Genomic DNA, 461,373 nt, shown 5'->3' with positions numbered 1-461,373 from the left:
ACATACGAGAGATACGGGTCGGAGGCCTGGTCGGCGATGGTGTAGACGGCGCACCAGGTGGCCAGGGTCGGGACCGTCATCTGGGCCATCAGGGCCAGTGTCTGGTCGCGGTCCAGCGTGCCGGCGAGGAGGTCGGAGGCCTCCACGAGGAAGGACAGTGAGCCGCGGCGCAGGCGCTCCAGCTCGCCGAGGCGGGCGGATTCCACTGCCAGCGCGATGCGGTCGGCGGCGAACTGGAGGCGCAGGGCCTCTTCGTTGGAGTATCTGCCCGGTCCCTCCGCGGCGACGCCGAGGGAGCCGGTGAGGCGGCCCTCGACCTTCAGCGGGACGGTGACGACCGAGCGCATGCCGGTGCCGTTGAGGAGGGGGACGGCGCCGGGGACGACCGTCAGGTCCTCGTGGACGGCGGGCATACGGGCCGAGCCGTAGCGGCCGGGGCCCGCCTCGACGGGGACGCGGGCGAAGCGTTGGCGGGCGGAGGGGAGGCCCGTCGAGGCTCGTACCTCCAACTCCGTTTCGTCGTCGGTCGCCAGGAGCAGGAAGGCGGAGTCGCCGTCGAGCATGTCGCGGGCGCGCTCCACCGTCCGCTGGAGGAGGCCGTCCAGGTCGTCGGGCGCCGGGGAGCCGATGAAGACCTCGAAGGGATCGGAGGCGTGGCCCTCGGAGCTGGTGGTCGTGTCGGTGGCCGAGACGCGCAACGGGGTCTGGAGGACGGCGCGTTCGTGGTCACGTACGAGGAGGCAGACCGTGGAGGGCTCGCCGCCTGTGTCGCGGACCCGAAGGTGCGAGGCGTAGACGGGAATTACCCGCCCACTGGCGCCGCGGATGCCGTACGTGCCTTCCCAGCGCGAGAGTTGGAGGGCCTCGACGATGCCGGTGGAGGTGCCGGGGGTGTGCGGCCAGGCGGCGAGGTCGGTGAGCGGCTTGCCGATGACCAGCTCGGCGGCGTATCCGAAGAGCTCCTCGGCGTCCTCGTTCCAGGCGTTGATCGCGCCGGTGCGGTCGATCTGGACGACCGCGACGCGGACGCGGCCGTCGGCGAGCGGAAGGAGGTGGGCAGGCAGGGCCGGGCCGGCGGTCCGGGTGCCCACCGCGCGTTCGGGGAGTTCGAGCTGGAACCAGACCTGTTTCTGCGTGGGCGTGTACTCGACACCCCAGCGGCTTGCCAGAGCAGCGCAGAGCTGGAGGCCGCGGCCGCCCTCGTTGTCCGGGCTGCCCATGTTGACAGCCGTCCCCTGGAGTGGAATTTCACGTTCCGGGTAGCGGTCCGCCACCTCGATGCGTACGCCGTCGTCGCTGCGCAGACACAACACGTCCGCGGAGGTGCCCGCATGCACGACTGCATTGGTGACGAGCTCGCTGGTGAGGACCACGGCGTCGTCGACGATATCGGCGAAGCCCCAGCCCTGGAGGGTGTCACGGACGAAGGAACGGGCGGTGGCGACCGATCGCCCCACGGGCTCGAAACTGGCGGCCGCGCGCGCGGTGATCACAGAACTCCTCGTCCGGTTGTCGGCATGCGTGGCTCCATGGCCGCCCCGCTCCTGCCGGGGCAGAGCGTGGTTCCCCGTCGGTCGGGGATCCTGGGGCGATCCCCCAGGATGCAGTCCGGTGGTCATGGTGCGGCGCCCCTCCGATGCCTGCCCGCTCGTGCTAGTGCCACCGCCCAGGCCGGACGGGACCGGCATGGCTGGACAGCCGCATGCAAGGTTACTTACCTTCGCCGTCCATGCGGATGCCGGTTGCACTGTTTCCGCCCGGAGGTGTGCGGACGGTGTGCGAAGCTGCCGAACTGTTATGGCCGGGTTCAGGCATGGTGAAACACTGGGCAAGCTTCAGGAGAAGGTCCTGGCAGGGTGAGTGCCTGTCGGTAAGCGGAGCAGTAGTACCCGAGTACGCCGAGCAGTAATGGTCGACCCTTGTGGGAGGGACACAGTGGAGTCTGGCGCAGCGACGCGGGGCACTGAGACGCGCGCGAAAGGCGGACAGTCCCTGAAAGACCGGCGCCCACCGCGCAACGGCACCACCGAGGTGGATACAGCTGCGCTGAACCGGCTGATGGCGGCCCTGGTGTCGATGCGGGACGGGAACTTCCGCAAGCGGCTCACGGTCTCCGGCGACGGCGTGATGTCCGAGATCGCGGCGGTTTTCAACGAGGTGGCCGACCGGAATCTGCATCTGACGGGAGAGCTCTCGCGGGTGCGGCGCGTGGTCGGGCGTGAGGGGAAGCTCACGGAGCGGCTGGAGTCGGGGGCCTCCGAGGGGTCCTGGGCGGCCGCGATCGACGCCTCGAACGCGCTCGTCGACGATCTCGTACGACCCGTCTCCGAGGTCGGCCGGGTGCTGTCCGCGGTGGCGGAGGGCGATCTGTCGCCGCGGATGGACCTGCGGGCGCAGGCCGCGGACGGGAACGGGCATCCGCTGCGTGGTGAGTTCCTCAAGGTCGGGCGCACCGTCAACAACCTGGTCGACCAACTGTCGACGTTCACCGACGAGGTCACGAGGGTGGCCAGCGAGGTGGGCACCGAGGGCAAGCTGGGTGGGCAGGCCCGGGTGCGCGGTATGTCCGGTTCGTGGAAGGATCTCACGGATTCGGTCAACACCATGGCGTACCGGCTGACGGCTCAGGTGCGTGACATTGCTCTCGTGACGACGGCGGTCGCCAAGGGTGACTTGTCTCGGAAGGTCACGGTTCACGTGGCCGGCGAGATGCTGGAGCTGAAGGAAACTGTCAACACGATGGTCGACCAGCTCTCCTCGTTCTCCTCCGAGGTGACGCGAGTCGCGCGTGAGGTGGGTACGGAGGGTGAGCTCGGCGGCCAGGCCAGGGTGCCGGGTGTGGCGGGTGTGTGGAAAGACCTCACCGATTCGGTGAATCTTATGGCCGGGAATCTCACGGCCCAGGTGCGCGGCATCGCGCAGGTGACGACGGCGGTCGCCAGTGGCGACCTGTCACAGAAGGTCACGGTCAGTGCGCGCGGTGAGGTCGCTCAGCTCGCCGAGACCATCAACCAGATGACCGAGACGCTGCGGACGTTCGCCGACGAGGTCACACGCGTGGCCAACGAGGTCGGTGGCGAAGGGCGGCTCGGCGGGCAGGCGAACGTGCCGGGCGCGGCGGGTACGTGGAAGGACCTGACGGACTCCGTCAACACGGTCTTCCGGAACCTGACGACCCAGGTGCGCGACATCGCCGCGGTGACGACGGCCGTGGCCAACGGTGACCTCTCGCAGAAGGTCAGTGTCGAGGTCGCCGGCGAGATGCTGGAGCTGAAGAACACCGTCAACACGATGGTCGACCAGCTGTCGTCGTTCGGCGCCGAGGTCACGCGGGTGGCGCGCGAGATCGGGGTCGAGGGTGAACTGGGCGGGCAGGCGCAGGTGCCGGGTGCGGCGGGTACGTGGAAGGACCTGACGGACTCCGTCAACACGGCCTTCCGGAACCTGACCGGGCAGGTCCGCAACATCGCCCAGGTCACGACGGCGGTCGCCAACGGCGATCTGTCGCAGAAGGTCACCGTCGATGTCTCCGGCGAGATGCTCCAGCTGAAGAACACCGTGAACACGATGGTGGACCAGCTGTCCTCGTTCGCCGATCAGGTCACGCGGATGGCCCGCGACGTGGGGACCGAGGGGCGACTGGGCGGCCAGGCCCGGGTGGACGGCGTATCGGGTACGTGGAAGGAGCTCACCGACTCCGTCAACTTCATGGCGGGGAACCTGACTTCGCAGGTACGGCAGATCGCGCAGGTCACGACCGCGGTGGCCCGGGGCGATCTCTCCCAGAAGATCGACGTGGACGCGCGCGGCGAGATCCTGGAGCTGAAGAACACCATCAACACGATGGTCGACCAGCTGTCCGCCTTCGCGGACCAGGTGACACGGGTCGCCCGTGAGGTGGGTACGGAGGGCAGGCTCGGCGGGCAGGCGCAGGTGCCCGGCGTCGCCGGTGTGTGGCGCGACCTGACCGACTCGGTGAACGGCATGGCCGGCAACCTCACCGCCCAGGTGCGCAACATCGCGCAGGTCGCGACGGCGGTCGCGCGCGGTGACCTGTCGCAGAAGATCGACGTGGACGCGCGCGGCGAGATCCTGGAGCTGAAGAACACCCTCAACACGATGGTGGACCAGCTCTCGAACTTCGCCGAGCAGGTGACGCGGGTGGCCCGCGAGGTGGGCACCGAGGGGCAGCTGGGCGGTCAGGCCGAGGTGCAGGGTGTCTCCGGCACCTGGAAGGACCTCACCCAGTCGGTGAACTTCATGGCGAACAACCTGACCATTCAGGTGCGGAACATCGCCGAGGTCACGACCGCGGTCGCCAAGGGTGACCTGTCCAAGAAGATCACCGTCGACGCGAAGGGCGAGATCCTCGAACTCGTCACCACCGTCAACACGATGGTCGACCAGCTGTCCAACTTCGCCGAGCAGGTGACCCTGGTGGCCCGCGAGGTGGGCACCGAGGGCAACCTGGGCGGTCAGGCGCGGGTCCCGGGTGTCACGGGCATCTGGAAGGACCTGAGCGACAACGTCAACGTGATGGCCAACAACCTGACCAACCAGGTGCGGAACATCTCGCAGGTCGCGGCCGCGGTGGCCAACGGTGACCTCACCAAGACGGTCACCGTCGAGGCGAGCGGTGAGGTCGCCCAGCTCGCCGACACCGTCAACACGATGGTGAAGACGCTGAGTTCATTCGCCGATCAGGTCACCAAGGTGGCCCGCGAGGTGGGCACGGACGGCATCCTCGGCGGCCAGGCGCACGTACCGGGAGTCGCCGGCACGTGGAAGGACCTCACCGAGTCGGTGAACGGCATGGCGTCGAACCTGACCGGCCAGGTGCGCAACATCGCGATGGTCACCACGGCCATCGCGAAGGGTGACCTGACCAAGAAGATCGACATCGATGCCCGCGGCGAGATGCTGGAGCTGAAGACCACCATCAACACGATGGTCGACCAGCTGTCCTCGTTCGCCGAGGAGGTCACCCGGGTGGCCCGCGAGGTGGGAACGGAGGGCCAGCTGGGCGGCCAGGCGCGGGTGCGGGACGTCGACGGCACCTGGCGCGACCTCACGGAGTCCGTGAACGAGATGGCCGGGAACCTCACCCGGCAGGTGCGTGCCATGGCGCGGGTGGCGACCGCGGTGACGCGCGGCGACCTGAACCTGAAGATCGACGTGGACGCCTCCGGCGAGATGCAGGAACTGCAGGACTACATCAACAAGATGATCGCCAACCTGCGCGACACCACCATCGCCAACAAGGAACAGGACTGGCTCAAGGGCAACCTCGCCCGCATCTCCGCCCTGATGCAGGGCCGCCGCGACCTCGAGGACGTCGCTTCGCTGATCATGAGCGAGCTGACTCCCGTCGTCGCCGCGCAGCACGGCGCGTTCTTCCTCTCCATGCCGCTGGTCGACGGCAAGGACGCGCTCCTGGAGGACGAGGACGCGTACGAGCTGCGCATGCTGGGTTCGTACGGCTACTCGATGGGCTCGATGCCGACGTCGTTCCGGCCCGGCGAGGCGCTGATCGGGACGGCGGCCCAGGAGAAGCGCACGATCCTCGTGGAGAACGCTCCGAGCGGCTATCTGAAGATCTCCTCCGGCCTCGGCGAGGCGCCGCCGGCGCAGGTGATCGTCCTTCCGGTGCTCTTCGAAGCGACCGTGCTCGGCGTCATCGAACTGGCGTCGTTCACGCCGTTCACGCAGATCCAGAAGGACTTCCTGAACCAGATCGCCGAGATGATCGCGACGAGCGTCAACACCATCTCCGTCAACACGAAGACGGAGGTGCTGCTGAAGCAGTCGCAGGAGCTGACCGAGCAGCTCCAGGAACGGTCGGCCGAGCTGGAGAGCCGGCAGAAGGCACTTCAGGACTCCAACGCGCAGCTGGAGGAGAAGGCCGAGCAACTCGCCCAGCAGAACCGTGACATCGAGGTCAAGAACACCGAGATCGAAGAGGCCCGGCAGGTCCTGGAGGAGCGCGCCGAGCAGCTCGCGGTCTCGATGCGCTACAAGAGCGAGTTCCTGGCGAACATGTCGCACGAGTTGCGTACGCCGCTCAACTCCCTGCTGATCCTGGCCAAGCTGCTCGCCGACAACGCGGACACGAACCTCACCCCGAAGCAGGTCGAGTTCGCCGAGACGATCCACGGCGCGGGCTCGGACCTGCTTCAGCTGATCAACGACATCCTCGACCTGTCGAAGGTCGAGGCAGGCAAGATGGACGTGTCGCCGACACGCATCGCGCTGGTCCAACTCGTCGACTACGTAGAGGCCACTTTCCGTCCCCTGACGGCAGAGAAGGGCCTCGATTTCTCCGTACGCGTGTCGCCGGAACTGCCCGCCACGCTGCACACCGACGAACAGCGCCTCCTCCAGGTGCTGCGCAACCTGCTCTCCAACGCGGTGAAGTTCACCGACTCCGGAGCGGTCGAGCTGGTGATCAGGCCCGCCGGTGCGGAGGTTCCGGTGGCCATCCGGGAGCAGCTCCTGGAGGCGGGTTCGCTGCGGGACGCGGACGCCGACCTGATCGCGTTCTCCGTGACGGACACTGGCATCGGGATCGCGGCCAGCAAGATGAGGGTGATCTTCGAGGCCTTCAAGCAGGCGGACGGCACGACGAGCCGGAAGTACGGCGGTACGGGCCTGGGGCTCTCCATCTCGCGGGAGATCGCGCGGCTGTTGGGCGGTGAGATCCACGCGCAGAGCGAACCCGGACGTGGCTCCACGTTCACGCTGTATTTGCCGCTGCACCCCAGTGAACTGCCTCCCCAGGGCTACGGGCAGCTCGTGCCGGCGCTGGAGGCCGGGGAGTTGCTGGCCTCCGAGGCGGAGCTGGCCGGGGCGGGCATCCACATGCTGGCCGAGGTGAAGTCCTACCAGGAGACCCAGAACGGGCCTGCCGCGCTCTTCCGGAGGCGCCGCAGGGCGGTGCCCGCGGACGAGCAGCGGAGCGCGTCGGCGGGGCAGTCGGGCGCGGCTCCGGAGCAGTGGGCGCCTGCGGGACGGCCTGACGGGGCGCAGCAGCCGCGCCAGGGGATCCGGTTCGAGGGTGAGAAGGTGCTCATCGTCGACGACGACATCCGCAACGTGTTCGCGCTGACCAGTGTGTTGGAGCAGCACGGCCTGTCGGTGCTGTACGCGGAGAACGGCCGTGAGGGCATCGAAGTCCTGGAGCAGCACGACGATGTGACAGTCGTTCTGATGGACATCATGATGCCGGAGATGGACGGCTACGCGACGACGACGGCGATCCGCAGGATGCCGCAGTTCGCCGGGCTGCCGATCATCGCGCTCACCGCGAAGGCGATGAAGGGCGACCGGGAGAAGGCCATCGAGTCCGGCGCCTCCGACTACGTCACCAAGCCGGTCGATCCCGATCACCTGCTCACCGTGATGGAACAGTGGATGCGTGAGCGATGACACACTCGTGTCGGGGCGCCTGTCGGGGCGCCCGTTCTCGCATAACTCACTGTGGCCGACGCGGTGTAGAAGTACGGGATTCGGGGAACCTTCTGGTCTCCCGCCGCGTTTCTGCTACGTGCACAGTGACATCGCAGTGACAGGGTGTGGCGACAGGCGGGGTGCGGCTACCATGACCGGCACAAGGGCGGGCGACGCAACAGAGTCGTCCCCTGGGGCGGCGCCCGGTGCACTGCCGGGGCGAGGAGGGCGGGCCATGGTGCAGAAGGCCAAGATCCTCCTGGTCGATGACCGGCCGGAGAATCTGCTGGCGCTGGAGGCGATCCTCTCCGCGCTCGATCAGACACTGGTGCGGGCATCGTCCGGGGAGGAAGCGCTCAAAGCACTACTCACGGACGACTTCGCGGTCATTTTGCTGGACGTCCAGATGCCAGGCATGGACGGTTTCGAAACCGCCGCGCACATCAAGCGGCGAGAACGGACCCGGGACATCCCGATCATCTTCCTCACCGCCATCAACCACGGCCCGCATCACACCTTCCGGGGGTACGCGGCCGGTGCGGTGGACTACATCTCCAAGCCGTTCGACCCGTGGGTGCTGCGCGCGAAGGTCTCCGTCTTCGTCGAGCTCTACATGAAGAACTGCCAACTCCGGGAGCAGGCGGCGCTGCTGCGGCTCCAGTTGGAGGGTGGCGGCAAGGCGGCGCTGAGCGGCGCCAGGGAGCCGGCCGGACTGCTCGCCGAACTCTCCGCGCGGCTGGCGGCCGTTGAGGAACAGGCCGAGGCGCTGTCCAAGCAACTGGATGACGACTCGGCGGATGCGGCGGCGGTGGCGACCGCGGCCCATCTCGAACGCAAACTCACGGGCTTGCGCAGAGCCCTGGACGCCCTTGAGCCCGGCACGGGGAACGGTGCGGCTTCCTTGCCGTCGCAGAACTGACCGGGCCGTTTCGGGAGCGGCTCAAGTACCCCTGTCCGTGGCCGGCGAAGCTCTTCAGGTCGTCCCCGGGTCGGGTGAGTCGAGAGCGCGTTCGCGCGTCCCGATGTATGCCGCCGGTGTGTGCCAAGCAGAGCAAGGCCGGTGACAAGGCGTCAGTTTCGGGTACCGCTCCGGGCGACACGAACGGGTGAAGCGGTAAGCACACGTGTCCGCTGTCGTCTCCACCGGTAACCTCACACACATGGCCTCACGTCAGTCCGCAGCCAAGAAGCCGCCCGCGAAGAAGGCGGCCGCTCCGACGAAGGCCCCCGCGAAAAAGGCCGCCGCGAAGAAGGCGCCTGCCAAGAAGGCCGCGGCGAAGAAGCCCGCACCCGCGCCGGCGCCCAATCCGACCGCGGGCGTGTACAAACTCGTCCGCGCCCTCTGGCTGGGGGTCGCGCACGCCGTCGGAGCGATGTTCCGTGGCATAGGGCGGGGCGCGAAGGGGCTCGACCCGGCGCACCGCAAGGACGGTGTCGCGCTGCTGCTGCTCGGCCTGGCACTGATCACCGCGGCGGGCACCTGGTCCAGCCTGCAGGGCCCCGTCGGCGACCTCGTCGAGATGCTGGTCACCGGCGCCTTCGGCCGCCTCGACCTGCTGGTCCCGATACTGCTCGGTGTCATCGCGGCCCGGCTCATCCGGCATCCCGAGAAGCCCGAGGCGAACGGCCGCATCGTGATCGGCCTGTCCGCGCTCGTCATCGGCGTGCTCGGGCAGGTCCACATCGCGTGCGGGGCGCCCGCGCGCAGCGACGGCATGCAGGCCATAAGGGACGCCGGCGGGCTCATCGGCTGGGGTGCCTCCACCCCGCTGACGTACACGATGGGTGACGTCCTGGCCGTACCGCTCCTGGTGCTCCTCACGATCTTCGGACTGCTCGTCGTCACGGCGACCCCGGTCAACGCGATTCCGCAGCGGCTGCGGCTGCTCGGCCAGAAGCTGGGCATCCTCCAGACCGACGACGAGGACCGCTTCGGGGAGGACGACGAGCGCTACGACGAGCAATGGCGTGAGGCGCTCCCCACACGCTCCAGGAGGCGCTCTCGGGCCCCTGAGGAGTACGACCCCGACATTGCCGAGCAGGAGGCGCTCAGCAGGCGCCGTGGCCGCTCCAGGCGGCCCGCCATGCAGCAGCCCGACATGAACCGGCCGATGGACGCGGTGGACGTCGCCGCGGCCGCCGCTGCCGCGCTCGACGGGGCCGTGCTGCACGGGATGCCGCCCTCGGCGCTGGTCGCCGATCTGACGCAGGGCGTCGGTGTGGAGCGGGACGGGTTCGAGGAGACGACGCCGGTCCCGGCCGCGCGCGCCAAGCTCGTCCCCGGCGCCAAGCGGCCCAAGCAGGAGGTGCTCAAGGCCGAGTCCGTCGTGCCCGACCTCACGAAGGCCGCGCCCGACGAGCCGCGCGAGCTGCCCCCGCGCGCGGAGCAGCTCCAGCTCTCCGGCGACATCACCTACTCCCTGCCGTCGCTCGACCTCCTGGAGCGCGGCGGCCCCGGCAAGACTCGCAGCGCCGCCAACGACGCGGTGGTCGCCTCCCTTCAGAACGTCTTCATGGAGTTCAAGGTCGACGCCTCCGTCACCGGCTTCACACGTGGTCCGACGGTCACCCGCTACGAGGTCGAGCTCGGCCCCGCCGTGAAGGTCGAGCGGATCACGGCGCTCGCCAAGAACATCGCGTACGCCGTCGCCAGCCCCGATGTTCGGATCATCAGCCCGATCCCCGGCAAGTCGGCGGTCGGCATCGAGATCCCGAACTCCGACCGCGAGATGGTCAACCTGGGCGATGTACTGCGCCTCGCGGACGCCGCCGAGGACGACCATCCGATGCTCGTCGCGCTCGGCAAGAACGTCGAGGGCGGCTACGAGATGGCCAATCTCGCGAAGATGCCGCACGTCCTGGTGGCCGGAGCGACCGGCTCCGGCAAATCGTCGTGCATTAACTGCCTGATTACGTCCGTCATGGTCCGCGCGACCCCCGAGGACGTGCGCATGGTCCTCGTCGACCCCAAGCGCGTCGAGCTGACCGCGTACGAGGGCATCCCGCACCTGATCACGCCCATCATCACCAACCCGAAGCGGGCGGCCGAGGCGCTGCAGTGGGTCGTACGGGAGATGGATCTGCGCTACGACGACCTCGCGGCGTTCGGGTACCGGCACATCGACGACTTCAACGAGGCCATCAGGAACGGCAAGGTGAAGCTGCCCGAGGGCAGTGAGCGCGAGCTCACGCCGTACCCGTATCTGCTGGTGATCGTCGACGAGCTCGCGGACCTGATGATGGTCGCGCCGAGGGACGTCGAGGACTCGATCGTGCGGATCACGCAGCTCGCGCGTGCGGCCGGAATCCACCTGGTGCTGGCCACACAGCGGCCGTCCGTCGACGTCGTCACCGGTCTGATCAAGGCGAACGTGCCGTCACGACTCGCGTTCGCCACCTCCTCGCTCGCCGACAGCCGGGTCATCCTCGACCAGCCGGGCGCCGAGAAGCTGATCGGCAAGGGGGACGGGCTCTTCCTGCCGATGGGGGCCAACAAGCCGGTTCGGCTTCAGGGCGCCTTCGTCACCGAGGGCGAGATCGCGGCGATCGTGCAGCACTGCAAGGATCAGATGGCGCCGGTCTTCCGTGAGGACGTCACGGTGGGCACCAAGCAGAAGAAGGAGATCGACGAGGACATCGGCGACGACCTCGACCTGCTGTGTCAGGCGGCCGAACTGGTCGTCTCCACCCAGTTCGGGTCCACCTCCATGCTCCAGCGCAAACTGCGCGTCGGCTTCGCCAAGGCGGGGCGCCTGATGGACCTCATGGAGTCCCGCGGCATCGTGGGGCCGAGCGAGGGCTCCAAGGCACGTGACGTTCTTGTGAAGGCTGATGAGCTGGATGGAGTGCTCGCCGTGATTCGCGGGGATGCTGAGGCGTGAGGACAGCGGGAAGCCGAAGCATGAGGAAACGGGACAGGCCGACCGCTCCGCGCGTGAGTTCGCGGCAGATGGGTACTTGATCGTGACTCACCCGTAAGGGATCGGTGCGCAACCGTTTCCCTTCGGCGTACGTCAAGTTGAGCGAGGGGACACGTACGTGTCCCATCATCAGGATGACCGGCCATTCTGATGGCGTAAGAAGTCCTGCCGCCCGGTTGCCCCATCCTTTCCCACCCCCCCTAAACTGAACCTCCAGCACAGGTGGCTACACGCTCGAAAGGCGCCCCCGTGTCCATCGGCAATACCCCCGACGGCAACTCCCCCGAAGACGAGCGTCCGTTCGAAGACGACCGCGCGGCAGAGCAGCCTTCGATCGGCCGTGCCCTGCGGCAGGCCCGCATCGCGGCCGGGCTGACCGTCGATGACGTCAGCAACGCCACCCGGGTCCGCATCGCCATCATCCACTCGATCGAGCAGGACGACTTCGCTCCCTGTGGGGGTGACGTCTACGCGCGCGGTCACATCCGGACCCTGGCACGCGCCGTGCACATCGATCCCGCCCTGCTGCTTGCGCGCTACGACGCCGAGCACGGCGGGCGTCCCGCGCCGACGCCGGCCGCCCCGCTCTTCGAGGCGGAACGCATCCGTCCCGAGCGACGCGGTCCCAACTGGACCGCCGCCATGGTCGCCGCGATCGTCGCGGTGATCGGCTTCGTCGGTTTCACCATGGTCAAGGGTGACGGCGGGGACGACTCGAACACGCAGGTCGCCGAGGGTTCCACGCCGACCACCAGCAAGCCCGCGGCCAAGCCGACCACGGCCAAGCCCGTCGACCCGAAGCCGGAGCCGTCCGACAGCGCCATCGCGGCCGCCCCGCAGGACAAGGTGACCGTCCAGGTGAGCGCCCCCGACGGGCGCAGCTGGATCTCCGCCAAGGACCACAACGGGCGGCTGCTCTTCGACGGCCTCCTGGAGCGAGGCCAGTCCAAGACCTTCCAGGACCAGGAGAAGATCGATCTGGTCCTTGGCGACGCGGGCGCCATTCAGCTGCACGTGAACGGCAAGGAAATCGCGGACGAGTTCCAGCCCGGTCAGGTCGAGCGCCTCACCTACACGAAGGGCGACCCCGAAGTCGGATAAGCGACTTGAGGGAGTGCCCCCAAAGGGTTGAGGGAGTACCCCCAAAGAGACGGGCAGTCACGGGGTTGGCCAAGATCGGCCAACCCCGTCGACGTGGGGTGTCAGTGGGACGAAGTAGTCTTGAGCCCATGCCTGAACGCCGTACCGTCGCACTCGTCACCCTTGGCTGCGCCCGTAACGAGGTGGACTCGGAGGAGCTCGCAGGCCGCTTGGAGGCGGACGGCTGGCAACTCGTGGAGGACGCCGAGGACGCGGACGTAGCCGTCGTCAACACCTGTGGCTTCGTCGAGGCCGCCAAGAAGGACTCCGTCGACGCCCTCCTCGAGGCCAATGACCTCAAGGGCCACGGGAGAACCCAGGCCGTCGTGGCCGTGGGCTGCATGGCCGAGCGGTACGGCAAGGAGCTCGCCGAGGCGCTGCCCGAGGCTGACGGCGTACTCGGCTTCGACGACTACGCCGACATCTCCGAGCGCCTCCAGACCATCCTGAACGGCGGCATCCACGCCGCGCACACCCCCCGCGACCGCCGCAAGCTGTTGCCGATCAGCCCGGCCGAGCGGCAGTCTGTTTCCGACGTCGCTCTTCCCGGCCACGGCGCCCCCTCCGACCTTCCGGACGGTGTCGCTCCGGAGTCCGGCCCCCGCGCGCCCCTGCGCCGCCGCCTCGACGGCTCGCCCGTCGCCTCGGTGAAGCTCGCCTCCGGCTGTGACCGGCGCTGCTCCTTCTGTGCCATCCCGTCCTTCCGCGGCTCGTTCATCTCGCGCCGCCCGAGCGACGTGCTCAACGAGACCCGCTGGCTCGCCGAGCAGGGCGTCAAGGAGGTCATGCTGGTCTCCGAGAACAACACCTCGTACGGCAAGGACCTCGGCGACATCCGCCTCCTGGAGACGCTGCTGCCCGAGCTGGCGGAGATCGAGGGCGTCGAGCGCGTGCGGGTCAGCTACCTCCAGCCTGCCGAGATGCGCCCCGGACTCATCGACGTCCTCACCTCGACGCCGAACATCGCGCCCTACTTCGACCTCTCCTTCCAGCACTCCGCGCCCGACGTGCTACGCGCGATGCGGCGCTTCGGTGACACCGACCGCTTCCTGGAACTGCTCGACACCATCCGCTCCAAGGCTCCGCAGGCCGGTGTGCGGTCCAACTTCATCGTGGGCTTCCCGGGCGAGACCGAGGCCGATCTCGCCGAGTTGGAGCGGTTCCTGACAGGTGCGCGGCTCGACGCGATCGGTGTCTTCGGGTACTCGGACGAGGACGGCACGGAGGCGGCGACGTACGAGCACAAGCTCGACGTGGACGTGGTCGCGGAGCGGCTGGCGCGCGTCTCCCGGCTGGCCGAGGAGCTTGTCTCGCAGCGGGCGGAGGAGCGCGTCGGGGAGACGGTGAGTGTCCTGGTCGAGTCGGTGGACTCCGCGGAGGGCGCCTTCGGGCGCGCCGAGCACCAGGCGCCCGAGACGGACGGCCAGGTGCTCTTCACGAGCGGCGAAGGTCTGACCGTCGGCCGTATCGTCGAGGCCAAGGTGGTCGGTACGGAAGGTGTCGACCTGGTGGCCGAGCCGCTTCTGGGCTCGCTCCCGTGTACTGAGGAGGCGGGCAGATGACCGGAGCCCCGGCATCCGCGACGGGCGGCTCCCCCAGCGCGAAAGGGGCGGCGGGCGCTCCCGGCGCACCGGGGGGCGCGAAGCCGGTGCGGGCCGGGAAGCTGGGCGCTGCGGCCGTCAACCAGGCCAGCCTCTGGAACATCGCCAACCTTCTGACCATGCTCCGGCTCGTCCTCGTGCCCGGCTTCGTCGCCCTGATGCTGGCCGACGGCGGGTACGACCCCGCGATGCGCGCATGGGCCTGGGCGGCCTTCGCCGTCGCCATGATCACCGATATCTTCGACGGTCATCTGGCGCGCACGTACAACCTCGTCACCGACTTCGGGAAGATCGCCGACCCCATCGCCGACAAGGCGATCATGGGCGCGGCGCTGATCTGTCTGTCCTCCCTCGGCGATCTGCCGTGGTGGGTGACGGGGGTGATCCTCGGGCGAGAGCTCGGGATCACCCTGCTTCGTTTCGTGGTGATCCGTTACGGGGTCATCCCGGCGAGCCGCGGCGGCAAGCTGAAGACGCTGGTCCAGGGCACAGCGGTCGGGATGTACGTCCTGGCACTGACGGGGCCGCTGGCCACCCTGAGGTTCTGGGTGATGGCTGTGGCGGTCGTCCTGACCGTGGTCACGGGGCTCGACTATGTGAGACAAGCCATTGTGCTGCGCCGGAGTGGGCTCGCCGAGCGCCTGGCGGCCACCGAGGGGGCGGAGCGGTGAACTCCCTGGCCGCTGAAGTGCTGCGACTACTCACGGTGAGGGGTGAGACGCTAGCCGTGGCCGAGTCCCTCACCGGTGGCCTGGTGGCGACGGAAATCACAGCGGTGCCTGGGGCGTCCAGGGCCTTCCGTGGCTCCGTGACCGCGTACGCCACCGAGCTCAAGCATGAACTGCTCGGCGTCGACGCCACTCTGCTGGCCGAGCGTGGGGCGGTGGATCCGCAGGTCGCGGCCCAGATGGCGGTCGGCGTGCGCAAGGCTCTCGGCGCGGACTGGGGGATCGCGACGACCGGTGTCGCAGGGCCCGATCCGCAGGACGGACAGCCCGTCGGCACGGTTTTCGTGGCCGTCGACGGACCCTCGGACGCCTCTTCCGATGCCGCCGGTGGCGGGAAAGTCGTACCGCTGCGGTTGAACGGCGGCCGTGCGGACATCCGTATGGAGAGTGCACAGAGCGTACTCGCACTGCTCCTGAAGGAGCTTGCGGGCGAACAGACCGGGAATGAGCGGGCACAGGATACGGAACAGAACGGGGGGTTTTGATGTTTGCAGCCCTGAGTGAACACGACATCGCTCCCCGCACGGCCGCGGCGCAAGGCGGTACGGTGGGGCGTGAAGGATGCGGCTACGCGGTCCGAGGAGGGAGCCACCGATGATTCTGCTCCGTCGCCTGCTGGGTGACGTGCTGCGTCGGCAGCGCCAGCGCCAGGGCCGTACTCTGCGCGAAGTCTCCTCGTCCGCCCGAGTCTCACTCGGCTATCTCTCCGAGGTGGAGCGGGGGCAGAAGGAGGCATCCTCCGAGCTGCTCTCCGCGATCTGCGACGCGTTGGACGTACGGATGTCCGAGCTCATGCGAGAAGTGAGCGACGAGCTCGCCCTCGCCGAGCTGGCACGGTCGGCTGCGGCCACCGAACAGGTGCCCGCACCGGTACGTCGCCCGATGCTCAATTCCGTATCGGTGACCGGTGTGCCACCGGAACGGGTCACGATCAAGGCGCCTGCGGAGGCGGTCGACGTCGTCGCCGCCTGACGCCCACGATGGTGGCGTTCATGAACTGCGAAAGCCTGTAGGAAGCCCTGGTCGGGGCCTTCGGGGAGACCTGGAGGAACTGGCCGGGGCTTTTGCATGCCTTCGATTGCCCCGCTCCTCCCCTCTCACTTTCACTCGCCTTCGAGTGACCCGATTTGTGCGTATATGACATTGTTGGTGGCGTCGCGAGAATCGGAGGATTCTGATGTACGTCGTCAAGAGCTCGTTGCCCGAAGCGGACCTGAAGACCGTGGCTGAGGCCTTGCAGGGCGCACTGGTCGACTTGGTCGACCTCTCCCTGGTGGCGAAGCAGATCCACTGGAACGTGGTCGGACCACGCTTCCGCTCCGTCCATCTGCAGCTCGACGAGGTCGTGGACACCGCGCGGCTGCACTCCGACACCGTGGCGGAGCGCGCCTCGACACTGGGCGTCTCACCCGATGGACGCGCCGCGACCGTGGCCTCAAGCAGTGGAATCGGCTCGACGCCCAACGGCTGGGTCAAGGACACGGACGCCGTCGGGGCGCTCGTGGATGCGCTGAGCGCGGTGATCACGCGGATGCGGGAACGGGTGGCGGCGACCGGGGACCCCGATCCGGTGAGCCAGGACATCTTCATCGGGATCACGGCCGACCTCGAGAAGCACCATTGGATGTTCCAGGCGGAGAACGTCGAGGCGGAGAACCGTTGACCCGCCCGTTGCGCGGGCTCGGGGTGCGTCTGTGTGCTGCCGGTGCGCCCTGTCGGGCGTGAGGGCGGTGTTCTAGCTTCGGGCTGGAGGTGGCGGCCATGGCAGGGCGAATAGTGCGCTGGGGGGTGGTTCTGGGGCTTGGCGGGCTGTGGTGGTGGAGTGTGCTCCGGCTCGCCCTGGTGCCTGGCGCGGGGGTCTTGGAGGGGGCGGTCGCGGCCGGCGGCTGGGGGCTGAGTCTGCTGCCGGTGCACTGTGTTCCGAAGGCACGGGCGGGGCGGGGCGTGCGGGTGCCGTCGAGGGCGCGTGGGGCTGCTGTGGGGGAGTGAGGCGGGGGCGGTGCGGAGGGGGCTGGAGGCTGAGCCAGCAGTCGGTGTGCTGTGTTCCGAAGGCGCGGGTGCCGGCGGGGGCGCGTGTGCCTGCGGTGTGGTGGGGCTGGAGTGCTCCCGGTGGGTGTGGCGCTCGGGCGTCGCGGGTGGGGAGTGGAAAGGGGTGGCCGAGTTCCTGGAGCGGGGACTACCAGGGCATGGCGACGCCGCCGTTGGGGCGGAGGATCTGGCCCGTGGTGAACGCCGAGGCGTCGCAGGCCAGGTGCAGTACGGCGTGGGCGATGTCCTCCGGTTCGCCGACGCGGCCCAGCGGGGCCAGTCGGGCCATGAATGCCTCGGTGTGCGCCTGTGCCTCCCCGTCGTGCCGGTTGGTCATCGGCGTACGGATCCAGCCGGGCGCCACCGCATTGACGCGGATGCCGTGCGGGCCGATCTCCGTCGCCAGGGTCTTCGTCAACTGGACGACCGCCGCCTTCGCCGCGCCGTAGCAGAACAGGCCGGGGCCGCCCGTGTCTACGGCGCCCGAGGCCATCGTGATGATGCTGCCCCGGGTGCCGGTCTCGATCATCGCGCGGGCCGCTTCCTGACAGGCGTACAGCACGCCCTTGAAGTTGACGCTCAGTACGCGGTCCAGATCCTCGTCCGTGGTCTCCAGGACCGGGCTGCTGTGCATGATCCCGGCGACCGCCGCCATGACGTCGAGGCGTTCGCAGGATGCGACGGCCTGCCTGAGTTGTTCGCGGTCGGTCACGTCGAGCGGGTGGGTGTGGGCGGTGCCGCCCTGCCCCTTGATCAGAGTTGCCGTCTCGTGCAGGCCCTGCGCGTCGCGGTCCGCGCAGTGGACGGTGGCGCCCGCCTCGGCGAGCAGAACGGCGGACGCGCGGCCGATGCCGCTTGCCGCGCCGGTGACGAAAGCGGTGCGTCCGGTGAGGTCGTACGCTTTGAGGGCCATGAAGGGACCGTACGAGGGTTTCTGACGGGTCGTCAATTGGCTGTACGGCGGTGACCTGTGCGGGGTTTGGCGGCGCCCGGTGGCGGTGTCGGGCCGGTTTGGCAGGTCGGGCACCAGTAGGTGGGGCGCTCGCGTGAGCCGTCGCCCTGGTCGGCCGAGCGGATCGGGGTGTGGCAGCGCAGGCAGGGGCGGGCCGTGCGGCCGTACACGTAGAGGTTCTGGTCGCGTCCCGTGGCACTGTGTCCCTGGGTGCTGCGACCCGTGGTGTTGCGGGTCGGGCTGTCTCGGTTGGATTCGAGGAGCTTCTTCGCCAGGGCGGGCAGGTGAGCGACGCGGTCGGCGGCGAGTGCGCCGATGGGGAGCCAGGGGGTGACGCCGAGGAGGAAGCACAGCTCGCTCTTGTAGACGTTGCCGATGCCGGCGAGATTGCGTTGGTCGAGCAGGGCTTCACCGAGCGGGCGGGCTGGGTCGCGCAGCAGATTCTGCAGGGCCTTGTCCGGGTTCCAGTCCGGGCCCAGGAGGTCGGGGCCGAGGTGGCCCACGGCGCGGTCCTCGTCGGTGGTGCGGATCAGTTCCAGCACGGGGAGCCGGTATCCGACGGCCGTGCGGTCCACGGTGCCGAGGATGGCTCGGATCTGGTGGGCGGGGCCGCCGCTCCAGCGCTGCCCGTTCGCGTACACCTTCCACGAACCGTCCATCCGCAGATGCGAGTGCAGGGTCAGACCGCCCTCGATCCTGGTGAGAAGGTGTTTGCCCCGCGGGGTCACGTCCAGGACGGTGCGGCCGGTGAGGTCGGCGGTGGCATACCTCGGTACCCGCAGGTCGGAGCGGGTCAGCACTTTGCCGGCGAGGGCGGTGTGCAGTCGCCTCGCGGCTTGCCAGACGGTGTCTCCTTCGGGCATGGGTCCAGGGTGGCATGTCGGGGAGGGGGACTCGGGGTGCCTCGGGGTGCTCCGGCGGGTGGGCGGGTGTCTTTGGGGCAGGGGGCGGGTTGCTCGGAGCTGGTTTGTGTCTTTGGGAGGCGCTACGCGCGCAGGCGCAGTCCGCGGGGGGTCGCGATGAAGCCTGCTCCTTCCAGGAGGATGCCGAAGGGGGAGGTCAGGGAGGAGGTGCCGTTAACGCGTTCCACCGTGACCGTGCCGAGGGAGCCGGCGCGGGCCGCTGCCGCGAGGGACTCGGCGGCGGCGCGCAGACGGGCGTCCTGCGTGATGGTGCCGTCCGGGTCGGCGGGCCAGGCCAGCAGGGTCTTGCCGCCGCGCTCCATGTACAGCGTCAGTTCGCCGTCGACGAGCACGACCAGGGAGCCTGCCTTCCGGCCGGGCTTGTGTCCTGCGCCGGTCGGGGGCTCGGGCCACGGGAGGGCCGCGCCGTAGGCGTTGGCGGGGTCGGCGGCGGCAAGGACGATGGCTTGCGAGCTTGCGCGGCTGCGGGGGCGGGGGCGGTTGTTCGGGGGGCCGGCGATGTTGGGGAATCCAGGGCCCTCGGGGGAGGGGAAGGGGGAGGGGGCGCGGGTTGAGAAGGCGGAGCCGGCCGAGTCGGCGGAGAAGCTGTGGTCGTCGGTGAGGCCGGAGTCGGGTGGGAAGTCGGGGGAGTTCGCGGGGGCGAAGTCCTCCGGGTCGTGGAGGTTGTCGCGGTCGTCCGGATGGCTGGGAGCGTCGACGAAGCTGAGGGGGTCGGTCGGGTCGAGACCGCTGGGGAAGCCGGAGTTGTGGTCGTCGTCGCCCGGGAAGCCGGGAGCGCGTGGGGTGTCGCGATGACCGGCGGCGGCGCTGTGGGGTGGGGAACTGGCGTCGCCTGGGAAGTCCGGGGTGCCCGCGGAGGAGTGGCCGCCGGGAGAGTCTGCGCTGCCTGGAGAACCCTGTGTGCCTGAGGAGCCGCGGTCGGTCGGGAAGCTTGCGGCACTCGTGGAGTAGCGGTCGTCCGGGAAGGCGTGTTGGTCCGGGAATCCGTTCGGGAGGAGGTCCGGTTCGGACAGGGCTTCGCCCCGGTCCCGGGCGTTCGCCGCCGCGCGCAGGCGGTCCACCGCGCCGTCCATGGCGAACTGGGCCGCGCCGAGTCCTTCGACCACGTATCCGCGCCGTGCCTGGCCGCTGTCCTCGAAGGCGGACAGGATGCGGTAGATCGCGGAGAAACCGCCCTCGACGCCCTCGGCGGCGACAGCGCCTCGGGTCACCACGCCATGCCGGTCGAGCAGTGTGCGGGCCAGGGCATGGGCGCGCACGGTGAGGTCGGGCTCACGGTCGGGGAGCAGGGACCAGCGGCCTGCCACGGTCGGCGGGCCGGTACGGGACTGGGGGCGCGCGGCGCCGGTCACGGAGCCGTAGCGTCCGCGTGGCATCGAGCGCTTGGCGCGGTGCGCCGTGGATCCGGCGGTGCGGCCAGAGCCCAGAAGGGAGCGCATCGGGGCGAGTGTGTCGTTCGTGAGCCGTCCCGACCAGGCCAGGTCCCAGATCGCGTCGGCCAGTTGAGGATCGGTGACGTCCGGGTGCGTGGTCGCGCGGACCTGGTCGGTGATCTGACGGAAGAAGAGGCCGTAGCCCCCGGAGAGGGCGTCCAGGATGGATTGGTGGAGGGCGGTGAGCTCCAAGGGGTGTGGGGAGGGAAGGAGCAGCGGGGCGGCGTCCGCCAGGTACAGCGAGACCCAGCCGTCCTTGCCCGGCAGTGACCCGGCCCCGGCCCAGACCACCTCGCCGGCCGCGGTGAGCTCATCAAGGTGTGAGGGGGCGTAGCCGGTGACCCGGGACGGCAGGACGAGCTTCTCCAGCGCGGAGGCGGGAACCGACGCGCCCTGCAACTGCTCGATGGCGCGCACCAGTCCGTCGATGCCGCGCAGCCCATGCCCGCTGCCGATGTGCTGCCACTGCGGCAGGAACTGCGCGAGCGCGGCGGGCGGCACCGGCTCCAACTCGTGACGCAGAGCCGCGAGCGAACGGCGTCGCAGCCTGCGCAGCACCGCCGCGTCACACCACTCCTGACCGATCCCCGCCGGATGGAACTCCCCCTGTACGACGCGTCCGGCCGAGGCGAGCCGGTGCAGGGCGCCGTCCGTGACAGCAGTGCCGAGCCCGAAGCGGGCGGCGGCCGTCGTCGACGTGAACGGGCCGTGGGTGCGCGCGTACCGCGCGAGGAGGTCGCCGAGCGGGTCCTTGACCGGCTCGGTGAAGGCCTCCGGGACGCCGACGGGCAAGGCCGTACCGAGCGCGTCACGCAGCCGGCCCGCGTCCTCGATCGCGGCCCAGTGGTCCGCTCCGGCGACCCGGACCCGGATGGCGCGGCGCGAGGCGGCCAGCTCCTGGGCCCACTGCGGCTCGGCGCCGCGCTCGGCCAGTTCCGCGGCGGTGAGCGGGCCGAGCAGGCGCAGTCGGTCCGCGACGCCTTCGATGTCCTTGACGCGGCGGTCCTCGGTGAGCCACTGGAGTTCCCGCTCGAGCTCGGTCAGAACCTCGGGGTCGAGCAGCTCGCGCAGCTCGGCCTGGCCAAGGAGTTCGGCGAGGAGCCGTGAGTCCAGGGACAGGGCGGCGGCGCGCCGCTCGGCGAGCGGTGAGTCGCCCTCGTAGAGGAACTGGGCGACGTATCCGAAGAGCAGCGAGCGGGCGAACGGCGAGGGCTCCGGTGTGGTCACCTCGACCAGGCGCACCTTGCGGGACTCGATGTCGCCCATCAGCTCTGTGAGGCCAGGGACGTCGAAGACGTCCTGGAGGCATTCGCGAACGGCCTCCAGGACGATCGGGAACGAACCGTACTCGCTTGCCACCTCAAGTAGTTGGGCGGCGCGCTGCCGTTGCTGCCACAGCGGAGTGCGCTTTCCGGGACTGCGGCGCGGCAGCAGGAGGGCCCGAGCGGCGCACTCGCGGAAACGGGACGCGAACAGCGCCGAGCCGCCCACCTGGTCGGTGACGATCTGGTTGACGTCACCCTTGTCGAAGGCGACGTCCGCGGCGCCGACGGGGGCTTGGTCGGCGTCGTACTCCAGCCCGGCCTTCGTCGGTGCCTGGTCGAGCAGGTCCAGGCTCAGCAGATCGGCGTCGGGCAGCCGCAGCACGATGCCGTCGTCCGCATGCATGACCTGGGCGTCCATGCCGTAGCGCTCGGAGAGCTTGGCGCCGAGCGCGAGGGCCCAGGGGGCGTGGACCTGTGCGCCGAAGGGGGAGTGCACGACGACTCGCCAGTCGCCCAGCTCGTCGCGGAACCGCTCGACGACGATGGTGCGGTCGTCCGGGATGTGACCGCATGCCTCGCGCTGTTCGGCGAGGTACGAGAGCACGTTGTCGGCTGCCCAGGCGTCCAGTCCCGCGGCGAGCAGCCGGGGCCGGGCGTCTTCCTTGGGGAGGGAGCCCACCTCGCGGAGGAACGCGCCGACCGCGCGGCCCAGTTCGAGTGGGCGGCCGAGCTGGTCGCCCTTCCAGAACGGCAGCCTGCCGGGGACGCCCGGTGCGGGAGAGACCAGGACGCGGTCGCGGGTGATGTCCTCGATGCGCCAGGAGCTGGTGCCGAGCGTGAAGACGTCGCCGACACGGGACTCGTAGACCATCTCCTCGTCGAGCTCGCCGACCCGGCCGCCCCCCTTCTTGGGGTCGGCTCCCGCGAGGAAGACCCCGAAGAGGCCGCGGTCGGGGATCGTGCCCCCGGAGGTGACGGCGAGGCGCTGCGCACCGGGGCGCCCGGTGACCGTACCGGCGACACGGTCCCACACCACTCGGGGCCGCAACTCCGCGAAGGCGTCGGACGGATACCGGCCCGCGAGCATGTCGAGGACGGCCGTGAACGCCGACTCCGGGAGCGAGGCGAAGGGCGCCGCACGGCGGACCGTGGTGAGCAGGTCGTCGACCTGCCAGGTGTCGAGGGCGGTCATCGCGACGAGCTGCTGAGCGAGCACGTCCAGCGGGTTGGCCGGGACCCGGAGGGACTCGATGGAGCCGGTGCGCATCCGCTCGGTGACCACGGCGGCCTGCACCAGGTCGCCACGGTACTTGGGGAAGACGACGCCCGTGGAGACCGCACCCACCTGGTGGCCCGCCCGGCCCACGCGCTGGAGCCCGGAGGCCACGGACGGCGGCGACTCGACCTGGATGACGAGATCCACCGCGCCCATGTCGATGCCGAGTTCGAGGCTGGAGGTGGCGACCACGGCGGGCAGGCGGCCCGCCTTCAGGTCCTCCTCAACGAGGGCACGCTGCTCCTTGGAGACCGAGCCGTGGTGCGCGCGGGCGAGGACCGGTGGGGCGCCCTGTGCCGCGCCCGAGCCGCCCATCAGCTCGGCAGGGGCGTGGGCCTCTTCGAGGGGCTCGCCGGTCGCCCGCTCGTACGCGATCTCGTTGAGCCGGTTGCAGAGTCGCTCCGCCAGGCGGCGGGAGTTGGCGAACACGATGGTGGAACGGTGGGACTGGACGAGGTCGGCGATCCGCTCCTCGACGTGCGGCCAGATAGAGGGTTTCTCCGCGCCTTCGTTGGCATCGGCGACCGGGGAGCCGCCCAACTCGCCCAAGTCCTCGACCGGGACGACTACGGAGAGGTCGAATTCCTTGCCGGACGGCGGCTGGACGATCTCCACCCTGCGCTGGGGCGAGAGGTAGCGCGCGACCTCGTCCACCGGACGCACGGTGGCGGAGAGGCCGATGCGGCGGGCCGGCTTGGGCAGCAGCTCGTCGAGGCGCTCCAGGGTGAGCGCGAGATGGGCGCCGCGCTTGGTGCCCGCCACCGCGTGCACCTCGTCCAGGATCACCGTCTCGATGCCCGTCAGCGCCTCGCGCGTGGCCGACGTCAGCATCAGGAACAGCGACTCGGGGGTGGTGATCAGGATGTCCGGCGGACGGATGGCGAGGGCGCGGCGCTCGGCGGGCGGGGTGTCGCCGGAGCGGATGCCGACCTTCACCTCGGGCTCGGGCAGCCCGAGCCGCACCGACTCCTGCCGGATGCCGGTGAGCGGACTGCGCAGGTTCCGCTCCACGTCCACCGCCAGGGCCTTGAGCGGTGAGACGTACAGCACCCGGCAGCGCTTCTTGGGGTCGGCAGGCGGCGGGGTCGAGGCCAGCTGGTCGAGCGCGGCGAGGAACGCGGCCAGAGTCTTGCCGGAGCCGGTCGGGGCGACGACAAGGACGTCCGAGCCCGCACCGATGGCCGCCCACGCCCCGGCCTGGGCCGCGGTGGGCGCGGAGAACGCCCCCGTGAACCAGCCGCGGGTCGCGGGGGAGAAGCCGTCGAGGGCTCGGTGTGCGGAGCTGACCATGCGTCCATCCTGCACCCGGCCACTGACAATCGCTCTGACCTGCGGAAATGTGATGGCGGAGGTTGTGCCGGGGGACGGAAGGCCGTACGGCGGCAGTGGCGCCCGTCGGCTGGGCCGCCTCGGCCGGTGGGAGCGGCCTCGTACGGGTGCGCCGAACGCGACCTCAGCCGGAGGCTCGGCTTACGGCATGAGGCCATCGGCACCGCTGACGCAGAATGGGGGCATGGCGGGTTCGGCGGAGAAGGCGCGGCACTGGCAGTACGCGGAACTGCCCGGTGTCGACCTGCTGCGGGCCCGATACGTCGAGAAGATCTTCGTGCGGCATACCCACGAGAACTTCGTCATCGCCGCCATCGCCGACGGGGTGGAGGTCTTCCACCATGGCGGCGCCGACCAGTACGCGGGCCCGGGCACCCTGGCGCTGGTCAACCCCGACACTCCGCACACCGGCCGCGCGGGCGTCCCCGAGGGCTGGCGGTACGGGGCGGTGTACCCGTCGCCGGAACTGGTGGCCGAGATCGCCGCCGAGACCACCACGATCCGGGGCACCCCAGGATTCACCAGCCCGGTGCTCGACGACGCGTACGCCGTGCATCTCGTCCACCAGGTGCTCAGGGCAGCGGACGAGGGCAACGCGCTCGCCGCCGACACCCTGCTACGGGTCGCCGTGACCCGGCTGCTGCGCCTGAACGGGGGCACACTGCCGCAGCGGGCCGTGCACACCGCCGGCGCCCGGATCGCGGCACGCGCGCGTACCGTGCTGGAAGAGCGGATGGCCGATCCCCCGCCACTGAAGCGGCTCGCCACCGACCTCGGCACCAGCCCGTTCGCGCTGCTGCGCGCGTTCCGCGAGGCCTACGGCATGCCGCCCCACACCTGGCTGACCGATGCCCGCGTACGCCGGGCCCGTCACCTCCTGGACAGCGGTTCCGCACCCGCCGAGGCAGCCGTGGCCGTCGGCTTCACCGACCAGCCGCACCTCAACCGCCACTTCACCCGGATCGTGGGCGTGCCCCCGGGCGCTTACCAGCGGGAGCGCAAGAACGTACAAGACGGCGACGGGCCGCTGCTCCTACCGTCCGGGGTGTGGCAGAACAGACAGCTCTTGCAGAAGCACATGAAGAAGACGGTGGAAAACCCGACGCGGCCGTCGTCCGAGACGCTCTGGGAGTCGGGGTCGCCGTCGGACTGTCCGGTTTCGCCTTCGGGGTGACCTCGGCAGGTAGCGGGCTCACTCTGTTGCAGACCTGCGCGCTCAGCCTGCTGGTGTTCACCGGCGCCTCACAGTTCGCGCTCGTGGGCGCGCTCGCGGCCGGCGGGAACCCGCTCACGGCGGCCGCGGGCGCTTTCTTCCTCGGGGTGCGCAACGCGTTCTACGGACTGCGTCTGTCGCAACTGCTGGCCCTCCCGCGCGCGGTGCGCCCGTTCGCCGCGCAGTGGGTCATCGACGAGACCACGGCGGTCGCCCTCGCCCAGCCCACCCGTCGTAGCGTCCGCATCGGCTTCACGGTCACGGGGCTCACCCTCTACGTGCTGTGGAATCTCACCACGCTGCTCGGCGCTGTCGGCGCCGAGGCCATCGGAGACACCGATGCCTGGGGGCTGGACGCAGCAGGGCCCGCCGTCTTCCTCGCACTGCTCGCACCGATGCTGAAGACCACCACGGAGCGTGTGGTCGCGGGTTTCGCGGTCCTTCTGGGCCTCGGTCTGCTCCCCGTGCTGCCCGCCGGGGTCCCCGTCCTGGTCGCCGCGCTCGCCGCTCCCGTTGCCCTCTACGTAGAGGGCCGCCGCAGTGCGAAGGCCGCCGACGAAGCACCAGGGGAGGACCGATGAATATCTGGATCGCGATCGGCGCGACCGCTGTCGGCTGCTATGTCGTCAAGCTCATCGGGCTGCTGGTCCCCGCCGGCGTACTGGAGCGGCCGCTCGTCCAGCGACTCGCCGCACTGCTGCCCGTCGCCCTCCTTGCCGCCCTCACGGCTCAGCAGACCTTCGCCGACGGGCACGTCCTGGTGCTGGATGCGAAAGCAGCGGGGCTTGCCGCGGCCACCGTCGCACTGATCCTGCGCGCCCCCTTCCTGCTCGTGGTCGCCGCGGCCGTGCTGGTGACGGCCGGGGTGCGGGCGATGACGGGGTGAGGAGCGGTGCAACAGGTTTCGTGGTGGAGAGGGGCGCGGCAGACCCATGGGCCGCCGCCGTCGCCTTGGAGCCGGCGGCCCGTACCGTCCGTGGCCCGTCGCGGCACCCGCGCGGTCAGCCGATGGAGCGGCCGTACGCCCGTAGGGTGCGCAGCGCCTCGATCGTCACGATGGGGCGGCACTCCAGGGCCGTGCCCGGTGCCCACTGGCGCCAGCGGATCGGCCAGCCGCCGTCCTCCTGCTGATCGTTCGCCAGGTGGTCGAGTGAGCGCGTCATCTCCTCGTCGGTGAACCACGCGCGCGCGAGTGAGCCAGGGGTCTTCGCGTAGTCGTGGGGGAAATGGTGCTCACCGGGCGCGTAGCCGGGCGCGACCGGGAACGCCTCCAGGCGCTCCGGGTCCAGCGCCGCGAGCCGGTGTTCGCGCACCAGGCGGCCCAGCCGGTCGGCGGCTGCCTCTGCGCGCGGGCGGTCGGGCGCGGAGTCCAGGAAGGTCACGGCGGCCTCGATCTCGTACGGATGTGACTTCTCCAGGGAGTCGATCGCCTGCCAGCAGAAGTCCGTCGCCCGGAACAGCCAGGCGTGCCACACCTCGTTGCGGTGCAGCAGGCCCACCACGGGCCCGGTGGCGAGAAGTTCGCTCGGCGGGTTGTCGACGACCGGCACGAAGGGAGCCGTCGGATAGCCGCGCTGGCTGGGATGGATCGTCGGCAGCGCGCCGTCCGGCGTCGAGACAGCGGTCAGATAGCGGCACACACGCTCCACGCGCTGTCCTCCACAGCGCCCGATCGAGTCGAGCACGCGCAGCGCGTGCCCGGTGTGCAGCGGCTGGCTGACAGGGCCGCGCAGATCGGGCTCCAGCGCGTGACCGTAGCCGTCGTCGTCATTGCGATAGGCGGCCAGCGCGGTCTCCACCGCGTCGGCGCCGCCGACATCGCTGTTCAGAAAGTGGTATTCGTAGCGGCGCTGCTCCAGCACGCGCGCGGTGAGCCAGACGAAGTGCTCGGCGCGCGCCAGCGGGGAGTGCGCCGGGGGCGTCGGGGGGAGTGGGGATGCTCCTGAATCGGCCATGGGTCCGACCGTAGGACGGAAAGCGGTCTCGGCAAGGGGTCCCGGCTCGGGCCCACCCTCAGGAGCGGGATACTGGAGTCATGCGGTTGACGGTCTTCTGGCAGCGGATGGCAGATCACTTCGGTGCGGGATACGCCGAAACCTTCGCGCGCGATCACGTGATGACAGAGCTCGGTGGGCGGACCGTTCAGGAGGCGCTGGACGCGGGCTGGGAGGCCAAGGACGTGTGGCGTGTGGTGTGTGCGGCCGTGGATGTTCCGTACGAGAACCGCTGACGGGGCACGAAGATCCGGGGGCGGCGCTCGATTGTCGGTGGCGTGGGCGAGACTTGCTCCGTGGCCCCGACAGATGAGACCTCTCAGGTCGCCCAGCAGGCATCACCGTTCGGCACGACGCCGCCCGCCGGCCCCCCGGCCGGGGACGCCGTCGAGCAGGGCGGACGCATGCCGCGCTGGCTGCCGCGCGCCATGGTGCTGGCCCTCGCGCTCATCGCCGTGTTCCAGTTGGGCAGTTGGGCGTTCCACGAGCTCACCGGCCTGCTGATCAACATCCTCATCGCGTTCTTCCTGGCACTCGCCATCGAGCCCGCGGTGAGCCGGATGGCTTCGCGGGGCATGCGCAGGGGGCTTGCCACGTTCCTGGTCTTCCTCGGCCTGTTGATCTTCGCCGCCGGATTCGTCACCCTCCTCGGCTCCATGCTCGCGGGCCAGATCATCAAGATCGTCGAGGACTTCCCGAACTACCTCGACTCCGTCATCAACTGGGTCAACGCGCACTTCAACACCGACCTGAAGCGGGTCGACGTACAGGAGGGTCTGCTCCGCTCCGACTGGTTGCGCAACTACGTCCAGAACAGCGCCACCGGCGTCCTGGACGTCTCCGCCCAGGTGCTCGGCGGCCTCTTCCAACTGCTGACGATCACGCTGTTCTCGTTCTACTTCGCCGCGGACGGGCCGAGGCTGCGCCGCGCACTCTGCTCGGTACTGCCGCCCGCCCGGCAGGCCGAGGTGCTGCGCGCGTGGGAGATCGCCGTGGACAAGACCGGCGGGTATCTGTACTCGCGCGGCCTGATGGCGCTCGTCTCCGGCGTAGCGCACTACGTTCTGCTGGAAGCCCTGACTGTGCCCTACGCGCCCGTGCTCGCCGTCTGGGTGGGCCTGGTCTCGCAGTTCATCCCCACCATCGGCACCTATCTCGCGGGCGCTCTGCCGATGCTGATCGCCTTCACGGTCGATCCCTGGTACGCGCTGTGGGTGCTGATCTTCGTCGTGATCTACCAGCAGTTCGAGAACTACGTGCTGCAGCCCAAGCTGACCGCGAAGACCGTCGACATCCATCCTGCGGTCGCCTTCGGATCGGTCGTCGCGGGCAGCGCCCTCCTCGGCGCGGTCGGTGCACTGATCGCCATCCCCGCGGTCGCCACGCTCCAGGCATTCCTGGGTGCCTATGTGAAGCGGTACGACGTCACGGACGACCCCCGGGTGCACGGTCACCGGGAACCGGGCTCGAGCCCCCTCTTCGCGCGGGTGCGGCGGTTGTTCAACAGGTGAGGACGGCCCGGACTCGGGCTCCTGTGCCGACGCCACGGTTGAGGCGCGAGGCCGGCGGTTCAGTCGGTGTCGGAGCGCGAACGTACTCTCGGTGATGCCGCGTGGTGCGCTTGACACCAAAATCGAACATCCATTCTCATGGAGTCTCCGGCGGAGTTCTCTACGGGGATTTCGGCAGGGTTTTCACGGAGATGTGCCCGAGTTATCCACAGGCCGGACGGGCGTCGGAGCGCATTGTCAGTGGCAGGCGTTAGCGTCTTTGACGTGAAGCGATCGACTCAAGTAAATCGGGTGGAACCCATGGCAGGAACCGACCGCGAGAAGGCGTTGGACGCCGCACTCGCACAGATTGAACGGCAGTTCGGCAAGGGCGCGGTGATGCGCCTGGGCGAGCGGCCGAATGAGCCCATCGAGGTCATCCCCACCGGGTCGACCGCGCTCGACGTCGCCCTCGGCGTCGGCGGACTCCCGCGCGGCCGAGTGGTGGAGGTGTACGGCCCGGAGTCCTCCGGTAAGACAACGCTGACTCTGCACGCGGTGGCGAACGCGCAGAAGGCAGGCGGCCAGGTGGCCTTCGTGGACGCCGAGCACGCCCTCGACCCCGAGTACGCGAAGAAGCTCGGCGTCGACATCGACAACCTGATCCTGTCGCAGCCGGACAACGGCGAGCAGGCGCTGGAGATCGTGGACATGCTGATCCGCTCGGGCGCGCTCGACCTGATCGTCATCGACTCCGTCGCCGCGCTGGTGCCGCGCGCGGAGATCGAGGGCGAGATGGGCGACTCGCACGTGGGTCTGCAGGCCCGTCTGATGAGCCAGGCGCTCCGCAAGATCACCGGTGCGCTGAGCCAGTCCGGCACCACCGCGATCTTCATCAACCAGCTCCGCGAGAAGATCGGCGTGATGTTCGGCTCCCCGGAGACCACGACCGGTGGCCGGGCGCTGAAGTTCTACGCCTCGGTGCGGCTCGACATCCGGCGCATCGAGACGCTGAAGGACGGCACCGACGCAGTCGGCAACCGCACCCGCGTCAAGGTCGTCAAGAACAAGGTCGCGCCGCCCTTCAAGCAGGCCGAGTTCGACATCCTCTACGGGCAGGGCATCAGCCGTGAAGGCGGCCTGATCGACATGGGCGTGGAGAACGGCTTCGTCCGCAAGGCCGGCGCCTGGTACACGTACGAGGGCGACCAGCTCGGCCAAGGCAAGGAGAACGCGCGCAACTTCCTCAAGGACAACCCCGATCTCGCCAACGAGATCGAGAAGAAGATCCTGGAGAAGCTGGGCGTCGGTGTGAGGCCGGAGAAGCCCACTGTCGAGCCGGGTGCGGACGCGGCGGTCTCGGTCGCATCGGACGGGGCCGCCAAGACGGTGCCCGCTCCGGCGGCCAAGGCCTCCAAGCCCAAGACCGCGGTGGCCAAGAGCTAGCCGATGACGCGACGAACCGACTGGGCCGAGTACGCCTACCCTGCTGCCCCGGAGGGGCAAGAGCAGGGGTACGACGGGGGCGTGGGTGGCTCGGCCGGAGATGGTGCGAGGGCGTACGGCGGTGACGGGGCGTACGACGGTGGGACGTCCGGTGTCGACGGGTTCCACGGCGGCGATCCGGACGGCACGGGGGCGTCGCCGGAGAGCGGCTCACGGGGCGGCGAGGGCCCGCCTTGGGGCGACGGTTCGCCCAGCGGCGGCTCGCGCCGGGGCGGTGGCCGACGTGGTGACGGCGGGCCGCGCGGTGGACGAGGGCGCCGGAGGCGTGGCGGTTTCGGTGAGTCGTCCGGCGACCCGCAGGACGGAGGTGCCCCTTCCTCGTCGAGGGCCGAGAAGGGGGAGCCCCCAGCGGACCCGGCTGAGCGGGCGCGGGCGATCTGTCTGCGCCTGCTCACCGGGACCCCGCGCACACGGAAACAGCTCGCGGACGCGCTGCACAAACGCGAGATCCCCGACGACGTGGCGGAGAAGGTGCTGTCACGCTTCGAGGAGGTCGGCCTGATCAACGACAGTGCCTTCGCCGATGCCTGGGTGGAGTCCCGGCATCACGGCCGGGGCCTGGCCAGACGGGCACTCGTGCAGGAGCTGCGGACCAAAGGCGTGGACTCGACGCTGATCGACGAGGCGGTCGGACAGCTCGACTCCGAGCAGGAGGAGGCGACCGCGCGCGAACTGGTCGCCCGCAAGTTGCGCTCCACCCGCGGTCTCGACCGGGACAAGCGTCTGCGGCGCCTCGCGGGCATGCTCGCTCGCAAGGGCTACCCCCAGGGCATGGCCCTGCGAGTGGTCCGCCAGGCGCTGGAGGAAGAGGGCGAGGACACGGAAGGTCTTGAGGACGAGGGGTTCTGATCCGGCGGGGGGCCGGTAAAGAACCGCAGGCACGACCTGAAGAACTGCACGTCGCACGCGAAGACCTCCACGTGCGACGTGCGGAACTCCGACCACATCAGTGCGCTCGGGACGCGGACGAACCGGAAGGTGTGCCAGCGACTCGTGCCGAGCGAGCGCAGCGGCAGGGAAGAACTCCTCGTACCGGCTTCGGACTACGGGTTTCGGACCAACTTGTCAGCGGAAGGCCGACCGCCTTGTTTGGGCTTCGGACCAACTCGTCACCGGAAGCCCGGCCGCCTTGTAGGGCTACGGACTAGCCCGTCACCGGAAGCCCGGCCGCCTTCCAAGCCTGGAAGCCTCCGACCAGGTCGGTCGCCCGGTGAAGTCCCAACTGCCGCAAGGACACAGCGGCGAAGCTCGATGCGTACCCCTCGTTGCACACCACCACTACCCGCAGGTCGTGGCTCGTGGCCTCCGGGGCGCGGTGGCTGCCCTGGGGGTCGAGCCGCCACTCCAGTTCGTTGCGCTCGACGACGAGGGCGCCGGGGATCAGGCCGTCGCGTTCGCGGAGGGCGGCGTACCGGATATCGACCAGGAGGGCCTCGCCGGCCTGCTCGGCGTCGTGGGCCTCCTTGGCCTCCACGCGGTCGAGCCCCTCGCGGACCTGGTCCAGCAACTCGTCCACACCCAGTGGGCGTTGAGCGGTCACTGCCAGTCCTCCGGGCGCTCGACCTGCTCCAGGCGCAGCACCTGACCCGTACGGCTGTAGCGGCGGATCCGGGGCAGCGGCGGGTAGTAGGCGTGGACCGAGATCGCGTGTTCCTCGGTGGACTCGTTGAGCACCTCGTGCACATGGTGGCGGCCGAAGGCGCGGCCCTTGCCGGCCGTCAACCGGCGCTCGCGGTCCACCCCTTCGGTGAGTTCGAGGGTCTTCCAGCCGTCGGTGGGAAGTCGAGCGGCGAGCGAGTACTCCTTGAGTTCGCCCGACGCGGTGAGGAAGGCGCCGACCGAGTCGGCGTGGTCGTGCCAGCCGGTTCCGGTGCCGGGAGGCCAGCCGATGAGCCAGGCCTCGCTGCCTCCGGGGCCTTCGAGACGTACCCAGGTGCGGCCCTCGGGATCGAGCGGCAGCGAGGCGATCAGCTCGAGGTCGGCGGCGCTGCGGCGCACAAAGTCGAGCAGCTCGGCCTGGGTGGGAGTTTGCGGGGGAGCGGAAACAGAGGGTGACACAGACACACGTACCGTCCTGAAGGTTTCGCCTGGGAACCCGCGGCCATGGAGGGTCGGCTCACGCGGGGAGAAGGATGCGAATCAGCAGGACGGGTGACAGATGCAGCCCGCATAGCGGAGCAGGTCCATATGGACCCTCCGCCACAGGTGCACACAGGTATCGGTCACGATCCGGAGTACACCATGGCGGTGGAGAAGGGTCAACTGACAGTCACTATGTGGACCACCTGGTGTTCGACACCTCGGGGCAAGGTTGAGCGACCGCAGGATCAGCGCTGTGGGCGGCCTTGAGTGACCGTCCCATGGCCACCCCGGACGGCCTGGGAGGGAACATCCGGATCAGCGTTCCCGGCGGGCTTCGGCGAGCGCCGGATCAGTGCTCTGGGCGGGCTTGAGTGATCGCCCCATGACCACCCAGGGCGGGTTTGAATGACCGACCTCCCAGGACCACCCAGGGCGGCCAGGAGGGACCGCCCCATGAGCGCCCCGGGAGGCCTGGAAGGGCCGCCCGGATCAGCCCGTACTCGCCGTTGCCTCCGCCGTTGCCTCCGTCTTCGCCGGTCCGCCCAGCGTGGCCTCGGCCGCCGCGTACAGATCGGCCGGGCGGACCCCGCTCAACGCGGTGACCAGGTGCCCGTCGGGACGGACGAGCAGTACGGTGTGTGCGGCCGCGCCGGGATAACTCTCCGCGACCAGCAGTTCGGCCGGGTGCGGCAGCGCGGTCACGGCTGCCGCGAGCCGGGGCATGATTCCGGCCGTCACCCAGTGCTTGCGCTCCCACACGCCGGTGCCCGGTGCGATCAGCACGACCAGCAGCACCCCGCGCCCGAGCCGTTCCCGCAACGGTACGAAGGAGCCGTCCTCGGCCGTCACCCGTACGTCGACGACCGGCGCACCGGGCGTCGTGTCCACGGGAATCTCCGACTCGGCGTACGGAGGCGCGAGGGGTGAATCGGCGTACGCCCCCGGCGCGCCCAGCGGACCGCGCCCCAGGTGACCGTCCGTGAGGAGCGTGTCGTGTCCCCGGGCCGATCCGGGGACGTATGAGCGCAGTCCTCCGCCGCCGCGCAGCAGGGGCAGTGTCTGGTCGGCGGCCCGCAGTCGGCCGGCGACGACCGCGCGTCGCTCGGCCTGGTAGCTGTCGAGCAGCGCCTCGTGCGGCCCGTGATGCCAGGCCAGCGCCAGCTTCCAGGCGAGGTTGTCGGCGTCCCGCAGCCCCTCGTCCAGGCCCTGTGCGCCGAGCGCGCCGAGCAGGTGCGCGGCGTCCCCGGCGAGGAAGACACGGCCGGACCGCCACCGGCGGGCGAGGCGGTGGTGGACGGTGTGGACTCCGGTGTCGAGCAGCTCGTACGGAGGGGTGGAGCCGCCGCTCCAGCCTCCGAGGGTCTCCCGGATACGCGCCACCAGCAGGTCGGGCGTGACCAGGTCCTTGCCCGGGGGCAGCAGCCAGTCCAGCCGCCACACGCTGTCGGGGAGGGGGCGTGCGGTCACCTCTCCGGCCCAGGGGCCCGACGTCCGCCACGGCGGCATCCGGTGCAACAACGCCTCGCCGGGCCAGGGAAGTTCCGTACGCAGCGCTGCTACGGCGTGTCGTTCGACGGCGGTACGGCCCGGGAAGCGGATGTCCTGGAGTTTGCGCACCGTCGAACGTGGTCCGTCGCAGCCGACGAGGTAACTGCCGCGCCACCAGGTGCCCTTGGGGCCGCGGGTGTGCGCGGTGATGCCGGAGGTCTCCTGCTCGACGGAATCGAGACGGCTGTTCGTGGCGATCTTGACGAGTCGTTCGCCCGCGATGGCCCCGCGCAGGGCAGCGGTGAGGGTGTGCTGGGCGAGGTGTAAGGGGGCGCCGAAGGATTCGGCAGCGCCCGGAACGTCCGCACCGGCGGGGCCCACCGCGCGGCCCGGGCGCTCCACGTCCTCGGAACCCTCTTGACCGAACCTGATCTCGCCCATCACCTGCTTGCGCCGCATCGACCGCCATCCGGCCCAACGGAGACCGGTCTCGGAGAGGGGGGAACCCGTCAGCCGCTCAACGAGTGCGGCCGTGTCCTCGCGCAGAACCACCGTTCGCGCGGGGCGCTGTTCCTCCTTGCCCGGTCCTTCGTCCAGGACCACGGAGGGGACCTCCTGGCGGGCGAGCGCAAGGGCGAGCGTGAGCCCCACGGGCCCCGCTCCTACGATGATCACCGGGTCCACGGCGCGGTGCCCCCTGCCCGGAGCGGTGCCCTGAGGGACGTACGGGAACAGGCAGGTGGAGCGGGGTGCACGATCACAGAACGTATGCAACCTATTGCCAGTGCTTGCGTCAAGTGACGGAGGCAGTGGCGATCATGCCACTGCCTCCGTGTCGTTCAAGCATGTCGTTCAAGCCACTTGACTGTACATCAGATCATCGGGGTGGCTTGTCGGTGAAGGTGAAGCCGCTCGGGCCGCCGCCCTCGCCACCGGTCCCGAAACCGCCCCCCACCGCGGCGGGGTTGATCTCCACCGCATCCTCGCCGAGGACCACGCCCGTGCCCTTCTTGCTGCGCCGCAGCCTGGCCTCCAGCCAACTGGCGAAGCTGGTGAGGATGAAGTTCACGATGATGAAGATGACCGCCACCACGATGAAGCTGGGGATGACGTTGGCGTAGTTGGCCGCCAGCGTGCTGCGCGAGTTGAGCAGCTCGGTGAAGCCCAGCATCACGCCGCCCAGCGCGGTGTCCTTCACGATGACGACGAGCTGGCTGACGATGGCCGGCAGCATCACGGTGACGGCCTGCGGCAGCAGGATGTTGGTCATCGTCTGGCCCTTGCGCAGACCGACCGCCATGGCCGCCTCAGACTGCCCCTTGGGCAGGGAGAGGATGCCTGCTCGTACGATCTCGGCGAGGACCGAGGCGTTGTAGAGCACCAGGCCGGTGACGACCGCGTAGAGAGGCCGTTCTTCGCTTCCGATGTTCGTGGAGCGGACGTAGAACTCGTTGGCGAACAGCATCAGCAGCAGTACGGGGATCGAGCGGAAGAACTCGACCACCGTGCCGGCCGCGCCCCGCACCCACCGGTGGTCCGAGAGGCGCGCGATGCCGAAGAACGCGCCCAGCGGAAGGGCGATCACCATGGAGATCGCCGCGGCCTTCAGCGTGTCACCGAGGCCCGGCAGCAGGTAGGTCGTCCAGGCCTGCGACGTGGTGAACGGCTGCCAGAGGTCCCACTTCAGCTGGCCCTTGCCGTCCATGGTCTGCCAGATCCACCACAGGAAGAGGGCAAGCAGGACGAAGAAGATCACCGAGAAGATCACATTGCGCCGCTTGGCGCGGGGACCCGGGGTGTCGTAGAGCACGGAGGTCATCGCTTCACCGCCAGTCGCTTGCTCAGCCAGCCGAGGAGGAGGCCGGTCGGCAGGGTCAGTACCACGAACCCGAAGGCGAAGACCGCACCGATGGCGACCGTCTGGGCCTCGTTCTCGATCATTGCCTTCATTAGAGCGGCAGCCTCGGCGACGCCGATCGCGGCCGCCACCGTGGTGTTCTTGGTCAGCGCGATCAGTACGTTGGCCAGCGGGCCGATGACCGAACGGAAGGCCTGCGGAAGGACGATGAGCCGCAGGACCTGACTGAAGCTCAGCCCGATGGCGCGTGCCGCCTCGGCCTGTCCGGGAGGCACGGTGTTGATGCCGGAGCGCAGCGCCTCGCAGACGAAGGCGGCGTGGTAGCCGACCAGACCGAGTACGGCAAGGCGGAAGCCCTGGGTGTCGAAATTGTCGGGCGCTCCCATCGTCACGCCGAAGATGTCGGCGAGGCCGAGCGAGGTGAAGACGATGATGACGGTCAGGGGGATGTTCCGGACGATGTTCACGTAGGCGGTGCCGAATCCGCGCATGAGCGGGACCGGGCTGACCCGCATGGCGGCGAGCAGGGTGCCCAGGACCAGGGAGCCGAGGGCGGAGAGGGCGGTGAGTTTCACCGTCATCCAGAACGCCCCGAGGACGTCGTAACCTTCAAGAAAGTCGAACACGATCTCCCGCGCTTCCGGGTGTGGGGCTTACGTGGAGGGCATGGCGCGCCGCCGCCCTGATCGCTGCGGGCGGCGGCGCGCCACGGAACCCTGCGTTGCTGTGCCGGAGCCTTGCGTTACGAAACGATGTTGCCGATCTTCGGCGCGGGCTCGTTCTTGTAGCCGGCCGGACCGAAGTTGGCGTCGACCGCCTTCTGCCAGGAGCCGTCGCTGACCATCTTCGTCAGGGCAGCGTTGATCTTGTCCGTGGTCGCGGTGTCGTCCTTCTTCAGGCCGATGCCGTAGTTCTCGTTGCTCAGCTTGAGACCGGCGAGCTTGAACTGGCCCTTGTACTTGTCCTGCGCGGCGAAGCCCGCGAGGATCGAGTCGTCGGTGGTCACCGCGTCCACGGCGCCGCTCTGTAGGGCGGCGATGCACTCCGAGTAGCCGGCCTGCTGCTTCAGCTGGGCGTCCGGGGCGATGTCGTTCTTGACGTTCTGCGCCGAGGTGGAACCGGTCACGGAACACAGCTTCTTGCCGTTGAGGTCCGTGCCCTTGGTGATGTCGGAGTCCGACTTGATGAGCAGGTCCTGGTGGGCCAGCAGGTAGGGGCCGGCGAAGTTGACCTTCGCCGCGCGCTCGTCGTTGATCGAGTACGTCGCCGCGATGAACTTCACGTCGCCGCGGGCGATCGCGTTCTCACGGTCGGCGCTCTTGGTCTCGACGAACTCGATCTTGTCGGCGGGGTACCCGAGTTCCTTGGCCACGTAAGTCGCCACGTCCACGTCGAAGCCGGAGAAGGAACCGTCGGGCTCCTTGAGGCCGAGACCGGGCTGGTCGTACTTGATGCCGACCTTGATCGTGCCGCCGCCGCTGGAACCCGAACCGGCGTCGTTGCTGTCGTCGCCACCGCACGCGGTGGCGGACAGGGCGAGGGCGAGTACGGCGGCCGAGGCAGCGGTGACCTTGCGAAGCTTCATGGTGAACATCCTTTGGAAGAGGACGGATGCGGGCCGTCGGTGACGAGACGTGCAGACGATCAGTGGTGCAGGATCTTCGAAAGGAAGTCCTTGGCCCGGTCGCTCCGGGGGTTGCTGAAGAACTGGTCCGGCACAGCCTCTTCGACGATGCGTCCGTCGGCCATGAACACCACCCGGTTGGCAGCCGAACGAGCGAAGCCCATCTCGTGGGTGACGACGATCATGGTCATGCCGTCGCGCGCGAGCTGCTGCATGACCTCCAGCACCTCGTTGATCATCTCGGGGTCGAGCGCCGAGGTCGGCTCGTCGAAGAGCATGACCTTGGGATCCATCGCCAGCGCCCGAGCGATCGCCACGCGCTGCTGCTGGCCACCGGAGAGCTGAGCGGGGTACTTGTCCGCCTGCGTGCTGACGCCGACGCGGTCGAGCAGTCCGCGGGCCTTCTCCTCGGCCACCTTCTTGTCGGCCTTGCGGACCTTGATCTGGCCCAGCATCACGTTCTCGAGCACCGTCTTGTGCGCGAAGAGATTGAAGGACTGGAAGACCATGCCGACATCGGCCCGCAGCCGAGCCAACGCCTTGCCCTCGTCCGGCAGTGGCTTCCCGTCGATCGCGATGTCCCCGGAGTCGATGCTCTCCAGACGGTTGATGGTGCGGCACAGGGTGGACTTACCGGACCCGGAGGGCCCGATGACCACGACGACCTCGCCACGGGCGATCGTCAGGTCGATGTCCTGGAGAACGTGCAACGCGCCGAAGTGCTTGTTGACGCTCTTCAGGACGACCAGTTCTTCGGTCGCGGCCACGGCGTCCTTGGCCACCGATACTTCGGTCATCGCTTTTTGGCTCCGTCCTCGCGGTTTGGGAGGACAGTAGTGACCCCGTACGACCAGCGTCATTACATCTGAGGGGAAATTGAGCATAACGATCCGATAGCGGGCGGCCACTCCCCGTAATGATCATCATCATGCTGCGTAGCGATCACCGCCATGCCGCGTACCGGCTGGATAACGGAAGTCGCGCGCAACCAGAACCCCCTTGACGCCGTCCTTGACTATCGGCGTGACTACACAGGGTGCACGCGCATGTATCCATGTTCATGTAACACGCGCTTTTTGCCACACGTGTTCGCGTTCTTACAATCTGAGACCGTACGACGGATGATTCGAGACCGTACGACCGATGAACCTGAGGGGGTCGGAATGAGACTGCTCCTCGTCGAGGACGACAACCATGTCGCCGCCGCCCTCTCCGCGGTCCTGGCGCGGCACGGTTTCCACGTCACGCACGCCCGCAGCGGCGAGGAGGCGCTCCAGGCGCTGGTGCCGGAAAGCGACGGTTTCGGGGTCGTCCTGCTGGACCTCGGCCTCCCCGACCAGGACGGCTACGAGGTCTGCGGCAAGATCCGCAAGCGGACCAGCACCCCGGTGATCATGGTCACCGCGCGCGCGGACGTGCGTTCCCGGATCCACGGCCTCAACCTCGGGGCCGACGACTACGTGGTGAAGCCGTACGACACGGGAGAGCTGCTGGCCCGTATTCACGCCGTCAGTCGGCGCAGCCTCCCCGACGACCCCCCGGCCCCCGGCGAGAGCGCGCTACGGCTCGGCTCCGTGCGCATCGAACTCCCCACCCGCCAGGTCAGTGTGGATGGTTTGGTCATCCAACTGACCCGCAAGGAGTTCGACCTTCTCGCGCTGCTTGCCCAGCGCCCCGGAGTGGTGTTCCGCAGGGAGCAGATCATCAGCGAGGTGTGGCGCACCAGCTGGGAGGGGACCGGGCGCACTCTTGAGGTGCACGTCGCGTCCCTGCGCTCCAAACTGCACATGCCCGCGCTGATCGAGACGGTGCGCGGAGTCGGCTACCGGCTCGTCGCCCCTGCGGCGTAGCGGGGACCGTTGCGTACACGTCTCTTCCCGCTGCTCATCGTCCTGATGGCCGCCGTGCTGCTCGCGCTCGGCGTCCCGCTCGCGGCGAGTATCGCGGCCGCGCAGCAGCAGAGGGTGGTCGTCGACCGCATCGACGACACGGCGCGCTTCGCCTCCCTCGCGCAGTACGTGGCCGACCCGTCGACCGGACCCACGGACGGCACCACGGACGAACGCCGCGAAACCCTGAGTCAGGAACTCGCCCGCTACTACAGCCTGTACGGCATCCGGGCCGGCGTCTTCTACCGCGACTCCACCCCCATGGCCAACGCCCCCGAGAGCTGGCTGCTGCCCAAGACGGGCGAAGGGCGCGACGCCTTCAACGAGGCCCTCGCGAGCCGCCGCAGCCACGACCCGGAGCAGGTCTGGCCCTGGCAAGGGCACCGGCTCATCGTCGCCTCCCCGGTCGTCAAGGACGGCGATGTCGTCGCCGTCGTGGTCACCGACTCGCCCACCGGGCAGATGCGTTCGAAGACCCTGCACGGCTGGCTGATCATCGGCGCGGGCGAGGCCGCCGCGATGCTCCTCGCCCTCGGCGCCGCGCTGCGTCTCACCGGCTGGGTGCTCAGACCCGTACGCGTCCTGGACGCCACCACCCACGACATCGCGACCGGACGCCTGAAGTCCCGCGTCGCGGCCGCCGGCGGTCCGCCGGAACTTCGGCGCCTGGCCCGGTCGTTCAACGAGATGGCGGACAACGTCGAGGACGTGCTGGAGCAGCAGCGCGCCTTCGTCGCCGACGCCTCGCACCAGCTGCGCAACCCGCTCTCGGCACTGCTGCTGCGTATCGAGCTGCTCGCCCTCGAACTCCCCGAGGGCAACGAGGAGATCGCCTCGGTCCGCACCGAGGGCAAGCGCCTCGCCCAGGTCCTCGACGACCTCCTCGACCTGGCGCTCGCCGAGCACGCCGAGGCGGACCTGTGCCTCACCGACATCGGCGAGCTCACGGCCGAGCGGGTGGCCGCGTGGGGGCCGGTCGCCGTGAACAAGGGCGTACGACTCGTGGATTCCTGCCCGGCCACCACCGCCTGGACCGATCCGGTCACGCTGTCCAGCGCGCTGGACGCGGTGATCGACAACGCGCTGAAGTTCACGCCCGAGGGGGAGAGCGTCGAGGTGAAGGTCGCCTCGAACGGCGAGTCCTCGACCGTCGTGGTCACCGACGGCGGCCCGGGCCTCAGCGACGAGGACCTGATCCGCATCGGCGACCGCTTCTGGCGCAGCGCCGGGCACCAGAACATCAAGGGTTCGGGCCTCGGACTGTCCATCTCCCGCGCGCTGCTCACCGCGGGCGGCGGCTCCATCGCGTACGACCATCACAAGCCGCACGGCCTGAAGGTGACGGTGCGGGTGCCGAGGTCACGGCCCAGCCCGTGAGACCGCGGCCGGAGGCAGGGGCTACGGCTTGACCGACCGGTAGTAGCGCCGCGCGCCCTCGTGCAGCTGGAGCGGATCCGTGTAGATGGCCGTCCGCAGGTCCACCAGCTGCGCCGCGTGTACCACGCCGCCGATGCTGTCGCGGTGGTCTATCACCGTGCGGGTGATCTCCTCGGTGAGTCTCGCGTCGGTGTCCTCCCGCGTGACCAGGAGGTTCGCCACCGCCACCGTCTGTACGGACGAGCCCAGCTGGGCCCTGGGGTAGGCGTCGGCGGGCATCACGGCCGCCCGGTAGTAGCGGGAGGCGTCGCCCTGCTCGTGCAGCTTCTCGATCAGGTCGCTCCCTATCGGCACCAGCCTGATGTCGTAGGAGTCGGAGAGCTTCAGCACGGCACTCGTGGGCAGGCCGCCCGACCAGAAGAAGGCGTCGATCTCGTCGTTCCTGAGCTTCTCCGGCATGGTGCTGATGCCGTCCGCCAGTGGTTCGACGTCCTTCGTCGGGTCGAGTCCGGCGGCTTCGAGGACGTGATCGGCGATCAGCCGGACCCCGGAGCCGGTCGGCCCCACGGCGACCCGCTTGCCTCGCAGATCGGCCACGGACCGTACGGACGACGTGCGCGGGACCACCAGGTGCACATAGTCGTCGTAGAGCCGGGCGCAGCTGCGCAGCAGGTCCGCTCCCGGCTTGCCCTGCAGCATGTACGTCGCCGCCGCGTCGGCCGCCGCGACGGTGAAGTCGGCCTGACCCGTGGCGACCCGGCGGACGTTCTCCTGCGACCCTTCGCTGTTCAGGAGGATTACGTCCAGACGCGGCATGTCCTTGCCCAGGGCGCTCCGCAGCAGCTCGCCGTATTTCTGGTAGACGCCGGTCGGCGTTCCCGTGCTGAACGTGATCGTTCCGCCGGGAGACTCCTCGTCCCGCGGCAGCAGCCGCCACAGCAGCAGCCCGGAGACCGCGAAACCGGCGGCCGAGCCGAACAGTGCGCGCCGCCTGCTGATGTGGAGGGGTGCCTGATACATGCGCGCGATCCTGTCATTCCGGGCGCGGATCTGACCAGGGCGGGCCCGCGGGGGTTGGGGGGTCCCTTCAAGATCCTGCGGGGCAGGGGCCGGAGGCCCGGTCGGACAAGAGGTACTCCGGGCACCGCCTACCCTTGTCCTATGAGCAGCAGCGACCGGAGCCAGGCAGTGGACGTTCAGGAAACCAAGACTTACGAGGTACGCACGTACGGGTGCCAGATGAACGTCCATGACTCCGAACGGCTCTCGGGGCTCCTGGAGGACGCCGGTTATGTCCGTGCCCCCAAGGACGCGGACGGCGACGCGGACGTCGTCGTCTTCAACACGTGTGCGGTGCGGGAGAACGCCGACAACAAGCTGTACGGCAACCTCGGCCGGCTCGCCCCGATGAAGACGAAGCGCCCCGGCATGCAGATCGCCGTCGGCGGCTGTCTCGCGCAGAAGGACCGCGACACCATCGTGAAGCGGGCTCCCTGGGTGGACGTCGTCTTCGGGACGCACAACATCGGCAAGCTGCCGGTCCTCCTGGAGCGCGCTCGCGTACAGGAGGAGGCGCAGGTCGAGATCGCCGAGTCCCTGGAGGCGTTCCCTTCGACGCTGCCGACCCGCCGCGAGAGCGCGTATGCCGCCTGGGTGTCCATCTCCGTCGGGTGCAACAACACCTGCACCTTCTGCATCGTCCCGGCGCTGCGCGGCAAGGAGAAGGACCGCAGGCCCGGTGACATCCTCGCCGAGATCGAGGCGTTGGTCGGCGAGGGCGTCTCCGAGATCACGCTGCTCGGCCAGAACGTAAACGCTTACGGCAGTGACATCGGTGACCGCGAGGCGTTCAGCAAGCTGCTCCGCGCCTGCGGCACGATCGAGGGTCTGGAGCGCGTGCGCTTCACCTCGCCGCACCCGCGCGACTTCACGGACGACGTGATCGCCGCCATGGCCGAGACGCCGAACGTGATGCCGCAGCTGCACATGCCGATGCAGTCCGGCTCGGACACCGTCCTGAAGGCGATGCGCCGCTCGTACCGCCAGGATCGCTACCTGGGGATCATCGAGAACGTGCGCGCCGCCATCCCGCACGCGGCGATCACCACCGACATCATCGTGGGCTTCCCCGGCGAGACCGAGGAGGACTTCGAGCAGACCCTGCACGCGGTCCGCGAGGCCCGCTTCGCGAATGCGTTCACGTTCCAGTACTCCAAGCGCCCCGGCACGCCGGCGGCCACCATGGAGGGGCAGATCCCCAAGGAGGTCGTCCAGGCGCGCTACGAGCGTCTCGTCGCCGTCCAGGAGGAGATCTCCTGGAACGAGAACAAGAGGCAGGTCGGCCGCACCCTTGAGCTGATGGTCGCCGAGGGCGAGGGCCGCAAGGACGGCGCCACGCACCGACTCTCCGGCCGCGCCCCCGACAACCGTCTGGTCCACTTCACCAAGCCCGACGAGGTCGTACGCCCCGGCGACGTGGTCACCGTCGAGATCACGTACGCCGCCCCGCACCACCTCCTCGCCGAGGGCGCCGTGCTGGACGTGCGCCGCACGCGCGCGGGGGACGCGTGGGAGAAACGGCACCTCGCCAGCACAGTCGCGGCCACGAAGCCGCTGGGCGTCATGCTCGGCCTGCCGAGGATCGGCGCGCCTGAGCCGCTGCCGGTCGCAGCGGGCAGCGGCAGCGGCTGCGGGTGCGACTGAGCGCATCGGGCATCGGGCATCGGGCATCGGGCGACGGGCGACGGGCGACGGGCGAGCGGTGCGACTGAGCGCGTCGTGCGCCGGGAAGCGGTTCCGTCTGCCTGGTGCTGGTGCTGGTGCTGGTGCCTGATGCGTCTGCCGTGTGGTGGGGTGGGGATTTGGCCGAGCGCGCCGCACGAGTGACGTTCCGCCGCCGAGCGGGACTACGCTGCCGATCATGCTTGTAGCCGCCGCAGTCTGCCCCTGTCCGCCGCTGCTGGTTCCGGACGTCGCCGCCGGCGCGGCGCCCGAGCTTGCCGACGCGCGAGCCGCCTGCACGGACGCGCTGGGCGTGCTCGCCGCCTCCCGCCCCGACCTGCTGGTCGTCGTGGGCCCCGCCGAACAGAGCGGGCGCGGGCCACACCCCGAGGGGACCGGGGGCTCGTTCCGCGGCTTCGGCGTGGATCTCGACGTACGCCTGGGGAACGTAGGGCTGGGAAGTGGCACGCTGCCCGACCCGGAGGCTTCCGGGCGTGAGCTTCCGTCCTCGCTCGCTGTCGCCGCGTGGCTCCTGGAGCGCACGGGCTGGTCCGATTCCCCTGTCGAGGGACTCGGTGTGGGGGAACCTCTCGAGGCCGAGCGGTGTATCCAAGTCGGGGAGGAGATCGGCGCGCGGGCCGGGCGGGTGGCACTGCTGGTGATGGGCGACGCCAGCGCGTGCCGGACGCTCAAGGCGCCCGGTTATCTCGACGAGCGCGCCGCTGGCTTCGACGCGGGCGTCGCGCGTGCGCTGGGGGCCGCTGACGCGGCGGCCATCAAAGCGCTGGACGCGGAGCTGGCGCAGGAGTTGAAGGTGTCCGGGCGGGCGCCCTGGCAGGTCCTCGCGGGCGCGGCGGAGGGTGCGGGGCTCGGCGGAGCGCTGCTGTATGAGGACGCCCCGTACGGGGTGGGGTATCTGGTGGCCGCCTGGTCGTAGGTGGGACCACGGTCTCTTGAGGTGCCCTGCCCGGCTGCCGTGCAGCCCCCGGGGCATGACCTCAGACACGGCGGACGGGGCATGACCTCAGACACGGCGGACGGGGCATGACCTCAGACACGGCGGACGGGGCATGACCTCAGACACGGCGGACGGCCGGGAGCCCTGAGGGGTCCCGGCCGTCCGCCGATGCGTGCTGTTCGGTTCGGCTCGGTCAGGAAGCCGACGGCGGAGGCATGGTGCCGCCGTCACCGTCCTTGTGCGCAAGGCGGTCCATGGCGCCCTTCGCCTTGCCCGTGCCTGTCTGGATCTTGTCGCTGTACTTGTGCTTGGTCTTTTCGTCGACCACCTTGGCGGCCTTGTCGAGACCCTGAGTGACCTTGTCCCCATGCTGTTGCGCGAGGTCCGAGACCTTGTCTTTGGCAGGCGCCAGCTTGGCTTTGAGATTGTCCAGAAGACCCATGGTCCACCTTCCCTCGCGGGCTGTTACGTACGGGCGCCTTCGCCGGCCTCGCTGTCGGCGGCCTTCTCGGCGGTCTGCTGCTTGGGGATCTCGACGTCCTCCGTGGTGGCGGCCCCGGCGGTCTCGGTCTCCGCCGTCGCCTCGCCCTCGGTCTCGGTCTCGGACGAACCCTTCGCTTCTTCCGCCACCTCCGCCTCCGCCTCCGTCTCGGTCTCGGCCGTCACTGTGTCGGCCTGCACCTCAGCGGTTGACGCCTCCTCCGTAGCCTTTGACCTCCGGAGAAGCCGTGCAAAAACACCCATATCCACTCCATACGTTACTCGTGAGGGTGAAATCCCGCGTTGCCCGGTGCGCCCCATTGCGCCACCCGGGCCACCGCTCGTCCGAAACCGGCGGCTGGAACCTCGCAACAGGCAACGACCTCGGACTTTTGCCGTTACGTAACTCGTTAGAGGAGAGGCCGGGACGTTTGCGAGACTGGGACCGTGAGAAGTAACTGCCCCACCTCCCGGGTCATCGCCGTCGTCGGACCGACCGCGGCAGGAAAGTCCGATCTGGGCGTTTTCCTCGCCCAGCGCCTCGGCGGCGAGGTCGTCAACGCCGACTCCATGCAGTTGTACCGAGGGATGGACATCGGTACCGCCAAACTGACGTCCGAGGAGCGCGGTGGGATCCCGCACCACCTCCTGGACATCTGGGACGTGACCGTCACGGCCAGCGTCGCCGAGTACCAGCGGCTCGCCCGCGCCCGGATCGACGCACTACTCGCCGAGGGCCGCTGGCCGATCCTGGTGGGCGGCTCCGGGCTGTACGTCCGTGGGGCCGTGGACCACCTCGACTTCCCCGGCACCGACCCCGAGGTACGGGCCCGGCTCGAGGAGGAGCTCACCCTGCGCGGGTCGGGCGCGCTGCATGCGCGGCTGGCCATGGCCGATCCGGAGGCCGCCCACGCGATCCTGCCCAGCAACGGCCGCCGTATCGTCCGCGCCCTCGAGGTCATCGAGATCACCGGCAAGCCCTTCACCGCCAACCTGCCGGGCCACGACTCCGTGTACGACACCCTCCAGATCGGCGTCGACGTGGCGCGTCCCGAGCTGGACGAGCGGATCGCGCGCCGGGTGGACCGGATGTGGGGCGCGGGGTTCGTCGACGAGGTGCGGGCACTGGAGGCGCAGGGCTTGCGCGAAGGGCGCACGGCCGCGCGCGCACTCGGCTATCAGCAGGTGCTCGCGGCGCTCGCGGGGGAGTGCACCGAAACGGAGGCGCGCGCCGAGACCGTACGTGCCACCAAGCGCTTCGCGCGCCGTCAGGATTCATGGTTCCGCCGTGACCCGCGGGTGCACTGGCTCAGTGGGGCAGCGGCAGATCTCACAGAACTCCCGCAGCTCGCGCTGGCGTTGGTCGAACGACCGGTCACAGCCTGATCACGTCATGGCATCGGGACGCTCCGGCCGTCATCCGGGCCTCCGGCGCCGTGCCATCATCGAGCTTCGATCGACCAGTGAAAGTCCGAGTTGGGAGGGCGTGTGGCGATGGAGGCCGGCCCTCGTGACACCGCACGAGACACTGAGCACGGTATCGATCCGGAAGGCGACCGCCTGAACGTCGATCCGGACAGCGACCGTCTGAACATCGATCCGGATGGCGACCATCTGAACATCGATCCGGACAGCGACCGTCTGAACATCGATCCGGATGGCGACCATCTGAACATCGATCCGGACGGAGAACCCCTGATTTCCGACGGACCCGAGGACACCCCGGACGGTGTGATCGCCGACGGGCCCGGGCCGGACGAGATGTCCCCTGAGCCCGAAGTCGAGGTCGAGCTGCGTCCGCAGCGCCGACTGCGCATCTGGCAGCTCGCACCCATCGTGGCCCTGGCCGCGATCGGCTCCCTGATGTTCGCCTTCCCGCTGGCCTTCGAGTTCGGGGACGGCGGCGCCGTGGTCGCCATGCTCGGCCTGCTGATCTGCTCCTGCGCCGCGGGCTGGGGAATGATGGCCGCCCGCCGCGTCGGCTACACCTGGCCGGGCTTCCCGCAGCGCGGTTCGGGCCGCGGTCCGGACTGGCGTGTGGTGATCGCGTACGTCGTGCTGGTCGCGGCCGTGGTGGTGCTCGCCGTGGGGCGCGTGGCGCGGCTGCGCTGACCCACCCCTGCCGTGCGTGATCCGGCTCCGCCGGGGCTGTGTGCGGCCGCTGCTGTGACGATGCCTCCGTGCGTGCGGAGTGTCGGACCGAACCCGTACGATCGAGGAATGAGTGCGCGGATCGCCTTCCTCAAGGGGCACGGGACCGAGAACGACTTTGTGATCATCCCGGACCCGGAGAACGTCATCGACCTGTCCCCGGCTGCCGTCGCCGCCCTGTGCGACCGCCGCGCGGGCATCGGCGGCGACGGTGTGCTGCATGTCGTACGGTCCGCCGCGCACCCCGAGGCCAGGGAAATGGCGGCCGAGGCGGAGTGGTTCATGGACTACCGCAATGGCGACGGGTCGGTCGCGGAGATGTGCGGCAACGGAGTGCGTGTGTTCGCGCGCTACCTCCAGCGGGCCGGATATGTGGCCGAGGGTGACATCGCGCTGGCCACGCGCGGAGGCGTGAAGGCGGTGCATATCGCCAAGGACGGAGACGTGACCGTCGGCATGGGCAAGGCGCTCCTCCCCGAAGGGGACGTCAGCGTGAGCGTCGGCGCACGCACCTGGCCCGCGCGCAACGTCAACATGGGCAACCCGCACGCGGTCGCCTTCGTGGACGACCTCGCACACGCCGGCGAGCTGTACTCGCCGCCGCCGTTCAGCCCGGAATCGGCGTACCCGGACGGGGTGAACGTCGAGTTCGTGGTGGACCGCGGCCCGCAGCACGTAGCCCTCCGCGTCCACGAGCGCGGCGCCGGGGAGACCCGCTCGTGCGGCACGGGCGCGTGTGCCGTGGCTGTCGCCGCGGCCCGACGTGACGGCGCCGACCCGGCCGTGACCGGCACTCCGGCGACGTACACCGTGGACGTACCCGGCGGACGTCTGGTGATCACCGAACACCCGGACGGCGAGATCGAGATGACGGGTCCTGCGGTGATCGTGGCCGAAGGTGAGCTTCTTGCCGAATGGTTCGAAACCGTAAACCCCTGAACCTTCGCTCGAATGGGTGATCCGTTTCACGCTCGGCGAGAGGCGGTCAACCGCACGTGGTGGGCTCGGTAGCATCAAGCACCGGCCCGGACGGGGGATCGACACCATCCCCTGAGCCGTGTACGCCATGGGGCACCCGTCCGCCGGTCTACGCAGCCGGAGGTGCCCATGAGTGCGGAGGCGACAAATCCCGCGACGCCAGGCCCTGTAATGCCGTCCCACAAGCTCTCGGCCTCACCCCCGCTCGCGACTTCGATCGAGCGGGAGGACTCTCCTGAGCAGGGAACACCTCCAGTGCACCGCAGGAAGGGCCTTCCCCGGCTCGACCTGCGCCGTCTGGGCCGGGCCGCGTTGCTCGGCCCCGCGGCCCGTGACCGGCTGCCGGACGCGATCGGCCATGTGGCCGAGGCCCACCGAGCCCACCACCCCAGCGCCGACCTGGAACCACTGCGCCGGGCGTACGTGCTCGCCGAGTCCTCCCACCGCGGTCAGATGCGCAAGAGCGGTGAGCCGTACATCACACACCCGCTCGCGGTGACCCTGATCCTCGCCGAACTCGGCGCGGAGACCACGACGTTGACCGCCTCCCTGCTTCACGACACCGTCGAGGACACGGAAGTGACCCTCGATCAGGTGCGGGAGCAGTTCGGCGAGGAGGTCCGCTACCTGGTCGACGGTGTCACCAAGCTGGAAAAAGTCGACTACGGAGCCGCCGCCGAGCCCGAGACGTTCCGCAAGATGCTTGTCGCCACCGGCAATGACGTCCGCGTGATGTCGATCAAACTCGCCGACCGGCTGCACAACATGCGCACCCTCGGTGTCATGCGTCCCGAGAAGCAGGCGCGAATCGCCAAGGTCACCAGGGACGTTCTGATCCCGCTGGCCGAACGGCTCGGCGTCCAGGCGCTCAAGACCGAGCTCGAGGACCTCGTCTTCGCGATCCTGCACCCCGAGGAGTACCGGCACACCAGGGGGCTGATCGCCGACAACGCGGCGCGCGACGGCGACCCGCTGGCGGAGATCGCCGAAGAGGTGCGCGGGGTGCTGCGCGAGTCGGGTCTGCAGGCCGAAGTCGTCATAAGGCCGCGGCACTTCGTCTCCGTGCACCGGGTGTCGCGCAAACGCGGTCCCATGCGCGGCGCCGACTTCGGACGGCTCCTCGTCCTCGTGAACGAGGACGCCGACTGCTACGGGGTCCTCGGCGAACTGCACACCTGTCTCACGCCCGTGGTCTCGGAGTTCAAGGACTTCATCGCCGTACCGAAGTTCAACCTCTACCAGTCGCTGCACACGGCCGTCGCGCGCGGCGACGGCGAGATCGCCGAAGTCCTCATCCGCACCCACCAGATGCACAAGGTCGCCGAGGCCGGGGTCATCGCGCTCGGCAATCCGTACGCTCCTCCTTCGGAGGAGCAAGCAGAGGGATCTGTCGACGGCGAGCGTGCCGACCCCACCCGCCCCGGCTGGCTCTCCCGGCTCCTCGACTGGCAGGCGGGTGCCGCGGATCCTGACACGTTCTGGTCCACGCTGCGTGAAGACCTCGCCCAGGACCGCGAGATCACCGTCTTCCGCGCCGACGGCGGCTCGTTGGGCCTTCCCGACGGCGCCAGTTGCGTGGACGCCGCGTACGCGCAGTACGGCGACGACGCGCACGCCTGCATGGGCGCCCGCGTCAACGGCCGCCTGGCGACGCTGAGTACGGTTCTGCGGGACGGCGACACCGTGCAGCTCCTGATGGGGCAGGACCCGGCCTCCGAGCCCTCCAGGGAGTGGCTGGAGCACGCGCACACGCCGGCCGCGCGGATCGCCATCCAGCGTTGGCTCGCCGCCCACCCTTCGCCCCGCGACTCCGCGGCTCCCGAGACGCCGGCCGCGGCTCCTCGCCCGACCACCGACGGGCCGACCGCCCGCCCCGGCGCCGCGAACGCCGTGGTCGAGCAGTCCGGCGCGTCCGTACGGCTCGCGGGCTGCTGTACGCCGGTTCCGCCCGACGCCGTGACCGGCTTCGCCGTACGCGGGGGAGTGGTCACCGTCCACCGGGTCGAATGTGCCGCCGTGGAGAGCATGAAGGGCGTGGGGCGCGCGGAGGTCGGAGTGAGCTGGGGCGACACCACCGAGTGCCGCGTCACGCTGGTGGCCGAGTCCTTCGGGCGCCCGCATCTGCTCGCCGATCTCACCGAAGCCATCGCCTTGGAGGGCGTCGCCATCGTCTCGGCCACCGTCGAACCGCCCAGCCAGCAGCGCGTACGGCACACGTACACGCTCCAACTCCCGGACGCGGCGCACCTTCCCGGGCTGATGCGGGCCATGCGGAACGTGCCGGGTGTGTACGACGTGAGCCGGGCGCGGCACCAGGCGGCGGCCGCGCAGTAGGAGGACCCTTTCGGGTGGATCCGGCGCGCGTCGTCACCGTACGGCGGGCGCGCGCTGGTAGCCGTGGTCCATGCCGCTCACCCCCCGCCCAAGGACTCCCCTCCCCAGAACCCGTCGGATCAAGGCGGCCCTGCTCGCCTCGGCCGTCTCCGTCTGCCTCGTCGCCGCGAGTGCGCCTTCCCCGGCCGCCCCGCTCGGCGTCGGCGACCGGCTCTTCCCGTACCTCGGCAATCCCGGGTACGACGTCGCGTCGTACGACCTCGCCTTCACCTATCCCGGCACCAACACCAAGCCGCTCGCGGCGGTCACCACGATCGACGCCGTGGCGTCCGCCCCGCTCGATCAGGTCAATCTCGACTTCGCGCACGGAACAGTGGGATCGGTCGACGTCAACGGGGTGCCCGCGTCCTTCAAGAGTGCCGGGGAAGACCTGGTGGTGACTCCCGCGGAACCGGTGCCCGTGGGGGGCCGGATGCGGATCACCGTGCAGCACACCAGTGACCCGGTCCCCGCCGCGAACCAGGACGGCGGCTGGGTGCAGACCAAGGACGGGCTGGCGATGGCCAACCAGGCCGACGCCGCGCACCTGGTCTTCCCCTGCAACGACCATCCGTCCGACAAGGCGATGTTCACCATCCACGTCACCGCGCCCGACGGGTACACGGCCGTGGCGAACGGTCTGCCGGTCGGAACGAACCGTGCCGGCAAGTCCACCACCTGGACGTACCGCACCCAGCACCCCATGGCGACCGAGCTCGCGCAGGTGTCCGTCGGCCGCTCCACGGTGCTGCACCGGATCGGGCCGCACGGCCTGCCCGTACGCGATGTCGTGCCCACCAAGGACCGCGAACTGCTGGAACCGTGGCTCAAGAAGACCCCCGACCAGATCGGCTGGATGGAAGGGAAGATCGGACCGTACCCCTTCGAGACGTACGGGCTGCTGATGGCCGACGCACGGACCGGCTTCGAACTGGAGACACAAACGCTCTCTCTCTTCGAGAGAGAGCTCTTCACCGAGCCCGCCTACCCGAAGTGGTACGTCGAGTCGATCATGGTGCACGAGTTGTCGCACCAGTGGTTCGGCGACAGCGTCAGCCCCCGCGCCTGGTCCGACCTGTGGCTGAACGAGGGGCACGCCACCTGGTACGAGGCCCTGTACGCCGAGGAGAAGGCCGACCGGCCCATGGCGACCCGCATGAAGGCCGCCTACCGGGCGTCCGACGGCTGGCGGGCCGCAGGAGGGCCCCCGGCGGCGCCCAAGGGGCCCAAGCCCGGTCAGAAGATCAGCATCTTCCGGCCGAACGTCTACGACGGAGCCGCTTTGGCGCTGTACGCGCTGCGTGAGGAGATCGGGCGTCCGGCCTTCGAGCGGCTGGAGCGGTCCTGGGTGAGCGCTCACTACGACGGGGTTGCGTCGACGGCGGACTTCGAGAGCCTGGCGTCCGGCATCGCGGGCCGTGATCTGAGCGGCTTCTTCGAGGCGTGGCTGTACGGCGAGAAGACCCCGCCGATGCCGGGTCACCCGGACTGGAAGAGCGACGCCCCTCAGGCGCCGCAGAGCGCCGGATAACTCACGTGACGAGACGGGACGTGCCGTGCGACCATCTTTCAGGTCGGCGGCACGGCCCCTCCGGGCTGGTGAAACGACCCCTCGGGGGTCGGCGACCCCGGTCACTCGGGGTTGACATGGCGGAATCCGGGAATCTCACGGTGACCCGGGACGTTCTCCTCCATGACGGACGTGTCCGCCGCGCATTCGATGTCCCCCTAGACGTAAGGATCCAATGACCTCCTCTTCTTCCCCTTCCCAGGACGCGCAGAGCCTCGCGCAGAACCACCCCGAAGGTCTTCGGGCCGATGCCCTGATGGAAGAGGACGTCGCCTGGAGCCATGAGATCGACGAAGAGCGGGACGGCGACCAGTTCGAACGTTCCGAGCGTGCGGCCCTGCGACGTGTGGCGGGCCTCTCCACCGAGCTCGAGGACGTCACCGAGGTCGAGTACCGGCAGCTCCGCCTGGAGCGCGTCGTACTCGTCGGTGTGTGGACCTCGGGGACCGTGAGCGACGCGGACAACTCGCTCGCCGAGCTGGCGGCCCTCGCGGAGACCGCGGGTGCCCTCGTGCTCGACGGCGTGGTCCAGCGGCGCGACAAGCCGGACGCGGCCACGTACATCGGCTCCGGCAAGGCGAACGAGCTGCGGGACATCGTCCTGGAGACCGGCGCCGACACCGTCATCTGCGACGGTGAGCTGAGCCCCGGCCAGCTGATCCACCTGGAAGACGTCGTCAAGGTCAAGGTCATCGACCGTACGGCCCTGATCCTCGACATCTTCGCCCAGCACGCCAAGTCCCGAGAGGGCAAGGCGCAGGTCGCGCTCGCGCAGATGCAGTACATGCTGCCGAGGCTGCGCGGCTGGGGTCAGTCGCTGTCGCGTCAGATGGGCGGCGGCTCGGGCGGCGGCCTCGCCACCCGTGGTCCCGGTGAGACCAAGATCGAGACGGACCGGCGCCGTATCCGCGAGAAGATGGCGAAGATGCGCCGGGAGATCGCGGCCATGAAGACCGGCCGCGACATCAAGCGTCAGGAGCGCCGTCGCCACAAGGTGCCCTCGGTAGCGATCGCCGGTTACACCAACGCCGGAAAGTCCTCGCTGCTCAACCGCCTCACGGGCGCGGGAGTGCTCGTCGAGAACTCGCTGTTCGCGACCCTCGACCCGACCGTGCGCCGGGCAGAGACCCCGAGCGGGCGGCTGTACACGCTGGTCGACACGGTCGGTTTCGTCCGGCACCTGCCGCACCACCTGGTCGAGGCGTTCCGCTCCACCATGGAGGAGGTCGGCGAGGCCGACCTGATCCTGCACGTGGTCGACGGTTCGCACCCGGCGCCGGAGGAGCAGCTGGCCGCCGTGCGTGAGGTCATCCGTGACGTGGGCGCCATCAAGGTGCCCGAGATCGTGGTGATCAACAAGGCGGACGTGGCCGATCCGCTGGTACTCCAGCGGCTGATGCGGATGGAGAAGCGCTCCATCGCGGTCTCGGCCCGTACGGGGCTGGGCATCGACGAGCTGCTCGCCCTCATCGACAACGAGCTGCCGCGTCCCTCGGTCGAGATCGAGGTCCTTGTGCCGTACACGCACGGCAAGCTGGTCGCGCGCGCACACAACGAGGGCGAGGTGATCTCCGAGGAGCACACCCCGGAGGGCACGCTGCTCAAGGTGCGGGTCCATGAGGAACTGGCGGCGGAGCTGACGCCGTATGTTCCGGCGCCTGCGCTCTCGTAGGGACGTGTTCGGTGCTCGTGTACGTGTGGACTGATGCGGTGCTCTAGGTGCTCTAGGTGCTCTAGGTGCTCTAGGTGCTCCCGGTGCTCTAAGGCCTCTAGGTCCTAGAGCACCCAGGGGTCCTCTAGTGCCGTACCAGGTAGTGCCATATCAGGCAACGTTCGCCCTGTCGACGACGGCGCGTAGGCGCCGGTCGTCGGCTTGGGGGTTTCGCCGGATGACGTAGTGGCGGATCATGCTGCCCTCTTTGTGGCCGGCGTGGTCCGTGCCGTCGAGGGCCAACTGAGATGGGGCATCAGGTTGAGCGGCCAGAACTCGCCCGTACAGGAGACGACTTCGGGGTCACCGTCCTCGGGCCCTTAGCTATCAGGAAGTCGGCCGGCTTGGCCTGGCTCCAAGTCGAGAACGGCGGGTCGCGCTCGGGCTTCGGCCGGGCTTTCTGGTGCGGACGTACGAAGGCCCGCCCCTCTTGTCGACGGTTCTTCCGTTCCAGGGGCGGGCCTTCATCGTGTGCCGTATCGCTGCTACCGCTGTTGTGTCACTGCCCGGCGAACTTGTCGCTCACCTCGTCGTACACACCCTTGGCCACCTGGCCGAGGTGCGGACCCGCCAGCCAGCCCGAAGTGACCGGGCCGATCGACGTGTTGGACACCAGCGCGGGCTTGCCGTCGGTCCCCGCGGCCACCCAGCCGCCGCCGGACGAACCGCCCGTCATGGTGCACCCGATGCGGTACATCGTCGGGTCGGACTCCACGATCGACAACCGTCCCGGCTTGTCCGTGCACTGGAGCATCGTCTCGCCGTCGAACGGCGCCGCCGCCGGATAGCCGGTCGCCGTGATGCTCGCCACCTGCGACACGGCCGGAGCGCTGAAGTTCACCGGCAGCGCCGAACCGATCGTCTCCTCAAGGGACTTGCCGTCACCGCCCTCCTCCGGCGTCACATGCAGCACGGCGAAGTCGTACGAAGCTCCGTCGCCGCCCGTGGCACCGCCCTGCTCGATCCACTGGTCCGAGGTCTGCGCCCAGTCGCTCCACCAGACGCCGTACGGTGCGACCTCGTCCTTCGTCGCGGCCGCCAACTCGGCGGCTGTGGCACCGTCGTCGTTGTACGAGGGAACGAAGGCGATGTTGCGGTACCAGCCGCCCGTCTTGCCCGAGTGCACGCAGTGGCCCGCAGTCCAGACCATGTTGGACTTGCCCGGGTTGGCCGGGTCCTCGACCACCGTGGCCGAACAGACCATCGTGCCCTCGGGAGAGTCGAAGAACACCTTGCCCGCCTCGGCGGCGTTGTCGTGGTAGGGCGCCGACACGGCCTGCGCGCTCACGGGAGCCGGGGTCGGGTCGGTGACACCCTGGTCACCGGAGAGGTCGCTCTCGTCAACGCCCTTGTCCTTGTCCGGGTCGTCCGCCTCGCGCATCCGGTCCGGGTCCCACAAGCCCTCGATGATCGGGTTGATGTAGTCCTCGGCTTCGCGCAGCCAGTCGTCCTTGTCCCAGTTCTTCCAGGCGCCGTTCTTCCACTTGTCGACATCGATCCCGTGCTCTTTGAGCCGGTCCCTGATGTCGTCCGGAATCGTGATCTTGTCGTCGCCGCTCTGGGTCGCGGACGAGGCCCCGCCGCCGGCTGTGTCGTCGCCCGAGCCGCAGGCGGTGGCGGTCAGTGCGAGTGTCGCGGTGAGACAGACGGCGGCCAGCACGGGCGAGGTTCTGCGGCGCGCGCCCCTCCCTCGACGACCGGCGAAGGGCGGGCGTATCGATCGCATGGTGTAACTCCCCCTGGAGATATGAGAACTGCGTGTTGCGGGTGCGGGTGCGGGTGTTGTGTATGCGGTGCGAGTACGGGGCTGGTGCGGGTGCTTGGCGGTCGCCTGTACGGCCTACCCGCCCTACCGGCCTCGACCGTTCGGTGTCACCGGACGGCATCACAGACTATGCGGTCGCTGTGGGGGACATCCGACGGAACGGCAACGGTTCCGTCACGGCAAGGATCTTCAGCCCACCCGCTTCCCCACGCGGGCGGCGTCGTTGGTACAACCGGGGGGCCTGCCGCATGCGTTCAGAACCCCCTGCCAACTCGCCTCTGGACAGCGGGAGGAGCTGAAGCCGTGGCCGCGACCGAGCCTGCGGTTGTGTCAGTGGGGCGTGAGCCCGAGGAGACGCGGGAGGGTGCGACTCGCGCTTCGGACGGGGCGCGAGAGGGCATGCCCGGTGCTTCCGATGGGGCGCGCGCGGCGCACGAGGGGATTCTGCGGCGCCAGTCGGCGCGCGAGTCGGCGGCGCGCACCTACGCGCGCGCCCTGCCGATCGTCCCCGTCCGGGCGCGCGGCCTGACGATCGAGGGGGCCGACGGCCGCCGCTACCTCGACTGTCTTTCCGGCGCGGGGACCTTGGCCCTGGGACACAACCATCCGGTGGTCCTTGAGGCCATCAGAAAGGTCCTCGACTCCGGAGCCCCACTTCACGCCCTCGACCTCGCCACCCCCGTCAAGGACGCCTTCACCACTGAGCTGTTCCGCACGCTGCCGCCCGAGTTCGGCGCCTGCGCGCGGGTGCAGTTCTGCGGACCCGCCGGGACGGACGCCGTTGAGGCCGCCTTCACACTGGCGCGCGCGGCGACCGGGCGGACCGGGATGCTCGCGTTCACCGGCGCGTACCACGGGATGACCGCGGGAGCGCTCGAAGCATCCGCGGGCGCGACCGACGTACGCGTCGCGCGCCTGCCCTATCCGCAGGACTACCGCTGCCCGTTCGGTATCGGCGGTGACCGCGGGGCCGAACTGGCCGCGCGCTGGACGGAGTCAGTGCTCGACGACCCCAAGTCGGGCGTGCCGCAGCCCGCCGGGATGATCCTCGAACCCGTCCAGGGTGAGGGCGGAGTGATTCCGGCGCCCGACGCGTGGATGCGCAGGATGCGTGAGATCGCCGCGGCGCGGTCCATCCCGCTGATCGTGGACGAGGTCGAGACCGGCGTCGGCAGGACCGGGGCCTTCTGGGCGGTGGAGCACAGCGGGATCACGCCGGACGTCATGGTCCTGTCCAAGGCCATCGGCGGAAGCCTGCCGCTGGCCGTTGTCGTCTACCGCGACGACCTCGATGTCCGGCAACCCGGCGCCCACGCAGGCACGTTCCGCGGAAACCAACTCGCCATGGCCGCGGGCACGGCGACCCTCGCGTACGTCCGCAAAAACCACCTCGCCGAACGCGCCGGGACACTGGGTGCCCGCATGCTCGACCAACTCCGGCCACTGGCCGACGAGTTCTCCTGCATCGGAGATGTACGCGGCCGGGGACTGATGATCGGCGTCGAGTTGGTGGACCCCGAGGCAGCTCCGGACCCTGCCGCCGGCGGCTCCCGACCCGCCGCTCCCGAACTTGCCGCCGCCGTCCAACGGGAGTGCCTTCGCCGGGGCTTGATCGTGGAACTGGGTGGTCGCCACGCCGGCGTGGTGCGACTTCTCCCTCCGCTGACCATCAGCGACGAACAGGCGCGCGCCGTACTGGACCGCCTCGCGGACGCGGTGAGCGCGGTGGCGCGGGGGCACCTGAGGAGTGGCGGGGGTGCGGCACGTACGGAGCCGGACGGGCAGTCGGACGACGAGGGGAGCCTTGGTGGGTGTTCCGCCGGGGGCCGGCTTCGTGACCGCGGCGAGCTGCCGGAACCGGCTGACCAGGGCCGGCGTTCCGGGTGTGCCGAACACACCGGATAGCCGTCAGTGGCCGGGCTCCCGGGCTCCCGGGCTGCTCGGTCGTTGCGCGGCTCGGCCGCCGGGTCGCCCGATCGTTGGGGCGCCGAGTGGCGATACGGCGGCGGGAACACCGAGGCACCCCACGGGGCGTGCGGCGCCCGGATCGCGGGGCGTGCGTGTCCGGTGTGCGTGGTGCGACGCCCGGATCCGGGGCACGGCGGCGGGGTCTGGTGTACGGCGCCGGGTTCTGGTGTGCGGGGCTGGATCGGGTGTACGGGGCTTGGTGGGTCCGGTGTACGGGCTGGGATCGGGTGTACGGGGCTTGGGTCTGGAGTATGGGGCTTGGGTCGGCGTACGGCGCCGGGATCCGGTGTACGGCGTGGGGCACCGGCTCCGCGGCACCTCAGTCCGGCGAGACGTACCCCTTCACCCCTCCGCTCCCACCCCCTCCGCTCTCACCTGTCCCGGCTCTCAGCGGTTCTGGCTCTCAGCAGTTCCAGCTCCTGCTCCGTGCGGTTCCCACCCGCCGGTGGCCCTCTCCTTGGAGCAGCACCGCTCACCCCTCGCCGTATGGAAGCCGGCACCTCGTACCGCCCCGCGCAGCAGCTGCACCGGACCTCCAATCCCACTCGCACCCCCCACCCCACCCGAATCAACCCGGAACGCCAAAGGCCCAACGCGCGCCCGTACCGCCCGGTTCGTCGCCGCACGAGCCCGAACGACCCCACAAGGAACTCTCTTGAACGCCACCTCCGCACCCGACGGTCCTCCCCACACCCGCGAGCGAGCGGCCCACGGCATGCAGAGCCCGCTCGTGTCCGCGGCCGAATCGGTCCCCCGCCAGAAGGAAGGAGCCCGGGAGTCCGAGCGGCTGCGCGGCGGCACCGCCGATCTGTTGGAGCACCCCGACGTGCATACCGCAGCCCAGGCAGCGGCCGTCGAGAACCTCCTGCGCTGCTGGGTACGGGAGAACAACCTGCCCGCTCCCGAGGACGGCATCCTCCGCATCCCGCTCCCCGCCAGTGCCACAACACTGCTCGCCCCCGTCCACTACTGGTCGCCCACCGGCTGGCACCGTCTCGGCCTCCCCTACTTCGCCGACGCTCCCGAAGAGGCACCGCCCGCCGACGCGGTCACGGTCGCGGCGCTGCTCGCACGGCAAACGGTCAGGAGCGCGACGACAGTCGGCACCGACCCTGCGCCGGCCGCCCCCGGCACCGACCCCGTATCGCCCGGCCCTGGCAGAACAACCTGTGGCGGCAGAGCGCCCCGCCCCGAACCGCAGGGTTCGCACAGCCCCGCCGGTGACGGAGCCGATCTTGTCGGCCGCGTCGCCGATTCCGTTCGACGTACTGCCGTGTTCATCAGTGACCGCAGGGAACGCCCCGCCCATGGGCCCGACCTCTTCCTGGCGGCCGAGCAGGCGCTCGTGCTCGGGCACCCGCTGCATCCCACACCGAAGAGCCGCGAGGGACTCTCCGAGGAGGAAGCCCGCCTGTATTCACCGGAGTTGCGCGGCTCCTTCGCCCTGCACTGGATGGCTGTGGCTCCCTCGCTGCTGGCAGCCGACTCGGCGTGGACGGAACGCGGCCGCCCCGTCGCAGCGGAGCAGCTCACGGCACGGCTGGCCGGCGCCGGGCTGCCCCTGCCCGACGGGTACGCCGCCCTGCCCATGCATCCCTGGCAGCTGAGCGAGGTCCGGCACCGTCCCGAGACCGCGGCCCTGCTGGACGCGGGACTGCTCCGGGACCTCGGCCCGCATGGCTCCCGGTGGCATCCCACCTCCTCGGTCCGCACCCTTTACCGCTCCGGCGCCCCCGCGATGCTGAAGCTGTCGCTGGGCCTGCGCATCACCAACTCCCGCCGTGAGAACCTCCGCAAGGAACTCCACCGTGGCGTCGAGGTCCACCGACTGTTGCGCAGCGGCCTGTTCAAGCAGTGGCAGGCTGCCCACCCGGGCTTCGACATCGTTCGTGATCCCGCCTGGCTGGCCGTCGACGGCCCTGACGGCAACCCCTTGCCCGGACTCGACGTGGTGATCCGCCACAACCCGTTCAGCCCGACGGACGACGCCGGTTGCGTTGCGGGACTGGTCTCGCCCCGACCCCAGGCCCAAGCCGGCGCACGGGACCAGCCACCGGGCGGGCCCCCATCGCGGTCCCGGCTCGCCGAGATCGTGACCCGTCTCGCCGGCCACACCGGTCGCTCCCGCGGTGCCGTCGCCACCGAGTGGTTCCTGCGCTATCTGGAGCAGGTCGTACGACCCGTGCTCTGGCTGGATGGCGAGGCGGGGATCGCTCTGGAAGCGCACCAGCAGAACACGCTGCTCCTGCTGGACCCCGAGGGGTGGCCCACGGGCGGCCGTTACCGCGACAACCAGGGCTACTACTTCCGCGAGTCGCGGCGCGCGGAACTCGACGCCCGGCTGCCCGGCATCGGCGAGCGGAGCGACACGTTCGTCTCCGACGAGGTCACCGACGAACGCTTCGCCTACTACCTCGCGATCAACAACGTGCTGGGTCTGGTCGGCGCGTTCGGATCCCAGCACCTGGCAGACGAAGAGTTGTTGCTCGCCGCGTTCCGCCGCTTCCTCGCCGATGTGGCCACCGGCCCGGCTCGGCTGCGTACGTCCCTGCCCGCCCACCTCCTCGACTCCCGCGTCCTGCGCTGCAAGGCCAACCTGCTCACCCGGCTGCACGGCCTCGACGAACTCGTCGGTCCCGTCGACACCCAGTCCGTCTACGTCACCATCACCAACCCCCTTCATTCCTGAGGAACATGACCAACCCCGTCTCCTGAGAGGAGCTACGCCGTGCCCCCTGCCGATGCGAGCGCCGACGCCGGTGCCGCACCCGTCACCGAGCTCGCCACCCGAACGTGGCCCGGTTCGAATCCCGACGCCAGTGCGGACTGCGAGGACACCCTGGACCTGCGTCTGCCCGACGAGTTCATCGCGCTCTTCGCCGAGGAAGCCAGGGCACACGGGGATACCAGGGGAGGGCGGATGGGCGCGGCGGACGAAACCCGAGTCGCCCCGGCCGGTGACGACCTGCTCGACCGCATCGGCAGCTGGGGGCCGACCGATACTCCCGCGGGCGCCTTCCACCTCGTCCCCGTATGCATCGAGCGCGACCTCCCGCTCGTCACCCGTTGGATGAACGACCCTGCCGTCGCCGCGTTCTGGGAACTGGCGGGTGCCCAGTCCGTGGCCGAAGAGCACCTACGCCGTCAGTTGGAAGGAGACGGACGAAGTGTTCCCTGCCTCGGCGTGCTGGACGGCACGCTCATGAGCTACTGGGAGATCTACCGCGCGGACCTGGACCTCCTGGCGCGCCACTACCCCGCCCGACCGCACGACACCGGAATCCACCTCCTCATCGGTGGTGTCGCCAACCGTGGGCGAGGTCTCGGATCCACCCTGCTCAGAGCTGTCGCCGACCTCGTGCTGGACAAGCGCCCCTCGTGCGCGCGCGTTGTCGCGGAACCCGACCTTCGCAACACCCCCTCCGTCTCCGCCTTCCTGAGCGCCGGCTTCCGGTTCTCCGCCGAGGTCGACCTGCCCGACAAGCGGGCAGCCCTCATGGTCCGAGACCGGGCCCTGCGCGGTCTGTTGTAGCGCCGTCACATGTAGTACACCGCTCGTCCCGCTCCGGTTCCCTTTCGAGGAGTCCCCGTGCCGAATTCATCCGCCACCCCGGGCTCCGGCGAGCCATCAGCTCTGTACGACCCGCCTGAGCTGGGCAAAGACCGGGGGGAGCAGGCCGGCCGCCGCCTGCTCGCCAAGATGGTCAGCGAGTTCTCGTACGAGATGATCATTCAGCCGGAGCCGGAGCCGGAGCCGGAGCCGGAGCCGGAGCCGCGTCCTGTGCTCGGCTTGATCGCGACCGTCGTCCCCACCTTGATCGCCCGGTTGTCAGTGGCGACCCTTAAGGTGGCAGAGCTATGACACAGCCCTCACTCCCCGAACTCCTGCATGCCGCCGTCACTGCTGTCGGCGGTACGGAGCGCCCTGGCCAGGTGACCATGGCCGAAGCCGTCGCAGGTGCCATCGACGACAGCTCCCACCTGCTGGTCCAGGCAGGCACCGGCACCGGGAAGTCGCTCGGTTACCTGGTGCCCGCGCTCGCGCACGGGGAGCGGGTGGTCGTGGCGACCGCCACCCTGGCGCTCCAGCGGCAGCTTGTGGAGCGGGACCTTCCACGGACCGTGGACGCCCTCCATCCGCTGCTGCGCCGTCGCCCCGAGTTCGCGATGCTCAAGGGCCGGTCGAACTATCTGTGTCTGCACCGACTGCGCGAGGGCATGCCGCAGGAAGAGGAGGGAGGCCTCTTCGATCAGTTCGAGGCTGCCGCTCCCACCAGCAAACTCGGCCAGGACCTGGTGCGGCTACGGGACTGGTCGGACGAGACGGAGACCGGGGACCGGGACAACCTCACGCCAGGCGTCTCCGACCGTGCCTGGGCCCAGGTGTCCGTGTCGTCCCGGGAGTGCCTGGGTGCCAGCAAGTGCGCCTACGGAGCGGAGTGCTTCGCCGAGGCGGCCCGCGAGCGCGCCAAGCTGGCCGAGGTCATTGTCACCAACCACGCGCTGCTCGCGATCGACGCCATCGAGGGCGCGCCGGTTCTCCCGATGCACGAGGTGCTGATCGTCGACGAGGCCCACGAGCTGGTCTCCAGGGTCACCGGCGTCGCGACCGGCGAGCTCACGCCCGGCCAGGTCAACCGCGCCGTCCGCCGCGCAGCGAAGTTGGTCAACGAGAAGGCGGCCGACCAGCTCCAGACCGCCGCCGAGGGCTTCGAGCGGCTCATGGAGCTGGCCCTGCCCGGGCGCCTGGAGGAGATCCCGGAGGACCTCGGGTACGCCCTGATGGCACTTCGCGATGCCGCCCGTACGGTGATTTCGGCGCTCGGTTCCACGCGTGACAAGTCCGTCCAGGACGAGGACGCGGTACGCAAGCAGGCCCTCGCCTCGCTGGAGGCCGTGCACGATGTGGCGGAGCGGATCACCAACGGCTCAGAGTGGGACGTCGTCTGGTACGAGCGCCACGACCGCTTCGGCGCGTCACTGCGCGTGGCTCCCATGAATGTCTCCGGGCTCCTCAGGGAGAAGCTCTTCACGGACCGCTCCGTCGTCCTGACCTCCGCGACGCTGAAGCTCGGCGGTGACTTCAACGGAGTGGGAGCGTCGCTTGGGCTCGCCCCGGAGGGCACCGAGGGCGATGATCTCCCGCAATGGAAGGGCGTGGACGTCGGCTCGCCCTTCGACTACCCCAGGCAGGGCATTCTCTACGTCGCCAAGCACCTGTCCCGCCCCGCCCGTGACGGCGATCGCGGGGACATGCTGGACGAGCTCACCGAACTGATCCAGGCCGCCGGCGGTCGCACGCTCGGGCTGTTCTCCTCGATGCGGGCCGCCCAACTCGCCGCCGAGGAACTGCGTTCGCGTGTCCCCGAGTACCCCATCCTGCTCCAGGGCGAGGAGACGCTCGGCGAGCTGATCAAGAACTTCGCGGCCGACCCGAAGACCTGCCTCTTCGGCACCCTCTCCCTCTGGCAGGGCGTCGACGTCCCCGGTCCGAGCTGCCAGCTGGTCGTCATGGACAAGATCCCCTTCCCGCGCCCCGACGACCCCTTGATGAGCGCCCGCCAAAAGGCTGTCGAGGACAAGGGAGGCAACGGTTTCATGGCCGTTGCCGCCACTCACGCGGCCCTGCTGATGGCCCAGGGCGCCGGCCGCCTCGTACGAGCGACGGGGGACCGTGGCGTCGTCGCGGTACTGGACCAGCGCCTGGCCACGGCGCGCTACGGCAGCTATCTGAAGGCGTCACTGCCCGACTTCTGGTTCACGACGGACCGCAATCAGGTACGGAGGTCGCTGGCTGCGATCGACGAGACCGCGCGGAAGTTGGAGGAGGCGTAGCGCCTGCGCGGCGGGCGGGAGGTGGCGGGCCGCGCCGGCCCGTGTCGCTGCCCGGCGAAGCCGGATTTGCCGCGGCGCGTTGCTGCGATCGGCCAGGGCCCCCGGCCTGCTCTGCGCATACCGTGCGGTGCTTTGCTGTACGTCGCGTCGAGCATCCCCCGCGAGCCTTGACCCGGCTGACAGTCCTGGCGTTCCGGGGCGGGGTTCGAACCACCCGGCTTGGCGACGCCGCTGCGCATCGGACGCCGTACCCCACGGCTCCCGGCCAGGAAGCGCTCAGCAGGTCCTGGGCCCTGTCGTCACATTCCCGTCTGCCTCGCGACGCCATGCACGCACTCTCGCCGCACCGGGCGTGGACCCAAGTACGTCCAGTACGAGGGTCCACGCCCGGCACACCGAGAGCACGCACCTGACGCCGCGAGGCCGCCCTCCGGGCGACGACGGGAATGTGACGACAGGACCTAGCCCTCGACGGGGTGGGCACATCTCCAAGGCCGCCGGGACGTGACCAGCTAAGGGGGCCATCGGGAACGACGTGCGCAGCTCAAGGTGGCTCGCGGGCCGGGACGTACCCAGCCCAGGAGCCTTCGGCGGGACGTCCACAGGTCACGGCGCCCGCGGCCGGGACGAGCACAACTCAAGAGCCCTCGTTCGGGACGAGCACCACCCAAAGCGCCCGAGGCCGCGACGTGCCTAGCCCATGAGCCCGAGGCCAGGACAGGCACCCCAACCCTCAGCCAGAACGAACACAGCCCAAGGCGCCCGGCAAAGGCAGTCAGTCCAAGGCAGCCAGTCCACGGCTCCGGTCAGGAAAGACACCGCCCAACGCCCGCCCCGGACAGCCCCCAAGGCCCCCGGCCAGAAAACGCACAGGGCCCCGGAACCGGCGCAGTTGGTTCCGGGGCCCGGTCAGGGGCGGGGTGGAGCATCCCGCCGTCGGGGATGCTAGATCCGCCGCAGCACTGCCACGACCTTGCCGAGGATGGTTGCCTCGTCGCCGGGAATCGGCTGGTACGCGGAGTTGTGCGGCAGGAGCCACACATGCCCGTCCTCGCGCTTGAAGCGCTTCACCGTGGCCTCGCCCTCGAGCATGGCGGCCACGATGTCGCCGTTCTCCGCGACCGGCTGGCGGCGGACCGTGACCCAGTCTCCGTCGCAGATGGCGGCCTCGATCATCGAGTCACCGACGACCTTGAGGACGAACAGCTCGCCGTCTCCGACCAGCTGGCGGGGGAGGGGGAACACGTCCTCCACCGATTCCTCTGCCAGGATCGGGCCACCGGCGGCGATACGGCCCACGAGCGGGACGTACGACGCGGCCGGCTTGCCTGCCGTATCCGTGGGCTGTGCCGACGACTGGTCGGACCCCCGGACCTCGTACGCGCGCGGGCGGTGCGGGTCGCGCCGCAGGAAGCCCTTGCGCTCCAGTGCCATCAGTTGATGCGCGACCGAGGAGGTGCTGGACAGGCCGACGGCCTGTCCGATCTCGCGCATCGACGGCGGGTAGCCGCGCCGCTGCACGGAGTCCCTGATGACCTCGATCACCCGGCGTTGCCGGTCGGTGAGGCCCGAGCTGTCCGCCCGGATACCTGGAGGTCGGCCCGGCAGAGAACGCTTGGGCCCCTCATGATTCGCAGCTTCGTTCATCGCTTGCACCGGCTCGAGTCGGCCCTGGGAGCGGTCCTGGGCAGTGATGGTGGCACTGTCTGCGGTGGTGGTCACGTCGGCCCCTCTCGATGGTCTCCCTGCTGGACAACGGTAGTTGCTTTCGAAAGGTTGCGCCAAACACACGTTCGAGTGAAAAAGTGTGGATTACCTGTCCTGATCATGTGTCTGGGTGTATGGCTGACGCGGCGTCTGGCGGACACGGGGGCGCATTGCTGTACCCTCCACCGCCGGGGCGACAACCGAGCCGGTCGAGCTGGGCCGCCGCCCAGTCTGCCACCCGGTCTCCCGTCGGCCGGGAACCGCCCCCCTTTTCCTGTGGTGACCACGCTATCTCCGCGTGTCTGGAATCGGTATGGACGTGCGGCACATGCCAATACGTGGGCGACACGCGCGTCATCGGTGAATTTACGCGCCAAGCCCCACATGTAGTGGTTGGATTACGGCAGCAGCCCAGAAGTTGTGGTCCCCCGGGTCTCCGACCCCTCGGCCATCGCCTATGCTGGGGACTGCTTCGAGGGGCCCAAGGGGTCTCCCGAGCTCTATGAGTCGTGCTGTGAAGGAGGGTTGGAGCCATGCACTGCCCCTTCTGCAGGCACCCTGACAGCCGCGTCGTCGACAGTCGTACGACCGATGACGGCACGTCGATCCGCAGGCGCCGCCAGTGCCCCGACTGCTCCCGTCGTTTCACGACGGTGGAGACGTGCTCACTGATGGTGGTCAAGCGCTCCGGCGTGACCGAACCCTTCAGCCGTACCAAGGTCATCAATGGCGTCCGCAAGGCGTGCCAGGGACGGCCTGTCACCGAGGACGCACTCGCTCAGCTCGGCCAGCGGGTCGAGGAGGCGGTGCGGGCCACCGGAAGCGCCGAACTGGCCACCCATGACGTGGGGCTGGCCATACTCGGCCCCTTGCGGGAACTCGACCTCGTCGCCTATCTGCGATTCGCGTCCGTCTACCGGGCGTTCGACTCGCTCGAGGACTTCGAGGCCGCGATCGTGGAACTCAGGGAAGAGACGAGGCAGCGCCCCGCTGCTGACGAGGCGGACGACGAAGACGCCTCCGCGGAGCGCCCGGAAAGCGACCGCGGGTCCGGAGAGACTGTTCAGGTCCCCGTGCCCGCCAGCGCCGCCGACTGACGGGAAGGCCGACTCGGGTCGGCTCGCCGACGGCGACCACAGACCTGTTGCGGGCGCCCGCGTATGCGGCGCGCGCAGCATCAGACACACACCGTGCCACGGGAACAACGAGGCACTTCTGGGCGTTTTAGCCCGATACAGGGAGGCGGCATGACAGAGACGGCGAGCGGTCCGGCACGAGGTTCCCGCACCAAGGGACCCAAGGCCACCAAGGGGCTGCACATCGAGCGCATCCACACCACTCCCGGCGTGCATCCGTACGACGAGGTGGAATGGGCGCGCCGTGACGTCGTCCTGACCAACTGGCGCGACGGCTCGGTCAATTTCGATCAGCGTGGCGTCGAGTTCCCCGACTCGTGGTCGGTGAACGCGGTCAACATCGTCACCAGCAAGTACTTCCGCGGTGCCGTGGGCACTCCGCAGCGCGAGGTGAGCCTCAAGCAGCTCATCGACCGCATCGTGAAGACGTACCGGAAGGCCGGTGAGGACTACAAGTACTTCACCTCGCCCGCCGACGCCGAGATCTTCGAGCACGAGCTGGCGTACGCCCTCCTGCACCAGATCTTCAGCTTCAACTCGCCGGTGTGGTTCAACGTCGGCACGCCGCAGCCCCAGCAGGTCTCCGCCTGCTTCATCCTGTCCGTCGACGACTCCATGGAGTCGATCCTCGACTGGTACAAGGAAGAGGGCATGATCTTCAAGGGCGGCTCCGGCGCCGGCCTGAACCTCTCCCGGATCCGCTCCTCCAAGGAACTGCTCTCCTCGGGCGGCAACGCCTCGGGTCCCGTTTCCTTCATGCGCGGTGCCGACGCGTCCGCGGGAACGATCAAGTCGGGTGGCGCCACGCGCCGCGCGGCCAAGATGGTCATCCTCGACGTCGACCACCCCGACATCGAGGGCTTCATCGAGACCAAGGTGAAGGAAGAGGAGAAGATCCGCGCCCTGCGTGACGCGGGCTTCGACATGGACCTGGGCGGCGACGACATCACGTCCGTCCAGTACCAGAACGCCAACAACTCGGTCCGGGTGAACGACACGTTCATGAAGGCGGTCGAGGCGGGCGGCAAGTTCGGCCTGACCTCCCGTATGACCGGTGAGGTCATCGAGGAGGTCGACGCCAAGTCGCTCTTCCGCAAGATGGCCGAGGCCGCCTGGGCCTGCGCCGACCCCGGCATTCAGTACGACGACACGATCAACGCCTGGCACACCTGCCCGGAGTCCGGCCGGATCAACGGCTCGAACCCGTGCAGTGAGTACATGCACCTGGACAACACGTCCTGCAACCTTGCCTCGCTGAACCTGATGAAGTTCCTTAAGGACGACGGCAAGGGACACCAGTCCTTCGACGTCGACCGGTTCTCGAAGGTCGTCGAGCTGGTCATCACCGCGATGGACATCTCCATCTGCTTCGCGGACTTCCCGACCCAGAAGATCGGCGAGAACACCCGCGCCTTCCGCCAGCTGGGCATCGGTTACGCCAACCTCGGCGCCCTCCTGATGGCGACCGGCCACGCGTACGACTCCGACGGCGGCCGCTCCCTCGCCGGCGCCATCACCTCGTTGATGACCAGCACGTCGTACAAGCGTTCCGCCGAACTCGCCTCGGTCGTCGGCCCGTATGACGGTTACGCCCGCAACGCGCAGCCGCACCAGCGCGTCATGAAGCAGCACTCCGACGCCAACGCCGTGGCCCCTCGCGTGGACGAGCTGGACAGCCCGATCTGGGCCGCCGCCACGGAGGCCTGGCAGGACGTCCTCCACCTCGGTGAGAAGAACGGCTTCCGTAACGCGCAGGCCTCGGTCATCGCCCCGACCGGCACCATCGGTCTCGCGATGTCCTGCGACACCACGGGTCTTGAGCCCGACCTCGCGCTGGTCAAGTTCAAGAAGCTGGTCGGCGGCGGCTCGATGCAGATCGTCAACGGCACCGTTCCGCAGGCCCTGCGCCGCCTGGGCTACCAGGAGGAGCAGATCGAGGCGGTCGTCGCCCACATCGCCGAGAACGGCAATGTGATCGACGCCCCGAGCCTCAAGCACGAGCACTACGAGGTGTTCGACTGCGCGATGGGCGAGCGCTCCATCTCCGCGATGGGCCACGTCCGTATGATGGCCGCGATCCAGCCGTGGATCTCCGGCGCGCTCTCCAAGACGGTCAACCTGCCGGAGACGGCGACCGTCGAGGACGTCGAAGAGGTCTACTTCGAGGCGTGGAAGATGGGCGTCAAGGCGCTCGCGATCTACCGCGACAACTGCAAGGTCGGCCAGCCCCTCTCCGCCAAGACCAAGGACAAGGAGAAGTCCGAGGTCACTGCAAAGGCCGAGGAGACCATCCGTACCGCGGTCGAGAAGGTCGTCGAGTACCGCCCGGTCCGCAAGCGTCTCCCCAAGGGCCGTCCCGGCATCACCACCTCGTTCACGGTGGGTGGCGCCGAGGGCTACATGACCGCCAACTCCTACCCGGACGACGGTCTCGGCGAGGTCTTCCTGAAGATGTCGAAGCAGGGTTCCACCCTCGCCGGCATGATGGACGCCTTCTCCATCGCCGTCTCGGTGGGCCTGCAGTACGGCGTGCCCCTGGAGACGTACGTCTCCAAGTTCACGAACATGCGCTTCGAGCCGGCCGGTATGACGGACGACCCGGACGTGCGGATGGCGCAGTCGATCGTCGACTACATCTTCCGCCGCCTGGCGCTGGACTTCCTGCCCTTCGAGACGCGGTCCGCGCTCGGCATCCACTCCATCGACGAGCGTCAGCGTCACCTGGAGACCGGGTCGTACGAGCCGTCCGACGACGACGTGGACGTCGAGGGCCTCGCCCAGTCCGCGCCCCGCGCGCAGGAACTGAAGGCGGTCATCGCCCCCAAGGCGGAGGTCGCGGTCGAGGCGGTCAAGCCCGCCCCCCAAGAGGTCCACACCAGTGCCGAACTGGTGGAGATGCAGCTGGGCATCCAGGCGGACGCCCCCCTGTGCTTCTCCTGCGGCACGAAGATGCAGCGGGCCGGCTCCTGCTACATCTGCGAGGGCTGCGGCTCGACCAGCGGTTGCAGCTGAGACTGAGCGGAATTGCGTTGGCTGCAACATCCGGCGCATTCGCTGAGCATTGATGACAAGAGGGGCGTCAGCCAGTGGCTGACGCCCCTCTTGGTTGGTCCTGGACGCCTGGTGGCCACGCAGGGGCACCGCCCCTGCGCCTGAGGGGTGAAGGGTTCGACCTCGGCGGGGCTTTGGCGCCCGTGAGGGTCAGGGGGTGGGTGAGGTGGGCCCGAGGATGACCATCGGTTCCGAGGCCTTGGCACGGGCGCGCGCCACCGAGCCGCGACCTCCTCGCGAGTCACTTCCTTGTAGAAGCGCTCCCCGTCGGCGTCGGTGATGTCGATGACGATCCTGTTCCACTCCTCGGCGGGTTCCTCCGGCACCTGCCCGAGCTGGTACTCGGCGTCCCGGAGCAGTTCCTCCGTCACCCGCACACCGGTCAGCCGCTCGGCGAGGGCGAGGACCGCCGCTTTGGTGTCGACGGGTACGCCGGTGTCACCCTCGTCGTCGGAGAGATCGAAACCGACCTCACGCACCACCGAGTTGAGGGCGTCGGGGGTGCTGCCCTCCCTGGCCGTGGGCCACTCGAAGGTGGTCCCAAGCTTCCCGTCCTCGTACCAGTGGAACAGGTCGATGGGCCTGCCTCCGTTGCTGGAGTGCACCACCGCGCACCCGCCCTTCGACGACAGGGCCTCCAGGAAGCGCGGCCGCATCCCGCCGCCGTCGAAGCGCAGGACAACCGTCCAGTCGCCGCTCTCGCCCGGCACGGTGAACGCGCCCGCGATGAAGGACGCGTCCCAGTAGTCCGTCGCGTCGAGCAGTTCGTACTGGCGCTCGATGAGCGGGTCCGCCCCTGTGCACAGGCCCTGCGGCTCCGCCCCTCCATCACCCGCAGCATCTCCCCCGGGGCGACGTCACGCACCAGGGTCAGGGTGTACCCGGCCTCCAGTGCGTGGCGGACAACGGGGAGGAACGTATCCAGGCGTAGTCATGCGCGGTCACCGAAGTCGTGCACCGCAGCCTGCCTGCTGCCACTGACAAGGGCCCGCGAAGCAGGCTCGGTGCGCGTCCTGCTTCGAAGTCACCCTGAGTCCCACTGAAGTCCCCCTGAGCCTTAATGCTGTTCTACGGAGAGGCCTGTTCTGAGAACGCGGTCTCCTAGGCGTCCGTTTCAGGACTCCTCGGGGGTTCCCATGACCCGGGCGAAGGTCGCCGGGTCCGTGTCGTATCCGCGGATGCCGGGGTGGAAAGTCCACTCTCCGGAGTCGTCGCGTACGAACTCCCCGACGGTCGCCGCCGTGGACCCCAGGACGTCGCCGAACTGGTCCTCGGCCAGGACGGTGTAGCCCTCGCGCATGCGCAGGGCAGGGTTCGCCACGCCGACGAACGTCTTGTGGCCGCCGCGCTGTTGGATGAGGACGCCGACCACGACGCGGGCGTAGCGCCTGTCCAGGCGGTTCAGCTCCAGGGTCATGACCTCGTCCCAGCCGAAGCCCTTGCCGTCCTTGCTGTCCCGGTTCAGATAGATGGTGCCGTCCGGGGAGCGACTGTCGAAGTGGACTACGTAGGTGGGTTTTCCGAACGGGTCGGCCGCCGGATAGGTCGCCGCGATGATGTCGAGATCGGTCGCGGGCTCGCCTACGGGGCTCGGGTCCCACTTCACCGCGAGCTCGACCTTGCGGATGCCTTTGTTGAGACCGTTCAACAGATCTCTCCTCCCGGTTCCCCATGTGCTTCCCGACTCAACTGGTGTGAAATCAGGGTTGGTTGTCCATCGTGCCACGCGCGCCGGGGCGCTCGCGCGGATGTCCTGCGCCGGAGCGTGACCGGCGCCACGTTCCGTGGCCTTACGATGGCGCGGTGCTGGTCAAGTGGATTCGCTGCACCGTGGTCGACCGCCGCGGTTTCGAGCGGGGGCAGCGAAAGTGGGCGGGGCTTCTGGGCGAGCCTGGTTTCCGGGGACAGGGCGGGGGGTGGAGCCGGGAGCGGTCCGGCGTCGCGCACGTTTTCGCCTTCTGGGAGAGCCGTGCCTTCTACGACTCCTTCATGGCCCGTTCCCACGACAGGCTCGCCGCGACGCAGTCGGGCACCTTCAAGGATTCCCAGGTCAAGCTGTTCGATCACCGTTTCGATGTGAAGACGGGCTTCGAGCCACGCTTCACGGACACCGACGTGGTGCGGGTGGCCCACTGCCGTATCCGCGAGGAACGGGCCGAGCATTTCGCCCTGATGCAGGAGAAGGTCTGGAACCCCGCGATGGCGGGCTCGCCCGGCATGGTGCGGGGCCTGTTCGGCGAGGCACCAGGACATGAGTTCCTGATCCTCTCCATGTGGCAGTCGGCCGCCGAGCACGGCAAATACCGCTCCGAGCGGGTGGAACGGCTCGCGTTGCGTGCTCAGACGGAGGCCGACGTGGTTGCCCTCGCGGGCGACATCGTGGAGCTGGAGCCCGGCTGGACGGTCTGACGGAGCCCCTGCCGCGCGCCCCGATGTGTGCCGGTCTTGTGTGACCTACGCCGTATGGAGCCTGTACGAGTGCTCGATCGGGGGTCACCCCATTTAGGGTCTTGGCATGGTACGACCACGGCGCATCGTTCTTGTCCGGCACGGCGAGTCAACGGGCAACGCCGATGACACCGTGTACGAACGCGAGCCCGACCATGCCCTGGGGCTCACCGAGCGGGGCTGGCGGCAGGCGGAGGAGACCGGAAAGCGGCTGCGGGAGGCGTTCGGCCGCGAGAGCGTAAGCGCTTACGTCTCCCCGTACCGCCGTACGCACGAGACGTTCCGCGCCTTTCACCTCGACCCGGAGCTCGTACGGGTCCGCGAGGAGCCTCGGCTGCGCGAGCAGGACTGGGGAAACTGGCAGGACCGCGACGACGTACGCCTTCAGAAGGCATACCGGGACGCGTACGGGCACTTCTTCTACCGCTTCGCGCAGGGTGAGTCCGGCGCCGATGTGTACGACCGGGTCGGCGGCTTCCTGGAGAGCCTGTACCGGAGCTTCGAGGCGCCCGACCACCCACCGAACGTGCTTCTGGTGACACATGGCCTCGCCATGCGGCTGTTCTGCATGCGCTGGTTCCACTGGACGGTCGCGGACTTCGAATCGCTGTCGAATCCGGGGAACGGAGAATCCCGGATGCTCGTCCTCGGCGAGGACGGCAGGTACACGATTGACCGGCCCTTCGAACGCTGGCGCGATCCGGAACCGTACTGAATCACCGGATAGAGTGGCAGGGCGATGACCGCTGACTCCTCTTCCCCCGGACGCCTGGACCGTGCCATGGCCAGCCTGCGTGGACTCGCGGTGGGGGACGCGCTGGGCTCGCAGTTCTTCGTGCCCGCGAACTACCCGCTGCTGAAGCGCCGCGAACTGCCGCCCCGGCCCTGGCAGTGGACCGACGACACCGAAATGGCCGCCTCCGTAGTGGCCGTTCTGGCCACCCACGACCGCATCGACCAGGACGAGCTGGCCCGGTCCTTCGCCGAGCACCATGACTTCGACCGGGGCTACGGGCCCGCGGTCAACCGGCTGCTGAGGCTGGTCAGGGAGGGTGGCGACTGGCGAGAGCTGTCGGCCGCCCTCTTCAACGGACAAGGTTCGTGGGGCAACGGCGCCGCGATGCGCATCGCCCCTCTGGGCGCCTGGTACGCGGACGATCCGGAGCAGGCCACGCACCAGGCCGAGATCTCCGCGTACCCCACACACCAGCACCGAGAGGCCGTGGTCGGCGCCATGGCCGTCGCGGCGGCCGCGGCGCTGGCCGCCGACCCGGCCGGCCCGCCGAGCGCCGAAGCCCTGCTCGACGGCGTCATCGCGCTCGTCCCGCGCAGCGCCGTCGGTGCCGGGCTGCGGCGCGCCCGGGACATGCTCGACTACGCCGACGCCGCCACTGTGGCCGCGGTCCTCGGCTGCGGCCGACGTACGACGGCCCACGACACGGTTCCCTTCGCCCTCTGGTCGGCGGCCAGGGCCCTCGGTGACTACGAAGAAGCCTTCTGGGCGACTGCCCAGGTGGGCGGCGACATGGACACGACCTGCGCCATCGTGGGCGGCGTCGTCGCCTCCGGGAAGGCGGGAGCGCCGCCGGGGGCGTGGCTGGAGTGGACAGAAGGGCTTCCGGGCTGGATGCCGGAGGCGGCGTACGGCCGTCGGATGACGCGCGGGGCGTAGGGCCCAGCACGCTGACGGGCGTGGCACTGGGCTGCGGGGAGAGAGCATCGCCGGGTGCCTGGGCCTCTGCGGCCTGCTGCGTGAGCCTCTGGAAGGCGATCCGCCTCCGGTGAGCCCCGGGACCGCCGGCGGTCCTCTCCGGGGCGCGTGCGCCGCACGGACCGCCGCGGCCGCCTCTGTCACAGGCTTGCTACAGCGCCACTGCCACGGTCTGGAGCGGGTGGGCCGCGGATACCCTTTCCGCCACGCCGCCTGTTGATCATGCCGGGTGTGCACCGACAAGACACCGGTCACCAGTCCCACCCGCCTTCCGCCGAAGCGGCGTGCCGTGGGCTGCGTCACGGCCGGCAGGGAGGGGGTTCCGTGTCCGACATACCGTCGACGTCCGAGCCGAGGGAGCGGGAGACCACGCGGCCGGGAGATGACGAGCCCGATGCGCCGGAGAGCTTCGGGTCGGGCGGAAATCGTGGCCCTGAAGACGCCGTCCCGGAATCTGAGTCCAGGTCCGCCGCCAGGTCCGTCGCCCGGTCCTCCGCCAAGGGGGATGCGGCCGAGGACGACGAGGACGACGAGGACGCCGACTGGGACCAGCCGTTGCCTGTCCCCTGGCTGGCCGATCTCCAGGTGACGGCACCCGCCCCGGTGCGTACGGCCACACTGTGGGCCGTGCTGGCCACCGGACTGCTCAGCATGCTGCTCCTGGGTGACGGCCTGGCGCTCAACCTCGTGCTGCTCGCGATCCCGGCCGCGCTCGCCGCGTACTTCGCCGCCCAGGCCGCGGGACGACGCCCGCGCGCGTGGGCGCTCGTCTGGGGCCTCGGCGGAATCGCTCTGCTGTTCGTACCCGCTCTGCGCGACGCGGGCTGGCCTTCGTTCCTGGCCGTGGCCGCCGCGGTCGCGCTGGGCTCGATGGCGCTGCACGGCGGCCGTACCTGGCCCGCTGTCCTGCTGGGGCCCATCGGCGTGCTCAACTCCCTGGTCACCGGCCCTGCCTGGGGCTGGCGCGGGCTGCGCGAACGGTCCGGTGGTACCCGCGGCAACCTGGGCGCGGTGCTGCGCGCGCTCGCCGTGACCGCGGTCCTGCTGCTGGTCTTCGGGGCGCTGTTCGCGGGTGCTGACGCGGCCTTCGCGGATCTGCTCGGTGAGCTGGTGCCTGACACCTCCGTCTCCGGCGGACCCTGGCGCCTGCTGCTTCTGCTGCTCGGCCTGGTCGGCGCGCTCGCGGTGGCCCACACGGCCGCCGCGCCCGTCCAGTGGGACCGGGTCGAGGTGCCCGCGGGCCGGCCTCGCGGCCGAGTCGAGTGGGCGCTGCCGCTGATCGTGCTCACCGCGCTGTTCGCGGCCTTCAACGCCGTCCAACTCGCCGTGCTCTTCGGCGGATACGACGCCGTACTGGAGAAGACCGGCCAGACGTACGCCGAATACGCGCGCCAGGGCTTCTGGCAGTTGCTCCTCGTCACGCTCCTGACCCTGCTCGTCATCGTCTTCGCCCTGCGCTGGGCGCCGCGCGACGGCGGAGGTGACCGGAAGCTGGTGCGCGGCGTGCTGGGAACCCTGTGCGCGCTGACGCTCGTTGTCGTGGCATCGGCCGTGCGGCGTATGGACATGTATGTGGACGCTTATGGACTGACGCGGCTGAGGGTCTCCGTGGTCGCCGTGGAGCTCTGGCTGGGCCTGGTCATCGTTCTCATCATGGCGGCCGGTGTGTGGGGCGCTCGCTGGTTGCCGCGTGTGGTCGCGGCGAGTGCGGCCGCGGGTGTACTCGCGTTCGGGCTGGTGTCGCCCGACGGCCTGATCGCCGAGCGCAACGTCCAGCGGTACGAGGACACCAGCAAGGAGGGCGTCGGCAAGTTCGACCTCAACTACGCACAAGGCCTGTCCGCCGACGCCGTACCCGCCCTCGACGCACTGGAGGAGCCGCTGCGATCGTGTGCGCTGCGGTCCATCGCCGCAGACCTGGAGGGTGGCGACGCCCCCTGGTACGCGACCAGTTGGGGCGAGGCGCGTGCCCGGGACATCCTCCGCGACCGGCCGGTGTCGAAGGACGTGGACTGGAGTACGTGCTACGAGTTGAGTGACGACTTCATGTACCGGTGAACTCCTATGGCCTATGGCGGTGAACTCATGTACCGGTGAGCTCATTTGCCGGTGGACTCGTGCACCGGTGAGCTCATATTTGCCGGTGGACTCGTGCATGGGCGAGGTCGGCTGCTGCGGATGGCCGGACCGGTGTTCGCGCCGTCGATCCAGAGACCCTGGCCCGGTCATCCGCAGCCTGTGTGTCAGCCTCCGGCGGGTCCTGCCGTGCCTGCCGTGCCGGAGAGGGCCTCCAGGTCGCTCTTGCGGACCCGGATCACCAGCGTCGCGGTGGCCAGGGCGAGCAGGGCCATCGCGACGGCCGGGATGAAGGCGGTGGAAATGCCGTTGGCGAGAACTTCGTGCCCCCAGGGAGCCGGCAGTTGCTGTGTCCTGGCGAACTCGGCCTTCTGTTCGGCCGAGGCGTTCGCCATGAAGTCCGGGATCTGTTTCTCCGCCTCGTCCCGGCTGGCCGAGCCGAAGACCGTGGTCAGGATGGAGAGTCCGAGCGAGCCGCCGACCTGTTGCGTGGTGTTGAGCAGGCCCGAGGCCGCGCCCGCCTCGTGGGCGGCGACTCCGGATACCGCGGTGACGGTCAGCGTGACGAAGTTCAGCCCCATACCGAAGGCGAACAGCAGCATCGGGCCGAGCACCCCACCGACGTACGAACTGTCGGGGTTGATGAAGGTCTGCCAGCCGAGTCCGAGTGCGACGAGAGCCGAACCGACGAGCATGAACGGCTTTGGTCCCAGGACCGGCAGGAACCGCTGGGACAGACCCGCGCCGATCGCGATGGCGACCGTCACCGGAAGGAAGGCCAGGCCTGCCTCGATCGGCGTGTAGGACAGGACGTTCTGTACGAACAGGACGATGAAGAAGAACATGCCGAACATGGCCGCCGCAAGGCTGAGCATGATCACGTACGTGCCCGAGCGGTTGCGGTCGGCGAACATCCTCAGCGGGGTGATCGGTTCCTTGGCCCGCATCTCGATGAACACGAAGGCCGCCAGCAGTACCACCGAGGCACCGAAGGAACCGATGGTGAGGCTGTCCCGCCAGCCTTCCTCCGCGGCGCGGATGAACCCGTACACCAGGGCGGCCATTCCGGCCGTCGAGGTGAGCGCGCCGAAGATGTCGAAGCGTCCGGGATGACGTTCGGACTCGCTGATGTACAGCGGTGTGAGTACGGCGATCAGTACGCCGATGGGCACGTTGACGAAGAGCACCCAGCGCCAGTCGAGCCATTCGGTGAGCATGCCGCCCGCGAGGAGTCCGATGGCGCCGCCGCCGGCCGAGACGGCTGCGAAGACGGCGAAGGCCCTGTTCCGCTCCGGGCCTTCGGGGAACGTCGTGGTGATGAGGGCCAGCGAGGTGGGCGACGCGATCGCGCCACCGACCCCCTGGAGGGCGCGTGCGGCCAGCAACTGCCAGGGTTCCTGGGCGAATCCGCCGAGCAGCGAGGCGAGCGTGAAGAGCAGGATGCCGGTCATGAAGACCCGGCGCCGACCGAGGATGTCACCCGCACGCCCGCCGAGAAGCAGCAGGCCACCGAAGGTGAGGGTGTACGCGCTGACCACCCATGTGAGATCGGTCGTACTGAACCTGAGCGCGTCTTGAATGTGCGGGAGGGCGATGTTCACAATCGTCGCGTCGAGTACCACCATGAGTTGGCAGGCCGCGATGACGGTGAGCGCGATGCCGGGATGTCCCTCCCGGCGGGCCGCTCCTGGTTTTGGGCCGTTCTGTATCAACTGAGAGGTTGTCACCATGGGTCCCCCACAAGTGCGTTAGTGAACGCTCGCGTTCACTGTTGCGTCAACGGTAGTGAGTCCCCGACAGTGAACGCAAGCGTTCACTGAAGTCTCTGCCGAGTGGCGTCACGCGACTGCGCTCCCTCCCCGTACGTCCCCTCCCTCATGCTCAACGGAGACACTCAGATGACCATTTCGCGTTGGACGGCCGCACCCGCTCAGCCGGCCTCCCCGCGTCGACGCGGGGCCGTGCTCGAACGGGCGATCCTCGAGGCCGCGCTGGAACAGCTCAGTACGGTCGGCTGGAACGGCCTCACGATGGAGGGCGTCGCCGCGCGCGCTCGGACCGGCAAGGCCGCCGTCTACCGGCGCTGGCCCTCGAAGGAGGACCTCGTCGCGGACGCGCTCCAGGCCGGGCTGCCGAGCCTGACGGACGCGCCCGACCTGGGGGGAGTACGGGAGGACCTGTTGGAGCTGTGCCGGCGGGTGCGTGACGCGATGTTCTCGCAGCCTGGGCATGCACTCCGGTCGGTGCTTTACGAATGCGATGTCGCTCAGGCCGAGCGCTTCCACGCCGTGATCCTCGGCGGGGTCATCGAGCCGACCCTGCATATTCTACGAGAGGTCATCCACCGGGGAATTGGGCGCGGAGAGGTGCGGCCCGAGGCGGCGAACCCGTATGTCTTCGACGCCATCCCGGCGATGATGATGTACCGCTCCAAGGTGTGCGCGAGCGAATGGAACGACCGTGATCTGGAGGAGATGGTCGACCAGCTGATGGTCCCGCTGCTGCGCGGGACGGCTGTCTGACCGGCCTCGGTCGAACCGGCTCGGGGACCCTGTTCAGGACGCCCCGGGCGACCTTGCCCAAGAGGCCCGGGTGGCCTCGCGCAAGGTCTCAGGCCGGCCTCGCGGGGGAGGTCGTGGTCGCTCGGGGGACCGGGTGTCGGGAGGTGCTTCGGGCGGCGTAGTCTGATTACGCCATGCCGTACGAACCTCCCACCCACACCGTCGAGCGCTCCCTCCGCGCCACGACCGGAGCGAAGATCATTGCCGGTGTCGACGAGGTGGGGCGCGGCGCTTGGGCCGGCCCGGTCACCGTCTGCGCCGCCGTCACGGGTCTGCGCCGTCCCCCCGAAGGGCTCACCGATTCCAAACTGCTGACCGTCAAGCGCCGTACAGCGCTCGCTGTCGTGTTGGAGGAGTGGGTGACGTCGTACGGCCTCGGTCATGCCTCTCCGGAGGAGATCGACCAGCTGGGGATGACGGCCGCCCAGCGGCTCGCCGCCGTACGCGCACTGGAAGCGCTGCCGGTGCGTCCCGACGCGGTCATCCTCGACGGGAAGCACGACTACCTCGGCTCGCCCTGGCGGGTCCGTATGGTGATCAAGGGCGACCAGTCCTGCGTGTCCGTCGCGGCGGCCTCGGTGATCGCCAAGGTTCAGCGCGACAAAATGATGGCCGAACTGGGTGTCGACCATGCAGACTTCGGTTTTGCGGCCAACGCCGGTTATCCGTCGCCGGTGCACAGGGCCGCGCTGGAGGATCGGGGCCCCACCCCGTACCACCGGCTGTCGTGGGCGTATCTTGATGCGCTGCCCCAGTGGCGGCACCTCAAGAAGGTTCGCAGCTGGGCGGACGGAAGCGTTCCGGAGATCGAGGGCCAGCTCGGCTTCGATTTCTGACGATTCCGCTCGCACTCATGTGCCACCCGCCGACGCGATTCGCACCGGCGTTTGATAGATATCAGCTCATGCCTCTCATTCCCGAGGAGCCTCAGATTCACGAGAGTGCCCAGGGTCCCCGCGCTACTCCGGCCAGTGGCCGCACAGCGCCGACCCCCCGTCCCGTACCCGGCCCCCGTCCCGCGGCTCCGCCGCGTCCCGGCCGTCCGGGTCCTGTCCGGCCGATGCCGGCCCAACGCACCCCGCACGAGCCGGTCGTGGCCGCTCCGGGGCCGTCCGCCCCGGCGGCCGCTCCCGCTGCCGCCGCCACTCCCCGGATCCAGCTCATCCCGGCCTCGGCCGAGGGCGCGCTGGACGCCGCCGAAGAAGCCGTCGACCTGCTGTTGGAGTCGGGCCGTGCCCCCGGGGAGGTGCTGGTGATCACCACCGGCGAACCGCACCCGTGGGCCGCGCACGAACTCTCCTTCGGCGAGACCGCGTACTGGGCGCAACACGACGCCGGCGACGACGTCTTTTACGCCGACGCCTCAGTCGCGGGCCGGGCCGCGTCCCGTCCCGTGGTCGTGGTCGCCGTCAACGGCGGTTCCGACACGGTCGCCACCACCGCGCTGCCCCTGGCCCTCGGTCGGGCCGGTGCCCTGCTGATCGTCTGCGGTGACGCGCAGACGATCAACTCGGTGCTGGGCGCGGGGGTCTGAGCACGCTCCGGACGCCGTCCGGGGCGCGCGCTCGGCGCACTTGCTCGGGGGGACACTGAGGGTGCCGCTGCGGCGGTACCTGTCCGGTGGTCATCCTGACGTGCGCCGATGATGGCTGAGCGCGTGGTCTGTTGTCGGCGGTGTCCGACAAGTGCGCTGTTCACAGGCTTGGCCGGCACGCCAGGGGCTCTTCCGCGCCCTTGGCACGGGGGAGTGCCGGCGACTTCCACGTGCGTCGGTACGGGGGCGGGCGTACGACTGTGGGACTCCCTGAGATGTGCTTCAGGACGTCGTTCTCTCCTGGCCGGTTCTGCCGGGTCTTCCTCGTGCATGCCTTGCCGTACGTCGTCGGCGGCGTGCCGGGGAGATCGTTCGCGCCCGCTTGGACGGACGTCGGCAGGCGCCCCCGGCCCCGGCGTCTGGTTGCCGCGGCCTCAGCGGGCGGCCGCCCGGCGCAGTACCTCCGACGCGGCGCCGCCGGTGCGCGGCAGTGGCGGCAGTGCCTCCACCGCGCTGAAGGACTCCGGAGGTGAGTCCGTGTTCGGACGGCGTCCGCCACGGCCCTCGCCGAGGACCTGCCAGCCGTCACGCGTCAGCGTGATGTACGCCCCGCAGCGCAGTCCGTGGAGCGTGCAGGCGTCCCGCAGTCCCCACATCCACGCCCCGTCCTCCTCCGTCCAACGCGCGTCGCCGTCACGGCAGTAGAGCAGCACGGCCGTCCGCACCGGCGTGCGCCGTCGCAGGTCGTGCGGGATGACCCGGCGCAGCTGCGCGAGCAGCGCGTTGCGGAACATCCAGCCGTCGGCCGGAGCCGAACGCCGAGTGAACGACGCGCTTGCCGTCAGCCGCTCCTCCGGGTCGAGGACGGCCACGATCGCGGTCGCGGGCCGTGGCCGGTGCCGCTCGTGCAGCCCGCTGACGACCTCACGAGGGTTACGCAACAGCGGAATCCCTGCGGAGGCCCATTCGGCGGGTTCGAGCATCCTGACCAGCGGGTCGGCGGAAGCGGCGGACAGATCGGCAGACGTCGACATGGATGCCGCCGAGGACGGAGCGAATCCGAAGGTCACGTTCCTCCCTTCGGCTACGCGCCCACACTGCGGGCGGGGGTCGGACTTGGGGGAGCGCGCCGCGGCACAGCCCTACCGGACCACCGATGAGGCATGCGGGGAGCGATCCCAATTCTTCCTGTCGAACTGGGATGCGGCAACGAGCAATTGGGGCCACCGACCGTATTCCGGCGATAGGTCGCCTATATCCCTGCCCACTGTTCTTGGCGGCGACACCGGAGTCACGCTTGCACGGCGAGGACCAGCGGCAACACCACCGGCGCACCGGCTCGTCGCAGCATGCGCGCGGCCACGGCGAGTGTCCAGCCGGTTTCCGTTCCGGCGTCCTGAAGCAGGACGGGACCGCCCGCCTTGCGACGTGGTGTCACGCTGGGTGAGTTCGCTGATTGTCAGTGGCATCCGGTTGCATGGGGGCATGGACAACCTGGAACTCCGCGCAGAAGCCGATGCCATCCTCGCTGAGCTCGTCGGTGGCCCCGGGGGGTCGGCACGGCTGCGCGAGGACCAGTGGCAGGCGGTGGCGGCCCTGGTGGAGGAACGTCGGCGTGCGCTGGTGGTGCAGCGCACCGGCTGGGGCAAGTCGGCGGTGTACTTCGTGGCCACCGCTCTGCTGCGGCGGCGGGGCGCCGGACCCACGGTGATCATCTCGCCGTTGCTTGCCCTGATGCGCAACCAGGTCGAGTCGGCGGCGCGGGCCGGGATCCAGGCGCGCACGATCAACTCGGCCAACCCGGAGGAGTGGGACACCATCTACGGGGAGGTCGAGCGCGGCGAGACCGACGTGCTCCTCGTGAGTCCGGAACGTCTTAATTCCGTGGATTTCCGCGACCAGGTGCTGCCCAAGCTCGCAGCGACGACCGGATTGCTGGTGGTCGACGAGGCGCACTGCATTTCCGACTGGGGCCACGACTTCCGCCCCGACTACCGCAGGCTGCGGGCGATGCTGGCCGAGCTGCCCGCCGGTGTGCCGGTGCTGGCCACCACCGCGACCGCCAACGAGCGGGTTACCGCGGATGTGGCTGAGCAGTTGGGCACCGGCGCCGGTGAGGCCCTGGTGCTGCGCGGTCCGCTGGAGAGGGAGAGCCTGCGCCTGGGTGTGGTCCAGTTGCCGGATGCCGCGCACCGCCTGGCGTGGCTCGCCGAGCACCTGGACGAGTTGCCGGGCTCCGGGATCATCTACACCCTCACTGTCGCCGCGGCCGAGGAGGCCACCGCCTTTCTGCGTCAGCGCGGCTTCCGCGTGGCGTCGTACACCGGGAAAACGGAGAACGCCGACCGCCTGCAGGCCGAGGTCGATCTCCAGGAGAACCGGGTCAAGGCGCTGGTCGCGACGTCGGCGCTGGGCATGGGTTACGACAAGCCGGACCTCGGATTCGTGGTGCATCTGGGTTCGCCGTCCTCGCCGATCGCTTACTACCAGCAGGTGGGGCGTGCGGGGCGTGGTGTGGCCCACGCTGATGTGCTGCTGCTGCCGGGGCGGGAGGACGAGGCCATCTGGCGCTACTTCGCCGATACCGCCTTCCCGCCCGAGGTGCAGGTCCGGCAGACTCTCTCGGCCCTTGCCGACGCGGGACGGCCACTGTCCGTGCCGGCCCTGGAGGCGGCCGTGGATCTTCGGCGCAGCCGTCTGGAGTCGATGCTGAAGGTGCTGGATGTCGACGGCGCGGTGAAGCGGGTGAAGGGCGGTTGGACGGCCACGGGAGCAGAGTGGGTGTACGACGCCGAACGGTACGCCTGGGTGGCCAAGCAGCGGGCGGCCGAGCAGCAGGCCATGCGCGACTACGTGAGCACGTCCCAGTGCCGGATGGAGTTCCTGCGCCGGCAGCTGGACGACGAGGGCGCGATCCCGTGCGGCCGGTGCGACAACTGCGCGGGAGCCTGGATCGATTCCTCCGTTTCGGCGGAGACGTTGACAGGAGCGACCGAGGAACTCGACCGCCCGGGGGTGGAGGTTGAGCCGCGCCGGATGTGGCCGACGGGGATGGCCGCACTGGGCATCGACCTCAAGGGGCGCATCCCGGCCAGGGAACAGTGCTCCACCGGGCGTGCCCTGGGCAGGCTCTCGGACATCGGCTGGGGCAACCGGCTGCGCCCACTGCTGGCTGAGAACGCGCCGGACGGGCCGGTCCCCGATGATGTCCTGCGGGCCGCGGTGGCGGTCCTGGCCGACTGGGCGCGCTCTGCGGGGGGCTGGGCGTCGGACACCCCGGATGCCTCTGCCCGGCCGGTAGGAGTCGTCGCCGTGCCGTCCCTGTCCCGCCCGCAGCTGGTCGGCTCCCTCGCCCAGGGAATCGCGACCGTCGGCCGCCTCCCGTTTCTGGGCACCCTGACGTACACCGGGCCGAGCGACGCGCACGTGGTACGTCGCAGCAACTCCGCCCAACGTCTCAGGGCACTGTCCGACGCCTTCGCCGTCCCCGAGGAGTTGGCGGCTTCCCTCGCAGGCTCTCCGGGCCCGGTGCTGCTCGTGGACGACTACACCGACTCCGGCTGGACCCTCGCAGTCGCTGCCCGGCTGCTCCGCAGGGCGGGCGGCGGGGATGTTCTTCCGTTGGTGCTTGCTGCGGCGGGCTGAGCTTTCCTCAGGGGAGTTCCGTCGCCTGTGGCCGGGTTCGGTCGCTATGCATTCCGGATGGAATTGCACACTTCAATGAGGCGGTCGGGTATGTGCCAGGGTTATTGCGGCGCTGTCGGCAGGCCACGCCCTTCCTGAGGTTTCCCGGAAAGTCCGGACGGTCTCAGTGGCTGGGGCGGACGGCGTCGAATCCCTGTGAAGTTCGACGAATGTATCCCACGTGCCGGGAATGGTGTCGGCGTGGAGAGCGCTGGACCCGCTCCATTCGAGCGAGTCGTTACCGAGGGAGCAGCGGCCGTTCATCGTTCACCTCTGCTAAGAGTCGAAGGAGGCTGAACGTGTCGGACGCGTGGCTGTCCACCAGCAGGGCGCTCTTCCACCGGAGTTCGCCCCTTTTCACTCCGGGAGCGCATCGAATCCTGCCATCGGCGCGTAAGGGAGGGGAAGGAGGAGCGAGGTGATTTCATGGTGGGCAACACTGCAGACATATTGTGTACACACAGAGGCCGGTGGAGCGGGAAACCTGCCCGGCCCGGTGCGTCCTCGCACCGTCTGTAGCACTACTCGCTCCACAGGCGGAGCCCGCAGAGCCGGATGATTTCGGCCAGGTGGGTGGCTGGACGAGGGCGGGCGAGGTGACGGACGGGGATGCAGGGTTGTCCGTGCCGCGGGGTGGTCCACACGTCTGCCGGTCCACGCCCTGATCACCGCAAGCTTGCGGCCCGCGACGCCGACCTGCGCAGACGCAAACGACGCCGACCGATGTGGGCAGTCGTGAGGCACGACTGGGGTCCCCGGACAGAGTTCCGGGGGAGGGTGTGCCTGCCCCCGGGGCCGGGCCCGTCGACCGGGACGCCGGCCTCGGGGGCCTGAGTCGGACTACTCGGTCACTTCGTGGCCGTTGCGCCGACGTCGGCGCGGCCGCTGTCCGTCTGGATGGTGACGGCCGGCCTCGTCAGGGAGCTGAGGTCGTGCGCGTACGTGCCCACCGAGTTGGCGATGACGTCGGTGTTTATGTCGAACGCCTTCATGCTGATGTTCTCGATGGTGTCGTGGGCCGTCTGATAGTTGGCGTCGAACGCGACACCCGCCGTACCCCCGAACTTCGCTGCCTGGGCAGGCGTCTTGATCGCCTCCGCGCCGCTGAACGTACCGCCGGAGGGGATGCCGGCGTCGACGAAGGGGCCGTAGTCGAAGCGGCTGACGAACGGCGTGCCCTCGGGCGACAGACCCCGATTGCCGAGGAACTCCGTGATGCCGCGCTCGAGTTGGGCCGAGCCCTGCGGTACGACCTGCGAGTTGGCACCGTCCGAGCCGTCCCCGTCCAGCACGAACAAGCCGTAGTTCGGCGAGGCGATCATTTCGAAGTGCAGGTAGAGCTTGATCTCCTGCTTCGCGAGCGCCGTCAGGTGCGAGACGTAGTGATCGGAGCCGACCAGGCCGCTTTCCGTGGCCGACCACCAGGCGAAGCGCACCTTGTTGCGCGGGTGCTTCTCCTCCTTGGCCAGCTTCAGTGCGACGTCGAGCAACCCGGCGGAGCCGGAGCCGTCGTCGTTGATGCCCGGGCTCGCCGGCACCGTGTCCAGCTGGGCGCCGAGCATCACGGTGTTGGCGGCGTTGCCGCCCGGGGTCTCGGCGATGACGTTGTTCGTGGAGCGCTTCTCCTGGAACTGGCGGATCTCGAAGGAGATGCTCACCGGCCCCTGGGCGGCGTCCGCGGCGAGCCTCTCGCCGTCCGCCTTGCTGAGGCCGCCGGTGGGGATCTTGGCGGCCGCCGGGTCGCCGAGAGTGCCTGACAGCGGGCCGTACCCGGCGTCGATGTTGTTGTAGATGATGGCGCCGACCGCGCCCGCGGCGGCGGCCTGTTCCTGCTTGGCGGCGAAGGCGCAACCGCCGCGCCTGATCAGGGCGATCCTGCCGGTGAAGCCGCCGGTGGCGTAGTCGCCGGACTCACAACCGGTGCTGCCGTCGGCGTCGACCGGGACGGCGGCCAGGTCGGCCGTGATGCCGCCCACCGGCGTCGACGTGGTGTACGTCATGGCCTTGATCTGGAGGTCGCCCGGTGCGGGCGAGAGGACAGTGAGCTTCTCGGCCAGTGTCTGCGTGTAGACGAACTCGAACTCCTGGTACGAGACGCGGTAGCCGGCCTTTTGCAGCTGCTTGTAGACGTAGGCCGCCGCCGCGTCGTGCCCCGGGGAGCCGGCGACGCGATCGCCGCCCGTCGAGTCGGCCAACTGCTGGAACTTCTGAAGGTACTTGTAGGCGTCCTTGGCGGACGCTTCACGAACGAGCGCCTTCGAGAGCCTGGCGGCGTCCTTGCCCGGGTCGTCCTTGTGGGCCGAAGCGGGCGAGGTGGAGGCCATCAGGAGCGGTATCGAGAGGGTGACCGCGGCCAGAGTGGCCGTGGCTCTTCGACGGGATGCGTGCACAGAGGTCCTTCCCGGTGCGAACAAGGTTGAGAGGAAGTTAGCGATCTTCAGCCCGTTCTGCGAACAGATGTGCCACAACTACGTAATTTGTCGCGCTGTTGATCATCATCTCGCTGTAGACAGTCGCTGTGGCCGGTCAGGGTTCGTGCAGGCGGTCGCGACCCGGCCGGGTGTCTGCCGGGCCGGGCACCCGTGGGCCCACGCCCGTGGTTCGGGCCGGAAGCCCGGCCCGAACCCTTTGCCCTGGCATCGCGGCATGTGAAAGCTCGTCGGCATTCAAGAAATCATTTACCAGTGCAATCCTGCGTACGTTTCGGCAGGGTCATGGTGTCCTTGCCGCAGTGTCCGGCGACGTTCACCCGTCATTCGGTTTGCGCTCGGATGTCTTCGGTCTCGACCGGAAGTCGATATACCGGACGCCCGTGACTGTCCGATTCCTTTCGGCGGATTTGTGCCGCTGGTCAATGGTGCGAGAGGTTTCCAGGGGGTCGCTTGACGTTCTTTAGGCGGTGCGGCAGGATCATGGCGAATCTCCGACCTTTCTCCTTGTTTTTATCGTCCGGGTGACGAGGGAGCCAGGTCAGGGGAATCGGGGGAGGGGGAGGCGTGTCCGACACGTCGGTAGGGGAAAATCTTTGGAAAGATTCTTGCGTCGAAGACATGAGGCTGGCCGCGGAATTACTCGCTTGTGAGCCTGAGTTGCTCGATATCTATCGGAGCGGACTCGTCGAGCAGGAGAATCCGCTGGGGATCAATGCGGAAGCGTGGGATTCCTGCCGTGACCAGGTCAGTGGAATCCTGTCCGAGTGCCGCTCCGCGCTGGAGAACGATGGCGGGGCTGCGCTCGACCGGCGATCCCCGCAGCAAGCGCGTCTTTCGAGGGGAACCCGGATCGCTCAGGGAACCGTGCCGGTCCAGGCCGTCCATGCAGGGTCCCTGCTGGTCCAGCTCGTGGCGGAGTTCCTGGAGCGGTTGTCCCTCACGGGCCGTCCGTACAGCGGCCGGAGTCTGATGAGACTGATGGCGATGCTCCAGGCGGCGGTCACACGCCGCTTCGAGGGATCCGGCGAAGGAGGAGAAGGAGCAGACGGGTATGGCCCGTCCCTGCTCGACGTCCCACGGGACTCCACCATCCAGAGCTGCGGCTCAATGGCGCGGGAGGTTCACGACCGCATCGGCAGCGCGGCCAGCCTTGCCCTGCGCCAGTTGGAACTCTACGAACTCGCCCGGAACGTCTCCTCGGCGACGGACCCCCGGCTGGACAGCCTGAAGCAGGCGATCCTGGAGACGATGCACGGCACCCGGGACATCGTGACCGAACTGCGTACCCGCGCGCACCCCGTCGGTTCTCTGGAGACGGCGCTGTCCGCCTTCGTCACCGCGATGGAGATCGACGAACCCGTCGTGGACATCCGGATCGAGGACTTCGACGAACCCCTGCCGGAAACCATCGGGGACAACCTCTTCCTCGTCCTGCGTGAATGTCTGCGCAATGCCCTGGCGCACGCCCGGGCCTCCCGCGTGACCCTTTACGTGCGAAGTGACGCGCGTCGTCTACGCGCGTCCGTGACCGATGACGGAGTCGGTCTCCCTGAGGAGCGGAAGTTCGGCAACGGCCTTGCCTCCATGGCGGAACGGATCCGATCGCTCGGCGGCCGGATGGAGATCAAGAGTGCTCCCGGGTGCGGCACCACCCTTGAGTTCTCGGTACCGATGGGCGAGGCCTGGCATGCGGTCGGCTGATGAGCAAAGGCTGTTGGGGACGGGCGAGCCGATTCGTATCGTCGCGGTCGACGATCACTCGCTGTTGCGCGGTGCCCTCTGCCAGCTTCTCCATGCGGAGGACGACCTGTGCGTCGTGGGCGAGGCCGACACGTCCGAGGGGCTCGGCGACCTGGTGGAGAGCAGTGGAGCGCATGTCGTGCTGCTCGATGTCGAGATGCCCAACCACCATGCGCCCACCGTGGTCAGCGAACTGACCGCGCGCTTCCCGCGTCTGCGCGTGCTGATGCTGTCGATGTACGGCGATGGACCGCTCGTGCACGAGTTGCTCGCCCGCGGCGCCCACGGCTATCTGCACAAGAGCACCCCTTGCGCATCGCTGCTGTCCGCCATCCGCGGCGCCGTGGCCCCCAACCCGCAGGTCATGGTCGCCCTTCAGGGCAGCGTGATTCCGGAAACCGCCTTCCGCGGCGCCGGGCAATCCCTCTCGCCCCGTGAACGAGAGGTCCTCACGCATGTCGCCGACGCGCTGAGCAACCGCCAGATCGCCCATGAGCTGGGCATCACCGAGGCAACGGTGAAGCGACACCTGCGGAACATCTTCGAGAGACTCGGCGCGGCCTCTCGTATCGAAGCCGTCAACAAGGCCGTGGACGCCCGGCTCATCGAGTCGGCGAGAAAGGGCAGGTGACCTCATGGTCACCGAAGCGTCGGGCATGCCGTACAGCCGGTGCGCATACTCCTTTAGGAGCATGCCCGATGCTCCTTCAGAGGCCTGGTGTCAGTCCGATGTCAGGATTACATTCGCAGGCATGCCTCAAGTGACGCTCTGCGAGACGCACAAGAGCGGCGATGTTGACCATCGATTCGCAAGTGACACGATCAAGTGTCCCTCGGGGCGCGAACTAGCCGCACTTTCCTGTCGGGGAGTCACGACACGCGGCGCGGTTCTTCCCCCTGACGCCTGTCACGGGTGACCGCGACGGCCGGCCTGACCAGCCTCGGCCTTCAGCGACGTCCTGAACCCCGGGCAGGCCTCCGGCCCGGTGCTGCCGGGTGGTTGGGCAATGTGGCCCTCACCTGTCCCGGTGCCCCGGGCGCCTGACCTTCCTGACGACGCTGTGCCCGCGGTTCCTCGGAACGGGCCCGGTGTCACTCCTCTCCGCCGACCAGTTCGCCGAGTCCGCCGATCGTCACCGGCGGACGCGCCGGCTCTTCATCGACGCGCGATACGTGGCGCAACTCGCCGCCTCCGCGCAGTCCGGGGCCCAAGCGGCCACATCCGGGACCGACATGAACAGCACACGACCCATAGGGGGAACGGGACCATGAACGGCACGGGGGACCCTTTTCGCATCCAGCTCCTGGGACCGATACGGGCCTGGCGACGGGATGAGGAGGTGGCGCTCGGCTCGCCCAAGCAGCGTGCGGTGCTCAGTCTGCTCGCCAGCCGGGCCGGCGAGGTGGTCAGTGGGGAGACCATCGCCGGCGCCCTCTGGGGCAGCGACGCCCCGCAGACCGCGGCCAACGGCGTCCACACCTATGTGGCCCGGCTGCGCCGCGCGCTGGAGCCGGGACGCGGCTGCCGGGACGCCAGTACGGTTCTCTCCTCGGAGCCCGGGGGCTACTGCCTGCGGGTGGACCCGGCGTCGGTGGACGCCACGCTCTTCGTCGAGCGGCACGGCCACGCCCGCAGATCACGCGAGGGCGGTAGTGCTGAAACGACACTGCGGATGTACGAGGACGCCCTGGCGCTGTGGCGGGGGGAGGCGTACTCCGGAGTGCCGGGGCCTTTCGCCGCCGTGGAAGGCGTCCGGCTGCGGGACATGAGGCTGACCGCGGTCGAGGAGTGGGCCGCCGTCATGCTGGAGGCCGGACAGTACGCCGAGGCGGTCGACGCCCTCTCGCGTGCCGTGTCGGAGGAACCGCTGCGCGAGAAGCTCCGCTGGCTGTTGATGCTCGCGCTCTACCACGCGGGCCGCCAGGCACATGCCCTCTCGGTGTACACGGAGACCCGGCAGCTGCTGAGCCGCGAACTGGGCATCGAGCCGGGGGCCGAGTTGCAGGACCTCCACCGGTGGATCCTCGCCGGGCAGCAGGAGTTGCGGCCGCTCGGCGGACGTATGCCCCGCAGGACCCGGGAGGGACTTGGCGCCGGCGTTCCAAGGCCGGCACAACTCCCCTCCATGGCACGCGGGTTCACCGGGCGCGACACCGAACTGAGGCAGCTGGAGGGCCTCTTGGACGACGAGTTCGCACAGCGCGGCACCCCGGTGATCGTGGTCGACGGCGCCGCGGGCGTCGGAAAGTCGGCACTCGTGCTGGAACTGGCGCACCGCCTCGCGCACCGCTTCCCGGACGGTCAGCTCTATGTGGACCTCTGCGGCAACGGACTGCGCGGCCGGCCGTTGAGCGCCTCGGACGCGTTGCTGCAACTGCTCACCAGCATCGGAGCCGACAGTGCGCGGATACCGCGGGACGTGACCGGCCGTGCCACGCTCTATCGCAGCCTGCTGTACGGCAAACGGATGCTGGTGGTGCTGGACGACGCCTTGAGCGTTGATCAGCTGAGGCCCTTGATACCGCGCGGCGAATCGTGCGTCGTGGCCACGAGCCGGCAGCGGTTCGGCGGGCTGGCCGCACGCGACGGCGCGCGCACGCTCACCGTCAAACCACTGGCCGACGCCGAAGCGGCACACCTGCTCACCAACCTGTCCGCAGGACGGCTCACCGGAGACCCGGGGGCCGCCCGGCGACTGGCGGCACTGTGCGGTGGACTGCCGCTGGCGCTGCGCATCACCGCGGAGAGACTCACCGCGAGCCCCGGTGTCCCGCCGGGAACGCTGGTGGAGCAGTACGCGGAGGAGAGCGGCCGGCTGGACCGCCTCACCATGGAGGACGATGCCCTGGCCAGTGTCCGCGACGCGTTCGAGACCTCCTACCAGGCGCTGTCCGGCGAAGCGGCGCGGATGTTCCGCTTCCTGGGGCTGAGCAAGGACGGACCGATCACCGTTCCCGTCGCGGCGTCACTGACGGACACGGACCGCGACACCGCCCGCCGACTGCTCGACCTGCTGGTCGCCAACCATCTCCTTGAGGCCCAGGGGCATCAGTTCCGCTTCCACGACCTCTTGGGGATCTACGCGGCCGAGTGCGCGAAACGTGAGCCGATGCTCAACAGGAGAGCGGCCCTGGCCCGACTGGCTGCGGCGAGCCGGGTCGCTCCGCGCGAGCGGGTGGCGGACGACGACAGGGGGCTGGCCTGTGCCGTCGTACTCGCGTAGTGCCGTCGTTTTCCGAGACCGCCGAGGGATCTCACACTGAGGTGAGGGCACCGTCCTCGGGCCCCGTCGGCATGCTGCGCAGTCTGCCGACGGGGGACAGGACGATCGGGATCAGCATCGCGGCGGAGACCAGGCCCGCGATCCACAGGGCACCGTGAAGACCCGCCAGCGCGGCCAGCAGGCCGCCGACGGGTCCGCCCAGCGCACCGCCGCCGTAGAGCAGCATGCGCATCGCGGCCGTCATCCGGCCCATCAGATGCTGCGGAGTGACGGTCTGGCGCAGACTCACGATGAGGACGTTCGAGACGCTGCTGCCGAAGTACTCCAGGAAGAACGAGGCGACGAACAGGCTCAGGAGCAGCCAGCGCGGACCGCCCGCGGCGGGAATCAGCAAGGGGCCGAGGAAGATGATCGAGACCGACACCCGGTAGGCGGTGCCCACCGACAGTCGGCGCACCACCATGCCGGACACCAGCGCGCCCAGCAGACCCCCCACGGCGGCCGCGCCCATGATGAAACCGACTGCGGCGGCGGGCAGTTCCTTGTCGCGCACGGCGTACAGCAGGAACAGCGTCTGCACCATGGTGAGGAGGAAGTTGCAGCTGCAGCCGACCAGGCCCATCGCACGCAGCAGCCGGTTGCCGAACACCCAGCGCAGGCCCTCGGTCAGTTCGGCGCGCAGACGACGTTCGGCCTTGGGTGCCTCCGGGGCGGGTTCCGGTTTCCTGATGAGGAGCAGCGACAGCACCGACAGTGCGTACGAGAAGGCGTTGGCGGTCATGGCGAAAGGCGCCGAGAACGCGCTGACCAGCGTGCCGGCCAGCCCCGGCCCGGCGATGTCCGCCGACGACAGCGTGGCGTTGAGCTTGGTGTTGGCCTCCAGCAGGTTGCGCCTGTCCTTCACCAGCACCGGAACGTACGACATCCAGCTGACGTCGAAGAGCACCGACGCCACCCCGATACCGAGCGCCAGGGCGTACAGCAGAGGGAGCGTCAGCAGGCCGAAGTGGTAGAGGACGGGTACCAGGCCGATCAGCACCATGCGGGCCAGGTTGGCGCCCAGCATGATGGGCCGCTTGCGCGACCGGTCCACCCATACGCCGAAGAGCAAGGCGAGCCCGAGGAAGGGAACCAGCTGGGCGAACCGCAACAGGCCCAGTTCCTCGGCCCCCACCTCGAAGACCAGTACCGCGGTGAGGGGGAGTGCGAGAAGGGTGATCTGGGTGCCGTAGAGGGAGAGTCCCTCGCCGGTCCAGAACACCATGAAGTCCCTGTTGTGCCAGAGAGACCGAGGGGGTGCCTCCGCCTCGGCCGTGGTGGCCGGTGCGGCGGGCGTGCCGTGCTCCGTCATGCCGGACCTGCCTCTCGTAGGGCTTGGTCGACGATGCCGCTGATGACGCCCAGCCCCTGGCCCTGCCACACGGAGTGGTGGTCGCCGGGTGCGGTGTGCTCGGTGAGCCGGCTCACATGGGGACGCCAGTCCAGCAGCCTCCCCTCCGACTCCGCGGCCTTGATCAGGATGGCGGGCCCTTGGTGGACGGAATCCAGCCGATGCCGCCGCAGGGCCAGCACGCCCGCACGGAAGAGGGCATAGCGCTCCAGCAGGAACTCCACGTCGAATTCCTCGGGTACGGCGCCGTCGCGCTCCGCCGCGGCGAAGATTTCCGCCGGTTCCGCCCCCGGCCGTATGCCTGCCAGAGCCTTGTCGACTTCGGGTGCCCGGTCACGGGTCACGCCGAGGAAGTCGTACAGGAAGTAGCGGGCCAGTTGCTCGTCGGGCGGCACCGACTGCGTCCCGGGCAGCGCCGCGTCGACGATGACGAGCAGCGGCACCTCCTCGCCCGCGGCGACCAGCAGCCGTGCCATCTCGTAGGCGACGACCCCGCCGAGCGACCAGCCGAGCAGTTGGTACGGGCCGTGCGGGCGGGCCGCCCTGAGCGAGTCCGTGTGCAACCGGGCCAGCTCGTCGATCGACTTGGCCGGCTCGGAGACGCCGTCGAAACCAGGTGCCTCGAATCCGAACACCGGGTGCCCGGTGTCGAGTTGGTGCGCCATCGCCGAATAGCAGTAGGGCGAACCCGAGACCGGATGGACGCAGTGGAGCGGGAGCAGGTCGCCTGCCTCCCGAAGGGGGACGAGACTGTCGACGAAGGGTTCCCTCACTGTGCCGACGCTCCGTTCGAAGTGGGTGCGAGCTGTGCGAGCCGCTCGTCGATGACGGAGGCGACGCCGCTGACGCTGCTCCCGCCGTACAGCAGGCGGACGTTCACCCTGATCCCGAAGTGCTTGTTGAGCCGGGTCACCGCACGCATGGCCTGCAAGGAGTTGCCGCCGACCGCGAAGAAGTCGCCGTCCGCGCCGATCCGGGGTACGCCGAGCACGGCCGCGAAGATCTCGGCCACGGTCCGCTCGGTCGCCGTCACCGGTGCGGCCAAGCTCTCCAGGGGTCCGCCGATGTCGTCCGGCGGCGCCGGCAGGGCCCTGCGATCGACCTTGCCGTTGGGAGTCAGCGGCAGCTCGTCCAGGACGAGCAGGGTGCCCGGCACCATGAAACGGGGCAGGGACCGGGCAGCGTGCTCGCCCACCGTCCCCGGCCGCACGGTCCGGCCCGCCTCGGCGACGACATAGGCGACCAGCCGTCGGTCGCCCGCCCCGTCGGGGTGCGCGGTGACGACCGCCTCCCGGACGGTGTCGTGGGCGCGCAGTACGGCTTCTATCTCGCCGAGTTCGATCCGCAGGCCATGCAGTTTGACCTGGAAGTCCGCCCGGCCCAGCAACTCGATGAGACCGTCGGGCCCGTAGCGGGCCACATCGCCGGTCCGATAGAGGCGCTCGCCCGACAGCTCGCCGAACGACCAGTCGAAGAAGCGCTCCGCGGTCTGCTCCGGCCGGCCGAGATAGCCCCGGGCGAGCCCGATTCCCGCCAGGTGGAGTTCGCCGGGAACACCCGGCGGCACCGGCTGGAGAGAGTCGTCGAGGATGTAGGTGCGCTGGTTGGCCATGGGGCGCCCGTACGGGATGCTCGTCCAGCGGTCGTCGGTCTTCGTCACCTCGTAGACGGTGGAGTGGATGGACGACTCGGTGGCCCCGCCGAGGGCGATGAAGCGCAGGGCGGGGGCGATCGCCCGTGCCCGGTCGGGCAGCGACACGGGTATCCAGTCGCCGCCGAGCAGCGCCAGGCGCAGGTCACCGAGCGGCTGCGCACCCGTGCTGTCGAGGTGGTCGACGACCATGTCGAGGAGAGCGGGAGCCGAGTTCCAGACGGTGACCCGGTGGGCGGCGAGCAGTTCGGCCCAGTGCTCCGGGTCCTTGGCCCGCCCCGGCTCCGGCAGGATCACCGTGCCGCCCGCGGCCGTCAGCCCGAGGAACTCGTACACGGACATGTCGAAGCTGGGCGACGACAGCGCGAGGACCCGGTCGTCGGCGCCCACGCCGAAGCGGGAGTTGAGGTCCGCGATGTTGTTCATCACCCCGCGATGGCGCAGGGCGATCGGCTTGGGGGCGCCGGTGGATCCCGAGGTGTGGATGATGTACGCGAGATCGTCGGGGGTGGCGCCGCCCGCGGGATTGTGGTGCGGGCGCTCGGCGAGGAGTTCCTCGACCTGGTCGAGGAGGACCACTGGGGTGTCCGTTCCGGTGTCCGGCAGCGAGAGGCTCGCTGCCGGTCCGGTACGGCTGACCACCACCGCGCAGGAAGTGCCGGTCACCATCGTGGCGAGGCGCTGCTGCGGGTAGTCGGGGTCGAGCGGCACATAGGCGCCGCCCGCTTTGAGCACGCCCAGGACAGCGATCAGCAGGTCGGCGGATCGCTCCAGGCAGATGCCGGCCCGCCGGTCGGGGCCGATGCCCAGATCGCGCAGATGATGGGCAAGACGGTTCGCCGCCTCGTTGACCTCGTGATACGTCCATGTCCGGCTGCCGCCGACCAGGGCGACGGCGTCGGGTGACTCGGCGGCGCGGTTCTCGAACGCGGTGTGCAGGCACACGTCGTGCGGAAGATCCGCCGCGGTGTCGTTCCATTCGACGAGCATCCGGCGCAGTTCGTCCCGCGGGAGCAGGCGCAGCCGCGACACCGGCCGGTCCGGATCGGCGAGCCCGTCGTCCAGCAGAGTGCGGTAGCCGACGAGGAGACGCTGGATGGTGGCCCGGTCGAAGAGCTCGGGGGCGTATCGCAGCTCCGCGGTGGGAATGCCGTCGTCGCCCGGCGGGTGCAGCACCAGCTCGAACTCGTCCGGCTGCGCCGGCTCCGCGACCAGCTCCGGCCCGGCGGCCGTGTCGCGGGCCAGCTCGGCCAGGGTCGCCGTCCCGGTGACGGTCCGGTTCAGGCGGGTCGCGCCCGACCCGGGTGTCCGCACGGCGAAGCCGAATTCAGACTGTCCGCTCCAACGGTGGAGCAGCGCGGTGAAGCCGGCCAGGAGCAACTCCTCCGTGGCGGTTCCCGCCGAGGGGCCGAGCCGCAACTGAGCGGCGCCGGTACGTTCCGGAGTGGCTCCGGGCAGTCGTGGCCGGTCGGCCGGCAGCAGCGCGGGCGGTGCCGGCACGGGGGATGTCCTGGGGGCTGTGTTCCGGCTCAAGACCTCGCTCCTCGGTCGCGGTCGGAGACCTCGGCGGTGCCGACTCCGGCGCCGAAGGGCAGTGGATGGGTGCGGCACAGAGCGGCGACCTCGGCCGCGACCCGGTCGCGCACCACGGGATCGGTGCGGAACTCGGCGTCGCCGAGCACGGTGGTGGCGGTGAGCACCTCGTGCAGCAGACCGGCGCAGACCCGCATCTGGGCGGGACCCATGCCCCGTTGCGACAGCACGTTCGTGCCCAGTCGCAGACCGCTGGCGACGAGAGGGGCTTTGGTGTCCTTGGGGATGCGGTTCCGGTTCGTGAGGATTCCGCAGTCCTCCAGGGCACGTTCGGCGACCACACCGGTGATGCCGCGATCGAGTATGTCCAGTAGCACCATGTGATTGTCGGTGCCCCCGGCCAGGACCCGGTAACCGAGCCCGGCCAGGTCCTCGGCGAGCGCCACCGCGTTGTCGACGACCAGCCGCATGGTCGCCTTGAACGCCGGTTCCGCGACCAGCTTGAGCGCATGCGCCTTGGCGGCGATCGACGCCGGGCTCGGCGTCCCCTGCGACTGGGGGAAGACCGCACGCTGCATCAGCTTTTCGAGCGGGGTACGGCGACTGTCCGGGCCGGGCGTCCGGTGCTCCTGGCCGATGAGGATGAGCCCTCCGCGCGGCCCGCCCAACTGCTTGTACGTACTGGTGGTCGTGATGTGCGCCAGGTCGATGGGGCTGGGGTGTTCGCCCGTGGCCACCAGACCGGCGATGTGCGAGATGTCGGCCACCAGATAGGCCCCGACGGAGTCCGCGATCGCGCGGAACCGGGCGAAGTCCAGTGTCCGGGGATAGGCGCTGGCTCCCGCGATGAGCACCTTGGGGCGATGGGCCAGGGCCAGCTCGGCCACCTGCTCGTAGTCGATGAACCCCTGTTCGTCGAGGCCGTAGTGGACCGCTCGGTAGTGACGCCCGGTCACCGAGGCGGCGGATCCATGGGTGAGATGGCCGCCGGAATCCAGGTCGAGGGCCAGCAGTACACCGCCCGGAGGCACCAGCGCGGCCAGCACGGCTTGGTTGGCCGAGGAGCAGGAATGCGGCTGCACATTGGCATAACGGGCGCCGAAGGCCTGCTTGGCCCGGTCCACGGCCAGTCGTTCCACCGCGTCGAACCGGGCCGCACCGGGGTGGTAGCGGGCCCCCGGATAACCCTCGGCCGTCACGTTCGACAGGGCGGCGCCCCCGGCCGCCAGGACGGCCGGGTTCGCGATGCTGGCGGACGCCACCATGGCCAGGGTGCCAGCCTGCTCGCCCACCTCACGGTCGAGGACCAGGGCGAGTTCGGGATCGGTTCGGCTCAGCAGCGCCGCTCCCTGGTGCAGGAGCAGAGTCTGCGCGGAGCCGGGGTTGGGGTTGGGGTTGGAGTCAGTGTCCACGGCGGACCCGGAGCGGGTGCCGGTCTGTCGGAGGTCGTGGGAGGGGAGTGACACCCGTGAGGTCTCAAGCACGGCTACCCGTCGCCTCCTTGGACGCCGTCAGCGCGTCGATGGCCGTGGCGACCGTGGCGACCGTGGCACCGCCGTACAGAAGACGGACGTTGACCTTGACGGTGAAGTGCTTGTTGAGCCGGCTCACGACGCGCATCGCCTGTAGCGAATTGCCCCCGAGCTCGAAGAAGTTGCCGTCGCCACTGATCTGCGGCAGGGACAGCACAGCACCGAACACCTCGGCCACCTTCTCCTCGGTCGCGGTCACCGGGGCGACGAAGCTCGCCGTCCCGTCGCCCGAACCGGCCACCGGAGCGGGCAGCTTGGCGCGGTCGATCTTGCGCGCCGCCGTCAGCGGGAACTCCGCCAGCTCCACCCAGCCTGTCGGCACCATGTACTCGGGCATCGTGCTGCCCAGGTGCTCACGGAGTTCGGCCACGGTCGGCGAGCTGTCGCCCAGCACGGTGTAGTACGCGACGAGCTGCTTCTCCCCGTAGTCCTCGCGCAGCAGGACCACGGCCAGCCGGACCTTCGGGTGCGTCAGCAGCCCGGACTCGATCTCACCGAGCTCGATCCGCAGCCCGCGCAGCTTCACCTGGTTGTCGAGCCGCCCGATGAAGTCGATCTGTAGATCGCGGTTCCAGCGCACCAGGTCCCCGGTGCGGTAGACCCGACCCGCACCCAGGAACGGGTCGGGGACGAACTTCTCCTCCGTCAGCTCCGGCAGGTTGAGGTAGCCACGGGCCAGGCCCTCGTCGCCGCCGATCAGCAACTCGCCCGGGACGCCCACCGGAACCAGGTTGAACTCCTTGTCCACCACGTAGTGCAGGCGGCTGAACTCGGGCCTGCCGATGGGCGGCGAGGACTGCCATTCCTTGTGCTCGCACAGGTACTCGGTGGTCGCCACCGACGCCTCGGTGGGTCCGTAGAGGTTCACGAACTTGCGACCCGGAAGATTCCACTTGTTGACCAGCTCGGCCGGCAGCGCCTCGGCGCCGCCCATGATGTATTTCAGGTCCGGGTACGGCCCCGCGTCGACCACGGAGAGGATCGCGGGGGACAGGCCGGCGTAGGTCACCCGCTGGTCACGGATCAGGGCGCCGAGCGACTCGGGGGACGAGGCGTCCTCCGGCGCCACGAGGACCAGCGCCGAACCGCTGATCAGTCCGGCGAAGATCTCGCCCTCGGACATGTCGAAGGTCAGCGCGGGCAGTTGCAGGAGCCGGTCCTCGGTGGTCCACTCGCCGAAGGTGCGCCGGTACGCCTCGATGAACATGCGCAGACCGCGCTGCTCGATCATCACGCCCTTGGGACGCCCGGTCGAGCCGGAGGTGTAGAGGACGTAGACCAGGGAGGTCGGCTCCGCCCACTCCTCCAGCGGTTCGTCGTCCGGCTGCGCCTCGATGAGCTCCCAGTCGGCGTCGATCCGGATGCTCTCCCAGCCGCACGAGTCCGGCAGGTCGCCCACCGAGGCCGACCGTGTGATGACCAGCGGGGCCTTGGTGTCCCGCAGCATGTGGTCCAGCCGGGCGTTGGGGTGCGAGGGGTCGATGATCGTGTAGGCGGCGCCTGACACCATGACACCCAGGATCGCCACCAAGGCGTCCAGGTCGCGGTCCATCGCGATGGCTACGACCTCCTCGCGGTGCACTCCCCGGGAGCGGATGTACCGGGCGAGCTTGCCCGCCTGACGCATCAGCTCGCCGTACGTCAGCTCCACGCCACGGCAGACCGCCGCGACCAGCTCCGGGTTCTCCTCGGCGATCCGCGCGATCGTCGCGTGCACCGGCTCCGTCGGGTAGTCGAAGTCGGCGCCGCGCCCCACCTCCAGCAGCTCGCGGCGCTCTTCCCCGGACAGCAGCGGCAGCGCGGAGACCGGGGTGTCCGGGGCGTCCGCCGCGGCGGCGAGCACCGTCCGGAAGTGTCCGATCAGGGCCTCGACGCGCCAGCGGTCGTAGAGGTCGCTCGCGAACTCGACGATCAGACGCAGCCGTTCGGTGCCCTCCACAAAGCTGAAGGAGAGGTCGAACCGCGAGCGGGAGCCGGCCACCGTGATCGACTCGGACGTCAGACCGGCCAGCTCCAGCGTGTCGCTGGTGCTGGACTCGCCCAGCAACTGGCAGGCGATCTGGAACAGCGGGTTGCGTCCCGCGTCCCTGGTCGTCTGCACCCGGTCCACGACATGGTCGAACGGCACATCCTGGTTGTCGTACATGTCGAGGTTCGCGTCGGCGACGCGTTCGAGCAGTTCGGCGAAGGTGACACCGCCGGACAGGTCGCACCGCAGTACGGTCATGTTGATGAACAGGCCGACGACGTCTTCGAGTTCCGGGTCCGTGCGGCCGAGCATGGGCACTCCGAGGGCGATGTCGTCCTGCCCGCTGTAGCGGCTCAGTACGACGTTCAGCGCCGCGGCGACCACCATGTAGAGGGACGCGCCCTGCTCATGGGCCAAGGCGCGGGCCTTCTGTAGCAGTTCGGCCGGGAAGTCGACCACGAAGGTCTCGCCGTTCTGCGTGGGCTCCGTCGGCCGGAGCCGGTCGGCGGGCAGTTCGAGCGCCTCGAGACCGGCCAGCCGCTCCTCCCAGAACTTCAGCTCCTCCTCCCAGACGCCGTCGGCCCGCTGCTTGCGCTGCCGCTTGATGTGGTCGTCGTAGCCGATGGAGAGTTCCGGCAGGGACGGAGCAGTGCCCGTGGCCAGGGCCCCGTAGGCCTGGGAGAGTTCGCGGCTGATCACACCTCCGGACCAGCCGTCGGTGATGATGTGGTGGAAGCTCAGGCTGAGCACGTGCTCCTCGGGGGCCAGCCGGAACAGCTGGAACCGGGAGATCGGCCCCGCGGCCAGATCGAACGGGGTGTCCGCCTCGGCCTGCAGCGCCTCGTGCAGTGCGCCCTCGGCGTCGTCGGCCGCCAGGCCGGAGAGGTCCCGGACCGCCAGTGGCCGGTCCTCCGCCGGTGAGACGACCTGATAGGGGACGCCGTCCTGCGCGTGGAAGGTCACCCGCAGCTGCTCGTGGCGCCTCACCAGCAGGTTGAGCGCACCTTCGAGAGCAAGCGGGTCGAGCGGCCCGCGCAGCCGGTAGGCCACCGGCACGTTGTAGGTGGTCTCACCGGGATTCATCTGGGACAGGAACCACAACTGTTCCTGTCCGAAAGACAGTTGGATGCGCGCATCGGCGGTGTGCAAGCTCATCGTCGCAGGACTCCATTCGGGTGTTCACGGTGGTTTCCCAGGGGCGGGGGAGCCCGGGCTCGGCGCACCGGGGCGGCAGGAAGCCAGCCCCGGAGGGCCGGGGCGGCAGCAGGCAAGGGAAGAGCACGGAAGGCAGGCCGGGACCCGGGGGTTCGGCGGCAGCGCCGGGTCAGCGGGTCTGGACGGAGCCCCCGGAGGTTCGGCGGCAGCGCCGGGGTCAGAAGGCCTGGACGGAGCCGGCCGTGGGAGAGACGGGCCTGAGCACACGCTCCACGCGGCGCAGCCCCTCGGTCACGGCCTCGGGCGAGCGTGCGAAACAGATCCGGAAGCCGTCGGTCGCGCCGAGTGTCTCGCCGGGCATGAGCAGCACACCCAGGTCCAGTGCCCTGCGGCACATCGCCAGCGGCTCCTCCCCGGTGTTCAGCCAGAGCCAGGCGAACGGGGTGTCCTCGGGCTCCACGAGGGTCACGGCGTCCGCGTTGCGCCGGGCGAAGTCCCGGACCAGGGCCAGCCCTTGGAGGGTGAGGTCGTGGTACGCGCGCAGATGGTGCTCCCGGTTGGCCAGGACGTCGAGGGCCAGGGTCTCGCACAGCACCGAGTTGGAAATGGTGGACAGGAACTTGCGCCGGGCGCAGATCTCCACGACGTCCGGCGGACCGTAGAGCCAGCCGACCCGCAGTCCGGGGAAGCCGTACACCTTGGACAGGCTGGACACGGAGATCACCCGATCACTGCCCAGGGCGGGGGATCGCGAGAGGTCGAGCGCGTACTCCTCGTCGAGCAGAAGATGGGCGCCCGTACGCTCCGCCAGTGCCAGCAGGCCGCGCAGGTCCTCCTCCGCGATGCGCCGACCGGTGGGATTGCACGGGGTGTTGGCGACGATCAGCCGCACGTCGGGCCCGGCCACCGCCTCGGCGGCCTCGACGTCGAAGCTGAGGTCGGGGCGGAACCCGACGAGTTCGACACGGCAGCCCAGCTCGGGGGGCACGTCCCAGGACTGCTGCCAGCCGGGCCGGAAGGCGATCACCCTGGATCCGGGTGTCAACAGTGCCGTGTACACGAGGTAGAGCGCCTGCTGGGCACCTTGGGTGATGAGGATCGAGTCGGCCGCCCCGCCGTACAGGCCGGCGACCGCTTCGCGGAGGGCGTCGAGTCCCCGGTCATGTCCGTAGTCCAGCTCCAGTCCGGGCGGCACCTTGAGGGCGTCGAGGCGTCCGGGGACCATGTTGCTGTCGCCCAGGTCGATGTCGAAGCGCCCCACGGCGTCCTCGAACACCCACCTCTGGATCGGATAGTCACGCGACTGCTGCGAGGAAGTGGTCACCGTAGGTTCCCCGCTGACGCCATCCGGTCGAGTCGTGCGCGCAGGGCGGGTGCGAAGGACCCGGCGGCGACCTGCTCGGCGTCGCCGGTCATGGTGACATGGCCGTCGTCCGCGATGGTGATCTCCACGCTGCCTCCGGGCATCCTGACCTCGACGCTGCCGTCGCACAGCCCGAGTTCGCGGGCCGCGGACACCGCGGCACAGGCGCTCGCGCCGGACGCCGTCACGTACCCGGCGCCGCGCTCGAACACCTCCAGCTCCATCACGGCCCGGTTCGCCATGCGCGCGAACTGCACATTGGTGGCTTGCGGGAACCGGATGTGCCGGGCGATCCTCGGGCCGAGCCGCCGGGCCAGCTGCGGTGACGGGTCGTCCACCAGGACCACCGTGTGCGGATTTCCGTTGTACACACAGGTGACGACGAGTTCATCGCCCTCCACGGACAGCGGCACACCCACCGCACGGCCGATGTACGGCGCCCCGGCCTCGTCGAGCAGGGGCAGATCGGCGGCCTCGAAGCTGGGCTGCCCCATACCGACCTCCACGCGCCCCGCGTCGGCGTCGAGGACCCGCACCGGGCAGTCACCTGCGGCCGTGCGGAGGGTGAACTCCCGCCCGTCGGCCCCTGCGTCGCGCTCCTGCTCGGCGAGATGGAGCGCGAACATCCGCAGTCCGTTGCCGCTCCTTCCGCAGTCGGAGCCGTCGGAGTTGTACAGGTCGAGGGCGACCGGCACACCGGCACGGGGCGTCTCCAGCGGCCCGTAGAGGACACCGTCCGCTCCTATGCCACGGTGCCGGTCGCAGACCAGCCGGATCGCTTCAGGGGTCACGGGGAAGTCGGTGTAACGGGGGTCGATCACCAAGTAGTCGTTGCCTGCTGCCTGATATTTGAAGAAGTCGATCACAGCTGATCTCCAAGGGCTGCTGGGCGCGGTGCCGCCCCGAGGCGTCGTGCCTCACCTCGGGGCGGCACCCCGGTTCACTGCTCGGCGAGAGCGGCGGAGTCGTGCTCCTCGCCGTACCACTTCTCGGCCCACCGTGAGAACGCGACGATGACGATGTCCCGGTGCCCGGGGCCGCCGTCGGCGGAGAGCACGTCGGTGACGTCATGGGCCAGCGCCTGGTCGTCCAGCAGGACCGCCTGTCCCGGTTCGAGCGTGCCGCTCCAGAAGGGCGCGTCGGCCCGGGGCTTCCACAGACGGGTGGTGCCGCCCGCGGCGTTCACCTTGTTGAGAATCGCGATCATCACGAACTCGTGCCCGTCGTGGTGCACGCCCTCCGGGGTGAGGGGGCCCGGCTTGCCCCCGTCCGCACGCGTCCTGTTCTGGTGGACGTTGATCTGCCATTCGTCGGACCTGTCGAGGCCGAGTTCACGGATACCGGCCTCGATCAGCGGAGTGAAGTCCACCTTGATCGGCTCGTAGACACGGCGGATGCCGCCACCGACCGAGTTGAACTTCTTGTACGTCGTGTAGTTGCGGTGCGGGAGACGATCGAACGACCACTCGTCGTTGCCCTGAGGGGTGATGCGGTACTGCGAGAACCGCTTGAAGCGGGTGCCGTTGCCCATGTATTCGTCGACCGGGCAGTCGTCGTAGCTGGGCAGGATGTCGGGCGGGACGTCCGACAGTTCGATGATGGTGAAGCCTTCGCTGCCGAGGGGCATGGTCTCTCTCCTCCGGGATGGGTGGCGTCGTGGGACTTCAGACGGCGAGGGTCGGCATGCGCTCGTCCAGGTAGGCGGCAGAGGAGTTGAGCCGCCACAGGATGCCGCGGGCGATGGCACGGCGCATGTACGCGGACTCGGCAGCGGGCAGCACCACGTTGTGGAACCAGCCCTGGGCGTGCTGGGAGTCGATGGTGATGTGCAGCCGGTGATAGGTGATCCCGACCTCCGGCAGGCCCAGGCGCTCCCAGGCGTGCACGACCTGGACGAACCTGTCCGGAGCCATCCACTCGGTCATTCCCAGGAAGCCCACGGCCTCCGCGTACAGGGAGCGGTGGCGGCACAGCATGACCGCGAGATTGCCGTTGAGCAGCGAGGTGCCGGTGAGCGAGCGACCGAGCTCCTCCTCCGAGATCTCGAAGACCTCGAAGATCTTGTTGAAGAGGTGGGTGTGGACCTCGGCGTGATCGCCGTTGCCCATCTCGTCCCAGAAGTTGGCGGCGATCTCCATCTTGGCCGCGCCGGCGGTGCCGACCTGCATCATGGCGAGCAGGTCGTCGAAGCGGCCGTCCACGACCGACTCCTGCATCACGTAGTTCCGCAGGTCGCTCTCGGAGGCCGTGTTGCGGATGAACTCGTGGTAGTAGGGGTGCTTGTACACCCGGTGCTCGCGGGCGGTCTTCTTGAGCCAGGACAGGTATTCCCGCGGCTCGGTGGGCGCGTCCTCCAGCAGCCCCGGCTCGATCAACCGGTCCTGGGCGGCCGCGGTGGCTGTCTCAAGGAGACGGGATATCTCGTACACGACAACGGATCCTTCGGCGTTCTGCTGCTGAGGGATCTTCGTGTACAGCTGGTAGATACGGTCGAGCAGAAACTGCTGGGCGTACAAGGCGCTGCTGTCGCCCGCGGCCGCAGCGGCGTTGATGTCGGCCACCTCGCCCAGGACGCGGGTCCGCTCGCCGCCCGACAGGTCGGAGTCGACCTTCTCCGGTGCGGAATCGAGCAATGCGCGAATCTTGTCCACGGTGGACAGGAACGAATCACCGGATACAGTCAGGCCCTTGGAGCCGCCGACTTCTGCCATGTCTTCCCCCTTGGATTCGCTGAACGAATCAGATTTCCGTCACGAAACTCTCTGCACCGTCATCCGCAACGACGACGGAGGGCGGGCCTCGCACCCAACGGTCTTCGGCGGAGAGTCAGGAATTTCCCTTTCACGGGTCTTGAACTCCCCTTCCCCTGCCTTGTGGCACGCTGCGAACGAAACCCACACCTGCCGTCCCTGTGATGCGGGATGTTGTTCTGCGGGGGCGGAACCGAAAGATTGCGGTCCGGTTCTGCTCCCCTTTTGGTGCAGCCCTTCCCGGTGTCATCGGACGGGCTGAATTTCCACATGGACGGCGGGTGTTGCCATTCTGCAAGGGCGTCGCTGGACGGAGTATGTACGCCGTCTGTACGCCGCCGCCCGTAGCTGTCAAAGGCCTGGTGGCAGCAGGTGGAACCAATAACCTGTGACGGTCCGTTACTTTCTTCGCCCGATAGTGACAGGGAGGTGGATGACGGCAGTCGCTGTCACTCAAGGGGAGTTGCGGCCGACGTGAGTTGTCACCGAGGTGAACAGGGAATGCGGGAGGGGCTGAGGCGGCTGCGCGAGGCCGCCCGACCTTTCGGGGAGATCCGGAACGGCTTGACCGAGGTGGCTCAGTCGCGGCCGGTGCTCTTGTCGAATGAACCGGAATGCGGAGTGGCGCTGGGAGCGGCTCGGTCGATTCCGTTGGGGCGCGGATTCCTGCGTGCTGCCACTTCCATCCAGTTGGTCCAGTTGGTCCAGTCGATCCGCTCGGTCCACTCTGTGCGCTGCATGCGCACGGCTCTGCGTTCATGGCTTCATGAAATCCGATGGGTCGGACATGACGTGTGTGAGGCCGACGGGCTGTGGACAACTCCTGTCGTGGCCATGGTCATGGTTATCCACAGGGCAAAGCGGAATTTTGAGATCCGCGGGATGGTCTCGGCATGACGAATCACAACGAAGCGGCCGGCCTGTCCGGCGACACATCCGGCGACAACAGGTTTGGTATCGGGTCCGGGGAAGGGGCCGATGGCGGGGATGGCGGCACGCCGGACGGGCGCGATCAGCAGAGCGGGCACGTCGGTCGGCTGGGGCGCGCGGGGCAGGAACAGATCGGAGGGCCCCAAGATGATGAACGCGCCGCGTACGTCGGGAGGGATGAGCTGAGGGGCGGGGATGAGCTGAGGGATGGGGATGAGCTGAGGGGCGGGGATGAGCCGCGGGACGGGGACGAGCTGAGGGACGGGGACGAGCCGCAGGGCGGGGACGAGCGAGGCGAGCTCGCAGGGCAGGTGGGGATTGACGCGGCAGCCGGTCGGGTGGGTCATGGCGGGCCCGGACGGTGGGCGGGGCACGGCCCCTTCGGGCACGACTCCGAACGTGGCACTCCCGAGCCGGGCTCGGAACGTGGCGCCCCCCAACCGGACTCCGGACTCGACGCCCCCGAGCGGGACTTGGGACTCGACGCCCCCGAGCCGGGCTCGGGACCTGACACCCCCAGGAAGGGCCCGGGACGCGCCGCGCCCGGCGGCCCGTCCGGCGAGCACCAGGTGACCTTGCGGACACCGGCGGAACTGGCCGACGCCCTGCCCTATTTGCTCGGGTACCGGCCCGAGGACAGCATCGTGCTGGTCGCCCTGCACGACGGCGAACGGCGCGGTCGCTTCGGCGGACGAGCGCGGCTCGGTATCCCCGCCAACGCGGACGACTGGCCGTCCGTGGCCGAGCAGCTGGCCCAGGGTTTGGTGAAGGGAAGCGCGCGGAGGGGCGCCCCGCCGGAGAGCATGGTCGCCTACCTCTGCCAGGAACCGGCGCGCGGCGAATCGGGGCGGGAGGTCATGGAACGGCTGCGTACGCTGGCGCAGTTGCTGCGTACGGCCTGCGGTCGCCTCGACGTTCCGGTGATCGAGGCCCTCTGTATCTCCGACGGTCGTTTCTGGTCGTACTGCTGCCCGGGCCAGGGGTGCTGTGCGCCTGAGGGCCAGTCAATGGGCATGCCCGGTACCTCGGTTCTCGCTGCCGCCGCGACCTATGCGGGACTCCAGGTACGGGGCAGCCTGTGGGAACTGACGGCCAGGCTCATTCCGTGGGAGACCGAGGTCGCGGAGCAGGAGGTCGCGCTCGACAGGGCGAGCACGGCCCTCGTTCCCAGGATTCTGGATGGCGAGAACCGCGCCGCTGTTGCCCAGGAGACCCTCGGACTCGCCCAACAGGTCATGTTCCGGCTCGCCGACGCTCCGCCGGTGTCCGGCACGCGTCCGGCGGACCTGCGCGACGACGGCCTGCTGGAGCATGAGGAGGCCGCCACCCTGATCCTCGGCCTTCAGGACCGCACGACCCGGGATCGCGCCGCGGAGTGGATGGAGGGCGACGAGGCCGTTCCAGCGCTGCGGCTGTGGCGAGCGTTGGCGCGCCGCTGCGTCGGCTCCTACCGCGAGCATGCCGCGGCGCCCCTCACGCTCGCCGGATGGGTCGCCTGGTCGACCGGTGACGAGCTTGAGGCCCGGGAGGCCTTGGCCATGGCTCTCGGCGTCGATCCCGACTATCTCTTCGCCCGCCTCCTGCACCAGGCCTGCAACGAGGGCCTGGACCCGGAATCGGTGCGCCGTTGTCTGCGCGCGGAGCACACCGGCCGTGTCGCAGGGGAAACGGAGCAGCCGAGGGAACTCGCGGCATCGAGCCCAGCACCGGTTCACCTGCCCGGCTCCATGGCTCGGTCGCAGTCACCCGAGGCGATGGCGTCCTCGGGCGGCTTTGAATCGGGCGGCTCCGATTCTGTTGGCTCCCATTCGGTTGGCTCCCATTCGGTCGGCTCCGGTTCGGCCGGAGTCGTGGCCCAGCCGCCCGGGACCGCCAGTCGGCGTCGCCGCCGGGCACGCCCGACAGGGAGCGGTGAAACACGTCCGAGCCGGCGGACCCCGGGCGCGGGAAGTGGCCGACGGCGTCGGCCCATCGACGGTGTCTCGTCGGCTGGGGACGGACCAGGCCGTGCCGCCGAGGGCGCGAGCGGACACTCGCGGGCTCGCCGTGACTGCGGACGGCATGGCGCGGAGGAGGACACGTGAGCGCGGGCTCCTCTCGAACCGACGGCGCATGGCACCTCCACCACGCATACGCCAATGGACGCCCAGACGCAGGCGCCAAGCCGGTGAACTGGGTGAACGGGGCGAACCGCATCCACCGCGCCATCCCTCGTGGCCGTTCCAGCCGTACCGAGCACGCCCGCAGCGCGCCCGCGTCCCGGGTCGCGCCCTACCCGGCTCCCCACCGCCATTCGGTCGGCTTCCCCGGCCGAGGGCGTGACCCCGAGCGGGGCCGTCCCGTTCACCTGAGTGGCGGAACCGTGGCCGGGCCGCGCCGCCGCAGTGCCCCCGCCCTTTCGGAGCCCCCCACCAGGCGCCGAGCGCGCCCAAGCCGCGCCGAGCGCGGAGGAAACCGCCCCATGTCTCTGCCCACTCCGCCCTCGTCTCCCGACGGCGATCGCCCGCCCCTTCGCAAGACCGGGCGGCCCCTCACGAGTCGAGGCGGCCCCCCGAACCCGCGCGCGGCTGGGGACAGCGCCCGGCCCTTCTTCGCGGGAGCGGGCGGCCCCGCGGCTTCCCGGATGTCGGTGCCCTTGCCGCCCCGGACAGTGGACCTGCCACCTGTCCACACGGCCCTGATCTGCGTCGCCCTGCCAGGACTGGCGATCTCCACGGATCAGGGGCAGTTGACCGGGCGAGGCCTGGAGGGCTTCTATCGCGCGGGACGGCGGCTGCTCTCCCGTTGCCAGGTCCGGGTCGCCGGACGCGAACCGCTGGCAGTTCAGGCCCGAATGCTCACGGCCGACCGCGCCCGATTCGTGGGGACGCTGCGCTCGTCCGCCGACGGAGGCCCGGATCCGGATGTCGTCGTCGAGCGGACACGGCACGCGGACGGCACAGAGCGGATCACTCTGCGGAGCGCGGCCTCTCGTACGCTGCGGCTGCCTGTCGAAGTCGCGCTAGGCACCGACCTCGCGGAACTGAGCTCGGTCGCCGCGGGCAGGGCCGGGCCCGAACTGCCCGCGAGCGTCCACGACTCCGGCCTACGCTGGTCCTGTGCCACGGGGCACTCCGCCGTCACCGCCGACCCTCCACCCGTCGACGCGCTGGCCTCCGCCGGACTGCTGCGCTGGGAGTTCGAACTGCCTCCCGGCGGCACCCGGAGCGTGGAGCTGCGCGTACGACCGGATGGTGCGGGCGCCAACAGAACGGTGGGGAGTGGCGGCGCGGCGAGCCCGATCGCACAGGCCCGGGCAGCGGGCGACGACCCAAGGGCCCAGGCGCTCCTGCACACCTGCGTCGAGGATCTCCGGGCTCTGTTGTTGCGCGACCCCGGGCACCCGTCCGACACGCACCTCGCGGCCGGGGCTCCCTGGCGGTGCGGCCTGGCCCCGGCCGAAGCACTGGTCGCCGCACGGATGACGTTGCCGCTCGGAACCCGGCTCGCCCTGGGCACTCTGCGGACTCTCGCACGTACCCAACTCGTGGGCCCGCGGTCCGGACTGATTCCCGGACCACGCAGGGACGCGGGCCCGCACCTGCCGCCGGGTTGCACGGCCACCGAGGCGACCCTGCTGTTCCCCGTACTCCTTGCGGAGGCACGGCGCTGGGGGCTCGCGGCAGGGGAAGCCGAGGAGCTTCTGCCCGCGGCCGAGCGGTGCCTCGACTGGCTGCGGACGGCTGTCGGCGACGGCATCTACTTGCCCGACTCCTTCTCCCAAGGACCGCTGCGCTCCGAGACCCAGGCGCACGCCCATCGGGCCGCACTGGTGGGCGCCGACCTGCTCGACGCGCATGGCCGGCCCGGTGGTGCGGGACTGCGGCAGTGGGCCCAGGCACTGCGGACCGCGTTCCGCGAGGACTTCTGGGTCGAGGACCGGGGAGGCGGCAGACCGGCGGCCGCCCGCGCCCCGGACGGTCGCCTCGTGCCGCACCTTGCCGCGGGTGCCGCCCATCTCCTTGACACCGGTCTGCTCGGCTCCGGCGCGACGGCCCCCGGATTGCTCGACAAGGTGCAGACCGAGCAGCTCGCCCGGCTGCTCGGAGGCCCCGTCATGGACTCTGGGTGGGGGCTGCGCAGCCTCGGGGTGAAGGAGGCGGCGTACAACCCGTTCGGCCATCGGGCCGGCGCCGTACGCGTTCAGGAGAGCGCCGTCGCCGTCGCGGGGCTGGCTGCCGCTGGCTACGAGAAGGAGGCGAGCTCCCTGTTGCAGGGCGTGCTGGCGGCCGCCGAGGCCTTCGATCACCGGCTGCCCGAGATGTACGCGGGGGAGCAGCGCGCGCAGGGCAGTGCCCCGCTGCCTCATCCCGCGGCGTGCCGACCCGCGGCCACGGCCGCGGCCGCAGGTGTGCTGCTCCTCACCTCGCTCGTGGGGATCCGCCCCGACGCCCCGGCCGGGACGGTGACCCTGCGCCCGGTCCGCAGCGCTCCGCTGGGCGAGATCGGGCTCACGGGACTGCGCATCGCGGGCGCTCCCTTCTCCGTACGCGTCAGCCGGCTCGGCCTGGCCATGGTCGAGGAAGCGGCCGAGGGGCTGCAGTTGGGGGTGTGACCTTGTGCGACAAGCCTGCGGACGGTGATCGGCCACGGCTGGGGAGACCTGCACCTGAGGGAAGTGGATCAGCCGTGGAAGCGGCCGACGAAGGGCGTGTTTATCGTCAGGCAGACGACTATGATCGCGGCATGCCCTACGACCCATCGGCCTTTCCGCCCTTCGCTGTGACCGTGGACCTGGTGGTGCTGACCGTGCGCCGCCACGCTCTGTGCGCGCTGGCGGTACGGAGGGGCGAGCAGCCGTTCCAGGGGCGGTGGGCACTCCCCGGCGGCTTCGTGCGGACGGACGAGGATCTGGCGCAGGCGGCGGCGCGCGAGCTGGCCGAGGAGACCGGGCTGCGCGCCCACGACCCCTCCGCCCCCGCGCAGGACAACGGCGCACACCTGGAGCAGCTGGGGACGTACGGCGACCCCAAGCGCGATCCGCGGATGCGGGTGGTCAGCGTCGCCCATCTCGCCCTGGCCCCTGATCTGCCCGCGCCCCGAGCCGGCGGCGACGCCAACAGTGCGCGCTGGGCGCCCGTCGAGGAGTTGCTGCAACAGGGTGGTTATGGCCGTGACGGAGAGCAGGCGGCGCCTCTCGCCTTCGATCACGCGCAGATCCTCTCGGACGGTGTGGAGCGCGCCCGGTCCAAGATCGAGTACTCGTCGCTGGCGACCGCCTTCTGTCCGACCGAGTTCACCGTCGGCGAGCTGCGCCGGGTGTACGAGGCCGTGTGGGGTGTGGCGCTCGACCCGCGCAACTTCCACCGCAAGGTGACGGGCACACCGGGCTTCCTGGTGCCCACGGGCGGTACGACCACACGCCAGGGTGGTCGCCCGGCCCAGCTTTTCCGCGCGGGCGGCGCCACGCTGCTCAATCCGCCCATGCTGCGCCCCGAGGTCTGACCAAGGGGGGAACACAGGTCCGGGCGCGCGAGCCGGAGTGGGGCCGCGGGCAACTTGAGCCTTGTCCGAGGCGAGGCCCAAGTTGCCCGAAAAACCGGACATATAGCGCTATCTTGCCTTGGGTGATCCAGGCCATCGGACTGACCAGCAACCGCCGCAAGGAGCTTCCGCCCGCCCTCGACGACGTGACCTTCGAGGCGCGCGGGGGCCGCGTCACAGCGATCGTCGGAGCCCCGGGCGCGGGCAAGACGACGGTGCTGAAGCTCATGCTCGAACTCCAACAAGGCCGCGGAATCACCTACTTCAGAGGCCGCCCACTGCACCGGATCGCTCATCCCTCGCGCGAAGTCGGGGTACTCCTGGGCGAGGTGCCCGGCCATCCGGCGCGTACCGTCCGCGGACAGCTCCGCATGCTGTGCGCCGCCGCCGGCGTGCCGGTGCGGCGCGCCGACGAAGTCCTCGAAGTGGTCGGGCTCGTCAGTCTGCGTGACGAGCGCCTGGGCACGCTGTCGCGTGGCATGGACCGCCGCCTCGGTCTGGCGTGCGCACTGTTGTCCGACCCGCACACCCTCCTCCTGGACGATCCGGCCGACGGGCTCTCCGCCCGCGAAGGCCGTTGGCTGCACGGGATTCTGCGCGCGCACGCGGCCCAGGGCGGCACGGTGCTGTTCACCACGGACGACCTCAAGGAGGCCGCGCACACCGCCGACCGGGTCGTCACGCTGGACGCGGGCCGCCTTGTCGCCGACCAGGAGGTCGCGGACTTCGCCCGCACTCGGCTGCGCCCCCGAGTGGCCGTCCGCAGCCCCTACGCCGCCCGGCTCGGTGCCCTGCTGACAAAGGAGGCCCGTACCGCGCGGCGTTCCGTCGAGATCGTGCGCGAGGACGGCAACCGGCTCTCCGTGTACGGCAGCACGTGTGCCGACGTAGGCGAGACCGCCTTCCGGCACGGCATCCTCGTACACCAACTCGCGGACGAGATCGGCGACATGGGGCCTACTGCCGCGCCACCGGCAGAGGGCGGCGCACAGGAGAGCGCCGAGCCACACGTGGCCGAGGGGCCGGCCGTGGACGCGCACTCACCTCTCCCGCCGCCCATCGCCGTACGGCAGGCGCCGAGCCCGCTGCGCCCTCTGCGCTACGAACTGCGCCGCGCCGCCGGCGTCGGCACGGGTTACCTCACCGCCGTGGCCGTTCTTGCCGTCTCGGCCCTCCTGTCCGTACTGCTTGCCAGAATCGGTCACACGCCCCAGCCGCGCCTGCTGGCCGCGTGGCCACAGGAGCTCCCGCTGCCGCCCGCCGCGCTCGGTGCGGGGCTGCTCGGCGCGATCGCCTTCGGCGACGAGTTCCGCCATCCCGCCCTGGCCGCGGACCGCGGCACCGTCCCCCGCCGCCTGGGACTGCTCACCGCGAAACTCCTCGTCGCCTCGGTCACCGCCCTGACGCTGGCCGTCCTCACCGTGGGATGCGACTTCGAAGTGCTCTATCTCGTCTACGGACGGGAACTCACCGGAGTTCCCGCCGACTGGCTCTCCCTGGGAGCGAGTTGGATCGGGCTGGTGATGGGCTGTGCCTGGGCGGGTGTGCTGGCCGCGGGCATCTTCCGGTCCACGACCGCCGGGCTCGCCGCGGTACTCGCCGTGCCGATCCTCGTCGTACCGCTCGTACAAAAAGCCCTGGAGGGGCCGTCTGTGCGGACCGCGGCCGGGTTCTCCGGGAGGATGCGCGAGCTGGTGCTGATGCAGTGGCCGTTCGGTGGAGAGCGGTATCTGGCGGCCGGGGTGCGGACGCTGGCTCAACCTGTCGGCGGCGCGCTGATGTTGTCGCTGACCGCTCTGCTCTGCGCATATCTGCTCACGACCCTGCGAAGCAGGGTCCGATGACGACCGCCCGCGCCCTTCCGGTTCCGTGGTGCGCACAACTCCCCGGAGAACGCCCATTTCTTTCCGATAAGGCGTCAATTGCGACGGGGTGAGCGATCACCCTTTCGTGTGCTTTTCACCAAAGACCTCAAGGGAGTTGGAGACAGCGCCGACAAAGGATCCGTGAGTACCCTTGCGCAGACCATGATGACCGCCGCCCGCTCCGCAGACTCCGGCCTGGCCGGCCCGGGCGAACTCAACCGTTACCCCTATGCCGAGGCCCCTGGTGCCGGCCGCGTGGGCCCCCCCGCGTGGGAGGGCGCGGACCCCGAGCTGGGCCGCGTGGGCCGACGCGGCACGGGCAACCGCGGACGCGGGCTGCACGGTCAACTCGTCCAGCAGCTCGGCCAGATGATCGTCTCCGGCGACCTCGGCGCGGACCGCCCGCTCGTTCCCGAGGAGATCGGCCAGCGGTTCGAGGTCTCCCGTACCGTCGTTCGTGAATCGCTCCGTGTCCTGGAGGCGAAGGGGCTGGTCAGCGCCCGCCCCAACGTCGGCACGCGGGTGCGCCCCGTCAGTGACTGGAACCTCCTCGACCCGGACATCATCGAGTGGCGTGCCTTCGGGCCGCAGCGTGACGATCAGCGGCGTGAGCTCAGCGAGCTGCGCTGGACGATCGAGCCGCTCGCCGCGCGGCTCGCCGCCGGGCACGGTCGCGAGGATGTCCAGCAGCGGCTCGGCGACATGGTCGAGATCATGGGCCACGCCATGGCACAGGGTGATTCGCTCACCTTCTCGCGCGCCGACGCGGAGTTCCACGCGCTGCTCATCCAGCTCGCCGGGAACCGGATGCTGGAGCACCTCTCCGGGATCGTGTCGGCCGCGCTCCAGGTCTCCGGAAACCCCGTCACCGGCTGCGACCGGCCGAACGACGCCTCGCTGGGACACCACGCCCGGATCGTCGATGCCCTTGCCGCGGCCGACGGTGCGGCGGCCGAAGCTGCCATGCGCCAACTGCTCACCGTGCATCCCGAGGTGGAGCGCGTGGTGCCCGCGCCGCGAGAGCACTGACCGCGCACCCATGGCGACGCGGTCGGGGGCGTGTGCCCTCTCGTGGCATCGCCTGGCCGGCGAACCGTCTCCCGCGGGACCCCGTCGGATCCTCCTTGGACCTGGCGGGGTCCGGCGGTGTGATGGGGCGGTGCGCTCATCGGCTGACCTCATCTGACCGTATCTGGCCGCTTTTGAGCGCTTACGGGGTGTGACTCGGGCCACGCAGATTGGGCGTAACGCTCTTCGAGGCAGCGCGATGACCTAAGAGGTGGCAGCCGAGGAGGGAATACAGACGCCGTTTGTGGCGCTGTGCATCTTCCCGGCCCCCGCCCGCGCCGTCGGCCCATCCCCAAGTCGGCGGTCGTCGGCTCCTGTCCCCACCGGACGGGGCCGGAAGCCGTTTTCCAACGTTCCGAGAGGTTGTTCGTGTCGGCCAGCACATCCCGTACGCTCCCGCCGGAGATCGCCGAGTCCGTCTCTGTCATGGCGCTCATCGAGCGGGGAAAGGCTGAGGGGCAGATCGCCGGCGATGACGTGCGTCGAGCCTTCGAAGCTGACCAGATTCCGGCCACTCAGTGGAAGAACGTACTGCGCAGCCTCAACCAGATCCTCGAGGAAGAGGGTGTGACGCTGATGGTCAGTGCCGCGGAGCCAAAGCGCCCCCGAAAGAGCGTCGCAGCGAAGAGTCCTGCCAAGCGAACCGCCACCAAGACGGTCGCGGCGAAGACCGTGACCACCAAGAAGGCCACCGCCACCGCTGCCCCGGCAGTGCCCGCCGCCGACGAGTCGGCCGATGACGCGACGGCGCAGAAGGCCGTTGCCAAGAAGACGGTCGCCAAGAAGGCCGTCGCGAAGAAGACGGTCGCCAAGAAGGCTGTCGCGAAGAAGACCACCGCCAAGAAGGACGACGCGGAGCTGGTCGACGACGAGGCGGCCGAGGAGACCCCGGGTGCCAAGTCCGGCGACGAGGAAGAGGAGGGGGCCGAGAACAAGGGCTTCGTCCTCTCCGACGACGACGAGGACGACGCGCCCGCCCAGCAGGTCGCCGTGGCCGGCGCCACCGCCGACCCGGTCAAGGACTACCTCAAGCAGATCGGCAAGGTCCCTCTCCTCAACGCCGAGCAGGAGGTCGAGCTCGCCAAGCGCATCGAGGCCGGTCTGTTCGCCGAGGACAAGCTGGCCAACGCCGACAAGCTCGCCCCCAAGCTCAAGCGCGAGCTGGAGATCATCGCCGAGGACGGCCGCCGCGCCAAGAACCACCTCCTGGAGGCCAACCTCCGTCTGGTGGTCTCCCTGGCCAAGCGCTACACCGGCCGCGGCATGCTCTTCCTGGACCTCATCCAGGAGGGCAACCTCGGTCTGATCCGCGCGGTGGAGAAGTTCGACTACACCAAGGGCTACAAGTTCTCCACGTACGCCACCTGGTGGATCCGTCAGGCGATCACCCGCGCCATGGCCGACCAGGCCCGCACCATCCGTATCCCGGTGCACATGGTCGAGGTCATCAACAAGCTCGCGCGCGTGCAGCGCCAGATGCTCCAGGACCTGGGCCGCGAGCCCACCCCGGAGGAGCTGGCCAAGGAACTCGACATGACCCCGGAGAAGGTCATCGAGGTCCAGAAGTACGGCCGCGAGCCCATCTCGCTGCACACGCCGCTGGGCGAGGACGGCGACAGCGAGTTCGGTGACCTCATCGAGGACTCCGAGGCCGTCGTCCCGGCCGACGCGGTCAGCTTCACGCTTCTCCAGGAGCAGCTGCACTCCGTTCTCGACACCCTGTCCGAGCGTGAGGCGGGTGTCGTCTCGATGCGCTTCGGTCTCACCGACGGTCAGCCGAAGACCCTCGACGAGATCGGCAAGGTGTACGGCGTGACGCGCGAGCGGATCCGCCAGATCGAGTCCAAGACGATGTCGAAGCTGCGTCACCCCTCGCGTTCGCAGGTGCTGCGCGACTACCTCGACTAGGTCTCGGCAGTTCGTCACGCAGGGCCCGGCTCCCACGGGGGAGCCGGGCCCTTTCGTGTGCGCGCGGAGTGCGAGCCCCCGCGCACTGGATCACTCTGGGTTTTCGATGACCATCCCAGAGTGAGGAGCGCGCATGCGCCGTCCCTTTGCCTCGGCACTGGCCCTTGCGGCCGCCGCGGTCGCGATACCACTGGCGTCCCCCGCCCCGGCGGCGGCCGACAGCATCATCATCGGCGGCTTTCCCGTCGAGATCTCCGAGGCTCCCTGGACAGTGGCGCTGTCCAGCCGTGACCGGTTCGGGGGTACGCGCGCGGGCCAGTTCTGCGGCGGTGTCGTGATCGGCCCGTCCACCGTCCTGACCGCGGCCCACTGCCTGGGCGCGGACGCGCTGGGCGCGCCGCCGCGGCAGGTTCGCGACCTGAAGGTCATCGCCGGCCGGGGAGACCTGCTGTCGAGCAGCGGTAAGGAGATCCCGGTGAGCAGCACGTGGGTCAATCCCGACTACGACAGCGATACGAACGCCGGGGACTTCGGCGTGCTCACCCTCGCGGCCCCGCTCCCGGAGAGCGCGGTCATCGGTATGGCGCCCTCCGGAGACGCCGCGTACAAGCCCGGTACGGCCGCCACGGTCTACGGCTGGGGCGATACGACGGGAGGCGGCGACTATGCGCGCAGTCTGCGGGCCGCGCGTGTGAGCGTGCTCCCCGATACCGCCTGCGAGGAGGCTTATCCGGGCAGCGCGGTCGGCACCTACCGGGCGACGTCCATGCTGTGCGCCGGAGAGCTCGCAGGAGGGCGGGACGCCTGTCAGGGGGACAGCGGCGGACCGTTGGTCGCTCAGGGGCGGCTCATCGGTCTGGTGTCGTGGGGGAGCGGCTGTGGGCGCGCTGGGAGCCCTGGCGTCTACACGCGGGTCTCGGATGTCGTCCGGACGCTCGACGGGCCCCGGTGAGCCCCTGGATGGCCGCTGGGCGGGTTCCGCTGAGTCTCCGGACGGGCACCTCGGCGGGTTCCGCTGAGATCCGGGCCGGTGTGGGGCGGTCGTGCTGAGACCCGGGCGGGTGTTGGCCGGTCGCGCTGAGACCTGGACGGGTACTGGGCGGTCGCGCTGGGAGACCCGGACGGTTGCTCGGCGGTCGTACTGACGGGTGCTGGCCGGTCGTACTGAATCCCTGACGGGTGCCGGCCGGGTCGTACTGAACCCCGGGCGGGTGTTGGCCGGCCGCGCTAGACCTGGACGGGTACTGGCCGGTCGCGCTGAGCGTTACCTGCCAAGCGGTACGAATGCGGGCGGCCACTCCCTGTGTCCAGGGAGTGGCCGCCCGCATACCGGCCTGATGCCGGCACCCGCTCGTCGTTGATGCGAAGTGTCAGCGTTCTTCGTCGTTGACGCTTTCCGGAACGGACGTCAGTCGCTCCGTCTCGTCCTGTATCTCAGCGGCGATCTTCTTGAGTTCCGGCTCGAACTTGCGACCGTGGTGGGCGCAGAAGAGCAGTTCTCCGCCGCTCAGGAGGACGACGCGCAGATATGCCTGGGCGCCGCAGCGGTCGCAGCGGTCAGCGGCCGTCAGCGGGCTCGCGGGGGTCAGAACAGTAGTCACGTCGCCTCTTCTCTAGCTCGACGAGCTGTCGTACCAGGGTCAACATCCAACCAGGCCGAAAACGTTCCCGCTCGGGGCCCTTCCTCGAAAGTTTCTCTCCAGGGCGGCTGTCTGCTGCCAGGTGGCGGCGAATGGGCCGTATTACGTGTCTTCGTGTCTTACGGGTTCGCGCTGTCTGTCAGGGTCGGTCCTCCCGGCTGGCTTGCCGGTTGTTCTTGAGGACGTGCCCGGAGCCTAAATGGTTCATGCCCCGAAGGGAACGTGATATGTACTTCACTCCATCGAGGGATCGAACACCCATGCGACCCTGGACTAGGGTGTTTTCATGCGAGGGTGGCGTTACAACGGCTCTACCAGGCCTCGGTACCCTCTGAGCGGCGACCGAAGCCCGGCCTTACCCAAAAGGGCCCCATCTGAAATTCAGCGAGGAGCGAACCGCGTGACCGCCGAAACGTCCGTGCCGTCCACAGCGTTGCTGACCGGAGCAGACCGGGACGGTTCCAACTACACCGCGCGGCACCTGCTCGTCCTCGAGGGGCTCGAGGCCGTACGCAAGCGCCCGGGCATGTACATCGGGTCGACCGACAGCCGCGGTCTGATGCACTGCCTCTGGGAGATCATCGACAACTCCGTGGACGAGGCCCTGGGCGGCTACTGCGACCACATCGAGGTGATCCTGCACGACGACGCCTCGGTGGAGGTGCGGGACAACGGCCGTGGCATCCCGGTGGACGTGGAGCCCAAGACCGGCCTTTCCGGTGTCGAGGTCGTGATGACCAAGCTGCACGCCGGCGGAAAGTTCGGAGGCGGCTCGTACGCGGCCTCCGGCGGTCTGCACGGCGTCGGCGCCTCCGTGGTGAACGCGCTCTCCGCCCGCCTGGACATCGAGGTGGACCGCAGCGGCCACACCCACGCGGTGAGCTTCCGGCGCGGCACCCCGGGAGAATTCAAGACCGGCGGCGCCGACGGTGCCTTCGAGGCGGCGAGCGGGCTGCGCAAGCTCAAGCGGATCCCCAAGACCCGCACCGGCACGCGCGTGCGCTATTGGGCCGACCGTCAGATCTTCCTCAAGGACGCCAAGCTCTCCTTGGAGGGCCTGCATCAGCGGGCCCGTCAGACCGCCTTCCTGGTGCCGGGCCTGACCATCGTCGTGCGCGACGAGTACGGGCTCGGCGAGGGAGGCAGCAAGGGCGAGGAGTCCTTCCGCTTTGATGGCGGCATCAGCGAGTTCTGCGAGTACCTGGCCACCGACAAGCCTGTCTGCGACGTCCTCCGCTTCTCCGGACAGGGCATCTTCAAGGAGACCGTCCCGGTCCTTGACGACCACGGGCAGATGACGCCGACCGAGGTCACCCGAGAGCTGGGTGTCGATGTCGCGATGCGCTGGGGCACCGGGTACGACACGACTCTGCGGTCGTTCGTGAACATCATCGCCACTCCCAAGGGCGGCACCCACGTCGCAGGCTTCGAACAGGCCGTCTCCAAGACGATGAACGAGGTGCTGCGGGCCAAGAAGCTGCTGCGCGTCGCCGAGGACGACATCGTCAAGGACGACGCACTGGAGGGCCTGACCGTCGTCGTCACCGTGCGCCTCGCCGAGCCGCAGTTCGAGGGCCAGACCAAGGAGATCCTCGGCACCTCGGCGGCCCGCCGCATCGTGACGAACGTGGTGTCCAAGGAGCTCAAGGAGTTCCTGACCTCCACGAAGCGGGACGCTGCCGCGCAGGCCCGGGTCGTCATGGAGAAGGCCGTCTCAGCCGCCCGTACGAGGATCGCGGCCCGTCAGCACAAGGACGCGCAGCGCCGGAAGACGGCCCTGGAGTCCTCCTCGCTACCCGCCAAGCTCGCCGACTGCCGCAGCGACGACGTGGGGCGCAGCGAGCTGTTCATCGTCGAGGGCGACTCCGCGCTCGGTACGGCCAAGCTTGCCCGGAACTCCGAGTTCCAGGCGCTGCTGCCGATTCGCGGCAAGATCCTCAACGTTCAGAAGTCGTCCGTGACGGACATGCTGAAGAACGTCGAGTGCGGGGCGATCATCCAGGTCATAGGAGCCGGGTCCGGCCGGACCTTCGACATCGACGCGGCGCGCTACGGGAAGATCATTCTTCTTGTCGACGCCGATGTCGACGGTGCGCACATCCGCTGTCTGCTGCTGACGCTGTTCCAGCGCTACATGCGGCCGATGGTCGAGGCGGGGCGGGTGTTCGCGGCAGTGCCGCCGCTGCACCGGATCGAGCTCAGCCAGCCCAAGAAGGGGCAGGACAAGTACATCTACACGTACTCGGACCGTGAGCTCCGGGAGACGATGCTCGAGCTCCAGCGCAAGAACGTGCGGTACAAGGACTCGATCCAGCGGTACAAGGGTCTCGGTGAGATGGATGCCGACCAGCTGGCCGAGACCACGATGGATCCGCGCCATCGGACACTGCGGCGGATCAACATCTCCGACCTGGAGTCGTCCGAGCAGGTGTTTGATCTGCTGATGGGGAATGACGTGGCTCCGCGTAAGGAGTTCATTTCCAACTCGGCGGCCACGTTGGATCGGTCTCGTATCGACGCGTAGGCGCGGCTGCTGGGCTGCGGGTGCGGGTGTGGGTGTGGGTGTGGGTGCGTGCGGTGTACCGGTGTGCGCTGTCCGGTGCCGGTGCGTGTGCCGTCTGGTGGGTGGGTCGGGGGCGTGCCGGTACGTCCCGCCCGTCGCCGCCGGATCAGACGTCGGGCAGGGTGCGGGGGTCTGGTGACGCGGGCGTACGCGACGGGCATCTGGACGTACCGGCACGCCCCCTTCCGCCGTTCTTCGGCTGCGGGCCGCACCATCCACAGTCTGTGCGGTGGTTGGTTGCTTGGGGGTGGGGTGGGCTGGGGGGTGCCGCCGTTCCGATCCCCCGGCAGCTCGATGGTGCTCTCTGCCCTTCGGCTCGGGCGGTCTTCAGCCCGTCCGGTGCTTTCGGGTGGAGGTGCCGTCCCGATTTCCGCCACCTGATTTCCCGCTCACCGCCGCCCCCGCTCACCGCAGCCCTCACCCACCCGTGGGGTTCCTCTTTTCAGCACCGGCCCGGGGGAGATCTTTCCGCCCGTCCGGCGTTTGAGGACGAGGCCGTTCCGGCCGATGGCGGGAGTCTGGGGGCGGTAGCACCCGGGAACGGGACGGGTAGGGGCGGAGGGGGGCGAGAAACGTTTCCTGGCCCAGTGGCGCATAGGTGCAAGGGGCCGGATGGCAGCCGTGTGGTGTGGGGCTCCACCCGTGGGTGGAGGCCTGGTCCGGGCAGAGATCCACCCGTGATCCACCCGGGCTCCGATCTGCTGACCAGCAATTTTCCGTAGCGTCGAAGGCGTCGACAGCTCCCGCTGTCGGCATCCGCTCTTCCTCGTCCACGGAGGCCGTGATGTCTGAGCTGATCAACGCCTTGGCGATCTTCGCCGTTGTCGTTCTGGTGATCGTGCGCCAGTTCCGCGCGCAAAGGATCAGTGCGGACCGGCGCTGGTGGATTCTGCCCGCCGTTCTGGGTTTCATAGCTCTGCGAGAGCCGGGGCTGATCGACTCGCACCATCAGGCCGAGGCGATTCTCCTGCTTGGGGCGGAGTTGCTCATCGGCCTGGCCACCGGGGCCGGCTGGGCGTGGACCACCCGGATATGGGCGGCACCGGACGGCTCGGTGTGGGGCAAGGGCACCAAGGCGAGCGTGGTCGTATGGATTGTCGGCATAGGTCTGCGCGTGGGTCTGTTCGGCATCGGGGCCCTGCTCGGCGTGGACCAGGACGCCACTGCCATGGTGCTGCTGGCTCTCGCCGCCACGCTGCTGATCCGCTCCGGAACTCTCGCCTGGAGGTCGCGATCCCTGCACCCGGCGAGCCCGCGGGGCGCGGCGTACGGTGACGGCGTGCCCCAGGCCTCGTGGAAGGAGCGTGCGTGACGGAGAACGTCTGGACGCGCTGGCCCTCCCGCGAGGCACTCTCCCGAGCGGGAGTGGCCCAGTCCAAGCGCCTGCTCGCCTGGGCCACGCGTGTCGGCGCCCTCGGCATTCTCCTGGGGACGACCTTCACCGACAGTGAGCTGCACGGCTGGGGTGTCGCGGCGGGTGTGCTGGGAGTCGTTGCGTGCGGCGCCGCAGCGTGGGCCTTCTGGCGGACCACACTCGAACACCGACTGCTGCCCTCGCTGGGGCTGTTCGTACTGCTGCTCGGGATCGCGACAGTCGGGCAGAGTGTCGGATTCCGGGTTCCGGCCCTCGTCCTGTGGTGCGGGTGTGCGGTGAGTGGCATGGAACGGTTGCCTCTCGCGGCAGCCCTGCCTGCCACCTCCGTGGCGCTGGGGGCGTATGCGGCGGTCAACAACGATGTCTGGCTGACCACCCTGGCCACCACGGTGGGGCTCGCCCTGGCCGGGTATGTGCTGCGCCTGGACGCGGAGGCGCGGGGGAGTGCGCAACGACTGCTGGCTCAGGAGCGCGCGGCGCACGTGGCGGAGGCGGAGTCGGCGGCGCTCGCGGAGCGGGCCCGGATCGCGCGGGAGATCCACGATGTGCTCGCGCACAGCCTCTCGGCGCAGCTGGTGCACCTGGAAGCGGCCCGTCTGCTCATCGAGCGAGGTGGGGACCGGGAGACGATCCTCGAACGGGTCGTGGCGGCACGGAGGATGGCACGCGAGGGCCTCGCCGAGACCCGGCAGGCGCTGTCCGCCCTGCGCGGCGAGATGTCTCCGGTGGAGGACTTCCTGAGCGAGCTCGTCGCGACGACCGATGGTGCCGATGTCACCGTGACGGGTGAACGGCACCCGTTGGGCGCCGAGGCTTCGCAAGCGGTGCGCAGGGTTGCGCAGGAAGCTCTGACGAACGTGCGCAAGCACGCTCCGGGCGCCAAGGTCCAGGTGCGGCTGGACTACGGCGAGCGCGAAGTGACCCTGGCCGTAAGGGACTCGGGCGGGCCGAAGGGCGAGCTCAGCGGTTCCGGCGCCGGGTACGGTCTGCTGGGCATGCGGGAGCGGGCCGAGTTGCTGGGCGGCTCCTTGGAGGCAGGGCCGGACGAGGAGGGGTTCGTGGTGACGCTGAAGGTGCCCGTATGACGGAGGAGGAAGGGAGGAAGCCGGCACGAGTCGTGGTGGCGGACGACCAGACCGTGGTGCGCGAGGGCATCGTGATGTTGCTGGGGCTGTTGCCCGGCATCGAGGTCGTCGGGGCGGCCGGGGACGGGCACGAGGCCGTGGCTCTTGTCGCCGAACTCGCTCCGGACGTGGTGCTGATGGATCTGCGCATGCCGCGCTGCGACGGCGTCGAGGCGACCCGGCGCATCCGTGCCGAGTACCCGGGAACGCAGGTTGTCGTGCTCACCACGTACGAGGACGACGAGTCGCTGTTTCCCGCGCTCAGAGCGGGGGCTCGGGGCTATCTGACCAAGGACGCGGGAGGTGACGAGATCGTCAGAGCTGTGCGGAGCGTGCTCTCCGGGGAGGCCGGACTCTCGCCAAGTGTCCAGCGCCGGCTGCTCGAGCGCCTCTCCGAGCCGGAGCCGTTTGCGCCTGCGGAGTCGCCGGACGGGCTCACCGCGCGCGAGACCGAGGTGCTGCTCTTGATCGCCGGGGGCCTCACCAACCAGGAGATCGCCCGTGAGTTGCATGTCTCCACTGCGACGGTGAAGACCCACATCAACAACCTCTTCGCCAAGACGGGGGTCAAGGACCGCGCTCAGGCAGTCCGTTACGCCTATGGGAAGGGTCTCGTACGGCCACCGGCAGGCTGAGTCACCTGATGGAGTGAAGAGCGCGGAGAGAAGAGTCCGGGATCTTCCCGATCTGCACATCCTTGGGTACGCGGCGGAAACGGGCCGCGGACAAGGAGAGTTCGGTGGAGAAGTACGACGGTCGCGACACCGGGAAGGTCCGGTTCGACGACCCCTGGTACGACGCGCTTGCCTCCGGCTGGGGTGAGTTGGACGGCACGGGTGCGCCCGCTCCCGCCGCGCCGCCCGCGCACCCGGAGCAGGAGCGTCGGACGGGCGGGGCGGCCGACGTCTATCTGGAGGTGCAGCGCAGCGCGGCCTTCCAGGAGGTCCGCAGCCGGTACCGGAGGTTCGTGGTCCCCGGCTTCGCCGTCTTCTTCACCTGGTACGTGGGTTACCTGGTGACGGCGACGACGGCACCCGGCTTCATGGCCCGGCCCGTTGCCGGTGCGGTGAATGTGGCGATGGTCGCGGGGCTCGGACAGTTCGTCACCACCTTCCTGTTCACCTGGGCGTACGCGCGGCATGCGCGGCTGCGCAGGGACCGGGCGGCTCTCGATCTGCGCTGGGACACCCAGGAGCTGACCCGGAGCGCCAGAGGTGGTGAGCGATGAGCGGCAACCATCAGACACTGGCGCTGCTGCTGTTCAGCGCGTTCGTTGTGGTGACGCTGGCGATCACGACGTGGGTGAGCCGCAACCGGCATGGTTCGGCGGAGGAGTTCTATGCCGGCGGGCGGTTGTTCTCGCCGATGGAGAATGGTTTTGCCATCTCCGGTGACTACATGTCGGCGGCGTCCTTCCTCGGCGTCACGGGTCTGATCGCACTCTTCGGCTACGACGGGCTCCTGTACGTGGTGGGCTTTCTGGTGGCCTGGCTCGTGGTCCTCTTCCTGGTCGCCGAGCTGGTGCGCAACTGCGGGCGGTTCACGCTCGCCGACGTGGTCGCGTCCCGGATGAGCGAGCGGCCGGTGCGGATCGCGGCGGGAACCTCGTCGGTGACCGTGTCCGTTCTGTATCTGGTGGCGCAGATGGTGGGAGCGGGCAGCCTGGTTGCGCTGCTGCTCGGGGGCACGAGCGAGGCGGCGCGCAACTGGACGGTGATCGGCGTCGGCGCGCTCATGGTGATCTATGTGTCGATGGGAGGGATGCGGGCCACCACGTGGATCCAGATCGTCAAGGCGGTTCTGCTGATGGGCGGGGCCATTGCCCTGACCGTGCTTGTCCTGGTCCGTTTCCACGGGGACTTCAACCAGTTGCTGCGTTCGGCGGCGGACAGAAGCGGACACGGTGACGCGTTCCTTGCTCCCGGGCTGAGGTACGGCGGGGACTGGACGGCACGGTTCGACTTCATCAGCCTGGGACTCGCCCTGGTGTTGGGCACGGCCGGGCTGCCGCACATCCTGTCGCGGTTCTACACCGTGCCGACGGCGAGGGCCGCGCGGCGTTCGGTGGTCTGGGCGATCGGCCTCATCGGGAGCTTCTACCTGATGACGTTCGTGCTGGGCTTCGGCGCGGCGGCGATCGTCGGTCCGGAAGCGGTACGCGGGTCGAACGCCGCGGGGAACACGGCCGTTCCGCTGCTGGCGCTCGATCTGGGAGGCGGCGCGAACTCGACAGGAGGAACGGTTCTGTTCGCGATCGTCGCCGCCATCGCGTTCGCCACGATCCTCGCGGTCGTCGCCGGAATCACCCTCGCGTCCTCGGCGTCCGTGGCGCACGACCTGTATGCGTCACTGCGGCGAAGGCGTGCCAAGCCACGCAGCGAGGTCGCCGTGGCGCGCACCGCGGCCGTCGGTATCGGCGTGGTCGCGATCGCGCTCGGCCTGCTCGCCCGCGATCTCAACGTCGCCTTCCTGGTGGGCCTCGCCTTCGCGGTGGCCGCGTCCGCGAATCTGCCCGTGCTGCTGTACTCGCTGTTCTGGCGGGGCTTCACGACGCGCGGTGCGGTGTGGGCCGTGTACGGGGGGCTGGTGCCCGCCCTGGTGCTCGTACTGCTGTCACCCGTGGTGTCGGGGAGCCCCGAATCGCTGTTCCCGAGCGCCGACTTCCAGTACTTCCCGCTGCAGAACCCGGGCCTCGTGTCCATCCCCCTGGGCTTTCTCGCGGGCTGGCTGGGCACGGTCACCTCGGCGGAGCCGCCGGACGAGGCCAAGCACGCGGAGACCGAGGTGCGGTCGTTGACGGGCGCCGGGGCTGTCTGAGGGTGCGGCCGGCGACTTTGGGTGCGGTCGATGACTGAAGGCGCGGTCGATCAATGAGGTTGCGGCCGAAGACCGACCACGGCGTTGGTGGAGAAGAGTGGGGCCGGCTGAGCTCTCCGGCTAGGTGCGTCCTCAGGTGCGGGTCGCCCAGACGTAGCGGTGCTCCGGGCGGCCCGCGTCGCCGTACTTCAGGGTCAGCCTGGCCCGCCCCGTGCGCTCCAGGAGCTTCAGATAGCGCTGGGCGGTCTGCCGGCTCAGTCCGGTCTGCTCCGCGACCTCCTGGGCCGACAGAGGGCCCTCGGACTTCACCAGGGCGCGCCGTACGAGTTCCGCGGTCGTGGGGGAGTGGCCCTTGGGCAGGTCCGCCTCCGTACTCGCCGACAGAGCGCCGAAGATCCGGTCCACCTCCGCCTGTTCGGCCTCTCCGCCGCCGTCGAGGGTGCGGCGCAGATCCGCGTACGCCTCCAGCTTCGCGCGCAGCCCCGCGAAGGCGAACGGCTTGACCAGGTACTGGAGCGCGCCCTGCCGCATCGCCGCCTGGACCGTCGAGATGTCACGGGCGGCGGTCACCATGATGACGTCGGTCTGGTGGCCGCGCCGACGCATCTCCTGGACGACCGCCAGGCCCGTGTCGTCCGGCAGATAGTGGTCCATGAGGACCAGGTCCAGGTAGGGCAGGGCCTCCATCCGGCTCAGCGCCTCGGCCGCGCTGTGGGCCTCGCCCGCCACATGGAAGCCCGGCACCTTCGCCACGTACGCGGCGTTGACCCGCGCGACCCGGATGTCGTCGTCCACGACCAGGACCTCGATCATCGCGACCCTTCCTTGACAGCCGTGGCATCCGGGGCAGCGGTGGCAGCGGTGGTGACGGCGGCGGATTCCGCAGGCTGGTGCGGCTCGGGCACGGGCCGCGGGCCTGTCGCCGGCGCGAGACCCGCGCCCGGGATGTGGCCTACAGCAGGTGCGTGGCCAGTGTCCGGCGCATGACCTGCATCGGACACCGCAAGAACCGTATCGACCGTCTGACCTGCGTCCGGTGCGGAACCCGACTCCGGCTCGAACCCCGGTTCCCTGAGTGCCTCCGGCAGTACGACGGTGAACTCGGCGCCCCCGCCGTCGGCCTCGGCCACCTGCGCGCTGCCGCCCTGCCGTTCGGCGAGTCGGCGCACAAGAGGGAGGCCGATTCCACGCTTGCCGTGCGCGGGGGGCTTCTTGGTCGACCACCCGTCCGTAAAGATCAGCTCCCACCGATCCTCCGGGATCCCGGGCCCGGTGTCCCGTACTCGCAGCACGGCGGTACGCCCCTCGGCGCGCAATTCGACCTCCACGCGCGCGTGGGGCGTGCCCGCGACGGCGTCGAGCGCGTTGTCGACCAGGTTGCCGACGACGGTGACCAGTCCCCCCGGATCCACCAGCCGATCCGGCAGGAGAGTCGCGTCCGAGATCCACAGGGCCACGCCGCGCTCGGCCGCGACGGAGGACTTGCCGACCAACAGGGCGGCGAGCAGCGGATCGTGGACCTTCTCGGTGACCTGTTCGGCGGTGACCCTGTGGTCCCCGAATACCTCGCCGACGAACTCCTTGGCGTCGTCGTACATCTCCAGTTCGAGCAGCCCCAGGAGTGTGTGCATCCGGTTGGCGTGCTCGTGGTCCTGGGCGCGCAGGGCGTCGATCAGGCCGTGTGTGGAGTCGAGTTCGCGGCCGAGCTGCTCCACCTCGGTGCGGTCGCGCAGCGTGGCCACGGCGCCGCCGTCGTCCGTGGGCATGCGGTTGGCGACCAGCACGCGCTCGCCGCGGACGGTGAGCAGGTCGGTGCCGGTGACACGGCCGGCCAGCACATCGGTCGTACGGCCCGGTCCGAGCGCGTCGTCGAGCGTCCTGCCGATAGCCTCCCCGCCGAGCCCCAGCAGCCGCTGCGCCTCGTCGTTGAGGAGGCGTACGCGGCCGCCGCGGTCCAGCGCGACGACGCCCTCACGTATGCCGTGCAGCATCGCCTCGCGCTCCGCGAGCAGCGCCGAGATGTCGGAGAAGGCCAGGTCACGGGTCTGTCGCTGGACGCGGCGGGAGATCAGATACGCGGCCAGCGCACCGACGGCCAGCGCTCCGCCCGCGTACGCCAGCAGTCCGGGGATCGCGTGGATCAGCCTGGCCCGCACGCTGTCGTATTCGATGCCGACCGAGATCGCGCCGACGATGTCGCCGTCGGCGTCCCGCAGCGGCACCTTGCCGCGGGCGGAGCGGCCGAGCGTCCCGTCGTCGATCTCCATGACGTCCTTGCCGGCCAGGGCCTGGCTGGGGTCGGTCGAGACGACCCTGCCGATCTGCGTGGTGTCGGTGTGCGACCAGCGCACACCGTCCGTGTTCATCACCACGACGTACTCGGCCCCGCTGGCCTTCCGGATCCGCTCCGCCTCGGCCTGTACGGGCCCGTCCACGGACGGCCGTGTCGTCTGGAGGTCCTCGGCGATCTGCGGCTGGACGGCCGTGGTCTGCGCGATCGCGAGCGCGCGGCGCATCGCCTGGTCGTCCAGCTGTGCGCTGAGCGGGGCGAGGAACAGCCCGGTCGCGAGCACGGCGACCCCGGCGGCGATCGCCACCTGCATCAGCAGTACCTGCGAGAACACCCGCCGCGGCAGACCGAGGCGCAGTCGTCGTACGGGGGGAGTGGGGCTCATGGCTATGACGGTACGGCGGGGAGTCGGGTCTGCCGTAGGGGTGTGGCGTGCATCTCCTGATCGCTGTCGCGCGTGGGGGATGCGGCGGGTACGGCACGGCACGCGGGCGTCGGTCGTGGAGCTGATCAGCAGGGCAGGGCAAGCGCGGCCGGGATCAGTTCCCGTACCGCCACCACGTCCATCCGGGCCGGTGATCCCAGGGCCGAGCCGCAGCTCTCGGGGCGGGGCGGGAGCGAGGCGCCCCGGGCGACGACGACGCGCCACACACGGCCGTCGGTGTGGGCGACGGTCACCTCCCAGCGCGGCGCCTCGCCGTCCGTGCGGACGACGCTCAGGGCGTTCGCGGCGTACTCGCGGGCAGCCGTACGTACGGCCAGCTCGGCCGCCTGCCCGGGCCGCTCCCATGCGGAGTTCCCGCGGCAGCCCTCGGTGACCACACGCCCCTCCTGGACGCCCTGGAGGATCTCCTTGACCGCGTGGGCCTCCGCCCGCCCGTACGCGTATCCGTACGGCAGGACGAGCAGGGTGGGCGAGAAGCGGTGACCGCCGAGGTGGGTGACCTCCCAGGCGCCGTCCACGCCGGAGGCGGCGAGCTCGGCGGCGAGGGGGCGGCCGAGCAGGGCGCAGCAGCGGTCGCGCTTGCCGTTGGTGCAGACGAGGGCGAGTGGGCCACCGGTGTGGGGCCGGCCCCCAAGAGCGGCGTCGAAGGTGTGATGGTCGCCCACACCGAGCGCGGTGAAGTCGAGGTTGAGCAACTGCTCCGGGTCGCACGTTGTGGCGTTGTGCAGCCATACGTTTCCCGGAGTGGTGTGGGCCGCATACACCTGGCGTTCGGCGGGCGGGCCGAAGTCGGCGTGCCGTCCGGGGCGCCGGATGAGTGCGATCCGTACGCCGGTGCCCGCCGCAGCGGCCTCGAGGGCGCGGCCGAGTGCGGGGTCCAGGTGGCTCGAAGTGAGCGCCTTGGCACCCCAGGGACCGGGCTGTTCGAGCAGCAGCCATGTCCTTGCGGTGGCCGCGGTCCCCGCCAGGGGCTCGTCGAGGTGGAGGGACGCGGTCGTGCACGTACTCACAGAGGTGAGCCTAACCTGACTTCGGGCAGGGCGACTTCCGGCCCCCGGCACGGGGGGCGCACAAAGGGCGCGTTCAGCGCGCGTCAGCGTGCGGGGGCGCTCACCCGGGGAGCGGCTGCGGCGGCCGCGCGCCCACGTACCGACCGCTGGGACGCATACGCAAGGGGCGCTCCCCGTACTCCTCCAGGATGTGGGCGATCCAGCCCGCCGTACGGGCGATGGCGAAGACCGTCTCGCCCGCTGAGGCTGGCATGCCGGAGGCGACCGTCAGGACGGCCAGCGCCAGGTCGACGTTGGCGTGCAGCGGCCTGTGGCGAGCGGTGGTGGCCACGATGTCGCGGGCCGCTGCCAGTGCGGGGGCCGCGCCGGGAACCTCCTCCAGGAGGGTGAAAAGGGCACGCGCGCGTGGGTCCTCGCCGAGGTAGAGCCGGTGGCCGAGCCCCGGGACGCGACGTCCGGCGCGCAGTTCGTCCGCGACGACGGGGGCCGCGGTGCCCTGTTCCAGGACGTCGAGAAGCAGCCGGTGCGCGAGCCCGCTGGCCGCGCCGTGCAGGGGGCCCTCCAGGACGCCCAAGCCCGCCGACACGGCCGCGTACACGTGCGCCCGGGCGGACGCGGCGACCCGGACAGCGAGCGTCGAGGCAGCCAGGTCGTGGTCGATCAGCAGTCCAAGTGCCACGTCCAGCGCGCGAAGTGAGGCTTCGTCAGGCGTACGGCCGCTGAGTCGTGTCCACAGGCGGTGGGCCAGCGGGCCGTCGTCCCGGGGGTCGTACCGCATCGGGGGCAGGGCAGCGACGAGGGTGGGGATGAGGGTGCGCGCGGTGCCCAGGACGGCGTTCTCGGAGAGGTCGAAGCGCAGTGGGTCGTTTGCCGACGCGGCGATCGCCGCGACCCGCAGCCGGTCCGTGGGGCCGCTGTGCTCGGGCAGGGTGTCGACCGCGTGGCGGGCGGCGGCGACGGCTGCCTCCGGGGCGCTGAACAGGACGCCGGGACGCAGCTCTCCGGTCCACAGCCACTCGGCGATCTCCTCGTAGGAGTGCCGTGCCGCCAGTTCGATCGCGTCGACCCCGCGGTAGTAGTACCGATCGTCGGCGATCAGAGTGATGCCAGTACGGACGGACAGCTCGCCGCCAGTGCTCGAACCTCCGCCGGTGTCACGCCTGTTGCGCCGGGCGAGCGCCGTCACCTCCTCGGCGTCGAACGTGCTTCCACGGCCGTCGGGTCCGCGCCGGCTGCCGAGCTGACCGCGGCTCACATACGCGTACACCGTCTCAGGCTTCACTCCGAGCAGCTCTGCGGTCTCCTTGGTGCTGAGCCTTGAGCCCTCGTTTCCTGATGCCGCTTCTTGATCCCTCATGTGTGCCACCGTATCCATGGATCGATATCTTGATTCAATCAATATTGACAGAGATTGCATCAAGACTGGACAGTCGGATCAAGTCCAGGGAGGAAACATGCCGATCAACCAGGCGACGAACACCCCTGTCGACGTACCGCGAGGACTCGCGGGCGTCGTCGTCACCGACACCGAGCTGGGTGATGTCAGAGGGTTGGAGGGCTTCTACCACTACCGCCAGTACTCGGCCGTCGAACTCGCCCGGTCGCGCGGCTTCGAGGACGTCTGGCATCTGATGGTCCACGGTGAACTGCCGGACGCGGGACAGCGCGCCGCGTTCGCCGGGCGGACCGCTGAGCTGCGAAGGCTGCCTGACGACGTGCGTGCCGCACTGCCCGCGATCGCTGAGGCGACCGGCCATTCCGGGCCGCTCGCCGGACTGCGCACCGCACTGTCCTTGCTCGGAGCCTCGCTGGAGTTCCGGCCCCTGTACGACATTGACGCCGGCCTGCGTCGCGCGGACGCCCTCGCTGCGTGCGCAGCAGTGCCCACTCTGCTCACCGCCCTGTACCGGCTGGGGCAAGGGCTGGAACCGGTGGAGCCGCGCGAGGACCTCGCGTACGCCGCCAACTACCTCTACATGTTGACTGGTTCGGAGCCAGATGTTGCGTGTGCGAGGGCGATCGAGCAATACCTCATCTCAACCATTGACCACGGATTCAATGCGTCAACCTTCACTGCGCGGGTGATCGCGTCGACCGGCGCGGATGTGGCGGCCTGCCTGGTCGGCGCCGTAGGAGCCCTCTCGGGTCCCCTCCATGGCGGCGCCCCGAGCCGCGCCCTGGACACCCTCGATGCGATCGGCACCCCCGACCGCATCGACCCGTGGATCCGCGAACGAGTACTCGCCGGCGGACGCATCATGGGCTTCGGCCACCCCGTCTACCGCACGGCAGACCCCCGTTCGCGGATGCTCCGCGACATCGCGCGCCAGTTCGGCGGCCCGATGGTCGACTTCGCGGTAGAGGTCGAACGCCAGGTGGAACAGATCCTGGCCGAGCTCAAGCCCGGCCGCGAGCTGCACACCAACGTGGAGTTCTACGCCGGCGTGGTCATGGAGCTCTGTGGCCTGCCCCGCGAGATGTTCACGCCCACCTTCGCCGCCGCCCGCGTGGTCGGCTGGAGCGGGAACATCCTGGAACAGGCGGAGGACTCGAAAATCATTCGACCCGCGGCTCGGTATGTGGGGCCGGGTGCGCCTGTGGCGGTGCCGCACCTGGCCTGACCGACGCCTTTGGCGGCCCGAGTCCCGGGAGAGGAACCGGGAGGGGCTCGGCACCCCCATCTGGTGCCGAGCCACGAAATTCACCTCAGCGCCCAACCATGCTGCGGTGTCGTCAGATCTCCGGGATGTCGGCCTTCGCGCGCACCAGCGTTTCGCGGCTGATGACGACGATGCGTTCGTAGTCCGCACGAGCGGCGTCGGCGGGCAACTCTTGGTCGAGTGCTTCTGTGGCCTCTGTGCCGATGACGGCGAAGCTTCCGTCGCTCAGTTCGAAGATGTCAGGACAGGTTTGCCCGGTGAGGCTGCCTCGCTGCTGCGGCGGCACGCCAAGGCGTCGTTCGATTTTCACCTGTTGTCGACCTTCCCTGGATGCGGGTTCTGGCGCAGGCCTGGTCTTGGCTACCCCTGACGGGGCTGCGCCGGGTAGCACGCGGGACGCGTCAAGGCCTGGTGAGACCACGGGAATGTCGGCCTTGGCGCAAATCAGGGTCTCGCGGGTGAGCAGCACGATGCTCCCGTCCTCGCCGCGAGTTGCGTCGGCGGGGAGCAGAGCCTCCAGCGTTTCCGTGGCATTCGTGCCGATTACCGCGAAGTTCCCGTCGGTCAATTCGAAGATATCCGGGCAATTCTGCCCGGATACACTCCCTCGAAGGCTCGGTGGAGTACCCAGCCGACGGTTGATCTGACTCACTGTTCAAGTTCCCCTTGGTCTCAAGGCCTGGTGGCTGCGCGCTGTGGCTGCGCGGCGCGATGCGGCCCTGTGGGGCTGCTACCTCGACGACCGGCGGCATGGAGCGACTGTTCGGTGGGGGTGACCCTTTCGCGATCGCGTGCAGTCAACCCTGTTGGCAACAGCAGCAACGGCTCAATTTGCGAGTTCGTTATCGCCCGACGGTGTGATCCCTCGGAACAGTGGCGTGATTCCCCGGCGCGCGGGAGAGACGGGCGGCGCGCCGAGAGCGGCACTACTCGGCCGGTGGCTCCCCCACCACCCACCACTCGTCGATGTCCGTCTCCTCGAGTTGGCGCAGGAGGTCGTCAACCATGCGTCCCAGCTCGGCCTCCTCGGAGGTGTCGATCAGGGTCGCCCGGTGCGGCCTGGTGGCGTACCAGTACTCACGGAAGATGCGGTTCTGCAGGATGCCGCGGACGAAGCCGAAGAACTCCTCGCGGCTTATGTTTCCGATTTGGTAGTAGCAGAGCGCGTTGGTGTAAAGGGCGTTGGCGAAGAGAAACTGGCGCTGCTTCCTTGGCGAGACGGCCTCGTCGTAGGTGTCCAACACCTCGGCCAGCTCGGGGTCGTCCATGGCCTTGCTCAACAGCTCCCAGTGCAGGCGCTGTTGGAGGGCACGATTGGTGTCGCGCTGGGTCTGCGCCTGCTGCTCCAGGTACTCGATGCGGACACGGAGTGAGTCGAGTGCGTGCCGCTGTGCGGCCAGCGTGGCGAGGACTCCTGTCGCCAGGCTCATCCCTGCTGTGGCGACGGCACGCAACCCCCGTATGCCAGTCCTTTGTGTGGCCATGTCAACCCCCGATTTAGGCGACCGTCCGCCGGTCATCAGGTGTGGGTCGACTGGTGGGGACCGGCGAGCGAGTGGGCGGCGCGCTTGCCGTCTCCCAGTTTTGCCGAGCGGCTCTGATCGGCAGGGAGGCGGAGAGGAGGCGCACGGAGGGAAGTGCGGGTCGCGTTTCTCGGCGCCTTGTCCAACGTGTGCCCCGCGAGCGCCGCCAACAATCGTTCACTTCGCGGCGATTCCTCCCACTCGTATCCTGGGTCGGCATTCATTCCTCGTACGCGTGCCGGTGTGTGAGCCGCACGCGTAGGGGAGCCCGTTCCGAGCCGGTGCACGCGCCGGTGTGAAAGAGGTCGCCCGTTGAGCCAGCCCACTCCGCAGCCGGTCCCGAGCAACAGGTCCGTTGCCGGGGAGACCGTGGTGCAGCCGGTCCCGAGCAAGCAGCCCGCGGTCGAGGAGGCCGCCGCGCGGCAGATCCCGGTCATCGTCCTCGCCGGTTTCCTGGGCTCCGGCAAGACCACCCTGCTCAACCACCTCCTGCACCGCGGTGGCGGCAGCCGGATCGGGGCCGTCGTCAACGACTTCGGCTCGATCGAGATCGATGCGATGGCGGTGGCCGGGGCGCTGGGGGACTCGACCGTCTCGCTGGGCAACGGGTGCCTGTGCTGTGCCGTCGACGCGAGTGAACTCGACGTCTATCTGGGGCGGCTCGCTCAGCCCTCGGCCCGTATCGACGTCATCGTGATCGAGGCGAGCGGGCTCGCCGAGCCTGAGGAGCTCGTACGGATGGTGCTCGCGAGTGAGCATCCGCGGATCGTGTACGGCGGGCTCGTCGAGGTCGTCGACGCCGCCGAGTTCGACGGCACGCGGGAGAAGCATCCCGAGATCGACCGGCATCTCGGCCTCGCGGATCTCGTCGTCGTCAACAAGATCGACCGGGCGGCGGAAGGCGAGGACGAGCGGGTGCTCCGCGTCGTTCGCGAACTCGCCGGGCCTGCCGCCGTCGTACCCGCCAGCTACGGCCGGATCGATCCCGAGTTCCTCTTCGACTGCCGGCCGACCGAGGAGCGCGTCGGGCAGTTGTCCTTCGACGATCTCCACCAACACGAAGAACTCGACCACGCCCGTCACCTCCACTCCGCCTACGAATCCCTCTCTCTCTGCTCCGAAGTCCCGCTCAGCCCGCGGCGGTTGATGGAGTTCCTCGACAGCAGGCCCGAGGGGCTCTACCGCATCAAGGGGTACGTCGATTTCGGCGCCCACGACCGCGGCAACCGCTATGCCGTGCACGCCGTCGGACGGTTCCTGCGCTTCTACCCGGAACCCTGGCCCCGTGCCGGCGAGCGGCTCAGCCAACTCGTCCTCATCGGCTCGGGCATCGACACGGCCGCCCTGGCCAAGGAACTGGAGGCGTGCAAAGAGGACGCCCCACACGCCGACGAGCACGGCATGTGGGGCGTCCTCCGCTACGTACAGGACAAGGATTCCGAATAGCCGGGCCCGGCTACACCGGGCCCGCCACCACTCCCACCGTCTTGGCCAGTGACACACCCGAGCCGTCACGGCGCGGGTCCATCTCCGGCAGCTCGGCCGGTGTGCCGTTCTTCTGCGCGGCCCGTGCCGGTGCCGGGCCCGCCCAGCCGAGCGAGAGACAGTCCTCGCCCTTCAGGAAGCGCTGGCAGCGCACGCCGCCCGTGGCGCGGCCCTTGCGCGGGTACTGGTCGAAGGGGGTCAGCTTGGCCGTCGTCTGGACGGAGTCGTCCAGGGTGCCGCGCGACCCGGCGACCGTGAAGACCACCGCGTCCACCGCCGGGTCGACCACCGTGAAGGAGATCACCTTCGCGCCGTCGACGAGCTTGATGCCCGCCATACCTCCCGCCGCCCGGCCCTGCGGGCGGACCTGCGAGGACTGGTAGCGCAGCAACTGGGCGTCGTCCGTGATGAAGACCAGGTCCTCCTCGCCGGTGCGCAGCTCGGCCGCGCCGACGATCCGGTCGCCCTCCTTGAGGGTGATGACCTCCAACTCGTCCTTGTTCGAGGGGTAGTCGGGGACCACACGCTTCACCACGCCCTGCTCCGTGCCGATCGCAAGACCCGGTGACGACTCGTCGAGCGTCGTCAGGCAGATCACCGTCTCGTCCGCCTCCAGGGAGGACAGGAACTCCGAGATCGGGGCGCCTCCGGAGAGGTTGGGCGCGGACGCCGTCCCCGGCAGCTGCGGGAGGTCGATCACGTTCAGCCGCAACAGCCGGCCCGACGAGATGACCGCGCCGATCTCGCCGCGGGCCGTGGCGGGCACCGCGGAGACGATCAGGTCGTGCTTGGCGCGCTTGTCCTCCTCGGTCTCTCCGAAGGGGTCTCCATTGGCCGTACGGGCAAGCAGGCCCGTGGAGGACAGCAGGACCCGGCACGGGTCGTCCGCCACCTGGAGCGGGACCGTGGCGGCGGTGGCGCCCGCGGACTCCAGCAGGACCGTGCGCCGGTCGGTGCCGAACTTCTTGGCCACCGCGGCCAGTTCGGTGGAGACCAGCTTGCGCAGCTCCGTGTCCGAGTCCAGGATGCCGGTCAGCTCGTCGATCTCGCCGTTGAGCCGGTCGCGCTCCGACTCCAGCTCGATGCGGTCGAACCGGGTCAGCCGGCGCAGCGGCGTGTCCAGGATGTACTGCGTCTGGATCTCGCTGAGCGAGAAGTGCTCGATCAGACGCTCCTTCGCCTGCGCCGAGTTGTCGCTGGAGCGGATGAGGCGGATGACCTCGTCGATGTCGATCAGGGCGACGAGGAGGCCCTCGACCAGGTGCAGGCGGTCGCGCTTCTTGGTGCGGCGGTACTCGCTGCGGCGGCGTACGACGTTGAAGCGGTGGTCGAGATAGACCTCGAGGAGCTCCTTGAGGCCCAGGGTGAGGGGCTGACCGTCAACCAGCGCCACGTTGTTGATACCGAAGGACTCCTCCATCGGCGTCAGTTTGTAGAGCTGCTCCAGGACGGCCTCCGGCACGAAGCCGTTCTTGACCTCGATGACCAGGCGCAGACCGTGCATACGGTCCGTGAGGTCCTTCACATCGGCGATGCCCTGCAACTTCTTCGCGCCGACCAGGTCCTTGATCTTCGCGATCACCTTCTCCGGGCCGACGGAGAAGGGCAGTTCGGTGACGACGAGGCCCTTGCGCCGGGCCGACACGTCCTCCACCGACACCGTGGCGCGGATCTTGAAGGTGCCGCGGCCATTCTCGTACGCGTCCCTGATCCCGGAGAGGCCGACGATCCGGCCGCCGGTCGGCAGGTCGGGGCCCGGGACGTACTTCATCAGCGTGTCCAGGTCGGCGCCCGGGTAGCGGATCAGGTGGCGGGCGGCCGCGATGACCTCGCCGAGGTTGTGCGGCGGCATGTTCGTGGCCATGCCGACCGCGATGCCGGACGCGCCGTTGACCAGCAGGTTCGGGTAGGCCGCCGGGAGGACGCCCGGTTCCTGCTCCTGGCCGTCGTAGTTCGGCGAGAAGTCGACCGTGTCCTCTTCGATGGACTCGGTCATGAGTGACGTGGCGTCGGCCATCCGGCACTCGGTGTAACGCATCGCGGCCGGCGGGTCGTCGTTGCCGAGCGAACCGAAGTTGCCGTGGCCGTCGACCAGCGGCAGGCGCATCGAGAAGGGCTGGGCCAGGCGCACCAACGCGTCGTAGATCGACGCGTCGCCGTGCGGGTGGAGCTTACCCATGACTTCGCCGACGACGCGGGCGCACTTCACATAGCCACGGTCGGGGCGCAGGCCCATCTCGTTCATCTGGTAGACGATGCGACGGTGCACCGGCTTGAGGCCGTCGCGGGCGTCCGGCAGGGCTCGGGAGTAGATGACCGAGTACGCGTACTCGAGGAAGGAGCCCTGCATCTCGTCGACGACGTCGATGTCGAGGATGCGCTCCTCGAAGTCGGCGTTGTCATCGGGTCGCGGGGTCTTCGTGCTGCGGCGGGCCATCGCTGCTGCGGCTCCTTCACAGTCTCTGCCGGGGCATGAGCGGGTTCTGACGCGCACCATTGTGGACCGCGCCACTGACAACGCGGACCACGACCCGTCTGTTGAGGGTCTTTGCGGGCCGATCAGAGGGGCTTTCGCCGTATCCGAGCCGGGCTCCGGGCGTACGGGAGCGGTACGCGTCCGCTCCTCTCCCCGTACGAGATCCGTACGCCGATTCTCGCTCTCGGCGTACGAGGTGCGGGAACTTCGCCAGCTGTCCGCACGCTTGCATACAGTGGCAGGACCGACAGGAAATCCGTAGTTTTCCGCGATCGAAGGGACGTACATGCCCATGGGTCACACGGCCACAGCTGAGGCAGGCTCCGGCGGGCTGACAGCGACCGAGCACCGCCTGGCCAACGGCCTGCGCGTGGTGCTCTCCGAGGACCACCTGACCCCGGTCGCCGCGGTGTGCCTCTGGTACGACGTCGGCTCGCGCCACGAGGTCAAGGGGCGTACCGGCCTCGCCCACCTCTTCGAGCACCTGATGTTCCAGGGCTCGGGCCAGGTGAAGGGCAACGGCCACTTCGAGCTGGTCCAGGGAGCCGGTGGTTCGCTGAACGGCACCACCAGCTTCGAGCGCACCAACTACTTCGAGACCATGCCCACGCACCAGCTGGAGCTCGCCCTCTGGCTGGAGGCCGACCGCATGGGCTCGCTGCTCGCCGCGCTCGACGAGGAGTCCATGGAGAACCAGCGGGACGTCGTCAAGAACGAGCGGCGCCAGCGCTACGACAACGTCCCCTACGGGACCGCGTTCGAGAAGCTGACCGCGCTCGCGTACCCCGAGGGCCACCCGTACCACCACACGCCGATCGGGTCGATGGCCGACCTGGACGCGGCCACCCTGGAGGACGCCCGCGCGTTCTTCCGCACCTACTACGCGCCCAACAACGCGGTGCTGTCGGTCGTCGGGGACATCGACCCCGAGCAGACCCTCGCCTGGGTCGAGAGGTACTTCGGCTCGATCGCCGGGCACGACGGCAAGCCCGCGCCGCGTGACGGCGCCCTGCCGGACACCATGGGCGAGGAACTGCGCGAGGTCCTTGAAGAAGAGGTCCCCTCACGCGCGTTGATGGCCGCCTACCGGCTCCCGGAGGACGGCACGCGCGCGAGTGACGCGGCCGACCTGGCGCTCACCGTCCTCGGCGGCGGCGAGTCGTCCCGGCTCTACAACCGGCTGGTACGCCGCGACCGCACCGCGGTGGCGGCCGGGTTCGGCCTGCTGCGGCTCGCCGGAGCGCCCTCCCTGGGGTGGCTCGACGTGAAGACCTCCGGTGACTTCGAGATCCCCGTCATCGAGGCCGCCGTGGACGAGGAGCTCGCCCGGTTCGCCGAGGAGGGCCCCACCGCCGAGGAGATGGAGCGCGCCCAGGCCCAGTTGGAGCGCGAGTGGCTGGACCGGCTCGGCACGGTCGCGGGCCGCGCCGACGAACTGTGCCGGTACGCCGTCCTGTTCGGCGACCCGCAGCTCGCCCTGACCGCCGTACAGCGCGTCCTGGACATCACCGCCGAGGAGGTCCAGGAGGTCGCCAAGTCCCGCCTGCGCCCCGACAACCGCGCGGTGCTGGTCTACGAACCGATCGCCGCTGAAGACGCCGAAGACGCTGAAGACACCGACGAGGAGGCGGCGAAGTGACCGAGCTCGCCACCATGGAGTTCCACCCCCAGCCGCAGGCCGGCGAGGCCAGGCCGTGGGCCTTTCCCGCACCGGACAGGGGCACCCTGGGCAACGGCCTGACCGTGCTGCGCTGCCACCGCCCCGGCCAGCAGGTCGTCGCCGTGGAGGTGCTGCTCGCCGCGCCGCTGGATGCCGAGCCCGCGGGCCTCGACGGTATCGCCACGATCATGGCGCGGGCCTTCTCCGAAGGCACCGACAAGCTCTCCGCCGAGGAGTTCGCCGCAGAGCTGGAGCGCTGCGGCGCCACGCTCGACGCGTATGCCGACCACCCCGGCGTACGTCTGTCGCTCGAAGTCCCCGTATCGCGCCTCTCCAAGGCCCTCGATCTGCTCGCCGACGCCCTGAGGGCACCGGCGTTCGCGGACAGCGAGGTCGAGCGGCTGGTGCGAAATCGACTGGACGAGATCCCGCACGAGACCGCCAACCCGGGCCGCCGCGCCGCGAAGGAGCTCTCCAAGGAGCTGTTCCCGGCCACATCGCGCATGTCGCGCCCGCGCCAGGGCACCGAGGGGACGGTCACGGCGATCGACTCGGCGGGCGTACGCGCCTTCTACGAGAAGCATGTCCGCCCCGCCACGGCCACCGCGGTGATCGTCGGCGACCTCACCGGAGTCGACCTCGACGCGCTGCTCGCCGACACGCTCGGCGCCTGGACCGGCTCGTCCGCCGAGCCGCTCCCCGTGCCGCCGGTGACCGCCGACGACACCGGCCGGGTCGTCATCGTGGACCGCCCCGGCGCCGTCCAGACCCAGCTGCTCATCGGCCGTGTCGGCGCCGACCGGCACGAGCGTGTGTGGCCCGCCCAGGTCCTCGGCACGTACTGCCTCGGCGGCACCCTCACCTCGCGCCTGGACCGCGTCCTGCGCGAGGAAAAGGGTTACACCTACGGTGTGCGGGCGTTCGGCCAGGTGCTGCGCTCGGCCCCGGACGGTACGGGCATCGCGATGCTCGCCATCAGCGGCTCCGTGGACACCCCGAACACCGGCCCGGCGCTCGAGGACCTCTGGAAGGTGCTGCGGACCCTTGCCGCGGAGGGCCTGACAGACGCCGAGCGTGATGTCGCCGTACAGAACCTGGTGGGCGTGGCGCCCCTCAAGTTCGAGACGGCGGCGGCCGTCGCGGGCACGCTGGCCGACCAGGTCGAGCAGCACCTGCCGGACGACTACCAGGCGACGCTGTACCGGCAGCTCGCCGCCACCGGCACGGTGGAGGCCACCGCGGCCGCCGTGAGCGCCTTCCCCGTGGACCGGCTGGTGACCGTCCTGGTGGGCGACGCCGCGCAGATCGAGGAGCCCGTCAAGGCCCTCGGAATCGGTGAAGTGACCGTCGTTCCGGCGGAGTAGGACAGCAGCTCCCCTGGGGGCCCAGGAGACCACAGAGTCTCCTGGGCCCCCATTTGTCCGTATTGATAGGGAGGTTGCCTGTCTGCCCTGTGGCATGCGCTACAAAAGGCGTGATCCGTTTGTCGATTGAAAGATGTCCCGTTTAGCGTCGGTCCGGCTGTTCGTCAGGCAGTGCGCCGCGCCCGCGGCACCGGACAGTCATCGCCGAGTCCCCGTACGGCGCGAGCCAGGGGAGCCGGGGACCCATACGTAGTCCCTGGGGTGAATCGGACGCCCTCTTCGGAGGTGGTCCGTAGGAGACCTTCCTGCTCCGAACCCGTCAGCTAACCCGGTAGGCGAGAAGGAAGGAAAGGATCAGCCCCTACATGGCGTTCACCTGTGGCACAGGCAGGCACCGTCGCCCGAGCCGCGTGAAGCGCACGACCACGAACGCCCTCGGCGTCGCGGCGCTCACCACGACCGGTGTCCTCGGCACCCTGGCCGCCCCGGCGCTCGCCGCGGACAACTCCGTCGAGCAGACCGGTCTGACCCAGGCCGTCGAGATCGGTCACTCGATCGCCGACCAGATCGACGCGCAGGCCGCCGCCCAGCAGCAGGCCGCCGACGAGGCCGCCGCGCAGAAGAAGGCCGATGCGGCCGCCGAGAAGAAGGCCGAGGAGGAGCGCGAGGCCAAGGAACGCGCCGCCCGCGCGGCCGAGCGCAAGCGCCTCAACACCTTCGTCGCGCCGATCACCGGCTCGTACATCTCCACCGGCTACAAGACCGGCGGCAGCCTCTGGTCGTCCGGCAGTCACACCGGCGTCGACTTCCACGCCGCGTCCGGGACCTCGGTCCACGCGGTCGGCTCCGGCACGGTCGTCACGGCCGGCTGGGGCGGCGCGTACGGCAACCAGATCGTCCTCAGGATGAACGACGGTACCTACACGATGTACGGCCACCTGTCGTCCATCGGTGTCTCCGTGGGCCAGACGGTCACCCCGGGTCAGCAAATAGGCCTCTCCGGGGCCACCGGCAACACCACCGGGCCGCACCTCCACTTCGAGGCCCGCACGACCGCCGAGTACGGCTCGGACATCGACCCCGTCGCATACCTCCGTTCGCACGGCGTGAACGTTTGACACGGACGCGGCGTGTGAACGTCCGATCACTCGCATAGGTACTTCACAAGGTCCCGGCCCGAACGAGCCGGGACCTTGTCGTTTCGAACCGTTTCGAACGACTACCTGTCCAAAAAATATCCATGGATTTCGGTCCGCCATCGGAAATTCCGAGTCTCTGCAATAGAGTCACTGAACAAGCGCCAATCGACGGCGTTTCACGGGGATTAAAGCGGAGGTCCGGTATGCGTGTTCCTGCGCACTCGGTATGCACAGCGATCCGCGACGACATCGTCGCGGGTGTCTACGAGCGTGGCAGCCGGCTCACCGAGGAACTGCTGGCGCGCCGCTACGGCGTCTCGCGCGTCCCCGTACGCGAGGCACTGCGCACCCTGGAGGCCGAGGGCTTCGTGGTCACCCGGCGGCACGCGGGCGCGTGCGTCGCGGAGCCGACCGAGCAGGAGGCCGCCGACCTGCTGGAGATGCGCATGCTCCTGGAGCCGCTGGGCGCCGCACGGGCCGCGCAGCGTCGCACCGAGGCGCACCTCAAGGTGCTCCGAGGCCTGGTCAGGCTGGGTCAGGAGCGGGCGCGGAGGGGCAACAGCGAGGATCTGCGCTCGCTGGGCGGCTGGTTCCACGAGACCCTCGCGCAGGCCTCCGGCAGCCCCGCGCTGACCTCCACGCTGGCCCAGCTGCGGCACAAGATCGCCTGGATGTACGCGGTCGAGGCACCGGCCAACCCGGCGGAGTCCTGGGCGGAGCACGGCGGGATCGTGGACGCCGTCGCGCGCGGCGACAGTGAGCGGGCGCGGGCGATCACGGCCCTGCACACCGAACGCGCGACGGTCGTACACCGCCTCCGCTTTCCCGGCGGAGCCGACCGCCCGGATCGTGTGAGAACTTCGCAACATCCCGTAAACATGACGGGCCTGCGGCATTAACATGAGCGCCGTATACAAAGAGAAGTAATTCGCGGGAGATTATTTACGCTGCCCGCACAAGGGAAATGCGAAGGGCCCACCCGATAATTCGGGCGGGCCCTTGCCGGTGTTTTGGAGCGATGAAAAGCGCCATCGAAGTGATGGACGCCGCCACCGCGGCGATGACCATCACTGCGGCGATGGACACCGCCGCAGTGATGGACACCGCCGGCGCAGCGATGGACGCGGCCATCGAAGCGCCAGGCGCCGGCGCCGAATCTCAGACGGTCTCCGGAAGCTCCTCAAGCCCCTCGGAGACCAGCTTCGCCAGTCGGTCGAGCGCGGCGTCCGCACCCTCGGCGTCGGAGGCGAGGACGATCTCCTCGCCGCCCTGGGCGCCCAGGCCGAGGACCGCGAGCATGGAGGCCGCGTTGGAGGGGTTCCCGTCCGCCTTGGCGATCGTCACGGGGACGCCGGAGGCCGTGACGGCCCGGACGAAGATGGAGGCGGGGCGGGCGTGGAGACCCTCGGCCCAGCCGACGTTGACGCGGCGCTCAGCCATGCGATGCTGCCCTTCAGATGTCTCAGGTTGTCTAGACCAGTGTCCCATAAGGTGAAGCGTGCCGGGAGCGGGCCAGAGGGTGACAAAACCCTGCGCTCCCGTCCCCGGCCGGTGCCGGATACCGGCCTGGATCCGGCTTCGGTTCCCCCAAGACTGCCTCGCACCGTTGTCGTACGCGAGCCGTACTCTGGGGCGCATGCAGACCTCGTCGGACCGGCACGAGTACCCCGCCCACTGGGAGGCGGACGTGGTGCTGCGCGACGGCGGGACCGCACGGATCCGACCCATCACCGTCGACGACGCCGATCGCCTGGTCAACTTCTACGAGCAGGTCTCCGACGAGTCGAAGTACTACCGCTTCTTCGCGCCGTATCCGCGCCTGTCCGCAAAGGACGTCCGCCGCTTCACCCACCACGACTTCGTGGACCGGGTGGGACTCGCGGCCACGGTGGGCGGCGATTTCATCGCCACCGTACGGTACGACCGCATCAACGCCGACGGACGGCCCGCCTCCGCCCCCGCCGACGAGGCCGAGGTCGCCTTCCTCGTCCAGGACGCCCACCAGGGGCGCGGTGTTGCCTCCGCCCTCCTCGAACACATCGCGGCCGTGGCCCGCGAGCGGGACATCCGCCGGTTCGCCGCGGAGGTGCTCCCGGCCAACAACAAGATGATCAAGGTGTTCACGGACGCCGGGTACCAGCAGAAGCGGCACTTCGAGGACGGCGTCGTACGCCTGGAGTTCGACCTCGAACCCACCGACCGGTCGCTCGCCGTGCAGCGCGCGCGGGAGCAGCGTGCCGAGGCCAGGTCCGTGCACCGGCTGCTCGCGCCCGGCTCGGTCGCCGTCATCGGCGCCGGCCGCACGCCAGGCGGCGTGGGCCGCAGCGTCCTCACCAACCTCCGCGCCGCGGGCTTCACAGGGCGGCTGTACGCCGTGAACAGGGCGGTCGAGGAAGGCGAGCTCGACGCGGTGCCCGCGTACCGCTCGATCGTCGACATCGCCGAACCCGTCGACCTCGCGGTCGTCGCGGTGCCCGCGCCCTACGTCCCCGAAGTCGTCGCGGAGTGCGGTGAGCACGGCGTGCAGGGGCTCGTGGTCGTGTCCGCCGGGTACGCCGAGAGCGGCCCCGAAGGGCGCGAACGCCAGCGCGAGCTCGTCCGCCAGGCCCGCACATACGGCATGCGCATCATCGGCCCGAACGCCTTCGGGGTGATCAACACGTCCCCCGAGGTGCGGCTCAACGCCTCGCTCGCGCCGGAGATGCCGCGGCCCGGACGGATAGGTCTGTTCGCCCAGTCGGGTGCGATCGGGATCGCCCTGCTGTCCAGGCTGCACCGACGCGGCGGCGGCGTCACCGGCACCACCGGCGTGTCGACCTTCGTCTCCTCCGGCAACCGGGCGGACGTGTCCGGCAACGACGTACTCCAATACTGGTACGACGATCCGGACACCGACGTCGCCCTGATGTACCTCGAATCCATCGGCAACCCGCGCAAGTTCACCCGGCTCGCCCGGCGGACCGCGGCCGTGAAACCGCTGGTCGTCGTGCAGGGCGCCCGGCATGCCGCCGCTCCGCAGGGGCATGCCGTACGGGCCACACGGCTGCCGCACGCCACCGTGTCCGCGCTGCTCGGGCAGGCCGGGGTGATCCTGGTCGACACGATCACCGAACTGGTGGACGCGGGGCTTCTGCTGGCACGCCAGCCGCTCCCTCCCGGTCCCCGGGTGGCGATCCTCGGGAACTCGGAATCGCTCGGGCTGCTCACGTACGACGCGTGCCTGGCCGAAGGGCTTCAGCCCCAGCCGCCGTTGGATCTCACGACGGCGGCGTCGGCGGACGACTTCCGCCGGGCGCTGGCGGGTGCGCTTGCCGATGACGGCAGCGACGCCGTCGTGGTGACCGCCATCCCGGCGGTGGGGGAGACCTCCGCTCAGGACGCGGCGCTGGCCGAGGCGCTGCGCGCGGCCTCGGCTTCGGCTCCGGTCAAGCCGGTGCTCGTCGTGCACGTCGAACTCGGTGGGCTCGCCGAGGCCCTGTCCGCCGCTGCCGGGACCGCACCCCAGGCCGCTCCCACCGCCCCCGGCGGAACCGACGCGATCCGCCCCGCGGAACACCTGCCCCCCGAGGCGCAGGCGACCGACGAAGCTCGTCTCATCCCCGCCTACCCGGCCGCCGAGCGCGCCGTCCGCGCCCTCGCCGAAGCCGTGAAGTACTCCCAGTGGCGGCAGGACGCCGCCGACCCGGGCAGGGTGCCGGAGTACGAGGACATCGACGAGAAGGGCGCCGCCCAGCAGATCGACGTCCTCCTCACGCGCGAGGAGGACGGGGAGGGGCTGACCCTCGGCACCGAGGAGACCCGGGAGCTGCTCGGGCGGTACGGCATCGACGTACACCCGGTCCTGTCCGCCCCGACGCCGGACGACGCGGCGCGCGCCGCGAGAGACCTCGGCTACCCGGTGGTCCTCAAGACCACCGCCCCGCATCTGCGGCACCGCGCCGACCTGGGCGGCGTACGGCTCGACCTGGCGGACGAGGAGCAACTGCGGCGGGCGTACGCGGAGTTGACCGAGCTCTTCGGGAAGCCGGCGGAACTGCGCCCGGTCGTGCAGGCCATGGCGCCGCGCGGGGTCGACACGGTCGTTCGGGCCGTCATCGACCCGGCGGCCGGAGCGGTGCTCTCGTTCGGGCTCTCCGGGGCCGCCTCGGAACTGCTCGGGGACACCGCGCACCGGCTGATTCCTGTCACCGACCGGGGCGTCACCTCGCTGGTCAGATCGATCCGGACGGCGCCGCTCCTCTTCGGCTGGCGCGGCTCCGCCCCGGTCGACACGGCGGCGCTCGAAGAGCTGATGCTGCGCGTCTCGCGCCTGGTCGACGATCACCCGGAGGTCGTCGCGGTGTCCCTGGAGCCGGTGGTGGTCGCCCCGCACGGCCTGAGCGCGCTGGGCGCCACCGTACGGCTGCACCGCGCTCCCGTCCGCGACGACCTCGGTCCGCGGACGCTCCCCGCCTACTGATCTCCTTCGGAGGGCCATCGAACGCCGATCTCCGCGGGGCAGACGCCGCGAGCGGTGCCTCGCAGTCAGTGGGCGCCCGTAAGATGGACATCATGGCCAAGACCAGTACGTCGACCCAGGGGCTGCGAGCGGCGATCGAGCGCAGCGGCTACTACCCGGCCCTCGTGGCCGAGGCGGTGGAGGCCGCGATCGGCGGCGACACCATCCGGTCGTACCTGGTTCATCAGGAGACGACGTTCGACGCCAACGAAGTGCGTCGGCACGTCACGGTGCTCGTCCTCACGGGCAACCGTTTCATCGTGAGCCACACCGATGAGCAGGCCGAGGACACCACCTCACCGACGCCGTACGCCACCACGTCGACGGAGTCCGTGAAGCTCGGCCGTATCTCCTCGGTCGTCGTCAGCCGGGTCGTCGCCAACCCCGAGTCGTACGCACCGGGCACGCTGCCCCGCGAGGTCGTCCTGACCATCGGCTGGGGCGCGGTCGCCCGTATCGACCTGGAGCCCGCCGCCTGCGGCGACCCCAACTGCGAGGCGGACCACGGCTACACGGGCAACTCGACGGCGGACGACCTGAGCCTGCGTGTCAGCGAGGCCGGGGACGGCCCGGAGACCGTGCGCCAGGCCCTCGTCTTCGCGCAGGCCCTCTCCGAGGCGACCGCGGACATCACGCGCTGATGGTCCTGCCCGCCTGGGACCACCCGGAACCCCTCGCCCTCGACACCGCACCCGTCCCCGAGTACGGCACAGGCTCGCTCGCCGACCTGCTGCCCACGCTCGCCGCGGGCATGGCCGTGCCCGGCATGACCGCCGCCATACCGGAACTGACCGGAGCCGACCGGAACTGCGTCTTCCTGATCGACGGCCTCGGCTGGGAGCAGCTGAAGGCACACCCGGACGAAGCCCCCTTCATGACGTCACTCCTGGCGTCCTCGCGAGGAGGCACCGGCCGCCCGATCACCGCGGGCTACCCGGCCACCACCGCGACCTCACTCGCCTCCGTCGGCACCGGCCTGCCGCCCGGCGCACACGGCCTGCCCGGCTACACCGTGCGCAACCCCAGGACCGGCGAGCTGATGAACCAGCTGCGCTGGCAGCCGTGGACGGACCCGCGCGCCTGGCAGCCGTACCCCACGGTCTTCCAACTGGCCGACAAGGCCGGCGTGCACACCGCCCAGGTCTCCTCGCCCGCCTTCCAGAACACCCCGCTGACGAAGATCGCCCTCAGCGGCGGAACGTTCCACGGGCGGCTGACCGGCGAGGAGCGCATGGACGTCGCCGCCGCCCAACTCGCCGCGGGCGACCGCTCCCTGGTCTACACGTACTACGCCGAGGTGGACGGCAAGGGCCACCGCTTCGGCGTCGACTCGGACCCCTGGCGCGGCCAGCTCATGTACGTCGACCGCCTGGTCCAGCGCCTCGCGGAGCAACTGCCGCCGCGTGCGGCCCTGTACGTCACCGCCGACCACGGCATGATCGACATTCCCTTCGGCGAGCAGCACCGCATCGACTTCGACGAGGACTGGGAGCTGCGCGCCGGAGTGGCCCTCCTCGGCGGCGAGGGCCGCGCCCGGCATGTCTACGCCGTCCAGGGCGCCGAGTCGGACGTCCTGACCTGCTGGCGCGAGGTGCTCGGCGAGCAGTTCTGGGTGGCCTCGCGGGACGAGGCGATCGCGGCGGGCTGGTTCGGCCCGCGGATCGACGAGCGGGTGTACGCCCGGATCGGCGACGTCGTCGCCGCGGCCCGCGACGACGTCCTGATCATCGCGTCCGAGCGGGAGCCGAAGGAGTCGGCGATGGTCGGCAACCACGGCTCGATGACCCCGGCGGAGCAGCACGTACCGCTCCTGCAAGTACGCTCCTGACCCGCTCCTCCTTCCCCTCTCCGAAAGGTGCTCGACTCGCCATGCCCGAGCTGGTGTTCTTCTCCGGAACGATGGACTGCGGGAAGTCGACGCTGGCTCTCCAGATCGAGCACAACCGTTCGGCGAGGGGCCTACAGGGCATGATCTTCACGCGTGACGACCGCGCGGGCGAGGGCAAGCTCTCCTCGCGCCTCGGGCTGGTCACGGACGCGGTGGAGGTGGCGGACGAGCAGGATCTGTACGGGTACCTCGTCGATCACCTCTCCCGGGGCGGCCGCGCGGACTACGTGATCGCGGACGAGGCCCAGTTCCTGGGTCCCGCGCAGATCGACCAACTGGCGCGCGTGGTGGACGACCTGGGCGTCGACGTGTTCGCCTTCGGCATCACCACCGACTTCCGCTCCAAGCTCTTCCCCGGTTCCCAGCGCCTGGTCGAGCTGGCCGACCGGGTCGAGGTCCTCCAGGTGGAGGCCCTGTGCTGGTGCGGCGCGCGTGCCACGCACAACGCCCGCACGATAGGCGGCGAGATGGTCGTCGAGGGTGCCCAGGTGGTCGTCGGCGACGTCAACCAGGCGGAGGACATCGGCTACGAGGTGCTGTGCCGCCGGCACCACCGTCGCCGTATGACGGCCGCCACGGCTCACGCGGGCGCCCTGTCACCGGACGTGCTGCCGATGACCTCCGCCTGACGTCAGGTCACTGACCGGCCCCTCGGCGTCCGTTCACTGGACGCTGTGGATCACGGAGAACATCGCGCCCTCCGGATCCGCCACCGTCGCCACGCGCCCGTACGGCGAGTCGTGGGCGGATTTCAGGACGTGCCCGCCGAGGTCCGTGACACGGGTGACGGTGTCGTCCACGTCCGTGGCCTCGAAGTACGTCATCCAGTGCGGGCCGCGGTCGCGGGGCAGGCCGTGGCCGACGCCGTGGATGCCGGCCACCGGACGGCCGTCGATGTGCAGGGTCACGTAGTCGAAGTCGGCCGAGACGACCGGCTCCAGCTCATAACCGAAGACCCCCTGGTAGAACTTGACGACGCTCTCGGTGTCGCGGGTCACCAGCTCGTTCCACGCGGGCGTCCCCGATACGCCGGTGATGCCCGTGCCCAGGTGAGCGGCCGTCTGCCAGATGCCGAAGACGGCGCCTGTCGGGTCCGAGGCGATCGCCATACGGCCTGCCTCGCCGGCGTCCAGGGGGCCGACCCCCACGGTGCCGCCGCTGAGCCGCACCGTCTCGGCGGTCAGGTCCACGTCTTCCGAGGCGAGATAGGGCGTCCAGGCGATGGGCAGATGCCGGTCGGGCGGCAGTTGCCCGATCCCCGCCACCTCTTCGCCGTGAAGCAGGGCACGCACGTACGGGCCGAGCTGGTGCGGGCCCGGCTGGAACTCCCAGCCGAACAGCGCTCCGTAGAAGTCCTGGGTCGTGGCCATTCCGTGCACCATCAGGCTCACCCAGCAGGGTGTGCCGGGCGTGTGCGGAGCGTCCGTTGCGCCGTTCAGGCCGGCCGACCCCCGTGCCTCGGTCATCGTCACTCTCTTCTCGGCCCCTCGCGGTGGCCGGTCACCTTCCGCCTACCCGCACGCGTACCGCAATCGCGTACCCGTAAGCCCCGTGCCGATGTTCGCACCACCGGTAGCACCGTGCGTCCCGGCCGCGCCGCCGTTCGGCGGCCTACGAGCGGAGGATGCCCGATGTGCAGTTTCCCGTCCGTTTCCGCACTATTGCTCCAGGGTGTCCATCGGCTGTACAGCATGTGCCCGATCCCATACGCCCAGTGATCGGACCTGCCCGGCCGAGCACAGTAGCCGGACACGGACGACGCGGCCACCCCGTGCGCAAGGATGGTCACCATGAACGCCATCATCTCCGCGCCCGAGCTGGCGAGCGACCTGGCCGGACCGAACCCTCCTGTCGTCCTTGATGTCCGCTGGCAGCTAGGGGGCCCGAGTCTGCGCTCCGAGTACGAGAAGGCGCACATTCCAGGGGCCGTTTTTGTCGATTTGGATTCCGAACTTGCGGGTCCTGCGGGGGGCGGCGGCCGTCATCCGCTGCCCGAACCCGAAGTCTTCGGCGCGGCGATGCGCGCCGCCGGGGTCTCGGCGGACCGCGACGTCGTTGTGTACGACGGCGGGCTCGGCTGGGGCGCCGCGCGCGCCTGGTGGTTGCTGGGCTATACGGGTCATCCGTCCGTGCGCGTGCTTGACGGCGGTCTTGCCGCCTGGAGCGGTCCGGTGTCGTCGGAGATCCCCGCCCCCGCTGCCGGAAGCTTCGTACCCGCGCCCGGTGCCCGGCCGCTGCTCGACGCGGACGGAGCGGCGGCGCTCGCCCGTACCGGCCTGCTGCTCGACGCCCGGGCGGGCGAGCGGTACCGGGGCGAGGTCGAACCGATCGACCCGGTAGGCGGGCACATCCCCGGCGCGGTCTCCGCGCCGACCACCGAGAACGTCACGGACGACGGACGGTTCCGGCCCGCCGCCGAACTCGCCGACCGCTTCAAGTCCCTTGGCGCGACCGGTACTCCCGAGGTCGGCGTCTACTGCGGTTCGGGCGTCTCCGGTGCCCACGAGGTGCTGGCACTCGCCGTCGCGGGCATCCCGGCCGCCCTGTACGCGGGTTCCTGGTCGGAGTGGACCCGGGACGGGAGCCGACCGGTCGCGGTGGGCGCCGACCCGCAGTAGCGGCGGTGGGTCCCGACCGGCGGTGACGGCGGTGGGAACCGATCCGCAGTGACAGCGATGAGGCCCGAACCGCAGTGACAGCGGTGGGTCCCGTCCCGCAATGACAGCGATGAGGCCCGCGCCAGGTCGGCGCGGGCCCCACCGTCGTACGACTGATCAGTCCTTGTTCTTCCGTCGTGTACCGAACACGATCTCGTCCCAGCTCGGGACGGCCGCGCGGCGGCCCGGGCGGACGCCGTCGGCCTCGGCCTGGCGGTCGGTCGAGCCGACGAGGCGGTCGCGGTGGCTGCCGACCGAGCGAGGCATGAGGACGTCCGCGTAGGCGGAACCGGCACCGGCGGAGGCCGCGGGGGCCGGAGGCTCCTCGGCCTCGGGCTCGGGGGCGGGTTCCTCCGTGTCGGGCCGCTCCGTGGTGGCGGGCCGCTCGGGCACCACCATGTCGCCCCGGAAGCTCGGCACCGCCTCCAGGAGGCTGGTGAGGGAGTCCCGCTCGGACTCCTCGACCGGCTCCGGGGACGGCGCGGGCAGCCCCGGCCGCTCCGACTGCCGGTCCAGGGCGCGGTCCATCGGGCGGTCCCGGGGCAGCCGTGCGATCCGCGGCACGAACGGGAAGCTCGGCTCGGCGGCCGCCGACAGGTCGTCGGACTCACCGATCAGCGAGCGTGCCTCGTCGTCGACGGCCTGGACGAGCCGCCGCGGCGGGTCGTACGTCCAGCTCGCCGAATGCGGCTCACCCGCGACCCGGTAGACCAGCAGTACTTCCCAGGTGCCGTCGTCACGACGCCACGAGTCCCACTGCGCGGTGTCCTTCTCGGCGCCACGCAGCGTCAGCCGCTCCTGCACGGCCTCGCCGAGCTGGGGTCCGGCGTTCTCGCCGGGGCGGCGGACAGGGGTCTTCCTGGCGCGTTCGGCCATGAAGGCACGCTCGGCGAGGACGGGCCCCTCGAAGCGGCGCACACGGTCGACGGGGATCCCGGCGAGCTGTGCGACCTCCTCCGCGGAGGAGCCGGCACGTATACGTGCCTGGATGTCTCGGGGGCGGAGATGGCTCTCCACCTCGATCTCGATCTGGCCGAGGCGGGGACGGTCGCCGCGTACAGCGGCGCGCAGACGCTCGTCAATCGGAAGCGTGTACTCCGTGCTGTCCGCAGCCTTCAGCACCAGCCGTGTGCCGTCGTTAGAGACGGCCACGACACGCAGTTCCGGCATGAGGACCTCCCGGGTGGTGCCTGCCGACGTCACGTGCGTCGCTGCTTCCGCTAGTCGAGTGTGGCCTGCCCGGGTGCAGCCTGCCACAACCTTGCCGAGTTCTCCGGCGTGTCGGGCACAGGCCCGAGACCGCCGTTATGGCACGGTTACCTATTCGCAACGCTAAGTGACGAACTCCATCACCCTGTGCAACGAGCCCCCTCCCGGCGGTCCTGCAAGGCCCCGGACACCCTGGCGGGAGTCCGGACCCAGGGCTCGCAAGAGTACTCCATTCGGGCCACTTGCGCGGTTCGGCACGCCACCCAACTTCGAGCCGGGGGTGGCAGTTGGTCGGCCGAAGCGTCGTTTCTGTGGTCATGGAAAGTGGCGCACTTCACGTAATCACCGCAAATGGAACTAATCGCTTCGCCCGTCCGTCCCTCTCTCGTGCGGTCAGTTGATCAATTGGGTCAAGTCGATCAAGTACGGGAAAGGCAGGCAAGGTCCGGGCATGCGTGAAAAGCCGGATATCGGTGCGGAGTCGGGTGTCGATGAGGAGGTCAGCAGGAAACGACTGGATCTGAGCGTGCCTCAGGTGGCAGGCAGCGCGGTGGCAGCGGTGGTGGCCGCGAAACTCGCCTCCTACTTCGGGGTCTACGGGACGATGCTGGGCGCGGGCCTGGTGAGCGTGGTCGCCACCTGCGGCGGCACGGTCTTCCAGCACTTCTTCAGGCGCACCGGCGAGCAGATACGCGAGGTGACGGTGCAGGCCAGGCCGAGGACCCAGCAGACCCCGGCCGCGGGGGAGTTCACCGAGGGAACCGTCTACCGCGCGCGGGTCAGGAGCTGGAAGCGGCCGGTGGCCGCGGCGGTACTCGTCTTCGGCGTCACCATGGCGGGCATCACCACATACGAACTCGTGGCGGGCCACAGCTTCAGCGACAGCAGCGGCACGACCGTCGGCGACGCCCTCAAGGGGAGCGGTTCCTCTTCCCCGTCTGAGCCCAGTACGCCTCCCGCGTCGAGCGCGACGCCTTCGGCCGGCTCCTCCTCGGCGCAGCCGCCTGGCGACGCCGAGTCCGCTACCGGCGCGACGACGCCCACCCCGACGCCCAGTTCCAGTGCCACGCCGGAAACCGGGGCCGGTGCACCGACCCCCACTCCCAGCGGGTCCGCTACGACCCCAGCACCCTCCGCAAGTAGTCGTTCCCAAAGCGCCGATCCGGGTCAAGCCGATCCCTCAGCGCAGTGAATTCGCCGAAGCGCGGGTAGACCCCGGCGAAGTACTCCGCGTCGCGCGTGTGCACCTTGCCCCAGTGCGGCCGCCCCTCGTGCGCGGTGAGGATCCGCTCGGCGGCCGTGAAGTACGCCTGATAGGGGGTGCCTTTGAACATATGGACGGCGATGTACGCGCTCTCCCGCCCGGACGCCGTCGAGAGCGTGATGTCGTCCGCGGGCGCCGTGCGTACCTCGACGGGGAAACTGACCCGCAGGGACGACCGGTCGACCATCGTCTTCAGCTCGCGCAGCGTCTCGACGAGGGCCTCGCGCGGAACGGCGTACTCCATCTCCACGAAGCGCACCCGGCGCGGAGAAGTGAAGACCTTGTACGGAATGTCGGTGTAGGTCCGTGCGGACAGTGCGCGGCTGGAGATCTTCGCGATCGCCGGGATGGTGGCGGGCACGGCGCGGCCGACCAGATTGGCCGCCTGGAAGACGCCGTTGGAGAGGAACTCGTCCTCGATCCAGCCGCTGATCTGCGGCACCGGCTTCTCGGGCCCCGCGCTGCGGTTGTTGCGCTTGGTGTTGCAGTTGCCGGTGTGCGGGAACCAGTAGAACTCGAAGTGCTCGTTCTCGGTGAACAGTTCGTCGAAGTCGGCGGTGACCTTGTCGAAGGTCATCGGTTCCTCACGGGCCGTGAGCAGAAAAACGGGCTCTACGGAGAGGGTGATCGCGGTGATGATCCCCAGGGCGCCGATTCCGATCCGGGCGGCCGCGAAGACCTCGGGATTCTCCTTCTCGGAGCAGGCGATGACCGAGCCGTCGGCCGTGACCAGCTCAAGGCCCTTGATCTGGGCGGCGATCGAGGCGGAGTCACGCCCGGTGCCGTGCGTGCCGGTGCTGACCGCACCGGAAACCGTCTGCTCCATGATGTCGCCCATGTTGGTGAGCGACAGCCCCTCGCGGGCGAGAGCGAGGTTGAGACGCTTGAGCGGGGTGCCCGCCTCCACGGTGACGGTGCCGGCGTCGCGGTCGATCCTGCGGATGCCGGTCAGCAGTTGGGGGCGGATCAGTACGCCGTCGGTCGCGGCGACGGCCGTGAAAGAGTGCCCGGTGCCGACGGCCTTCACCGTCAGACCGTCCGCGGCGGCGCTGCGCACGGCCGCGGAGAGCTCCTCCACGGAGGCGGGAGTGACCTCTCGTGCCGGACGGGCGGTGACCGTGCCCGCCCAGTTACGCCACGTTCCGCTCTTCCCGTTCGCTGTGCTGCTCATGGGTCCCTCCCCGATGCGGAACCGGCCTGTTCAGCCGGCGATACCCGAGGAAACCGACCGCGACCGCGACGGCCCCGGACACCGCCGGAACCCCGTACCCGGCCTTCGCACCGGCGGCGTCGATCACCCAGCCGGCCACGGAGGAACCGAGCGCGACCCCGACCGCGAGCCCGGTGCTGATCCAGGTCATGCCCTCGGTCAGTTGCGCGCTTGGTACGTGCTGTTCGATGAGGGACATCGTGGTGATCATCGTGGGAGCGATGGACAGGCCCGCAACGAACAGCGCCACGGCCAGGAACGGCAAGTTTCCGACCAGTAGGAGGGGGATCATACTCACGGCCATCGCACACACGCCCAGCAGCCACCGACGTTCGGGCGCCCCCTTGAAGTGCAGCAGCCCGAACACCGCTCCCGCCGCACAGGAGCCCGCCGCGTAGAGCGCGAGAACGACGCTCGCCGCAGCCTTGTGGCCCTGTTCCTCGGCGAAGGCCACGGTGACCACGTCGACGGCTCCGAAGATCGCTCCGGCCGCCACGAAGGTGGCCACCAGGACCTGGAGCCCGGCCGAGGCCATCGCCGAACCGCCCTTGTCCTGCCCGCGCGGATGAGGCACCGGTTCGGTGCCGCGCTGGGCCGTCAGCCAGAAGACGCCGACGGCGAGGAAGCAGGCGGCGAGCAGCGGCCCGGCCTCCGGGAACCACACCGTGGACAGACCGATCGAGATGATCGGTCCGAAGATGAAGCAGGTCTCGTCCACCACGGACTCGAAGGAGTACGCGGTGTGCAGTTGCGGGGTGTCCCGGTAGAGAGCGGCCCAGCGCGCTCTGACCATCGCGCCCATGCTCGGCACACAGCCGATGCCGGCCGAGCAGACGAACAGCACCCAGTCCGGCCACTCGAACCTCGCCGCGAGCAGCAGCCCCGCGGCCGCGGACAGCGCGAACAGCGTCACGGGACGCAGCACCCGCCGCTGCCCGTGCCGGTCCACCAGCCGGGAGACCTGCGGGCCCATCACCGCGGCCGCCAGCGCCATGGTCGCCGAGAGCGCACCCGCGAGCCCGTACCGCCCGGTGAGCTGGGAGATCATCGTGACCACGCCGATGCCCATCATCGACAGCGGCATCCGGCCGAGGAAGCCCGCGGCGGAGAAGCCCCTGGAGCCGGGGGCGGCGAACAGGGCGCGGTACGGGCTGGGCAAGGAGGAACTCCGGTCGGCTCGGCTGGGCCGCCCGGTCACCACGGGCGGGCCTGACACCGGTAAGGCGTGAATCTGGCCGATACAGCTTACGGGTGAGGTGACCCTAACGCACGCCCTCGGACGCTTGAACGCACGCCCTCGGACGCTTGTCCGGTGGCCGTTGTCCGCCTGTCAGCGACGGGTGGCAGGATCGAAGGCATGCCAGACGTGCTCGATGCCACCCCCTACGACGCCCTGCTCCTGCTCTCGTTCGGCGGCCCGGAAGGACCCGACGACGTGGTCCCGTTCCTGGAGAACGTGACGCGGGGGCGCGGCATCCCCAAGGAACGACTCAAGGAGGTGGGTCGGCACTACTTCCAGTTCGGCGGGGTCAGCCCCATCAACGACCAGAACCGCGCCCTGCTAGACGCGCTCCGCAAGGACTTCGCCGACCACGGCCTGGACCTGCCGGTGTACTGGGGCAACCGCAACTGGGCGCCGTACCTGACCGACACCCTGCGCGAACTGGTCGCCGACGGCCGGCGCCGCGTCCTGGTTCTCGCCACCAGCGCGTACGCCTCGTACTCGGGCTGCCGTCAGTACCGCGAGAACCTCGCCGAGGCCCTGGCCACCCTTGAGGCCGAGGCCCTGGACCTGCCGAAGGTCGACAAGCTGCGGCACTACTTCAACCACCCCGGCTTCGTACGCCCGATGATGGACGGCGTGCTGAAGTCCCTGGCCGAACTCCCCGTGGACGTACGGCAGGGCGCGCAGCTCGCCTTCACGACGCACTCGATCCCGGACGCCGCCGCCGACACCTCGGGGCCCCTCGGGGACCACGGCGACGGCGGCGCGTACGTCAAGGAGCACCTGGACGTCGCCCGGCTGATCGTCGACGCGGTGCGCGAGGAGACCGGGATCGACCATCCCTGGCAGCTCGTCTACCAGTCGCGCTCCGGAGCCCCGCACATCCCGTGGCTGGAGCCCGACATCTGCGACCACCTGGAGGAGCTGCACGGCGCCGGCGTCCCGGCCGTCGTGATGGCGCCCATCGGATTCGTGTCCGACCACATGGAGGTGCTGTACGACCTCGACACGGAGGCCACCGCCAAGGCGGCCGAACTGGGTCTGCCGGTGCGCCGCTCGGCCACCGTGGGCGCCGACCCGCGGTTCGCCGCGGCGATCCGTGAACTCGTCCTGGAGCGCGCCGCGACCGAGAGCGGACGGCAGGTGACACCCTGCGCCCTGGGGGCTCTCGGCGCGAGTCACGACCTGTGCCCGGCGGGCTGTTGCCCGGCCCGTGCCCCGAAGCCCGCCGCCGCGGGCGCCGACAGCCCGTACGCCTGAGGAGCCCCGTGATCGAGCCCCTGCACACCGAACTGCTCCAGCTCGCCCACCAGGCCGCCCGTAGCGCCGGTGAGCTGCTGCGGGACGGACGCCCGGCGCACCTCACGGTCGCCGCGACCAAGTCCAGCCCGATCGACGTCGTCACCGAGATGGACATCGCCGCCGAGAAGCTGATCACCGACCTGATCACCCAGCACCGGCCCGCCGACGGCTTCCTCGGCGAGGAGGGCGCCGCCACGGAGGGCACCAGCGGCATCCGCTGGGTCATCGACCCGCTCGACGGCACCGTCAACTACCTGTACGGGCTGCCCACCTGGGCGGTGTCCATCGCCGCCGAACAGAACGGCGAGACCGTCGTCGGAGTCGTCGCGGCGCCGATGCGCGGCGAGACCTACCACGCGGTACGCGGCCGGGGCGCCCGGGCCACCGGAGCCTGGGTCGGCGAGCGCCGGCTGAACTGCCGCCCGTCGCCGTCCCTGGACCAGGCCCTGGTCTCCACCGGCTTCAACTACGTGACCGAGGTCAAGACCCACCAGGCCGCCGTCGCCCAGCGGCTGATCCCGCTGCTCCGCGACATCCGGCGCTCCGGCTCCGCGGCGGTCGACCTGTGCGACGTCGCGGCCGGCCGCCTCGACGGCTACTACGAGCGCGGGCTCCACCCCTGGGACCTCGCGGCGGGCGACCTGATCGCCCGTGAGGCGGGCGCCCTGACCGGTGGGCGCCCCGGTGAGCGCCCCGGAGGCGATCTGGCGGTGGCAGCCTCTCCCGGTGTCTTCGAGCCCCTCCAGCGACTCCTGGAGGAGTTCGGCGCCTGGCACGACTGACGGCGCGTACAACAGCGCGAACGACCGGCGTCTGCAACAGGCGCCGAACGGAGCGGGGCCCCGGCACTGGATCGATGCCGGGGCCCGCTCTCGTACGAATGAAGAATCTGGTGAAGAGCTGAAGAGCCGAACTGAAGAACCGAAGAGCTGGAGAAGCGGAATGAGGAACTGATCAGACGCGTGTAGCGCCTACCTGTACACCGTGTTCGGCGGCGAGGCGGTGCAGGTCGTCGAGCTCGGCCTGCTCGACCTCCGCGAGGAAGTCGTCGCCTGTCTCGCGAGCCCGCGTCAGGTCGGACTCGGTAGCCCTTATGCGCTGCAGAAGTCCTGCGGTGAATGCGTCCATGCTGCGCCCCCTCGTCCTGGGTTGTGGGTCGATGGCACGGGGGTGTGCCGTTCAGAAGGGGCGATCACGTCTCCAAGGGGTGCCCAGCGCTGCCCTGCCGGGCGGCGACGGTGCCGGACACCCACGCCCACTCTGCGGAAAGCGGTTGGACATACCACAAGGTGGCTTGCCACAAGCAGAGCGTGATCGCGGGGTGTAAAGCTGTCGTCCCCCCACTCCCTTCCGTGGAAACCTCAACCGCACGAGAAAATCTGGCATTCCCCCACGCTCCCCCCGTCTTACAGCCGACTTATGGCCGAAAAGGGCAGGATGGAGGCCTTACCAACGACAGGGCCCCGCTCGCATGCGCCGAAGAGGCGCTACGCGAGTGGACAGAGGAAGGACAAGCGACGTGCGCGTACTCGTCGTCGAGGACGAGCAACTGCTCGCCGATGCGGTGGCCACCGGACTGCGCCGGGAGGCCATGGCCGTCGACGTCGTGTACGACGGCGCGGCCGCCCTTGAGCGCGTCGGAGTCAACGACTACGACGTGGTGGTCCTGGACCGCGACCTCCCGCTCGTGCACGGAGACGACGTCTGCCGCAAGATCGTCGAGCTCGGCATGCCCACGCGCGTGCTGATGCTCACGGCTTCCGGCGACGTCAGCGACCGCGTCGAGGGCCTGGAGATCGGCGCGGACGACTATCTCCCCAAGCCGTTCGCGTTCAGCGAGCTGACGGCACGCGTGCGTGCTCTGGGACGTCGTACGAGCCTGCCGCTGCCGCCGGTCCTGGAGCGCGCCGGGATCAAACTCGACCCCAACCGCCGCGAGGTCTTCCGCGACGGCAAGGAAGTCCAGCTCGCGCCCAAGGAGTTCGCCGTCCTGGAGGTGCTGCTGCGCAGCGAGGGCGCCGTCGTCTCGGCCGAGCAGCTCCTGGAGAAGGCCTGGGACGAGAACACGGACCCCTTCACCAACGTTGTACGGGTCACGGTCATGACCCTGCGCCGCAAGCTCGGGGAGCCCCCCGTGATCGTCACCGTGCCCGGTTCCGGTTACCGGATCTGAGCCACGGTGACCACGACCCCCGCGCCTCCCACGGCGCCTCCGAAGCCCACGTGGGACCCCAGGCGGGTGGAGACTCCGTTCCCCTGGCTGAGGCCCACCATCCGGATAAGGCTGACGCTGCTGTACGGCGGCATGTTCCTGATCGCCGGCATCATGCTGCTGTCGATCATCTATCTGCTCGCCGCGCAGGCGCTGAACACCGGTGCAGAGCCTCTCTTCAAGATCGTCAGCGGCACCGATATCAAGGTCGCCAGCGACAACTGCCCCGCGGTCAATGCCGGTAACCAGACGCTCACCGAGTTCAACGCCTCGATCAGCGCCTGCATCGACCACCAGCGCCAGGCCGCCCTGGACAACCTGCTCAGCCGCTCCCTGCTCGCCCTGCTCGGCCTCGCCATCATCGCCTTCGCCTTCGGCTACGCGATGGCGGGCCGGGTGCTCGCGCCGCTCGGCCGGATCACCCGCACCGCGCGCGCGGTGGCGGGCTCGGACCTCTCCCGGCGGATCGAACTGGACGGCCCGGACGACGAGTTGAAGGAGCTCGCGGACACCTTCGACGACATGTTGGAGCGGCTCCAGCGGGCCTTCACCGCTCAGCAGCGCTTCGTGGGCAACGCCTCTCACGAGCTGCGGACGCCGCTGGCGATCAACCGCACGCTTCTTGAGGTGCATCTCTCCGATCCCGCGGCGCCGGCGGAACTGCAACAGCTCGGCAAGACCCTGCTCGCCACCAACGAGCGCAGTGAGCAGCTCGTGGAGGGCCTACTGCTGCTCGCCCGCAGTGACAACCAGATCGTCGAGCGCAAGCCCGTGGACCTCGCCGAGGTCGCTTCGCGGGCCGTCGACCAGGTGCGTGCCGAGGCGGACGCCAAGGGCGTGGAGATCCGCGTGAAGTGTCCCCCGGCGGTCGTCCCGGGCAACGGTGTCCTCCTTGAGCGGATCGCCCTGAACCTCGTCCAGAACGCCGTCCGGTACAACGCGCCGCAGGACGGCTGGGTCGAGGTCACGACTCAGGTTCAGCACGGCCAGGCGGTCCTGGTGGTATCGAACACAGGGCCGGTGGTTCCCGCGTACGAGATCGACAATCTTTTCGAGCCCTTCCGGCGGCTGCGTACGGAGCGCACAGGTAGCGACAAGGGTGTGGGCCTTGGCCTGTCGATTGCCCGGTCGGTGGCCCGTGCGCACGGGGGGCATATCGTCGCTGAGCCGCGCGAAGGAGGTGGGCTCGTGATGCGAGTCACCCTGCCGATCTGAGACCATGTCGCCGACACGCGAGGATGTTCGCTTTGCGCGGAATTTCCTGGGCATACGTCCGGGAGGCTCGTGTGTGATCGATCACAAGGGCATATATCCGGCCTTCCACTCTCCGTGATCAAGAAGGCCGCCGTAAAGCCGGGATAATCCGGGTTTTCGGGGGTCCAGATCACGGGAAGTACACGGTGGGACGCCTTTGAAGTGCGGCCTGCGGACCGTGTACGGTCCGCATCGCCATCCAAGCCGATCACTCTTGAGGAGTCCGGTTGGGTGTCGATTGAGTAACAGACCTTGATGTGAGGCAAAATCTCCGCCTCGGGTCGGGCACAAGTCCGGCCTCTCACGCGTTACGTGCGCTGAGACACCGCAGACACCCAGAGGGGGAGAGCGACATGGCAACGGATTACGACACCCCACGCAAGACCGACGACGACGTCGATTCGGACAGCCTTGAGGAACTGAAGGCTCGCCGGAACGACAAGTCGACGTCGTCTGTAGACGTGGATGAGTTCGAGGCCGCAGAAGGCCTGGAACTGCCCGGCGCGGACCTCTCGAACGAGGAGCTGGCCGTCCGGGTGCTGCCCAAGCAGCAGGACGAGTTCACTTGCATGAGCTGCTTCCTGGTGCACCACCGCAGCCAGCTGGCCCGAGAGAAGAACGGCCAGCCGATCTGCCGCGACTGCGACTGAGGCGGGGTCGGCCGTGACTGGCTCGACCCCTCCCTGGAAGCGCCGTTCCTCCGGACGAGGAGCGGACGAAGGGCCGTCAGACGGCCCTGAAGGCGTGCGTGACGACGAGCGGGGCTCTTCCCGACCAGGATCAGCCTCGCTCGACCGGCCGCCCGCCACGACGTCGGCAGGGGCTTCGGCGCCCGTCGGCGAACTGGTGCCCATGGACACCCCGGCGCCCGCGGCAAAGCGCCGTGCGGCCGCCGTCCGTGACGGAGTCAAGGAAGGCGTTCGCAAGGGCAGCAGCAGAGCGAGAGCAGGCCTGTCCTACCTTGCCGACCGCATCATCGACATCGCTCCGCGCATCCCCGTACGGGACCTCGCGACCCTCCGTCGGCAGTTCCCCGGCCTGACCGCGGAGCAGCTCGCCGACAAGCTCGTCGCCGGCGCGGCCAACGCGACGTCGGCGGTGGGCGCCGGCATCGGCGCGGCCGCCATGCTTCCGGTGCCGCCCGCGATGCCCACCGAGATCGCCGCCGAGATCACCGGCGTCGCCGCGATCGAGCTGAAGCTGATCGCCGAACTGCACGAGGTGTACGGCGTCCGGCCGCCCGGGAACCTGACGCAGCGCAGCACGGGGTATCTGAACTCCTGGTCCACCGAGCGCGGGATCGACGTGACGAAGGTGGCGTCGCTCAACGCCGCGCTGGGCGGCCCCATGAAGCGTCAGCTGCGTCAGCAGATCATGAAGCGCATGGTTCGGGACCTGCCCAACCTGATGCCGTTCATGGTCGGCGCGGCGGTCGGAGCGGTCATGAACCGCCGCGACACCAGACGGCTCGCGGAGCACATCCGCAAGGACCTGCGTAAGTCCCAGGTGCCGTGGGACGCGCTTGCGGAACTGCCGCCGCTCGAGGCGCCCGCCGACCCCCTTCGGATGGGGGAGATCCCCAAGGAGCTCGGGAACTGAGCTCGCCCCACCTGTCCTGTCCTGCCTGCGGCGGCCGGGCCCCTACGCCGTCGCCCGCGCGGCTTCCAGCGCCGCTGCCAGGCGCTCCGGCTCCCGGGTCGAGAGGTACAGGTACGGGGTCGGGTCCTGCGGGTCGGTGACCTCGACGCGAAGGGCCGTCGGGATGTAGGCGCGCAGGAGCATGAAGGCGCGGGTGTCGGCCTTGAACGTGCGCCAGGCGCGCGCCTCCTCCTGGTCCATGATCACGGCATCGCCGAGAGCCGCGACCGGGATCTTCGCGTCACCCGCGATCAGCGAGTCGCCCACGATCCGGATGCGGATCGAGCCGTACGAACTCGTCACGACCGCCGCGACCGCGGTGCCGCCGACCAGACCGCCCAGCAGCGGAAGCGCACCGAACGGGAGGAAGATCAGGGCCATCGAGACCCCCACCAGGAAGCAGACCAGCCACCAGGTTCGGGGCGCGTTGAGGCGTTCTTCGTATGGCGGGGCGGAGAGCTGCATGAAGTCAAGCTTGGCACGGGGCGTCTCTTGGCTTGACGCGCGGGTAAGGTCTGCGGCTGTGAGTGGTACTTCCGCAGCTCTGAAGCCTCCCGCCGACGCCGTCGCGCCGGTGCGGCACCCCGACGCACCCCCGCCCGGTGAACTCCTCGGTGCGCACTATGGGCAGTGTTTCGGGTGCGGCGACGGCCAGGCCCATGGGCTGCACCTCGAAGCGCGTGCGGGCGAGGGGGTCCGGATCACCGCGGAGTTCACCGTGCGGGCCGCTCATCAGGGTGCCCCCGGTCTTGCGCACGGCGGGGTGCTCGCCAGCGCGCTCGACGAGACGCTCGGCTCGCTGAACTGGCTGCTGCGGACCATCGCGGTGACGGGACGGCTGGAGACGGACTTCGTACGGCCCGTGCCCGTCGGCACCGTACTGTTCCTGCAGGCCGAGGTCACGGCGGTGGCCGGCCGCAAGATCTACTCGACCGCGACCGGGCGGATCGGCGGCCCCGAGGGGCCCGTCGCCGTCCGCGCCGACGCCCTCTTCATCGAGGTGAAGGTCGACCACTTCATCGACAACGGTCGCCAGGAGGAGATCCAGGTGGCCATGAACGACCCCGACCAGGTCAGGCGCGCACGCGCCTTCGAGGTGAACCCGTGACCCGTAGTCCTGTGGATGTGCTGATCAGGCGCGTCGACCCGGAAGTCCCGCTTCCCGAGTACGCGCACCCCGGTGACGCGGGAGCGGATCTGCGTACCACCGAGAGATGTGAACTGGAACCGGGTGAACGGGCCGTTCTGCCCACGGGAGTGTCTGTCGCGCTGCCGGAGGGGTACGCGGCCTTCGTACACCCCCGTTCCGGGCTGGCCGCCCGCTGCGGTGTCGCTCTCGTGAATGCCCCGGGGACGGTGGATGCCGGGTACCGTGGGGAGATCAAGGTGATCGTGGTGAATCTCGACCCGCGCGAGTCCGTGCGGTTCGAGCGCTTCGACCGGATTGCCCAACTGGTCGTCCAGCAGGTCGAGAAGGTCCGCTTCCAGGAGGTCGCGGAGCTTCCCGACTCGGTGCGGGCCGCAGGGGGCTTCGGGTCCACCGGCGGTCATGCCGCCGTGGGCGGCGGGGCGGGTGGGAATCGATACGCTTCGGTCGTATCCGACCGGGAAGGACAGTGACGTGTTCGGACGTCGCAAGAAGGGCAGTGCCGCCGAGGACGCGGCGGGCGAGGCCGAGCAGGTCGTCGACGGCGTCGACACTGAGGCGGACGAGACGGATCGGGAGCGGGTGAGGCTCGAACCGGAGCCGCGGCCCGACGGGCCCTGGGACGACTCGGAGGTGCGCGAGCCCGCCGAGGGCCGTGTCGACCTGGGCGGCATTCTGGTGCCCGGAGTCGACGGCATGGAGCTGCGGGTGGAGGTCGCGGGCGACGCGATCGTCGCGGCCACCGTCGTCCTGAAGGACAGCGCCATCCAGCTGCAGGCCTTCGCCGCTCCCAAGCGTGAGGGCATCTGGGGCGAGGTGCGTGAGGAGATCGCCTCGGGCATCACCCAGCAGGGCGGTGTCATCGACGAGGTCGAGGGCCCGCTGGGCTGGGAGCTGCGCGCGCAGGTTCCGGTGCAGCTGCCGGACGGCACGGGCGGTTTCCAGGTCGTACGGTTCGTCGGCGTGGACGGCCCCCGTTGGTTCCTGCGCGGAGTGATCTCCGGGCAGGGCGCGGTGCAGCCGCAGGCCGCAGGGCTCCTTGAGCAGATCTTCCGGGACACGGTCGTCGTGCGTGGTGAGGGTCCGATGGCCCCTCGCGACCCGATCGTCCTGAAGCTGCCGAACGACGCGCAGATGGTCCCCGAGGGTGTCCAGCAGGAGGAGCAGGCCGGTTCCCGCTTCTCCGGCGGAATGGGGCAGTTGCAGCGCGGGCCGGAGACCACCGAGGTTCGCTAGCGCTTCTCAGTACGAGAGTCGGGCCGTATCCCCTGCACAGGGGGTGCGGCCCTTTCGTATGCCCGAGTCCTTCTTCCCGGAGGGCAGTTGAGGTGCGCGTTCTCCGGCAGGCCTTGACGGAAAGTTGGTCTGGACCTATGGTCCCGGCCAACGCGTGTGTTCAGTCCTCAGTGCGTCGTTCACATACGAGAACGGATTCCCTCACATGACCGGAACCCCCACAGTCCGTCTCCCCAGACGGCGCCCGGCTTTCCTCGTCACCGTCGCCACGACCGCCGCCCTGGTGGCCGCACTGCTCTCGCTGCCCGGCACCCAGCAGAAGGCCGAAGCCGCGCCGGCCACCTTCGTCCACCCTGGAGTCGACGTCTCCAGGGGGCAGCTGGACTTCGCCCGCACCCAGGTCCTCGCCGGCGCCCAGCCGTGGAAGGCCGCGTACGACCAGATGCTGGCGAGCAAGTACGCCTCGCTGACACGCACCCCTCTCCCGCGCTCGGTCGTCGAGTGCGGCTCGTACTCGAACCCCAACAACGGCTGCACCGACGAGCGTGAGGACGCGATAGCCGCGTACACGACCGCTCTCGCCTGGTACATCACCCGCGATGTCCGCTACGCGCAGAAGTCCATCCAGCTGATGGACGCCTGGTCGGCCACGATCACCGACCACACCAACAGCAACGCGCCTCTACAGACCGGCTGGGCCGGGTCCTCGTGGACCAAGGCCGCCGAGATCATCAAGTACACGTACACCAGCACCTGGACCAACTCCGCGCGCTTCGGGACCATGCTGCGCAACGTCTACCTGCCCGAGATCATCAACGGCTCCAATTCCAACGGGAACTGGGAGCTGACGATGATGGAGGCCGCCATCGGCATCTCCGTCTTCCTGGAGGACAAGACGGTGTGGGACTCCGCCATGGCGAAGTTCCGTACCCGTACCGCCGCGTACATCTACCTCTCCTCCGACGGCGCCGTGCCGAAGACCGTGCCGAGCCAGAACCTCGACACTACGGCCAAGATCGTCGCCTACTGGCAGGGCCAGTCGACCTTCACCACCGGCCTCACCCAGGAGACGTGCCGCGACTTCGTGCACACCGGGTACGGCATCTCCTCCATCTCGCACGTCGCGGAGACCAGCCGGATCCAGGGCATCGACCTGTACACCACCGACGTGGGCGAGCGGCTGCGCCAGGCGCTCGGGTTCCAGGCCAAGTACCAGCTGGGTGAGGCGGTGCCGAGCTCACTGTGCGGCGGGTCCCTCACCCTCGGGCTCGGACCGGTCACCGAGGTCGGCTACAACGCCATGCACAACCGCCTCGGATATGCCATGTCGAACACCCAGACCCTTACCCTGCAGAACCGTCCGTCCGGCACCAACAACCTGTTCGTCGCCTGGGAGACCCTGACCCAGGGGGACAACCTCAGCTGACGTACGGGGACGACCTCAGCTGAACCGTTCCGCGGCCGGGTGCCCACCAGTGACACGGGTGCCCGGCCGTCAGGGTTGTGTCAAAACGCCCTCCGCCCAGCCCCCCGTCCCTTTTGCCGGGATTATTGGCCGTAAGGTCGACGCTGCGTACACAGCGGTGACGGGAAGACAATAGGGGCCATGGGACGCGGCAAGCTTCGGATCTACCTGGGCGCGGCACCGGGCGTCGGCAAGACGTACGCGATGCTCTCCGAGGCGCACCGGCGCGTCGAGCGGGGCACCGACTGTGTGGTCGCGTTCGTCGAGCACCACCGTCGCGCGCGTACCGAGGTGATGCTGCACGGCCTGGAGCAGGTCCCGCGCAAGGAGCTGGAGTACCGCGGCTCCCTCTTCACCGAGATGGACGTGGACGCCGTACTGGCCCGGCACCCCCAGGTCGCCCTGGTCGACGAACTCGCCCACACCAATGTCCCCGGTTCGAGGAACGCCAAGCGCTGGCAGGACGTGGAGGAACTGCTCGCGGCCGGGATCGATGTCGTCTCCACGGTCAACATCCAGCATCTCGAGTCGCTGGGCGACGTGGTGGAGTCGATCACGGGTGTACGGCAGCGGGAGACCGTTCCGGACGAGGTGGTCCGGCGGGCGGACCAGATCGAGCTGGTCGACATGTCGCCACAGGCGCTGCGGCGGCGGATGGCGCACGGGAACGTCTACAAGTCCGACAAGGTCGACGCGGCGTTGTCGAACTACTTCCGCCCCGGCAACCTCACCGCTCTGCGCGAGCTGGCGCTGCTCTGGGTCGCGGACCGGGTCGACGAGTACCTCACGGAGTACCGAACCGATCACAGCGTCAAGAAGATCTGGGGTTCGCGGGAGCGGATCGTGGTGGGGCTGACCGGCGGTCCGGAGGGCCGGACGCTGATCCGGCGTGCGGCGCGGCTGGCGGAGAAGGGTGCGGGCGGCGAGGTGCTGGCCGTCTACATCGCCCGCAGCGACGGGCTGACCTCCGCCTCGCCCAAGGAGCTGGCTGTCCAGCGCACCCTCGTCGAGGATCTCGGCGGCACCTTCCACCACGTCGTCGGGGACGACATCCCGGCCGCGCTCCTGGACTTCGCGCGGGGTGTCAACGCCACGCAGATCGTGCTCGGCTCCTCGCGCCGCAAGACCTGGCAGTACGTGTTCGGCCCCGGCGTCGGCGCCACCGTGGCCCGCGAGTCGGGCTCCGACCTGGACGTGCACATCGTCACCCACGACGAGGCGGGCAAGGGGCGGGGGCTGCCGGTGGCGCGGGGTGCGCGGCTCGGCCGGTCCCGGATCATCTGGGGCTGGATCGTCGGCGTGGCGGCCCCGGTGGTCCTCGCACTCTTCCTGAACACGGTCGATCTGGGCCTCGCCAACGACATGCTGCTGTTCCTGGCGTTGACGGTGGCGGCGGCTCTGCTCGGCGGCCTGTACCCGGCGCTCGCCTCGGCGGCCTTCGGTTCCCTGCTGCTGAACTACTACTACACGCCACCGCTGCACCGGCTGACGATCGCCGATCCCAAGAACATCGTCGCCATCGCGATCTTCTTCGGGGTCGCCGTGTCCGTGGCGTCGGTGGTGGACCTGGCGGCCCGGCGGACCCACCAGGCGGCCCGGTTGCGCGCCGAGTCGGAGATCCTTTCGTTCCTGGCGGGCAGTGTGCTGCGGGGGGAGAACAGCCTGGAGGCGCTGTTGGAGCGGGTCCGGGAGACGTTCGGGATGGAGTCGGTGGCGCTGCTGGAGCGGGAGAGCGACGTCGATCCGTGGACATGCGCGGGGAGTGTGGGGCCGCGCCCGTGCGTCCGTCCCGAGAACGCGGACGTCGACATCCCGGTGGGCGACCACATGGCGCTGGCGCTCTCCGGACGGGTACTGCCGGCTTCCGACCGGCGTGTTCTGGCGGCCTTCGCCGCGCAGGCCGTGGTGGTGCTGGACCGCCAGCGCCTTCAGCACGAGGCCGACCAGGCGAAGGAGCTGGCCGAGGGCAACCGCATCCGTACGGCCTTGCTGGCGGCCGTCAGCCACGATCTCCGCACTCCCCTCGCGGGCATCAAGGCGGCTGTCACGTCCCTGCGCTCGGACGACGTGGCCTGGTCTCAGGAGGACCAGGCGGAGCTCCTCGAGGGCATCGAGGACGGCGCGGACCGCCTCGACCACCTGGTGGGCAACCTGCTGGACATGTCCCGCCTCCAGACCGGCACGGTGTCCCCGCTGGTCCGCGAGATCGACCTCGACGAGGTGGTCCCGATGGCGCTCGGCGGCGTACCCGAGGACAGCGTCGAGCTGGACATCCCGGAGAGTCTGCCGATGATCGCCGTCGACGCCGGACTACTGGAGCGAGCTGTCGCCAACCTCGTGGAGAACGCCGTCAAGTACAGTCCCGCCGACGAACTCGTCCTGGTGTCGGCGAGCGCCATGGCCGACCGGGTGGAGATGCGGGTCGTGGACCGCGGCCCCGGTGTCCCCGACGAGGCCAAGGACCGCATCTTCGAGCCCTTCCAGCGCTACGGCGACGCCCCGCGCGGCGCCGGCGTGGGCCTCGGCCTCGCGGTCGCCCGCGGTTTCGCCGAGGCCATGGGCGGCACCCTGAACGCCGAGGACACCCCCGGCGGCGGACTCACCATGGTGCTCACGCTCCGGGCGGTGCCCAGTCGCCCCGACCCGACCACCGCGGTATCAACACCTGCGTCAGCAGCATCGGAACCATCAGCGGCAGATGCGTCAGCACCATCAGCAGAAAGGCAGGCCTCATGACCCGGGTCCTCGTGGTCGACGACGAGCCCCAGATCACGCGAGCCCTCGTCATCAACCTGAAGGCACGCAAGTACGAGGTCGACGCGGCCCCCGACGGCGCCACCGCGCTCCAGCTCGCCGCCGCCCGGCACCCCGACGTCGTCGTGCTCGACCTCGGTCTGCCCGACATGGACGGCGTCGAGGTCATCAGGGGGCTGCGCGGCTGGACCAGGGTGCCCATCCTGGTGCTCTCCGCCCGGCACTCCTCGGACGAGAAGGTCGAGGCCCTCGACGCGGGCGCCGACGACTACGTCACCAAGCCCTTCGGCATGGACGAGTTGCTGGCCCGGCTGCGCGCCGCCGTCCGCCGCGCGGAACCCACCGGGGGCGGTGAGGACGACGTGATCGTCGAGACCGAGGACTTCACCGTCGACCTGGCCGCCAAGAAGGTCAACCGCGACGGTCGCGATGTGCGCCTGACCCCCACGGAGTGGCACCTCCTGGAGGTCCTGGTGCGCCACACCGGCCGCCTGGTCAGCCAGAAACAGCTGCTCCAGGAGGTCTGGGGGCCGTCGTACGGCACGGAGACGAACTATCTGCGGGTCTACATGGCGCAGCTGCGCCGCAAGCTGGAGGTGGACCCCTCGCATCCGCGGCACTTCATCACCGAGCCGGGGATGGGATACCGGTTCGAGCGCTGACCCTTGTGGGTACGACGCTGTCAGCGCTCCCCGGTACGCTTTCGGTATGAGTGCTGTTCCTGGTTCCGAAAAGTCTGCGGGCCGGTTCCGGCGCATGCTGGACAGGCTCTCCTCGTCCCAGGAGGACCTGGAGTCCGAGGAGCTGCGCGAGGACGCCGAGACCGCGGGCTGCACGCGTATCGGTGACTGCCACGACCGACAGATCGTGACCGTTACTGGTACCTTGCGCACGGTCACTCTGCGGCCACGCGCCGGAGTCCCGGCCCTGGAGGCCGAGCTGTTCGACGGCTCGGCGGCCCTGGACGTGGTGTGGCTCGGCCGGCGCTCCATCGTGGGCATCGAGCCGGGGCGCAAACTCATCGCATCGGGCCGCGTCTCCATGAGCCGGGGCCGTAGGGTGCTGTTCAACCCGAAATACGAACTCAGACCGCTTGGACGGGAGTAGCCGGTGACGTCGCTCGACAAGCCGACCGAAGACCCCCAGCAGGACGCGAGGGCGGTGACGGAGGCCGCGCTCTTCGAGGCGTTCGGCGGTGTGCGGGGCATGGTCGAGACGGTCGTGCCCGGCCTCCTCTTCGTCACCATCTTCACGATCAACAAGGACCTGCATTCGGCGGCCATCGCCGCCCTTGCCATGTCCGTGCTGCTCGTCGTGGTCCGGCTGGTCATGAAGGACACCGTCAAGCACGCCTTCAGCGGCGTCTTCGGCGTCGCCTTCGGTGTGATCTTCGCGATGATGACGGGCAACGCGAAGGACTTCTATCTGCCAGGCATGCTCTACACGCTCGGCCTGGCCCTCGCCTACATCATCACCACCCTCGCGGGCGTCCCCCTGATCGGCCTGATCCTCGGCCCGGTCTTCAAGGAGAACCTCTCCTGGCGCACCCGTAACCCTGGTCGCAAGAAGGCGTACGCGAAGGCCAGTTGGGCCTGGGGCCTGATCCTGCTCGCCAAGTGCGCGGTCCTCTTCCCGCTCTACTGGTGGGCCGACACCACCCAGTTCGGCTGGGTCCTGATCGCCCTAAAGATCCCGCCCTTCCTGCTCGCCGTCTGGCTCACCTGGGTCTTCCTCGCGAAGGCGCCGCCGCCGATCGACGTGTTCGCCGAGATGGAGGCCGAGGAGCAGGCGGAGAACGAGCGCAAGTCAGCGCTCGCCCAGGAGCGCGGCGACACCGCGCCCACCAGCCACCGCCGAGAGGCGTAAGCACTCCAGCCGGTACGAGGATGGGGGCGCCCGGAGATCTCCGGGCGCCCCCATCCTCGTACCGGAAACTGCTAGTTGTCCGCGTCCTCGCGGCGTACCGACAGCAGGTCCTCCAACTGCTCCTCGCGGGCCTGTGCTGCCACGAACAGGAGTTCGTCGCCGGCCTCCAGGGAGTCCTCCCGGGAGGGCGTCAGGACGCGGGTGCCGCGGATGATGGTGACCAGGGACGTGTCCTCGGGCCACTCCACGTCGCCGACCTGGGTGCCGGCCAGGGCGGACTCCGGCGGCAGGGTCAGCTCGACGAGGTTGGCGTCGCCGTGGCTGAAGCGGAGCAGGCGGACCAGGTCGCCGACGCTGACGGCCTCCTCGACCAGGGCCGACATCAGGCGCGGGGTGGAGACGGCGACGTCGACGCCCCAGGACTCGTTGAACAGCCACTCGTTCTTGGGGTTGTTGACGCGGGCGACGACCCGCGGGACGCCGTACTCGGTCTTCGCGAGCAGGGAGACGACGAGGTTGACCTTGTCGTCGCCGGTGGCCGCGATGACCACGTTGCAGCGCTGGAGCGCGGCCTCGTCCAGGGAGGTGATCTCGCAGGCGTCGGCGAGCAGCCACTCCGCCTGCGGGACGCGCTCGACCGAGATGGCGGTGGGCGCCTTGTCGATCAGCAGGATCTCGTGACCGTTCTCCAGGAGCTCGCCCGCGATCGAGCGGCCCACGGCGCCGGCACCGGCAATGGCGACTCTCATCAGTGACCGGCTTCCTCATCAGGGCCCTTGGCGAAGGACGCCTCGACCTTGTCCACGTCGAAGGTGCGCATCATCACGTGCACCAGGTCGCCTTCCTGCAACACCGTCTGCGAGGTGGGCAGGACCGCCTCGCCCAGCCGGGTGAGGAAGGCCACGCGTACGCCGGTCTCGTCCTGGAGCCGGCTGATCTTGTGACCGACCCAGGCGGTGGAGGCGTGCACCTCGGCGAGCTGTACGCCGCCGGTCGGGTCGCGCCACAGCGGCTCGGCGCCCGAGGGCAGCAGGCGGCGGAGCATCTGATCGGCCGTCCAGCGGACGGTGGCCACGGTCGGGATGCCCAGGCGCTGGTAGACCTCGGCGCGGCGCGGGTCGTAGATGCGCGCCGCCACGTTCTCGATGCCGAACATCTCGCGGGCCACCCGGGCGGCGATGATGTTCGAGTTGTCACCGCTGGAGACCGCGGCGAAGGCCCCGGCCTCCTCGATGCCCGCCTCGCGCAGCGTGTCCTGGTCGAAGCCGACTCCGGTGACGCGACGGCCGCCGAACCCGGAGCCCAAGCGTCGGAAGGCGGTGGGGTCCTGGTCGATCACGGCGACCGTGTGCCCCTGTTGCTCCAGGGTCCGGGCAAGAGCGGAACCGACTCTTCCGCAGCCCATGATGACAATATGCACGGCCTTACCCCGCACTCCCCGCTAGGCCACTGACCTGCGTAAATGTCCTGCTCATAGCTCTCTCTCGGCTCGCCGGGCAACACGCTGCGGCCTGTTTTCGGCCACTAGGCAACATCATGCCGGTGAATCCCGATGGTGATCCCGCGCAGGTGTGAGCCGTCTGCATCGCTTGTCCGCCTCCACCGTAGCGGCAAAGCCGTACGGATCGACGGGGGGTGGTGGCCCCGGAAGCCCGCTCCTGTGATCCGGGTCACGTCGGTCTCGCGTCACGTAACTGACCGGAAGCCGTCTGTCGTCTCCAGTCGGCGGCGGCGTGCTCGGGGCGGTGCTGCGGCCGTCCGTGGATGCGGGGGAGCGGGGCGGCGGGGGTCAGCGGCGGTTGATGCTGCGGACGCTCAGGAGAGTCAGGATTCCGAGGCCGATGAGTCCGGCGGTGGCGCCGATGAGCTCCGCGGTGGCGTGCATGGAACCTCCATTAGCGGGCAAATGTGGATGTTTTTCATATAGGCACGCGGATCTGTCCGGCTGCGGAATCCGCAACGGGGCATGTGCCTGTTTTCACTCGGAGGGCAGATGTGGTGCGGCAGGTGGGCGGCCGCCCGTTCGAACGCTTACGATCCTCTGCGTGTCCAAACTGACCGACGTGCCCAAACGGATCCTGATCGGGCGCGCACTGCGCAGTGACCGGCTCGGAGAAACGCTCCTGCCGAAGCGCATCGCACTCCCCGTCTTCGCATCCGACCCGCTCTCCTCCGTGGCCTACGCACCCGGAGAAGTGCTCCTGGTTCTCTCCATCGCGGGCGTGTCGGCGTACCACTTCAGCCCGTGGATCGCGCTCGCGGTCGTGGTGCTGATGTTCACCGTGGTCGCCTCCTACCGGCAGAACGTGCACGCGTACCCGAGCGGTGGTGGCGACTACGAGGTCGCCACCACCAACCTCGGCCCCCGCGCCGGCCTCACCGTCGCCAGCGCGCTGCTCGTCGACTACGTCCTCACCGTCGCCGTGTCGATCGCCTCCGGCATCGAGAACCTCGGCTCGGCGATCCCGTTCGTGATCGAGCACAAGGTGTTGTGCGCGGTCGCCGTGATCGTGCTGCTCACGCTGATGAACCTGCGCGGAGTGAGGGAGTCCGGAAAGCTCTTCGCGATTCCGACGTACGTCTTCGTGGCAGGCGTCTTCATCATGATCGCGTGGGGCTCGTTCCGCGGGCTCGTCCTGAACGACACCATGAAGGCGCCGACCGCCGACTTCCACATCGAGGCCGAGCACCAGGGCCTCGCCGGCTTCGCCCTCGTCTTCCTGCTGCTGCGCGCCTTCTCCTCCGGCTGCGCCGCGCTCACCGGCGTCGAGGCGATCTCCAACGGGGTCCCGGCCTTCCGCAAGCCCAAGTCGAAGAACGCCGCGACCACCCTCGCGGCGATGGGCCTGCTCGCCGTCACCATGTTCTGCGGCATCATCGGCCTGGCCATGGCGACCAAGGTGCGGATGGCCGAGAACCCGGCCGTCGACCTCATCCACAACGGCGTTGCGGTCGGCACCGGTTACGTCCAGAACCCGGTGATCTCGCAGGTCGCCGAGGCGGTCTTCGGAAAGGGCAGCTTCCTGTTCGTGGTGCTGGCCGCCGCCACCGCACTGGTCCTGTTCCTCGCCGCCAACACTGCGTACAACGGCTTCCCGCTGCTCGGCTCGATCCTCGCTCAGGACCGCTACCTCCCGCGCCAGTTGCACACCCGCGGCGACCGCCTCGCCTTCTCCAACGGCATCGTGCTGCTCGCGCTCGCGGCCGCACTGCTCGTCTGGGTCTACGGAGCGGACTCGACCAAGCTCATCCAGCTCTACATCGTCGGTGTCTTCGTCTCCTTCACGCTCAGCCAGACCGGCATGGTCCGGCACTGGAACCGTCATCTGAGCACCGAGAAGGACCAGGCCAAGCGCCGCCACATGGTCCGCTCCCGGGCGATCAACACCTTCGGAGCCTTCTTCACGGGGCTCGTGCTGGTCGTCGTACTCGTCACGAAGTTCACGCACGGCGCCTGGGTCGCGCTGCTCGGCATGGTGATCTTCTACGCGACGATGAGCGCGATCCGTAAGCACTACGACCGGGTCGCCGAGGAACTGGCCGCGCCCGAGGGTCCCTCCGACGACAGCCTCCGCCCCTCCCGCGTCCACTCCGTCGTCCTGATCTCCAAGATCCACCGCCCCTCGCTGCGGGCCCTCGGGTACGCCAAGCTGATGCGTTCCGACAGCCTGGAGGCGCTCAGCGTCAACGTCGACCCGACCGAGACGAAGGCGCTGCGCGCGGAATGGGAACGGCGCGGCATCGACGTACCCCTGAAGGTCCTCGACTCGCCCTACCGCGAGATCACGCGCCCCGTCATCGAGTACGTGAAGGGGCTGCGCCGCGACTCGCCGCGCGACGTCGTCTCCGTCGTCATCCCCGAGTACGTGGTTGGCCACTGGTACGAGCACCTGCTGCACAACCAGAGCGCGCTCCGGCTGAAGGGCCGGCTGCTGTTCACTCCGGGCGTGATGGTGACGTCGGTGCCCTACCAGCTGGAGTCCTCCGAGCTCGCTCGGAAGCGGGCCCGTAAGCGGCAGGAGTGGAACGCGCCGGGAGCGGTGCGGCGCGGTCCGGCCCACGACCGTCCGAAGGAGTCGTCGGGGTCGACGAAGGGCTGAGGGAGGGCCGAGGAAGGGCCGAGGAAGGGCTGACGCCATAGGGCCTTGATGCTCCTTGCCTTGTGGTGAGCGGCCGGGCGGTGGCCACGTAGACTGGTGGGCTGTTGTCCGGCCGTTCCCCTTTCCCGTCCTTTCCCGCCCCTTCCCGCCAGCTTCCCGCACCGTTTCCGCACCCTTTCGCATCTGGAGTCACCCCGCCATGCAGGCAGAACCGAAGAAGTCGCTGGTGGGGGAGGAGTACGAGGTCGAGATCGGTCCTGTCGCCCACGGCGGGCACTGCATCGCCCGTACGGCCGAGGGACAGGTCCTTTTCGTCCGGCACACCCTGCCCGGCGAGCGGGTCCTCGCGCGGGTCACCGAGGGCGAGGAGGGCGCGAAGTTCCTGCGCGCCGATGCCGTCACCGTGCTCGAACCGTCCAAGGACCGCGTGGCGGCGCCCTGTCCGTACGCCGGTCCCGGCCGCTGCGGCGGCTGCGACTGGCAGCACGCCAAGCCCGGCGCTCAGCGACGGCTGAAGGGCGAGGTCATCACCGAGCAGCTGCAGCGGCTCGCCGGCCTCACGCCGGAGGAGGCGGGCTGGGACGGCACGGTGATGCCCGCCGAGGGCGACAAGCTGCCGGCGGGCGAGGTCCCGGCCTGGCGCACCCGCGTGCAGTACGCCGTCGATCCGGACGGCAACGCCGGGCTGCGCCGCCACCGTTCGCACGAGGTCGAGCCGATCGATCACTGCATGATCGCAGCCGTGGGGGTCAGCGAGCTCGGCGTCGAGGAGCGTGACTGGTCCGGCATGGTCTCGGTCGACGCGATTGCCGCGACGGGCTCACAGGACCGCATGGTGATCCTCGAACCGAGGCCCGGCGCCCGGCTGCCCCTCGTCGAGCTCGACAAGCCCGTCTCCGTGATGCGCGTCGAGGAGCACGACGGCGGCATCCACCGCGTCCACGGCCGCGCCTTCGTCCGAGAGCGCGCCGACGGCCGTACGTACCGGGTCGGCAGCGGCGGCTTCTGGCAGGTCCACCCGCAGGCCGCGGACACCCTGGTCAAGGCCGTCATGCAGGGCCTGATGCCGCGCAAGGGCGAGATGGCGCTCGACCTGTACTGCGGCGTCGGCCTCTTCGCCGGCGCCCTCGCCGATCGCCTCGGCGACAAGGGCGCGGTCCTCGGCATCGAGTCCGGCAAGCGCGCGGTCGAGGACGCCCGCCACAACCTCACCGCCTTCGACCGCGTCCGCATCGAACAGGGCAAGGTCGAAGCCGTCCTCCCGCGCACCGGCATCACGGAGGTCGACCTCATCGTCCTCGACCCGCCGCGCTCCGGCGCCGGCAAGAAGACCGTCGAGCACCTCGCCTCACTGGGCGCCCGCCGCATCGCGTACGTCGCCTGCGACCCGGCGGCCCTCGCGCGGGACCTGGGGTACTTCCGCGACGGTGGCTACAAGGTGCGGACGCTTCGGGCGTTCGATCTGTTTCCGATGACTCATCATGTGGAGTGCGTGGCGATTCTGGAGCCGGTCGCGAAGGGTGCCTGACCTCGTGGTCAGTCCTCTCTCAAGAGACCAGAGCGAGAGCGAGGCCCTTGCACCCCCGCAGTCAACGAGCGGGGGTGCAAGGGCCTCGCTCGTTGTGGAGCCACCTCGGAGTCATGCTGCGCTAGCGGCGTGATCCGCCCGTTCGGTTCGCCGACTTCTTTGTGAGGCCACCGATCGGGAGCTGCGTGCGGGCGTGACTGCCCAGGCGTGGGCGAAAGTCTGTCGGTGGGGGCAGGTCCGGGCTCAGCGCACCGGCGCCGCGCAGCCGGAGCCCGCCGATCTGGACCAGATGCCGGGAAGCCGTATCGAACCCCACAATGGGTTCGTATTTCTGGCCTGTGGCCTTATCTGCTGTCGACGCCTCGACGAAACCCGCATCCTGACCGTGTCGCGAGCTTGTCGCACATGAAATTCTCCCGCACGTCCGCTGTGCCATTCCTATCTATTCCTGTGGACAGCGAGACCTCGTGCCGTCATCTTAACTCTGCTTATGTACTGTTTTTAGCTACCGGCTTGATGAGGGTGGGGGCGAGTTCCTGCTCCGCGCTCAGATACGAGTTGCTGCCTGGCCCCTTGGGTAGCAGAGAGTCCCGGCCGCCCACGGTCCCGGCCGCCTGCGCCGCTCCAGCTCAGCTTGGCTCAAAAGCTTGCGAGTTCGATTCCCTATACACCTGGTATGCCGAACGCGACCAGTTCATCAAAGGCGACTTCAAAGACAAGTAAATGGTTGGTCGGTGCGGAACCACGACCCGCAAGCGAGCGTTCGAAGCGCATACGACGACGTGTTGTCTATGCGCGAGAGAGAACAATGACCGAATTGGAATGCATTGTCGTCCTGCCTCGTATTGGCTATCCCCTCGAAGCGGAGGTGAGCCCCTATGCCCAGGAGGTCGTTGAGCGGACTTTTCCAGGTGCGACGAACATCGCCTGCTGGGCGAACGACAGCCCCTCCCATCCGAAGGAGTCGGCGCGCAGCAGGATCGTGCAGAGTCGTCCCGTGGTGCTGTCTGCCCGGCTCCACGTCGGTGTGCAGGATGCCCTGCGGCTCGCAGCCGACCCGCACGAAGGCGAGGCGACCGTCCGGGCGAACGCCGGTCCGCAGCTGCACCGTTACCTCGACGACCTGAGGTTCCGGAAACGCGGAAATCGGGAGTGGCCGTTGGAGACGCCGCACGATGCCATGGGTGAGGCATCGTGAACACCTCCTCGTTCTCACCGGCGAACGGCACAGGCGGAACCGCAGCGGCAACCGGCATCACCACCGCACCGGGAGCCCTTCCCCTGCTGGGCCACGGCCTGCGGTTCGTACGCGATCCGCTGGAGTTCATCACCTCGCTCCGCGCACACGGAGATGTGGTCGCCATTCGGATCGGCACCACCAAGGCGTTCGTGGCCAATCATCCTGATCTGATCCGGATGATCCTCGTCGACAAGGCGGACGCCTTCGACAAGGGACCGCAGCACGAGAAGCTGCGACCGGTGTTCGGGAACGGGCTGACGGTCACGGATGACGCCTCCCATCTGCAACAGAGGCGCCTGATGCAGCCGGCGTTCCACCACCAACAGGTCGCCGGCTATGTGCAGGTCATGCAGGAGACCGCCGAAGCGGCCATCGGCGCATGGGCGCCCGGCGCGCCGATCCGGCCCGACAAGGAGATCTACGCGCTCCTGGTCGCCATGGTCTCCAAGAACCTCTTCTCCACGAGCGTCGACGAGGAGACCGTCGCAAAGATCCAGGCCGCGCTGCCGGTCATGCTCAACGGCATCGGATGGCGCAGCCTGGACCCCACCGATCTGCTGGAGAAGCTCCCGATCCCGGCGAACCGCCGGTTCAACCGGGTCGTCTCGCGCATGCACGCCATGGTCGACGACGTCATCGACCGCCACGAGTCCACGGCCGGTGACCTGTTGTCGTTGCTGAAGGAAGCCCGCGACCCCGACACCGGGCAGCCGATGTCGCCCCAGCAGATCCACGACGAAATCATCACCTTGATGATGGTCGGGTCGGAGACGTCCAGCAACACTCTGAGTTGGGCCTGCCACCTCCTCAGCCGGCACCCGGACATCCAGAGTGCGGTACAGGCCGAGACCGACCGCGTCCTGGAGGGCAGGCCGGCACAAGCCGAGGATCTCGGCGAACTCGCGTACACCCGCAGGGTGGTGACCGAGACCCTCCGCCTGTACCCGCCGACCTGGATCCTCGCCCGGCGGGCCACCACTGATGTCGACCTGGGCCCGTACCGCATCCCCGCCGGCGCTACCGTCTGCTACTCCCCCTACGCCGTACACCGGGATCCGTCCTTCTACAGTGAGCCGGACCGCTTCGACCCCGACCGCTGGCTCCCCGAGCGGGCCGACGGGTTGTGCCGCGCGGCCTACTTGCCCTTCGGTACGGGCAACCGCGGATGCATCGGCGAGCCGGTGGCCTGGGCCCAGACCGCCGTCGTGCTGAGCACCATCGCCCGGCACTGGACCCTCGGCCCGGCGCCGGGCGTCGAAGTCAGGCCGTCGGCCAAACTGCTGCTGATGCCGGATGGGCTCTCTCTCGTCCCGAGGCCACGCCACGATGCGCCCAGGACGCCAGCATCGTCGCCGGGCTGAGTTGCCGCGGACAACTCCCTGCCCCAGGCCCCGTGGGATGGATCCTCACCGAGGCCGAGTGGGCCCACCACTTCCACTCCAGCTTCCCTCCGGCTCCCCTCCAGTTCCCCTCCAGCGAAGAACATCTCGAGCGCACTCAGAGGAATCCATGGCCGTTACCGATACTCCGTACCCCGACAGGCTCCCTTCCGCCCACGAGATCCTCGAACGCGGCCGTGCCGCCGTAGAAGCGGACATCCGGGCGGCGGTGAGCCGCTTGCACCCCACCCTGGAGCAGATCGCCGCCTACCACCTGGGCTGGGATGACGATCAGGGCCGTGGTAAAGCTCTGCGTCCGGTGCTGGCCGTGCTCTCCGCCGAGGCCGCCGGAGCCGATGCGGCCGTGGCGGCCCCGGGCGCAGTGGCCGTCGAACTCGTCCACGCCTCCTCCCTGCTGCACGACGACATCCTGGACGACGACCGCACACGCCACCACCGTCCCGCCGCCTGGGTGGCCTTCGGTGTAGGTCCGGCGATCCTGGCCGGTGACGCCCTGCTCAACCTGGCCCACACGGTGCTGGCGGAGAGCCCCAGCCACAGCAGCACCCAGGCCTGTCGGATGCTCTTGCACTCCTCCGAGGCACTGCTTCACGGGCAGGCCGAGGATCTGGTCTTTGAGAATCGGCCCACGGTGACGGTGGAGGAGTATCTCGCCATGTCGGCCCGGAAGACCGGAGCGCTGCTTGGCACCTCGGCTGCCGTGGGCGCCTGCCTCGCCAACGCCCCCGCCCCTCTGGTGAAGGCCTTGGAATCCATGGGCCAGCACCTTGGGCTCGGGTTCCAGGCCGTCGATGACCTCCTGGGGATCTGGGGCGACCCGGCCCGGACGGGCAAGCCCGTCTTCGGCGACCTCCGGCAGCGCAAGAAGAGCCTCCCCATCACGGCAGCATTGGCGGCCGACCATCCGGCCGCACGGCACCTGGCACGCCTGCTCGCCACCGGCCCCTCCTCGGAGCAGGACCTCCAGCGGGCAGCCGACCTCGTGGATGAAGGCGGTGGCAGGGACGCCACCCTTCGCGAAGCCGACCGGCAGCTCGATCAGGCCTTGGAAGCACTGAACTCGGCCGACATGGTCAGCACCGCACGGGCCGAGCTGACCACTCTGATCACCGGGCTGGCCCACCAGGCGTTGTCACGCTGGTTCAAGGTCCGGACAGCGCCTCTCACAACGGAGTCATGATGACGCTGTTCCCCACAAGTCAGGCTCAAGACATTCCCTCCCGGGTGAATGTGGAACTCGCTCGATTCATGGACGGGAAGCTCGGCGATCTGAGCATGGTGCAGGCGAGCGAGCCGGTGCACCTCATCAAGGATTCCGTGCTGGCGGGTGGCAAACGCCTCCAGGCAATGTGGTGCTACTGGGGTTGGCGGGCAGCAGGGCGCGAAGGCTGCCGCGAGATCATCGCGGTGGGCGCGGCGCTGGAACTGTTCAAGTGGGCGGCACTGGTCGCCGACGACATCTTTGACCGCAGCGGTACCCGTCGTGGACTGCCCACCCTGCACCCGGCGTTGGCCGGAACGCACAGGGAACAGGGCTGGCGCGGGGACCCCGACCACTATGGCCTCGTCCAGACCATGTGTCTGGCCAACACCGCCTGGGCCTGGGCGGATGAGCTGATGTTCGCCAGCGGTGTCGACCCGCGGGAACTGGCTACCCGCCGACTGCCCTGTGACCTGCTGCGGTCCGAGGTCTGGCTCGGCCAGTATTTCGACATGAAGGAAAGTGCACTGCGCACCCCTTCGATGGACAGGGCGATGAACGTCGCTCTGTTGAAGACCGCGCGGGCCAACATCATGTATCCGCTGGTATTCGGCGCCACCCTGGCCGGCGCGTCGGCTGAGCTCATATCGGCCTTCACGGATTTCGGGCACGAGGTAGGCAACGCCTTCCAGCTGCACAATGACCTACTCGGAGTCTTCGGCGACGAAGCAGTCACCGGAAAATCCAGCCTCGACGATTTCCGTAACGGCTCCATGACGATCCTCATCACCTGGGCCATGGAACACGCCACCCCGGACCAGCTCACGGTCTTCGAGCGCTACCACGGAGACCTGGAGATCGACGAGAACGGCACCGCCGAATTGCGCACCGTCATCCAGAAAACCGGCGCCAGGGATGCCATAGAGGCGATGGCCGACGAATACCGCAAGCGAGCCATCGCGATACTCCAGGACATGGAGATCACCGCAGAGGTACGGATGGCGCTGACAGAGCTGGCGTCCGTTGGCCCAGTGCTGTAACAGAATTCCCGAGTTGCCACGTGGTGTCAGCGCCACGAGAAGGAAGTAAACCCCGTGCCGATTGATGTGGATTTCACCATCCCGTTCCCACCCAAGCGCCCACCGGACGCTGCCGCAGCGGAGGAACACGCCGTCCAGTGGCTTTCCAGCCACGGCCTGCTGCAAAGTCCCGAGCAGAAGCAGTACTTCATATCGATGCGTGTCGGTGCAGCCGCCGCCTTCCTCTATCCCCACAGCACCGGCGCCGACCTGCACATGGCAGCCGACACCATCGCGCTGACGGCCCTCATCAACGATCAGGTCGACAGCTCCTCGAACCAACGAGCTCAACACGCCACCGAAATCTGCAATGACCTGGTCACGCTCCTGCAGCAGAACCGCCCTGCCAGACCCGTCACGGCCATTGGCTCAGCCTGGTGCACCCTTTGGCCACGCCTGGCCGACGGAATGTCGATGGCGTGGCAAGAGAGAGCCCGCCGCCATCTCTCCCAGTTCTTCAGCGCGTACATGGCCCCCCGCACCATGCTCACCGCCACGCGGTACCTGGAACGGCGGAGAATACTCTCCGGCCTCATGACGTGGCTTGACCTTGCCGAACGCACCAGCCACTTCGAACTGCCTGAACGCGCCCTGAACACAGCGCTGATCAGTGACCTGTTCGAGGAAACCGTCAAACTCTTCAACCTCCCTCATGACGTATTCGCCGTTGAACGCGAAGAAGCCCGTGGAGAGGTCGACAACATGGTGTTGGTCCTGGAGCATGCCACCGGCCGACCCCGTCCTCGGGTGATCGCCGAGATCCAGTCCATGGTCGACAACGCCGGAGAACGCTTCCTGGAGTTGGAAAGCCATCTCCCCGAGATCGGCACCGCTCTCGCACTCGGCCCGTCCGACAGAACTGCCTTGGCCTCCTACGTTCAGGCAATGCGGGACATCGTCCGTGGTAATTACGACTGGCACAAGCAGGGAACGGCCCGCTACGACCCGAAGGCAGCCGATCTCGCCATCGCCTCAGGCTACGAAGACACCCGGCTCCCGCACAGAGCACCCGATCCGCCGGACGCGGTGTAGCGACAACACAGAGCACCCGATCCGCCGGACGCGGTGTAGCGACAACACAGAACCGGATCTACTGCGGCGGGAACTCTCGGTCCCGGCGTGGGACGCACCGGCCGACCACCGAACCCTCTGACGGAGGCCAAGCCACCATGCCCCCAGCCTTCACCACAGGCACCGCGCCCCCAGCCTTCACCACCGGCACCGCGCCCGCAGCTCTGCCCCTCGTCGGCCACGCCTGGGCCCTGCTGCGCCATCCTCTGGAATTCCTGGCCGCCCAGCCCCGCCACGGCGATCTCGTCCACGTCCGGCTGGGCCCGCTGCGGGCCCTCCTGCCGACCCACCCCGACCTGTTGTGGCGCGTGCTGACCGACGACCGGACCTTCGACAAGGGCGGCCACCTCTTCGAACGCGGCCGCACCATCGTCGGTGACGGCCTGATCACCTGCCCCCACGACGCCCACCGACGGCAACGACGGCTCATCCAGCCCGCCTTCCACCACCTCCGCATGCCGTACTACGCAACGATCATGGAAGAGGAAATCGCCACCCTGACCCAGCCCTGGCACAACGGCCTGGTCATCAACGCCTTCCCCACCCTGTCCAGTCTCGCCATGCGCACCGTCAGCCGCACCATGTTCGGCATCCCCCTTCACCACAGCTCCCTCCCGGAGACCCAGGCCCACGCCCAAACCGTCATCAGCGCCCTCCTGCGGCGCACCCTCGTCCCCCAGACGCTCCAGCGCCTCCCTCTCCCGGCCAACCGCCGCTACCGGCAAGCCCTCCACCACCTGCACAGCATCCGCGACCACCTCGCCACCGACTCCGACCGCAGTGGCGACGACCACACGGACCTGCTGTCCACCCTCCTGACCGCCCAGAAGGACCCCGGCAACCGCGTTACCGACACCGAGATCGGCGACCAGGTCATGACCATGTTCGTTGCCGGATCGGAAACCGTCGCCGCCACCCTCAGCTGGGCCCTGCACCTGCTCACCGAGCACCCCGACATCCAGGCCCAGCTCCACCACGAGGTCGACACCGTCCTCGCAGGCCGGCCCGCGCGGTTCAGCGACCTACCCCAACTGCCCTACACCGAACGCGTCATCACCGAGACCCTGCGCCTGTACCCGCCGGCCTGGCTCCTGACCCGCGTCACCACCGCACCCACAGAACTGGCCGGACACCCCCTGAGCCCCGGAAGCACCATCCTGCTCTGTCCCCCGGCCGTCCACCGCCACCCCGATTTCTACCCCGCCCCGCTCACCTTCGACCCCGACCGATGGCTCCCCGAGAAGGCCGCAGCACTGCCACGAGGCGCCTACGTGGCCTTCATCGGCGGCCCACGCAAATGCATCGGCGACACCTACGCCATGAACCAGTCCACCCTCGCCCTGGCCACCATCGCCGCCCGATGGAAACCCGAACAAGCCCCAGGAACCGACCCCCGCCCCGCCACCCTGAGCATCAGCCTGCGCCCACGCCGCCTCCTCCTGCGCCTACGCCCGCGCCCTTGACCACACCGCACGCGACACAGTCCGCCGCTACCGCGCGCCCTGCCCTGGCTGCTCGACCTGTTTCGGTCCACCTGACAGGTCGAGCTGACAGCCTGCCCGTCGGAGGCGCTCTGGCCTGCGACTTCATGGCGAAACAGCGCCCCTGGCGGACACCGGCATTGACGGCCGGTCAGATCCACTGCGCACAGCGCGGCACGAGGAAGACCTGAACCCCCGGAGATCCTGCCGGGAACGTCGATGTCAGTGGTGACCACTAGTTTGGAGTCACTGGAGATCGGCCGTACTGGTCGACCGGGCCTTTGGGGAGGGGCGTGCTGTGTCCGCTGCGCAGGCACGACAGTCGGGGAACACGACGTATCTGGAGCTGTCACAGGAAAGTGGCGGTGCTCACAAGTTCTACGAAGTGACGGTTGAGGGGACCACCGTCGCCGTGCGGTACGGACGGATCGGGGTGGACGAGCAGCGTCAGACCTCCGCCTTTCCGACCAAGGAGAAGGCAAAGGCGGCGGCGAAGAAGATAGCCGAGAAGGTGCGGAAGGGGTATGCGCCCGCTGTTCAGGGGAGCCGAGCGGCCCGCCCTGTGACGCACCGTCAGGTGACGTCCGCCCCGTCGACAGCGCGGGCGACCGCCCCGGTGCTGTGGCGTTTCCGTACGGGCGCCTCGGCGTTCGGTATCCATGTGGACGAGGACCGCTGCTGGGTCGGCAACCAGCAGGGCAGTGTCTACAACCTGAGTCATGACGGTGAGGTGCTGGCTCACTACGCCCTGCCCGACGGTGTGAAGTGCCTTGTGGCGGACGACTTCTGGATCTACGCGGGCTGTGACGACGGCCGGGTGTACGACCTCTCCTCGAAGGTGCCGTTCGCGGCCTACGACATAGCTGCCGAGGTGGACATCTTCTGGCTGGACATTCACGCGGGCGTGCTGAACGTCTCCGACCGCAACGGCGGTCTGACGGTTATCGACCACGAGGACGAACTCCAGTGGTCGCGCAACTCGTCCGGGGACAACGCGTGGATGGTGCGGGCCGACGACCACGCCGTCTACCACGGACACAGCCGCGGTGTGACGGCCTACGCGGCGGATGGCGCCGGCCAGCTCTGGCACACGGCGACCAACGGCAATGTGCTCTTCGGATGGCAGGAGGAGGACGCGGTCTACGCCGGCACGGGCAGGCGGGTTGTCCAGCGGCTGGCGAAGTCCTCCGGGCGGATCGAGGCGTCCTACCCGTGCGACGCCGCGGTGTACTCGTGCGCCACGTCACCGGGCGGGCGGTACGTCTTCGCGGGCGACTCGGCTTCCTCCGTCTACTGCTTCACCGCCGATGGCACCCGGCTGTGGAAGCTCGGCACGGGTGGTGGCTCGGCGCTCTCCATGCAGTACCACGACGAAAGGCTGTACATCGTCTCCACGGACGGCTCACTCGCCTGCATCGACGCGAGCGAGGCCGCGATCAACGCCGCTCAGGCCGGCACCGTCCCGGTCGCCGCGGACATCAAACTGGCGGCCGCTCTGCCGACGTACGCGCCGCTGACCACGGCCGCCTCCGTTGCCACGGTCAGCGCTGTCTCCGCAGCGGGGAGCGGAGTCGTCGTGGAGTGCTTTGAGCGAGGAGGCCGAGTGCGCGTGCAGATGGTCTCCGAGGGCTATGAGCCGAGTTGGAACGTCCAGTTCCCCCGTGCGATACGCGAGCCCGGCGCACGCTATGTGGTGGACGCGTTGCATTCCTCCTCGGGTGGCTTCTACCGAGTGCGCGGGGAGATCAGACGTCTGGTGTGACACGCATGCCGGTCGCCCGCGCCCGCGGGGACGATGACCTCGCCGGCCCCGGCCGCCCGGGCAAGCCGGATCGCGATGCGGCCCACGCCGCCGGCAGCCGCGTGCACCTGCACGGTCTCACCCGGCGTTGCTATGACCTGGTGTGCAAGTTGCGGCCGAACGGCAGGAGCAACGCCTGGAACCTTCGATATCCGGCTGGGCGGTGGTCGTCGGTGAGGGCAGCTTCGGCACGGCCCTCACTGACGTTGCGTCGCCCGGCCCGGCCGTACGGCGGCACCCGGCCCGCCGCCGCGCCGTCAACCGGACTTGTGCCAGCTGTGCGGCGCGCGGAACGGGATTGCGGTGGACCTGACGGACACCCCGCGCGGTGGGAGCGTGCGCGGGGTGTCGATGGGTCGGGCGGAGGTCAGGCGCAGAGGACGCGCGTCTCCGGTGTGTAGACCGGGCCGCCGCTGGTGTTCGTGGCGTCGCTGAAGTCCGCGTAGTAGTAGGAGTAGAAGCCGATGTTGCCGTTGCAGCCCGAGTCTGCGGCGACCTGCAGGGTCAGGTTGACGGTCCGGCTCTGCCCGGGCGGGATCGTGGCGCCGTAGTTCGTGCCCAGGTTGGTGGGCCCGGTGCCGGAGCAGGGGCTGCTGCCGGCGCTCGTGGTCAGGCTGCAGCCGGTGAAGCTGTACTTGAGGTCGGGCCTCTGGGTGGTCAGCCAGGTGGGATCGATCGTTTGGTAGACGAACAGGATGTCGTACGTCTTGTTGTTGGTCAGCGTCATCGAGAGGTTCACCGTGCCGCCGGGCGTCGTGGTGGCGGAGTCGGTGGCGAACGTCAGGTCGGTGTCCGCCGCGCTCGCACTCGTGCCCAGGCCGAAGACGGCGAGGAGGAAACCGAGGAGGGTGGCGAGGCCCAGACGTGTCATAAGTGGTGATCGCATGGCTCGGGAGGCTAGGTGGGCCGTACGCACGCCGTCTGCCCCGCGAAGCGCGCCCCGACCGTGGACCGGCTGAATGTGTTCCTTGTGTGACGGCGGTGCGGCGAGTGTGTGAAGTGGGTGCCTGGGCTGCATATCCGCACGGCATGGGGAGGGGGCGCGGGGCTCACAGGGGCAGAGCCCTGCCGGCCGGCTGTCAGGCGGTGCGTGCCGATATTGGCGTGATTCCTGATGCGTGGGACGCCGTGACGTCTCGCGTGGGGCGGATGGTCTCAGGCAGTTGTCGCGTTCTGCTCGGATCACGCACCGGGCGTCCGGCGTTCGGGTCGGCGCTGGGGGCAGCGCCGACCCGGAGCCCGCTACTTGCTCACGGCAAAGCGCATCAGGGCCTTTTCGTCGCCCTGCTTGATCTTCCCGGTCTCGTTGATGACCTGGAGCTTCCAGTTCGCGCCGTCCCGAATGGCCTTGGCCACGGCGCAGCCGTTGTCGGAGCTGAGCAGGCTCGGCCAGATGTCGGCGACCTGCTGGGAACTGCCGCCCGTCGCGTCGTACACCTTGAAGCTGATGTTCCGGGCCTTCTGGAAGTTGCTGCCCTTCTTGTACGCGGCGGCGACGAACACGATGGACGTGATGTTGGACGGCACCTTGGCGAAGTTGACGGTCACCGTCTCGTCGTCGCCGTCCCCCTGGCCGGTCTGGTTGTCCCCGCTGTGCAGCAGCGAGCCGTTGCCCAGCGGATCCGGGGAGTCGAGGCCGGCCAGTCGCACCGGGTCCGGCCCCTGCATCGCGATGGCGATCAGGTCGAGGTCGGTACCGACTTTCTGCCGGATCTTCCCGATCAGGCCGCCGCTGCTGCCGACGGTCGGGTCCCAGGACGCTCCGATGGTCAGGTGGGTCACCCCATCCAGATCCGCCGGGCCGTCTTCTTTCGTGAGTGTGATCATGCGTGAACCCCTTGGTGAGGCGACTGCGACACACGAATTGTGTCTGGAGCGGTCGAAGTCGAGCACACCAGGTCCAGAAATACCGGGACAGGAGAGCCGGGAGGGGAGATTGGGTCGGGAAAGGTCGCTGAGCGTGACAGTCGTACGGCTGCGTGTGCTTGCTCGCCTCGTTCGGCACGAGACCGGTGAGGGGCGCGTACCAGGCCCGACTGGTAGGCGATCGCGGGCGTTGACCTTTGTGTCGCGTGGTGCACGTGGTCCGTGCGGTCAAGGGACTGAGAGGAGCTGCTCGGCGATCCCGGTGTTGGAGTGGCCCTTCGCGACCAGGGCCGTCACCTCTCGCTCGCGGGCGGTGAGGGCGCCGGGGAGCGAGAGCGGGGTGCCGGAGTGGTCAGGAGGCGAGTGATGAGGACGCGCGCGGTCGGCGGGGGCGGAGGGTGTCTCCGGAGGCCACGGTGCGGATGGCGTCCAGGACCTTCCTGACGACGGCCCTCAGGGTGTTCTTGGCGGCGTCGGTGAGATCGCCCGCCCTCGCCTTGCAGGTAACGGTGGAGTACGCCGTCGAGGCGTCCTCGCTCACCGCCTTCGCCCGGAAGGGGCTCACCGCACCGGCGACCTGCGAACCGTAGGACGCCTCGGCCACGAACTTCTCGATGACCGCACCGCACGGTTCTGGGGCGAGGTGACCTGCTGCTCCTCGGGCGCGACGGACACGACACGGGCGCTCGCCCCGTCGGCGGCCTCGGCACGGCCTCGGTGCGACCTCGGCACGGCCTCGGTGCGACCTCGGCACGGTCGCGATGGGGCCGGGGCGATGGGGCCGGGGGCGATGGCGTCGGTACGGATGCTCTGGCCGCGGTGCATCACGGCGGGGGGCTTCGTCGGACCGGCGATGCCGTGCCTGGAGGCGGCGTACGCGGCTCCGGCCGCGCTGCCTGGCAAGGCTCGCCTCGGACGAGGTGCTCTCCGGACGGGGTGTTCCCCACGCGCTAGACGCTGTACCCGCCGTCCACGCCCAACGCCTGCCCGGTGATGAAGCCGGCCCGGTCGGAGGCCAGGAACGCGACCGCCTCGGCGATGTCCGTCGCGTCGCCGAACCGGCGCAGGGGGATGTTGCGTCGGGTGATCTCCAGTGCCGCCTCGTCGAGTTCGCCGGAACTGATCAGTCGGGCGGCGATGCCGTCGGTCAGCATGCCGGGGCCGACGCAGTTCACGCGTACCCCGTACCGTCCCTCTTCGGCGGCCAGCGCCCGTGCGACCGCCTCGACCGCGCCCTTCGTGCCCGACGAGAGCCCGTCCCGGACGGGGAACCGGCGGGTGGCCACGGTGGTGACGGCGACGATGCTGCCCCGGCTCTCCCGCAGTCTCGGCAGCGCGGCATGCACCAGGTTGAAGAACGCCCCCGCGTCCGCGTCGAGTTGGGCGCGGTACTGGCTCGGCGTGACCTTGCTCAGATGGACCATCGGCACGTGCGGGCCCGCCGCGTACACCAGGGTGTGGATGCCGCCGAACGCCGAGTCGGCCTCGGACACCGCTTCCGCCGTGGCCGACTCGTCGGTCAAGTCGAGCCGAAGGGGAAGGACTTGGCGCCCGTACGCCTTCACCTCACCGGCGAGGGTGTCGGCAGCGGCCTGGTTGGCGCGATAGGTGAACGCCACGTCGCTGCCCCGCTCGGCGAGCGTCCGTACGACCGCCGCGCCGATACCGCCCGTGCCGCCCGCGATGAAGGCGGCCCCCGTGCTGTTGGCGAAGTCCGGCATCACAGCATTCCAACACGCGCCGGTACCCGCCGAACAGCCGCGGGCGGCGACTGAACTCCGGGGCCCGCGCTGGGTCCTGTGGCGCCGGCGACCGGTCGGCCCTGGCCGGTCTCGACGGCAGGCAGGTGCACGTCCGCGCTGGACAAGGTCATCGGCGACGCCGAGAGGGCCCGAATGCGGATCCGCACTCCGGCGTGAGGGAGGGTGAACCTGTCGTCGGGCGGCATGAGTTCGTAGCGTGCCGAGCTGTGGGCGGGGAGTTGGTAGGGCCGGACGCGACGGACCAGGAGCGCCTCATGCCCTGGTGGGTGGTGAGGGTGTGAAATGCGGGCGCAGGGCGGAGTTGCCCAAGTTGTGGGCGCGGACGGTGAGTTCGGCGAGGGCGCCGGTGGACCGGCGTGTGCCGACGACGGGGGTGGCGAGCCCGTGGCCGCCAGGGTCACCGCCGTCATGGACGGTGCCGGCAGGGGCAGGGGCAGGGGCAGGGGCAGGGCCGCCCCGGGCCCCGCGTCGGTGCGGACCCGCGCAGCACGGCCGGGCGGGGCTGCCACGCGGCCGTGAGGGGCTGCGGGGATGAGCTGTCGGCCGCGGCCGGCCCCAACGGGGTCATGGGCAGGTAGCGGCGGTCCTGTGAGCGGGTCGCCGGAGGGAAGGCGCACCAGGGCGGGACCGTCGCCGCCGGGCCGAGACGCCGTACGAAGTCCAGGAACAGGGCCGGCGGAGCGAACCGGCGGCCCGGAGCAGGCTCGCCCGTCAGGCGTTCGAGAGTGATACCTCGGTCGCCTTGATGAGCGCCACGACCGGGGAACCGGTGGCCAGGAGGAGTTCCGTGACCGCGTCCTTGGTGATCGCGGAGGTCAGCTCGCCGCCCGCGACGTCGACCTTCACGCGCGCCATGGCGCCCCCGGTGGCGACGTCGGTGACCGTGCCGGGGAGCTGGTTGCGGATGCTGACCCCGCTCACCGGGCCGGTGGCCAGGGACACCTCCGTCGACTTGATCAGCGCGCGGACCGCGGAACCCGTGGTCAGTCCCAAGTCCTCGACGGCCTCCAGGGTGACGGCCGCCGTGAGGTCCTGACCGCCGTCGAGACGCACCTTCACCGTCGCCATCACCTCACCCGGGGTGACGGAGGCGACGGTGCCGGGGAGTTGATTACGGATGCTCAGACTCATGAGGAACGCCTCGATTGCGGTACGGGCTGGAAGGTTCGACCCATTATGTCCGCCTTGCCGCTGGTCCAGTGCTCGCGGACGTGTCGCCGACCGTGTCGCTATTGGGCCGAACGGGTGACCATGCGTAAGAATTGCCCGGTGCAGACAACGAGTGCGAGCCAGGACGGGGTGGACCTGTGAACGGCCACGACGCCACCGACGAACAGTGGGAGGGGCTCGCCCAGGTAGTTCCGTTGCGGGGCCGGGACGCCTGGCCCTCGGCAGTCGACCACCGGTCGATACCCGAGGCCCCGACGGAGGCGCGCCGCCGCTTCATGGTGCTGCGGATCAACGTGTTCGCGGACGCGCGCGAGGTCGCCGAGACCCTGATGGCGGGCATACCCGTCCTCCTGGACCTGACCGGCGCGGAGACCGAAGTCGCCAAGCGGGTACTGGACTTCAGTACCGGCGTGGTCTTCGGGCTGGCGAGCGGCATGCACCGCGTCGACAAGAACGTGTTCCTGCTGACGCCGCCGGGGACCGAGGTTCAGGGGCTGATGGAGGGAGCGCGGATTCCTGGGGTGTGACGGCGAGGTCCTCGGTACGCCGTAGCCCGTCGGGTGCGGATTGGGGATCGGTCGGTGGTCCGTCCCTCGATCGTAGGAAGGTCTCCGAGGCGGAACGGTTCGCCTGACGGCGGAGGCCTACCGTCCGGATATGACCCTGCCCTCCCTGGAAGTCCCCGCGGTGGCGGAGGTGCGCCCCGACCGCCCGGGCGTCACCGAGCTGCGGCTCGCCGCCTTCGCCGCGCATCGGCGTGTCCGGTTCCCGCTCGGACCGCTCACCCTCGTCGCCGGGCCGAGCGGCAGCGGCAAGACCAGTGCCCTGCGGGCGTACGAGGCGCTGGCGCGGCTCGGCAGCGGCGCCGAGCTGGGAGAGGTGTTCCCGGCTCCGGTCGCCTGTGTGCCCGAGCGGGCCCGGCCCGACGCCCAGCGACGGCGCGGCTTCCGTATCGGCTGCACCGTCAACGGTCCGCAGGGCCCGGTCCGTCTCGATATCGCCGTACAGGCCGAGCCCGAACTACGCATCGTGGGCGAGCGGTTGACGGCGGGCGGGCTGACCCTGCTGGAGACGGCGCTACGGGACCCGGGGCGCCCCGTGGTCCAGGCCGCCTGGCACACCGGGGGCTCGTCCGTGGTGACCCGGGGCCCGCTCCCCGACGACCGCCTCGGTACCGCGCTCCTGCCGCTGCGTGTCTCGGGCCGGACGGCCGGCGAGCGCCAAGTCCTCGCCGCCGCCGAGCAGATGGTGCTCGCGCTGCGGTCCGTTTTCGCCTGCGACCCGAGCCCCCGGCTGATGCGCGCCCCCGTTCCGGTCGGATCCGGTCTGCTGCTGCGCGGCTGCGACAACATCGCCGAAGTGCTCTGGCGTACCCGCGCGGAATGTGGCCGACGGCACGCGCAGCTGGTCGCCGCGGTCGACTCCGGATGCGCGGGCCGCGTCACCGATGTACTGGGCGAGCCCCTGTGCGACGGCACGATCCGAGCGTTCCTCGACCGCGGCGACGGCTTCCGTACGGAGCTGGGGCTGCTCGGGGACGGCGAGTTGAGGTACCTGGCGCTGGCCCTGGTGCTGCTCACCGGGCCGGGAGTCCTGGCGGTCGACCAGGCCGGTGAGGTTCCCGCGGCCCTCCAGACGCTGACCGTCCTGGCCGACGGTCTCGATCGCTGCCTGGACGCCCGGCAGACGGGGGAGCTGGTGCGGCTGGCGGCGCGGATGTGCGAGCGTGGGCACATCCGGCTGGTCGGCACGGTGAGCGACGCCTCCTGGGGGTATGGGGTGCCTGGCGTGACGGTGGTGGAGCTGTAGGCCTTCAGCGGTTGCGGGGGTTGGTATACGGGGGCTGGTACTCGGACTGTACGTAAGTCGTGACGGAAGCTGGACGTGACTTGTGAGTGAACTGGACGTGGGGAAACTGCAGCGCCGGCTGGCCGAGTTCGCGGCCGCGCGGAACTGGCAGCCCTTCCACACCCCCAAGAACCTCGTCGCCGCGCTGAGCGTGGAGGCGTCCGAACTGGTGGAGATCTTCCAGTGGTTGACGCCGGAGGAGTCGGCCCGGGTGATGGGCGACGCGGACACCGCCCACCGCGTCACCGACGAGGTCGCGGACGTCCTGGCCTATCTGCTCCAGTTCTGCGAGGTGCTCGGCATCGACCCGCTCGCCGCGCTCGACGCGAAGATCGACCGGAACGAGCGGAGGTTTCCGGCGCCGGAGGGGCCGTGACGGCGGGGGCGTCGCAGGAACCCGGGCAGTTCAGGTAGCCCAGGCGGTTCAGGTGGCCCGGGTAGCCCGGGTGGCCCGGGCAGTTCAGGGTGTTCGGGTAGTTCGGGGTGTCTGGGTAGTTCGGGTAGTCCGTGGAATTATCACGCTCCGGAGTTGTCGAGTTGTCCACGCTCAACTCTGTGTCCACAGATTTCGGGCTTCCTCTGGCTTTTCGTCCCGCCTGAGCTCACTCTGGGTAGTGGACAGCGGGGTTCGGGTGGACGTGCGGTGAGCACGTCGGGACAGACGGGGACAGCGCATGGAGGCGATGCGGCTCATCGTGGCGAGCAGGCGTGCTCTGGCGGGGACCGGCGAGACCCCGGAGGTGATGCGGGAGGCGTGGCAGGCGCATGCCCTGGCCCAGGCGATAGGCAGCCGGTTCGCCGTCTCCGGACCACCTGAACTCCGGGGCGAGGCCCTGGGGCTGACCGAGCTGGCGGGCCGGGGCTGCGGCGTCCTCGGCGCCCATGCCCTCGACGTCAGCGCCTTACGGGCCGCCCGGCTCACCGAGTTGGGCGACGCCCGCGAGGCACTCGTCTGCCTGGGCTGTCTCCTGGGCGAGGTCGGGATCGCCCTCGTCGGAATCGCCTGCGCGGCGGACGACCAGGCGACGTACTGGCAGTGCATGGAAGCCATCGACGCGGCGGACGAGTCCCGGGACCGGGTGCTGGAGATGCTGAGACGACTGACGCTGCAGGACAAGGCGGCGGGGTGAAGAGTCGCCGGCCTGTCCCGCGTTCGAGGAGGAGGCCGTGCCATCCCGATTCCCCATCCACCTGCGAGGGTGGCTTCTTCAGCCTTGGCCGGGGAGGTCTTTGAGTCCGTCCGGTGTTTGAGCGGGGCGGCGCCATCCCGATCCCCCATCCACCCGTGGGGGCGGCACTTTTCAGCTCCGGGCCGGGAAAGATCTTTCAGCCTGTCCGGCGTCTGAGGAGGAGGGCGTTCAGGCCGATGCGGGGGTGTGGGGGCGGTGGCCCCCAGGAACAAGGGACGGGTAGGGGCGGAGGGGGCGAAACTCGCCCCCCGGCGTCAGCCGCGGTCGCCCTCGTCCGCGAGAGCGGGCCGGGGGTTCGAAAGATCCGCGTCCAGTTGGGACAGATCGGCGTTGAGCGCCGCCATCAGCTCCTCCATCTGCTGGAGCAGCCCTTTCGGCTGCGCAGGCACCACCTGCTGTGGAACTGCGTCTTGGGACATGTGGGACATGACGGCCTCCTCGGCCCGGTGGTCCCGACAGGGGACCGGTGCGGGTGACGCCCCGGCGACCGCCGGCGACGGTGCCGGGCGGTCCGGCTCCGCCCGAGCCAACGATCATCACCGAGCCGGGTCACTGGCGCGGAGACGTGCCACACACGGGGTTGACGGATTTTCACCCGACCGGGGACAGGAGTACCCCCGTGGGACCGATGGGTTGACCGGTACGGGACCGTGCAGGATGGAGGCATGGATCTTCGAATCTTCACCGAGCCCCAGCAGGGCGCGACCTACGACACCCTTCTCGCAGTCGCCAAGGCCACTGAAGACCTCGGCTTCGACGCCTTCTTCCGCTCCGACCACTATCTCCCCATGGGCTCGGCCGACGGCCTCCCGGGCCCGACCGACGCCTGGATCACCCTCGCGGGGCTCGCCCGCGAGACCAAGCGCATCAGGCTCGGCACGCTGATGACCGCCGGCACCTTCCGGCTGCCAGGCGTCCTCGCGATCCAGGTCGCGCAGGTCGACCAGATGTCCGGCGGCCGGGTGGAACTGGGCCTGGGTGCGGGCTGGTTCGAGGAGGAGCACAAGGCGTACGGCATCCCGTTCCCGAAGGAGAAGTTCGCTCGCCTGGAGGAGCAGCTGGCGATCGTCACCGGGCTCTGGGCGACCGAGCCCGGCAAGACCTTCAGCCACCACGGCACCTACTACGACCTCACCGACTCGCCGGCCCTGCCCAAGCCCGCCCAGGCGAAGGTGCCTGTCCTCATCGGCGGCCACGGCACGGTCCGCACCCCGCGGCTCGCCGCCCAGTACGCCGACGAGTTCAACATGCCGTTCGCGTCGATCGAGGACAGCGAGCGCCAGTTCGGCCGGGTGCGCGCCGTGGCGGAGCAGGCCGGGCGCAAGGGCGAGGACATCACGTACTCCAACGCGCTCGTGGCCTGTGTCGGCAAGGACGACGCGGAGGTCGCGCGCCGCGCCGCCGCGATCGGGCGGGAGGTCGACGAACTGAAGGCCAACGGCCTGGCCGGTACTCCGGACGAGGTCGTCGACAAGATCGGCCGATATGCAGCGATCGGGTCCCGGCGCATCTACCTTCAGATCCTCGACCTGGACGACCTCGACCACCTCGAACTGGTCTCGGCGCGGGTCCAGTCGCAGCTGGCGTAGTTCGGGAGCCATGCTCGGGCCGGGTGTCCGGCGACGGCGTGGGCGGCGCGCCCCATGAGTGCGCCGCCCACCGGCTCACCGAGCGGGCGTGCCTGACCCTGTCATCTGGGCGAACCAGTCGGTGAGTTGCCGGTCGGTGCTCAGTTGGGCGGTCCCGTTCCCGTCATCGGGGAGCGTTGGTCGGTGAGTTGCGGGCCCGCGCTCAGCCGGTCAGTGCCGTTGTCACGTCGTCGAGGACGATCCGGGCCGCCAGCGGGCCGCCCGCGCTGTTCCACGCCGAACCCTGGATGACCACCACGTGGCCCTGCTTCTCGGCTTCCAGGTTGCTGAAGTTGGGCACCTTCTGCGCCTCGGCGTAGGCCTTCGCCCCGTCGGTCTTGTCGGCGAGGGTGCCGAAGAAGAGCCAGTCACCGTCGATGGTGGTGAGCTTCTCCAGGCTGACCGGCTCGCTGTGTCCGCTGCTCTCGCCCTGCTGGTCCGTGGGCCGGTCCAGGCCCAGCGCGGAGAGGGTGGAGCCCACGTGACCCTTGCCCTTGCCGACGACGGAAGGGGCGTTGTCCTGCCAGCGGATGACGCTGACCACCGCGCCGGCGTTGGCGCCGAGCTTCTCCTTCGTGGCGGCGACGTCGGCGTCGAAGTCGCTCAGTATCCTCTCGCCCTGTTCCTTCTTGTTCAGCGCGTCGGCCGTGGCCGTGAAAGCCACCTTCCAGTCCTCGTTGAGCTTGGCGGTGACCACCGTCGGTGCGATGGCCTGGAGCTTGGCGAGCTCCCCCTTCGCACCGGTCGTCTCGTCGAGCAGGATGAGGTCGGGCTGGAGCGTGGCCAGCTTCTCCATGTCGGCCTCGGCGACGGTGGCGACGACCTCCGCCTTCGAGGCCTTGTCGGCGAGATAGGTGGACACCCCCGTCTGGCCCCGCCCCGCCGTGGCGCCGACGGGCTCGATGCCGAGGGCGAGCGCGGCATCCAGCGTCGGCTCGCTCAGCGCGACGACCTTCTGCGGCTCGGCGGGCACCGTGACCTTGCGGCCCTGGGCGTCGGTGATCGTGCGGGTGGCCGACGTGCTCGAGTCCGCGGCGACGCTGCTGTCGTCGTCACTGCCACAGGCGGTCAGGAGCAATGCTCCCGTCATGACGGCGGCAGCCGAGGTCAGGACCGCTCTACGGGAGGCTCGGGTGGAGGACATCTGCGTAAGCTCCTTGGTGGCAACGGGAGTTGAAAGGGAATGGATGGGGGTGCGGGGGTGGGTCTTGGGGTGGCGCGCGGGGCGAGGCAGGGTCAGCGGGGCTCTGGACCCAATAGCCGCACCAGGCCGTCGGCCAAGGCGCTGTGCCAGCAGGCGTAGTCGTGGCCGCCGTTGTACTCGTTGAAGGTCATCCGGTAGCCCGCCGAGCGCAGGGCGTCATACACGACGCGGCTGTGGTCGACCATGAGCCCCTCGTGCAGTCCGACGTCCAGGTGGATCGTGAGGGGCCGGGGGCCCGCTTCGGCGAAGAGGTCGATGACCCAGGGAATGCCGGCGACCGCCGACTTGGGCACGCCCGGTGGCAACCCGGGCCGCCACCAGAGGGAAGCCGACTGGGCGAGCACGTTGCCGAACCGGTCGGGCCGCAGGTGGGCGGCGTACAGCGCGGTCAGGGCGCCCAGGCTCTGGCCCGCGACGACGGTCCGTCCCGGGTCCGTGGTCAACGGCCAACGGCCGGCCGCCCAGGGCAGCAGTTCGTCCGTGAGGAAGGCCACGAACTCGTGGCGTCCGCCCAGTTCGCTCCAGCGGGTGTGCCGGTCCACGGCGTCGGGTGACAGCACGGCGAGCGGTGGCAGCGCGCCGTCGGCGATCAACGCGTCGAGCGTGTGGCCGAGTTCGAGCCGGCCGAACCACATGTCGCCGTCGCACAGTACGAGGAGGGGCAGCGGGTCCGCGCCGCCGGAACCCGCAGCGGCGCTCCCGCCGGAACCCGCAGCGGCGCTCGTGTCGCCCTGGCCGTGTCCCGGCGGCAGGTAGACCCATACGTCGCGATCGCCGCCGAGCGCGGTGGCGGTGACCCGGTGGCGCTCGACACGCCCGGCCGGCACGGTGCCGTGTCGCCCCGCCCAGGGCTGCGCGGGGGAGTCCGGCAGGGCGAAGGCCGAGCTGTCGGCCGGGTGCCAGCGGGTTGGCATGACGTGCGCGTTCAGCGGGTCGGGTGCGGCGTGCCCGGACAGCGACCGCAGTCGCTGCTGGAGTTCGTCCGGGTCCTTGGGGGGTTCCTCGGCAGAGACGTCGGCCGCCATGCGGTAGGAGCCGACATGGTCGGAGCGCAGCCGCAGCCCCAGGTGCCAGACGTCGGTGCCGGGGATGTGCTCCAGCAGGGAGCCCGCGAGGTTCTCGCGGTCGATGATGCGGTTGCCGAGCAGCAGCACCTGCCGGGTCGCTCGGTCACCGCGCCACAGGAAGGTGACGGCCCGGTGGCCTGGCTCGTCCTCGACCTCCTCGACGAGCGGGGTGCCGAGGCGCTCCACTTCGGCCCAGAACTCCCCTGTCAGAAGCTCGTGTTGGCCGACGTCGGTCGCGCCCAGGTGGGTCACGAGGCATGCGACGCGCGGTCCGGTGATACGGACCGGCCGCGCGGTGGTTCGGGGGTCGGGTGGTGTGGCGCGGGTCTGGGGGTGGGGTGGTGCGGCGGTGGTCTGGGAGCCGGGCGATGTGGCGCGGGTCTGGAGGTCGGGTGATGCGGCGTCGATCCGCGGGCCGGGCGATGCGGCGCCGGTCTGGGAGTCGAGTGGTGCGGTGGTGGTTCGGGGGTCGGGCGGTGTGGCGCGGGTCTGGGGGTCGGGCGGTGTGGCGCCGGTCTGGAGGTCGGGCGGTGCGGCGTCGATCCGGGGGCCGGGCGATGCGGCGCCGGTCTGGAGGTCGGGTGATGCGGCGTCGATCCGGGGGCCGGGCGATGCGGCGCCGGTCTGGAGGTCGGGCGACGCGGCGTCGGTCCGGGGGGCAGGTGGTGCGGCGTCGGTCCGGGGGTCAGGTGGTGTGGTGGCGCGCGTCCGTGGCGCGGTCACCGCAGCTCTCCGTGGGTGCGGGCGAGTTCGACGAGCCGCGGCACGGTGTCCGCGGGGCTCGGCAGGGCGGCCATCTCGCGGGCCGTGTCCCGGGCGGCGGCGCGCAGCGCGTCGTCGGTCAGGAGGCGGTCGATCAGCCCGGCCGTGAGGTCGCCGGGTCCGTCGGGCACGAGGCCGCAGCCGCGGGCCCGCACGGCGGCGGCGTTGGCGGGCCGGTCGGCGCCCTCGCCGAGGACGATCTGCGGCAGCCCGGCATCGAGTGCCGTCAAGGTGGTGCCCGAGCCTCCGTGGTGGATGACGGCGTCGCTACGGGCCAGCAGCAGACCCAGCGGGATCCAGCCCACGGGCCGCACGTTGTCGGGCAGGGTGCCCAGGGCGCTGAGGTCCCCGCCGCCGAGCGCGAGGACGAACTCCGCGTCGGTCTCCCGCGCGGCGTCCACCACCCACTTCACCGCTGACACCCCGTCGACGACGGGCCGTACGGTGCCGAGGGTGACGGTGACGCGGGGGCGCTCACGGGTCGCGGAGAGCCAGTCGGGCAGCCTGCCGCCGCCGTTGTAGGGGACGTACCGCATGAACCAGCGACGGGGTTCGGCAGTGCTGCTCATACTGGGCGGCGCGATGTCGAGCCAGGCGGCGACGGGCGCGGGGCCTTCGAGCCCGTGCCGTTCGTAGGCGGGCGCAAGGGTGTTGTTGATCATGCGGACGTGTGCCCCGGTGTGGCCGAAGCCCACGGCGTGCAGGACCGAGGGGACGCCGAGGCGGCCGGCCACCAGTTGTCCGGCCACGCCGAGCGGGGTGTGGACGACGAGGTCGGGCCGCCATTCCTCGGCGACCTTGACCATGGTGTCGGCCATCTCGTCGCTGAAGAAGGAGAATCCCCTGCCCTTCGGCGGCTCGCCGGGCTCACCAGGCGCGGGCGGCTTGCGGTCGCCCTTGTCCTTCTCCATGCGTGCGTAGAGCGCGTCGGGGTCGATGCCGGGCGCGCAGTCGACGGCGTTGAGCCCGGCGCGTTCGGTGTGCCCGACGGCCGCGCCGCAGGTGGCCACGAGGACGTCATGGCCGGCTGCCCGCAGCGCGTGGGCGAGCGACACCATGGGATACAGCAGCCCGAAGAAGGGCGGGCCTGCCAGCAGGACGCGCATGTCTCCTCTTCTCAACGAGTCGTACACCAGGGGTAGTTGGACATGGGTGCACGGGCACAAGGTCTGTCGGTGAAATCGTCAACAGTAAAGGTAAGGTTAGCCTAAGCTAAGTTCATGTCCACCGGAACGCGTCCCCAACCGGGTGGAATACGGCGGCTCGCCACGGCCTGCCGTAGCCACCCCCGCCTCCTGACCGCCCTCGTCCTCGGCTCCGCGTTCGGCACCGGCCTCGAAGCGTTCGGCCCGCTGCTCGCGGGGATCGCCGTGAACGATGCCGTGGCCGGGCACACCCACCGGGTCGGCGTCCTCGTCGCCGTCCTGTGCGCTCTGGCCGTCGTCCAGTTCGGCGCCGAGTTCACCCGCCGCTTCTTCGCCGGCAAGCTCGCACTCGCCGTGCAGCACCAACTCCGTACCGCCGTGTTCGCATCGGTCCAGCGCTACGACGGCGTCAAACAGGACGAGTTGCGCACCGGGCAGGTCGTCTCCCGTGCGAACAGCGATCTCCAGCAGATCCAGATCATGCTCGGCATGCTCCCCATCCCGATCGGCGTGACCGCGCTCTTCACGGTCTCGCTCGCCGCGATGCTGTGGCTGTCCACGCCGCTCACGCTGGTCGCCCTCGCCGTGCTGCCGGCGCTCGCGTTCACCGCCGCCCGCAGCCGTACGCGTCTGGTGCCCGCCACCCGCAACGCACAGGCGCAGGCCGCGACGATCGCCGAGCACGTCGAGGAGACCGTCACCGGCGTACGCGTCGTCAAGGCCTTCGGCCGGGAGGACGCGGAGACGGAACGCATGGCGCGCGCCTCCCGCACCCTCTTCACGCGCCGGGTGGTGGTCGCCCGCCTCCAAGCGGCGGCCACCGCCGGCATGTCCGCGCTGCCCGCGGCAGGGCAGGTCGGCGTACTCGCCGTGGGCGGCTGGCTCGCGCTGCGCGGCAGCATCGACGTCGGTACGTTCCTCGCCTTCGCCGGCTATCTGACGCTGCTGGCGGGCCCGGCCAGGCTCCTCGCCAACTTCACCGTCACCGCCCAGCAGGCGCGGGCCGCCTCCGAGCGCGTCCACGAACTCATCGACGCCACACCGGACATCACGGACCACCCGCACGCCGTGGATCTCCCCGAAGGCCCGCTGCGGATCGAACTGCGCGACGTCACCTTCGGCTACGCGCCCAGCGACCCGGTCCTCACCGGCCTCTCCCTGACCGTGCACCCCGGCGAAACCCTCGCCGTCGTCGGCCCACCCGGCTCCGGCAAATCCACCGTGTCCCTGCTCCTCAACCGTTTCTACGACCCCCAGTCCGGCAGCGTCCACGTCGGCGCACCTGGCCGGGTGGATGACGTAACCGGCGAGGCGAATGGCTTGCGCGGTACGGCGGAGGGCGTACTCGGCTCGGCAACCGGGGCGTCTGGGGCAGCGGACGGCGTAACCGGCTTGCGCAGCACCGCAGATGGCGTACCCGGCGAGGTAACCGGCGTGCACGGCACGGTGGATGGCGTGCTCGGCGTGTCCGGCGCGGCGCACGGCGCACCCGGTGCGGCAACCGGCGTACCTGGTGCGGCAACGGGCGTACCCCGCAAGGCAGATGGCGCACTCGGTGCGGCAACCGGCGTACCCGGCAAGGCAGATGGCGTACCCGGTGAGCTGACCGGCATGCCCGGCGCAGCAGACGACATACCCCGCGAAGCGCTCCGCCTGCCCAGCCCGCCCCACGCCGTACCCGGCGAGACCACCGACATCCGCATGGTGCGCCTCGCCTCCCTCCGCTCCGCCATCGGCAGTGTCTTCGAGGATCCCTTCCTCTTCTCCTGCTCGGTGCGCGACAACATCGCGCACGGCCGCCCCGAGGCGACCGACGCCGAGGTGGAGGCGGCGGCGCGGGCCGCCGACGCGCACGGCTTCATCAGCGGCATGCCCGAGGGCTACGCGACGGAGGTCGGGGAAAGAGGGATGGGGCTGTCGGGCGGCCAGCGGCAGCGCGTCGCCCTTGCGCGCGCCCTGATCACCGACCCGCGTGTCCTCGTCCTCGACGACGCGACGTCGGCCGTCGACCCGGCGACCGAGGCGGTCATCCAGGACGCGTTGCGCAGTGCCGCGGACGGCCGTACGACCGTCCTGATCGCCCACCGCCGTTCCACGCTCGCCCTCGCCGACCGCATCGCCGTCCTGGACGGCGGCCGCCTCGTCGACCTCGGCACCGAGGCCGAACTCACCGAACGCTGTGCCCTGTTCCGCGAACTGCTCGCAGGACCCAGCGGCAGCCTCGACGACCGCACCGGACCCGCGCCGGTCACCGCGCAGGACGGTGTCACCCCCGACCTGTGGCCCGTGCCGCCCCCGGCCACCCGCACCGGGAGCGCCGCCGCCCCGGACGACGAGCCCGGCCTCGACGAGCAGGCACTGCGCTCACCAGGACCGCGCCCCACCCTCCGTCGGCTGCTGCGTCCCGTACGCGGACCGCTGCTCCTGGGGCTCGCGCTGCTCGCCGTGGACACCGCGGCCGGCGTCGCCCTGCCGCTGCTCGTGCGACGCGGCCTCGACAACGGTGTGTCCGCCGACGAGGGCGCCGTACTCGCGGTCTGTGTCCTGCTGGCCGCCGCCGCGGTCGCCATCAGCTGGGCAGCTCTGAACATGCAGGCCCGCGTCACCCGCCGCGCCGGGGAAAGCGTCCTGTACGGGCTGCGCGTACGCACCTTCGCCCATCTCCAGCGCCTCGGCATGGACTTCTACGAGCGTGAGCGCGGCGGCCAGATCATGACCCGCGTCGTCAACGACATCGACGCCCTGTCCGCTTTCCTCCAGAACGGGCTGCTCACGTCCGTCGCCTCGCTGGCCACCATCACCGGCGCGGTGTGCGCCATGACCGTCGTCCACCCGCCGTTGGCGCTGGCGGCACTCGCCCTGCTGCCACTGATCCTCACCGCCACCTATGTCTTCTGGCGGCTGTCGTCGGCCGCGTACGACGAGGCGCGCCGCCGCATCGGCGAGGTGAACTCCTCACTCCAGGAGAACGTCAGCGGACTGCGCACCTCGCAGGCGCAGGGCCGCGAGCAGGGCGCCGCCCGTGACTTCGACAAGCTCTCCGACGCGTACCAGGCCTCGCGCCTGCGCGCCCAGCGTTATGCCTCCGTCTACTTCCCCAGCATCAACCTCACCGCCGAACTCTCCCGCGCCCTGGTCCTGTTGGTGGGCGCGCACCGGGTGGCCTCCGGCGAGCTGTCGTCCGGTGTGCTGGTCGCGTTCATGCTCTACCTGGGCATGTTCTTCTCGCCCATCCAGCAGCTGTCCCTCACCTTCGACAGCTATCAGCAGGCCTCCGTCGGTCTGCGCCGGATCATGGAACTCCTGCGGATCACCCCGTCCGTGCCCACAGCCGCGGACGAGGCCCCGCTGCCCGAGCGCCTGCGGGGCGAGGTCGAACTGCGGGGCGCGGGGCACACCTACGCGGGCGCCGAGCGGCCGTCCCTGCGCGGGGTCGACCTGCGCATCGCCGCCGGTGAGACGGTCGCCCTGGTCGGCACCACCGGCGCGGGCAAGTCCACCGTCGTCAAACTGCTGGCCCGCTTCTACGACCCCGACGAGGGCAGCGTTCTGGTCGACGGCACCGACCTGCGCCGCTGGCCGGTGTCCGGCTACCGCCGTCTCATCGGCTATGTCCCGCAGGAAGCCCACCTGTTCAGCGGCGACATCGCGGGCAACATCCGCTACGGCCGGCCCGCCGCGACCGACGCCGACGTGGAGGCCGCGGCCCGTGCCGTCGGTGCGCTGGAAGCGATCGCCGCGCAGCCCTACGGCTTCCGGCAGCCCGTCGGTGAGGGCGGCAGGTCACTGTCCGCGGGGCAGCGCCAGCTCATCGCGCTCGCCCGCGCCGAACTCGTCGACCCCGCCGTGCTGTTGCTCGACGAGGCCACCGCCTCACTCGACCCGGCCACCGAGCGGACGGTCGCCCTCGCCGGCGAACGGGCGGCCCACCGGCGTACCACCGTGGTCGTGGCCCACCGCATGTCGACCGCGGCCCGCGCCGACCGCATCGTCGTCCTCGACCACGGCCGCATCGCCGAACAGGGCACGCACACCGAGCTGTTGGACGCCGACGGCGCGTACGCCCGGCTGTGGCGGCACGGGACCGCGGTGGTCGCCGACGAACCCGCCCGGTTCCGGGAGCCGAGCGCCAAGACCGCGGGAGTACGGCGGTGAGCGCCGCGACGTCATCCGCGCCACCCGAGGCGGCGATCGACAAGGAAGGGCGCCGCCCCCGCGCCTCGGTGCGGGCGGCGGGCCTGCTGCTCGGTCTGGCGCTGCTGGCCGGGGCGGTCGCGCTGTCGCTGGCCGTGGGCACCAAGCAGATACCGCTCGGCCAGGTGTGGTCGGGACTCTTCGCTCCCTCGGGCACCGAGAACGACGCGATCATCCGGGACCTCAGGCTGCCGCGCACCCTCATCGGGATCGCCGTCGGCGCGGCGCTCGGCATCGCGGGCGGCGTCATGCAGACCCTGACCCGCAACCCCCTCGCGGACCCCGGGCTGCTCGGCGTCAACGCGGGCGCGTCCGCCGCCGTCGTCACCGCGATCAGCGTGCTCGGCATCACCTCGTTCACCGGATACCTGTGGTTCGCGCTAGGCGGGGCGGCCGTCGCCGCGACCGCAGTGAACGCGCTCGGCGGCGGCCGCCTCGCCACCCCGGTCCGGCTCGCCCTCGCCGGAACCGCCATCAACGCGGCCCTCTTCGGTTACGTCAACGGGCTTCAACTGTGGGACCTGAGCGCCCTGGACGCCATGCGGCACTGGTCGGTGGGCACGCTCGCCAAACGCGATCCCCAACTCCTGCTCACCGTGCTGCCGTTGCTCGTGGCCGGCGCCCTGCTCGCCTTCGCGCTGGCCCGGCCGCTCGGCGCGCTCGCGCTCGGCGAGGACCACGCCCAGGCCCTGGGCACCCAAGTGAGACGCACCCGCGTGCTGTCGGTCCTCTCCATCACGCTGCTGTGCGGCGGCGCCACCGCCGTGTGCGGGCCGATCGGCTTCGTCGGGCTGATGATCCCGCACGCGGCCCGCGCGGTCGTCGGCCCCGACCCGCGCCGGCTCCTGCCGTACTGCGCGGTGCTCGCGCCGGTGCTGCTGCTCGTCTCGGACGTGATCGGGCGGGTCGTGGTGCCGCCGTCGGAGATCGAGGTCGACATCGTCACGTCGTTCCTCGGCGGGATCCTCTTCATCCATCTGGTGCGGCAACGGAAGGTGGCCCAGCTGTGACCCTGATCGAGGACGAGCGGCGCCGGTTCGGGGCCGTCCGTACCGACCTGCGGCACGGCCTGTTCCGTACCGGCCGCTGGTCGCTGCGGTACGACACACGCGCGCTGCTGGTCTGCCTCGGCATCGCCGCGCTGACCGCCTGCGTGACCGTGCTCTCCATCGGCACCGGCACCTACCAGCTGTCGCCCGTGGAGGTCGTGCGGACCGTCGCCGGGAACGGCCCGCCCGGGGCCGAGTTCATCGTGCTCGATCTGCGGCTGCCGCGCGCCCTGGTGGCGCTCCTGGTGGGCTTCGCGATGGGCATGGCGGGCGCGGTGTTCCAGTCGCTGACCCGCAACCCGCTCGGCAGCCCGGACATCATCGGGTTCGGCAACGGAGCCTCCGCGGGTGCGCTCGTCGCGATCATGATCTTCGACGCGGGGGCACCCCAGACGGCACTCGGCGCGGTGGGCGGCGGGTTCGCCACGGCCGCCGCGGTGTATCTGCTGGCCTGGAAACGGGGGGTGCACGGATACCGCCTCGTCCTCGTCGGCATCGGCGCCTCCGCGGTGCTCGGTTCGGCGACCAGCTTCCTCTACGTACGCGCCGAGATCGGCAAGGCGGCGCAGGCCGCGAGCTGGATGATCGGTTCGCTCAACGCCCGCGACTGGAACGAGGTCCGGATCGCCGCCCTGGGCCTGGTGCTCCTCGTCCCGGTCGTCCTGGTGTACGGGCGGCGGCTGACGATGCTGGAGATGGGCGACGACACGGCTGCCGCGCTCGGAGTGCCGCCGGAGCGCAGCCGTCTGCTGCTGCTGTGCGCGGGCACCGGGCTGACCGCGATGGCGGTCGCCGCCTCCGGACCCATCCCGTTCGTCGCGATGGCCGCGCCACAGCTGGCCCGCCGGGTGACCAGGGCAGCCGGACCGAACGTCCTGCCGGCCGCGTGGATGGGCGCGCTCCTGGTCTCCGCCGCGGACCTGGCCACCCAACGCGTCACCGGCTCCGCCCTGCTGCCCGTCGGCGTGGTGACGGGCGTGGCCGGCGGCATCTACCTGGCCTGGCTGCTGCTGCGGGAACGCCGCGACCACCGCCTGTGAGCCGCCGGGCGGCGCGAATATTCCTGAGCCCAACAGATGAGTTCGCTGTACGTTGAGCATGCGCGCCGCGCCGGTCCGTATGTCAAGTATCCGCAGTTCAGAAGATGTTTCGAGGCAACCCACCGTGTTCCTGACGATCACCGCCACCGGCACCCCCGAGCGCCCCGCGACCGACCTCGGCTTCCTGCTGCACAAGCATCCCGACAACGCGCAGGCGTTCTCGACGTCGTACGGCACGGCCCACGTCATCTATCCCGAGGCGTCCGTCGAGCGGTGCACGGCCGCGCTGCTTCTTGAGGTCGACGCGGTCGCGCTGGTCCGGCGCGGCAAGGGCAAGGGCCGCGGCGGCGCACCCGACGCCGCACTCGCGCAGTACGTCAACGACCGCCCGTACGCGGCCTCTTCGCTGCTCGCCGTGGCGCTGAGCGCGGTGTTCTCCAGCGCCATGAAGGGCCAGTGCAACGCCAGGCCCGAGCTGCCCGCGCGGCCCCTCCCGCTCCGTGTCGAGGTGCCCGCACTGCCCGCCCGCGGCGGCGCGGACCTCGTACGAGAGTTGTTCGAGCCGCTGGGATGGACGGTGACGGTCGAAGCCGTCGCGCTGGACGCGGAGTTCCCCGAGTGGGGTGACTCGCGATACGTGCGCCTCGTACTGGAGTCGGCGCGACTGACCCTGTCCGAGGCCCTGCGCCACCTCTACGTCCTGCTCCCGGTACTCGACGACGCCAAGCACTACTGGGTCTCCTCCGACGAGGTCGACAAGCTGCTGCGGGCGGGCGAGGGCTGGCTGCCGGACCACCAGGAGCAGAAGCTGATCACCAGCCGGTATCTGTCGCGCCGTTGGTCGCTGACGCGCGAGGCGCTGGAGCGGCTGGAACTCGTCCGGCTCGCCGAGGCCGACGACAGCGCGGTCGAGGAGATCGACAACGCGGTCGCCGAGGAGCCGGAGGACACAGAGGCCGTGGACGGCGCGCAGGAGAGGACCGTGTCGCTCGCCGTCCAGCGGCGGGACGCGATCCTCGCCGCACTGCACGCGTCCGGCGCGGCACGGGTGCTCGATCTCGGTTGTGGGCAGGGCCAGTTGGTGCAGGCGCTGCTCAAGGACACGCGGTTCGACGAGATCGTCGGCGTCGACGTGTCGATGCGCGCGCTCACCGTCGCCTCGCGGCGGCTCAAGCTGGACCGCATGGGAGAGCGGCAGTCCGCGCGCGTCAAGCTGATCCAGGGCTCGCTCGCGTACACCGACAAAAGGCTCAAGGGGTACGACGCCGCCGTGCTCAGCGAGGTCATCGAGCACCTCGACGTGCCCCGGCTGCCCGCCCTGGAGTACGCCGTGTTCGGCTCCGCACGCCCGAAGACCGTGCTCGTGACCACGCCGAACGTCGAGTACAACGTCCGTTGGGAGACCCTCCCGGCCGGCCACTCCCGGCACGGCGACCACCGCTTCGAGTGGACGCGGGAGGAGTTCCGGGCTTGGGCGGTGCGGGTCGCCCAACGGCACGGATACGGCGTGGAGTTCACGCCCGTCGGCCCCGACGAGCCGGAAGTGGGTCCGCCGACCCAGATGGCCACGTTCACGATAACCACAGCCGCGCTCACCGCGAAGGAGGAGAAGGCAGCATGACCGACACCAAGGGGCGCACCCTGCCCGTCACCGACCTCTCCCTCGTGGTCCTGGTCGGCGCGTCCGGCTCGGGCAAGTCCACCTTCGCCCGCAGGCACTTCAAGCCGACCGAGATCATCTCCAGCGACTTCTGCCGGGGCCTGGTCGCCGACGACGAGAACGACCAGAGCGCCAGCGGCGACGCCTTCGACGTGCTGCACTACATCGCGGGCAAGCGGCTCGCGGCGGGCCGGCGCACGGTCGTCGACGCGACCAACGTGCAGCAGGAGGGCCGCAAGCAGCTGATCGAACTCGCCAGGCAGTACGACGTACTGCCCATCGCCATCGTGCTCGACGTGCCCGAGGAGGTCTGCGCCGAGCGCAACGCCGCACGCGTCGACCGAGCCGACATGCCGCGCCGCGTCATCCAGCGCCACACCCGCGAACTCCGCCGTTCCCTGCGCCACTTGGAACGCGAGGGGTTCAGGAAGGTGCACATCCTGCGAGGTGTCGAGGAGGCCGAGAGCGCCGAGATCCGCACGGAGAAGCGGTACAACGACCTCACCCACCTCACCGGCCCCTTCGACATCATCGGCGACATCCACGGCTGCGCCTCGGAGCTGGAGACCCTGCTCGGCAAGCTCGGCTATGTCGACGGGGTGCACGCGCAGGGCCGTACGGCCGTCTTCGTCGGCGACCTCGTCGACCGCGGCCCGGACACCCCCGGCGTACTGCGCCGCGTGATGTCCATGGTCGGATCCGGCAACGCCCTGTGCGTGCCCGGCAACCACGAGAACAAGCTCGGCCGTCACCTCAAGGGCCGCCAGGTCCAGCACAGCCATGGACTCGCCGAGACGGTCGAGCAGTTGGCGGAGGAGAGCGAGGAGTTCATCGCGGTTGTACGGGAGTTCGTCGACGGGCTCGTCAGCCACTACGTCCTGGACGGCGGACGTCTCGTCGTCTGCCACGCCGGTCTGCCGGAGAAGTACCACGGCCGTACGTCGGGCCGGGTGCGCTCGCACGCGCTGTACGGGGACACCACCGGCGAGACGGACGAGTTCGGGCTGCCGGTGCGGTACCCGTGGGCGGAGGACTACCGGGGCCGGGCGGCCGTGGTGTACGGCCACACTCCAGTCCCCACCGCCACCTGGCTGAACAACACCATCTGCCTCGACACCGGTGCCGTCTTCGGCGGCAAGCTCACCGCGCTGCGCTGGCCGGAGCGCGAGCTCGTCGACGTACCGGCGGAGCGCGTCTGGTACGAGCCGGCCAGGCCGCTCGCCACCGAGGCACCCGGTGGACACGAGGGGCGGCCGCTCGACCTCGCGGACGTGCACGGCCGGCGGGTCGTCGAGACACGCCACGCGGGCCGGGTGTCGGTTCGCGAGGAGAACGCGGCCGCGGCCCTGGAGGTCATGAGCCGCTTCGCCGTGGACCCGCGGCTGCTGCCGTACCTGCCGCCGACCATGGCACCGACCGCGACCTCGCACACCGAGGGCTACTTGGAGCACCCGGCCGAGGCCTTCGCGCAGTACAAGGACGACGGGGTCGAGCGGGTCGTGTGCGAGGAGAAGCACATGGGTTCGCGGGCGGTGGCGTTGGTGTGCCGCGACGCGGGGGCGGCGCGGCAGCGATTCGGGGTGGACGGTGGTCCGACGGGTGCGCTCTACACGCGCACCGGGCGTCCCTTCTTCGACTCCGCCGAGGTGACGGAGGAGATCCTCGGGCGGCTGCGGGCTGCCGTGGACGCAGCGGGGCTCTGGGCGTCGTTGGAGACCGACTGGGTGCTGTTGGACGCCGAGTTGATGCCGTGGTCGCTGAAGGCGTCCGGGCTGCTGCGTACGCAGTACGCCGCCGTGGGCGCCGCGTCCGGGGCCGTGTTCCCCGGCGTGCTGGCCGTGCTCGAAGGGGCGGCCGCGCGAGGCGTCGACGTACGGGAGCTGCTGGGCAAGCAGCGGGAGAGGGTCGCCGACGCGGCGGCGTTCACCGACGCCTACCGGCGGTACTGCTGGACCACGGACGGACTGGAGGGCGTGCGCCTTGCTCCCTTCCAGATCCTCGCGGTCCAGGGGCGCAGCCTGGCAGGACTCCCGCACGACGAGCAGCTCGCGCTGCTCGACCGCCTCGTCGAGCACGACGGGAGCGGGTTGCTCCAGACGACCCGGCGGCTGTTCGTGGACACGGGGGACCCCGAGTCCGTACGGGCGGGCGTCGACTGGTGGCTGGAGATGACCGGGCGCGGGGGTGAGGGCATGGTCGTCAAGCCGGTGGCCGCGCTGGTCCGCGGCGAGAACGGGCGACTGGTGCAGCCCGGCATCAAGTGCCGAGGCCGGGAGTACCTGCGCATCATCTACGGCCCCGAATACACCCGCCCGGAGAACCTCGCCCGCCTACGCGGCCGCTTCCTCAACCACAAGCGGTCACTTGCGATCCGCGAGTACGCCCTGGGCCTCGAAGCCCTGGACCGCCTCGCGGAGGGCGAGCCGCTGTGGCGCGTCCACGAGGCGGTGTTCGGCGTGCTGGCCTTGGAGTCGGAGCCGGTGGACCCGAGGTTGTGAGGGGGTTCTCAGCCCGTCCGGCGTTTGAGGACGAGCGCGTTCAGCGCGATGCGGGGGTCTGGGGGCGGTAGCCCCCAGGAACAAGGGACGGGTAGGGGCGGCGGGGGCGAAAACCATCACCCCACCAGCCGCAGCCTCGCCTCCGCCATGCCAAGGCGGATCGTCTGGCCCCACGTGAGCTCCAGCGCATCCCCCTCCATCCCGTCCCCGAACGCGATGAGCCGGTCGGACTCCACAGTGAGCCTGAGCCGTCCGGCGGCGCCGAGTTCACCCGCCACCAGGGACGTCCCGGTGGCAGGCGAAGGCCACGCCTCGCGAACGAACCACAGCAGTCGCGGCTCGGTGGGCCCGGGCAACGGGACCCGGTTCCCCCTCTCCTCCCACAGCGAGCGCAGCCACCCCGTCGCCCCGGTCCCCGTCCCCACCAGTACTCCGGACGATGCCTGGGGCTCGACGACACCCCTGTCGTCGTCGAGCCCCAGGCGGTATCGGACGGTCTGGTGCCCGGCCGCTCCGAGATAGATCTCGTTCAGCGCCAGCAACCGCTGGGTGTCGTCGGCGACGGCCTCGACCATGGTGAGTTCGTCGGCCACCCCGCCCCGGACCACCGCCGAGGCGATCAACGCGCCCGCGTCACCGACCCGATGCCGCACCAGCACCCCGGGATTGCGCCCGGGATCGGTGTCGATCCCCACAACGGGCTGCCCCGTCAGGTACTTGGCGACGTTGGCGACAAGGCCGTCCTGCCCGACGACGACCACGACGTCCTCGGGCGCGAACAGGAACCGGTCCAGGTCGGCCCGCTCCACCCGGGCTTGACGCCACGTCAGAGGAATGTCGGAGGCGACCTCGGCCAGCGCCCGGCGCGTCCGACGGCTCCGCTCCGCCACCTCCTCGATGTCCCGCCCCCGCGAGGAGAGAAAGAACGCCGCCTGCCCGTGGGTCCCGTGCCGGGCCACCAACTCCTCGTACTCCGTGGTGCGATGGACCAGCACGACCCGCGGCGCGAGACTCACGCCGGTTCCCCCGAGGCCCCGTTGCCCAGCTTGGCGAGCAGCCCGGTCAGGACGTCCGGTGACACGGTGACGCTCTCGATGCGCGGCAGGTTCTCGGCGAGCCGCGTCCCCGTCAGAGCGTGCAGCGTGGCGACATCGACGTCCGCGTGCACCCGCAGCCAGGCGGCCTGCGCCTCGGCCCGGGCGTCGCCGAGCCCGCGCGCGGCCTCCGCCTCGGCCTTGGCGAGCCGCACGGTACGTGTGGCCTCCGCCTCCGCGAGACGGACCGTCCGCGCCGCCTCCGCCGTGGCGCGCACCGCGTCAGCCGCCGCGAGTTCCTCCGCCTCGCGCCGCGCGTTCGTGCCCCGCTGGTCGACCAACTGCTCCTCGCGCCGGGCGAGTTCGATCTGACTGGCGAGTTCGTTCTCGGCGATGGCGCGCTCCCGCTCGACCGCGACGGCACGGCGTTCATACGTCGCCTTGTCCGCGTCCTGCTGGATCTGCTCACGGGCGGGGGTGCGCAGCGCCCGCTCGACCTCGGGCTCGGGGCGCAGGGCGACGACCCGTACGGCCACGATCTCGATCCCCGTCGCGGGCAGCCGGGGTTCCGCGGCGAGCCCGCCCGCGATCCGTTCCCGTACCGCCGCGACGCCGTCCATCAGGGCGGCGCCCAGCGACGTACGGGCCAGCACGTCCAGCGCGTGCTGCTGGGCCGTCTCCGTCATCAGCGACCCGAGCTGTTCGAGAGGCGCGCCGCGCCAGGCACCCGTGTCGGGGTCGATGGAGAAGTCCAGGCGGGTGGCCGCGATCGCCGGGTCGCTGATGCGGTAGGTGACGGTTGCCTGTACCGCCACGTCCTGGAAGTCGGACGTACGGGCGTGGAAGGTCATCGCCAACTCGCGGTCGTCGACCGGGACTTCGGAGAGCGCGGCGGTCAAAGACCGGTACCAGAAGCTGAGCCCGGGACCGTCGTGCAGCAGGCTCCCCGACCGGTGGTGCCGGACATGGGCGGTCGGCGCTCCCCGCAGATGGCGCCAGCCCAGGCGGCGGGTGATGTCGGCCATGGATAACCCCCTTGTCGCTGAGCGGCCCATCGGCCGCAGCGACCTTCGTCAGTCGTCAGTCGTCCGACGTCAGAGGTCAGACGTCAGAGGTCAGTCGTTCGTCGTCAGTCGTTCGTCGTTCGTTTTCGTCAACGCGACGATAATGGAGGGGCTTGGTTATCGTCAAGGGGACGAAATGAAACGGACCGGGTCGGCGCGATCAGCGGGTGAACGCGCGTCCGGATGGTCAGGATGGAGGCATGGGATTCCATGTCGACTCCGAGGCCGGGCCGCTGCGCCGCGTCATCCTGCACCGGCCGGATCTTGAGCTCAAAAGGCTCACCCCCAGCAACAAGGACGCCCTGCTCTTCGACGACGTGCTGTGGGTGCGCCGGGCGCGCGCCGAGCACGACGGGTTCGCGGACGTGCTGCGCGATCGCGGGGTCACCGTCCATCTCTTCGGTGACCTGCTGACCGAGGCCCTGGAGATCCCGGCGGCCAGATCGCTCGTCCTGGACCGGGTCTTCGACGAGAAGGAGTACGGGCCGCTCGCCACCGACCACCTGAGGGCCTCATTCGAGACTCTGCCCGCACCGGAACTGGCGGCCGCGCTGGTCGGCGGCATGACCAAGCGGGAGTACCTGGACGCGCACATGGAGCCGACCTCCGTGCGCTTCCATGTCATGGACCTCGACGACTTCCTGCTCGACCCGCTGCCCAACCACCTCTTCACCCGCGACACCTCCGCCTGGATCTACGACGGGGTCTCCATCAACGCCATGCGCTGGCCGGCGCGGCAGCGCGAGACCGTGCACTTCGAGGCGATCTACCGGCACCACCCGCTCTTCCGCGACGAGACCTTCAACCTCTGGTCGCAGGGGCAGGCGGACTACCCCTCCACCATCGAGGGCGGTGACGTGCTCGTCATCGGCAACGGCGCGGTCCTCATCGGCATGAGCGAGCGGACGACGCCCCAGGCCGTCGAGATGCTCGCGCACAAGCTGTTCGAGGCCGGGTCCGCGAGCACCATCGTGGCGCTCGACATGCCCAAGCGGCGGGCCTTCATGCACCTCGACACCGTGATGACGATGGTCGACGGCGACACCTTCACGCAGTACGCCGGCCTCGGCATGCTCCGCTCGTACACCATCGAACCGGGCGTGGGGGACAAGGAGCTGAAGGTCACCGACCATCCTCCGGAGCACATGCACCGCGCGATCGCCGCGGCGCTGGGCCTGAGTGAGATCCGCGTCCTCACCGCCACTCAGGACGTGCACGCCGCCGCGCGTGAGCAGTGGGACGACGGCTGCAACGTCCTCGCCGTCGAACCGGGGGTCGTGGTCGCCTACGAGCGGAACGCGACCACCAACACGCACCTGCGCAAGCAGGGCATCGAGGTGATCGAGATTCCGGGGAGCGAGCTGGGGCGGGGGCGGGGCGGGCCGCGCTGTATGAGCTGTCCGGTCGAACGGGGGGCCGTATAGTCATTCTGGCGTCCGTATAGAAATGTCAATCGTCGTATAGAATTCCAGGGTCCCTCTGTCCTACCCACGTCATCCTGGAGCGCTCTCATGGCGACAGTTCCGACCGCCCTCGCAGGCCGCCACTTCCTGAAGGAGCTGGACTTCACGGCAGAGGAGTTCCGCGGGCTGATCGAGCTGGCCGCCGAGCTGAAGGCGGCCAAGAAGGCCGGGACCGAGACCCAGCACCTGCGGGGCAGGAACATCGCGCTGATCTTCGAGAAGACCTCGACGCGTACGCGCTGCGCGTTCGAGGTCGCAGCGGCGGACCAGGGCGCCTCGACGACGTATCTGGACCCGTCCGGTTCGCAGATCGGCCACAAGGAGTCGGTGAAGGACACGGCTCGGGTGCTCGGGCGGATGTTCGACGCGATCGAGTACCGGGGTGACAGCCAGGCCGCCGTCGAGGAGCTGGCCGCGTACGCCGGTGTGCCCGTCTACAACGGTCTGACCGACGACTGGCACCCCACCCAGATGCTCGCCGACGTGCTCACGATGACGGAGCACAGCGACAAGCCGCTCGGCGAGATCGCCTTCGCCTACCTCGGCGACGCCCGCTTCAACATGGGCAACTCGTATCTGATCACCGGCGCGCTGCTCGGCATGGACGTCCGTATCGTCGCCCCCCAGGCGTACTGGCCCACCGACGAGATCGTCGCCCGGGCCCGCAAGCTCGCCGAGCGCGCCGGCGGCCGCATCACGCTCACCGAGGACGTCACCGAGGGAGTCGTGGGCGCCGACTTCGTCGCCACCGACATCTGGGTCTCCATGGGTGAGCCGAAGGACGTGTGGGACGAGCGGATCGGCGCGCTGTCCCCGTACGCCGTGACGATGGACGTCCTGCGCGCCACCGGTAACCCGGACGTGAAGTTCCTGCACTGCCTCCCGGCCTTCCACGACCTGGGCACGAAGGTCGGGCGGGAGATCCACGAGAGCCACGGCCTGGACTCGCTGGAGGTCACCGACGAGGTGTTCGAGTCGGCGCACTCGGTCGTCTTCGACGAGGCCGAGAACCGGCTGCACACGATCAAGGCGGTCCTGGTCGCGACGCTCGCCTGACCGCACGGCGGCCTGCTGTCGGGGGCTACACCGGCCGTCGTCGCTGCGGCGGTACGACGGGCAGCCTGAACCAGACCGCCTTGCCGGAGCCGGCCGGGCGGTGGCCGCAGGACGAGCTGAGGGTGCGGATCAGGAGGAGACCGCGCCCGTGCTCCTGCCAGGGGTCGGGCTCGCGGGCCAGGTCGGCGAACGTGAGATCGCCGGGCGGCGCGGGGTCCGGATCGTGCACCTCGACCTGGCAGCCGGTCGGCAACAGTTCGACGACCAGCTCTATGGGACCGTCCCCCGCGGTGTGCTCCACGGCATTGGCGACCAGCTCCGCGGTGAGCAGTTCGGCGGTGTCGCTGTCGGCCGCGTGCTCCAGGTCGGCCAGCGCCGTACGGACCAGCGCACGGGCGACGGGCACTGCCGCGGCGGTGTGCGGCAGCGCGATGCGCCAGGAGGCGCGTGCTGGGGTGTCGGGCAAAAGGGGTCCGTTCATTGAGCAGGTTGTCCTGCTTTCAACTTTAGAAAGGGTACGACTCGACCGGACAGAGGCTCCCGGCGGGCGTGTCCCGGGACTTTCGGCCCGGTATGGGGCTGTGTACCCAGGTGAACGGTCCACCTCCCGCGTGGTGCTCCCGCCGTTACGGGGCCATCGCGGATCCGTGACTCGGTGACGGATCTGTCGCACTTCTATCGCGCGATGGTGACGGAAGCGACGGGAGGGGCATGGGTTGACAAGCCGGTGGGTCTGGTTCAGGCCCGCTCGGGTACGTCGGCGAAGGCCATCCCCGCGTCGCGCAGCCGCTCGTGCAATGCCCGGAAGACGGCGACGGAGCGGGCGCCCGGCCAGTCCTGCGGGAGCAGCGCGGCGGGCAGTCCCGGGTCGGTGTACGGGAGGTGCCGCCAGGAGTCGAGGGCGAGCAGATAGTCGCGGTACGCCTCCTCCGCAGGGGTGTCCGCGCGCCGTTCCCAGGCGTGCAGCACGTGCGCGTGCTCGTCGAGGAACTCCTCGTGCTGTTTGGCGATCGAGGCCAGGTCCCACCAGCGGGCCACTGCCTCCGCCGTCGCGGCGAAGCCCAGATGCTCCCCGCGGAACAGCTCCACGTACGGGTCGAGCCGCAGCCGCTCCAGCGTGTGCCGCGCCTCTTCGTAGAGCCGTGCCGGGGCGAGCCACACCCCTGGGGCGGCCGTTCCGAAGCCCAGTCCGGCGAGCCGTGAGCGCAGAACATGCCGCTTCTGCCGCTCGGACTCGGGAACGGAGAAAACGGCGAGCACCCACCCGTCGTCCGTGGGCGGAACCGCCGCGTACACCCGCCGGTCGCCGTCGTCGAGCAGTTGCCGCGCGTCCTGCGACAGCGCGTACCCGGCCGCACCCGCCGCCGTACGCACCGGTTCCAGCAGGCCGCGGCGCTTGAGCCGGGACACCGACGACCGTACGGAGGGTGCGTCGACGCCCACCGCTGCGAGGAGTCTGATCAGCTCGGACACCGGCACCGGGCCGGGCATGAAACGGCCGTACGCGCCGTAGAACGTGACGATGAGGGACCGGGGGGGCGTGGTGCTCTGACACGTTGATCACTCTAGTCCGCGAAGATCACTTGGGATCATCGCCCACGGACCTGGTCCGCTGCGACGGACTTGCGGAGCTGCCCCGCGTACGCGTAGGCCCTCAGTCGCCCGCGCTCGGACTCAGGCGGCGACGGTCAGCTGCTCGACGAGCGCCCGGCGCGGAGCGATCACGCTGCCGTCGGGGTGCAGTTCGCCGCTGTCGTCGAAGACGATCGCGCCGTCGCACAGGAGGTTCCAGCCCTGCTCGGGGTGGGCCGCCACGATGTGCGGGGCGGTGCCGTCCGCGGACGGGGACGAAGGCTGGTGGGAACACATGGTGCACCTCCACGTCGTATGCGATGAGTGCCGACGGCGTCGTCCGCCGTCCTCGCATACACAGACCATGCTCGCGCGGCGGACTCATCGGAACAGCCTGGCGTGAAGCGTGACAACACGCGGACAACACTTGGACGTCCCCATGACGGACGGTGCCAAGTCGCCACCAAAGGGGTGATGATCACCGGCCTCCGGGTGCCGGACACTGACCTCGGGGCCCAGGACCGGTACCTGTGGAGCGCTCTTTCCGGCCCCGTTCCAGGAGGTACTCCCATGTCCGTGCGCCAGGCCCTCGGCGCGGCTGCCGCCGCCGCGCTGCTCCTGTCCGTCGCCCCGTCCGCCGTCGCCCTGTCGGGACCGTACGACCAGGTGACCGTCGACCCGACCGGTCACGTCGCGGCCGACGGAACCGTCAGCCTCTCGGGCACCTACCGCTGTCTGGGCAGTACCGGCCCCGTGTTCGTGTCCTCGTCGGTCTCGCAGGGTGACCCCCGGGTACGCCACGGCATCGGCGGCACCTCGGCGGTCTGCGACGGTGCGGTGCACTCCTGGACCAACTCGGAGAAGCGCACGCCGGGCACCCTCACCCCGGGCGACGCGTATGTCGAGGCCACCCTCATGGAACTGCGCCCCGGCGCGGGCGGGCTGCCGCTGCCGAGCTTCCACGCGAGGCAGCAGGCGGACATCACCCTCGCGGAGAGCTGAGCGCGGTCCGGGTGCCGCGGCCGTCGAGCGGTGCGGCGGGGGTCAGCCCTGCCGCACCGCTCGATGCCGTCGGCAGGGCCGAAGTGAGGGGCGCTCAGTCGCCCAGCCGCGCGGCGATCCCGTCGAGCACCGAATCGAGGCCCGTCTCGAACTGCCACTCCAGGTCGTCCTTGCGGCTCGCCTCACCCAGATAGCGCGCGAACGTCGGGTAGCGGCCGGTGCCCATCAGCCACGTCATGCGAGGTGCCAGACCGGTGCGCGCCTCGTTCCCGCTGGACCAGCCCTGCTCCCGCAGCAGCTCGGTGCGGCCGATCTCGAAACCGACGGCGCCCTGCACATAGGAATCGACGGTGCGTACGACCGCCATCATGGTGTCGGCGTCCAGGTCGAGCCCGTCGAGTGCGGCCAGGGCCCGCTCGGGAACGGCCAGTTGGTTCGGGGTCAGCGTGAACACCGCCGTGCGGGTCACCCAGGGATGCCCGAGGAGCACGGTCCGGGTGCGCAGGGCGAGCTCCCGCATGACTTCCCGCCAGCACTTGGTTTCCGAGGGCAGCGTCAGCTCGCCGTAGACGTGGTCGACCATCAGCTCGAGCAGCTCGTCCTTGCCGGACACATAGCGGTACGCCGCCATCGGTGCGACGCCCAGATCGGTCGCGAGGCGCCGCATGGTGACGGCGTCGAGGCCTTCCGTGTCGGCGATCGCCACGGCGGCCGCGGCGATGCGCTGCGGGGTGAGCGTGGAGCGGGGGGCGGGTGCGGGCCGGTTGAGGCGTTCCCACAGGAAGGCGCTCTCCTTGGGCTCGGACGGCTCCGGCGTCACCTGACTCTCCTCTTTCCTCCGAGCGGCCATGGGTGAGGACTCCTTCCGGTGCCGGGTTTGTGTACAACGTAACAGCAGTAGACAACGTACACGCGTCTGTGTACGTTGTATCTACAGCGATACGACGTACACATCCAGGAGTTCCACATGAGTGACGTGAACGACAGCCCTCTGCGGGTGGCAGCCCTCGTCGGCAGCACCAGGGACGGACGCTTCGGGCCGGTCGTGGCCGACTGGCTGAAGGACCGGATTGCCCAGCGCGACGACATGGAGGTCGACATCGTCGACCTGGTCGAGACGCCGCTGCCGACCGTCATGCCGGCCTTTGGGCAGCAACTCCCCGACGAGCAAAGGGCGTTGCTCGGCGCGGTCACCCCGCGCCTGGCGGACGCCGATGCCTTCGTCATCATCACGCCGGAGTACAACCACAGTTATCCGGCGGCGCTGAAGAACGCGATCGACTGGCACAACCCGCAGTGGCATGCCAAGCCCGTCGCCTTCGTCTCGTACGGCGGCATTTCCGGCGGCCTGCGCGCGGTCGAGCACCTGCGGCCCGTGCTGGCCGAAGTGCACGCCACGACGATCCGCAACACGGTCAGTTTTCACAACTACGGTGACAAGTTCGACCCGAACGGCGTGCCCCTCGACCCGGAGTGCGAGGTCGCGGTCAAGGCGCTGCTCGACCAACTGGCCTGGTGGGGACAGGCACTTCGGGCCGCCCGGGCCGCCCGCCCGTACACCGGCTGAAGTGAGACACGGCGATGACCAGTGATACGTCGGCCGCGCCCGCGCGGGCCCCCTCGACCCTGCCCTACCTGGGCGTCTTCGGACTCATGCTCGGCATCTTCCTGGCCACCCTCGACGGACAGATCGTCAGCATCGCGCTGCCGACCATCGTCGGCGAGCTCGGCGGACTCGACCACTTCTCGTGGTCCGTCACGTCGTACATGCTCACCATGGCCGCCACCACCCCGATCTGGGGCAAACTCGGTGACCTCAAGGGTCGCAAGGGCGCCTACATGTGGTCCGTGCTGCTCTTCCTGGTCGGCACCGTGCTGTGCGGACTCGCCCAGGACATGGCACAGCTCATCACCTTCCGCGCCGTCCAGGGCCTCGGCGCCGGTGGGCTCATGGTCGGCGCGCTGTCGGTCATCGGCGTGCTGGTCCCCGCGCACGAGCGCGGTCGCGTCCAGTCGATGGTCGGTGTGATGCTGCCGGTCGCCTTCGTCGGCGGACCGCTGCTCGGCGGCTTCATCACCGACGCCCTCGACTGGCGCTGGGTGTTCTACGTCAACGTGCCCTTCGGTATCGTCGCGCTGCTCGCGGTCGCCAAGGGGGTACGGCTGCCGAAGGAGCGCTCCGGGGGACGGATCGACTATCCCGGTACGGCGCTGCTGACCACCGCCATCCTGGCGCTCACCCTGCTGGCCGGCTGGGCCGGCACCCGTTACGCCTGGGGATCGGCGCCGATCGCGCTGCTCGCCGTGGTCGCGGCCGTGGCCCTTGCCGGATTCGTCCGGGTGGAACAGCGGGCGGCGGAACCTGTCATCCCGCCGCGGCTGTTCCGCAACCGCGACTTCGCCCTGGCCCAGCTGCTCAGCTTCCTTGCCGGCGCCGTGCTGGTATCGGTGGTCAACTACCTTCCCCAGTACTCCCAGTTCGTACAGGGTTCCACCTCCACCGTCAGTGGCCTGCAGATCCTGCCCCTGATGCTGGGCATGCTGGCGGCGCAGTTGACCACCGGACGGCTGGCGGACCGGGGCGGCCTGGAGCGGGTGATTGCGATCACCGGCGGTGCCGTCACGGTCACCGGCGCGCTGCTGCTGCTCCTGCTCGACACCGACACCCCGGCGTTCGCCGCCTCGGCGCTCACCCTGGTGCTCGGTATCGGCGTCGGCATCCTGATGCAGAGCACACTGCTGACCACGATGAACACGGCACCCCCGCGCGACATGGGCGCCGCCACCGGAACGGTCACCCTGGTGCGCACCATCGGCGGCTCACTCGGCGTCGCCGCGCTGGGCGCCGTACACCTCGGGCGGATGACGGGCGAACTCACCGACCGGCTCGGCGAGCGAACCGCCGAACAGTTCGCCTCCGGCGCCGAGTTGACCCCGTCATCGGTCGACGGGATGTCCGCGCAGCTGCGCGGTGTCGTCCAGGAAGCGTTCACCAGCGGACTGCACGGCGTCCTCCTCGGCACCGCCCTGCTCTCCGCCGTCGCCTTCGCCGTCGCCTGGTTCGTCCAGGGGGATCCGGCCGCCAAGTCACCAGGGCAGACCGGGAATTCGCCGCGCACCCAGATCCGCGCGACGTCCGCGGACTGACACTTCCGGCCTGGTCCCGTCAGGCGCCCGCGCCGCTCTTCCCTCGCACAAAGCCCGCGGTCGAGTCCGCGCCCCGACGAAAGGGAGCGCAGACTCGACCGCGGGCCGAACCGGGCGTCAGGCCGGGGACTTTCAGCCGGTGACCTTGAAGGTGGCCGCCGAGTCGTTCTGGGTCGCGACCTGACCCGAGAACAGATTCGTCACCGTGTTACCCGTGAAGGTCCCGGTGCCGGTGACTCCGGCGGGGATCCAGATGCCCTGCTTCGCCGGACGGTTGATCGTGTTGTTGGTCAGCGTCAGGTTGACGCGTGTCTTGTCGATGTAGAGGCCTGAACGGAGGGCTCCGTTCAGGGTGTTGTCGGTCATCGTGACGGTCGAGTAGGCGGTCGGAAAGAGCGAGGTGCTGGAGGGAGAACTGATCCGCACTCCGTGCCGGGTGCCGTTCCAGCCGCCGCCGCCGTTCAGGACGTTTCCGCTGACCGTGACGGAGGTCAGGGGGTTCCCCGTGTCGCCGAACACGCCGAGGTCCAGGGCGCTGTTCGATGACACGCTGTTCACCAGGTTGTTCTTCACCTGGATGTTCTGGCCGCCGGCGACCCGGAGGCCGTTGGCCCACCAGGGTGCGATCGCGGTGTTGTTGAGGATCTTCGTGCCGTCGACCTGGGGGTTCGTACCGCTGGCGCCGGCGTCGGAGTACGTCGCGAAGGAGTCGTCACCGGTGTTGCGGGCGAAGTTGTTCTGGACCGTGATGTTCTTGCCGAGCTTGTCCGGATTCGGCGTGTTGCCGTTGTTGACGTTGAAACCGTCACCGTAGGTGTCCGCTGTCCGGCTGTTCTGGATGATGCCGTTGGTGCCCGACAGCCAGTTGGCGTCGATGTGGCGCGTCCAGATCCGGTCGACCAGCCAGCCGCCGGCACCGCTGGCGTTGATTCCGTAGTCCGAGCCGCCGTTGCCGCCGACACCGCGCCAGGTGGCGTTGGCATCGATCTGAAGGTCCGTCAGTGTGGTGCCCGAGCCCACCAGGATCTGCGAACGCCAACCGGCGGGGGTCGGAAGAGGGACCTTCCGGTAGATGGTCGTGTACCACATGCCGGCGCCCTGCACCTTCACGCCGGTGAAGTTCAGCGTCGTGGTCGTCAGGCTGTTCGTCAGGTATTTACCCGACGGGATCCACACGGACTTGCCCTGCGTTTTGGCGGCATTCACCGTGTTCTGGATCGCGACCGTCGAATCCTTCGCGAAGGTGGGATCCGCTCCGTAGGTGACGACGGAGAGCGAGTTGGCCGGCTGGGCCAGTGCGGCCCCGACGTTCTCCAGATCGACGGAATCGATGTCGTAGACGGCCGCCGTGTTGGCGGCGTCCTTCTGGAGTTTGATCGTGCTGCCCGCCGCGATGGGAGCGCCCGTGACCCAGACGGGGAATTCGTTGTAGAAGCGGTAGGGCGACCCGCCGGCGTTGGGGTCGTCCGGATTGGTGGTCGCGTCGCGGTAGTTCCACGCCTGCTTGGAGCTCAGCGAGATCGCCTGGCGGTACACGCCGTTCACGTACAGGTTCAGTGACGCGGTGATGCCGCCGCCCGCCGCCGCGTCCGGAATCGAGGCGCGGACCACGAGGGTGTTGGCGGCCTTGCCCGTGTTGTTCGATATCGTCACCGAAGCGCCGGTGGCCTTCAGTTCGACCAGCGAGTAGCCCGAGGCTTCGGTCTCCAGGGAGGCCGCGGTCGGTGCCGCCGCTCCCGGGGTGAGGGAGCGGAGGGCGGCGCCGCCGCCACGCGTCCCGGTTTCGGCTTCGACCGTGGCGAAGGGTGTCGTGGCACCAGCCGCGGCAACCGCCTCGGCGTCAGCGCCGGAAGTCGTCTCCGCGTGACCTTTGGTGCCTGGAAAAACGAACAGAGTGCCGGCGACAAGCATGGCGATGCCAGAAAGCCACATGGAGATTCGTCGGACTTTTCTGTGCATATTTCACCTCTTTGTGGGGTTGGCGACAGGGCGGGATCAACGCGCCGCGAGCAGGAGCAGCTCATCTGTCGGAGGTCTGACACGTTGTTGATGAAGATGTCGAAGTCGCCAGGGCGCGCCAAATCCTGCAATGTGCGGGCATGTTGGGGTATGCCAGGCATGTGGTTCGGGGGGTGGGGGGAAGTGCACGGGCGGCTGACGGCGCGGCCGCGCCGTCATATAAGTCCATCAAGTTGCTTTAGTCAACCGCCCTGATGGTGCGAATGCAGGGTGCAGCGAACGGGGTCCTGGGATTCGCGACGAACGGGGCGGTTCACCGACAGATGTCCGTTCCGGAGTTCCTCTGAAGCGAGGCTCGGGCCGTCTCGTCCCAGAGTTCATCCAGCATATTGACAAACTCCGACACCGGTTCATAAGTTCGTTTGGGCACATGTGCGACAGCGCCCGAGCCGCCGTAATTCCAGAATCGGCTTGACCCTTGGCCGGTCACCACTCCACCCCGACCGCCGCGCACTGCCACGCGGCGCCGATGGGAGCGTGCAATCACCTTGACCACTGATATCCGGCGGGCGCTCGTCGTCCGCGGTGGCTGGGACGGGCATCAGCCCGTGGCGATCAGCGACGGATTCGTCCCGTTCCTCAAGGAGCAGGGATTCACCGTCGAGACCTCGGAGGACCTCGCGGTGTACGAGGACACCGAGCGCCTGGCCGCCACCGACCTGATCGTGCAGTGTTGGACGATGGGGACCGTCACCCGGGAGCAGAGCACCAATCTCGCCGCCGCGGTGCGCGCGGGTACCGGGCTGGCCGGCTGGCACGGCGGCATCGTCGACTGTTTCCACGATCACGGCTACCACCTGCTGACCGGCGGCAAGTTCGTGATGCACCCGCCGGGTTTCCACGATCACACCGTGCATGTGCTGCCCGAGCGCGCCGACCATCCCGTCGTCGCGGGCCTCGACGACTTCGCCGTTCACACCGAGCAGTACTGGGTGCTCACCGACCCGCACATCGAGGTACTGGCCACCACCACCTTCCCGCCCGACGAGCTGCGCGACCTGCCCGCGGTGATGCCCGCCGTGTGGACCAGGACCTGGGGTGCCGGACGGGTCTTCGTCTCGACCATCGGGCACAAGCCCGACGACTTCGACGTGCCGGAGGTCCGCACGTTGACCGAAAGGGGACTGCTGTGGGCGAGCCGCTGAAGCCTTTGAACATCGGCATCGTGGGCGCGGGGAAGATCAGCGGCGCCTACCTCTCGACGCTGGCGCGACTGACGTCCCTGCGGCTGACCGCCGTCACCGACCTCGACCTGAGCCGCGCGCGGTCCGTCGCGGAGCAGGCGAAGGCCGGTGGCGAGGTGGCCGTGGCTCCGTCCGTGGCCGCCCTGGTGGCCAGGGACGATGTGGACACCGTCCTCAACCTCACGATTCCGGCCGCGCACGCGGACGTCGCCCTGGCGGCGCTCGGCGCCGGCAAGCACGTGTACGGCGAGAAGCCCCTCGCGACCAACCGCAAGGAAGCCGAGTCCGTGCTGGCGGCGGCGCGTGCGGCAGGACTGCGGGTCGGCTGCGCACCGGACACCGTGCTCGGCACCGGCACGCAGACCGCACGTAAGGCGGTCGACGACGGCCTGATCGGCAGGCCCGTCGCGGCCACCGCCTTCATGACCAGCGCGGGCCACGAGAAGTGGCACCCGGACCCGGAGTTCTACTACCGGCCAGGCGGCGGCCCGTTGCTCGACATGGGGCCCTACTACCTCTCTGCCCTCGTCCATCTGCTGGGCCCGGTCGTCCGGGTGACCGGAGCGTCCTCCCGGCCGCGAGCGGAGCGGACGATCGGCAGTGGTCCCCGGGCGGGGCACAGCTTCCCGGTGGAGGTGGACACCCACATCACCGGCGTTCTGGAGCACGCGGGCGGAGCCCTGTCCACCCTGGTCATGAGCTTCGACATCCGCGCCGCGCGGCTGCCGCGCATCGAGGTGCACGGCACCTCCGCCTCGCTGTCCGTGCCCGACCCGAACGGATTCGACGGTCCTGTCGAGATCCACCGCGGCGAGGGCTGGGAAACCCTGCCGGTGTCGGCAGGCCATCCGGACGCGGGGCGAGGCATCGGCCTCGCCGATCTGGCCGAGGCCCTGTCCGCCAGGCGTCCGCACCGTGCATCGGCCGAACTCGCCGCGCACGTCCTGGACATCATGCTCACCCTCATGGACGCCGCGGACCAGGGTCGCGCTCTCCCGGTGACCACCACCTGCGAGCGCCCCGCACCGATGGCCGGTGCCGACCGCTGACCGACACCGTTCGAGACCTCCGCCGCCCCCACCCGCGCACGCTCACAGCGACAGGAGAAGTGCCTCATGCACGACGACCGGAACCTGGTCGAAGCACGCCTGGAGCGCGTCCTCAGGGAACGCATCCGCCCTGCCGTCCACCCCGAGTCGACGCCACTTGCGGTGGAGATCTGGTCCACCCCGGGCGAACCCGTGCCCGTGGCCGAGGGGTTGGCAGCGCCCACCCGCCCCATCGCCCCGGGTACTCCCTGGGGCACGCCGTGGGGGACCAGCTGGTTCAAGGTCACGGGCACGGTTCCCGCCGAGTGGTCGGGCCGTACCGTCGAGGCCGTACTCGACCTCGGTTTCACCCCCCGCACCCCGGGCTTCCAGTGCGAGGGCCTCGTCCACCTACCCGACGGCACCCCGGTCAAAGGACTCCACCCGCGCAACACGTACGTCCGTGTCGGGTCGCCGGTGACCGGCGAGGAGCAGGTCCACTGGCGCATCGAGGCCGCCTCCAACCCGGACCTCGACGCGAGCGGGGTGCCGTTCCGGCCGACCCCGATGGGCGACAGGGCGACCGCGGGCGACGTGCCCCAATACGTGCTGGGACAGCTGCGGTTGGCCGTTTTCGACGAGACGGTGTGGAACCTGGTCATGGACCTGGAAGTCCTCGGCGAACTGATGCCTGAACTGCCCCTCGACGGCGGGCGCCGCTGGGAGATCCTGCGCGCGGTCGGCCGGGCGCTGGACGCCGTGGACCTCCAGGACGTGAACGGCACGGCACAGGCCGCCCGGGACGAACTGGCCGCCGTGCTCGCCACGCCCGCCGCCTCCACGGCCCACCGCATCAGCGCCGTCGGCCACGCACACATCGACTCGGCGTGGCTGTGGCCGTTGCGCGAGACGGTACGCAAGGTCGCCCGGACCGCGTCGAACATGACGGCCCTGCTGGAGGACGAGCCCGACTTCGTCTTCGCCATGTCGCAGGCCCAGCAGTACGCGTGGCTCAAGGAGCACCGGCCCGAGGTGTACGCCCGGGTCAAGAAGGCCGTCGCGGACGGCAGGTTCGTACCCGTGGGCGGGATGTGGGTGGAGTCCGACACCAACATGCCGGGGTCGGAGGCGATGGCCCGTCAGTTCGTCCACGGCAAGCGCTTCTTCCTGGAGGAGTTCGGCATCGAGAACGACGAGGCATGGCTGCCCGACACCTTCGGCTTCGCCGCGGGCCTGCCGCAGATCATCAGGGCGGCCGGCGCGAAGCGGTTGCTCACCCAGAAGATCTCGTGGAGCCGGACCAACAGGTTCCCGCACCACACCTTCCAGTGGGAGGGCATCGACGGCAGCCGCGTCTTCACCCACTTCCCGCCCGTCGACTCGTACAACTGTGAGATGACAGGGCGTCAGATCGCGCACGCGGCACGGAACTTCAAGGAGAAGGGCGTCGCCACCCGATCTCTCGCGCCGACCGGTTACGGCGACGGAGGGGGCGGCACCACGCGCGAGATGGTCGCCAAAGCGGCCCGGATGCGCAGTCTGGAGGGTGCGCCGACCGTCGAATGGGAGGCTCCGGCCGACTTCTTCGCCAAGGCCGAGGCCGAGTACCCCGACCCACCCGTGTGGGTCGGCGAGCTCTACCTCGAACTGCACCGCGCCACGCTCACCAGCCAGGCGGGGACCAAGCGGGGCAACCGGCGCAGCGAGTCCCTGCTGACGGAGGCCGAGCTCTGGGCCACCACGGCGGCGGTGCGCACCGGCACGCCCTACCCGTACCAGGACCTCGACCGGATCTGGAAGACGGTGCTGCTCCACCAGTTCCACGACATCCTGCCCGGCTCCTCCATCGCCTGGGTGCACCGCGAGGCGCGTGAGACCTACGCACGGCTGGCCGAAGAGCTGGAGGGCATCATCGCGGGGGCGCAGTGTGCCCTGGCGGGGGAGGGGACGCGGGAACTGGTCTTCAACTCGGCCCCGCACGCCCGCGGTGGCATCCCGGCCGGCGGTGCCTCGGCCGGGGCCGCTCCGGGCGGCGGGGTGATTCCCGTCCCGCGCGAAAGCGGCGGGGTGGTTCCCGTCCCGCGCGAAGGCGGCGGGTACGTCCTGGACAACGGCCTGTTGCGGGTCGAGATCGACGGACGGGGCCTGGTGGTCTCCGCGTACGACCTGGCCGCGGACCGGGAGGCGATCGCGCCGGGTCAGGCGGCCAACCTCCTCCAGCTTCATCCCGACTTCCCCAACCAGTGGGACGCGTGGGACGTCGACGCCTTCTACCGGAACGTGGGCACCGACCTCACCGACGTCTCCGAACTGACCCTCGACGGCACCGCGGTGCGCGTTGAGCGGAGCTTCGGCGGCTCCCGGGTCAGCCAGCTCCTGTCGGTGCCGACGGACGCCAAGCGGCTCGACATCGACACCGAGGTGGACTGGCACGAGAGGGAGCGTTTCCTGAAGCTGGCCTTTCCACTGGACGTGAAGGCCGACCGGTACGCCGCCGAGACGCAGTTCGGGCATGTGTACCGGCCCACCCACCAGAACACGAGCTGGGAGTGGGCCAAGTTCGAGGCGTGCAACCACCGCTTCCTGTACGTCGACGAGCCGGGCTGGGGCGTCGCGGTCGTCAACGACGCGACCTACGGTCACGACGTGACCCGCTCCGTACGGACCGGCCCCGACGCCGGCACGACGACCACCGTACGGGCGTCGTTGCTGCGCGCCCCCCGTTACCCGGATCCGGAGACCGACCAGGGCGTCCACCGGTTCCGGCACGCGCTGGTGCCGGGTGCGACGATCGGCGACGCGGTCCGCGAGGGGCACCGGGCGAACCTGCCCGAGCGTCGGGTCGACGGGGCCGTCGGTGCGGTGGCGCCGCTGGTGACCGTGGACAACGACGCCGTCGTGCTGAGCGCGGTCAAGCTGGCCGACGATCGCAGCGGCGACCTGGTGGTGCGCGTCTACGAGGCACATGGCGGACGCGCCCGCGCCACGGTCCGCGCCGCCGGGTTCGCCGCCGGGCGGGCCGTCCTGACGGATCTGCTGGAGCGCCCGCGGACGGACGCCGAGCGGCCCAGGGAGGTGGACAGTGGAGTCGTACTGGCCCTGAGGCCCTTCCAGATGGTGACGCTGCGCCTGCCGCGAGTCTGACGACGCAACACGATGTACGGGCGCGGGCGGCGCCCTGTCACCACGTGCCCGTGCCGGTGCGCTCGGCCCGCCCGGGTCCGGCAGGTGCCGGGCCCGGTCCCCACCCGCACGGACCGAAAGAGGACCACCCCGCATGACGGACCGCCCTGACCGCCTCGATCGCCACGACCGTCCTGACCGCCACGATCGTCCTGACCGCCCTGACCGCCCTGACCGCTCCGACCACCCCGACCGCCCGGATCTGCTCAAGGCGGTGTGCGTCATGGACCCCGCCGTTGCCGATCAGGTGCTCCCCGCAGAGCTGCGCCGACGGCTCTCCGCGCGTGTCCGGCTCGCCCCCGATCCGGTGCCTCCGGTGCGGCCGGGTACGTTCCCCGCCGCGCTCGCCGAGGCGGAGGTCCTGATCAGCGGCTGGGGCTGCCCTCGCCTCACGGCCGACGTCCTGGCCCGCGCACCCCGCCTGCGCGCCGTGATGCATGCTGCGGGCAGTGTCAAGTCGCTGGTGAGCGACGCGGTGTGGGAACGGGGCATCGTCGTGTCGTCGGCGGCCGACGCCAACGCCGGCCCCGTCGTCTCCTACACGCTGGCCCTCATCACGCTCGCCGCGCGGCGCACCCTGACCATGGCGGCCGGCTACGCAGCGGGCTGGCCGGCGTTCGGCAGCCGTTCGGGCGCCGACGGCAGCACGGTGGGCATCGTCGGCGCCTCGCGCATCGGCCGCGGGGTGCTGGCCGGCCTGCGCCGGTCCGACGCGGGCCACCGGCTGCTGCTGAGCGACCCGTACGTGACCGACGACGAGGCACGCCTCCTGGGCGCGGAACGGGTTGAACTCACCGAACTGTGCCGTCGATCGGCGGTGGTGAGCGTCCACGCTCCGCTCCTGCCGGAGACGACGGGCCTGCTGGACGCCGGGATGCTGGGGCTCATCCCTGACGGTGGCGTGCTCATCAACACCGCGCGGGGCGCCATCGTCGACACGGAGGCCCTGACCCGCGCATGCGCGTCCGGCCGCCTTGAGGCGTATCTCGACGTCACCGATCCCGAGCCCCTGCCGCCTGGCCACCCACTCCTCACCATGCCCAACGTCCTGGTCACGCCGCACATCGCCGGTGCACAGGGGCGTGAGGTGCGAAGGCTCGGACAGTACGCGGTCGCGGAGGTCGAGCGATGGGCCGCGGGTGAGCCGCTGCTCGGCGAGGTCACCCGTCAGGCGCTCACGCACCTGGCCTGAGCGAGCCGCACACAACCAACCGGTCGAGCGCGGATTAGCGCGCCGCACCGGCCGTACCCGTGCTTCTCGTACGGCACGACCAGGCGGTTTGTGCAAGCGCTTACTCCCCGCCGCGGCGGATCCCGACCGCCCAGGAAAGACGCCGCGAGAATTTACCTGTCGGAAGCATTGACGTTAGCCAATCGATTGGATTTACATACTTCTGCCGGTTCCCGGGGGATGGCCGGACAACGCCCGTCTCACGGCGAAAGGGCTTCCCATCATGACAACGCTTCAGCATTCGGCCGCTCGTCCGGCCGAGGAAGGTGGGCCGCCGGGCAAGGGACATCCGCGGTCACCGCGCCCTCGCCGCCGCCGCGACATGGCCCTGTTCTGGTTCCTGATACCGGGGATCGTGGTGCTGCTGCTGTTCCAGTACATCCCGCTGCTCGGCAACGTCATCGCGTTCCAGGACTACCAGCCCTACATCGGCATCATGCACAGCCCGTGGAGCGGGCTGAAGAACTTCGACGTCCTCTTCAACGGCGACGAGCAGTTCCTGCACGCCCTGGTCAACACCCTCGAACTCACCCTGATCCAGGTCGTGTTCGTCTTCCCCGCGCCGATCCTCCTCGCGCTCGCCCTCAACAGCCTCGTCAGCGAACGCGTCAAGAAGTGGGTGCAGAACGTGCTGTACCTGCCGCACTTCCTGTCCTGGGTCGTCGTCGTCTCCCTCTTCCAACAGCTGCTGGGCGGCAGCGGCATGGTCAATCTGTTCCTACAGGCCCACGACATGGGCACCTGGAACATCATCGGCAATCCCGAGCTGTTCAAGTCGTTGCTGACCTCGCAGGTCATCTGGAAGGACACCGGCTGGGGCACGATCCTCTTCCTGGCCGCCCTCTCCCGCGTCGACACCAACCTCTACGAGGCCGCCGCGATGGACGGCGCCAGCCGCCTGCGGCAGACCTGGCACGTGACCCTGCCGGCGCTGCGCGGCCTGGTGATCCTGCTGCTGATCCTCCGGCTCGGCGACACGCTGTCCGTCGGCTTCGAGCAGATCCTGCTCCAGCAGACCGGCGTCGGCCTGGACAACAGCGAGGTGCTGGACACCTACGTCTACAACCACGGCCTGATCGCCGGGGACTGGGGCGTCAGCGCCGCCGTCGGTCTCGTCAAGGGCATGGTCGGTGTGGTGCTCGTACTGGGCGCCAACAAGATCGCCCATCTCTTCGGGGAAGAAGGTGTCTACCGGTCATGACAACGCTCTCGCCGGCCCGTCCCGGGCGCCGCGGACCGCGCCGCGCCTACAGCGCCGTCCCCGGGGAGACCCCGGGCTCGCTGCCCTGGCGCTCCGTCAAGTCGCTGATCCTGCTGCTCTGCGTGATCCTCGTCGTGCTGCCGTTCGTGGCGATCGTCTCGACCTCGCTCGCCGACTCCGCCGAGGTCACCAAGGCGGGCGGCTACGTCCTGTGGCCCGACCACCCCACCCTCACCGCCTACCAGGCACTGCTCAACGGCGGGATCGTCTCCAAGGCCATGCTGGTCAGCGTCGGGATCACCGTCGTCGGCACCGCCCTCAGCCTGGTCTCGTCCATCATGCTGGCCTACGGCCTCAGCAGGCCCGGCTCCTTCGGGCACAAGCCCGTGCTGCTCATGCTGCTGATGTCCATGCTGTTCGTGCCGGGTGTCATCCCCAGCTATCTGATGGTCAAGCAGCTGGGTCTGATCAACAGTTACTGGTCGCTGATCCTGCCCACCATGATCAACGCGTTCAATGTGATCGTGCTGCGCTCCTTCTTCATGAGCGTCCCCAAGGAGCTCATCGACTCGGCCCGCATCGACGGCGCGTCCGAGCTGAACATCCTCACGAGGATCGTGCTTCCGCTGTCCAAGGCCTCGGTCGCCGTCATCGGCCTGTTCTACGCGGTGACGTACTGGAACGCCTTCTTCAACGCCCTGCTGTACATCAACGACGCGTCGAAGTGGCCCATGCAGCTGGTGCTGCGGACGTACGTCGTCAACAACGCGGCGCTCAGCGGCGGTCAGGTGGATGTCGCGGCCGGGGCGCCGCTGCCGCCGGCCCAGTCGCTGCAGGCGGCGATCCTGGTTCTGTCGATCGTGCCCATCGTGGTCATCTACCCCTTCCTTCAGCGGCACATGAACAAGGGCGTAATGATCGGGGCGGTGAAGGGATGAACAGCCCTATGAGGCCACTGCAGCCACCGCGGCCACTACAGCTACTACAGTCACTGCCACGCCCAGCACTGAGCCGTCGCGGCTTTCTCGCCTCCGCCGTCGGCGTCACGGCGGGCCTGACCCTGGCCGGCTGCGGGGACTACCGTCTCGCCACCGGGCGGGACGCCAACGCCCAGGCCCAGCTGCCCACTTACATCCCCTACAAGGGCGTGACGACGTCGATGCCGGCCACCGCGGACGGTGTCGCGCCCGGCTATCTGAACTACCCGGCCGACCCCGTCAAGGCCTTCCCGGACGGCCCGCCCGCCAAGGGGCCCGGCATCGACATCATGACGCTGATCTTCAACCCGGTGCCGCCGCCGGAGGGACGCAACGTCCTGTGGCAGAACCTGAACGACAGCGTGGGCTGCGACCTCAACTTCGCGATCACACCGGTCGGCGACTACCCGCCCAAGTTCGCCGTGACGATCGCGGGCGGCGATCTGCCCGACGCGATGCTGATGCTCAGGCCGGACCAGAACTCGGCGGCCACGCCGGACATGCTGGACACCCTCTTCGAGGATCTCACCCCGCATCTGTCCGGCGACAACATCCGGGACTACCCGTACCTGGCCAACATCCCCTCCGCCTCCTGGGCGCCCTGCGTGCGCAACGGCGGTATCTACGCGCTGCCCATGCCCCGCCCGCTCTCCGGCGGCCCCACCTACACCCGGCTCGACCTCATCGAGAAGCGGGGACTCGACCCGAATCCGAAGAGCTGGGCCGAGTTCTTCCAGCTCTGCAAGGACGTCACGGATCCGAAGGCCAACCAGTACGCCATGGGCGACAGCGTCACCGCGTGGGAATTCGTCATGAAGATGCTGAAGGCCCCCAACAACTGGCGTGAGGAAAACGGCAGGTTCACCTGGTACTACGAGACCGAGGAGGCCAAGCAGTCCCTGGACGCGGTCAACCAGCTCACCAGGGCCGGCGTGATGCACCCGGACATGTACAGCGTGCTCGGCAAGGCGAAGGAGTGGTTCGGCAGCGGACAGACCGTCATGAACCCCGATGCCCCCGCCGCGTGGAACGACTACTACACCAACTTCGCCCCGGCCACGGAGGGCTTCGATCTCGGTTACATGATGGCTCCGGGCTTCGACGGCGGCGAGGGCGGTCAGTGGCAGGGCTCGGCCAACTACGCCACGCTCATCATCAAGAAGGCGTCCAAGTCCCGTATCCAGCAGATCCTGCGCGCGATGAACGCGCTCGCCGCCCCCTTCGGGACCGACGCCTACCTACAGCGCAAGTACGGTGTCCAGGGCCCCGACCACACCCTCCAGGGCACCGACCCCGTCCTCACCCCGCAGGGCCAGGCCGAGGCCACGCTGCCGACCATCTTCGCGACGGACGCACCGTTCACGCTGTACTACCCGGCCAAACCGGACATCGTGCACAACCAGTACGCCTTCCAGAAGGAAGCCGTCAAGGTGCTGATCCCGAACCCCGCCGAGCCGCTGTACTCGCCGACCGACTCCAAGAAGTCCAAGCTGTTCGGCACCCTCCTGGACGACACCCGCAAGGGCATCATGCAGGGGCGCGTCCCGCTGAGTGAGTGGGACGACGCGATGAAGAACTGGCGCAAGGAAGCAGGCGACCAGATCCGCCGCGAGTTCGAACAGGCATGGGAGACCCGGAACTCATGACCCGTACCCCCGCCGAAGACCGCGCCCACTGGGAGCGGACCGCCGACCAACTGCTGCTCGCCGTACGGCCGTACGCCACCGCAGGAAACGCCCTGGTGCAGCTGCCTGGCGTGCCGAGCCACAGCGGCGTGCGCAGCGACGGACTCGAAGGCTTCGCCCGCACGTTCCTGCTGGCCGGCTTCCGGCTGGCCGGAGCGGGCGGGGAGGACCCGCACGGCCTCGCCGAGTGGTACGCGGCCGGCCTGGCCGCCGGCACCGACCCGAGGAACCCGGAGCGCTGGCCGACCTTCTCCGAGTGCAACCAGGCCAAGGTCGAGGCCGCGTCCATCGCGCTCGCGCTGCACGAGACCCGGCCCTGGATCTGGGACCGCCTCGACGACAAGGTCAGACAGCACGTCCTCGACTGGCTCGCCCCGATGGTCGGCGACCCGATGCCCGGCAACAACTGGGTCTGGTTCCAGGGGGTCACCGAGGCGTTCGCCCGCACCGCCGGAGGGGAGTGGCGCCAGCAGGACCTCGACCGTGTGATCGCGCTGACCGACGGCTGGTACGCGGGCGACGGCTGGTACTCCGACGGCCTCACCGGCGGCGAGCGGCGCAACTTCGACCACTACAACGGCTGGGCCATGCACCTGTACCCGCTGTGGTTCTGCCGCATCCTCGGCGACGCCGCACCCAGCGGGCTGCTCGACCGCTACCGGGCCCGGCTGCGCCGCTTCCTGGAAGACCAGCGGCTCCTGGTCGGAGCGAACGGCTCGCCGCTCATCCAGGGCCGCTCGCTCACCTACCGGCACGCCGCGCTCGCCCCGCTGTGGACCGGCGCCCTGTTCGACGCCACACCGCTCGCACCGGGGGAGACCCGGGCGATCGCGAACCGGATGCTCGACCACTTCACCGGTCACGGGGCCACCGACGAAGCGGGCCTGCTCACCCTGGGCTGGCACCGGCCCTTCCGCGGCATCCTCCAGGCGTACTCGGGGCCCGCCTCGCCGTACTGGGCGAGCAAAGGCTTCATCGGTCTCGCCCTGCCGCCCGACCACCCGGTGTGGACCGAGGAGGAGATCCCCCTCGCCGTCGAACAGACCGATTTCACCCGGGCGTTGGCCGGGCCCGGCTGGCTCGTCTCCGGCACCGCCGCCGACGGCGTCGTCCGCGTCGTCCACCACGGCGGGGACCATGCCGACCCGGCACGCCCGCACGCGGACGACCCCTGCTACGCACGCTTCGCCTACTCGACGCACACCGCGCCCGAGACCCCGGGCGATCCCACCGCGGGCGTCGGCGGCTGCTCGGACGCCGACCCGCTCGACAACGCGGTCGTCCTGCTGGACGGGGCGGGCCGCGCCTCCCATCGGCGTCCGGCGACCCGGGTCTCACTGGACGGCGCCACCGCCGTCTCGCGCTCCCGCGCGCACTGGCCCCAGGACGCGACCTGGGATCCGTTCGGCGGCCCCAACTCCCGCTACACGCTCGGCCCCTGGATCACCGTCGGATCCGCGCTGCGCGGATCGGTCGAGGTACGGGCCGTACGCGTCGACCCCGCCCCCGGTGACGAACCGGCCGAACACGTCCTGCGCGTCGGCGGTTGGGCGTTGGCCGTCGATCCGCAGTCTGCGTTCGGCGGGGTGGTCGGCGTCGTTGGTGGTGAGTCCGTGTTCGGCGCGGTGGTCGGCGTCACCGCTGACGAGTCCGTGTTCGGCACAGCAGACGGCGCCACCGCTCGTCTCGCGGGCGCCGACGGGCTGGTCTCCGCCATCGTCGGCGTGCATCAACTGCCCAGCGGGTCCGTGGTGGTCGGCACCGACAGCAATGCCCTGGGTGCCGCATCCGCCACTCCCGTCGTGGAGACGGACGGCCCTGTCGCCCACGGCACCGTCCACGTTGCCCTGATCCACCTCGGCGGCGCCGACCCCACCGCCCTGCCCCAGGTCACCACCCACGCCCACGGCACCACCCTGCTCGCGGACGTGACCTGGCCGGACGGCGTACAGGACACGATTCGGCTGCCCGCACCCGGCTCCGCGTACGACCCCTGGAAGGACCAGCACCGTGCATGACGACCGCCGGATCATCGAGGACCGGATCCGCAAGCTGCTGGACCGGGTCGTCCGCCCCGCCCTCTACAGCGCCGCGCGCCCCCTCGACCTGAGTGCCTGGTACGTCGACGGCGAACCGGTCCCCATGGCCGACGCGCTGCACGCCGACTACGAGCCGTTCACGCTCGGCTCCACCTGGGGCGGCCCCTGGGCGACCACCTGGATGCGGGCGAGCGCGGAGATCCCCGAGGAGTGGTCGGGGCGCCGCGTCGAGGCCGTCTTCGACCTGGGCTTCGACCTGACCAAGGGACCGGGCGGCCAGGCGGAGGGTCTGGTCCACGACGCCCAGGGCTCGCCGATGCAGGGGCTGCACCCGTACAGCCGCAGCGTGCTGCTTGCCGACTCCGCCACCGGTGGCGACCGGGTCGACCTGCTGATGGAGTTGGCCGCCAACCCGCCGATCGTCGCCAGCGCCGGCCTGCACATCCACCACGGTTCGCCGGAGACGGCAGGCACCGCGCACATCTACCGGCTCGAACAGGCCGAGATCGCGGTGCGCGAGGACGACGTATGGCATCTCATCCACGACATCGAGGTGCTCGCGGAGTTGATGCACGAGCTTCCGCTGGGCTCCTCCCGACGCCACGAGATCCTCCACGCCCTGCGCCGGGCCGCCGGCGCCGTCGACCCGACCGACGTGGCGAACACCGCGGCAGCGGCCCGGGGCCTCCTGGCCGATGTGCTGTCCCGGCCCGCGCACGCCTCCGCGCACACGATCGCCGCGGTCGGCCACGCCCACATCGACTCGGCCTGGCTGTGGCCGGTCCGGGAGACCGTGCGCAAGTGCGCGCGCACCTTCACCAACATGACCACCCTGGCGCAGGAGTACCCCGAGCTGGTGTTCGCCTGCTCCTCGGCGCAGCAGTACGCGTGGATGAAGGAGCAGCGGCCGGAGATCTTCGCCCGGATGAAGAAGGCGGCGGCCGACGGCAACTGGGTGCCCGTCGGCGGGATGTGGGTCGAGGCCGACGGCAATCTCCCCGGCGGCGAGGCACTGGCCCGCCAACTGGTGTACGGGCGGCGGTTCTTCGCCGAGGAGTTCGGCGTCGAGCAGCACGGCGTGTGGCTGCCCGACTCGTTCGGGTACACCGCCGCCTACCCCCAGCTCGCCAAGCTGGCCGGCGCCAAGTGGTTCCTCACCCAGAAGCTCTCGTGGAACGAGACGAACCGCCTGCCGCACCACACCTTCGCCTGGGAAGGAATCGACGGAACACGGATCTTCACCCACTTCCCGCCCGTCGACAGTTACGTCGCGTCCCTCACGGCACGTGAACTCGCCCACGCGGAAAGCAACTTCGCGGACAAGGGGGTGGCCACCCGTTCGTTGGCCCCGTTCGGCCACGGTGACGGCGGTGGCGGTCCCACCCGCTCGATGCTGGAGAAGGCACGCCGCCTGCGCGACCTCGAAGGCTCACCCAGGGTCGTGATCGAGTCGCCCGACGCGTTCTTCGCGGCGGCCCGTGCCGAGCGCGACAAACTCCCCGTATGGCGTGGCGAGTTGTATTTGGAGAACCATCGCGGCACCTACACGAGCCAGGCCCGCACCAAGCGCGGCAACCGGCGTAGCGAGGCATTGCTGCGCGAGGCCGAACTCTGGGCCGCCACCGCCGCCGTCCAGGCCGACGCCCCGTACCCGTACGAGCGTCTGGAATCGCTGTGGCGGCGCGTCCTGCTCAACCAGTTCCACGACATTCTGCCGGGCTCGTCCATCGCCTGGGTGCACCGGCAGGCCGAGCGCGAGTACGCCGAGATCCACGCCGAACTCGAGACGGTGATCGCCGATGTGGTCGGCCACCTGCCCGGCGGGCCCGCGCTCCTTAACGCCGGGCCGTTGGCGCGCCGCGAGGTGGTGGCCGTCCCTGAATTCGCCGGTGGGCAGCGCCTGTCGGACGGCCGTACCGCCGTCCTCGCCGAGGTCGGCCCCCTCGCCTCGGGTGGCACCGTGAAGGAGCCCCGGGAGGCTGTCACAGCCGAGGCGAAGGACGGTGGATTCGTCCTCGGCAACGGGGTGTTGACGGTCGTCGTGGACCGGCGCGGCCTGCTCACCTCTGTCTACGACCACACCGCGGAGCGGGAGGCGATCGCTCCCGGCGCCGTCGGCAACCTCCTCCAACTCCACCCCGACGACCCCAATCTGTGGTCGGCGTGGAACCTCGACTCGTACTACCGCGACACCGTGCGCGACCTGGACGAGGCCGAGTCGGTGACGCTCGTGGACGACGGTCCGCTGCTGGCGGTGGTGCGGGTCGAGCGCGTCCACGGATCCTCCCGGTTCGTCCAGCGCATCGAGCTCGCCGCCGAGAGCCGGCAGGTGACCGTCCGCAACGACATCGACTGGCAGGAGCGCGACACCGTACTGAAGGCGGCCTGGCCGCTCGACGTGCACGCCGAACGGGAGAGCGCCGAGATCCAGTTCGGGCATGTGCAGCGGCCCACGCACGAGAACACCAGCTGGGACGCGGCGCGCTTCGAACTGTGGGCGCACCGTTGGGTGCACGTGGGCGAGCGGCACTGGGGCGCGGCCCTGCTCACCGACTCCACCTACGGTCACGACGTACGCCGCGACACACGGGGGGACGGCGGCACCACCACGACGGTGCGGCTCTCCCTGCTCCGGGCACCGCACAGCCCCGACCCGCAGGCCGACCGCGGCAAACACGGCTTCAGCTACGCGCTGCTCGCCGGTGCCGGGATCGAGGAGGCGATCGCCGGGGGCTACGCGTTGAACCTGCCCCTGCGGCCCGCCCTGGCCGAGGCTCAGGCCCTGGTCGCACTCGACACCGCCGATGTGCTCGTCGAGTCGGTCAAGCTCGCGGACGACCGCAGCGGTGATGTCGTGGTCCGCCTGTACGAAGCGTGCGGGGGAGCGACCTCGGCGCGTCTGTCCGCGGCGTTCGCGCTTGCCGCCGTATTCGACTGCGACCTGCTGGAGCAGCCGGAACGGGAGCTGGCACTCGTGCCCGGCGAGACGTCCACCGACCTCAGGCTCAGGCCCTTCCAGATCCGTACGCTACGCCTGCGCCCGGCCGGCGAAAGGACCGAAAGTGCCTGATCCGTGAGCGGCTGCCCGGAACGGGCAAGATCCGCCCGGGGAAACACAGGTATGTCATAGGATTCCACTCATGGGATGCGTCGGAGCGGCGGATGCAGGGTGCCGCTGCCCGAGGCAGGGAGAAGTACGTTGACGAGCATGACGGCGGGCACCAGAAAGTCCATGATCCGGCGCGGCACCAACCTGCCGCGCGTCGGTGACTTCAACGAGTCGGTGATCCTCGACGCCATTCGCCGCCACCCCACGGGGCTGAGCCGGGTGGAACTGGCCCAGGCCACCGGACTGTCCGCGCAGACCGTCTCGAACATCACCCGCCGGCTGCTCGACCAGGGAGTGGCGCGGGAGTCGGGGAAGCAGAGCTCGGGCAGCGGGAAACCCCGCACCCTCCTGGAAATCGTCCCGGCATCCCGCTACGCGCTGGGAGTACACCTCGACCCCGCGGTCATCACCTGCGTCCTGGTGGATCTGCTCGGCACCGTCGTGGCGCAGCGCAGCGAAGGAACACCCAGTGGCGGCGACACCGATGGGACCGTCGCGGACATGGCCGCCTCGGTGTCCGCGATCGTGGCGGAGTCGGGCGCCGACCGTGAGCGGATACTGGGCCTGGGAATCGCCGCACCCGGGCCCATCGACGCGGCCGCAGGCTGGGTCGTCGACCCTCCCGAGCTGCGCGGCTGGGGTCGTTACCCGCTGCGCGACAAGCTCAGTGAGGCGACCGGCTTCCCGGCACTCCTCGACAAGGACGTCACGGCCGCCGCCGTCGCCGAGCGCTGGACCGGAGCGGCCAACGACAGCCGCAACCTGCTCTTCTTCTACCTCGGCACCGGATCCGGGATGGGGCTCGTGGTGGAGGACACCGTGCTGCGCGGCGTCTCCGGAAACGCGGGCGAGGTCGGCGGACTCGGCGCGGCCTGCTCGACACGGACGCTCGTCGAGGAGGCCATCGCCCTGGGCGTGCTCGGCGCCGAGTACACGGTGACGAATCCGGCCGATGCCCAGCGCGGTCTGGAGCGGTTGGCGGCGCTCGCCGCCGACGGGGAGAGACAGGCGGACGGCATCATCGAGCGCCTGGCGATCCGGATCGGCCGGGGCGTCTGCGCCGCGGCGACGCTCCTGGACGTCGACACCGTCGTCTTCGGCGGACCGACCTGGCAGTTGCTGGCCGACCGGCTCCTGGCGACCATCGAGCCGATGGTCGCCCAGTCCCCGTTCGTGCGGGCCACCCATCCGACGACGGTCGTCTCGACCACGCTGGGCGAGAAGGTCGCCGCCGTGGGAGCGGCATCCCTGGTCCTTGACCGGGCTCTCTCCGCCCAGCCCAGGTCACTGCTGCTGGGCTGAACCCCGCCGCCCCGGAGGCGACGGGGCAGCAGGAGGTCAGCCGCCGAACGGCATCGCGCCCGCCCCGCCCCGGAGACCACGGGGCAGCGCGGGAGCAGCCGCTGAACGGCGTCGGCCGGTCAGATGTCCCGGAACGTCTCGATCTGCGCACCGATCGAGTTGAGCCGCTCGGCCAGGTCCTCGTAGCCGCGGTTGATGACGTACACGTTCCGCAGGACGGAGGTGCCGTCGGCCGCCATCATGGCCAGCAGGACGACCACCGCGGGGCGCAGTGCGGGCGGGCACATCATCTCGGCGGCGCGCCAGCGGGTCGGGCCCTCCACCAGGACCCGGTGCGGGTCGAGGAGTTGGAGCCGGCCGCCGAGGCGGTTGAGGTCCGTCAGGTAGATCGCCCGGTTGTCGTAGACCCAGTCGTGGATCAGCGTCTTGCCCTGCGCGGAGGCCGCGATGGCCGCGAAGAACGGGACGTTGTCGATGTTCAGGCCGGGGAACGGCATCGGGTGGATCTTGTCGATCGGCGCCTCCAGCTTGGAGGGCCGCACGGTGAGGTCGATCAGGCGCGTACGGCCGTTGTCCGCGAAGTACTCGGCCGTACGGTCGTGGTCGAGGCCCATCTCCTCAAGCACCGCGAGCTCGATCTCCAGGAACTCGATCGGCACCCGGCACACCGTCAGCTCGGACTCGGTGACCACCGCGGCGGCCAGCAGGCTCATCGCCTCGACCGGGTCCTCGGACGGGGAGTAGTCCACGTCCACGTCGATGTTCGGCACACCGTGCACGGTGAGCGTCGTGGTGCCGATGCCCTCGACCCGTACGCCCAGGGCCTCCAGGAAGAAGCACAGGTCCTGGACCATGTAGTTGGAGGAGGCGTTACGGATGACGGTCACGCCGTCGTGGCGGGCGGCGGCGAGCAGCGCGTTCTCGGTCACCGTGTCGCCGCGCTCGGTCAGCACGATCGGGCGGCCGGGGGAGACCGAGCGGTCCACCTGCGCGTGGTAGATCCCCTCGGTGGCGGCGATGTCAAGACCGAAGCGGCGCAGCGCGATCATGTGCGGCTCGATCGTCCGCGTCCCCAGGTCGCAACCGCCCGCGTACGGCAGCTTGAAGCTGTCCATCCTGTGCAGCAGCGGCCCGAGGAACATGATGATGGACCGCGTACGCACGGCGGCAGCGGCGTCGATCGCCTCCATGTCCAGCTCGCTCGGGGGCACGATCTCCAGGTCGACCCCGTCGTTGATCCAGCGGGTGCGCACGCCGATCGAGCCGAGTACCTCCAGAAGGCGGTACACCTCTTCGATCCGGGCGACCCGGCGGAGCACCGTGCGCCCCTTGTTGAGCAGCGTCGCGCACAGCAGCGCCACACACGCGTTCTTACTGGTCTTGACGTCGATCGAACCGGACAGACGACGTCCGCCGACCACGCGCAGATGCATCGGACCCGCGTAGCCCAGCGAGACGATCTCACTGTCCAGGGCTTCACCGATTCGGGCGATCATCTCAAGGCTGATGTTTTGGTTGCCGCGCTCGATGCGATTGACGGCACTCTGACTGGTGCCGAGCGCCTCGGCAAGTTGCGACTGTGTCCAGCCCCGGTGCTGCCGGGCGTCACGGATGAGCTTGCCGATGCGTACGAGGTAGTCGTCTGCCATGGCGCGACCGTATATCTCTTGTGAGATAAAGAGAAGCGGAGCGCGCCCATCCGAGTGTCGCCCCCAGCACGGGCCGGGGGCGGGGGAGTTGACCCCTCCGCCCGCCGGTGTGCGCGCTCCGTCGCCTCGGCGTCGACCCTGCTGCCGACGGCTCCGACCGTCAGTTGTCCCGCTTGCTCCGCCTGGTGCGCCGCCACCCGAAGGGGCCCGGCAAATTCTGCGAGGTGGTCCGGCGCCCGGTGGTGCTGCGGGTGTGCCGGGGTCCGTGACCTTCGCCGGTGGTGATGGACATCGACTTGCGGTTGATGTTCAGCCGCACTCCGGGAAAGATTCGGAAACTCTTGCGGAACGTGAGCGGCATGGGTGCCCCCTCTTTGTGGCGGTTACGCCGGGTGGTTCCCGGTTGACAGCGGGTACCCCGAAAGAGGCCGGGCATGACCAGTCCACGCCCATGTACTAGAGTTATCTCGACATCGAGATATCTGCCGAGGCGCACCGAAAGCCGCCACTCCAGTAAGGCATACCTAACTTAGCCTTACCTTAGCGGATCGTCGAGACGCCGTGGCGGCAGGATGCGGTAGCAAGCGCACATATATGCATGAAGGAGACTGTCGTGTCGGCGAACAGCTTCGACGCCCGCAGCACGCTGCAGGTGGGCGACGAGTCGTACGAGATCTTCCGGCTGGACAAGGTGGAAGGCTCGGCTCGCCTTCCGTACAGCCTGAAGGTGCTGCTGGAGAACCTCCTCCGCACCGAGGACGGCGCGAACATCACCGCCGACCACATCCGGTCCATCGGCAACTGGGACTCCCAGGCGCAGCCCAGCCAGGAGATCCAGTTCACGCCCGCCCGCGTGATCATGCAGGACTTCACCGGCGTGCCCTGCGTCGTGGACCTCGCCACCATGCGTGAGGCCGTCAAGGAGCTCGGCGGTGACCCGGCGAAGATCAACCCGCTGGCGCCGGCCGAGCTGGTCATCGACCACTCGGTGATCGCCGACAAGTTCGGCACGAACGAGGCCTTCGCGCAGAACGTCGAGCTGGAGTACGGCCGTAACAAGGAGCGCTACCAGTTCCTGCGCTGGGGCCAGACCGCCTTCGACGAGTTCAAGGTCGTCCCCCCGGGCACCGGCATCGTCCACCAGGTCAACATCGAGCACCTGGCCCGTACGGTCATGGTCCGCGGCGGCCAGGCCTACCCCGACACCCTCGTCGGCACCGACTCGCACACCACGATGGTCAACGGCCTGGGCGTCCTGGGCTGGGGCGTCGGCGGTATCGAGGCCGAGGCCGCGATGCTCGGCCAGCCGGTCTCGATGCTCATCCCGCGCGTCGTCGGCTTCAAGCTCACCGGTGAGCTCACGCCCGGCACCACCGCCACCGACCTGGTGCTCACGATCACCGAGATGCTGCGCAAGCACGGCGTCGTCGGCAAGTTCGTCGAGTTCTACGGCGAGGGTGTGGCCGCGACCTCGCTGGCCAACCGCGCCACCATCGGCAACATGTCGCCGGAGTTCGGTTCCACCGCCGCGATCTTCCCGATCGACGACGAGACCATCAAGTACCTGAAGCTGACGGGCCGCGACGCCCAGCAGCTCGCGCTGGTCGAGGCGTACGCCAAGGAGCAGGGCCTCTGGCTCGACCCGGCCGCCGAGCCCGACTTCTCCGAGAAGCTGGAGCTCGACCTCTCCACGGTCGTCCCGTCGATCGCCGGACCCAAGCGCCCGCAGGACCGGATCGTCCTCGCGAACGCCGCGCAGCAGTTCGCGCAGGACGTCCGCAACTACGTCGAGGACGACGACGAGGCGGGCAAGGAGTCCTTCCCGGCCTCCGACGCCCCGGCCAGCGCCAACGGCGTACCGACCCGCCCGACCACGGTCACGGCGCCGGACGGTTCGACGTACGAGATCGACCACGGCGCCGTCACCGTCGCCGCGATCACCTCCTGCACCAACACCTCGAACCCGTACGTCATGGTCGCCGCCGCGCTCGTCGCGAAGAAGGCCGTGGAGAAGGGCCTGACCCGCAAGCCGTGGGTCAAGACCACCCTCGCCCCGGGCTCCAAGGTCGTCACCGACTACTTCGACAAGGCGGGGCTCACCCCCTACCTCGACAAGGTCGGCTTCAACCTCGTCGGCTACGGCTGCACCACCTGCATCGGCAACTCGGGCCCGCTGCCCGAGGAGGTCTCCAAGGCGGTCAACGAGCACGACCTGGCCGTCGCCGCGGTGCTCTCCGGCAACCGCAACTTCGAGGGCCGGATCAACCCCGACGTCAAGATGAACTACCTGGCCTCCCCGCCGCTGGTCGTCGCGTACGCGCTCGCGGGTTCCATGAAGGTGGACATCACCAAGGACGCGCTCGGCGTCGACCAGGACGGCAAGCCGGTCTACCTGGAAGACATCTGGCCGACCGAGGCCGAGGTCAACGACGTCGTGGCGAACGCCATCGGCGAGGACATGTTCAACAAGTCCTACGCCGACGTCTTCGCGGGCGACGCCCAGTGGCAGGCGCTGGAGATCCCGACCGGCAACACCTTCGAGTGGGACCCGCAGTCCACCTACGTCCGCAAGCCCCCGTACTTCGAGGGCATGGCGCACGAGCCGTCCCCGGTCACCGACATCACCGGTGCCCGCGTCCTTGCCAAGCTGGGCGACTCGGTCACCACCGACCACATCTCCCCGGCCGGCGCGATCAAGGCCGACACCCCGGCGGGCAAGTACCTCACCGAGCACGGCATCGAGCGGCGTGACTTCAACTCCTACGGCTCGCGCCGAGGCAACCACGAGGTCATGATCCGCGGCACCTTCGCCAACATCCGCCTGCGCAACCAGATCGCGCCGGGCACCGAGGGCGGCTACACCCGCGACTTCACCGTCGAGGGCGCCCCCGTCGCCTTCATCTACGACGCCTCGCGCAACTACATCGAGCAGGGCACCCCGCTGGTCATCCTGGCCGGCAAGGAGTACGGCTCCGGCTCGTCCCGCGACTGGGCCGCCAAGGGCACCGCACTGCTCGGCGTCAAGGCCGTCATCGCCGAGTCCTACGAGCGCATCCACCGCTCGAACCTGATCGGCATGGGCGTCATCCCGCTGCAATACCCCGCGGGCCAGTCCGCCCAGACCCTCGGCCTGACCGGCGAGGAGGCCTTCTCCTTCGCCGGCATCACCGAGCTGAACGACGGCACCACCCCCCGTACGGTCAAGGTCACCACCGACACCGGCGTGGAGTTCGACGCGGTCGTCCGCATCGACACCCCCGGCGAGGCCGACTACTACCGCAACGGCGGCATCCTGCAGTACGTGCTGCGCAGCCTGATCCGCAAGTAAGCGGCTAAGTAAGCGGTCAAGTAAGCCGTACAGCAAGGCAGTTGAGGGCCGCATCCCCGGAAACGGGGGTGCGGCCCGCTGTTATTTCCCCCGTATCACGACTTGGGGACATGGGCTCATCTCAGGCGGAACACAGGATTCCCCCAGCAGACCGGGACAGGATCGTCACATGTCTGGCACCCGAAGCGACCGTGTGCGCGTGCCGATCGTCCATGACGAACCCGGCCTCACGGAACTGCTCTCCGTGGCCGTCACGGAGGCCGGCCGGCGGCCCTCCCCGGCGGCCGACGGGGAGAGCGCGTTGCGCGCAGCACGCGGCTGCGCCCCGCACGCCGCCGTGCCCGACGGGATGCTGCCCGACATGACGCAGCCCTTCTCGCTCGAAGAGGGCGTCCTGCGGCTGCGCGGACCGCTGCGGCGCTCCGGCGCGCACGACCGCAGGTCCGAGGGGTCCGCGCGCGTCCTCGGCGACCTAGTGCTGAGCGAGGACACCCGAGAGGCGCACCGCGACGGCAGGCCCGTCCGGCTCACCGCCAAGGAGTTCGACCTGCTCAGCCTGCCGCTGAGCCACCCGCGCCAGGTGCTGAGCAAGGCCCGGATCCTGTACCGGGTGAAGAACAGCCCCTTCGACGGCGACGGAAACCTGGTCGAGGTGTACACCTCCTGCCTCCGCCGGAAGATCGACAAGGGCCGTGCGCCCGTGATCCACACCGTGCGTGGGGTGGGCTACGCCATCAGGCCGGCGGAGGAGAGCAGATGACGGCCGCACGGGAACGGATACCGGACTCGTCGCTGCGGGCAGGCCCGCCGGAGCGGTCGCTGTGGAGGCGGCTGCAAGGGCGGTCCCTGCGCACCCGGCTCCTCGTGTTCATCAGCGCCACACTCATCGCCGTGTGCGTGGCCATGGCCCTCACCACGGTCCTCGCGCAGCACGCCTATCTGCTCGGCAACCTCGACCAGCGCGTCAGGAACGCCGCCGAGCGCAGCGAGGGCGGGGCCCAGGTCGGACCGGGCACGGACACGGACCTCGGTTTCCTCAGGGAGCAAGGACAGGCCGTCGGCACGGTCGCCGCCCGGCTCGACGACAAAGGGAACGTCCTCGCCGCCGAGGTCGTGACCGGCGCCGGCGAGGAGAAGCCGCTCACCGCCGACCAGCGCGCCGCTCTCGAAGGGCTCGACCCCGACGGCTCGCTGCACACCAGGACCGTCCCCGGCCTCGGCACCTACCGGGTCACCGCCCTCGACGGCGACGGGCGAGCCGTCCTCACCGGCCTCCCGATGGACGACGTACAGGAGATGATCAGCGCTCTGGTCCTGGTCGAGGCCGTGGTGGCGGCCGCCGGACTCGTGGTCGCCGGCTGTGTCTGCGCCGTCGTCATCAGACGTCAACTGCGTCCGCTCGGCCGGGTCGCCGCGACCGCCGTCGAGGTCTCGCGCGCCCCGCTGGGGCACGGCCAGGTCGCCGGTCTCATCCGGGTGCCGGAGCAGGACACCGATCCCGGCAGCGAGGCCGGCCAGGTCGGCGCCGCCCTCAACCGCATGATCGACCACGTCGAGTCCTCGCTCACCGAACGCCGGCGCAGCGAGGAACGTATGCGCCGCTTCCTGTCGGACGCCAGCCACGAGCTCCGTACGCCACTCGCGTCGATCGCCGGATACGCGGAACTGATGAACCGCGGCACCGAGCGGATCGAACCCACGCTGGCCTGGCGGCGGGTCTCCGCCGAGTCGGCGCGGATGACCGGACTCGTCGAGGGCCTGTTGCTGCTCGCCCGGCTCGACGAGGGGCGGCCCCTTGAGTCGACCGAGGTGGACCTCGCCGCGCTCGTCGCGGAGGCGGTGTGGGACGCGCGGGCGGCGGGGGACAGCCATCACTGGCAGCTGGGGCTGCTCCTCGACTCCCCGGCCCTCGTCCTCGGGGACGAGGCCCGACTGCATCAGGTGTTGGCCAACCTGTTGGCCAACGCCCGTATGCACACGCCTGTTGGCACCACGGTCATCGCCTCGGTGGAGGCTGCGGAGGCGCACTGCGTCGTCCGCGTCCGCGACGACGGCCCGGGCATCCCGTCGCACCTGCTTCCCACCGTCTTCGAACGGTTCACCCGGGGCGACGTCTCCCGCGCCCGAAGCGGCCCGGCGGACGGCGGTTCCGGGCTGGGGCTCGCCATCGTCGAAGCCATCACGGCGGCACACGGCGGCCTGATCGAGGTTCGGAGCGAGCCGGGGCATACGGAGTTCGCGATTTTCCTGCCGACCGTGGGCCGGCCGGCGCTGGTCACGGCCGGGTCGGATCCGATCGCCCGACTCCCTTCCGCCCTGCCGAACCCGCTCGCTCCGTTCGCTTCGGATGTGGCCGAAATCGCCGCTCCGGAGTCGTCCGCGCACGGCCGTTCGTAGGTGGACGGGCTCGTGAGCGGGAGGCGTGCGTAGCCAACAGTGTGTCGCTCGGGGCGGACCGGGTGGGCCTTTCGGGACTCGCCCGGTCCGCGAGCCCGGGCAGGGTATGGGGGAATACCTGGCCCGGGTCGGTGCGTGGCTCCGCATGGCTCTGCGTGGTTTTGCACGACTCTGCGGGTGTCGCTTCGTGCGTCAGTCACTTCTTACGGCGCACGAGCGTGACCTGCCCATGCTTTGTACGTGGCTTTGTGCGTGGCTTGTATCGATCGTGGTGCGCGACAACGTTGTCTATTGGTATGTGCATGACTCTACCGCGTCAACGAACAACGATGTCAAGCCACTTGACGAGCGCCGGCGCGCGTGCTGAGCCGTCGGGGTGGCGAGCCGGGCGAGCCCCCGGCTCCGTACGCGCTCTTCCGTGGTAGGCGTGGCGCACGTTACTGTCCGAGCGGCTTGTGCGACCTGTGGTGCGCGACCCGTCCGAAGGAGGAGGGGCCGCGTCATGCGTTTCCGTCCGTCATCCATCCTGCTGGCCGTCGCCCTGGCGGCCAGTGGGATCACCCCCGCGGTGGCCGCCAGCGCCCCCGCACCGGACCTCGTCCGGGACCCCACCGCCTACGTCGACCCGCTCATCGGCACCAAGAACCTCGGCAACGTCTTCCCCGGCGCCGTCGTGCCCTTCGGCATGCTCTCCTGGAGCCCCGAGAACACCCGGGGCAGCGCCACCAGCACGGCCGCGCCCGGCGGCTATCAGTACGACGCCACCCGCATTCGCGGCTTCAGCCTCACCCACATGTCCGGGACGGGCTGCGCGGGCGGCAGCGGGGACATCCCGTTCTTCCCTTACGCGGGCGAGGTCACCTCCTCCCCGGCGAGCGACACCAAGGACGCGGTGTACGCCGCCGACTTCACGCACGCCGACGAGAGCGCCGAGCCCGGCCACTACAAGGTGGGCCTGGCCTCCGGCGTCACCGCCGATCTCACGGCGACCACACGCACGGGCTCGGGCCAGTTCACCTACCCCGCCGACAAGCCCGCCTCGCTGCTGATCCGCACCGCCAACTCCGAAGTGGGCTCGACGACTTCGGATGTCAAGATCGACCCGGCGACCCGCACGGTCTCCGGCTCCGTCACCTCCGGGGACTTCTGTGGATACCTCGACCCTGCGGGCCAACGCGCCTACTACACGCTCTACTTCACGGCCAGCTTCGACCGTGACTTCAAGGCGACCGGCACCTGGCAGGACGACAAGCTGAGCCCGGGTTCCACGGAGGCGAGTGGCGGCACCGGAGGATTCGCCACCGGCGGCCGTCCGGTCGCGGGCAAGGGCGCGGGCGGCTACGTGGAGTTCGAGCCCGGCACCGGCCCGGTGAACGTCAAGGTCGGTATCTCGTACGTCAGTCAGGCGGGCGCCAAGGCCAATCTAGCGGCCGAGAACCCTCCGTCCCGCTCCTTCGCCTCGGTCAAGGACGCCGCCCACCGGGCCTGGCGCGACCAGCTCGACGCGATCAAGGTCGGCGGCGGCACCGACGCCGAGCGCACCACCTTCTACACCGCGCTCTACCACGCACTCCTGCACCCGAACGTCATCAGTGACGCCGACCGCAGATACAGAGGCAGCGACGACAAGGTCCACACCGTGAGCCGGGGCCACAAGGCCCAGTACGGCACCTTCTCCGGCTGGGACGTCTACCGCTCGCAGGTCCAGCTGCTGACCCTGGTCAGCCCGGACACCGGCTCCGACATCGCGCAGTCGCTGCTCGAACTGGCGCGGCAGAACGGCGGCATCTGGGACCGCTGGCTGCACGGGGCGAGCGGCACGCACGTCATGAACGGTGACCCCTCACCGACCGCGCTCGCCGGCATCCTGGCCTTCGGCGGCACGGACTTCGACCTGGACGGCGCCCTCGACTCGCTGGTGAAGGCGGCGACCGTACCGACCGAGCAGGACCTCTCGTCCGCGGGCAAGCCGGTCCTCTCGGTGGGCCAGCGGCCGTCCCTCGACAAGTACCTCGAACAGAACTACATGCCGTCCGTGTCCAACGCCTGGGGCGGCGCCGCCGAGACCCTGGAGATGTCCGGGGCGGACTTCGCGATCTCCCAACTGGCCACGGCGGCAGGGGAGAAGGAGACGGCGGCCGAGTTCGCCACCCGCTCCCAGTGGTGGCAGAACAACTTCAACATCGCGGCCGACCCGACGGGCGGCTACATCGCCAACCGCAAGGCGGACGGCAGCTGGGTCACCGGCTTCACCCCGGCGACCGGCAACGGCTTCGTCGAGGGTACGGCGGCCCAGTACACCTGGATGGTGCAGCACAACCCGGCAGGCCTCTTCGCGGCCATGGGCGGCAAGGACGCGGCCCTGGACCGTCTTGACACCTTCTTCCACAACGCCGACGGCAGCTGGGCGTTCACGGGCAGCGGCGGCGACAAGTCGGAACTCGACAACGAGCCGTCGATCAACGTGCCCTACCTGTACGACTACGCGGGCGAGCCCTACAAGACGCAGGAGACCGTCCGCGCGGCCATGAACCAGCTCTGGTCCACCGGGCCGGGCGGCATCCCCGGCAACGACGACCTCGGCGCCATGTCGTCCTGGTACGTCTTCTCCGCGCTCGGCATGTACCCCCAGGTGCCCTCCCGCGCCGAACTCACCCTGTCCTCACCGCTGTTCCCGAGGGTCGAGATCGACCGCCCGGGCGGCGCCGACATCAAGATCCGCGCGACGGGCGCGTCCGCCGACACCCCGTACGTGCAGTCGCTGAAGGTCAACGGCCGTACCAGCGACCGCGCCTGGCTCCCGGCGTCCTTCGTCCGCAACGGCGGCACGCTCGACTACACGCTGGGTGCCACCCCCAACAAGCAGTGGGCCGGCAGTGCGGCAGCCGCCCCGCCGTCCTTCCGTGAGGGTGAGCAGCCCTACCAGATCGGCGTGGGCCCGACCACGGCCACGCTCGCGCCCGGCGGTAGCACCGAGCTCGACATCCGCGCCCTCGCCCTGAGCGGTGGGACCGGCCCCGAGGTCCGCTTCACCGTGGACGTGCCGGACGGTGTGACGGCAACGCCCGCCGAGGGAACGGTGGTCGACGGCACACAGGCGATCACCCTGTCCGCCGCCTCGGACGCCACGCAGGGCTTCTACGACGTCAAGGTCACGGTGACATCGGCCGACACCTCCTACGAGCAGCCGGTGTCCCTCACCGTCGCCGCTCCCGGCTCCCTCCTCGCCGCCTACAACAACACCGGCGTCTCGGACGATGTCGGCGACCACGACGAGGCCGACTACGACGGCGGCGGCTGGAGTTACTCCCGCCAGGCCCTCGCCGCCGCGGGGCTGACCGCCGGCCACCAGGGCACGCTGTCCGGCGGTCTCACCTACACCTGGCCCGACTCACCGTCCGGCCGCCCCGACAACGCCACGGCGACCAGCCAGACCATCGAACTCACCGAGCCCGCGACCCAGTTGTCCTTCATCGGCAGCGCGGTCAACGGCAACCAGCAGACCAAGGCGACCGTCACCTACACCGACGGCAGCACCGAACTCGTCGACCTCTCCTTCACCGACTGGACCGTCGGCGGCGGGGGCGGCACCGTCCAGTACGGCAACGAGACCGTCGCCGTGGCCGCGTACCGCAACGTCGCGGGCGCGGACAAGGACCCGGTGAAGACGTACGTCTTCGCCACCAAGCCCTTCGCCGCCCCGTCCGGCAAGACCATCACGAGCGTGCGACTGCCCGCCAACACGGATCTCCACGTCTACACCCTCGCGGTGAACTGACCCCGGGAACGGAGTACGGAAAGGGCGGGCGTGGAGTCAGACTCCGCGCCCGCCCTTCCCCATGGGGGTCCGTCAGGCCAGCAGTTCCACCTCTGCCAGCGTCGCCTCGCCGGTCAGGACCAGGCGGTAGTGCGGGTACGAGCCCGGTTTCGCGATGGAGAACGCCCGGGTCTGCTTGTCCCAGGTGAAGGACTCACCGGAGCGCTTGTCCAGGTCGGTCCACTTCGTGCCGTCGGACGAGCCCTGGAGGACCCAGCCGGTCGGCGCCGTCGTGTGGTCCGCCGAGGACGTCAGCGTGTACTGGACGCCCTTGGTGGCGGCGGACGTCGGCAGCTCCACCGCCGTCACGCTCGCGGCCGTCGCCGAGGTGTTGTCGAACAGCGCGCCCGCACCCTTCAGAGCGTCCGTGCGCGGCGCGGGCACCTTGTCGTCCTTGGTGATCGACACGGGCGCCGCGTTCTTCCCGGTACCCCAGGAGGACGGCTTCGGCCCCATGTCGAACTCCAGCACCGCACCCTTGGAGATGAGCGAGTGGGGGAGCGAAGTCGACGTCCACTTCTTGCCGTTGACCTTCAGGCCCTGCACGTACACGTTCTTCGTACTGTTCTTCGGCGCCTTGACGACGAGGTCCTTGCCGTTCTCCAGATGGACGGTCGCCTTGGTGAACAGCGGGGAGCCGATGGCGTATTCACCGCTGCCCATCACCAGCGGATAGAAGCCGAGCGCGGAGAAGAGGTACCAGGCCGACTGTTCGCCGTTGTCCTCGTCGCCGTGGTAGCCCTGCCCGATATCGCTGCCGGTGTAGAGGCGGGACATGACCTCGCGGACGTTCTCCTGCGTCTTCCAGGGCTGGCCCGCCGCGTCGTACATGTAATTCACGTGGTGGGCGACCTGGTTGGAGTGCCCGTACTGGCCCATCCGTACGTCACGGGCCTCCGTCATCTCGTGGATGACCCCGCCGTAGGAGCCCACGAACTCCGGCGAAGCCGTCTCGGGCGTGGCGAAGTACGTGTCGAGCTTGTCCGCCAACCCGCTCTGGCCGCCGTACAGATTCGCGAGACCCTTTGAATCCTGCGGCGCGGTGAAGGCGTATCCCCAGCCGTCGGTCTCGGTGTAGTCGTAACCCCACACGCGCGGGTCGTACTCGGACGACTCGACCCGCCAGTCGCCGCTCGCGTCCTTGCCCTGGAAGAAGCCGGCCTGGGGGTCGAAGAGATTCACATAGTCCTGGGCGCGGTTGAGGAAGTACGCGGCTTCCTCCTTGTAATGCTTCTCGCCGGTCTTCTTGTAGAGGGCCTCGCCCATCTTGGCGATGCCGTAGTCGTTGAGATAGCCCTCCAGAGCCCAGGAGAGGCCCTCGTGCGTGTCCGTACTCGTGTAGCCGAGGAAGGGCGAGGTGGCCATGCCCTTGCGGCCCACACCGGACGACGGGGGGACGACGGTCGCGTTCTTGACCGCCGCGTCGTACGCCGACTCCGCGTCGAAGTCGACGCCCTTCACGTACGCGTCGGCGAACGCCACGTCCGAGGACGTACCGGTCATCAGGTCCGCGTACCCGGGCGAGGACCAGCGCGAGGTCCAGCCGCCGTCCTTGTACTGCTGCACGAACCCGTCGACCATCTCACCCGCCTGATCGGGCGTCAGGAGTGAGTACGCCGGCCAGGTCGTCCGATAGGTGTCCCAGAAGCCGTTGTTGACGTACACCTTGCCGTCGACGATCTTCGCGCCGGTGTGGGTGGGGGTGTCCGGGTTCGGCATGGGCGAGAAGGGCGAGGCGTACTGGTACTTCGAACCGACCTTCTCGAAGCCGGAGTTGGGGTACAGGTACAGCCGGTACATGCTGGAGTACAGCGTCGTCAGCTGGTCCGGCGTCGCGCCCTCGACCTCGACCGTGTCGAGGATGTCGTCCCACTGCTGCTGGGCCCGCGCCTTGACCGTCCCGAAGGACGTGCCGTCGGGGATCTCCTGGCGCAGGTTGTCCTTGGCCTGGTCGATGCTGATGAGTGAGGTGGCGAGGCGCAGGGTGACGGTCCGGTCGTCGCCGGCGTCGAGCTTCAGGTAGCCCTTGACTCCGCTGGAGTCGCCCTCGGTCACCGGCGCGTCGAGCACCCCGTACACGAAGAGCCGTGTCGCCCCCGTCGACAGCCCGGACTTCACGTCCGAGTAGCCGGTGACGATCCCGTTCTCCTTGTCGAGTGTCAGCCCGGCCTGGTCGGTGACGTTGTCGAAGACCACGCTCGCGTCGTCACCGGGATAGGTGAACCGCAGCGCGGCCGCGTGGTCGGTGGGCGCCATCTCGGCCTTGAGACCGTTCTCGAAGGTGACGCCGTAGTAGTACGGGGTCGCGGTCTCGTTCTCGTGGCTGAAGGCGAGCTCGCGTGCGTCACGGCCGGTGTCGGGGGTGCCGGACGCCGCCGACGGCATCACCTGGAAGGTCTGCCGGTCACCCATCCAGGGGCTCGGCTCATGGCTGGCGCTGAACGCCTGGATGGTGGGCAGGTTGTCCGCGTTGTTGGCCCGCGCGTAGTCGTAGAGCCAGCTGAGCGAGCCCGCGTTGGTCACCGGCGTCCAGAAGTTGAAGCCGTGCGGGACGGCCGTCGCCGGGAAGTTGTTGCCGCGCGAGAAGCCGCCGCTGGAGTTGGTGCCGCGGATGGTCGAGGCGTAGTCGGACAGATGCGCCTTCGGGTTCTCGGGCGCGACGGTCTTCAGCGTCACGTCGTCGAGCCAGCCGCGGAACTTCGCCGGGCCCTTCGGGGAGTCGTACCCGACCAGGATCCGGTCCACCGTCTTGCCCGCCGCGACCGAACCGATCCGCGAGGAGACGCTGTTCCACTGGTTGACGTAGAGGACCTGGGACGCGCCCTGCCCCTGCGGTGTCAGCGCGAACCCGTGCTGGTCCAGGGCCTTGAGGCCGCTCAGATAGGTGCCGTCCGTGAAGACCAGGTCCACGGCCACGTTGGTGGCGTCGTAGTCCAGATCGCCGTCCGCCATCGACGGGAAGATCTTGTACGACAGCTCCGTGTCGCGGTCGACGGCCACGTTCACGTCGAAGACCTTGTTGTACGAGTACGCCTGGCCGTCCGCCTTGTGCGTACCGGCGTACCGCAGGGCCCGCGTGCCGGTGAAGCCCGCGCCCGCCTTGGCCGTCGGGGAGCCGCTCGGGCCGCGGTCCACCAGCGAGAGCATGTCCTTGGGCGTCGGGTCCTCGGTCGCGCCCGTGGAGAACTGGACGTCGGCGAGCTGAAGGATGTCGCCGCTGTGGATCTTGGTGATGTCGAGGCGGAAGTGCTGGTACTCGACCGGACTCGTGATGTCGTACGACTTTGTCTGGAACCTCTCGGCGAAGGACTCGCCGGTGCGGGTGTCGAGGGTCTTCCAGTCCTTGCCGTCCGTGGAGCCCTGGAGGGTCCAGTCCTGGGGGTCGCGCTCGTCGTGGTCGTTGGCCGAGGTCAGCGCGTACGTGACCACCTTGACCGGAGCGCTCAGGTCGAACTCCGCCCAGCCGCTGGACTCGAAGACCAGCCACTTGGTGCTCGACTCGAGGTCGGCGAGGTTCTCCTTCACCTCACCCCCGCCCGTGTTCTCGCCACTGGCCCGGACGTCGGTGACCTGGTCGGTCACATTGCCGGGGATGCCCGAGCTGTATCCGCCGTCGACACCGGACGACCGCTTTGTCCCGTCGGGTGCGGTGTCGACGGTGCTCAGCCAGTCCGGGGCCGGGTCGTCCGTCTCGAAGGAGGACGCGAACTCACGGTCGGGGGCCGCCGCCTGGACCGGCTGGGCGATCGCCGCGCCCTGTGAGGCGACCAGCAGGGAGAGGGCAGCCACTCCCACGGCCGTGGCGGAACTCCATCTGTGTCCTGTCGAAGAACTCCGTCTGTACCGAGCTCCGTGCTGCATATCCGAGCACCCTCCCTACACCTGGACAACGTTGTCAGAATCGCTCCGCAAGGACCAGTAGGGAGTCAAGTTGTCAGTGATGTCAAGGGTGTTGAATGTGGCGTCCGTGGTGAATATCGCACGACAAGCCGCGCATTGCTCCCATCGTGGGAGGTTGGCACCCTGTGGATCTTCTCGGGAGGAACGCGTGGCTGTCCCACATTTCCGCGAGGTCTCAACTCGGAAAAGACCGACAACCAAACGTGCATTCGATCTTGCTCCATTGGCGTGAAGTGGACTATACCTGTCGGCGTCTGCCCCTGTTCATCGGCTGTGTACAGGCGCGACACGGGGGGAAATGTGAAGGGGGTGGACTGTGTCACTTACACCGATCGCCACGTCGTTCCACTGAATCCCTCCCGTACGACCCCAGCTTGACCCAACCGCGGTGCCGGGGAGGATCCGGTTCACCGCCTGAGTCCTGAAGAAGGCGAGGACTTGAGCATGGGATCCACTTCCGCCGAGAACAGCAACCCCGAGGGTGTCGGACGGCGCGATCTGATCAAGCGTTCGGCAGCGCTCGGCCTGATTTCCGTACCGACGATGAGCTTTTTGTCCGCTTGTGCGAGCAGTGACAGCGGTTCGGGAGACAAGGCCGAGACCGGCAAGAAGACGACGAAGAACCCGCTGGGCGTCAATGAGACGGCCACGCTTTCCGTCGTCATCTTCGACGGTGGTTTCGGCACGAAGTACGCGACCGACGCCAACGCCGAATACAAGAAGGCGTACCCCAAGGTCAAGATCGATTTCCACAAGACCCAGAAGATCCAGTCCGAACTACAGCCCAAGTTCAACGGCGGCACTCCTCCGGATCTGATCGACAACTCCGGCGCCCAGCAGATGGACATGGGCGTGCTGGTCGGAAAGAAGCAGCTCACCGACCTCACCCCGCTCCTCGACGCGCCGTCCATCGACGACCCGGCGAAGAAGGTCCGCGACACGCTGCGCCCCGGCATCGTCGAGATGGGCCAGTTCGACGGAGACCCGGTCTGGATCATGTACTACGCGTACACGGTCTACGGCGTCTGGTACTCGCAGACCGCTCTCGACAGACTCGACGCGACGTACCCCGAGGACTGGGACGCCATGCTCGCGCTCTGCGAGAAGGCGAAGAAGCAGGGCATCGCCGGCTGGACGTACGCGGGCAAGTACCCGTACTACCTGCCGTTCTCGCTCTACCCGTTCATCGCCAAGATCGGCGGCCGCGAGGTTCTCGACAGGATCGACAACCTGGAGCCGAACGCCTGGAAGGACCCGGCCGTCAAGTCCGCGTTCGAGGCGTACTACGAGCTCTTCAAGAAGGGTTACATCCTCAAGGGCACTCCGGGAATCGACCACATCCAGTCGCAGACCGCCTGGGCCAAGGGTGAGGCGCTCTTCATCCCGAACGGCTCCTGGGTCGAGAACGAGTCCGCGAACGTCATCCCCGCCGACTTCAATCTGGCCGTCAGTGGTCCCACCGGCCTCGACAGCTCCGACAAGATGCCGTTCGGTACGATCTGGGCCTCCGGCGGCGAGCCCTTCATCGTCCCGGCCAAGGCGGCCAACCCCACGGGCGGTATGGAGCAGTTGCGCATCATGCTCAGTGAGGCCTCGTCGAAGAACTTCACCACCCAGGTGAAGTCACTCACCGCCCTCAACGGCGGTACCGACGGCGTCGAGCTGACCCCGGGTCTCAAGTCCGGTGTCGCGGCCCTGGACAAGGCCGGCGACAACGTCGTCAACCCGCGGCTCCAGGACTGGTACGTGAAGCTTCAGAAGGAACAGATCGGTGTCTCCGGTCTCGGCGAGATGATGGCAGGGCGACTGACCCCGGCCGAGGCCATCAAGAAGATCCAGGGCTACGCGGACGCGGCGGCCAAGGACCAGTCCATCAAGCACTACAAGCACCAGTAACGGCACATGCGCCTACGTCACCAGTAACGGCACATGCGCCTACGTCACCAGCGGCGGCACCCGCAAAACGATCGGGGTCGGTAACCATGCAGCACGGCAAGTACCGGTTCATTGCGGGGTTCTTGGTGACCCCCTTGGCGCTGTACGCGATCTTCGTGATCTGGCCGTTCATCCAGGCGATCTACTACTCGTTCACGGACTGGACCGGTCTGAGCCCCGACTTCAAGATGGTCGGCTTCGCGAACTACACCAGAATGCTGGACGACGACGTCTTCTGGAAGTCGTTGCAGCACAGCCTGCTGTTCGCTCTGCTGCTGCCGCTGGTGACTCTGGGTCTCGCGCTCTTCTTCGCCTTCATGCTCAATGTCGGTGGGCGGCGCCGAAAGGGCGCCGCCATCACCGGAGTGCGCGGCTCGGGTTTCTACAAGATCGCCTATTTCTTTCCGCAGGTGCTTTCGATCGCGATCGTCGCCCTGCTCTTCCAGTTCGCATACAACCCCAACGACGGGGTGATCAACGGGACGTTCAAGGCCATCGGCCTCGACAGCGTTCAGCCGGACTGGCTGGGCGATCCGAATCTCGCCCTGTGGTGCGTGATGTCCGTACTCCTGTGGAGCACGGTCGGATTCTTCGTCGTGCTGTTCTCCGCGGGAATGGCCTCGATTCCGAAGGACTTCTACGAGGCCGCACTTCTCGACGGCGCGAGCCGATTCACCACGTTCTTCAGAATCACCCTTCCGCTGCTCTGGGACACCGTGCAGTCGGGATGGGTCTACATGGGAATCCTGTCCCTCGGCGCCGAGGCATTCGCCGCCGTACAGATCATGACCGTGGGCCCCGGCGGGCCCGACTACTCGACCACGGTCCTTCCGCTGTACGTGTACCAATCGGCGTTCCGCGACGCGAACGCCGCCTATGCGACAACGATCGGTGTCGCCCTCCTCGTCGTCACGCTGCTGTTCGCGGCGATCGTGATGCGACTGGGCCGGCGCGAGCGGCTGGAGTACTGATGAAGACCACTGACACCCCGCCGACCGCGGACCCGGTCGAGGACCGCCCCCGGGTGGTGAAGACGCGGGCCGCGCCGGTGAAGGCCGGGAGCAGCAAGGGCGGCGTGCTCAATGTCTTCTCGCACGCGATCCTCGTCATCTGGGCGATCATGGTCGTCCTGCCGCTGCTCTGGGCGGTGATGACGTCCTTCAAGGACGACAACGCCATCTTCAGTTCGCCCTGGTCGCTGCCCGACAAGCTGCATTTCGACAACTGGTCGCGGGCCTGGTCGCAGGCGCACATGAGCGACTACTTCGGCAACACGATCATCGTGGTGGGCTTTTCGCTGGCCGGCACGCTCGTGCTCGGCTCAATGGCCGCGTACGTCCTGGCCCGCTTCGAGTTCCCGGGAAACCGCTTCATCTACTTCCTCTTCGTCGGAGGCATGAGCTTCCCGGTCATGCTCGCCCTGGTGCCGCTGTTCTACGTGCTGAACAACATGCAGTTGTTGAACACCCTGCCGGGCCTGATTCTCGTCTACATCGCCTACTCGCTGCCGTTCACCGTGTTCTTCCTGACCTCGTTCTTCAGGACGCTGCCGACGTCGATCGCAGAGGCGGCCTTCGTCGACGGGGCCTCGCACACCCGGACGTTCTTCCAGATCATGCTGCCGATGGCCAAGCCGGGCCTGATCAGCGTCGGCATCTTCAACTTCCTGGGGCAGTGGAACCAGTACATGCTCCCGACGGTGCTCAACACGGACCCGGACAAGAAGGTGCTGTCTCAGGGCCTTGTCGAGCTGGCGACCAGCCAGGGATACAAGGGCGACTGGTCGGGCCTGTTCGCCGGTCTGGTCATGGCCATGCTGCCTGTGCTGGCCGCGTACATCATCTTCCAGCGACAGGTGGTGCAGGGCTTGACGGCAGGCGCTCTCAAGTAGCGAGTCGACACTCCACCTCCAAGGGAGGCCTCGCTTCGGCGACGCTCAAGCAGTGCTTCGCGACCCCCTTCGTGTTCGTCGGCTCCGACCCGGGAGCGGCGAGGATGTGTCCGCAGGGTGACGGAAACGGAACGGGACCAGGAGGCCCCGATTTTCGTCAAGGACTTGACTGCGGTAACCCGTTCAGCGGAGCTTGGAGTTCACAACTTGTAGTGACCCGGGTTCCGCTGCTGTGACCCGGATCACATGGGCGGCATCGGGGCCGCCCGCTTAGGGCAGGAGTGGATGAGTCGATGGAGACTCCGGGGTCGCAGTCGTCGCTGCACCGAGCCAATCTCGAGCGCGTCGTGCGTGCGGTGCGCCTGGCGGGTTCGCTCACGCAGGCGGAGATCGCGAGGACGACCGGCCTGTCCGCGGCGACCGTCTCCAACATCGTCCGGGAGCTCAAGGACGCGGGAACGGTCGAGGTCACACCGACCTCGGCGGGCGGCCGCAGGGCCCGCAGCGTCAGTCTCAGCGGCGACGCGGGCATCGTCATCGGCGTCGACTTCGGGCATACGCATCTGCGCGTCGCGGTCGGGAACCTCGCCCATCAGGTGCTCGCCGAGGAGTCCGAGCCGCTCGATGTGGACGCCTCCGCGGCGCAGGGCTTCGACCGGGCGGAAGAGCTGGTCAGCCGTCTGATCGCGGTGACCGGGGTGGACCGCTCGAAGATCGCCGGCGTGGGTCTCGGCGTGCCGGGGCCGATCGACGTCGAGTCGGGGACCCTCGGCTCCACCGCCATCCTGCCGGGCTGGACGGGCACGAAGCCCGCCGAGGAGATGGGGGGACGCCTCGGAGTGCCGGTGCACGTGGACAACGACGCCAACCTGGGCGCGCTGGGCGAGCTGGTCTGGGGTGGTGGGCGCGGGGTCAAGGACCTGGCGTACATCAAGGTCGCGAGCGGGGTCGGCGCGGGTCTGGTGATCAACGGCAAGATCTACCGCGGCCCTGGCGGCACGGCCGGGGAAATAGGGCATATCACCCTTGATGAATCCGGCCCCGTCTGCCGCTGCGGCAACCGGGGCTGCCTGGAGACCTTCACGGCCGCCCGGTACGTACTGCCGCTCCTCCAGTCCAGTCACGGCACCGATCTGAGCATGGAGGGCGTCGTCAGGCTGGCGCGGGACGGTGATCCGGGCTGCCGACGGGTGATCGCCGACGTCGGCCGCCACATCGGGAGCGGCGTCGCGAACCTCTGTAATCTGCTCAATCCCAGCCGGGTGGTCCTGGGTGGCGACCTCGCGGAGGCCGGGGAGCTGGTTCTCGGGCCCATAAGGGAGTCGGTGAGCCGGTACGCGATCCCCAGCGCGGCACGTCAACTCACGGTGCTGCCGGGGGCCCTTGGCGGCCGTGCGGAAGTCCTCGGGGCGCTTGCTCTCGCGCTCAGCGAGATGGGCGATTCGACCCTTTTGGACGGGTCGCTGACCGCCGCGAGCCCCGTCTTCACTTAGAGAACGCAGGGGGCCGTTGCCATCTCGTTAAGTATTTACTTCTTGACGTCGCACGCATGGCCGAGTTGACTTCGAGCCACCTCGGCCGCAACGACGCGGCCTCGTCAGGGAGGTTTCACCAAATGAACACGTTCGCGCGTCGTGCCGCAGTGGCTTTCACCGCCACCGCGATGGCAGCGTCGCTCGCCGCTTGCGGCGAGGCCGGGGATGGCGGCAGCTCGTCCAGCGACAACAAGACCATCGGTCTGCTGCTCCCCGAGAGCAAGACCACGCGTTACGAGTCGTTCGACTACCCGCTGATCAAGGCGAAGGTCACCGAGCTCTGCTCCGACTGCAAGGTCGACTACAAGAACGCCAGCGAGAACGTCTCCACCCAGAAGCAGCAGTTCGACGACCTGATCACCTCCGGTGTGAAGGTCATCATCCTTGACACGGTGGACTCCCCGTCCGCCAAGGCGTGGGTGCAGGAAGCCGCCGACAAGGACGTGAAGGTCGTCGCCTACGACCGCCTCGCCGAGGGCCCGGTCTCCGCGTACGTCTCCTTCGACAACGAGAAGGTCGGCGAGCTCCAGGGTCAGGCCCTGGTCGACGCGCTGGGCTCCAAGGCCGCCACCGCCAACGTGGTGATGATCAACGGCAAGGAGAGCGACCCGAACGCCGCGCTGTTCAAGTCGGGCGCGCACAAGGTCCTCGACACCGAGGTCGGCAAGATCGTCTACGAGCAGTCCGGTGAGTGGGACGCGGCCACCGCGGGCCAGAAGGTCGGCGCCGCCATCACCTCGCTCGGCAAGGACGGCTTCGACGCCGTCTACTCCGCGAACGACAGCATGGCCGGCGGTATCATCGCCGCCCTCGAGTCGGCCGGCATCAAGAACATCCCGGTCGGCGGTCAGGACTCCGAGCTCGCCGCTATCCAGCGGATCCTCGCCGGCACCCAGTCCTTCACGATCTACAAGCCGTACAAGCCGGAGGCCGAGAAGACCGCCGAGATCGCGGTCAACCTCCTGAACGGCAAGTCGATCGACTCGCTGGCCGACACCAAGAGCGACAGCCCCAGCAACAAGGGCATCCCGTCGTCGCTGCTGCAGCCGACCGTCGTGACCAAGGCCAACATCAAGGACACGGTCATCGCGGACGGCCTCTGGAAGGCGTCCGACATCTGCACCGCCGACTACGCCGCGGCCTGCAAGGCAGCCGGCATCGAGTAAATCCGGAACCGGTACGGTGCCCCGCTTCCTCAGCTGCCCCGCGAACGGGGCGGGGCGCCCTACCCACTGTCGGATCCTCACCACCGGCCGCCACCCCCACCAGGGAGCCGAGCGGCCGGTGATTTCCACCCCCCACAGGGCCGCATCCCCCCGCGGCTCTTGCACAACTCAGTTTTTCGCGCGTTGATGCGGACGTAGTCCCGTTCCTGGTGCTGAACACCAGCCCCGTTCCCGGGCGCTGCTCGTCCAGCGCGCGGTATCCCCGCCGGTCAGGCGGCGAAGGAGATGGTTCACGTGTCCGCTACGCCCGTGCTGGCGTTGCGCGGAGTGTCCAAGCGGTTCGGTGCGGTTCAGGCGCTCACCGATGTCGATCTGGATGTTTCCGCAGGCCAAGTGGTCGCCCTGGTGGGCGACAACGGCGCCGGTAAGTCGACGCTCGTCAAGACGATCGCGGGTGTCCACCCGATCGACGAGGGCGTCATCGAGTGGGAGGGCAAGCCCGTCTCGATCGGCCGGCCGCACGATGCCCAGAACCTGGGCGTCGCCACCGTCTACCAGGACCTCGCCCTGTGCGACAACCTGGACGTCGTGGCCAACCTCTTCCTCGGACGTGAACTCGGCAAGGCAGCCGTGCTCGACGAGGTCGCCATGGAGAAGCGGGCCAAGGAGCTCCTTGACACCCTCTCCATCCGTATCCCCAGCGTGCGCATCCCGATCGCCTCGCTCTCCGGCGGTCAGCGCCAGGTCGTGGCGATCGCCCGCGCCCTGGTCGGCAACCCCAAGGTCGTGATCCTCGACGAGCCCACCGCGGCTCTCGGCGTCGAGCAGACCGCGCAGGTCCTCGACCTGGTCGAGCGACTGCGCGAGCGTGGCCTCGCCGTCATCCTCATCACCCACAACATGGCTGATGCGAAGGCCGTCGCCGACGAGGTTGCGGTTCTGCGGCTCGGCCGCAACAACGGTGTCTTCGAAGTGAAGAGCACCTCCCAGGAAGAAATCATCTCTGCCATCACGGGCGCCACGGACAACGCCGTGACCCGTCGTGCGGCCCGTAGCAACGGGGAGGTTCAGAAGTGAGCACCGACAAGACCTCCACGTCCGAGGCCACCGACGCGAGCGAGGCGGTCACGCCTCAGGACGAGCACATCGTCGAGAACCCGGAAGCCGCCGCCGGGGCCAACCCCGCGGTCGACCCCCGGCTGCTCATCCGTGAAGAGGGCATCAGCGGATACCTCACCGAGTTCAAGCGGAAGCTCCGCGGTGGCGAACTCGGCGCCGTCCCGGTCGTCTCCGGCCTGATCATCATCTGGGCCATCTTCCAGTCCACCACCGGGCGCTTCCTGGAGCCGGACAACCTCAGCAACATCGCGCAGTACATCGTCGGCCCCGGCCTCATCGCCACCGGCATCGTCTTCGTGCTGCTGCTCGGTGAGATCGACCTGTCGGCCGGTTCCGTCGCCGGTCTGACCGCGGCGCTCGCCGCCGTGATGGCCGTCAAGAACGGGATGAACGAAACGCAGGCCGTGGTGCTCGCGCTGCTCGCCGCGGCCGCCATCGGCGCGCTGCACGGCTTCTTCTTCGCCAAGATCGGTGTCCCGGCGTTCGTGGTCACCCTGGCCGGCTTCCTGGGCTGGAGCGGTCTCCAGCTCCAGGTCCTGGGCAACACGCTCTCGCTCAACAACATCGCCGACGGTGTCATCTACTCGCTGAACAACACCTACTTCTCCAACGTCGCCTGGGCCAACACCGCGGCCATCATCGCGGTCGCCGTCCACGCGCTGTCCCAGCTCAACGACCGGCGCCGGCGCAAGGCCGTCGATCTGCCGCACCGCCCCCTCAGCGAGGTCGCGCTCCGTTCCGGCGTCGTAGCGGCGCTCGCCTTCGGCATCGCGGCCGTCTTCAACCAGGCCCGCGGTTTGCCGCTCGGCATCACGATCTTCCTGGTCATCGTCGTGGTTTCCAGCTTCGTGCTGCGCCGCACCCGCTACGGTCGGCAGATCTTCGCCGTCGGTGGCGGCATCGAGGCCGCCCGCCGTGCCGGTATCAACGTCGCCTGGATCCGTATCTCGGTGTTCACGATCTCCGGGTTCCTCGCGGGCCTCGGCGGTCTGTTCATCGCCTCGCAGTCGGGTGTCGCGGACAGCAACCTCGGTGGCGGCAACACCCTGATGATGTCCATCGCGGCCGCCGTCATCGGTGGCACCAGCCTCTTCGGCGGCCGGGGCACCCCCTGGTCGGCGGTGCTCGGCATCCTGGTCATCCAGTCGATCATCACGGGCCTGTACATGGGCGGCAGCTCCACCCAGGCCGTGCAGTTCATGATCACCGGAGTGGTGCTGCTGGCGGCCGTCGTCCTGGACTCGGTCTCGCGCCGTACCCAGAAGTCGGCGGGACGCGCCTAGCGGTCGCACATCTGATCGAAGTGCCCGGTACCAATGACGGTACCGGGCACTTCTATGTCCGGACATGCCGGGCGATCCGGGGGGGCACCGGTACGACGATTTACAGCCGTTCGCGTGACGTACAACGCACAGCCCGGACGCCGACATGAAAGGCGGAACATTAGACTCGACAGACCCGGCAAAGCTCGAACAGCTCTATCGCAAGGAGGCACGGGTGCCGTTGCTGACCCGCATCAGGGGACCGCGCGATCTGGACCGGCTCAGCCTGGAGCAGCTGGACCAGCTGGCCGGCGAGATCAGGACCTTTCTCGTCGACGCGGTCTCCAAGACCGGCGGCCACCTCGGCCCGAACCTCGGTGTCGTGGAGCTGACGATCGCCCTGCACCGTGTCTTCGAGTCGCCCAGGGACAGGGTGCTGTGGGACACCGGCCACCAGTCCTACGTCCACAAGCTGCTCACCGGCCGTCAGGACTTCTCGAAGCTGAAGATGAAGGGCGGCCTCTCCGGCTACCCCTCACAGGCCGAGTCCGAGCACGACGTCATCGAGAACTCGCACGCCTCGACGGTCCTCGGCTGGGCCGACGGCCTCGCGAAGGCGAACGAGGTCCTGGAGCGCGACGACCACGTGGTCGCGGTCATCGGCGACGGAGCCCTCACCGGCGGCATGGCCTGGGAGGCGCTGAACAACATCGCCGACGCCAGGGACCGCCCCCTGGTGATCGTCGTCAACGACAACGAACGCTCGTACGCACCGACCATCGGCGGCCTCGCGAACCACCTGGCGACGCTGCGTACCACCGATGGCTACGAGCGCTTCCTGGCCCGCGGCAAGGACCTCCTGGGCCGCACTCCGGTCGTGGGCAAGCCTCTCTACGAGACCCTGCACGGCGCGAAGAAGGGCCTCAAGGACTTCATCGCCCCGCAGGGCATGTTCGAGGACCTCGGCCTCAAGTACGTCGGCCCGATCGACGGCCACGACATCGAGGCCCTGGAGTCGGCCCTCGCCCGCGCCAAGCGCTTCGGCGGACCGGTCATCGTGCACTGCCTCACCGAGAAGGGCCGCGGCTACCAGCCCGCCCTCCAGGACGAGGCGGACCGCTTCCACGCCGTCGGCAAGATCCACCCCGACACGGGCCTGCCGATCGCCTCCGCCGGCGCCGACTGGACCTCCGTCTTCGGCGAGGAGATGGTCAAGCTCGGCGAGGAGCGCAAGGACATCGTCGCCATCACCGCCGCGATGCTCCAGCCGGTCGGCCTCGACAAGTTCGCCAAGGCCTTCCCCAAACGGGTGTACGACGTCGGAATCGCCGAGCAGCACGCCGCCGTCTCCGCGGCCGGCCTCGCCACCGGCGGACTGCACCCCGTCTTCGCCGTCTACGCGACCTTCCTCAACCGCGCCTTCGACCAGGTCCTGATGGACGTGGCCCTGCACAAGTGCGGTGTCACCTTCGTCCTCGACCGGGCGGGCGTCACCGGCACCGACGGCCCCTCGCACAACGGCATGTGGGACATGTCGATCCTCCAGGTCGTGCCGAGTCTGCGGCTGGCCGCGCCGCGCGACGCCGACCAGGTCCGCGCCCAGCTGCGCGAGGCCGTCGAGGTCACCGACGCGCCGACCGTGGTCCGCTTCTCCAAGGGCGCGGTCGGCCCGGCCGTCCCCGCCCTGGGCCGGATCGGCGGCATGGACGTGCTGCGCGAGCCGGGCACCGACAACCCGGACGTCCTTCTCGTCTCGGTCGGCGCCCTCGCACCGATGTGCCTGGAGATCGCCGGCCTCCTCGACAAGCAGGGCATCTCCACGACCGTCGTCGACCCGCGCTGGGTCAAGCCCGTCGACGAGGCCATGGCCCCGCTCGCCGAGCAGCACCGGGTCGTGGTCACCGTCGAGGACAACTCCCGCGTCGGAGGCGTCGGTTCGACGATCGCGCAGGCCCTGCGCGACGCGGGCGTCGACGTACCGCTGCGCGACTTCGGCATCCCGCCGCGCTTCCTCGACCACGCCTCCCGCAAGGAGGTCATGACGGAGATCGGCCTGACCGCGCCGGACATCGCCCGCCAGGTCACCGGCCTCGTGTCCAAGCTCGACGGCCGGTTCGAGCGCACCACCGCGGAGGCCGTGGACGCCGTCGACGTGGTACAGCCCGTGCGCGACTGACGTACCCCACAGGTCCCTTGGGCCGGTTTCATCACTCTGAAGGGGTGGTGAAACCGGCCCATTCGCGTGAACATGTCCGCGCCGGGGCATACGCAGCACACGCCCCCTCGATCATGTCGAGGACGTCAAGCGTGGAGGTACACCCGTGAGCAGCACCGTCTTCAGAACGAAGAAGATCGAACAGTCGATCTTGGACACTGAGGAGCCGGAGCACGCACTCAAGAAGTCGCTGTCCGCTCTGGATCTCACCGTCTTCGGCGTCGGAGTCATCATCGGCACCGGCATCTTCGTGCTCACCGGCACGGTCGCCAAGAACAACGCAGGCCCCGCCGTCGCCCTGGCCTTCGTGGTGTCCGGGGTCGTCTGCGCGCTTGCCGCCCTCTGCTACGCCGAGTTCGCGTCCACGGTCCCGGTGGCCGGCTCCGCCTACACCTTTTCGTACGCCTCACTCGGCGAGCTGCCCGCCTGGATCATCGGCTGGGACCTGGTGCTGGAGTTCGCGCTCGGCACGGCGGTGGTCGCCGTCGGCTGGTCCGGTTACGTCGCCTCGCTCCTCGACAACGCGGGCTGGCACCTGCCGGAGGCACTCAGCGGAAGAGAGGGGGCCGACGGCTTCGGCTTCGACATCCTGGCCGCCGCCCTCGTACTGGTGCTCACCGGCATTCTCGTGCTCGGCATGAAGCTCTCCGCGCGGATCACCTCGCTCGTCGTCGCCATCAAGGTGACCGTCGTCCTCGTCGTGATCGTCGCGGGCGCCTTCTTCATCAAGGCCGACAACTACGACCCGTTCATCCCGAAGGCGCAGACCGTGGACGCCGGCGCCGACCTCCAGTCCCCGCTCATCCAGCTGATGTTCGGCTGGGCGCCCTCCAACTTCGGGGTGATGGGCATCTTCACCGCCGCCTCGGTCGTCTTCTTCGCCTTCATCGGCTTCGACGTCGTGGCCACGGCCGCCGAGGAGACGAAGAACCCGCAGCGGGACATGCCGCGCGGCATCCTCGGCTCGCTGGTCATCTGCACCACCCTGTACGTCGCCGTGGCGATCGTCGTGACCGGCATGCAGAAATACACCGACCTGTCCGTGGACGCCCCGCTCGCCGACGCGTTCAAGGCCACTGGGCACCCCTGGTTCGCGGGCTTCATCAGCTTCGGCGCCGCCGTCGGCCTGACCACGGTCTGCATGATCCTGCTCCTCGGCCAGACCCGGGTCTTCTTCGCGATGAGCCGCGACGGACTGCTGCCGCGGTTCTTCTCGCACGTCCACCCGCGCTTCAGGACCCCGCACCGGCCGACCATCCTGCTCGGCGTCATCATCGCGATCCTTGCGGGCTTCACCAGCCTGAGTGAACTCGCCGAACTGGTGAACATCGGCACGCTGTTCGCCTTCGTCGTGGTCGCGATCGGCGTGGTCATCCTCCGGCGCAGCCGTCCCGAGCTGCCCCGCGCCTTCCGCACCCCCCTGGTGCCCTTCCTCCCCATCGTCTCCGTGCTGGCCTCGCTGTGGCTGATGCTGAACCTGCCCGCCGAGACCTGGCTGCGGTTCGGTATCTGGATGGTCATCGGCTTCGTCATCTACTTCCTGTACGGGCGTTCGCACAGCCGTCTCGGCTTGCAGGAGCGGGCAGCGGCGGGCACGGTACCCAAGCCGCAGAGCGGCGACTCCCAGTAACTCCCTTTGAGGAACTGTTTTTTGCTGATCCGGCCCCGTATGTCTCGCTTCGGCGGAGGCTGCGGGGCCGGATAGCGTGCACCATATGCTCGCCGAGCTCCTGGAATCACCACGCTCCGTAGCCGCGTCACGAGGACCGGACCGCGCCTACTGGAGACGGCTCCTGCCCTTCCTGGCACTACTCGCCTGCGTCACCCGGGCCCCCTCCTTCATACGTCCGCTGTGGAACCCCGACGAGGGCTATCTCGCCGTACAGGCGCGGATACTGGCGAACGGTGGAGAGCTCTACTCGACCGTCGTGGACCGCAAGCCACCGCTCGTGCCGTGGCTGTACGAGGCGGCCTTCGCGGTGTCCGGCTCCGGTTCGCTCACTTCGGTACGGGTCCTCGCGGTCGTGGCCCAGCTGTCCACCGCCGTGCTGCTCGCGTCGCTGGCCCGGCGCCGCTGGGGCGACCGGGCGGGGCGCACGGCGGGCGTGCTGTATCTGCTGGTCTCCATCGGGCTCAACCCCGAGGACGCGCAGGCCGCGACCTTCGAGGTGTTCATGCTGCCGTGCACGGCAGCGGCGATGTGGTGCGCGGACCGGCGCCGGTGGGGCGCCGCCGGGGCTGCCGTCGCGTGCGCGTTCCTGACGAAGCAGACGGGCGGGGCGGTCATTGTGCCGGTGGTGTGGCTGCTGTACCGGCACGGTGCCTCCCGAACGAGTCAGGTGCGGCTCGGAGTTGGAGCAGTCCTGCCCGTCCTCTGTGCGGCACTGGTCACCGACCCGGCGGGATTCCTGTTCTGGACGGTCACCGGATCAGGCGCGTACGCCTCCTTCACCGGCTCCGAACTCCACGTCCTGGGCCGCGGGTTGACCAACACCGCGATCCTGGCGGTGGCCTGCGCGGGCCTGATCCCTCCGGTGGTACGAGTCCTGCGCATCGCCCGCACGGGTTCGGCGGAGCTCTGGCTGTGGCTGGCCTCCTCGGCGGCCGCGGTACTTCTCGGCTTCCACTTCTTCGGCCACTACTACCTGCAACTCACTCCACCGATCGCCCTGTTGGCGACGGCCGCACTCCAGATCCTGCCCCGCGAACGGCTGGTGAGGGCCGTCCTCACCTCCGTCTGCTGCTGCACCCTGTTCCTCACCTGGGGCCTGCTCGCGCCGCGCCCCGACCTCAACCACGCGCAACGCCTCGCGGCCGCGGTGGCCCACCGCACGGACCCCGGTGACCGAGTCCTCGTCTGGGGCATACACCCCGAGATCTACTGGCTCGCCGACCGCACCCCCGCCAGTCGCTTCCTCACCGCCGGTCTCCTCACCAACTACAGCGGCGGCCGCAACGGCCCCCAGGTCGGCGAGAAGTACGCCGTCGAGGGAGCCTGGCCGGTGTTCCGAGCGGAAATGGCGGCCCATCCGCCGGCCCTCGTCATCGACGACTCCCGCGACAAGCCGTACGCACCGAACCGGGTGCCGTCGCTGCGGCGGCTGCTGGCCGGGGGGTACGAGGAGGCGGGGGTGGTGGACGGAGCGGTGCTGTACGTGCGCGAACGGAACTGATTCCTACGCCCCTTACGAGTCCCTTCGTACCGCTCGCGGACCCACCACCTCGGCTCCGAACTCACCCACCCGGCGCCGGAGTTCACGGTCCGCCGTCACGACCAGGCAGGGTCGCCCGGCCGCGGCGGCCGCCAGCTCGGTGATCCGGTCGTCCCCGCTCCCGGGCGCCGCCTCCACCCGTACACCCGGCACGGACTCCACGCCCCGGGCGGCCCCCTCGATCACGAGGACGATCTCCACCGGCCCCTCGCGCCCCGGGATGCCGTCCACCGCGAGCCGGTCCCGGAGCCGCTCCGCGGCACCCCGGCGATCCCGCCACCAGCCGTCGGGGACGGATCCGACGACGTTGGCAGCGTCGATGATCACGAGTGTCGTCACAGGGCTACCTTTCCACGCCTGGACAGACCGGTGGGATGACGGAAGACACGTGAGGCGAGTGGAAGGTTGTATGCCCCTACAGGTGAGAAGGGGCACTTGTGAACGTGTGTTTGAGGTGTGAAGTTTTTGTTAGCATCCCTCTCTTGTTCGATTCGTCAGGGAATCGAACGGTCGAGGTATCGACACACACACCGGACAGCTCTGCCCGGTGCAACGGGGTTGGGAATGATGTCGTGAGCAGATCCTCCACGGTGGATCTTGTTGTTGTCGGACTTGGCTATGTGGGGCTTCCCCTGGCCCGCTCTGCCTCGGCGGCTGGGCTGAAGGTGGTCGGTCTCGACCGCAGCCGACGGGTCGTCGACGGTCTGAACGCGGGCTGTTCGCATGTCGACGACATCACCGACGGCGAAGTCCGCAAGATGCTCGAACAGGACTTTGAAGCGGTCGACCGGCCCGAGGTCATCGCCGGCGCCGCCGCGGTCGTCGTCTGCGTGCCGACTCCCCTCACCGACCACGGCTCCCCGGACCTCGGCGCGGTACACGCCGCGGTCGCCGACATCGCCGCCCACCTGGTCCCCGGCACCCTCGTCGTGTTGGAGTCGACCACCTATCCGGGAACCACCGACGAGGTCGTACGCCCCGCGCTGGAGGCCGGTGGTCTGCGGGTCGGCGAGGACTTCCACCTGGCCTTCTCCCCGGAACGCATCGACCCGGGCAACCCCACCTATGGGCTGGAGAACACGCCCAAGGTGGTCGGTGGCATCACGCCGGACTGCACCAAGGCCGCCCGAGCGCTCTATGAGCGCTTCGTGACGCGCGTGGTGGAGGCCAAGGGCACCCGCGAGGCCGAGATGGCCAAGCTGCTGGAGAACACCTACCGCCATGTGAACATCGCTCTCGTCAACGAGATGTCGATGTTCTGCCGCGAGATCGGTGTCGACCTGTGGGACGCGATCCGCTGCGCCTCCACCAAGCCGTTCGGGTTCTCGGCCTTCTACCCCGGCCCCGGTGTGGGCGGGCACTGCATACCCATCGACCCCAACTACCTTTCGTACAAGGTCCGTTCGCTCGGCATCCCGTTCCGCTTCGTGGAGCTGGCGCAGGAGATCAACCAGCGCATGCCCGTGCACGTGGTCAACCGCGCGGCCGATCTGCTGAACGACCAGGGCAAGGCCGTCCGGGGCTCGCGGATCCTGCTGCTCGGCGTGACGTACAAGCCCGACATCTCCGACCAGCGGGAGAGCCCCGCGCTGGCCGTGGCGGAGAACCTGCGCGCGCGGGGCGCCGAACTCAGCTACTTCGACCCGCGCGTCGCCGACTGGACGGTCGAGGGGGTGCCGGTCGAGCGGGCGGAGGACTACCTCGCCGCGGCCGAGTCGGCGGACCTCACGATCCTGCTCCAGCCCCACCGGGAGATCGACCTCGGACTGCTCGCCGACCGCGCCAGGGTGCTGTTCGACACCCGTGGCAAGTCGGCCGATCACCCCCGGGTGGTCAAGCTGTGACCACGGAGGACAGCTACATACCGGGCGCCGTCGATGCCGGCGGGCGCCAGCGGCACCGCAAGCGCAGACATCTGAAGGTCTCGTACGTCGTCTTCGCGGGCCTGGCCGTGCTGATTGCCACCCGGCTCGACGCCGGTTCGCTGCACCTGTACTCGATGGCTGCGCTGGGACTTCTGTCGCTCAAGATGTTCGGGGCGCTCTTCTACCGTCCGGCCAAGGGGGGACGGGAGGAGCTGGAGTACGTCGAGAACGCGTGGGTCACCGCGGTCATGCCGATCTACAACGAGGACCCGGTGATGTTCGAGCAGGGACTGCGCAGTCTCCTCGTGCAGAGCCGGCTTCCCAACGAGATCCACATCATCGACGACGCCAGTGCCGATGCCGGCGGCATCAGGATGGCCAAGCGGATGGCCCGCGAGTTCGAGGCCCGCGGGGTGAAGTACACGGTCAGCGTGCAGCCGGAGAACAAGGGCAAGCGCGAGGCGCTGGCCCTGGGGTTCGAGGCGGCGCCGTACACGGACATCTTCCTCTGCGTGGACTCGGACACGGTGCTCTCCCGGGACACGGTCCGCGAGCTGCTCATTCCGATGGCGGACGAGAAGATCATGGCCGCCACCGGCATGGTCCTCGCACTCAACCACGACAGCAACATCTTCACCCGCCTCCAGGACCTGCGGTACGGAAACTCCTTCCTCTTCGAACGCGCCGCGTATTCGCGTCTGAAGTCCGTGCTCTGCTGCTGCGGCGCGCTGTCCGCGTATCGCGGGACGCTGGTGCGCAAATACCTCCCGGACTTCCTCAATCAGCAGTTCCTGGGCAAGCCCGCCGTCTTCGGCGACGACCGACGGATGACCAACTACTGCCTCATCGAGGGGCAGGTGGTCTTCCAGGAGACGGCTGTCGGGTACACGGCCGTGCCGGAGAAGCTGCCGCACTTCCTGCGCCAGCAGGTCCGCTGGAACAAGTCGTTCTTCCGGGAGTCGCTCTGGGCCTTCCGCCATCAGAAGAAGTGGCGGCCCGCTTTCTGGCTGACCACCATGGAACTGATGCTCTGGCTGGTCTTCGGCTCGGCGATGTTCTATTCGATGGTCATCCTGCCGATCATCCATCCCGACCGGTTCGTCAACCACATCGGCGACTACCTGGTCTTCATGGTGCTCATGGGGTATCTGCGCAATGTGCGCTACCTCGACTTCCCCCGCCGTGGAATGGGCTTCATCAAGCGGTTCGGCATGTTTCTGCTCGCCCCGCTCTACGGCGTGATCCAGCTGACGTTGCTGACACCGCTGCGTTTCTACGCCCTCTTCACTCTCCACAAGGGCAGTTGGGGCACCCGGCAGGGTGGCGTCGAGGTGTCGGTGGCAGGGGACCACGAGGCAGAGGTGACGGAGATCTGGGAGGAGGAGGACCCGTACTCCGATCCGAAGGTCGGCGAGACGCTTCAGCTCATGCGCCTCGAAGGCGTCGCGCTGCGCACGTCTCCCGCGCGGACGGCCGTCATCACCGCGGATCCGCTGCCGCCGGACCATGACGCGGACTACCTCCAGGGTGTTCCTCAGCAGCGGGTGTCATGGGGGGCTCCCGGGCAGCCGCAGGGCGGCGAGTGGCACCCGGCCCAGGTACAGAACCCCGGCCGCCACCAGCAGCAGTGGCCGGATCAGCAGCAGCCGGATCCGTACCAGCAGCCCCAGCAGGGCGAGTACGTGGACCCGTCCTGGCAGCAGGGACAGGGGCAGGGCCAGGGATACGGGCACGGAAACGGGCACGGAAACGGACAGGGCTGGTAGAGCCGGGAACACGGTGAAGGGGCGGGCCGCGCGGGGAAACCCCGGCGTGGCCCGCCCCTTCACCGCATCTGCTCAGGTGTAGTAGGCCATCGCTTCCGACACGGTCACGACGGGGATGCCCCGGCCGGCGATCGCCGCCATGAGCGTGGCCAGTCCGGCCCGGCTGATCTCCGTGCTCGCCGTCGGAGTTCCTTCGACGATCCTGTGCAGGCAGAGGATGAGCCAGTCACCGTTGTTCGCGCAGCGGTCGAGGCGGCCACCCGCGGCCGTCAGGTTCGCCAGCGTCGTACCGCCGATTCCCGACCCGTCGTTGATGCCGGTGAGCGCCTTGAGGCGATAGGGCATCGCCGGGGCGAACGACTCGATCGTCTCGGAGATGATCGACCTCGCCGTGGTGAAGTGCCGACCGGCGATCAGGTCCACGGGAACGCTGTCCGTCGTCTTCTGGAACGCGCCGTGCGGGTAGGCGAAATGCTCGCCCGTGAAGCCGTTGGCCACCATCCACTCCCGCAACTGCCGCAGATCGGTGTCCACTTCCTGCGCGGTGAGCTTGCTGTAGTCGGCGGTGTGGGCGGCCATCGCGTAGGCGTGCCCCTCCATGTCCCAGCCGGAGAAGTCCTGGAGGGACCGCATCTGCTCGACGCTGAGGTAGTTGCTGGTCCCCGCAGCCTCGGCGATGTTGTAGCTGGTGCCGGGAAAGCCGTACGCGTCCATGGTCGGCCGGGCCAGGTCATGGATCGACAGGTGGGAGTCGTCGAAGGTGATCGAGACGGCGCCCTTCGGGAAGACCGCGGTGGTGTCCGGGATGAGCTCGACCGCCTGCAGACGGTAGGTCACCGGGCCGCCCGCGTTGTCGTACACGGCGAACGACATGTCGGTGAAGCCGGACTTGGCGGAGGGGACCCCGGCGGCGGAGAGCGAGAAGGTTCCGGCCGCGCTGGTCACATCGGCCCACTGGAGGTGCACCGTCACCCATTCTCCCGACTGGACGTAATTCGCCGACGTCGTGGAATGCGCGTGGAACGTCCAGGAGAAGTAGTTCGCGAAGGAGCCGGTGCCGAGGTAGAACGCCAGCTTCGACAGGTTCGTCGTGTCTTCGACCCGGAACACGAGCCTGATCATCTTGCCGGTCAGGTCCATGGCGGTCATACCGGTCTTACGGACGTACGACTGCTTGTTCGTGCCGTTGGTGGTGACCCGGACCGACTGGGTCCCGCGCACGAAGACCGACGTGTCATTCGCTTCGGCCGACGCGGTGCCGGCGCCGGCGGCGGTCCAGCCGTGCCCGGTCTGGAACTGCTGGGACCAGGTGGCGCGGCGATGTCGGGGACGGCGCCCGGACGGAGCGTACGTCGGGGGTGTGCCGAGTCCGCCGATCACCGCGGCCACCGACGTGGCAGCCGCCGCGGGTTGGGCCGGCACGGTGCCCAGCAGCGCGCCGCCGGCTGTCACAAGGCCTCCCGTGCCGGCCATGCGCAGTGCGGAGCGTCGGCTCACCGGTTGCGCGGGGGTGCGGGGAAGGGACGACTCTTTGCTCACCAGGGCTCCTGAGCGTGTTCGGCGGTTCGGCCGGGAAGGAGGGTTTTCAGGACGCGGGAACGGTGTTGAAGTAGTTCATGCCGTTGTCGCTGAACTCCTTCACCTCCGTGCCGACGTCCTTCGGGGAGACGATGTCGTTGGCGTTGTAGTACAGCCAGTCGACCTGCATGTCCCAGACGCGGTCGCCCTTGAACGGAAGGTCCACGAACCAGGTGTTGAAGTTCACGGACATACCGGCACGAGGGGCGTACTTTCCGCTGCTGCTGAACAGCTTCTTGCCGTCGAGAAGGTACGTGACCACGTCGTCGTCAACCGTGATCATCACGGTGTGCCAGCCCTGGAGGCTCTCCTCCAGCTTGCTGGTGACACGGTCGCCCTTCTCGTAGCTGTACCAGCTCGTGGTGTCGAGCTTGGGCCCGGGCGCGCCCCAACCGCCGTTCGGCATGTACTCGTTGTCGAGTTCGCTGTACTTCGTGCCCTTGCCGCCGATGGCGTAGAAGGTCTGGTTGACGTGGTCTCCGTTGTCGCCGGACGTCGGCTTGTCGCTGAAGTGGATCCGGGCGGCGAAGGTCCCCTCGCGGAACTCGGTACCGGTGCTGCCCAGGCTGGCCTGGTGCGTGCCGGCCTCGGTGCCGTCCGTTGTCGCCTGCAACTGGAGCACCTGGGCACCCAGTGCGTCCTTCTCCGCCGGGAAGCTGACGCCCTTGGCCGACCAGGTGTCGTCGATCCCGGGGCCGCCCTTGCTCGTGCGGACCAGCCAGCCGTGCCGGGAGAGAGCCGGGTCATCGGGGCCGCGGTAGTGGAAGTTGTCGAAGAGGACCCCGGCCGGAACGGTGGGCCGGGAAGCGGCGGAGGCCCCCGCCGACGCTGTGGACGCTTGGGTGTTGCCGTCCGGCTCCTCCCCCCAGACGAGCGTGCCGCGCTTGTAGGCGGTCACCAGCTTCGACTCCTTGTAGCTGGTCTTCTCGGCGTCGAAGGAGCGGTCGTTCGACTGTTCCAGGTCCTTGTGGTCGACGCGGTAGAGCTGAAGCTCGATGCCCCGGCTGTTCGCGCCGGGCTTCAGGGTGCCCGCGTCCGCGGTGAAACCGATCTCCAGGTAGCGGTCCGCGGTGTCGGTGGGGCTGTCCGGTGTGTCGAAGGTGCCGGAGATGTCCGAGCAGTCGACAGCGGCCTGGACGCAGTTGAACGCGTACTCTGAGGCTCCGTCCGCCGTGAAGTAGTACCGCAGCGTCACATCGCTCAGGGACACGGTCTTCTCGGACGTGTTGAAGACCTCCAGCCATGGCTTGGCCGCCCCGGTGCTGGCCGGGGTGTCGGTCCGGTACCGGACGGTGAGCTCGGTGGGCTCCGGGTTCGCCGCACGCCACACGGGATAGAGCGCCGTGGCGCCGGCGGCGACCGCGCCCACGAGGAGCAGCAGTCTGATCTTGGGCCACACACGACGACGGGGTTTGCGGCGGGTAGACGCCACGGAATCTCCTCCGCAGGACACTTGAGACGATGGTGAGATCGAAACCATCAGATGTGTTCTACGTCTGGTCAGATCCTGTGGAGATCTTACCTATGAAGGTATCGCCCTCCAGGGGTGTTCCGATCACAAATCATCCACAGATGGACCGATCACGGCTCGGCGTGGTCGGCAGCGCAGGGGTGGCGGCAGAGCAGGCGGATGTGGGCGGTGCAAACACCGGTGCCCGGCACACCAGTTGGCGTGCCGGGCACCTTGCGTACGGGATCCGCTTACGCGGGGACGCTGGCCACGCCCTGCGCCAGGAACCGCTTCCCGTTCACCCGCTCCGAAACACCTTCACGGTCCAGGTACGGAGTGATGCCGCCCAGGTGGAAGGGCCACCCCGCACCCGTGATCAGGCAGAGGTCGATGTCCTGTGCCTCGGCGACGACACCCTCGTCGAGCATGAGCCCGATCTCCTGGGCGACGGCGCCGAGGACGCGGTCGCGGACCTGCTCCTCGGTCAGGACGACATCGCCCTGCTTCAGCAGCGCCGCGACCTCGGGGTCGAGCTCGGGCTTCCCGCTGCCGTACACGTAGAAGCCGCGCTTGCCCGCCTTGACGACGGCCGCGAGGTTCGGGGAGACCGTGTAGCGGTCGGGGAAGGCTCGGTTGAGGGTCTCCGAGACGTGCAGACCGATGGCCGGGCCGACCAGCTCGAGGAGGACGAGGGGAGACATCGGCAGGCCCAGGGGCTCCACCGCCTTCTCCGCGACCTCGACCGGCGTGCCCTCGTCGATGACGTTCTGGATCTCGCCCATGAACCGGGTGAGGATGCGGTTGACGACGAACGCCGGGGCGTCCTTCACCAGCACCGCGGTCTTCTTGAGCTTCTTGGCGACACCGAAGGCCGTGGCCAGGGAGGCGTCGTCCGTCTGCTCGCCGCGGACGATCTCCAGGAGCGGCAGGATCGCGACCGGGTTGAAGAAGTGGAAGCCGACGACCCGCTCGGGGTTCTTCAGCTTCGACGCCATCTCCGTCACCGAGAGGGAGGAGGTGTTGGTGGCGAGGATCGCGTGCGCCGGAGCGACCGCCTCGACCTCCGCGAACACCTGCTGCTTGACGCCGATCTCCTCGAAGACGGCCTCGATGATGAAGTCGGCGTCGGAGAAGCCCTCGGCCTTGTCCAGCACACCGGTGACCAGGGCCTTGAGGCGGTTGGCCTTGTCCTGGTTGATCCGGGACTTCAGCAGCAGCTTGTCGATCTCGGCGTGGACGTAGCCCACACCCTTGTCGACGCGCTCCTGGTCGATGTCGGTCAGCACGACCGGCACCTCCAGGCGGCGCAGGAAGAGCAGGGCGAGCTGCGAGGCCATCAGGCCCGCGCCCACGACACCGACCTTGGTGACCGGGCGGGCCAGGGACTTGTCCGGGGCGCCCGCCGGGCGCTTGCCGCGCTTCTGGACCAGGTTGAAGGCGTAGATGCCGGAGCGCAGTTCGCCGCCCATGATCAGGTCGGCCAGCGCCACGTCCTCGGCGTCGTAACCCTTCTGAAGGTCACCGTCCTTGGCCCCGGCGATGATCTCCAGCGCGCGGTACGCGGCCGGCGCCGTCCCGTGCACCTTGCTGTCGGCGACGAAGCGGCCCTTGGCGACGGCCTGGTCCCAGGCCTCGCCGCGGTCGATCTCCGGACGCTCGACCGTGAGGGAGCCCTTGAGGACGGACGCCGTCCAGATCAGCGACTGCTCCAGGAAGTCGGCGCCCTCGAAGATGGCGTCGGCGATGCCGAGGTCGAAGACCTGCTGGCCCCTGAGCTGCTTGTTCTGGTTGAGCGAGTTCTCGACGATGACGCTCACCGCGCGCTCGGCGCCGATCAGGTTCGGGAGCAGCGTGCAGCCGCCCCAGCCCGGGACCAGACCGAGGAAGACCTCGGGGAGTGAGAACGCGGGGAGCGCCTTGGAGACGGTCCGGTACGCGCAGTGCAGACCGACCTCGACGCCACCGCCCATCGCCGCGCCGTTGTAGTACGCGAAGGTCGGGACGGCCAGCGCCGCGAGCCGCTTGAAGACCTCGTGGCCGCCCTTGCCGATGGCGAGCGCGTCGTCGTGGTTCTTGAGGAGCTCCACGCCCTTGAGGTCCGCGCCGACCGCGAAGATGAACGGCTTGCCGGTGACGCCGACACCGACGATCTCGCCGGCCGCGGCCTCCGCCTCCACCTGGTCGATGGCGAGGTCGAGCTTCGCCAGCGAGGCGGGGCCGAACGTGGTCGGCTTGGTGTGGTCGAAGCCGTTGTCGAGCGTGATGAGCGCGAAGCGCCCGGCGCCGAACGGCAGGTCGAGGTGGCGTACGTTCGCCGAGGTCACGACCTCGTCAGGGAACAGCTCGGCCGCACCCTTCAAAAGCTCAGCGGTGCTCACTTGCTGCCTCCGGCGGACTCGAAGTGCGGGTTCTCCCAGATGACCGTGGCGCCCATGCCGAAGCCGACACACATGGTGGTCAGGCCGTAGCGGACGTCCGGCTGCTCCTCGAACTGGCGGGCCAGCTGCGTCATCAGACGGACGCCGGAGGAGGCCAGCGGGTGGCCGTACGCGATGGCGCCGCCGTACTGGTTGACGCGCGCGTCGTCGTCGGCGATGCCGTAGTGGTCCAGGAACGCGAGGACCTGGATGGCGAAGGCCTCGTTGATCTCGAAGAGGTTGATGTCCTCGATGGACAGACCGGCCTTGGCGAGGGCCTTCTCGGTCGCCGGGATCGGGCCGTAGCCCATCACCTCGGGCTCGACGCCCGCGAAGGCGTACGAGACCAGGCGCATCCTGACCGGCAGGTTGTTCTCGCGCGCGAAGTCCTCGGACGCGATGATCGACGCGGTGGCGCCGTCGTTCAGACCGGCGGCGTTACCCGCGGTGACCCGGCCGTGCACGCGGAACGGCGTCTTCAGACCGGCCAGGTTCTCCAGCGTGGTCCCCGGGCGCATCGGCTCGTCGGCGGTGACCAGGCCCCAGCCCGTCTCACCGACCTCCGGGTTGGTGTTGCGCACCGAGATCGGCACCAGGTCCTGCTGGATCTTGCCGTTGGCGTACGCCTTCGCGGCCTTCTCCTGCGAGCGCACGGCGTACTCGTCGGCGCGCAGCTTGGTGATGTGCGGGTAGCGGTCGTGCAGGTTCTCGGCGGTCATGCCCATGAACAGGGCGGACTCGTCGACCAGCTTCTCGCTGACGAACCGCGGGTTCGGGTCCACGCCCTCGCCCATCGGGTGGCGGCCCATGTGCTCGACACCACCGGCGATGACGGCGTCGTACGCACCGAAGGCGATCGAACCGGCCGTGGCGGTGACGGCGGTCAGCGCGCCCGCACACATGCGGTCGATGGAATAGCCCGGGACCGACTGGGGGAGCCCGGCGAGGATGCCGGCCGTGCGGCCGAGCGTCAGACCCTGGTCACCGATCTGCGTGGTCGCGGCGATGGCGACCTCGTCGATCTTCTTGGGGTCGAGCCCGGGGTTGCGGCGCAGCAGCTCCCGAATGGCCTTCACGACGAGATCATCCGCGCGGGTCTCGTGGTAGATGCCCTTCGGGCCCGCCTTGCCGAACGGGGTGCGGACGCCGTCGACGAAGACGACGTCCCTGACGGTACGAGGCACGATGGCTCTCCTCCAGATGCGGGATGGCACTGCTGCGCGACACACACGCCCTGAGCGCGCGCTCACCCCTCATGCTACTTGCGGGTAACCATGCTGCCCAGTCCCGGAGGCGGGAGCGGCGAAGGTCACATCCGGGACGGGCGCGTGAGCGGTGCCGACGAGCCCGGGACGTCACGGTCTACACCGACTTCCGCACCCTCCACCGCTCCGTTTTCGCCCGATGATCTTGGCGTGATCTCGACGTCGCGATGTGTCGCCGTTCGGGCCGGAGGCGATCCGGGCCGGCGCGGGTGGGTCCCACGCCCGACCTTGACCGTCCTCCTGCCGAAGCCGTCAGGCCTTGGCAGGAGTGAGCGCCGCCACGAGCACCGGGGTGACCTGCTCGACCTGCCAGGGCCGCGCCCCGAAGCCGGCGAGCGCCGCGGCCACGGACTCCGCGTCCGGCACCGCCGGCGGCTCCCAGCACACCCGCCGCACGGTGTCCGGAGTGATCAGGTTCTCCTGGGGCATGTTCAGCTGCTCGGCGAGCGCCGACACCTCGGCGCGAGCGGCGGAGAGCCGGGCCGCGGCGGCCGGGTCCTTGTCGGCCCAGGCGCGCGGCGGCGGGGGGCCGGTCACCGGCTGGCCAGGCTGCGGCAGCTCCGAGTCCGGCAGCTCCTTCGCGCGGTCGACGGCTGCCTGCCACTGCTCCAGCTGACGGCGTCCCATGCGGTGCCCGAAGCCGTTCAGTGCGGCCAGGGCGTGCACATTGGCGGGCAGGGCCAGCGCTGCCTCGACGATCGCCGCGTCCCCGAGCACCTTGCCCGGCGAGATGTCCCGGCGCTGCGCGACCCGGTCCCGGGTCTCCCACAGCTCCCGTACGACCGCCATCTGCCGGCGCCGGCGCACCTTGTGCATCCCGGACGTACGGCGCCAGGGATCCTTGCGCGGCGGTGCGGGATCGGCCTGCGCGATCGCGTCGAACTCCTGCCAGGCCCACTCCAGTTTGCCCTGCCGGTCCAGCTCCTTCTCCAGCGCGTCGCGCAGGTCGACAAGGAGCTCCACGTCCAGGGCGGCATACCGCAGCCACGGGTCCGGCAGCGGACGTGTCGACCAGTCGACCGCGGAATGCCCCTTCTCCAGTACGAAGCCGAGCACGCTCTCGACCATGGCGCCGAGGCCCACCCGGGGGAACCCGGCGAGCCGGCCGGCCAGCTCGGTGTCGAAGAGACGGGAGGGGATCATGCCTATCTCACGGAGACACGGCAGGTCCTGGGTGGCGGCGTGCAGCACCCACTCCACACCGGAGATCGCCTCGCCGAAACCCGACAGATCAGGACAGGCCACGGGGTCGATCAGCGCGGTGCCGGCGCCCTCGCGGCGCAGTTGTACCAGGTAGGCGCGCTGACCGTACCGGTATCCGGACGCACGTTCGGCGTCGACGGCGACGGGGCCGGATCCGGCGGCGAAAGCGGCGATCACCTCGGCGAGCGAGGCATCGTCGGTGACGACGGGCGGAATGCCGTCGCGGGGCTCAAGCAAAGGGATCGGCGCCGGTTCGACGTCGTCCGGAGGGGCGCCTCCGGTGGTTCGCAGTGAGCTGTCTTCTGCGGTCTCTTGGGCGTCGGTCACGTGTCAAGGGTATCGGGATGTTCGAGCGGCTGACCTGCATCTTCCAGTCATTGGTCGGTTTACCTGCGAAAACGCTGCTCAAGTGGATCTCATGTCCGCCAGGTGCTTCTTGTCCGGGGTCCCCGGCGTGCCGCGATCGGGCTCCCACGACGCCTGCCCGGCCACGGAGCGTCGCCCCGGCCGAAGGCTCCTGACCACCGTGGAGTCCCGGATTCCGGCGGCCGCGCCACGTACCGCATACCCCGATCGACCGCCGGGATCCCGTACGAGAAGGGCGCCGAAACGGCGTACGAGGAGATCTGGTTCCACCGGATCCCGTTGAGCCATTCGTGGAAGCGCCCGCCGACTGATGTCCAGTCGGCGGGCGCCGGGGTCGTGAACCGGCCAGGTGAGGGAAAGCTCCGGTTCAGTGGTGAGCGGTGTGGGTCAGTGGATGATTCCCGTGCGCAGGGCCACCGCCACCATCCCGGCGCGGTCGCCCGTGCCGAGCTTGCGGGCGATACGGGCGAGGTGGCTCTTGACGGTCAGTGCGGACAGGCCCATCGAGACGCCGATGGCCTTGTTCGACTGGCCCTCCGCGACCAGCCGAAGCACCTCGACCTCGCGTCCGGAGAGCTCGCGGTAGCCGCCCGGATGGCTCGGGGAACCCGGGGGGCGGCGGTGCATCCGGGCGGCGGCCGAACCGATCGGCGCGACGCCGGGCCGGGTGGGGAGCCCGACGTTGTTACGGGTGCCGGTGACGACGTAGCCCTTGACGCCGCCCGCGAGGGCGTTGCGTACGGCGCCGATGTCATCGGCGGCGGAGAGGGCGAGGCCGTTGGGCCAGCCCGCCGCACGGGTCTCGGACAGCAGGGTGAGCCCGCTGCCGTCGGGCAGATGGACATCGGCGACGCAGATGTCGCGTGGATTGCCGATTCTGGGACGGGCCTCCGCGATCGACGACGCCTCGATGACGTCGCGCACTCCGAGCGCCCACAGATGGCGGGTGACGGTGGAGCGGACCCGGGGGTCGGCCACGACCACCATGGCAGTCGGCTTGTTCGGGCGGTAGGCGACCAGGCTTGCGGGCTGCTCGAGGAGAACGGACACCAGGCCTCCTGGGGGTGCGGGACGGTACCGGCTGTGGGGATGAAGCCGGGACGAACCGTGCTTTCAAGGTCACAGACGTCTTCGGCATCAAACCCGTCCGCCTTTAGAGAATGATCACGATTTGGTGAGTAACAATCCGTGCAATTCGGACACGCGATCGATCATCCGAAGATCGAACCGAGTCGCTCGACGTCATTCCTCGTCAATACGCGCCCGAAAGTGGGCGTATCGACAAAGAAGCATCGTGAACTGTGCGCGGATCGGGACCACACGTTGAACCGGACCGTGCGCGGAACGGGATCACATGTTGAACGGGACCGTGCACTCAAGCAGGACGGGGCGCTGAACCGGCCTGTGCACGCAAGCAGGACGGCGCGCTGAACCGGACGTGCGCCGAACCGGACCGCGTACTCAGCGGGACTGCGGCCCCCGGCGCTGCGGCAGGCTGACCACCGACGTCTCGTCCGGTGTCACCGGCGGAAGCCCGGCGACCTGGCACAGCAGATCGCACCAGGCGGCGAGATGCGCGGCCGCGTCCGGCACGCCGCCCATGCCCTCCCGCGGCGTCCAGGACGCCCGGATCTCGATCTGGGAGGCGGCGGGGCGCTCCGCGAGGCCGCCGAAGTAGTGCGAACTCGCGCGCGTGACGGTGCCGCTCGGTTCCCCGTACGACAGACCGCGGGCCTGGAGCGCGCCGGTCAGCCACGACCAGCAGACGTCGGGAAGCAGCGGGTCGGCGGCCATCTCCGGCTCCAGCTCCGCGCGGACCAGGGTCACCAGGCGGAAGGTGCCCTGCCAGGCGTCGTGCCCCGCGGGGTCGTGCAGCAGCACCAGGCGGCCGTCGGCCAGATCCTCGTCGGCGGCGACCACCGCCGCTTCCAGCGCGTGCGCGTAGGGGGCCAGACGCTTCGGCGCAGGCGTCGGGTCGATCTCGATCTCCGGCCGCAGCCGCGCGCCCTTCAGCGCGTCGACGGCGGCCCGGAAGGGCGGCGGAGCCGTCGCCATCGCATCTCGGTTCCCCTCCTTCGAGTCGTCCATTCCGCCAGCGCCGTCCGACAGTCGTCCCTGAGCCGCAGCCATGCGGGGAAGATTAAGGGGAACGGAGCCTTCGCGCAGGGAGAGACACCCGTGCGTGGGACCACTGTCCGGATCGCGCCGCACGAACACGCCTTCGTGAGCGCTGCTGCCGGGGGCTCCACGGGGCTCTCGAGGCCTGTCCGGCACCGGGTGCCCGGGACTTGACTGTCGGCCGGGCGTGCGAGACTTTCCGTCGTGAGTGCCAACGACCGCCCGGACGGGCAGCAGCCGCGAGCCACCGACGAATCCGCCTTCCTCAAGGCGTGCAGGCGCGAACCCGTGCCGCACACGCCGGTGTGGTTCATGCGGCAGGCCGGCCGCTCACTGCCCGAGTACCTCAAGGTGCGCGAGGGCGTCGCCATGCTCGACTCCTGTATGCGCCCCGACCTGGTCGCCGAGATCACCCTCCAGCCGGTGCGCCGGCACCACGTCGACGCGGCGATCTACTTCAGCGACATCGTCGTACCCCTGAAGGCCATCGGCATCGACCTCGACATCAAGCCGGGCGTCGGCCCGGTCGTCGAGAAGCCGATCCGCACCCGGGCCGACCTGGCCCAGCTGCGCGATCTGACCCCCGAGGACGTGTGGTACGTCACCGAGGCGATCGGTCTGCTCACGGCGGAGCTCGGCTCGACCCCCCTCATTGGTTTCGCGGGCGCGCCCTTCACCCTCGCGAGTTACCTCGTGGAGGGCGGACCGTCCAAGAACCACGAGCACACCAAGGCGCTCATGTACGGCGACCCGCAGCTGTGGGCCGACCTGCTCGACCGTCTCGCCGAGATCACCTCCGCCTTCCTGAAGGTGCAGATCGAGGCAGGCGCCAGCGCCGTCCAGCTCTTCGACTCCTGGGTCGGCGCCCTGGCACCCGCCGACTACCGGCGCTCGGTGATGCCGGCGTCCACGAAGGTCTTCGAGGCGGTGGCGTCGTACGGCGTTCCGCGCATCCACTTCGGCGTCGGCACCGGTGAGCTGCTCGGCCTCATGGGCGAGGCGGGCGCGGACGTCGTCGGCGTCGACTGGCGTGTCCCGCTCGACGTGGCCGCCACACGCGTCGGCCCCGGCAAGGCCCTTCAGGGCAACCTCGACCCTGCCGTCCTGTTCTCCTCGACGGAGGCCGTGGAGACGAAGACCCGCGAGGTGCTGGACGCGGCCGCGGGTCTCGAAGGCCATGTCTTCAACCTCGGCCACGGCGTCCCCCCGAACACCGACCCGGACGCGCTGACCCGGCTCGTGGAGTACGTGCACACGCACACCGTGCGCTGAGTCCTAGATGTGCCGCGCCTGTCTGCCCCACAGCAGGCGGCGCGGCTCCGGCGGGGCCGGGGTGCCCGCGCGCAGCGGCCAGGCCAGCAGCATCCCGGCGAGGAAGCCGACCACATGCGCCGCGTACGCCACTGTTCCGGCGTCGGAGACTCCCTTGCCCGACGAGTACACAGCCTGGAGCGCGAACCAGAAGCCCAGCACCATCCACGCGGGCAGCCGCAGCGGCAGGAAGACCAGGAACGGGACCAGGACCCACACCCTGGCCTTCGGATAGAGCACCAGGTACGCGCCCAGCACCCCGGCGATCGCTCCGGAGGCGCCGATCAGCGGGTCGCCCGAGTCGTCGTTCAGGTACGCGAAGCCGTACGCCGCCGCGTAGCCGCAGACCACGTAGAACAGCGTGAACCGCAGATGCCCCAGGCGGTCCTCGATGTTGTTGCCGAAGATCAGCAGAAACAGCATGTTGCCCAGCAGGTGCAGCCAACTGCCGTGCAGGAACATCGCCGTCAACACCGACAGCGCCGGTGACTTGTCGTAGTCCGGCGGGGCCACCACACAGCCGGCGCCCTGCGGGCCGACGCCGGTCTCGCCGGTGGGCACCAGGCCGGGCATCCGGTGGTGGATCAACTCCCGCGGCACCACGGCGTAGTGGTCCAGGAACGCCTGCAGATGGCAGAGCTGAGCCACGCCGCTGTCACCCGACACGGAACCGGCTGTGCCGGGTGTGACGAGGAAGACGAGCACGTTGGCGGCGATCAGCGCGTACGTCACATAGGGCGTGCGCCGTACCGGGTTCACGTCATGGACGGGGATGACCACAAGGAAGTACTGCCCCCGATGGGGCGGGGGAATCCGCGCGTCGGCGGGGGCGCGTTGGTGTGGCCGGGGCAGTGCGTCCCCACGGCGCTGAACGCCTCCGCAGCCCCGTGCGTATGTCTCCTCAACCGCCCGAAACGCGACGAAGACGTCGCGCGAGGAAGACGTGAGGACACAGGCGATGAACGACCGAGTTAATCCTCCGATCCATGCCCTGCCCGACGGCGAGGCGGAGATCGCCCTGGTGCTGCACCTGCCCTGGGAAGATGTTGCCGCGCTCGGCCAGGAGGCCGGCCGGCTCGCGGCCCGGATGCAACGTTCGGTGACCCTCGACGAGGCCGTCAGCCACCGGCTGCGCTCCGCCCGGGCCGCCGCCACGCACGCGAAACCGCCCACGGCGCAGCCGGCGGCCGTCGCCTCCGCGGCCTCCGTCTCCTCGCTGCCCGGGCGGCCGCCCGCCGAGCAGGCCCGACAGGCCATAGACCGGATCAACGGCAACGGGTCGACGGTGCCCGGGCACGAGACGGCGTAGCGCGAGCCCCTGGGGAAGGGGTCGTGGGATCACGCGCCACGCGTGCGTACCGCCGCGACCGCCTTGCGCGCCGCCACCAGGATGGGGTCCCACACCGGTGAGAACGGCGGCGCGTAGCCCAGGTCAAGAGCTGTCATCTGCTCCACGGTCATGCCCGCCGTCAGCGCCACCGCGGCGATGTCGACGCGCTTCGCGGCGCCCTCCCGTCCGACGATCTGCACGCCGAGCAGCCGTCCGGTGCGGCGCTCGGCGAGCATCTTCACGGTCATGAGGTCCGCGCCGGGGTAGTAGCCCGCGCGGCTCGTCGACTCGATGGTGACGGTCTCGAACTGTAGGCCGGCCCTGCGCGCGTCCTTCTCGCGCAGCCCGGTGCGGGCGATCTCCAGGTCACAGACCTTGCTCACCGCCGTGCCGACGACACCGGGGAAGGTGCCGTAACCGCCGCCCACGTTGGCGCCGATGACCTGTCCGTGCTTGTTGGCGTGCGTGCCCAGCGGGATGTGCCGTTCGCGGCCCGAGACCAGGTCGAGCACCTCGACACAGTCGCCGCCCGCCCAGATGTCCTCGTGCCCGCGCACCCGCATCGCCAGGTCGGTCAGCAGCCCGCCGTGGTCCCCGAGGGGTAGCCCGGCGGCCCGGGCGAGCGTCGTCTCGGGGCGTACGCCGATGCCGAGCACGACCACGTCCGCCGGATACTCCGCGTCCTCCGTCGCGATCGCCCGTACCCGCCCGTCCTCGCCGGTGAGCACCTTGGTGACCTTGGCGTCGTTCACCATGGTGATGCCCAGGCCCTCCATGGCCGTGTGCACGATCCGGCCCATGTCGGGGTCGAGCGTGGACATCGGCTCCTTGCCGCGGTTGACGACCGTCACCTCGTACCCGCGGTTGATCAGCGCCTCCGCCATCTCCACGCCGATGTAGCCCGCGCCGACGACCACCGCGTGGCGGCCCTCCGTCGCGGCCAGCGTGTCGAGGAGCGCCTGTCCGTCGTCCAGGGTCTGCACGCCGTGCACGCCCGGCGCGTCGGCGCCCGGCAGGTCGGGACGGATCGGGCGCGCGCCGGTCGCGATCACGAGTTTGTCGTACGGCGTCCACTCCTCGGCCCCCGATTCGAGGTCGAGGGAGCGGACCCGGGCGCCCGCGACGTCGATCTCGGTGACCTCCGTACGCATCCGCAGGTCGATGTCGCGCTCCCGGTGTTCCTCGGGCGTCCGGGCGATCAGTTCGTCACGTTCGGCGACGTCACCGCCCACCCAGTACGGGATGCCGCAGGCAGAGTACGAGGTGAAGTGCCCCCGTTCGAACGCCACGATCTCCAGCTCGTCCGGCCCCCGCAGCCGGCGCGCCTGCGACGCGGCGGACATGCCCGCCGCGTCACCGCCGATCACGACCAGTCGCTCTTTCGCCCCGCCGGTGGTACCGCTCGTACGGTTCATGCTCATACGAACACGCTACGGGGACGCGGCATTTCAGTCCTGTTCGCGCCCCTCCTCGCGCTCCCGGACGGACGGGGCGACCGGCAGCGTGCCGGCCGCGGAGGCCGCAGCCGGGGCCGGGCGGCGCGGCAGCCGGGTGCGCAGGAGACGTACCCACAGCGCCCACAGCGCGAGGAGCAGCGCGGCGCCCGCCGCGAACGGGAGGATCGCGCCGAACGCCACGGCGATCCAGCGCAGCATCGTGACGAACGCGCTCCAGCCGCCCGTGAGCGCGTCGACGAAGCCCGGATCGTCGTCCTTCTCCGCCTGCTTCACCGGGGTCTCGGAGAGGGTCAGGGTGATGGTGGCCAGGCTGGTGCGGTCCGCCAGGGAGGCCTGTTGGGCGAGCAGCGACTCAAGGTCGGCCTGCCGGGTGCTCAACTCGTCCTCCAGGGTGACCACATCGCTGAGCTTGGTGGCCTGGTCCATCAGCTCGCGGATCCGGGCCACGCTGGCCCGCTGCGTCTTGATGCGGCTCTCCACGTCGACGACCTGGTCCGTGACGTCCTGCGCCTTGGCCGTACGTTCCAGGAGCTTGCCGGTGCCTTCCATGTCGGCGAGCACCTCGTCGTACCGCTCGGTGGGCACACGCAGGACGACGCGGGTGCGCTCGTTGCCCTTCTCGTCCCGGGTGGTGGTCTCGTTGCCGACGAAGCCGCCCGCGTTCGCCGTGGTGGTGCGCGCCTGGTCCAGGGCGTCGGGTACGTCCTTGACCTGCACGGTCAGCGAGGCGGTGCGGATGATCCGGTTCGCGGTGAGGTCCGGGGCCTGACTGGGGGCCTGGGCCCCGCTCTTGCTCGCATCGGCGCCCGCGGCGCCCTCCTGGACCGCGGGCTTGTCCTGTGCGCCGGCGGCGGAGTCGCTGGACATGCCGCTGTCATCGGCGCCTGAGCAGCCGGTGAGCGCGAGGGCGGCGGCAAGAAGAATCCCGGCCAGGAGATGAGCGGGTCGTGCGGGCCGTATGGGTCGTGCGGAGCTTCGTGTACGCATGTGGGCATCCCCCCGAGGGTCGTGACGACTGACGCTCCTTCGACGCCCGGAGTGGGTGCGACGTTGGGGGGATCCGGTCCCGATGCGGTCACGGTCAGGACTCGTGGAGGACACCGGGGGCTGGTGGGAGTGTCAGTGGGGTCTGCGAAAGTGGAGGCATGCGCGCACAGGACACCGGTATGGGTACGGGACACGTCGTTGTCATCGGGGGCGGGATCGCGGGGCTGGCCGCCGCCCACCGACTTCTGGACCGAGGCGTGCGCGTGACCGTCCTGGAGGCCTCGGACCGCGTCGGCGGCAAGCTGCTGCCCGGCGAGATCGCGGGCGCGCGTGTCGATCTGGGCGCGGAGTCGATGCTCGCGCGCCGCCCCGAGGGGGTCACCCTGGCCCGCGAGGTGGGGCTCGCGGACCATCTCCAGCCGCCCGCCACCGCGACGGCCTCGCTCTGGACCCGCGGCGCCCTGCACCCCATGCCCAAGGGGCATGTCATGGGCGTCCCCGGCACCGCCTCCGCCCTCTCCGGCGTCCTCTCCGACGAGGGCCTGCGGCGTATCGAGCGGGATGCCGAGCTGCCCCGCACGGAGGTCGGCGACGACGTGGCGGTGGGGGAGTTCGTGGCCGCCCGCCTCGGCCGCGAAGTGGTCGACCGTCTGGTCGAGCCCCTCCTGGGTGGTGTCTACGCGGGCGACGCCTACCGCATCTCCCTGCGCTCCGCGGTTCCCCAGCTCTTCGAGGCGGCCCGGACCCATGACTCCCTGACGGAGGCCGTCCGCGAGATCCAGGCCAAGGCCGCCCGGAACCAGCAGGCGGGACCGGTCTTCATGGGCATCAGGGGAGGCATCGGCCAACTGCCGCTCGCGGTCGCGGAGTCCGTCCGCGCGCGGGGCGCCGAGATCGTCACCGGGGCACCGGTGACGGAGCTGCGCCGGGAGGCACACAGCGGCTGGCGCGTCGTCGCCGGAGGCCAGGTCCTCCAGGCCGACGCCGTGGTCCTCGCGCTGCCCGCCCCCACTGCCGCCGCCCTGCTGCGCGCCGAGGCGCCCGCCGCGGCAGCCGAGCTGGCCACCGTGGAGTACGCCTCCATGGCGCTGATCACCCTCGCCTACCGGCGCAGCGAAATCGCCCTCCCCGAAGGGAGCGGTTTTCTCGTGCCGCCTGTCGACGGGCACACCATCAAGGCCGCCACCTTCGCCTCCCGGAAGTGGGGCTGGATCGCGGACGAGAACCCCGACCTGCTCGTCCTGCGGACCTCGGTGGGCCGTTACGGCGAGACGGAGGTGCTCGGGCGGGAGGACGGCGAGCTCGTGGACGCGTCCCGGCACGACCTGCGCGAGGCCACCGGCCTGGACGCCACACCGGTCGCGACCCGAGTGACCCGCTGGGACGACGGGCTGCCGCAGTACCCCGTCGGGCACCACGCGCGCGTGGCCCGCATCCGCGAACACGTCGGCAAACTGCCGGGACTCGCCGTCTGCGGCGCGGCCTACGACGGGGTCGGCATCCCCGCGTGCGTCGCGAGCGCGTACGCCGCCGTGGACCGGCTCGGCGGAGACCGCGGCGGACTGGACGCGCTGATCACGAACCCGGTGCAGAGCCTGCACGGCGGCGCGGGAGAATAGCCCCATGAGTGACGACGCCCCCGCCAAGATTCCGAACGCCGGCAAGAAGGCCAAGGACCTCAACGAGGTCATCCGCTACACCCTGTGGTCCGTCTTCAAGCTGAAGGACGTGCTGCCCGAGGACCGGGCCGGTTACGCCGACGAGGTCCAGGAGCTCTTCGACCAGCTCTCCGCGAAGGACGTGACCATCCGCGGCACGTACGACGTGTCGGGGCTGCGCGCCGACGCCGACCTCATGATCTGGTGGCACGCCGAGACCGCCGACCAGCTACAGGAGGCGTACAACCTCTTCCGCCGCACCAGGCTGGGCCGCGCCTTGGAGCCGGTCTGGTCGAACATGGCGCTGCACCGCCCCGCCGAGTTCAACCGCTCGCACATCCCGGCCTTCCTCGCCGACGAGAACCCGCGCGACTACGTCAGCGTCTACCCGTTCGTGCGCTCCTACGACTGGTATCTGCTGCCCGACGAGGACCGTCGCCGCATGCTCGCCGACCACGGCAAGATGGCCCGCGGCTACCCGGACGTGCGGGCCAACACGGTCGCCTCGTTCTCCCTCGGGGACTACGAGTGGATCCTCGCCTTCGAGGCCGACGAGCTGTACCGCATCGTCGACCTCATGCGCCTCCTGCGCGCCTCCGAGGCCCGGATGCACGTCCGCGAAGAGGTCCCCTTCTACACCGGCCGCCGCAAGGACATCTCCGAGCTGGTCGCGGGCCTCGCCTGAGCGGACCGGGAGCGCCGGACGGTTTCAGGAGGCCTTCTTGGCGTCCTTCTCGAGGTCCTTCTCCCGGTCCTTCGAACGACTGCCCGGCGCCACGGGCTTCGGCTCCGGGTGCGGTGCGCACGCCGCGCGCCGCACCGGGAGCCTGCCCTCAAGGAGATAGGCGTCCAGGTAGCCGTTGACACACTTGTTGGGACCGCCGCCGATCCCGTGTGTCCCGGCGCCGTTCTCGGTCACCAGGACCGAGCCGGACAGCCGTCGCTGGAGCGCCACCGCACCCTCGTACGGTGTCGCCGCGTCCCGCTCGGCCGCCAGGATCAGGGTCGGCGGCAGCTCGCCGGGCAACGTCCGTACGTCCAGGGGCTGCTGCCGCGGCACGGGCCAGTAGGCGCAGGGCAGGTTCATCCACACGTTGTCCCAGGTCTCGAACGGCGCCTTGCGCGCGAGGCGCGTGTTGTCGCGGTCCCAGGTGCGCCAGTCGGTCGGCCAGGGCGCGTCGTTGCACTCGACGGCCGTGTAGACCGCGTTGCCGTTCTCCTGCTCGGCGGCCGCCTCCGGATACGGTCCCGCCTGCTCGATCAGCGGCTTCGGGTCCCCGTTCAGATACGCGGACAGGGCCTGGGCGCGGTAGGGCCAGTAGTCGTCGTAGTACCCGGCCTGGAGGAACGCGCCCTGTAGCTGCCCGGGCCCCACCTTGCCGCCCGCGGGTGAGGCGGCCAGCTGCGCCCGCGCCTTCTCATAGCTGTGCAGTACCTTTTCGGGCGTGGCGCCGAGCCCGTACACGCCGTCGTGCCGGGCGATCCAGGCCCGGAAGTCCGCCCAGCGGATCTCGAACGCGGCGGACTGGTCGAGGTTGTTCTGGTACCAGATCTGGTCCGGGTCGGGGTTCACCGCCGAGTCGAAGACCATCCGGCGCACGTGGGAGGGGAAGAGCGTCGCGTACAGGGCACCGAAGTACGTGCCGTACGAAGCGCCCATGAAGGTCAGCCGCCGCTCGCCCAGCGCGGCCCGCAGCACGTCGAGGTCACGCGCGTTGTTGAGCGAGGTGTAGTGCCGGACGGCCTTGCCGGAGCGCTCGACACAGCCGCGCGCGTACGCCTTTGCCTCCGCGATGCGCTCCTTCTTGTACGACTCCGAAGGGAACGTCGGCGACTGCGTGGGCCCCTTCCCGAGCTGCTTCGGGTCCTGGCAGGACAGCGGGGCGCTGCGACCCACTCCGCGCGGGGCGTAGCCGACGAGGTCGTACGCCGCCGAGAGGGGCTTCCACTCGGGGAGGAACCCGATCAGCGGGAAGTACATGCTGGAGGCGCCCGGGCCGCCGGGGTTGTAGACCAGGGCGCCCTGGCGCGGGACCTTCCGCTTCGAGTTCTTCGCGTCCTTGCCGGTGGCCTTCACCCGGCTGACGGTCAGCTTGATCTGCTTGCCGTCGGGGTGCGCGTAGTCGAGGGGCACGGTGACCGTGCCGCACCGGACGTTGTCCGGGAGGTCCTCCGCCTTGGAGCAGGTGCCGAAGCGGACACCGGCGGCCGCGGCACGCTCGGCGGCGACCGCGGTGCCGCGCGTGTCGGCCCCGGACCCCAGAGGGTCGCCGGGCCAGCGCGATTCGCCGCCCGCGGGGACGGTGACGAGGGCGGACAGGAGCAAGGATCCTGCGGTTCCGTAGAGGACGGCAGCTCTCATCGCGTATCCCTTCAGCGCACGACAGCGACAAAGGGGATGTTTCGTTCGGCGGTTGGTGAAGTAAAGGACCGGGCCGCAGTGTCGGCTCCAATGACCCCGATGCGCCCCCCGGCGCGCCTGTCAGCCCCTTTGTTCCGGGTTTCGGTCGCGGTGGGTGAAGGCCGCGCGCAGGTCCGGCTCGCCGATCGCGCGGATGCCGCGGACGGCGACGGAGGTGAGGTACGTACGGTCGTCGCCCGTGCTGTCCGGGTGCCGCGCGAGGGTGCCGAGCAGGCGCTGCCCGGCCGGGGACGCCCAGCGCGAGTAGGGGTGCACCTCGATACGGGCGATCGCGAGGCAGCTCAGCGTGAGGGTGAACGGCAGTGCGAACCAGACGGCCACCGGTACTTCGTACTCGGCCGCCGGAGCCTGGGAGGGCATCAGCAGGGCCACGGCGCCCAGGACGAAAACTGCTGCCGCGGCGGCCTGGACCTGGCGTACGGCGCCGGCGACGGTGCCGCGCTCGCCGTCGGGCACGGCGAGGCCCGCGGCCACCAGGCGGTCGGCGAGGCGGTGTACGGAATCCGCGGCGGCCGCGGTCGCCCGCACGGGCGCTATCCGGGACTGTCCCTCCGGGCCGATCGCTCCGATCACCGAGCGCTCCATCTCGTCGTGCCCACGCGGGTCCACGACGGTCGCCCAGCCGGTGTGCGCGAGCAGGAGTCGGCGCTGGCGGGCCATCGACACCAGGGTCAGCTCGGCGACCCGGGCAGGGCCGCCGGACAGGAACGCCGCCTCATACAGCGTGAGGCTGTGAGCGCGGGCCGCCTTCGCGTCGAAGGCCGCCGTGCGGAGGGCCGCCAGGCACAGGCGTATGCAGGCGGTGCCGGCCGCGGCCCAGGCCAGGAGCAGGAGAAGTACCCAGAGCATGGCATTTTTCTATGCGATGAACCGGGCGAGCGCCATGGCCTATTCACATGATGGACGGAGCGTTGCGGGTATGTGATGCTCCGCTTTCCGCTCGCGGGGCCGGACCCGACCTAGGGACTTGAGGACGTTTCGTCGCGTGAGACGGCCGGGGGGAGGGTGTAGCCCGGCGACGGGACCACCGGGATCGGTGAGTTCGGGGACTGCGTGGGGTTGGGCGGGGCCGGGGAGATGGTGGTCGGGGGCGGGGCGGCGGTGGCCGCGTCCTGGGCGAGGGCGTCGAAGTCGACGTATCCGGTGGCTTCCAGGACCTTGATGTGGTCGAGCACGGTGGTGTTCGCATCGTCGGCGAGGTCGCGCACCAGGGAGTTGCGGGTGTTCGCGCGGACCTGGGCGACGAGCGTGAAGACCTTGCCGTGGGCCGCCCGGAGGATGTTCACGAACTCGCGGTCGTACGTCACGCCCTGTGCCTCGTCGAGCGTGGTCAGCCACTGGCGCTGCTGGTCGGTCGGCTGGTTGGGCAGTTCGAGGCCGAGGCGCGCCGCGACGTTGCGGACGCGGGCGTCGAGGAACGCGTGGCCCGCGATGAGGTGCTCCCCGGCGGTCCGTACGGCCTGGGTGGTGCCGCGCTCCTCGGCCTGCTGACCTGCGGGCAGCTCCCACAGCCCGGCCAGCCGGACCTTGGTGATGAAGTCCCGGTCCTGCGCCGACAACGGACCGAACTGCGTCGACACGGTCTCGGCGTTCAAGGTGGCCAGGTCGGTTCCGGAGCGGTCCGCGTACGACCAGATCGGGAAGGCCAGTGCTGCCACGGTGGCCGTGAGGGCCGTGACGATGAGCCCTGTTCCACTGATCAATCCGGTGCGGTTGATGGATCGCATGGTGCCTCCTGTTGCGGCACCACACATAAGTGCGTTCCGCGTGCAGATTGGCATGCTACTGCGGGTGCCGAGCCAACTGCCGTGCAGGAGGACAGGGTTGGGGGGTGCGAGGAAAGTGTTGGATGTGGTGGTTTGGTCGTACGTCAGACCATCTCAAAAGTGGTGAAACGCGGCGCGCACATCACCTTCACGGACGTCCGTGTTAACCCGCGCACACTTCGCAGTGATGCTGCGCGGTCGCAGTGCGCGTACTCAGCGGCGCAGCAGCACCCGGCGGGTGGCGCGGGCGAAGCGGGCCGCGGGGTGCCCCGACAGCGGGGCCGGGCCCGAGCGCTCCAGCCACCAGTAGCGCAGCCGCCGCCGGGTCTCCGGGTCCTCCGGGCGGCCCGCCAGGAGCAGGTGCTCGGCGAAGTCCAGGGCGTCGCGCCGATAGCCGCCAGCCATCGGATGCCCCTGTGCGTACGCGAGGAACGCGGGCCGGTATGCCGCCGCCAGGATCTCCGGCAGCTCCGCCGCGACCTTCGCCACGACATCGGCCCGCTTGGCGGCCAGCGCCCGCGCCTGCACCCCGAGCCGTACGCGGTCGAACCCCTCGGGCACGGGGGTTCCCGCGACGAGGGCGGAGAGCAGCGCGGTCTGCGCGAGGGCGAGGTGCTGGCGGGCGGGGTCGGTCTCGGTCCCGACGGGTGAGACGGGTGAGTCGGGCGAGACGGGTGTGCGCAAGGTGGGTCCCACCGTTTCCACGGCGGCCCCGGCCTTCTCCAGCGTCCCGCGAATCGCTTCCAACTCCCGCTCCAGCTCCCCGGGCTCGGGGAAGTTCTCGTCCCGTTCCAGCAGGATGCCCGGCGGGGTCACCCGGGAGACGAGCTCGGACAGGATGTCGAGGACCGGCTGCGGGACGGGGTGGGCGTGGCTGTCGTGCCAGACGCCGTCCCGTTCGAAACCGCCGGCGACATGGACGTAGGCGATGGCCTCGACGGGGAGTTCGTCGAGGGCCTTGACGGGGTCCTCGCCGCGGTTGACGTGGTTGGTGTGCAGGTTGGCGACGTCGATGAGGAGGCGTACGCCGGTGCGGTCGACGAGGTCGTAGAGGAACTGGCCTTCCGTCATCTCCTCGCCGGGCCAGGAGAGCAGCGCGGCGATGTTCTCCACCGCGAGGGGAACGGGCAGCGCGTCCTGCGCGATGCGGATGTTCTCGCACAGGACGTCCAGCGCGTCCCGGGTCCGGGGGACCGGCAGCAGGTGGCCCGCCTCCAGGTGCGCGGAGGCCGTCAGGGGCCCGCCCGCGCGGACGAAGGCGATGTGCTCGGTGACGAGCGGCGAGGCCAGCGCCTCGGCCCGTTCGGCCAGAGCCGTGAGGCGTGCCTCGTCGGGCCGGTCCGCGCCGCCGAGGCCGAGGGAGACACCATGCGGGATCACCGTGACCCCGCGTTCGCGCAGGCGCAGCAGCGACTCGGGGAGATGCCCGGGGCAGAGGTTCTCGGCCACGGCCTCGACCCAGTCGATGCCCGGCATGCGTTCCACGGCGTCCGCTATCTCCGGCCGCCATCCGATGCCCGTCCCCAGTCGCTCCATCGTCCCCTCCTTCACCCCGCGTGCACGGCCTCACCGGGATCGGCGGTGTCCGTCTGCTTCGACGGTCCGCTGTTCCGGCGTGAGGGGGGTATGGCCCCGGCGTCCGGTTCCGAACCTCGCGCTCGTCACGTTCAGAGCAACATTTGAGGTTCGAGTCCGGACGCCGGGAGGGTCCAGCGGGCGGTGGTTAGGGCCTGTCCGGCGGATCAGGACGCAGGAAATCGGCGGCAACTGCTCAGCGCTGGTGAGCGGGGTTTGGTGCGTGCAGCTGCAAGGCGGAGGAGGGAGTCGACGCGGAGCGTCGGCGACCGACGACAACGCCGCAGATGGGCGTGCCAAACCCCGCGTCTGCGGCATGATCCGCCGGACAGGCCCTAGCCCAGTACGCCGTCAGAATCCACCGGCTCCGGTCGGCCGGTGTTGACCGCGCCCGGCTCGCCGGGGGAGGGCTGGGACGTGGTCGAGACGTCGCCGGTTGCCTCGGCGGCCGGTACGGAGGGTGCCAGCTGGCCGGGCACCGGCGGCGGGGGGCCGGTCGGGCTGGCGGTGGTCGCGTTCGCCGCGGTGTTGGCGATGGCGTCGAAGTCGACCAGCCCGGTCTTCTCCAGCATCGTGATGTGGTCGAGCACGGTCTGGTTGGCGTCCGAGGCCAGCTGGCGCACCAGGGTGTTCCGCGTGGTGTTCCGGACGGTGCCGATGGCCGGGAAGATGGTTCCGTGCGCGGCCCGCAACAGGTTCACGAACTTGTACTCGTAGTCCGCGCCGCTCGCCGCGGTCATCTCCTTGAGCCAGCCGGTCTGCAGTTCGTTCGGCTGGTTCGGCAGTGCGACGCCGAGCTGGGCCGCGACGATCCGGACCCGCTTGTCGAGGTCGGTGTGGCCGACGATGAGGTGGTCGGCCACGTCCTTGATCGCCTGCGAGGGCGCGCGTTCGAGCGCCTGCTGGCCCGCGGGCAGCTCCCACAGACCGGCGAGTCGTACGCGGACGATCAGATCGCGGTCCTGGGCGGTCAGCGGACCCCACTGGGTGTTCACGGTGCCCGCCGCCACGTTCGCCTGTCCGGTGCCTGAGCGATCCGCGTACGACCATACGGGGAACGCGAGCGCGCCGACGGTGGCGACTAGTGCCGCAAAGACGAGGACGGTACCGTTGATACGCCGCATATTGAGCCTCCCGGGAACCCAACTGTTCGTTGGGTGTCTGTACTTGGCCAGCGCCAAGAGGTACGTGCGGGGCGGATGTGTTGTTCAACGTCCACTCAAACCTCTTTGCGATCAGCGATCAGCGATCAATGGTCCGGCCTCGACTCCGGCTTGGCGCACGGCTTCGGCTCGTTCGGCATGGGCGGCTCCGCACCGGCCACGTCTCCGGGGCGCGGCCCAGTAGGCGCAGCGCCTCGTCCAGGCTCGAGAACCTTGGCCGACCGGGGCCGTGCTCCTCGTTCCCCCTCGGTTCAACCGCCTGTATCGCCACGCAAACACGCAACCAGGCAATCACGCGATCAGGCCATCTCGGCGGCTGAAAATGCATCAGTCCCGAGGGTTATGGCGGCGGTATCGAATTCCGTCAGCCAGCATTCCCCTCCGCGGAGATTCCTGTACGGGTCGATGCCAATCGGAAGGTCTCCTACCGGTCACGATAACCGGATCATGTAATTCCGGACAACCTTCGTTTACCTTCGCTTGTCTTGCCGTTTAATGAATAGCAAACCTGTGCCCGACGTCACAGTTGTCGTCGGCGCCTATGAAGCCATGCCCTATCTCGTCCGCTGTCTGGAATCGGTCGAGACGCAGACGCTGGGCGCAGACCGAATTGAGATCGTGGCCGTCGACGACGGGTCGAGCGACGGCACCGGTGAGTACCTTGAGCAGTTCGCCGCCGTGTCGAAGGTGCCTACCAGGGTGCTGCGGCAGGCCAACTCCGGTGGTCCCAGCGGGCCGCGCAACGTCGGCCTGGGATTGGCTCGCGGCCGTTACGTCTTCTTTCTGGATGCCGACGACTATCTGGGGGACGAAGCCCTGGAGCGGATGGTCGCGATGGCCGACCGCGCCGGCACGGATGTGGTGCTCGGCAAGATGGAGGGAGTCAACCGCGGCGTCCCGAGGTCGATGTTCACCCAGACGCAGGAGCGCGCTGACGTCTACACTTCCAAGGTCATCTTCACGCTGAGCGCTCAGAAGCTGTTCCGGCGGGAACTGATCCTGCGACTGGGCCTCAGATTCGACGAGGACCTCGCCACCGGCGAGGACGCGCTCTTCACGATGGAGGCGTATCTGAGCGGCAAAGGCGTGTCCGTCGTCGCCGACTACGTCTGCTACTACCTTGTGGGCCGCGACGACGGAAAGCACGCGACCCAAAGAGGCAGCTATACGGGGCGCTTCGAGGCGATCCACGCGCTGATGGTTCTGATCGGGAGGCTCGTGCCGCCGGGCGCCGAGCGCGATCAGCTGATGGTCAGACCCTTCACGGTCGGGCTGCTGCAGCAATTCGGGGTCGGCATGCTGAAACGGCCGGAGGAAGAGCAGCGGCACAAAATGGACCTGGCCGCTCCGATGGCCGCGGCGTACTGGACCAAGGGTGTCGCCGACCGGATAAAGGTCGGGGAGCGGCTGGTTCTCACCTGTGTTGCCTTGGGCAGGCTGGATTCGTTGAAGAGCCTACTGGAATTCATCCACGCCAAGACGGTGCCGGAAGTTGTCCCTCACGGCAGGGCGGGCAGAATGCACCTCGCCTATCCGCATTTCCGCGACCGGCGGACGGGTATCCCCGACGAGGCGTACGTGGTCACCGTGCCGGACTGGTCCGGAAGCCGGCGGGTGATGCCGTCGGCGAAGCCCCGGCCGTCCCTCGCCCGCAGAGCGGCGCGGAAGGCCCGCAGACACTTACGGAGACTGCGGAACCGCGGATGATCCGTCGGCGGCCCGGCGGATGCCACCGGCACGCCGTCGATCATGAGAACGCGACCCGACCCGGTACCGGTGGGGTGCCGAGGTGCTCCGTCATCGGGTAGGGCGGGCAACCGGGACCGAGCCCCGACTGAGCCCGCGTGGAGGCCGGTTGCCTCTGCGCGGGCTCGCCCTTTGCGCACTCTCGGATCTGCTTGTCACTCCCGGGCGAGGGGTTCTCGTGAACTGAGCGGGCGCCCCACGCCGGCACGGCGCCTTGCCGGGTGCCGTCCCGCCGGAGGATCACGAACCTCTGGACGGACGGGTTCCGGCGTTCTCCCTTCGCCTTCTCCGCCGTGGAGGGGCGGGGCTCTTCCCGTCTGCGGCGCTGGGGCGGCCGGTCACGGTCGCTGCGGGCGCGGCAGGCCGATGCGCGGATCGTCGACTGCAACAGTCAGCCCGGGCGCGATCTCCGTGAAACCCGCGTCGCGGACCAACGGGATCCCGGAGGTGGTGAGTTCACGCCAGCGGGCCGGGTCCGCGGTGCGGACGGCGAGTGGGAAGCCGGCGTCGCGCCAGGCCGTGCGCTCCTCGTCGGACAGTTCCCACCAGGCGAGTTGGGCGCCGTGGCCCGCCTGCGCCATCGACTTGCCGGCCGACATGTCGAGGTCGGGGTTGAACCACAGCACGGGCGCTGTCAGGTCGGCGTCCGCCGGCGGCTCGGGGTCGTCGAGGTCGGTGCCGGAGACCTGGAGCTTGGCGAGCTCCTTGGGCCAGCCGTCCAGCGGGATCGGCGGAAAGACGCGCACCTCGGCGGACTTCCCGGTCACCGTGATCCCCGGCAGTTCCCCGGCCCGCCGCCACTCGGCGCCGCGCGCCCGCCGTACGACCTTGCGGATCCGGGCGTCCTGCCAGTCGCGGATCGCCTGCGCCCACTCGCCCTCGCCCTCGCCCTCCCCGAGCGACCGCTCGTCGCTGAGGATGGTCAGCACGGCGCGGGCCGCGGTCTCCAGAGCGTCGGTACGGGCCGGGGGCGCGGCCTTCTCGATGCGTACGACCAGGGGCAGCACGAACTGAGGTGCCTCGTCACGTGCGGTGCGCTCGGAACGGAAGGGGCTGTCGCCCGCGGGGGCCGGATCAACTGCGGTGGGGTCGCTGCTCACGCCCTCCAGTCTGCCAGGCGGAAGATCGGTTCATCCGCGGGTGCCGGTACGTCCGCGGAGGGGCGCGGGTACGGCGTCGAGCTGCGACCGGTCAGCCCGAACAGGCCATGCGCTGTGCCTCCTGCCACTCGCAGACGGGGCACAGGGTGATCCCCTTGTACGACTCCGGGTACTCCGTCGGCTTCCGGCACAGGACGCACTCGGCGAACGGCGGCCCCTCGTCGGTGGGGGCCGGGTCCGCTCGGGTGCCGCAGTAGTCGTCGCTCATGGTTCCAGCGTAGGACGGATGACCGAGCCGCCTACCGTTGGTGGGTCGCCGTTCCGATCAGCTCGGACACCTTGACGAAGCGGAACCCCCTCTTCCTTAGCTCGGGCACGATCGTCCGCAGTGCCTGCTCGGTCGCCGGAGCCGCGCTTCGCGTGCAGTGCATGACGACGACGGAACCGGGCCGCACGCCGTCCAGCACCTCCTGGGCCACCGCGTCCGCGTCCGTGGCGAACGCGTCCCCGCTGACCACGTCCCACTGCACCGCGGTCACCCCGGCCGTGCTCAGCGTCCGCAGCGCACGCTGGTCGTAGCACCCGCCCGGAAAGCGGAAGTAGGGCATCGCGCGGGGCACACCCGCCTTCTTGAAGGAGGCGTACGCCCGCTCCACGTCCGCCCGCATCCTGCCCTCGGGCAGGGTCGGCAGGCCGTAGCAGTCGTCCGTGAAGGCATAGTGGCTGTACGAGTGGTTCGCCACCTCGAAGAGGGGGTCCCGTCCGATGGACCTTGCCTCCTGGGGGTACTCCTCGGCCCACCGTCCCGTCATGAACACGGTGGCCGGCACCTTGAAGCGCCGCAGGGTGGCGATGAGCCGGGGGTTGTCGAAGTGCTCCCCGGCCGCCGCCCTGTCCCCCTGATCCGCGGTCATGTCCGCGTCGAAGGTCAGCGCGACCGTCTTGTCGCGCGTTCGCGTGCCGTTGCTGAAGACGGGGGTCAGGCCGCCGGGGCCCGGGGCGAGCGTCGGGGGCTGCGACGGCGCGGCGCCGGCGGGCGCGGGGCGTTCCTTGCGGGGAGCGGGCGGGGCGTCGGGGGCCCCGCAGGCGGCGAGCACAGCGCCCAGGGCGCAGACCGCGGCGAATCGTGTTACTGAAATGATCACCCGATGAAGATATCGGGGTGAATGTAACTATTTGCGTATTATCAGCGCGTGCCGCCGGACGCGCTCCGGAAGTCACCCGCACAGGGCCTAGAGCGGGCCTAGAGCGGGCCTAGAGCCGCGCAGGTGGGTCCAGGGTCTGTGCGAGCAGTCGTTTCCGGCTCTCCTCCACGTCGAAGTCCGCTTTCGGGTACTGCGGGTCCAGGGCTTCGAGGTGCTCCAGGAGGAGCTTGCTGATCGCCCAGTTCCGGTACCACTTGCGGTCGGCGGGGATCAGGTACCAGGGCGCCTCAGGCGTGGAACAGCGATCGAGGGCGATTTCGTACGCCTTCTGGTATGCGGGCCACAGCGTGCGCTCGTCGATGTCGCCGACGTTGAACTTCCAGTACTTGTCGGGGTTGTCCAGGCGTTCGAGGAGACGGCGGCGCTGCTGCTCGTAGGAGATGTGGAGGAAGACCTTCACGACGGTGACGCCGTCGTCCGCGAGTGACTTCTCGAAGCGGTTGATCTCGCCGTAGCGGTGGTTGATCTCCTTGTGCGGGGCCAGTTCGCGGACTCGGCCGATCAGGACGTCCTCGTAGTGCGAGCGGTCGAAGATGCCGATCTCGCCGGCTTCGGGGAGCGCCCTCCTGATCCGCCAGAGGAAGGAGTGTTTCCGTTCCTCGGCGGTCGGTGCCTTGAACGCCCGGATGCGGCAGCCGGAGGGGTTGAAGTGCCCGATGACGTGCTTGACCGTGCCGCCCTTGCCGCTGGTGTCCATGCCCTGGAGGATCAGGAGAACGCGCCGCCGGTCGCCCGCCGTGCTCGCGGCCCACAGGCGTTCTTGCAGGTTGGCCAGGCGTTCGCCCATTCCGGCGGTGGCGGCGAGACCGGCGGCCTTGTCCTGCGGACCGGTGGGCGTGGCCCCGGCCTCGTAGGAGGAGAGGTCGACCTTCGCGCCGCCGGGGACGCGCAGGAGTTCACGGAGCGGGGCGGGCGCCTTGCCGCTGTCCTGCCGCCCGCCGTCCTTGCCCCCGCTCCTGCCGTGGTGCTTCTTCTTGCCGTCCTTCTTCGTCATCGTGCGCCCCTTCCGGCCGTGTCCCTCGATGGTGCGGGGAGTGGCCGGGAGCCGCTACTCGCGGTCGGGCCTTCTCCATTCCCGTCGGCGGACAGGTGATGGCCTGGCTGTGTGCATGACGGAAGAGGGACTGCCGGAACCACCCGCGTCATCCGCCGACCCCGGTTCCGGCCTCGCCAGGCGGAAGGGCCTCCGCCTCGGCGTCGCGGGACAGGGGTGCGGGCCCGACATCGGCCGGAGGTGCCGCGGCGCGCGGCCGCGTGGGCTCCGGCTGCGCCGGCCCCTGCGCAGGCCCCTGCTGTGGCTGCGCCCGTTCCAGGAACCGCAGCAGCTCCACCGGGAAGGGCAGTACGAGCGTGGAGTTCTTCTCGGCCGCGACCGCCACCACCGTCTGTAGCAGGCGCAGTTGGAGCGCGGCGGGCTGCTCGGACATCACCCCGGCGGCCTCCGCCAGCTTCTTGGACGCCTGAAGTTCCGCGTCCGCGTTGATGATCCGGGCCCGCCGCTCACGGTCGGCCTCCGCCTGCCGGGCCATCGACCGCTTCATCGTCTCCGGCAGGGACACGTCCTTGATCTCGACGCGGTCGATCTGCACACCCCAGCCCATCGCCGGGCTGTCGATCATCAACTCCAGGCCCTGGTTCAGCTTTTCGCGGTTGGAGAGCAGATCGTCGAGATCACTCTTGCCGATGATCGAGCGGAGCGACGTCTGCGCCATCTGCGAGACCGCGAAGCGGTAGTCCTCGACCTGGATGACGGCGTCGGCGGCGTCGATCACCTTGAAGTAGATGACAGCGTCCACCCGGACCGTGACGTTGTCCCGCGTGATGCCGTCCTGCGCGGGCACCGGCATCGTCACGATCTGCATGTTGACCTTGCGCAGCTTGTCCACGCCCGGGACGATCATCGTGAACCCCGGGGTGCGCACCTCTCCGCGGAGCCGCCCGAGCCGCAGGACCACGCCTCGCTCGTACTGCTTGATGACCCGGGCTGCCGCCCCGGCGTACACCAACCCCGCGGAACCGACTGCCACCCCGGCGATCAACAGCTCCTGGAGCATGACGACCCCCTTTCGAGCCGCCCAGTAAGACCAATATGTCCACTGTACGTCGAAGGGCTGGGCCCGCGGCGAAGCGAGCCCAGCCCTTGTCGATCTGCGACGCAGACCCGAGGTCAGGACCTCGAAGTGACCTTCACCGGGTCGGTCCCCGCCGAGCTGTGCCGGACCGACCAGTTCTCCAGTGCGGTCCGGCACGCGTGGTCGAGGTGGTGCAGGCCGGAGAGGTCCAGCTCGATGGGCCGGTCCTGAGGCAGTGCCTCCAGGCTGTCGAGGATCTTGGGGAGCCGGAGGAACGTGGCGTTGCCCGACAGGTACGCCTGGACGGGCCCGGCCCCCTTGTCTATGACGTCGAGGCGTACGTGCGAGGCCTCCCAGGCCGTCTTGGCGACGGCCAGCGCGAGCCCGATCAGAACGCCTTCGAACATGCTGATCGCGACGATCGACACCGCGGTGACGACGAGGATCAGCGCCTCGCCCCGGTGCTCACGCCACAGCGACGCGATCTCCCGCAGCGGGATCAGCTTCCACCCCGCGTACACCAGGATGCCCGCGAGGGCGGGCAGCGGAATGACGCCGAGCGCGGCGGGCAGCAGCGCCGCGAACAGCAGCAGCCACACGCCGTGCAGCACCCGGGACGCCTTCGTCCGCGCGCCCGCCTGGACGTTCGCCGCACTGCGTACGATCACCGCGGTCATCGGCAGTGCGCCGAGCAGCCCGCATATGGTGTTGCCCGCGCCCTGCGCCATCAGCTCCTTGTCGTACGCGGTCCGTGGGCCGTCGTGCAGCCGGTCCACGGCCGCCGCGCTGAACAGCGACTCGGCGGAGGCGATCAGGGTGAAGGCGAGGATCGTGGCGAGCACACCCACGCTCGCGAGTTCCCCGAAGGCGTCGAGGGAGGGCAGCTGGATCGAGCCCAGCAGCCCCTGTACCTCGACCTTCGCCACAGGCAGTGCGAAGCCCCACGAGACAAGGGTGGCCAGCGCGACCGCGCCGAGCGCCCCCGGCACCGTACGCACCCGCCGCGGCAGCAGCTTCCACAGCACGAGGACGACTATGGTCCCCGTGCCGAGCGCGACCGACGCCAGTGCCTCCGGGCTGTGCACGGCGTCCACGAGCGCCGCCGGCAGTCCGCCGAGCTTGTCGAGACCGGAGACCGGCGCCTTCAGGCCCGCCATCGAGTAGAGCTGCCCCGCGATCAGCACCAGGCCGATCCCGGTCAGCATGCCTTCGACGACGGCCACCGAGATGGCCCGGAAATAGCGCCCCAACTTCAGCGCGCCCATGAGGAGTTGGAGGAGGCCGGTGACGAGCACGATGACACCGAGGACCGCGAGGCCGTACTCCCGCACGGCCTCGAAGACCAGCACGGTCATCCCCGCGGCCGGCCCTGACACCTGGAGGCTGCTGCCACGCATCAGCCCGGTGACGAGACCGCCCACGATGCCGGTGACCAGGCCGAGTTCGGCCGGGACTCCGGAGGCGACGGCGACGCCCACACACAAGGGCAGGGCGACGAGGAACACGACGACGGACGCGGCGAAGTCCTGCCGCAGGTGGGGGAGTTTCATCGCGCGCCTCACAGCGCCTCGAAGGTGCCGGTGTCCGCACGGTGCGCCTGTACGGCGCCGGTGTGGACCTCGTAGTACCAGCCGTGCAGGCGTAGTTGGCCTGCCGTCAGGGCCCGTTCCACGCATGGGTACGCGCGGAGCCTGAGGAGTTGTGCGCGAACGTGGTTGCGCACCGGCTCGGCCACCGCCGGGTCGTTGTCCGGTGCGTCGGACGGGGATTCGGCCTGTGCCAGCCAGTCGCGCACGGCGGGTACGGCGGTCAGGTCGTCGCCCCGCACCATGGCGCCGACGGCGCCGCAGTGCGAGTGCCCGCAGACCACGATCTCGGTGACACCGAGTACGTCCACCGCGTACTCGACGGTGGCGGCCTCGGCGGACGGCCGGCCGGGGACGTACGGCGGAACGATGTTGCCCGCGGTGCGCAGTTCGAAGAGCTCGCCGGGTCGGGCGCCGGTGATCAGTGCCGGGACGACACGTGAGTCGGAGCAGGTGATGAACAGGACTTGGGGGGACTGGCCTTGGGCCAGCTGTGCGAACCGCTCGGGGCGCTTTCCGTGCGCGCGGGCGTGTTCGATGAGGGGCTGCATCTGTCAGTTCCTCCTGGCGCGCCCAGACGGCGCGTCGGCCTACAGAACGGAGCGTGGGGGGAGATGCGCTCGGCTCAGCAGCGGAAGATCTGAAGTGTGGCTGGGGAAAGGGCGGTTGAGGATCTCGACGATGTGCGGAGAAAAGCCGCGTCCGGCGTGCCGAGGGGATGACCGGCCGCCGGATCGCATTCCAGCAGGGCACGGGAGGGGGATTCGGGAAGGGGGTCCTCGTCACGGTTCCGGTCGCGGGACCGGAGCGGCGGAGCCACCTTCTGCTTCTGCTGATGCTCGGACTCGCCGCAGGAGACGATCTCGTTCTTCTGCGCGGAAGCGAACGTCTCTATGGGAACGAAGAACTGAAGGCTCATCAGGATCGTGGCGAGGGCCACGAACAGGGACCGGGCTGTCCTAGCTCGCAACTCAAGCCCCCTCCCGGCTGCTCACACACGTCAACAGTCAGTATCAAGATCTAAGGTAACGCGGCCAGTTGTTTGCAGGGTTAATTCTACGTTTCACCCTGAAGAGAGCCTGAAAAGGAGGGGAGCGTGGCGGAATTCAGCCCTTTACGAGCCCCTTGGCGTCCCGTGCCAGCGCGGTGAGCCGGGAAATCGCGCGGAAGTACTTCTTGCGGTAGCCGCCGTTCAGCATCTCCTCGCTGAACAACTGGTCGAAGGGCATTCCGGAGGCGAGCACCGGCACCTCGCGGTCGTACAGCCGGTCCGCGAGCACCACCAGCCGCAGCGCCGTCGACTGGTCCGGTATCGGCTGGACGTCGGTGAGGCAGACGGCCTTGAGACCGTCGGTCAGGGCGCCGTAACGGCTCGGGTGGACGCGTGCGAGGTGGTCGAGCAGATGCGGGAAGTCGTCGAGCGACGCGCCGTCGGTGGCGTACGCCGCCTTGGTGACCTGCTCGTCCGAGAACGGCGCCGGGGCCTTGGGCAGCCCGCGGTGGCGGTAGTCCTCGCCATCGATGCGCAGCGGGCGGAAGTGCGCGGCCAGGCCCTGGATCTCGCGCAGGAAGTCGATGGACGCGAACCGGCCCTCGCCGAGCTTGCCCGGCAGCGTGTTCGAGGTGGCCGCGAGCGCCACGCCCGCGTCGACCAGCTTGCCGAGCAGGGTGGAGACGAGGACCGTGTCGCCGGGGTCGTCGAGCTCGAACTCGTCGATGCACAGCAGCCGGTGGCCGCTCAGTGTCTGCACGGTCTTCTGGAAGCCGAGCGCGCCGACCAGGTTCGTCAGTTCCACGAACGTGCCGAAGGCCTTGAGCTCGGGCTCCGCCGGGGTCGCGTGCCACAGGGAGGCCAGCAGATGGGTCTTGCCGACGCCGTAGCCGCCGTCCAGGTAGACGCCGCGGGGGCCGGCGGGAGCCTTCTTGGGGGCCTTTCCGAAGCCGAACAGCCCGCGCCTGCCCGAGCCCGTGGAGTACGGCGCGCCGAGACCGGCCGCGAAGGCACTGAGGACGCGTACGGCCTCGGGCTGGCTCGGCTGGTTCGGGTCCGGGAGGTACGTGGCGAAGCGGACCGAGTCGAAGCGCGGCGGCGGCACCATCTCGGCGACGAGCCGGTCCGCGGGGACATGCGGCTCGCGGGCGCACAGGGACGGCGGGGTCGCTCCGGCTATCGGGCCGAACCCGGCGGAGGTGGTGGAGGTCGACACGATTGCCCAGTCTAGGGGCCGTGCCACACTGCACGTCATGCGACGCCTGTTCCCTGTGACGTACGAAACAGCGGCCCACGCCTCCGACGGGGCGACGGATGCGGATGTGACGGACCGGGAGTGGGGGCTCCAGGAGCTGGCGGAGGCGTACGCCTATCCGGACGTCCGGGAGCCCTGGCTGCGCGCCAACATGGTGTCGACGCTGGACGGCGCCGCCCAGCACGACGGGCGCTCCCAGCCCATCTCCAGCGCCACCGACATGCGGATCTTCGGTGTGCTGCGCGCGCTGGCGGACGTCGTCCTGGTGGGTGCGGAAACGGTACGCCAAGAGGGTTATCGTCCGGCACGCGCGCGTGCGGACTTCGCCGAGCAGCGGCAGGCGGCCGGACAGGGCCCGGCGCCCGCGATCGCGGTCGTGACCGCCAGTCTCAACCTGGACTTCACGCTTCCGCTTTTCACCTCGCCCCTCGTGCCCACGTTGATCCTGACCGGTGCCGGGGCGGCCCCGGACCGGGTGGCGGCCGCCGAGAAGGCGGGCGCGCGGGTCGTGATCGCGGGGGACGGCATGGGCGTGGAGCCGGCCCGGGCCGTACGTGCGCTCGCCGACCTCGGCATGGCCCGGCTGCTGACCGAGGGCGGCCCGCGGCTGCTGGGCCAGCTGGTCGCGGCCGGCGTGCTCGATGAGCTCTGCCTGGCCGTCTCCCCGATGCTCACCGTCGGGGACGCGCAGCGGATCGCCGGAGGGCCCGCGATCGCTGTTCCGAAACGGTTCGAACTGTTGTCCCTGCTGGAAGAGGCCGGGTTCCTCTACACCCGATACCGTCGGCCCTGACAAGTCAGCGGAATACTCCGTTCCGTTTTTCTTCGGCTGGGCACACTAAATCTCGCAGACCCCGTGCGGTTACGGGGCAGGATGGTTTCCGCAGGGGCCTGGGAACGGCCCACGGAGGAGAAGGGCGCCTGTCGTGTTCACAAGCGTATTGATGATCGAGAAGGCCCTGACGTCCGCTGACGTGGAGTTCGTCACCACCTTGCACGGTGACGAGGCGGTCGGCTTCCATGTGCTGCTCCAGCCACGGGGCGACCAGGCGGACCGGCTGCTGAGGGCCATCGACGACGTCGCGCTCGGCGAGCTGGACGAGGCGGCTCACGAGGACGAGACCCCCGAGGGCGAGGAGGCGGCCGGGCAGGGGCAGCAGGCCCTGGACGTGTCGCTGGTGGCGCTGCGCTCGACCGGCAACCAGGCCGAGGGGCGGCTCATCGAGGACCACCCGCTGGACGCGCTGAAGGCTCTGGTGGAGGAGATCGGCGCCGACGAGGTCATCGTGCTGACGGACCCCCACTACGTGGAGGAGTTCTTCCACCGTGACTGGGCCTCGCGGGCACGCCACAAGGTGGGCGTGCCGGTGCTGAAGCTGTTCTCGCACAGCAAGGTGTGACGGTTCGCCGCGGTGCCGCTGCCGGCGGGCTTGGCCGTGGGGCGCCGTGGGGGTGAGGTGCTTTTCGGGGTGCGGGGCTTCGTGGCTGGTCGCGCGGTTCCCCGCACCCCTTGCCGGCGTCGCTGCCGACGCCCCTTGCGAGGTGCCGGGCGGTGTACGCAATAGTCTGGGGAGGCGCTCTGTCCGTGAGGGCGCTCAGCCTCGTACCGGATCTTGGGAGACACACGCATGGCACCCGGCCTTCCTACCGCCATGGACCGACCGCACTTCATCGGCATCGGCGGCGCCGGGATGTCGGGCATCGCGAAGATCCTCGCGCAGCGCGGGGCCACGGTGGCGGGCAGTGACGCGAAGGAGTCCGCGACCGCCGAGGCCCTGCGCACGCTGGGCGCGACGGTGCACATCGGGCATGCGGCCGATCACCTCGCGGTCGACGCCACCTGTGTCGTCGTCTCCTCCGCGATCCGCGCGGACAACCCGGAGCTGGCCCGCGCCGCCGAGCTCGGCATCCCGGTGGTCCACCGCTCGGACGCGCTCGCCCGCCTGATGGACGGTCTGCGTCCGATCGCGGTCGCGGGCACCCACGGCAAGACGACGACGACCTCGATGCTGGCCGTGTCGCTCTCGACGCTGGGTCTGAAGCCGTCGTACGCGATCGGCGGCGACCTCGACGCCCCCGGCTCGAACGCCCTGCACGGCGAAGGTGACATCTTCGTCGCCGAGGCCGACGAGTCGGACCGCAGCTTCCACAAGTACGCGCCCGAGGTGGCGATCATCCTCAACGCGGAGCTGGACCATCACGCCAACTACGCGTCCCTGGACGAGATCTACGAGTCCTTCGAGACGTTCGTGGAGCGCATCACCGAGGGCGGCACGCTGGTGATCTCGGCGGACAACGAGGGCACACGAGAGCTGACCCGGCGCGTGACGGCCTGCGACGTCGAGGTGGTGACGTACGGGGAGTCGGCGGACGCGGACGTCCGGGTGCTCTCCGTCGTCCCCCAGGGGCTGAAGAGCGAGGTGACGGTGCTGCTTGACGGCGCCGAACTCACCTTCGCGGTCTCGGTCCCCGGCCGCCACTACGCCCACAATGCGGTCGCCGCGCTGGCCGCGGGCGTCGCGCTCGGCATCCCGGCCGCCGAGCTGGCCCCCGCGCTCGCCTCCTACACGGGCGTGAAGCGCCGCCTCCAGCTGAAGGGCGAGGAGGCCGGCGTCCAGGTCGTCGACTCGTACGCGCACCACCCGACCGAGATGACGGCGGACCTGGAGGCGATGCGCGCGGGCGCCTCCGGCCGCATCCTGGTGGTGTTCCAGCCGCACCTGTTCTCCCGGACCCAGGAGCTGGGCAAGGAGATGGGCCAGTCCCTGTCCCTGGCGGACGCCTCGCTCGTCCTGGACATCTACCCGGCCCGCGAGGACCCGATTCCCGGCGTCACGAGCGAGCTGATCATCGAGGCGGCACGGGCGGCGGGCGCGGATGTGACGCCGGTCCACGACAAGGCGGACGTGCCGTCGGTGATCGCGGGAATGACGAAGCCCGGTGATCTCGTTCTCACCATGGGCGCGGGCGACGTCACGGATCTCGGTCCCGAGATCCTGGCGCGTCTGCCGAAGTAGTCATCACCGTTTGCGCGAGGGGTTGAGCATCATGTCGTACGACATCGAGAAGCCGGACGAGCAGTGGCGCGCGGAGCTGACCCCGGCCGAGTACAAGGTGCTGCGCAAGGCGGGCACGGAGCCGGCGTTCACCGGCGAGTACACCGACACCAAGACGACGGGCGTCTACTCCTGCCGTGCCTGCGGCGCCGAACTCTTCACCTCCGGGGAGAAGTTCGAGTCGCACTGCGGATGGCCGTCCTTCTTCGACCCGAAGGACACCGACGCGGTCGAGCTGATCACGGACCGGTCGCTCGGGATGGAGCGGACCGAGGTGCGGTGTGCTCGGTGCGGTTCGCATCTCGGGCACGTGTTCGAGGGGGAGGGGTATGCGACCCCGACCGACCAGCGGTACTGCATCAACTCCATCTCGCTGCGGCTGACGTCTGGGGACTGACGTCTGGGGACTGGCGTCTGAGGGCTGAGGGCTGAGGGCTGGGGGCTGGTGCTTGGGGTCTGCGGCCTGGGGCTGGCGTACGAGGGCTGGCGCCTGGGGTCTGAGGCCTGGGCTGGCGTGCGAGGGCCGGTGCCGCCTACAGCACCTTTCGCCGGACCAGCGCCGAGAGTACGAGCGCACCCGGGAGCAGGGGCAGCCAGACGGTCAGGACGCGGTAGCCGATGACACTCGCGGTGGCGAGTGTCATCGGCGCGCCGAACACGACGAGGGCGATCACCAGCGCCGCGTCCACCGGCCCTATGCCGCCCGGGGCGGGTACGGCCCCGGCCACCGCGCTGGCCGCAAGGTACGCGAAGACCACGTGCGGCCAGGGCAGGGGCAGGCCGAGCGAGGCACCGACCGAGGCGAGCACGCCCGCCTGGAACAGCGGGAAGACGGTCGCCCCGCCCCACAGCGCGAGCACCCGGCTGGGCCGGGTGTGCAGGATCCGCGCGTCGGTGAGAGCGGTGCGGACGAACTCGAACAGGGGGCGACGCAACCGGCGTACGACCGTCAGAACCAGGACCGTCGCGGCGGGGCCGACGAGGACGCCCGCGGCGAGCAGCAGCAACGTCTGTTCGTCCGGGACGAGTTGGCCGATACGCAGCGTGCCGGGGAAGGCGACGAGGAACGCGAGGATCAGCACCGTCTTCGCGATCGGTTTGACCAGCGAGTACAGGGCGAGCGAGGCGGTGGCCCGCGCGAGGGATATGCCGCGGCCCTGGAGGAAGCGCAGGGTGACGGCGTGAGCGCCGATCCCGGCCGGCAGGACGTGGTTGGCGGCGCCGGCGGCGAACTGCGAGGCGAGCAGCTGTCCTGGCGGAAGCCTCTCCGGTATGGCTCCCTGCCGGGTCACGGCGGCGCCCACCCAGCACAGGCAGGTGAACACCACTCCGGCCATTAGCCACCAGGGGTCGGCGGAGACCAGCCGTGCGGAGCCGTCGTGCACCGCACGCCAGTCGACCGCGGCCCACCCGCCGATCAGCAGCAGCGGGACCAGGCTGAGTGCCAGGCGGAGATGGCGGGCGGGGGAGAGGAAGGAGCGGGAAGAGACGTCGGGGCAGGGGGAGGGGGAGGGTGCCAGGGTGAGCGGCCCTGGCAACTCGTCGATCCGGATCTGGGACACGGCGCACGTCGTCCTTCCGCGTCGCGTCCCGCGCGGTCGCGGGTCGGACGGATACAAGGCGAGGCAAGAGGGGACGCGGGGGAGCGTTCCCCTCCCGTGTGACCGCAGGGTGTCCGGCAGCCGAAGCGGCGTCGGAGGATGGGCGACGCGGACACCCTGACCTGACCTGCTTGGTCGGATTGGTTCCGGACCCGACATCAGGGGATCGGTATATGTCTTTTTGTCGCCGCGTGGACATTTTCTCCGTCGCGCGGTGGCGTGACCGCTACCGCTTACCGCTTACCGCTCCCGTGACTGTCATGGCGGCATAGCGTCACCGGCTGTGATCGCTACCTTCCACCGCGCGGCATTGTCACCCTGTGTAGAAGAATGGTCACCATTACTGCTGGTCGTATTTACCCAGGTCCACCCAGGGAGAACCATGGCCGACGACAGCGATCACCGCGAGGCCCGTACGCAGGCGCCTGCCCCCGCGTCGGCACGGGCCGTGAAACTGCTGCGCCGTCCCAAGTTGTGGCTGATGCCCACCGTCCTGACCGGGCTGCTCGCCCTGCTGCTGTCCCTGCTCTACATGGGCGGCATCGTCAATCCCAACCGTGCCCTGCACGACCTGCCCATCGGCATCGTCAACGCGGACCGGGGCGAGCCGCTGCCCGGCCAGCAGGAGAACCTGGGGACGCAGATCACCCGTTCCGTCACCTCCGGAACCTCCGACACGGTTGGCTGGCGCCGGCTCACCGCCGCGCAGGCCCAGGACCAGCTGGCCTCCGCGAAGATCTACGGCGCCCTGGTCATCCCCGCCGACTTCACCGGCTCGGTCGCCGCGCTCACCACCACGAACGCCACGACCCGACCGGCGATCACCGTCTTGACCAACCCGGGCATGGGCAGCTTCGGTTCCTCATTGGCGAGCAGAATCACCCAACAGGCCGCCCGGCAGGCCTCCTTGACCATCGGCAAACAGCTGACGGCAGCTCTCGCCGTCGCAAAGGCCGGCTCCACCGAGCGGCTGCTGCTCGCCGACCCGGTCACCGTCACCACCCAGGTCGGCCACCCCATCGGCGAGAACACCGGCCTCGGCCTGACCGCGTTCTACTACACCCTGCTGCTCGTGCTGGCCGGCTTCATGGGCGCCAACATCATCGGTACCGGTGTCGACAGCGCCCTCGGTTACGCGGACACCGAGATCGGTCCCTGGCACACCCGCCGCCCGACCGTGCCCGTCAGCCGCACCCAGACGCTGCTGTTGAAGATGGCCATGACCGCCGGGATCACCGTTCTCACCACCACCCTGATCATGGTCGCCACGGTCGCGATCCTCGGCATGGACGCCTCCCACCTGCCCCTGCTGTGGATCTACTCGTACTGCGCCAGCTTCGCGGTCGGGCTCGGTGTCCAGGCCATCAACGCCGCGTTCGGCGGGATCGGCCAGCTCGTGGCCATGTTCGTGTTCATCGTCATGGGCCTGCCGTCGTCGGGAGCCACCGTTCCGCTACAGGCCGTTCCGGGCTTCTACCGCTTTCTGTCCCTCTTCGAGCCCATGCGCCAGCTCAGCGACGGCGTCCGTGCCATCCTCTTCTTCGACGCGCGTGCCGACGCAGGCCTCACCCGCGCGTGGCTGTGGATCGTGATCGGTGCCGCTCTCGCACTGCTCTTCGGCTTCGCGATGACCCGCTACTACGACCGCAAGGGCCTGCAACGCCTGACCCCGCAGCCCGTCTGAAGCCGCGGAGGGGTGGTGGCCACGGTTTGCGGACGGGGAAGACCACGGGATGTCGCCCCGCCGTTCGGCGGGGGATTCCAGCCGAACGGCGCGTACATGGCTGCGCGTCCGCGGGGCACCATGAACGCACTGGTCACACCGCGGTGGCCAGAACGCGAGGAGCCGCCATGACTGCCGAGCCGACGCCCGCCACTCCACCGGCACACACCGGTCCTGTCCCTCCGCCGCCGCCCTTCGACCCGGAGTTGGCCGCCGCCCTGGAACTGGTCGCGGAGTTCCTGCCGACCTCCCTCACGCCGGAGGTGATTCCTCAGCTGCGGGAGGGCGCGAGCGCCATGCGGCCCTCGGACGAGGATCTGCGACGCGGCGGCGCCTTCCAGGTCGAGGAGCGGTCGGTGCCGGGGCCCGACGGAGCGCCCGACGTCTCGCTGCTCATCTGCCGGCCGGCCGGGGTGAGCGCACCGTTGCCTGCCCTGTACTACATCCACGGCGGCGGCATGGTCGTCGGCAACAACCGGATGGGTGTGCCGGAACTGCTCGGGTGGGCCGAGGAGTTGGGGCTGGTGGTGGTGTCGGTGGAGTACCGGCTCGCGCCCGAGCACCCGCACCCGGCCCCGGTCGAGGACTGCTACGCGGGTCTGGTGTGGACGGCCAAGAACGCCGACCAGCTGGGGATCGACCCCGAGCGCATGGTCGTCACCGGAGCGAGCGCGGGTGGCGGACTCGCCGCGGCCCTCGCCCTGCTGGTCCGGGACCGCGGCGGCCCGGAGCTGACCGGCCAGCTGCTGATGTGCCCGATGCTGGACGACCGCAACGACTCGGTGTCCGCCCACCAGATGACCGGACTCGGCCTCTGGGACCGGACGGCCAACGCGATGGGCTGGGGCGCGCTGCTCGGGGAGGCGAGCGGTGGGCCCGACGTCTCGCCGTACGCGGCCCCGGCCCGGGCCACCGACCTGTCCGGGCTGCCCCCGGCCTATATCGACGTGGGCTCGGCGGAGACCTTCCGCGACGAGGACGTCGCGTACGCCGCGCGCCTGTGGCAGGCGGGCGGTCGCGCCGAGCTCCATGTGTGGCCGGGTGGCTTCCACGGCTTCGAGGAGTTCGCGCCGCAGGCTCAGCTGTCCCAGGACGGCCGGGGGGCCAAGCTGCGCTGGCTGCGTCGGCTCCTGGGCGTCTGAGAGGCAGGTCCGCGGTCCGCGGCGCTCCCGGCGCTTGGCAGGGCGGCCCCACGGACGCAGGATGGTGACCGTGAGAGAGCTGGCAGGACGGCTCGCGGAGCTCGACCCGGACGCGGGCGCCGCGCTACAGGCCATCGCCTACTTCGACCGTCTGATGGAGGGCCGGGTCGGCCTGGAGGCGCTGGTACGAGGCGCCGCCGTACTCTCCGGTTACCCCGCCCGGCTGGTCGACGAGCGACGCGGCGTCCGGATCCGCGTCGAGCCGAACGGACGGCGCGAGGACTCGGGAGGCCCGGTGGATCCGGCGTGGCCCTGGGTACCGCTCGACGCCTCCGAGGTTCGCCGACCATGGACCTCGCCCGACACACCGGGCGCCGCCCCGGCGCGGGCGCAGATCGATACGTCCGGTGCGGGGGGTCGCCCGCGGGGACGGGCGGGCACTCCGGAAGCTGCCCCGGCGGCGGCGTCGCTCGACGCGCCTTATGCCGCCCCGCTTGGGGTGTCGCTCGATGCGTCGGGTGTGGTCGGGCCGGGGGTGCGGGCGGGTGCTTCGGAGGCGGCTTCGGTGTCGTCTTCGCTCGACGCGCCTTATGCCGCCCCGCTTGGGGCGTCGCTCGATACGTCAGGCGTGGTCGCGCCGGGGGTGCGGGCGGGCACTCCGGAGGCTGCCCCGGCGGCGGCGTCGTTCGACGCGCCATATGCCGCCCCGCCTGGGGTGTCGCTCGATACGTCAGGCGTGGTCGGGCCGGGGGTGCGGGCGGGTAATTCGGAGGTTGCCTCGGCGCCGGAGTCGTTTGACGCCTCCGACGTCGCCTCGCCCGGGGTGTCGCTCGATGCGTCCGGCGCGGTCCGGCCGCAAGGGCGAATGGACGCCCAGGCGTCGGACTCCCTCGACGCCCCGCACGCCACTCCGCCGCGGGTGCCGCATGACGCGCCGGGTGTGGTCGGGACGGGGGTGCGGGTGGGTACTTCGGAGGCCACCTCGGGGTCGGCGTCGTTCAGCACCCCGCACGCCGCCCCGCCCGGGGAGCCCCTCGACGCGTCGGGCGTGGCCGGGCTCCGGGTGCGGGCGGTTACTCCGGAGGCGGCAGCCTCGGCGGCGGCGTCGCTCGAGGCGCCTCATGCCACCCCGCCTGGGGTGCCGCTCGATACGTTTGGCGTGGCCGGGACGCCGGAGCAGGCGGGTACTTCGCAGGCGGCCTCGGAGGCGACGTCGCTCGAAATCCCCCGCTCCGCCCCGGCGCGGGCGCTGCTCGACAGCTCCGGCGCCGCCCCGGTCACCGTCGGCTCCCCGGTGACGGCCAGCCACGCGGATGTGCCGGGTCCGGAGAGCGCAGCCGCTCTCTGGCTGGAGCTGCCCGGTTCGCCTGACGGCGTACGCGCGATGATCCTGGAGCGGGCCGCGGGTGCCGTACGGGCGGTCCTGGAGCGGACGCGTGGGTGGGCGCCCCCGGCCGCACCCGCCTCCGATCCCGCGCTGGTCGAGGTGGTCCTCGACGCCTCCGCACCGGATGCCACGCGTACGCATGCCGCAGCGCAACTGGGGCTGAAGCGGGGCCAGTCGGTGCGCGCGGTGGCGCTGGAAGGAGGCGGCGCGGAGATCGTGCCCGCCGGGCGGCCCGGGTCCGAGGCGCGGCGGGCCGGTGTCGGGCCTGCCGTGGAACCGGCCGAGCTGCCGCGGTCGTGGGCCGCCGCGCGGACCGCACTCCGGTTCACCGCCGGGGGCACGGCGCACGATCCCGGGCCCCGCACGGTGTACGCAGACGAACTCGGCGGTCTGGCACTGCTCGCCGCGGCGGTGGGCCCGGACACCCCGCCGATCCCCGACGAACTCGCCCTGGAACGCGCCCTCGCGGAGGCCTCCTGGGCGGCCGCGACACTCCACGCCGTCGCCTCGACGCCCAGCCTGCGCGCGGCCGCCGCCGAACTGACGGTGCATCACTCGACGCTCCAGGAACGCCTCGTACAGGCCGAGCACATCCTCGGCTGGGACGTGCACCCTCCGCAGGGTCGCCTGCGTCTACAACTGGCCCTAGCAGTACGGAAGTTGCGGCGCACCGGCGCGGCTGGTCAGGCCTCCGGGGGATTCAGCGGCGACGCCAGGCGGTGAAAGCGACGCCCGCAGCGAGGAGGAGCGCCGCCGCTCCGCCCGCGACCAGAGGGAGCCCGGTGTTGCCGCCGGTGTTGCTGTCGGCGACGGGTGTGAGGTCGTCGGGGGCGGTCTCCTGGGGTGGCGAAGGGCTCGCCGGTGTTGCTGTCGGCGTCTGCTCGGCCGGAGAAGCCGACTTCTGTGGCTCCGGCGTCTTCGGCGCGGCGGGCGAAGGTGTCTCCTTGGCAGGAGAGGGGGCCGTCGGCGGGGCGGCCCCGCCCCCTCCCGCGCTCTTCGCCGGGAAGACCACGTCCGAGCACGAGTAATAGGTGTCCGAGGTGCTGGAGTTCTGCCAGATCGTGTAGAGCATCTGGCGGCCGGTGCGGTCGGACGGCAGCGTGGCCCTGATGCGGTAGGCGCCGTTGACGAGAGCCGGGTCGGTGGCGGTGGCGAACGGCTGCGTGGGCAGGTCGGACCACTTCAGGGGCCACCTCGGGTCGTAACCCTGCTTGGTCAGATACAGCTTGAAGGTCCCGGTGTGCGCGATCGTCGAGCTGTACGTGAGGGTGAAGGACGCGCCGGGAGTCAGGGTTGTCGAGGGCCAGTCGGCGCGGGCGAGGTCGAGGCCCTTGTATTCGGGGAGGCCCCCGCTGCAGAGCTGCCCGTCGGGGATCACCTCGCGGTCGCGGCCGTTGACACCGGCGACCCGGAGGTTGTCCCAGGCCGTGAAGGGCGCGCCGTTCGCGGCGATCGCCGCCGCGCAGGCCGCTGTACGTGTGTTGCCCCCGCCCATGGGTGAGCACGCCACCACCCTGCTGACCGGATCCGTCGGCGCACCGTGTGCCTGGGCGGGTCCCGCGGCCAGGGCGGTGAGCAGCAGGGGCAGCCCCACGGCGACGGTGGCCGCGGTGGCGGTGCGGAGTGCGGTCATCGGTGGGTCTCCTCGGCGGGTCGGGAACGCGGTGAGGCGGTAGGGAGTCAACCGGGTTAAGCGGGAGAACGGATCAAGCGGGAAAGCAACGGATCAAGCGGGAAAGCAAGGGAGAAAGCCGGTGCGGCCGCACCGCATCACTTGAGCGGCCGCACCGCACGGTGAAGTACGGGAACCAGGCGCGCCGCGTTCAGATGCCCAACTCGGGTGAAACGGGATGTTCCCCGCCAACTACCCGCATCCGAGGGTTGGTTACCGGCCAGATCGAGGGTTTCCCCTGTATCCCTCTCACCTGCGGTTTGCTTATCGTTCGATCACAGTGACCCCACAGGAAACCCCTGACGGGGTCGCTTGCGCATGGCCGGCCGCCGCGCCGCTTTCTGGTTCTGCACCCCCCTCCGCTTCGACGACGAAGCGAATCGACCGCTGCTCCGCCTCGCATCGCGCTGCCCGGAGCCGGCCCCGAAAGGCAAGCCCTTGCGTTCCTCGCCCTCGTTCTCCCCCTCCCGCGGCGCCGGACGGAAGCTGATATCCGTCGCCGCGATATCCGCCGCTCTGCTGGCCGGTACGACCACCTCGGTCGCCGTCGCCCAGACCCCCGCGGCCACCGTCGGGGCCGGCCCCGACGCGCAGGCCGTCGCCGCCCCGGCGGAGCGACTGATCGTCGGCTACAAGTCCGGCGCCGCCGAGTCCAAGTCCAACTCGGCCGCCGATGCCGATGCCCGGGCCAAGGGCGAGGAGACGGGCGAGGACCTCGACTTCCAGCGCCGCCTCGGCACCGGCGCGGCCCTGGTCGATCTGGGTGCCGAGCTCAAGAAGGCGGACGTCGCCGACGTCATCGCGCGGTACCAGGCGGACCCGCAGGTCGCGTACGTCGTACCGGACCGACTCAACAAGCCGCAGGCTGACCCGAACGACACCGAATACAGCAAGCAGTGGGACCTGTTCGAGTCCACGGCGGGCATGAACGTCCCGGGCGCCTGGGCCACCTCCACCGGCAGCGGTGTGACGGTCGCCGTCATCGACACCGGCTACGTCACGCATTCCGACGTCGCCGGGAGCATCGTCGCCGGCTACGACTTCATCTCCGACACCGCGGTCTCGGTCGACGGCGACGGTCGTGACAGCAACCCGGCCGACCCGGGCGACTGGTACGCCACAGACGAGTGCGGCACCGGTACCGGTGCCGGCAACTCGTCCTGGCACGGCACGCACGTCGCGGGCACCATCGCCGCCGTCACCAACAACGGCAAGGGCGTCGCGGGCATCGCGTACAACGCGAAGATCTCCCCGCTGCGCGTGCTCGGCAAGTGCGGCGGCTACGACTCCGACATCATCGACGCGATCACCTGGGCGTCCGGCGGAACGGTCTCCGGCGTTCCCGCCAACGCCAACGTCGCCAAGGTCATCAACATGAGCCTCGGTGGCTCCGGTGCCTGCACCTCCGCCACCCAGACCGCCATCACCGCCGCCGTGAACCGCGGGACGACGGTCGTCGTGGCCGCCGGCAACGAGAACTCCAACACCTCGGGCTACTCCCCGTCGAGTTGCAGCAACGTCATCAACGTCGCCGCGACCAACCGCACCGGCGCCCGCGCCTCGTACTCCAACTACGGCACCCTCGTGGACATCGCGGCGCCCGGCGGCCAGACCAGCACCGGTACCGCGAACGGCATCCTCTCCACGCTGAACTCCGGTACGAAGACGCCGTCCACGGAGTCGTACGCGTACTACCAGGGCACCAGCATGGCCACCCCGCACATCGCGGGCCTGGTCGCGCTGATGAAGTCGGCGAACTCCTCGCTGACCCCGGCCCAGATCGAGTCGGCCATCAAGACCAACGCCCGTGCCCTGCCCGGCTCCTGCACCGGCGGCTGCGGCGCCGGTCTCGCGGACGCGACCAAGACGGTGCAGGCGGTGAGCGGGTCCGGCGGTTCCACGGGGGGCACCACCTTCACCAGCACCTCGGCCCTCGCCATCCCGGACGCCGGTTCCGCCGTCGAGTCGCCGATCACCGTCAGCGGCCGCACCGGCAACGCGCCCGCCGCCCTCCAGGTCGGCGTCGACATCACCCACACCTACCGCGGTGACCTGGTGATCGACCTGGTCGCCCCGGACGGTTCGACCTACCGCCTCAAGGCCGCCGGCTCCTCCGACTCCGCGGACAACGTCAGCGCCACCTACACGGTCGACGCCTCCAGCGAGAGTGCGAACGGCACCTGGAAGCTCCGCGTGCAGGACACCGCCGCCCAGGACACCGGCACGATCAACAGCTGGAAACTGACCTTCTGACGGTCACACGGCCTCTTGTCGTACGGCGTCTCGCGGCGCCCCGGGTTTCCGGGGCGCCGCGAGGCCGTGACACGCCGGATAGTGTGCCTGCCGAGGTCCTGCCCAGCCCCGGAGGAACACACCACCATGTCCGAAGCCCCCGCAGCACCCGTGATCCTCAGCAACGTGCGGGGCTCGTTCCCCTGGAGTGTGCTGGCCGAGCGGCATCCGGCGCTCATCCGGAAGGTGCGGGACGCCTTCCCGTACGGACCCGAGCAGCACCGCGCGCTCGACGCCCTGCTGAAGGACTGCACCGAGGGCGTCATGGAACCGCTCGGTGCGCGGGCGGAGGGCCGTGCGCAGTGGGAGGCGTGGGGGCGGGAGTACTTCGGCCGGTCCTGGTTCGACGTGCCCTTCCTGTGGTCCGAGAGCTACTTCTACCACCAACTTCTGGAGGCGGTCGGGTACTTCGCCCCCGGGCCCTGGCGAGGTATCGACCCCTTCCGGCCCTTCAAGCTCGCCGAGCTCGACACCCCGGAGGCGGACGAGGAGCTCGCCGCCCTCGACGAACTCGCGCACCGGCCGGTCCAGGAACAGGAGTTGGCGCTGCTGCACGGATCGCTGTGGGGCAACCGCGCGGACCTCGGCTTCCGGCTGGCCGGCGCCGACGGTGGAACGGCCGGCGACTCACAACTCGTAGCCGATGAGAGCGAGTTGCTGCGGTCGCTGTTCGCCGGAGGCACCCTCTGCGTGGTCGCGGACAACGCCGGCCGCGAACTCGTCCCCGACCTGCTCCTCATCGACCACCTCCTCCTTCACCGCCGCGCCGGGCGGGCCGTGCTGCACGTGAAGCCGTACCCGTACTACGTCTCCGACGCCACGACCGCCGACGTGGTCGACGCCCTGCGCCGTCTGACCGCCGCGAAGGGCGCCGCCGGTGAGGCCGGTCACCGCCTCTGGTCGGCCATGACCGACGGCCGCCTCACGGTCCGCGCCCATCCCTTCTCCTGCGCACCTCTGCCGTACGCCGACATGCCGGACGACCTGCGAGAGGAGTTCGCCGCGGCGGACGTGACGATCATGAAGGGCGACCTGAACTACCGCCGCCTCATCGGCGACAGGCGTTGGCCTGCCACGACGCCCTTCACGACCCCCACCGCGTACTTCCCGGGCCCGGTCGCCGCCCTGCGCACCCTCAAGTCCGACGTGACCGTCGGTCTCGACGCCCGCACCGAGGCCGCACTCGACGCCGCCGAGGAACAGCGCTGGCGCACGAGCGGCACGCACGCGCTGATCCAGGTCGCGCGCTGAGTCCGAGAACCACTGTCGAGGCGTCGGCTCTGACTCTAGGGTCGGAGCCCTGACGTCGAGCTGGACCGGCGTATGGATTGCGCTTCGACGGCTGGGTGAACGGCCGGACGCGCGGGGGAGGAGCTGAGGGTATGCGGATCGGGGTGGCGCCGCACCGGCTGTGGCCGGCGGAGGAGAGTGAGCTCGACGGGGTTCTGGAGACGGCCCGCACGGCCGAGCGGCTGGGCTTCGACCATCTCATCGCGTCGAGCCATGTCCTGGCCGGTGACCTGGGGGTGACCCCGGATCCGCTGGTACTGCTGTCGGCGATCGTCGGCGCGACGGACCGGATCCGGGTGGTGACCAGCGTCCTGATCCTGCCCCTGTACAACCCCGTCGTCCTCGCCCATCAGGCAGCCACCCTCGACCGCGTCTCCGGCGGCCGCTTCACGCTCGGCGCCGGCGCCGGCTGGGACGCGAAGGAGTTCGCCGCCGTGGGGTCCTCGCTCGCCGGACGCGGCAGGCGGATGGACGAACAGCTCGCCGTCATGCGGGAGTTGTGGGAGGACCGGGCCGAGGGGATGCGGCTCGGAGTGCGGCCGCGCACCCCCGGTGGCCCCGAGGTGTGGATCGGCGGAGAGAGTGACGCGGCCCTGCGCAGGGCGCTGCGGTACGGCGACGGGTGGCACGGCTCGGGAGTCGACGCGGCCGCCCTGACCGCCGTACGGGAACGGCTGGCGACGCTCGGCGAGGAGGCCGGCCGGGATCCGGACACCCTCGCGTTGACGTCGGGCGCGTTCCTGGTGCCGCCGGGCTTCTCCCCGGCGGTGGACATGCCGTGGCGGCCGCTCGGTGGGAAGGCGGCCACCGCCGACAGCGTGAACCACGAGCTCGGCCTGCTCGCGGAGGCCGGTCTCACCTCCTGCTCGCTGTGGCTTCCGGTGACGACGCAGGAGCTGCCGGACGCGCTCGCATGGGTGGCGGAGGAAGTTCTGCCGGTGGCCTCCGGCAGCTGAGCCCGCGGCGGAACGACGGGGGAGCTGAGCGGGCTTTACGCATGGTGTTTGCCGGTATGGCGTACGTTCGCACGCTGATTCACGCGATGGTGTGATCATGTCCCGGCCTGTGGATGCCCCCGGAGGGGCATGGGTAGGGCCGGGCCATGACGCAGCCGTTCCAACTCCCGCACTTCTACATGCCGTATCCCGCGCGGCTGAACCCGCATCTCGACGAGGCGCGGGCCCACTCGGTCGAATGGGCCCGCGGAATGGGCATGCTGGAGGGCTCCGGCATCTGGGAACAGTCCGACCTCGACGCGCACGACTACGGACTGCTCTGCGCGTACACGCACCCCGACTGCGACGGCCCGGCACTCTCCCTCATCACCGACTGGTATGTGTGGGTGTTCTTCTTCGACGACCACTTCCTGGAGATCTTCAAACGCAGCCAGGACCGCGACGGCGGCAAGGCCTACCTCGACCGGCTGCCGCTCTTCATGCCGCTCGACCTGTCGACTCCCGTACCGGAGCCGGAGAATCCCGTCGAGGCTGGACTCGCGGACCTCTGGGCGCGCACGGTGCCCTCGATGTCCGTCGAGTGGCGCAGGCGGTTCGCGGTCTCCACCGAGCATCTGCTGAACGAGTCGCTGTGGGAGCTCTCCAACATCAACGAAGGGCGGATCTCCAACCCCGTCGAGTACATCGAGATGCGCCGCAAGGTGGGCGGCGCCCCCTGGTCGGCGGGGCTCGTCGAGTACGCGACCCGTGAAGTGCCCGCCGCCGTCGCCGAGTCGAGGCCGCTGCGGGTGCTGATGGAGACGTTCTCCGACGGGGTGCATCTGCGCAACGACCTCTTCTCCTACCAGCGGGAGGTCGAGGACGAGGGCGAGCTCAGCAACGGAGTCCTCGTCCTGGAGACCTTCTTCGGCTGCACGACCCAGGAGGCCGCCGAGACCGTCAACGACGTGCTCACCTCCCGGCTCCACCAGTTCGAGCACACGGCGTTCACCGAAGTGCCCGCGCTGGCCGTGGAGAAGGGGCTCACGCCTGACGAGGTCGCGGCGGTCGCCGCGTACACACAGGGGCTCCAGGACTGGCAGTCCGGCGGTCACGAGTGGCACCTGCGGTCCAGCCGCTACATGAACGAGGGGGCCCTGTCGCAGGGGGAGCCCTTCGGTGCCGCCGGGTTCGGGACGTCCGCCGTCGACATCGGCGCGCTGCTCTCGGCGGCCGGGGCGGAGCGGCTGCGTTCGTACACCCATGTCCCGTTCCAGAAGGTCGGCCCCTCTCAACTCCCCGACTTCTCCATGCCGTTCGAGCTGACGCTCAGTCCGCATCTGGCGGGGGCCCGGGACCGGATCACCGGCTGGATGCACGACATGGGGATGCTTCAGGAGGGCGTCTGGGACGAGGACAAACTCCTCGCCTACGACCTGCCGTTGTGCGCGGCGGGTATCCACCCGGACGCGACACCGGAGGCCCTCGACGTCAGCTCCCAGTGGCTGGCCTGGGGCACCTACGGCGACGACTACTACCCGCTCGTCTTCGGCAACCGCCGCGACCTGGCCACCGCCAAACTGGTCACCGCGCGCCTGTCGGCCTGTATGCCCATCGACGGCGAGGATGTCCCCGTCCCGGTCAACGGCATGGAGCGCGGCCTCATCGACCTCTGGCAGCGCACCGCCGCGGAGATGACCCCGGACGAGCGGCGCCAGTTCCGGGCCGCGGTCGACGTGATGACGGAGAGCTGGCTGTGGGAGCTGTCCAACCAGATCCAGCACCGCATCCCCGACCCGGTCGACTACCTGGAGATGCGCCGCGCCACCTTCGGCTCCGAACTCACCATGAGCCTGTGCCGCATCGGCCACGGCCGGAAGGTACCGCCGGAGGTCTACCGCAGCGGCCCCGTCCGGTCGCTGGAGAACGCGGCCATGGACTACGCGATGCTCATGAACGACGTCTTCTCCTACCAGAAGGAGATCGAGTACGAGGGCGAGGTGCACAACGGAATCCTCGTCGTGCAGAACTTCTTCGGCTGCGACTACCCGACCGCGCTCGCCGTCATCCATGACCTGATGACCCAGCGCATGCAGCAGTTCCAGCACGTCGCTACCCATGAACTGCCCATCCTCTATGAGGACTTCAAGCTCTCGGAGGAGGTGCGCGGGATCATGCAGGGCTATGTCGTGGAGCTGCAGAACTGGATGGCCGGCATCCTGAAGTGGCACCAGGACTGCCACCGCTACGGGGCCGCGGACCTGGCCCGCCGCGCCCACGGCTTCGTACCGGACCAGGCGCCCGCGCTCCCGTTCAACTTGCCGGGGACTCCGGTGTCCGCGTCGGTCTGACACTCACCCCTGCCGCCCCGGAGAGCTCCGCGCATTCCGCGAGCAGCTCCCGGGGCGGTCCCTTTTTCGAACGTGCTTGGCAGTCTCACTCGTTCGTGAATCGTCGCGTGCCCGGGCACCGGGTAGAGCAACAGCCGGGGGCGATCCACAGAGCAGCTGCCGGAGGCGATCCATGGAACAGACCGCGTTGCGTCCCAAGCCGATGCCCGGTCAGGAGCCGGGCGGTGGCCGTCCGGCCGGCGGCAACAAGCGTCCGCACGCCGCGCGGCGACGCGGCAAACGGCTGATGACCCTCCTCTTCGGCCTCTTCGTGGGGACCGTCCTGGTGCTCTCGGGCGTCGGACTCGGCACCGTGGGGGCCACCGTGATCGGGATGAGCAAGCTGGCGGATCTGCAGAAGCAGGCGGCCGCGGCCCCACCTCCGCCCGGGTCCAAGTCGGCTCCGGGCGGTGGGAGCTCGACCCCGGCGAAGGAGTCGTCGGAACAACCGTCGGTGCAGCCGTCGGAACAACCGGAGAAGAAGGAGTCCGTGCGGGCAACGCTCGGCCTCGAGGCCGTCGACGTCCCCGAGGGCACGGGCGCACTCGTCGTCGGTGTCCATGTCCCCGGCCCGGGTTACACGGCGGGCCTGGTCCGCGGTGACGTCCTGCTCGCCTTCGGCGAGACCCGTATCGACGCGGCCGCCGACCTGGCACGGGCGGTCGCCGCCGCGAAGCCCGGCACCGCCGTCCCCCTCACGGTGCGGCACGCGAACGGCAACCAGCAGCAGCTGTCCACGACCCCGGGGGTCGTGACCTGAGCCGCCGCCGGCCTCCTGGCGAGCAGCGCCCCGCCCTCGTCGGCGTAATGAATTAATGGGATCTAGCCATTGGAAACCATTGGATCTAATGGAAAGGTAATGGCTGACCATTGTTTTGAGGTTCCCGGAAGAGGTCGGCTGACGTGACGGCGGTAACCGGCTCGCGCCCGTCCTCGCGGAGGGGCAGGATGCTGCCCGTAGCCCCCTGAGGAACCCGGGACAGACGGAGGCATGGATGACCGGCACGCCCGCGCCCTTCACCACCGGTGACTACGAGGCCCGTATGCGGCGTACGGCCGAGGCGGCCGCGGACGCGGGGCTGGACGGCGTCCTGGTCGCGCCGGGGCCCGATCTGGTGTGGCTGACCGGCTACCGGCCCGTGGAGACCGAACGGCTCACCGTGCTGGTGCTCAGGCCAGGTCAGGATCCGGTGCTGGTCGTGCCCACCCTGGAGGCCCCGGACGCGGCAGCGGCGGCCCCCACGCTGACCCTCCGCGACTGGACCGACGGCAAGGACCCGTACGAGGCGACCGGCGCCCTCCTCAACGGCTACGGCCGCTACGGCGTCAGCGACAACACCTGGGCCCTGCACCTGCTCGGCCTCCAGCAACGGCAGCCGGACACGCGCTACCTCGCCCTCACCGAGGCCCTGCCGATGCTGCGGGGCGTCAAGGACGAGGCGGAACTGGACCGGCTCGCGGCCGCCGGCGCCGCCGCGGACGCGACGTACGACGAGATCCGGAAGGTTCCCTTCGCCGGCCGCCGCGAGACGGACGTGGCCGCCGATGTCGCCGCCCTGCTGCGGCAGTTCGGGCACTCCCAGGTCGACTTCACCATCGTCGCCTCGGGTCCGAACGGAGCCAACCCGCACCACGAGGCCGGCGACCGCGTCATCGAACGCGGCGACATGGTCGTCCTCGACTTCGGCGGCCTCAAGCACGGCTACGGCTCCGACACCTCGCGCACCGTCCACGTCGGCGAACCGGACGACGAGGAGCGCAAGGTGCACGACATCGTGCGCGAAGCACAGGAGGCGGGCTTCCGCGCGGTACGGCCCGGCGCCGCCTGCCAGGACGTCGACCGGGCGGCCCGCGCGGTCATCACCGAGGCCGGGTACGGCGAGTACTTCATCCACCGCACCGGGCACGGAATCGGCGTCACCACCCACGAACCGCCGTACATGATCGAGGGCGAGGAACTGCCCCTCGTCCCCGGAATGTGCTTCTCGGTGGAGCCCGGCATCTATCTGCCCGGCCGCTTCGGAGTGCGCATCGAGGACATCGTGACGGTGACCGAGGACGGCGGACGCCGCCTCAACACCACCTCCCGCGAGCTGGTGATCGTCGACTGACCCACCCCACCCCACCCGGCTGACCCGACCCGACCCCGCCCGGCACCCCACACCCCCGAACGACAGCGGCGCGACATGACCCAGGCACCGACACCGACCGCGGACACCGTCCGCAGGCTGGTCCGTTCCCTGCTCACCGACGCCCCCACGCCGGGCCCGGGACCCGACGTGCGGCCCGTCGCCGAGGACGGCGAACACTCCACCTGGTGGGTCGGCACGCGCCACGTGATGCGGCTCGCCCCGGACCGCGAGGCCTCCGCCCGCCGGCGCCGCGAACTGCGCGTGCGTGACCTGGTCCGCCCGCACGTCGGGGTCGCGGTTCCGGTGAGCGTCGCGCACGGCGACTGGGCCGCCGGCCTTGGCTACACCCTCGACACCAGACTGGTCGGCGTCACCGGTGAGGAACAGGACGTCTCCGCCATCGGCGAGGCCGACCTCGCCGCGCTGCTCACCGGTCTGCGCGAGGTGCCCGTACGCCAGGCCGAGGCACTCGGCGTTCCGCGCGCCGCGCAGCGCTCCATGGAGGCGCTGCGGACGTCCGCCGAACGGGCCGCCCAACAGCTGGCCGCCGCCGATGAGTTCGACCCTGGCCGCCTTGCCCAGCTCACCGCGGCCGCCGCCGTCCAGCTCGCCGGACAGCCCGGGGGCGCCTTCCTCGTGCACCACGGACTCACGGGGGAACACCTCGTCGTCAGCGCCGACGGGCGGGTGCGCGGCGTCCTCGACTGGACCGACGCGGTGCTCGGCGACCCCACCGAGGACATCGCGGGGCTCGCCGTCGCCGTCGGCGCTCCGGCGGCCGTGCGCGCCGCCACCCTCGCCGGGTACGGCGCCCGTCCCTGCCTGCGCGGCCTGTGGCTGTCCCGCTGTGACACCGTGATCCGCCTCGCCGACCGCCTCCAGGGACACGGTGACAGCCCCATAACCCTCCTGCGGACCCAACTGCGCCGCGCCTGGGAGGCGATCCTGCTGGAACGGGTCACGGAACTGACGGGCGACGACTGAGCCGCCACGGGCTCGGCACCACACGCGAGACGGATGGGTCACCGCGGGCTCACCCCTGCCTCGGCACCACACATGAGACGGATGAGTCACCGCGGGCTCACCCCTGCCTCAGCACCACACACGACTCGCCCGGCACACTCAGCACCCCGTCCTCGCCCGGCGCCCCGACCGGCTCCCAGGCGGCCAGCACGCGCGCGTTGCGGACGCCGAGGGGGATGGTCGCGGTCTCCTTGCCGAGGTTCACGGCCACCCGGACGTCACCGCGCCGCAGGGCGAGCCAGCCGGCCTCCACGTCGTAGGCGACCTTCACCGCGGCCAGGTCGGGGTCAGAGAGGTCGGCCTGACGTTGCCGCAGGGTGATCAGGTCGCGGTACCAGGCCAGTACGCGCGCGTGGAGTGCCTTTTCGGGCTCCGACCAGTCCAGACAGGAGCGGTCCCGGGTGGCCGGGTCCTGCGGGTCCGGAACGTCCTCCTCGGCCCAGCCGTGCGCCGCGAACTCCCGGCGCCTGCCCCGCCGTACGGCGTCGGCGAGCTCGGGATCGGTGTGGTCGGTGAAGAACTGCCAGGGTGTGCCCGCCGCCCATTCCTCGCCCATGAACAGCATCGGTGTGAAGGGCCCGGTGAGCGTCAGCGCGGCGGCGCAGGCCAGCAGACCGGGGGAGAGGGAGGCCGAAAGACGGTCGCCCTGGGCGCGGTTGCCGATCTGGTCGTGGGTCTGCGTGTAGCCGACCAGGCGGTGCGCCGAGACGCGCGTACGGTCGAGCGGGCGGCCGTGCGACCGCCCGCGGAAACTGGAGTACGTGCCGTCGTGGAAGAAGCCGGACGTCAGCGTTTTCGCGAGCGTTGGGAGCGGGGCGCGTGCGAAGTCCCCGTAGTAGCCCTGCGCCTCACCGGTCAGCGCGGTGTGCAGCGCGTGGTGGAAGTCGTCGTTCCACTGCGCGTGCAGTCCGAGGCCGCCCTCCTCGCGGGAGGTGATGAGCCGAGGGTCGTTCAGATCCGATTCGGCGATCAGGAAGAGCGGCCGGTCCAGATCGGCGGCGAGGCCGTCCACGGCCGTCGACAGCTCCTCCAGGAAGTGCAGCGCGCGCGTGTCCCGCAGCGCGTGCACCGCGTCCAGCCGCAGCCCGTCCAGCCGGTAGTCGCGCAGCCACGCCAGCGCGCTGCCGACGAGATACGCGCGCACCTCGTCCGAGCCGGGCGCGTCCAGGTTCACCGCCGAACCCCAGGGCGTCTGATGGGTGTCCGTGAAGTACGGGCCGAACGCGGGCAGGTAGTTGCCGGACGGGCCGAGGTGGTTGTGTACGACGTCGAGGACGACACCGAGGCCGAGTTCGTGCGCCCGGTCGACAAAGCGCTTCAGCGCCTCCGGGCCGCCGTACGGCTCGTGCACCGCCCAGAGCGACACACCCTCGTACCCCCAGCCGTGCCGCCCCGGGAAGGGGCACAGCGGCATCAACTCGACGTGGGTGACGCCCAGTTCCTGGAGATGACCGAGCCGCTCGGCGGCCGCGTCCAGCGTGCCCTCGCGGGTGTACGTCCCCACGTGCAACTCGTAGAGGACCGCACCCGGCAGCGGACGCCCCGCCCAGTGCGCGCGCCAGTCGTAGCCCTCCGGGTCGACCACCGCGCTCAGCCCGTCGGGGCCGTCCGGCTGTCGCCGAGAGCGGGGATCGGGCAGCACGGGGCCGGCGTCCAGTGCGAAGCCGTACCGCGTCCCGTCCCGCGCCTCCGCGTCACCCGTCCACCAACCCGCACGCTCCGGATCGCGCTCCAACGCGCGCGTGGTGCCCTCGCAGTGGAGTGCCACCCGCTCGGACTGCGGTGCCCACACCTCGAACCGCACAGACGGTTCCCCCTTGTCCGCTCACCGTGATCTGCTTTCCGTGACGTAGCTCGTCCATGGTGCAAGACGTGAGATCAATTCGCTTTCGAATCTGCCGTTTTGCCGCGTGTCCGCCGCCGCGAAGGGTCCGGTCGGCCGCAGTGGCCGTTTCTGTGTGTTCTGGACACCCCGCCCGCGCTGCCCGACAATCACCAACGTGACGTCGTCCTTCGAGTTCCACACGTACCCCGCGCGGCTGTCCGACGCGGAGCGCGACCGGGCGCTGAAGGCGCTCCGTGACGGCGTCGCCCTCGGGCGGCTCTCGCACGACACGTTCATCCGGCGCATGGAGCTGGCGCTCACCGCCCGGAGGTCCGACGAACTGGCCGTGCTCACCGCCGACCTGCCCACCGAGAGCCGCTGGTCGAAGGTGGTGTTCGGCACCGTCGAGGCGGTCTCCGGCTTCTCCGTACGGGTGCGCAGGGCCTGGCAGGCCGAGAAGCTCCCGAAGCTGCTGCTGCCCCACCCCGCGGGCCTGTACCCGTTGCGGATCGGCCGTGACCCCGCCAGCGGTCTGCGGCTCAACCACGAGACGGTCTCCCGGGTGCACGCCGAACTGAGCCGACAGGGCGGGTCGTGGGTCCTGCGCGACCTCGGCTCGACCAACGGCACGACCGTCAACGGGCGGCGCGTCATCGGCGCCGCCGTCGTCAGGGACGGCGACCAGATCGGCTTCGGACGGATGACGTTCCGGCTCGCTTCGGACTGATCGGACTGAGGCGTCGGATGTTGCTCCGGCTCGCCTCTGGACTGATGGTTCGGACGGCTTTCCCCCGCGCGTCGGACTGATCGCGCGGGCGGCCGTCCCGACAGCGGCCGACCGAGCTCTGGCCTGGGTTTCGCACACCGTTTTCCTCGACTCTCCTTACCTTCCATGGTGTTGACGTACCCCCACAGGCGTGACTGACTGTGCGTACACCATGCACATCAGGTGAACCGACGGCACCACATAGGTGGAGGTGTGCCCTGCCGCCGCTCCCTCGCTACCCGACCGTGGACGAGCTGGGAGCCCGTGCGGCCGCGCTCGTCGCCCGTCATCCTCGCGACGCCCGCCTGCGCCGCGTGGGCACGTCACGGGAGGGAACGCCCCTGTGGCTCCTCTCCGTCGGGCACGGCGGCCGTCAGGCCCTCGTCGTTGCCGGACCGCACGCCAACGAACCCGTGGGCGGCGCCACGGTCCTGCGGGTGGCCGAACGGGCGCTCGCCGACCCCCGGTTGTGCGAGGGCGCGGACGCCACCTGGAACCTGCTGCTCTGCCTCGACCCCGACGGCGCCCGCCGCAACGAGGCCTGGCTGTCGGGCCCGTACACCCTCGGCAACTACTTCAGGCACTTCTTCCGGCCCGGCTTCCTGGAACAGCCCGAGTGGCTGCCCGAGGGCGCGGACGGGGCCACCTTGCCCGAGACCCGCGCCCTCCTCGACCTCCAGGACGAACTGCGGCCCTTTCTGCAGTGCTCCCTGCACGGCGTCGACGTGGGCGGCGCCTTCGTCGAGCTCACCCGTGAACTGCCCGGAATCGCCCAGCGCGTCGCGCACACCGCGACACGTCTCGGCATCCCGCGCGAACTCGGCCCGTACGACACCCTGTACTGGCCGTCGCTGGGCCCCGCCGTCTACCGCATCCCACCGCCGCGCCGGGGAGACCTGGCGGCCGCCATCACCGAGGCCGCGGTCGAGTCCACCTGGTTCCACCCGCACCCCTACGGCACCGTGACAGCGGTCGTCGAAGCCCCCATGTGGGGCGTGGCCGCCGTGGAGGACCCCACACGCCCCGCCGACGCCGACGCGGCGCTGCGCACCGTCAGCCACACGCTGCGCCGCGACACCGCGCTCCTGGAAGGGATCCTCGCGCGCGTGCGCCCCGTTCTCGGTGGCTCCCCGGACGTGGCCCGACTCCTCGCCCCCGTGGACGACTATTTACTGGTCGGCCCCGGTCTCGCCGACTCGTGGGATCCCGACCTGTGCCATGCCGGAGCGCGACCCCTGCCGCCGCTCACCATTGCGCGCCTCACCGCCCTGCGCCTCGCCGGACGCCGGGTCGCCCTGCGCACCGCCGGGCTGCTGCACCAGCTCGTGACCGGCTCGGGACACGACCCGCGTGGAGTGCTGCCGGAGCTCGACCGGCTGATCGACGAGTGGTGCGCCGACTACCGAGACGGCTGCGGGGCGCACTGGATCCCGGTCGCGCGTCAGGTCGAGTACCAAGCACGCGTGGTACTCGCCGTGTTCGACCTCGCCCGGCGCCACGCGCGCGTGCCGTCCCGTTCGGGTGAGACAGGGTGGGGTTCGCAGGCCGCGGTGCCGATGCATCGGGAATGACGAAAACCACTCAGGCGGTACGGGGCGGCCTGCTCGCGGCGGTCGCCCTCCTCACCGTGGGCGCGGTCCCGGACCCGGCCCCGGCTCAGGTGATGCCGCAGCAGGCGTTCCAGGGCAACTGGCTGTACCTCACGGTCACCACCGGCGACGCCCGCTCCAGCGACACACGCGGCACGCTCCTGCTCTGCGATCCGCCCCAGGGGCACGCCCACGCGGCACAGGCCTGCGCGGAACTCCGCACCGCCGGAGGGGACATCACCCGGATCCCGGTCAGGGTCGACGTCCTCTGCCCCATGCTCTACGCACCGGTCACCGCCTCCGCACGCGGCGGGTGGAACGGCCGACGGACCGAGTACACCCGCACCTTCTCGAACACCTGCATGATGGGAGTCGAGACGGGGTCGGTGTTCGCCCTCGGGGGTCCCGGAGGCTTCGAGGGCCTCGGGGATTCGGGGGACGTGGGGGACTTGGGAGACTTGGGGCACTGATTCTTCAGGCCGAGGCGTCGCGCGCGTGGCGGGCCGCCGCGATCACCGTACGGGTCTGGTGCTCGACCTGGTGGTCCAGCGGAACCCAGCGGGCACGGAAGCGGTCGGCGAAGGCGTCGCTCCAGTCGGCGACGAGCCGTTCGAGGTGTGGCGCCTCGCGGTCGCCCGTCTCCCGGAGAACCCGCAGCAGCATCGCGGCGGCCCGCAGCGGAAGCCGGCGGCCGAACGCGTCGACACTGCCGACGTACGCCGTCGTCGTGTTCGGAGGCGGTGTCCTGACCCAGTCGTCGGCCAGGCCCGGTACCAGTTCCAGCGCCCACTTGGCGGCGCGCAGGAGCGGCCCGTCGGGGCCCCGGAGCCGCGGCAGCGCCTCCGTGAGTACCGCTTCCACCTGGAGGGTGTCCCGCAGCAGCCTGCGCGCCAGCCGTCGCATCGCCGCCGCGGGGGCCGGGTGCGGTGTCGGGTCGTCCACCAGGTCGCCGGCCCACATCGGCACCTCGACGACCGCGGTGAGACCGCCGTACCGGTGGGCGTGGTACCAGGTGCTGTGCCGTGCGTCGTCGGGCATGCTCGGGTACGCCGTGTCCAGGCCGGGAGCCGGCATCACATGTACCCCGGGCCCGGAGGCGGGCCAGCCCGCGGCGTCCGACGCGGCCATCTCCACCGGGATGTGCAGCTCCGCCGCGGACTTGGCGAACGGCTCGGCGAGCCCGGGGACGTCCTTGGTCAACTGGACCCAGCTGCCGCCCAGATCGGTGCCGTGCAGGCTGACCTGGAGGTAGGGCCGTACCTCGTCGATGACCCGGATGAGGGCGCGGGTCTCCGGGGGCAGCCGGTCGGGCGGCAGGACGGACGGGGACCACTCCGGCTGCTCGGGCCCGGCCGGGCGGAAGAAACCGAGGTGGTAGTCGAGCAGGGTGCGCGGCGCCGGCGTCACATGGAGACTCGCCCCGTCCGGGTCCGCACAGAGCAGGAAGTGCCAGGAGGTGTCGGCCCGTAACTCCCGGTCGTGCATGACTCGTTCGGCCACCGCAAGCACGGTCGAGCCGCCGGTCGGCTCGTTCGCGTGGGCGCCCGCCACGACGAGGACGCCGCGCCGTGCGTGGCCCATGGACAGCAGATGAAGAGGCCTGCCCCCGCGCGATATGCCGACCTGTCTGAGCGCGCACAGGCCGGGCCGGTGAGCCGCCAACGCCCGGGCGGACGAGACGATTTCGGTCACAGTGGGGTAGCGCAACTCCGGCAGGAGACTCACCCCCGACTTGTCCGCCCTGCGTCGCTTTCCGCAGTACTCCACGGACTGAGTGAACTGTCAAGGAGATGAAGGGGCGGCTCCAGGGGGCGCCAAATGGCATTTACCGCTGGCAGGGGGTGTGCACAGGCGGACGGCGATTCAGTGTTGATGCCGGTTGCGTCCGGCGAGTGTCGGGAAACCTCTCGCCGACGGCGTGGGATCGGGCAGGGGGCACCGGCTTCACTCGTATGGGTGTACGAGGCCTGCGGTCCGGGCGTCGCGATGGTCGGCTGGGACCAATCGCGCGCGGGTCCAGCGCGCAGACCCTAGGCGGGAGGCCGGCGGTGCTGTGTCCCCACGGTCTTCCTGGTCTTTACGGTCTTTCCAGTCCTTCCGACCCTTCCGACCCTTCCGGTCCCCCTGGTCCCCCTGGTCCCCCTGGTCCTTCTGGTCTTCCCGGTCTTCCCGGTCTTCCCGGCGAAGGCGCACCGGCGTCCGCGCGGACAGGACCACTGCCGCCAGTTCCCGGCGCCGAGCCCGAGCGCCGGAGCCTTTGGCCGGCGGAATCGTCTGCGCTGCCGAGCCTGTGGCCGGAGAGCGTGTCCGCGACGGCGAGTCACTGCCCTGCGCTCCGGTCCGGGGCGGAGAGTCTCCGGACGGGGCACGGGTCGGCGTCCGAGGCGGAGTGGAGCGGGAGCGCTTCCGCGTCGGCTCAGACGCCGAGCAGGGCGCCTCGCACTGGCCCGTCGTCTCGTACCGGCTCGGCGTCCTTTACCGACCCGCCGTCCGGCACCGCCTTGACGTCTGCCACTGGCCCGCTGCCTCGTACTGGTTTGCCGTCCGGTGCCAGCTCGTCGTCTCGTACTGACGTGGTGTCTGGCGTCAGCTCGCCGTCTGGCACCGACTCGCCGCCTGACATCGGCCCGGCGCCGAGCACCGACCCTGCGCCTCGCGCTGACCCTGCGCCGAGGACGGAATCGTCGACGAGTACGGGCGCACCGACGACGGCGGGCTCGCCCGTGACGACCGGCTCGCCCATGAAGTTCGGCTCGCCCGCGACGGAGGGCGCACCTATGACGTCCGGCTCGACCACGATGACCCGCTCGACCAAGACGACCGGCTCGACCACGACGGCCCGACCCCCGTCGGAGAGCCCGCCGCCACCCCCGAGCCTCCTCGCCCCCGCCACCGAGCGTGACCCCTACCCGCTGTATCGCGTCCTCCGTGAGCGCCACCCCCTCGTGTACGACGAGCCGTTCGGCGCCTGGCTGGTCAGCAGGTACGCCGATGTGCGTGCCGCGCTCGCGGACCCGCGGCTCGTCGCGGTGCCGCCCGGACGCACCCTGGCCCACCTGGAGGGCGGGACGCACAGCGCCCACCGGGCCGTGGTCTCCCCGGCGTTCCGCGGGGCCGCGCTGGCCGCCCTGACCGCGGGTGTCGCGCGGACGGCGTTCGTCCTCGCCCGCCGCCTCGCAGCCCGCCAGGAGGCCGATCTCGTCACCGAGTTCTGCCAGTGGCTGCCCACCGCGGCGGCCGTCGCCGCGCTCGGGCTGCCGTACGAGGACACCGCGCGCGTGCACGCGTGGTGCCGTACGGGCCTCGACCATCTCGGCGGTCACCACTTCGAACTCGACGCCTTCCTGCGCCCGTACATCGCCCGCCGCCGCGCTCACCCGGGTACCGACCTGCTGTCGGCGCTGTGCACGGCGCGAGCCGACGGGCGACCCCTCTCGGACGAGGTCGTGGCGGGCCTGGCGGGGTCCCTCCTCGGCGCGGGCGGCGAGGCGAGCGCACGGGGCCTCGCGTCGTTCCTCGCCAACCTCCTCGACCACCCGGGCCAGTTGGCTGTCGTCCGTGCCCGTCCCGCGCTCGCGGCCGGTGCCTGGGCCGAGTCGCTGCGCCGCGATCCGCCGCTGCAGGTGGTGCTGCGGAGGGCCGTCGAGCCGGTCGGCGCGATACCCGTGGGCGCCACCGTGGCGTGCCTGGTGGGATCCGCGGGCCGGGACCCCGCACGGTTCGCCGACCCGGACCGCTACGACGCCTTCCGCCCCGACCCCGGACAGCTCGCCCACGGCTCCGGACGGCACTTCTGCCCCGGCGCCCTGCTCGCCCGGCTCACCGCGGAGCACGGCCTGCGTGCCCTGCTGACGGTTCTGCCGGGCATCCGGTGGGTCCCGGGCTTCCGGCCCACCCCGGAGGGCCTGATCAGCCGCTCACCGCGGAGCCTTCCGGTGCGCCTGCGCTGACCCGCTCCAGCAGCACCACGGGCAACTGCTCGAAAAGCTCCGCCACGCGCGCGTGCCCCGTGAACTCCCGCCCAGGGGAGAGCACATCCGTCCACCGGCCCTCGGGGAGCGGGAGCACGGTGTCCCGCCAGCCGCCCGCCTCAGCCAATCGCAGCGACAGCCGGGTGACGGCCGTGACCACCTCCCCGGAGCGTACGAACGCCACACAGTGCGCGGCGCCGGGGCCCTGTGCCGTCAGCGGTGTGTACGTCGCCGAGTCGCCGAAGACGGCCGGGCGCCGCCCGCGCAGCCGCAGGGCCGCCGTGGTCAGCGCGGTCTTCGCCGACACCTGCTCCTGAGGTGCGAACGGCCGCCGGTTGTCCGGGTCCACCAGCGCCAGATACTCACCCTCGGTGCCCTGGTAGACGTCCGGCACCCCGGGCATCGTCAGATGGACCAGAGCGGCCCCCAGGACGTTCGCCCGCACATGCGGAGCCAGCGAGGCCCGAAAGTCGGCCACGCGCCGCCCGGGCGCCCCGCACGGCCCCTCCGCGACGAACGCGGCCATTGCTTCCTCGTACGCGGGATCCTGCTCGGTCCAGGCGGTGTGCAGGCCGGCCTCCCGGATGTGCTTCAACAGGGCTCCCTGGACCCGCTCGGCGTCGGCCGGGCCGAGTCCGAACACCGTCTGCCACGCGGCCCACGCCACCTGCGGGTCGGGCAGGCCCGCGCCGTCGCGGGTCACCTCGGTCAGGACGTCGGCCCACCGTTCGGGGCACTCGGTGAGCACGGAAAGGGCGGCGCGTACATCGGCGCTGCGTTTCGTGTCGTGCGTGGACAGGGCGGTTCCGGTGGCGGGCCAGTCGCGCTGCACGCGCGCGCAGTAGGCGTGGAAGTCCTCGGGGGACACGGTCGGGCTCCCGGGGTTCCCGCCCACCTCGTTCGCCGACAGCTGGGGCACATAGCGGTAGAACGCGGTGTCCTCCACGGACTTGGCCCGCAGCGCGGACGAGGTCTGCGCGAACCGGGCCCGGAACTCGGCGTGCCCGGGCCCGTCACCGGCCCGCCCGAGCACCAGGTCCCGTACGACATCCACGGCATGCGCCTCCTCCGGCACCGTGAAGACCGCCCGGGCCTCGGTGGCCGCCTCCTCGGTGACCACCAGGGCGGCGTCCGAGGAGGGGTAGGGCCGGTACACCTCCAGGCGGACGAGGAGCTCCCGCAGCGCGGTGGCCAGCGCCCAGGGGGCGTGGTCGCGCAGCGCCGGGTCCGGGGAGGCGGCGCACAGACGGCTCGCCACGCGCGTGAGGCGGTCGGTCTCGGTGGCCAGTTCGTGCGTGACCACCTTGTACGCCGCCCGGCGCACCGTCGCCTCCCAGTGGCCGCCACGGTCGCTCTGAGGGGCCGCGAAACGCCGGTACTGGCCGAGGAGTTCCCCCGCGCCCGCCGGGTCCGTGAAGAGGCCGTCGACATGCCGCAGCGCGTCGTAGCCGGTGGTGCCCGCCACGGGCCACGCCGCGGGCAGCGGCTCGCCGTCCGAGAGGATCTTCTCGACCACCGTCCAGCGGCCGCCGCTCGCCTCGTGCAGCCGGCGCAGGTACGCGTCCGGGTCCGCGAGGCCGTCCGGGTGGTCGACGCGCAGCCCGTCCACCACGCCCTCGCCGAGCAGCTCCAGGATCTTCGCGTGGGTCGCCGCGAACACCTCCGGGTCCTCGACACGCACCCCGATGAGCTCCGAAATGCTGAAGAACCGGCGGTAGTTGAGCTCGGTACGAGCCAGCCGCCACCACACCGGGCGGTACCACTGCGCGTCGAGCAGCTGCGGCAGGGGCAGGTTCGCGGTGCCCTCGCGCAGCGGGAACACGTGGTCGTAGTAGCGCAGTACGTCGCCGTCCACCTTCAGGTGGCCGATCTCCGTGCCGAGCCGGCCCCCGAGCACCGGCAGCAGCAGCTGTCCGCCCTGGGCGTCCCAGTCGATGTCGAACCAGCGTGCATAGGGCGACCCGGGTCCCTCGCGCAGCACCTCCCACAGGGGGTGGTTGTGACGCGGAGACATCGCCATGTGGTTCGGCACGATGTCCACGACCAGACCAAGACCGTGTTCCCGCGCGGTGCGCGCCAGGGAGCGCAGTCCGTCCTCCCCGCCCAGTTCGTCCCGCACGCGCGCGTGGTCCACCACGTCGTAGCCGTGCGTCGAGCCGGGGACCGCCTCCAGGACGGGGGACAGGTGCAGATGGGAGACGCCGAGCGAGACCAGATAGGGCACGGCCGCCTCGGCGGCCCCGAAGGGGAACTCCGGCTGGAGCTGCAACCGGTACGTGGCGGTCGGCACGACGGGAACCACGGGCTCGGCCCCGGGCCCGGGAGTCACCGGTTCTGGACGCTCAGGTGTCATGGAGCCTACGTACCCGCCCTGCCGCCTTTCGTGTCACCGGCGCCTGCAAACGGGCACCCGCGGGCGCCAAAAGGCCCTCCCCACGCGCGTGCCCCGGGAACGGCAACGCGACCGCCTAGGCGGGCCGCTGCAACACCGTCATGCTCCGGTCCACCAGTGTCAGCCGGTCCCCGGCCTCGACCTTCGCGCCCGTTCCCGGCGCCACTCCTTCGGGGAGGGCTGTGTCGACGATCACCTGCCACTGGCGCCCGTGGTCGACCGGCACCACGAACTCCAGGGCCTGGGGCGAGGCGTTGAACATCAGCAGGAAGGAGTCGTCGGCGATGCGCTCGCCGCGCGGGCCGGGTTCGGAGATCGCGTTGCCGTTCAGGAAGACGGACAGGGCGCGGGCCGTCGCCGAGCCCCAGTCGCGCTCGGTCATCTCCCCGCCCTCCGGGGTGAACCACGCGATGTCGGACAGCTCGTCGTGGGTGCCCTGGACGGGGCGCCCGTGGAAGAACCTGCGGCGCCGGAAGACCGGGTGGTCGCGCCGCAGCCACACCATCGCGCGCGTGAACTCCAGCAGCTCGCCGCCTTCCTCCGGCCACGGCACCCAGCACAGCTCGCTGTCCTGGCAGTACCCGTTGTTGTTGCCCTCCTGGGTGCGCGCGAACTCGTCGCCGTGGCTGAGCATCGGCACGCCCTGGGAGAGCATCAGCGTGGCGACGTAGTTGCGCCGCTGGCGTGCCCGCAGGGCCAGGATCGCCTCGTCGTCGCTCTCGCCCTCGACCCCGCAGTTCCAGGACCGGTTGTGGCTCTCGCCGTCGCGGTTGTCCTCGCCGTTGGCCTGGTTGTGCTTGTTGTTGTAGGAGACGAGGTCGTTCAGCGTGAAGCCGTCGTGGCACGTCACGAAGTTGATGGACGCGAGGGGGCGTCGGCCGTCGTCCTGGTAGAGGTCCGAGGAGCCCGTCAGCCGGGAGGCGAACTCGGCCAGCGTGCGGGGCTCGCCGCGCCACATGTCCCGTACGGTGTCGCGGTACTTGCCGTTCCACTCGGTCCACAGCGGCGGGAAGTTGCCCACCTGGTAGCCGCCCTCGCCGACGTCCCAGGGCTCGGCGATCAGCTTCACCTGGGAGACCACCGGGTCCTGCTGCACCAGGTCGAAGAACGACGACAGCCGGTCCACCTCGTGGAACTGCCTCGCCAGGGTCGCCGCGAGGTCGAAGCGGAAACCGTCGACGTGCATCTCGGTGACCCAGTAGCGCAGCGAGTCCATGATCAGCTGGAGCACGTGCGGGGAGCGCATCAGCAGGGAGTTGCCGGTCCCCGTGGTGTCCGTGTAGTAGCGCTGGTCCTCCGCGAGACGGTAGTACGAGGCGTTGTCGAGACCCCTGAAGGACAGCGTGGGGCCCAGGTGGTTGCCCTCGGCCGTGTGGTTGTAGACGACGTCCAGGATGACCTCGATACCGGCCTCGTGCAGCGCCCGGACCGCCGACTTGAACTCCAGGACCTGCTGGCCGCGGTCGCCCCAGGAGGCGTACGCGTTGTGCGGGGCGAAGAAGCCGATCGTGTTGTAGCCCCAGTAGTTGTTCAGGCCCATGTCCACCAGCCGGTGGTCGTTCACGAACTGGTGTACGGGCATCAGTTCCAGTGCGGTGACGCCCAGCTTGGTCAGGTGTTCGATGATCGCGGGGTGGGCGAGCGCCGCGTACGTGCCGCGCAGTTCCTCGGGCAGCTCCGGGTGCTGCATGGTGAGGCCCTTGACGTGAGCCTCGTAGAGCACCGTGTGGTGGTATTCGGTGCGCGGCGGCCGGTCGTCGCCCCAGTCGAAGTACGGGTTGACCACCACCGAGGTCATGGTGTGCGGCGCCGAGTCCAGGTCGTTGCGCTTGTCGGGCTCCCCGAAGCGGTAGCCGTACACCTCCTCGCCCCACTCCACCGCACCGCTGATGGCCCGCGCGTACGGGTCGAGCAGCAGCTTCGCGGAGTTGACGCGCTGCCCGTGCCCGGGGTCGTACCGCCCGTGCGCACGGAAGCCGTAGCGCTGTCCGGGCATGATGCCGGGCAGATAGGCGTGCCGCACGAACGCGTCGCTCTCGCGCAGTTCCACCGCGGTCTCCGAGCCGTCGTCGTGCAGCAGACACAGCTCTATACGGTCGGCGGCCTCCGAGAAGACCGCGAAGTTGGTACCGGCACCGTCGTACGTGGCACCGAGTGGATATGCCTCTCCAGGCCAGACCTGCATGGATATGACTCTTCCAGTAGTGCCGTGCCCCGGGGGGCCGCTCCGAGCCGAGTCTCCCCGAAAGTGGCGGAACCTCCTATGACTTACGTCCCTCTTACCCAATGACCAGGCATACGTCGTGTGCCGAACCAGTGGGGCTCGAAAACACTCCTGGATGTACCGGGGGAGCAGGGGGAAATGTGCGCAGGACAGTGCGCCGCCATCTGGGCAAGGTGGTGGCGGGTACGGCCATCGCGGTGGCCGGGACAGCGGTGATGATCGGTATCACGCTGCCGGGCTCGGCGGGGGCCGACGACAAGGGCGGCAGTGGGGCAGGCGGCCGGACCACGCAGGAGACGGGAGAGCAGGGGCAGCAGGGGCAGGCGGCCGTGCAGCCGGGCGTCGTCGAGCAGGTGCCGGACGAGGGTGACAAGGGCGTCGGCCGTGACCCGCTGACCGACGACGAGACCGAGCGGGTCGAGCGCCTCGCGCTGAACCAGCAGCTGCTCAGGTCCGCCGAGGACGTCGAAGGGGACCGCGGCCCGCAGCGGATCGGCGTCGACCTCGCCGAGCCCGCCGAAGACGAACTGGGTGACGCGAACGCGCCGCGCCGCGCCGAGGTCCGGTTCTACGACTACAAGGACGACGCGCTCGTCACCAAGACCGTCAACCTCGACACCGGGAAGGTCGAGAGGACCGGCACCCAGCACGGCGTCCAGCCGCCCATCAGCCGTGACGAGATGACCGAAGCCGCGCAGCTGCTGATCGCCGACCCGCTCGGCGCGGGCCTCAAGGCCGACTACAAGGACGCCACGGGGAAGGAACTCACCTCCCCCGACCAGCTGATCCTCAACAGCATGGTCTTCCGCGCGGCCCCGGGCGCCCGGCCCGCCGCGCTCGCGGACTGCGGCACACACCGCTGTGTACGGCTTTTCCCGAAGGTCAGGAACGGGCCCTGGATCGACAGCCGTGACCTGGTGATCGACCTGAGCGCCCGCAGGGCCGTCAAGCTCGGTTAGCCGGCGCCGCCGTCAGCTCACTTCTCCCACTCACCTCCTTTTTCTGCTTTCGCAAGGAGTCACTTCGTCATGCGCGTAAACGGTTTGCTCAGTGGCGTCCGGCCGCGAGGAATCAGCCGGGTCCGTAGTCGGACGGCGGTGGGCCTCTCGGTGGCCGCGCTGCTCGTCGGCGCGGCCACCACCGCGGGACCCGCGGTCGCTCAGCCCAAGGCCGCTGCGGCGCCGGCCGCCGACTGCAGTGCGGCGTACCGGATCGAGCAGAAGCTCTCCACCGGCACCACCTGGCGGATGTGCTGGCACTACGAGAGCGAGGCCGGGCTCGTCCTGGAGGACATCTCGTACCAGCCCAAGGGCGAGGCCCGCCCCATCAAGGTCCTCACCAGTGCCAAGCTCGCCCAGATCCACGTCCCCTACGACGACGGCAAGGCGGAGTACGACGACCTCACCGGCGCCGGTTTCGGTCAGGGCCTGATGAATCTGGCCCCGGGCGAGTGTCCCGGCGGCACGATCAAGAAGGTCAAGATCCCCAATGCGTGGGACCCGGAGCACCCCACCGCCAACGGCCTGTGCACCACGACCCGTACCCGCGGCCACGCCTACCGGATGCAGGGCGACACGGCGAGCAAGGTCTACCAGACCCAGGGCAAGGACCTGCTCGTCTACACCGTCAACCAGGTCGGCTGGTACGAGTACATCACCGAGTGGCGCTTCCAGGACGACGGCACCGTCAACATGAACGTCGGCGCCACCGGCAGCCTCTCGCCCGGCGACTACAACGCGGGCGACGGACGCGGCTGGCCGATCGGCAGGGGAGCCAGGTCCTACGCCACCAGCCACAGCCACAACGTCTTCTGGCGGCTCCAGTTCGCGCTGGACGGCTCCGCCAAGAACAAGGTCGAGCAGTACGACTCCGTGGTCAGTCCGCCCGCGAACGCCAACGAGGGGCCGACCAACAAGACCACCCTCACCAAGGTCACCAAGGAACTCGCGGGCGACGCCAAGAACATGCGCTGGTGGCGCGTGGTCAGCGACATCGGCAAGAACAAGGACTGGCACGCGCGCTCGTACGAGATCGTCCCCGGCGCCACCACCAAGTACCCGGGGCGCAGCTTCACCAAGCACGACATCTACTTCACCGAGTACAAGCAGTGCGAACAGTTCGCCAGCAACAACCCGGCCAACTGCGGTACCGGAGCCGGTAATTCCGTCGACAAGTGGGTCAACGGACAGACCCTCACCCACCCCGTCGCCTGGGTCAACGTCGGCTTCCACCACGTCGCCCGCGACGAGGACCAGCAGCCCATGCCGGTCCACTGGCAGGGCTTCTCCATCGCCCCGCGCGATGTCACCGCTATGAACCCGCTCACTCCGCCGGCCCTTGCCAACCAGAACGGGCAATAGGAAAACGGTAGTTGAGAAACGACCTGTCCATCGGGCTGCACCGCTGACCGCTCCCGGAGTACCCTTCCTTGATCGTTGAGTGGGGGCTTGCTCCACGCGAGAGCTCGGGGGAGCGGAAGGCGGTGCGCGGGTGGGCTCGGGAGGGCTGGAGTTGCCTCCTGGTGACGAGGGTCACGAGGGGAACTCCACAGATGTCCCACCCGGTGCGGTGTCCCTGGCACGGCCGATGGAAATGGGATCTATCGGACCGGAACTGGACTGGGGCGCCGACGCCTGGAGCGAGGTGCGCACGCGCGCCCAGCGGGCCGGGCGCGCCTACATTTGGCTGAACCTGGTCGAACAGCGGCTGCGCGCTGTCGTGGCCGCTGTTCTCCGTCCCATCTACGAACCCGTCCACGGCGACGAATGGGTGGTCGCCGCCGCCGGACCCGCCGGACAGGAGTGGGTGCAGCGCGCGGTCGCCGTACGCGAGGTCAGCCGCCGCAAGGGGTACTTGCTCGACCCCGCCGACGACAACGTGCTCAGTTTCCTGACCCTGCCCCAGCTGCGCGAGCTGATGGTGCAGCACTGGCCGTGCTTCGAGCCCTACTTCGACGAGCGCCGCGACGTCGAACTCGCCCTGGACGAACTGGAAGTCACCCGGAACGTCGTCTCGCGCAACCGTGCCCTGTCCGAGGCGGTCCTCGCACAGGCCGAGCGGGCCGCGTCGAAACTCCTGGAGATACTCGGCGCCGGCAGTGACGCGCCCTCCGCACGCAGGCTGCCCGTCGACGCCGTGGAGAACCTGGTCGGCGACCGGTACGCGGACGTGGTCGGCGTGCACTCGGACCGGGTGCGGCTGCTGCGCCAGTTCCCCGCCGAGGACTTCTTCGGCGGTGCGCGCCGCCTCGATGCCATCGGCATCGGCCTGAACCTGCTGGTGCAGAACTTCTCCGGCCGGCGGCTCGTGCGGCTCGCGGAGTCGGGCTGCCGGGTGCGGCTGCTGTTCCTCAATCCGGCGTCCAGCGCGGTGAAGCGGCGCGAGCGGGAACTCGGCATCAAACGGGGTGAGTTGAGCCGCGCCGTCGAGATGAACATCCTGCACATGCGCCGGGTGCGCTCCAAGCTGCACGACCCGGGCGCCTTCGAGATCCAGGTCTACGACGAGACGCCCCGCTTCACCGCGTACCTCGTGGACGGGGACGGCTCGGACGGCATAGCGGTCGTGCAGTCCTATCTGCGCCGGACGCGGGGGATGGAGGCGCCGGTCTTCGTACTGCGCGGCGGGGGCCGGCTGGTCAAACCGGACGAGATTGAGGAAGAAGGGCTTTTCCCGACATACCGCGAGGAGTTCGAGATCGCCTGGGCGGATTCGCGGCCGGTCTCCTGACGCTCCGGACACCCTCGCGGCCGGGAAGCGGAATGCGGCCCTCGGATTGTCAGTGGTGCATGGGATCGTGGAGACCACTGGGGGAAAGCACCACGAAGAAGGGGGGCCGCCCATGGGCTGGCACCAGGAGCTGCTGACCGGCTTCGACCTGGAGACGACCGGGACGGATCCGCGCGAGGCGCGCATCGTCACGGGGGCCGTGGTCGAGGTCAAGGACGGAAGACTGCAAGGGCACCGCGAGTGGCTGGCCGATCCGGGGGTGGAGATTCCGGCGGACGCGGTGGCGGTGCACGGGATCACGAACGAACGGGCGGTGGCCGAGGGCAGACCGGCCGACCAGGTCGCCGACGCGATCGCGGGCGTCCTCGTCTCGTCCTGGCAGTCGGGCGTCCCGGTCGTCGCCTACAACGCGGCCTTCGACCTGACCCTGCTCTCCGCAGAGTTGCAGAGGTATGGTCTGCCGTCCCTGCGCGACCGTCTCGGCGGCGTGGATCCGGCGCCCGTCATCGACCCGTACACGATCGACCGCTCGGTGGACCGCTACCGCCGCGGCAAGCGCAACCTCGAAGCGGTCTGCACGGAGTACGGGGTCTCGCTGGACACCGCCCACGACGCCTCGGCCGACGCCCTCGCCGCGGCCCGGCTGGCCTGCGCGATAGCCGACCGCCACCCGAAGGTCGCCGCCCTCGGCCCGGCAGAACTGCACCGCCGCCAGATCGACTGGTACGCCGAGTGGGCAGCCGACTTCCAGAGCTTCCTACGCCGCAAGGGCGACACGGCCGCAGTGGTGGACGGCGTGTGGCCCCTACGGGACCTGGCGGACGAACGGGTCTGAGCCCGCCCCGCTACGGACTTGGTGGGTGTGCGGGTCTGGCCTCGCCTGATTGTGGGATCTGGTGGGTGTGCGGGTCTGAGCCCGTTTGGATTCGGGACTCGGCGGATGAGTGCGCCTGGGCCCGTCCGGCTGCGGGACTTGGTGGGTGTGTGGGTCTGAGCTGCCCGGCTTGCGGGTCTGGGCTTGCCCGGGTTCAGGATTCGGTGGACGAGCGGGTCCGAGCCGACCCGGCTTCGGGACCTGGCGGATGAACAGGGCTGAGCCCGCCCGGCTTGCGGACCCGGCGGACGAGGGGGGCGGACAACGGGGACCCTCCGAGGAAGCGCCCGTTCTAGAACGGGTACCAGCGCACGGTCTCGTCGCCGTCCCGCAGCGATGCCACCCGGCGCTCGAACTCGGCCAGTGCCTTGGGGTTGACCGGTGCGTGCTGGGCGACCCAGGCGCAGCTGGCGGTCTCCCGCGCTCCCCGGAGCACGGGACAGCCCGCCCACTCACGGACGTCCCAGCCGTACGCCTCGGTGAAGGAGCCGTAGGCCTCGGCCGGGAGCCCGTATCGGTCACGGGACAGGGCCATGACCACCAGGTCGTGCTCGCGCAGGTCGGCGGAGAAGGTCTCCAGGTCGACCAGGACCGGTCCTTCGGGGCCGACATGGACGTTGCGCGGCAGCGCGTCGCCATGGATCGGGCCCGGCGGCAGATGCGGGGTGAGTACGGCCGCGGCCGTCGCGAAGCCGTCGCGCCGGGCCCGCAGATACGCCGCGTCCGCGGGGTCGATCGCGTCGCCCGCCAGACGCAGCCAGCGCTCCACACCGCCCAGCAGTTCGCGGGGCGGCAACTCGAAGGAGGGGGAAGGCAGTGCGTGCACCACCCGTAGCAGTTCGGCCAGATCGCGGGGCTCCGCGGGGCGCACGGGATCGGGCAGCCGGTGCCACACCGTCACCGGGTGACCGTCGACCAGCCGCGCCTCGGGCTCGGCCGCCCGCACCGCCGGGACGCCCACGTCGGCGAGCCAGGCCGCGATGTCCAGTTCCCGCCGTGCGCGGTCGAGGAGTTCGGCATCGCGCCCCACCTTGACGACCAGGTCACCGGCCGCGAACACCGCGTTCTCGCCCAGGGCGAGGAGAGTCGCCTCCCGTACCGGCCCCGGCAGTACATCCGCCGCACGCAGTACGTTCCGCGCCTGTGCCTCGTCCATCCCGCGCCTCCCATGGCTCTCGCCGACTCCCGCACACGGCGTCACGATCACGCCATTCACGTCGGCCAGTGTCGCATTCGCACTGGTGGGACGGTCACAAAGGGGCTGCGCGCTGCCTTGACGCGGAGTCAGCTCCTCAGCACGATGACGGGGGCCGCCTGGGCGGCCGGATCTCCACGAGCCGCCCAAGGGAGCCGAATCCGTGACATTGGCGAGCGTGACGAGACGTTCGGCGAAGGGTGCGCCCGGCGCGGGCGCGGACCGTCGTTCCGCCGACCACGGCGCCTGGTTCCTGGTGCTGCCCGCGCTGATCCCGATCCTGGTGCTCAGCGTCGGACCGCTGCTGTACGGGATCACGCTGGCGTTCACCGACTCGCAGTCGGGGCGGACGCGGTCCACACAGTGGATCGGGGTGCTCAACTTCCAGGACCTGCTGCACGACACACTGTTCTGGGACTCGTTCCGGATCGGGCTGCTCTGGGCGGTCGGGGTGACCGTGCCGCAGTTCCTCCTCGCGCTCGGACTCGCCCTCCTGCTCAACCAGGAACTCCGGCTGCGCTGGCTCGCACGCGCCCTCGCCATCGTCCCGTGGGCGATGCCCGAGGTTGTCGTGGGCGTCATGTGGCGCATCGTGTACAACCCGGACGCGGGCATCCTCAACGAGACGCTGCGCGACCTCGGCCTCGGGGACGGCCGCGACTGGCTGAGCGGCCTGGCGACCGCCCTGCCCGCCGTCATCGTGGTCGGCGTCTGGGCGGGCATGCCCCAGACGACGGTGACTCTGCTCGCCGGCCTGCAGAACACCCCGCGCGAACTGCACGAGGCGGCCGCGATGGACGGCGCGGGCGCCTGGCGCCGCTTCCGGACGGTCACCTGGCCCGCGCTGAGGCCGGTCGCGCTCGCCGTCACGGCGCTCAACTTCATCTGGAACTTCAACTCGTTCGCGCTGGTCTACGTGCTGACCAACGGCGGCCCCGGCGGCCGGACGCGGCTGCCGATGCTCTTCGCCTACGAAGAAGCCTTCCGCTACGGCCAGTTCGGCTACGCGGCGGCGATGGGATGCGTGATGGTCGCATTGATCTCGGTGCTCCTCGCCGTCTTCCTCGTCGGCCGGCTGAGGGGAGGTGTGGACGCATGAGGACCAGCAAGGGCGCCCGGGCGGCCCAGTACCTCGCGCTGCTCGGCTATCTCGTCTTCCTCGCCTTCCCCTTCCTCTGGCTGATCTCCACCGCCTTCAAGCCTCCGGGCGAGCTGGCGAGCCTGCACCCCACCTGGATCCCCAAGGACCCCACCCTCGCCAACTTCCGGCAGGCGTTCGACGAGCAGCCACTGCTGCGGGCCGCGCTCAACTCGCTGATCGCGGCGCTCGGCGCGGCGGTGATCGCCGTACTGATCGCGACCCCGATGGCGTACGTCATGGCACGGCACCGCACACGGCTCGCGAAGGCCGCCACCGGGTGGGTCGTGGTCAGCCAGGCCTTCCCGTTCGTGCTCGTGATCATCCCGCTGTTCCTGGTCCTCAAGAACCTCCGGCTGATCAACTCACTGCCGGGACTGGTGATGGTGTACGTGGTGTGGGCGCTGCCGTTCGCGCTCTGGATGCTGGTGGGGTATGTACGGGCCGTGCCCACCGAGTTGGAGGAGGCCGCGGCGGTGGACGGGGCGGGGAGACTGCGCACCCTGATCTCCATCACCGCGCCGCTGCTCGCGCCCGGCATCGTGGCGACGGCGCTGTTCGCGTTCATCAGCGCGTGGAACGAGTTCTTCTTCGCGCTCGTGCTCCTCAAGACCCCGGAGAAACAGACGCTCCCGGTCGTCCTCACGCACTTCATCGGGGCTGAAGGGGTCGCGGACCTCGGGCCGCTCGCCGCGGCGGCGTTCCTCGCGACGCTCCCCTCGCTGGTCATCTTCGCGATCATCCAGAAGCGGATCACGGGCGGCATGCTCGCCGGGGCGGTGAAGAGCTGATGCGTACGCGATGGATCCTCGTACTGGTCACGGGGCTGCTGCTCGCGGCCTGTTCCTCGGGCGACGGCAGCTCTGACGGAAGGATCACTCTTCGGTTCCAGTCGCTCGCCTGGCAGCAGGAGTCCGTCGACGCCAACAAAGAGTTGGTGCGGGAGTGGAACGCCGCGCACTCGGACGTCAAGGTCGAGTATGTGCAGGGGAGTTGGGACAGCGTGCACGACCAGCTGCTCACCTCCTTCGAGGGCGGTGAGGCGCCGGACATCATCCATGACGCCTCGGACGACCTCGCGGACTTCGCGTACGGCGGCTACCTCGCCGATCTGGGTGAGTTGCTGCCCGCCCGGCTGAAGTCCGGCATCCCGCAGCGCAGTTGGGAGACGACGACCTTCGGGGACGGGATCTACGGCGTGCCGTTCCTCCAGGAGCCGCGCGTCCTCATGGCCAACGCCACGTGGCTCAGGGAGTCGGGCGTCCGCATCCCGACGCCGCAGAACCCGTGGACGTGGGAGGAGTTCCGCTCGATCGCGGAGGAACTGAGCGGTGGGGGAAAGTACGGGGTCGCCTGGCCGCTCAAGGAACCGGTCTCCGCGACACTCAACCTCTCCCTCTCCGCCGGCGGCCAGATGTTCCACCGCGGCGCGGACGGCAGAGTGACGGTCCGTTTCGACGCGGCCGACGAGGTGGTGCCCAGGACGGTGCACGACGAGGTGAACACGGACGGGAGCGCGTCGAGCAGCACGCTCGGCATGGGCGGCTCCGACACGCTGCCCGGGTTCTTCGGCGGCAAGTACGCGATGGTCCCGCTCGGCTTCTCCTACCGGCAGCAGATCGTTCAGCAGGCGCCGAAGGGCTTCGACTGGCAGGTGCTGCCCGCCCCGGCCGGCGCGGACGGCCTCACCCAGGGCGTCAGCCCGCAGACCCTCTCCGTCGCCGAGGACAGCCCGCACAAGAAGGAGGCCGTCGAGTTCATCGACTTCCTGCTCCAGCCGAAGAACATGGTCCGCCTCGCCCTCGGCGACTGGATGCTGCCCACCGGCACCGAGGCCCTCAAGGACCCTGCCCTGCACACCACCAAGGACGACTGGGCGGCTGGCACCGCGCTCGCCGCCCACCTGCGCTCGGCGCCCGCGCAGTCCGTGCGCGGCTACCCCGAATGGAAGGACAAGGTCGCGACCCCCGCGTTCCAGGAGTACTACAGCGGGGCGATCGGGCTTGCCGAGCTGAGAAAGCGGCTGGTGGAGGACGGGAACCTGGTGCTGGCCCGCTATCAGAGATGAGCCCGACGCGGACGGGATCTTCGATGGGGCGGACACCCGGCGTACGTAAATGACATTGCACGAGACGTCTCGTCTCGCATAGCCTGATCGCATGACCACTCGACGTGCCCATATCGCCATGTTCTCCATCGCCGCCCACGGGCATGTGAACCCGAGCATCGAGGTGATCCGGGAGCTCGTCGCGCGCGGGCACCGCGTCACGTACGCGATTCCGCCGGTCTTCGCCGACAAGGTGGCCGCGACCGGCGCCGAGCCCGTCCACTACACCTCGACGCTGCCGTCGCCCGACGACGACCCCGAGGCCTGGGGGACCACCCTCCTCGACAACGTCGAACCCTTCCTGGCGGACGCGATCCAGGCGCTGCCGCAGCTCGTGAAGGCGTACGAGGGGGACGAACCGGACCTCGTGCTGCACGACATCACGTCGTACCCGGCGCGTGTTCTCGCGCACCGCTGGGGTGTCCCGGCCGTCTCCCTGTCGCCGAACCTCGTCGCCTGGACCGGCGCCGAGGAGGAGGTCACCAAGCCGATGTGGGCGGAACCGCTGAAGACCGAGCGCGGACAGGCGTACTACGCGCGGTTCGAGGCCTGGCTGGCGGAGAGCGGGATCACGCAGCAGCCCGACCCGTTCGTCGGCCGTCCCGCCCGCTCCCTCGTGCTGATCCCGAAGGCACTCCAGCCCCACGCGGACCGGGTGGACGAGGCGGTCCACACCTTCGTCGGCGCCTGCCAGGGCGAGCGGGCGGCGCAGGGCGAGTGGCAGCGGCCCGAGGGCGCCGAAAAGGTGCTGCTCGTGTCGCTGGGCTCCAGTTTCACCAAGCAGCCCGCCTTCTACCGCGAGTGCGTCAAGGCGTTCGGCGAGCTGCCGGGCTGGCATGTCGTGCTGCAGATCGGGAAGTTCGTCGACCCCGCCGAGCTGGGCGAGCTGCCCGGCAACGTGGAGGTGCACCAGTGGGTGCCGCAGCTCGCGGTCCTGCGCCAGGCCGACGTGTTCGTCACGCACGCCGGGGCGGGAGGCAGCCAGGAGGGGCTGGCCACCGGGACGCCGATGGTCGCCGTACCGCAGGCCGTCGACCAGTTCGGGAACGCCGACATGCTCCAGGCGCTGGGCGTCGCCCGGCACCTACCGATGGAGGAGGCGACCGCGACGACCCTGCGGGAGGCGGTTCTCGCACTGGACGCGGACCCCGAGGTGGCGCGCCGCCTGGCGGAGATCCGGGACGGGATGGCCAAGGAGGGGGGCACAAGGCGGGCAGCCGACCTCATCGAGGCCGAGCTGCCCGCCGACATGCACCAGTAGTGGGGCTTCTCGGGGCCCTGATCAGGATGGGGACCTGCCGCTTCACCGCCTGCGGACGGATCCGGTGCGGACTTATCGTGAACGCATGACGACGACCTATGCGGCGCTGCTGCGCGGGATCAACGTGGGTGGCAGCAAGAAGGTGCCGATGGCCGAGCTGCGCACCCTGATGGAGGGGCTCGGATACGGCGGCGTACGCACGTATCTCCAGAGCGGCAACGCCGTCTTCACCGCCGGTCACGGCGACGAGGAGACCCTCGCCGCCGAGCTGGCGGCGGCCATCGAGAAGCACTTCGGCTTCACGGTCGGTGTCCTGGTGCGCGACCACGCCTACCTGAAGGCCGTACGGGAGGCGTGCCCGTTCCCGGCCGCCGAACTGGCGGGCAAGCAGCTGCACGCCACGTACTTCTCCGGCCCTGTCGACGCCGAGCGTTTCGCCGCGGTCGGCCAAACGGCCTTCCTGCCGGAGGAGTTCCGCCTCGGCGACCGCGTCCTCTACCTGTACGCCCCCGACGGCCTCGGCCGCTCCAAACTGGCGGAGGCCCTCTCCAGGCCCAGACTCCTCAAGGGCACCACCGCCACCACCCGCAACTGGAACACCGTCATCAAACTGGAGGAGCTCACCGCTGCCGCAGAGTGACCTTCCGCTCGCCGCCGTACGTCGTGGGGTCAACCCAGTGTGTACAGGCGGCGCATGTCCTCGTCGGTGAGGTGAACCGCGCCGGCGGCCAGGTTCTCCTCCAGATGTACGAGCGAGCCGGTACCCGGCGTCGGGCACAGCACGGGGGAGCGGTGCAGCAGCCAGGCCAGGGCGATCTGCGCCGGTGTCGCTCCGTGTGCGGTGGCGATTTCGGCGCAGACCGGGTTGGAGGTCAGTGATCCGTTGCCGAGGGGGAACCAGGGGAGGAAGGCGATGCCGTGTGCCTCGCACAGCTTCAGCAGCGGGTCCGACGTCCGGTCGAGCAGGTTGTAGCGGTTCTGCACGGACGCGATGTCGGTCGACTCCCTTGCTGATTCGAGCTGTTCGGTGGTGATGCTGTCGAGTCCGATGTGCCGGATCTTGCCCTCCGTGCGCAACTCGTCGAGAGCGCCGAGCTGTTCGGGCAACGGCACATGCGGGTCCAGCCGGTGCAACTGGTACAGGTCGATCGTGTCGAGGCGCAGTCTCCGCAGGCTTGCCTCGCACATCGCCCGCAGCTGCTCGGGTCGTCCGGCGATGTGCCAGGCACTGTCACCGGTGCGGACGACGCCGCCCTTCGTGGCGATCACCAGGTCCTCGGGGTACGGGTGCAGAGCCTCGGCGACCAGTTCCTCGGCGATCGAGGGACCGTAGTTGTCGGCGGTGTCGATCAGCCTGACCCCGCGAGCGACGGCCCGCCGGAGTACGGCCAGCGCGTCCCGGGCATCGCCGCGCGGTCCCCAGTAGCCGGGGCCGGTCAGCTGAGCGGTGCCGTAGCCGAGCCGTCGTACCGGCAGTCCCCCGCCGACTCCGAATCTTTCCTCGACCATTTGATGGAGAGTACACACGACTGTGCGAGGCTGATCTCCATGCGCTACATCATCATCGGGGCCGGTGCGGTCGGCGGGACCGTCGGAGGCCGGCTGGCCGAGGCGGGGCACGAGGTCGTGCTGGTCGCGCGAGGTGCCCACTACGAGGCACTGCGCGAGGGCGGCCTGAGGCTCGTGACCCCGCAGGGCACGTTCACACACCGGCTGCCCACGGTCGAGGGGCCCGAGGAGCTCGGGGAACTGCGCGCCGACGACGTACTGGTGCTCGCCGTCAAGACCCAGGACAGCGAGGCGGCTCTGGAGGCCTGGGGCCCACGCCCGGTGGCGGGCGGTGGCACAGCCGCCGAGCGGCTGCCGCTGGTCTGCGCGCAGAACGGGGTGGAGAGCCAGCGGCTGGCGCTGCGCCGATTCCGCCGGGTGTACGGGGTCTGCGTCTGGCTCCCCGCCACTTTCGTGGAACCCGGGGTTGTCTCCGCCCCCAGCAGCCCGCTCAGCGGCATGCTGCTCCTCGGCCGCTATCCGCACGGCACGGACGAGACGGCCCGCCGTATCGGCGCCGACCTGGACACGCCCCGCCTCGGAGCGCCGGTCGTGCCCGATGTGACCCGCTGGCAGTACGCGAAGCTGCTCGGCAATCTCGTGAACGCCGTCGAGGCGGTGAGTGGCGTCCAGTCCGGCGAGGAGGGGCGAGCGCTGCTCGGACGCGTACGCGCGGAGGGCGAGGCGGTGCTCGAGGCCGCCGGGATCGCCTACGCCGGCCAGGAGGAGCAACGGCGGGTCCGCGGTGACAAGGTCCACTTCGACCCGCTCGATCCCGCACGCGGCGCGGGCTCCTCCTGGCAGTCCCTCAACCGTGGTACCGGCAGCATCGAGGCCGACTACCTCAACGGCGAGATCGCCCTCCTGGGACGACTGCACGGCGTACCGACCCCGCTGAACGACCTGCTCCAGCGGCTGGCGAACACCTTCGCGCGCGAGCGGCGGGAGGCGGGGTCGATGCCGTTGGCGGAGCTGGTGGGCCTCGCCGACGCGGCTGTCACGCCGTAAGAGGCGAGTGTGTCGCGTTTGTTCAAGAGGAGCGCGGGCCGCGTCCCTAGCGTGAGGTGCATGAACCAAGAGAGCGTGTACCCGTACATGACCGAATGCGCCGCCGAAGCCGCTCGCGTCGCGCGCGGTGTCACGGCCGGACGGCTGACCGGTCCCACCTCCTGCGCGGAGTGGGACCTGCGGACCCTGGTCAACCACTGGGTCCTCTACACCTCGCACGGACTGGAACACCGGGCGCTGCGCGAACAGCTCTCCGAGGAGCTCACCGGGCGCGACTTCACGGCCGACCCCGGCTGGGCGCAGCGCTACGCCGACCAGCTCGACCGGGCCGTCGCCGCCTGGGCCGACCCGGCGGTCTGGGAGGGTGAGGTCGACCTCGGGGCGGGGAAGATGCCGGCCGGCGAACTCGCCTCGATGATCGTCAAGGAGATGGCGGTGCACGGCTGGGACGTCGCCACGGCGACCGGCCAGGAGTTCCGCGTCTCGGACGGCGCGGGTCGGCTCGTCCTGGACGTCGTCGAGACCCACGGCGACCTCTACCGGCAGTACGACGGCTTCGCCGACCCAGTGGCGGTGCCCGCCGACGCGCCCGCCTTCGAACGCGCGCTGGGGGCGAGCGGACGCGATCCGCGCAGGGCTGCCGTGGAGCGGTGACGGCGACTGGCTCAGTCGACCGCGGCAGGCGCCGGCGTTAAACAGCCCGCGGGAGGCACCGGCGCTCAGCAGGCAGCGGCGTTCAGTCGATCGCGGCTGGCGCCGGCGCTCAGCCGACCACTGCAAGCACCCTCGCTCAGCCCGCTGCCGCCAGCGCCGGCAGTGAAGCCTCGTCGTACCGGTCGAGCAGCACCCGCGCCACCTCCGGCGCCGGACCGAGCACATCGGCGAGCACGTCCGCCTCGGCCGCCCCCCGTGCGATGCGGTCCGGCAGGAAACCGGGCGCGAGGACGTAGCGTGCCACCGCGACCCGGGCGCAGCCCAGTTCACGCAGCGCACGTACGGCGTCCTCCGTGCGGGGCCCCGACGCGGAGGCGAACGCGGGTCGCACGGCGTGCCAGCCGGTCTGCCGCCACTCCCGTGCGAGGTCGGCGATCACGGCGAGCGCCTCCGGGTCCGTGGATCCCGCCGAGGCCAGCACGACCCCGGTCGAGGACTTGTCGGCGGGCGTCAACCCGGCCTCGTACAAACGGCGTTCGAGGGCGGAGAGCAGCAGCGGGGACGGGCCGAGCACCTCCGCCTGGCGGATGCGGAGTCGGCGTGGTGCGGCGCGCAGGACCGCCGGGATGTCCGACTTCGCGTGGAACGCGCGGGTCAGCAGCAGCGGGAGGGCGACCACGTCTTGTACGCCCTCCGCTGCCAGGGACTTCAACACCCCGTTCACCGACGGGATGTTGAAGTCCAGGAAGCCGGTCTCGACACGGAGGCCGGGGCGCTGTGCCCGTACCCGCCGCACCAGGGCGTGCACCGTCGCGGCATGCCGCGGGTCGCGGCTGCCGTGGGCGATGACCAGGAGGACCGGCTGATGGCGCATCATCGGCTCAGCTCTTCACCAACAGACCACGGCTGCGCAGTACCCACCGCTCCAGCGGGCTGAAGAGCAGCAGGTCGATGGCGATACCGACGAACAGGATGAGCAGGATGGCGAGGAAGACGGTCGCCATGTCGCTGTTGTTGCGGCCGTTCTCCAGCAACTGGCCGAGCCCCACGCCCAGATCGGGGAAGCTCGCGATGATCTCCGCCGCCATCAGCGAACGCCATGCGAACGCCCAGCCCTGCTTCAGTCCCGCCACATAGCCCGGTAGGGCGGCGGGCATGACGACATGCCAGGTGCCGCGCAGACCCGTCGCGCCCAGCGTGCGTCCCGCGCGCAGATACAGCGGCGGCACCTGGTCGATGCCGGAGACCAGACCGTTGGCGATCGAGGGGACCGCGCCGAGCAGGATCACCGCGTACATCATCGAGTTGTTCAGGCCCAGCCAGATCACTGCCGGCGGGACCCACGCCACCGAGGGGAGGGACTGCAGGCCCGACAGGATCGGGCCGATCGCCGCGCGGATGAACTTCACGCGCGCCACCAGGAGACCCAGCGGGGTACCGATGACGAGTGCGAGGACGAAGCCGGCCAGGCCGCGCGAGACGCTCGTCCAGATGTAGCCGAGCAGCTTGCCCTCCAGCCAGGCCTGCTGGATCTGGTCCCAGACGGCGCCCGGTGAGGGCAGCTTGCTCGGGTCGGTGACGACCTTGAACGAGATCAGCGCCTGCCACACCAGCAGCACCAGCGCGACGGCGATGATCGGCGGCAGGATCTTCTGGACGAAGGTCTGCCGGAAGGGAGTTCGGCCCGTGTGGGTCGTCTCCAGGGCGTCGAGGCCCGCCTCCAGACCGGCGAGGTCGTGGGTGTCCTTGACGACCGCGTCGGTCTTGGTCTCAGTGCTGGCCATGACGGCGGATCTCCCCACGCAGTTCTTCGGTGATCTCGACGGACAGCTCGGCCACGGCCGTGTCCTCGATGCGGCGCGGCTGCGGGATCTCCACCGTCCACTCGCGCGCGATCCGTCCCGGACGTGAGGAGAGCAGGACGACGCGCTCCGCGAGCCGTACCGCCTCGCGCACGTTGTGCGTCACGAACAGCACCGACACGTTCGTCTCGCGCCAGATGCGGGTCAGTTCGTCGTGCAGCACATCTCGTGTGATGGCGTCGAGTGCCGCGAACGGCTCGTCCATCAGGAGCAGTTGGCTGTCCTGGGCGAGGGCGCGGGCCAGCGCGACACGCTGGCGCATACCGCCGGACAGCTCGTGCACGCGCTTGCCGTACGCGCCCTTGAGGCGGACGAGTTCGAGCAGTTCCTCGGCCTTCTCACGCCGCTCGGTCTTGGCAACGCCCCGCAGTCGCAGGGCGAGTTCGATGTTCTTGCCCGCGGTCAGCCACGGGAAGAGCGCGTGCTCCTGGAACATCAGGGCCGGGCGGCCGTTCGTCGAGATGCTGCCGGCGGACGGAGCGTCGAGCCCCGCCACCAGGTTCAGCAGCGTCGACTTGCCACAGCCCGAGGCCCCCAGGAGGGTGACGAACTCGCCCGGCGCGACATCGAGGGTGATGTCGTCGAGGACCAGCTGCTGCCCGGCGGGCCCGGCGAATGACTTCGAGACGTGCTCGATACGGGTGGCGTGCTCTACCGCTTCGGCGCCGTCGGCAGCCTTGGCGAGTGTGGTGGCCATGGTCGTCACCTCCTGGGAACTCATCGGGGACCGGGCTTACTTGACGCCGAGACCGGCGTCGTCGACCGGGCTCTCGCCCTCGGCCTTGAGGACCTTGTTGAGCAACGTCAGGTCGTAGATGCCGTCAAGGTCGGGCTTCTCCAGCAGACCCGCCTTCACCGCGTGGTCCGCCTCCGAGTTGAGGGTGGAGGCGAGCGGGTCGTTGAGGAACTGGATGGACTTCCACGCCGGGTCGAGCACATTCGCCGGAAGCTCAGCGCCGGAGTCGATCTTGAGCTGCGCGTTCGCGGAGGCCTTCGCCTCGTCCGGGTTGGCGTTGATCCACTTGTTGGTCTCGACCGAGCCCTTCAGCACGGCCTCGACCACGTCCGGGTGCGCCTTGAGGAACTTCTGCGACACGATGATGTTCGTGATCACGAACTTGTTGTCCGGCCACAGGTCCGCCTCGTCGAGGAGCACCTTGCCGCCCGCGGCGACCAGCTTGGACGCGGTCGGCTCCGGCACCCAGGCGCCGTCGATGGAGCCGTTCTTGTAGGCGTCCGGGGTGACCTTGTTGTCCGTCCGGACGACCGACACATCGCCCTTGCCGCTCTCCGCGTCGACCTTCCAGCCCTGGTCGGCGATCCAGTTCAGCAGCGCCACGTCCTGCGTGTTGCCGAGCTGCGGGGTGGCGATCTTCTTGCCCTTGACGTCCGCCAGGGTCTTGATCTTGTCCGGGTTGACCACCAGCTTCACGCCGCCGGAGGCCGAGCCGCCGATGATGCGCAGGTCCGTGCCCTTGGACTTGGTGTAGCCGTTGATGGACGGCGAGGGGCCGATCCAGCCGATGTCGATGGAGCCCGAGTTCAGCGCCTCGATCTCGGAGGGGCCTGCGTTGAAGATCGCGTACTCGGCCTTCGTGGCACCGAGCTCCTTCTGGAAGAAGCCCTTCTGGTTGCCCACCAGCGCGGTCGCGTGGGTCAGGTTGCCGAAGTAGCCGATCTTCACGGAGTCGAGACCGTCGATCTTCTCGGCGCCGGCGGCGACCTTCGAGGTTCCCTCGTCCTTGGAGTCGGAACCGTAGCCGCAGGCGGCGAGGGTGAGGAGAGGCAAGGCGGCCAGCAGGGCGAGGCCGCGCTTCACTGAAGCTGAGCGGATGGCAGGCACGGGAGGTATTCCCCTCGTTGGCCCGGCGGTCACGGGTTCGGTGCGTGGCCGGGAAGGTCGACAGGTCTTCGTCGCGTCCGCGACGTCGGGTGGGGGGACGGGGCGCGCAAGCGGTGCGCGTACGTCATCGCGCACATCGCGCGACTCCGCCCTGCCCGCTGCCGAGGGCGCCGCTGCCGACGCGGCCGCCTTCCTTCGCGAACGTGGAGTAGAAGTCTCTGAGGCTCATGTCAGAAGTCCCAGCCGTCGTCGTCGGTCTCGGACTTGACCGGCTCCGGCGAGGCGAACGACTCGCCGACCATGCCCGCGGTCAGCGTGGTGCCGTCGGCCGGGTCGATCAGGATGAACGCGCCGGTGCGCCGCGAGTCGGCGTACGAGTCGAGCGGCAGCGGTTCGGCGGTACGGATCTTCACGCGGCCGATGTCGTTGGCGACGAGCTGTCCGGGGTGCGGGTGCAGGGACAGGTCGTCGAGGGTCAGCCGGGACGGGATGTCCTTGACGATCGCCTTGACCGTGCGGGTGCCGTGCTTGAGCAGCACGCGATGGCCGACGACCAGAGGCGCGTCGGCGACATGGCAGACCGTCGCCTCGACGTCCTGGGTGATCGGCGGCGCGTCCGTGGTCGGCACGATCAGGTCGCCGCGCGAGATGTCGACGTCGTCATCGAGGAGGAGGGTCACCGACTGCGGGGTCCAGGCCACGTCGACCGGCGTGCCCAGCAGATCGATCCCGGCGATCGTCGACGTACGCCCGGACGGCAGAACCGTGACCGGGGAGCCGACGCGGAAGGTACCGGACGCGATCTGACCCGCGTAACCCCGGTAGTCCGGATGCTCGGCGGTCTGCGGGCGGATCACGTACTGCACGGGCAGCCGGGCGTGGCAGCTCGCCAGGTCGTGGCTGACCGGGACCGTCTCCAGGTGCTCAAGGACCGTCGGACCGCCGTACCAGTCCATGTTCGCGGAGGGCTCCACCACGTTGTCACCGGTGAGCGCCGAGATCGGGATCGCGGTGATCTCGGGGACGCCCAGCTCGGAGGCGTACGCCGTGAACTCCTCGGCGATCGCCGCGAAGACGGACTCCTTGTACTCGACGAGGTCCATTTTGTTGACGGCGAGGACGACGTGCGGCACGCGCAGCAGGGCGGCGACGGCGGCGTGCCGGCGGGTCTGCTCGATGACGCCGTTGCGGGCGTCCACGAGGACGACGGCCAGGTCGGCGGTGGAGGCGCCGGTGACCATGTTCCGCGTGTACTGCACGTGCCCGGGGGTGTCGGCCAGGATGAACCGGCGGCGTGCGGTGGCGAAGTAGCGGTAGGCGACGTCGATCGTGATGCCCTGCTCACGCTCGGCGCGCAGACCGTCGGTGAGGAGGGCGAGGTCGGGGGTGTCCTGGCCGCGGCTGGCGGAGACGCGTTCCACGGCCTCCAGTTGATCCGTGAGGACCGACTTGGAGTCGTGCAGCAGACGTCCCACGAGGGTGGACTTGCCGTCGTCGACGGAGCCCGCCGTCGCGAAGCGCAGCAGCGTGGTCGCCGACAACTGCTCGACCGACAGGGGCTCGGTGGGTTCGGTGGTGCTGGTCATGTCTAGAAGTACCCCTCGCGCTTGCGGTCTTCCATCGCGGCCTCGGACATCTTGTCGTCGGCGCGGGTGGCGCCGCGTTCGGTGAGGCGGGAGGCGGCGATCTCGGCGATGACGGCGTCCAGGGTGGTGGCGTCGGAGTCGACGGCGCCGGTGCAGGACATGTCACCGACGGTGCGGTAGCGGACGAGCCGCTTCTCCACCGTCTCGCCGTCCTTGGGGCCGCCCCACTCACCCGCGGTGAGCCACATGTTGGACCGCTTGAACACCTCACGCTCGTGCGCGAAGTAGATGTCGGGCAGCTCGATCCCTTCGCGGGCGATGTACTGCCAGACGTCCAGTTCGGTCCAGTTGGAGAGGGGGAAGACGCGGACGTGTTCGCCGGGTGCGTGGCGGCCGTTGTAGAGCTGCCAGAGTTCGGGGCGTTGGCGGCGGGGGTCCCACTGGGAGAACTCGTCGCGCAGCGAGAAGACCCGCTCTTTCGCGCGGGCCTTCTCCTCGTCGCGGCGTCCGCCGCCGAACACGGCGTCGAACCGCTCGGACTGGATCTTCTCCGTCAGCGGCAGGGTCTGAAGCGGATTACGTGTCCCGTCGGGGCGTTCGCGCAGCACACCGCGGTCGATGTAGTCCTGTACGGAGGCCACATGGAGGCGCAGCCCATGTGCGGCGACCGCACGGTCGCGGTACTCCAGCACCTCGGGGAAGTTGTGGCCGGTGTCCACATGCAGCAGCGTGAAGGGGATCGCGGCGGGCGCGAAGGCCTTCAGCGCGAGGTGCAGCATGACGATGGAGTCCTTGCCGCCGGAGAAGAGGATCACCGGCCGTTCGAACTCGCCCGCCACCTCGCGGAAGATGTGCACCGCCTCGGACTCCAAGGCGTCCAGGTGGGACAGCGCGTACGGGCTGCCGGTCTCCTGGGAGACAGTCACGACGGTCGTCATGCGAGACCCCTCTCGGCGAGCAGCGCATGCAGCGCGGCCGCGGACTCCTGCACGGTCTGGGTGTGCGACTCGATGCGCAGATCGGGCGACTCGGGCTCCTCGTACGGGTCGTCGACCCCGGTGAGCCCCGAGATCTCGCCCGCCGCCTGCTTGGCGTACAGGCCCTTCACGTCCCGCTCGCTGCACACCTCGACCGGCGTCGCGACATGCACCTCGAGGTACGCCGCCCCACTGACCTGGTGACGCTTGCGCACCGCCTCGCGGCTGTCGGCGTACGGAGCGATCACCGGAACCAGGGCCTTGACACCGTTGCGGGCGAGCAGGTCGGCGACGTAGCCGATGCGCTGCACGTTCGTGTGCCGGTCCGCGCGGTCGAAGCCGAGGCCCGCCGTCAGGAACGTACGGATCTCGTCGCCGTCGAGCACCTCGACGCGGTGGCCCTCCTCGCGCAGCCGCCCGGCGAGTTCGTACGCGATGGTGGTCTTGCCGGCACTCGGCAGACCCGTGAGCCAGATGGTGGCTCCGGTCGTCACTTGCTTCTCCTGGGAGATCCGGGGGTTCTCGGCGGTCGCGGTCGTACCGGCCGTCTTCGTGGGCGTACCGGCGGTCTTCGTCGTCGCGCTCGTCGCGGCCGCCCTCGTGGTCGCGGTCATCCGTGCAGCCCGCACTCGGTCTTCGAGCGGCCGGCCCAGCGGCCGGCCCGCGCGTCCTCGCCCTCAAGGACCTGGCGGGTGCAGGGCGCGCAGCCCACGGAGGCGTAACCGTCCATCAGCAGCGGGTTGGTGAGTACGCCGTGTTCGGCGACGTACGCGTCCACGTCGTCCTGCGTCCAGCGGGCGATCGGGGAGATCTTGACCTTGCGGCGCTTCTCGTCCCAGCCGACGACCGGGGTGTTCGCCCGGGTCGGGGACTCCTCGCGGCGCAGGCCCGTCGCCCAGGCGCTGTACTTGGTGAGCCCCTCCTCAAGGGGCTTGACCTTGCGCAGCGCGCAGCACAGGTCGGGGTCGCGGTCGTGCAACCGGGGGCCGTACTCGGCGTCCTGCTCGGCGACCGTCCGGCGCGGGGTGAGCGTGATGACGTTGACGTCCATCACGGCCTCCACGGCGTCCCGGGTGCCGATGGTCTCCGGGAAGTGGTAGCCGGTGTCGAGGAAGACGACGTCCACTCCGGGGAGGGCGCGGGAGGCGAGATGGGCGACCACCGCGTCCTCCATGGAGGAGGTCACGCAGAACTTCGCGCCGAAGGTGTCGACCGCCCACCGGAGGATCTCCAGGGCGGAGGCGTCCTCCAGGTCGCGCCCCGCCTGCTCGGCGAGACTCCTCAAGTCCTCGTCCGTGCGCTCTTCCTGAATCGTCGTCATATCTCTGCCCCTCCATCGTCATTCCGCTGAAGACCCCGGGACAGCAACCCGAGGAACTTCAGCTGAAAGGCCCGATTGCACGCTGCGCATTCCCACGCGCCGTGGCCCTGCTCGCTGGGACGAAGGTCTTCGTCACCGCAGTAGGGACAGTAGAAAGGGGCGGCCCGCTCGCTCATGTCAGCGACTCCTCGCCGGCACGCGTGGCCCAGGTGGCGAAACGCTCGCCGTCCTCACGCTCCTCCTGGAAGCGCTTGAGAACCCGCTCGATGTAGTCGGGCAGCTCGTCCGAAGTGACCTTCAGGCCGCGGACCTTGCGGCCGAACGCGGCCTCAAGACCGAGCGCGCCGCCCAGGTGCACCTGGAAGCCCTCGACCTGGTTGCCCTCGCCGTCCAGGACCAACTGGCCCTTAAGACCGATGTCCGCGACCTGGATACGGGCGCAGGCGTTCGGGCAGCCGTTGATGTTGATGGTGATCGGCTCTTCGAACTCGGGGATACGGCGCTCGAGTTCGTCGATCAGGGAGGCACCGCGCGCCTTGGTCTCGACGATCGCGAGCTTGCAGTACTCGATGCCGGTGCAGGCCATCGTGCCGCGCCGGAAGGGGGAGGGCTTGACCCTGAGGTCGAGAGCCTCAAGCCCCGCCACCAGCGAGTCGATCTGCTCCTGTTCCACGTCCAGGACGATCATCTTCTGCTCGACGGTGGTCCGCAGGCGGCCCGAGCCGTGCGCGGCGGCCAGCTCGGCGATCTTGGTGAGGGTGGCGCCGTCCACGCGGCCCACGCGCGGCGCGAAACCGACGTAGAAGAGGCCGTCCTTCTGCCGGTGCACACCGACGTGGTCGCGCCAGCGGGCGACCGGCTGGTCGGGCGCGGGACCGTCGAGAAGCTTCCGCTTGAGGTAGTCGTCCTCCAGGATCTGGCGGAACTTCTCGATGCCCCAGTCGGCGACCAGGAACTTCAGGCGGGCGCGGGTGCGCAGCCGCCGGTAGCCGTAGTCGCGGAAGATCGAGATGACGCCCTCGTAGACGTCCGGGACCTCGTCCAGCGGGACCCAGGCGCCGAGCCGCTGGCCGATCTTGGGGTTGGTGGAGAGGCCGCCGCCGACCCAGACGTCGAAGCCGGGGCCGTGCTCCGGGTGGTTCACGCCGACGAAGGCGATGTCGTTGATCTCGTGCGCCACATCCAGCAGCGGTGAGCCGGAGATCGCGGACTTGAACTTGCGGGGCAGGTTCGAGAAGTCCTTGTTGCCGATGATCCGGCGGTGGATCGCGTCGATCGCGGGCGTGCCGTCGATGATCTCGTCCTCGGCGATCCCGGCGACGGGCGAGCCGAGGATGACGCGGGGCGTGTCACCGCAGGCCTCGGTCGTGGAGAGCCCGACCGCTTCGAGGCGCTCCCAGATCTCCGGGACGTCCTCGATGCGGATCCAGTGGTACTGCACGTTCTGCCGGTCGGTGAGGTCGGCGGTGCCGCGCGCGAACTCCTGCGAGATCTCGCCGATGACCCGCAGCTGCTCGGTGGTCAGCCGCCCGCCGTCGATGCGCACGCGCAGCATGAAGTACTTGTCGTCCAGCTCCTCCGGCTCCAGGATCGCGGTCTTGCCGCCGTCGATCCCGGGCTTGCGCTGGGTGTAGAGGCCCCACCAGCGCATCCGGCCGCGCAGGTCGTTCGGGTCGATCGAGTCGAAGCCGCGCTTGGAGTAGATCGTCTCAATGCGTGTCCGCACATTGAGACCGTCGTCGTCCTTCTTGAACTGTTCGTTGCCGTTGAGCGGGGTGAAGTGACCCACGGCCCACTGACCCTCACCGCGGTGACGGCTCACCTTGCGGCGGGGCGCGGCGGGGGGATTCTGCGGGGTGGCGGCCATGGTTGATACGTCCTTCGGGACTGCGGGGACAGGAAGGAGAGCGGCCCTCGCCTGCGTGAACGAGCACATACGGAAGTACGTGCGCCTCATTGCGCAGGGGGAGGCAAACGGGAAATGCCGGCTGCGCCGGGGCTGTCAGCTTGCCGGACAGATGGCGCTGGACACACGGCCGAGGTCGACGTGCCGCCGACTCACCAAGGCAATCCCAGTTCCAGACATGACGGAAGCGTGTCACGGGGGTCTCGGGGCAGTCCACCGTCATCCATCATGTGGACACCCTGGTCCCGGATCGTGAGACATAGATGTGGTTGGTCACATGACCGGGCGCCCCGTGCCGCCGAGGTCCGTCAAGATCCCTTGACGGCGCAGGTCGGTGCTGGTTCAGACGGCCCGCGCCCCCGGCCACGGGCCCGGTGCGGCCACCTCAGTCTCCTGGGTCACCTCGGTGTCGAAGAGCCTGAAACCGCGCCGCAGGTAGTTGTCCCTCGCATGCTCCCCGTCCTTGCTGCAGGTATGCAGCCAGACCCGCTTGGTCCCGGCGCGCTCCGGCAGGCGCTCCGCCAGGTCCCAGGCCCGCGCGACACCGTAGGAGAGGAGGTGTCCGCCGATCCGGCGCCCTCGGAAGGCGGGGATCAGCCCGAAGTAGGCGATCTCCACGACACCGTCGTCCTGCGGGTCGAGCTCCACGTACCCGGCGGGCGTCCCACGGTCGTATGCAACCCAGGTCTCCACGCCCGATTTGGCCAGGAGTTCCTGCCACCGCTCGTACGACCAGCCGAGCCGGTCGGTCCAGCGGATGTCCCCGCCGACCGACGCGTACAGGAACCGGCTGAACTCGGGCGAGGGGACCTCGGCGCGGACGATCCGGACGTCCCCGGCGGGCGCGATCGCGGGGAGCAGATCGGTCGGCGTCGTCTGCTCAAGGGACCAGGTGGTCACGGTGACGTTGCTCATGCGAGCCAGGGAACCACGGGGGTGATGGCGCCTCCAAAGCGGGCTTTGCCCGGCCGCTCCGGCGCCGACCGTCCGCCGCTGCGGGGCGTTCCTATTCGAGCGAGCTGTCGACCGAGGGCAGCGGAACCGCATAGAGAACCCGCCCCGCGGCCGTGTCGGTGCCCGCCGCGCCGGTCAGCGTCCAGAGCTCGTTCGTCGCCTGCCAGTAGGACAGGGACGCGGTGCCCAGGCCCCAGCAGGCGTACGACAGGTCCGTGGTGCACGTGGCCGCTTCGGCGCCGCTGTCCGTCTGGCGCCAGAGGGTGGCGTGCCTGGTGTCACCGGCCGGTGTCTGGGCGACGTACCACTCGGCCTCGTCCGCGCCGTCCGGCCGGTGCGAGAGGACGCCGGACACTCCGGTGGCCTTGGTCTCGTAGACCTCGGCCGGGTCGACCCGGCCCTGGGAACCGGCGGCGAGCAGGCCGGTGCGGTCGGCCGCGGTGCTGTACGGGTAACGCCAGACGCGGGCGCGGTCCGTGCTGTCGGGGGTGGACAACTCGGTGGCGACCAGGCTGTCCGGCGTCGAGGTGCGGTCCAGGGAGAGCGAGCCGAAGCAGGGGACGGACTCGTCGTCGCCGGTCGTACAGGAGCCGCCGGCCAGGTCGTACGACGCAATGGCCGGCAACACGTACTGGTAGCCGTCCGCCGAGTAACCATCGCTCACTCTGCCGATCGCGCCGCTGTTCACGTCGGTCTTGAGGATGCGGCGCATGTCGAAGGCGAGCAGGGCCGTGCCGTTGCGGGCGGTGACGATCAGCTTGTCCTGATACCAGACCATGCCGCCCAGGCCCGAGCGGACCGCCTCGAAGTCCTTCCCGCCGTTCTGCGGTAGGACGAGCAGGGCGTAGCGGTACGTGAGGGCGTGCGGGTCGGTCGTATCGATGAACGCGATCCGGGCGAGGCCCTCGTCGTACGTCGGCTCACCCGTCCGGGGGTCGTCGGCGGCCTGCTGGTCCTGGTGCGTCCAGCCGGCCAGGATCACCCGGTGGTCGCCCCAGGTGCCGTCCTCGTAAGCGTCCCCGGAGGTCGTGACGGACCGTGGCAGCCACTGCCGGGCCGTCGCGTCGGCACTGTCCCAGCAGTACGCGCGCGTGGCCGTCGGCTCGACGGGCAGCGCGGCGCGCTCGGAGTCGGCGCAGTCGCCCTCGTTCCGCATCGAGTGATCGGCGCTCGCCAGCACGGCGGCGACGCCTACGTTCCCGCCCATACGCCGGGTGAGCGTGTCCAGCGTTCTCAGGTCGGCCGGGTTCTCGTCGAGGCGGAGCTGTGCGGTCTGCGAGGAGGAGGTGAGCGGGGTCAGCGCGCCCGGACTGCCGCTGCTCGTGGCCTGGGAGGCGCTGATCAGGGTGGCCGCCGCGGTGAGCGCGAGGGCGGTTCCGGCCAGCGTGGCCCGCAGTGCCTGACCCCTCCTACGACGACGATGCCTGCCGCGCTGCTTCATGCGTCCTCCCGAGTCAGGCCAACTGCCTCTCGCACTCGGTGCGTTGACGGAGAGGCGGGTGGGGTGGCCTGTGAGGGGATGCTACGGCAGAGACCCACGGGCCAGGTCCCGTACACCACAAGACACCGACGAAATACGTATGCGGTGGACGCTTCTACCCCCATTCGCCCCCACCCTCCCCCCCACTCGCACCCCCCGAGCGGCCTTCACTCCTCACGAACCCGCGCGTTCACCACCGTGGGTGCCGTCGAATGCGGCAGCAGGCCGGTCGGGTCGTCGGGGAGGACGACCTCGACCTCCACCTCCTCGCGGAAGCGGTAGGGGCGGTGGTCGAGGAGCCCCGTGAGACGGCGCCGGAGCCGGGAGAGTTCGGCACGGACCGTGACCGTGCGGGTCCGGTCGCCGAAGAGGTCGAGGGCGAGCTCGGCGGCGCTGCGCCCCGGACGGTGCACGGCCAGCACGTACAGCAGTTCGGCGTGACGCGGACTCAGGTCCTGTGCCCAACTGCCCGCCGCACCGGCCACGGTGGCGCAGGGCCGCCGGATGTCGCTGAGGTCGAGGACCACACGGCTCGCGCACCCCGAGGTGTCGGCCTCGGCGACCCGGAGCAGCCAGCCGCCGGGCAGCGGCTCCACGACGCAGGTCCCGAGGGACGGCAGCCAGTAACGGCCCGCGCCGAAGGAGTTGGGCAGGGCGACCCGGTCGACGGGCGGCATCCCCGTGACGGCCGCGAGCCAGCCGTGCGTGTCCACGACCAGCGCCTTGCCGTCCAGTCGGCACAGGACGGGCGCGGCCACCGCGCGCAGCCGTTCGATGGACACCAGATGCCGGCGGCGTAGTTCACTTTCGGCCAGCCGGGACACCGAGTCGACCAGTGCGAGGGTGGCCGGATGGAACGTACTCTGCGGCCCGCTCACGTCGATGATGCCCAGCAGCTGTCCGTCCCGCGGGTCGTGCACCGGCGCGGCGGCGCAGGTCCAGTTGTGCAGGCTGCGCAGGAAGTGCTCGGCCGAGTGCACCTGGACGGCGGCCCTGGAGGTCAGCGCGGTGCCGATCGCGTTGGTGCCCGTCGTGTCCTCGCTCCAGGCGGCGCCCTCCTCCAGGCAGATGGTGTCGGCCCGGCGCAGCACACCGGCGTTGCCCTCGCGCCACAGCACCCGGCCCTCCGGGTCCGTGACCACCATGATCTGCAGGGAGGCGTCGGCGACCGAGCCGAGACCGCGGCTGAGGACCGGCATCACGTCGGCGAGCGCGGTCGAGGTGCGGCGGTGCTCGATCTCCTCCGTCTGCAACAGGGCGCTGTCCGTGCCCTGTTCGGGATTGACGCCGAATCGTTTCACCCGTTGCCAGGACTGACCGATGACGGGACGGGGCGCGATCGTGGAACGTTCACCTCTGACCGTCGCTGCCCAGGTTTCCTGGAGGCGCCGCGCCGTTTCGGACGCGTCCAGCGGAGCGAACCGGGCGAGGTTGAACGATGCCGGGTCGAACGATGTGGTCTTCACTTGGGCTCTCCCGAAACCGGTACCGCGTACCAACCGCGTCCAAGGTGTGACGCCGCCGTCGTCCCACATCGTGCCTGCTCCCGGCCGCCGACGCCGGGGGTTCGCACAAGGTGCGCAGAAGGAATGCAACGGTCTGCAACTCTCGCCAACGGTCACAAGTTCCCCTGAAAATGACATTGGCGTCGCCCGTGCGGCGCCGGCGCTCCTTAAACGGAGCCTGAAAAGCGGGGGTGGTGCCGTGTCGGCGCAGCACCACCCCCGTGCCAGCCGGCCAGCGAACCGGCCGCTGAACAGCGGGTCAGGAACTCCCCCCCACACACCCCGCAGGGCGATCAGGACACCGGCCGTGCCCGCTCCACCACCGTGGCCAGATCCAGACTGTGCGGCAGTGTGCCGAAGGCCGAGCCCCAGTCGCCGCCCAGGCGTGAGGCGCAGAACGCGTCGGCGACCTCCGGCGGCGCGTGCTGGACGAGCAGCGCCCCCTGGAGCACCGACGCGACCCGCTCGGCCACCCGGCGGGCGCGGCCCTCGATCCCTTCCAGGTCGGCGAGTTCGGTCAGCAGGTTCTTGATCGCCCCGTCCAGCCGGTGGTCGGCGCCGCGCGCCCGCCCCACCTCCCGCAGGTACGCGTCGAGTGCACCCGGCTCCCGCTGGAGCGCCCGCAGCACGTCAAGCGCCTGGACGTTGCCCGCGCCCTCCCACACCGAGTTGAGCGGCGACTCGCGCAACAGCCGCGGCATGCCGGACTCCTCGACGTACCCGTTGCCGCCCAGGCACTCAAGGGCCTCGACCGCCACCGGCGTACACCGCTTGGTCACCCAGTACTTGGCGGCCGGCACCGCGAGCCGCAGGAACGCCAGCTCCCGCTCGCTCCCGTCGTCGTAAGCGGCGGCAAGGCGCAGCGCGAGTGTCGTCGCGGCCTCGGACTCCAGCGCCAGATCCGCCAGTACGTTCCTCATCAGCGGCTTGTCGACGAGCTTGCCGCCGAACGCCTCGCGGTAGGTGCAGTGGTGCACGGCCTGCGCGACGGCCTGGCGCATCAGCGCGGCCGAACCGAGCACACAGTCCAGACGGGTCGCCGCGACCATCTCGATGATGGTGCGCACCCCGCGGCCCTCGTCCCCGACCCGGCGGGCCCAGGTCCCGTCGAACTCGACCTCGCTCGACGCGTTCGACCGGTTGCCGAGCTTGTCCTTGAGCCGCTGGATGCGGAAGACATTGCGCGTGCCGTCCGCCAGGACCCGGGGCACGAGGAAACAGGTCAGCCCGTCCGGTGCCTGCGCCAGTACCAGGAAACCGTCCGACATCGGCGCCGAGCAGAACCACTTGTGGCCCGTCAGCTCGTACGTCCCGTCCTCGGCGAGCGGTCGCGCGGCCGTCGTATTGGCGCGTACGTCGCTGCCGCCCTGTTTCTCCGTCATGCCCATCCCGAAGAGCGCGCCGGGCTTTTGGTCGGCAGGGACCAGGTCCTGGTCGTAGACGGTGGAGGTCAGCCGTGGCTCCCACTCGGCGGCCAGCGCCGGGTCGGTGCGCAGCGCGGGCACCGCCGCGTGGGTCATCGACAGCGGGCAGCCGTTGCCGGCCTCGGCCTGCGTCCAGACCACGAAACCGGCGGCGCGCCGCACATGCCCGCCGGGCCGCGACCAGGCGGCCGTCAGCCCGGCCGACACCCCCTTGCCGAGGAGCCGGTGCCAGGACGGATGGAACTCGACCTCGTCGATCCGGTTGCCGTAGCGGTCATGGGTGCGCAGCTTGGGCGGGTTCTCGTTGGCCAGTACGCCCCACTCCTGTACCTGGGCGGAGCCTGAGGTGCGTCCGAGCGCCGACAGCTCCTCGCGTGCCTCGTCGAGGAGGGGTGGATCGAGGTGCCGTTCGACCGCCTCCACGAGGGCCCGGTCGGCGGCAAAGACGTCATATCCGACCAGCGGCGGAGGCTGGTTGGTCACGGTGTGGGTGGTGGCTGACATACGGATACGGTAAGGACGTGCACCAGGCAAAAGAAACACCTGAACGGCCTCCCTCGGGTCGTCTTCACCGCGCCAAGGCGCTGTACAGGAACGTGTCGAAGCGCAGGACCGCCTGGCTGCTGCTCAAGGACACCGTCAACTCGTGCATGGAGTACCGGATCCTGGGTCTGGCAGCGGAGGCGGCGTTCTTCACCCTCCTCTCCGTGCCGCCACTGCTGCTGAGCATGATCGGTCTGCTCGGCTACGTGGACGACTGGACCGGCGCCGACACGATCGCCAGCCTGGAGAACAACATCCTGGAGGCGGCGCGCACGATCCTCTCCGACAAGGGTGTGCACGACATCGCCGAGCCGATCCTGCACGACGTGACGAAGGGCGGCCGCCCCGACATCATCTCTCTCGGCTTTCTGTTCGCCCTGTGGTCGGGCTCGCGCGCGGTGAACGTCTTCATCGACACCATCACCGTGATGTACGGCCTCGACGGCACCCGCGGGATCGTGAAGACCCGCATTGTGTCGTTCCTGCTCTTCATCGTGGCGCTGCTGATCGGCTCGATCGCGCTGCCGCTGATGGTGGCGGGCCCGGACGCGGTGGTGAACATCGTGCCGTGGTCGGAGACGGTCGTGCAGATCCTGTACTGGCCCGTCGTCATCGTCCTCGGGATCGTCTTCCTGACCACGCTGTACCACGTGTCGGTGCCGGTGCGTTCCCCGTGGGTCGAGGACGTGCCGGGCGCCCTGGTGGCCCTCGCCATGTGGGTCGTCGGCAGTCTCATTCTCCGCGTCTACCTGACCAACACGGTCGAGGGCCCCACGATCTACGGCTCGCTCGCCGCGCCTGTCGCCGTCCTGCTGTGGATCGGCGTGTCCGCGTTCGCCGTCCTGGTCGGCGCGGCCGTCAACGCCGCCATCGACCGCGTCTGGCCGGCCGCCGCCACGGCAGCGGCCCGTGCCAACAACGAACGCCTGCGCGAGGCCCAGGTCGCCGAGTACGTCGCCCGCGTCTCCGCGTCCCGCTCCTACGACGCCGAGTTCGACGACTCCGACGACCCGGACATGCCCTCCGAGTTCCCGGAGCGCTGGTCCCGTTTCCTACCGCCGGAGGACGTGACCTCCCGGCTGCGGGCGCATGTGAAGAACACGCATCGCCCGCAGCACAAGAACGGGGATGTGCCGCCGGGGGAGTGACCCCAGCCGGGCGCTGACACCACCTGGGGCTGACGCACCGGGGACTGACGCCACTTGGGGCTGACGCACCGAGGATTGACGCACCGGGGACTGGCGCCACTTGGGGCTGACGCACCGAGGATTGACGCACCGAGGACTGACGCCACCGGAAGGGCTCAGGCCTTCCAGGTTCCGGCCGCCGCGGCCTCCCGGGCGAAATCCGTGAAGTCGCGCGGTTCGTGCCCCAGGACCCGCTGGACGCCGTCCGAGAGATGGGCGTTGCGGCCGTCGAGGAGGCCCTCGAAGATCTCGACGAGGAGCTCGACCTCCTGGGGCGGCACCCCGAACCCGGCCAGGATGTCGCCGTACTGCCGCGCCGTCACCGGGACGTACCTCAGCTCGCTGCCCGTCGCCTTCGAGATCTCCGCGACCGCGTCGCGGAAGGTCAGCAACCGGGGCCCCGAGAGGGCGAGTTCCTGCCCGATGTACCGGTCGCCCGAGGCCAGCGCGGCGACCACGACGTCCGCGATGTCCCGGACGTCGATGAACGGCTCCTGCACCTCACCGGCCGGGAACACCAGCTCCCCGTGGACCAGCCCCTCCACCAGCGGACCCTCGCTGAAGTTCTGCGCGAACCACGCCGCCCGTACGACCGTCCAGTCCGCGCCCGAGGTCCTGAGCGCCTCCTCGGTCGCGTGCGCCCGCTCCTCGCCCCGCGACGACAGCAGCACAAGCCGCCGCACGCCGAGCCCGACCGCCTCGCGTGCCAGGGCGCCGACCGCCTCGGTGGCGTCCGGGGAGCCGACGTCCGTGGGGTGGGCGAGATAGGCCGCGTCGGCGCCGCGCAGAGCGTCCGCCCACGTCGAGCGGTCCGCCCAGTCGAAGCGGGTGCCCTGGGAACGGGACCCCGCCCGCACCGTGAGCCCGGCCGCCCGCGCGGCCTCCGCGACCCGGCTGCCCGTGCGCCCGGTGGCGCCGGTGACCAGTACCGTCATGTCCTTCGTACCTGCCGTGTTCTGCGTCATACGGACAGTGAACTTCGGTGCCCCGCAAGGAACCATCGCTGAACCGCTCATTCCCATATGTGCGCGTCTACGCTGGCCCCATGGACGCACTCGCAGGCCTCCTGGAGGGCCCACGGGCCCGTGGCGCCTTCATGATCCGTGCGTGCTTCGACCCGCCCTGGGGCATCCGCGTCGAGGACCGCGCCCCTCTGACGATCATGCTGCTTGTCCGCGGAGACGCCTGGATCACCGCGGACGGTGGAGAGCGGGTGCGGCTGAACGCGGGAGACGTCGCCATCGCGCGCGGCCCTGACCCGTACACCGTGGCCGACGACCCGGGAACGGTCCCGCAGGCGGTGATCCTGCCGGGCGGCGAGTGCAGCTACCCCGACGGGCGCTCTCTGAAGGGCCACTGGGACCTCGGTGTCCGCAGCTGGGGCGACCGGCTCGACGGGGCCGCGGTGATGCTGATCGGGACGTACATGATGCAGGGCGAGATCAGCGGCAGGCTGCTCGACGCCCTGCCGCCGCTCCTCACGCTCACCGCCGAGGTGTGGGACTGCGCGCTCACCGCCATCCTCGCCGAGGAGATCGTCCGCGACGAACCCGGCCAGGAGGTCGTCCTCGACCGGCTGCTCGACCTGCTGGTCATCGCCGCGCTGCGGGCCTGGTTCTCCCGCCCCGAGGCCGAGGCGCCCGCCTGGTACCAGGCTCTGGCGGACCCCGTGGTGGGCCGTGTCCTGCGGCTGGTCCAGGACGACCCGGCCCACCCCTGGACGGTCGCGACCCTCGCCGCCAAGGCCGGCGTCTCCCGCGCCGCGCTCGCCCGCCGCTTCAGCGAACTCGTCGGCGAGCCCCCGATGACCTACCTGACCGGCTGGCGCCTCGCCCTCGCCGCCGACCGGCTGCGCGACACCGGGGACACCATCGGCGCGATCGCCCGGCAGGTCGGCTACGGCAGCGCGTTCGCGCTCTCCAGTGCCTTCAAGCGGGTGTACGGGGTCAGCCCGCAGGAGCACCGGACGCGAGCGGCGTAGCGTGTCGTACGTGTACGCGGAGAGGGCGTCCCGGCTCACCGGTGCCGTGGTGTGGACGAACACCCCGGCCGCGCCCGGAGCGCGGCCCGTACTGCCCGACGGGTGCATGGACCTGCTGTGGAACGAGGGGCGGCTGCTGGTCGCCGGTCCTGACACACATGCGTACGTCCCGGAGGGCATGCCTGGTGGCTGGGCGGGCGTCCGTTTCTTTCCCGGCACCGCGCCCGCGCTCCTCGGCGTGCCGGCCCACGAACTCCGCGATCAGCGCGTGGAGGTGGCGGACATCTGGCCTGCCTCGGAGGTACGACGGCTTACCGCGCGGGTCGACTCCGCGGCCGACCCCGTGAGCGCACTCGAAGAGGTGGCGCTGGCACGGGCGGCCGATGCCGAGCCCGCCGACCCACTGCTCCGAGAGGTCGTGGCGGCCCTGGACGCGGGCCGCCCGGTGGCCGCCGTCGCTGACGAACTCGGTCTGGGCGCCCGACAGTTGCATCGACGTTCGCTGGCCGCGTTCGGGTACGGGCCCAAGATGCTGGCCCGCGTGCTGCGGCTCCAGCGGGCGTTGGCCCTCGCGCGGGACGGGGTGCCCTTCGCGGAGACGGCGGTCCGGGCGGGGTTCGCGGACCAGGCCCATCTGGCGCGGGATGTACGGGAGTTGGCGGGGGCGACGCTGGGGGAGCTGCTCGGACGCGGGTAGCGGCGGCCCTTGTTCGGGTTCCGCCGCTACGCGGTTTCCGGCAGTCGTGCGAACAGGTCGACGCCGTTGCCGTCCGGGTCCTGCACGACCGCGTACCGCATGCCCCAGACGGCGTCCCACGGCTTGAGCTCGCCGTGGTGGCCGGCGCCGACCAGGTCGTCGTACACGGAGTCGACCTCCGCCGGACTGTCGCAGAGGAAGGCGAGTGAAACCCGGCCACCGACGGCCGGGGGCCGGTACCCGGCGTGGAAGGACCGGATCACCTCGTCGGTGTCGAGGGCGAGCCGCAGTCCGCCGGGGAGTTCGGTCTCGACGTGCGGCTGGTCCTCGGAGCCCTCGGGAAAGGTGAGCCCGAGGCGCCGGTAGAAGGCGAGGGAGGCGGCCATGTCGGAGGCGGCGATACCGATCAGGTCGAATCGTGGAGTCATGCGGTCACGGTAGGCGGGGTGGGGGCGGGGAGTCTTGAAGGAATCGGACACGGGCCGGAGCGGGAGCCGGAGCAGTGTCCGAGTCCGGAGCAGTGTCCGAGTCCGGGTCCGGGTCCGGGTCCGGCAGGATGGTCGCATGATCCGAACCGTGCGTGTTCTGCTTCCGGCGCTGCTGCTCCCCGTGCTGCTCGCCGGCTGCGGCACGGAGAAGGCGGGGACCGGGACGCTCGACCCTGGCCCTGCCGGTCCCGGCCGGGCCGAACTCGACGCCCGCGCCCGGGCGTTGCAGATCGCACCGGAACTCGTGTACGTCACGGAGGTGGCGGGATTCACCCTGGCCCAGCAGTCGGTGGGTGTGTACGGCGGTGACGGTTTCTCCAGCGCGTACTGGTCCGAGAAGACCGGAGGTCAGATTCACCTCTACGTGGACCGGGGCACGGTGACGGCGGAGAGCTGTACGGGGTGTGAGCGGGACGGGGGCGGCTGGTACCGCACCGGGAGTGGGCAGCACGAGTACCTGCTCCCCGAGAAGGGGGACGTCGTCGTTCGGCTGAGCGCGGACTCGGCCTCGGTCACCCGAGCCGTCCTCCGCGGCGCCGCCACGGCGGCCCACCGCCCGGCGAACGTCGAACTGGCCGCCCTCTTCCCGACCCCCGCCCCGACCGCCACCACGCCGGTGGAACGCGGGGACCTTCCGCCGGTGGGCGACGGGGCGCCCAACAACGAGGTGGGGACGACGGGTTGAGACGGAGATACGCGGCCTGGCTCCCCAGTTCCCCGGAAACCGCCCCGGCGTCACGCCTTCCCGGCGGTCCGTCCGTGCGGGGTGTCGCGCCCCTGTCGGCCGTACGCCGTCTGCGTCGCCCCGGCGGTGCCCGTCGGCCATGACTCCGCCCTCCCGCCCGGCCTGTCGGCCTTGGCCGTTCTCCCTCCGCTGGGGCCCGGTCGGCCTTGACCCTCCGCCCCCGTCGGGCGGCGTCACGCGGAGGCCGCTGCCGCCTCCTCGGCCGAGAGCTGCGGCCGGACCGTCGCGGCCTTCAGCGTCGACGAGGCGGTCGTCGGGTCGGCCGGGCGCCGGGTATGCCAGTCGGTGACCGCCTGATACGCGGCCGCCACCTCCAACAGGCGGTCCTCCTCGTACGGTTGGCCGCCGAGGATCGCGCCGACGGGCACGCCGGCCGTGTCGAAGCCGATGGGGAAGCCGATTTCGGGCAGCCCGAGGATGTCGAACGGCACCGGACCGGTCTGAAGGAGCACATCGCAGCGGTCCATGAGCCCGTCGAGAACCTCCCGCAGCAGATGGTTCTTGGCGCGCTGAGCCGTGATCCACTCGTCGCCCGAGAGCATCAGCCCCTGGAGCCAACTCAGCAGCGACACACCGAACTTGGCCGGGTCCGTGCGCAGCCAGTGCCGGAACGGCTCGCTGCGCTCGGCGAGCCGGGCCGCGTTGAAGGTGCCGGTCAGCAGGTCCCAGTCGGTGGGATACGTGATGTCGACGAGCGTGACACCCGAGAGGGAGTCGAGCTTGTCGAGGAAGGCCCCGCGCAGGGTCTTCTGCGCGCTCAGGTAGTCGGCCGGCACACCGATCCGGGTCGCGCGGCGCAGCCGTACCGCACCGCCGCGTGAGACGACGGGCGTCGCGGACCGGATCAGATCGGGCACGTCCGGCAGCCCCAACGTGCGCGGGTCCTGGGCGTCCGGACCGGCCATGACCTGGAGCATCAGCGCCGCGTCCATGGCGTCGCGCGCGAGCGGTCCGGAGTGGTCGCGGGTGAAGGAGAGCGGAATGATGCCGTGGATGGACACCCGGCCCATGGTGGGCTTGAGGCCGGTCAGGTTCTGCTGGTTGGACGGCAGCACGATGGAGCCGCCGGTCTGCGTGCCGATCGACGAGGACGCGAGCCGCCCGGCCACCGAGCAGGCGGGCCCGGTCGAGGAGCCGCCCGGGTCGACACTCGGGTTCTCGGGCGTCCAGGCGTTGACCGTCGTCACCGTCCCGTTCGGCAGCGTCGCCCGGGTCGTGGCGAGCGGCCCCATCTGCCCCTTGCCCAGGACGATCCCACCTGCCGCCTTCAGCCGGGCGACCGCCGTGGCGTCCTCGTCCGGCACGAAGTCCTCGAAGATGTACGAGTTGCAGCGCGTCGGCACGCCCTTGGTGAAGTAGTTGTCCTTGATGCACAGGGGGATCCCGCACAGCACGCCACCCGTCCCGGCCTGCCCCCGGTCCGCCTTCCGCGCCGCCGCGAGCGCCGCGTCGCCGGTCACCTCGGCGTATGCCTGATACGTGGAGTCGTATCGCTGGATCCGCTCCAGATACGCCTCGGTCAGCGTCGCCGACGTCAGCTTTCCGCGCCGCATGAGGACGACGGCCTCGGCGAGGGTCGCCTCGGAGGGGTCCTGCTGGGCGGCCTTGCGTACGTCGATGTCGGGGACCCGGGGAGCGCCAGCGGCTGCGCCTGCGGGAGTTGCGCTTGCGGGAGGGGCGCTCTGGAGGGCGAGTCCGCTCGCCACCGCCGCCGAACTCGCCAGGAAGACACGTCTGTTGAGGGCACGGCTCATCGGTCGCCCGCCTTACCGGTCCAGGCCTCGGTGATGGACGGGTAGATGAGGGGTGGCGAGGCCTGCTGCGCGTACGCGGGGCTGTCGGCCGGCGGGGTCCACCCGGATATCGCGCCCGGGGTGGAGGCCACGAACGACCGCAGGGAGGCGAGCGTCTGGGCCTGCGTGGGCACCCCCGTGTCGGCGTCGAAGACCTCGGGCAGCAGGGAGAGATCGAAACCCGCCAGCGCGAGGCGGGTCCGTACGTAGGTGTCCAGTTGTTCGGCGGTGGGCTCGCTCAAGGTGTCTCCGTGGTCCGTGGTCCGCTCTGAATCGCTGACGAGTACACGGACTTCACCACCCGCCCGTGAAGTCTCCATTGAGCCCGTGCTTCACAGGAGTTACGCCAACCTCAGCGCCCCCTCAGCGCCCCAGCGTTCCCTCAGCTCCTTGAACGTCCCTTCAGCCCCTTCACCCCCTTGACCCCTTCAACCCCTCAGCGCCCTCTCAGCGCCCCAGCGCCTCGTGAATCCCGGTGATCGCTCCGGGCCCCACCCGGCAGCACCCTCCGATCAGCCGCGCCCCACCCCGGCGCCATCCCTCGACCTGGTCGGCGGTGAACGTAGACCGCCCACTCCACGCCCGCGCGTCCGCGTCCCACTCCTCGCCACTGTTCGGATAGACGACGACCGGCTTCCCGGTCACCCGCGCGGCTGTCTCGACCGCCGCGTCCACGTCCTGCGGGGTGCAGCAGTTCACGCCGACCGCGATGACCTCGTCGGCGTCGGCGGCCAGGGCGAAGGCCTCCGCCAGGGGCTGCCCGGCCCGTGTCCGGTCGCCGGCGACGCTGTACGACAGCCACGCCGGTACGCCGAGCCCGCGCACCGCCCGTAGCAGTGCCCGCGCCTCGTCCGCGTCCGGCACGGTCTCCAGGGCCAGTACGTCGGGCGCGGCGGCGGCCAGTACCTCCAGGCGCGGCCGGTGGAACCGCTCCAGCTCCGTGACGCTCAGCCCGTACCGCCCCCGGTACTCCGAACCGTCCGCGAGCATCGCCCCGTACGGCCCGACCGACGCGGCCACCCACAGCGGCCGTGTGACGCCCTTCAGGTGCGCGCGACGGGCGGCCTCGCGCGCCAACTCGACGCTGCGGCCGAGGAGTTCGGCCGCCTGTTCGCGCGGGAGCCCGCGCTTGGCGAAGCCCTCGAAGGTGGCCTGGTAGCTGGACGTGATCGCCACGTCGGCGCCCGCCTCGAAGTAGGCGAGGTGCGCCTCGACGATCGCCTCGGGCCGCTCCGCCAGCAGCCGCGCCGACCACAGCTCGTCGCTCAGGTCGTGACCGGCCGATTCGAGCTGGTTGGACATGCCGCCGTCGAGGACGACCGTGCCGGTGGAGAGGGCGTCGGCGAGGGTGCCGGTGCTGTCGCTGGTCATGTCATGACGCTAGTCGAAGCGGACGGAGACGCTTCCGGACGTCCCTCCGGACGTCCCTCCGGACGGGGCGTCCATCAAGCGGATATTTCGCCCACAATATGGGATGCGGGGCGGAGGGCCGCTGCCTAGCCTTGGGGCATGCTGCGAGACGTGTTCGACGAGGACCCCGAACTCTACGACCGTGCCCGCCCCGTCTACCCGCCTCCGCTGGTCGAGGCGTTGATCACCGCCGCAGGCCTGACCCCGGAAAGCCGCGTCCTGGAGGTGGGCCCCGGGACCGGACAGCTCACCGTCCCGCTGGCCCGGCTGGGCTGCCGGATCACGGCCGTGGAGCTGGGGCCCACGGTCGCCACGGTCACCCGGCGCAACCTGCGGCCCTTCCCGAACGCCCGTGTCGAGGTCTCGGCCTTCGAGGAGTGGCCCCTCCCGGAGGAGCCCTTCGACCTGGTGGTCTGCGCGACCGCCTTCCACTGGATCGACCCGGCGGTCCGGGTGCCCAAGGCGGTAGCCGCCCTCGCCCCGGGCGGCACACTCGCCCTCGTCACCACCGAGCACGTGGCCGGTGGGAGCTGGGACCAGGACTTCTGTGATCGGGTCCAAGGCTGCTACGAACGCTGGGACCCCACCACTCCGACCGGGCTGCGGATGCCGGACGAGTCCGCGCTGACCCCCGACACCGGCGAACTGGACCGCTCCGATCGCCTGGACGCGGTGGAGGTCCGGCGCTTCGCCCAGGAGATCACGTACTCGGCCCCCGAGTACCGCGACCTGCTGTGCACTTTCTCCAACCACCGTGACCTGGACCCCACCGCGCTGAGCGGCCTGCTGGACTGCGTCACGGACCTGATCGAGAACCGCAACGGGGGCAGCGTCACGAAGCGCACCCTGCACGAACTCATCACGGCGAGACGCGCGGCCTGAGCGGCCGCCGTGCCGACGTAGCCGAGACGTGGTGACTAGAAGGCGCCGACGACCTTGAAGTCCTGGTTGACGAAGACGTGGTGCGGCCAGTTGACGCCGATGTAATGGACCTCGTACTCGCCGTTGCTCAGCTGCACCACACGGTCGACGACGCCACCCGGGTAGGCGGCCAGTGCGGCTGCGGTGGCCTTGTCCGCGGTCGATCCGCTGACGATGGTCCCCTCGCCCTCGGTGTAGTTCGACGGGATCTGACCGTCCTGCTTCGCCTCGGAAGACGCACCCTGCTGGAACGGGACTACCCCTGCGGCCGTGGAGGCCGCGGCTCCGCCGTCGCCGTTCGGCTGGACGGTGACCTGGGAGGCCGTGATGGTCGTTCCGTCGGCCGTCCCGAGTACGAGGATGCTGGCGCCCGTCTTGACGGCACTTGCCGTGGTCGAGCTCGTCCCGTTCAGGTACGTCGTGGAGGACGCCTCGTTGACGGTCACCTTCTCGCCCGTGGCCGTGGTCAGGGTGAAGCCCGACGAGGTCACGCCGGTGACGGTGCCGAGCGCTCCTCCTTCGGCCGGTCCGGAGCGGGCGTTGGTTCCTCCGCCGCCCGCGGCGGGACCGCCGGCCGGTGGAGCGCTCGCGACGCTGCTGCCGGAGCTGACGGGCTCTGTCGTGGTTGCCGAGGGCGACGTGGCGAGGGCGACGGAAAGGCCGACCACCGCACACACGAGCGCGGTGGCGACGGTCCATGCGGTCTTCTTGGTCGTCAGCACGCGCCGTGCCTTGGCCAGGCGGGCTTCCTTGGGCTGTGTCGGCGGCTGTACCGGCGGCGGACTCGGAACGGGGCTGGTGGGGACGGGTTCGTTGGGGTTTCGCGGCTCGTGATCGCTCATGACGGCGCTCCTCTGGATAACGGTCCTGACTACAGAGTGCGAACCATTCATGTGAGGTACATGTAGGTAGTCTGAGATGTTCCTGTGACCAGAGAGGCCGGGCGTCCCGGCCAACCGCCCGGGACGCCCGTACCACTGTCATTGCCGCTGTTGCCGTCACGGCCGCCGTCACGCCTTGAACGTCGTGGACCGTTACGGCCGCTGACACCTCTCGAACGCCGTGGACCATTACGGCCGCCGTCATGCCTCGAACGCCGTGTCCCGAGCCACCTTCTCCCAGGCGGCGATCTCCACCCGCTGTGCGTCGATGTGGGCGACCACCGCGTCCAGACCGTCGCTGCCGAGGGGCAGCCGCAGCGGGGTGGGCTCGGCGGCGAGAGCGGTCAGGACCGCCGCCGCGGCCTTCGCCGGGTCGCCGGACTGGGAACCGTCGGACGTGGCGACCATCCGACGGATGGCGCCGACCGTGTCCGTGTAGTCGCCGATCTCCTCGCTGGCGGTCGCGTTGTCGAACAGGCTGGTGCGGAACGCGCCCGGCTCCACGATCAGGACCTTGATACCGAGCGGCCCCGCCTCGTGCGCCAGAGCCTCGGAGAAGCCCTCAAGGGCGAACTTCGTGCCGCTGTACGCCGAGAATCCCGCGAACGACATCTGTCCGCCCATGCTGCTCAGCTGCACGATCGCCCCCGAGCGCCGCTCCCGCATGTGCGGAAGCACGGCCCGCACCAGCGCGACCGGGCCGAAGAAGTGCAGCTCGAACAGCTCGCGCAGCTCGGCGTCCGTGGTCTCCTCGGCGGCGCCGACATGGGTCCGGCCCGCGTTGTTGACCAGCACGTCGATCCTGCCGTGCCGCGCCACCACGTCGGCCACGACGGAGGTGATCCCCGCCGGGTCCGTGACGTCGAGGGTGAGTGCCTCGACCTGTTCGGGGTGGGCCGCCACCAGGTCGGCCAGCGCCTCGGGCCTGCGGGCCGTGGCCACCACGAGATCTCCGGCGGCGACGGCCGCCTCGGTGAACGCCCGTCCGAAACCGCTGTTGGCGCCGGTGACCAGCCATACCTTGGCCATGTCCAACTCCCTTGTGGATTAGCTGCTTTCGAAGCCGCCAGGGCTTCGATACGTCGAGTCTCGCCGCAAACCCACTCGCCCGTCCAAGACCCGTCGTGATGGCCAATGGCTATGGCTACGGCCATGGGCCATGGACGTCCATGGGTGGGACCTGCGCCACGAGCCCGGCGGACGGTTCGGTGGACGCGGCGTTCGGGCGGCCGCCCATGCCGGACACGGAGCGTTACGGGTGGTTGGTGGTGGCCGAGGAGCCGCCGTCCCCGAGCCGGTTCGCTCCGGTACGGCCGCCCGACCTCGTCGGAGAAATTCTGAATTCCCGCGTACAGAAATCCTGAAGTGCTTTCCAGGAACTTCCCTTGTAACGGTCAAGAGTAATTCAACGACCTTCTCCGAAGAGGCAATCCAAACCTAGCCTAAGACCTCTTGTGTGTTGAATGTATCTGTTCAATGCGTCTGTTCAATGCGTCTGTTCATATATGAGAGGCCCATGAGAATGGTGACCGTCGACAGTGCTCTTCCGAAGGCCACGAGGGGTCCCAGCGGCCTGCGGCGGGACGTCAGTCTGATCGGACTGATGTGGGCCTCGGTCGGATCCATCATCGGCTCCGGCTGGCTCTACGGTGCGGAGAAGGCCGTGGTGATGGCCGGTCCCGCGGCCATCATCTCCTGGCTGATCGGCGCGATCGCCATCGTGCTGCTCGCGCTGGTGCACGCCGAGCTCGGAGGCATGTTCCCGGTGGCGGGCGGCACCGCACGCTACCCCCACTACGCGTTCGGCGGCCTGGCCGGCATGTCCTTCGGCTGGTTCGCCTGGCTCCAGGCGGCGACCGTGGCGCCGATCGAGGTCGAGGCCATGATCGGGTACGCGGGGCACTGGCAGTTCGCGCAGGGGTTCCAGCACTCCGACGGCACTCTGACAACCAGCGGCTTCTTCGTCGCCGTCTTCCTGATGGCCGTGTTCGTCGTGGTCAACTTCCTCGGCATACGCATCCTTGCGCACACCAACAGCGCGGCCACCTGGTGGAAGGTGGCCATTCCGCTGGCCACGATCTTCATCATCGCGCTCACCAACTTCCACCCGGGCAACTTCACCTCGGAGGGCTTCGCCCCGTACGGCGCCAAGGGCGTACTGAGCGCCATCAGCACCAGCGGAATCATCTTCGCCCTGCTGGGCTTCGAGCAGGCGATCCAGCTCGCGGGGGAGAGCCGCAACCCGAAGCGTGACCTGCCACGCGCGACCCTCGGCTCGGTCGCCATCGGCTCGGTCATCTACGTCCTCCTCCAGGTCGTGTACATCGCCGCTCTGCCGCACACCTCCTTCGCCCACGGCTGGTCCGGGCTCGACTACCCGGGCATCAGCGGCCCCTGGGCGGGTCTGGCGACGCTGGTGGGTCTCGGCTGGCTGAGCGTCGTGCTGTACCTCGACGCCGTGGTCTCCCCGGGCGGCACCGGTCTGATCTACACCACCGCGACCTCGCGCCTGTCCTTCGGCCTGTCCAGGAACGGCTACGCCCCGAAGGTGTTCGAGAAGACCGACGCCCGCGGCGTGCCGTGGTTCGGACTGATCCTCTCCTTCGTGACCGGCGTGGTCTGCTTCCTGCCCTTCCCCAGTTGGCAGCAGCTGGTCGGCTTCATCACCTCGGCGAGCGTCCTGATGTACGCGGGCGCGCCGCTGGCCTACGGTGTCTTCGCCGACAAACTGCCGCACCACGACCGTCCCTACCGGCTGCCCGGCGGCAAGGTGCTCTCCCCGCTGTCCTTCGTGGTGGCCAACCTCATCATCTACTGGGCCCGTTGGGACACCCTCTGGCGGCTGGGTGTGGCGATCATCCTCGGCTACGTCCTGCTCGGCGGCTACGCCCTCTACGCCACGCGGAAGGGCCTGCCCGACGCACCCAGGATGAACTTCAGGGCCGCCCAGTGGCTGCCCGCCTACCTGATCGGCATGGGCCTGATCTCCTGGCAGGGCGGCTTCGGCGGCGAGGGCCACATCGGCCTCTGGTGGGACGTCGTGGTCATCGCCGCCTTCTCCCTGGGCATCTACTACTGGGCACGGGCCACCGCGCCGCCCTCCGAGGAGATCGAGCGGAGCATCGGAGAGGTCGCGGTCACCGAGGCACCCGCGCACTGAGCCGGACCAGCACTCACCAGCTGAGCAACGGCCTCTTGCCCGGCGCCCGTTGGTCCGAGCCCTGTCAGCGGCTCGCCCACTCGCGCGGCCGAGTGCGGGAAGCGCATCGCGCCAGCTGGCGGTCAACGAGGGGCTCAAGATGATCTTCGTCTCCGGGTGGGCCTCCTGGGATGCGGACGGTGTGTCACGGTCGGGCGAAGGCGGTCTCGTCGCCCAGGTCGAGCGGAGCTTCCTCAACCCGACAGCACGCGAAACCACGGATCCGTCCCGTGGCACCCGCTGACCCCGCCATGGAGGCAGTGGACGCGCGGGACCTGACCGGGCGTCAGGCCCGCAGGTCGAGCCCATCGATGGACGTCCCCGCACCAAGACAGACACGCTGCGCGCGCCTGGTCCGCAACGAACTAGTCGCCCGGCATCTGGTGCCGGAGGCGTTGTAAGGGTGAGATGGGCTCCTGGGGCGTCCCGACCGGAACCGGGGCGCTCCAGGTTTCCGTCGCCGCTCCGCCACGCCACGGAGCCCGACCGGTACCACCTGAGGACCGCCGACCCTGAACGCCCTGAGCCACTCCTCCTTCCTCGGGCCGAGTCCGAGCAACTGTCGTGCCCACGGTTCGGCCGGAGCCGAAGTGTTGCGCCTCTAGCGTCTCGGTATGAGCGAATTCCCGTTGGAGAGCAAAGAGAGCCCGGAGTACCTGGCCGAAGGAGTCGTTGCCATGGTGGACCACGTCCTTGGGCTGGCGGCCACCTGGACCGAGTGGGACGGCGAGCCCACTCATGTCGACGACCGTGTCTACACCCCGCACAAAGCCATCCGCCGGGTCGCCGACCATCTCGTCGACCACCTGGCCGAGTTGGAGGCCCGTCTCGTCGGTGAGCAGCCGCAGCCCGACCACTGGCATGCGTCGGCGAGTACGACGGAGGCGGACCTCGTGCCGTTCACGCAGGAGGACCTGGAGGAGGCTCGCAGCCGGCTCACTCGCCTTGCCCGGATCTGGGCGAACCGGATCCAGGCGATGACGGAGGAACAGCTCGACGACTCACCGGGTGAGGGCTGGAGCTTCCGTGAACTGGCCCTGCATCTCAGGGGATCCACGTACTACGCGGATTCCGTCGGGAAGCTCGCGTGACCCCATCTTCTGGCCGGGGCGGCGGATGCCGTACCCGACCGGACCGGGCACAGGATGTCGGGTCCGGCAGGGTGGGTCCTTCCTAACGTGGTGATCGCAAGGGAAGGAGGCCGGGGTGCTGGAGCGGCTGAACCAGGCCATGGAGCACATCGAGGACCACCTTGATCAGCGGATCGAGGTGTCCGAACTGGCGCGGATCGCGGTGACGTCGGAGTACCACTTCCGGCGGCTGTTCTCGGCGCTGGCGGGGCTTCCGCTGTCGGAGTACATCCGGCGCAGGCGGCTGACGGTCGCCGGTGCCGAGGTGCTGGCCGGGGAGCGGACGCTGCTGGAGATCGCGGTGCGGTACGGCTACTCCTCGGGCGAGGCGTTCGCGCGGGCGTTCCGCGCCATGCACGGCGTCGGTCCCGGCGAGGTCAGGCGGCTTGGCGCGAGCCTGGAGTCCCAGCCACGGATGTCCTTCCGCCTCATCGTCGAAGGGAGTAGCAGCATGCGGTACCGGGTTGTGGAGAAAGACGAGTTCCGCGTGGTCGGGCGGAAAGCGCGGGTCCCCCTCGTACACGAGGGGATGAACCCGGGCATCGTCGCTTTCATCCGGGGGCTCGGCCAGGAGACGATCCGGCGCATCGAGGCTCTGTCCGATCAGGATCCGGAGGGGCTCATCTCGGTGAGCGACAATCTGGACGACAGCCGTGCCGAGGGGACCGAACTCGACTACTACCACGGCGTGGTGACCGGGGCCGAGGTGCCCGACGACATGGACGCCCTCTCCGTCTCGGCCGGCGCCTGGGCCGTCTTCGAGAGCTCCGGGCCGTTTCCACAGACGCTCCAGTACCTGTGGCGGGACGTGTTCACCCAGTGGTTCCCGTCCAACCCCTACCAGAGCCGGCCGGGCCCCGAGATCCTGCGGACCCGGCTGTCGCAGGACGGGACACAGGCCGACGCGGAGTTGTGGATTCCCGTGGAGCGGACGGCCGTATGAGCGAATGGAGCGGACGGCGGTGTGAGCGAATGGAGCGGACGGCGGTCCGAGCGGGAAACGGCGCGCGGCGGTAGCGCAGTCTGAACGGAGAGCGACGCGCGGCGGTAGCGAGCGCGGTCCGAGCGGAAAACGGCGCGCGGCGGTTCTGAACCGCCGCGCGCCGACTCTCTCCCGACACGGCCAATCACCCCGCCGAGTTGCAGGTCACCAGGTCACCCAACGTCGCCGTGTGCCGTCCGCGGCCAGTGCTTCAGGGCCATATGAAGCGCGTCCAGCCCCCGCTCCCAGGATGTCTGTACGTCTCTGGGGTCGCCGAATCCGCCGATGGACTCAAGGTCGCAGTAGCCGTGGAAGGTGCTGCGCAACAGCCGTACGGCATCGGTGAGGTCGGGTTCAGAAAGCCCGTACGCGCGGAGCATTCCGTACGTCACCTCGGCGGTGCGCCGGTACGTGCTGGACTCGGCGACGAGGGCGGGGTCGAGCTGGGTGTGCGTGGCTCGATACCGGCCGGGGCGCTCCAGGGCGTATGCGCGGTAGGCGCCGGCGAACGCGACCAGTGCGTCCTTGCCGGCCCGTCCGGCCACGGCGTTCGCGATCCGGTCGATCATCTCGCCGGCCGCGAGCACCGCGATCCGTGTGCGCAGGTCCTGCACGTTCCTGACGTGCGAGTACAGGCTGGCGTCCTTGACGCCGAAGTGTCGTGCCAGTGCGGACACGGTGACGTTCTCGAAGCCGACCTCGTCCGCGAGGTCGGCGGCGGCTGCCACGAGCCGGGTGGCCGTGAGCCCGACACGCGCCATGGGTGACCGCCTCCACCTGCCCTGCCTGGGTGCTCCAGGCGAAAGGCCAGTTTAAAGGCCAGTTTATGGGGTCCGGTTATCGGTCGTTCAGTGGCAGTGGTGGGAAGACGTGGTCCTGCCAGAGCACGCGGGAGTTTTCCTCCGGGTACGTCGTGACGGTCGGGGTGGTGTCGAAGAGCTGGGTGAGGCGTTGGCCAGGGGTGTAGGGGGCCCAGCCAGGGGTGCCGTGGGTGGCGAATTCCGTCCATGCGGTGCGGATGTGTGCGGACAGGGTCTCGGCCTCCGGGGAAGGAGTCTCGCCGATCAGCATCGCGGCCGGGGTGCCGGTCAGGTTGCCGAAGACGAGCGGGACGTCGAGGCCGTGGCAGGCACCGAGGACGCCGCCCATGCCGGGGGCGGGCCAGGTCAGTTCGTAGACGTGGGCACGGCCGCCGGCCGCCGTCTGGGCCTCGGCGAGGCGGAGGGACGACATGCGGAACAGCCAGTCGGAGTTGACCAGTTCGTAGAGGTCGTCGGGGCTCGCGAGCGGGAAGGCGGCACGGTAGCGGTCGGCGCCGTCGGGGCCGGGGGCGAAGGATCGTAGGGCGGCCGTCGCCTGTTCTTCGGTCACCTGGCCGAGCAGACCGTCGAGTGCGGTGAGCAGTCGCTGCTCCTCGCGGGTGTGGCCGACGAGAAGCTCGATGTCCCGGCCCGCGCCGTCGGCCAGCGCCTGCCAGGGGGTGACCGGCAGGACGTCGCCGTCGACGACGGGCGAGATGAGGATCGACCGCTGCGCCGCCCGGCCCCAACGCTCGGCCCACTGGGCCGCCTTGGCGGTGACCGCGTCGCCCGCGGCGGCGAGCCGGGGCGGGGCCACGCCGGACAGGTCGGCCACCGTGGGGCGCAGCCCCAGTTCCGAGGCGTACGCGGCAGCGATGTCGGCGGCCAGCGCGGGCGTGAAGAAGGTGCTCTGCACGCTCTGCGCGATCGCCCGGCGGAACAGTCCGGCCGCCCGCGGCATCGCCAGCAGGGCGGCGACCGAACCCCCGCCCGCCGACTGGCCGAAGACCATGACCTGGTTCGGGTCACCGCCGAACGCACGGATGTTGTCGCGCACCCACCGCAAGGCCGCGACCTGGTCGAGCAGCCCCCGGTTGGCGGGCGCCCCCTCGATCTGCGCGAAACCCTCGAGCCCCACACGGTAGTTGAAGGTCACCAGGACGACACCGCCCTCGCCGGACAGACGGCTGCCGTCGTACTCCGGGAGGCCGGACGTGCCGATCACGTAGGCGCCGCCGTGGATCCACACCATCACCGGGAGCCCGGCGCCCGGGGCCGGATCCGGCGACCAGACGTTGACCGTCAGCCAGTCGCCGTCACCCTCGGCGTCCTGCGACAGCGCGTCCATGCCGAACGCACCGGCCTGCGGGGGCGGCGGACCGAACGACAAGGCCTCCCGTACGCCGTCCCAGCCCCGTACGGGCTGCGGTGCGGCGAAGCGGTTCGCGCCGACCGGCGGCTCGGCGAACGGGATACCGCGGAAGACCGCGAGCCCCGCCTCACGGCTGCCGCGCAACACACCGGCCGCCGTGCGTACTTCGGAGGAGGACTGGGGCTCGGACGACTTTGACGCGGCCACGGGCGCCTCGGTTTCCTTTAGGGCAGGTCGGGAGGAGACTGACGAATCCTCCCGCCGAAGGGAGAGCGGGGCCACTCATTTACGGGGCGCCCAGCCGCCCGCCACTTGGAGAGCGCCGACGGGGAGACTGTTGGCGTCACCGCAATGAACGACGAGATCACCGCCGGGGCCGGCAGCTAGTTCTACTCCTTCGACGGCCGGGTGCTGGAGATCTTCGGTGGCAGCGCCGCCCACCGCTTCCCTGTGCGTCCCATGCACTTCCGTGTCACGGGTCCGGACCGCAAGGGGAGGCGGAGCATCGAGATCTGGCACGGTCGGCCGGAAAGGCGGGGGGTCTGCCACATAGGGCATGACTCCGCCGCGGAGTGGTTTCCGTCCGAGGCGCCGCCGACGGCGATCCCGCGCGGCGGTTCCTGGCCCGGTTCCGTGGCGAGCCGGGAGGTGAGGGCGAACAGTTCGGCGGAGGACTCCGGTTCCATGGGCGGGCGTTGACCGCCGCCCAGCACCTCCAGCCGGGCACCGGGCGTCCGGGCGGTGAGCCCCCGCATGAACTCGTCGATCCGGTTCTGCGCCGCCCGGGTCGGCACGCGCACGTCCACCGATACCCGCGGTCCCCGGCGAACTCGTCCTGCGTCGCCTCACCGACCCGGCTCTGCGCCGGACCGTCCATGGGGCGCTGCCCGCCGACCCGCTACCGGCGGCGCTGAAACTGCGGGATCCGCTGCGGGAGGCCGTTGGCTGAACCCGCCGTCCCCGGCCTTCACGCATGGGCCGGGGACGGCGGGTTCAGGGCGTGTGCAGTGCGTCAGCGCAGGTTGCTGTGGAAGAAGGCGCCGATGGTGGCGTAGCCGAGCGGTGGCTCGGTGGCCGTCTTCGTCGGTCCGCAGCCCTGCGCGGTCTGCACGGTCCGGGCCGGGAAGGGTTCGAGGAGGGCGCCGAGGGTGGCGAAGAAGTGGTCCTGCCCGCTCAGGGTGAACAGACTGACGTTCCCGCAGGCCTGCTTCAGCGAGGCGAAGAACCGCTGGCTCTGCTCCAGCGGAACCAGGGTGTCGGCGTCACCGTGCGCGATGAGGAAGGGCGGCAGCCGTCGCCCGGGGGTCAGATAGGTAGTCGGGTCGGCCTGCCGCAGCACGGTGGGTGAGCAGGACTCGATGCCGGCCGGGCAGCCGAGGTAGGCGGTCACCGCCCCTGCCAGGGCCGGGCTGGCGGCGGCCAGCGTGGCGAGATCGGTCGGCCCCGCGATGTCCATGACCGCGTCCACGCAACTGGAGGGCCCGGTCGTGCCGATGGTGCCCTCAAGCGAGCGAACACCACAGCTCGTGCCCACCAGGCTCGCGATCTGGCTGCCCGCCGACGCGCCCAACAGCCCGACCTTCCCGTTGAGTTGGTACCGGGGGCCGACGGCACGCAGGTACCGGACGGCGGACTTCACCTCCTGGACCTGCGTCGGGAACTGGGCGTCGGTGCTGAGCGTGTAGTTGACGGAGGCGACCGCGAAGCCCTGGTCGAGCAGGGCCTCCCAGCCGAGGGTCCGCAGCAGCTCGGACTTGTCGCTGGCGAGCCAGGCGCCGCCGTGCACGTAGACGATCACCGGGAGCGGCTTGCGGGCGCCGTCGGGCACGTACAGGTCCAGGACCTGGCTTGCGCCGGACGCGTACGGCAGATCGGTGTACGTCGTGTAGGTGCTCGCCGCCGAGGAGGAACTGGCCGCTTGCCCGGCGGCGTTGGCGTCCCCGGCGGTGACGAGGACGCCGAGGCAGGCGGAGGCCGCCGCGAGGGTGGCGATCAGGTTTCGCATACGGTGCCGGGTGCGAAGTCTCAGGCGGGACTTGGGAGCAGTGGACATGGGGGACTCCTCATTGGGTCGGCCGTGACTAACCGCGCGAGGAGTCGAACGCTAAAGCGGAGAAGGTATCTCCACAAGAGGTTGTGCAGCGATTGCCGCTCTGTACTGCCCGTGCTGCACGAGCCGTCGGACGGCGACGGCGGGCGCGGGCTGCTGATCGTCGTGGCGCCGGCCGAGCGCTGGGGCGTGGTACCGCGGGAGGACGGGGCGTACAAGACCGTATGGGCGGAGATTTCCGTACTGAAGAGGCTCGGCGGGGTGGCCGGATAGGCCTCCTGCCTGGGAATTACGAGCAGAAGTCCTTGATAAGGAGAAGGAATGGACCATATGTTCGGCATCTCGTGCAGGCGTTGCGTCCAGTTCACCTTCCGTTGGTAAGGGCAGGTAACTGTGTGCATCGCCCCGCCCTGCGAGGGCGCCCCCGGATCGTTTACTCAGGAGATATACGTGCCTACCACCCGAAGAGACTTCGCCAAGACCTCAGCAGGCGCGGGTATCGCCCTCATCGGCAGTGCCGCTGTGCTGTCCACCGCGAGCACGTACGCGTACGCCGCCGAGAGCCGCGAAGATGCCGAGAGCCGGGGGCAGGAGCTCGACAACGAGGAGCTCTCGAAGGGGCACCAGAGCAAGACCGGGTACGGTCCGCTGATCGATGACCCGGACGGGCTGCTCGCGCTGCCGGCCGGGTTCTCCTACAAGGTCGTCACCCGCGCCGGTGTCACCAAGATGGACTCGGGCGAGTTCACGCCGAACAAGCACGACGGCACGGCCACCTTCAAGGGCACGCGTGGCTCCACCCTGCTGGTCAACAACCACGAGATCAAGGACTCCCGTACGGCCGTCGAGTTCCCCGTACCGCTCACCCCCGGACTTGTCTACGACCCCGCCGCCCCCGGCGGCTGCACGGTCGTCGAGGTCTCCAAGGACGGCGAGCAGGTCTCCGAGTGGGTCGGCATCGCGGGCACCCAGCAGAACTGCGCGGGCGGCCGCAGCCCCTGGGGCACCTGGCTGACCTGCGAGGAGAACACCGCCAAGGCCGGCGAGAAGGGCATGACCAAGGACCACGGCTACGTGTTCGAGGTCGACCCGTACGACCGCCGTGCGAACCAGAACCCGAAGCCGGTCAAGGCGCTCGGCCGGTACGACCACGAGGCCGTCGTCGTGGACACCAAGCGCGGTCATCTGTACCTGACCGAGGACGCCTCGGGCCCCAACGGCCTGCTGTACCGGTGGACTCCGCCGAAGGGCTTCGAGCACGGCCGTGGCAAGCTGCGGACGCTCTCCGACACCGCCGGTGTTCTGGAAGCGTTCAAGTGCTTCGACTCCGAGGGGCAGTACGTCGACGACCTGTCCCGTGCCACCAAGGCCGGCACCACCTACAGCGTCAAGTGGGTGGAGGTTCCGGACCGTGACGCCAAGACCGTGCCGACGCGCCTGCAGTTCACCGGCACGCAGGTCACCCGCGCCCGCAAGCTCGAAGGCATGTGGTGGGCCGACGGCGGCACCTACGTCGTCTCGTCCTTCGCCCGCGAGGAGAGCCCGGTCCAGCACGACGGGCAGGTGTGGTTCTACGACCCTGCCCGCGGCACGCTCACCCTCAAGCTGATCCTGGGTGTCAACCCCGACCCGGACGCGAACGACGGCGTCCTCGACGGCCCGGACAACATCACCGTCTCCCCCTACGGCGGTGTGATCATCGCGGAGGACGGCGAGGGCGTTCAGCACCTCTTCGGCGCCACGGAATCGGGCAAGACGTACCCGATCGCCCGGAACGAGCTGAACGACGGCACGGCCGAGGACCCGAACTACAGCGAGTTCGCCGGCGTCGTCTTCTCGCCGGACGGCAAGACGCTGTACGCGAGCATCCAGAACCCCGGCATCCTCTACGCCATCACGGGCCCCTGGCGCTACCAGCGCTGACACAACGCGTCACCGGACGTCCCCAGCTGCCCTGGCAAATAGGGTAGTTGGGGTAAGTGGGCGCGGCTGGTCCAGCCCGCCGCGCCTGGGTCGCCGAGCGCTCTGGCCTTCCTCTCCGAGCAGGTGCAGCGGCGCAAGGTCAAGGACGCGCCGATTTCGCCAACCACTCGGCGCGCCGGAAGGTCATGGCCTGGGACGGACTTTCGACAGGGGGGCAGGGGGTCAGGGAAGGGGGCGGAGGAAGTCCCCCACGAAGGCGTTGGTGAACTTGCCCGCGGGGTCCAGTGCCAGGGCGAGGGCCCTGAACTCGCCCAGCCGCGCGTACCGTTCGCGCAGCACCGCCGACGGCACGGTGAACACCTTTCCCCAGTGCGTCCGTGCGTCAAAGGGGTCCAGCGCCTCCTCCACCCGCCGCACCACCGGCAGTACGGCCGCGGTGTCCTCGACCCAGGTGAAGTGCAGGGCGACGGAGTCCCGCCCGTACGCCGGGCTCAGCCACTGGCGGTCCGCGGCAACGGTCCGCACCTCGCAGACCTGGAGCACCGGCGCGATCGTCCCGCGGATCGCGTCGAGCGCGTGCAGCGCGGCCAGGGCGTCCGGGCGCGGCAGCAGATACTCGGACTGGAGCTCGGCCCCGCTGCTCGGGGTGAACTCGGCCCGGAAGTGCGGGAGTCGCTCGTGCCAGGGGCCGGGGACGCCGAACTGCTGGGTGCAGTTGCGTGCGGGCATGCTGGGCACGGGGTGCATCGCCCTGGTGGCGGGCGCGGCCCACGGGAACTCGGGCGGCGGCTGGTCGGTGCGTCGCTTGAGCCATACGTGCCGGAAGCCCGGACGCCCCCAGTCGGTGAACAGACTCACGCTGTACGCCGACGCGGCCACTGCCTCGAAGTCCAGCCCCGCCAAGGGGAGTTCGGTGAAGACGTGCTGGGCCACCCGGTAGTCGGGCTCCAGGTCGAGGGTGAGCGCGGTGACGACACCGAGCGCGCCCAGCGAGGTCACGGCGCCGTCGAAGCGCTCGTCGTCCCGGCCGATCGTCACCGTGGATCCGTCCGCAGTGACGAGCTCGACCTCGCGTACGGCGGCGGCCAGCGAACCGTTCGTGACCCCGGAGCCGTGCGTGCCGGTCGCGACGGACCCCGCCACGGAGATGTGCGGCAGGGACGCCATGTTGTGCAGCGCGAGCCCGTGCTCGTGCACGCCGCGGGCGAGTTCGGCGTAACGGACGCCGCCCGCGACTCGTACCGTACGGGCCGTCGTGTCGACGTCCACCGCGGGCGGCAGCGCGGTCAGCGAGAGCAGTACGCCGTCGGCGCCCGGCTCGGCGATCTCGTTGAAGGAGTGCCCGCTGCCCAGCACGCGCACCTTCGCGCTGTCCGCCACCAGCTTCGCGAGCGTGTCGAGTGAGGACGGCCGGTGCAGCTCCTTGGCCGTGTAGGTGATGTTGCCTGCCCAGTTGGTCAGGGTCTCGTTCATCCCTGCGATCCCTCCCCGGGAAGTCGCGGTCCGCCGCGGCCGGTGTGGTGGCCACCGAGGGAAAGTACCTTGCCGGGACGCGTCACCTCATGGGCCGTACGCCGATGAGGAGAATACCGACCGCCACCGCGGCTTACGTCGGACTGGCACGCGCACCGGTGTCGGTGAAGCGCCGGCAGACCGCCGCGATGATGAGCGGCGGCCGGCCGGAGAGGACGCCGTTGACGGCGGACGGGCTCCAGGAGGAAGAGCTGGTGGTGTTGCCTGTGCGGGCAGACGTCCAGCAGGTGTTCGATCTGCGCGGTGTCAGAAGGTGCAGGTGGGCACTCCGTCCAGCCATGCGGGCCCCGAGATGTAGATGTTGGTGACCCACGCCTTGTAGTCGGGCAGGTAGGACCAGGCGTCATTGGTGTAGCCCTCGGCGGTGACCGACTCCGCATGCTTCTGGCACTCGATGCGGACGGTCGTCGCCCGGGGGAAGGCGTAGACGCGCGCGGCCGTGGTGGACGGCGCGGCCTTGGTCCACACGCCAGTGCCCCAGGTCTGGAAGACGTTGCCGGTCACGGGCCCGGTGTTGACGCGGACCGCTCCGAAGTAGCCCGTCATCCGGACATCGCTGACCATGAGTTTGGTGCCGGACTGCTTGGCCTCGACCATCTTTCCCGCGCCGAGGTAGATGGCGATGTGGTGCAGGTCCTGGGAGGTGCCCCAGGCCAGCAGGTCGCCGGGGAGCAGGGGGGCGAGGCCCTCGGCGGCGGTGAAGCGTGCGGCGGCGCGATGCGTGTAGTACTGGGCGCTGGCCACCCCGTTCAGGATGTCCGACCCCGCGGCCTGGGCGTAGGCGTAGCGGACAAGCCCCGAGCAGTCGAAGCCCAGACGCTCGGGATCGTGCTCACTGGCCGGGTCGGTGGGATCCACCTGCCCGTACGTGGCGCCGGGCTGCGAGCCGTGACCGCCGCCCCACGTGTACCAGACGTCCGCTGCCACCTGCGCGCAGGCGGCAGCGACGGCGCGCTCGGCCGCCGCAGAGGCTCCGGGCGCAAGGACGGCACAGGCGGCGTCGGCGCCTGCCGCGCGAACGGCCGCGCCCGCGGGCGCGGTTGAGGCGACCGCGGATGCGGGCGCCCAGAGGACGAAAGCCAGTAATGCGATGAGAGTGCTGATGAGACCGGTCCGGCGGTACATGCCAGGCCCCCGTTTCCCTAGCCGTTGGTGAAGTGCCGCTGTGTGGTTGACACATCGACAAGTCGCGTCGGTGGCTGTCCTGTCGGCGACGAGTGGGCCACCAGGAACAGTTCCGTGCGCAAGGAGCAGCCTGCGGCCCGTGGCCCCGCTCGTCGAGGTCCCGGCGTCACCCCGGATGAACGGGCAACGGGAAACCCCTGGGAAACCCCTGCTGGGCAGGGCACTTCTCCGACGGGGTCACAGCGGGGCACATGCGGAGGTGAGCGAGACGGGGAGTCCGGGCATGAGCGCCTCCGGTTCCTTCGAAGCGGAGCCTTCTTGCAGTCGGCAGATGGACCGGAACCGGGCTTCGATGTCCATGGTCCACAGCCGTACGGTGCCGTCGTTGCTGCTGCTGGCCACCGTGCGCCCGTCGGGGGAGAACACGATGCCCCACACCGCGTTCGTATGGCCTGTCAGAGAGGCCCACAGCCGACGCTCGGCCACGTCCCACAACCGCACCGTACGGTCGCTGCCGCTGCTCGCCAGCATGCGGCCGTCCGGGGAGAAGTCGATGCCGCGCACGGAGCTGGTGTGGCCGGTCAGCGCCGCCACGAGCCGGTGTCGCCGGGCATCCCACAGGCGGATGGTGCCGTCGTTGCCGCTGCTCGCGAGCAGCCCCCCGTCCGGGCTGAAGGCCACGCTCCGTACCGCGCCCGTATGGCCGGTGAGTGTGGCCGACAGGCGGCGCGCCGCCACGTCCCACAGCCGAACGGTCAGGTCGTCACCGGCACTCGCCAGGGTGCGCCCGTCGGGGCTGAAGGCGACATCGTTGGCGAAGTCGGTGTGACCGGTGAGGGTGGCGAGCGGGCGGCGGGTGGCCACGTCCCACAGGCGGATCGTGCCGTCGGACCCCGCCGAGGCCAGCAGCCTCCCGTCCGGGGCGAAGACCACAGAGAACACGCCCCCTTCGTGACCGGTGAGGACGGTGAGCTGACGGCGGGTGGCCACGTCCCACAGGCGGATCGTGCCGTCGGATCCCGCTGACGCCAGCGTCCGCCCGTCGGGCGCGAAGGCCACCGAGAAGACGGCCTCGCGGTGGCCGGTGAGCGTCGCCACGATCCGACGATCCGCCACGTCCCACAGCCGTACCGTGTGATCGGCGTCGGCGGTGGCCAGCAGCTTGCCGTCCGGGCTGTACGCGGACTGCCAGAACTCGGTGAACGGATGCGACGTCAGAACCGGGCCGCCGAGGTTCCAGAGCACCACGGACTGGTCGAACCCGGCGGTGGCGAGCAGCTTGCCGGTGGAGTCCACGGCCACCCCCATCACGTAGTCGGTGTGTCCGGCGAGCGTCGAGGTGAGCAGGCCGTTGCGCACGTCCCACAGCCTGGTCGTACCGTCGCCGCCCGCGCTGACGACCGTGGCACCGTCGGGCGTGTACGCGACCGCGTTGACGTCGTCGGTGTGTCCGGTGAGCGTGGCGGTGAGCCGCCTGCTGCGCACGTCCCACAGCCGTACGGTCCGGTCGACACCTCCGGTTGCCACGCTCTGCCCGTCCGGAGCGAAGGCCACCCCGAGCACGTCGTCGGTGTGCCCCTTCAGCACGGCGAGCGGCCGGGCACGCACCGTGTCCCACAGCCGTAGGGTGCGGTCGGCGCCGACCGAGGCCAGGGTCCGGCCGTCCGGCGCGTACGCGAGCGCGTTGACGCTGCGGGTGTGGCCGGTGAGGGACGCGACGGGCCCGTCTTCCCGGGCGGTGTCCCAGAGTTGGACGGTCCCGTCGGCGGTCGCGACGGCGAGCGTCCCTCCGCGGGGGTCGAAGGCCACGGCGAGTGCACCTTTCGAGCTCGCGGCGAGAACCGCCTTCGTACGGTGGTCGGTTGTGCCCCACACACGTACGGGCCCCTCCGTGGAGGTCGCCGCGAGGAGGCGGCCGTCAGGGCTGAAGGCGACGGAACGAACCCGCCCCGGGACGGTGAACGTCGCGGTCGTCCGGCGGTCGGACACCCGCCGGAGCGTCACCGTCCCGTCCGAACTGGCCGTCGCCAGCGACCCGTTCCCCGGCGCGAAGGCCACCGCGTTGACCGGCCCGGTGTGTCCGCCCAGCCGGGCGATAAAAGGCTGGGACTGGGTGCTCAGGAGAGCTCCGCGCGCTTCGGGCGTCGCCTGGGCGCGGTAGGCCTCCTGGGCGAGCAGCATGGACGCCTCCGGCTGACCGGCGGCCAGGGATGTGGAACGGACGGCGAGGGCCTGCGAGCGGGCCACGCGCTCCTGCTGGAGAGCGCCCGAGCGCTCCCGGTACGCCAGACCGCCTGCCGTCACCGCGAGGAGGAGCAGGACGAGGAGCGTGAGCAGCAACTGCTGCTGGAGCCGGACCTGATGCCTGGCCTGCTTCTCCCGGCCGTCCTCCTCGGCCCGGCTCGCCCGGAGGAACTCCTCTTCCTGCGGGCTCAGCCGGTTTCTGCCGTCCGACTCGGCGGCCCAGGAGCGGACGGTGTCCAGCCGGGTTCCACGGTAGAGGACGGACGGATCCCGGCGCTCGCGCTCCCATTCATCGACTGCGTGGGTCAGTTGCTGGTGGATCAGCAGTCCGGCCCGGTCGGCGTGGATCCAGCCGCGCAGCCGTGGCCAGGCGTGGAGGAGGGCCTCGTGGGTGATCTCGACGGTGTCGCTGTCCATGGTGATCAACCGGGCCCGTACAAAGGCGTCGAGCGCGTTCGCGGCGCCGTCCGCGTCGGCCATCCGCTCCATCAGCGCGGTCCGGCTCATCCGGCGCCGGGTCGCCCCGGTGTCGTCGGCGACATGGACCAGCCGCATCAGGATGCGGCGGATCGTCCGCTGCTCGGTCGGATACAGCCGAGCGAACACATTCTCGGCCGTACGCGCGACCGCCCCCCGGATCCCGCCACCGCGCTCGTATCCGGCGACGGTCAGCGTGGCACCCTCGCGCTGCTGCCAGGTGGTCAACAGCGCGTGGGACATCAGGGGCAGCGCACCGGACGGCGTGTCGTCCGAGCGGTTCCCCGAGGCCACGGAGCCCTGTTCGTCGCGTAACCCGGCGTCCCGCAGCAGGAGTTGGACAAGGCCCCGTTCGAGCGTGAGCCCGGCGAGCTCGGCCGGGCGCGTGATCGCCTCGTGCAGTTCGGCCACGGACATCGGGGGCAGCACGAACAGCCCGTCGGCGAAGACAGGCGCGAGCTCGGGAAGGAGCAGGCAGTTCCCCGAGAAGTCGGCCCGCACGCCGAAGACCACGACGGCAGCCTCATGCCCGGTCGCGGCGGGGCTGGACATGGACACGGCGCAGAGCACCCGGACGAAGGCGCGTCGCTCGTCCTCGTCGGAGCAGAGGGTGAACAGTTCCTCGAACTGGTCGATGAGCAACACCGGCCGGCCGGGGGGAGGCTTTCGGTCATCGGGGCCCGTCGGGGTCTCGTCCGTCAGGAAGGCCTCAAGAAGTGCCTCGGGCCGGTCCCGCAACTCCCGTGCGGTGATGCCGGGACTGCTTCCCAGGACTTTCGCGACGCAGTTCAGCAGCTCGTCCAGCGGATGCGCGGTGGGCGTGAACGTCACCACCGGCCACCGGTCCGCGCCCGCCATCGGGAACCCGCCACCGTGCTGGAGAGCCGGTACGAGACCGGCGTTGATGAGGGACGACTTGCCGGCGCCCGACGGAGCGACCAGCATCAGCGGTCCGCTCCCGATCCGTTCGAAGACCCGCTCGACCAGCGCGGCCGTCGTCCGCTCCCGGCCGAAGAACCATCCTGTGTCCTTCGGGGTGAACGCCGCCAGGCCGCGATACGGGCAGGCGCCGTCGGACTGCGGTCCGGGCGCGGCGTCGAATCCGGGATCACCGTCGCGCTTCGGGGGGCGCGTCAGCAGCCGCAGCAGCTCGCCCTCCACTCCCAGTATCTGGTCACAGCGGTGTGCGACGTCGATGGTGGCGCGCTTCGAACCGGTCTCGATCTTGCTCAGATAGCCCTTGCTGTAGTGCGTCTGACGGGCCAGGTCGGCGAGGGACAGACCGCGCTGTTGCCGCAGTCGTCTCAGTTGCGCGGGGAAGGAGGGGTCCGCCTCTTCCGCCTCCTCGCTCCGGTCGCCGACCACGTGTCCGTGCTGCTGCTCCCGCACTGCATCCCCCATAGCAATGAGCGCCCACGTCTTGAGACGCAGGATGCCCAGGCTACTGCGGGGGTAGGACCCCTTCCTTCCGGTACGGCGAAAACAGGAACTTCCGGAGCCGCCAGTCGGCGGCTCCGGAAGTTGTCCCCCGTGGAAGGAAGTAAGTCGCCCTTGTGGAAGGGGAGTTGTTACGGCCGGTTGAGGGTGATCGAGTTGATCGGCGTGAGGTCGCGGTGGTAGCGCCATCCCGCCGGGACGGTCTCGTTGCAGCCCGAGCCGTTGACCCCCGTGCACAGGCTCGTGGTCGCGCCGCCACCCCCGGAAGAGGAGTTACGGCCGGTTCAGCTTGATCGAGTTGACCGGAGTCAGGTCCGCGTAGGCACCGAACTGGGAAGGCATGTGGTAATTGCAGTTCGTGCCGCCGTAGTTCAGGCACAGGTCGGCGGTCGCGCCGCCGGTCTGGTTGTTGAGGACCCAGTGCCGCCCGGTCTGGTTGCTCAGGTCGTGCGGCCCGTACGCCCAGTAGATGTTGGAGGGGCTGACGGCGGGGTCCTGGTTCTGCGGGTAGATACACACCGCCCCTGAGGGGCATCCGGCCCAGTCAGCGGCCTGCGCGGCCGGCTGTGCCTGGGCCGTGCCGCCGAGTGCGACGACCGCGGCCGCGGTGGTCAGGAGAGCGGCGGCGCCACGGAACATCTTGTGCATGGTTCCCCTACTTGTGTTGGTGGGATCCGATCGAAGCGGCTGCGTCTGTGCCATTTCTTCTCCCCCTGATGTGTGCTGACGACCTCAGCCTGCGGCCGGTGCGCACCGGGGTCGACGGGTTTCCTGTTGCCCGTCGCGCGAACGGCCGGGAAACCACCCGTGACCAGGCAGGACATCCAGGCAAGGGGCAACACTCGGTGAGGCGGGGCGGACCCGCCACGGCACATGCACAGGCAGGGGCATACCGTGAGGAGTCGAGCACGGAGTTCGAACACGGGGAGCGAGGAGATCGGAATGGGCGGCAGTCGCACCGCGCTGGTCGAGGATCTGATGGAACGGTTCCCGCACGTGCCCCGGGAAGCCGTCTTCAAGGAGGACCTGCTCCGAGGAGGCCTGGCCTTCGACCCGTCGGCTCTCTCCAACAACGAGGGCGGTGACGTCAAGCCGAAGTCGTACTTCATCTTCTCCTTCGACCACGGCACCCTGCCCGAGCTGGGTGAGGCCGCGCTCAGGCGCCCGCCCGAGGAGATCATCCTCACCGGTGGCCCGTACGACCTGCGCCGGACCGTCGTGTCCGTGCGCGTGAACCCGTCCTCGCCGTACCGCGTGGCCGCCGACCAGGACGGCGTGCTCGGGCTCTACCTCGACGGGAAGCGGATCTCCGACGTCGGCGTGCCGCCGATGCCCGAGTACTACAAGCACACCCTCTCCAACGGGAAATCCGTGATGGAGGTGGCCCCGACCATCCAGTGGGGCTACCTGATCTACCTCACCGTCTTCCGCGTCTGCCAGTACTTCGGTGCCAAGGAGGAGTGCCAGTACTGCGACATCAACCACAACTGGCGCCAGCACAAGGCGGCGGGCCGGCCGTACACCGGCGTGAAGGATGTCGACGAGGTCCTCGAAGCCCTGGAGATCATCGACCGGTACGACACCGCGAAGGCGTCCACCGCGTACACGCTGACCGGCGGCGCGATCACCTCCAAGCTCCAGGGCCGCGACGAGGCCGACTTCTACGGCATGTATGCCAAGGCCATCGAGGAGCACTTCCCGGACCGGTGGATCGGCAAGGTCGTCGCACAGGCGCTGCCGAAGGACGACGTACAGCGCTTCAAGGACTACGGCGTGCAGATCTACCACCCCAACTACGAGGTGTGGGACCAGCGGCTCTTCGAGCTGTACTGCCCGGGCAAGGAGCGTTACGTCGGCCGCGGCGAGTGGCACAAGCGCATCCTCGACTCGGCGGAGGTCTTCGGCGCGCGCAATGTCATCCCCAACTTCGTGGCGGGCGTGGAGATGGCCGAGCCCTTCGGCTTCACCACGGTCGACGAGGCCATCGCGTCGACGACGGAGGGGCTGCGCTTCTTCATGTCGCACGGCATCACCCCCCGCTTCACCACCTGGTGCCCGGAGCCGACCACCCCGCTGGGCAAGGCCAACCCGCAGGGCGCGCCGCTGGAGTACCACATCCGGCTGCTGGAGGCCTACCGCGCCACGATGGACGACTTCGGCCTCGCCTCCCCGCCCGGATACGGCCCGCCCGGCCCCGGCAACGCCGTCTTCTCGGTGAGCTCCTTCATGGACAGCCTTCCCGCCCGGGAGCCGGTCACGGAGCCGTCCGGCCTGTAGGCGTCACGTAGTCAGCTTCGCGCCGTCACCGGTCGGTGGCAGGGATACGTCCGTCCCGCCACGGTCCGGCCGCGTGCGCTCAGGCATGCCATCCCTTCGGCGTCCGCGCTGATACTTCGGCGCATTGCGTACGTACAAGACGCGGGGCCTCCCTGAGGTGCCCGGAAGGTCGAGATCCCGAACGCGCAACCGCCTTCCACGTCAATTGACTACGTGGCTTGTCAGTTGTGTGGGAAGCGTGAAAGGCTCGGGCCCCGTCGTGGAGACGGCCCCCAACTCCTTTGCACAACGCACGAGTTGACATCGCATTTGATGACTTGGCAGATGGATGTAGTTGACGCAGGAGCCACCGATGCCCGACCTGCCGACCCCCCAGGACGCCGCCGAGGCCGCACTGTTCTCGGAGTGCTGGGACGTGGTCCTCTCGTACGCCGATCTCTGCACGTCCGGTTCCGCCGCGGCCACGCAGTTGGCGACGGAGGCGTTCACGCACGGCATCCGTGAGTCGCGCGCCAGCGGCTCCGGAACGGATCGTACCGGCCGCAGGACGGCTCGGCTGCCCCGAATTCCCTTGCTGCTGACCTCCGTTCGCACCACGGCCGCCGCCTGGGAGCAGTACGGGCAGGGCCACCGGCTCGACCCCGAACTCCGGCTGTGGCTCAACTCCGAGAAGGCGGCCCGCTATACCGGGCCGCCGCTGCACCGCCCGCTGGCGCTGCGTGGCCTTCGGGACATGCAGGAACCGGACGCGGCACTCCTGTGGCTGGCCGAGGTCGAGGCACTGCCGCTGCCGGTGGTGGCTCGACGGCTCGGCCTCGACCCGCCGACCGCGGCGGAGGAACTCGCCCAGGTGCGGGCGCTGTTCAGGGACCGTTGCCATCGCAACCACCTCGACACCCCGATGGACGTCAACTGCCGCAGCTACGCCCGGCTCCTCGACGCGGTGACCCGCTCGCCCGGCGCCGAGACGCCGGAGGATCTCTCGTGGCATCTCTCGCGTTGCGTGGAGTGCGCCGAGGCGGCGGCCTGCCTGCGGCTGCACGGCGGCGGGCTGCCCTCGGCGCTCGCGAGCGGGGTGATCGGCTGGGGCGGCCTGGCGTATCTGGAGCGCCGCCGTCGGGCGGCGGACGCGGGTCTGCCGGGCGGACGCCGGGGCGCGTCCGTGGACACGGGTATCGCCGAGAGCCGGCCGGCCGTGTCTCGGGTCGGCCGGACCGCGCTCCTGGTCACGGCTGTCCTCGTCTCGGCGCTGGCGCTCACGATCTCGCTGATGCCCTTCGACAGTGCCGCCGGGGGTGGCACCACCACAGCGGGCGGCGAGTCGGGGAACCGGCTGCCGGTGGTGGACTCGGGAACCCTGCTTCCGTCGGCCACCGCCCGTCCTTCAGGCACGTCGGCGTCGCCCGATCCGTCGGAGTCGGCCCCCGGCTCCGGGACGACCCCGAACCCTGACACCGCGGCCCAGGGCAAGCCCTCGTCCCCCGCCGATGTCACACAGAAGGCGGCGGAACCCGCGAAGAGCGCGGCGCCGACCTGCGAGGTGCGGTACCGGATCGCCGGTCAGTGGGCGGACGGCTTCCAGGCCACCGTCACCGTCACCTCCACCAAGGCCCTCGCCACCTGGCAGCTCGCCTGGACCTTCCAGGACGACCAGCGCGTCACCCAGATGTGGGACGGCACCTTCCTCCAGCAGGCCTCCCGGGTGACCGCCACCGCCGCCGACTACAACAGGACCGTCGCCGCGGGCGCCGCCTTCACCGTCGGCTTCCTCGGCACCTGGCAGGACACCAACTCGGTCCCGGACGATTTCGCGCTGAACGGCGCGAGCTGCACGAGCGAGAGCTGACCCGCCTGTTCACAGGCCGACCTTCAGAGGCCGAACTGACCGTCGGCGCGGATCGACTCCCTCTCCCACTCCTCGCGGCTGCGTATATAGCGAGGAGTGGCGGCGACGATGGACTGGGTGTCCGCCGAGCCAGGCCGCAGCCGCCACCGTACGGTTCCCGTCACCCGGGCGGCACAGGAATCGACGAACGCCTGGCTCGCCTGCCGCAGCTCTCCGAACCAGCGCCCTTCGAGCGCCTCGCGCACCCAGATCTGTTCGATGTGCATCTTCTCCCGGACGGTCTCCGCGTCCAGCGTCGCCGTCTCAAGGTGGCGATAGGTCTTCAGGAGGAGTGTGGCGGCCGGCATCTCGCGGAGTTCGAGCACCTTGTGACCGCCGGGGAGATGTTCGAGCCCGCTGTAACGGCCGATTCCATGGGCGCCCGCCCGGTGGTTGAGCCGCTCGACCAGGTGGTGCAGCGGGAGGTGCGTGCCGTCGACGGAGACGGGCACCCCCTCGGCGAACCCGATGTCGACCATCTCGTCCGGGATCCCCTCGCCCCGCACGCTCCAGCGGTACAGGTGTTCCGGAACGGTGTGCTCCTCGGGATCGTCGAGCACCCCGGACTCGAACTCCCGGCACCACAGGTTCGCGTCGATGCTGGCGACCCGTTTGGTCATGTGGACGATCCCGATCTCCTCCAGTTCCCTGGCCTTGCGGTCGCGGTCCACCGGGTCGAGGTCGTACGGGCTGCCGTAGTGGCCCTGATAGCCCAGGAGTCCCAGCGCACCGTTGAGCCTGCGCAGGGTGTTCTGCGAGCGGTTGGCCGTGTGCAGCACTCCCCAGGCGCCGAGTTCGACCGCGATGTCCATGGCCAGCTTCGCGATGAGCGGCCTGCTGAGTGACGAGCTGACCGGATGGGTGTCCAGGTAGACGGCCTGGGCGGCGATCGCCGGGCGGACGTACTCGTCGGCGAACCGCTGCCGCCCGTCGACGATGTGCAGGCGTACGGAGAGCCGGTCGGTGACGAGCCGCAGGTCGTCCGGGTCCTCGGCGGCGCCCAGGTCGACGCTCACCGCGTGGATGTCGGTGAAACCGGCCTTCGCCAGCCGGTGGAGGAGATAGCTGCTGTCCAGACCGCCGCTGAACAGCGTGACCACGGGACGGCCCCGGTCGTACCGCTCGGGTGTGAGATCGGCGAAGGATCGGATGACGCCGGGACGCCCGGGACGCCCTGGGCGGGGGGTCTCTCCGAGTGGGTTCGATCCGACTGGGTTCGATCCGAAGGGATTCGATCCGGAAGGGTTCAACTCGCGGACTCCTGATCCCTGTTCATGCCCCTGTTCGTGTCCCTGCCCATGTCCATGTCCATGAGGCGACGCAGCTCGGTGGCGAAACCCGCGAGCGTCGGCTCGTGCAGCAGCGCGGCCAGCGGAATGTCCGCACCCAGCCGCTGCCGCAGGGTCTCGACCACGCGGACCACCTTGAAGGAGTCGCCGCCCAGGTCGAAGAAGTCGTCGTCGCGGCCGATGCCGTCGGTCCCGAGCGCCGCGCACCACACCTCGGACACGACGCTCTCCACGTCCGCGTCGGCGACTTCCACGACTGTGCCGTGTGCCACCGTGGCGGATACGGGAGCGTCCGTCCGCTGTGCTGTCCACGCTTCGAGGAGCAGCCGGTCCAGCTTGCCGTTGGCCGTCAACGGCAGGCTGCCGACCGCCTCGATGGCCGTCGGCACCATGTAGGGCGGAAGCCAGGTGCGCAGAGTCCGACGTACGACCGCGGGCAGTTCCTCGGACTCCGCGCCCTCGTCGGCCACCACATACGCGGCGAGCCGCCTCTCGTACCCTGCCCCGTGGGCGACGACCGCCGCCTGCCGGACTCCCGTGCAGCGTGCGGCAGTTGCCTCGATCTCGCCGAGCTCGATCCGGACGCCCCGGATCTTCACCTGGCCGTCGACGCGGCCCAGGAACTCCAGAGCGCCGTCGGGGCGGGCCCTGACCAGGTCACCGGACCGGTAGAGGCGGCTGTCCGGGCTCACCGCCGGGACGGTGACGAAGCGTTCCGCCGTGAGTTCGGGCCGGTGCAGATACCCCAGGGCGAGGCCCGCGCCGCCGATGTGGAGCTCGCCCGGTTCCCCGTCGGCCACCGGGGCGCCCGCCTCGTCGAGAATCCACAACTCGGTGTCCTGGACGGCCGAACCGATCAGCACCGTGTCGAGGTCGGGGTCGCGCGGACATACCCACGCGGTGCAGTAGATGGTGCACTCGCTGGGACCGTACAGATTGGTGAGCGAGGCGGTGGACCGTGCGTGGAAGCGTTTGACCAGCTCGGGGCTGAGCGACTCCCCGCCGGTGAGCACCTGCCGGATGCCGTCGTACCGCTCCGCCGGATCGCGGGTCAGCAGGAAGAGTTCGAGCAGGGACACCACGCAGTAGAACGTCGTGATCCTGTGGTCCCGGATCAACGCGGCCAGATAGTCCGCGTCGCGCTGCCGGCCAGGCGCCGCGATGACGACCGTGGCTCCGGCCAGCAACGGCCAGTACAGCTCGCAGAGATACATGTCGAAGCTGCACACCGTGTGGTGGATCATCCGGTCGTGCTCGTCCATGCGGTGCGTGGACTGTAGGGCCAACAGCCTTGAGACGAGGGCACGATGACTGATCAACGAGGCCTTGGGGCGGCCTGTGGAACCGGAGGTGTAGATGACGACCGCGGGGTCGTCGCAGGAGGCGGTCGGCGGCGCCGGAGAGGGCGGGGGCGCCGGAGCGGCCACCGGTGTCGCAGGACGCGCGTGCTGTCGTACGGCGTACTCGTCGTCCGTGACCACCACGAGGCCCGGCACCCCTGTGAACCGTGAGCGCAGCGCGGGGCTGGTCATCAGGGCCCGGGGGGCGCAGTCGTCGATCGTGCGCAGCGTCCGCCGCAGTGGGTCGTGCACGTCGATCGCCGCGTGGGCGGCGCCCGCGAACACCACGCCGAGCATGGCCACCACGAAGTCGACGGACCGCTCGTGGTGGACGACGACGCGGTCCCCGGGCCCCACACCTCGCGCGCGCAGCGCGGCGGCGGCCCGCAGGACCCGGTCCTTCAACTCGGCCATGCTCAGCACGGTGTCGCCGGACACCAGCGCGGGGAGATCCGGGTCGCGGTCCCACCGCTCCAGCAGGAGGGCGTCGATCCGGTGGTGTGCGTCGAACGCGGCAGTCGTCATCGAAGTAGTCCTCACCCGAACTGGTCGAGATTGCCGACGAGGGCGTCCACGAGCAGGGCGGGGTTCTCCGTCAGCAGCATGTGACCGCCCGGCACCCACGCACTGCGGGTGTTCTCGCTGAACAGGGACCAGTCGGCGGTCCGCTCGTCGGGGCACAGGTGGTCCTCGTCCCCGAACACGGTGAGCAGCGGGCAGCCGAGGAGCGGCTCCGGGTCCGACGCGTAGTCCTCGACGGCCCGCATGTCCGCCACGATGCCCGGCAGTACGAGCTGGAGCATCTCCTGGTTGGCGGCGACGGGCGCCGGGACACCGCCGAACTCCTGGAGAATGTGCAGCACTTGGTCCCGGTCGTCCGTGTCGCGCAGCAGTCGGCGTCCGGGATCGGGTTTCTCGTTCACGGCCCACTGCGAGACGACCACCAGACCCGCGACCCGGTCCCGGCTCCCATGGATGCTGCCGTCACGCAGGATTTCCCGCACCGCCTCAAGGCCGATGACCGCGCCGGAGCACACCCCGACGACGATCAGCGGGGCCGTGCCGGGACCGGGCAGGGAACGGATGGTCGCCACGACGTCCGCCACCAGGCCGGGCAGATCCGGGACGCTCTCCCGGATGCGCGACTCCCGGCCAGGCAGCCGGACCGTCGCCACCAGCCACTCGGCCGGAGCGTGTTCCGCGAAGGCCAGACCGCTCGCGGCCCCGGCACCGGCGTGCGGAATGATCAGCACACGCAAGGTGGCGTCCTGCGAGGCAGCGCCTCTGAGTACGACGTTTTTCGCAGCCACGTGGTCAGCCCGCCGTGACGAACTCGGTGAGCGCCCGGGCCAGATGGCCGGGATCCCTGGCGCCGACCAGTTCGCGCGCGGAGTGCATGGACAGGCCGGGCACACCCACGTCGACCGTGGTGACGCCCAGTCGGGCCGCGGTGATCGGGCCGATCGAAGTGCCGCAGGCCATCGCGTTGTTGGAGACGAACCGCTGCCACGGCACTCCGGCGCGCTCGCAGGCGGCCACGAAGACGGCGAAGCCGGTGCCGTCGGTGGCGTACCGCTGGTTGACGTTGACCTTCACCACGGGACCGCCGTTGGGCAGCGGGTGGTTGTCCGGGTCGTGCCGCTCGCTGTAGTTGGGGTGCACCGCGTGGGACATGTCGGACGACACGCAGAACGCGCCCGCCATCGCCCGCGACCAGTCCTCACCGGTGCCGCTCCGGCCGGCCACCGACCGGCTCAGCACACGCTCCAGGAGCGGGCTCTGGGCGCCGGTCTCGGAGCCGCTGCCGCACTCCTCGTGGTCGAAGGCGGCGAGCACCGGGATCCGGGGACCGGCCGAGGGCCCGGCGCCCTGCGCCCACGCGTCGGCCGCCGCCGTGAGCGCCGTGACACCCGCGTGCACGGACACCAGGTTGTCCATACGGGCGGACACCAGGAACTCGCGTTCCGCGCCCAGGTGTCCGGGTGCCTGGATGTCGTGCAGCATCAGGTCCCAGCCGAGAACCTCCGTGGCCGCCAGATCCGCCGCGGCCGCGACCCTGCGCAGCAGCGCGCCCTGTTCCCGCTCGCCCAGGGACCAGATGGGCTGGGTCTGGCGCTGCCGGTCGAGCGAGAGGCCCTCGTTGGCCGAGCGGTCCAGATGGATGGCCAACTGCGGTACGCGGAACAGCGGTTCGTCGATCTTGACGAGGACCGAGGTGCCGTCACGCAGGGAGAGCCGCCCCGAGATACCCAGGTCCCGGTCGAGCCAGGTGTTGAGCGGGACCCCGCCGTAGATCTCCACGGCGATCTGCTGCCAGCCCGCGGAGGCGGTGTCCGGCGTCGGCTTGACCCGCAGGTTGGGGGAGTCGGTGTGCGCTCCGACGATCCTGAAGGGGGTGTGGGCGGGCGCGCCCGCGGGGACGTACCACGCGATCAGGGCACCGGCACGGGTGATGAAGACGCCCCCGCTGTGCCCGCCCCACTCCTCGGTCTCCCGCAACTCCGTGAAGCCCGCCTTCTCCAGGCGGCGCGCGGCCTGGGCCACGGCGTGGTACGGCGAGGGACTGTCCCTGAGGAAGGCGAGCAGGTCCTCGTTGTGGCTGTGGTCGGTGGGGGTGGAGATCGGGGTGGAGATGGTCACTCGGAGTCTGCCTCTCGGGATGTGGCGTGTGGGGTGGGTGCCGCCGCGACCCGGCGGTCGGGGTGCGCGCACAGGTCGTCGAGCAGCGTGAGGTAGGAGTCGAGGAGGTCCTCGGCCGTCTTCCTGTCCCACAGGTCGGCCGAGTACTCCAGGAAGGTCCGGTATCCGAGGCTCGGATCACGGCGCGGTGAGATGCCGAAGCACAGCTCCGCGCGGGCCACCGGCGGCGCCAGATCCGTCACCTCGACGTCGAGTCCGGGGATCTCGATGTCGGTGTCGGGGTAGTTCTGGAACGCCAGGATGTACGGCACCCGGTCGGGGACCTCGGTGGCGCCACTGTCGCGCATCGCGTCCAGGATCTGTGCGGTGGGCAGGACGTTCGCCATCACGGCGAGCGCCTCCGCGCCGGTGCGCGACACGAGTTCGGCGAAGCTCTCGGCGGGATCGACGCGGATCCGGACCATGACGGACGTGCTGGTCATCGCCACCAGCGCTGCCCATGCCGGGCCCTCGCGATGGGCGTACGGGACAGCCAGCAGCACGTCCCGTTCGCCGGAGAGCCGGGCGAGGTGGACCCCGAGGGCCGCCACCGTGACCGCGAACGGTGTCACGCGCTGCTCGGCCGCGAACTCCTCGATCACCGTACGGAGTTCACCGGACCCCACGCCGCGCACGGTGTCCCCGTCGCCGCTGAGCTTCTCGGGCCGGGGGTGGTCCGTGGGCACATCGAGCCGGACCGGGACCCCTTCGAGATAGCCGGCGCAGTACGCGGCCCGGCGTGCCTCGGTGGCCGGGTCCTTCGCCGCCAGCTGGTGGCGGGCGTAGTCGGCGGGCTGGGCCGAGGGCGCGTCGAGCCGGTGTGCGGTGCCGGCCGCGGCGGCCCGGTACAGCTCGGCGAGCTCCGACATGAGCAGCGAGTGGGCCCAGCCGTCGGCGCAGATGTGGTGCAGGACGAACATCAGCTCCCATTCGTCCTCCGCGAGCCGCAACAGCCTCGGCGGGGCCAGCGTCGAACGGGTGATGTCGATGGGCGTCCCGGCCAGGTCGCGGCGCACCTTGTCGGCGCGCGCGAGGCGCCGCTCGGGGGCGAGCCGGGTGAGGTCGTCGACCTGGAGGCGCACCGGCCGCTCGGCCGTCACTTCCTGCCACCAGACGTCCTCCCCGTCGTTTTCCTCCCTCACGAAGCGCGTCCGCAGGCTGTGGTGACGGTGCGTCAGTTCGGTGAGCGCCGAGCGCAGCGCGTCGGGGGAGAGGGCTCCCCGGAACCGGATCCGGGTCGGTACGTTCCAGATCTGGGCCTGCGGTACGGAGTAGTGCCCGGAGATCATCCGGTCCTGCTGGTCACTCACCCTGGCCCGGTCGACGATCCCACCGTCGGCCGGAGGGCCCGCCCCTCCGGATACGTCCGCCAAGTCCTCGTGACTGCCGCCCAGTCGGCGGGCCATCGCACCCAAGGTCGCGTCCGCGAAGAAGTCCGCCAGCGCGACCTCGGCACCCAGCACCTCACGCACCCGGTTGACGAGCCGGATCGCCGCGATCGAATCGCCGCCCAGCTCGAAGAAGTTGGCGTCGTCGGCCAGGCCGTCGACTCCGAGAACCGACTGCCAGACGCTGCGCAGCCTCTCCTGGGGTGCGGTGATGTCCCCCACCAGCTCAGCGCCACCGCCCGTCATGACACCGAGGACGCGGTCGAGGTCAGCCAGATACCCCCGAACCGTTGCCGCGTCGAAGAGGTCCGCGTCGTAGCGAATGCGCAGCCGCAGACCGCCGCTGCCGCTGCTGCGTACGACCATCAACGCCAGTTCCAGCGGCGCCGATTCGGTACCTCCGTCGACCGCCTCGGCGCGCAGCCCCGGGAGCGCGAGCCGGGTCAGCGGCGCGGTGTCGAGGTCGGCGGACACGGTGATCAGCGGCCGTGGGTTGCCGCGGTCGGGGTTGACGTCCGTGAGCAGCGCGTCGAGGTCGACGTACTGGTGCGCGTCCGCGGCGAACAGGGCGTCGCGGGTGGCCCGTACGGCGGCGGTCAGCGGCAACGTCGCCGGTAGGGACGCCCGCAGTGGCAGCACGGTGACATGGAAACCGACGGTGTCGGCGGTCTCCGGCGTGCGCCGGCCGAAGGTCGAACCGACGACGAACTCGTCCTGGCCCGAGCGTTCGCGGAGCACCAGCTGCCAGGCGGTGAGGAGCGTGGCGAAGAGCGTGACGCGCTGCCGGCCGCTCCACCGCTGGAGCCCGGCGGTACGCGCGCCGTCGAGGCGGATCTCGGCGGCCGCGCCGCTGCCGGCCACCCGACGGCCGCGTGGCCGGTCGGTGGGCAGCGCGGGCACGGGCGGCAGTGGCGCGAGGTAGGTCCGCCACCACTCCAGATCGGCCGGGTCCCGCTCGGGTTCGACGGCGCCCACCGTGCTCCCGGCGGGCGCCGGGAACCGCGGCGGACGCCCCTGCACCGCGGCCTTGTAGAACTCCTCCAGGTCCGCCGCGAGAATCCCGGCGGAGTGCGCGTCGGTGATGAGGTGGTGCAGGCCGAAGACCAGGACATGGTCGTCGTCGGCGAGCGTCAGCAGCCGCGGCGTGAACAAGGGCCCCTCGGCCAGGTCGTACGGCCGCGAACTCTCCTCCGCCAGCAGGGCCGCGATCGCCGCGTCATCCGCCTCATCCGCGACCACCGCCTCCGCCGCGTTGGCCTCCTGCCCCCGGGCGTCGGTCACTTGGAGCGGAACGTCCAGCCCGCCCCGTACGACCTGCCGCACGGTCTCGTCCCCGCCGCCCGCGCGGAACACCGTCCGCAGTGCCGCGTGCCGCTTGACGAGCCCCGACACGGCGCCGGTCAGCGCCGCCTCGTCCAGCGGGCCGCGCAGCCGCACCGCCTGGACCTCGTTGTACGCGGCACCGTCGCCGATCAGCCGGGAGGCGAGCCAGAGCCGTCGCTGGGCGTCGGTCGCAGGTCCCGACACATCGGCGGCGGCGGGGTGGTGGCGCCCCCGCAGGGTGTCGAGGTGTTCGAGCCCGGAGCGCATCAGGTCGGCGGGCATGCCGAAGTCGACGAGCGCGGCGATCTCGTCGACGCCCGCCTCGCGCAACGCGTCGACCACCGGGGAGCAGGTGCCGACCGTGCCGATCAGGGCCCGCTCGTCGCAGTAGCGGTCGTAGGCCCGTCGGAAGAGGTGGTCCAGGTCTTCGTCGCGCGCCCTGGCCACGTCCTGGGGGCCGGCGCCGCGTGCGCCCGCAGCGGAACGCATCTGTAGCGAGGAGCGCAGATAGCGGCTCATCGGCTCCAGTGCCTGTGCACGCGCGGTGGCGTGGTCGTCGCCGAGATAGGTGTGCAGGAGTACGGTGACCCGGCCCGCGTCAGGGTCCAGGCCGTGCCTTCCACGGGCCTCGCGGTAGGCGGCGATGTTCTGTGCGAGCTCGGCGACCGTCTGATTCATGAGGTTGGTGACGATGCCCAGATCGCGCCGCGCCGCCTCCTCGTACGCATCGCGACGGCCCGAGGTGGCCAGGAACATCGGCGGCATGTCCTGCACGGGGGCGGGATGGATCCGTACGTCCGTCTCCGTGCCGTCCCCGGTGCCGCGGCGCAGCGTGCCGCCGGCCCACAGCGTCCGTACGTCGTCGAGGTGCGCGAGGCCGATCTCCTTGCGGTCCGTGAAGCGGTCCGGGTGGAGGGCGAAGTCCCGTGCGTGCCAGCCGGTGGCGCAGCCGATGCCGACCCGGCCGCCCGACAGGTTGTCGACGACCGACCACTCCTCGGCGACCCGGACCGGATCGTGCAGCGGCAGGACGACGGAACCGGCGTTCAGCCGGATGCGGCTGGTCTCCCGGGCCAGCGCGGCGGCGAGCACGGACGGGTTGGGGAAGAGACCGCCGAAGGAATGGAAGTGCCGCTCCGGTATCCAGAGGGAGCTGAAGCCGCGCTCGTCGGCGAAACGGGCCGTCTCGACGATCTGCCCGTAGGCGTCGGCGGGCTGGGTGCCTCGGTGGGTGGCGGTCGCGTCCGGGTAGTCGCCGAAGAAGTACACCCCGAAGTCGGGGGCCGGACGGGGGCGCGCGGGCTTCGGCTGCGGCTTCGGCTTTGGCGTGCGTTTGCGGGGCGCCGGGAGGAAACCGCCCTGGCGCAGGGCGCGCAGGGAGTCCTTCACCGCGTCCGAGACCCGCTCGATGTCGCTGTCGGTGTGGGCGGTGGACAGATAGAAGCTGCGCCACTCCCATACGTAGACACCGCGCAGGAGGAGGTGTTGGTAGAGCAGCTCCATGTCGGCCCGCCGGGTGAACCGGAACATCGACCCGAAGTGGCTTAGTTCCAGGGGGAATTCCTCGTCCCCGAAGAACGTGTTCAGGTCGGCGGCGAGGGCGTCCGTGCGGGCGTTGAGCCGTTCCTGGAGGCCCGGCCCTTCGTCGGTGAGGTGGGTCAGCACCGCCTTGGCCGCCGCCATGGACAGCGGGTGCTGCATGTACGTACCGCCGAAGAACGTGGTCTCGACCTCGGGGCGGCTGTCGTCGCCGTACCGCCAGAAGCCGCCGTCCACGCCGTCCAGGATGTCGGCGCGGCCCGCGACGGCGCCGACCGGGAAGCCGCTGCCGAGTGCCTTGCCGTAGGTGGCGAGGTCGGGGACGACACCGAAGTGGTGCTGTGCGCCGCGCGGGTGCGGGCGCAGGCCGGTGAGCATCTCGTCGAAGAGCAGCACGATGCCGCGACGGCGGGTGAGTTCGCGCAGGCCGCGCAGGAAGTCGACCGGGCGCAGGGTGGGGTTGCGGCACTGGACCGGCTCGACGAGGACCGCGGCGATGGAGTCGCCGAGTGCGTCGATGGTCTCCAGGGCCTCCTGGCTGCCGTATTCGAGGACGATCAGCTCCGACACGGCGCTGTCCGGGATGCCGCGCGAGACGGGCACCGAGCGCCCGGCTTCCGGGCCGGGGCGACCGAGCACGGAGTCGATGTGGCCGTGGTAGGACCCGCGGAACATGACGATGCGGTCGCGTCCGGTGGCGGCGCGGGCCAGCCGGATGGCGGCGGAGTTCGCCTCGGTACCGGAGTTGGCGAACGCCACCCGTTCCATGCCGGTCAGGTCGGCGAGCAGCTGGGCTGCTTCACCCGCCTCCACGGGGCGGGGGCCGAACCGCAGCCCCTGGGCGAGGTGTTCGTGCACGGCTCGCGTGACGAACTCCGGCTCGTGGCCGAAGAGAAGCGCGCCGAAGCCCATCGTGATGTCGGTGTAGTCGTTGCCGTCCACGTCCGTCAGACGCGCCCCGCGCGCCGAGCGCGCGGAGAGTGGATACAGCGTCTCCTTGGTGGAACGGCGGAAACCGACGACGGCCCGGCTGTCGGCCAGGACGGACCGTCGGCTCTGCGCCAGCTCCTTGGACGTATGGGTGCGCTCGGACAGCCGTCGGCCGAGCTCGGCGACGTGGGCACGCTGACGGGTGTTGGCGGTGTCGCCCAGCATGCCGGAGCCGTCGGGGAGGGTTACGTGCGGGCCATGCACTGCCGGTGGCGCGGGTGACGGTGCGGTAGGGCGCCTGGCCGCGGCCAGTTGCTCGGTGAGCTTCCGGGAGAGTTCCGCAGCCCGGTCCGCGGCGGACGTACTCATCGGGCGCGCTCGGATCCGAGCAGGGCGATCGCTTCGGAGAGCTGGGTCAGCATGGCCGTCTGCGTCTCGGCGAGCAGGTTCACCTGGCGGGTCAGTTCGGCGATTTCGGCGCGGGAGGCGTAGTCCGGGGCTGGGGCGGCAACGGGTTCGGTTGGTGCGGGTGCGGGTGCGGGTGCGGGTGCGGGTGCGGGTGCGGGTGCGGGCGCCGGAGCCGGTGCGGGAGCCGGAGCCGATGTCGATGTCGATGTCGATGTCGGGAAGTACACCGCGGCATTCGGCTCCGGTCGGTCCTGTCCCGTCCGCGAGGCGATCAGCCGGGCGGTCAGCTCCGGCGTCGGCGCCTCCTCGAGAAGCTCCTGGGCGGATACCCGCACCCCGAACTCGCCCTCCAACTGCCGCAGTATGCCGATGAGTTGGAGCGAGTCCGCACCGAGGGCGACAAAGGCGTCCCCCGCGCCGACCTCGTCGACGCGATACCCGAGGTGCTGCGAAGTGAGCTCAAGTACCCGTTCCAGGACTGCCTGTTCGGTCATGCCAACCTCCACGGAACCTTCGCTTGCGGGTGCGGAGTCCGCCGCCGGACAGGGGCGGGGACGGGAAAACGGCGGCGGCCCTGTCCAGTACGACCGGTGCTGGAAGGGGTACTTGGGGAGCTGGATGCGCCGTCCCCCGCAGCCGTCGAGAAGCGCCGCCCAGTCGATGCCCACGCCGGCGCAGTGCAGCGCGGCCACCGCGGACCACAGTCCGTCCGTGCCGGAGCCGCGCCCCTGGGTCGGTACACAGAGGGTGTCCGGCAGCGCCCGGCGGGCCATGCCGGTGAGCGGCGCGCCGGGTCCCAGCTCGATCAGGGCGTGGTGCGGCGCGAGAGTGTTCAACACCGCGTGGAAATCGGCTGGTTGGCGAGCCTGACGTACGAGGTAGTCGGCGTCGGGCAGCCAGCCCGGCGCCCGCACCGCCCCGTCGAGTCCGCTGACGAACGCCGTCCGCACAGGCCGCAGTTCCGTCCTCTCCACGGCCAGGCGCAGCTCGTCGAGTACGGGGTCGAGCAACTCGGTGTGGAAGGCGCGGTCGACGGGGACCGGCTCGCCCGCCACCCCCTGTCCGGCCAGCCAGGCCCGGGCTGCTTCCACCGCCTGGGGGCGGCCCGCGACCACCTGGTGGGCGGGCCCGTTGGAGACCGCGAGTTCGAGGCGCCCATACCCGGATCGGCCACTCTCGTCGAGGAGTTGACGTACGCGCTCCAGCGGAGCGAACACGGCCAGCATCGCGCCGGGCTCGGTGTCCTGCATGAGCTTGCCCCTGCGGCACATCAGCCGCATGCCGTCCGCCACCGACAGGGCTCCCGCGAGGCACAGGGCGGCGAACTCCCCGGCGCTGTGCCCGGCGACGGCGGCGGGGGACACCCCGAACCGCCGCCAGAGCTCGGCCTGCGCGACTTGGAAGGCGTAGGTCGCCGGTTGCGCGAAGGCGGTGTCCCACTGCTGGGGGCCGGCCCCGCCGACGAGCCGGTCGAGGAAGTACCGCTCCCCGGTCTCCTCCTCATGGACGCGGGCGCACTGCTCAAGCACGTCGGCCACCACCGGGAACCGACCGGTGAGCGCCGCGGCCATGCCGGGACGGCCGCCGCCCTGTCCGCTGAAGACGTACGCGGGTGAGGCCGCCGGTGCCGTGATGTCCACGGTCCCCGTGCGGTACGGCGCGATGGGCGCCGCGCTGCCCCGGGGAGCCGCGAGGAACGCGTCGAGCGCGGCCACCAGCCCCTCGGCGGGAGCGGTCACGACCAGTCGCCGGGACAGCTGCCGCCGCCCGAGCGCGGCCGTCGTCAGGAGGTCGGCCGGTGCGATGCCCGGGTCGCGCACCAGGGCGTCGCGGAAGGAACGGGCGTGCGCCTCCAGGGCCTCGGGGCTCTGCGCGGACAGGGGCAGGAGTGCAGGCACCTGAGCGCCTTGCGCCCGTGCAGGGGCCGCCGGGGCCTCCTCCAGGATCACGTGCGCGTTGGTGCCGCCCATGCCGATGGAGTGGACGCCCGCCCGCCGTGGACCCGGGGACGGCCATGCGGTGGACCGCCGAGGAAGCGTGAACGGACTGTCGTCCAGGCCGAGTTGGGGATGGGGCCGGGTGAGGTTCACCAGCGGGGGAATGACGCCGTGGCGCAGGACCAGGATGGCCTTGATCAGTCCGGCGAGGCCCGCGGCGCTGTCCAGGTGCCCGATGGCCGGCTTGGTCGAGCCCAGCGCACAGAAGCCCGTACGGTCGGTGTGCTGACGGAAGGCCTCGGTGAGCGCGGCGAACTCGATCGGATCACCCTTGTAGGTGCCGGTGCCGTGCGCCTCCAGATAGCCGATCTCGTCGGCGGAGATCCCGGCACGCTCCAGCGCGCGAAGCACCGCATCCCGCTGGCCCGCGACCCCGGGGGCCGCGAAACCGGCCTTGCCCGCACCGTCGTTGGTGACGGCGGAGCCCAGCACGACCGCGTACACGGTGTCGCCGTCGGCGAGCGCCTTCGCCAGCGGCTTGAGCACCACTGCGGCCACTCCGTTGCCACCGACCGTGCCGTCCGCGGCGGCGTCGAAGGCCCGGACCGCACCGCTCCTGGAGATCGTCGAGCCCTTCATGTGCCGGTGCCCGGTGACCTGCGGCAGGTGCAGCGCCGCGGACCCCACCACCATCGCCTCCGCATCGCCCTCCAGCAGTGCGGAGCAGGCCAGATGGACCGAGACGAGCGCGCTCGAACAGGCCGTCGCGACGTTCACCGCGGGACCGCTGAGCCCGAGTCGGAACGCCGCCCGGTTGGCGGTGAAGTCGGCGTAGTTGCCGACCTGGATCTGCTTCACGGCGTTCCAGTCGGCGGCGTTGACCGACTCGCCGATGTTGGAGGCCAGATAGCTGTGCAGGGAGTAGAGGCGGTAGCCGACGCTCGCGTACACACCGACCCGCTCCCCGGAACCGGCGTACCCGGCGTCCTCCAGCGCGTGGTGGCAGCACTCCAGGAACAGCCGCTGCTGAGGATCGGTGAGGGTGGCCTCGCGTCCGCTCATCCCGAAGAACCGCGCGTCGAAGCCGTCGACGTCGTGCAGCAGCGCACTGGCTCCGGTGAAGTCCGGGTCGCGGTACAGGTCCTCGGGGAGGCCGGCGGCCGCGAACTCCGCGTCCGTGAAACGTCGTACATGCGAGACCCCGGACCGGATGTCCTGCCAGTACTCCTCCGGTGTCTCAGCTCCCGGAAACCTCAGCGCCATCCCGACGACCGCCACGCGCCGGTCCCGCATCGTCTGCCCCCTTCTGGCTCTCGCTGTTTCCGCCACTCGCCGACACCACGTCCCGCGCTCCTCGTTGCCGCAGCACCCCGACCACGAAGACCAGCGCGACGGCGATGGCGACGCCGTGCGCGACACCGACGACCGACAGCGCCGTGAAGGAGTCCAGCGCGGCGGCGACCACGATCATGCCGACGCCGAACCCGAGGTTCTCCACCGTGGCCGAGGTCCCGAACGCATGGGTGCGCACCGCGGCCGGCAGGGTCTGCAGGTGGGAGGTGTACGACACTTCGGTGAGCCCGTCGGCCGCGCCGGCCAGCAGCGCGACGACGATCGTCGCGGCCCACGGAAGCCCGGCGAAGGCCACGATGAAGGCGCCGGACATCGCGAGGGTGCCGAGCCCGAAGCCCAGGGCTCCGACCGTGCGGCCGGTCCGCCTGGTGTACCGCTGCAACACCTGCTGGACGAGGATGTTGCCGAGCGCCCACACGCACCAGAAGACACTGACGAACACGGCCGGGTTGTCGGCGTCGACTTCGGTGGAGTACACGGGCAGGGCCGCGTTGTGCGACGAGGAGCCCAGGGCGTCGACGCCGCGCAGCAGCACCATCAGAGCGAGCGCCGGTGCCGCGCCCAGCGCGACGAAGCGGGAGAGGATCCGGCGCCTGCCCTCGGTGTCCGCGTCCTTCGCACCGGCGGCAGCCGTCTCCCCGCCGGGACCGAGGGCGATCGGGAGCAGCGCGACGGTGAGGGCACAGACCAGGAAGGAGGCCATGTCCACCAGGAAGGCCGCGGTGTAGCCGAGGAGCGACACCACCACACCCGACGACGCGAACCCGGCCACCATGGCCAGCGAACGCCCGCTCACCATGAAGGAGTTCGCCCAGGTCTTGCGTTCATCACCGACGATGTCCGGAATGGAGCTGCGCAGGGCGACCATGAACACGGTGCCGGAGAAGCCGACCACCACCGAGACGGCGAACAGCGAAACGGTGTGGAGCCCGTCCGGGGCCAGAATGAGGAGCAGCAGCGCCGCGGCCTGGGCCACGTTGGCCCAGAGCATGACCCCCTTCGCCGACCACCGGGCGAGCGCCGAACCCGCCACCAGGCCCGCGACGAAACCCGCGGCCAGCCGCACCGCCATGAACACGCCGACGGCCAACGCCCGGCCCGTCACGGCGTACACGAACAGGTTGAGCGCCACCATGTTGAGGAACGTGCCGTACGACGAGATCGCGTAGCCGGTCACCAGGATCCGGTACCGCTGTTCCCTGAGCGCCTGCTCTCCGAGCGCCGCCGTGCCGGTCGTCACGAATCAACCCGCCCCGCGTCATGGTCGTGCCGCACAAAGCCGGACATGGAGCGCTCTCGTTGGTGGCCGTACGAGCGAGGGCGCTCCGTTCACCATAGGGAGACTGTCGCTCGCCCGTTCGGGAGTCGATGTGTACGAATGTAATCTGCACAGTTGTGAAGCACGAGCAATCCGGTACCGCCTCATGCAATTGCCGCCAATCGCCTCTGGAACACCCCTGTGAGGCGGCGCTGGCCACCTACCGGGAAGCGCTGCGTGAGGGCCGTGTCGCACGTGGTGAGGTGCCGACCTGCCTGCGCGAACTCCATCTCGTCATCGACGCCCCGGAGGCGCCCGAGTACGCGGTGCCCGTGCCCCCCGCGGCGGCGGCCTTCGCCACGGCCGGCCCGCTGGAGGACCTGATGGCGCGCCAGCGCACGGCCCTGCGGTCCGTGCAGGCCCGGCTGGCCGCCTTCGAAACGGTGTACACGCAGGAACAGGAGACGGCGCGGCCCTCGATCGTCCGGCTCACCGGAAAGGCTGTCATCAACGCGGCGCTCGAAGCGGCCGTGGGCAGCTGCCGGGACGAACTGCTCACGGCGCAGCCCGGCGGCGGGCGACCCGAGGCCGCGCTCGCCCAGGCCCTGCGAAGGGACCTACGGGCCCTGGGCCGGGGAGTCCGCCAGCGCACCGTCTACCAGCACACCGTCCAGACCCACCGCCCGACCATGTCGTACATCGAGCAGGTCACGGCGGCCGGGGCCAGGGTACGCACCCTGGCGGAGGTCGTCGAACGCTTCATCATCTGCGACCGCGAGGTCGCCTTCGTCCCGGTGTCCGACGAGGAATCCGCCCACAGGGTGGCCGACTTGGAACCGGGTCGCGGGGTGGCCGACGGGGTACTGGAGATCAGGGACCCGTCACTGGTCCGCTTCCTGGCCCGGTCCTTCGACCAGACCTGGGAGCACGCGATGCCCGTGCACCACGCGTCCTCGGCGCCGCGCAACCATGTCGTCGCCTCGGATCTGCAGCGGACCATTCTGCGCGCCGTGGTCTCCGGCGAGACGGACAGCGTCATCGCCCGCCGGCTGGGGATGAGCCGCCGCAGCGTGGCCGAGCACGTCCGCAAGGTCTCCGTGCAACTGGGCAGCGGCAGCCGCGCCCAGCTCGGCTATCTCCTCGCCGGCACAGGACTGCTGGACAGCGACGACTGACGTCCGGACAGCCCGTCCACCCGTCTGACCGTCCGGTCTACTGATCCTCGTCCCCGAACGGCAGCGCGTCCAGGTCCCCCGTGAAGTCCCCCACGCTCGGGAACATCAACTCCAGTGGGTCGGACGACGGTTCCCGTCGGCTGTCCGGGGTGACCAGCGCCTGTTCCGTCCAGATGCATTTCCCCGTCGCCGTGTAGCGCGTGCCCCAGCGTTGGGAGAGCGCCGTGACCAGTTGCAGACCGCGGCCCCCTTCGTCCGTTTCCGTCGCCCGGCGGATCCGGGGCATCGTCAGGCTGCCGTCGAACACCTCGCAGATCAGTTCGGCGCCGTGCAGGAGGCGCAGGCTGACGGGGCCCTTGGCGTGACGTACCACGTTGCCCACCAGTTCGCTGGCCAGGAGCTCCGTCGTCGAGGTCAGGTCGTCCAGGCCCCACTCACGGAGCTGCTCCCGGACGTGGCGGCGGGCCTGGCCGGCTGCCCGAGGATCCTCGGTGAGGGGCCAGGAGGCCATCCGGTCACCGGCCAGGGCATGCAGGCGGACGACGAGGAGGGCCGCGTCGTCGGCCGTCGGATGCTCGGCGGGAAGCAGGCCCGCCGTGAGGGTGTCGCAGAGCCGCTCCAGGTCCGCGCCGGTTTCGGTCCCGTGCGCCGCGCTCAGCAGGCGCGCCAGGTCCGCCATTCCCTCGTCCATCTCCCGCTTCGACGACTCCACGAGCCCGTCGGTGTAGAGCACCAGCAGGCTTCCCTCCGGCACCGTCAACTCGACGGTCTCGAAAGGCGGTTCCGCCGCGCCCAGCGGTGGGTCCGCCTCCGCGTCCGGGAAGTACACCGTGCCGTCCGGGTGGACCACCGCCGGCGGGGGATGGCCGGCCCGGGCGATGGAGCAGATCTGGGTGGTCGAGTCATAGAGCGCGTACAGGCACGTCACGTACGACTCCTCGCCCATGCCGCTGACGAGGTCGTTCAGATGGCTCATGATCTCGTCGGGGGGAAGTTCCAGGTCGGCCAGGGTGTGGACCGCTGTGCGCAGGCGGCCCATGGTGGCCGCCTCGGGCAGGCCGTGGCCCATCACGTCGCCGACGACCAGGGCGACCTGGCCGCCGGAGAGCGGGATGATGTCGTACCAGTCGCCGCCCACGTCCATGCCCTGCCCGGCGGGAAGGTAGCGGGCGGCTGCCGTGCACGCGGGCAGATCGGGCAGGTCCCGGGGGAGCAGGCTGCGCTGGAGTTCGCGGGAACGGGTGTGCTCGGCGTCGTAGAGCCGGGCCCGCTCCAGGGCCTGGGCGACGAGGGCGCTGATGGTGGTCAGCAGGGTGCGTTCCTCGTCGGTGAGGCGGCGCGGGCTGTCGAAGGCCACGACGCAGACGCCGAAAGTGTGGCCGGACGCCGTCAGCGGCAGGAACGCCCAGGCCTGTTTGCCCGCGCGGTCGGGCCGGCCGGCCAGCTCCGGTGAGCGCGCGGTGTACTCCTGCACGGAGGACAGGAACAAGGGCGTGCCGGATGCGATGGCGTCCCAGGACGGTTCGCCGGATGTGCGGGGGAGGTCGTTGACGATCGGGAGGAAGTCGTCCGGATAGCCGACCGCTCCCACGTTGTACAGCCGGTCGCCCTCAAGGGCCTGCACCAGGACTCCGGTGGCCGCGAACGGCGGCAGCACCCGGTGGGCGACCGCGTCCACCACGTCCTGCGAGGTCGTCGCCTTGGCGAGGGAGGTCGTCAACTCCGCTATCCGCGCCGCGCGTTGGCCGGCGGCGCGCTCGGACGCCCGGCGCTCCTCCTCGTGCTGCCGTTTCTCGGTGACGTCGGTGAGGTAGAGGGTGCGGCCATCGGGGCCCGGGACCAGCCGCAGGTGGTAGCGACGGGCGGGATCCCCCATCTGGACGTCGAAACCGACGGGCTTCTCCTCGGCCGCGGCCCTCCGGCAGCGGCTCTCCAGGCCGGGGATCTCCCGGGCGGCGGGCAGTTCCCACAGGACGCGCCCGAACAGTTCCTCCTCGGAGAAGCCCAGCGTGCGTTCCGCCTGGAGGTTGGCGAAGGTGATCCGCCACTCCTCGTCCACCGCGAGGAAGCCGTCGCTCATGTGGCGCAGGGCGCGGCTGAGCGCGTCACGGGCGGAACGGGACTCGTTGCTCTCCCAGCCCACCCCGATCATCCGCAGAGGTTCGCCCTGTTCGTCGTACGTCGCCCGGCCGCGGGCCTGCGTCCAGCCGTACGTGCCGTCCAGGCGCCGTACCCGGTACTCGGCCTCGAACACGCCGTGGTCGCGGATCGCCCGGTCCACCGCGTCCAGCGTCGGCGCCAGGTCGTCGGGGTGGACGCACACCATCCAGTTCTCGACCCTGGCGGTGTAGTTCTCCGGCCGGGTGCCGTAGAGCGCCAGGGCGGCCTCGTCCCAGAGCAGCTCGCCGCCCTGGATGTCCCAGTCCCAGGAGCCGACGCTGACCTGCTTCAGAGCCTGCCGCAGCCGGTCACGCTTGCCACTCAGCTCCGCCTGCGAGGGTCCGGACGGCGGCGGTCCCTGGCCCATGCGCTCCTCGGTCCAGTCGACCACGGCCCGCAGGAAGTCCCACCGCTCGGGGGTCGGCTCGCCCTCGTCGCCCGTCAGGACCGTCAGTGCGGCGATGCTGCGTTCCCCGCCGAACATGGGTAAGGAGGCAAGTCCGGTGCCGGGCCAGGTGACTTCCGGGGCCCCAGGACCGGGCTTCAGCGGCACCCACACGCCACTGCCCCGGTACAGGGCCCGGGCGGGGGCCAGCGGGCCTCCCTGGTCGATGATCTCCCAGGGTCGGATGAGAGCGGGCGGCAGGCCGGTCGACGACACCAGGCGCAGTGCGGACATGGGACCGCGAAGGTGAATCGTTCCCCCGAGGGCGTTCAGCTCGCCCACCGCGTGCTGGAGTGCCAGCCGGAAGACCTCGCTCTCGGCGATGCCGGAATCGACCGTACTGAGCAGCGCCAGACGTGCGTTCATGCTGCAAGATTTTACCGTTGTCACCTCAGGTGACGCACCGCTTCTCAGGATTCTCACCTTCCGCTTCGGTTACGGAAAATGGATCCCAACAGGCGAGATTCCAGGTCGAGTTGGAGCGGGATATCGTTCGCTTTCACCTTTGATGACCAGCCGAGTGACATGGTCGAAATCGGGAGAATTACCGGCGCGGCGGTACCGCGGGCCGCCGTGTAGTGCACCGTTCACAGATCGGGAGACGCGCAGTAATGATCGGTGAATACAGTCGCAGTCATCCTGGAACCCCCTGATCACGCAAGCACGTTGTCACCCCGTCAGGCTCACCCCACCCGCCAACGAGGAGCGGCATGGACATCGGCGTATTCATCCCCATCGGCAACAACGGCTGGCTCATATCGAAGAGTTCGCCCCAATATCTGCCGAGCTTCGAGCTGAACAAAGCCATCGTGCAGAAGGCCGAGGAGCACGGACTCGACTTCGCGCTGTCGATGATCAAGCTCAAGGGGTTCGGCGGCGACACCGAGTTCTGGGACCACAACCTGGAGTCCTTCACGCTGATGGCGGGCCTGGCCGCGGTGACGGACCGGATCAAGCTGTACGCCTCCACGCCGATCCTCGTACTGCCGCCCGCGATCGTCGCGCGCATGGCCGTGACCGTCGACTCGATCGCCCCCGGCCGCTTCGGCATCAACATCGTCACCGGCTGGGCGCCCGGCGAGTACTCCCAGATGGGCCTGTGGCCCGGAGACGAGCACTTCGGCAACCGCTACGCCCGCGCGGTCGAATACGTCACCGTGATGAAGGAGTTGTGGAGCGAGGGCGTCAGCAACTTCAAGGGCGAGTTCTACGAGATGGACGACTGCGTGCTGTCCCCGCGTCCGGCGAACGGGCACATCGGCATCGTCGCCGCGGGCCAGAGCGGCACCGGCATGAAGTTCGCCGCCGAGCACGCCGACTACAGCTTCATCCTGGGCAGCGGCGTCAACACCCCGCTCGCGCTGTCGGACAGCACGGCCACCCTCGTGGACGCGGCGAAGAAGACCGGCCGTGACGTCGGCGCTCTCTCGCTCTTCATGGTCATCGCCGACGAGACCGACGAGGCCGCCCAGGCGAAGTGGCGGGACTACCACGACAACGCGGACCTCGCGGCGCTGGCGTACATGGCGGGGGAGTCGGCCACGGACACGACCGCCGACGACTCCTCGACCGCCAGGACCATCTCGCTTCCCGAGGGCGCGGTGAACCTCAACATGGGCACACTGGTCGGGTCGTACGAGACCGTCGCGAAGCTGCTCGACGAGGTCGCCGAGGTCGACGGCACCAAAGGGGTCATGCTCGTCTTCGACGACTTCATCGAGGGCCTCGAGAACTTCGGTACGCGCGTCCAGCCGCTGATGAAGTCGCGCTCGCTTGCCCGGTAGCCCGGGCGTGTGGTCCTGATGTCCGAGGAGGAGCGCGCCGTCCGCGGTCCGTGGCGGGTGTTCGCCGCCACGGCGGTGGGCGTGGTCGCCGTGTTCCTCAACATGAGCGGTCTCACCGTCGCACTGCCCACGATCACCCGGGAGTTGGGGGCGGGTCCCGGGCAGGCCGACTGGATCCTGCTCGGCTACATGCTGGTCACCACCGCGCTGATCCTCGTCTTCGGCCGGATCGCCGACATCGTCGGCCGCCGCAGGCTGTATCTGGCCGGGCTCGTCGTCTTCACCGCGGCGACCGGGCTCGCGGCGGTGTCCCCGTCGGCGGAGTTCCTGATCGCGGCACGGGTCGTGCAGGGGGTCGGCGCCGCTGCCGTGATCACCAACAACACCGCCCTGCTGACCGACGTGTTTCCCGCGCGGACCCTGGGCAGGGCACTCGGCTGGAACGTGACGGTGGCCTCGGTGGCCCAGGTCGCCGGGCCGGTCGTCGGCGGTGCCGCGACCGAACTGCTGGGCCGGCGAGGGCTGTTCGTCGTCTGCGTGCCGATCGGAGTGATCGCGATCGTCGCGTCGGCGCTGGTCGTTCCGCCGAGCGATGCCATGGGTGCCCGGCGGTCCTGCCGGGTCCGTGAACCGTTCGACCTGTCGGGTGCGCTGCTGTCCATGGCGATGCTGACCGCTCTGGTCCTTGCACTGACCCCGAGCGTCACGGCCACCGTCGCCGGATGGATGCCGTGGGTCTGCGGCGGTGCGGCAGTCGCGCTGTTCGCGGTGTTCGTCGTCGTCCAGACGCGGCGCTCGCACCCCCTGGTCGACGTGGCGTTGCTGCGTACCCGCGCGATCTCTCTGGTGTTCGTCGCGGTGCTCGCCCATGCGGTCGGCACGTACGCCGTCGTGCTGCTGGCGTCGCTGCACGAGCAGGCGGCCGGCGGAGTCACCGCCCTGAAGGCGGGGGTGCTCGTGACACCGGTCGCGGTCGGCACGCTGATCACCTCGGCGGTCGCCGGACCGCTGCTTGGCCGCTTCACGCCACGAGCGCTGGCGACCGCCGGCCTGACGACGACGGCGTGCGGGCTGCTGGGCTTCTCACTGACCTTGTCGACGACGGCTGTGCCGTTCCGGTCGGTGGCACCGTTCCTCTTCCTCATCGGGGCCGGCACCGGGCTGTTCATGACGCCCAGTACCAGCGCGCTGATGCTCAGCGTCCCGGCGGACCGGCGCGGGATGGCCAACGGCCTGCGCTCGACCACGCAGAACGTGGGCTATCTGCTCAGTACGGCGCTCGCGCTCGCGTTCACCACGACCGGACTGAGCGAACCGGCCCGGCAGGCCGCGTACGAGGGGACGCTGAACGTGCTCGCGTCGGGCGAGCTGAGCCAGTTCGTCGCCAACATCCGTGTTACCGGGCTCGTCCTCACCGGCATCGCCGTGGCGGGGGCGCTGATCTGCCTGGCGTTTCCCACGTCGCTGCGGACGCCCCGTAGCGCTGATGCCGCCGGTGCAGCCGATCTCACCGCGAACGCCGACCCGCACCCCGCCACCACACGAAGGGCGATGCCATGACCGGTTCCCAGCAGGAGGACTACGAACGCGCCGGGTTCGGCGGCCGGCTCACCCCCGGCACCTCCCCGGCTCTGCTCCTGGTGGACCCGGCCCGCGCCTACGTCGACCCGGACTGCCCGCTCTACGCCGGAGTCGAACCGGCGGTCGAGGCGATGAGGGTCCTGCTGGCCGACGCACGCCGGGCCGGGATTCCGGTGGTCATCACCCGGATGCGGCTGCGGCCGGACGGCAGTGACGGCGGCCTCTTCTTCCGCAAGGTCCCCACACTGCGGGTGTTCGCCGAGGGCAGCCCGTACGGCGACTTCATCGACGGACTGGCCCCGAGAGCGACCGAACTGACGGTGACGAAGCAGTACCCGAGCGCCTTCTTCGGCACCGCGCTGGCCGCCTACCTGACGTCGAGCGGCATCGACACTCTCCTGATCGGTGGCCTGTCGACGAGCGGTTGCGTGCGCGCCACCGCGCTCGACGCCATGCAGCACGGATTCATCCCGGTCGTGGTCGAGGAGGCCGTGGGCGACCGGGATCCGGACGTCCACGCGGCGAACCTCTTCGACATCAGGCACAAGATCGGCGAGGTCTGGCCGATGGCGCGCGTTCCGGAATACCTCGCGGGGCGGGGGCCGGAGACGCCGTAGGCCGACGGCGCCGCGGTCTCGCGCACCTGGCCGTACGACGCCGAGAGGCTGTCGCGGTTCGGGACCCGGGCGATGCGCTCGTGGAGGGCCCGTTGGTCAAGGACATCCCGCCGCTGGACAGGACCCGCGCCGGCGCCCATGGCCGGGACGACATCCGCGGCATGAAGGTCGCCACCGTGCCAGGGCTGCCGTTCCGTCACGTCGGCCAACCCTGCGGCTCGTCCGCCGCCGGATCGCGATCACCAGCAGGGTCGCCCTCGAACGCGTCCACGCGGTCACCGGCCTGACGGCCCACCAAGCCGACGACTCCGAGATCAGCGTCCGTGGGAACCGGGGCAGCCGTAACGCCCCTGTCTGCCGGGCCGCGCGGAACCGGGTCCGTCCGGCGACCTACGCCGGGACAAGGACGGTGAGCCACTCCGCTTCACGTGGCCGGTACCCGTAGCGCTCCCACAGCCCCGAAACGATCGCCGGGACGTGGCCGGCCCCGTAGACGACGGCCACCCGGATCGGCTCGTCGCCGCGCTCCGCGTGGATCTCGCCGAGCGCGGCGAGAAGCCGTTGATCGCGCCGACCGGTCATCGCGTGCTCCACAGGACCGTCGGCCATCATCTCCGCCCGCAGCGTCGACGGCAGATCCTCGACCACCAGGTCTTCGTCGAGGAAGGCGTGCGGACCGCGCAGCGCGAACACCAGGCCCATCACCGGGGCCGCGATCATGAGCAGTACGTACGTCCAGCGCGGCAGTGTCTTCAGGTCCGCGATCGCCTCCGACGCGGTCACATCCGGATTGACAACCGGCACGTCTTCGGGAAGCAGCAGCTCCTCGCGCTGCTCCTGCAGACCGTTGCGCCGCCGGCGTGGGGCGAACCGGTAAGCGAGCGTGAGGGCACTCACTCCGACCGACTTCCCTCGGATTCCCTCCATGACCACGAGGTCGCATTCCCTGAGTCTGATGCGGACCTGGGAGTAGAACGTCGGCGAAGCCACGTGCAGCATCGGGAAGATCACGAACTCGAGTGGTGTCCCTGTCCGCCGCATGGTGATCACAGCAGATCGGACGGCATACCCGGTCACCTCGATGATCTGCATGAATCCCCCGCCGCCCACGCCCGGTTTCCCTGACACCCGTACCAGGACACGAGCCCGCCCAGGGCCTCGGTTCCCTCCCGGGCGCCCAGTTCAGTGTGCCGACGCCTTGGCCTTGTTCGCCCCGCCCCAGAGCGAACCCGGGTTCGCTCGGTTCGGGTACAGCGCGAGCATCGCCTCGTACAGTTCGATCGCCGTCCCGGTCTCGGCGTCGAGCCGGTTGAAGTCGGCCAGGTACTTCTTGGTCTCGGCCAGGATCTTCGAGTCGTCGGGCAGATCGGGGTTCTTGTGGCCGGCGACGACGAAGGTCGGCTGGAGCGCGGCAAGTGTGTCAGTGGCGCGCATCCACTCCTCCCGCGACGAGGTGGTGGTCTCGCCCATGTACTGGTGGATGCCGTTGTAGGCGACGTCCCCGGCGACGACGAGCCGCAGGTCCGGCACCCACAGTGCGGTGCTGCCCTCCGTGTCGGTGAAGCCGGTGTCGATCACCTGCAGCTCATGCCCTTCGATGGTGAAGGTGTCGCCGTCGAGGGCCTCCGGGAAGACCTGGGGCTGCGGGATCTGTCCCGGAAAACGCGCCGCCCAGAAACTGTCGATGAAGGGGGAGGTGCCTTCGGTCTTCGCCTTGGCCACTGCTGCGGGGGCGGCGACCGCCTTGGCCCCGGGGAATGCCTCGGTGAGCTGCTTGACGCCGAAGCAGTGGTCGCCGTGCCCGTGCGTGACGTAGATATGGGCCAGGTTCCGCTCGTGGGACTTCACCCAGTCGACGAGCTGCTGGTTCTGCTCGATGGTGAGGAACGTGTCGACCAGTACGGCGTCACGCTCGCCGAAGATCAACGTCGCGGTGTTGACGACCCACTGGAGTTCTTCCGTGCCGGGTGGAAGGTCCCTGGTGAGACCGGACCGGCGTACGCACAGGGTGTCGTACCGCAGCGATGATGTGGCTTCCGGCATGTTGTGGATCCTTTCCACCGTCGTGGAGACGCAGGCTCGACGTGACCCGGGCGGGCGGGGATCTCGCCCCTGACGTGACACCTGAGCCCGCGGAGCTGGAGGTCGGCGGCGACTGTCCCGCCGCCCTCAAGAGCCATCCTGTGAGGCTTCGTCCAATCCGCAACACGACCACCTTCTCGGCGACACTGCGCCGGACGGGTGACCACTCCAAAGCCGCAGATCTGCGGCTTTCCATCCGCAGTCGGCCATCGCCCCCGTTTCGACTGCCCAGGACGGGCCCAGGCGTCTGTCGGCACAGTGGCGTCACACATTCCCTCAACCGACGATAGGCAGAGGGCAGAAGGCAGAAGACCGACCCGGACCTCTCCCACGGGGAGTGAGCTGACGAGGTGGTGGCTGCCCCGCAAGGTGGCAGTTGGGGTCACGTCCTCCGAAAGTGACGCATGCACGACCGCTCCAGCGCCATGGACGCGCCGTAAATGGGTGGCGTAGGGGGCCGTGCACCTTCTACGGTCGGTGGTGTTCGAACGGCTACCCCCGAGGTGCCGTGGGTGACTTTGGCTTGTCCGGGAGGTGTGACCGATGGCTGTCGTTGAGATGGGCGCTGCCCGCATCCGGAAGTTCATCAAGTCCACCTCTGTGGCCGCCGGCTGACCTCTTCCTCCTTTCTTCGCGCCTGAGCGCGCGTGCCGGGGCCGCCCTTGTGAAGGGTCTCCCTTGTCTTCCTTTTCTCTCCCTCTCCACCCTCTGACGTCCTACGGCTGGGACGACGCATGGGCGGACGAGTTCGCTCCCTACGATGCCGAGGGGCTGTTGGCCGGGCGGGTGATCCGGGTCGACCGCGGGCAGTGTGACGTGGTCACCGCCGACGGGGTCATGCGCGCGGACACCTCGTTCGTGACGCCGAACGACCCGCTGCGCGTGGTGTGCACCGGCGACTGGGTCGCCGTCGAACCCACCGGCAACCCGCGCTACGTACGGACGTATCTGCCACGCCGTACGGCCTTCGTACGCTCCACCTCCTCCAAGCGCTCCGAGGGGCAGATCCTCGCGGCCAACGTCGACTACGCGGTCGTGGCGGTGTCCCTGGCCGTTGAACTCGACCTCGGTCGCGTCGAACGCTTCCTGGCCCTGGCCTGGGAGTCCGGCGCGCAACCGGTGGTCGTCCTCACCAAGGCCGACCTCGTGCCGGACCCGGCGACGCTCGGGCACCTCGTGGAGGACACCGGGACGACGGCGCCGGGGGTGCCGGTGCTGCCGGTGAGCGCAAACACCGGGGAGGGACTCGACGTACTGGAGGCGGTGCTCTCCGGCGGTACGACCGTGCTCCTCGGACAGTCCGGCGCGGGCAAGTCGACCCTCGCCAACGCCCTGCTCGGCGAGGACGTCATGGAGGTACAGACCACGCGTGACGTCGATGGCAAGGGCCGTCACACCACGACGACCCGCAACCTCCTCGCCCTCCCCGGCGGCGGCGTCCTCATCGATACACCCGGCCTGCGCGGCGTGGGCCTCTGGGACGCCGAGACCGGCGTCGGTCAGGTCTTCGCCGAGATCGAACAACTCGCCACCCACTGCCGCTTCCACGACTGCGCCCACACAGCCGAACCCGGCTGTGCCGTCCTCGCCGCGGTCGACTCCGGCACCCTCCCCGAACGCCGTCTCGACAGCTACCGCAAACTCCTCCGCGAGAACCAGCGCATCGTCGCCAAGACGGACGCCAGGCTCCGGGCGGAGATCCGCAAGGACTGGAAGCGAAAGGGCGCGGAGGGCCGCGCGGCGATGGAGGCGAAGAGGGGCCGCCGGTAACCGCGCACCGACCGACGCCGGAGTTCTTTCAGCCCGTCCGACATTCGAGAACGAGAGCGTGCCGTCCCGGTCCTCGCCCACCCGCGAGGGCGGCAGTCTTCAGCTCCGGCAGGAAGGCTTTCACCTCGTCCGGTGTGTGAGGACGAGGTGGTGCCGTCCCGGTCCCGGCCCACCCGTGGGGCCGGCACTCTTCAGCCCCGGCCGATGGGGCGGCGCTTTCAGCCCGTCCGGCGTTTGAGGACGGGCGCGTTCAGCGCGATGCGGGGTCCGGGGGCGGCAGCCCCCGGGAACAAGGGACGGGTAGGGGCGGAGGGGGCGAAAAAACCCTCCGCCCCACCTCACCCTCACCCTCACCCTCACCCCCGCCTCAGTCCTCCAGCCCCCAACTAAGAATCCGCCGCGGATGCAAACGGATCAGCTCCTCACTGAAGTGCGGTCCCAAGTCGTGCGGCCCGGTGAGGAGTTCGGCCTCTCCTCGGATGTCGACGCCTCTGACCTTCCACGGCTGGAGACTGACGATGTCGTCGACGACGAGGGCGAACTTCGGGTTCTTCTGCAGGTTGCGCCACTTCTTGCTGGACCCCATCGCGTAGCCGCCGATCAGGATCGTCCCGTCCTCCTGCGGGAAGTAGCCGACGGGGTTCGCCTGCGGCTGCCCGTGGGCGTCGACGGTGGCCAGCCGCCCCAGCCGCTGCGACTTGAGGTACTCGCGCTCGGCCTCGCTGAATTCGGTCATGGCAGCAGCCAAACACGCCGGTGCGGGGCAGCGCATCGGATCCTGGGCGTAGGGCCGTGGTCGTAGGACGGGTGTACGGACGTGCGCCCAATGGCGTGCAATGGGGCCGGAGTGCGTTGGTGGGACCGACCGTTCGGGAACCCTTGGGCGCATGACCCGCGCGATCAAGGTCCGGCATGTCCTCGCGGTCCTGGTGACAACCCTCGTTCTCGCCCCACCGTCCGCGCGAGCCGACGCGTGGCCGGCCCTCGGCCCGTTCGCTCTCGCCCCCACGCCCACGTGGACCGGAACCTGGGAGGGCGCCCCCTCCGGCACCGTCCCCGCGCTGCCCGGCGCCACGGTGCGCAACGTCGTGCACACCAGCGTCGGTGGCAGCGCGGCCCGCATCCGGATCTCCAACCGGCTCGGCACACAGCCGCTCCAACTCGGCGCGGTCACCGTCGCCTTGCAGGAACCGGGCGCGCCAGGAAGCCCGAAGGCCGTCGCGGGTTCGATGCGCACCGCCACCTTCGGGGGCGCCGGGAACGTGACGATCCCGGCGGGCACGGACCTGGTGACCGACCCCGTGTACATCCCGATCCCCGCCGACGCCAACCTCCTGGTCTCGGTGCACACCCCCGCCGACTCGGGCCCGGCGACCTACCACCGCTCCGCCATCCAGGCCAACTTCGTGGCACCCGAAGGCAATTCGACCACCGAGGAGAGCGGCACCGCGTACACGGTCGACATCGGCAACTGGTACTACGTGACCGGCGTCGACGTACTCGGCACCTCCGCCGCCGGCAGCGTGGTCGCGCTCGGCGACTCCATCACCGACGGAACGGGATCCGGGTTCAGCGCCAACCACCGCTGGCCCGACCGGCTCGCCGACCGTCTGAAGGCCCTTCCGGCGAACCGCCGGCTCGGCGTTCTCAACGCGGGGATCTCCGGAAACCGCCTCCTGCTCGAAGGCAACGGGCCCAGCGCGCTGGCCCGCTTCGACGCCGACGTCCTCTCCCGTACCGGCGTACGCGTGGTGATCGTGATGGAGGGCATCAACGACATCAAGGGCTCCCCGGAGCAGAAGGACCCCGCCATCGAGGACGCGTACCGGCGCCTGGTGAGCCGCGCGCACGCCCGCGGAATCCGTGTCATCGGGGCGACCCTCACGCCGTACGGCGGGCACAGCGCCCACACGCCGGCCCGCGAGGCCGTGCGCCAGAAGGTCAACACCGTGATCCGCACCCGCGGTCTCTTCGACGCGGTCGTCGACTTCGACGCCGTGGTCCGCGACCCGGCCCTGCCGAGCCGCATCCTCCCCGCGTACGACCCCGGCGACCACCTCCACTTCAACGACGCGGGCATGAAGGCGATGGCCGACTCGATCGACCTGGCCACGCTGACAGCCTGGACTCCTTGATCAGAAGAGCCGGGACGAAAGCCGAAGGGCTCAGCCCCACACCACCGCCCCCAGCCACGCCCCCATGATCAGCAAGCACGTGAACAGCTCCGTCAGCACACTCCACCCGCCGGCCCGCATTCCCGTCCGCACCGACGCCATGGCCCGCCCGTGTCCGCCCAGACGCAGCCGCTCGCAGAGATAGATCCCGCAGAGAAAGCCGGGTATCGCGCCCGCCACCGGCACCAGAAAGAAACCGAGCAGCGCCCCGGCCCCGGCGTATACCGCCATTCGAGGGGTTGCCCCGCTCTGTCGCAGCCGTCGGGGCGGCAGCATCCACCGGACCGCCTGGGACAGCAGCAGGACCCCGGTCGCGCCCACGAGCACGACCCAGGCGAGCGCCCGGGTGTCGTCCAGTGCCCACCACAGGACCGCGGCCCATACGAGCCACGACCCCGGTACGCCGGGCACCAGTACCCCCGCCAGACCGAGCAGTATTACCACGCCGACCAGCAGGAGTTCCCACGCTCCCATCTGCCCAGCCTGCCGGAGTCGACGGGAAACCGCAGGTCAGTCCCGTGCCACCCAGCGCTTTTCGTAGGCGTGCCAGCCCAGCTGGAGCCGGGTCGTCACGCCCGTCAGCTCCATCAGCCGCTTCACCCGGCGCTGCACGGTCCGCAGTCCCAGATCGAGCTGCTTGGCGACGCTCGCGTCGGTCAGCCCGGCCAGCAGCAGGGACAGGATCTCCAGATCGGTCCCGTCCGGGCCGTCCGCCTCCTGCTCCGCGACGCCCGTACCGCCGAGCCGCAGTGGCAGCGCGTCGCGCCACACCGACTCGAACAGCCCGGAGAGCAGCCCAAGCAGTCCGCTCTCGTGGACGACCAGCGCGGCGGGCTCTGCGGTACGCGAGGTGAGCGGCACCATCGCGAGTGCCCGGTCGGCGATGACCAGCTTGGTCGGCACCTTGTCCACCACCCGCACCCGCTCGTCCCGGCCGAGCGCCGCGGACAGCTCGGTGATCCCGTCGGGCAGGTCGAGGACCGCCCGCTCGACGACCACGCGGTAGCGGACCCCCCGGCCCGCGGCCTGCTCCTCCGCGTCGTTCTCCCTCCCGGAGACGACGACCGGGTTGCCGGTGACCAGCGCGCACACCTCCTCGGCCGCGCCGAGCTGGAGCTGTAGGAAGCGCTGCGAAACCGCCGCGGCGCCGGTCACCACTTCGACCAGGTCGTACACGGCGGGCTCGGCGGCCCGCCCGCGGTACTCCTCGGCGAGCAGCGCGGCCGCCAGCTCCGCCTTCTCCAGCTCGTGCCGCTGCTGGGTGAGCAGCGCGCCAAGGGCCACACCGGGCGGAGCGGCGACCCAGCGGCCCGGGCGCGCCGAGGACTGCGCCGCGAGTCCGTGCCGTTCAAGGCGGCGCAGGGCGCGCTCCGTGTCGTACTCGCCGAGCGTGAGCCGTCGCGCGAGATCGGGCAGGTCGGCGGCGCCCACGGACACCAGCGCCCGGTACGCCGTCTCGTGCGTCTCGTCCAGGCCTATCGCTCCCAGCATGCGGCGACGTCCCTCCCCAGGAATCGTTTGAGCAGGTCGGTGGCGCCGGTGGCGGAAAACAGCCATGGCGCAAACCCGCCTCCGCACATCATCGCCGTACCCCCTGCCTCTCTGGCAAGCTCACGCCACCGCAGTGACAAGCGCCGCCCGTAATGTCCTGTTCGGGGGCATCATGGGTGGGTCGAGCACGGCCGTGAATCACAGCGGAGCTTCAGGAAAGCAAGTCACACTGGGTCGAACGGACCGACAGTGCGACAATTCAGTCACTCAGACCGTGACCCGGGCCTACGGCGTGCGCGTGCGCCGGCCCCGGTCACTCCGGCGCCGCCGGGCGGTTCTCCCGTGGGGGGTGGGACCGCCCGGCGGTATCTTTCCGGGCTCGCGCGTACCGGTTTCCCTCGTATCGCCGTTCGACGGTTCATCCGACACGCCGTTCGAGGACCAGTCCCATGGCCGGTTTTTCCGGATGCCCCGTTTTCATCCGGCTCCCACGGTGGACAATTAGGGGCATGAGCCAGCAGGGGGAGAAGCCCACCGGTCATGAGGACGACTGGTGGGGGCAGTTGTACGACGACTCCACCGAGGACACGGGGCCCGCGGCCGTGGCCGATTCCCTCGACGACCGGTTCGCGTCGGCCGCGGGGACGGTGGGTCTTGAGCCCGCGCCCGCTCCGCGACCGGGGCGAGCGCCCGAGCTCGACGTCCCGCCTCAGCCGGAGCGGCCTCCCGCCGTACCCGAGCAGCGCCCCGGCCGCTGGGACCGCGGCGACGCCCCCCAGCCGAGCCCCGGCCTCAGACGGAGCCCCGATCCCGGTCCCTGGCAGGCTCCGCCCGCCGGTCCGCCCCCGGGTCCGGCTGCCGCTCCGCCCACCGAACCGGCCGCCGACCCGTCCGTTCCCGCCATCTTCCCGCCGGGGCCGACCCCGCCGGGATTCCACCCGCAGGAGCCCCCGAGCCGCACGTCCACGGAGTCACCCGCGGCGGACGTACTCGACTCGAACGCTCCCGTATCCGAAGCTCCTGTATTCGAAGCTCCTGTATTCGAAGCCCCGGTCTCGGAAGCCCCGATCCAGAACGCTCCGGGCCCGAACGCCCCCGCGCCCGAGGACGCCCCGCCGCTCCCCGCCCTCCGGGATGCCGTCATGGACACGCCCCGGGACCGCGAACCCACCCTCTCCGTCCTCCAGCAGCCCCCCGCCGTCGACTACGTCGGCTCGGGCCCGCCCACCTACGACGCCGAGCCCACCTCCCTCCCGCCCGCCGACCCCGACGAACTCGACGACCTGGTCGCCGACACGGTGCTGGACGGGGCGCGGTACGGAACCAGCACGCTGCGGGCCGTCTCCGTACGCGGGGACTCCGCGCGCTACCGGGGCGAGCCACGCCGGGACTCGCTGCTCACCGCCCGGTTCGGTACGGGGGAGCAGGCGCTCGTGCTGGTCGCGATGGCGACCGGGGCCCGCGCCACGCCCGGCGCGCACCTGGCGGCGGCCGAGGCCTGCCAGTGGATCGGGCGGGCCGTCGGGCGCAGTCACGCACGGCTGGCCGAGGACATCAGGGCCGCCCGCCGCGGCGACCTGAAGTCGGGGCTGCACCGGCTCACCGACCGCAGCCTCGGCAAACTGCGGGCCAGCGCGGCCGAGCAAGGCATCGAACCCGAGGAGTACACCGCGAGCCTGCGGTGCCTGCTGCTGCCCGCCGACCCCGAATGCCGTACGCGCGTCTTCTTCGGCATCGGGGCGGGCGGCCTGTTCCGGTTGCGGGACGGCGAGTGGCAGGACATCGAGCCGCGGGTCGCCGACACCACCGGCGAGGCCGTGGTCGGCTTCGGGTCGCTGCCCCACGAGACCCCGGAGGGCGACCGGCTCACCATGGACCTGGGGATCACGACACCCCCGAGCCCGTACGAGGCGATCGCCGAGCCGCCCCGCGCCCCGTTCCGCTTCCGTGCCTCAGTCGCCCGCCCGGGTGACACGCTCCTGCTGTGCACCGGCGGCCTCGCGGAGCCCCTGCGCGGCGAACCGGAGCTCGCGGAGCATCTGACGGCGCGATGGTCGGCGGCGGAACCGCCGGGTCTGGCCGCGTTCCTCGCGGACACCCAGGTGCGGGTCAAGGGATACGCCGATGATCGAACAGCCGCGGCCGTTTGGGAGGCGTAACGGTTGGGCTTGTGGATTCATGGAACCCAGAGGGATCTCCGGACACCGAAGGGCACGTGAAGTCATGGCCAAGCAGAACGTCGCCGAACAGTTCGTCGACATCCTCGTCCGCGCGGGAGTGAAGCGGCTGTACGGGGTCGTCGGCGACAGCCTCAACCCGGTCGTGGACGCGATCCGGCGCAACTCCGCCATCGACTGGATCCACGTCCGGCACGAGGAGACCGCCGCCTTCGCCGCGGGCGCCGAGGCCCAGGTCACCGGCAGGCTCGCCGCCTGCGCCGGCTCCTGCGGCCCCGGAAACCTGCACCTGATCAACGGCCTGTACGACGCCCACCGCTCGATGGCCCCGGTGCTCGCCCTCGCCTCCCACATCCCCTCCAGCGAGATCGGCCTCGGGTACTTCCAGGAGACCCACCCCGAGCGGCTCTTCAACGAGTGCAGCCACTACAACGAGATGATCTCCAACCCGAAGCAGATGCCGAGGCTGCTCCAGACCGCCATTCAGCACGCGGTGGGCCAGTCCGGCGTCAGCGTCGTCTCGCTCCCCGGCGACATCGCCTCCGAGCCCGCCCCCGACAAGACCCTGGAGACAGCCCTCGTCACCTCCCGGCCCAGCGTCCGCCCGGGCGACACCGAGATCGACAAGCTCGTCGCGATGATCGACGAGGCGGACAAGGTCACGCTCTTCTGCGGCAGCGGCACCGCGGGCGCGCACGCCGAGGTCATGGAGTTCGCGGAGAAGATCAAGTCCCCGGTCGGGCACGCGCTGCGGGGCAAGGAGTGGATCCAGTACGACAACCCGTACGACGTCGGCATGAGCGGTCTGCTCGGCTACGGCGCCGCCTACGAGGCGACGCACGAGTGCGATCTCCTCATCCTGCTCGGCACCGACTTCCCGTACAACGCCTTCCTCCCCGACGACGTCAAGATCGCCCAGGTCGACGTCCGCCCCGAGCGCCTGGGCCGCCGCTCCAAGCTGGAACTGGCCGTGTGGGGCGATGTGTTGGAGACCCTGCGCTGTCTCACCCCGCGGGTGAAGCCCAAGGAGAACCGGCGCTTCCTCGACAAGATGCTGAAGAAGCACGCCGACGCGCTCGAAGGAGTCATCAAGGCGTACACGAGGAAGGTCGAGAAGCACGTTCCGATCCACCCCGAGTACGTCGCCTCGCTGGTCGACGAACTCGCCGCCGAGGACGCGGTGTTCACCGTCGACACGGGGATGTGCAATGTCTGGGCGGCCCGCTACATCACGCCCAACGGCCGCCGCCGGGTGATCGGTTCGTTCTCGCACGGCTCGATGGCGAACGCGCTGCCGATGGCCATCGGCGCCCAGTTCACCGACCGGAAGCGGCAGGTCGTGTCGATGTCCGGGGACGGCGGGTTCTCCATGCTGATGGGCGACTTCCTCACCCTCGTCCAGTACGACCTGCCGGTGAAGATCGTCCTCTTCAACAACTCCTCCCTGGGCATGGTCGAGTTGGAGATGCTGGTCGCCGGGATGCCCTCGTTCGGGACCACGAACAAGAACCCCGACTTCGCGGCCGTGGCCCGCGCCTGTGGTGCCTACGGTGTGCGCGTGGAGAAGCCCAAGGAACTCGCCGGCGCCCTCAAGGACGCCTTCAGGCACAAGGGCCCGGCCCTCGTCGACGTCGTCACCGACCCCAACGCCCTGTCCATCCCGCCGAAGATCAGCGCGGAGATGGTGACGGGCTTCGCGCTGTCGGCGTCGAAGGTCGTGCTGGACGGGGGAGTGGGGCGCATGGTGCAGATGGCCCGCTCCAACCTTCGGAACATGCCTCGCCCATAGAGGCGTCGGCTCTCCCCGTATCGGCCCAAGGCTCTAGGCCCGAGTCGCCGGACGGACTGTATACGGTCGGATCGGCAGCGTCGCATGGGTAGTTGGGCCGATTGATCCTGGTCGGGGTGTCCCGACGGAGGTCGGTCCGCAGGCGTGCGGGACCCGTCGGCCGGGTGCCGTCCCGAACGGCAGGCGCAACCGCCTCCACCAGAGTCTCCTTCCACCAGGGCCGTCCCCCCATGCGCCGCCGTACGAACGGTTGTTGACCATTCGACATGACTGTCGCGTTCCTGACGGGGCATGGATCCCGTGAACGTGTTCGAGTGGGAGGGAAACCGACATCGGCGCGCAGGCGGGGGTCATGAAGAGGCACGGGCGAGGAGGTGGTCCGATGGCCATCGGGGTCTCCTCCGGGAAAGCGGTGGAGGAAGCGGCCGACAGCGCGATGGGCCGACCGGGCGGAGCACAGCTCAGGCGGAGGCTGGGCAGAGCGGACCTGCGGGCGGTGCCCGAGGTCCGTAAGGCGCTGCGGGAACTGTTACGGCACTGGGGGAGGCCGGGAAGGTCGGACGTGGCCGAGCTGCTGACCAGCGAGCTCGTCACCAACGCACTCATCCACACCGACCACGACGCGGTCCTGACGGCCACCGTCGGGCCCCGTGGACTCCGGGTGGAAGTAAGGGACTTCGTAGGACGCAGACCCACGCTGCGGGTACCGAACGCCGACGACGGTACGCACGGCAGGGGTCTCATCCTCGTCCAGTCCCTCGCGGACGCGTGGGGGGTGCGGGCGCACGGCGTGGGCAAGGCGGTGTGGTTCGAACTGGACGGCGGCGCGGTGTAGAGCTATCGCGCCGCCGTCCCAGTGTTCGCGACCTTGGCCGAACGGCCCTTGTTTCCGGTCGGTCCTAGCCGAACTGCTGCTCAAGATCCTTGAGCTTGCGCTCCAGGGAGTCGAGACGCGGCAGGGCCATCGTGTCGTCCTCCGCGGTGAGATCGACGGTGAACGGTTCGGCGCTGCTCTTGCGGACGGGCTGAAGCGAGGGCCGCGAGCGGACGGGCAGCTGCTCCGGGGCCGATATGGCAGGCTCCGCGGAGGCCTGGGCGGAGGTCCGCTCCACGGTCGCCGTCTCAAGCTCCCGTCCGCCACCGCCACCGCCACCACCGGGGCCGGGGCCGGGCAACGCCTTGTGACCACGGCTGAGCGCCTTGAGGTGCGCCCGCTCGACACGCTCCTCGTTGCGGCGGCGCAGTCGGGTCTGCTCCTTCTCGCGCTTGTCCTCGCGCACCTCGTCCACGGCCTCGTCAAGGGTGCGCACGTTCTCCAGGAGCATCAACGACCAGGCGCTGTACGTCTCGCGGGGCGCGCGCAGCCAGCGGACCATCCGGATCTGCGGCAGCGGACGCGGGACCAGGCCCTGTTCACGCAGCGCGGCACGGCGGGTCTGCTTCAGTGCGCGGTCGAACAGCACGGCGGCGGACAGTGACATTCCGGCGAAGAACTGCGGGGCGCCCGCGTTGTCGATGCCACGAGGTGCGTGCACCCAGTTGAACCAGGCGGCGGCGCCGGCGAAGGTCCACACGAGTATCCGGGAGCCGAGCGCCGCGTCGCCGTGACTGGCCTCGCGCACCGCGAGCACGGAGCAGAACATGGCCGCGCCGTCGAGACCGAACGGGACCAGGTACTCCCAGCCGCCCGAGAGGTTCAGGTTCTCCTTGCCGAAGCCGACAAGGCCGTGGAAGGAGAGTGCGGCCGCGACCGCGGCACAGCAGAAGAGCAGCACGTAGGAGGCCGTTCCGTATATGGCCTCCTTGCGCCTGCGGCGCTCCTCGCTGCGCTCCCAGGTGTCTTCCGTGCTCGCCGCTTTCACCCCGGACCGCTTGCCGCGCGCGAGCACCGCCACCGCCGCCAGCAGGCCCAGGAGCAGAACGGCGCCCGGAAGCAGCCAGTTCAGCGATATGTCGGTCAGTCTCATCTGGGGTCCCTTGCATTGGGATAGGGCGTAACGCCCGTCATAGTGGCCCAATCCCATCGGCCCTCAGGGGTTTTCGGGGCAAGAGGCCGCCAACGGAGTGCAAGGGGATGCGCAGGGCGACATTCTGCTCGAACTACCGCGCGAGGGACGGGAGTTGAGTGCGATTAACACTACTCGTACGGGTGGTTCAACGGAAAGCGCCTGCGGCATGTGAGGAAACTGTGAAACGCCCGTAATCCGCGGGACGCGCCCATGGGGAGTACCGCGAGAGTTGATCTTAAGGCATGTGTGAGGGTGGCTTGTTCTCGATGGTGCCTCAACTTGCCGCGGCAGCCGTCAACTTGGAGACGCGGTCCTGGTCGCAGGTGCGCGGGCAGGTGGCGCAGGTGTCCTCGGGGCGCAGCGTGTAGAAGAGGCAGCAGCTCACCCGGTCGCGAGTGGGCAGCGACTGGCCGTTCGGCCCGGTCAGTTCACGGAACGCGGGGGAACCGGCGTAGGGCCCGGTGGATCCCGGCAGCAGCAGCTCCAGCTCGTTCATCGCGCGCCGCTCCTCGCCGAGGAGGCCGGCGACGTACCACAGGCCCTCGACGATCTCGTCGGTCGCCATGCCCCACAGCGCGCGGCCGCGCCGCCGCATGCGCGGTCCGAAGCCGCCGAGTACCGGCTCCAGGTGCTCGGCCACCGCGGCCCGCACCTCGGCCCGCAGGGTCTCCTCGTCCGGTACGACGCGGGCGCCGGGCAGGCCCGCCGCGGGGTCGTCGGGCAGGCAGGCGAATTCACCGGTCCGCACCGCCATCCGTCCGAGGGTCCGCTGGAATGTGACGTGCTCCACAGGGAAGCGGGGCACGCGGCGCTCCAGGAACCACGGCAGGGTGATCAGCAGACAGGCCGGCCAGGCGTAACGGTGAAGCCCGAAGCCGGCCACCACGTCGGGGCGCCCCCGCTGCCCGTAGTCCGCGATCACCTGCGCCTCGTCCCACGCCAGGAACGCGTCGAGGTCGGCGCCGCCCTCCGCGAGCCCTGCTGCCGTGACCCAGCCGGTGTCCCGGGGGGCCGCTTCGCCGGGCCCGAGCTCCGTGACGCTCAGGTCGGGGAAGACCGCGGTCAGCCGGGCATAGGTGTCCGCGACGACCGAACGGGCCGGACGGGCGCCGGCCAGGGCCGAGGTGCCTGCGGTCGGGGCGGGAACGCGCATGCGAAGACCACCATTTCACGATCGCTGACAGGTAAGCCTTACCTTACCCGGTGCGGTCGAGGTTTGAACTGACGGCGACTGGGCCTATGGTGCTTGACGGACGAGTAACAACCACCGCATTGGCCCCCAAGTGCCGACAAGCCCGGAGGAGGTTCCCGTGGAGCAGGCCGGCCCACGCAGCGCGTACGGCTCCACCGGAGTGGGAATCCCGGACCTGCGTACCGGGACCGTTCGAGTACCCGCACAGCCGCAGGCCGCGGACGTGGACCGGGAGCGGGGTGTCGCCACCCCTGGGGCCGCCGCCCTGGGAGCGCCCGGGCCGGCAGCCACCTCCGGAGCCGAGGCCCCCGCTGTCGGTGCCGCCGAGGTCCGTGGCGAGCACACGCACAGCGAGGCGCCCATCCCGCGCCCCCGTGCCGAGAGCGCGCGTCCCGTCGTGCAGCGCGCCTCCGTACGCGGGCAGATCCTCGACGCCCTGCGCGCCGCGCTCGTCGCGGGCGAACTCACGCCCGGGGCGGTCTACTCGGCGCCCGTGCTCGGTGAACGCTTCGGGGTGTCCGCGACACCCGTACGCGAGGCGATGCAGCAGCTCGCACTCGAAGGTGCCGTCGAGGTCGTGCCCAACCGCGGGTTCCGGGTCGTCGAACGCGGCACCCGCGAGCTGGCCGAACTCGCCGAGATCCGTGCCCTGATCGAGGTCCCGGTGATGCTGCGGCTGGCCCGCACGGTGCCCGCCGCGCGCTGGGCCGAGCTGCGCCCGCTCTCCGACGCGACGGTCCGGGCCGCGTCCCTGGGCTGCCGCGCGACCTATGCCGAGTCCGACCGCGTCTTCCACCGCGCGATCCTCGCCCTCGCCGGCAACAGCCAGCTGGTGCGGACCGCCGACGACCTGCACCGCCGCGCCCAGTGGCCCCTGGTCGGCGGCCCCGTCACCCGCGGTCGCGCCGACCTCGTCGCCGACGCCGCCGAACACACCGCACTCCTGGAAGCGCTCGTCGCCCAGGACCTGCCGGTCGTGCAGTCGCTCCTACGGGAGCACTTCGCGGGCGCGTGATCTCCGCGCGCGTCGTCGCCGGTATGTCCCCTTCGATGCGGCCGTGTCACGGACGTGTGGGTTCTGTGCAACAAGTCCCGTACAGGGGCAACCCGGTGGCCGGACGGTGGCGTGCTCCCCCGCACAGGCACGACCACTCCTACCCTCGGGGGCGACCGACGATGTATCCCGATCCAGGCTGGCAGGCGCAACAGCGGTTCGACCAGTCGCGGCGATTCCAGCGGATGAACGACGACATGGACGTCCAGCGCCGCCGCCGAGCCCGCGGGGGCGTCGGCTCCGGCCTCGGCGGGCTACTGAAGGCGGCCCTCCTCGTGGGCATCGTCGTCCTCCTCGTCCAGAACCCCGAACTGCGGCACGAGGCCTGGACGTTCGTCCAGAGCCTGTGGACGGACGTCCAGAACAGCTAGGACCTGACCTACGCCGTTGCCGCAGGCGGGTCCAACTGCTGGGCCAGCCAGGTCGGTACGCCGCCCAGGAGCCGGAACAGCCGTCCCGCCTCGGCCCGTAGCCGGGACGCCTCCGGCTCCGTCTCGGCGTCCGCCAGCGAGGCGAGGGCGGGGACCGTACCGACGAGGAAGCCCAACTCCTCGCGGATCCGCAGGGATTCGGCGAAGCCGTGCCGGGCCTCCGCCAACTCGCCCTCCTGTAGCGCGAGTCCGGCAAGGTGGCGCCAGGTGAAGGAGAGCAGCAGCGAGTCGCCCTGCGCCGTGGCGCCTGCGTGGGCGCGCCGGTAGGCGGCGCGGGCGGACTCCGGTGAGTGCGCGAGGTTCTGGGCGACCAGCCCGCGCCGGAAGTCCAGCAGCGCCCGTCCCCGTGCCCCGGGCGTGATCAGCGCGGCGGCGCGGCTCAGCGCGGCCCGCGCCTCGTCCGCCCGGTCCCGTACGCCGAGCAGTGTGGCCGCGTACGCGAGCTGCCCGCGCTCACACGCCGCCGCGCCGCGCTCGTCGTCGCTGCGTGCCACCGCCTCCGCCGTCCGCAGCGCGTCCTCCGCCGCGGCCCAGCCCTGCTCGGTGTACAGACACCCCTCGACGAGAAGCGCCGCTCTCTGCAGCGCCGGTTCCGCGGTGCGCGGATCGAGCAGCGCCGCCGCGTCGGACCAGCAGGCGCGCGAGCGCAGCCGCCATACCGCGGTCTGGAGTGGATCGTCACCTGCGGTCGTTCCGGAACCAGACATGGCGGAATGCGCCACGTTGCCCTCCCCGAGCACACCATTGAGCTGTTGAGTGGTGGCATCTCAGCACGGATCACGGGGCCCGGCCAAGGGGGTGGGTGAAGGATTTCACAAAGTCATGGCTGTCACTCGGCGCATCCGAGGAGGCAGAAATCAGCTCATTCGCAGTGCCAGGAAGAAGTCCAGCTTGTCCTCCAGGCGTGAAAGGTCACGACTCGTCAACTGCTCGATACGCCCCACGCGATAGCGCAGCGTGTTGACGTGCAGGTGGAGACGGGTGGCGCAGCGCGTCCAGGAGCCGTCGCAGTCGAGGAACGCCTCCAGGGTGGGAATCAGCTCGGCGCGATGGCGACGGTCGTAGTCCCGCAGCGGATCGAGCAGCCGGGCCGTGAACGCCCGGCGTACGTCGTCCGGTACGAAGGGCAGCAGCAGCACGTGCGAGGCCAGCTCCTGGTGCCCGGCCGCGCACACCCGCCCGGGACGCGCCGCGGCGACCCGACGCGCGTGCCGGGCCTCCTCCAGCGCGCCGCGCAGCCCCTCCGCCGAGTGCACGGCGGCGCTGACGCCGAGCGTGAGCCGCCCGTCGTCGTTCAGCCCGGCGGTCAGCGGGTCCCGTACGGCCTCAAGAAGTGTCTCGGCGAGCAGTCCGGGCTCCGAACCGTCGTGCTCCGAGGACACCGCGGGGAGCGCGAGCAGGGCAACGGCCTCCTCGCCGGTGTGGGCGACGGCGATGCGGTCGGAGTGCTCGGTTCCCGAGGACAGCGGGTTGACGAGGATCTCCTCAAGGAGCGACTGGGCGACCAGGCAGCCCTCGATGTCCCCGCCGTCCCACTCGACGCGGGCCACGACCACCTGCCAGTGCGGGGCCGCGCCGAGCCCGGGGAGCAGCACCGGAGCGGCGACCCGCAGCCGCGCCGCGATCTCGGCGGGCGCGGCACCCGTCTGCACCAGCTCCAGGACCTCCTGCGCGAGCCGCCGGCGCACCGCGCGGGCCGAGTCCCGCCGCTCCCGCTCGACCGAGATCAGCTGGGTGACGCCCTGAAGTAGATCGAGCCGCTCCTCGGGCCAGTCCCCGGCGTCCGCCTCGACCGCGAGCAGCCAGTCGGAGAGCACCGTCTCGCGCACATCCCGGGACGCGCCCGTGGAGCGGCCCGAGGAGGGGACGGGGAAGAGCGAGTACGTCGTCGTGCCGACCGTGACCCGGTGCGGCCCCCGGCGCCCGGTGCGCGCCGCCGCCAGATGGCCGGCGGCCAGCTTGGCGCAGACGTCCGGCGGCAGCGCGGCCCCCGCGAGCTTCGAGCCCGCGATGGGCCGGCCGGTGGGGGAGAGCACCCACGCCCGCAGATCCAGGTCGGAGCCGAGCAGGTCCAGGACGACATCGGGCCCGCCGCCCGCGGGGCCGGAGGTCATCATCCGCCGGTGCCGGTCCACCACGGCCGCCAGATCCCCGGCCCGCTCGCCCGAGACCTGCCGTACGACGTGCTCGGTGATCGTCGCGAAGGCCACCGACTCGTTCACCCCGAACAGCGGCAGCCGGTGCCGTGCGCAGGCCTGGATCAGATCGTCCGGGACGTCGCCGAGCTCCGCCTCCCCCGCGGCGAGGGCCGCGACCCCGGCGCCCGCGAGGATGCGGGCGAAGGGCTCGGAGTCGGCGGCGTCGTGCCGCCAGGCGAGACCGGTGAGGACCAGCTCGCCGCCCGAGAGATAGCGACTGGGGTCCTTGAGGTCCGTGGTCATCACACCGCGTACGGTGCGGTCCAGCTCGTCCTCGCCGCCGAGCAGCCGCAGGCCCAGCGCGTCGGTGTCCAGCAGTGCGCGCAGCCGCATTCTCGTCGCCGCCGATCTTTGTCTCGAAATCTACGATGGATCTGTATGGCGCCGGGGTGAGGACCCCGCGGGATGGCTCCGGGGTGAGAACCCCGCGGGAGGATCCACCACCCGCTTGAGCCTGTGTCCTGGGCTTTCGAGAGTTGTGCTCACTGTTTCCAGGGAAAAACCGAGAGGTTACTGACGACCTCCGTTCATACGAATCTACAAGATGCGCACCCTGGCCAGCCAACTCCTTCATGGTTTCCGTGACTGACCCTCATGGAGGACGGCGCTGTGTACTGGCCTCACTCCGCGTAAACAACTCATGAACGAGCCGGGCCCGCCGCACCCGATCTGGCTTGATCAGAACCACCGCGACCACCACGATACGAATGAAGAGAGCCACTCATGGACTTCCTTCGCCCCGCCAGCTGGGAGGAGGCGCTCGCCGCCAAGGCTGAGCACCCCACCGCTGTGCCGATTGCGGGTGGCACCGATGTGATGGTCGAGATCAACTTCGACCACCGCAGGCCCGAGTACCTCCTCGATCTGAACCGCATCGGCGAGCTGAGCGACTGGGAGGTCGGCGAGGAGAGCGTGCGCCTGGGCGCCTCCGTGCCCTACACCAAGATCATGGAGCAGCTGCGCGGCGAGCTGCCCGGCCTGGCCCTCGCCTCCCACACCGTGGCCTCCCCGCAGATCCGCAACCGCGGCGGCGTCGGCGGCAACCTCGGCACCGCCTCCCCGGCCGGCGACGCCCACCCCGCCCTCCTCGCGGCGGGCGCCGAGGTCGAGGCCGAGTCCGTCCGCGGCACCCGCCTGATCCCGATCGACGCCTTCTACACCGGCGTGAAGCGCAACGCGCTCGCTCCGGACGAGCTCATCAGGGCCGTACACATCACGAAGGCGGACGGCCCGCAGCAGTACTCCAAGGTCGGCACCCGCAACGCCATGGTCATCGCGGTCTGTGCCTTCGGCCTGGCCCTGCACCCGTCCTCGCGCACGGTCCGCACCGGCATCGGTTCCGCCGCGCCCACACCCGTCCGCGCCAAGGTCGCCGAGGAGTTCCTGAACGCGGCGCTCGAAGAGGGCGGCTTCTGGGACAACGGCAGGATCATCACCCCGTCGGTCGCCAAGCAGTTCGCGGACCTCTGCTCCGCCGCCTGCAACCCGATCGACGACGTCCGTGGCACGGCGAGCTACCGCCGCCACGCGGTCGCCATCATGGCCCGCCGCACGCTCACCTGGACCTGGGAGTCGTACCGCGGCAGCGCCGCTCGCACGGAGGGAGTCGCGTAATGCGCGTCAATTTCACGGTCAACGGCCGTCAGCAGGAAGCCGACGACGTCTGGGAGGGCGAGTCCCTTCTGTACGTGCTGCGCGAGCGGATGGGACTGCCGGGTTCCAAGAACGCCTGCGAGCAGGGCGAGTGCGGCTCCTGCACGGTCCGCCTCGACGGCGTACCGGTGTGTTCCTGTCTCGTCGCCGCCGGGCAGGTCGAAGGGCGCGAGGTCGTCACGGTGGAGGGGCTCGCGGAGTACGCCAAGCAGCGGGCCGAGCACGGCGGTTGCGGTACCTCCCTGGACCAGGCCAAGCGGTGGGAGTCGAAACCGCAGGACTCGCACACCGGCGAAGGCGGCGAACTCGCCCCCATCCAGCAGGCGTTCATCGACGCAGGCGCCGTCCAGTGCGGCTTCTGCACCCCCGGTCTGCTGGTCGCGGCCGACGAGATGCTGGAGCACAACCCGACCCCGACCGACGCGGACATCCGCGAGGCGCTCTCGGGCAACCTGTGCCGCTGCACCGGCTACGAGAAGATCATGGACGCGGTCCGCCTGGCGGCCGCCCGGCAGTCCGAGGCGGTCTGATCATGGGAACGACCGGTACACCCACCAACATCACCCAGGGCTCCAAGACCAAGGGCGGCATCGGCGAGTCGACGCTGCGCCCGGACGGCACGCTCAAGGTCACCGGCGAGTTCGCGTACTCGTCCGACATGTGGCACGAGGACATGCTCTGGGGCCAGATCCTGCGCTCCACGGTCGCGCACGCCGAGATCGTGTCGATCGACACCTCGGAGGCGCTCGCCCAGGCCGGCGTCTACGCCGTCCTGACGTACGACGACCTGCCGACCGCCGTGAAGAACTACGGCCTGGAGATCCAGGACACCCCGGTCCTCGCCCACGGCAAGGTCCGCCACCACGGCGAGCCGGTCGCGATCGTCGCCGCCGACCACCCGGAGACCGCGCGCCGCGCCGCCGCCAAGATCAAGGTCGAGTACCGCGAACTGCCGGTCATCACGGACGAGGCGTCCGCGACCGCGCCGGACGCGATCCTCGTCCACGAAGGCCGCGACGACCACCACATCGGCCATGTGCCGCACCCGAACATCGTGCACCGTCAGCCGATCGTCCGCGGAGACGTCGAAGCCGCCCGGGAGCGCGCCGACTTCATCGTCGAGGGCGAGTACACCTTCGGCATGCAGGACCAGGCCTTCCTCGGCCCCGAGTCCGGCCTCGCCGTGCCCGCCGAGGACGGCGGCGTGGACCTCTACATCGCCACCCAGTGGCTGCACTCCGACCTCAAGCAGATCGCCCCGGTTCTGGGCCTGCCCGAGGACAAGGTCCGGATGACGCTGTCCGGCGTCGGCGGCGCGTTCGGCGGCCGCGAGGACCTGTCGATGCAGATCCACGCCTGCCTGCTCGCCCTGCGCACCGGCAAACCGGTCAAGATCGTCTACAACCGCTTCGAGTCCTTCTTCGGGCACGTCCACCGCCACCCCGCCAAGCTCCACTACGAGCACGGGGCGACCAAGGACGGCAAGCTCACGCACCTGAAGGCCCGGATCGTCCTGGACGGCGGTGCGTACGCCTCCGCCTCCCCGGCGGTCGTCGGCAACGCCGCCTCGCTGGGCGCGGGACCGTACGTCATCGAGAACGTCGACATCGAGGCCCTCGCGCTCTACACCAACAACCCGCCGTGCGGCGCCATGCGCGGCTTCGGCGCCGTCCAGGCCTGCTTCGCCTACGAGGCCCAGATGGACAGGCTCGCCGACAAGGTGGGCATGGACCGGGTCGCGTTCCGTCAGCTCAACGCGATGGAACAGGGAACGCTCCTGCCGACCGGACAGACCGTCGACTCCCCGGCGCCGGTCGCCGAACTCCTGCGCCGCGTCAAGGCGATGCCGATGCCGCCGGAGCAGCAGTGGCTCGCGGCCGGCGAGGCCGCCGACGTACGGCAGTTGCCGGGCGGCCTCTCCAACACCACGCACGGCGAAGGCGTCGTACGCGGCGTCGGCTACGCGGTCGGCATCAAGAACGTCGGCTTCTCCGAGGGCTTCGACGACTACTCGACTGCCAAGGTGCGTATGGAGGTTGTCGGCGGCGAGCCCGTCGCGACCGTGCACACCGCGATGGCGGAGGTCGGCCAGGGCGGCGTCACCGTCCACGCGCAGATCGCCCGCACCGAACTGGGCGTCACCCAGGTGACGATCCACCCGGCGGACACACAGGTGGGCTCGGCCGGTTCGACCTCGGCCTCCCGCCAGACGTACGTCACCGGTGGCGCCGTCAAGAACTCCTGCGAGCTCGTCCGCGAGAAGGTCCTGGAGCTCGGCCGCCGCAAGTTCGGTACGTACCACCCGGCCTGGGCCACCGCCGAACTGCTGCTGGAGGGCGGCAAGGTCGTCACCGACGGCGGCGAGGTCCTCGCCGACCTGGCGGACGTACTGGAGGACTCGGCCGTCGAGATCGAGGCCGAGTGGCGGCACCGCCCGACGGAGGCCTTCGACCTGCGCACCGGGCAGGGCTTCGGCCATGTCCAGTACACCTTCGCCGCGCACCGCGCCGTCGTCGAGGTGGACACCGAACTCGGCCTGGTCAAGGTCATCGAACTGGCCTGCGCCCAGGACGTCGGCAAGGCACTCAACCCGCTGTCCGTCATCGGCCAGATCCAGGGCGGCACCGTCCAGGGCCTGGGCGTGGCGGTCATGGAGGAGATCATCGTCGACCCGGTTACCGCGAAGGTGCGCAACCCCTCCTTCACGGACTACCTGATCCCCACCATCCTCGACACCCCGACCATCCCGGTCGACGTGCTCGAACTCGCCGACGAGCACGCCCCGTACGGGCTCCGTGGCATCGGCGAGGCACCGACCCTGTCGTCCACCCCGGCCGTCCTCGCGGCGATCCGGAACGCGACGGGACTGGAGCTCAACCGGACGCCGGTACGGCCCGAACACCTCACCGGCACCGCCTAGCACTCTCCGGGCGGCGCACGGAACGTCACACTTCGGCGCGCCGCCCGGAGTACTCAAGTACCGCACCGCTCGCGGAACTTGACGCGCCATCAGATGTCAGAAAAACGTTCGTCTCGGGCCGTCCCCCGGGTCGTGCGGCCGAAGTACTTTCCCAAATCCCGCAGCCACTGAAGTGGTTGAGCGGCCGTCAGGGCGGCTCGCGCGGGTGTCCCTTTGAACCTTGGGAGCAGGCCCACATGACCCAGCAGTCACTGGAGCCGAAGACCGTCGCGGACGACGCGGGCGCGGGTAGCCGCGTCCCCGCCGGACGGTCCTGGCTCGACCGGTACTTCCACATATCCCAGCGGGGAAGCTCCGTCGCGCGTGAGGTGCGCGGCGGCACCACCACCTTCATGGCGATGGCGTACATCCTGCTGCTCAACCCGCTGATCCTGTCCGGCAAGGACGTCGCCGGGAACACCCTCGGCCAGCAGGCGCTGATCACCGCGACCGCGTTCGCGGCGGCCTTCAGCACGCTCCTCATGGGCTTCTTCGGCAAGGTGCCGCTCGCCCTCGCCGCCGGACTCTCCGTCTCCGGCGTGCTCTCCTCGCAGGTCGCCCCGCAGATGACCTGGCCGCAGGCGATGGGCATGTGCGTGATGTACGGCGTCGTCATCATGCTCCTGGTCGTCACCGGCCTCCGCGAGATGATCATGAACGCCATCCCGCTGGCGCTGAAGCACGCGATCACCATGGGCATCGGCCTGTTCGTCGCGCTCATCGGCCTGGTGAAGGCGGGCTTCGTCCACCAGGGCGAGGCGACCCCTGTCTCCCTCGGCCCGAACGGCGAACTCGCCGGCTGGCCCGTGCTGCTCTTCGCCGCGACGCTGCTCCTGATCTTCATGCTCCAGGCCCGCGCCGTCCCCGGCGCGATCCTCATCGGCATCGTCGCCGGCACGGTCCTGGCCGTCGTCCTGAACGCCCTCGACGTCATCGACCCCAAGCAGTGGGCGAGCGGCGCCCCCGAACTGCACGGCAGTGCCGTCTCGATGCCGGACTTCTCGCTCTTCGGCGACGTCGAGTTCGGCGGCTGGGGCGAGGTCGGAGCGATGACGGTCGGCATGATCGTCTTCACGCTGGTGCTCGCCGGGTTCTTCGACGCGATGGCCACGATCATCGGCGTCGGCACGGAGGCCAAGCTGGCCGACGCGCAGGGCCGGATGCCGGGTCTTTCCAAGGCGCTGTTCATCGACGGCGCGGGCGGAGCGGTCGGCGGGGTCGCCGGCGCCTCGGGCCAGACGGTCTTCGTCGAGTCGGCGACGGGCGTCGGGGAGGGCGCCCGTACGGGCCTGTCCTCCGTGATCACCGGTCTGTTCTTCGCGGCCTGCCTGTTCTTCACGCCGCTCACCGCGATCGTCCCCGGTGAGGTCGCCGCGGCGGCTCTCGTCGTCATCGGCGCCATGATGATGATGAACGCCCGGCACGTCGACTGGGCCGACCGCGCCACCGCGATCCCGGTCTTCCTCACCGTCGTGATCATGCCGTTCACGTACTCCATCACCGCGGGCGTCGCGGCCGGAGTCATCAGCTATGTCGCCATCAAGATCGCCCAGGGCAAGGCCCGGGAGATCGGGGCGTTCATGTGGGGCCTGACGGTGATCTTCGTCGTCTTCTTCGCCCTCAACCCGATCGAGAGCTGGATGGGCGTGCACTGACACGCGCTACCAGATCCCCTGCACGCAACCGCTGTTAAGGAGACCGAGAGATGCTGGACATCGCCGAAGAGCTGCACCGGTGGGTCGAGCAGGGACGCGACTTCGCCGTGGCCACCGTGGTGGCCGTCGGCGGCAGCGCACCCCGTCAGCCCGGAGCGGCGCTCGCCGTCGACTCCGACGGCACGGCGATCGGCTCGGTCTCCGGCGGCTGCGTGGAGGGCGCGGTCTACGAACTGTGCCAACAGGCGCTGGAGGACGGGGAGTCGGCCCTCGAACGCTTCGGCTACAGCGACGACGACGCGTTCGCGGTGGGGCTGACGTGCGGCGGCATCATCGACATCCTGGTGACCCCGGTCCGCTCCGGCGACCGCGCCCGGCCGGTGCTCGCGGCCGCGCTGGCCGCCGCGGCGGGCGGGGAGGCGGCCGCGGTCGCGCGAATCGTGAGCGGGCCGGCCGAACTGCTCGGACGCGCTGTTGTCGTGCGCCCCGACGGTTCGTACGAGGGGGGCTTCGGCGCCCATCCCGAGCTGGACCGGACCGTGGTGGGCGACGCGGTCGCCTTCCTGGACGCGGGCCGCACCGGCACCCTGGAGATCGGAGAGCAGGGCTCTCGTTGTGGAGCACCGCTCACGGTTCTGGTCGAGTCGTCGGTCCCGCCGCCCCGCATGATCGTCTTCGGCGCGATCGACTTCGCGTCGGCGCTGGTACGCATCGGCAGGTTCCTGGGATACCGCGTCACGGTGTGCGACGCCCGCCCGGTCTTCGCGACAGCCGCCCGCTTCCCCGACGCCGACGAGATCGTCGTCGACTGGCCGCACAGGTTTCTGGCCCGTACGGAGGTGGACTCCCGGACGGTGCTGTGCGTACTCACCCACGACGCCAAGTTCGACGTCCCGCTGCTCCAGCTCGCGCTGCGGCTGCCGGTCGCGTACGTGGGGGCGATGGGGTCGCGACGGACCCACCTCGACCGGAACGAGCGCTTGCGGGAAGTCGGCGTGAGCGAGCTTGAGTTGGCGCGCCTCCGGTCGCCGATCGGGCTGGATCTGGGGGCCCGCACGCCCGAGGAGACGGCGCTGTCCATCGCATCGGAGATCGTGGCCAACCGGCGTGGGGGGAGTGGGGCGGCGCTGACCGGGGCGCATACGCCGATTCATCATGACGGGGCGTCGGCTCCGGCGTCGGTGGGGCGGATCGGGTCGGTCGCCTAGGGGGTGTCGTTCGGATCGCCACGGTTCAGGCCGCGGCGCATGGTGCGGTGCGTCGCAGGGCGCAGCATGACCCGCGGTCTGGGCGTACTCGGGTGATGCCACAACGCGGCGAGGTGCCGGGCGGGGCGTCGCGGACCCGAGGTGATCCAAGCGACATCCCCTAGCAAGTGCGTACGCCTGAGGGACCCGTCGTGGCACGCGGCGGGTCCCTCAGGCGTACCCGCCCACGTCACCCGCTGCCCAGGTGTATTGACCACGAGCGTTGTTGACAGTGGGCGGCGGAGACGTGCTCAAGGTTGGCGGCACGTTATGGACAAGGGGAAGCCGGCCGGAGTCGCGTGGCCGCCCACTGTCCCATCCCGTGGACGCCGCTTCATCGCACGATCTCTCCTCGGGAGGTTCAACCTGCACGAGGGCGCCTGACGCGTGATCAGGCATGTGGCGCGCCACCGTCCGCCGCCAGGCGCGTGAGCCACTCACGCAGCAGGCGCTGCTCGGCGTCGCTCAGGACATCGGCACCGTCGGGGAGGGCGGCGCGCAGCGCGCGGGCCGCGGCGGTGGGACCGGACTCCGAGGCGGGGACCACCGGGTCGGCGCGAGTGACAGCCGCGACCATGGACTCGCGCAGGACGGTCAACAGTGCCGGATTGCGGCGGTCCGCAGGGGTGGAGTGCCAGGTGGTGACCGCGCCCTGGCCGGTTGCCTGGATGATCTGGGCGGCCAGCTCCTCGTCGACCCGCAACCACCCTCCGGCCGCCAGCCGACGCACCCGCCCATGGAGGATCTCCAAGCCTGCGCGGTGTGCCGCGTCCGATCCCCGGCCGGTGGTCCGGTTCATCACCGCGAACAGCTCGGGGCGGGAGACCCCGAACTCGACCACCATGTCCCAGCCGCGGCGCAGCTCTTCCACCGGATCGTGTGGGGCGGGGTCGAGCTGCGCGCGCTTTCTCTCCAGGAACTGCGCGTAGCCGTGCTCGACGACGGCCTCAAGAAGCCCCTCCTTGTCGCCGAAGAGGCGATAGATCGCCGGCGGCTGCATTCCGGCCGCGGCTGCGACCGCGCGGGTGCTCACCGCGTCAGGGCCGCCAGTCTCCAGCAGCTCGACGGCGGCCTCGACGATGCGGCGCCGAGGGCTGTCGGTTGAGTCGCGCGTAGCCATGAACCGATGGTACCGAGGATCTGGTTCCATTGGAATTTCCAGTGTTACCGTAAATGTGATTCCATCGGAAACAGTTTACGGAGAGCTCAATGATCATCGTTACCGGAGCCAACGGAAAGCTCGGCCGCCGCACCGTCGAGCGCCTCCTGGAGCGCGTCCCCGCCGACCGCGTCGGCATCAGCGTCCGCGACCCCCTCAAGGCCCAGGACCTCGCCGACCGCGGCGTCCGCGTCCGGCAGGGCAGCTTCGACGACCCCACCTCGCTCGTACACTCCTTCGAGGGCGCCGAGCAACTGCTCCTCGTCTCCCTCGACCGCACAGGCCAGGAGTGCGTCAGTGGCCACCGCGCCGCCATCGACGCCGCCGTGCAGGCCGGCGTCGGCCGCATCCTCTACACCAGCCAGATGGGCGCCGCCCACGACGCCCGCTTCCAGGCATGCCGGGACCACGCCCAGACCGAGGACCTGTTGCACGCCACCGGCCTGCCCTGGACCGCGCTGCGCAACGGCTTCTACGCCTCCAGCGCCCTGCAGTTCCTGGAGCCCACCCGCCACACCGGCGACATCGCCCTCCCTGCGGACGGCCCCTTCGCCTGGACCGGCCACGACGACCTCGCCGAGGCCACTGCGGTGATCCTCGCCGGGGAGGCCCGCTTCGAGGGGCCCACCCCGCCGCTCACAGGCCCGGCGGCGCTCGACTTCGACACCGTCGCCGAGATCGCGTCCGAGGCCACCGGGCGGCCCTTCACCCGCACCGTCGTCCCCGACGACGTCTTCCGAAAGGAGGTCCTGGCGCACGGCGCCCCGGCCCCGATCGCCGACCAGATGCTGAGCATCTTCGCCGCGGCGCGGAATGGCGAGTTCACCGCTGTCGACTCGACGCTGGCCGAACTGATCGGGCGAAAGCCCGCCACTTTCCGTACCCAGCTGGAGCGTGCCTGGGCCGAATAGATCCAGTGGGGCGCGCAGACGGCGCGGCCCGACTCGCCGCCCACAAGGGCTCGTCCTCCGTCGCCCGAGGACGTCGATCACCCAGATCGGCGGCCTCGGGGCACAAGCCCAGGCTCCGCACCATCCCAGCGGTTTCCCGTGCCCCATCCCCGTGCCCGGCATCCGGCGTCTTGGACAACTCACCGCTGGGACGAACGCCCGAAGGGCCGGCCGCGATCCTTCGGCCCCGCTGCGGTCACTTCGGCAGATCGGCGGAGAGGAAGGGAGCAAGGAGCGCGAACAACGCGTCGGGGCGGTCGAGGGGGATGATGTGGCCGCAGTCCTGGAGGTGGTGTCCGACCAGGTCATCGGCGATGGGACGGAGTTGGCGTTCGAGCCCGGTGCCGACGGGGTGAGAGCCGACGGCCATGGTGGGCATGGTCAGCCGAGCCGTCGCGACGGCGTCCTGGATCTGCTGCGCGCTGGTGGGCAGGGCCCGGTAAGAGGAGAACGCGCAGCGCAGGGCCTCGCTCCCGGTGTGCGCGTGAATGAAGGCCGCACGGATGTCGTCGGGTACTCCTCGCCCGAGCGTCCCCGAGTCGAGGAACCAGTCGATGTACGGGGCCTCGTTGCCGGCCAGGACGGTCTCGGCGAGGCCGGGGACGGCGTGGAAGCCGAACCACCACGGGGCACCGCCCGAGAGGACGTGTTCTGCTCCGGGCAGGCGGCCGAGCAGCGCCTCCATCACGACCAGGCGCCGGACGAGGCCGGGCCGGCGCAGCGCGAGCAGGACGGCGGGGGCGGTGCCCGCGTCGATGCCGACCACCGCTGCCGAAGGCTCGCCGAGTGCGTCGAGCAGCCCTTCGGCGTCGGCGGCGAGGGTGCCTGCGTCGTAACCTTCGGCGGCTCGTGTACTGGCACCGAAGCCTCGCAGGTCCGGGGCGATGACCCGGTACTGCTCGGCCAGTCGGCCCATGATGCCGCTCCAGAGTTGCCAGGTGTGCGGGAAGCCGTGCAGCAGGAGAACCGCGGGTCCGTCCCCGGCGATTGCGACGTTGAGCTGGACGCCGTTCGTCGCGACGCGGCGTAGTTGGTGTGCGGTGGTGACGGGCATGACGGCTCCTCCTGATGGTTACCATTGGTGACCACAGAACGATAGGTAACTGTCCGACCGCTTCCTAGACGGCACTTTCAGGAAAGGTGGTGAGCCACAGGTGACCACCCGTGGAGCTCGGTCCGCCGGTCGCGGGGTACGCGGCGATCTGTTCGATCCCCAGTGCCCGACGCGGCAGTTGCTGGACCGCATAGGTACGAAGTGGACGTCCATGGCCGCCAAGACGCTCGCCGATGCCGCACCGGACGAGGTGCGCTTCGCGGAGCTGAGACGCCGGATGCCCGGCGTCTCGCAGAAGATGCTGTCCGTGACGCTGCGAAGCCTGACCCGCGACGGGCTGGTGTCGCGCCGGGTCGAACCGACCGTGCCGCCGCGGGTCTTCTACCGACTCACCGGACTCGGCCTGTCCCTTGAAGCCGCGCTTGCGGAGCTGCGGACCTGGGCGGAGGAGCACATGGCCGAGATCGACCGCGCCAACGAAGCCGCCGACCAGGCGGTCGATGAGGGATAGGCAGGCCGGTTCCGCGCTCAGCACTGGTGGCTCGGGTACTCGATGTAGCAACGCCGAACGCACCGAAGCCCTGGCGGACTTCCTCCACACCTACAACTACCACCGGTGCCACACCGCACTCGACGGCCGACCACCCATCAGCCGCGTCAACACCCCTGCGGGTCAATACACCCAGGCAATCTCCTGCGCAGCGTATTGACGTGAGCACGTCCCTCGACGACTCTCCTGTGGGAGCGCTCCCGCAAGTCCCTGGCGACCGTTGCGAATCAGGAGTGACCCAGATGAGACGTGCCTCGACGTGGCTTGCCGCCCTGTCGCTCGGGTTGGCGGCCCTTACCCTCGCACCATCCGAAGCGCAGGCCGCGGGCTCCCTCGACCGCGGCCCCTCCCTCTACGTCCCCGACGCCAACCCGGCGGCGTACCGGCAGGCGTTGGACCTGGCCCGCGCGGGCCGACCCCTCGACGCCGCGGGCGTCGTGGCGATGGTGAACACCCCGCAGGCCGTCTGGTACGGAGATCAGACGCCGGCCCAGGTGGAACGGCTGATCCGCGGGGTCACGCGCGATGCGGACCGGGACGGCGCGATCCCGGTGTTCGCGCTGTACAACGTCCCGGGGCGCGACTGCTCCAACTACTCAGGAGGCGGGGCCTCCAACACCGCGGAGTACAAGGCGTGGATCGACGCGGTGGCGCACAGTATAGGGAGCCGCGACGCCTTGGTGACCCTCGAACCCGACTCCCTCGCCCTCCTCCCCGCCGACTGCGGCCAGGATGACGCGCAGGGCACGAAGACCACGGCCCGGTACACGGAGGTCAACTACGCGGTGTCCGTGCTGGAACCGCTGCCGGGAACGCGCGTGTACCTGGACACCGGCCACCCCGGCTGGCACACCGTCAACTCCATCGTGCCGCGCCTGATCAAGGGCGGCGTCGCGCACGCCTCCGGCTTCTACATCAACGCCTCGAACTACAACACCGACGACGCCAACTCCTGGTACGGCAAGCTGATTTCCTCGTGCCTCGCGTACGTCGACGCAGGCGTCGACGTGGCGGCGTGCCCCCACCAGTGGTGGCCGCGGGCCGACGCGCAGGCCTGGCTCGACTCTCATGTACACGTGCCGGCGTCCCGGATGAAGCACTTCGTCACGGACTCCAGCCGCAACGGACAGGGCCCCTGGACCCCGCCCGCCGGCAAGTACCCCGACCCCCAGGACTGGTGCAACCCCCCGAACCGCGGCCTGGGCGCCCGCCCGACCCTGCGCACCGGCGACCCCTTGCAGGACGCCCGACTGTGGATCAAAACCCCGGGCGAGTCGGACGGCCTGTGCCTGCGCGGCACACCGGGCCCCGAGGACCCGGAGCGCGGGATGATCGACCCCGCCGCGGGGGACTGGTTCCCCGAACAGGCCCTGGAACTGGTGCGGTTCGCCGACCCGCCGATTCTGGGCTGAGGTTCGGCCGAGCAGGCTCGCCTGTTCGCTCTTCAGGCGAGTGAAGCGCGCGAGTGTACTCCATCAACTCCCCGCCGGGAAACGGCAGGAGCGACAGGTGCTGTTCAAAGTCACCCTCCGCCCAGCACGCGGCCGTGATCTCCTAGCCGTAGACGTGCGCGCAGAGCTCAGGCAGGGCCGAGGGCACCTCCTCCTGGAGGGTGTCAGCCGGTGTGAGTCAGCCTCTGACGTGGGCTCCGACCTGAGCCTCTCTTCCGTCAGTCAGGCTGACGCGTCAGCTCCGGGTCAGGGGATGTCGAGGGCCTGGCGCGCTGAACTGATGACCCGGTGCGCGTCGGCGCCGTACACCGCGGACTCCCGCAGCGTGTTCCAGGTACGGAGGTACGTGCTCACGCTCGCCTCGTCCTCGATCCACAGCTCGGAGTGCCACGTCTCGACGATCACGCGGCTGTCGTCGTAGATCCAGAAGGCCGTGGCGGGCGGAATCCTCAGCGAGGCGCTGAGCGGGATTATCCCCAACTCGACGGTGTCCAGGCCGACGGCTCCGGACAGCCGGTCGAGCTGCGCTGCCAGGACGGACGGCGGGCAGATCAGTGCCCGGAGCGCGGCCTCCCACATGATGATGTGGAAACGCTTCGCGGGGTTGTACAGCATCTCTTGGCGCTTGATGCGGGAGCGCACGGCTTCCTCGGTGTCATGGGGCGACTGCTGGAGTTCGGTGTAACGGGTGAAGATGTGCCGGGCGTAGTCCGGGGTCTGCAGAATGCCCATGATCATGGACGGCTCCCAGCCCCGGAACACGCTGGCGGTCGTGTGCTCGGCCAGGTGCGTGTCCTGTACCGGCTTGTGTCCCGAGGCCAGCTGCCGTCGCCATGACCGGATGTGCGACTCGAACCCCCTGAGTCTGGCGAGCAGTTCGTCGTACACGTCCGGCTGCCCGGTCCCCTCAGTCCACGCCTGCAGGTCTTCGGGAGTGGCGGTCTGCTTGCCGTTCTCCAGCTTGCTGACCTTCGGTTGTGGCCATCCGAGCCGCCGGGCCAGCGCGGAACCGGTGAGCCGTCCATCAGGGGCGGACAGCCGCAACTCGCGCAGCCGCACCCCGAGCGCTTCGCGCGCCTGCTGGTAGTCAGTCGTCACCGGTTCTGCTCACCCGCCTACTTCGCGGCCAGACCCGCTGCGAACTCCTCGTGCGGGACGGCGTAGTGCCAGGCGCCATCGCGCGCCTGGGCGTACCGGTTGACCTCGACGGGCTCCGTGATCAGCTCCACGCTGACGAGATTGTCGGCGTCGTCGAAGTTGAGCTGGGCCACCAAGCGCGAGTCGAAGATCCAGAAGTCCGTGTCGGGGAGCTGGAGTCGTTCGGCGTCGGCGCGCCACAGGTTTCGGATGTCCTCGCCGACGGCGCCGTTCCGCCGGGCGTTGTCGAGCAGGTAGAGCTGCCCAGGGGTTGGCGGGTTGTCGACGATGCGGACACGCTCGAACCGCTTGCCCAGCGTGGTCTGTTCGCGGCGTTCGGCACACCATTCGGCGTCGACTCCCTCCCAGTTGACGGGCTCGCCTCGGGTGAACTGTGCGTAGGTGTCGGTCACCTCATCGGACGCGTACCGGCGGCGGGTCTCCAGCCTCCAGGCCGTGTGCTCGAACTGGGTGAACAGCCGGTCGAACTCATCCAGGCCGATGATGTCCGGCACGCGGGCGACCTCCTTGGGGCCGAAGTCGACGAGCAGTTCGCGCGGTACCACGATGGGTACTTCGCCCTCCCCGAGGTGCCGCAGATGGGCGATGTCGTCAGGGTCGGTGAGCGCCGGTCCGTGGATGATCACTTCGCCGGTGTCGAGGTCTTCGTGCACGGTGGGGCAGCCGTTCACGCCGCTGCCCGTGCCGTTGAAGCGCAGTCGTCGGGCCATGATCAGGTCCTTTCGGAGGGGACTGATCCATTCATGATCACCGTGCTCGGGGCCGGGCGGTACAGGTACGCCGTGCCTTCGCAGATATAAACAGCTATAGCTGACTTCGTATCGCGAATAACTGAGCATACGTGCTGGACCTCTCAACTGGAGTTCACCGAGGCTGAATTCATGGCAACAGCGCAGCAAGAGCCGAACACCACGGACGTCACAGTGGCGGTCGAGACTCTGCGGGAAGCACTGACTGCGGCGGGGATCGTGCTGCCGTCGCTGGGGGCGGATGTGGCGTCGCCCTCACTGAACCTGATCACCCTCGGCCGGGTGCGCGTGGATGTCGTGCTGCGGTTGGCCGGCGTGATCCAGCGGGGGTGCGTATGAACGGATACACACCGGAGATCGGTGATCTCGTATGGGACGAGACGACGGGCAAGGTCGGCCGGGTCGTGGACCGCGTCGGCCCGCACTGGCAGCTCAAGCCGCCCGGCGGTGGGAGGGAGTGGGACGCGCACGGCCTCCTACGGCCGGTTACGGCGGCGGAGAGGCTATCGGCGGGCGTTGCTCTGGCCAACGCCCGGAGCCGGGGAGAGCTGCCGTGAGCGGGGTTGAGTGGCAGTGGCGCGGCGGCGGCCGTGGCCACCTGCGGGCCGTTACCGGCAACGAGCAGTTCGTCCGGCATCAGGGGGCGTACCAGAAGTACTTCGAGCATGCGTCGGCGTGCCCGGACTGCGTGGACGCTGTGTGCCCCGAGGCGCGGCGCCCTGTGGCGCGTGGTCCGGGGACGAGCAGAGTCCGACGACTAGTTAATTGCCCCTGAAGTAGTCGGGCCGCCCGCTGGGGCGACTTGCTGACCCGAAGCGCGGTAGCCCTCATGTCGGTACCCGTGTTGTCGCCAAGAGAGCACGAAACAGGGATTTGGGTGCCACGACTGGGGAGCAAGCGCCGGACTCGCCGCACCCCGGTCGCTGATGGCACCATCGGCCGTCTGAATCCCCCCTTTTCCCTCAGTGGAGTTGGGGCATACGATCCCCAGTAAGGCGGGGTCGTAGCACAGAGGTAGTGCGCCGCGACAGCATCTCGGAGGACGTCGGTTCGAATCCGACCGCCCCGCCCCTCTCACAGAGTGACGACGCCTCGTGAACCCAAAATGCAGTTGGTGCCAGGCAACCTGCCGACCCCATGTCGACCACCACGGCCGCCATCTCGCAACGTGAACTGTCGAGCCCCACATGCCGATCGGCCACGGTGTGGGTCCTGCCGCCCGCCGTGGTCAGGGCCGCCGCAGCAGTCTCTCGGCGGCCCGCCCGAACATCCACCGCCCCGTCCACGCCAGCCCCCGGTCGAGGAACCCCGGCAGCAGGCGCACCCTGATCTCCTCCCGCCACATCACCCGCGAACCCCCGCCGTCCTCCGCATGCACCTCGATCTCGGCCCATCCCGTCACGAACGAGCCGCGCTTGACCAGCCGGCACATGCCCGGAACGCCGTCCCCCGGGGGCTGCCACGTGACGACCTCCATCGGGTCGTCGAAGGCCACGGGGCCGATCCCCGACCGCGCCACGAACAGGGTGCCCTCGTGGGTCGGCGGCGCCGTGACCACGGTGACGCGGGTCAGCGGGACCACATCGGCGTGCCGCTGCCAGTCGGTGAGGCGTCGCCAGCTCTGGTCGACGGGATACGGAGACACGCGCTCCAGCAGGAATAGGGCCACGGGGTGATCGTAGGCGGCGGAACGTGAGGTGCATTGTCACCGAACCGCCTGAAATGGGGAGCCATCCCTCTACCGTCCACTGCCGGATACATCTGACGGGGGATCGGGCCCATGGGGCGCATCTGTGCCCTTGACGTGCCTGGTCGACATGGGGTGATCATGGGCCGTGACCCGCGCTCTGTCGACGCCGCCCGTTATCGCTTCCGGCTCGCTCGCCGACTCCCCTCAGCCCGTGCTCCCCGTCGCGCGGGGCTTGCTCCTGCGGCCCTGGGAATCGGCCGACGCGCCGGTGTTCCTGTCCGCCTACGAGGATGACGAGATCCGCCGGTGGCACACGAACCGGCCATCGACCGAGGGTCAGGTTCGGGAGTGGTTCGACGCGTACCGCCAGGACTGGATACGGGAGAAGGGCGGACACTGGGCAGTCACCGGCGACAGCGGTCAGGTACTCGGTCGGATCGCCCTACGCGGCCTGGACTTCGACGACGGCATCGCCGGCGTCGCGTACTGGGTGCTCCCGGCTGCCCGCGGCGCCGGCGTGGCCTCGCAGGCACTTGAGGCGCTCAGTTTCTGGGCGCTGCACCAGATCGGCTTCTTCCGCCTGGAGTTGGACCACTCGACGCGCAACGAGGCCTCGTGCCGGGTCGCCGCAACATGCGGATACGACCTGGAAGGAACCAAGCGCAGCGCGGCCGTGCACGACGACGGCCGACACGACATGCACGGGCACGCCCGCGTCCGCGTTCCCGTCCGAGGCCACTGAGGCCCTCTCGCCGTTCCGCGACGCCTTGAACATGTACGGGCTTGTCCGCAGGCTCGGCCAGGGTGTCCACTACCGGGCCACCGACTCCGCATGGGAGTACCCACCGTTTCAGCAGCCAGGAGGCCGCGGTGAAACCCCCCGCTCCCCAGTCCATCGCGCCCGAGCAGCTCACCATCGTCCCCGCCAACCAGGCGTCCTGGGGCGACCTGCGGGCGATCTTCGGCACCGCCGACTACCCCGCCAAGTGCCACTGCCAGCACTACAAGGTCCGTGACTCGCAGTGGGCCGCGGTCTCCGACGCCGAGCGCGCCGAGCGGCTGCGTGAGCAGACCGCCTGCGGAGACCCGGAGGCGCGCACGACCAGCGGGCTCGTCGCCTACCTGGGCAGCGAGCCGGTCGGCTGGTGTGCGGTCGAGCCGCGGACCGCGTACCCGCGTCTGCTGCGTACCCGGACCCCGTGGACCGGACGGGACGAGGACAAGAGGGACGACACCGTCTGGGCCGTCACCTGCCTCGTCACGCGCAAGGGCTACCGCAGGCGCGGCGTCACCTACGCGCTCGCCCGTGCCACCGTCGGCTTCGCCCGTGACCGTGGCGCTCGCGCGCTGGAGGCCTACACGATGATCACCCAGCCCGGAAAGGAGATCACCTGGGGCGAGTTGCACGTAGGCAGCCGTGATGTGTTCGCCGACGCAGGTTTTGCCGAGGTCAGTCACCCGAGCCCGCGACGCGTCGTCATGCGCGTCGACTTCTGAGCGCTTCGGCACGCTACTGCGACTCGGGGCGCTTCCCGACGCTCGCCGGAACTCCCTTTGTCCGTGGGGTGAGTTGCCGTCTCCATGCCGATCGTTGACAGTCGGGGCGCGGCTGCGAGCCGACCGCACCCTCTCCGGTGACCGCACCCAGGGCGTCCGGGTGCCCGTCACCTTCGCCGGGCAGAACCCCGACGACGGCCTTGGTACCACCGGGGGCAGCACGGTCGGCAGCACCACCGGCCGAACCCCCCGGCACGAGCACGGCCGGCGGCAGCCTCGCCGCCACCGGCGTCACTGTCCCGGGTGCGGCGGCACCGGCCGCGCTGCTCACGGTGGGCGGCTGGTTCGTCCACCGCCGTGCACAGGCGAAGCGGTAGCCGTACGACGCCGTACGACAACGAGGGCTCCCCGCACACCGCGGGGAGCCCTCGTACACGTACCAAAGGTCAGGCAGCGACCGGCAGCCCCGGCGTGCGGAAGACCCGGTGCTCGGCGTCGACCGCGAACACCTCGCAGCCCTCCCGCGCGGCAGCCCATTCGATGCCCTCAGGGCCCATCGCGAACGCGGCGGTCGCCGTGGCGTCGGCTTCGGTCAGTGAGGCGGCCACGACGGTCATGCTGAGCAGTCCGGTCGCCGGTCGGCCGGTGCGCCCGTCGACGATGTGGTCCCCGCGTTCGTACCGCGCGGACGTCGCCACCGCGCCGTCGGCGATCTCCAGCACCTGGCACAGCCGGTCGGCCTGCTCGGGGTGGCGTACGCCCACCCGCCACGGGCCGCCCACCGAGGCCACGTCGCCACCGGCGTTCAGGCAGAACCTCGCCGCCCCGCGCGCCGTCAGCAGATCCGCGGCCCGCTGCACCGACCAGCCCTTCACCATCGCGCAGGGATCAAGGCCGCGGCCCGGCAGCCGCACCTGGAAGGCGCCGCGGGTCGCGACCCGGTAGTCCTCGCACAGGTCGAGGACCTCGACCAGATCGGGGCTGAGTTCATGGGGTTCCAGCTCGCCCCGGTCCAGCCGGGACACCTCGCTGTCGGGCTTGAACGGGCTGAACCGCGCGTCGACCTCGCGCAGCCACCCGAACACCGCGTCCGCGGCCTCGTCGGAGGCGTCCCCGTCGTCGATCCGCAGCGACACCGGGAACCCCATCACCTGCTCAACTCGCCGCACCTCAGGCGACCTTCGCGTCGATGGCGGCCTGGAGGGACTCCTTGTAGCCGTCGCTGGTGATCGTGGCGCCGGAGACGGTGTCGATGTCCGCGCTCTGCGCCTGAAGGGTCTCCTGGATCAGCACGGGCACGGCGGCCGTGGTCTGCGGGTGATTCGGCTGCACCAGCATCCGTACGGAGGCGATCGTGTCGCCCTCGAAGGTCACCTCGACCTGCACGTCGCCCTTCTCGGTGGCGACGGTGCTGCCCTGGACGACCTGAGTTGCGGCGGCCGACGCGGACGGCGAGGAACCCGAGGATGAGGGGGGTGAAGGGGATGAAGGGGACGAGGGCGCAGGGGCCGCCGGCGCGGCGACCGTGGTGTCGGCCGTCGTGTCGGCGCCCGGTTGGTAACGCCACACCGTGATCAGGCCCAAGGCGGACAGGGCGACGACAGGCAGTACTCGCTTCACGGTGTTCCCCTCATCCAGCCAGGCTGAAGCGCTCGGAATGGATCTGCGGTCCGGGCACGCCCAACTCGCGCAGCGTGCGCAGGACTACGCCGGTCATGGCGGGCGGGCCGCACACATAGACGTCCCGGTCGGCGAGGTCGGGCACGAGCCTGACGAGCTCAGGCGGCGCGAGCCGGTCCGGCACCGGCGGTCCGGTGATCAGGTGCAGCACCGCGCCCTTCGCGTGGGCGAGGTCGCGCAGCTCGTCGTAGAGGACGGCGTCCCGGTCCCTGGCGACCCGGTAGATGAGCACCACGTGGCCTTCCAGTTCCTCAAGGAGCGCCCGCATCGGGGTGATGCCCACACCGCCGGCGATCAGCAGGGCGTCCGGCCGCGTCCGGTGCATCGTGGTGAAGGCGCCGTACGGGCCCTCGGCGAAGACCCGGGTGCCGACCTTCACGTGCCGCAGGGCGGCGGTGCCGGCGCCGGCCGTCTTCGCGGTCAGGCGCAGCGTCCGGCCGTCCGGGGCGGCGGACAGCGAGAACGGGTTGGCCTGCCACCACCGGTCTCTGGTCAGGAACCGCCACAGGAAGAACTGGCCTGCCCGCGCGGGCAGTTGGTCCAGGTCACGCCCCGTCATGTAGATCGACACGACGTTGTCGGACTCGGGGACGACCGCGGAGACCCGTAGCTGGTGGCGCAGGTTCCGCCAGAGCGGGAGCACCACCCGGCCCAGGAACACCGCACCGAGCGCCGTGCCCCACATGCCCCACCAGTACGCCGTGGCCGCCGACGAGGT

363 protein-coding genes, 1 tRNA gene, 4 pseudogenes and 1 riboswitch (2 of these 369 running past the window's edge) are annotated in these 461,373 nt (G+C 69.9%); of the genes and pseudogenes, 204 read left to right on the top strand and 164 right to left on the bottom strand.

The window, feature by feature from the left end; all coding sequences use genetic code 11:
* Nucleotides 1–1,619 carry the 5' portion of a SpoIIE family protein phosphatase gene (locus tag ACIPC1_RS22685; RefSeq protein WP_402519498.1) on the bottom strand. 1,123 nt of this gene lie to the left of the window's left edge, so the window shows 1,619 of its 2,742 coding nt (coding positions 1–1,619); its start codon is at nucleotides 1,617–1,619; its stop codon lies off the left edge, out of view.
* Nucleotides 1,620–1,935: 316 nt separating this feature from the next.
* Here ACIPC1_RS22685 and ACIPC1_RS22680 point away from each other — a divergent pair, with 316 nt between their 5' ends.
* The 9 genes from ACIPC1_RS22680 to ACIPC1_RS22640 all read left to right on the top strand — a co-directional run bounded on the left by ACIPC1_RS22680 (nucleotide 1,936) and on the right by ACIPC1_RS22640 (nucleotide 16,498).
* Nucleotides 1,936–7,425 (top strand): HAMP domain-containing protein, encoded by a 5,490-nt coding sequence (locus tag ACIPC1_RS22680; RefSeq protein WP_402519496.1) that lies wholly within the window; start codon nucleotides 1,936–1,938, stop codon nucleotides 7,423–7,425.
* 256 nt (nucleotides 7,426–7,681) lie between these two features.
* Entirely contained in the window at nucleotides 7,682–8,365 is a 684-nt protein-coding gene (locus tag ACIPC1_RS22675; RefSeq protein WP_402519492.1) for a two-component system response regulator, read from the top strand.
* A gap of 241 nt (nucleotides 8,366–8,606) precedes the next feature.
* Nucleotides 8,607–11,327 (top strand): DNA translocase FtsK, encoded by a 2,721-nt coding sequence (locus ACIPC1_RS22670; RefSeq protein WP_402519490.1) that lies wholly within the window; start codon nucleotides 8,607–8,609, stop codon nucleotides 11,325–11,327.
* A 288-nt stretch (nucleotides 11,328–11,615) separates the two neighbouring features.
* Nucleotides 11,616–12,467, top strand: coding sequence for a helix-turn-helix domain-containing protein (locus ACIPC1_RS22665; protein ID WP_402519488.1), 852 nt, complete (start codon nucleotides 11,616–11,618; stop codon nucleotides 12,465–12,467).
* Between the two features lie 128 nt (nucleotides 12,468–12,595).
* Nucleotides 12,596–14,068 (top strand): 30S ribosomal protein S12 methylthiotransferase RimO, encoded by a 1,473-nt coding sequence (gene rimO / locus ACIPC1_RS22660; protein WP_384391570.1) that lies wholly within the window; start codon nucleotides 12,596–12,598, stop codon nucleotides 14,066–14,068.
* Nucleotides 14,065–14,778, top strand: a complete 714-nt coding sequence (pgsA, locus tag ACIPC1_RS22655; protein WP_402519485.1) for a CDP-diacylglycerol--glycerol-3-phosphate 3-phosphatidyltransferase — start codon at nucleotides 14,065–14,067, stop codon at nucleotides 14,776–14,778. The genes rimO and pgsA overlap by 4 nt, the downstream gene beginning before the upstream one ends.
* Nucleotides 14,775–15,320 (top strand): CinA family protein, encoded by a 546-nt coding sequence (locus tag ACIPC1_RS22650; protein WP_402519482.1) that lies wholly within the window; start codon nucleotides 14,775–14,777, stop codon nucleotides 15,318–15,320. Before pgsA ends, ACIPC1_RS22650 begins: the two co-directional genes overlap by 4 nt.
* A 109-nt stretch (nucleotides 15,321–15,429) precedes the next feature.
* Nucleotides 15,430–15,807, top strand: coding sequence for a helix-turn-helix domain-containing protein (locus ACIPC1_RS22645; protein ID WP_384391564.1), 378 nt, complete (start codon nucleotides 15,430–15,432; stop codon nucleotides 15,805–15,807).
* A 205-nt stretch (nucleotides 15,808–16,012) separates the two neighbouring features.
* Complete coding sequence (locus tag ACIPC1_RS22640; RefSeq protein WP_402519477.1) at nucleotides 16,013–16,498, top strand: Dps family protein; 486 nt, start codon at nucleotides 16,013–16,015, stop codon at nucleotides 16,496–16,498.
* A gap of 513 nt (nucleotides 16,499–17,011) precedes the next feature.
* On the opposite strand, the gene ACIPC1_RS22635 is transcribed toward ACIPC1_RS22640, so the two are convergent.
* The 3 genes from ACIPC1_RS22635 to ACIPC1_RS22625 all read right to left on the bottom strand — a co-directional run bounded on the left by ACIPC1_RS22635 (nucleotide 17,012) and on the right by ACIPC1_RS22625 (nucleotide 24,002).
* Nucleotides 17,012–17,776, bottom strand: coding sequence for an SDR family NAD(P)-dependent oxidoreductase (locus tag ACIPC1_RS22635; RefSeq protein WP_402519473.1), 765 nt, complete (start codon nucleotides 17,774–17,776; stop codon nucleotides 17,012–17,014).
* Between the two features lie 32 nt (nucleotides 17,777–17,808).
* Nucleotides 17,809–18,678, bottom strand: coding sequence for an Fpg/Nei family DNA glycosylase (locus ACIPC1_RS22630; protein ID WP_402519469.1), 870 nt, complete (start codon nucleotides 18,676–18,678; stop codon nucleotides 17,809–17,811).
* Between the two features lie 122 nt (nucleotides 18,679–18,800).
* Nucleotides 18,801–24,002, bottom strand: coding sequence for an ATP-dependent helicase (locus ACIPC1_RS22625; RefSeq protein ID WP_402519466.1), 5,202 nt, complete (start codon nucleotides 24,000–24,002; stop codon nucleotides 18,801–18,803).
* Nucleotides 24,003–24,225: 223 nt separating this feature from the next.
* Here ACIPC1_RS22625 and ACIPC1_RS22620 point away from each other — a divergent pair, with 223 nt between their 5' ends.
* Genes ACIPC1_RS22620 through ACIPC1_RS22610 form a run of 3 tightly spaced genes read left to right on the top strand, consistent with a single transcriptional unit; the run spans nucleotide 24,226 to nucleotide 26,140 of the window.
* Nucleotides 24,226–25,215 (top strand): AraC family transcriptional regulator, encoded by a 990-nt coding sequence (locus ACIPC1_RS22620; RefSeq protein ID WP_402519463.1) that lies wholly within the window; start codon nucleotides 24,226–24,228, stop codon nucleotides 25,213–25,215.
* Nucleotides 25,167–25,835, top strand: a complete 669-nt coding sequence (locus ACIPC1_RS22615; RefSeq protein WP_402519581.1) for an AzlC family ABC transporter permease — start codon at nucleotides 25,167–25,169, stop codon at nucleotides 25,833–25,835. Before ACIPC1_RS22620 ends, ACIPC1_RS22615 begins: the two co-directional genes overlap by 49 nt.
* On the top strand, nucleotides 25,832–26,140 hold the full coding sequence (locus tag ACIPC1_RS22610; protein ID WP_402519460.1) for an AzlD domain-containing protein: 309 nt from the start codon (nucleotides 25,832–25,834) through the stop codon (nucleotides 26,138–26,140). Before ACIPC1_RS22615 ends, ACIPC1_RS22610 begins: the two co-directional genes overlap by 4 nt.
* 115 nt (nucleotides 26,141–26,255) lie before the next feature.
* Here the strand turns inward: ACIPC1_RS22610 and ACIPC1_RS22605 are convergent, their stop codons facing one another.
* Nucleotides 26,256–27,209 (bottom strand): hypothetical protein, encoded by a 954-nt coding sequence (locus ACIPC1_RS22605; RefSeq protein ID WP_402519457.1) that lies wholly within the window; start codon nucleotides 27,207–27,209, stop codon nucleotides 26,256–26,258.
* A gap of 80 nt (nucleotides 27,210–27,289) precedes the next feature.
* Between ACIPC1_RS22605 and ACIPC1_RS22600 the strand changes: the two genes are divergently transcribed.
* From ACIPC1_RS22600 to recX, 4 genes are all read left to right on the top strand, one after another.
* Entirely contained in the window at nucleotides 27,290–27,484 is a 195-nt protein-coding gene (locus tag ACIPC1_RS22600; RefSeq protein ID WP_384391537.1) for a DUF3046 domain-containing protein, read from the top strand.
* Nucleotides 27,485–27,544: 60 nt separating this feature from the next.
* Nucleotides 27,545–28,759, top strand: a complete 1,215-nt coding sequence (locus ACIPC1_RS22595) for an AI-2E family transporter (protein WP_402519453.1) — start codon at nucleotides 27,545–27,547, stop codon at nucleotides 28,757–28,759.
* 300 nt (nucleotides 28,760–29,059) lie between these two features.
* Nucleotides 29,060–30,184 carry a recombinase RecA gene (recA, locus tag ACIPC1_RS22590; protein WP_402519450.1) on the top strand — a complete coding sequence of 375 codons (1,125 nt, stop codon included), beginning with the start codon at nucleotides 29,060–29,062 and terminating at the stop codon, nucleotides 30,182–30,184.
* A 3-nt stretch (nucleotides 30,185–30,187) separates the two neighbouring features.
* Nucleotides 30,188–31,093 (top strand): recombination regulator RecX, encoded by a 906-nt coding sequence (gene recX, locus ACIPC1_RS22585; protein ID WP_402519447.1) that lies wholly within the window; start codon nucleotides 30,188–30,190, stop codon nucleotides 31,091–31,093.
* A gap of 295 nt (nucleotides 31,094–31,388) precedes the next feature.
* Here recX and ACIPC1_RS22580 read toward each other — a convergent pair whose 3' ends face one another.
* From ACIPC1_RS22580 to ACIPC1_RS22545, 8 genes are all read right to left on the bottom strand, one after another.
* Complete coding sequence (locus ACIPC1_RS22580) at nucleotides 31,389–31,784, bottom strand: rhodanese-like domain-containing protein (RefSeq protein WP_402519444.1); 396 nt, start codon at nucleotides 31,782–31,784, stop codon at nucleotides 31,389–31,391.
* Complete coding sequence (locus ACIPC1_RS22575) at nucleotides 31,781–32,308, bottom strand: cysteine dioxygenase (protein WP_402519442.1); 528 nt, start codon at nucleotides 32,306–32,308, stop codon at nucleotides 31,781–31,783. Before ACIPC1_RS22575 ends, ACIPC1_RS22580 begins: the two co-directional genes overlap by 4 nt.
* Nucleotides 32,309–32,383: 75 nt before the next feature.
* Nucleotides 32,384–32,455, bottom strand: coding sequence for a putative leader peptide (locus tag ACIPC1_RS22570; protein WP_402519578.1), 72 nt, complete (start codon nucleotides 32,453–32,455; stop codon nucleotides 32,384–32,386).
* Nucleotides 32,456–32,815: 360 nt separating this feature from the next.
* Nucleotides 32,816–34,498: an FAD-dependent monooxygenase gene (locus ACIPC1_RS22565; protein ID WP_402519439.1), complete on the bottom strand. Its 1,683-nt coding sequence runs from the start codon at nucleotides 34,496–34,498 to the stop codon at nucleotides 32,816–32,818.
* A gap of 193 nt (nucleotides 34,499–34,691) precedes the next feature.
* Nucleotides 34,692–35,633, bottom strand: a complete 942-nt coding sequence (locus tag ACIPC1_RS22560) for an amino acid ABC transporter permease (protein WP_402519436.1) — start codon at nucleotides 35,631–35,633, stop codon at nucleotides 34,692–34,694.
* Entirely contained in the window at nucleotides 35,630–36,298 is a 669-nt protein-coding gene (locus ACIPC1_RS22555; RefSeq protein ID WP_402519434.1) for an amino acid ABC transporter permease, read from the bottom strand. Before ACIPC1_RS22555 ends, ACIPC1_RS22560 begins: the two co-directional genes overlap by 4 nt.
* A 116-nt stretch (nucleotides 36,299–36,414) precedes the next feature.
* Nucleotides 36,415–37,257 (bottom strand): glutamate ABC transporter substrate-binding protein, encoded by an 843-nt coding sequence (locus ACIPC1_RS22550; RefSeq protein ID WP_402519432.1) that lies wholly within the window; start codon nucleotides 37,255–37,257, stop codon nucleotides 36,415–36,417.
* Between the two features lie 59 nt (nucleotides 37,258–37,316).
* The gene (locus ACIPC1_RS22545) at nucleotides 37,317–38,093 is read right to left on the bottom strand and encodes an amino acid ABC transporter ATP-binding protein (protein WP_402519429.1); all 777 of its coding nucleotides are present in this window, start codon (nucleotides 38,091–38,093) and stop codon (nucleotides 37,317–37,319) included.
* 366 nt (nucleotides 38,094–38,459) lie between these two features.
* On the opposite strand from ACIPC1_RS22545, the gene ACIPC1_RS22540 reads away from it, so the two are divergent.
* Nucleotides 38,460–39,146, top strand: a complete 687-nt coding sequence (locus ACIPC1_RS22540) for a response regulator transcription factor (RefSeq protein ID WP_402519426.1) — start codon at nucleotides 38,460–38,462, stop codon at nucleotides 39,144–39,146.
* Nucleotides 39,147–39,155: 9 nt separating this feature from the next.
* On the top strand, nucleotides 39,156–40,562 hold the full coding sequence (locus ACIPC1_RS22535) for a sensor histidine kinase (protein WP_402519423.1): 1,407 nt from the start codon (nucleotides 39,156–39,158) through the stop codon (nucleotides 40,560–40,562).
* 21 nt (nucleotides 40,563–40,583) lie between these two features.
* On the opposite strand, the gene ACIPC1_RS22530 is transcribed toward ACIPC1_RS22535, so the two are convergent.
* Nucleotides 40,584–41,582 (bottom strand): TAXI family TRAP transporter solute-binding subunit, encoded by a 999-nt coding sequence (locus tag ACIPC1_RS22530; protein WP_402519420.1) that lies wholly within the window; start codon nucleotides 41,580–41,582, stop codon nucleotides 40,584–40,586.
* A 141-nt stretch (nucleotides 41,583–41,723) separates the two neighbouring features.
* Between ACIPC1_RS22530 and miaB the strand changes: the two genes are divergently transcribed.
* Nucleotides 41,724–43,265, top strand: coding sequence for a tRNA (N6-isopentenyl adenosine(37)-C2)-methylthiotransferase MiaB (miaB, locus tag ACIPC1_RS22525; protein WP_402519418.1), 1,542 nt, complete (start codon nucleotides 41,724–41,726; stop codon nucleotides 43,263–43,265).
* 217 nt (nucleotides 43,266–43,482) lie between these two features.
* Nucleotides 43,483–44,220 carry a class III extradiol dioxygenase subunit B-like domain-containing protein gene (locus ACIPC1_RS22520; RefSeq protein ID WP_402519416.1) on the top strand — a complete coding sequence of 246 codons (738 nt, stop codon included), beginning with the start codon at nucleotides 43,483–43,485 and terminating at the stop codon, nucleotides 44,218–44,220.
* Nucleotides 44,221–44,434: 214 nt separating this feature from the next.
* Here ACIPC1_RS22520 and ACIPC1_RS22515 read toward each other — a convergent pair whose 3' ends face one another.
* Nucleotides 44,435–44,683: an antitoxin gene (locus ACIPC1_RS22515; protein WP_402519414.1), complete on the bottom strand. Its 249-nt coding sequence runs from the start codon at nucleotides 44,681–44,683 to the stop codon at nucleotides 44,435–44,437.
* Nucleotides 44,684–44,706: 23 nt separating this feature from the next.
* The gene (locus tag ACIPC1_RS22510) at nucleotides 44,707–44,907 is read right to left on the bottom strand and encodes a gliding motility protein (protein WP_402519411.1); all 201 of its coding nucleotides are present in this window, start codon (nucleotides 44,905–44,907) and stop codon (nucleotides 44,707–44,709) included.
* Nucleotides 44,908–45,168: 261 nt separating this feature from the next.
* Between ACIPC1_RS22510 and miaA the strand changes: the two genes are divergently transcribed.
* The 6 genes from miaA (at nucleotide 45,169) to hflX (ending at nucleotide 53,465) form a co-directional block, all read left to right on the top strand.
* Nucleotides 45,169–46,107: a tRNA (adenosine(37)-N6)-dimethylallyltransferase MiaA gene (gene miaA, locus ACIPC1_RS22505; RefSeq protein ID WP_384376641.1), complete on the top strand. Its 939-nt coding sequence runs from the start codon at nucleotides 45,169–45,171 to the stop codon at nucleotides 46,105–46,107.
* A 108-nt stretch (nucleotides 46,108–46,215) separates the two neighbouring features.
* Complete coding sequence (locus ACIPC1_RS22500) at nucleotides 46,216–46,833, top strand: hypothetical protein (RefSeq protein WP_402519576.1); 618 nt, start codon at nucleotides 46,216–46,218, stop codon at nucleotides 46,831–46,833.
* 108 nt (nucleotides 46,834–46,941) lie between these two features.
* Nucleotides 46,942–47,811 carry a diaminopimelate epimerase gene (dapF, locus tag ACIPC1_RS22495; RefSeq protein ID WP_402519407.1) on the top strand — a complete coding sequence of 290 codons (870 nt, stop codon included), beginning with the start codon at nucleotides 46,942–46,944 and terminating at the stop codon, nucleotides 47,809–47,811.
* 168 nt (nucleotides 47,812–47,979) lie between these two features.
* Nucleotides 47,980–50,184, top strand: a complete 2,205-nt coding sequence (locus tag ACIPC1_RS22490) for a RelA/SpoT family protein (protein ID WP_402519404.1) — start codon at nucleotides 47,980–47,982, stop codon at nucleotides 50,182–50,184.
* A gap of 70 nt (nucleotides 50,185–50,254) precedes the next feature.
* Nucleotides 50,255–51,754, top strand: coding sequence for a M1 family metallopeptidase (locus ACIPC1_RS22485; RefSeq protein ID WP_402519401.1), 1,500 nt, complete (start codon nucleotides 50,255–50,257; stop codon nucleotides 51,752–51,754).
* A 214-nt stretch (nucleotides 51,755–51,968) separates the two neighbouring features.
* Nucleotides 51,969–53,465, top strand: a complete 1,497-nt coding sequence (gene hflX, locus ACIPC1_RS22480) for a GTPase HflX (protein WP_402519399.1) — start codon at nucleotides 51,969–51,971, stop codon at nucleotides 53,463–53,465.
* Between the two features lie 150 nt (nucleotides 53,466–53,615).
* Here hflX and ACIPC1_RS22475 read toward each other — a convergent pair.
* Both ACIPC1_RS22475 and ACIPC1_RS22470 read right to left on the bottom strand, forming a co-directional pair.
* Nucleotides 53,616–53,744 (bottom strand): annotated as a pseudogene (locus ACIPC1_RS22475) (IS630 family transposase); the annotation flags it as partial.
* 259 nt (nucleotides 53,745–54,003) lie between these two features.
* The gene (locus tag ACIPC1_RS22470; RefSeq protein ID WP_402519397.1) at nucleotides 54,004–55,230 is read right to left on the bottom strand and encodes a trypsin-like serine peptidase; all 1,227 of its coding nucleotides are present in this window, start codon (nucleotides 55,228–55,230) and stop codon (nucleotides 54,004–54,006) included.
* A 438-nt stretch (nucleotides 55,231–55,668) separates the two neighbouring features.
* On the opposite strand from ACIPC1_RS22470, the gene ACIPC1_RS22465 reads away from it, so the two are divergent.
* The 5 genes from ACIPC1_RS22465 (at nucleotide 55,669) to ACIPC1_RS22445 (ending at nucleotide 63,072) form a co-directional block, all read left to right on the top strand.
* Complete coding sequence (locus tag ACIPC1_RS22465; RefSeq protein ID WP_402519395.1) at nucleotides 55,669–57,174, top strand: diaminobutyrate--2-oxoglutarate transaminase family protein; 1,506 nt, start codon at nucleotides 55,669–55,671, stop codon at nucleotides 57,172–57,174.
* Nucleotides 57,175–57,952: 778 nt separating this feature from the next.
* Nucleotides 57,953–59,926, top strand: coding sequence for an IucA/IucC family protein (locus ACIPC1_RS22460; RefSeq protein ID WP_402519574.1), 1,974 nt, complete (start codon nucleotides 57,953–57,955; stop codon nucleotides 59,924–59,926).
* Between the two features lie 39 nt (nucleotides 59,927–59,965).
* On the top strand, nucleotides 59,966–60,769 hold the full coding sequence (locus ACIPC1_RS22455) for a GNAT family N-acetyltransferase (RefSeq protein ID WP_402519393.1): 804 nt from the start codon (nucleotides 59,966–59,968) through the stop codon (nucleotides 60,767–60,769).
* 57 nt (nucleotides 60,770–60,826) lie between these two features.
* On the top strand, nucleotides 60,827–61,099 hold the full coding sequence (locus tag ACIPC1_RS22450; protein WP_402519390.1) for a hypothetical protein: 273 nt from the start codon (nucleotides 60,827–60,829) through the stop codon (nucleotides 61,097–61,099).
* Nucleotides 61,096–63,072, top strand: coding sequence for an ATP-dependent DNA helicase (locus ACIPC1_RS22445; RefSeq protein WP_402519387.1), 1,977 nt, complete (start codon nucleotides 61,096–61,098; stop codon nucleotides 63,070–63,072). The genes ACIPC1_RS22450 and ACIPC1_RS22445 overlap by 4 nt, the downstream gene beginning before the upstream one ends.
* 945 nt (nucleotides 63,073–64,017) lie before the next feature.
* Here the strand turns inward: ACIPC1_RS22445 and lexA are convergent.
* Complete coding sequence (gene lexA / locus ACIPC1_RS22440) at nucleotides 64,018–64,794, bottom strand: transcriptional repressor LexA (protein ID WP_365426069.1); 777 nt, start codon at nucleotides 64,792–64,794, stop codon at nucleotides 64,018–64,020.
* Between the two features lie 518 nt (nucleotides 64,795–65,312).
* Here lexA and nrdR point away from each other — a divergent pair.
* The gene (gene nrdR / locus ACIPC1_RS22435; RefSeq protein ID WP_402519383.1) at nucleotides 65,313–65,876 is read left to right on the top strand and encodes a transcriptional regulator NrdR; all 564 of its coding nucleotides are present in this window, start codon (nucleotides 65,313–65,315) and stop codon (nucleotides 65,874–65,876) included.
* A gap of 150 nt (nucleotides 65,877–66,026) precedes the next feature.
* Nucleotides 66,027–68,927 carry a vitamin B12-dependent ribonucleotide reductase gene (locus ACIPC1_RS22430; protein WP_402519381.1) on the top strand — a complete coding sequence of 967 codons (2,901 nt, stop codon included), beginning with the start codon at nucleotides 66,027–66,029 and terminating at the stop codon, nucleotides 68,925–68,927.
* Here ACIPC1_RS22430 and ACIPC1_RS22425 read toward each other — a convergent pair.
* Nucleotides 68,885–69,807, bottom strand: a pseudogene (locus ACIPC1_RS22425) (DUF6461 domain-containing protein). The gene ACIPC1_RS22430 and the pseudogene ACIPC1_RS22425 overlap by 43 nt on opposite strands.
* Before the next feature lie 273 nt (nucleotides 69,808–70,080).
* A complete protein-coding gene (locus ACIPC1_RS22420) occupies nucleotides 70,081–70,614 on the bottom strand; it encodes a TerD family protein (RefSeq protein WP_402519380.1) in 534 nt (177 codons plus the stop codon).
* 155 nt (nucleotides 70,615–70,769) lie between these two features.
* Here ACIPC1_RS22420 and ACIPC1_RS22415 point away from each other — a divergent pair, with 155 nt between their 5' ends.
* The 4 genes from ACIPC1_RS22415 (at nucleotide 70,770) to ACIPC1_RS22400 (ending at nucleotide 75,183) form a co-directional block, all read left to right on the top strand.
* Complete coding sequence (locus ACIPC1_RS22415; protein WP_402519379.1) at nucleotides 70,770–71,375, top strand: YdbC family protein; 606 nt, start codon at nucleotides 70,770–70,772, stop codon at nucleotides 71,373–71,375.
* A gap of 106 nt (nucleotides 71,376–71,481) precedes the next feature.
* Nucleotides 71,482–72,129 carry a histidine phosphatase family protein gene (locus ACIPC1_RS22410; protein ID WP_402519377.1) on the top strand — a complete coding sequence of 216 codons (648 nt, stop codon included), beginning with the start codon at nucleotides 71,482–71,484 and terminating at the stop codon, nucleotides 72,127–72,129.
* 24 nt (nucleotides 72,130–72,153) lie between these two features.
* Nucleotides 72,154–73,086: an ADP-ribosylglycohydrolase family protein gene (locus tag ACIPC1_RS22405; protein WP_402519376.1), complete on the top strand. Its 933-nt coding sequence runs from the start codon at nucleotides 72,154–72,156 to the stop codon at nucleotides 73,084–73,086.
* A gap of 363 nt (nucleotides 73,087–73,449) precedes the next feature.
* Entirely contained in the window at nucleotides 73,450–75,183 is a 1,734-nt protein-coding gene (locus tag ACIPC1_RS22400) for a DUF4153 domain-containing protein (RefSeq protein ID WP_402519374.1), read from the top strand.
* 185 nt (nucleotides 75,184–75,368) lie between these two features.
* Here the strand turns inward: ACIPC1_RS22400 and ACIPC1_RS22395 are convergent, their stop codons facing one another.
* Nucleotides 75,369–76,928: an MFS transporter gene (locus tag ACIPC1_RS22395; protein ID WP_402519572.1), complete on the bottom strand. Its 1,560-nt coding sequence runs from the start codon at nucleotides 76,926–76,928 to the stop codon at nucleotides 75,369–75,371.
* A 171-nt stretch (nucleotides 76,929–77,099) separates the two neighbouring features.
* Here ACIPC1_RS22395 and ACIPC1_RS22390 point away from each other — a divergent pair, with 171 nt between their 5' ends.
* From ACIPC1_RS22390 to ACIPC1_RS22380, 3 genes are all read left to right on the top strand, one after another.
* On the top strand, nucleotides 77,100–77,723 hold the full coding sequence (locus tag ACIPC1_RS22390; protein ID WP_402519373.1) for a TetR/AcrR family transcriptional regulator: 624 nt from the start codon (nucleotides 77,100–77,102) through the stop codon (nucleotides 77,721–77,723).
* 173 nt (nucleotides 77,724–77,896) lie between these two features.
* Entirely contained in the window at nucleotides 77,897–78,598 is a 702-nt protein-coding gene (locus tag ACIPC1_RS22385; RefSeq protein WP_402519371.1) for a ribonuclease HII, read from the top strand.
* 68 nt (nucleotides 78,599–78,666) lie between these two features.
* On the top strand, nucleotides 78,667–79,296 hold the full coding sequence (locus ACIPC1_RS22380) for a hypothetical protein (protein ID WP_402519370.1): 630 nt from the start codon (nucleotides 78,667–78,669) through the stop codon (nucleotides 79,294–79,296).
* 434 nt (nucleotides 79,297–79,730) lie between these two features.
* Here the strand turns inward: ACIPC1_RS22380 and ACIPC1_RS22375 are convergent, their stop codons facing one another.
* Both ACIPC1_RS22375 and ACIPC1_RS22370 read right to left on the bottom strand, forming a co-directional pair.
* Nucleotides 79,731–80,366: a hypothetical protein gene (locus ACIPC1_RS22375; RefSeq protein WP_402519368.1), complete on the bottom strand. Its 636-nt coding sequence runs from the start codon at nucleotides 80,364–80,366 to the stop codon at nucleotides 79,731–79,733.
* A gap of 221 nt (nucleotides 80,367–80,587) precedes the next feature.
* Nucleotides 80,588–80,734 (bottom strand): hypothetical protein, encoded by a 147-nt coding sequence (locus ACIPC1_RS22370; protein WP_402519593.1) that lies wholly within the window; start codon nucleotides 80,732–80,734, stop codon nucleotides 80,588–80,590.
* A 47-nt stretch (nucleotides 80,735–80,781) separates the two neighbouring features.
* Between ACIPC1_RS22370 and ACIPC1_RS22365 the strand changes: the two genes are divergently transcribed.
* On the top strand, nucleotides 80,782–82,941 hold the full coding sequence (locus tag ACIPC1_RS22365; RefSeq protein ID WP_402519570.1) for a RecQ family ATP-dependent DNA helicase: 2,160 nt from the start codon (nucleotides 80,782–80,784) through the stop codon (nucleotides 82,939–82,941).
* An 887-nt stretch (nucleotides 82,942–83,828) separates the two neighbouring features.
* Here ACIPC1_RS22365 and ACIPC1_RS22360 read toward each other — a convergent pair.
* Complete coding sequence (locus ACIPC1_RS22360) at nucleotides 83,829–85,370, bottom strand: M28 family peptidase (protein ID WP_402519366.1); 1,542 nt, start codon at nucleotides 85,368–85,370, stop codon at nucleotides 83,829–83,831.
* A gap of 606 nt (nucleotides 85,371–85,976) precedes the next feature.
* Between ACIPC1_RS22360 and ACIPC1_RS22355 the strand changes: the two genes are divergently transcribed.
* The 3 genes from ACIPC1_RS22355 (at nucleotide 85,977) to ACIPC1_RS22345 (ending at nucleotide 90,376) form a co-directional block, all read left to right on the top strand.
* The gene (locus ACIPC1_RS22355; RefSeq protein ID WP_402519364.1) at nucleotides 85,977–87,113 is read left to right on the top strand and encodes a sensor histidine kinase; all 1,137 of its coding nucleotides are present in this window, start codon (nucleotides 85,977–85,979) and stop codon (nucleotides 87,111–87,113) included.
* On the top strand, nucleotides 87,100–87,783 hold the full coding sequence (locus ACIPC1_RS22350) for a LuxR C-terminal-related transcriptional regulator (protein ID WP_402519363.1): 684 nt from the start codon (nucleotides 87,100–87,102) through the stop codon (nucleotides 87,781–87,783). The genes ACIPC1_RS22355 and ACIPC1_RS22350 overlap by 14 nt, the downstream gene beginning before the upstream one ends.
* 637 nt (nucleotides 87,784–88,420) lie before the next feature.
* Nucleotides 88,421–90,376: a BTAD domain-containing putative transcriptional regulator gene (locus ACIPC1_RS22345; RefSeq protein ID WP_402519362.1), complete on the top strand. Its 1,956-nt coding sequence runs from the start codon at nucleotides 88,421–88,423 to the stop codon at nucleotides 90,374–90,376.
* 31 nt (nucleotides 90,377–90,407) lie between these two features.
* Here ACIPC1_RS22345 and ACIPC1_RS22340 read toward each other — a convergent pair whose 3' ends face one another.
* The 11 genes from ACIPC1_RS22340 to ACIPC1_RS22290 all read right to left on the bottom strand — a co-directional run bounded on the left by ACIPC1_RS22340 (nucleotide 90,408) and on the right by ACIPC1_RS22290 (nucleotide 104,996).
* Entirely contained in the window at nucleotides 90,408–91,727 is a 1,320-nt protein-coding gene (locus ACIPC1_RS22340; RefSeq protein WP_402519360.1) for an MFS transporter, read from the bottom strand.
* Nucleotides 91,724–92,539, bottom strand: a complete 816-nt coding sequence (locus ACIPC1_RS22335) for an alpha/beta fold hydrolase (protein WP_402519358.1) — start codon at nucleotides 92,537–92,539, stop codon at nucleotides 91,724–91,726. Before ACIPC1_RS22335 ends, ACIPC1_RS22340 begins: the two co-directional genes overlap by 4 nt.
* Nucleotides 92,536–94,917, bottom strand: coding sequence for an amino acid adenylation domain-containing protein (locus ACIPC1_RS22330; protein WP_402519356.1), 2,382 nt, complete (start codon nucleotides 94,915–94,917; stop codon nucleotides 92,536–92,538). Before ACIPC1_RS22330 ends, ACIPC1_RS22335 begins: the two co-directional genes overlap by 4 nt.
* Before the next feature lie 29 nt (nucleotides 94,918–94,946).
* Nucleotides 94,947–96,434, bottom strand: a complete 1,488-nt coding sequence (gene glyA, locus ACIPC1_RS22325; RefSeq protein ID WP_402519355.1) for a serine hydroxymethyltransferase — start codon at nucleotides 96,432–96,434, stop codon at nucleotides 94,947–94,949.
* Nucleotides 96,427–99,606, bottom strand: a complete 3,180-nt coding sequence (locus ACIPC1_RS22320) for an amino acid adenylation domain-containing protein (protein ID WP_402519353.1) — start codon at nucleotides 99,604–99,606, stop codon at nucleotides 96,427–96,429. The genes glyA and ACIPC1_RS22320 overlap by 8 nt, the downstream gene beginning before the upstream one ends.
* Nucleotides 99,607–99,823: 217 nt before the next feature.
* Nucleotides 99,824–100,930 carry an aminotransferase class I/II-fold pyridoxal phosphate-dependent enzyme gene (locus ACIPC1_RS22315; protein ID WP_402519351.1) on the bottom strand — a complete coding sequence of 369 codons (1,107 nt, stop codon included), beginning with the start codon at nucleotides 100,928–100,930 and terminating at the stop codon, nucleotides 99,824–99,826.
* Nucleotides 100,927–101,835, bottom strand: a complete 909-nt coding sequence (gene dapF, locus ACIPC1_RS22310) for a diaminopimelate epimerase (protein ID WP_402519349.1) — start codon at nucleotides 101,833–101,835, stop codon at nucleotides 100,927–100,929. Before dapF (ACIPC1_RS22310) ends, ACIPC1_RS22315 begins: the two co-directional genes overlap by 4 nt.
* A 74-nt stretch (nucleotides 101,836–101,909) precedes the next feature.
* Nucleotides 101,910–102,596, bottom strand: coding sequence for a 2OG-Fe dioxygenase family protein (locus ACIPC1_RS22305; protein ID WP_402519347.1), 687 nt, complete (start codon nucleotides 102,594–102,596; stop codon nucleotides 101,910–101,912).
* Between the two features lie 37 nt (nucleotides 102,597–102,633).
* The gene (locus ACIPC1_RS22300) at nucleotides 102,634–103,680 is read right to left on the bottom strand and encodes an iron-containing redox enzyme family protein (protein WP_402519346.1); all 1,047 of its coding nucleotides are present in this window, start codon (nucleotides 103,678–103,680) and stop codon (nucleotides 102,634–102,636) included.
* Nucleotides 103,681–104,297: 617 nt separating this feature from the next.
* Nucleotides 104,298–104,459 (bottom strand): hypothetical protein, encoded by a 162-nt coding sequence (locus ACIPC1_RS22295; protein ID WP_402519345.1) that lies wholly within the window; start codon nucleotides 104,457–104,459, stop codon nucleotides 104,298–104,300.
* A gap of 24 nt (nucleotides 104,460–104,483) precedes the next feature.
* The gene (locus tag ACIPC1_RS22290) at nucleotides 104,484–104,996 is read right to left on the bottom strand and encodes a hypothetical protein (RefSeq protein ID WP_402519344.1); all 513 of its coding nucleotides are present in this window, start codon (nucleotides 104,994–104,996) and stop codon (nucleotides 104,484–104,486) included.
* A 222-nt stretch (nucleotides 104,997–105,218) separates the two neighbouring features.
* Here ACIPC1_RS22290 and ACIPC1_RS22285 point away from each other — a divergent pair, with 222 nt between their 5' ends.
* The 7 genes from ACIPC1_RS22285 (at nucleotide 105,219) to ACIPC1_RS22255 (ending at nucleotide 115,965) form a co-directional block, all read left to right on the top strand.
* A complete protein-coding gene (locus ACIPC1_RS22285; protein ID WP_402519567.1) occupies nucleotides 105,219–106,733 on the top strand; it encodes a DUF4192 domain-containing protein in 1,515 nt (504 codons plus the stop codon).
* Between the two features lie 539 nt (nucleotides 106,734–107,272).
* Complete coding sequence (locus tag ACIPC1_RS22280) at nucleotides 107,273–109,243, top strand: glycogen debranching N-terminal domain-containing protein (protein WP_402519342.1); 1,971 nt, start codon at nucleotides 107,273–107,275, stop codon at nucleotides 109,241–109,243.
* Between the two features lie 131 nt (nucleotides 109,244–109,374).
* On the top strand, nucleotides 109,375–110,133 hold the full coding sequence (locus tag ACIPC1_RS22275; RefSeq protein WP_384376528.1) for an NUDIX domain-containing protein: 759 nt from the start codon (nucleotides 109,375–109,377) through the stop codon (nucleotides 110,131–110,133).
* Between the two features lie 122 nt (nucleotides 110,134–110,255).
* On the top strand, nucleotides 110,256–112,016 hold the full coding sequence (locus ACIPC1_RS22270; RefSeq protein ID WP_402519340.1) for an ATP-binding cassette domain-containing protein: 1,761 nt from the start codon (nucleotides 110,256–110,258) through the stop codon (nucleotides 112,014–112,016).
* Between the two features lie 162 nt (nucleotides 112,017–112,178).
* Nucleotides 112,179–113,066 (top strand): FadR/GntR family transcriptional regulator, encoded by an 888-nt coding sequence (locus ACIPC1_RS22265; protein WP_384376522.1) that lies wholly within the window; start codon nucleotides 112,179–112,181, stop codon nucleotides 113,064–113,066.
* Nucleotides 113,067–113,474: 408 nt separating this feature from the next.
* Nucleotides 113,475–115,013, top strand: a complete 1,539-nt coding sequence (locus tag ACIPC1_RS22260; RefSeq protein WP_402519338.1) for an RNA polymerase sigma factor — start codon at nucleotides 113,475–113,477, stop codon at nucleotides 115,011–115,013.
* A 133-nt stretch (nucleotides 115,014–115,146) separates the two neighbouring features.
* A complete protein-coding gene (locus ACIPC1_RS22255; RefSeq protein WP_402519336.1) occupies nucleotides 115,147–115,965 on the top strand; it encodes a S1 family serine peptidase in 819 nt (272 codons plus the stop codon).
* 418 nt (nucleotides 115,966–116,383) lie between these two features.
* On the opposite strand, the gene ACIPC1_RS22250 is transcribed toward ACIPC1_RS22255, so the two are convergent.
* Nucleotides 116,384–116,614, bottom strand: coding sequence for a hypothetical protein (locus ACIPC1_RS22250; protein WP_121406526.1), 231 nt, complete (start codon nucleotides 116,612–116,614; stop codon nucleotides 116,384–116,386).
* 439 nt (nucleotides 116,615–117,053) lie between these two features.
* On the opposite strand from ACIPC1_RS22250, the gene ACIPC1_RS22245 reads away from it, so the two are divergent.
* The 6 genes from ACIPC1_RS22245 to ACIPC1_RS22220 all read left to right on the top strand — a co-directional run bounded on the left by ACIPC1_RS22245 (nucleotide 117,054) and on the right by ACIPC1_RS22220 (nucleotide 124,532).
* Nucleotides 117,054–119,177, top strand: coding sequence for a type IIA DNA topoisomerase subunit B (locus ACIPC1_RS22245; protein WP_402519334.1), 2,124 nt, complete (start codon nucleotides 117,054–117,056; stop codon nucleotides 119,175–119,177).
* Between the two features lie 823 nt (nucleotides 119,178–120,000).
* Nucleotides 120,001–120,528: a DUF1453 domain-containing protein gene (locus ACIPC1_RS22240; protein WP_402519332.1), complete on the top strand. Its 528-nt coding sequence runs from the start codon at nucleotides 120,001–120,003 to the stop codon at nucleotides 120,526–120,528.
* Entirely contained in the window at nucleotides 120,525–121,676 is a 1,152-nt protein-coding gene (locus tag ACIPC1_RS22235) for a sensor histidine kinase (RefSeq protein ID WP_402519330.1), read from the top strand. Before ACIPC1_RS22240 ends, ACIPC1_RS22235 begins: the two co-directional genes overlap by 4 nt.
* Complete coding sequence (locus ACIPC1_RS22230; RefSeq protein ID WP_402519329.1) at nucleotides 121,673–122,350, top strand: response regulator; 678 nt, start codon at nucleotides 121,673–121,675, stop codon at nucleotides 122,348–122,350. The genes ACIPC1_RS22235 and ACIPC1_RS22230 overlap by 4 nt, the downstream gene beginning before the upstream one ends.
* Before the next feature lie 104 nt (nucleotides 122,351–122,454).
* Complete coding sequence (locus tag ACIPC1_RS22225) at nucleotides 122,455–122,943, top strand: DUF485 domain-containing protein (protein WP_402519327.1); 489 nt, start codon at nucleotides 122,455–122,457, stop codon at nucleotides 122,941–122,943.
* Nucleotides 122,940–124,532 carry a cation acetate symporter gene (locus ACIPC1_RS22220; protein WP_402519326.1) on the top strand — a complete coding sequence of 531 codons (1,593 nt, stop codon included), beginning with the start codon at nucleotides 122,940–122,942 and terminating at the stop codon, nucleotides 124,530–124,532. Before ACIPC1_RS22225 ends, ACIPC1_RS22220 begins: the two co-directional genes overlap by 4 nt.
* A gap of 132 nt (nucleotides 124,533–124,664) precedes the next feature.
* On the opposite strand, the gene ACIPC1_RS22215 is transcribed toward ACIPC1_RS22220, so the two are convergent.
* The 4 genes from ACIPC1_RS22215 to ACIPC1_RS22200 form a co-directional block, all read right to left on the bottom strand.
* Entirely contained in the window at nucleotides 124,665–125,345 is a 681-nt protein-coding gene (locus tag ACIPC1_RS22215; RefSeq protein WP_402519324.1) for a response regulator, read from the bottom strand.
* On the bottom strand, nucleotides 125,342–127,207 hold the full coding sequence (locus tag ACIPC1_RS22210) for an ATP-binding protein (RefSeq protein WP_402519323.1): 1,866 nt from the start codon (nucleotides 127,205–127,207) through the stop codon (nucleotides 125,342–125,344). The genes ACIPC1_RS22215 and ACIPC1_RS22210 overlap by 4 nt, the downstream gene beginning before the upstream one ends.
* 125 nt (nucleotides 127,208–127,332) lie before the next feature.
* A complete protein-coding gene (locus ACIPC1_RS22205) occupies nucleotides 127,333–128,277 on the bottom strand; it encodes a sucrase ferredoxin (RefSeq protein ID WP_402519322.1) in 945 nt (314 codons plus the stop codon).
* Between the two features lie 100 nt (nucleotides 128,278–128,377).
* Nucleotides 128,378–129,634: a citrate synthase gene (locus tag ACIPC1_RS22200; protein WP_402519320.1), complete on the bottom strand. Its 1,257-nt coding sequence runs from the start codon at nucleotides 129,632–129,634 to the stop codon at nucleotides 128,378–128,380.
* A gap of 97 nt (nucleotides 129,635–129,731) precedes the next feature.
* Here ACIPC1_RS22200 and ACIPC1_RS22195 point away from each other — a divergent pair, with 97 nt between their 5' ends.
* Entirely contained in the window at nucleotides 129,732–130,898 is a 1,167-nt protein-coding gene (locus ACIPC1_RS22195) for a citrate synthase/methylcitrate synthase (protein WP_402519319.1), read from the top strand.
* Nucleotides 130,899–131,010: 112 nt separating this feature from the next.
* On the opposite strand, the gene ACIPC1_RS22190 is transcribed toward ACIPC1_RS22195, so the two are convergent.
* Together ACIPC1_RS22190 and ACIPC1_RS22185 are read right to left on the bottom strand one after the other, a co-directional pair.
* Nucleotides 131,011–131,247, bottom strand: a complete 237-nt coding sequence (locus ACIPC1_RS22190) for a hypothetical protein (RefSeq protein WP_384376656.1) — start codon at nucleotides 131,245–131,247, stop codon at nucleotides 131,011–131,013.
* A 616-nt stretch (nucleotides 131,248–131,863) separates the two neighbouring features.
* The gene (locus ACIPC1_RS22185; RefSeq protein WP_402519317.1) at nucleotides 131,864–132,367 is read right to left on the bottom strand and encodes a DUF6082 family protein; all 504 of its coding nucleotides are present in this window, start codon (nucleotides 132,365–132,367) and stop codon (nucleotides 131,864–131,866) included.
* A 462-nt stretch (nucleotides 132,368–132,829) separates the two neighbouring features.
* Here ACIPC1_RS22185 and ACIPC1_RS22180 point away from each other — a divergent pair, with 462 nt between their 5' ends.
* Entirely contained in the window at nucleotides 132,830–133,906 is a 1,077-nt protein-coding gene (locus ACIPC1_RS22180; protein WP_402519563.1) for a CobW family GTP-binding protein, read from the top strand.
* 10 nt (nucleotides 133,907–133,916) lie between these two features.
* On the opposite strand, the gene ACIPC1_RS22175 is transcribed toward ACIPC1_RS22180, so the two are convergent.
* Nucleotides 133,917–136,382, bottom strand: coding sequence for a DNA topoisomerase (ATP-hydrolyzing) subunit A (locus ACIPC1_RS22175; protein WP_402519315.1), 2,466 nt, complete (start codon nucleotides 136,380–136,382; stop codon nucleotides 133,917–133,919).
* 325 nt (nucleotides 136,383–136,707) lie between these two features.
* Between ACIPC1_RS22175 and ACIPC1_RS22170 the strand changes: the two genes are divergently transcribed.
* From ACIPC1_RS22170 to ACIPC1_RS22155, 4 genes are all read left to right on the top strand, one after another.
* A complete protein-coding gene (locus tag ACIPC1_RS22170; protein WP_402519314.1) occupies nucleotides 136,708–138,060 on the top strand; it encodes a M16 family metallopeptidase in 1,353 nt (450 codons plus the stop codon).
* Nucleotides 138,057–139,445, top strand: a complete 1,389-nt coding sequence (locus tag ACIPC1_RS22165; RefSeq protein WP_402519312.1) for a M16 family metallopeptidase — start codon at nucleotides 138,057–138,059, stop codon at nucleotides 139,443–139,445. Before ACIPC1_RS22170 ends, ACIPC1_RS22165 begins: the two co-directional genes overlap by 4 nt.
* Before the next feature lie 192 nt (nucleotides 139,446–139,637).
* Nucleotides 139,638–139,798: riboswitch (cyclic di-AMP (ydaO/yuaA leader) on the top strand.
* 12 nt (nucleotides 139,799–139,810) lie between these two features.
* Nucleotides 139,811–140,563: a M23 family metallopeptidase gene (locus tag ACIPC1_RS22160; RefSeq protein WP_402519310.1), complete on the top strand. Its 753-nt coding sequence runs from the start codon at nucleotides 139,811–139,813 to the stop codon at nucleotides 140,561–140,563.
* A 224-nt stretch (nucleotides 140,564–140,787) separates the two neighbouring features.
* Complete coding sequence (locus ACIPC1_RS22155) at nucleotides 140,788–141,483, top strand: GntR family transcriptional regulator (RefSeq protein WP_402519308.1); 696 nt, start codon at nucleotides 140,788–140,790, stop codon at nucleotides 141,481–141,483.
* Between the two features lie 259 nt (nucleotides 141,484–141,742).
* On the opposite strand, the gene ACIPC1_RS22150 is transcribed toward ACIPC1_RS22155, so the two are convergent.
* Nucleotides 141,743–142,024, bottom strand: a complete 282-nt coding sequence (locus ACIPC1_RS22150; RefSeq protein ID WP_384376457.1) for an HPr family phosphocarrier protein — start codon at nucleotides 142,022–142,024, stop codon at nucleotides 141,743–141,745.
* Nucleotides 142,025–142,220: 196 nt separating this feature from the next.
* Between ACIPC1_RS22150 and ACIPC1_RS22145 the strand changes: the two genes are divergently transcribed.
* The 4 genes from ACIPC1_RS22145 to ACIPC1_RS22130 all read left to right on the top strand — a co-directional run bounded on the left by ACIPC1_RS22145 (nucleotide 142,221) and on the right by ACIPC1_RS22130 (nucleotide 147,599).
* Nucleotides 142,221–145,043, top strand: a complete 2,823-nt coding sequence (locus ACIPC1_RS22145) for a GNAT family N-acetyltransferase (RefSeq protein WP_402519307.1) — start codon at nucleotides 142,221–142,223, stop codon at nucleotides 145,041–145,043.
* A gap of 83 nt (nucleotides 145,044–145,126) precedes the next feature.
* Nucleotides 145,127–145,723, top strand: a complete 597-nt coding sequence (locus tag ACIPC1_RS22140; RefSeq protein WP_402519560.1) for a DUF5998 family protein — start codon at nucleotides 145,127–145,129, stop codon at nucleotides 145,721–145,723.
* On the top strand, nucleotides 145,723–146,910 hold the full coding sequence (locus tag ACIPC1_RS22135) for an alkaline phosphatase family protein (protein WP_402519306.1): 1,188 nt from the start codon (nucleotides 145,723–145,725) through the stop codon (nucleotides 146,908–146,910). The genes ACIPC1_RS22140 and ACIPC1_RS22135 overlap by 1 nt, the downstream gene beginning before the upstream one ends.
* A 41-nt stretch (nucleotides 146,911–146,951) precedes the next feature.
* On the top strand, nucleotides 146,952–147,599 hold the full coding sequence (locus ACIPC1_RS22130; protein WP_402519304.1) for a thymidine kinase: 648 nt from the start codon (nucleotides 146,952–146,954) through the stop codon (nucleotides 147,597–147,599).
* 33 nt (nucleotides 147,600–147,632) lie between these two features.
* Here ACIPC1_RS22130 and ACIPC1_RS22125 read toward each other — a convergent pair whose 3' ends face one another.
* Nucleotides 147,633–148,436, bottom strand: coding sequence for a VOC family protein (locus ACIPC1_RS22125; protein WP_402519302.1), 804 nt, complete (start codon nucleotides 148,434–148,436; stop codon nucleotides 147,633–147,635).
* 324 nt (nucleotides 148,437–148,760) lie between these two features.
* On the opposite strand from ACIPC1_RS22125, the gene ACIPC1_RS22120 reads away from it, so the two are divergent.
* Nucleotides 148,761–149,588, top strand: a complete 828-nt coding sequence (locus ACIPC1_RS22120) for a sulfurtransferase (protein ID WP_402519301.1) — start codon at nucleotides 148,761–148,763, stop codon at nucleotides 149,586–149,588.
* Nucleotides 149,589–149,744: 156 nt separating this feature from the next.
* On the opposite strand, the gene sepH is transcribed toward ACIPC1_RS22120, so the two are convergent.
* The 5 genes from sepH to ACIPC1_RS22095 all read right to left on the bottom strand — a co-directional run bounded on the left by sepH (nucleotide 149,745) and on the right by ACIPC1_RS22095 (nucleotide 154,469).
* Nucleotides 149,745–150,797 carry a septation protein SepH gene (gene sepH, locus ACIPC1_RS22115; RefSeq protein ID WP_402519300.1) on the bottom strand — a complete coding sequence of 351 codons (1,053 nt, stop codon included), beginning with the start codon at nucleotides 150,795–150,797 and terminating at the stop codon, nucleotides 149,745–149,747.
* A gap of 633 nt (nucleotides 150,798–151,430) precedes the next feature.
* On the bottom strand, nucleotides 151,431–151,589 hold the full coding sequence (locus ACIPC1_RS22110; protein ID WP_402519299.1) for a hypothetical protein: 159 nt from the start codon (nucleotides 151,587–151,589) through the stop codon (nucleotides 151,431–151,433).
* Nucleotides 151,590–151,601: 12 nt separating this feature from the next.
* Nucleotides 151,602–151,904: a hypothetical protein gene (locus ACIPC1_RS22105; protein ID WP_402519297.1), complete on the bottom strand. Its 303-nt coding sequence runs from the start codon at nucleotides 151,902–151,904 to the stop codon at nucleotides 151,602–151,604.
* Nucleotides 151,905–151,951: 47 nt separating this feature from the next.
* The gene (locus tag ACIPC1_RS22100; protein WP_402519295.1) at nucleotides 151,952–153,271 is read right to left on the bottom strand and encodes a D-arabinono-1,4-lactone oxidase; all 1,320 of its coding nucleotides are present in this window, start codon (nucleotides 153,269–153,271) and stop codon (nucleotides 151,952–151,954) included.
* On the bottom strand, nucleotides 153,231–154,469 hold the full coding sequence (locus tag ACIPC1_RS22095) for an MFS transporter (protein ID WP_402519294.1): 1,239 nt from the start codon (nucleotides 154,467–154,469) through the stop codon (nucleotides 153,231–153,233). The genes ACIPC1_RS22100 and ACIPC1_RS22095 overlap by 41 nt, the downstream gene beginning before the upstream one ends.
* A 198-nt stretch (nucleotides 154,470–154,667) precedes the next feature.
* On the opposite strand from ACIPC1_RS22095, the gene ACIPC1_RS22090 reads away from it, so the two are divergent.
* Entirely contained in the window at nucleotides 154,668–155,795 is a 1,128-nt protein-coding gene (locus ACIPC1_RS22090) for a ferrochelatase (RefSeq protein ID WP_402519292.1), read from the top strand.
* An 8-nt stretch (nucleotides 155,796–155,803) separates the two neighbouring features.
* The gene (locus tag ACIPC1_RS22085) at nucleotides 155,804–156,619 is read left to right on the top strand and encodes an inositol monophosphatase family protein (RefSeq protein WP_384376421.1); all 816 of its coding nucleotides are present in this window, start codon (nucleotides 155,804–155,806) and stop codon (nucleotides 156,617–156,619) included.
* A gap of 172 nt (nucleotides 156,620–156,791) precedes the next feature.
* Here the strand turns inward: ACIPC1_RS22085 and ACIPC1_RS22080 are convergent, their stop codons facing one another.
* Nucleotides 156,792–156,965 carry a hypothetical protein gene (locus ACIPC1_RS22080; RefSeq protein ID WP_365426212.1) on the bottom strand — a complete coding sequence of 58 codons (174 nt, stop codon included), beginning with the start codon at nucleotides 156,963–156,965 and terminating at the stop codon, nucleotides 156,792–156,794.
* Nucleotides 156,966–157,356: 391 nt separating this feature from the next.
* On the opposite strand from ACIPC1_RS22080, the gene ACIPC1_RS22075 reads away from it, so the two are divergent.
* From ACIPC1_RS22075 to ACIPC1_RS22060, 4 genes are all read left to right on the top strand, one after another.
* Nucleotides 157,357–158,010 (top strand): response regulator transcription factor, encoded by a 654-nt coding sequence (locus ACIPC1_RS22075; protein ID WP_365426214.1) that lies wholly within the window; start codon nucleotides 157,357–157,359, stop codon nucleotides 158,008–158,010.
* Nucleotides 158,011–158,016: 6 nt separating this feature from the next.
* Complete coding sequence (locus tag ACIPC1_RS22070; protein ID WP_402519290.1) at nucleotides 158,017–159,264, top strand: sensor histidine kinase; 1,248 nt, start codon at nucleotides 158,017–158,019, stop codon at nucleotides 159,262–159,264.
* A gap of 392 nt (nucleotides 159,265–159,656) precedes the next feature.
* Nucleotides 159,657–159,953 (top strand): DUF4193 domain-containing protein, encoded by a 297-nt coding sequence (locus ACIPC1_RS22065; RefSeq protein ID WP_003997302.1) that lies wholly within the window; start codon nucleotides 159,657–159,659, stop codon nucleotides 159,951–159,953.
* Between the two features lie 13 nt (nucleotides 159,954–159,966).
* Nucleotides 159,967–160,902, top strand: coding sequence for a hypothetical protein (locus tag ACIPC1_RS22060; protein WP_402519289.1), 936 nt, complete (start codon nucleotides 159,967–159,969; stop codon nucleotides 160,900–160,902).
* Between the two features lie 42 nt (nucleotides 160,903–160,944).
* Here the strand turns inward: ACIPC1_RS22060 and ACIPC1_RS22055 are convergent, their stop codons facing one another.
* Nucleotides 160,945–161,406, bottom strand: a complete 462-nt coding sequence (locus ACIPC1_RS22055) for a DUF3093 domain-containing protein (protein WP_402519288.1) — start codon at nucleotides 161,404–161,406, stop codon at nucleotides 160,945–160,947.
* A gap of 58 nt (nucleotides 161,407–161,464) precedes the next feature.
* Between ACIPC1_RS22055 and ACIPC1_RS22050 the strand changes: the two genes are divergently transcribed.
* From ACIPC1_RS22050 to ACIPC1_RS22015, 8 genes are all read left to right on the top strand, one after another.
* A complete protein-coding gene (locus ACIPC1_RS22050) occupies nucleotides 161,465–162,049 on the top strand; it encodes a PaaI family thioesterase (RefSeq protein WP_384376404.1) in 585 nt (194 codons plus the stop codon).
* Nucleotides 162,046–162,561 carry a dUTP diphosphatase gene (gene dut, locus ACIPC1_RS22045; RefSeq protein ID WP_402519286.1) on the top strand — a complete coding sequence of 172 codons (516 nt, stop codon included), beginning with the start codon at nucleotides 162,046–162,048 and terminating at the stop codon, nucleotides 162,559–162,561. The genes ACIPC1_RS22050 and dut overlap by 4 nt, the downstream gene beginning before the upstream one ends.
* 1 nt (nucleotide 162,562) lies before the next feature.
* A complete protein-coding gene (locus ACIPC1_RS22040) occupies nucleotides 162,563–163,324 on the top strand; it encodes a DUF3710 domain-containing protein (RefSeq protein ID WP_402519285.1) in 762 nt (253 codons plus the stop codon).
* A gap of 205 nt (nucleotides 163,325–163,529) precedes the next feature.
* A complete protein-coding gene (locus tag ACIPC1_RS22035) occupies nucleotides 163,530–164,750 on the top strand; it encodes an alginate lyase family protein (protein ID WP_402519283.1) in 1,221 nt (406 codons plus the stop codon).
* 180 nt (nucleotides 164,751–164,930) lie between these two features.
* Entirely contained in the window at nucleotides 164,931–167,525 is a 2,595-nt protein-coding gene (locus tag ACIPC1_RS22030) for an ATP-binding protein (RefSeq protein WP_402519282.1), read from the top strand.
* Nucleotides 167,522–168,205 carry a response regulator gene (locus ACIPC1_RS22025; RefSeq protein WP_384376388.1) on the top strand — a complete coding sequence of 228 codons (684 nt, stop codon included), beginning with the start codon at nucleotides 167,522–167,524 and terminating at the stop codon, nucleotides 168,203–168,205. Before ACIPC1_RS22030 ends, ACIPC1_RS22025 begins: the two co-directional genes overlap by 4 nt.
* A 46-nt stretch (nucleotides 168,206–168,251) precedes the next feature.
* Nucleotides 168,252–168,650, top strand: a complete 399-nt coding sequence (locus ACIPC1_RS22020; RefSeq protein ID WP_384376385.1) for an OB-fold nucleic acid binding domain-containing protein — start codon at nucleotides 168,252–168,254, stop codon at nucleotides 168,648–168,650.
* 3 nt (nucleotides 168,651–168,653) lie between these two features.
* Complete coding sequence (locus tag ACIPC1_RS22015) at nucleotides 168,654–169,409, top strand: DUF3159 domain-containing protein (RefSeq protein WP_402519280.1); 756 nt, start codon at nucleotides 168,654–168,656, stop codon at nucleotides 169,407–169,409.
* A 71-nt stretch (nucleotides 169,410–169,480) separates the two neighbouring features.
* Here ACIPC1_RS22015 and ACIPC1_RS22010 read toward each other — a convergent pair whose 3' ends face one another.
* A complete protein-coding gene (locus ACIPC1_RS22010) occupies nucleotides 169,481–170,158 on the bottom strand; it encodes a potassium channel family protein (protein WP_384376375.1) in 678 nt (225 codons plus the stop codon).
* The gene (locus tag ACIPC1_RS22005) at nucleotides 170,158–170,829 is read right to left on the bottom strand and encodes a potassium channel family protein (RefSeq protein ID WP_402519277.1); all 672 of its coding nucleotides are present in this window, start codon (nucleotides 170,827–170,829) and stop codon (nucleotides 170,158–170,160) included. Before ACIPC1_RS22005 ends, ACIPC1_RS22010 begins: the two co-directional genes overlap by 1 nt.
* Before the next feature lie 625 nt (nucleotides 170,830–171,454).
* Between ACIPC1_RS22005 and ACIPC1_RS22000 the strand changes: the two genes are divergently transcribed.
* From ACIPC1_RS22000 to ACIPC1_RS21960, 9 genes are all read left to right on the top strand, one after another.
* Nucleotides 171,455–173,509, top strand: coding sequence for an APC family permease (locus ACIPC1_RS22000; protein WP_402519276.1), 2,055 nt, complete (start codon nucleotides 171,455–171,457; stop codon nucleotides 173,507–173,509).
* A gap of 199 nt (nucleotides 173,510–173,708) precedes the next feature.
* Entirely contained in the window at nucleotides 173,709–175,037 is a 1,329-nt protein-coding gene (locus tag ACIPC1_RS21995) for a class I SAM-dependent RNA methyltransferase (RefSeq protein WP_402519274.1), read from the top strand.
* 808 nt (nucleotides 175,038–175,845) lie between these two features.
* Complete coding sequence (locus ACIPC1_RS21990) at nucleotides 175,846–176,235, top strand: hypothetical protein (RefSeq protein ID WP_402519273.1); 390 nt, start codon at nucleotides 175,846–175,848, stop codon at nucleotides 176,233–176,235.
* A complete protein-coding gene (locus ACIPC1_RS21985; RefSeq protein ID WP_402519271.1) occupies nucleotides 176,232–177,638 on the top strand; it encodes a cytochrome P450 in 1,407 nt (468 codons plus the stop codon). Before ACIPC1_RS21990 ends, ACIPC1_RS21985 begins: the two co-directional genes overlap by 4 nt.
* Before the next feature lie 148 nt (nucleotides 177,639–177,786).
* Nucleotides 177,787–178,857 (top strand): polyprenyl synthetase family protein, encoded by a 1,071-nt coding sequence (locus ACIPC1_RS21980; protein ID WP_402519269.1) that lies wholly within the window; start codon nucleotides 177,787–177,789, stop codon nucleotides 178,855–178,857.
* Nucleotides 178,854–179,918 (top strand): polyprenyl synthetase family protein, encoded by a 1,065-nt coding sequence (locus tag ACIPC1_RS21975; protein ID WP_402519267.1) that lies wholly within the window; start codon nucleotides 178,854–178,856, stop codon nucleotides 179,916–179,918. The genes ACIPC1_RS21980 and ACIPC1_RS21975 overlap by 4 nt, the downstream gene beginning before the upstream one ends.
* Nucleotides 179,919–179,972: 54 nt before the next feature.
* The gene (locus ACIPC1_RS21970) at nucleotides 179,973–180,989 is read left to right on the top strand and encodes a hypothetical protein (RefSeq protein WP_402519265.1); all 1,017 of its coding nucleotides are present in this window, start codon (nucleotides 179,973–179,975) and stop codon (nucleotides 180,987–180,989) included.
* 137 nt (nucleotides 180,990–181,126) lie between these two features.
* Complete coding sequence (locus ACIPC1_RS21965) at nucleotides 181,127–182,491, top strand: cytochrome P450 (RefSeq protein ID WP_402519264.1); 1,365 nt, start codon at nucleotides 181,127–181,129, stop codon at nucleotides 182,489–182,491.
* A gap of 316 nt (nucleotides 182,492–182,807) precedes the next feature.
* On the top strand, nucleotides 182,808–184,271 hold the full coding sequence (locus ACIPC1_RS21960) for a WGR domain-containing protein (protein WP_402519262.1): 1,464 nt from the start codon (nucleotides 182,808–182,810) through the stop codon (nucleotides 184,269–184,271).
* Nucleotides 184,272–184,677: 406 nt separating this feature from the next.
* Here ACIPC1_RS21960 and ACIPC1_RS21955 read toward each other — a convergent pair whose 3' ends face one another.
* The 6 genes from ACIPC1_RS21955 to ACIPC1_RS21930 all read right to left on the bottom strand — a co-directional run bounded on the left by ACIPC1_RS21955 (nucleotide 184,678) and on the right by ACIPC1_RS21930 (nucleotide 189,070).
* Nucleotides 184,678–185,196: a hypothetical protein gene (locus ACIPC1_RS21955; RefSeq protein WP_402519261.1), complete on the bottom strand. Its 519-nt coding sequence runs from the start codon at nucleotides 185,194–185,196 to the stop codon at nucleotides 184,678–184,680.
* A 356-nt stretch (nucleotides 185,197–185,552) separates the two neighbouring features.
* A complete protein-coding gene (locus tag ACIPC1_RS21950; protein WP_384376301.1) occupies nucleotides 185,553–186,137 on the bottom strand; it encodes a TerD family protein in 585 nt (194 codons plus the stop codon).
* 267 nt (nucleotides 186,138–186,404) lie between these two features.
* Entirely contained in the window at nucleotides 186,405–186,473 is a 69-nt protein-coding gene (locus ACIPC1_RS21945) for a hypothetical protein (protein WP_402519557.1), read from the bottom strand.
* A 55-nt stretch (nucleotides 186,474–186,528) separates the two neighbouring features.
* Nucleotides 186,529–186,780 carry a hypothetical protein gene (locus ACIPC1_RS21940; protein WP_402519259.1) on the bottom strand — a complete coding sequence of 84 codons (252 nt, stop codon included), beginning with the start codon at nucleotides 186,778–186,780 and terminating at the stop codon, nucleotides 186,529–186,531.
* Between the two features lie 346 nt (nucleotides 186,781–187,126).
* Complete coding sequence (locus ACIPC1_RS21935) at nucleotides 187,127–187,897, bottom strand: SDR family NAD(P)-dependent oxidoreductase (RefSeq protein WP_402519258.1); 771 nt, start codon at nucleotides 187,895–187,897, stop codon at nucleotides 187,127–187,129.
* A gap of 753 nt (nucleotides 187,898–188,650) precedes the next feature.
* Nucleotides 188,651–189,070 (bottom strand): molybdopterin-binding protein, encoded by a 420-nt coding sequence (locus tag ACIPC1_RS21930; protein WP_402519257.1) that lies wholly within the window; start codon nucleotides 189,068–189,070, stop codon nucleotides 188,651–188,653.
* A gap of 176 nt (nucleotides 189,071–189,246) precedes the next feature.
* On the opposite strand from ACIPC1_RS21930, the gene ACIPC1_RS21925 reads away from it, so the two are divergent.
* The 4 genes from ACIPC1_RS21925 to ACIPC1_RS21910 all read left to right on the top strand — a co-directional run bounded on the left by ACIPC1_RS21925 (nucleotide 189,247) and on the right by ACIPC1_RS21910 (nucleotide 192,087).
* Nucleotides 189,247–189,636 (top strand): cell division protein SepF, encoded by a 390-nt coding sequence (locus tag ACIPC1_RS21925; RefSeq protein WP_384376284.1) that lies wholly within the window; start codon nucleotides 189,247–189,249, stop codon nucleotides 189,634–189,636.
* Nucleotides 189,637–189,766: 130 nt separating this feature from the next.
* Nucleotides 189,767–190,918 (top strand): AAA family ATPase, encoded by a 1,152-nt coding sequence (locus ACIPC1_RS21920; RefSeq protein WP_402519254.1) that lies wholly within the window; start codon nucleotides 189,767–189,769, stop codon nucleotides 190,916–190,918.
* A gap of 82 nt (nucleotides 190,919–191,000) precedes the next feature.
* The gene (locus ACIPC1_RS21915) at nucleotides 191,001–191,333 is read left to right on the top strand and encodes a nucleotide pyrophosphohydrolase (protein ID WP_402519252.1); all 333 of its coding nucleotides are present in this window, start codon (nucleotides 191,001–191,003) and stop codon (nucleotides 191,331–191,333) included.
* 298 nt (nucleotides 191,334–191,631) lie between these two features.
* A complete protein-coding gene (locus ACIPC1_RS21910; protein ID WP_384376275.1) occupies nucleotides 191,632–192,087 on the top strand; it encodes a DUF6099 family protein in 456 nt (151 codons plus the stop codon).
* A gap of 314 nt (nucleotides 192,088–192,401) precedes the next feature.
* Here ACIPC1_RS21910 and ACIPC1_RS21905 read toward each other — a convergent pair whose 3' ends face one another.
* Entirely contained in the window at nucleotides 192,402–192,575 is a 174-nt protein-coding gene (locus tag ACIPC1_RS21905) for a hypothetical protein (RefSeq protein ID WP_402519590.1), read from the bottom strand.
* 237 nt (nucleotides 192,576–192,812) lie between these two features.
* On the opposite strand from ACIPC1_RS21905, the gene ACIPC1_RS21900 reads away from it, so the two are divergent.
* Nucleotides 192,813–193,736: an LLM class F420-dependent oxidoreductase gene (locus ACIPC1_RS21900; protein ID WP_402519251.1), complete on the top strand. Its 924-nt coding sequence runs from the start codon at nucleotides 192,813–192,815 to the stop codon at nucleotides 193,734–193,736.
* A 202-nt stretch (nucleotides 193,737–193,938) separates the two neighbouring features.
* Here ACIPC1_RS21900 and ACIPC1_RS21895 read toward each other — a convergent pair whose 3' ends face one another.
* From ACIPC1_RS21895 to ACIPC1_RS21885, 3 genes are all read right to left on the bottom strand, one after another.
* Nucleotides 193,939–194,919, bottom strand: coding sequence for an ABC transporter substrate-binding protein (locus tag ACIPC1_RS21895; RefSeq protein ID WP_402519250.1), 981 nt, complete (start codon nucleotides 194,917–194,919; stop codon nucleotides 193,939–193,941).
* A 92-nt stretch (nucleotides 194,920–195,011) separates the two neighbouring features.
* Nucleotides 195,012–196,769, bottom strand: coding sequence for an enterochelin esterase (gene fes / locus ACIPC1_RS21890; protein ID WP_402519248.1), 1,758 nt, complete (start codon nucleotides 196,767–196,769; stop codon nucleotides 195,012–195,014).
* Complete coding sequence (locus tag ACIPC1_RS21885; protein WP_402519247.1) at nucleotides 196,766–197,914, bottom strand: nucleotide disphospho-sugar-binding domain-containing protein; 1,149 nt, start codon at nucleotides 197,912–197,914, stop codon at nucleotides 196,766–196,768. Before ACIPC1_RS21885 ends, fes begins: the two co-directional genes overlap by 4 nt.
* A 114-nt stretch (nucleotides 197,915–198,028) precedes the next feature.
* On the opposite strand from ACIPC1_RS21885, the gene ACIPC1_RS21880 reads away from it, so the two are divergent.
* The 5 genes from ACIPC1_RS21880 to ACIPC1_RS21860 all read left to right on the top strand — a co-directional run bounded on the left by ACIPC1_RS21880 (nucleotide 198,029) and on the right by ACIPC1_RS21860 (nucleotide 208,394).
* Nucleotides 198,029–202,108 (top strand): ABC transporter transmembrane domain-containing protein, encoded by a 4,080-nt coding sequence (locus tag ACIPC1_RS21880; protein ID WP_402519245.1) that lies wholly within the window; start codon nucleotides 198,029–198,031, stop codon nucleotides 202,106–202,108.
* Nucleotides 202,105–203,157 carry a FecCD family ABC transporter permease gene (locus ACIPC1_RS21875; protein WP_402519243.1) on the top strand — a complete coding sequence of 351 codons (1,053 nt, stop codon included), beginning with the start codon at nucleotides 202,105–202,107 and terminating at the stop codon, nucleotides 203,155–203,157. Before ACIPC1_RS21880 ends, ACIPC1_RS21875 begins: the two co-directional genes overlap by 4 nt.
* Nucleotides 203,154–204,236 (top strand): FecCD family ABC transporter permease, encoded by a 1,083-nt coding sequence (locus tag ACIPC1_RS21870; RefSeq protein WP_402519241.1) that lies wholly within the window; start codon nucleotides 203,154–203,156, stop codon nucleotides 204,234–204,236. The genes ACIPC1_RS21875 and ACIPC1_RS21870 overlap by 4 nt, the downstream gene beginning before the upstream one ends.
* 124 nt (nucleotides 204,237–204,360) lie before the next feature.
* Nucleotides 204,361–205,857: a 3' terminal RNA ribose 2'-O-methyltransferase Hen1 gene (locus ACIPC1_RS21865; RefSeq protein ID WP_402519240.1), complete on the top strand. Its 1,497-nt coding sequence runs from the start codon at nucleotides 204,361–204,363 to the stop codon at nucleotides 205,855–205,857.
* Nucleotides 205,854–208,394, top strand: a complete 2,541-nt coding sequence (locus ACIPC1_RS21860; RefSeq protein WP_402519238.1) for a polynucleotide kinase-phosphatase — start codon at nucleotides 205,854–205,856, stop codon at nucleotides 208,392–208,394. Before ACIPC1_RS21865 ends, ACIPC1_RS21860 begins: the two co-directional genes overlap by 4 nt.
* Nucleotides 208,395–208,510: 116 nt before the next feature.
* Here the strand turns inward: ACIPC1_RS21860 and ACIPC1_RS21855 are convergent, their stop codons facing one another.
* Together ACIPC1_RS21855 and ACIPC1_RS21850 are read right to left on the bottom strand one after the other, a co-directional pair.
* Nucleotides 208,511–209,410, bottom strand: coding sequence for a hypothetical protein (locus tag ACIPC1_RS21855; RefSeq protein WP_402519237.1), 900 nt, complete (start codon nucleotides 209,408–209,410; stop codon nucleotides 208,511–208,513).
* The gene (locus ACIPC1_RS21850; RefSeq protein WP_402519236.1) at nucleotides 209,407–210,453 is read right to left on the bottom strand and encodes an SPFH domain-containing protein; all 1,047 of its coding nucleotides are present in this window, start codon (nucleotides 210,451–210,453) and stop codon (nucleotides 209,407–209,409) included. Before ACIPC1_RS21850 ends, ACIPC1_RS21855 begins: the two co-directional genes overlap by 4 nt.
* A 239-nt stretch (nucleotides 210,454–210,692) precedes the next feature.
* Between ACIPC1_RS21850 and ACIPC1_RS21845 the strand changes: the two genes are divergently transcribed.
* Nucleotides 210,693–211,916 carry an arginine deiminase gene (locus ACIPC1_RS21845; protein ID WP_384376246.1) on the top strand — a complete coding sequence of 408 codons (1,224 nt, stop codon included), beginning with the start codon at nucleotides 210,693–210,695 and terminating at the stop codon, nucleotides 211,914–211,916.
* 87 nt (nucleotides 211,917–212,003) lie between these two features.
* The gene (argF, locus tag ACIPC1_RS21840) at nucleotides 212,004–213,011 is read left to right on the top strand and encodes an ornithine carbamoyltransferase (RefSeq protein ID WP_402519233.1); all 1,008 of its coding nucleotides are present in this window, start codon (nucleotides 212,004–212,006) and stop codon (nucleotides 213,009–213,011) included.
* Nucleotides 213,012–213,036: 25 nt separating this feature from the next.
* Here the strand turns inward: argF and ACIPC1_RS21835 are convergent, their stop codons facing one another.
* The 3 genes and pseudogenes from ACIPC1_RS21835 to ACIPC1_RS21825 form a co-directional block, all read right to left on the bottom strand.
* A complete protein-coding gene (locus tag ACIPC1_RS21835; protein WP_402519231.1) occupies nucleotides 213,037–213,492 on the bottom strand; it encodes an ATP-binding protein in 456 nt (151 codons plus the stop codon).
* A gap of 257 nt (nucleotides 213,493–213,749) precedes the next feature.
* Nucleotides 213,750–214,575: pseudogene (locus tag ACIPC1_RS21830) on the bottom strand (PaaX family transcriptional regulator C-terminal domain-containing protein).
* A 110-nt stretch (nucleotides 214,576–214,685) separates the two neighbouring features.
* Nucleotides 214,686–214,880 (bottom strand): DUF5999 family protein, encoded by a 195-nt coding sequence (locus ACIPC1_RS21825; protein WP_402519230.1) that lies wholly within the window; start codon nucleotides 214,878–214,880, stop codon nucleotides 214,686–214,688.
* Between the two features lie 273 nt (nucleotides 214,881–215,153).
* Here ACIPC1_RS21825 and ACIPC1_RS21820 point away from each other — a divergent pair, with 273 nt between their 5' ends.
* A complete protein-coding gene (locus ACIPC1_RS21820) occupies nucleotides 215,154–215,585 on the top strand; it encodes a DUF6299 family protein (protein ID WP_402519229.1) in 432 nt (143 codons plus the stop codon).
* A 94-nt stretch (nucleotides 215,586–215,679) separates the two neighbouring features.
* Here the strand turns inward: ACIPC1_RS21820 and ACIPC1_RS21815 are convergent, their stop codons facing one another.
* Nucleotides 215,680–216,435 (bottom strand): TetR/AcrR family transcriptional regulator, encoded by a 756-nt coding sequence (locus ACIPC1_RS21815; protein ID WP_402519227.1) that lies wholly within the window; start codon nucleotides 216,433–216,435, stop codon nucleotides 215,680–215,682.
* Between the two features lie 117 nt (nucleotides 216,436–216,552).
* Between ACIPC1_RS21815 and ACIPC1_RS21810 the strand changes: the two genes are divergently transcribed.
* Nucleotides 216,553–217,152 carry an NADPH-dependent FMN reductase gene (locus tag ACIPC1_RS21810; RefSeq protein WP_402519225.1) on the top strand — a complete coding sequence of 200 codons (600 nt, stop codon included), beginning with the start codon at nucleotides 216,553–216,555 and terminating at the stop codon, nucleotides 217,150–217,152.
* A gap of 14 nt (nucleotides 217,153–217,166) precedes the next feature.
* Nucleotides 217,167–218,732, top strand: coding sequence for an MDR family MFS transporter (locus ACIPC1_RS21805; RefSeq protein WP_402519223.1), 1,566 nt, complete (start codon nucleotides 217,167–217,169; stop codon nucleotides 218,730–218,732).
* Between the two features lie 132 nt (nucleotides 218,733–218,864).
* On the opposite strand, the gene ACIPC1_RS21800 is transcribed toward ACIPC1_RS21805, so the two are convergent.
* A complete protein-coding gene (locus ACIPC1_RS21800; RefSeq protein WP_402519221.1) occupies nucleotides 218,865–220,691 on the bottom strand; it encodes a glycosyl hydrolase family 28-related protein in 1,827 nt (608 codons plus the stop codon).
* Nucleotides 220,692–221,239: 548 nt separating this feature from the next.
* Between ACIPC1_RS21800 and ACIPC1_RS21795 the strand changes: the two genes are divergently transcribed.
* The 10 genes from ACIPC1_RS21795 (at nucleotide 221,240) to ACIPC1_RS21750 (ending at nucleotide 237,690) form a co-directional block, all read left to right on the top strand.
* Nucleotides 221,240–221,896: a ThuA domain-containing protein gene (locus ACIPC1_RS21795; protein WP_402519220.1), complete on the top strand. Its 657-nt coding sequence runs from the start codon at nucleotides 221,240–221,242 to the stop codon at nucleotides 221,894–221,896.
* Nucleotides 221,881–222,984 carry a Gfo/Idh/MocA family protein gene (locus tag ACIPC1_RS21790; RefSeq protein ID WP_402519218.1) on the top strand — a complete coding sequence of 368 codons (1,104 nt, stop codon included), beginning with the start codon at nucleotides 221,881–221,883 and terminating at the stop codon, nucleotides 222,982–222,984. Before ACIPC1_RS21795 ends, ACIPC1_RS21790 begins: the two co-directional genes overlap by 16 nt.
* Before the next feature lie 66 nt (nucleotides 222,985–223,050).
* A complete protein-coding gene (locus ACIPC1_RS21785; protein WP_402519216.1) occupies nucleotides 223,051–226,107 on the top strand; it encodes an alpha-mannosidase in 3,057 nt (1,018 codons plus the stop codon).
* 262 nt (nucleotides 226,108–226,369) lie between these two features.
* A complete protein-coding gene (locus tag ACIPC1_RS21780; RefSeq protein ID WP_402519554.1) occupies nucleotides 226,370–227,338 on the top strand; it encodes a hydroxyacid dehydrogenase in 969 nt (322 codons plus the stop codon).
* A 262-nt stretch (nucleotides 227,339–227,600) separates the two neighbouring features.
* Entirely contained in the window at nucleotides 227,601–228,578 is a 978-nt protein-coding gene (locus ACIPC1_RS21775) for an ABC transporter permease (protein ID WP_402519214.1), read from the top strand.
* Nucleotides 228,575–229,516, top strand: coding sequence for a carbohydrate ABC transporter permease (locus ACIPC1_RS21770; RefSeq protein WP_402519212.1), 942 nt, complete (start codon nucleotides 228,575–228,577; stop codon nucleotides 229,514–229,516). The genes ACIPC1_RS21775 and ACIPC1_RS21770 overlap by 4 nt, the downstream gene beginning before the upstream one ends.
* 8 nt (nucleotides 229,517–229,524) lie before the next feature.
* Nucleotides 229,525–231,201, top strand: coding sequence for an ABC transporter substrate-binding protein (locus ACIPC1_RS21765; protein ID WP_402519210.1), 1,677 nt, complete (start codon nucleotides 229,525–229,527; stop codon nucleotides 231,199–231,201).
* Nucleotides 231,198–233,258 carry a DUF2264 domain-containing protein gene (locus ACIPC1_RS21760; RefSeq protein ID WP_402519208.1) on the top strand — a complete coding sequence of 687 codons (2,061 nt, stop codon included), beginning with the start codon at nucleotides 231,198–231,200 and terminating at the stop codon, nucleotides 233,256–233,258. The genes ACIPC1_RS21765 and ACIPC1_RS21760 overlap by 4 nt, the downstream gene beginning before the upstream one ends.
* Entirely contained in the window at nucleotides 233,251–236,349 is a 3,099-nt protein-coding gene (locus tag ACIPC1_RS21755; protein ID WP_402519206.1) for an alpha-mannosidase, read from the top strand. The genes ACIPC1_RS21760 and ACIPC1_RS21755 overlap by 8 nt, the downstream gene beginning before the upstream one ends.
* Nucleotides 236,350–236,487: 138 nt before the next feature.
* Nucleotides 236,488–237,690 carry an ROK family transcriptional regulator gene (locus tag ACIPC1_RS21750; RefSeq protein ID WP_402519204.1) on the top strand — a complete coding sequence of 401 codons (1,203 nt, stop codon included), beginning with the start codon at nucleotides 236,488–236,490 and terminating at the stop codon, nucleotides 237,688–237,690.
* Nucleotides 237,691–237,809: 119 nt separating this feature from the next.
* Here the strand turns inward: ACIPC1_RS21750 and ACIPC1_RS21745 are convergent, their stop codons facing one another.
* Together ACIPC1_RS21745 and ACIPC1_RS21740 are read right to left on the bottom strand one after the other, a co-directional pair.
* Complete coding sequence (locus ACIPC1_RS21745; protein WP_402519203.1) at nucleotides 237,810–239,339, bottom strand: helix-turn-helix domain-containing protein; 1,530 nt, start codon at nucleotides 239,337–239,339, stop codon at nucleotides 237,810–237,812.
* Between the two features lie 160 nt (nucleotides 239,340–239,499).
* The gene (locus ACIPC1_RS21740; protein WP_402519201.1) at nucleotides 239,500–239,700 is read right to left on the bottom strand and encodes a DUF4236 domain-containing protein; all 201 of its coding nucleotides are present in this window, start codon (nucleotides 239,698–239,700) and stop codon (nucleotides 239,500–239,502) included.
* 252 nt (nucleotides 239,701–239,952) lie between these two features.
* Here ACIPC1_RS21740 and acnA point away from each other — a divergent pair, with 252 nt between their 5' ends.
* From acnA to ACIPC1_RS21720, 4 genes are all read left to right on the top strand, one after another.
* A complete protein-coding gene (gene acnA, locus ACIPC1_RS21735; RefSeq protein WP_402519199.1) occupies nucleotides 239,953–242,667 on the top strand; it encodes an aconitate hydratase AcnA in 2,715 nt (904 codons plus the stop codon).
* Between the two features lie 169 nt (nucleotides 242,668–242,836).
* Entirely contained in the window at nucleotides 242,837–243,427 is a 591-nt protein-coding gene (locus ACIPC1_RS21730) for a response regulator transcription factor (RefSeq protein WP_402519197.1), read from the top strand.
* A complete protein-coding gene (locus tag ACIPC1_RS21725) occupies nucleotides 243,424–245,064 on the top strand; it encodes a sensor histidine kinase (RefSeq protein ID WP_402519195.1) in 1,641 nt (546 codons plus the stop codon). Before ACIPC1_RS21730 ends, ACIPC1_RS21725 begins: the two co-directional genes overlap by 4 nt.
* A gap of 502 nt (nucleotides 245,065–245,566) precedes the next feature.
* Entirely contained in the window at nucleotides 245,567–248,842 is a 3,276-nt protein-coding gene (locus tag ACIPC1_RS21720) for a GH92 family glycosyl hydrolase (RefSeq protein WP_402519193.1), read from the top strand.
* A 72-nt stretch (nucleotides 248,843–248,914) separates the two neighbouring features.
* Here ACIPC1_RS21720 and ACIPC1_RS21715 read toward each other — a convergent pair whose 3' ends face one another.
* Nucleotides 248,915–252,742, bottom strand: coding sequence for a GH92 family glycosyl hydrolase (locus ACIPC1_RS21715; protein WP_402519192.1), 3,828 nt, complete (start codon nucleotides 252,740–252,742; stop codon nucleotides 248,915–248,917).
* Between the two features lie 483 nt (nucleotides 252,743–253,225).
* Between ACIPC1_RS21715 and ngcE the strand changes: the two genes are divergently transcribed.
* The 10 genes from ngcE to ACIPC1_RS21665 all read left to right on the top strand — a co-directional run bounded on the left by ngcE (nucleotide 253,226) and on the right by ACIPC1_RS21665 (nucleotide 267,077).
* Nucleotides 253,226–254,677 carry an N-acetylglucosamine/diacetylchitobiose ABC transporter substrate-binding protein gene (ngcE, locus tag ACIPC1_RS21710; RefSeq protein ID WP_402519190.1) on the top strand — a complete coding sequence of 484 codons (1,452 nt, stop codon included), beginning with the start codon at nucleotides 253,226–253,228 and terminating at the stop codon, nucleotides 254,675–254,677.
* An 86-nt stretch (nucleotides 254,678–254,763) separates the two neighbouring features.
* On the top strand, nucleotides 254,764–255,687 hold the full coding sequence (locus tag ACIPC1_RS21705) for a carbohydrate ABC transporter permease (RefSeq protein WP_384376164.1): 924 nt from the start codon (nucleotides 254,764–254,766) through the stop codon (nucleotides 255,685–255,687).
* Nucleotides 255,687–256,607 carry a carbohydrate ABC transporter permease gene (locus ACIPC1_RS21700; protein WP_402519188.1) on the top strand — a complete coding sequence of 307 codons (921 nt, stop codon included), beginning with the start codon at nucleotides 255,687–255,689 and terminating at the stop codon, nucleotides 256,605–256,607. Before ACIPC1_RS21705 ends, ACIPC1_RS21700 begins: the two co-directional genes overlap by 1 nt.
* A gap of 293 nt (nucleotides 256,608–256,900) precedes the next feature.
* The gene (locus ACIPC1_RS21695; protein ID WP_402519186.1) at nucleotides 256,901–258,100 is read left to right on the top strand and encodes an ROK family transcriptional regulator; all 1,200 of its coding nucleotides are present in this window, start codon (nucleotides 256,901–256,903) and stop codon (nucleotides 258,098–258,100) included.
* Between the two features lie 122 nt (nucleotides 258,101–258,222).
* Nucleotides 258,223–259,308, top strand: coding sequence for a sugar ABC transporter substrate-binding protein (locus ACIPC1_RS21690; protein ID WP_402519184.1), 1,086 nt, complete (start codon nucleotides 258,223–258,225; stop codon nucleotides 259,306–259,308).
* 285 nt (nucleotides 259,309–259,593) lie between these two features.
* Nucleotides 259,594–260,385, top strand: a complete 792-nt coding sequence (locus tag ACIPC1_RS21685; protein WP_365426421.1) for an ATP-binding cassette domain-containing protein — start codon at nucleotides 259,594–259,596, stop codon at nucleotides 260,383–260,385.
* 68 nt (nucleotides 260,386–260,453) lie between these two features.
* Nucleotides 260,454–261,710, top strand: a complete 1,257-nt coding sequence (locus ACIPC1_RS21680; RefSeq protein ID WP_402519551.1) for a sugar ABC transporter permease — start codon at nucleotides 260,454–260,456, stop codon at nucleotides 261,708–261,710.
* Between the two features lie 214 nt (nucleotides 261,711–261,924).
* Complete coding sequence (gene dxs, locus ACIPC1_RS21675; RefSeq protein WP_402519182.1) at nucleotides 261,925–263,865, top strand: 1-deoxy-D-xylulose-5-phosphate synthase; 1,941 nt, start codon at nucleotides 261,925–261,927, stop codon at nucleotides 263,863–263,865.
* Between the two features lie 145 nt (nucleotides 263,866–264,010).
* Entirely contained in the window at nucleotides 264,011–265,534 is a 1,524-nt protein-coding gene (locus ACIPC1_RS21670; RefSeq protein ID WP_402519180.1) for an amino acid permease, read from the top strand.
* An 85-nt stretch (nucleotides 265,535–265,619) separates the two neighbouring features.
* Nucleotides 265,620–267,077 carry an ArnT family glycosyltransferase gene (locus ACIPC1_RS21665; protein ID WP_402519179.1) on the top strand — a complete coding sequence of 486 codons (1,458 nt, stop codon included), beginning with the start codon at nucleotides 265,620–265,622 and terminating at the stop codon, nucleotides 267,075–267,077.
* Nucleotides 267,078–267,089: 12 nt separating this feature from the next.
* On the opposite strand, the gene ACIPC1_RS21660 is transcribed toward ACIPC1_RS21665, so the two are convergent.
* Nucleotides 267,090–267,455 (bottom strand): NTP pyrophosphohydrolase, encoded by a 366-nt coding sequence (locus ACIPC1_RS21660; RefSeq protein ID WP_402519178.1) that lies wholly within the window; start codon nucleotides 267,453–267,455, stop codon nucleotides 267,090–267,092.
* Between the two features lie 233 nt (nucleotides 267,456–267,688).
* On the opposite strand from ACIPC1_RS21660, the gene ACIPC1_RS21655 reads away from it, so the two are divergent.
* Both ACIPC1_RS21655 and ACIPC1_RS21650 read left to right on the top strand, forming a co-directional pair.
* Complete coding sequence (locus ACIPC1_RS21655; RefSeq protein ID WP_402519176.1) at nucleotides 267,689–268,960, top strand: nucleotide sugar dehydrogenase; 1,272 nt, start codon at nucleotides 267,689–267,691, stop codon at nucleotides 268,958–268,960.
* Nucleotides 268,957–270,747: a glycosyltransferase gene (locus ACIPC1_RS21650; protein WP_402519174.1), complete on the top strand. Its 1,791-nt coding sequence runs from the start codon at nucleotides 268,957–268,959 to the stop codon at nucleotides 270,745–270,747. The genes ACIPC1_RS21655 and ACIPC1_RS21650 overlap by 4 nt, the downstream gene beginning before the upstream one ends.
* A gap of 72 nt (nucleotides 270,748–270,819) precedes the next feature.
* Here the strand turns inward: ACIPC1_RS21650 and ACIPC1_RS21645 are convergent, their stop codons facing one another.
* The 7 genes from ACIPC1_RS21645 to ACIPC1_RS21615 all read right to left on the bottom strand — a co-directional run bounded on the left by ACIPC1_RS21645 (nucleotide 270,820) and on the right by ACIPC1_RS21615 (nucleotide 281,114).
* Entirely contained in the window at nucleotides 270,820–272,286 is a 1,467-nt protein-coding gene (locus ACIPC1_RS21645; RefSeq protein ID WP_402519173.1) for a polysaccharide deacetylase family protein, read from the bottom strand.
* A gap of 46 nt (nucleotides 272,287–272,332) precedes the next feature.
* Entirely contained in the window at nucleotides 272,333–273,757 is a 1,425-nt protein-coding gene (locus tag ACIPC1_RS21640) for a cellulose binding domain-containing protein (RefSeq protein WP_402519171.1), read from the bottom strand.
* A gap of 269 nt (nucleotides 273,758–274,026) precedes the next feature.
* On the bottom strand, nucleotides 274,027–276,153 hold the full coding sequence (locus ACIPC1_RS21635) for a 3-hydroxyacyl-CoA dehydrogenase NAD-binding domain-containing protein (protein ID WP_402519169.1): 2,127 nt from the start codon (nucleotides 276,151–276,153) through the stop codon (nucleotides 274,027–274,029).
* Complete coding sequence (locus ACIPC1_RS21630) at nucleotides 276,150–277,376, bottom strand: thiolase family protein (RefSeq protein WP_402519167.1); 1,227 nt, start codon at nucleotides 277,374–277,376, stop codon at nucleotides 276,150–276,152. Before ACIPC1_RS21630 ends, ACIPC1_RS21635 begins: the two co-directional genes overlap by 4 nt.
* Nucleotides 277,377–277,709: 333 nt before the next feature.
* Nucleotides 277,710–278,987: a ribonuclease D gene (locus ACIPC1_RS21625; RefSeq protein WP_402519165.1), complete on the bottom strand. Its 1,278-nt coding sequence runs from the start codon at nucleotides 278,985–278,987 to the stop codon at nucleotides 277,710–277,712.
* 426 nt (nucleotides 278,988–279,413) lie between these two features.
* A complete protein-coding gene (locus ACIPC1_RS21620) occupies nucleotides 279,414–280,076 on the bottom strand; it encodes a response regulator transcription factor (RefSeq protein ID WP_365426447.1) in 663 nt (220 codons plus the stop codon).
* A gap of 411 nt (nucleotides 280,077–280,487) precedes the next feature.
* Entirely contained in the window at nucleotides 280,488–281,114 is a 627-nt protein-coding gene (locus tag ACIPC1_RS21615) for a DUF3000 domain-containing protein (protein ID WP_402519548.1), read from the bottom strand.
* Between the two features lie 234 nt (nucleotides 281,115–281,348).
* Between ACIPC1_RS21615 and hemE the strand changes: the two genes are divergently transcribed.
* The gene (gene hemE / locus ACIPC1_RS21610) at nucleotides 281,349–282,416 is read left to right on the top strand and encodes a uroporphyrinogen decarboxylase (RefSeq protein ID WP_402519163.1); all 1,068 of its coding nucleotides are present in this window, start codon (nucleotides 281,349–281,351) and stop codon (nucleotides 282,414–282,416) included.
* 3 nt (nucleotides 282,417–282,419) lie between these two features.
* Here the strand turns inward: hemE and ACIPC1_RS21605 are convergent, their stop codons facing one another.
* Nucleotides 282,420–283,235, bottom strand: a complete 816-nt coding sequence (locus ACIPC1_RS21605; protein WP_402519161.1) for a rhomboid family intramembrane serine protease — start codon at nucleotides 283,233–283,235, stop codon at nucleotides 282,420–282,422.
* Nucleotides 283,236–283,413: 178 nt separating this feature from the next.
* On the opposite strand from ACIPC1_RS21605, the gene ACIPC1_RS21600 reads away from it, so the two are divergent.
* Nucleotides 283,414–283,764 (top strand): hypothetical protein, encoded by a 351-nt coding sequence (locus tag ACIPC1_RS21600; protein ID WP_402519160.1) that lies wholly within the window; start codon nucleotides 283,414–283,416, stop codon nucleotides 283,762–283,764.
* 29 nt (nucleotides 283,765–283,793) lie between these two features.
* Here ACIPC1_RS21600 and ACIPC1_RS21595 read toward each other — a convergent pair whose 3' ends face one another.
* Together ACIPC1_RS21595 and ACIPC1_RS21590 are read right to left on the bottom strand one after the other, a co-directional pair.
* Nucleotides 283,794–285,206, bottom strand: a complete 1,413-nt coding sequence (locus tag ACIPC1_RS21595; RefSeq protein WP_402519159.1) for an FAD-dependent oxidoreductase — start codon at nucleotides 285,204–285,206, stop codon at nucleotides 283,794–283,796.
* A gap of 27 nt (nucleotides 285,207–285,233) precedes the next feature.
* Nucleotides 285,234–286,229: a DUF4349 domain-containing protein gene (locus ACIPC1_RS21590; RefSeq protein ID WP_402519157.1), complete on the bottom strand. Its 996-nt coding sequence runs from the start codon at nucleotides 286,227–286,229 to the stop codon at nucleotides 285,234–285,236.
* Nucleotides 286,230–286,387: 158 nt separating this feature from the next.
* Here ACIPC1_RS21590 and hemG point away from each other — a divergent pair, with 158 nt between their 5' ends.
* Entirely contained in the window at nucleotides 286,388–287,848 is a 1,461-nt protein-coding gene (gene hemG / locus ACIPC1_RS21585; RefSeq protein WP_402519155.1) for a protoporphyrinogen oxidase, read from the top strand.
* A gap of 4 nt (nucleotides 287,849–287,852) precedes the next feature.
* A complete protein-coding gene (gene hemQ / locus ACIPC1_RS21580) occupies nucleotides 287,853–288,572 on the top strand; it encodes a hydrogen peroxide-dependent heme synthase (protein WP_384392339.1) in 720 nt (239 codons plus the stop codon).
* 24 nt (nucleotides 288,573–288,596) lie between these two features.
* On the opposite strand, the gene ACIPC1_RS21575 is transcribed toward hemQ, so the two are convergent.
* The 5 genes from ACIPC1_RS21575 to ACIPC1_RS21555 form a co-directional block, all read right to left on the bottom strand.
* Nucleotides 288,597–290,249, bottom strand: a complete 1,653-nt coding sequence (locus ACIPC1_RS21575; protein ID WP_402519153.1) for an alpha/beta hydrolase — start codon at nucleotides 290,247–290,249, stop codon at nucleotides 288,597–288,599.
* 120 nt (nucleotides 290,250–290,369) lie between these two features.
* A complete protein-coding gene (locus ACIPC1_RS21570) occupies nucleotides 290,370–291,158 on the bottom strand; it encodes a TIGR04222 domain-containing membrane protein (RefSeq protein WP_402519151.1) in 789 nt (262 codons plus the stop codon).
* 110 nt (nucleotides 291,159–291,268) lie between these two features.
* Complete coding sequence (locus ACIPC1_RS21565) at nucleotides 291,269–292,036, bottom strand: DUF4142 domain-containing protein (RefSeq protein WP_402519150.1); 768 nt, start codon at nucleotides 292,034–292,036, stop codon at nucleotides 291,269–291,271.
* Between the two features lie 252 nt (nucleotides 292,037–292,288).
* Entirely contained in the window at nucleotides 292,289–293,611 is a 1,323-nt protein-coding gene (locus tag ACIPC1_RS21560) for a DUF692 domain-containing protein (protein WP_402519149.1), read from the bottom strand.
* 374 nt (nucleotides 293,612–293,985) lie between these two features.
* Entirely contained in the window at nucleotides 293,986–294,774 is a 789-nt protein-coding gene (locus tag ACIPC1_RS21555; protein WP_402519148.1) for a DUF4142 domain-containing protein, read from the bottom strand.
* A 534-nt stretch (nucleotides 294,775–295,308) separates the two neighbouring features.
* On the opposite strand from ACIPC1_RS21555, the gene ACIPC1_RS21550 reads away from it, so the two are divergent.
* Nucleotides 295,309–296,520, top strand: a complete 1,212-nt coding sequence (locus tag ACIPC1_RS21550) for a glycosyltransferase family 2 protein (protein WP_402519545.1) — start codon at nucleotides 295,309–295,311, stop codon at nucleotides 296,518–296,520.
* Nucleotides 296,521–296,897: 377 nt separating this feature from the next.
* Here the strand turns inward: ACIPC1_RS21550 and ACIPC1_RS21545 are convergent, their stop codons facing one another.
* The 9 genes from ACIPC1_RS21545 to zapE all read right to left on the bottom strand — a co-directional run bounded on the left by ACIPC1_RS21545 (nucleotide 296,898) and on the right by zapE (nucleotide 304,768).
* Nucleotides 296,898–297,659: a peptidyl-tRNA hydrolase gene (locus ACIPC1_RS21545; RefSeq protein ID WP_402519147.1), complete on the bottom strand. Its 762-nt coding sequence runs from the start codon at nucleotides 297,657–297,659 to the stop codon at nucleotides 296,898–296,900.
* Nucleotides 297,660–297,750: 91 nt separating this feature from the next.
* Nucleotides 297,751–297,927, bottom strand: a complete 177-nt coding sequence (locus ACIPC1_RS21540; RefSeq protein WP_384392360.1) for a hypothetical protein — start codon at nucleotides 297,925–297,927, stop codon at nucleotides 297,751–297,753.
* A 31-nt stretch (nucleotides 297,928–297,958) separates the two neighbouring features.
* Nucleotides 297,959–298,804, bottom strand: a complete 846-nt coding sequence (locus ACIPC1_RS21535) for a polysaccharide deacetylase family protein (RefSeq protein ID WP_402519145.1) — start codon at nucleotides 298,802–298,804, stop codon at nucleotides 297,959–297,961.
* Nucleotides 298,805–298,913: 109 nt separating this feature from the next.
* Nucleotides 298,914–299,858 carry a PPK2 family polyphosphate kinase gene (locus ACIPC1_RS21530; protein ID WP_402519144.1) on the bottom strand — a complete coding sequence of 315 codons (945 nt, stop codon included), beginning with the start codon at nucleotides 299,856–299,858 and terminating at the stop codon, nucleotides 298,914–298,916.
* Nucleotides 299,859–300,006: 148 nt separating this feature from the next.
* Nucleotides 300,007–300,918 carry a slipin family protein gene (locus ACIPC1_RS21525; RefSeq protein WP_402519143.1) on the bottom strand — a complete coding sequence of 304 codons (912 nt, stop codon included), beginning with the start codon at nucleotides 300,916–300,918 and terminating at the stop codon, nucleotides 300,007–300,009.
* Between the two features lie 113 nt (nucleotides 300,919–301,031).
* Nucleotides 301,032–302,486 carry a SulP family inorganic anion transporter gene (locus ACIPC1_RS21520; RefSeq protein WP_402519141.1) on the bottom strand — a complete coding sequence of 485 codons (1,455 nt, stop codon included), beginning with the start codon at nucleotides 302,484–302,486 and terminating at the stop codon, nucleotides 301,032–301,034.
* An 8-nt stretch (nucleotides 302,487–302,494) separates the two neighbouring features.
* On the bottom strand, nucleotides 302,495–303,073 hold the full coding sequence (locus ACIPC1_RS21515; RefSeq protein WP_402519139.1) for a carbonic anhydrase: 579 nt from the start codon (nucleotides 303,071–303,073) through the stop codon (nucleotides 302,495–302,497).
* A gap of 74 nt (nucleotides 303,074–303,147) precedes the next feature.
* Complete coding sequence (locus tag ACIPC1_RS21510) at nucleotides 303,148–303,462, bottom strand: hypothetical protein (RefSeq protein ID WP_402519137.1); 315 nt, start codon at nucleotides 303,460–303,462, stop codon at nucleotides 303,148–303,150.
* Nucleotides 303,463–303,628: 166 nt separating this feature from the next.
* Nucleotides 303,629–304,768 (bottom strand): cell division protein ZapE, encoded by a 1,140-nt coding sequence (gene zapE, locus ACIPC1_RS21505; RefSeq protein WP_402519136.1) that lies wholly within the window; start codon nucleotides 304,766–304,768, stop codon nucleotides 303,629–303,631.
* Between zapE and ACIPC1_RS21500 the strand changes: the two genes are divergently transcribed.
* The 4 genes from ACIPC1_RS21500 (at nucleotide 304,767) to msrB (ending at nucleotide 308,221) form a co-directional block, all read left to right on the top strand.
* The gene (locus tag ACIPC1_RS21500; protein ID WP_402519135.1) at nucleotides 304,767–305,561 is read left to right on the top strand and encodes a pyrimidine reductase family protein; all 795 of its coding nucleotides are present in this window, start codon (nucleotides 304,767–304,769) and stop codon (nucleotides 305,559–305,561) included. The genes zapE and ACIPC1_RS21500 overlap by 2 nt on opposite strands.
* Before the next feature lie 133 nt (nucleotides 305,562–305,694).
* On the top strand, nucleotides 305,695–306,168 hold the full coding sequence (locus tag ACIPC1_RS21495; RefSeq protein WP_402519134.1) for an indole-3-glycerol phosphate synthase: 474 nt from the start codon (nucleotides 305,695–305,697) through the stop codon (nucleotides 306,166–306,168).
* Nucleotides 306,169–306,396: 228 nt separating this feature from the next.
* Nucleotides 306,397–307,785: a UDP-N-acetylmuramate--L-alanine ligase gene (gene murC / locus ACIPC1_RS21490; RefSeq protein WP_402519132.1), complete on the top strand. Its 1,389-nt coding sequence runs from the start codon at nucleotides 306,397–306,399 to the stop codon at nucleotides 307,783–307,785.
* A gap of 31 nt (nucleotides 307,786–307,816) precedes the next feature.
* Nucleotides 307,817–308,221 carry a peptide-methionine (R)-S-oxide reductase MsrB gene (gene msrB, locus ACIPC1_RS21485; RefSeq protein WP_402519130.1) on the top strand — a complete coding sequence of 135 codons (405 nt, stop codon included), beginning with the start codon at nucleotides 307,817–307,819 and terminating at the stop codon, nucleotides 308,219–308,221.
* Between the two features lie 136 nt (nucleotides 308,222–308,357).
* Here msrB and ACIPC1_RS21480 read toward each other — a convergent pair whose 3' ends face one another.
* A complete protein-coding gene (locus tag ACIPC1_RS21480; protein ID WP_402519129.1) occupies nucleotides 308,358–309,386 on the bottom strand; it encodes a YbhN family protein in 1,029 nt (342 codons plus the stop codon).
* A 421-nt stretch (nucleotides 309,387–309,807) separates the two neighbouring features.
* Between ACIPC1_RS21480 and ACIPC1_RS21475 the strand changes: the two genes are divergently transcribed.
* The 3 genes from ACIPC1_RS21475 to ACIPC1_RS21465 all read left to right on the top strand — a co-directional run bounded on the left by ACIPC1_RS21475 (nucleotide 309,808) and on the right by ACIPC1_RS21465 (nucleotide 314,400).
* The gene (locus tag ACIPC1_RS21475) at nucleotides 309,808–311,109 is read left to right on the top strand and encodes a YhgE/Pip domain-containing protein (protein WP_402519127.1); all 1,302 of its coding nucleotides are present in this window, start codon (nucleotides 309,808–309,810) and stop codon (nucleotides 311,107–311,109) included.
* A gap of 167 nt (nucleotides 311,110–311,276) precedes the next feature.
* Nucleotides 311,277–312,290, top strand: coding sequence for an alpha/beta hydrolase (locus tag ACIPC1_RS21470; protein ID WP_402519126.1), 1,014 nt, complete (start codon nucleotides 311,277–311,279; stop codon nucleotides 312,288–312,290).
* 70 nt (nucleotides 312,291–312,360) lie between these two features.
* Nucleotides 312,361–314,400, top strand: a complete 2,040-nt coding sequence (locus tag ACIPC1_RS21465) for a helix-turn-helix domain-containing protein (protein WP_402519124.1) — start codon at nucleotides 312,361–312,363, stop codon at nucleotides 314,398–314,400.
* Here ACIPC1_RS21465 and ACIPC1_RS21460 read toward each other — a convergent pair.
* Nucleotides 314,378–315,310 carry a lytic polysaccharide monooxygenase gene (locus ACIPC1_RS21460; RefSeq protein ID WP_402519123.1) on the bottom strand — a complete coding sequence of 311 codons (933 nt, stop codon included), beginning with the start codon at nucleotides 315,308–315,310 and terminating at the stop codon, nucleotides 314,378–314,380. The two genes, ACIPC1_RS21465 and ACIPC1_RS21460, sit on opposite strands and share 23 nt — an antisense overlap.
* A gap of 477 nt (nucleotides 315,311–315,787) precedes the next feature.
* Here ACIPC1_RS21460 and ACIPC1_RS21455 point away from each other — a divergent pair, with 477 nt between their 5' ends.
* The 7 genes from ACIPC1_RS21455 (at nucleotide 315,788) to ACIPC1_RS21425 (ending at nucleotide 325,372) form a co-directional block, all read left to right on the top strand.
* Entirely contained in the window at nucleotides 315,788–317,602 is a 1,815-nt protein-coding gene (locus ACIPC1_RS21455) for a S8 family peptidase (RefSeq protein ID WP_402519121.1), read from the top strand.
* A 126-nt stretch (nucleotides 317,603–317,728) separates the two neighbouring features.
* Entirely contained in the window at nucleotides 317,729–318,892 is a 1,164-nt protein-coding gene (locus ACIPC1_RS21450) for a damage-control phosphatase ARMT1 family protein (protein WP_402519119.1), read from the top strand.
* A gap of 131 nt (nucleotides 318,893–319,023) precedes the next feature.
* The gene (locus tag ACIPC1_RS21445; protein WP_402519117.1) at nucleotides 319,024–319,887 is read left to right on the top strand and encodes a TIGR03619 family F420-dependent LLM class oxidoreductase; all 864 of its coding nucleotides are present in this window, start codon (nucleotides 319,024–319,026) and stop codon (nucleotides 319,885–319,887) included.
* Between the two features lie 146 nt (nucleotides 319,888–320,033).
* A complete protein-coding gene (cyc2, locus tag ACIPC1_RS21440; RefSeq protein ID WP_402519116.1) occupies nucleotides 320,034–322,217 on the top strand; it encodes a germacradienol/geosmin synthase Cyc2 in 2,184 nt (727 codons plus the stop codon).
* A gap of 172 nt (nucleotides 322,218–322,389) precedes the next feature.
* Nucleotides 322,390–323,016 (top strand): PDZ domain-containing protein, encoded by a 627-nt coding sequence (locus ACIPC1_RS21435; RefSeq protein ID WP_402519115.1) that lies wholly within the window; start codon nucleotides 322,390–322,392, stop codon nucleotides 323,014–323,016.
* Between the two features lie 235 nt (nucleotides 323,017–323,251).
* Nucleotides 323,252–324,367 carry an aminopeptidase P family protein gene (locus ACIPC1_RS21430; RefSeq protein WP_402519113.1) on the top strand — a complete coding sequence of 372 codons (1,116 nt, stop codon included), beginning with the start codon at nucleotides 323,252–323,254 and terminating at the stop codon, nucleotides 324,365–324,367.
* Nucleotides 324,368–324,442: 75 nt separating this feature from the next.
* Complete coding sequence (locus tag ACIPC1_RS21425) at nucleotides 324,443–325,372, top strand: aminoglycoside phosphotransferase family protein (protein WP_402519112.1); 930 nt, start codon at nucleotides 324,443–324,445, stop codon at nucleotides 325,370–325,372.
* Between the two features lie 97 nt (nucleotides 325,373–325,469).
* Here the strand turns inward: ACIPC1_RS21425 and treZ are convergent, their stop codons facing one another.
* Nucleotides 325,470–327,215, bottom strand: a complete 1,746-nt coding sequence (treZ, locus tag ACIPC1_RS21420) for a malto-oligosyltrehalose trehalohydrolase (protein WP_402519111.1) — start codon at nucleotides 327,213–327,215, stop codon at nucleotides 325,470–325,472.
* A 196-nt stretch (nucleotides 327,216–327,411) separates the two neighbouring features.
* Between treZ and ACIPC1_RS21415 the strand changes: the two genes are divergently transcribed.
* The 3 genes from ACIPC1_RS21415 to ACIPC1_RS21405 all read left to right on the top strand — a co-directional run bounded on the left by ACIPC1_RS21415 (nucleotide 327,412) and on the right by ACIPC1_RS21405 (nucleotide 330,061).
* Complete coding sequence (locus tag ACIPC1_RS21415; RefSeq protein WP_402519109.1) at nucleotides 327,412–327,963, top strand: FHA domain-containing protein; 552 nt, start codon at nucleotides 327,412–327,414, stop codon at nucleotides 327,961–327,963.
* 284 nt (nucleotides 327,964–328,247) lie between these two features.
* Nucleotides 328,248–329,573 carry a M14 family zinc carboxypeptidase gene (locus tag ACIPC1_RS21410; RefSeq protein ID WP_402519107.1) on the top strand — a complete coding sequence of 442 codons (1,326 nt, stop codon included), beginning with the start codon at nucleotides 328,248–328,250 and terminating at the stop codon, nucleotides 329,571–329,573.
* Nucleotides 329,570–330,061: an SSI family serine proteinase inhibitor gene (locus tag ACIPC1_RS21405; protein WP_402519106.1), complete on the top strand. Its 492-nt coding sequence runs from the start codon at nucleotides 329,570–329,572 to the stop codon at nucleotides 330,059–330,061. The genes ACIPC1_RS21410 and ACIPC1_RS21405 overlap by 4 nt, the downstream gene beginning before the upstream one ends.
* A gap of 4 nt (nucleotides 330,062–330,065) precedes the next feature.
* Here the strand turns inward: ACIPC1_RS21405 and ACIPC1_RS21400 are convergent, their stop codons facing one another.
* Together ACIPC1_RS21400 and ACIPC1_RS21395 are read right to left on the bottom strand one after the other, a co-directional pair.
* Nucleotides 330,066–331,316 carry a M14 family zinc carboxypeptidase gene (locus ACIPC1_RS21400; protein WP_402519542.1) on the bottom strand — a complete coding sequence of 417 codons (1,251 nt, stop codon included), beginning with the start codon at nucleotides 331,314–331,316 and terminating at the stop codon, nucleotides 330,066–330,068.
* Between the two features lie 691 nt (nucleotides 331,317–332,007).
* Complete coding sequence (locus ACIPC1_RS21395) at nucleotides 332,008–332,388, bottom strand: hypothetical protein (RefSeq protein WP_402519105.1); 381 nt, start codon at nucleotides 332,386–332,388, stop codon at nucleotides 332,008–332,010.
* On the opposite strand from ACIPC1_RS21395, the gene ACIPC1_RS21390 reads away from it, so the two are divergent.
* The gene (locus ACIPC1_RS21390; RefSeq protein ID WP_402519104.1) at nucleotides 332,369–333,541 is read left to right on the top strand and encodes a cytochrome P450; all 1,173 of its coding nucleotides are present in this window, start codon (nucleotides 332,369–332,371) and stop codon (nucleotides 333,539–333,541) included. The genes ACIPC1_RS21395 and ACIPC1_RS21390 overlap by 20 nt on opposite strands.
* On the opposite strand, the gene treY is transcribed toward ACIPC1_RS21390, so the two are convergent.
* Together treY and glgX are read right to left on the bottom strand one after the other, a co-directional pair.
* Nucleotides 333,501–335,915, bottom strand: a complete 2,415-nt coding sequence (treY, locus tag ACIPC1_RS21385; protein ID WP_402519102.1) for a malto-oligosyltrehalose synthase — start codon at nucleotides 335,913–335,915, stop codon at nucleotides 333,501–333,503. The genes ACIPC1_RS21390 and treY overlap by 41 nt on opposite strands.
* Before the next feature lie 115 nt (nucleotides 335,916–336,030).
* Nucleotides 336,031–338,139, bottom strand: coding sequence for a glycogen debranching protein GlgX (gene glgX, locus ACIPC1_RS21380; protein WP_402519101.1), 2,109 nt, complete (start codon nucleotides 338,137–338,139; stop codon nucleotides 336,031–336,033).
* Between the two features lie 179 nt (nucleotides 338,140–338,318).
* On the opposite strand from glgX, the gene ACIPC1_RS21375 reads away from it, so the two are divergent.
* The 4 genes from ACIPC1_RS21375 to ACIPC1_RS21360 all read left to right on the top strand — a co-directional run bounded on the left by ACIPC1_RS21375 (nucleotide 338,319) and on the right by ACIPC1_RS21360 (nucleotide 342,742).
* Nucleotides 338,319–339,137: a Tat pathway signal sequence domain protein gene (locus ACIPC1_RS21375; RefSeq protein WP_402519100.1), complete on the top strand. Its 819-nt coding sequence runs from the start codon at nucleotides 338,319–338,321 to the stop codon at nucleotides 339,135–339,137.
* A 69-nt stretch (nucleotides 339,138–339,206) separates the two neighbouring features.
* A complete protein-coding gene (locus ACIPC1_RS21370; RefSeq protein WP_402519099.1) occupies nucleotides 339,207–340,538 on the top strand; it encodes a copper amine oxidase in 1,332 nt (443 codons plus the stop codon).
* A 130-nt stretch (nucleotides 340,539–340,668) separates the two neighbouring features.
* A complete protein-coding gene (locus ACIPC1_RS21365) occupies nucleotides 340,669–341,907 on the top strand; it encodes an SAV2148 family HEPN domain-containing protein (protein ID WP_402519097.1) in 1,239 nt (412 codons plus the stop codon).
* Between the two features lie 112 nt (nucleotides 341,908–342,019).
* Complete coding sequence (locus ACIPC1_RS21360; RefSeq protein ID WP_384374953.1) at nucleotides 342,020–342,742, top strand: 3'-5' exonuclease; 723 nt, start codon at nucleotides 342,020–342,022, stop codon at nucleotides 342,740–342,742.
* Nucleotides 342,743–343,073: 331 nt separating this feature from the next.
* Here ACIPC1_RS21360 and ACIPC1_RS21355 read toward each other — a convergent pair whose 3' ends face one another.
* On the bottom strand, nucleotides 343,074–343,937 hold the full coding sequence (locus ACIPC1_RS21355; RefSeq protein ID WP_402519096.1) for a phosphotransferase enzyme family protein: 864 nt from the start codon (nucleotides 343,935–343,937) through the stop codon (nucleotides 343,074–343,076).
* Nucleotides 343,938–344,139: 202 nt separating this feature from the next.
* On the opposite strand from ACIPC1_RS21355, the gene ACIPC1_RS21350 reads away from it, so the two are divergent.
* The 5 genes from ACIPC1_RS21350 to ACIPC1_RS21330 all read left to right on the top strand — a co-directional run bounded on the left by ACIPC1_RS21350 (nucleotide 344,140) and on the right by ACIPC1_RS21330 (nucleotide 349,122).
* On the top strand, nucleotides 344,140–345,075 hold the full coding sequence (locus tag ACIPC1_RS21350) for a carbohydrate ABC transporter permease (protein ID WP_402519095.1): 936 nt from the start codon (nucleotides 344,140–344,142) through the stop codon (nucleotides 345,073–345,075).
* A complete protein-coding gene (locus ACIPC1_RS21345) occupies nucleotides 345,072–345,905 on the top strand; it encodes a carbohydrate ABC transporter permease (protein ID WP_402519093.1) in 834 nt (277 codons plus the stop codon). Before ACIPC1_RS21350 ends, ACIPC1_RS21345 begins: the two co-directional genes overlap by 4 nt.
* Nucleotides 345,905–347,182: an ABC transporter substrate-binding protein gene (locus ACIPC1_RS21340; RefSeq protein ID WP_402519091.1), complete on the top strand. Its 1,278-nt coding sequence runs from the start codon at nucleotides 345,905–345,907 to the stop codon at nucleotides 347,180–347,182. Before ACIPC1_RS21345 ends, ACIPC1_RS21340 begins: the two co-directional genes overlap by 1 nt.
* Nucleotides 347,183–347,273: 91 nt before the next feature.
* Nucleotides 347,274–348,482 (top strand): macrolide-inactivating glycosyltransferase, encoded by a 1,209-nt coding sequence (gene mgt / locus ACIPC1_RS21335; protein WP_402519089.1) that lies wholly within the window; start codon nucleotides 347,274–347,276, stop codon nucleotides 348,480–348,482.
* Nucleotides 348,483–348,567: 85 nt separating this feature from the next.
* Nucleotides 348,568–349,122 (top strand): DUF1697 domain-containing protein, encoded by a 555-nt coding sequence (locus ACIPC1_RS21330; RefSeq protein WP_384374971.1) that lies wholly within the window; start codon nucleotides 348,568–348,570, stop codon nucleotides 349,120–349,122.
* 29 nt (nucleotides 349,123–349,151) lie between these two features.
* Here the strand turns inward: ACIPC1_RS21330 and ACIPC1_RS21325 are convergent, their stop codons facing one another.
* Nucleotides 349,152–349,991, bottom strand: a complete 840-nt coding sequence (locus ACIPC1_RS21325; RefSeq protein WP_402519088.1) for an aldo/keto reductase — start codon at nucleotides 349,989–349,991, stop codon at nucleotides 349,152–349,154.
* Nucleotides 349,992–350,030: 39 nt separating this feature from the next.
* Here ACIPC1_RS21325 and ACIPC1_RS21320 point away from each other — a divergent pair, with 39 nt between their 5' ends.
* Together ACIPC1_RS21320 and ACIPC1_RS21315 are read left to right on the top strand one after the other, a co-directional pair.
* Nucleotides 350,031–351,038, top strand: coding sequence for a ketopantoate reductase family protein (locus tag ACIPC1_RS21320; RefSeq protein WP_402519087.1), 1,008 nt, complete (start codon nucleotides 350,031–350,033; stop codon nucleotides 351,036–351,038).
* 60 nt (nucleotides 351,039–351,098) lie between these two features.
* The gene (locus ACIPC1_RS21315) at nucleotides 351,099–351,692 is read left to right on the top strand and encodes a TIGR03086 family metal-binding protein (RefSeq protein ID WP_402519085.1); all 594 of its coding nucleotides are present in this window, start codon (nucleotides 351,099–351,101) and stop codon (nucleotides 351,690–351,692) included.
* 136 nt (nucleotides 351,693–351,828) lie between these two features.
* Here ACIPC1_RS21315 and ACIPC1_RS21310 read toward each other — a convergent pair whose 3' ends face one another.
* From ACIPC1_RS21310 to ACIPC1_RS21240, 15 genes are all read right to left on the bottom strand, one after another.
* The gene (locus ACIPC1_RS21310; RefSeq protein WP_402519539.1) at nucleotides 351,829–352,566 is read right to left on the bottom strand and encodes a sirohydrochlorin chelatase; all 738 of its coding nucleotides are present in this window, start codon (nucleotides 352,564–352,566) and stop codon (nucleotides 351,829–351,831) included.
* Between the two features lie 7 nt (nucleotides 352,567–352,573).
* On the bottom strand, nucleotides 352,574–353,476 hold the full coding sequence (locus ACIPC1_RS21305; protein ID WP_402519083.1) for an ABC transporter permease: 903 nt from the start codon (nucleotides 353,474–353,476) through the stop codon (nucleotides 352,574–352,576).
* Entirely contained in the window at nucleotides 353,463–354,251 is a 789-nt protein-coding gene (locus ACIPC1_RS21300) for an ABC transporter ATP-binding protein (protein ID WP_391890704.1), read from the bottom strand. The genes ACIPC1_RS21305 and ACIPC1_RS21300 overlap by 14 nt, the downstream gene beginning before the upstream one ends.
* A gap of 36 nt (nucleotides 354,252–354,287) precedes the next feature.
* Nucleotides 354,288–355,397 (bottom strand): aliphatic sulfonate ABC transporter substrate-binding protein, encoded by a 1,110-nt coding sequence (locus tag ACIPC1_RS21295; protein WP_402519081.1) that lies wholly within the window; start codon nucleotides 355,395–355,397, stop codon nucleotides 354,288–354,290.
* Nucleotides 355,398–355,627: 230 nt separating this feature from the next.
* Complete coding sequence (locus ACIPC1_RS21290; protein ID WP_402519079.1) at nucleotides 355,628–356,983, bottom strand: sulfate adenylyltransferase subunit 1; 1,356 nt, start codon at nucleotides 356,981–356,983, stop codon at nucleotides 355,628–355,630.
* A gap of 2 nt (nucleotides 356,984–356,985) precedes the next feature.
* Nucleotides 356,986–357,921 (bottom strand): sulfate adenylyltransferase subunit CysD, encoded by a 936-nt coding sequence (gene cysD / locus ACIPC1_RS21285; RefSeq protein WP_402519077.1) that lies wholly within the window; start codon nucleotides 357,919–357,921, stop codon nucleotides 356,986–356,988.
* Nucleotides 357,918–358,454: an adenylyl-sulfate kinase gene (gene cysC / locus ACIPC1_RS21280; protein ID WP_402519536.1), complete on the bottom strand. Its 537-nt coding sequence runs from the start codon at nucleotides 358,452–358,454 to the stop codon at nucleotides 357,918–357,920. Before cysC ends, cysD begins: the two co-directional genes overlap by 4 nt.
* A gap of 116 nt (nucleotides 358,455–358,570) precedes the next feature.
* The gene (locus ACIPC1_RS21275; RefSeq protein ID WP_402519075.1) at nucleotides 358,571–359,281 is read right to left on the bottom strand and encodes a phosphoadenylyl-sulfate reductase; all 711 of its coding nucleotides are present in this window, start codon (nucleotides 359,279–359,281) and stop codon (nucleotides 358,571–358,573) included.
* The gene (locus ACIPC1_RS21270) at nucleotides 359,278–359,457 is read right to left on the bottom strand and encodes a hypothetical protein (protein ID WP_365426650.1); all 180 of its coding nucleotides are present in this window, start codon (nucleotides 359,455–359,457) and stop codon (nucleotides 359,278–359,280) included. The genes ACIPC1_RS21275 and ACIPC1_RS21270 overlap by 4 nt, the downstream gene beginning before the upstream one ends.
* A complete protein-coding gene (locus tag ACIPC1_RS21265) occupies nucleotides 359,454–361,148 on the bottom strand; it encodes a nitrite/sulfite reductase (protein ID WP_402519073.1) in 1,695 nt (564 codons plus the stop codon). Before ACIPC1_RS21265 ends, ACIPC1_RS21270 begins: the two co-directional genes overlap by 4 nt.
* A gap of 135 nt (nucleotides 361,149–361,283) precedes the next feature.
* Nucleotides 361,284–361,367, bottom strand: a complete 84-nt coding sequence (locus ACIPC1_RS21260) for a putative leader peptide (protein WP_311203059.1) — start codon at nucleotides 361,365–361,367, stop codon at nucleotides 361,284–361,286.
* 162 nt (nucleotides 361,368–361,529) lie between these two features.
* On the bottom strand, nucleotides 361,530–362,102 hold the full coding sequence (locus ACIPC1_RS21255; protein ID WP_402519071.1) for a GNAT family N-acetyltransferase: 573 nt from the start codon (nucleotides 362,100–362,102) through the stop codon (nucleotides 361,530–361,532).
* Nucleotides 362,103–362,193: 91 nt separating this feature from the next.
* Complete coding sequence (locus tag ACIPC1_RS21250; RefSeq protein WP_402519069.1) at nucleotides 362,194–363,582, bottom strand: hypothetical protein; 1,389 nt, start codon at nucleotides 363,580–363,582, stop codon at nucleotides 362,194–362,196.
* 206 nt (nucleotides 363,583–363,788) lie between these two features.
* Nucleotides 363,789–365,087: a GAF domain-containing protein gene (locus ACIPC1_RS21245; RefSeq protein WP_402519067.1), complete on the bottom strand. Its 1,299-nt coding sequence runs from the start codon at nucleotides 365,085–365,087 to the stop codon at nucleotides 363,789–363,791.
* A gap of 332 nt (nucleotides 365,088–365,419) precedes the next feature.
* A complete protein-coding gene (locus ACIPC1_RS21240; RefSeq protein ID WP_402519065.1) occupies nucleotides 365,420–367,054 on the bottom strand; it encodes an acyl-CoA dehydrogenase family protein in 1,635 nt (544 codons plus the stop codon).
* A gap of 17 nt (nucleotides 367,055–367,071) precedes the next feature.
* Between ACIPC1_RS21240 and ACIPC1_RS21235 the strand changes: the two genes are divergently transcribed.
* On the top strand, nucleotides 367,072–368,241 hold the full coding sequence (locus tag ACIPC1_RS21235; protein ID WP_402519064.1) for a YihY/virulence factor BrkB family protein: 1,170 nt from the start codon (nucleotides 367,072–367,074) through the stop codon (nucleotides 368,239–368,241).
* 155 nt (nucleotides 368,242–368,396) lie between these two features.
* On the opposite strand, the gene ACIPC1_RS21230 is transcribed toward ACIPC1_RS21235, so the two are convergent.
* On the bottom strand, nucleotides 368,397–369,245 hold the full coding sequence (locus tag ACIPC1_RS21230) for an NAD(P)H-binding protein (RefSeq protein ID WP_402519063.1): 849 nt from the start codon (nucleotides 369,243–369,245) through the stop codon (nucleotides 368,397–368,399).
* A gap of 80 nt (nucleotides 369,246–369,325) precedes the next feature.
* Between ACIPC1_RS21230 and ACIPC1_RS21225 the strand changes: the two genes are divergently transcribed.
* Both ACIPC1_RS21225 and ACIPC1_RS21220 read left to right on the top strand, forming a co-directional pair.
* A complete protein-coding gene (locus ACIPC1_RS21225; protein WP_402519061.1) occupies nucleotides 369,326–370,261 on the top strand; it encodes an AraC family transcriptional regulator in 936 nt (311 codons plus the stop codon).
* Nucleotides 370,262–370,271: 10 nt separating this feature from the next.
* On the top strand, nucleotides 370,272–370,958 hold the full coding sequence (locus tag ACIPC1_RS21220) for a helix-turn-helix domain-containing protein (RefSeq protein WP_402519059.1): 687 nt from the start codon (nucleotides 370,272–370,274) through the stop codon (nucleotides 370,956–370,958).
* Between the two features lie 26 nt (nucleotides 370,959–370,984).
* Here ACIPC1_RS21220 and ACIPC1_RS21215 read toward each other — a convergent pair whose 3' ends face one another.
* Nucleotides 370,985–371,386, bottom strand: coding sequence for a VOC family protein (locus ACIPC1_RS21215; protein WP_402519058.1), 402 nt, complete (start codon nucleotides 371,384–371,386; stop codon nucleotides 370,985–370,987).
* Nucleotides 371,387–371,522: 136 nt separating this feature from the next.
* Here ACIPC1_RS21215 and ACIPC1_RS21210 point away from each other — a divergent pair, with 136 nt between their 5' ends.
* Nucleotides 371,523–372,131 (top strand): hypothetical protein, encoded by a 609-nt coding sequence (locus ACIPC1_RS21210; RefSeq protein ID WP_402519057.1) that lies wholly within the window; start codon nucleotides 371,523–371,525, stop codon nucleotides 372,129–372,131.
* 233 nt (nucleotides 372,132–372,364) lie between these two features.
* Here ACIPC1_RS21210 and ACIPC1_RS21205 read toward each other — a convergent pair whose 3' ends face one another.
* From ACIPC1_RS21205 to mmuM, 3 genes are all read right to left on the bottom strand, one after another.
* Nucleotides 372,365–373,945 (bottom strand): amidase, encoded by a 1,581-nt coding sequence (locus ACIPC1_RS21205; protein WP_402519055.1) that lies wholly within the window; start codon nucleotides 373,943–373,945, stop codon nucleotides 372,365–372,367.
* On the bottom strand, nucleotides 373,942–374,226 hold the full coding sequence (locus ACIPC1_RS21200) for a hypothetical protein (protein WP_402519053.1): 285 nt from the start codon (nucleotides 374,224–374,226) through the stop codon (nucleotides 373,942–373,944). Before ACIPC1_RS21200 ends, ACIPC1_RS21205 begins: the two co-directional genes overlap by 4 nt.
* A gap of 205 nt (nucleotides 374,227–374,431) precedes the next feature.
* Nucleotides 374,432–375,355, bottom strand: coding sequence for a homocysteine S-methyltransferase (gene mmuM / locus ACIPC1_RS21195; protein WP_402519052.1), 924 nt, complete (start codon nucleotides 375,353–375,355; stop codon nucleotides 374,432–374,434).
* A 138-nt stretch (nucleotides 375,356–375,493) separates the two neighbouring features.
* On the opposite strand from mmuM, the gene ACIPC1_RS21190 reads away from it, so the two are divergent.
* The gene (locus ACIPC1_RS21190) at nucleotides 375,494–376,276 is read left to right on the top strand and encodes a class I SAM-dependent methyltransferase (RefSeq protein WP_402519050.1); all 783 of its coding nucleotides are present in this window, start codon (nucleotides 375,494–375,496) and stop codon (nucleotides 376,274–376,276) included.
* Between the two features lie 35 nt (nucleotides 376,277–376,311).
* Here ACIPC1_RS21190 and ACIPC1_RS21185 read toward each other — a convergent pair whose 3' ends face one another.
* Both ACIPC1_RS21185 and ACIPC1_RS21180 read right to left on the bottom strand, forming a co-directional pair.
* Nucleotides 376,312–377,157: a hypothetical protein gene (locus tag ACIPC1_RS21185; RefSeq protein ID WP_402519048.1), complete on the bottom strand. Its 846-nt coding sequence runs from the start codon at nucleotides 377,155–377,157 to the stop codon at nucleotides 376,312–376,314.
* A 240-nt stretch (nucleotides 377,158–377,397) separates the two neighbouring features.
* The gene (locus tag ACIPC1_RS21180; RefSeq protein ID WP_402519046.1) at nucleotides 377,398–378,225 is read right to left on the bottom strand and encodes an oxidoreductase; all 828 of its coding nucleotides are present in this window, start codon (nucleotides 378,223–378,225) and stop codon (nucleotides 377,398–377,400) included.
* Nucleotides 378,226–378,718: 493 nt separating this feature from the next.
* On the opposite strand from ACIPC1_RS21180, the gene ACIPC1_RS21175 reads away from it, so the two are divergent.
* The 4 genes from ACIPC1_RS21175 (at nucleotide 378,719) to ACIPC1_RS21160 (ending at nucleotide 382,468) form a co-directional block, all read left to right on the top strand.
* The gene (locus tag ACIPC1_RS21175; protein WP_402519532.1) at nucleotides 378,719–380,356 is read left to right on the top strand and encodes an APC family permease; all 1,638 of its coding nucleotides are present in this window, start codon (nucleotides 378,719–378,721) and stop codon (nucleotides 380,354–380,356) included.
* 139 nt (nucleotides 380,357–380,495) lie between these two features.
* Entirely contained in the window at nucleotides 380,496–380,639 is a 144-nt protein-coding gene (locus ACIPC1_RS21170; protein ID WP_402519044.1) for a hypothetical protein, read from the top strand.
* A gap of 370 nt (nucleotides 380,640–381,009) precedes the next feature.
* Nucleotides 381,010–381,486 carry a hypothetical protein gene (locus ACIPC1_RS21165; protein WP_402519043.1) on the top strand — a complete coding sequence of 159 codons (477 nt, stop codon included), beginning with the start codon at nucleotides 381,010–381,012 and terminating at the stop codon, nucleotides 381,484–381,486.
* A gap of 115 nt (nucleotides 381,487–381,601) precedes the next feature.
* Nucleotides 381,602–382,468 (top strand): GyrI-like domain-containing protein, encoded by an 867-nt coding sequence (locus ACIPC1_RS21160; protein ID WP_402519041.1) that lies wholly within the window; start codon nucleotides 381,602–381,604, stop codon nucleotides 382,466–382,468.
* Between the two features lie 212 nt (nucleotides 382,469–382,680).
* Here ACIPC1_RS21160 and ACIPC1_RS21155 read toward each other — a convergent pair whose 3' ends face one another.
* The 3 genes from ACIPC1_RS21155 to ACIPC1_RS21145 form a co-directional block, all read right to left on the bottom strand.
* Nucleotides 382,681–383,268, bottom strand: a complete 588-nt coding sequence (locus ACIPC1_RS21155; RefSeq protein WP_402519039.1) for a TetR-like C-terminal domain-containing protein — start codon at nucleotides 383,266–383,268, stop codon at nucleotides 382,681–382,683.
* A 76-nt stretch (nucleotides 383,269–383,344) separates the two neighbouring features.
* The gene (locus ACIPC1_RS21150; RefSeq protein WP_402519037.1) at nucleotides 383,345–384,886 is read right to left on the bottom strand and encodes a carboxylesterase/lipase family protein; all 1,542 of its coding nucleotides are present in this window, start codon (nucleotides 384,884–384,886) and stop codon (nucleotides 383,345–383,347) included.
* Between the two features lie 182 nt (nucleotides 384,887–385,068).
* Nucleotides 385,069–385,473 (bottom strand): hypothetical protein, encoded by a 405-nt coding sequence (locus tag ACIPC1_RS21145; RefSeq protein ID WP_402519035.1) that lies wholly within the window; start codon nucleotides 385,471–385,473, stop codon nucleotides 385,069–385,071.
* 17 nt (nucleotides 385,474–385,490) lie between these two features.
* On the opposite strand from ACIPC1_RS21145, the pseudogene ACIPC1_RS21140 reads away from it, so the two are divergent.
* A pseudogene (locus ACIPC1_RS21140) lies at nucleotides 385,491–385,628 on the top strand (LysR family transcriptional regulator); the annotation flags it as partial.
* 63 nt (nucleotides 385,629–385,691) lie between these two features.
* Here the strand turns inward: ACIPC1_RS21140 and ACIPC1_RS21135 are convergent.
* A complete protein-coding gene (locus ACIPC1_RS21135) occupies nucleotides 385,692–386,732 on the bottom strand; it encodes an alpha/beta hydrolase fold domain-containing protein (protein ID WP_402519033.1) in 1,041 nt (346 codons plus the stop codon).
* 111 nt (nucleotides 386,733–386,843) lie between these two features.
* Between ACIPC1_RS21135 and ACIPC1_RS21130 the strand changes: the two genes are divergently transcribed.
* Both ACIPC1_RS21130 and ACIPC1_RS21125 read left to right on the top strand, forming a co-directional pair.
* Nucleotides 386,844–387,002 carry a hypothetical protein gene (locus tag ACIPC1_RS21130; RefSeq protein WP_402519031.1) on the top strand — a complete coding sequence of 53 codons (159 nt, stop codon included), beginning with the start codon at nucleotides 386,844–386,846 and terminating at the stop codon, nucleotides 387,000–387,002.
* A gap of 177 nt (nucleotides 387,003–387,179) precedes the next feature.
* Nucleotides 387,180–388,652: an alkaline phosphatase PhoX gene (locus ACIPC1_RS21125; RefSeq protein ID WP_402519029.1), complete on the top strand. Its 1,473-nt coding sequence runs from the start codon at nucleotides 387,180–387,182 to the stop codon at nucleotides 388,650–388,652.
* A gap of 222 nt (nucleotides 388,653–388,874) precedes the next feature.
* Here ACIPC1_RS21125 and ACIPC1_RS21120 read toward each other — a convergent pair whose 3' ends face one another.
* The 4 genes from ACIPC1_RS21120 to ACIPC1_RS21105 all read right to left on the bottom strand — a co-directional run bounded on the left by ACIPC1_RS21120 (nucleotide 388,875) and on the right by ACIPC1_RS21105 (nucleotide 396,116).
* Nucleotides 388,875–390,125 (bottom strand): FAD-binding protein, encoded by a 1,251-nt coding sequence (locus ACIPC1_RS21120; protein WP_402519027.1) that lies wholly within the window; start codon nucleotides 390,123–390,125, stop codon nucleotides 388,875–388,877.
* Between the two features lie 306 nt (nucleotides 390,126–390,431).
* The gene (locus ACIPC1_RS21115) at nucleotides 390,432–391,310 is read right to left on the bottom strand and encodes an NlpC/P60 family protein (RefSeq protein ID WP_402519026.1); all 879 of its coding nucleotides are present in this window, start codon (nucleotides 391,308–391,310) and stop codon (nucleotides 390,432–390,434) included.
* Between the two features lie 237 nt (nucleotides 391,311–391,547).
* Complete coding sequence (locus ACIPC1_RS21110; protein ID WP_402519024.1) at nucleotides 391,548–395,432, bottom strand: helix-turn-helix domain-containing protein; 3,885 nt, start codon at nucleotides 395,430–395,432, stop codon at nucleotides 391,548–391,550.
* A 309-nt stretch (nucleotides 395,433–395,741) separates the two neighbouring features.
* The gene (locus ACIPC1_RS21105) at nucleotides 395,742–396,116 is read right to left on the bottom strand and encodes a hypothetical protein (RefSeq protein ID WP_402519022.1); all 375 of its coding nucleotides are present in this window, start codon (nucleotides 396,114–396,116) and stop codon (nucleotides 395,742–395,744) included.
* Between the two features lie 294 nt (nucleotides 396,117–396,410).
* On the opposite strand from ACIPC1_RS21105, the gene ACIPC1_RS21100 reads away from it, so the two are divergent.
* The gene (locus ACIPC1_RS21100; protein ID WP_402519020.1) at nucleotides 396,411–397,745 is read left to right on the top strand and encodes a radical SAM protein; all 1,335 of its coding nucleotides are present in this window, start codon (nucleotides 396,411–396,413) and stop codon (nucleotides 397,743–397,745) included.
* Between the two features lie 352 nt (nucleotides 397,746–398,097).
* Complete coding sequence (locus ACIPC1_RS21095; RefSeq protein WP_402519019.1) at nucleotides 398,098–399,591, top strand: cellulose binding domain-containing protein; 1,494 nt, start codon at nucleotides 398,098–398,100, stop codon at nucleotides 399,589–399,591.
* Nucleotides 399,592–399,614: 23 nt separating this feature from the next.
* Here ACIPC1_RS21095 and ACIPC1_RS21090 read toward each other — a convergent pair whose 3' ends face one another.
* The 7 genes from ACIPC1_RS21090 to ACIPC1_RS21060 form a co-directional block, all read right to left on the bottom strand.
* Entirely contained in the window at nucleotides 399,615–400,781 is a 1,167-nt protein-coding gene (locus ACIPC1_RS21090; protein WP_402519529.1) for an argininosuccinate synthase-related protein, read from the bottom strand.
* Nucleotides 400,782–400,876: 95 nt separating this feature from the next.
* Entirely contained in the window at nucleotides 400,877–402,784 is a 1,908-nt protein-coding gene (locus ACIPC1_RS21085; RefSeq protein ID WP_402519017.1) for an amino acid adenylation domain-containing protein, read from the bottom strand.
* An 11-nt stretch (nucleotides 402,785–402,795) separates the two neighbouring features.
* Nucleotides 402,796–403,569: a thioesterase II family protein gene (locus tag ACIPC1_RS21080; protein WP_402519016.1), complete on the bottom strand. Its 774-nt coding sequence runs from the start codon at nucleotides 403,567–403,569 to the stop codon at nucleotides 402,796–402,798.
* Nucleotides 403,570–403,573: 4 nt separating this feature from the next.
* Nucleotides 403,574–404,893, bottom strand: coding sequence for a M18 family aminopeptidase (locus tag ACIPC1_RS21075; RefSeq protein ID WP_402519526.1), 1,320 nt, complete (start codon nucleotides 404,891–404,893; stop codon nucleotides 403,574–403,576).
* Between the two features lie 2 nt (nucleotides 404,894–404,895).
* Entirely contained in the window at nucleotides 404,896–410,487 is a 5,592-nt protein-coding gene (locus tag ACIPC1_RS21070; protein WP_402519014.1) for a MupA/Atu3671 family FMN-dependent luciferase-like monooxygenase, read from the bottom strand.
* The gene (locus ACIPC1_RS21065) at nucleotides 410,484–413,756 is read right to left on the bottom strand and encodes a type I polyketide synthase (RefSeq protein ID WP_402519012.1); all 3,273 of its coding nucleotides are present in this window, start codon (nucleotides 413,754–413,756) and stop codon (nucleotides 410,484–410,486) included. The genes ACIPC1_RS21070 and ACIPC1_RS21065 overlap by 4 nt, the downstream gene beginning before the upstream one ends.
* Nucleotides 413,701–414,993, bottom strand: coding sequence for an MFS transporter (locus ACIPC1_RS21060; RefSeq protein ID WP_402519523.1), 1,293 nt, complete (start codon nucleotides 414,991–414,993; stop codon nucleotides 413,701–413,703). Before ACIPC1_RS21060 ends, ACIPC1_RS21065 begins: the two co-directional genes overlap by 56 nt.
* A 218-nt stretch (nucleotides 414,994–415,211) precedes the next feature.
* On the opposite strand from ACIPC1_RS21060, the gene ACIPC1_RS21055 reads away from it, so the two are divergent.
* Nucleotides 415,212–416,249 (top strand): LuxR C-terminal-related transcriptional regulator, encoded by a 1,038-nt coding sequence (locus ACIPC1_RS21055; RefSeq protein ID WP_402519010.1) that lies wholly within the window; start codon nucleotides 415,212–415,214, stop codon nucleotides 416,247–416,249.
* A gap of 37 nt (nucleotides 416,250–416,286) precedes the next feature.
* On the opposite strand, the gene ACIPC1_RS21050 is transcribed toward ACIPC1_RS21055, so the two are convergent.
* Nucleotides 416,287–419,220, bottom strand: coding sequence for a SpoIIE family protein phosphatase (locus ACIPC1_RS21050; protein ID WP_402519009.1), 2,934 nt, complete (start codon nucleotides 419,218–419,220; stop codon nucleotides 416,287–416,289).
* Between the two features lie 344 nt (nucleotides 419,221–419,564).
* Here ACIPC1_RS21050 and rutA point away from each other — a divergent pair, with 344 nt between their 5' ends.
* The 3 genes from rutA to ACIPC1_RS21035 are packed head-to-tail and all read left to right on the top strand — an operon-like array spanning nucleotide 419,565 to nucleotide 422,836.
* A complete protein-coding gene (gene rutA / locus ACIPC1_RS21045; protein WP_402519007.1) occupies nucleotides 419,565–420,638 on the top strand; it encodes a pyrimidine utilization protein A in 1,074 nt (357 codons plus the stop codon).
* 18 nt (nucleotides 420,639–420,656) lie between these two features.
* The gene (locus ACIPC1_RS21040; RefSeq protein ID WP_402519520.1) at nucleotides 420,657–422,198 is read left to right on the top strand and encodes an MFS transporter; all 1,542 of its coding nucleotides are present in this window, start codon (nucleotides 420,657–420,659) and stop codon (nucleotides 422,196–422,198) included.
* Nucleotides 422,195–422,836, top strand: coding sequence for an isochorismatase family protein (locus ACIPC1_RS21035; protein ID WP_402519005.1), 642 nt, complete (start codon nucleotides 422,195–422,197; stop codon nucleotides 422,834–422,836). The genes ACIPC1_RS21040 and ACIPC1_RS21035 overlap by 4 nt, the downstream gene beginning before the upstream one ends.
* A 390-nt stretch (nucleotides 422,837–423,226) precedes the next feature.
* On the opposite strand, the gene ACIPC1_RS21030 is transcribed toward ACIPC1_RS21035, so the two are convergent.
* Nucleotides 423,227–423,964 carry a hypothetical protein gene (locus ACIPC1_RS21030; RefSeq protein WP_402519003.1) on the bottom strand — a complete coding sequence of 246 codons (738 nt, stop codon included), beginning with the start codon at nucleotides 423,962–423,964 and terminating at the stop codon, nucleotides 423,227–423,229.
* A 54-nt stretch (nucleotides 423,965–424,018) separates the two neighbouring features.
* Nucleotides 424,019–424,879 carry an MBL fold metallo-hydrolase gene (locus ACIPC1_RS21025; RefSeq protein ID WP_402519002.1) on the bottom strand — a complete coding sequence of 287 codons (861 nt, stop codon included), beginning with the start codon at nucleotides 424,877–424,879 and terminating at the stop codon, nucleotides 424,019–424,021.
* Between the two features lie 717 nt (nucleotides 424,880–425,596).
* Here ACIPC1_RS21025 and rsgA point away from each other — a divergent pair.
* The gene (gene rsgA, locus ACIPC1_RS21020; protein ID WP_402519000.1) at nucleotides 425,597–426,688 is read left to right on the top strand and encodes a ribosome small subunit-dependent GTPase A; all 1,092 of its coding nucleotides are present in this window, start codon (nucleotides 425,597–425,599) and stop codon (nucleotides 426,686–426,688) included.
* A gap of 367 nt (nucleotides 426,689–427,055) precedes the next feature.
* On the opposite strand, the gene ACIPC1_RS21015 is transcribed toward rsgA, so the two are convergent.
* The gene (locus tag ACIPC1_RS21015; RefSeq protein ID WP_402518998.1) at nucleotides 427,056–427,424 is read right to left on the bottom strand and encodes a PPOX class F420-dependent oxidoreductase; all 369 of its coding nucleotides are present in this window, start codon (nucleotides 427,422–427,424) and stop codon (nucleotides 427,056–427,058) included.
* 151 nt (nucleotides 427,425–427,575) lie between these two features.
* Between ACIPC1_RS21015 and ACIPC1_RS21010 the strand changes: the two genes are divergently transcribed.
* Nucleotides 427,576–428,823, top strand: coding sequence for an SGNH/GDSL hydrolase family protein (locus tag ACIPC1_RS21010; RefSeq protein ID WP_402518996.1), 1,248 nt, complete (start codon nucleotides 427,576–427,578; stop codon nucleotides 428,821–428,823).
* A 30-nt stretch (nucleotides 428,824–428,853) separates the two neighbouring features.
* On the opposite strand, the gene ACIPC1_RS21005 is transcribed toward ACIPC1_RS21010, so the two are convergent.
* Together ACIPC1_RS21005 and ACIPC1_RS21000 are read right to left on the bottom strand one after the other, a co-directional pair.
* Nucleotides 428,854–429,336, bottom strand: coding sequence for a DUF456 domain-containing protein (locus tag ACIPC1_RS21005; protein WP_384375128.1), 483 nt, complete (start codon nucleotides 429,334–429,336; stop codon nucleotides 428,854–428,856).
* Nucleotides 429,337–429,372: 36 nt separating this feature from the next.
* Nucleotides 429,373–430,353: a winged helix-turn-helix transcriptional regulator gene (locus tag ACIPC1_RS21000; RefSeq protein ID WP_402518994.1), complete on the bottom strand. Its 981-nt coding sequence runs from the start codon at nucleotides 430,351–430,353 to the stop codon at nucleotides 429,373–429,375.
* A gap of 509 nt (nucleotides 430,354–430,862) precedes the next feature.
* On the opposite strand from ACIPC1_RS21000, the gene ACIPC1_RS20995 reads away from it, so the two are divergent.
* The 3 genes from ACIPC1_RS20995 (at nucleotide 430,863) to ACIPC1_RS20985 (ending at nucleotide 435,154) form a co-directional block, all read left to right on the top strand.
* Nucleotides 430,863–432,512 (top strand): protein phosphatase 2C domain-containing protein, encoded by a 1,650-nt coding sequence (locus tag ACIPC1_RS20995; protein WP_402518992.1) that lies wholly within the window; start codon nucleotides 430,863–430,865, stop codon nucleotides 432,510–432,512.
* 64 nt (nucleotides 432,513–432,576) lie between these two features.
* Nucleotides 432,577–434,319, top strand: coding sequence for a pyruvate dehydrogenase (locus ACIPC1_RS20990; RefSeq protein WP_402518990.1), 1,743 nt, complete (start codon nucleotides 432,577–432,579; stop codon nucleotides 434,317–434,319).
* Nucleotides 434,320–434,701: 382 nt separating this feature from the next.
* The gene (locus ACIPC1_RS20985; RefSeq protein WP_402518989.1) at nucleotides 434,702–435,154 is read left to right on the top strand and encodes an ATP-binding protein; all 453 of its coding nucleotides are present in this window, start codon (nucleotides 434,702–434,704) and stop codon (nucleotides 435,152–435,154) included.
* Nucleotides 435,155–435,218: 64 nt separating this feature from the next.
* Here ACIPC1_RS20985 and ACIPC1_RS20980 read toward each other — a convergent pair whose 3' ends face one another.
* Both ACIPC1_RS20980 and ACIPC1_RS20975 read right to left on the bottom strand, forming a co-directional pair.
* Nucleotides 435,219–436,286, bottom strand: a complete 1,068-nt coding sequence (locus tag ACIPC1_RS20980; protein ID WP_402518987.1) for a DUF2637 domain-containing protein — start codon at nucleotides 436,284–436,286, stop codon at nucleotides 435,219–435,221.
* Between the two features lie 316 nt (nucleotides 436,287–436,602).
* Nucleotides 436,603–437,481: a (2Fe-2S)-binding protein gene (locus tag ACIPC1_RS20975; protein ID WP_402518985.1), complete on the bottom strand. Its 879-nt coding sequence runs from the start codon at nucleotides 437,479–437,481 to the stop codon at nucleotides 436,603–436,605.
* Nucleotides 437,482–437,638: 157 nt separating this feature from the next.
* Between ACIPC1_RS20975 and ACIPC1_RS20970 the strand changes: the two genes are divergently transcribed.
* Nucleotides 437,639–438,535 carry a GntR family transcriptional regulator gene (locus ACIPC1_RS20970; protein WP_402518983.1) on the top strand — a complete coding sequence of 299 codons (897 nt, stop codon included), beginning with the start codon at nucleotides 437,639–437,641 and terminating at the stop codon, nucleotides 438,533–438,535.
* 161 nt (nucleotides 438,536–438,696) lie between these two features.
* Nucleotides 438,697–438,945 carry a hypothetical protein gene (locus tag ACIPC1_RS20965; RefSeq protein WP_402518982.1) on the top strand — a complete coding sequence of 83 codons (249 nt, stop codon included), beginning with the start codon at nucleotides 438,697–438,699 and terminating at the stop codon, nucleotides 438,943–438,945.
* A gap of 8 nt (nucleotides 438,946–438,953) precedes the next feature.
* Here ACIPC1_RS20965 and ACIPC1_RS20960 read toward each other — a convergent pair whose 3' ends face one another.
* Both ACIPC1_RS20960 and ACIPC1_RS20955 read right to left on the bottom strand, forming a co-directional pair.
* Nucleotides 438,954–439,727, bottom strand: coding sequence for a hypothetical protein (locus ACIPC1_RS20960; RefSeq protein WP_402518980.1), 774 nt, complete (start codon nucleotides 439,725–439,727; stop codon nucleotides 438,954–438,956).
* Between the two features lie 135 nt (nucleotides 439,728–439,862).
* Nucleotides 439,863–441,536, bottom strand: coding sequence for a PucR family transcriptional regulator (locus ACIPC1_RS20955; RefSeq protein WP_402518979.1), 1,674 nt, complete (start codon nucleotides 441,534–441,536; stop codon nucleotides 439,863–439,865).
* A 390-nt stretch (nucleotides 441,537–441,926) separates the two neighbouring features.
* On the opposite strand from ACIPC1_RS20955, the gene ACIPC1_RS20950 reads away from it, so the two are divergent.
* The 5 genes from ACIPC1_RS20950 (at nucleotide 441,927) to ACIPC1_RS20930 (ending at nucleotide 448,678) form a co-directional block, all read left to right on the top strand.
* Nucleotides 441,927–442,817, top strand: coding sequence for an FAD binding domain-containing protein (locus ACIPC1_RS20950; RefSeq protein WP_402518978.1), 891 nt, complete (start codon nucleotides 441,927–441,929; stop codon nucleotides 442,815–442,817).
* The gene (locus ACIPC1_RS20945; protein WP_384375157.1) at nucleotides 442,817–443,386 is read left to right on the top strand and encodes a (2Fe-2S)-binding protein; all 570 of its coding nucleotides are present in this window, start codon (nucleotides 442,817–442,819) and stop codon (nucleotides 443,384–443,386) included. Before ACIPC1_RS20950 ends, ACIPC1_RS20945 begins: the two co-directional genes overlap by 1 nt.
* Nucleotides 443,387–443,388: 2 nt before the next feature.
* Nucleotides 443,389–445,776 (top strand): xanthine dehydrogenase family protein molybdopterin-binding subunit, encoded by a 2,388-nt coding sequence (locus ACIPC1_RS20940; protein ID WP_402518977.1) that lies wholly within the window; start codon nucleotides 443,389–443,391, stop codon nucleotides 445,774–445,776.
* Nucleotides 445,777–446,012: 236 nt separating this feature from the next.
* On the top strand, nucleotides 446,013–447,470 hold the full coding sequence (locus ACIPC1_RS20935) for an NCS2 family permease (protein ID WP_402518976.1): 1,458 nt from the start codon (nucleotides 446,013–446,015) through the stop codon (nucleotides 447,468–447,470).
* Between the two features lie 50 nt (nucleotides 447,471–447,520).
* Nucleotides 447,521–448,678 (top strand): XdhC family protein, encoded by a 1,158-nt coding sequence (locus tag ACIPC1_RS20930; RefSeq protein ID WP_402518975.1) that lies wholly within the window; start codon nucleotides 447,521–447,523, stop codon nucleotides 448,676–448,678.
* 430 nt (nucleotides 448,679–449,108) lie between these two features.
* Here ACIPC1_RS20930 and ACIPC1_RS20925 read toward each other — a convergent pair whose 3' ends face one another.
* Entirely contained in the window at nucleotides 449,109–449,837 is a 729-nt protein-coding gene (locus ACIPC1_RS20925) for a TetR/AcrR family transcriptional regulator (protein WP_402518974.1), read from the bottom strand.
* An 89-nt stretch (nucleotides 449,838–449,926) separates the two neighbouring features.
* Here ACIPC1_RS20925 and ACIPC1_RS20920 point away from each other — a divergent pair, with 89 nt between their 5' ends.
* Nucleotides 449,927–450,787: an SDR family oxidoreductase gene (locus ACIPC1_RS20920; RefSeq protein WP_402518972.1), complete on the top strand. Its 861-nt coding sequence runs from the start codon at nucleotides 449,927–449,929 to the stop codon at nucleotides 450,785–450,787.
* 235 nt (nucleotides 450,788–451,022) lie between these two features.
* On the opposite strand, the gene ACIPC1_RS20915 is transcribed toward ACIPC1_RS20920, so the two are convergent.
* Nucleotides 451,023–451,880 carry an alpha/beta fold hydrolase gene (locus ACIPC1_RS20915; protein WP_402518970.1) on the bottom strand — a complete coding sequence of 286 codons (858 nt, stop codon included), beginning with the start codon at nucleotides 451,878–451,880 and terminating at the stop codon, nucleotides 451,023–451,025.
* A 100-nt stretch (nucleotides 451,881–451,980) separates the two neighbouring features.
* Between ACIPC1_RS20915 and ACIPC1_RS20910 the strand changes: the two genes are divergently transcribed.
* Nucleotides 451,981–452,391 (top strand): winged helix-turn-helix transcriptional regulator, encoded by a 411-nt coding sequence (locus ACIPC1_RS20910; RefSeq protein WP_402518968.1) that lies wholly within the window; start codon nucleotides 451,981–451,983, stop codon nucleotides 452,389–452,391.
* 281 nt (nucleotides 452,392–452,672) lie between these two features.
* A complete protein-coding gene (locus ACIPC1_RS20905; protein ID WP_402518967.1) occupies nucleotides 452,673–453,842 on the top strand; it encodes a glycoside hydrolase family 6 protein in 1,170 nt (389 codons plus the stop codon).
* Nucleotides 453,843–454,127: 285 nt separating this feature from the next.
* Here ACIPC1_RS20905 and ACIPC1_RS20900 read toward each other — a convergent pair whose 3' ends face one another.
* Together ACIPC1_RS20900 and ACIPC1_RS20895 are read right to left on the bottom strand one after the other, a co-directional pair.
* Entirely contained in the window at nucleotides 454,128–454,979 is an 852-nt protein-coding gene (locus ACIPC1_RS20900; protein WP_402518965.1) for a helix-turn-helix domain-containing protein, read from the bottom strand.
* 17 nt (nucleotides 454,980–454,996) lie between these two features.
* Entirely contained in the window at nucleotides 454,997–455,749 is a 753-nt protein-coding gene (locus ACIPC1_RS20895; RefSeq protein ID WP_402518964.1) for a DUF6879 family protein, read from the bottom strand.
* Between the two features lie 171 nt (nucleotides 455,750–455,920).
* Between ACIPC1_RS20895 and ACIPC1_RS20890 the strand changes: the two genes are divergently transcribed.
* The 3 genes from ACIPC1_RS20890 to ACIPC1_RS20880 all read left to right on the top strand — a co-directional run bounded on the left by ACIPC1_RS20890 (nucleotide 455,921) and on the right by ACIPC1_RS20880 (nucleotide 456,858).
* Nucleotides 455,921–456,127: a hypothetical protein gene (locus tag ACIPC1_RS20890; protein WP_402518963.1), complete on the top strand. Its 207-nt coding sequence runs from the start codon at nucleotides 455,921–455,923 to the stop codon at nucleotides 456,125–456,127.
* The gene (locus ACIPC1_RS20885) at nucleotides 456,124–456,345 is read left to right on the top strand and encodes a hypothetical protein (RefSeq protein ID WP_402518961.1); all 222 of its coding nucleotides are present in this window, start codon (nucleotides 456,124–456,126) and stop codon (nucleotides 456,343–456,345) included. The genes ACIPC1_RS20890 and ACIPC1_RS20885 overlap by 4 nt, the downstream gene beginning before the upstream one ends.
* Nucleotides 456,346–456,783: 438 nt before the next feature.
* Nucleotides 456,784–456,858 (top strand) — tRNA-Leu (locus ACIPC1_RS20880).
* A 158-nt stretch (nucleotides 456,859–457,016) separates the two neighbouring features.
* Here the strand turns inward: ACIPC1_RS20880 and ACIPC1_RS20875 are convergent.
* On the bottom strand, nucleotides 457,017–457,457 hold the full coding sequence (locus tag ACIPC1_RS20875; protein ID WP_402518960.1) for an SRPBCC family protein: 441 nt from the start codon (nucleotides 457,455–457,457) through the stop codon (nucleotides 457,017–457,019).
* A 166-nt stretch (nucleotides 457,458–457,623) separates the two neighbouring features.
* On the opposite strand from ACIPC1_RS20875, the gene ACIPC1_RS20870 reads away from it, so the two are divergent.
* Both ACIPC1_RS20870 and ACIPC1_RS20865 read left to right on the top strand, forming a co-directional pair.
* Nucleotides 457,624–458,220, top strand: coding sequence for a GNAT family N-acetyltransferase (locus ACIPC1_RS20870; protein WP_402518958.1), 597 nt, complete (start codon nucleotides 457,624–457,626; stop codon nucleotides 458,218–458,220).
* A gap of 128 nt (nucleotides 458,221–458,348) precedes the next feature.
* Nucleotides 458,349–458,975 (top strand): GNAT family N-acetyltransferase, encoded by a 627-nt coding sequence (locus tag ACIPC1_RS20865; protein WP_402518956.1) that lies wholly within the window; start codon nucleotides 458,349–458,351, stop codon nucleotides 458,973–458,975.
* Nucleotides 458,976–459,421: 446 nt separating this feature from the next.
* Here the strand turns inward: ACIPC1_RS20865 and ACIPC1_RS20860 are convergent, their stop codons facing one another.
* The 3 genes in view from ACIPC1_RS20860 to ACIPC1_RS20850 are tightly spaced (at most 10 nt apart) and all read right to left on the bottom strand, a layout consistent with a single transcriptional unit that may run on beyond the window.
* Nucleotides 459,422–460,144, bottom strand: a complete 723-nt coding sequence (locus ACIPC1_RS20860) for an FAD:protein FMN transferase (RefSeq protein ID WP_402518954.1) — start codon at nucleotides 460,142–460,144, stop codon at nucleotides 459,422–459,424.
* Between the two features lies 1 nt (nucleotide 460,145).
* On the bottom strand, nucleotides 460,146–460,595 hold the full coding sequence (locus tag ACIPC1_RS20855) for an FMN-binding protein (protein WP_402518952.1): 450 nt from the start codon (nucleotides 460,593–460,595) through the stop codon (nucleotides 460,146–460,148).
* 10 nt (nucleotides 460,596–460,605) lie between these two features.
* Nucleotides 460,606–461,373, bottom strand: partial view of a ferric reductase-like transmembrane domain-containing protein gene (locus ACIPC1_RS20850; RefSeq protein ID WP_402518950.1) — the 3' portion only. 570 nt of this gene lie beyond the right edge of the window; the window shows 768 of its 1,338 coding nt (coding positions 571–1,338); the start codon falls outside the window, past its right edge — the gene reads right to left on this strand; the stop codon is at nucleotides 460,606–460,608.

This window comes from Streptomyces sp. NPDC087263, from assembly GCF_044744645.1.
GTDB lineage: Bacteria > Actinomycetota > Actinomycetes > Streptomycetales > Streptomycetaceae > Streptomyces.
This window is presented reverse-complemented; position numbering and strand designations above follow the sequence as displayed.

Coding starts and splice junctions, on each gene's coding strand:
- ACIPC1_RS21340 (WP_402519091.1), top strand. CDS start 345,905: ATGCGTACGCGATGGATCCTCGTACTGGTCACGGGGCTGCTGCTCGCG.
- ACIPC1_RS22170 (WP_402519314.1), top strand. CDS start 136,708: ATGCCCATGGGTCACACGGCCACAGCTGAGGCAGGCTCCGGCGGGCTG.
- ACIPC1_RS21070 (WP_402519014.1), bottom strand. CDS start 410,487: ATGAGTACGTCCGCCGCGGACCGGGCTGCGGAACTCTCCCGGAAGCTC.
- ACIPC1_RS21665 (WP_402519179.1), top strand. CDS start 265,620: ATGCTCGCCGAGCTCCTGGAATCACCACGCTCCGTAGCCGCGTCACGA.
- ACIPC1_RS22130 (WP_402519304.1), top strand. CDS start 146,952: ATGCCCGAGCTGGTGTTCTTCTCCGGAACGATGGACTGCGGGAAGTCG.
- ACIPC1_RS21770 (WP_402519212.1), top strand. CDS start 228,575: ATGACAACGCTCTCGCCGGCCCGTCCCGGGCGCCGCGGACCGCGCCGC.
- ACIPC1_RS21430 (WP_402519113.1), top strand. CDS start 323,252: ATGACCGGCACGCCCGCGCCCTTCACCACCGGTGACTACGAGGCCCGT.
- ACIPC1_RS22255 (WP_402519336.1), top strand. CDS start 115,147: ATGCGCCGTCCCTTTGCCTCGGCACTGGCCCTTGCGGCCGCCGCGGTC.
- ACIPC1_RS21690 (WP_402519184.1), top strand. CDS start 258,223: ATGAACACGTTCGCGCGTCGTGCCGCAGTGGCTTTCACCGCCACCGCG.
- ACIPC1_RS21955 (WP_402519261.1), bottom strand. CDS start 185,196: ATGCGATCACCACTTATGACACGTCTGGGCCTCGCCACCCTCCTCGGT.
- ACIPC1_RS22560 (WP_402519436.1), bottom strand. CDS start 35,633: ATGACCTCCGTGCTCTACGACACCCCGGGTCCCCGCGCCAAGCGGCGC.
- ACIPC1_RS21880 (WP_402519245.1), top strand. CDS start 198,029: ATGTCCACCGGAACGCGTCCCCAACCGGGTGGAATACGGCGGCTCGCC.
- ACIPC1_RS21425 (WP_402519112.1), top strand. CDS start 324,443: ATGACCCAGGCACCGACACCGACCGCGGACACCGTCCGCAGGCTGGTC.
- ACIPC1_RS22520 (WP_402519416.1), top strand. CDS start 43,483: ATGCTTGTAGCCGCCGCAGTCTGCCCCTGTCCGCCGCTGCTGGTTCCG.
- ACIPC1_RS22600 (WP_384391537.1), top strand. CDS start 27,290: ATGCGGTTGACGGTCTTCTGGCAGCGGATGGCAGATCACTTCGGTGCG.
- ACIPC1_RS21825 (WP_402519230.1), bottom strand. CDS start 214,880: ATGTGTTCCCACCAGCCTTCGTCCCCGTCCGCGGACGGCACCGCCCCG.
- ACIPC1_RS22065 (WP_003997302.1), top strand. CDS start 159,657: ATGGCAACGGATTACGACACCCCACGCAAGACCGACGACGACGTCGAT.
- ACIPC1_RS21525 (WP_402519143.1), bottom strand. CDS start 300,918: ATGCTCCAGGAGCTGTTGATCGCCGGGGTGGCAGTCGGTTCCGCGGGG.
- ACIPC1_RS22125 (WP_402519302.1), bottom strand. CDS start 148,436: ATGACCGAGGCACGGGGGTCGGCCGGCCTGAACGGCGCAACGGACGCT.
- ACIPC1_RS20995 (WP_402518992.1), top strand. CDS start 430,863: ATGAGCCAGCAGGGGGAGAAGCCCACCGGTCATGAGGACGACTGGTGG.
- ACIPC1_RS22610 (WP_402519460.1), top strand. CDS start 25,832: ATGAATATCTGGATCGCGATCGGCGCGACCGCTGTCGGCTGCTATGTC.
- pgsA (WP_402519485.1), top strand. CDS start 14,065: ATGACCGGAGCCCCGGCATCCGCGACGGGCGGCTCCCCCAGCGCGAAA.
- zapE (WP_402519136.1), bottom strand. CDS start 304,768: ATGACGTGCAGTGTGGCACGGCCCCTAGACTGGGCAATCGTGTCGACC.
- ACIPC1_RS22550 (WP_402519432.1), bottom strand. CDS start 37,257: ATGAAGCTTCGCAAGGTCACCGCTGCCTCGGCCGCCGTACTCGCCCTC.
- ACIPC1_RS21065 (WP_402519012.1), bottom strand. CDS start 413,756: ATGCGGGACCGGCGCGTGGCGGTCGTCGGGATGGCGCTGAGGTTTCCG.
- dapF (WP_402519407.1), top strand. CDS start 46,942: ATGAGTGCGCGGATCGCCTTCCTCAAGGGGCACGGGACCGAGAACGAC.
- ACIPC1_RS21895 (WP_402519250.1), bottom strand. CDS start 194,919: ATGTCCTCCACCCGAGCCTCCCGTAGAGCGGTCCTGACCTCGGCTGCC.
- ACIPC1_RS21595 (WP_402519159.1), bottom strand. CDS start 285,206: ATGAGCATGAACCGTACGAGCGGTACCACCGGCGGGGCGAAAGAGCGA.
- ACIPC1_RS22320 (WP_402519353.1), bottom strand. CDS start 99,606: ATGAGCTTGCACACCGCCGATGCGCGCATCCAACTGTCTTTCGGACAG.
- ACIPC1_RS21700 (WP_402519188.1), top strand. CDS start 255,687: ATGAAGACCACTGACACCCCGCCGACCGCGGACCCGGTCGAGGACCGC.
- ACIPC1_RS21000 (WP_402518994.1), bottom strand. CDS start 430,353: ATGCTGGGAGCGATAGGCCTGGACGAGACGCACGAGACGGCGTACCGG.
- ACIPC1_RS22430 (WP_402519381.1), top strand. CDS start 66,027: ATGACAGAGACGGCGAGCGGTCCGGCACGAGGTTCCCGCACCAAGGGA.
- ACIPC1_RS22385 (WP_402519371.1), top strand. CDS start 77,897: ATGCCGTACGAACCTCCCACCCACACCGTCGAGCGCTCCCTCCGCGCC.
- ACIPC1_RS21265 (WP_402519073.1), bottom strand. CDS start 361,148: ATGGCCGCCACCCCGCAGAATCCCCCCGCCGCGCCCCGCCGCAAGGTG.
- ACIPC1_RS21990 (WP_402519273.1), top strand. CDS start 175,846: ATGACCGAATTGGAATGCATTGTCGTCCTGCCTCGTATTGGCTATCCC.
- cysD (WP_402519077.1), bottom strand. CDS start 357,921: ATGACGACCGTCGTGACTGTCTCCCAGGAGACCGGCAGCCCGTACGCG.
- ACIPC1_RS21470 (WP_402519126.1), top strand. CDS start 311,277: ATGACTGCCGAGCCGACGCCCGCCACTCCACCGGCACACACCGGTCCT.
- rutA (WP_402519007.1), top strand. CDS start 419,565: ATGGACATCGGCGTATTCATCCCCATCGGCAACAACGGCTGGCTCATA.
- ACIPC1_RS21260 (WP_311203059.1), bottom strand. CDS start 361,367: ATGTCTGGAACTGGGATTGCCTTGGTGAGTCGGCGGCACGTCGACCTC.
- ACIPC1_RS22340 (WP_402519360.1), bottom strand. CDS start 91,727: ATGACGGAGCACGGCACGCCCGCCGCACCGGCCACCACGGCCGAGGCG.
- ACIPC1_RS21715 (WP_402519192.1), bottom strand. CDS start 252,742: ATGCAGCACGGAGCTCGGTACAGACGGAGTTCTTCGACAGGACACAGA.
- ACIPC1_RS21105 (WP_402519022.1), bottom strand. CDS start 396,116: ATGCACAAGATGTTCCGTGGCGCCGCCGCTCTCCTGACCACCGCGGCC.
- ACIPC1_RS21135 (WP_402519033.1), bottom strand. CDS start 386,732: ATGTCCACTGCTCCCAAGTCCCGCCTGAGACTTCGCACCCGGCACCGT.
- ACIPC1_RS22485 (WP_402519401.1), top strand. CDS start 50,255: ATGCCGCTCACCCCCCGCCCAAGGACTCCCCTCCCCAGAACCCGTCGG.
- ACIPC1_RS22380 (WP_402519370.1), top strand. CDS start 78,667: ATGCCTCTCATTCCCGAGGAGCCTCAGATTCACGAGAGTGCCCAGGGT.
- ACIPC1_RS21950 (WP_384376301.1), bottom strand. CDS start 186,137: ATGATCACACTCACGAAAGAAGACGGCCCGGCGGATCTGGATGGGGTG.
- ACIPC1_RS21835 (WP_402519231.1), bottom strand. CDS start 213,492: ATGAACGGACCCCTTTTGCCCGACACCCCAGCACGCGCCTCCTGGCGC.
- ACIPC1_RS21345 (WP_402519093.1), top strand. CDS start 345,072: ATGAGGACCAGCAAGGGCGCCCGGGCGGCCCAGTACCTCGCGCTGCTC.
- ACIPC1_RS21810 (WP_402519225.1), top strand. CDS start 216,553: ATGAGTGACGTGAACGACAGCCCTCTGCGGGTGGCAGCCCTCGTCGGC.
- ACIPC1_RS20990 (WP_402518990.1), top strand. CDS start 432,577: ATGGCCAAGCAGAACGTCGCCGAACAGTTCGTCGACATCCTCGTCCGC.
- ACIPC1_RS22280 (WP_402519342.1), top strand. CDS start 107,273: ATGTCGGTGCCCTTGCCGCCCCGGACAGTGGACCTGCCACCTGTCCAC.
- ACIPC1_RS21390 (WP_402519104.1), top strand. CDS start 332,369: ATGACGTCCGGCTCGACCACGATGACCCGCTCGACCAAGACGACCGGC.
- ACIPC1_RS21095 (WP_402519019.1), top strand. CDS start 398,098: ATGCCCGACCTGCCGACCCCCCAGGACGCCGCCGAGGCCGCACTGTTC.
- ACIPC1_RS21750 (WP_402519204.1), top strand. CDS start 236,488: ATGACGGCGGGCACCAGAAAGTCCATGATCCGGCGCGGCACCAACCTG.
- ACIPC1_RS22035 (WP_402519283.1), top strand. CDS start 163,530: ATGACCGGAACCCCCACAGTCCGTCTCCCCAGACGGCGCCCGGCTTTC.
- ACIPC1_RS22345 (WP_402519362.1), top strand. CDS start 88,421: ATGAACGGCACGGGGGACCCTTTTCGCATCCAGCTCCTGGGACCGATA.
- ACIPC1_RS22025 (WP_384376388.1), top strand. CDS start 167,522: ATGACCCGGGTCCTCGTGGTCGACGACGAGCCCCAGATCACGCGAGCC.
- ACIPC1_RS22215 (WP_402519324.1), bottom strand. CDS start 125,345: ATGATCGAGGTCCTGGTCGTGGACGACGACATCCGGGTCGCGCGGGTC.
- ACIPC1_RS21590 (WP_402519157.1), bottom strand. CDS start 286,229: ATGCGTACACGAAGCTCCGCACGACCCATACGGCCCGCACGACCCGCT.
- ACIPC1_RS21290 (WP_402519079.1), bottom strand. CDS start 356,983: ATGACCAGCACCACCGAACCCACCGAGCCCCTGTCGGTCGAGCAGTTG.
- ACIPC1_RS21860 (WP_402519238.1), top strand. CDS start 205,854: ATGACCGACACCAAGGGGCGCACCCTGCCCGTCACCGACCTCTCCCTC.
- ACIPC1_RS22150 (WP_384376457.1), bottom strand. CDS start 142,024: ATGGCTGAGCGCCGCGTCAACGTCGGCTGGGCCGAGGGTCTCCACGCC.
- ACIPC1_RS21885 (WP_402519247.1), bottom strand. CDS start 197,914: ATGCGCGTCCTGCTGGCAGGCCCGCCCTTCTTCGGGCTGCTGTATCCC.
- ACIPC1_RS21600 (WP_402519160.1), top strand. CDS start 283,414: ATGAACGACCGAGTTAATCCTCCGATCCATGCCCTGCCCGACGGCGAG.
- ACIPC1_RS20885 (WP_402518961.1), top strand. CDS start 456,124: ATGAACGGATACACACCGGAGATCGGTGATCTCGTATGGGACGAGACG.
- ACIPC1_RS21040 (WP_402519520.1), top strand. CDS start 420,657: ATGTCCGAGGAGGAGCGCGCCGTCCGCGGTCCGTGGCGGGTGTTCGCC.
- hemG (WP_402519155.1), top strand. CDS start 286,388: ATGCGCGCACAGGACACCGGTATGGGTACGGGACACGTCGTTGTCATC.
- ACIPC1_RS20950 (WP_402518978.1), top strand. CDS start 441,927: ATGGACTTCCTTCGCCCCGCCAGCTGGGAGGAGGCGCTCGCCGCCAAG.
- ACIPC1_RS22460 (WP_402519574.1), top strand. CDS start 57,953: ATGCAGAGCCCGCTCGTGTCCGCGGCCGAATCGGTCCCCCGCCAGAAG.
- ACIPC1_RS21780 (WP_402519554.1), top strand. CDS start 226,370: ATGGACCCCGCCGTTGCCGATCAGGTGCTCCCCGCAGAGCTGCGCCGA.
- ACIPC1_RS21725 (WP_402519195.1), top strand. CDS start 243,424: ATGACGGCCGCACGGGAACGGATACCGGACTCGTCGCTGCGGGCAGGC.
- ACIPC1_RS21085 (WP_402519017.1), bottom strand. CDS start 402,784: ATGACGACTGCCGCGTTCGACGCACACCACCGGATCGACGCCCTCCTG.
- ACIPC1_RS22630 (WP_402519469.1), bottom strand. CDS start 18,678: ATGCCCGAAGGAGACACCGTCTGGCAAGCCGCGAGGCGACTGCACACC.
- ACIPC1_RS22120 (WP_402519301.1), top strand. CDS start 148,761: ATGAACGCCATCATCTCCGCGCCCGAGCTGGCGAGCGACCTGGCCGGA.
- ACIPC1_RS21760 (WP_402519208.1), top strand. CDS start 231,198: ATGACCCGTACCCCCGCCGAAGACCGCGCCCACTGGGAGCGGACCGCC.
- ACIPC1_RS20945 (WP_384375157.1), top strand. CDS start 442,817: ATGCGCGTCAATTTCACGGTCAACGGCCGTCAGCAGGAAGCCGACGAC.
- ACIPC1_RS22545 (WP_402519429.1), bottom strand. CDS start 38,093: ATGACCGAAGTATCGGTGGCCAAGGACGCCGTGGCCGCGACCGAAGAA.
- ACIPC1_RS21165 (WP_402519043.1), top strand. CDS start 381,010: ATGAGCGAATTCCCGTTGGAGAGCAAAGAGAGCCCGGAGTACCTGGCC.
- ACIPC1_RS20955 (WP_402518979.1), bottom strand. CDS start 441,536: ATGCGGCTGCGCGCACTGCTGGACACCGACGCGCTGGGCCTGCGGCTG.
- ACIPC1_RS21330 (WP_384374971.1), top strand. CDS start 348,568: ATGACGACGACCTATGCGGCGCTGCTGCGCGGGATCAACGTGGGTGGC.
- ACIPC1_RS20925 (WP_402518974.1), bottom strand. CDS start 449,837: ATGGCTACGCGCGACTCAACCGACAGCCCTCGGCGCCGCATCGTCGAG.
- ACIPC1_RS22030 (WP_402519282.1), top strand. CDS start 164,931: ATGGGACGCGGCAAGCTTCGGATCTACCTGGGCGCGGCACCGGGCGTC.
- ACIPC1_RS21405 (WP_402519106.1), top strand. CDS start 329,570: ATGACGAAAACCACTCAGGCGGTACGGGGCGGCCTGCTCGCGGCGGTC.
- ACIPC1_RS22405 (WP_402519376.1), top strand. CDS start 72,154: ATGACCGCTGACTCCTCTTCCCCCGGACGCCTGGACCGTGCCATGGCC.
- ACIPC1_RS21550 (WP_402519545.1), top strand. CDS start 295,309: ATGAATAGCAAACCTGTGCCCGACGTCACAGTTGTCGTCGGCGCCTAT.
- ACIPC1_RS20890 (WP_402518963.1), top strand. CDS start 455,921: ATGGCAACAGCGCAGCAAGAGCCGAACACCACGGACGTCACAGTGGCG.
- ACIPC1_RS21225 (WP_402519061.1), top strand. CDS start 369,326: ATGGACGCACTCGCAGGCCTCCTGGAGGGCCCACGGGCCCGTGGCGCC.
- miaB (WP_402519418.1), top strand. CDS start 41,724: ATGAGCAGCAGCGACCGGAGCCAGGCAGTGGACGTTCAGGAAACCAAG.
- ACIPC1_RS22350 (WP_402519363.1), top strand. CDS start 87,100: ATGCGGTCGGCTGATGAGCAAAGGCTGTTGGGGACGGGCGAGCCGATT.
- ACIPC1_RS22645 (WP_384391564.1), top strand. CDS start 15,430: ATGATTCTGCTCCGTCGCCTGCTGGGTGACGTGCTGCGTCGGCAGCGC.
- hemQ (WP_384392339.1), top strand. CDS start 287,853: ATGAGTGACGACGCCCCCGCCAAGATTCCGAACGCCGGCAAGAAGGCC.
- ACIPC1_RS21315 (WP_402519085.1), top strand. CDS start 351,099: ATGAACCAAGAGAGCGTGTACCCGTACATGACCGAATGCGCCGCCGAA.
- ACIPC1_RS21300 (WP_391890704.1), bottom strand. CDS start 354,251: ATGGCCACCACACTCGCCAAGGCTGCCGACGGCGCCGAAGCGGTAGAG.
- ACIPC1_RS20895 (WP_402518964.1), bottom strand. CDS start 455,749: ATGGCCCGACGACTGCGCTTCAACGGCACGGGCAGCGGCGTGAACGGC.
- ACIPC1_RS22635 (WP_402519473.1), bottom strand. CDS start 17,776: ATGGCCCTCAAAGCGTACGACCTCACCGGACGCACCGCTTTCGTCACC.
- ACIPC1_RS20915 (WP_402518970.1), bottom strand. CDS start 451,880: ATGCCCGTCACCACCGCACACCAACTACGCCGCGTCGCGACGAACGGC.
- ACIPC1_RS21370 (WP_402519099.1), top strand. CDS start 339,207: ATGCGCGTAAACGGTTTGCTCAGTGGCGTCCGGCCGCGAGGAATCAGC.
- ACIPC1_RS22010 (WP_384376375.1), bottom strand. CDS start 170,158: ATGAGAGTCGCCATTGCCGGTGCCGGCGCCGTGGGCCGCTCGATCGCG.
- ACIPC1_RS21910 (WP_384376275.1), top strand. CDS start 191,632: ATGGAGGCGATGCGGCTCATCGTGGCGAGCAGGCGTGCTCTGGCGGGG.
- sepH (WP_402519300.1), bottom strand. CDS start 150,797: ATGCCGGAACTGCGTGTCGTGGCCGTCTCTAACGACGGCACACGGCTG.
- ACIPC1_RS21255 (WP_402519071.1), bottom strand. CDS start 362,102: ATGAGCAACGTCACCGTGACCACCTGGTCCCTTGAGCAGACGACGCCG.
- ACIPC1_RS21515 (WP_402519139.1), bottom strand. CDS start 303,073: ATGCAGCCCCTCATCGAACACGCCCGCGCGCACGGAAAGCGCCCCGAG.
- ACIPC1_RS22465 (WP_402519395.1), top strand. CDS start 55,669: ATGCCCGGTGCTTCCGATGGGGCGCGCGCGGCGCACGAGGGGATTCTG.
- ACIPC1_RS22445 (WP_402519387.1), top strand. CDS start 61,096: ATGACACAGCCCTCACTCCCCGAACTCCTGCATGCCGCCGTCACTGCT.
- ACIPC1_RS21685 (WP_365426421.1), top strand. CDS start 259,594: ATGGTTCACGTGTCCGCTACGCCCGTGCTGGCGTTGCGCGGAGTGTCC.
- ACIPC1_RS21460 (WP_402519123.1), bottom strand. CDS start 315,310: ATGACCGCACTCCGCACCGCCACCGCGGCCACCGTCGCCGTGGGGCTG.
- ACIPC1_RS22135 (WP_402519306.1), top strand. CDS start 145,723: ATGGTCCTGCCCGCCTGGGACCACCCGGAACCCCTCGCCCTCGACACC.
- ACIPC1_RS22240 (WP_402519332.1), top strand. CDS start 120,001: ATGTCTGAGCTGATCAACGCCTTGGCGATCTTCGCCGTTGTCGTTCTG.
- ACIPC1_RS22140 (WP_402519560.1), top strand. CDS start 145,127: ATGGACATCATGGCCAAGACCAGTACGTCGACCCAGGGGCTGCGAGCG.
- ACIPC1_RS21435 (WP_402519115.1), top strand. CDS start 322,390: ATGGAACAGACCGCGTTGCGTCCCAAGCCGATGCCCGGTCAGGAGCCG.
- ACIPC1_RS21980 (WP_402519269.1), top strand. CDS start 177,787: ATGGCCGTTACCGATACTCCGTACCCCGACAGGCTCCCTTCCGCCCAC.
- ACIPC1_RS21995 (WP_402519274.1), top strand. CDS start 173,709: ATGCAGGCAGAACCGAAGAAGTCGCTGGTGGGGGAGGAGTACGAGGTC.
- ACIPC1_RS21205 (WP_402519055.1), bottom strand. CDS start 373,945: ATGAGCCGTGCCCTCAACAGACGTGTCTTCCTGGCGAGTTCGGCGGCG.
- ACIPC1_RS21175 (WP_402519532.1), top strand. CDS start 378,719: ATGGTGACCGTCGACAGTGCTCTTCCGAAGGCCACGAGGGGTCCCAGC.
- ACIPC1_RS22195 (WP_402519319.1), top strand. CDS start 129,732: ATGCCGATCAACCAGGCGACGAACACCCCTGTCGACGTACCGCGAGGA.
- ACIPC1_RS22145 (WP_402519307.1), top strand. CDS start 142,221: ATGCAGACCTCGTCGGACCGGCACGAGTACCCCGCCCACTGGGAGGCG.
- ACIPC1_RS21900 (WP_402519251.1), top strand. CDS start 192,813: ATGGATCTTCGAATCTTCACCGAGCCCCAGCAGGGCGCGACCTACGAC.
- ACIPC1_RS21905 (WP_402519590.1), bottom strand. CDS start 192,575: ATGTCCCACATGTCCCAAGACGCAGTTCCACAGCAGGTGGTGCCTGCG.
- ACIPC1_RS21215 (WP_402519058.1), bottom strand. CDS start 371,386: ATGACTCCACGATTCGACCTGATCGGTATCGCCGCCTCCGACATGGCC.
- ACIPC1_RS20985 (WP_402518989.1), top strand. CDS start 434,702: ATGGCCATCGGGGTCTCCTCCGGGAAAGCGGTGGAGGAAGCGGCCGAC.
- ACIPC1_RS21920 (WP_402519254.1), top strand. CDS start 189,767: ATGACCCTGCCCTCCCTGGAAGTCCCCGCGGTGGCGGAGGTGCGCCCC.
- ACIPC1_RS21325 (WP_402519088.1), bottom strand. CDS start 349,991: ATGGTCGAGGAAAGATTCGGAGTCGGCGGGGGACTGCCGGTACGACGG.
- ACIPC1_RS21555 (WP_402519148.1), bottom strand. CDS start 294,774: ATGCGGCGTATCAACGGTACCGTCCTCGTCTTTGCGGCACTAGTCGCC.
- ACIPC1_RS21355 (WP_402519096.1), bottom strand. CDS start 343,937: ATGGACGAGGCACAGGCGCGGAACGTACTGCGTGCGGCGGATGTACTG.
- ACIPC1_RS21035 (WP_402519005.1), top strand. CDS start 422,195: ATGACCGGTTCCCAGCAGGAGGACTACGAACGCGCCGGGTTCGGCGGC.
- ACIPC1_RS21560 (WP_402519149.1), bottom strand. CDS start 293,611: ATGGAGCGACTGGGGACGGGCATCGGATGGCGGCCGGAGATAGCGGAC.
- recX (WP_402519447.1), top strand. CDS start 30,188: ATGACGCGACGAACCGACTGGGCCGAGTACGCCTACCCTGCTGCCCCG.
- ACIPC1_RS21010 (WP_402518996.1), top strand. CDS start 427,576: ATGACCCGCGCGATCAAGGTCCGGCATGTCCTCGCGGTCCTGGTGACA.
- murC (WP_402519132.1), top strand. CDS start 306,397: ATGGCACCCGGCCTTCCTACCGCCATGGACCGACCGCACTTCATCGGC.
- ACIPC1_RS21850 (WP_402519236.1), bottom strand. CDS start 210,453: ATGGCCGACATCACCCGCCGCCTGGGCTGGCGCCATCTGCGGGGAGCG.
- rimO (WP_384391570.1), top strand. CDS start 12,596: ATGCCTGAACGCCGTACCGTCGCACTCGTCACCCTTGGCTGCGCCCGT.
- ACIPC1_RS20905 (WP_402518967.1), top strand. CDS start 452,673: ATGAGACGTGCCTCGACGTGGCTTGCCGCCCTGTCGCTCGGGTTGGCG.
- ACIPC1_RS21820 (WP_402519229.1), top strand. CDS start 215,154: ATGTCCGTGCGCCAGGCCCTCGGCGCGGCTGCCGCCGCCGCGCTGCTC.
- ACIPC1_RS21930 (WP_402519257.1), bottom strand. CDS start 189,070: ATGAGTCTGAGCATCCGTAATCAACTCCCCGGCACCGTCGCCTCCGTC.
- ACIPC1_RS22210 (WP_402519323.1), bottom strand. CDS start 127,207: ATGAGCCCCACTCCCCCCGTACGACGACTGCGCCTCGGTCTGCCGCGG.
- ACIPC1_RS21170 (WP_402519044.1), top strand. CDS start 380,496: ATGATCTTCGTCTCCGGGTGGGCCTCCTGGGATGCGGACGGTGTGTCA.
- ACIPC1_RS21570 (WP_402519151.1), bottom strand. CDS start 291,158: ATGCTCTGGGTACTTCTCCTGCTCCTGGCCTGGGCCGCGGCCGGCACC.
- ACIPC1_RS21450 (WP_402519119.1), top strand. CDS start 317,729: ATGTCCGAAGCCCCCGCAGCACCCGTGATCCTCAGCAACGTGCGGGGC.
- ACIPC1_RS21025 (WP_402519002.1), bottom strand. CDS start 424,879: ATGCCGGAAGCCACATCATCGCTGCGGTACGACACCCTGTGCGTACGC.
- ACIPC1_RS21210 (WP_402519057.1), top strand. CDS start 371,523: ATGATCCGAACCGTGCGTGTTCTGCTTCCGGCGCTGCTGCTCCCCGTG.
- ACIPC1_RS21115 (WP_402519026.1), bottom strand. CDS start 391,310: ATGTACCGCCGGACCGGTCTCATCAGCACTCTCATCGCATTACTGGCT.
- recA (WP_402519450.1), top strand. CDS start 29,060: ATGGCAGGAACCGACCGCGAGAAGGCGTTGGACGCCGCACTCGCACAG.
- ACIPC1_RS21530 (WP_402519144.1), bottom strand. CDS start 299,858: ATGACGAAGAAGGACGGCAAGAAGAAGCACCACGGCAGGAGCGGGGGC.
- ACIPC1_RS22390 (WP_402519373.1), top strand. CDS start 77,100: ATGACCATTTCGCGTTGGACGGCCGCACCCGCTCAGCCGGCCTCCCCG.
- ACIPC1_RS20930 (WP_402518975.1), top strand. CDS start 447,521: ATGCTGGACATCGCCGAAGAGCTGCACCGGTGGGTCGAGCAGGGACGC.
- argF (WP_402519233.1), top strand. CDS start 212,004: ATGGCGACAGTTCCGACCGCCCTCGCAGGCCGCCACTTCCTGAAGGAG.
- ACIPC1_RS20965 (WP_402518982.1), top strand. CDS start 438,697: ATGTATCCCGATCCAGGCTGGCAGGCGCAACAGCGGTTCGACCAGTCG.
- ACIPC1_RS21015 (WP_402518998.1), bottom strand. CDS start 427,424: ATGACCGAATTCAGCGAGGCCGAGCGCGAGTACCTCAAGTCGCAGCGG.
- ACIPC1_RS22670 (WP_402519490.1), top strand. CDS start 8,607: ATGGCCTCACGTCAGTCCGCAGCCAAGAAGCCGCCCGCGAAGAAGGCG.
- ACIPC1_RS21500 (WP_402519135.1), top strand. CDS start 304,767: ATGCGACGCCTGTTCCCTGTGACGTACGAAACAGCGGCCCACGCCTCC.
- ACIPC1_RS22640 (WP_402519477.1), top strand. CDS start 16,013: ATGTACGTCGTCAAGAGCTCGTTGCCCGAAGCGGACCTGAAGACCGTG.
- ACIPC1_RS22305 (WP_402519347.1), bottom strand. CDS start 102,596: ATGCCCCTCGGCAGCGAAGGCTTCACCATCATCGAACTGTCGGACGTC.
- ACIPC1_RS21180 (WP_402519046.1), bottom strand. CDS start 378,225: ATGGCCAAGGTATGGCTGGTCACCGGCGCCAACAGCGGTTTCGGACGG.
- ACIPC1_RS21540 (WP_384392360.1), bottom strand. CDS start 297,927: ATGAGCGACGACTACTGCGGCACCCGAGCGGACCCGGCCCCCACCGAC.
- ACIPC1_RS22365 (WP_402519570.1), top strand. CDS start 80,782: ATGGACAACCTGGAACTCCGCGCAGAAGCCGATGCCATCCTCGCTGAG.
- ACIPC1_RS22175 (WP_402519315.1), bottom strand. CDS start 136,382: ATGGCCCGCCGCAGCACGAAGACCCCGCGACCCGATGACAACGCCGAC.
- treY (WP_402519102.1), bottom strand. CDS start 335,915: ATGACACCTGAGCGTCCAGAACCGGTGACTCCCGGGCCCGGGGCCGAG.
- ACIPC1_RS22100 (WP_402519295.1), bottom strand. CDS start 153,271: ATGAGCAGCACAGCGAACGGGAAGAGCGGAACGTGGCGTAACTGGGCG.
- ACIPC1_RS22605 (WP_402519457.1), bottom strand. CDS start 27,209: ATGGCCGATTCAGGAGCATCCCCACTCCCCCCGACGCCCCCGGCGCAC.
- ACIPC1_RS21575 (WP_402519153.1), bottom strand. CDS start 290,249: ATGAGAGCTGCCGTCCTCTACGGAACCGCAGGATCCTTGCTCCTGTCC.
- ACIPC1_RS21800 (WP_402519221.1), bottom strand. CDS start 220,691: ATGCACAGAAAAGTCCGACGAATCTCCATGTGGCTTTCTGGCATCGCC.
- ACIPC1_RS22625 (WP_402519466.1), bottom strand. CDS start 24,002: ATGGTCAGCTCCGCACACCGAGCCCTCGACGGCTTCTCCCCCGCGACC.
- ACIPC1_RS21310 (WP_402519539.1), bottom strand. CDS start 352,566: ATGCGCCATCAGCCGGTCCTCCTGGTCATCGCCCACGGCAGCCGCGAC.
- ACIPC1_RS22470 (WP_402519397.1), bottom strand. CDS start 55,230: ATGCGATCGATACGCCCGCCCTTCGCCGGTCGTCGAGGGAGGGGCGCG.
- mgt (WP_402519089.1), top strand. CDS start 347,274: ATGACCACTCGACGTGCCCATATCGCCATGTTCTCCATCGCCGCCCAC.
- ACIPC1_RS21765 (WP_402519210.1), top strand. CDS start 229,525: ATGAGGCCACTGCAGCCACCGCGGCCACTACAGCTACTACAGTCACTG.
- glgX (WP_402519101.1), bottom strand. CDS start 338,139: ATGCAGGTCTGGCCTGGAGAGGCATATCCACTCGGTGCCACGTACGAC.
- ACIPC1_RS20940 (WP_402518977.1), top strand. CDS start 443,389: ATGGGAACGACCGGTACACCCACCAACATCACCCAGGGCTCCAAGACC.
- ACIPC1_RS21775 (WP_402519214.1), top strand. CDS start 227,601: ATGACAACGCTTCAGCATTCGGCCGCTCGTCCGGCCGAGGAAGGTGGG.
- ACIPC1_RS21230 (WP_402519063.1), bottom strand. CDS start 369,245: ATGACGCAGAACACGGCAGGTACGAAGGACATGACGGTACTGGTCACC.
- ACIPC1_RS20920 (WP_402518972.1), top strand. CDS start 449,927: ATGATCATCGTTACCGGAGCCAACGGAAAGCTCGGCCGCCGCACCGTC.
- ACIPC1_RS22675 (WP_402519492.1), top strand. CDS start 7,682: ATGGTGCAGAAGGCCAAGATCCTCCTGGTCGATGACCGGCCGGAGAAT.
- mmuM (WP_402519052.1), bottom strand. CDS start 375,355: ATGACCAGCGACAGCACCGGCACCCTCGCCGACGCCCTCTCCACCGGC.
- ACIPC1_RS22020 (WP_384376385.1), top strand. CDS start 168,252: ATGAGTGCTGTTCCTGGTTCCGAAAAGTCTGCGGGCCGGTTCCGGCGC.
- ACIPC1_RS21270 (WP_365426650.1), bottom strand. CDS start 359,457: ATGAGCGAGCGGGCCGCCCCTTTCTACTGTCCCTACTGCGGTGACGAA.
- ACIPC1_RS21965 (WP_402519264.1), top strand. CDS start 181,127: ATGCCCCCAGCCTTCACCACAGGCACCGCGCCCCCAGCCTTCACCACC.
- ACIPC1_RS21815 (WP_402519227.1), bottom strand. CDS start 216,435: ATGGCCGCTCGGAGGAAAGAGGAGAGTCAGGTGACGCCGGAGCCGTCC.
- ACIPC1_RS21845 (WP_384376246.1), top strand. CDS start 210,693: ATGGGATTCCATGTCGACTCCGAGGCCGGGCCGCTGCGCCGCGTCATC.
- hflX (WP_402519399.1), top strand. CDS start 51,969: ATGACCTCCTCTTCTTCCCCTTCCCAGGACGCGCAGAGCCTCGCGCAG.
- ACIPC1_RS21050 (WP_402519009.1), bottom strand. CDS start 419,220: ATGAACGCACGTCTGGCGCTGCTCAGTACGGTCGATTCCGGCATCGCC.
- ACIPC1_RS22620 (WP_402519463.1), top strand. CDS start 24,226: ATGGCGGGTTCGGCGGAGAAGGCGCGGCACTGGCAGTACGCGGAACTG.
- ACIPC1_RS21005 (WP_384375128.1), bottom strand. CDS start 429,336: ATGGGAGCGTGGGAACTCCTGCTGGTCGGCGTGGTAATACTGCTCGGT.
- ACIPC1_RS22160 (WP_402519310.1), top strand. CDS start 139,811: ATGGCGTTCACCTGTGGCACAGGCAGGCACCGTCGCCCGAGCCGCGTG.
- ACIPC1_RS21445 (WP_402519117.1), top strand. CDS start 319,024: ATGCGGATCGGGGTGGCGCCGCACCGGCTGTGGCCGGCGGAGGAGAGT.
- cyc2 (WP_402519116.1), top strand. CDS start 320,034: ATGACGCAGCCGTTCCAACTCCCGCACTTCTACATGCCGTATCCCGCG.
- nrdR (WP_402519383.1), top strand. CDS start 65,313: ATGCACTGCCCCTTCTGCAGGCACCCTGACAGCCGCGTCGTCGACAGT.
- ACIPC1_RS21520 (WP_402519141.1), bottom strand. CDS start 302,486: ATGAAACTCCCCCACCTGCGGCAGGACTTCGCCGCGTCCGTCGTCGTG.
- ACIPC1_RS22530 (WP_402519420.1), bottom strand. CDS start 41,582: ATGTATCAGGCACCCCTCCACATCAGCAGGCGGCGCGCACTGTTCGGC.
- ACIPC1_RS22490 (WP_402519404.1), top strand. CDS start 47,980: ATGAGTGCGGAGGCGACAAATCCCGCGACGCCAGGCCCTGTAATGCCG.
- ACIPC1_RS22080 (WP_365426212.1), bottom strand. CDS start 156,965: ATGGACGCATTCACCGCAGGACTTCTGCAGCGCATAAGGGCTACCGAG.
- ACIPC1_RS21360 (WP_384374953.1), top strand. CDS start 342,020: ATGGGCTGGCACCAGGAGCTGCTGACCGGCTTCGACCTGGAGACGACC.
- ACIPC1_RS22295 (WP_402519345.1), bottom strand. CDS start 104,459: ATGCAGCGCACAGAGTGGACCGAGCGGATCGACTGGACCAACTGGACC.
- ACIPC1_RS20935 (WP_402518976.1), top strand. CDS start 446,013: ATGACCCAGCAGTCACTGGAGCCGAAGACCGTCGCGGACGACGCGGGC.
- ACIPC1_RS22185 (WP_402519317.1), bottom strand. CDS start 132,367: ATGAGCCTGGCGACAGGAGTCCTCGCCACGCTGGCCGCACAGCGGCAC.
- ACIPC1_RS21305 (WP_402519083.1), bottom strand. CDS start 353,476: ATGGCCAGCACTGAGACCAAGACCGACGCGGTCGTCAAGGACACCCAC.
- ACIPC1_RS22290 (WP_402519344.1), bottom strand. CDS start 104,996: ATGACCCACCCGACCGGCTGCCGCGTCAATCCCCACCTGCCCTGCGAG.
- ACIPC1_RS21240 (WP_402519065.1), bottom strand. CDS start 367,054: ATGTCAGCCACCACCCACACCGTGACCAACCAGCCTCCGCCGCTGGTC.
- ACIPC1_RS21155 (WP_402519039.1), bottom strand. CDS start 383,268: ATGGCGCGTGTCGGGCTCACGGCCACCCGGCTCGTGGCAGCCGCCGCC.
- ACIPC1_RS21190 (WP_402519050.1), top strand. CDS start 375,494: ATGCTGCGAGACGTGTTCGACGAGGACCCCGAACTCTACGACCGTGCC.
- ACIPC1_RS21975 (WP_402519267.1), top strand. CDS start 178,854: ATGATGACGCTGTTCCCCACAAGTCAGGCTCAAGACATTCCCTCCCGG.
- ACIPC1_RS21805 (WP_402519223.1), top strand. CDS start 217,167: ATGACCAGTGATACGTCGGCCGCGCCCGCGCGGGCCCCCTCGACCCTG.
- ACIPC1_RS21275 (WP_402519075.1), bottom strand. CDS start 359,281: ATGACGACGATTCAGGAAGAGCGCACGGACGAGGACTTGAGGAGTCTC.
- ACIPC1_RS22540 (WP_402519426.1), top strand. CDS start 38,460: ATGAGACTGCTCCTCGTCGAGGACGACAACCATGTCGCCGCCGCCCTC.
- ACIPC1_RS21730 (WP_402519197.1), top strand. CDS start 242,837: ATGTCTGGCACCCGAAGCGACCGTGTGCGCGTGCCGATCGTCCATGAC.
- ACIPC1_RS21565 (WP_402519150.1), bottom strand. CDS start 292,036: ATGCGATCCATCAACCGCACCGGATTGATCAGTGGAACAGGGCTCATC.
- ACIPC1_RS21100 (WP_402519020.1), top strand. CDS start 396,411: ATGGGCGGCAGTCGCACCGCGCTGGTCGAGGATCTGATGGAACGGTTC.
- ACIPC1_RS22055 (WP_402519288.1), bottom strand. CDS start 161,406: ATGCAGCTCTCCGCCCCGCCATACGAAGAACGCCTCAACGCGCCCCGA.
- ACIPC1_RS21695 (WP_402519186.1), top strand. CDS start 256,901: ATGGAGACTCCGGGGTCGCAGTCGTCGCTGCACCGAGCCAATCTCGAG.
- ACIPC1_RS21705 (WP_384376164.1), top strand. CDS start 254,764: ATGCAGCACGGCAAGTACCGGTTCATTGCGGGGTTCTTGGTGACCCCC.
- ACIPC1_RS21935 (WP_402519258.1), bottom strand. CDS start 187,897: ATGCCGGACTTCGCCAACAGCACGGGGGCCGCCTTCATCGCGGGCGGC.
- ACIPC1_RS22515 (WP_402519414.1), bottom strand. CDS start 44,683: ATGGGTCTTCTGGACAATCTCAAAGCCAAGCTGGCGCCTGCCAAAGAC.
- msrB (WP_402519130.1), top strand. CDS start 307,817: ATGTCGTACGACATCGAGAAGCCGGACGAGCAGTGGCGCGCGGAGCTG.
- ACIPC1_RS21740 (WP_402519201.1), bottom strand. CDS start 239,700: ATGCCGCTCACGTTCCGCAAGAGTTTCCGAATCTTTCCCGGAGTGCGG.
- ACIPC1_RS21720 (WP_402519193.1), top strand. CDS start 245,567: ATGCGTTTCCGTCCGTCATCCATCCTGCTGGCCGTCGCCCTGGCGGCC.
- ACIPC1_RS22200 (WP_402519320.1), bottom strand. CDS start 129,634: ATGAGGGATCAAGAAGCGGCATCAGGAAACGAGGGCTCAAGGCTCAGC.
- ACIPC1_RS21475 (WP_402519127.1), top strand. CDS start 309,808: ATGGCCGACGACAGCGATCACCGCGAGGCCCGTACGCAGGCGCCTGCC.
- ACIPC1_RS22230 (WP_402519329.1), top strand. CDS start 121,673: ATGACGGAGGAGGAAGGGAGGAAGCCGGCACGAGTCGTGGTGGCGGAC.
- ACIPC1_RS21320 (WP_402519087.1), top strand. CDS start 350,031: ATGCGCTACATCATCATCGGGGCCGGTGCGGTCGGCGGGACCGTCGGA.
- ACIPC1_RS22500 (WP_402519576.1), top strand. CDS start 46,216: ATGGAGGCCGGCCCTCGTGACACCGCACGAGACACTGAGCACGGTATC.
- ACIPC1_RS22155 (WP_402519308.1), top strand. CDS start 140,788: ATGCGTGTTCCTGCGCACTCGGTATGCACAGCGATCCGCGACGACATC.
- ACIPC1_RS22090 (WP_402519292.1), top strand. CDS start 154,668: ATGCCAGACGTGCTCGATGCCACCCCCTACGACGCCCTGCTCCTGCTC.
- ngcE (WP_402519190.1), top strand. CDS start 253,226: ATGGGATCCACTTCCGCCGAGAACAGCAACCCCGAGGGTGTCGGACGG.
- ACIPC1_RS22220 (WP_402519326.1), top strand. CDS start 122,940: ATGAGCGGCAACCATCAGACACTGGCGCTGCTGCTGTTCAGCGCGTTC.
- ACIPC1_RS22300 (WP_402519346.1), bottom strand. CDS start 103,680: ATGGCAGAAGTCGGCGGCTCCAAGGGCCTGACTGTATCCGGTGATTCG.
- ACIPC1_RS20980 (WP_402518987.1), bottom strand. CDS start 436,286: ATGAGACTGACCGACATATCGCTGAACTGGCTGCTTCCGGGCGCCGTT.
- ACIPC1_RS21785 (WP_402519216.1), top strand. CDS start 223,051: ATGCACGACGACCGGAACCTGGTCGAAGCACGCCTGGAGCGCGTCCTC.
- ACIPC1_RS21120 (WP_402519027.1), bottom strand. CDS start 390,125: ATGAACGAGACCCTGACCAACTGGGCAGGCAACATCACCTACACGGCC.
- ACIPC1_RS21745 (WP_402519203.1), bottom strand. CDS start 239,339: ATGGCAGACGACTACCTCGTACGCATCGGCAAGCTCATCCGTGACGCC.
- ACIPC1_RS21250 (WP_402519069.1), bottom strand. CDS start 363,582: ATGAAGCAGCGCGGCAGGCATCGTCGTCGTAGGAGGGGTCAGGCACTG.
- ACIPC1_RS22410 (WP_402519377.1), top strand. CDS start 71,482: ATGGTACGACCACGGCGCATCGTTCTTGTCCGGCACGGCGAGTCAACG.
- ACIPC1_RS21110 (WP_402519024.1), bottom strand. CDS start 395,432: ATGGGGGATGCAGTGCGGGAGCAGCAGCACGGACACGTGGTCGGCGAC.
- ACIPC1_RS21185 (WP_402519048.1), bottom strand. CDS start 377,157: ATGAGCGATCACGAGCCGCGAAACCCCAACGAACCCGTCCCCACCAGC.
- ACIPC1_RS20975 (WP_402518985.1), bottom strand. CDS start 437,481: ATGCGCGTTCCCGCCCCGACCGCAGGCACCTCGGCCCTGGCCGGCGCC.
- ACIPC1_RS21615 (WP_402519548.1), bottom strand. CDS start 281,114: ATGGACGACTCGAAGGAGGGGAACCGAGATGCGATGGCGACGGCTCCG.
- ACIPC1_RS22275 (WP_384376528.1), top strand. CDS start 109,375: ATGCCCTACGACCCATCGGCCTTTCCGCCCTTCGCTGTGACCGTGGAC.